This is a genomic window from Pseudomonas sp. TE3552, assembly GCF_056278945.1.
The window spans coordinates 5,177,501-5,632,492 of record NZ_JBWBQJ010000001.1 but is presented as its reverse complement, the minus strand read 5'-3'; the positions used below and the strand labels follow the sequence as shown (position 1 = coordinate 5,632,492).

The window sequence follows — 454,992 nt, the reverse complement described above, 5'->3', positions numbered from 1 at the left end:
CGCTGCCTTGACCTTCTCGGGGTTGTAACCGATTCCGATCGAGCCCCACATGTAAGGGAAGGCATGTTTGTTGTCCGGGTCGCTGACGGAAACCGCTTTAAGCAACGACTTGTTCAGGTTGCCGTAGTTGGACAGCTTGGACTTGTCCAGCTCCCGGTAAACCCCGGCCTTGATTTGCTTGGCAAGGAAGTTGTTCGACGGTACGACGATGTCATAACCGGACTTGCCTGCCAGCAACTTGGCCTCCAGGGTTTCGTTGCTGTCGAAAACGTCGTACACCACCTTGATCCCGGACTCTTTCTCGAAGTTCGCGATGGTGTCCGGTGCGATGTAATCGGACCAGTTGTATACGTGCAACACTTTGTCGTCAGCCTGAACGGCGCCCGCCATCACGCCCATCAGGGACATGGCGAGGAGGGTCTTGCCAGCTATCTTCATACCTAATGCCTTCATGGGTAATGCTCCAATTTTTCTTTTTAACCACATGCTCAGCGGCCTGTTACTGGGCATCCGAACAACCGTTAGTCTGGCAAGATCCAAGGCAGGCTTTCAAGGAAAGCCCCATCCTTTGTTTGCACTGAGCGAAGTGCACATTTCACACCTCGCTCAGAGCCTAGCACTTAGCCCTGTAACGCACTCAGGGTCAGGTCCAGGCACTTGCGTGCTTTTGTTACCAGCTCATCGATTTCAGCCGGTGTAATCACCAGTGGCGGAGCAATGATCATGGTGTCGCCCACCGCGCGCATGATCAGGCCGTTGTCGAAGCAGAAGGTGCGGCAAATCATGCCAACGCCCTTGCCTTCGTAACGCTTGCGGGTGGCTTTGTCCTGAACCAGTTCGATGGCCCCCAACAGACCGACCCCACGCACTTCCCCCACCAACGGGTGATCGTTCAGTTCCCGTAGACGCTTTTGCAAATAGGGTGCCGTTTCTGCACGCACGCGCTCGATAATTTTTTCATCGCGCAGGATGCGAATGTTTTCCAGCGCCACCGCAGCGGCCACCGGGTGCCCGGAATAGGTGAAACCGTGGTTGAAATCACCGCCTTCGTTGAGCACTTCGACCACATCGTCACGCACGATCAGGCCGCCCATCGGGATGTAGCCGGACGTCAGGCCTTTGGCGATGGTCATCATATGGGGCTTGAGGTCGTAGAAATCGGAACCGAACCACTCACCGGTACGGCCGAAACCGCAGATCACTTCGTCAGCCACGAACAGAATGTCGTACTTGGCGAGGATTTCCTTGATGCGCGGCCAGTAGCTGTCTGGCGGGATGATCACGCCGCCGGCGCCCTGGATCGGCTCGGCAATAAAGGCCCCGACGTTGTCGACGCCGACTTCCAGAATCTTCTCTTCCAGCTGATTGGCCGCCCAGATACCAAACTCGTGCGGTGTCATGTCACCGCCTTCGCCGAACCAGTACGGCTGGGCGATGTGGACAATGCCCGGGATCGGCAAGTCGCCCTGTTCGTGCATGTACGTCATGCCACCCAGGCTCGCGCCGGCCACGGTGGAACCGTGATAGCCGTTTTTGCGGCTGATGATGACTTTCTTCTTCGGCTGGCCCTTGATCGCCCAGTAATGGCGAACCATCCGCAGCATGGTGTCGTTGCCTTCGGAGCCGGAACCGGTGAAGAACACATGATTCATGCCTTCAGGCGCAACGTCGGCGATGACCTTGGCCAGCTCCAGCACCGGCGGGTGAGCGGTCTGGAAGAACAGGTTGTAATAAGGCAGTTCGCGCATCTGTTTGCTGGCGGCATCGGCCAGTTCATCGCGACCGTAGCCGACCGCTACACACCACAGGCCGGCCATGCCGTCGAGGATCTTGTTGCCTTCGCTGTCCCAGAGGTAAACGCCCTTGGCGCTGGTGATGATCCGCGGGCCTTTCTCTTTCAGCTGTTTGAAGTCGCTGAACGGGGCCAGGTGGTGATCGCTGCTCAGGGTTTGCCACTCACGGGTTTGCGGGTTGTTGCTGGTCATGCGAATTCTCCTTGGATTCCAGTGAAGGCGCGGCGATTTACAGCCGCGCCCGGCGCATCAGACGGCGAAGAGCAGGAACTCCCGCTCCCACGAACTGATCACGCGCTTGAAGTTTTCATGCTCGGCCCGCTTGACCGCGACGTAGCCCGTGATGAATTTCTTGCCCAGGTATTTTTCGATGGCCTTGCTGTTTTCCATCCGTTCCAAGGCGTCTTCGATGGTCAATGGCAGGCGCAGATTGCGCCGTTCGTAGCCACGACCGACGACCGGCGCACTCGGGTTATGCCCTTCGACCATGCCGATCAGCCCGCACAACAGACTGGCGGCGATGGCCAGGTAAGGGTTGGCATCGGCACCCGGCAAACGGTTTTCCACCCGACGGTTCTGCGGCCCGGCGTCCGGAACCCGCAGGCCCACGGTGCGGTTCTCTTCGCCCCACTCCACGTTCACCGGCGCCGAGGTATCGGGCAGGAAGCGGCGGAACGAGTTGACGTTGGGGGCGAACAGCGGCAGCAACTCTGGGATGAATTTCTGCAGACCGCCGATGTGGTTGAGGAACAGCTGGCTCATGGTCCCGTCTTCATTGGAGAAGACGTTTTTGCCGGTCTCGAGGCTGATAATGCTCTGGTGCAAGTGCATGGCACTGCCCGGCTCGCCGGTCATGGGCTTGGCCATGAAGGTCGCGGCCACGTTGTGCTTGAGGGCGGCTTCACGCATGGTGCGTTTGAACACCAGAATCTGGTCGGCCAGGGACAGGGCATCGCCATGACGGAAGTTGATTTCCATCTGTGCCGTGCCGTCCTCGTGGATCAGCGTGTCGAGGTCCAGTTCCTGCAGTTCGCACCAGTCGTAGACGTCTTCGAATAACGGATCGAATTCGTTCGCCGCTTCAATGGAGAACGACTGGCGACCGGTTTCCGGGCGACCGGAGCGGCCAATCGGCGGTTGCAGCGGGTAGTCCGGGTCATCACTGCGCTTGGTGAGGTAAAACTCCATTTCCGGCGCCACGATCGGCTGCCAGCCGTGGTCGGCGTAGAGTTTCAGCACTTTCTTGAGCACGTTGCGCGGCGACAGCTCGATCGGGTTGCCCTGCTTGTCGTAAGTATCGTGGATCACGATGGCGGTCGGCTCGATGGCCCAAGGCACCAGGAACACAGCGTTCTGGTCGGGGCGGCAGATCATGTCGATGTCGGCCGGGTCGAGCAGTTCGTAATAGATGTCGTCTTCGACATAGTCGCCGGTCACGGTCTGCAACAGAACGCTTTCGGGCAGGCGCATGCCTTTTTCGGCAATGAACTTGTTGGTCGGCGAGATCTTGCCCCGGGTGATGCCGGTCAGGTCGCCAATCATGCATTCGACTTCTGTGATCTTGTGGTCTTTCAACCAATCGGTGAGCTGGTCGAGGTTGTTACTCATAAATGCCTCTTAGGCTGAGTTTCCTGACTCTTATAAGTCAGGCGTTGTTTGACGCATCGGCGTCGCGTTGTAGTGCGCGCTTGCGGCAGGCATCGCCAAATGCCTGGAAGATCGCAAGGTAGTCAGGGTTTGAGCTTACCTGCCATTCGGGATGCCATTGCACCCCTAAAGCAAAAGCCTTGCCTTCAATAACGGAAACGGCTTCGATCAACCCGTCGGGTGCCACCGCTTCCACACGAAGGCCAGGCGCCAGACGCTCAATGCCCTGACCATGAATTGAGTTGACTTGAATCTCGCTCTTCAGGCCCAGCCTGGCAAGTACACCGCCCGATTGAATGTGCACCGGGTGACTTGGCGCGTACTGTCCTTCCAGCGGCAAGCTGTGGTCTTCACGGTGATCCATGAATGGACCGGCCTCGTGAACCTTCTGATGCAGGCTGCCGCCGAATGCCACATTCATTTCCTGTAAGCCACGGCAAATGCCGAGCACGGGAACACCGGCCTCGACAGCGGCGCGGATCAGCGGGAGAGTGGTGGCATCGCGTGCAGAATCATGAGCAGTATCTGGCGCACTGGCCGGGCCGTTATAGTGAATCGGTTCTATATTGGAAGGAGAGCCTGTAAAGAGAATGCCGTCCACAGCGTCCAGAATATCGGACGGCGCCAGTAGATCCGCCAGGGATGGAAGAATCAACGGCAGGCCCTTGGCAGCTGAAGCCACGGCGCGTACGTATTTGTCGCCACTGATGTGATAAGCATGCAGACCGATCTGCCTGGAGCAGGCGGTGACGCCGATTAACGGCAGGCGAGACATGAAGCACCCCGGTATTATTGCTGTTATGGGTTTAAATCGAGCTTAGCCTTGTTCATTTTTTTACACAACACCCCCGTAAAAAATACAACACGGCCCGCTCAAGCTCGCGGGCGCCAAGAAGGCTGAAGGCAGAAAAACGCCCCAAAGTGCCTCAAAAATGCCTCGCGAGTGCTTTTTTAGGGCAAAAAAGGCCTCGCTTGACTTCGGCATGCCGTTCGGGTTGACTGGAATCCGAAGAGATCAATGATTGATATTTTTAACAACAAAGGTGTTGCATCATGTCGGTACCCCCGCGTGCCGTTCAGCTTAACGAAGCGAACGCGTTCCTTAAGGAACATCCTGAGGTTCTGTACGTTGACCTTCTGATTGCGGATATGAATGGTGTGGTGCGCGGCAAGCGCATTGAACGCACCAGCCTCCACAAGGTTTACGAGAAAGGCATCAACCTGCCGGCCTCTCTATTTGCTCTGGATATCAATGGTTCTACGGTGGAAAGCACCGGCCTGGGCCTGGACATCGGCGATGCTGACCGAATCTGTTATCCAATCCCCGACACCCTGTGCAATGAGCCCTGGCAGAAGCGCCCGACCGCGCAACTGCTGATGACCATGCACGAACTCGAAGGTGACCCCTTCTTCGCCGACCCGCGCGAAGTCCTGCGTCAGGTCGTGGCCAAGTTTGACGAAATGGGCCTGACCATCTGCGCCGCGTTCGAACTGGAGTTCTACCTGATCGACCAGGAGAACGTGAACGGTCGCCCACAACCACCGCGCTCGCCGATCTCCGGCAAACGCCCGCACTCGACTCAGGTTTATCTGATCGACGACCTCGACGAATACGTCGACTGCCTCCAGGACATTCTGGAAGGTGCAAAAGAGCAAGGCATCCCCGCGGACGCGATCGTCAAGGAAAGTGCCCCGGCGCAGTTCGAAGTGAACCTGCACCACGTGGCCGACCCGATCAAGGCTTGCGACTATGCGGTCCTGCTCAAGCGCCTGATCAAGAACATCGCCTACGACCATGAGATGGACACCACCTTCATGGCCAAGCCTTACCCAGGACAGGCGGGTAATGGTCTGCACGTCCACATCTCGATTCTTGATAAAGAAGGCAAAAACATTTTTGCCAGCGAGGATCCCGAGCAGAACGCCGCACTGCGTCACGCGATCGGCGGTGTGCTCGAGACCCTACCCGCGCAGATGGCTTTCCTCTGCCCGAACGTCAACTCCTACCGTCGTTTCGGCGCACAGTTCTACGTGCCAAACTCGCCGTGCTGGGGCCTGGACAACCGCACCGTGGCGATCCGCGTACCGACCGGTTCCTCCGATGCGGTGCGCATCGAACACCGTGTGGCCGGCGCCGATGCCAACCCGTACCTGCTGATGGCTTCGGTGCTGGCCGGCGTGCACCATGGCCTGGTCAACAAGATCGAGCCGGGCGCACCGGTGGAAGGCAACAGCTACGAGCAGAACGAGCAGAGCCTGCCGAACAACCTGCGCGATGCATTGCGCGAGCTGGACGACAGCGAAGTCATGGCCAAGTACATCGATCCGAAATACATCGATATCTTCGTCGCCTGTAAAGAGAGCGAGCTGGAGGAGTTCGAACACTCCATCTCCGACCTCGAGTACAACTGGTACCTGCATACCGTGTAAGCGGCTGCAGTAAAAACAACGCCGCCGGCTTCATAGCCTGCGGCGTTTTTTATGGTCGGCATCAAAAATCCTGTGGCGAGGGAGCTTGCTCCCGCTGGAGGCCGAAGGACTCCCTGTAACAGCGATACGGTTTTGTCAGGCACACCGCATTGACTGGTTTTGGGGCTGCTACGCAGCCCAACGGGGGCAAGCCCCCTCGCCACAGGGATATGGAACATCTGCCCGCTCTGCGTACAATGCCCGCTGCCCTGCAGGAGACTTCAATGACGCGCACCGCCACCATTCGCAAACCCCGTGCACGCAGCCAGGCCCGGATCGATTCGATACTCGATGCCGCCCGCACGCTGCTGGCCGCCGATGGCGTGGCCAGTCTGTCGATCTACAGCGTCGCCGAACGCGCCGAGATCCCGCCCTCCTCCGTCTACCACTTTTTCGCCAGCGTTCCGGCGCTGCTCGAAGCCCTGACCGCCGACGTCCACGCCGCGTTTCGCGCCTGCCTGCAAGCCCCCATCGACCACAACGCCCTCAACGGCTGGCGCGACCTGTCGCGACTGGTGGAACAACGCATGCTCGCCATCTACGGCGAAGACGCCGCCGCCCGGCAATTGATCCTCGCCCAGCATGGCCTGACCGAAGTCACCCAGGCCGACCGCCAGCACGACATCGAACTCGGCGATCTGATGCACAAGCTGTTCGATCATCACTTCGAACTGCCGACGCTGCCCAGCGATGTCGATGTGTTCGCACTGGCCATGGAACTGGGGGATCGGGTGTACGCGCGCTCAGTGCAGCAGCATGGGCAGATCACCCCGCGCATGGCTGAAGAAGGGATGCGGGTGTTTGATGCTTATCTCGGGCTGTACCTGCCGCCGTATTTACCCAAGCGCATTCACTCAATCTGACTGCGGCGGCTGTCACACTGGCCTCATCGCTGAGCTCAAGACACGCGCAAAAACCCCGAAGGGCTCACACCCTTCGGGGTTGTTGTTTGCGCACACGCTTACAACTTGGCGATCGACACCTCGGTGGATTTCACAAACGCGATCACTTCGCTGCCGACCGCCAGTTCCAGCTCTTTCACCGAGCGTGTGGTGATCACCGAGGTGACGATTCCGGAAGCCGTCTGCACGTCGATCTCGGAGAGGACGTCGCCGAGCACGATTTCCTTGATCGAGCCTTTGAACTGGTTACGGACGTTGATGGCTTTGATAGTCATGATGTTGATTCCTGTCGTTGGGGTAAGGATGAGGCTTGAGTTACTGAGCCCAGCGCAATTGCGTGGGCAATGGTGAAACAGGTTCCGGTTCCGGCGGTTGGCCGGGCAGGGACAGCACGCGGTTGAGCACTTGGGTTTCCAGCGCCGCCAGCCGATGGGAGCCACGAACCCGAGGACGCGGCAGCTCCACCGCCAGGTCGAGGCCGACTTCACCCTCTTCAATCAGGATCACCCGATCGGCAATCGCCACCGCTTCGCTGACATCGTGGGTCACCAGCAACACCGTGAAGCCATGCTGTTGCCAGAGCCGTTCGATCAATTGCTGCATCTCGATGCGGGTCAAGGCATCCAGCGCGCCCAAGGGTTCGTCGAGCAACAGCAGACGCGGTTGATGGATCAGCGCACGGGCCAGGGCCACACGTTGCTTCTGCCCGCCGGACAAGGCTGCCGGCCATTCGTGGGCGCGATCCGCCAGGCCGACCGCCTCAAGGGCTTCCAATGCTTGCGGCCGCCAGTTGCCCTTGAGCCCGAGACCGACGTTGTCGATGACCTTTTTCCACGGCAGCAGCCGCGCTTCCTGGAACATCAGCCGGGTGTCTTCCCGGGCTTCACTCAGCGGCGCTGTGCCAGCAAACAACTCGCCAGCCGTAGGTTTGTCGAGACCGGCGAGCAAGCGCAGCAAGGTACTTTTGCCGCAGCCGCTACGCCCGACCACCGCCACAAACTGCCCGGCCGGAATGTGCAGGTCGATTTCACGCAGCACTTGCCGCGAACCGAAGGTTTTTTGCAGCTTGCGAACGGCCAATGGAATACCGCGCAGCAGGCGTGGAGGTTGTTGAGCCGTCATGCGGCACCTCCCTTGGCAACTTGATAAGCCGGATGCCAGCGCAGCCATATACGCTCAAGCCCACGCGCCGCAAGGTCGGCCAGCTTGCCGAGTACCGCGTACAACAGAATCGCCAGCACCACCACGTCGGTCTGCAAGAACTCCCGGGCATTCATCGCCAGATAGCCAATGCCCGAGCTCGCGGAAATGGTTTCCGCCACGATCAATGTCAGCCACATGAAGCCCAGGGCAAAACGTACTCCAACCAGAATCGACGGCAGCGCCCCCGGCAGAATCACCTGACGGAACAGGCTGAAACCGGACAAGCCATAACTGCGGGACATTTCCACCAGCGCCGGATCGACGTTGCGGATGCCGTGATAGGTGTTGAGGTAGATCGGGAATAATGTGCCCAATGCCACCAGAAAAATCTTCGCCGACTCGTCGATGCCGAACCACAGGATCACCAGTGGAATCAGCGCCAGGTGCGGTACGTTGCGGATCATCTGCACCGAACTGTCGAGCAGGCGTTCGCCCCACGTCGACAGGCCAGTGATGAAGCCCAACGCAAGACCGATGCCGCCGCCGATGACGAAACCGAGCGCCGCGCGCCAGCCGCTGATGGCCAGGTGGGTCCAGATTTCGCCGCTGCTGACCAGGCCTACACCGGCTTCGATCACCGCGATCGGCGCCGGCAGAATCCGCGTCGACAACCAGCCCGCCGACACCGACAACTGCCATACCGCCAGCAACAAGATCGGCAACACCCAGGGCGCGAGGTTGTGGATTGTTTTCTTCATGGCTGCGCCTCAGTTCTGGGACGCGGCTTTGGGAAGGATGTCGTTAGCCACCATCTCGCCGAACGGGCTGACATAGCCGGCGCTTTTCGGCAGCTCCGGGCGCTCGATATCAAGGTGCGGGAACAGCAGTTCAGCGACACGGTACGACTCTTCGAGATGCGGATAACCGGAGAAGATAAACGTGTCGATGCCCAGGTCCGCGTACTCCTTCACGCGTGCCGCCACAGTCGGACCATCACCCACCAGCGCCGTACCGGCACCACCGCGCACCAGGCCGACGCCGGCCCAGAGGTTGGGGCTGACTTGCAGGTTGTCGCGGCTTCCGCCATGCAGGGCGGCCATGCGTTGCTGGCCCACCGAATCGAAACGCGCCAGCGATGCTTGAGCGCGAGCGATGGTGTCGTCGTCCAGATGCGAGATCAGCCGATCCGCCGCTTGCCATGCCTCGGCGTTGGTTTCACGGACGATCACATGCAAGCGAATACCGAAGCGCACGGTACGTCCGAGCTTCGCCGCTTTGGCGCGAACCTGTTCGATTTTCTCCGCGACGGCGGCGGGTGGCTCGCCCCAGGTCAGGACCATTTCGACCTGCTCCGCCGCGAGGTCTTGCGCCGCTTCCGATGAGCCACCGAAATACAGTGGCGGACGCGGTTGCTGGATCGGCGGATAAAGCAGCTTGGCGCCCTTCACGCTGATGTGCTGACCGTCGTAATCAACGGTTTCACCTTCCAGCACCCGGCGCCAGATGCGGGTGAATTCCACCGAGGCCTGATAGCGCTCTTCGTGACTGAGGAACAAACCATCGCCGGCCAACTCTTCCGGGTCGCCACCGGTGACCAGGTTGAACAGCGCTCGACCGCCGGACAGGCGATCCAGTGTCGCCGCCTGACGCGCTGCCACCGTCGGGGAAATGATCCCGGGGCGCAGGGCGACCAGAAACTTCAAACGCTGGGTCACCGGAATCAGCGATGCGGCCACCAGCCACGAGTCTTCGCAGGAGCGACCGGTAGGAATCAGCACCCCGCCAAAGCCCAGGCGATCCGCCGCTTGCGCGACCTGTTGCAGATAACCGTGGTCCACGGCGCGAGCGCCTTCAGCGGTGCCAAGGTAATGGCCGTCGCCATGGGTGGGCAGGAACCAGAAAATATTGAGGCTCATGGAGTGGTCTCCTTGGAAAGTCGGATTACGGCGCTTTGGCCACGGCCGCCGGTGGCGTCCAGATCACATCTTTGATGCTCAAGGGCTTGGGAATCAGCTTGAGCTGGTAGAAGCTGTCGGCGATTTTCTGCTGGGCGGCGACCACGTCGGGGGTCAGGAACAGCGCGCCGTAACCCTGGCGTTTCACCGAGGTCAGGGTGATGTCCGCTGGCAAGCCAAGCAGTGGCGAAACCTGTTTGGTCACGTCCTCAGGATTGGCCCTGGACCATTCGCCGACCGCGCGCACTTCTTCCACCAGGGTCTTGATCACTTCAGGATTTTTCTGCGCGTAAGGCTTGGTCGCCAGGTAGAACTGATGGTTGTCGACGATGCCTTTACCATCACGCAGGGTGCGCGCTTGCAGTTGCTGTTCGGCGGCGGCCTGGTACGGATCCCAGATCACCCAGGCATCGACACTGCCACGCTCGAACGCGGCGCGGGCATCGGCCGGCGGCAGGAACACGGTCTGGATGTCGGTGTATTTGAGGCCGGCATCTTCAAGCGCACGCACCAACAGGTAGTGCACGTTGGAGCCTTTGTTGAGCACGACTTTCTTGCCCTTGAGCTCCTGCACCGATTTGATCGGCGAGTCCTTCGGCACCAGGATCGCTTCGCTGTGGGGCGCAGGCGGTTCATAAGCGACGTAGAGCAGATCGGCGCCGGCCGCCTGGGCGAACACTGGCGGCGTTTCGCCGGTGACGCCAAAGTCGATGGAGCCGACGTTCAGGCCTTCGAGCAGTTGCGGGCCACCGGGGAACTCAGTCCATTGCACGTCCACGCCTTGGGCGGAGAGACGTTTTTCCAGTGTGCCTTTGGCTTTGAGCAGCACTAAAGTGCCGTATTTTTGATAGCCGATCCGGAGTGTCTCGGCCTGAGCTTGAGTAATGGCGCCGAAGGTGACAGCCGCAGCAAACAGAGCGACCAGACCACGACGCAAAATGACAGTGCGCATAGCGCTCTCCTTTTTGCAGTTGGGTTTTGGCTGCACCTGCTTGCCCGTTAGCGGGCCAGTAAGGTGGAGTACTTCAAATTCAGATGTGGCTTGAGGGCTGGCTTAAATGCTCCAGCGAGCACTCAACAAACGCTCGTTCAACAGGTGCGGATCGAGCGGCTTGGGCCGTCGGGCCATGGCGCTGAAAAACGCTTCCAGCGCTTCAAACAATCGTTGCGCAAGCTCTGGTGCCAACTGCGCCTGGGCGCTGCCTTCGCCGTAAGCGATCTGGCTGTCCACGGCGAAAATCCCCTGCAACATCTCCTGGGCCTTCAACGCCGACAGCACCGGCTTGAGGGCGTAATCCACCGCCAGCATGTGGGCGATGCTGCCACCGGTTGCCATCGGCAGAACGACCTTGTGGCTCAGGGCGCGTTCGGGCAGCAGATCAAGTACGGTTTTCAGCGCGCCAGAGAACGACGCTTTGTAAACCGGTGTGGCGATCAGCAAGCCATCGGCGTTTTCAATCTGTTGCAACAGATCGATCACCTTCGGGCTGTCGAAGCGGGCATGCAGCAAATCGTCGGCCGGGAAATCCCTTACCTGGTAACTCACCACTTCCACACCTTGCTCTTGCAACCAGCGCTTGGAGCAGTCCAGCAAAACTCCGGAGCGGGAGCGTGGGCTGGGACTGCCACCGAGTGAGACGACCAGCATTCAGACAATTCCTTTGAATGGTGTTGGCGATTCGCGGCTTGCGATCTCGCTTTGATGGAGTGACCTTAACAGGTGAGTCATATATCTATAAATCATATTTATTCATTTAGTTATGCATTATTGCTCTATACAAAACTGCTTTTTCCAGGACAAAAAAAGGCCGTAGAAACGGCCCAAAATCCCCTGCTTTGGTGAATGTGTGCACCCCTTGCAGGAAGCGAGGCTTGCCCGCGAACGGTACGACTCGGTATCTCTGGTACTCCCAAAGACGCCTTCGCGGGCAAGCCTCGCTCCTTACAAGGGTCGGTACAATTTAACGATTCGGTTGTGGCGTAAGGCGCAGGTACGGCTTCACTGCGCGATAACCCTTGGGAAAACGTCGCTGGATTTCGTCTTCATCCTTGAGCGATGGCACGATCACCACCTCATCACCGTCCTGCCAGTTAGCCGGGGTGGCTACCTTGTAGTTGTCGGTGAGCTGCAGCGAATCGATCACCCGCAGGATTTCATTGAAGTTGCGGCCGGTACTCGCCGGGTAAGTGATGGTCAGCCGAATCTTCTTGTTCGGATCGATCACAAACAGCGAGCGCACGGTCAGGGTGTCGTTGGCATTCGGATGGATCAGGTCGTACAGGTCGGACACTTTACGGTCCGCATCGGCGAGGATCGGGAAGTTGACAATGGCGTTCTGGGTTTCGTTGATATCCTCGATCCACTTGTGGTGCGAGTCCACCGGGTCCACGGACAAGGCGATGGCTTTGACGCCGCGCTGGGCAAATTCATCCTTGAGCCTGGCGGTGAAACCCAGTTCGGTGGTGCACACCGGCGTAAAGTCCGCTGGATGGGAAAACAACACACCCCAGCTATCGCCCAGCCATTCATGGAAACGGAGGGTGCCCGCGCTGGAATCCTGTTCGAAATCGGGGGCGATATCGCCAAGTCTGAGGCTCATGGTGCTGCTCCTGGTGAGTGCTTGTTGAGCTCAACTGTGCCTGTGTTGCCATTGAATTAAAAAGAATAAATATCGATTTATTTAGATCGTAAACGAATATTAAAAATCTGTTCACTGGACCTCGACGGTCATCGGAACGAACATCGATCACAAGGTTCGAGAAGGCCTTGAGTTGCTGCAAAAGAGGGAATTTCAAGGAGGGTTTACGGGGGTGAGCCCACCTTGAAAACGCAAAAGCCCCGCCCGGCGTGATGCCGGGCGGGGCTTTTTTACGTCGGTTACGCGAGCGCTATTACAACAGCGGGATCGAGTAGCTGACGATCAGACGGTTTTCGTCCTGGTCGCGAGCGCCCGGAACATCGTTGCGCCACATGGCGTTTTTCCAGGTGACGCCCAGGTTTTTCAGCGGACCTTCTGGTACTACGTAAGCCAGGGTCAGGTCGCGTTCCCACTCGGAATTACCGGAACCGTTCTCGCGACCGTTGGTACCCACGGTGTCAATGTTGTCGCCACGCAGGTAAACGATGCCGGCAGTAGCGCCTGGCAGGCCAACCTTGGCGAAGTCATACGAGTAGCGAGCTTGCCAGGTACGTTCGCCGGCACGGGCGAACTTGGCGATCTGGCTGTCGGTAGTAATGTAAGCCGACGAGCCGTCACCCTGGTTCAGCCAAGGGAAGTCGCTGCTGCCGTTGCTGACCTGATAACCGCCACCGAAGGTGTGACCGGCAACGGAGTACAGGAACAGGCCGCTGTACAGGTTGTTGTCGACTTTACCGCGACCGGAGCGGAAGCCCTCATAGTTACCGGAGCTGAAATAAGCCGAGTCGTGACCGTTGGCACCGTCATCAGAGCTGTTGAAGTAACGCAAGTCAGACTTCAACACACCAGGACCGATCGACCAGTTGTGAACCAGGCCCAGGAAGTGTTGCTTGTAGAAGTCTTCCAGGTTGCCGTAGTAGTACTGGGCAGTCAGGTCTTTGGTGATTTTGTAGTCACCGCCACCGTAGATGAACTTGTTGCTGTCACGGAAGCCAGTACCGCGCGTGTTTGCACCAGCGATCGACAACTCTTCGTTGTTGCTGGAGTTACGGCCCTTGGCGTGTTCGATCTGACCGCCGACCAGTGTCAGGTCTTTGATTTCGTTCGAGGTGATCTGACCGCCCTGGAAGGTTTGCGGCAGCAGACGACCATCGTTGGTCACAATTACCGGCAGTTTTGGCTGCAGGGTGCCCAACTTCAGTTCGGTCTGGGAGATCTTGGCTTTCGCAGTCAGGCCCAGGCTGGAGAAGTTATCAACCGCTTCGCCGTTGGATTTGCTTGGGAAAACAGTGCCGCCATAAGAGGTAGCAGTAGCGCCGTTGGTGCCGCCGCCCGAATCCAGACGCACGCCCAGCAGGCCGATAGCATCAATACCGAAGCCAACGGTGCCTTGTGTGTAGCCCGAGGTGAAACGCAGATCGAAGCCTTGGCCCCATTCTTCGTTTTTGCTCTGAACGCCCGCAGCGGTGCGGGCAGCCGAATCGCGGTTATCGGTGTTGATGTAAAAGTTGCGCAGCCCCAATGTGGCCTTGCTGTCTTCGATGAAACCGGCGGCGCCTGCCTGCTGCGCCAAAACCCCTACGGCCACAGCCAGGGCCAAGGTGGACTTATTCATTGTTTCGCTCCTCTCGTTCTAATTTTTGTGTTCTTTGGTCTCGGGTCTAACGCCCCAGATCCACAGATGCGCGATTAGCACCGGACCGTGACTGACAAGTCAATCGTAACCATGTGTATCTACGACCAAGGTCTAACCGCAGTGATTTTGGTCCCTGCAGGGTAATGATTTTCACATAAACCCAAAAAGAATTATTTCATTCTTTTTAATGCCGTTTAGGAATATAGCTCACTAGAAATGACCCCCACCGGGACACAAGGTATCGGCCCATAAGCTAATTCCTAAATGGTATTTGCTTGCCTTTTTTTAGATCGACTAGCGTTGGCGCATCCCCCACACGTCAATCACTTTCGAAAAGGCGACGCCATCATGGCTAAACGCGCACTATCCAGTCAATTTGTTACAGTTTGTGTGTCGATAATATTTTCTTTTTCCGCCCAGGCGGCGAATCTCACGGTCGGCTATCAAACCGGTATCGACCCCAGCAAAGTCCCCCAGGCCGACGGTGTTTACGAGAAAACCATTGGCCAGAACATCGATTGGCGCCGTTTCAACAGTGGCCCGGAGGTGGTCACTGCCATTGCGTCTGGCGATGTGCAAATCGGCAATCTTGGTTCAAGCCCGCTGGCGGCCGCCGCTTCGCGCAACCTGCCGATTGTCGCGTTCATTGTTTCCGCCCAGATCAACGCCGCCGAAGCACTCGTGGTGCGCAATGGCAGCGGCATCGATAAACCGCAAGATCTGATCGGAAAGACCATCGCCACACCCTTCGTTTCCACCTCTCACTACAGCCTGCTCGGTGCGCTGAAGCACTGGGGCCTGGACGCTTCGAAAGTCAAAGTGGTGAACCTGCAACCAGCCGAAATCGCCGCGGCCTGGAAGCGTGGCGACATCGATGGGGCGTTTGTCTGGTCGCCGGCGCTGGGGGAAATCCGCAAGACTGGCAAGACGTTGACCGATGCTGCCGAGGTCGGACAATGGGGCGCGCCGACCTTCGAGGTGTGGGTCGCTCGCAAGGATTACGCCGAGAAGCATCCTGAGGTCGTAGCCCGATTTGCCAAGGTCACCCTGGACTCGTTCGCCGACTATGCCGCCCATAAAGACAGCTGGACCGCCGATTCGGTACCGGTGCAGAAAATCGCCAAATTGACCGGTGCCAATGCCTCCGATGTGCCGGAACTGTTAGCCGGTTCCGCATTCCCGGACGCCAAGGCACAACAGACCACTGCGCTGCTGGACGGCGGCACAGCCAAGGCGATTGGCGAGACGGCGAAGTTCTTGAAGGAGCAAGGGAAGGTAGAAACAGTGCTGCCGGATTATTCGCCGTATGTCAGCGCGAAATACATCACCGAGTAAAACGCAAAACCTGTGGCGAGGAAGCTTGCTTCCGCTGGAGGCCGCAGGACTCCCCCAATCCAACAACGCGGTGAATCAGTCATAACGCGTTCGCTGGTTTTGGGGCCGCTTCGCTGCCCAGCGGGAGCAAGCTCCCTCGCCACAAAAGCCAACACAGACAGCCTCTCAGTCAGAGGGCTTTTTCGAAGATCTTCGAATTACGCTGATAGTTGTACAACGACGCCCGCGCCGACGGCAGACGTTCGACGCTGCTGGGCACGAAGCCCCGCTCACGGAACCAGTGGGCGGTCCGGGTGGTCAGCACGAACAAGGTCTTCAAGCCCTGTGCCCGGGCGCGGGTTTCGATGCGTTCCAGCAATTCATCGCCGCGACCGCCATGACGGTACTCCGGGTTCACCGCCAGACACGCCAGCTCCCCGGCATCCGAATCGGCGATCTGATACAGCGCCGCGCAGGCGATGATCATACCTTCGCGTTCGACCACGCTGAACTGCTCGATCTCACGCTCCAATACCTCGCGGGAACGGCGCACCAGAATGCCCTGCTCTTCCAGCGGGCTGATCAAGTCCAGCAAACCACCGACGTCCTCGATGGCCGCCTCGCGCACCACTTCGAATTGCTCCTGGGCCACCAGCGTACCGCCACCGTCACGGGTGAACAGTTCGGTCAATAGCGCTCCATCTTCGGCATAGCTGACGATGTGACTGCGTGCCACCCCGCCCCGGCACGCCTCGGCGGCCGCGTCCAGCAGCTCGGCTTGATAGTTGCTGCCCAGCCGTTGCAAATGCGCCGGCACTTGTTGCGGACGCAGTTCACGAACCAGACGACCATTTTCATCCAGCAGGCCGAGTTCGGCGCCAAACAGCAGCAGTTTGTCTGCACCCAAGTCGATGGCCGCGCGGGTAGCGACGTCTTCGCACGCGAGGTTGAAGATCTCACCGGTCGGCGAGTAACCCAAAGGCGACAACAGCACGATGGAGCGTTCGTCCAACAGGCGATTGATGCCCTTGCGGTCGACCCGGCGCACTTCGCCGGTGTGGTGATAGTCGACACCTTCGAGTACGCCGATCGGCCGCGCAGTGACCAGATTGCCGCTGGCCACCCGCAGGCGCGAGCCCTGCATTGGCGATGAGGCCATGTCCATGGACAGCCGCGCTTCGATGGCAATACGCAGTTGACCGACCGCATCGATCACGCACTCCAGGGTCGCCGCATCAGTGATGCGCATCCCGTGGTGGTAATGCGGGGTCAGGCCGCGAGCGGCGAGGCGGGTTTCAATTTGCGGGCGCGAACCATGAACCAGCACCAGTCGCACACCCAGGCTGTGCAGCAGCACCAGGTCGTGGACGATGTTGCCGAAGTTCGGGTGCTCAACGCCGTCGCCGGGCAGCATGACGACGAAGGTGCAATCGCGGTGGGCGTTGATGTAAGGCGAAGCGTGACGAAGCCAATTGACGTATTCGGGCATGAACCTGGGCCTGTAATAAATAGCAGCCGAAAAAAGAGTAACGCAGTAAACGCACAGCGGGCTGATGGTTATCGTCGGAACAGGCTTGGCGACACGCGCGCTCTCCTCATAAGTACGGGTTGTGACACTGGCAATTTATACGAGTGATGCCGGCGTCAGGCAGTAATGTTCAATCAGTTGACGTAATAGATGCACGGTAGGCTGCAAACGTGACATTTCGAGGTACTCCCCCGGCTGGTGCGCGCAGGCAATGTCGCCGGGGCCCAATACCACTGTTTCACAGCCAAGGCGCTGAAGATAAGGCGCTTCCGTGCCAAATGCCACTGCTTCGGCGCGATGGCCGGTGAGCTTTTCGGCGATCCTCACCAATTCGCAGTCCTCGGCCTGCTCGAACGGCGGCACTTCGGGGAACAGCGGCGCGTAATCGATCTTCACCTTATGCCGTTCGGCGATCGGGTTGAGCTTCTGCAAAATCGCCGCGCGCAAGGCTTTGGGGTCCATCCCCGGCAACGGCCGCAGGTCGAATTCCAGCGAACACTGGCCGCAGATGCGGTTGGGATTGTCACCACCGTGGATGCAACCGAAGTTCATCGTCGGGTGCGGCACGCTGAATTGCGGGTTGCGGAACTCGCGCTGCCACGCCAGGCGCAAGCCGCGCAGTTCGCCGATGGCATCGTGCATGGCTTCGAGGGCGCTGTGGCCAAGGCTTGGGTCCGAGGAATGACCGCTTTGGCCGAGGATGTCGATGCGTTCCATCATCACGCCTTTGTGCAGGCGGATCGGCTTCAGCCCCGTCGGCTCGCCGATCACCGCCGCGCGACCTAGTGGCCGCCCGGCTTCGGCCAAGGCACGCGCACCGGACATCGAGCTTTCTTCATCGCAGGTCGCAAGAATCAGCAGCGGCTGTTTGAACGGCTGGTCGAGCAAGGGTTTGACAGCTTCGATGGCCAAGGCGAAAAAGCCCTTCATGTCGCAACTGCCCAAGCCGACCCAGCGGCCGTCCACTTCCGTCAGTTTCAGCGGATCGGTCTGCCACAGCGCCGCGTCGAACGGCACTGTATCGCTGTGACCGGCCAACACCAGGCCACCGGGACCGGAACCGAAACTGGCCAGCAGGTTGAATTTGCCGGGGCTGACCTGTTGGATGTCGCAGGCAAAACCCAGATCCCCGAGCCACGTCGCCAACAAGTCGATGACCGGGCGATTGGTTTGGTCCAGGCTGGGTTGGGTACAGCTGACGGACGGCGCGGCGATCAGCGCAGCGAACTGATCTCTCATGGACGGCAAAGGCATCGCTGACTCCCAACTCCCGAATTGAAGTCCATCATAGAACCATCCGGCGACAGGAATAAACCGCCACGGCGTCACCAAGTGTCAACAGACCCTACACCTCTTCAGTCCTGTACACTGCACGACCTTGGCAGCCACACATTCCCCCGGCTGCGCTCCCGATCCTGGATTTTCCGGCCATGCAGAAAGAAACCGAAATCAAACTCCGCGTCAGCCGCGAAACCCTCGCCGCCCTGCGCGAGCACCCGTTACTGAAAAAACGCAACAAAAGTGGCTGGGAACGCCGTGAGTTGATGAACCAGTACTTCGACACGCCCGAGCGCGACCTGGCCCGCGCCAAGGTTGCCCTGCGCCTGCGCCGCGATGGCGACGAAGTGATTCAGACCCTCAAGACCCGTGGCCAGAGCGTCGCCGGTCTGTCCGAGCGTCACGAGTACGACTGGCCCCTGGCCAAAGCCAAACTCGACGTGAAAAAGCTCGACGGCGAATGCTGGCCCGAAGAACTGGCCGAGCTGGACAAGAAAGCCCTGAAAGCCATCTTCACCACCGATTTCGTTCGCGAACGCGCAGAAATCGCCTGGGGCCGTGGCAAGACCAAAGTGGTCATCGAAGCCGCACTGGACCTGGGCCACGTAGTGGTCGGCAAGCAGAAAGAAGAAATCTGCGAGCTGGAACTGGAACTGCGCGAAGGCGAACCGGCCGCGCTGCTGGAGCTGGCCGCCGAACTGGCTGCCACCCTGCCGCTGATGCCATGCGACATCAGCAAGGCCGAACGCGGTTATCGCCTGTTCGACGCCAACAGCTACTCGCTGAGCTTGCCAGCACCGCAGATCACCGCCGAAATGCCGCTGGACGATGCGTTCGCCGCCCTGAGCTGGCATTTGCTGAGCAGCAGCCAGCGCTTGGCCGAGCAGTATCGTTTCAATGGCCACTGGCGCCTGTTGCAGGACTGGGTCGAGAACCTCGCTGAAATGCGCGCGCTGATCAGCAGCCTCGGTCAGGCCGCACCGCGTCAGTCGACTCACGATCTGCGGGTCGCGCTGGACGCCTTGCTGGAAGACTGGCGCCCGCTGGTACAGGCCGGCCTGGACGACGAAGACGTGCGCAAAGCCGCGCCGGAGCAGTTCCTCGAAGAACTCGAAGACCCGCGCTGGGGCCTGTTTTCGCTGAACACATCGCGCTGGTTGCTGGCCCGCACCTGGGCCGCCGATCGCAATACCCGCGGCAATCGCCAGGGCGCAGCACAACTGGCTAGCTGGCTGCCACGCCTGCTGGGCGAAGAAGCCAACTCGCTGCAATTGCAGCGTTACCAGCAACAGCCGGAAGACCTGGCCGAACAGCTGCCGCGCATCGAGCGCATCCAGGCCTGGCTGCATCACGCTCGCAACGTACTGGACATCCCCGAAATGGACCGCCTGTATGGTGAGCTGAACAAACTGGCGCAACTGGCCAACGAACCGATCACTGATGAATCGCTGGATGCGCGTAAGCAGCAGGCGATTGCGGTGTATCAGAACCGCGCCTGGAAGACTTTGCTGCGCCTGTAAATACCCTGTGGCGAGGGGGCTTGCCCCCGTTGGAGGCCGAAGGACTCCCAAAACCAGCCAACGCGGTGCATCAGGCATAACGGGTTGGCTGGGTTTACGACTGCTTCGCAGCCGAACGGGGGCGAGCCCCCTCGCCACAAAAGCCCTCTGACACGTCAGTCAGCGCAACACCGGCAAACTCGTCGTGGACTTAATTTCGGATAAAGCCACGATCGAGTTGACCTCCTGTATCCCCGGCACCATCGACAGCTTCTCGAAGAAGAAGCGCTCATAAGCTTCGATGTCCGCCGTGACGATCCGCAGCAGGAAATCCACCGCCCCCATCAGCACATAACATTCCAGCACTTCGGGAAAGCCGCGAATCGCCTCGGTGAATTCGGTGAAGTTCGAACGTCCGTGGGCGTTGAGTTTGATCTCGGCGAAGATCTGCGTGTTCAGGCCGATTTTCTTGCGGTCGAGCAATGTCACCTGACCGCGAATGATCCCCTCCTCTTTCATCCGCTGAATCCGCCGCCAGCACGGCGACTGCGAGAGCCCCACCTGTTCGGCGATCTGCGCGCTGGAGAGCGAAGCGTCCTCTTGCAGCAACGCGAGAATCTTGCGGTCGTAGCCATCCAACTCGCTGTGCATAGAAAAACCTGAAAATAATATGATCTTGAATTGATCGATTCGATAAACCGTCAATAAGCCCCATCATAGATAAGAAATACCCGGCACCGAATGTAAAAATTTCTCCAGTGATTTTGGAGCCCGACCATGCCGCCTCTTGAAGCCGTAAACACCCTGCCCGCCCGCGCCGATGTCTGGAACGTCAGCAATGCCCACTGCCGCGTTCATTACCAACTACTGGCCGAGGCCGAGCCGGATTTGCTGTGCCGGGCGCTCAACCTGTTCGCCCTGCAGTTTCTGACGCCGCAACAGGTCAACGTGCAGCGCATGGACGATCTGCTGTCGATCGACATCGTCATGGACGGCCTGAGCTGGCACCGTGCCCAAGTGATCGCGGAAAAATTACGTAACCTGATCAGCGTCTGCTCGGTGAACCTGCAAGCGGCTGATTCTGCGTGGGAAGCGCCGGCTCAGGCGGCAGGCTGAAAAGAAACGTCACGCCTTGGTCGGGTAGTGGCCCAACGGTCTGCGGGTGCGCGACTATCCTTTGCGAACGGTTGTTCAAAAGGAGCCCGCATGTCCGTTCAACTCGCCACTCAGGACCGCTGGCTGGACCTCAATGATTTGCTGCGTGAATTGGTCGCCCAAGGCTTTATCAGCCAGGATTCGGCCGAGCACGCGCTCAACGCCCGCCGCCGTCACGCCATAAATGGTCAGCAGCACCCGCTGGAATTCATCGCCAGCCAACACCTGGACGACCTCAGCCGTCCCGGCAAACACCTCGATCTGGAAAGCCTGACGCTGTGGTTGTCCCAGCAGGCCGGCCAGCCTTACTTGCGCATCGACCCACTGAAAATAAACGTCGCGGCCATTACGCCGTTGATGTCCTATGCCTTCGCTCAACGCCACAAGATTCTGGCGGTGGCCATCGACCGCGATTCCGTCACCGTGGCCAGTGCCCAACCCTACGTCAATGGCTGGGAAGCCGACCTGACCCACGTATTGAAGTTGCCGATCAAGCGAGTGGTGGCCAACCCGGTGGACATCCAGCGCTTCAGCGTGGAGTTTTTCCGCCTGGCTAAATCGGTCACCGGCGCCACCAACGCTGATCAACAAATAAGCACCCTGGGCAACTTCGAACAGTTGCTCAACCTCGGCGCCAGCGACCAGGAGCCGGACGCCAACGATGCGCACATCGTCAACATCGTCGATTGGCTGTTCCAGTACGCGTTCCAGCAACGGGCCAGCGATATCCACATCGAACCCCGGCGCGAGCAAGGCACGGTGCGCTTTCGCATCGACGGCGTGCTGCACAACGTCTATCAATTCCCGCCGCAGGTGACCATGGCCATCGTCAGCCGCCTGAAAAGCCTGGGGCGGATGAACGTCGCGGAAAAACGCAAACCCCAGGACGGACGGGTCAAAACCAAAACCCCGGATGGCGGCGAAGTCGAGTTGCGGCTGTCGACATTACCGACCGCATTCGGCGAAAAGATGGTCATGCGGATCTTCGACCCGGAAGTACTGCTCAAGGACTTCGATCAGCTGGGTTTTTCCACCGATGACCTGCGCCGTTGGCAGGACATGACCCGCCAACCCAACGGCATCATTCTGGTGACCGGGCCGACCGGTTCGGGCAAGACCACCACGCTGTACACCACCCTCAAGAAACTGGCGACGCCGGAGGTCAACCTCTGCACCATCGAAGACCCGATCGAAATGGTCGAGCCGGCGTTCAATCAGATGCAGGTCCAGCACAACATCGACCTGACCTTTGCCGCCGGTGTGCGCGCGCTGATGCGGCAAGATCCGGACATCATCATGATCGGCGAGATCCGCGACCTCGAAACCGCCGAAATGGCGATTCAGGCCGCACTCACTGGCCACTTGGTGCTGTCGACGTTGCACACCAACGACGCCCCGAGCGCCATCAGCCGCCTGCTGGAGCTCGGCGTGCCGCATTACCTGATCAAAGCCACGGTGCTCGGGGTCATGGCGCAGCGCCTGGTCCGTACGTTGTGCCCGCACTGCAAGGCACCGCTGACCCTGGGCGAGGACGACTGGCAAACCCTGACCCGGCCCTGGCAAGCGCCACTGCCAGGTAATGCCCAGCGCGCCATCGGTTGCCTGGAATGCCGCGAAACCGGCTATCGCGGTCGTGCCGGGGTTTACGAAATCATGCAACTGACGGACGGCATCAAAGCGCTGATCAACCCAGATACCGATTTGCTGGCAGTCCGGCGTCAGGCGTTCAAGGAAGGCATGCGCAGTTTGCGGTTATCAGGGGCGCAGAAAGTGGCGGCGGGTTTGACCACGATCGAAGAGGTGTTGCGGGTGACACCGCAGAGTGAGCAGAAATAGGCATCCCCTAATGCCTACGCAAAAAGCGCCGGAAGCAAAACCTGTGGCGAGGGGGCTTGCCCCCGCTGGGGCGTGCAGCGGCCCTAAATTCGGCAAACGCATTGTGTCAGGAAGAATGCATTTGCCGGTTTTACGACAAGCCCCCTCGCCACACTGACGGTATCAGCCATAGTCCCCGCCCCCTCCAAGTCGCATAGCAAGCCTTTTGCCCTACACTCTGGTCATCGCAACTCAATCCAGACTGGACAGGGACCGTTATGAGCATTGCACTGATTCTCTTCGTCGCGCTGGTCGTGGCCATTCTTTTCATGGGCTTCAAAGTGGTGCCCCAAGGGTTTGAATGGACGGTCGAACGCTTCGGCCGTTACACCAACACCCTCAAGCCAGGACTGAGCATCATCATCCCGGTGATGGACCGCATCGGCCGCAAGATCAACGTGATGGAAAGCGTACTGGACATTCCGCCCCAGGAAGTCATCACCGCCGACAACGCCACCGTGCAGATCGACGCCGTATGCTTCTTCCAGGTGGTCAACACCGCCCAGGCCGCCTACGAGGTGAACAACCTCGAACATGCCGTGCGCAATCTGCTGCAAACCAATATCCGTACCGTACTCGGGTCCATGGAGCTGGACGCGATGCTCAGCCAGCGCGACAACATCAACGAAAAACTGCTGCGCACCGTCGACGAAGCCACCGCACCGTGGGGCATCAAGATCACCCGGATCGAGATCAAGGACATCAGCCCGCCCGCCGACCTGATGGCGGCCATGTCCGGGCAAATGAAAGCCGAGCGGATCAAACGCGCACAGATTCTGGAAGCCGAAGGTTTGCGCGCCTCGGCGATCCTCACCGCCGAAGGCAAGAAGCAGGCGCAGATTCTCGAAGCCGAGGGCAGCCGTCAGGCGGCCTTCCTCGAAGCCGAAGCCCGGGAACGTCAGGCCCAGGCCGAAGCCCAGGCCACCAAAGTGGTGTCCGAAGCCATCGCCGGCGGTAACGTGCAGGCGGTCAACTACTTCGTCGCACAGAAGTACATCGATGCCTTGGGCAAACTGGCCTCGGCCAACAACAGCAAAGTGATCCTGATGCCGCTCGAAGCCGGTTCGATGATCGGTGCAGTCGGTGGCATCGGCGAAATCGTCAAGGCCACCTTCGACGGCAAGAAAGGCTGAGGTCGCTCCCCATGGAACTGTTTTCGTTCTGGAGCTGGCTGGCCCTGAGCACGCTGTTGCTGATCCTCGAGGTGTTCGGCGCCGGGGGTTATCTGCTGTGGATCGGCATGGCAGCCGCCTCCGTCGGCGTGCTGACGTTCTTGATACCGGGCTTGCCCTGGGAATTGCAGGTGTTGTTGTTTGCCGTCTTTTCGATCCTCACCGCCCTGTACTGGTGGAGACGTCAGCGCAGTGTGGTGCGGGCCAGCGATCAGCCGAACCTGAACCTGCGAGGGCAAGAGCTGATCGGCAAGGTGTTCGTGGTCAGCGAAGCGATTGTTAACGGCCGCGGCAAGATCAAGGTCGCCGACGGCGTGTGGATGGCCCGAGGGCCTGATACCGCATCCGGCAGCCGTGTTCGGGTGGTCGGGCAACAAGGGGCGATTTTACTGGTGGAGCGAGCCGACTAACGTCACGGAACTCGTTTGGGTTATTGGCAATCAAAGCCCGCAGTTAAAACCCAGTGGAGTCACCTTTTATGCGTCTCAAACTTGCTGTCGCTACCTTCGCCGTGTTGTCCCTTCAAGTCGGTTCGGCGATGGCTGATGACAGCTTTTTGCGTAACGTCCTTACTTCCGGTGCCACCACCGGTACGTCCTACCTGACCTCCAGGGATCACAAGTTGGTCGTCGCCGCTCAGGACGACGCCGGCAGCTTTGTCGCCAGTGACGGCGCCATTCGCGGCCCCTATCTGGAAGCCGCCATACAGAAAGTTCGTGCCGACAACCCTGGCCTGCAAGCCACGGACATGGAACTGGCGAACGCCATCCTGGCGAAGAATGCCATCGCCTCGAAGTAAGGTTCGTTGCTTAACAAAATGCCGCTCATATGAGCGGCATTTTTTTGCGTGCGATACAGGGGCCAGCGACTTCAGCGATATTCGTCCACCGGCACACACGCGCAAAACAGGTTGCGGTCACCGTAGACATTGTCCACACGGTTCACCACCGGCCAGTACTTATGGGCCTTGGTGTGAGCATCCGGCGTTACCGCCTGCTCGATGCTGTACGGCCGCTCCCAAACGCCAGTGATATCAGCCAAGGTATGTGGTGAGCGCTTCAACGGATTGTCCTCCGCCGGCCAGTTGCCGTTCTGCACTTCGGTGATTTCCGCGCGGATACTCAGCATCGCGCCGATGAAACGGTCCAGTTCCGCCTTCGACTCACTCTCGGTCGGTTCGACCATCAACGTTCCCGGTACCGGGAACGACATGGTCGGCGCATGGAAGCCGTAGTCCATCAGCCGCTTGGCAACGTCCTCTTCACTGATCCCGGTCTGCGCCTTGAGCGGTCGTAAATCGAGGATGCATTCGTGGGCCACTCGCTCATTGCGCCCGGTGTAGAGCACCGGGAATGCCCCGGACAAATGCTGCGCCAGGTAATTCGCGGCGAGGATCGCCACCTCACTCGCATCCGCCAGTTGCGGCCCCATCATGGCGATGTACATCCAGCTGATGGGCAAAATACTTGCACTGCCCCAGGGGGCCGCACTCACCGCGCCGTTCTCCGGCAGCGGGCCGTCGATCGGCACCACCGGGTGATTGGCGACGAACGGCGCCAGGTGCGCCCGGACTCCGATCGGCCCCATGCCCGGCCCACCACCGCCATGGGGAATGCAGAAGGTTTTGTGCAGGTTCATGTGCGACACGTCGGCACCGATATCTGCCGGTCGCGCCAATCCGACCTGCGCGTTGAGGTTGGCACCATCCATGTACACCTGACCGCCATGGCTGTGGATAACTTCACAGATCTGGCTGATGCCTTCCTCGTATACCCCGTGGGTCGAAGGATACGTCGCCATCAGGCAGGCGAGGTTGTCCCCCGCTTCCGCGGCTTTTGCTCTCAGGTCATCCAGATCGACATTGCCCGCCTCGTCGCACTCGACGATCACCACCTGCATCCCGGCCATTTGCGCCGAAGCCGGGTTGGTGCCGTGGGCCGAAGACGGAATCAGGCAAATATCCCGCGCGCCCTGATGGCGGCTCTCATGATATTTGCGGATCGCCAGCAACCCGGCGTACTCGCCCTGAGCGCCTGAATTGGGTTGCATGCAGATGGCATCGAAACCGGTGATCGCGCAGAGCCAGCGTTCCAGTTCCTCGATCATCAACGAATAACCCACCACCTGCTCTTTCGGCACGAATGGGTGCAGGTTGGCGAACTGTGGCCAGGTGATGGGGATCATTTCGCTGGTGGCATTGAGCTTCATGGTGCAGGAGCCCAGCGGGATCATCGATTGGTTGAGCGCCAGGTCCTTGTTCTCCAGCTGCTTGAGGTAACGCAGCATTTCGGTTTCGCTGTGATGAGTGCTGAACACCGGATGACGCAGATAAGGCGTCGTGCGCTGCAACTCTGCGGGAATGCCGGACACCAGGGTTTCAGCGTCCAGTTCGTCGACGTCGAGCCCATGGTCGGCACCCAGGAACACATCGAACAGTTTCGCCACGGTGCTTTCGTCACAGGTTTCGTCGAGGCTCAGGCCCAGTTGCCCACGGCCGAGAATGCGCAGATTGATCTGCGCCGCCTGGGCACTTTCGATGATCGCCGTCTGAGTGCCGCCGACCTCCAGGGTCAGCGTGTCGAAGAAGTGTGGGTTCAGACGTGTGATGCCGTGGCGCTCCAGGCCGGCAGCGAGGATGCAGGTCAGTCGGTGCACGCGCTGGGCAATCCGTTTGAGACCTTCCGGACCGTGGTAGACCGCGTAAAAACTGGCGATATTGGCCAGCAGCACCTGGGCGGTGCAGATGTTCGAGTTGGCCTTCTCCCGACGAATGTGTTGCTCGCGGGTTTGCAGGGCCATGCGCAGCGCGACGTTGCCGCGAGCGTCTTTCGACACACCGATGATCCGCCCGGGAATCGCCCGTTTGTATTCATCACGGCTGGCAAAAAACGCGGCGTGGGGGCCGCCGTAACCCATGGGCACGCCGAATCGCTGAGATGAACCGAACACCACGTCGGCGCCCAGTTCCCCTGGCGGGGTCAGCAACAACAGGCTCAGCAGATCGGTCGCCACACAGGCCAGGGCCTGCTGGGCATGCAGGTGATCAATCAGCGGACGAAGATCGCGCACTTCACCGTGGGTGTCCGGATATTGCAGCAGCGCGCCGAACACCTGGTGCTGTTTCAAGTTATCCACAGCGTCGATGATTAGCTCGAAACCGAACCCTTCGGCCCGGGTCCGCACCACGGAAATGGTTTGTGGATGGCAATTGTGATCGACGAAAAACAAGTTGCTCCTGGATTTGGCGACCCGCTTGGCCAGGGCCATGGCTTCGGCCGCCGCCGTGGCTTCATCCAGCAGCGAGGCATTGGCCAGTTCCAGGCCGGTCAGGTCGATGGTCATCTGCTGGAAATTCAGCAACGCTTCGAGACGGCCCTGAGCAATCTCCGGTTGATACGGCGTATAAGCGGTGTACCAACCGGGGTTTTCCAGCACGTTGCGCAGGATGACGGCCGGCGTGAGGGTGCCGTGGTAACCCATGCCGATCAGGCTGGTCCAGACCTGATTCTGTTCGGCGTAGCTGCGCAGCTTGGCCAGCGCGGCTTCTTCGTCGAGGGCGGGCGGCAGGTCCAGCGGTCGGTTGAGGCGGATTCCCGGCGGCACCGTCTGCTCGATCAGCTCGACCCGGCTGCCAAGGCCGAGGCTGTCGAGCATCGCCTGCTGCTCGGCGGCATCGGGCCCGAGGTGGCGGCGCAGGAAGACATTGGGATCGCGTAACTGACTCAAGGACGGCAACTGGGACATGACGGGCTCTCTCTTGACTGGCGCTCAGCGTCGATGCAATACGGTCAAACCAGCATAGCAGTCGATACCCGCACGGATGGCGTGGCGCTATTGGACAATCCGTATCATCATCCTCGGCGCCTACAAACGTTCGCTGATCGGGTAACTACATTTATGAGCCAACTGTCTTTCCTGCCCTTCTCCAAACCCACCATTGATGAAGCCACGATTGCCGCTGTCAGCGATGTGCTGCGCTCGGGCTGGATTACCAGTGGCCCCAAGGTGCAGGCTTTTGAAGCGCAACTCTCGGAATATTTTGGCGGGCGCCCGGTGCGTACGTTCAATTCCGGCACCTGCACCATGGAGATCGCGTTGCGAATTGCCGGAGTCGGACCGGGCGATGAAGTGATCACCACGCCGATTTCCTGGGTAGCCACCGCCAACGTGATTCTGGAAGTTGGCGCTACACCAGTGTTTGCCGACATCGACCCGGTCACCCGCAATATCGACCTGGCGCAGCTTGAAGCTGCAATTACCCCGCGCACCAAAGCCATCATCCCGGTGTTTCTCGCCGGACTGCCCGTGGACATGGCGCGCCTTTATGCGATTGCAAAAAAGCATGGTTTGCGAGTGGTGGAAGATGCGGCTCAAGCATTGGGTTCGAGCTGGAACGGGCAGCGAATCGGTGCGACTGGCGATTTCGTGTCCTTCAGTTTCCAGGCGAACAAGAACGTCACCTGTTCGGAGGGCGGTTGCCTTGTACTGAACAATGCCGAGGAAGCGCGGCTGGCGGAAAAGTACCGCTTGCAGGGTGTCACCCGCAGTGGTTTCGACGGGCTGGACGTTGATGTGCTGGGCGGCAAGTTCAACATGACCGATGTCGCGGCAGCCATTGGCCTGGGTCAATTTGCCCACATCGAAGCGATCACCGCTCATCGTCGTGAGCTGGCCAAACATTACTTCGCTTGCTTCGGCGAGGACTTCGAAGCGCAATACGGTGCTCAACTGCCCCCGGCGGATTTCGCGAACAGCAATTGGCATTTGTTCCAACTGGTACTCCCGGAACGCCAGGATGGCAAACCGGCACGGGCTACTTTCATGGAGCAGATGCAGGCGCTGGGAGTGGGTATCGGCTATCACTACCCGCCGATTCACCTGCTGAGCCTTTACCGCGAACGCGGGTTCAAGGAAGGCATGTTCCCGGTAGCCGAACGGGTCGGACGACTGATCGTCTCGCTACCGATGTTCACGGCCATGGATAAAGCGGATGTCGAGCGTTCGGTGGCTGCGGTGAAAACCGCCTTGCGGCCTTGATTCGACCTTCGCAGGAGCTGCCAAAGGCAGCTCCTGCGAAGGCGGGCATTACTCGCCGATGGCAGCCTTGTAGCCCACCGGGTCGAGCAGGTTGTTCAGCTCAGAGGTATCGCTTGGCTCAAGTTTGAAGAACCAGCTGTCATAAGGCGCGCTGTTGACCAGTTCCGGGCTGTTGGCCAACTCTTCGTTGACGGCAATGACTGTACCGGAGACCGGCGAGTAGATATCCGACGCAGCCTTGACCGACTCGACGACACCCGCAGTCTCACCGGCAGCGAACACTTTGCCGATTTCCGGCAGTTCGACGAACACCACATCACCCAAGGCTTCCTGAGCATGGTCTGAAATACCCACTTTCACGCCGCCATCATGGTCTAGACGGGCCCATTCGTGACTTTCGGCAAAACGCAGGTCGACAGGGATTTCGCTCATGTTCTGTGTCCTCAAGAAAAATATCAGCGGTCATTGCCCGCCAAAAAAAGTTAGATCAAGGTTTTGCCGTGGCGGACGAAGGTCGGTTTGACCACTCGAACCGGGTACCACTTGCCACGGATTTCCACTTCAGCGCGGTCGGCGGTGGCCACCGGTACGCGCGCCAGTGCAATCGACTTGCTAAGCGTAGGAGAGAAACTACCACTGGTGATCTCCCCTTCGCCAACATCGGCGATGCGAACCACCTGATGCGCCCGCAAAACCCCACGCTCTTCAAGGACCAGACCCACCAGTTTGTGCTGCACGCCAGCGGCCTGTTCGGCTTCCAGAGCCGTGCGGCCGATGAACTGGCGCGTGGCCGGTTCCCAGGCAATGCTCCAGGCCATGTTGGAGGCCAATGGCGAAACTTCTTGATGAATGTCCTGACCGTAGAGGTTCATGCCGGCTTCGACCCGCAAGGTATCGCGCGCACCGAGGCCGATCGGTGAGATACCTGCGCCCACCAGATCGTTGAAGAAAGCCGGCGCCTGATCGGCCGGGAGCACGATCTCCAGACCGTCCTCGCCGGTATAACCGGTACGTGCGATGAACCAGTCGCCGTCGGGCTGACCTTCGAAGGGTTTGAGTTGCTGGATCAGTGTGCTGCGGGACTGGGTCACCAGTTCGGCAATCTTATGCCGGGCGTGAGGCCCTTGAATGGCCAGCATCGCCAACTCGGAGCGCTCGTTGAGCTGCACATCGAAGTCGCCGAGGTGAGCCTGCATCCAGGCCAGGTCCTGATTGCGGGTGGAGGCGTTGACCACCAGCCGATAACCGTCCTCGAGGCGGTAGACGATCATGTCATCGACAATGCCGCCGTGCTCGTTGAGCATGGCGCTGTACAAGGCACGGCCGGGGCTGTGCAGACGTTCGACGTCATTGGCCAGTAAATATTGCAGCCAGGCCTTGGCCTGGGGGCCGTCAACATCGATCACGGTCATGTGGGATACATCGAAAACCCCGCAATCGCGGCGCACCTGATGGTGTTCCTCGACCTGCGAGCCGTAATGCAAAGGCATATCCCAACCGCCAAAATCGACCATCTTCGCGCCGAGGGCGAGATGAAGGTCATACAGAGGCGTACGCTGTCCCATGGGTTTCTCCTTCCGGGCGTGGCGAAGGTGCGGACAGACGCTGTACGGGATGAAATGCCTTGAAATAAAGGCTTTCAGCCGATTTCAGCGACCCGGTCTGAAAGACGGACCGCACCGAATGCCGCGCATTGTAGCCGCAAGGTGTAGGACTGGCACAGCACCCTGTCTCACGAATCACTGTCCCGTTTTGACGGCGCCTGTTATTGCCATGCTGCGTTGCCGTTCCTCGCCATAGCGAGCTATGACTCGTCACGGCGCCTTGCCTGGCAATAACAGTCACTCGTCAAACTCGGGACGGATTCGCGAGACAGGGCGCCTAGCCGTTTCGATGTGCCGACCTTCTGATCAATCCGATGACCGGCAACAGCCCGACCAAAACCAGGGTCAGTGCCGGCAACGAGGCCCTCGCCCACTCGCCTTCGCTGGTCATTTCAAAGATCCGCACCGCCAGCGTGTCCCAGCCAAACGGGCGCATCAGCAGGGTCGCGGGCATTTCCTTGAGCACATCGACGAACACCAGCAACGCCGCGCTCAACGTGCCCGGCAGCAGCAGCGGCAGATACACTTTGAAAAACAGTCGTGGCCCACTGACGCCAAGGCTACGTGCTGCTTCGGGCAAAGAAGGCCGTATTCGCGCCAGGCTGCTTTCCAGCGGCCCATAAGCCACGGCGATGAAGCGCACCAAATAGGCCAGTAACAACGCCGACAGACTGCCCAGCAGCAGCGGTTTGCCCGCGCCGCCAAGCCAGCCCGACAGCGGGATCACCAGTTCGCGATCCAGATAGCTGAACGCCAGCATGATCGACACCGCCAGCACCGAGCCCGGCAAGGCGTAGCCGAGGTTGGCCAGGCTGATGCCGGAACGGATCGCCCGGGTCGGCGCCAAGCGACGGGAAAATGCCAGCACCAGCGCGACGCTGACAGTGATCAACGCCGCCATGCCACCCAAGTACAGGGTATGCATGATCAACCCGGCGTAGCGCTCATCCAGATCGAAGCGCCCGCGTTGCCAGAACCACACCATCAGTTGCAGCACGGGAATGACGAAGGCGCAGGCGAACACCAGACCACACCAGCTCATGGCCGCCAGCGCCTTGACCCCGTGCAGGTGATACAACGCCTTGACCCGCGGCCGTTCGTTGCTCGCCCGGTTGGCCCCACGGGCACGGCGCTCGCCGTACAGCACGACCATCACCACCAACAGCAACAGGCTGGCCAGTTGCGCAGCGGTGGAGAGACTGAAAAAGCCGTACCAGGTCTTGTAGATAGCGGTGGTGAACGTATCGAAATTGAACACCGACACCGCACCGAAATCCGCCAGGGTCTCCATCAGCGCCAGCGCCACCCCCGCGCCAATGGCCGGGCGTGCCATCGGCAATGCAACCCGCCAGAACGCCTGCCACGGAGATTGCCCAAGGACTCGCGCCGCTTCCATCAGGCCTTTGCCCTGGGCCAGGAATGCGCTACGCGCCAACAGGTAAACGTAGGGATAGAAGACCAGCACCAGCACCAGAATCACACCGCCGGTGGAGCGCACTCGCGGCAGCCTCAGGCCGCTGCCGAACCATTCGCGCAGCAGGGTTTGCACAGGGCCGGCGAAGTCCAGCAGGCCAACGAAAACGAATGCCAACACGTAAGCAGGAATTGCGAAGGGCAGCATCAGCGCCCAGTCCAGCCAACGCCGCCCGGGGAACTCGCAGAGGCTGGTGAGCCAGGCCAGGCTGACGCCCAGAAACGTTACGCCGAAACCGACGCCGAGTACCAGCGTGAGGGTATTGCCCAGCAGCCGCGGCATCTGGGTACCCCACAGGTGGGACCAGATCTGCTGATCGATGGTTTGCCAGGAAAAAAGCAGGACACTCAGGGGCAGCAGGACCAGCGCAGCAATGGCGAAGACCAGGGGATACCAGCGGCGTTGGGCGGGGTGGGCCAAGGTAGTTCTCTAGAAAATTTGGTGCCAACGCAGATCGGCAGTCGGCCCCACTCTGTGGCGAGGGAGCTGGCTCCCGTTCGGCTGCGTAGCAGCCGCAGGAGGTTATCAGATCATCTCGATCGAGCGCAGTCCGATGCCTTCAAGGTCGCTTCGCGCCCCAACGGGAGCAAGCTCCCTCGCCACAGGCAAGCCTCTCGCCACAGCAACGGTGGCTTCAGTTCCAGCCAACCCGATCCATCATCCGAATCGCTTCAGCCTGACGCTTGCCAGCGATTTCCACCGGCAAGGTATCGGCCAAGAATTTGCCCCAGCTCGCCACTTCAGCTGAAGGCTGAACGGCAGGGTTGGCCGGGAATTCCTGGTTCACGTCAGCGAAAATCTTCTGCGCTTCAGGCGTGGTCATCCACTCCACCAGCGCCTTGGCGGCTTCCGGATGCGGTGCGTGTTTGGTCAGGCCGATGCCCGACAGGTTGACGTGCACGCCACGGTCGCCCTGATTCGGCCAGAACAGCTTCACCGGCAGGTCCGGCTTCTGTTTGTGCAGACGGCCGTAGTAGTAAGTGTTGACGATGCCGACATCGCACTGACCGGCGTTGATCGCCTCCAGCACGGCGATGTCGTCGGAAAACACGTCGGTGGACAGGTTATTGACCCAGCCCTTGAGGATTTTCTCGGTTTTCTCGGCGCCATGGACTTCGATCATCGTGGCGGTCAGCGATTGGTTGTAGACCTTCTTTGCCGTGCGCAGGCACAGGCGGCCTTCCCACTGCTTATCGGCCAGCGCCTCGTAGGTCGTCAGCTCACCGGGCTTCACCCGGTCGGTGGAGTAGGCGATGGTCCGCGCCCGCAGGCTCAGGCCGGTCCAGGCATGGGAGGATGCGCGGTATTGCAGCGGAATGTTGGCATCGATCACCTTGGACGTGAACGGCTGGAGGATGCCCATCTGCTCGGCCTGCCAGAGGTTGCCGGCATCGACGGTCAGCAGCAGGTCGGCGGTGGCGTTTTCACCCTCGGCCTTGATCCGCTGCATCAGCGGCGCTTCCTTGTCGGTGATGAACTTCACCTGCACGCCGGTTTTCTGGGTGTAGGCATCGAAGACCGGTTTGATCAGCTCATCGATACGCGAGGAGTAAACCACCACCTCGTCGGCGGCCTGGGCGGCGGTGCTGCCAATCAGGGTCAGGGCCAGTGCAGTCAGTAGACGCTTGGGTGCCAACATGGAAGCGGTCTCTCGAATGGGGAAGTGAGGGCAAATGATAAGGACTCACATTTCGCATCTCAATCAAACAGTGGGTGGAGGCGTTACCGGATGTTGCACAATCGAATGAATGACAATGGCGAGGGGGCTTGCCCCCCGTTCGAGTGAGCAGCGGTCGCAAATTGGATTGCAGATTTTGTCTGGGAAAATGCCGGGACTGCTTCGCAGTCCAACGGGGCGGTGCGGCGATCCGACAAGCCCCCTCGCCACAGGGCCGTGCCCGCTTCAGGCCTTGGCCAACGCCGGCAAATCCCCGATCAACCCAAGCGCTTCGCGCACGAACAACGCCTTGGCCTCGGGCATCTGGTCAACCATCTTCAACCCGGTATTGCGCAACCAGCGCACCGGCAACGGGTCGGCCTGGAACAAGCGCTCGAACCCTTCCATCGCCGCCATCAACGCCAGGTTATGGGGCATGCGCCGACGCTCGTAGCGACTGAGCACTTTCACATCCGCCAACCGCTCGCCGCGCGCGGCTGCTTGCAGCAGCACTTCGGCCAGCACCGCAGCATCGAGGAAACCGAGGTTCACGCCCTGCCCGGCCAGCGGATGAATGGTGTGGGCCGCGTCGCCGATCAGCGCCAGGCCTTCAGCCACGTAACGCTTGGCATGGCGCTGACGCAGCGGCACGCACAGACGCGGGTCGGCACTGAGTACCGTGCCGAGGCAGCCTTCGAAGGCCCGCTCCAGCTCCTTGCAAAAGCCTTTGTCGTCCAGCGCCATCAGGCGTTCGGCTTCGCTCGGCGTGGTCGACCAGACGATCGAGCACCAATCCTGCTGGCCATCCCGTTCCAGCGGCAAAAACGCCAGCGGGCCGTTGTCGGTGAATCGCTGCCGCGCGGTCATCTGATGAGGCTTTGAACTGCGCACACTGGTAACGATCGCGTGATGCATGTAATCCCACTCGCGCGTCGCAACGCCGGTCAGGCGTCGAACGGCTGAGTTGGCGCCGTCCGCCGCGATCACCAACGGCGCCCGCAAGGTGCGGCCATCGGCGAGGGTCAGCAGCCAGTCGTCACCGGAGCGGCGCATCTGTTCCAGACGCGCATTGGCCAGCATTCCGAGGTCGCAGTCGTGCAGTCGGTCGAGCAAGGCGTCCTGAACCACACGGTTCTCGACGATATGCCCGAGTACGTCGGCATGCACGCTGGTCGCCGAGAAATGGATCTGCCCAGTGCCGCTGCCGTCCCAGACATGCATGTCGGTGTAAGGGCTGCTGCGTCGATTGGCGATGCCATCCCAGACACCCAGGCGTTCGAGTATTCGCTGGCTGGCGGCCGACAAAGCGCTCACCCGCGGTTCGAACGGCGCCTGAGCATCGAAGGGTTTGACGCTCAGGGGGCTGCCGTCCAGCAGCAGGACTTCAAGCCCACTGTTTTGTAGCGCCAGCGCCAAGGCGCTGCCGACCATTCCGGCCCCGACAATCAGCAGATCTGCGCGCATTTCCATGCTTTAGGCCTGTCTCGCTTGCGGCTTGAGCCGCACGTAAAGGGTTTTCTCGACGCACGCCACCAAGGTGCCTGCGCCGTCGTGAATATCGACTGGGTTCGTCAACCACTTAAACATCAGGACGTGTACCCAGGCCCATGGCCTGCCGGGCGAACCAGCGTTTGGCCGGCGGCAGCAGATCGAGGCCGAGCAGGCCGATGTTGCGGCCCAGGGAAACCAGCGGCTGGGTGCTGCCGAACAACCGGGTGACCTGATCGGAGAAACCCACGGTCAGGTTCTGGTCCAGACGCTGGCGCTCGCGATAAGCCTGCAACGTGGTGAAATCGCCGAGCGCGGTCTCGCTAGCCAACAAGGTGTCGGCCAAGGCCTGGGCATCGCGCAGCGACAGGTTGAACCCTTGCCCGGCAATCGGATGCAGGCTGTGGGCGGCGTTGCCGAGGATCGCCAGATGCGGGCGAACTTGCTCCTCGGCTTCGATCAGCGACAGCGGATACAAATTGCGTGCACCGACCTGTTTCAGCATGCCGAGGCGATAACCGAACACGCCCTGCAGCTCGTTGAGAAAGCTGCGGTCATCAAGGGCCGCCAGTCGTTGGGCGTCCATGCCCAGACGGGTCCAGACCAAGGCGCAGCGGTTTTCCGGCAACGGCAACAAAGCCATTGGGCCATCGTCGGTGAAGCGCTCGAAGGCCATGCCGTTGTGCGCTTCGCTCGGAGTGATGTTGGCGATCAGCGCGCTCTGGTTGTACGGGCGTTTCTTGATACCGATCCCCAGTTGTTCACGCAAGCCCGAACGGCCGCCATCGGCCAACACCGCGAGGTCGCATTCCACCAGGGTTTCATCGTTGAGCGTCAGGCGATAGCCGTCGGTCAGCGGTTCCATGCCGGTGACCTCCGCCGGGCAACGCCAACTGATCACGTCCTTGTCCAGACTGTGCCAGAGGCATTGGCCGAGCCAGGCGTTTTCCACCACATAACCCAGCGCTGGAACGCCCTCTTCCATCGCCGACAACCGCGCAGTGGAAAAACGCCCACGGTCGGAGACATGAATTTGCTTGATCGGCTCGGCGCGGCGGGAGATTTCCTGCCACACGCCCAGCCGTTGATAAATCTGCCGGGCGCCGAAGGACAACGCCGAAGAGCGGGCGTCATAGCTCGGTTGATAGGTGTCGCCGGGGGCGAACGGCTCGATCAGCACGATCTTCCAGCCACGGGCCTTGGCCCCGGCCTGCAACGCCAACGCCAGGCTGGCGCCAACCAGGCCACCGCCGATGATTGCCAGATTGACTCGACTCATGCCGCGTGTGTCCGTGCGGCGGCCATCAAGGCCTCGATCTCGGCGACCGTTTTCGGCACGCCGTTCGTCAGGATTTCACAACCGGTTTTGGTGACCACCACGTCGTCCTCGATGCGCACGCCAATGCCGCGCCATTTCTTCGCCACGTTCTGGTTGTCCAGGGCAATGTATATGCCCGGCTCGACCGTCAGCGCCATGCCGACTTCCAGCACGCGCCATTCGCCGCCGACCTTGTACTCGCCAACATCATGCACATCCATGCCCAGCCAGTGGCCGGCGCGGTGCATGTAAAACGCCTTGTAGGCTTCGCTGGCGATCAGTTCATCAACGTCGCCCTGCAACAGGCCCAACGTCACAAGGCCCGTGGTAATGACCCGAACCGTGGCTTCATGAGCCTGATTCCAGTGTTTGTTCGGGGCGATTTCGGCAAACGCCGCTTCCTGGGAAGCCAGCACCAACTCGTAAATCGCTTTCTGTTCGGGTGAATACTTGCCGTTGACCGGCCAGGTGCGGGTGATATCACTGGCGTAGCAGTCGATCTCGCAACCGGCATCGATCAACACCAGATCGCCATCCTTGAGCACCGCGTCATTCTGCTGGTAATGCAGGATGCAGCTGTTGCGCCCCGCCGCGACGATCGAGCCATAGGCCGGCATTTTCGCGCCGCCCTTGCGGAATTCGTAATCGAGTTCGGCTTCGAGGCTGAACTCATGCAAACCGGCACGACTGGCCTGCATCGCACGGATATGTGCCTGGGCGGAAATCCGCGCGGCTTCGCGCATCACCTTCACTTCTGCCGCCGATTTATACAGGCGCATGTCGTGAAGCAGATGATCCAGGGCAACGAATTCGTTCGGCGGCTGAGCGCCGAGATTCGCCTTGGAGCGGATCACATTGATCCAGTCCATCAGGTGTCGATCGAATTCCGGGTTGCTGCCCATGGCCGAATACACCCGGTCGCGGCCTTCGATCAGACCCGGCAGGATGTCGTCGATGTCGGTGATCGGGAAAGCGTCATCGGCGCCAAAGTCGCGGATCGCGCCTTCCTGGCCGGCGCGCAGACCGTCCCACAGCTCTCGCTCGGCATTGCGTTCACGACAGAACAGGATGTACTCGCCATGTTCGCGACCGGGAATCAAAACGATAACGGCCTGAGGCTCGGGAAAGCCGCTGAGGTACTGGAAGTCGCTGTCCTGACGGTAAACGTGCTCGACGTCGCGGTTGCGGATGGCCACCGCGGCGGCGGGCAGGATGGCGATGCTGTTGGGTTCCATCTGCGCCATCAGGGCCTTGCGGCGACGGCTGTATTCCGATTTCGGGATATGAATCATGGGCAGATGGCTTTCCCTGGCACGCGATTAATGCAACGACGGTTTGGCAGCCGCTTCGTCGGTTTTCTTGGTTTCGGTGAACAGCAGCAACGGAGCGACGCGCAGGTACTCCATGACTTCCATGTAGTCGCTTTCGCCGTCGTCGGACTCTTCCAGGGCATCCTGGACCTGAGAAATCGCCGCCAGATCCTGCAACACTTCTTTAGCTTCTTCGCTCAACGCGTATTCACGGCGGGTCAGGCCAAAGCCGGCGAGGAAGCCCTGGCACCACTGGCCCAGCGCGGCCGCGCGTTCGGTGAGCGGCGCGTCGTCGGTCGGCAGCAACAGAACCACAGTCATGTCGTCGCTGGTCAGCTCGCCCTTGACCATCTCTTGCAGGCCGATCAAGGCGTTGCGAACGTTGTCTTGCGGCTCGCCTTCGAGCAGTTCGGCGGCGTCTGCCAGCCAGCTGTCGGCTTCGAAACCGGCACCGGCGCAACTGCGACCGAGCAGCAGGCCATGCAGTTCGGCAGGCGAGACGGGATGGCCGCTGGTACTCAGCAGGGTGGCAAAGGCTTGGTACGGAGAATTCTGAATGGGCATGGGTAGCTAGGCGCCAGACGGCGCTATGTCTAGAATGAAGGCCTTGTATCCTACATCGACAGACTCGCCAAGACTATTAAAGGCTGTCCGCCAGCTACCTCCCATCAGACGAACACGTGGACACAATGGAAGACACCGACCTGCAAGCGCTGATGGCCAGACTCGAACTGCTAATTACTCGAGTCGAGCAACTAAAGAGTCAGAATGGACTCCTATTAGCTCAGGAAAAGAGCTGGCGCGAAGAACGCGCGCACCTCATTGAAAAAAATGAAATCGCCCGGCGTAAGGTCGAATCGATGATTTCGCGCCTCAAGGCCCTGGAGCAAGACTCATGAGTTCAAGCAATAGCGTTACCGTGCAGATCCTCGACAAAGAGTATTCGATCATCTGCCCCCAGGAAGAGCGCAGCAACCTGATCAGCGCCGCCCGCTACCTGGACGGCAAGATGCGCGAAATCCGCAGCAGCGGCAAAGTCATCGGCGCCGACCGCATCGCCGTGATGGCCGCGCTGAACATCACGCACGATCTTCTGCACAAGGAAGAACGCCCGGATGTACAGGCCAGCAGCTCGACCCGCGAGCAGGTTCGCGACCTGCTGGACCGCGTCGATCTGGTGCTGTCGACCGATCCGGATGTCACCAAGGGCTGAAACGCGAAACCGCTTGGGGTATACTCGCATCACTCCCTGGGGTGCTTGCCAGTTGACGACGTCCCTGAGCCGATTCGCACTACCCTGGAGGTTGCACGTTGGGCTGGTGTGCATGTCCGCTAGACGGAAAGCCTTAAAGCCTACTGCATCTTCCACCTTGAACTTTCGGGTTCAAGGGCTAAGTCGACAGCGGTTCATCCGGGGAGCCTTATTTCAGTCCGATGCCGGTTTTCATACCGGCATCGGCTTTTTTACGGGTACGCTTCAGTACCCGCACTTCTGAAGCCCTGATCCATGACCGAACCTGCGCTGCTGCCCCGCCCGCAACTTCGACGCATGCTGCGCAAAGCCCGCCGCGCACTGACCCCCAGTCAGCAGCGCCAGGCTGCTCGCGGGCTGTATAAACAATTGGCCCAGCACCCGCTGTTCCGCCGCGCAAAACACATCTCCTTGTACCTGCCCACCGACGGTGAAATCGATCCACGCCTGCTGATGCGTGCCGCGCAACGCCGGGGCAAGGCGACATATCTGCCGGTACTCAGTGCCTGGCCGCGAACCAAAATGGTGTTCCAGCGGATTCGCCCCGGCGAAAAGCTCAAGCCCAACCGTTTTCGCATCCCCGAACCACGGCACAACATCGCCCGGCAACGCAAGGTCTGGGCGCTGGATCTGGTGTTGTTGCCACTGGTGGGGTTTGACGATGTCGGCGGGCGTCTGGGGATGGGCGGCGGCTTCTACGACCGAAGCCTGGCGTACCTGGCACGCCGAAAAGACTGGCGCAAGCCGACGCTGCTGGGCCTGGCCCATGAATGTCAGAAGGTTCAACGGTTGGCTCAGGCGAGCTGGGATGTGCCGTTACAGGGAACCGTTACGGACAAGGCGTGGTATTTCGCGGGCTAGACGCCACTGGAGTCAGCGGCGTCCAGAAGACAGGTTCAGCGCTTGAAGGCCGACGGCTGTTGCTGCGCGATCTCGACCGGAGCATCGGGTTTGTTGTTCCACAGGCTTTGGGCATAGCCGGTGGTCACGACACCAAGGCCGAACAAAATAACCAAAATCCATAGTAAATCCGGTTTGCGTTTCATCGATTGCCCCCCAAAGGCACATCAACACGATGACAGCAGCGGTTTCCGTTGTAGGTGTAGGCCGTGCAGCAGCGTCAAGCTTAGAAGGCCGGCATTTTGCGACAACGTGAACCGACACGCAAACGCTGGCGTCAACCGACTGTCGGTTTGTCATAAAATTGACCGACCACTTGCCCGCACACCTCGCAAGGAGCAAAAACCATGGCCTATTGGCTGATGAAATCCGAACCCGACGAACTCTCGATCAAAGACCTGGAGAAGCTTGGCCGAGCGCGCTGGGACGGGGTTCGCAACTACCAGGCGCGCAACTTCCTGCGTGCCATGGCGGTGGGGGATGAGTTTTTTTTCTACCATTCCAGCTGCCCGGAGCCCGGGATTGCCGGGGTCGGAAAGATTGTCGAGGCGGCGTATCCGGACCCGACGGCGCTGGAGCCGGAGAGTCATTATTTCGATCCCAAGGCTACTGCCGAGAAAAACGCCTGGAGCGCGATCGATGTCGCGCATGTCGAGACGTTTCCCAGGGTACTGAAGCTCGATTATCTGAAGCAGCAAACGGCGCTGGCCGAGATGCCCCTGGTGCAGAAAGGCTCGCGATTGTCGGTGATGCCTGTCACTGCCGAGCAATGGGCGGCGGTGATGGCGCTCAAACCGTAAAATTTCCAGCGCTACTCCGAATGTCATCGCGAGCAAGCCCGCTCCCACAGGAACTGTGCCGAACCCTGTGGGAGCGGGCTTGCCCGCGATGAGGCGCGCTCAGACAACAAAAGCCTTACTGGATAATGAGGTTGTTGAACAACAGATCCTCAACCACCGGCTTGCCGGTCTCGTCGTTCATCACTTGCTGGGTCTGCTTCAAGGCTTCCTGACGCAGCTTTTCCTTGGCTTCGACGTTGTTCATGGTTTCAGTGGTCTGCTGCGCAAACAATGCCACCAACTGATTACGAATCAGGGGCTCATTGGCCTTCACCGCCTTGGTCGCCTCGTCACCGGTCACCCGCAACGCCACGTCAGCCTTATAGACCTTGAGTTTCGGCGTACCATCCAACCCATAGTTGCCCACGAACGGCGGGCTCAGGGTGATGTAGTTGACCTTCGGGGCTTCACCTTCTTTGGCTTCTTCGGCCATCGCTGCCACAGGCAGAGACAGGGCCAGCATCAACATGATCCACGCTTTCACAATTCGCTCCTTATCCGGTTTGCGGCCAAGCATAACGACCCGCCGCTCAAGCACAAGCTTATGGCTGACTATCAGGGTCGGGCATGCTCGTTGACCCAATGACTCACACACCTACACTTATCGGCCATCACTCCCAAAGGAATAGCCCTGATGAAAGCCGTGCTGTGCAAAGCCTTCGGCCCCGCCGAATCGCTGGTGCTGGAAGACGTCGCCAGTCCTGTTGCGAAGAAGAACGAAATCCTGCTGGACGTGCACGCCGCCGGAGTGAACTTCCCGGATACGCTGATCATCGAGGGTAAATACCAGTTCAAACCGCCCTTCCCGTTTTCACCGGGCGGCGAAGCGGCCGGCGTGGTCAGCGCGATGGGTGAAAAGGTCAGTCACCTCAAGGTCGGTGATCGGGTCATGGCCCTGACGGGCTGGGGCAGCTTCGCCGAGCAGGTCGCGGTACCGGGCTACAACGTACTGCCGATTCCGCCCTCGATGGACTTCAACACCGCCGCCGCATTCAGCATGACCTACGGCACTTCAATGCACGCCCTCAAGCAACGGGGCAACCTGCAACCCGGCGAAACCTTGCTGGTACTCGGCGCTTCCGGCGGCGTCGGCCTCGCCGCCGTGGAGATCGGCAAAGCCATGGGCGCCCGGGTGATCGCTGCCGCCAGCAGTGCGGAAAAACTCGCGGTGGCCAAAGCCGCCGGCGCCGATGAGCTGATCAACTACAGCGAAACCAGCCTCAAAGACGAAATCAAACGCCTGACCGATGGCCAGGGCGCCGACGTGATCTACGATCCGGTGGGCGGCGATCTGTTCGACCAGGCCATCCGCGCCATCGCCTGGAACGGCCGCCTGTTGGTGGTCGGCTTCGCCAGCGGACGCATTCCTGAGCTGCCCGTGAACCTGGCGCTGCTCAAGGGTGCGGCGGTAATCGGCGTGTTCTGGGGTTCCTTCGCCCAACGCCAGCCGCAGGACAACGCAGCAAACTTCCAGCAACTGTTTGGCTGGTTTGCCGAGGGCAAGTTGAAGCCGCTGGTGTCTCAGGTGTATCCGCTGAACAAGGCGGCGCAAGCCATCAATGACCTTGGCCAGCGCAAGGCGGTCGGGAAAGTGGTGGTTCAGGTTCGCTGATTGTTTGCCTGCCCGGGTCGCCCACCCTGCGACCCGGGTTCGCCATTCCTATACCGCCCTCTATTTATACCTGAGCGACAGGTTCATAAAAGAACATGCGATCTCCAATATTTCCGCTGTTTTGCGGCTGCGAACCGATGCTATTTTCGGTAACGAAACTGTAACATTCGCATTCGCAGTCAAAACAAGAAATCTGGAGCTCTTGAATGTTTGCTTTCTTTCGTCCTGCCGCACATCAGGCTCCATTGCCTGAAGAAAAAATAGACAGCACCTACCGGCGCCTGCGCTGGCAAATCTTCGCAGGGATTTTCATTGGCTATGCGGGTTACTACCTGCTGCGCAAGAACTTCACCCTGGCGTTCCCGGACCTGATCGCCCAAGGCTATACAAAAGGGCAATTGGGTGTGGCGATGTCGGCGATTGCAATCGCCTACGGCCTGTCCAAGTTTCTGATGGGCATCGTGTCCGACCGCTCCAACCCGCGTTACTTCCTGCCCTTTGGCCTGGTGATGTCCGCTGGGGTGATGTTCGTTTTCGGTTTCGCACCTTGGGCAACGTCCAGCGTGACCATGATGTTCATCCTGTTGTTCATCAACGGCTGGGCGCAAGGCATGGGTTGGCCGCCGAGCGGGCGAACCATGGTGCACTGGTGGTCGCAGAAGGAACGCGGCGGTGTGGTTTCGGTCTGGAACACCGCGCATAACGTTGGCGGAGGCTTGATCGGCCCGCTGGCAATTCTCGGCATGGGCTGGTTCAACGACTGGCACAGCAAGTTCTACGTACCGGCTGCCGTGGCGCTGTTGGTCGCTGTATTTGCCTTCATTGTCATGCGCGATACGCCGCAGTCGACAGGCCTGCCGCCCATCGAGAAGTACAAGAACGATTATCCGGAAGGTTACGACGCCAGCCACGAAGAAGAATTCAGCGCCAAGGACATCTTCGTCAAATACGTGCTGCGCAACAAAATGCTCTGGTTCATCGCCCTGGCCAACGTCTTCGTCTACCTGCTGCGCTACGGCATTCTGGACTGGGCGCCGACCTACCTCAAAGAGGTCAAGCACTTCGACTTCGACAAGACGTCGTGGGCTTACTTCCTGTACGAGTGGGCAGGCATTCCGGGCACGCTGCTATGCGGCTGGATGTCGGACAAGATCTTCCGGGGCAACCGTGGCCTGACCGGCATGGTGTTCATGGCGTTGGTAACCGTTGCGACGATCGTGTATTGGCTGAATCCGCCAGGCAACCCGATGATCGACATGATCTCGCTGTTCGCCATCGGCTTCCTGATCTACGGCCCGGTGATGCTGGTCGGCCTGCAAGCGCTGGAGCTGGTGCCCAAGAAAGCCGCGGGCACGGCTGCCGGTTTTACCGGTCTGTTTGGCTATCTGGGTGGTTCAGTCGCGGCGAGTGCCCTGATGGGTTACACGGTGGACTATTTCGGCTGGGATGGCGGCTTCGTCCTGCTGGTCATCGCATGCCTGCTGGCGATGGCGTTCCTGGCACCCACTTTGGGCCACAAAAACGTCGCCAGTCAGAGCCGCGAAGTACTCGCCTGATCAGCCTTTGATTTACAGCGCTTGAGCCGCGCCTCCAGATTCCGGTCTGGCATGGCGTGGCTACGCAGGGCGTGGGCGGTCTGCTCGACATACTCACGCGTGGTGCCGTAACGCCCGCAAGCGCTTTCGAACACCTGGCTCAGCACATGATCCGGTAAGTTGCCGGCATAGCTGGGCAGGTGCCGTTCCAAAACGAATCCCAATGCCTGAACCTGGCTGCCATCTTCAAGACGGCAGTTGAGCCAGTGTGGGCGATAGGACGGGAATGGCATTTCACGCTGCCAGAGCGCATAAAGCGAAGCCTCGAGTTGTTCTTCGGGCAAGCGATAGGCAAACCCGCTGCACGAGCCGCCGCGGTCCAGGCCAAACACCAGCCCCGGCACTTCCGGCGTACCGCGATGTTCGTGGGACCACAGGTATAAACCGCGATGGTAACCATGCACGCGACCACGCACTCGCTCAACCGCTGCACATTCAGGGCGCCAGATCAGCGAACCGTAAGCGAACAGCCACACCGGCCCACCCTTGTGACGCGCCATGGTCGACTGCATCGAGCTGAGTAATTGTTCGTGCGTAAGCTGCGGCCCCAGATCGAGCCGCGGAGGGTAAGCCAGATTCAAAAAAGCAGATTCAATGGCGCTCATGGCGAATAGCGTTCAGCTCCCCGCGAGTGAAGAATTACTTAATAGAACGCACCGCTGTAACAATAAGGCACATATGAATCAAGGCAATTTAAGTGCCATGGCAGCGCTTTTAACTTATTGCCTGAATGACATATAACCTACCGGCATTTATTCAAATAGATAAATACCGATAGGCTATATAGCGAGTTATAACGATTGGGGCTGGATCAGGATCGCGGCGCGTAGGCAAACACATCCGCGCGCATCTGATGGGCATCCATTCCAGCTTCAACCAGCGCATCCAGCGTGCCATAGACCATGGCCGGTGAACCGCTGGCATAGACGTGCAAGGCTTTCAGATCAGGGAAGTCTTCACATACTGCCTCATGCAACATGCCGCAGCGCCCCTGCCAGCCGCATTGATCGCTGACGACTTTATGCAGGAACAGATTGGGCAGTTTCAGCCATTCGTCCCAATGCTCGATGGCATAAAAGTCTTCAGGACGACGCACGCCCCAATACAAATGCACCGGATGCTTGAAACCCGTGGCGCGGCAATGCTCGATCAGACTGTGGATCTGACCCATGCCGGTCCCGGCGGCAATCAGTACCAGTGGACCGTCCGGCAGTTCCGCCAGATGGGTATCGCCGAACGGCATCTCGATCCGCACCATCGGGTTGCGCTGAAGCTGTCCGATCAGGCTCAGCGCACTGCTTTCGCGCGCCAGCACATGAATTTCCAGGTCTCGCCCCGAATGCGGAGCAGAGGCCAGGGAGAAGGCTGACTTTTCGCCATTCTCACGTTCGATCATCAGGTACTGGCCGGCGTGATAGCGCGGCGGTTTGCCCGCCGGCGCACGCAGACGCACGCGCCAGGTATCGCCGCCGACGTCCCTGCATTCAATAACCTGACACGACAGGCTGCGCACCGGCAGTTCTCCTAGCGCGAGCACGCCATCCCACAGCACGATGCAGTCTTCCAGCGGCTCTGCAATGCAAGTGTAGAACTCGCCATGGTCGCGCACATCGCCGGCCTGCTCGACCCGCCCTTCCACCAGCAATGCGCCGCACACATGGCAATTGCCATTGCGACAGCTTTGCGGGCATTCATAGCCCAGGCGCCGCGCGCCATCGAGAATCCGCTCGCCGGGCAGAATCTCAAGCACTGCTCCGGAGGGCTGCAAGGTTACACGCATCAATCTATTCCTAACTGATTCCAGATGGCATCGATCCGTTGGGTAACGGCTTCATCCTTGACAATGACCCGGCCCCACTCGCGGGTGGTTTCGCCTGGCCATTTATGTGTGGCATCAAGCCCCATCTTCGAGCCCAGGCCGGAAACCGGCGAGGCGAAGTCGAGGTAGTCGATCGGCGTGTTGTCGATCATCACCGTGTCACGCTTGGGGTCCATGCGCGTGGTGATGGCCCAGATCACGTCGTTCCAGTCCCGTGCGTTGATATCGTCGTCGGTGACAATAACGAACTTGGTATACATGAACTGTCGCAAAAACGACCAGACACCGAGCATTACCCGCTTGGCATGGCCGGGATACGACTTCTTCATGGTCACGATGGCCATGCGGTACGAGCAACCTTCGGGCGGCAGGTAGAAGTCGGTGATCTCCGGAAACTGCTTTTGCAGGATTGGCACGAACACTTCATTCAGCGCCACACCGAGAATCGCCGGCTCATCCGGCGGACGACCGGTGTAGGTGCTGTGGTAGATCGGTTTGATCCGGTGGGTGATGCGCTCGACGGTGAATACCGGGAAGCTGTCGACTTCATTGTAGTAACCGGTGTGGTCGCCATACGGGCCTTCGTCGGCCATTTCACCCGGATGGATCACACCTTCGAGGATGATCTCGGCGGTGGCCGGCACCTGCAGGTCGTTGCCGCGGCACTTCACCAGTTCGGTGCGGTTGCCGCGCAACAGACCGGCGAAAGCGTATTCGGAGAGGCTATCCGGCACGGGCGTCACGGCGCCAAGAATGGTTGCCGGGTCAGCGCCCAGGGCCACGGACACCGGGAACGGCTGGCCGGGATGCTTCTCGCACCACTCGCGATAGTCCAGCGCGCCGCCACGGTGGCTCAACCAGCGCATGATTACCTTGTTACGGCCGATCACTTGCTGACGGTAGATGCCGAGGTTCTGGCGGTCCTTGTTCGGGCCTTTGGTGACGGTCAGGCCCCAGGTGATCAGCGGACCGACGTCGCCCGGCCAGCAGGTCTGCACCGGCAGCATGGCCAGGTCGACGTCGTCGCCTTCGATCACCACTTCCTGGCACACCGCGTCCTTGACGACTTTCGGCGCCATGGCAATGATCTTGCGGAAGATCGGCAGCTTGGACCAGGCGTCCTTCAGGCCCTTCGGCGGCTCGGGTTCCTTGAGGAACGCCAGCAACTTGCCGATCTCGCGCAGCTCGCTGACCGACTCGGCGCCCATGCCCATGGCCACCCGCTCGGGGGTGCCGAACAGGTTGCCGAGTACCGGAATGTCATAGCCGGTGGGTTTCTCGAACAGCAGCGCCGGGCCTTTGGCTCGCAACGTGCGGTCACAGACTTCGGTCATCTCCAGCACTGGAGAGACGGGGATCTGGATGCGTTTCAACTCTCCGCGCTGCTCAAGCTGCTGCACGAAATCCCGAAGATCCTTGAATTTCATTGATGATGGCACCCCTAAAATAGGCGTACATCCTACCTGCTCTGCCGACCAAACAGCAGCCTGTCAGTGCGCAGCAGCAATCAATTGTGATTTGCACCCAGCAGCACCGGCGCAAACAACGGGCTCAACCGGGCACTGCCGGTGTCCGACAGGATGATCCTCGTCCTTGTACTGCGAATGACCATTGATCTCGATACTGCAAACCTGGTCCCCACACATCAACGGCGTAGGGTCGATGACATGTACACCTGGGTCGGCGGCACTCATCGAGTCGAACAAGGTACTGAGAAAATGCTGGCGCGCCAGATGCTCTTCGAGCGGCCGGCCCAGCCCCTCGGCCGAACGCCCGATCCGGGCCAGGCTCGTCAGTCGGTCGACGGCACCCTTGCGCTGCAGCGGCACATCCTTGAACAACCAGACTTGCGCGCCCGCCCCCCTTAACGCCGCCACTCGCGCCTTGAGCGCCGTGGCCATACGCTCTTCGGCCTGGGCCGTATTGTCATGCTGATTAAGCAGAACCTTTTTATCGCCATCTTCGCGACCGTAAACGTAAAGATTCCAATTGGATGCCAGCACCACATCCTTAATCTGCAGGCTGCGAACCCGCTCCATCGTCTGTTCGTTGAAATCCTTGCAACGCTGGCGTAAGTCATCGCTCTGAAGCGGCGGACAGGCACTCATGCTGTAAAGCCACACCGGGCGATTCTCGCGTTTTGCGCTACTTTCGATCGCCGGCAACAGCGCTGCGGCGTGACTGTCACCCCAGAACATTTGCGTCGCCGGAACCTCTTCGTTACCCCCCACCAGACACGCCTTGTCCAGTTTTTTGTCCGAGGTCACCGACATGCATTTCAACTGCCCGGCCCGCCAATCCCGAGACAGTGCATATTCCAGCGCTTTGCCGGTAAGGCGTTGAGGAAACCCGTCCGCCGATCGCACTATCGAACCGGTGACCGCCAGAGCGACCATGGTCAGCAAGCCCCCCAACAACACGGGTTTGCGTCTGGCCAGCAGGCGTCTTTCACGGAATGGAAGTTCGACGAAGCGCCAGCTCAACCATGCAAGGCCCAGCGCCAACAGTATCCAGCCCGTAGCCTCCAAGGGCTGAATGCCGTCGATCGAAATGGCATTGGCGTAGACGTAGACCGGCCAGTGCCACAGATACAAGGAATAGGAGAGCAAGCCGATCCATACCAGCGCGCGAGCACTCAAAACCTGACCGACCCATGTAGAACCGTGCCCGCCTGACCAGATCAGCGCGGTTGCACCGAGCACGGGCAGTAAAGCCGCCCAGCCTGGAAACACCGTAGCCTTGTCAAAGGTGAAAACCGCCGCCAGGACCGCCATTAACCCGGCCACCCCAACAGACTGATAGAGCCAGGGCCGCACGGCTTGTTTTGACGCGGGCAAAACCGCGAGCATGGCACCGCACAACAGCTCCCAGGCGCGTGTTGGCAGCGAGAAGAAAGCGACATCGGGCTTGCGGTCGATATAGGCGATATTGAGCCCGAAAGACACCAGCAGCACGGCAAACAGCATCCAGCGCCAATGACGAACATGGCGCATCAACAACACCATCAACAGCGGAAAGAAGATGTAGTACTGCTCTTCAACGGCCAAGGACCAGGTATGAAGCAACGGTTTCAAATCCGACGCGGGCTGGAAATAGCCGTCTTCACGCATGAACAGAATGTTTGAAATAAACAGCGACTGATAACGAACCGTCCGTCCCAGTTCGGAGAAGTCCTTGGCCGTCAGCAGCAACCAGCCCAGAGCCAGCGTCGCCAGCAGCACCACGCTCAAGGCCGGAATGATCCGTCGTGCACGGCGAGCCCAGAAATCGACGAAGCTGAAACGCTGCGCGTCGATCTCACGGAACAGGATGCTGGTAATCAGGAACCCGGAAATGACAAAGAAGACATCAACACCGACAAAGCCACCGCTGAAAGTGCTAAAGCCAAAATGAAACAGCACGACCGGAATAACGGCCAGGGCCCGCAATCCGTCGATATCACGGCGATTGCCAAATGTGTGCATAACGTCCCTTGTCGCTGCTGATACAAAGCCGATTGAAAAAGGGACTCACCGGTAACGCGACGGCGGATATTCGACGCAGGCCAACTCAGGGAAAGACCTGTCAGAACACTTGATTCAATCGCCAGCAAGAGTGAATACGGAGGCGATAGATCCGCTGTTGGCGGGCGGCGGCACCCATTGAATGGGCGCCAGTTTACAGCACAGTAAGTATCAATCCAGATACAAAGTACCCTGCGCAAAAAAAAGAGCGCCCTTTCGGGGCGCCCTTTTTTGAAGCGTATGTCCCGTCCTGAATGGATTTAACCAGCTTCAGGACCAGACAGTACTTCGTGTTACTTACGCTTCATCGACAAGAAGAACTCGTCGTTGGTCTTGGTCTGTTTCAGCTTATCGACCAGGAACTCGATGGCAGAGACTTCGTCCATCGGGTGCAGCAGCTTGCGCAGGATCCACATACGCTGCAGTTCGTCGTCGGCGGTCAGCAACTCTTCGCGGCGGGTACCGGAACGGTTGATGTTGATGGCCGGGAACACACGTTTTTCGGCGATCTTGCGATCCAGAGGCAGTTCCATGTTGCCGGTGCCTTTGAATTCTTCGTAGATCACTTCGTCCATCTTCGAGCCGGTTTCAACCAGCGCGGTAGCGATGATGGTCAGCGAGCCGCCTTCTTCGATGTTCCGTGCAGCGCCGAAGAAACGTTTCGGTTTCTCCAGGGCGTGGGCATCGACACCACCAGTCAGCACCTTGCCGGAGCTCGGGATCACGGTGTTGTAGGCACGCGCCAGACGGGTGATGGAGTCGAGCAGGATCACCACGTCCTTCTTGTGCTCGACCAGGCGCTTGGCCTTCTCGATCACCATTTCGGCAACCTGCACGTGGCGGGTTGGCGGCTCGTCGAACGTCGAGGCAACCACTTCGCCGCGCACGGTGCGCTGCATCTCGGTCACTTCTTCCGGACGTTCGTCGATCAGCAGCACGATCAGATGAACTTCAGGGTTGTTACGCGCGATGTTCGCCGCGATGTTCTGCAGCATGATCGTTTTACCGGCTTTCGGCGGTGCAACGATCAGGCCGCGCTGGCCTTTGCCGATCGGGGCGCACAGGTCGATGACACGACCGGTCAAGTCTTCGGTGGAACCGTTGCCGGCTTCCATCTTCATGCGCACAGTCGGGAACAGCGGGGTCAGGTTCTCGAAGAGAATCTTGTTTTTCGCGTTCTCGGGACGATCGTAGTTGATCGTGTCGACCTTGAGCAGCGCGAAATACCGCTCGCCTTCCTTCGGAGGGCGGATCTTGCCAACGATGGTGTCACCGGTGCGCAAGTTGAAGCGGCGGATCTGGCTCGGCGAGACGTAGATATCGTCCGGGCCGGCGAGATAGGAAGCGTCAGCGGAGCGCAGGAAGCCGAAGCCGTCCTGGAGAATCTCCAGCACGCCATCACCGGAGATTTCCTCGCCGCTTTTAGCGTGCTTTTTGAGCAGGGAGAAAATCACGTCCTGCTTGCGCGAACGGGCCATATTTTCTATGCCCATCTGTTCGGCCAATTCGAGCAGTTCGGTAATCGGCTTTTGCTTGAGTTCAGTCAGATTCATATAGGAATGACGTAATCATTTATGGAGGGGGGAAATTAAGCTTTTGGCTTAATGAGGCCGCGCCGCAGAGAAGGCGACAGGATCGCGTACTTATTCGAAAAGGAGTGCGTCGGCGACGGCTAGCAGGGGGCAGTGGAGAAACCAGTGCGGGGCCGAATGTACCACCTGAGTTTCGGAGCGTCTAGCCCTCAATAATGAAAAGGCCCCGCGATATGCGGGGCCTTTTCATGACACTTTATAACAACGCTTAGATGTTGGCGTCGAGGAAAGCCGCCAGTTGCGACTTCGACAGCGCGCCGACCTTGGTGGCTTCGACGTTGCCGTTCTTGAACAGCATCAGCGTCGGGATACCACGCACGCCATGCTTGGCCGGGGTTTCCTGGTTCTCGTCGATGTTCAGTTTGGCTACGGTCAGCTTGCCTTTGTAGGTCTCAGCGATTTCGTCCAGAACAGGAGCGATCATTTTGCAAGGGCCGCACCATTCAGCCCAGTAGTCGACCAGTACAGCGCCTTCGGCCTTGAGTACGTCGGCCTCGAAGCTAGCGTCGCTAACGTGTTTGATAAGATCGCTGCTCATGGAAGTCTCCAGGTTGTAAGCAAAAAAACGTGGCCCATCATAGCCGCCCTTCCCGCGTTCAGGAAGCTGCAGATGATTGAGTCTCGCTATGGTGGCCCATGAATTTGGGTATAGCTCAAGTCACGAAGTGGCGGGAGCGACGAAAGCAATTCCGGTGCGAAGCGCAGCGTTGCGCACATGTTCCTGCATGGCCTTCTGCGCGGCGCCAGAGGCCCGGCGAGCCAGCGCGCGAAGGATTTTACGGTGTTCCTGCCAGGTTTCCATGGCCCGTTCGGCCCGGATGAACGGTAGCTTCTGGCTCTCCAGAAAGATATCGGCACTGGCCGTCAGGATGCTCAGCATCGCCTGATTGCCGCTGGCCAGCAGGATGCGCCGGTGAAACTCGAAGTCCAGCCGCGCCGCCGCCTCAAAGTCGGCGGCACGCAGTTCGTTGCGCATGGCGGCGACGTTGTCTTCCAGGGCATCAAGATCGTCGGTGCTCAGGGTCACGGCCGCCAGCCCGGCGGCAAACCCCTCCAATGCGTAGCGCAACTGGAAGATGTCCAGCGGCGATGCCTGGGCCGCGAACGGCCAGCCCGGCGCCGCATCACCCCGAGGCAAGTCGACCGGCGATTGCACGAACACGCCCTTGCCCGGCTGGATACTGATCACGCCCAACGCACTCAGGGATGACAATGCCTCACGCAACGACGCCCGGCTGACCCCCAATTGCACCGCCAGGTCCCGTTGCGAAGGCAAGGCATCCCCCGCCCCGAAACCTTGTTCGGTGATCAGCTTGCGGATGGCTTGCAGCGCCACTTCGGGTACCGCGCGAGAAATCGAATTCATGGTTTTTCAGACGAACCAGGCCAATGAGCGGCTAGTTGTAAAGCTATTCGCGGCGTCCGGCAAGTCGTGCCCCATGGGGGTTCGGGAATTTTCACGGGTGCGCCATCGGGGTGCGAAATACGACCCGACTGTTCAGACCAGTAAGACCGAACAACATCAGTAAAACCGTGCCTTGCACCCCCCAAATCCGAATCTTGGCATGGCCCGTGCTGTGTCGATCCGCAGAAATCACTTCCCGCCGATCCGGAGATTTGCCATGACCATGCGTTACAGCGCCCTCCTCACCGCCTTGTTTGCCAGCCTGATGCTGAGCCAGGCACCCGCCCACGCCGACGGTCTGGAGGATGTGGTCAAACGCGGCACCCTCAAAGTCGCCGTGCCCCAGGACTTTCCGCCGTTCGGTTCGGTCGGCCCCGACATGAAACCTCGCGGCCTCGACATCGACACCGCCAAACTGCTGGCCGACCAACTCAAGGTCAAACTCGAACTGACCCCGGTCAACAGCACCAACCGCATTCCGTTCCTGACCACCGGCAAGGTCGACCTGGTGATTTCCAGCCTCGGCAAGAACCCTGAGCGCGAGAAAGTCATCGACTTCTCCCGCGCCTACGCACCGTTCTACCTCGCCGTGTTCGGCCCGCCAGACGCTGCCATCAGTGGCCTGGACGATCTCAAGGGCAAAACCATCAGCGTCACCCGTGGCGCCATCGAAGACATCGAATTGACCAAAGTCGCCCCCGAAGGCGCGACCATCAAACGCTTCGAAGACAACAACTCGACCATCGCCGCCTACCTCGCCGGCCAGGTCGACCTGATCGCCAGCGGCAACGTGGTGATGGTGGCGATCAGCGAGAAAAACCCGAAACGCGTGCCGGCGCTGAAAGTGAAGCTCAAGGATTCGCCGGTTTACGTTGGCGTGAACAAAAACGAGCCGGCATTGCTGGGCAAGGTCAACGACATCCTCACCACGGCCAAGGCTGACGGCGCGCTGGAAAAAAATTCGCAAACCTGGCTGAAAGAGCCGCTGCCGGCCGATCTCTGATCGTTCGCGCGGGAGACGATTTATGGCTTATCAGTTCAATTTCTTGCCGGTGGTGGAAAACACCGACCTGCTGCTGCGCGGTGCGCTGTTCACCCTTGAGCTGACGGCCATTGGCGCGGTGTTCGGGGTTGGCCTGGGCATCGTCGGGGCGCTGGTGCGGGCGTGGAACATCCGCCCGTTCGCCGGCATTTTCGGGGTTTACGTCGAGTTGATCCGCAACACGCCATTCCTGGTGCAGTTGTTTTTCATCTTCTTCGGTTTGCCGTCGCTGGGCCTGCAGATTTCCGAATGGCAGGCGGCGGTGCTGGCGATGGTGATTAACCTTGGCGCCTACTCGACCGAAATCATCCGCGCCGGCATCCAGGCGATCCCTCGCGGGCAACTGGAAGCCGCGGCCGCTTTGGCGATGACGCGCTTCGAAGCCTTCCGCCACGTGGTTCTGTTGCCGGCGCTGGGCAAGGTCTGGCCGGCCCTGAGCAGCCAAATCATCATCGTGATGCTCGGCTCGGCGGTCTGCTCGCAGATCGCCACCGAAGAGTTGAGCTTCGCCGCCAACTTCATTCAATCGCGCAACTTCCGCGCCTTTGAAACTTATGCCCTGACCACACTGATCTACCTGTGCATGGCGCTGCTGATCCGCCAATTGCTGAACTGGATCGGCCGGCGCTACATAGCAAGGAGCAGCCAATGAGCGATTTCACCTTCTGGGACATCCTGCGCAACCTGCTCATGGGCCTGCAATGGACCCTGGCGTTGTCGCTGGTGGCGTTTATCGGCGGTGGGCTGATCGGCTTGCTGATCATGGTGATGCGGATTTCAAAAAAATCCCTGCCCAGCAACTTCGCCCGCACTTACATCGAATTGTTCCAGGGCACGCCGCTGTTGATGCAGCTGTTCCTGGTGTTCTTCGGCGTGGCGTTGGCCGGGGTGGAAATTTCGCCGTGGATGGCTGCGGCCATTGCCTTGACGCTGTTCACCAGTGCTTATCTGGCGGAGATCTGGCGCGGTTGCGTCGACTCGATCCCCAATGGCCAATGGGAAGCCTCGTCGAGCCTGGCGCTCAACCCGCTGGAACAATTGCGCTACGTGATCCTGCCGCAAGCCCTGCGCATCGCCGTGGCGCCGACCGTGGGCTTTTCGGTGCAAGTGGTCAAAGGCACCGCCGTCACCTCGATTATCGGCTTCACCGAACTGACCAAAACCGGCGGCATGCTCGCCAACGCAACTTTCGAGCCCTTCATGGTCTACGGCCTGGTGGCGCTCGGTTACTTCCTGCTCTGCTACCCCTTGTCCCTCAGTGCGCGCTACCTGGAAAGGAGACTGCATGCCTCTGCTTAGAATTTCCGCCCTGCATAAATACTACGGCGACCACCATGTACTCAAAGGCATCGACCTAAGTGTCGAGGAAGGCCAGGTGGTAGCGATCATCGGCCGCAGTGGCTCGGGCAAGTCCACTTTGCTGCGTACTCTCAATGGCCTGGAATCGATCAATGACGGAGTGATCGAAGTCGACGGCGAATACCTCGACGCCGCCCGCGCCGACCTGCGCAGCCTGCGGCAGAAAGTCGGGATGGTGTTCCAGCAGTTCAACCTGTTCCCGCACCTGACCGTCGGCGAAAACGTCATGCTTGCGCCACAAGTGGTGCAGAAAGCGCCCAAAGCCAAAGCCGCCGAACTGGCGCGGCAGATGCTGGAACGGGTCGGGCTGGGCGAGAAATTCGATGCCTTCCCGGACCGACTCTCTGGCGGCCAACAGCAACGGGTGGCGATCGCCCGCGCACTGGCGATGTCGCCCAAGGTGCTGTTGTGCGACGAGATCACCTCGGCGCTGGACCCGGAGTTGGTCAATGAAGTACTCAGCGTGGTCCGGCAATTGGCCAGGGAAGGCATGACGCTGATCATGGTCACCCATGAAATGCGCTTCGCCCGCGAGGTTGGGGATAAATTGGTGTTCATGCACCAGGGCAAGGTGCACGAGGTGGGGGATCCGAAGGTGTTGTTTGCCAATCCGCAGACGGCGGAGCTGGCGAATTTCATTGGGACGGTCGAGGCGGCGGGCTAACACCTCTGTGGCGAGGGGGCTTGCCCCCGTTGGGCTACGAAGTAGCCCAAAAACCATTCAAATCAATTCCAGATAGACCGCGCATGCAGGTTTTACGACTGCTACGCAGCCGAACGGGGTGATGCGGCATTCCGACAAGCCCCCTCGCCACAGGGTTGTGTTGGATCAAGGCTTTCAACTCTACGCGTTGGCGGCAGCGTTTGATCGTGGCAGGATGTCGAGGTTATCGACCGAGACCCCCTGACCATGCCGCAATCCCAAGCCAAGAATCTGTCCCTGATCGCCGCAATCGACCTGGGCTCCAACAGTTTTCACATGGTCGTGGCCAAGGCCCAGAACGGCGAAATCCGGATTCTCGAACGTCTCGGGGAGAAGGTTCAGCTGGCCGCCGGCATCGACGAAGAACGTCAACTCAGCGAAGAATCCATGCAGCGCGGGCTCGATTGCCTGAAGCGTTTCGCCCAACTGATCGGCGGTATGCCACCGGGCGCCGTGCGGATCGTCGGCACCAATGCCCTGCGCGAAGCCCGTAACCGTGGCGAATTCATCCGCCGCGCCGAAGAAATCCTCGGCCATCCGGTAGAAGTCATCTCCGGTCGCGAAGAAGCTCGCCTGATTTACCTCGGCGTCTCCCACACCCTCGCCGACACGCCGGGCAAACGCCTGGTGGCCGACATCGGCGGCGGCAGTACCGAATTCATCATCGGCCAGCGCTTCGAGCCGCTGCTGCGCGAAAGCCTGCAAATGGGCTGCGTCAGCTATACCCAGCGCTATTTCAAGGACGGCAAGATCACCCCAGCCCGCTACGCCCAGGCGTACACCGCGGCGCGGCTGGAGATCATGAGCATCGAACACGCCCTGCACCGCCTGACCTGGGATGAAGCCATCGGCTCCTCGGGCACTATCCGTGCCATCGGCCTGGCGCTGAAGGCCGGCGGCCATGGCACCGGCGAGGTGAATGCCGAAGGACTGGCCTGGCTCAAGCGAAAACTGATCAAGCTAGGCGATATCGAGAAAATCGACTTCGAAGGCATCAAGCCTGATCGCCGGGCGATTTTCCCCGCCGGCCTGGCGATTCTCGAAGCGATCTTCGATGCCCTCGAACTGCAACGCATGGACCACTGTGAAGGCGCCCTGCGCGAAGGCGTGCTCTACGACCTGCTGGGCCGCCATCATCATGAAGACGTCCGCGAGCGCACCCTCAGCTCGCTGATGGAGCGTTATCACGTCGATCTGGAACAAGCGGCACGGGTTGAACGCAAGGCGCTGCATGCCTTCGATCAAGTGGCCGTGGATTGGGAGCTCGATGACGGCGTCTGGCGCGAACTGCTGAGCTGGGCCGCCAAGGTCCATGAAGTGGGCCTGGACATCGCCCACTATCAATACCACAAGCACGGCGCTTACCTGATCGAACACTCGGACCTGGCCGGGTTCTCCCGCGAAGACCAGCAAATGCTCGCACTGCTGGTGCGTGGCCATCGACGCAACATTCCCCGGGACAAGTTCGCCGAGTTCGGCGACGACGGCATCAAGCTGATTCGCCTGTGCGCGCTGCTGCGCTTTGCGATTCTGTTCCACCACATCCGCGGCACCCAGCAAATGCCCCAAGTCGCGCTGCACGCCAATGGTGACAGCCTGGATGTGTTGTTCCCCGAACACTGGCTGGACGACAACCAGTTGACCCAGGCCGACTTCGCCCTGGAAGCGGAATGGCTGACCCGCGTCGGGTTCGTGCTGAACGTGCGCTAAACCTGTGGCGAGGGAGCTTGCTCCCGCTGGGCTGCGAAGCGGCCCCAAAAAAAGGGACGGCTGCGCAGTCCAACGGGAGCAAGCTCCCTCGCCACAAGTCATTCACCGCTCGGGCGGGAGATAAAAAAGGGCGACCCATGTGGATCGCCCTTTTTTGTATCAACCGAATCTACGTTAACGAACCGCCAGGATCGGGCTGCCCAAACGCTCCAGCAAGGTTGCCTGGGCACTGCGCGGGTTCTGGTTGCCGGTCGGGGTGTTGCGGATGTAGCGACCGTCCGACTGCAGGCTCCAGCTGTGGGTGTTATCGGTCAGATAAAGCTCCAGCTCTTTCTTGACCCGCAAAATCAGCTTCTTGCCCTCGACCGGGAAGCAAGTTTCGACGCGCTTGTCGAGGTTGCGCTCCATCCAGTCGGCGCTGGACAGGAACATCTGCTCTTCGCCGCCATTGAGGAAGTAGAAGACCCGGGTATGTTCCAGGAAGCGACCAATGATCGAGCGCACGTGGATGTTGTGCGAGACGCCGGCGATGCCCGGTCGCAGGCAGCACATGCCACGCACCACCAGATCGATACGCACCCCGGACTGACTGGCCTTGTACAACGCGCGGATGACTTTCGGATCGGTCAGCGAGTTGAACTTGGCGATGATGTGCGCCGGTTTGCCGTCGAGGGCGAATTGCGTCTCCCGGGCAATCATGTCGAGCATGCCCTTTTTCAACGTGAACGGTGCGTGCAGCAGTTTCTTCATGCGCAGGGTCTTGCCCATGCCGATTAACTGGCTGAACAGTTTGCCGACGTCTTCGCACAAGGCGTCGTCGGAGGTCAGCAGGCTGTAGTCGGTGTACAGACGGGCGTTGGCCGCGTGGTAGTTGCCGGTCCCCAAGTGGGCGTAACGGACAATCTCGCCCGCCTCGCGGCGCAAAATCAGCATCATCTTGGCGTGGGTCTTGAAACCGACCACGCCGTAAATCACCACCGCACCGGCCGCTTGCAGACGGCTGGCCAGCTGCAGGTTGGATTCTTCGTCGAACCGCGCGCGCAATTCGATCACCGCCGTCACTTCCTTACCGTTACGCGCCGCATCCACCAGCGCATCGACGATTTCCGAGTTGGCGCCGGAGCGGTACAACGTCTGGCGAACCGCCAATACATGCGGGTCTTTCGCCGCCTGACGCAGCAAGTCGACCACCGGGGTGAACGACTCGAACGGGTGCAGCAGCAGGATGTCCTGCTTGCTGATCACGCTGAAAATGTTCTCGCTGTTTTGCAGCAGTTTCGGGATCTGCGGGGTGAACGGCGTGTATTGCAGCTCCGGATGACTGTCCAGGCCGGTGATGCTGAACAGCCGGGTCAGGTTGACCGGGCCGTTGACCTGATACAACTCGGTCTCATGCAGGTTGAACTGCTTGAGCAGGTAATCGGACAGGTGTTTCGGGCAGGTGTCGGCGACTTCCAGCCGCACCGCATCACCGTAGCGACGGGAGAACAACTCGCCGCGCAGGGCGCGGGCCAGGTCTTCGACATCTTCGGTATCGACTGCGAGGTCGGCGTTTCGGGTCAGGCGGAACTGGTAGCAGCCCTTGACCTTCATGCCCTGGAACAGGTCATCGGCGTGGGCGTGGATCATCGACGACAGGAACACATAGTTGTCGCCGGGGCCGCCGACTTCTTCCGGCACCTTGATGATCCGCGGCAGCAGGCGCGGCGCCGGGATGATCGCCAGGCCGGAGTCGCGACCGAAGGCGTCAATGCCTTCGAGCTCGACGATGAAGTTCAGGCTCTTGTTCACCAGCAACGGAAACGGGTGCGTCGGGTCGAGGCCGATCGGGGTGATGATCGGCGCAATCTCGTCGCGGAAATAACGACGAACCCAAGTCTTGAGCTTGGTGGTCCAGTAGCGGCGACGGATGAAGCGGACCTGATGTTTTTCCAGTTCCGGCAACAGAATGTCGTTGAGGATCGCGTATTGGCGATCGACGTGGCCATGCACCAGCTCGCTGATGCGAGCCAGGGCCTGGTGCGGTTGCAGGCCATCGGCGCCAGCCTGTTCACGGGCGAAGGTGATTTGTTTCTTCAAGCCGGCCACACGAATCTCGAAGAACTCGTCCAGGTTGCTGGAGAAGATCAGCAGAAACTTCAGCCGCTCCAGCAATGGGTAGGACTCATCCAGCGCCTGTTCCAGCACGCGAATGTTGAACTGCAGTTGCGAGAGCTCACGATGGATGTACAGGCTGCTGTCATCCAGGCCGGGAATCGCAATCGCTGGCGCCGCCACAACGGGCTCGGCCACCACCGCGGGTGGAGCAGGCTCCAGCTCAGGCGGGGTTTCAGCGATGTGCTCCACCACAGGTTGAGCGTCTTTTACGGCAACTTCAGTGAGTCCTTCGGTATTCATCGAATGTTCCTGGGAGGGCTATTTTTGCTCTCGTAACAATTGAGCAGCACGGACGGCAAAGTAAGTCAGGATGCCATCAGCGCCTGCACGTTTAAAAGCGGTCAGGGATTCGAGGATAACCCCTTCGCTCAACCAGCCATTCTGGATCGCTGCCATGTGCATGGCGTATTCGCCGCTGACCTGATACACAAAGGTCGGCACTTTGAACGCTTCCTTGACCCGATAAAGGATATCCAGATACGGCATGCCTGGCTTGACCATGACCATGTCTGCGCCTTCTGACAAGTCGGCTGCCACTTCGTGCAGGGCTTCGTTGCTGTTGGCCGGGTCCATCTGATAGGAGGCCTTGTTGGCCTTGCCCAGGTTCAACGCCGAACCCACCGCATCGCGGAACGGGCCGTAGTAGGCACTGGCGTACTTGGCCGAGTAGGCCATGATGCGCACATTGACGTGACCGGCCAGCTCCAGCGCCTCGCGGATCGCCTGGATGCGACCATCCATCATGTCTGACGGGGCCACTACCTGAGCGCCGGCTTCGGCATGGGACAAGGCCTGTTTAACCAGTGCGTCGACGGTAATGTCGTTCTGCACGTAGCCTTCTTCGTCGAGGATGCCGTCCTGACCGTGGGTAGTGAACGGGTCCAGGGCGACGTCGGTGATCACACCCAGCTCCGGGAACTGCGCACGCAGAGCGCGGGTGGCGCGCTGGGCGATGCCGTTGGGGTTCCAGGCTTCGGCGGCGTCCAGCGACTTGAGTTCCGGTGGCGTCACCGGGAACAGTGCCAGCGCCGGAATCCCCAGCTCGACCCATTTGGCGGCTTCTTCCAGCAACAGGTCGATAGTCAGGCGTTCAACGCCCGGCATCGACGCCACTGCTTCGCGACGGCTTTCACCGTCCAGCACGAACACCGGCAGGATCAGGTCATCGACGGTCAGTACATTTTCACGAACCAGTCGACGCGAAAAATCATCACGACGGTTGCGACGCAGGCGGGTTGCAGGAAACAAACGGTTGGCGGGGGTAAAGCTCACGACAGACTCCTGAGCCCGCGCTGGCGGGCGAGCGTGACAGTTATAAGCGGCCATTATGACCAACGTATTACAGTTATGTGCACCCCTGTGGCTAGGGGGCGTTCTCAATTAGTTACCCCGCCGCGTTGTCGCCTTAAAGCGGGCCAGGCAAGGCGCAGGCCGCTGGGAATGGTTGTTCCCTTTCCAAGGCCTGCAACGCAGCCTGGCCCGCTTTAATGCACAACCCGAAGGGCCGGGCCTGCTGTTGTGCAGGGCTGCGTTGCTCGAAGCTTATTTGGAATGACCAAACCACGCTTCTCGCGCCTTGCCCTGCACAACAGCAGACCCGGCGCGGCGGGGAAACTAATTGAGAACGCCCCCTAGAGTCGCATTCCATTGTCCTTGTAGGAAATGTTCACGTCGAGACACATTTTGACACTTTCCTGAATGTGTCCGAGGGGTTAGGCTGCGCGTTCATTTCGCCAGCACCCAGACAATGCTCCAACAATTTCTGCATGACTTCGGCTACTTTGCCCTTTTCCTCGGGACGTTTTTCGAAGGCGAAACCATTCTGGTGCTCGCAGGCTTCCTCGCGTTCCGCGGATACATGGACATCAATCTGGTGGTGGTAGTGGCGTTCTTCGGCAGTTATGCCGGCGATCAGCTGTGGTACTTCCTGGGACGCAAGCACGGACGCAAATTGCTGGCACGCAAACCGCGCTGGCAATTGATGGGCGATCGGGCGCTGGAGCATATCCGCAAGCACCCGGACATCTGGGTGCTGAGCTTCCGTTTTGTCTACGGGTTGCGCACGGTGATGCCGGTGGCGATCGGCCTGTCGGGCTATCCGCCGGGACGGTATCTGCTGCTCAACGGGATTGGCGCGGCAATCTGGGCAGCCGCTCTGGCCGCTGCTGCTTATCACTTCGGCGCGGTGCTGGAAGGCATGCTGGGCAGCGTGAAGAAGTACGAGCTATGGGTACTGGGTGCCCTGCTGGTACTGGGTTTTTGCCTGTGGCTACGACGGCGCTTCAAGAATGCCCGTCTGGCGAAGAAGATCTACGCCGACGAGCAGGCTGAACTGGCCAAGGCCGCCGAGACTAAGACGCCAATCGAGTGAAGCGGTTTCTGCAGCAGTAGAGACCGATGCCGCTGAGCAGGCTGTAACTAAGCAACCCCACCCAGCCCACCACGCTGCCCGGCCAAAGCCCGAGCATCGGCGCCAACCACACCAGCGGCAGGTTCGACGCCAGCCGCAACAGTTCCAGTTTCAACGCCTGCGGGCGATTCTCCAGGGCCACGCCCAACACAAACAGCCCCAATGCCACGGCCCCCCAACCCAACACCAGGGCCGCGGTCGGCAGACTCTGTTCCAGATTCATCAAGTAACTGCCCAAGGCGATGTAGACGCAGAATTGCAGCGCCACATACCACTGCTGACGCCCGTCCAATGGCACCTCGAATTTGCGGAACTGGCTCAGGTCCGGTTTGTTCAGCGGGTATTTGGCCGCCACATCCGCCGGCCGCCAACCGGTACGCATGAACCAGATCCGCAGCTTGTCCCAGCCACTTCCGGCACGGCGAGCGTCATCCCATAGCTGCGCATAGAACTGCACGTTCGCCCACAACGGATTCCAGCTCGCCAGCGGTGTGGTCACGCCGAAAATCACCGGTTCGTTGTCGTCCTCTTCCTGGAACGAGCCGAACAGACGGTCCCAAATAATGAACACCCCGCCGTAGTTGCGATCCATGTAGAGAGCGTTCTGTGCGTGGTGAGCCCGATGATTGGACGGCGTGACGAAGAACCACTCGAACCAGCCAAGCTTGGGGATGTGCCGGGTATGCACCCAGAATTGATACAGCAGGTTCAGCGCCGCCACACTGACGAACACCAGCAGCGGCACCCCGAGCACGGCCATGGGCAAGTAGAAAATCCAGCTCAGCAGAAACCCGGTGCTGGTTTGGCGCAACGCCGTGGAGAGGTTGTAATCCTCGCTCTGGTGATGCACCGAATGCGCGGCCCAGAGGATGTTGCGCTCGTGGCCCATGCGGTGCAGCCAGTAATAACAGAAGTCGTAGAAGACGAAGGCAAATACCCAGACCCAGACGCTGTCGGCCGACAGCTCGATCACGGCCAGGTGTTCCAGGGCGAAGGCATAAGTGACCAGGCCGACGCCTTTGGTCAACAGGCCCGTGGTGGTCGACAGCACGCCGGTGCTGAGGCTGTTGATCGCGTCCGCCACGCGATAATTGCTCACCCCGCGCCAACGGTCGGCCAGCAACTCGACCGCAATCAGCACAAAGAAAAACGGCACGGCATACAGAATGAAGTTCATGACGCGACCTGATCAAAATCGTTCAGCAAAGATTAGGTGTAGCCGCGACTGAACCCTATGGCAACGAGTGACAAATTAGTGGACATTTAACGCCATGAATCTGGAGAAAAGCCCATGAGCAAAAAAGTTGCAGTGATCCTTTCCGGCTGTGGCGTGTACGACGGCGCCGAGATCCACGAAAGCGTGATCACCCTGCTGCGCCTGGACCAGCGCGGTGCTCAGGTGCAGTGTTTTGCACCCGATATCGCGCAATTGCATGTCATCAATCACGTCACCGGCGAAGAAATGCCCGAGTCGCGCAACGTGCTGGTGGAGTCGGCGCGTATCGCCCGGGGCAACATCAAGGATGTCCGTGAAGCCAGCGTCGAAGACTTCGATGCGCTGATCGTTCCCGGCGGATTCGGATCGGCCAAGAACCTGTCGAACTTTGCCGTCGAAGGCGTTGGATGCAGTGTTCAACCTGACGTCCTGGCGTTGACCGAAGCATTCGCCGAGGCCGGCAAACCGGTGGGGCTGATTTGCATCTCGCCGGCCCTGGCGGCAAAAATCTACGGCCCGGGCGTGACCTGCACCATCGGCAACGATGCCGATACCGCCGCAGCGATGAATAAAATGGGCGCCACCCATGCCGAGTGTGCGGTGACCGACATCGTCGAAGACAAGGCGCGCAAGCTGGTCAGCACGCCGGCATACATGCTGGCGCAATCGATCAGCGAGGCTGCGTCTGGCATCAATAAACTGGTCGACCGCGTGCTGGAACTGACCCACGAAAACGACGAGTAACACTCGTGATTGTTCCCACTCCGCGTGGGAACGATCATTACCGTCTTGCTCAAGCTTTACGCGACAACCGGGTCAGATCCGGTCCAGCGCATTGGCGAACGCTTGCTTCTCGCGGTCGCCAAACGGCGCCGGCCCGCCGCTCATCTGGCCCTGCTCGCGCAGATCGGTGAACAGGTTACGCACCGCCAGTCGATCGCCCATGTTCTGCGCATCGAATTCCTTGCCCCGTGGATCCAGTGCCGCCACGCCTTTCTTCACCAACCGGTCCGCCAGCGGCACATCGCTGCAAATCACCAGCTCACCCGGCGTCGCGTGTTCCACCAGGTAATCGTCGGCGGCATCCGGGCCGCTGGGCACTACGATCAGTTTCACCAGCGCCAGGCCCGGTTTGATCTGCGGCTGCCCGGCCACCAGCACCACTTCGAACTGGCGCTTGAGGGCGAACTTCACCACCAGATCCTTGGCTGCCCGAGGGCAGGCGTCGGCATCGATCCATACGCGCATTGGGTTTCCTCTGTTGAAAAGCATCGCGGGCAAGCCCGCTCCCACAAGGTTAGCGCTGAACCTGTGGGAGCGGGCTTGCCCGCGATTATGAGCGCAGCGAATGCTTTTAAGAAACCGGCACCCGCCGCTTCTCAGCCATCCGGCTACGGCTGTACAGCACGATGATCGCAATGATCGCCACGGCCTGGGCACTCAGCGAATAAGCATCCGCGTGGATCCCCAGCCAATCGAAGTCAAAGAACGGTACCGGCCGCGTGCCGAAAATCCCTGCTTCCTGCAATGCCTTCACGCCATGGCCGGCAAACACCACCGACAACGCGCAGAGCAATCCGGCATTGATGCCGAAGAACAACGCCAGCGGCAGTTTCGCCGAGCCACGCAGAATCACCCAGGCCAGACCAATCAGCGATACCAGCGCCGTCGCCCCGCCCGCCAGTACGGCGTTATGCCCTGCCGTTCCTGCCTGTAACCACAGGGTTTCGTAAAACAGGATCACTTCAAACAGTTCGCGATAGACCGAAAAGAACGCCAGGATCGCAAAGCCGAAACGCCCGCCGCCGCTCACCAGGCTGCTCTTGATGTAATCCTGCCAGGCCGCTGCGTGGCGACGGTCGTGCATCCACACGCCGAGCCAGAGCACCATGACACTGGCGAACAGTGCGGTGGCGCCTTCCAGCAGTTCACGCTGGGCGCCACTGACGTCGATCACATACGCCGCCAACGCCCAGGTCGCCAGACCGGCCAACAACGCCAGGCCCCAGCCGATGTTAACGCTGCGCACCGCCGATTGCTGGCCGGTATTGCGCAGGAACGCGAGGATCGCCGCGAGCACCAGAATCGCTTCCAGACCTTCGCGCAATAGAATCAACAGACCGGAGATATAGCTCAGCGACCAACTCAAGCCATCACTGCCCAGCAAGCCAGCGGACTCTTTCAATTTGGCCTTGGCCGCCTCCAGACGTTGCTCGGCCTGGGCCACTGGCAAGCCGTCCTGCAATGACTGACGGTAAGCCATCAGGGACTTCTCGGTGTCTTTGCGCACGTTGGCGTCGACGTTGTCCAACGAGCTTTCGACCAGTTCGAAGCCTTCCAGATACGCCGCCACGGACAGGTCGTAGGCCTGATCGTGATCACCGGCGCGGTAGGCGGCGATGCTCTTGTCCAAGGTGGCCGCCGTGTATTCAAGCAATTGCCCCGGGCCGCGCTTGACCTGCGGCGGCTGCGCCCGTTGCGCACGGAATGTAGCGGCCGCTTGCGAACCTTCGGCGGCCAGCACTTCGGCTGGCGTCTGACGCGCCAGATCGGCAATGTTGTAGGTTTTCTCGGATTTTGCCGCGGCCGGATCGGCGCTGAAGCTGGCGATGTAGGTCGCCAGGTCCCAACGCTGGCGATCATCGAGCTGATCGGCGAAGGCCGGCATGTCGGTGCCTTCGACACCCATCCCCAGTGTGTTGTAGATCGCATAGAGGCTCAGACGGTCCAGTCGCGCGGCATCATGCAGATTGGCCGGCGGCGGCGTCATGCCGACGCCCGCCGGGCCGTCACCGGCGCCCGCATCGCCATGGCACACCGAGCATTGCTGGGCATATAGCGGCGCACCGCGGGTCGGGTCCGGGGTGATGACCGGAGCCTGGCTGACTTCATAAGTCACCGCCAGTTTTGCTCCCAGTTGCCGAGCCTGACGAGCGACATCCGCGCCGTCCTTGCGAGAGGCGATCGCCGCGCGAAGGCTTCTGACGCCCTGCTCCAGCTCGGCGCGTTCGGGTTTGGCCGGCAAATCGGCGATCAAGCCTTGCAGCACCTTCAGGAATTCCTGCTGTTCGCGGTATTCAGACTCATCGATGACGTTGCCCGCCTCGACCGTCGCCGGATAATCGGCGCCAATGTAGTCGAGCAAATGCAAGGCCTTGGGCGCACCTTCCGCGGTTTCGGCCAGCGCATTGAAGCTGCAGAACGCGATCACCGGCAGCACGAGCCACGCCAGAAAACGAGAGGAGGCAATCATGAATAACTCTCAAATGGAAATACGAAGTAACACATTGTTCACTCTCAATGAGTTTCGCTCAAGCTTTGTTGGAATTTCCTGGGAAAGCACTGTGGTATCCGCTCTGAAATAAGTAATGGCACATCGTGAAAAGATGAAATTAAAAAGCCATTACATCGCCAGCATCCCTGTTTATAATGCCGCGCCGTCGTTATTGCGATATGGCATTTAAGCTCCTCTTTTTATGAGGAATTGGCAGGAGGCCAACAACCCTGCCGATGGGTCCCAACAGCCCGACCAGCACGTGCGGCTGCTTACAATCAGGGAAGAAGTACCCCCTATGGCCTCTCGCGCCCTTACCTCGATCGCCCTCAGCGCGGTCACTTTGCTCTCCGGCTGCTCGGCTTTTCGCAACTACGACTCCGAACTTGCACAAACCAACCAGCAACTGGCTTCCGGCAACGTCGACGCCGCATTGACCCTGCTGGAAAAGAACAACACCAGCAAAGACAAAGACCTGCTCTACTACTTCGAGAAGGGTGAACTGCTGCGCGCCAAAGGCGACTTGTCCGGCAGCCAGAATGCTTGGACCAGCGCCGATCAGGTGGTGGGTAAGTGGGAAGACGCGGTCAAGCTCGACACCGACAAGTACCTGGCTCAGTTCGGCAGTTTCCTGGTCAACGACAAGGTCCGTCGCTACGAAGGCTATGACTACGAAAAAGTCATGCTGACCACGCAAATGGCCCTCAACCTGCTGGCGGTGAACGACTTCGACGGCGCGCGTACCGCGATCAAGAAGACTCACGAACGTGAAGCGGTGATCGCCGACCTGCGCGACAAGGAATACCTCAAGAGCGAAGAGCAAGCCGAGAAAGAAGGCGTCAAGACCCAGTACAAGGATCTTCAGGGGTATCCGGTGGCCAGCCTCGACGCGCCGGAAGTGGTCAGCCTGAAAAACAGCTACCAGAGTGCGTTCAGCCATTATCTGGCCGGCTTCGTCTATGAAGCCCTGGGCGAGAAGGATCTGGCGGCGCCGGGTTATCGCAAGGCCGCCGAACTGCGCCCGAACACGCCGCTGCTGGAACAGGCACTGGTGAATCTCGACAAACCCGCCAAGGATGAGGACAGCGACATCCTGATCGTCGTGCAAAGCGGCCTGGCGCCGTCCCGCGACTCGATCCGCATTCCGCTGCCATTGCCGATCAGCAACAACGTGGTGATCACGCCGCTGTCGTTCCCGATCATCAAGCCCGACACCTCCACCGCCACTTTCACCCAGATCGGCGTGGACGGTCAGCAGCTGAACCTGACTCAACTCAACAGCACCACCGCCATGTCCCGTCGCGCCCTGCGTGATGACATGCCGGGCATCATCCTGCGCACCACCGTGCGGGCGATCACCCGTGGCGTGGCGCAGAAGCAGATCAACGAAACCAACCCGTTGGCGGGTCTTGCGGTCGGTATCACTTCAGCCGTACTCGAAGGTGCCGATACCCGTACGTGGCGCACGCTGCCGGACAACACTCAGGTAGTGCGTCTGCGCTTGAAGAAGGGCGAGCACCAGGTCACGTTGCCGAGCGCCGTGGGCGGCTCGGTAGTCAAGGTCACCGTCGACCAGCGCTATCAGGTCATCAGCCTGCGCGCCGTGGGCAATCACGTGTTCGCCAGCGGCCTGGCTGCACACGTGATCCCGAGCGCCAACCCGACCACCGTGGCCAGCCTCAAACAACCTTAAGAACGGAGTCTTTGCATGCGTTTCAAATTCATCGCTGTCGTCGCCCTGGCCTTGCTGGCCGGTTGCGCCACCCCGCCACCGCCGGAGCCAGGCAGCGCGGCCAGCAAGGTCGTGGCCATGGGCAAACTCAAGAACATCGTGGTCGGCGCCATGCGCGTGGCCCGGGAAAACGGCTTCATGACGGTCAATGCGCAGCTGAGTAACACCAGCTACAACAACAAGACCTTCTATTACCGTTTTGCCTGGCTCGGCCCTGAAGGTTTCCCGGTTGCCGAAGAAGAAACCTGGAAAAGCCAGATGATGTACGGCGAGCAGACCAGTTTCATTCAGGCCATTGCGCCAACCGCCAAAGCCGTGGATTTCCGCCTCGAAATCAAAACGCCTTAAACCCTACCCCCTATTCGTTCAGTTCTAGAGAGCATTCCCATGTTTGCACGCTTTTCGTTCATCGCCGTCATCGCCCTCCTGGCCAGCGGTTGCGCCAACACTTCGCCGACGCTTGGCAGCAAAAACATCAGCTACGGCGATACCAAGGCCGTGGAAACCGTGACCAACGAGTTCGGCTCCACCGACCTGCAGATGATCGCTGAATCCATGACCCGCTCCCTGGCTCAGTCCGGCATTCTGCAAGGCCGTCCGGTGGTTCAGGTCTACGACGTGAAGAACAAGACCAGCGAGTACATCGACACCCGCGAAATCACCACCAGCATCAAGACTCAGCTGATGAAGTCCGGCACTGCGCGCTTCGCCAGCGATAACACCGCCATGCAAAGCCAGGTCGACCAGCTCAAACTGCAAAACCAGAGCGGCCTATACAAGAAAAGCACCGTGGCCAAGACTGGCAACATGATCGCCGCCCAATACCGCCTTGAAGGTTCGATCAGCTCGATCGTCAAGCGCAGCAGCGACTACAAGGACGTCTTCTACAAATTCAGCCTGCAATTGATCGACGTTGAAAGCGGTCTGGCCGAGTGGATGGACGAAAAAGAGATCCGCAAAACCACGGAGCGTTAATCGATGCGTGCATGGATTGGCATGATGGCCCTGGCTTGCGCGTTCAGCGTGCAAGCGGCCCCGAAAGTCGCGGTGACGGATCTGGCGTATCAGGAGCGAGTGGAGCAATACATCCACATCGTTTCGGCACAGAGCAACCACAGCCAGAGTTACTACGGCGCCAGCGGCTCTTCGAGTTACAACGAGATCGAAGCGACCAGCAGCTACATCGAGCAAGGCGAGCTGCGTAAATTCACCGGCGACATCAAGGGCGAGATTCTGCGCACCGGCATGTTCCAGCTGATGCAGGGCACGCCCTACACTGCTTCGTCCAAGGGTGACGTCTACGACGTGATCAAGCGGATCAAGGCCGGTAGCTTCAAGGGTGCCGACTACGTGTTGTTCGGCACCGTCTCAGACATCGACTTCACCCGCGACATGAACGAGCTGGCCAACACCGACAGCTATTCGGCGGTGCTGGGGCTGACGCTGGTGGCGGACTTCAGCCTGATCAACACCAAGACCTTTGAAATCACCTCGGCTTTCACGGCGATGGGCGAAGGTCAGGACACCAAACTGGTGAATGGCCGGGACATCCGGGTTTCGCTGAACCGCCCACGGGTGGTACGTGACGTGTCCAAGGCGCTGGGTGAGGATGTGGCTGCGCAATTGAGCCAACAGCTCGGCGGTGGTGGTTACGAGCAACCGGGGCAAGCCCCGTTGCGCAATAACCTGCCACGGGATACGGCGCCGGTGATTCTGCGCTGATATTCAGGTCAGGCACTCTGTGGCGAGGGGGCTTTGTGGCGAGGGAGCTTGCTCCCGTTGGGCTGCGCAGCGGCCCCAAAACCATTCCTCCGGCAGTGTCAGGCAAACCGTATCAGTAGGTTTACGACTGCTGCGCAGCCGAGCGGGAGCAAGCTCCCTCACCACAAAAGCTCCCTCGCCACAAATGAAAAAGGCGACCTGAAGAGGTCGCCTTTTTTGTACCTGAAGGTTTTACACCGCCGCTTTGCGCAGGGTCGCCATGAACGCTGCCGCGCCAATGAACAGCCCGGCGAAGGTACGATTCATGCGTTTCTGCTGCTTGGGGGTGCGCAACAAACGCAGGACCCTGGCCGCCAGCCCGGTGTAGCCGGCCATGACGATCAGGTCGACACAGATCATGGTCACGCCAAGGATCAGGTACTGGGCCACCAGCGGCGCGTGGGGGTCGATGAATTGCGGCAGCACCGCAAGCATGAATACCAAGGCCTTGGGGTTGCTGACGTTCACCAGAAAGCCGCGAAACATCAGCGCCAGCGGCTTGCCGATCTGCCGTATGGCAGCATCGTCGCTCATGTCATTGGGCAGCGCGCGCCATTGCTTGACCGCGAGGTAAACCAGATAGGCTACGCCGAACCATTTGATCGCATAGAAAGCGGTGGCGGAGGCCGCGAGGATCGCACCGACACCGGCGGCGACAATCGCAATCTGCAACGCCAGGCCCAGTTGCAGGCCCAGGGCGTTCCAGTAACCGCGCCAGAAACCGTAGCGCAAACCGCTGGACATCGACGCAATAGCGCCGGCACCGGGGGAAAGACTGATCACCCAGCAGGCGGCAAAAAACGCCAGCCATGTTTGAAACAGCATCGCACACCTCGACTCAGACTCGTGACAAACGTCTAAGCTAATGCGCCTTTGGGCCGATGACTACCGATTTTTTGCGGGACAGAGCGACTGCCGACCAGCGTATATGGAGGCAGGGCCCTATCGAGCCTATTTTTCGAACCCGTTCGAAGGGAATACATCAGTACCACGCCAGCGTCGAACCGAGCGCTGGAAGAACAGGCTGTTGGGCACTTGCACCATGGCGCTGCCGGTACCGAGTTCTTCGGCTTCGATCAGCGTGGTGTAGAGCAGATTGATCGCCACGACCCGGCCTTTGACGCCGGGCTTGTCGGTGGTATCCACCAACTCGACCACATCGCCGATGCGAAACGGGCCAACGGTGAAAATCAGGATTGCGCACAGCAGGTTGGACAGCACGCTCCACATGGCGAAAAACGCCACAGCGGCCACCGCAACGAACCCGGACAGCGCGGTCCAGAGCACCGTTGCCGACACCCCAAGGCGCTCCAGCACGAAGATCAGCGCGCTGCCCATGATCAGCCAGCGCAAGCCACCACGCAGCGGCATCAAAAACTGCGGCGGAAACGGGTAGCGTTCGCCCAATCGGGTCAGGCATTTAGCAACGACGCGCTGGGCGATATAGCCGGCCAGCAGGATCAGCAGAATTTGCACGACCAGCCAGATCGGATCGACCCACATCGCTGGCAACGGCAGCTTGAAAGCGTCCATCAGGACAGCGCCTCCAGCTCCGCCTGCATGCTTTCGAGCAGCTCAAGTGCTTCCATCCATGCCTCTTCCAGCTCGGCTTCGCGCACCTTGAGCCTGGCTTGCTCAGCCAACAGATCGCGCAAGTCATTCTTGCGCGCCGGCTCGTAAATATCGCTGTCGCCAAGGCTGGCATCGATCTTCGCCAGTTTTTCGTGCAGCTTGCCCAGTTCGGCTTCGAGCTTGTCGGCCTCGCGCTTGTGCGGCGCCAGTTGCTGACGCAACGCGGCGGCGGCCTGACGCTGGGCTTTTTTGTCAGTCTTGTCCGGATTGACCGGAGTGTTATTGACCGGCGCGTTGCGCTGGCGGTATTCCACCAACCAACGGGTGTAGTCTTCCAGGTCGCCGTCGAACTCCTCGACCTTACCGTCTGCCACAAGATAGAAATTGTCAGTGGTGCTTTTGAGCAAATGGCGATCGTGGGAGACCACCAGTACCGCGCCACTGAATTCCTGCAAGGCCATGGTCAGCGCCAGGCGCATTTCCAGGTCCAAGTGGTTGGTCGGTTCGTCGAGCAGCAACAGGTTCGGCCGGCCCCAGGCGATCAATGCCAGGGCCAGTCGTGCTTTTTCGCCGCCGGAAAAATTCAGCACCGGCTCATCGATACGCGCACCCCGGAAGTCAAAACCGCCAAGGAAGTCGCGCAGGGTCTGCTCGCGCTCGGTCGGCGCCAGGCGCTGCAAGTGCAGCAAGGGGCTGGCCTTGGAATCGAGGGAGTCCAGTTGATGCTGGGCGAAGTAGCCGACCACGGTGTTCTCGCCCCGGGTCAGTCGACCAGCCAACGGCTCGAGCTCACCGGAGAGGTTTTTGATCAGGGTCGATTTACCGGCACCGTTGGGGCCGAGCAAACCGATCCGCGCGCCGGGAGTCAGTTGCAGCTTGACCTTCTCCAGCACGGTTTTTTCACCGTAACCCAGGCGCGCATCCGACAAGTCGATCAGCGGACTGGAGATTTTCTGCGACTCGCGGAAGACGAAGTCGAACGGCGAATCGACGTGGGCGGCAGACAGCTCTTCCATCCGCTCCAGCGCCTTGATCCGGCTCTGGGCCTGACGGGCCTTGGTGGCCTGGGCCTTGAAGCGGGCAATGTAGCTTTCCATGTGCGCACGTTGCGCCTGCTGCTTCTCGTAGGCCTGCTGTTGCTGGGCCAGACGTTCGGCGCGAGCCCGTTCAAACGCTGTATAACCACCGCGATAGAGGGTGATCTTGCGTTGATCGACATGGGCGACGTGATCGACCACGGCATCGAGGAAGTCCCGGTCGTGGGAAATCAGCAACAAGGTGCCGGGGTAGCTTTTAAGCCACTCTTCGAGCCAGATGATGGCGTCGAGGTCCAAGTGGTTGGTCGGCTCATCGAGCAGCAACAGGTCCGAGGGGCACATCAATGCCTGCGCCAGATTCAGACGCATCCTCCAGCCACCGGAGAAATCTCCTACCTGGCGGTCCATCTGCTCATTGGTGAACCCAAGCCCTGCCAGCAACTTGCGGGCTCGGGCATCGGCGGTGTAACCGTCGGCGCTATCGAGTTCCGAGTGCAGGCGGGCCTGAGCGGCACCGTCATGGGCCGCTTCGGCTGCCGCCAGGTCATGTTGTACCTGGCGCAGGCGCAGGTCGCCATCGAGCACGTAGTCGACCGCCAGGCGTTCGAGCGTGTCGACCTCCTGGCGCATGTGGGCGATGCGCCAGTCGGCCGGCAGGAAGCAGTCACCCGAGTCCGGGTGCAGTTCACCCCGAAGCAAGGCGAACAGGCTCGATTTGCCGGCGCCGTTGGCACCGATGAGGCCGGCTTTGTGGCCGGCGTGCAGGGTCAGCTCGGCGTCTTCTAGCAGACGTTGCGGGCCACGCTGTAAAGTCAGGTTCTGAAGTCGAATCATAATGGCGGCGGAGTCTACCAGCTTCGCTCGCAACTGGCGCGAGTAGCACTATGTCCTCTGACCTGTGGAGCTTTTCCGTTATCACCTACTCCCGTCGCGGGGTAGAACGTGCGTGCCTGCAATTGCAGTCGGCAGGCGTGAATGTGTGCCTGCTGCTGTGCGGGTTGTGGCTGGAAGAACGTGGAGTTACCTGCAACGAACAACGCTTGCAGCTGCTACGCGATGTAGCCGGGCCTTGGGACGCGGATGTCGTGCAACCGTTGCGCGCCTTGCGCCTGCAATGGAAAGCCGCCGCTAGCGAGGATGCCGGGCTGAATGATTTGCGCGAACAAGTAAAGTCACTGGAGATGGAAGCCGAAAGGCATTTGTTGCTGCGACTGGAGCGTTTGGCACAGAGTTGGCCGCAGTGTGAGGAGACCGAACGAACGGCCTGGCTCGAAGGTGTGGCGGCGGGCGCCGCCAACCTGAACCGCGACGCGCTGCATCAGCTGCGCGTCGCGGTAACCGGCACTTAGGAAGCGCTGGTTGGGGTGGTTGCTGCGATCGATGCGGCGGCCGGCGTTGGCGCTGGCGTGGCTGTCGAGGTGGCTGCTGCTAAAGCAGACGTCGCTGCCGGGTTGGCTGGCTTGGCAACTGGCGCGGCGGCCGGCTTGGCAACTGGCGCGGCGGGCGGCTTGGCGGCAACCGGTTTTTTCACGGCTGGTTTTACAGCTGGCTTGGCGGCTGGTTTTGCAGCCGGTTTGGCAGCGGCAGGTTTGGCTGCTGGTTTCGCTGCGGCAGGTTTTGCAGCAGCAGTTTTGGCAGCCGGTTTGGCTGCAGCTTTTGCAGCTGGCTTGGCAGCAGTTTTAGTCGCGACTGATTTCGCGGCAGGCTTGGCAGCAGATTTCGCAGCGGCAGTTTTAGCCGCTGGTTTTGCAGCCGGTTTGGCAGCTGGTTTAGCCGCTGCAGTTTTCGCCACCGCCGGTTTAGCAGCAGCGGTTCTTGCAGCCGGTTTAGCGGCCGCTGTTTTGGCAGCGGCTGGCTTGGCGGCAGGTTTGGCAGCGGCTGTTTTAGCAGCCGGTTTTGCAGCGCTAGCAGCGATTGGTTTTTTTGCCGCAGGTTTAGCGGCAGGTTTTGCTGCGGCTTTCACCGGTGCTTTTGCAGCAGCCGGTTTGGCGGCAGGCTTGGCCGGTGCTTTTGCTGCAGCCGGTTTGGCAGCGGCTTTCTTCGCAGGGGCCGCGGCTGGCTTGGCCGAACGCAGGGACAACGCCTTGCCGACAGCCTCTTGGACACGACCGACACCCTGGGCCAGTTTCAGGCTTTCTTGGGCGTCGCGTTTGAGTTGCAGGATGTAGCTGCGCGTTTCGGACTGACGATCCTTGAGGGCGTCGAGCAGGCCTTCAAGTTCTTTGACCGCCTCTTTGGCCTTGGCTTGAGCCTTGGCTTTGCCGGCCGCCGCAGCGTCCTGCAATTTGGTCCGGGATTTGTGCAACTTTTCCTGTGCTTTTCCGCGCTGCTTCTCCAGTTTGGCGAGCAGTTTTTCAGCATCAGCCAAGGCTTGGGAACAAGCGTTTTCCAAATGCTCGAGCAGGCTGCCCGAGAGTTGTTGGAGTAAGTGCAACGGAGTATTTACTGGCTTCTTGGTGGCCGACATGGTTTACCTCCTGGCTGACGTGAATGCGGCTCATACTAGACCTCTGCTGCAACCGCCGCTAGGGCATGTTGACACTATCGAAAGCGCTGCGTTGCAACGAAGTAAAAATGTTCCGCGCTGGCGCAAAACCAGTTCACCTTCGAGCGCATTCACACTGGCATAATCCTGCGCATCCCAGGTCGGAGAGTGCCCATGTCGCGCTACCTTTTTTTATCGCTGTGCGTGTTTTTTTCCATGGCCCAGGCCGCCGAAAAAACCACCGCAAATGACGCTCACGATCTCGCTTACAGCTTGGGTGCAAGCCTTGGTGAACGATTGCGCCAGGAGGTTCCGGATCTGCAACTTCAGGCACTGCTCGAAGGTTTGCAGCAAGCCTATCAAGGCAAGCCGCTGGCACTGAAAGAGGAGCAGATCGAACAGATTCTGGCCGAGCATGAAGCTCGGGTTGCCATGCAACCGCCCGTGCCGCAAAGCGAATTGGCTTTGGAAAACGAGCGACGTTTTCTAGCCGAGGAAAAAGCCAAACCCGGTGTTCGCGAATTGGCGGATGGAATATTGCTGACGGAGCTGGCTCCGGGCAACGGCGCCAAGGCGGGTCCGAACGGCAAAGTGCAGGTGCTGTATATCGGACGCTTGCCGGACGGCACAGTGTTCGACCAGAACAGCCAGCCGCAGTGGTTCAGCCTGGATAGCGTGATCACGGGCTGGCGCAGTGCGTTGCAAAACATGCCGGTCGGCGCGAAATGGCGCCTGGTGATTCCATCGGCCCAAGCCTACGGCGCCGACGGTGCCGGCGATGTGATCGCGCCATTCACGCCGCTGGTATTCGAAGTCGAATTGCGCGGTGCTACAAGCTGAAAGCCGGATACGAAAAACGGCGCGCATAGCGCACCGTTTTTGGGTTTCTTGAGAGGGGTCTTGCGGGAAGGGTTCAGGCCTGAACCGAACTCTCTTCCTTGTGAGCGGTGTGCAGCACTTCGATCAGGCAATCTTCCAGTTCGAAGCGTTCACGCAGTTGGCTGCCCAGCTTTTCCAGCGCTTCGGCAAAACGCTCGGTGTCGTTGCAGTCACCCTTGTGGCAATGATCATTGAACGACAGCGCCATCTCGGTGCTCACGTCGATACGCGGGTTGATCTGCTCCGCCAGTTCAAGGCCGCCATCGTCGCCAAAGGCCTTGGCCTCATTGACCAGATGCTCACTCACTTCGAAGTGCCAGGCAGAAACGTAATCAACAAGAATTTCGCAGAACCGACCGTTCAAGGACTTGTCGGCGAAAGCCGGTTTGGCATTTCGCAAGTCGTGAAACGCCTTTACCAACTCTTCACGCTCTTGTAGCCAGCGGTCAATGAGCTTATGAACCCCACCCCAGCGTTCCTGAGCATTCTGACAACTATCTAACATGGCGATCTCTCTTCCCTAATGGGTCATGCCGTTCTACACCTGCCACAAGATTCGGCGCATTGGTCAGGCAGAACAGCAACGAGCAACATAATTCCAATGACACGTGCGGGCCAGATTATGCCCGCGCGCCTATGGCTTCAAGGTACGCAGGAGATAAAGTTCATACAAGTGTTTAATCACCCCCCAGCACCCGGTGCGACGACTCGCCGCTGAGCGGTCGCTGACACGCGATCCAGACGAGGCGCAGCAACTGATACCCGCCCAGGATCATCATCGCCACGAAGAACAGCAGGCTCCACTCTGGGATGCTCAGGTCGAACAGCGTCCAGGAAATCTCCGCGCAATCGGCGGTTCCCTTGAACATCCGCTGCACGACACACAACCAGGGCGTACTGGCGAACAGATCGGCCAGATTGGGCGAGCAAGCCGATAGCTGATGCACCGGATCGCTCTGCAACACCACCTGCCGCCACGCCGTGACGGTACCCGCCAGACTGCAGAGCAGACCCAGCAACCAATACAGGAACGATCCGAATCGACCAGGCCCCTGCACCGAAGCCACCAGGCAGACTCCCATGAGCAGCGCCAGGCAAACCCGTTGCAACAGGCACAATCCGCAAGGCTTGAGGCCGACCACATATTCAAGGTGATAGGAAACGCCCAAGGCCAGGGCACCTGCGATGAAAACCATGAAAAACAAGGAGCGTGAGCAGGCCAAAGACATGGCTTTTCCGTAACAGTAGAGACAGGCGGTTACGGTAGAGGAAAGCGCAGCAGCCTTTCAAGGCAGGCCCCCACGGACACTTCACCAGAAGTGTAGGGAATTCCCGACAGCGTCGAGAGGATTTGATGTAGTCCTCTGTAGGACTTTGCCGGCGAAGGATTACAACGCTGAAACAGTGGCGGATTCGAAGCGATCCCGCCCCTTGTAGCAGCTGCCGAAGGCTGCTGCTACAAGGGATCGGCGCAGGCTTCAGGCGTGAGCCGGCACTGGCAACGGTGCCGCCAGCAAGCGCTCATCCAGCAAGCCCAAGCCCTCCTGGAACAACTGATTGCTGCGCTCGGTGTCACCCAGTTGCGCCAGCAATCGCGCCAGCTCGGCGCAGGCTTCAGGGTTGCGCTGCATGCGCAGGCTGCTTTCCAGGTAATCCCTGGCCTTGCCCCACAGACTGCTTTGCAGACACAAACGGCCCAACGTCAGCAACAAGCTCGGGTCGGCCGGATGATCCTTGAGCCAACCCTCGGCGGTGTGCAACTGCCTGGCCGGATCACTGCCGCGAACCAGCCCGTACAGACGGGCCAGATGACTGTCGTATTTGCGCTTGAGGGCCGCACGCAGGACCTCTTCGGCCTCGACCTGCGCGCCCAGTTGCCGCAATTGTTCGGCGTAAGCCAACACCAGCTGCGGCTCCTGGCGCTGCGCTGCGGTGAGTTGCTGCCAGGCGCGATTGAGCGATTGCAAACCGACCGTTCCGTCTTCTTCCCGGTGCGCTGCCAACGAAAGATTCTCACCCCAGGCACGGCGCTCCAGTTCTGACAATTCGGCCGGTGGCAGCACCTTGTCCTTGCGTAACTCCGGCAACAAGCGAATCACCGCCGACCAGTCGCCCCGCTGCTGATGCAGGCGTTGCAACTGGCGCAGGGTCTGGACGTTATGAGGATGACGCTCGTGCATGGCTTGCAGGGTCACCAAAGCACCGTCAGTGTCGCCGCGATCGGTCTGCAATTGGGCATGACTCAAGGCAATCGCCAGCTCGGCCTGGGGCTGGCGCTCCAGGGCACGTTCCAGCAGATTGTCGCTTTCCTCATAGTGACCTTGTTCGTTCGCGGCGCGGGCAGCCCCCAGGTAATAGAGCAGCGGCTGGCGCTCGGCTTCCGCGGCGCGATACAGATGACGCTGCGCACTGGCCCAGCGGCCCTCGGCCAAATCCAGCTGGCCGTGCTCGATCGCCACTTGCACCCGTCGACTGCGATTGCGCCGCGACCATGGATTGACCACCCCACCGGAAGTCGTCACCAATTCGACCAACGCCTTGATGCCCCAGAACACCAGCCACAGCACAGCCACCAGGGCCAGGGTTGCCCACAGACTCGATTCATAACGGAAGGTCTTGTAGGCGATCAGTACGTAGCCGGAATGCTCGGCAATCGCCAGCCCCAGCGCGGCAGCAGCGGCGATGACCACAAACACGATTACATAGAGGCGTTTCATGGCGTTGCCTCCTGCGCAGTGTTCGCGGCAGGTTTGGCCAGGGGTTTCACCGAGTCTTCGGCATTGACGTTGCGTCGCTCAAGGTAGCCCTGAACCGCACTCAACGTGCCCGTCAGATCAGGCGTGACCACCGTGACCGGCTGTTTGCTCAACTCGGCCACCTGCTCCAGCATGATTTTGCTTTGAGGGTTGTCCGGGTTGAAGTTGCCCTTGAGTACGTCCCGCGCCTCGGCCAGCGCCTGGGTGTAAACCGCGGCCTGGCCATTGAGCGCGGCCCACTGCGCCTGCTCCAGCGCCAGGCTCAGGGCCAGGCGCACCTGACTCAGGCTCTGCCCTGCCAGCAACGGACGGACATTTTTGTCGGCGTTGAAATCGATGCGGATATAACGCGAGATCTGATCCCACCATTGCGCCCAGCGACTGGCACCGTCGCCATCGGCCGTCAGGCCCAGCAGGGATTCGCCGCGGTCCTTGTACTCAGGCGCCAGCTCGGTGAGGTTGATCACTTGATCGCGCAAGGCGCCCAGCCGCAGGAACAACCCGGTGCGATCCGGCTGTTCGGTGCTGCGCAGGGCTACCAGGGTTTTGGCCACTTGCTCGCGGGCGGCAAACGCCCCCGGGTCATTCTGTTCACGGAGAATCTCATCGGCACCCTGCACCAGGGCCTGGGCGCTGCTGATGTCTTGCAACGCCGACAGACGCAGGCTGGCCAGACGCAGCAAATGCTCAGCCTCGGCCAAACGCCAATCTTTGCGGCTGGCACCGAGGACGGTTTCCAGGCGTTGATTCAAGCGTTGCTGATCGCCTTGAAGTTGAATGACCAAACGACTTCGCGCATCGAGCTCGTCGGCGGCAGGCATTTGTTCGAGGCGAGCAGTCAGGCGCTGCTCATTGAGTTTCAGGCTCTGCGCCTGATCGTTCAACGCCTGTACCTGGCTCAGCTGTTGCTGGTTATTGGCCTGCAGGTGACGCACCTGCCAGACTCCCCAACCGCCCACGGCAACTCCGGCAGCGCCCAACAGCAGCGCGACGATTGCCAGCCCATTGCCTCGGCGCTGCTCAGCAGCAGGTGGCGCAGTTTCAACCGGTGCTTCAACCGGTGCACCAGGCACTGGCTGGACGTCATCTTTTGGCAAGGCTGTTTCGCTCACGTATCCATCCTTTGCATTAGAGAACGGGCACGGGGTACTCCCGTAACGCCGTCAGCAAAGCCGCGGCACTGGCGCCACGACAATCCACAACTGTTTGGGCCCCGGCGGCACGTGCCAGCTCGGCGACCCTGGGGCTTGGAACAAACAACGGCAACCGCGCCATGATCGGCCAGGCAGCGCCGGCCAATCGGTGCAGGTGCTCAAAACCCTGCCCACTGCTGACCACCAGCCCGTTCAAGTGTTCCGCCTCGATCCGGTCAGGCAGCGTCGCTGGCGAGTACTGCGGCAAGCCGCGTCGATACAACTCCAGATACTCGACACTAGCACCAAGCTCGCGCAAACGCTCAGCCAGCCACTCGCGCCCGCCTTCCCCACGCATGATCAGCACCCGTGGATCGGGCCGGGCAATAGCCTCGCGCAACGACGCAAGCTCAAGCAAGGCTTCGCTGTCATCACCGTCGACCGGGAAGTCCACGTCCAGCCCGTTATCCTTGAGAATCTGCGCCGTCGCCGCGCCTACGCTGAACCACTTCAGAACCGGTGGTTGCGGCCAGAACTGATTGAGTAGATCGACCGCGATCCGGGCCGCCGGTTTGCTGACCACGATCACCGCGCAGCAGCGATTCAGCTGCTGCATCACCTCGCGCATTGTGTCAGAGGCGGGAATCGGCACTATGTCCAAAAGCGGCAAGCTGCAACTGAAAACCCCCGCTTCGGCCAGCACACCGGCAAGCGCCACCGACTCATCCGCAGGGCGCGTCAGCAGCAGGCGCCAGCCAGTCACTCGTGACCTGCCTCGCCATAGACTGCTTTGAGAATGGCGTCGGCACCCTGGCTCAGCAGGTCTTCAGCCACTCGCACACCCAATGCCTCGGCATCAGCCCGTGGTGCACGGGCCTCGGCGCAGAGCAACAGGCCGCCGCTCGGATCCCCCACCAACCCACGCAACCAGATCTGCTCACCTTCAAGCACGGCGTAGCAAGCGATCGGCACCTGGCAGCCGCCATTCAAATGTTTGTTGAGAGCACGTTCGGCAGTAACACGAGTGGCCGTGTCCTGATGATGCAGTGGCGCCAGCAGCGCATGAATTTCAGTGTCGACGCTACGGCACTCGATACCGACCGCGCCCTGGCCACCGGCCGGCAGGCTGTCTTCGACGCTGATGGCCGAAGTGATGCGGTCTTCGAAGCCCAGACGAATCAAACCCGCCGCGGCGAGGATGATGGCGTCATATTCGCCGGCATCAAGTTTGGCCAGGCGAGTGTTGACGTTGCCGCGCAGGAAGCGGATTTCCAGGTCCGGGCGGCGGGTCAGCAACTGTGCCTGGCGGCGCAAGCTGGAGGTGCCGACGATGCTGCCTGGCGGCAACTCGGCCAGGCTGGCGTAGGTATTGGAGACAAAGGCATCGCGCGGGTCTTCGCGCTCGCAGATGCAAAACAGACCGAGGCCTTCGGGGAAGTCCATCGGCACGTCTTTCATGGAGTGGACGGCGATGTCAGCTTGGTTTTCCAGCAGCGCGGTTTCCAGCTCCTTGACGAACAGGCCCTTGCCGCCGATTTTCGACAGGGGCGAATCAAGCAGCTTGTCGCCGCGACTGACCATGGGCACCAGTGTCACGAGCAAGCCCGGATGCGCCTGTTCCAGACGAGCCTTGACGTATTCTGCCTGCCACAGGGCGAGAGCACTTTTGCGGGTGGCGATGCGGATTTCGCGAGAGGACATGGATCAATCCGTACTGAATAGATACGGCGGATAATAACAGCTCAGCCAAATCCGCTTTGACTTGTATCAGAAACAGCATGGCCTCCCTGGCTCTCAATGTCCGGCAATAGGGTAGAAACCCGCCCTGAAACAGCGGATTAAAGCTGTTGCATCATTTTGCGCACACCGGCCACATGGCGGCGACTGACGATCAGGGCATCGCCGTTCAGACCTTTGAGAAACAGCTGAAAATGCCCCAGAGGCGTGCGTTGCAGCCGTTCGATGCGTTCGCGGGCGACCAGTGCGTTGCGGTGGATCCGCACGAAACGGTCGCCGAATTCGTCTTCGAGGGCCTTGAGTGGCTCATCCAGCAGCACTTCGCCACCTTCATGGCGCAAGGTCACGTACTTGTGGTCGGCAATAAAGTAGACCACTTGCCCCAGCGGGATCAGTTCGATGCCTTTTCGGGTGCGGGCGCTGATGTGGCTGCGTGGACCGCTGCCGGTTTCGGCCGCCGGGCGAGTCAGGGCCGCGAGCTGGACGCGATTGGGTCGTTCGGCTTTCTTCAATGCTTCGTGTAACTGTTCTGTGCGCACTGGCTTCACCAGATAGCCCACGGCGCTGGCCTGTAGGGCTTCCACGGCAAATTCATCGGGCCCTGTGCAAAACACCACGGCAGGCGGGGTCTCGCGTTCGCACAATCGTGCCGCCACTTGCAGGCCATCGAGGCCTGGCATGCGAATATCGAGCAGCACGATATCCGGCTTGTGGCTGTCGATCAGTGCCAACGCCTCCTCGCCATTCGTGGCGCTGGGCTCCAGGACGTTGTATCCCTCGAGTTCGCCGACCATTCGGCTCAGGCGCTCGCGGGCCAAGGGTTCGTCATCAACGATCAGGACATTCATATTGCGCTGGATTCCTGCGTGAGTCTCGCACAAGGATAGCGTAGACAGGTGAAGTGACGTCCGTCACCGCGATCCACGCTAAGACTAGCGCGAGGGCCAAAAAGTGCCGCGAGACCGGCGGCTAAATTTTTATCTGCCGGGTGACTGACGGCCCAGGCCTGCGTTGGCGAGGCATCGCCGTCGTGTTTGCCGATACACAATATGAACACCCCTCTTCTCTCTATAGTCAGCTGCAGCATCGAGAAGTGCGCTGATCCTCTGTCCAACTGTAGACGGTTGCCGGGACGATATTGCTCAAATGAAAAATATCGTTGCGCAATTTCCACAAGGTTTGCTTTCGAGCAAGGAACGCGCCACGAGAAAAAAACCTGTCGACCAGTGTCAGCGACAGGATTGGCAACCCTGTTATTATCCGCGATAGCTTTTCAAAGCTACCTTTCTTCAGCCGATACGAGCGAATTCATGAGCACTGACAAGACCAATCAGTCCTGGGGCGGCCGCTTCAGTGAACCCGTCGACGCCTTCGTCGCCCGCTTCACCGCCTCCGTCACCTTCGACCAGCGCCTGTATCGCCACGACATCATGGGCTCGATCGCCCACGCCACCATGCTGGCCAAGGTCGGCGTGCTGACCGATGCCGAGCGCGACAGCATCATCGATGGCCTGAAGACCATCCAGGGTGAAATCGAGGCTGGCCAGTTCGACTGGCGCATCGACCTCGAAGACGTGCACATGAACATCGAGGCGCGTCTGACCGACCGCATCGGCGTGACCGGTAAAAAACTGCACACCGGCCGCAGCCGTAACGACCAGGTCGCCACCGACATCCGCCTGTGGCTGCGTGACGAGATCGACCTGATCCTGGGCGAAATCACCCGCCTGCAAAAAGGCTTGCTGGAACAGGCCGAGCGCGAAGCGGGCAGCATCATGCCGGGCTTCACTCACCTGCAAACCGCGCAGCCGGTGACCTTCGGGCACCACATGCTGGCCTGGTTCGAAATGCTCAGCCGCGACTACGAGCGTCTGGTGGATTGCCGCAAGCGCACCAACCGCATGCCGTTGGGCAGCGCCGCACTGGCCGGCACCACGTACCCGATCGACCGCGAATACACCGCTCAACTGCTGGGCTTCGACGCGGTTGGCGGCAACTCGCTGGACAACGTCTCCGATCGTGACTTCGCCATCGAGTTCTGCTCGGCCGCGAGCATCGCGATGATGCACTTGTCGCGGTTCTCCGAAGAGCTGGTGCTGTGGACCAGCGCGCAGTTCCAGTTCATCGATCTGCCGGACCGTTTCTGCACCGGCAGCTCGATCATGCCGCAAAAGAAAAACCCGGACGTGCCGGAGCTGGTTCGCGGCAAGACTGGCCGGGTGTTCGGCGCACTGATGGGCCTGCTGACCCTGATGAAAGGCCAGCCGTTGGCCTACAACAAGGACAACCAGGAAGACAAGGAACCGCTGTTCGACGCCGCCGACACCCTGCGCGACTCGCTGCGGGCCTTTGCCGACATGATCCCGGCGATCAAGCCCAAGCACGCCATGATGCGCGAAGCGGCCCTGCGCGGTTTCTCCACCGCCACTGACCTGGCTGACTACCTGGTGCGCCGTGGCCTGCCGTTCCGTGATTGCCACGAGATCGTCGGCCATGCGGTGAAGTATGGCGTGGACACCGGCAAGGATCTGGCGGAAATGAGCCTGGAAGAACTGCGCAAGTTCAGCGACCAGATCGAGCAAGACGTATTTGCTGTGCTGACCCTGGAAGGTTCGGTGAATGCCCGTGACCATATCGGCGGGACGGCACCGGCGCAGGTCAAGAAAGCCGTCGCTCGCGGCCAGGCATTGCTCGCCAGCCGTTAAAAGCTTCGCGGGCAAGCCTCGCTCCTACAGACCGAGTGTCCCTGTAGGAGCGAGGCTTGCCCACGAAGGCATTCTCAAGATCGTTACACATCTATTTTTTGGACGCGATCATCTCCAGAAACGCAGGCATCGACGCGTCCTTGTCCTTTGCGATCCGCTGCACATGCGGGTTCTGCCCCAGACGCTCCAGCAGCGCCCTGGCCGCCGGCATCCCGGCCAACAGATCGATATCGAACAGTTTCTGCGCCACGGCACAGGCCATCGGCACGCTGTACAGGAAGTACAAATCCGCAATGCTGAGACTGTCGCCCGCTACGTAAGGGGCGAACTTGCCATGCCTGCCCAGCGAGGCGACCCCCAGCAGCAGCTCGGCCTTGGTCTTGTCCTTGATCGCCTCCGGCACAGACATGCCGAAAAACGCTTCGGGGTAGCAGGCGCGCGCCGGCAGTTCGATGTACAACTCGATTTCCTTGGCCAACGCCAGCGCCTGCGCTCGCTCGAAGGGCTCGCTGGGCAGCAGCGGCGTGCCTTTCTGGCTCTGCTCGAGGTACTCGAGAATCACGCTGGTTTCGTTGATGAAACCTCGTTCGACGCCCAGTACAGGAATCTTGCCGCGCGGGCTGATGGCCAGTGCCTCGGGGCTGGTGCTTGGGTAAAACGGCACTTCTTCAAACGGCAGTCCCTTCTCCAGCAACGCCAGCTTGACCATGTTGTAGTAGTTGCTGACGCAAAATCCATAAAGCTTGAGCATTACATAGCCTCCAGGCCGTGCAGGGGGTTGGCAGCGCCAGTTATAGAACGCCCGGGCACTTCTTGCCAGCAGCATCACAACGTTGAATGCAGGTAAACTGGCCGCCTTAACTTGAGGAGCCTGCCATGAGCGAGCCAACTGATATCGAGATCGACGAAGAAGAGTTCGCCGAAAATACCCTGATCGAAGCCATCGAAAACCAGATCGAAAGCGACAACCCGCCGGCGGCCAAGGCGACCTTCAACAAGCTGACCCTGGTTGGTTACGAGCGTGATGAAATCCTCAACCTGATGGCCCACGTGCTGGCGGTGGAAATCGACGCGATCCTCGAAGAAGACCGCGCGTTCAACACCGAATGGTACGAAGCTGCGCTGCGCGCGCTGCCAGAGTTGCCGCCAGAAAAGAAATAACCCCACCCCTGTCACGGGGCTTTTGTGGTCAGGGGCTTGCCTGTGGCGAGGGAGCTTGCTCCCGTTGGGTCGCAAAGCGGCCCCAAAAGCTTTGCGACTGCTACGCAGCCGAACGGGAGCAAGCTCCCTCGCCACAAAAGCCCGCCTCCACATAGACATAGATTGTCCCCCATCAGTACCGCCTTGCCCCAGACGCTGACTAAACTGGAAACCACCCCGAGGCGAAAAAACCCTGTTACGAGCACTGGACATGCTGCGCGAGTGGGATCACCTTAGGGGCGCTATCGTCCAATTCCTAGAAAGTCTGGAGTCCTTATGTCGCTTACCCCTGAGTTGGTTGCCGAACTGGAAATCCTCGCACTCTTCAACCTGGACAGTTCCCAGGAAGGTTTGAAAATTCATCAGACCGCTGCCCCGAAAGCCATTGCCGCTGCCCAAAGACTGTTCGACAAAGAATTGATCACTCAACCCGACGGCGGTTACCTGACCAGCCTCGGTCGTGACGCCGCGCAAAATGTGCAAACCGTTCTAACCATTCTGTCCGTCCAGGAAACAGCCTGAGCATCAGCGCCTCGCCCACGGAAAGCTCTGTCACGGGATTTCCGCGGGCACACTTGATTGCCGGCCCCGTACCTGCTGTCGCCCAGTGATAGATATCTGACGCCAGACAAGCAAAATCAGCCTGAAAGTCCCGGGGCCGAGGCGCTAAACTGCCCCTCATCCTGAGCCCTCCCACGTCCGAGCCCCGCGAGCCGGATTGAGCTGACATGACCCGCACCCATGAAATCCGCCCCGATCTGGACGAGGGAATCGACCGCAAGGTTCTCAGCCAGCTGCGCGCCCGTTTTCTGAAACTCAACGAGGGCCGCATGGCCCGTGCCATGGAAGGGTTGTCGACCCGCCAGCAAACGGTGCTGACCCTGCTGCCGCTGTTTTTCCACGTTAATCATCCGCTATTGCCGGGTTACGTTTCGGGTAGTACCCCGGCCGGGCTGTCGAATTTCGAGCCTGACGCCAGCACCCTTACCGAAGCCCAGCGCCTGACCCGCTCGTTTTCCTACAAGCCACGCCACGGCAGCAATCCACCGCGCCCGATTCACGGCCTGTTCCTGATGGGCAGCCTCGGCACGCTGGCCCAGGCCGATCAGAGCGACATGGACGTGTGGGTCTGCCACGGGTCGGACTTGAGCGAAAGCGAACTCAGCGAGCTGCGCAAGAAATGCCAGTTGCTTGAAATGTGGGCCGCCAGCCAGGGCGCCGAGGCGCATTTTTTCCTGATCGACCCGGCCCGTTTCGTACTCGGCGAGCGCGATACGCAGTTGAGTTCAGAAGACTGCGGCACTACCCAGCACTATTTGCTGCTGGACGAGTTCTACCGCACCGCGATCTGGCTGGCCGGCCGCACCCCTATCTGGTGGCTGGTGCCAGTTTACGAAGAGGCCGCCTACGACCGTTACACCCACACGCTGCTTTCCAAGCGCTTCATCCGTGCCGACGAAACCCTGGACCTGGGGCATCTGGCGTATATCCCGCCCGGGGAATTCATCGGTGCCGGGCTCTGGCAGTTGTTCAAAGGCATCGAGTCACCGTACAAGTCGGTGCTCAAACTGCTGCTGACCGAGGTGTACGCCAGCGAACACCCCAAGGTCCGCTGCCTGAGCCTGCGTTTCAAGCAAGCGGTGTTTGCCAATCAACTGGACCTTGATGAGCTTGACCCGTACATGGTGGTTTACCGGCGCATCGAGGAGTACCTCACCGCCCGGGGCGAACCAGAGCGGCTTGAGCTGGTACGTCGCGCGTTGTACCTGAAGGTCAATCGCAAACTCACCGGCAGCAGCGGTCGCACCCAGAGCTGGCAGCGCTCGTTGCTCGAACGCCTGGCCCACGAATGGCAGTGGGATCAGCGTCAGCTCGCGTTGCTCGACAGTCGCAGCCAGTGGAAAGTCCGCCAGGTCAGCGCCGAACGCCGGGCCTTGGTCGGCGAACTGAATTACAGCTACCGCTTCCTCACACAGTTTGCCCGCAACGAGCAAACCGTCAGCCTGATCAACAAACGCGATCTCAATGTGTTGGGTCGGCGGTTATACGCAGCCTTCGAGCGCAAGGCCGACAAGGTCGAATGCATCAACCCGGGCATTGCCCCCGACCTGGCCGAAGACACGCTGACGCTGGTGCAGGCGCCGAACAAGAAAGAACCGGGGCAAACCCAATGGGGTTTGTACAATGGCAGCCTGACCGCCCACGAGTGGGAGCATTTCGCGCCGATCAAGCGCAGCCGCCAGTTACTCGAACTGCTCACCTGGTGCCACCGCAACGGCGTGATCGACAGCAGCACCCGCCTGGCCCTGCACCCCGGCACCAGCGACTTGAGCGAGTTCGAACTGTTCAACCTGCTCGGCAGCCTGCAACAAAGCATCGCCCTGCCCCTGACCACCGTCGCCGAAGAGCCTTTGCTACGCGCCAGCGTGCCGAGCGAAGTGTTGATTCTGGTGAACGTCGGCATCGACCCGCTCAAACACCATCGCGACCTGAACATCCTGATGACCACCGAACGCACCGACTCCCTGAGCTATGCCGGCGTGCGGGAAAACCTGGTGCTGACCCTGGACCAGATCACGCTCAATAGCTGGAATGAGGTACTCGTCAGCCGTTTTGACGGCCCCCACGCCCTGCTCGATTGCCTGCGCGACTACCTCAATAACCTGCCAACCGGGCCACAACAGCCCAAGCTGCGGGTGCGTTGCTTCTGCCACAACCGCGCGCAATTCATTGCCCGACGCGTCGAAGAAGTCCTCGACACCGCGCAGAACCTGCTGCTGAGCAAGCTCAATCATCGTTATTTGATTCAGGTCCAACAGCATTACCACGTGCTGGAGCTGGTGCCCGGCCAGGTCAATCACGTTGCATTGGCTACGTTGCCGGCGCTGTTCGACTATCTCGCAGAAGAACGGGTGAGTTACAGCCCGTTGCACCTGGACCCTATGGCGCTGGAAGACCATGACCTGGCGCTGATCCTGCCCATGGGGCAACCCGACTGCGTTCAGGTGTTCTACCGGATTAACGAACACCAGGCCGACCTGTACGTACTGGATGAGTTCAATGCCCTTTGGCAGCAACGCTTGCCCTATCACGACGAGCAAAGCCTGCTGGTGCCACTGCAACGCTTCCTGCAATCGATTCAGTACCGGCGCGATGCCTTGCTGCCGATGGACACCTCTCAGCCGCTGAGTCTGGACACTTTGTATTACCAGTTGTTGCCTTCGGGCCCCTTGCGGGCACGTCGGGTCGAAGCTCGGCTGGCGCCGCAAACCCCGGTCAACAAACCGTTCTATGACGTGCAGGCGATCGTCGGCAAAGCCGCACCGGGGCAGGTGCAGGTCACGTTGTATTGCAATCAGCGGGAATTTTCAGAACTGGAACATGGCGGTCAGCTGTTCAGCGTGGTCGCCCGGGAAATCGTCGAGCAGCGCCGCGAGACTGAACGCTATCGCTGCTACATCACCGACCTGGACCTGTCGGGCCTGCTCGGTGATGGCCAGAGTTCAAGCAATCTGTATCTGCGTTACAAGGCCGACCTGGAGCGCGCATTGAACGAGGCGCTCGAGCAGGTCTGAGGGGTTTTATTCCGGGAAGTCGCCGCCATGGGCTGGCTGTGATTCGACTTCCAGCAGGGTCAGTTTGAGGGTCTTGCCGCCCGGTGCCGGCCAGTCGATGTGCTGGCCGACTTTCAGGCCCAGCAAAGCACTGCCCACCGGCGCCAGAATGGAAATCCGGCCTTCATCGGCGTTGGCATCCTTGGGGTAAACCAGGGTCAGGTGATAGTCCTTGCCACTGCTCTCTTCACGGCAATGCACACGGGAATTCATGGTCACGACATCGGCGGGCACTTCCTCGTGACCGACCAGGGTATCAGCGCGATCCAGCTCGGTTTGCAGCGCGATAACGCCCGGCAGCGTGTCATCCAGGCTGTCGATCAGGCGCTCCAGACGTTGTACGTCCAGACGGGTAAGGGTGATGGAAGGTGCGGTCATGATCAGGGCAGACTCCTTTCTTCTGCACGAAAAAAGCAAAACCCCGCCAGAAAAAGGCGGGGTTTTCACGAGCCTCGATGGGTTGAGGCGTATCTGGACACTATCACAGCTCAATAAATAAACAAGTGAGGCCCAACACCGCCCATTCCGGCTTATCGGGAAACCCTGTGGCGAGGGGGCTTGCCCCCGTTCGGCTGCGCAGCAGTCGTGAGCTTTTTGGGGCCGCTTCGCGACCCAACGGGGGCAAGCCCCCTCGCCACAAAAAAGCGCCGTTACCCAATAGAGTGATCAGACCGCAGATTTTCGCTGAACAGCCTGCGCACAGATCACCCGCCGCCGCTCATCATCGGCCGAGCGCCATTCGCGGATGTCTTCGACATGGCGGAAACACCCCAGGCAGACCTTCTGCTCATCCAGCCGGCACACACCGCTGCACGGCGAAGGCACCGCCGGGCTGACGTTGCTGTAAAGCGGCTTGGGCGCACGAACCGGTGCAGGCTGGGTCACGATTTCACAGACCTTCGAAATCGAGTTCGACGTCGGCTTGCTGCTTGACGATGCGCTCGAGCATTTCGCCCAGTTGCTCTTCGCTCTTGTCGCACATCCAGCGTTCACTCTCTTCGTCGTAGTCGAAGTGGAAGCCGCCGGACACCGCCGCCAGCCACAGCTGCCGCAACGGTTCCTGGCGACTGAAGATCAGCGCGGTGCCGTTTTCGAACTTGACGGTGAGCACACCGGCCGAGCTCTCCAGATCGATATCCAGGTCACACTCGTCAAAAATATCCTCCAGCGTCTGCTGGGTGGCATCGACCAGATCGTGGAAACGGGCTTCGGTCAAACTCATTGCGGGAACCTCAAAAAGTGTCTACTCACGCTCAAGCGCCGCAAGATACGGGCGAGCCCCGGTGATTGCAAAGGATAACGACCAAGCACCGATATAGGTACACCTGTGGGAACGGGCTTGCACCTCGCCGGACAACATCCGGCGAAGGCCCGCCGGACGGGAGCCGCGTCGCATAGGCAAGCTGCCGGGTGGCCGGTATACTCCGGCGCAATTAACGCTTTTTCAAGGATTTCGCCATGAAGCGCCTGATCTCTTCCCTTGCTGCGCTCACTTCGCTCGTCGCTTTTACCTGCCTGTTATCGGCCTGCGGTCAAAAAGGCCCGCTGTACCTGCCCGATGAAAATCAGGATCCTGCAGAGCAAGCCCAATCGTCGCAGCAGTCTCCGTCGAAAGCCCACAAGCACGACGTCTACCAATAAGGGAACGCCATGGACGCTTTTAACTACCGTGACGGTGAGCTGTTCGCGGAAGGTGTTGCCCTGTCCGCCATCGCCGAGCGCTTTGGTACACCGACTTACGTCTACTCCCGTGCCCACATCGAGGCCCAGTACCGGGCTTACGCCGATGCCCTGGCCGGCGTGCCACATCTGGTCTGCTTTGCGGTCAAGGCCAACTCCAACCTGGGTGTACTGAATGTCCTGGCGCGTCTGGGCGCCGGTTTCGACATCGTCTCCCGTGGCGAGCTGGAACGTGTGCTGGCCGCTGGCGGCAGCGCCGACAAGATCGTGTTCTCCGGTGTCGGCAAGACTCGTGACGACATGCGTCGAGCACTGGAAGTCGGCGTGCATTGCTTCAACGTCGAGTCCACCGACGAGCTCGAGCGCCTGCAAGTGGTCGCTGCCGAGCTGGGCGTTCGCGCGCCGATCTCGTTGCGCGTCAACCCGGACGTCGATGCCGGTACCCACCCGTACATCTCCACCGGTCTCAAGGAAAACAAGTTCGGCATCGCCATTGCCGACGCCGAAGACGTGTACATCCGCGCCGCGCAACTGCCTAACCTGGAAGTACTCGGCGTCGATTGCCACATCGGCTCGCAACTGACCACCCTGCCGCCATTCCTCGACGCCCTCGATCGCCTGCTGGGCCTGATCGACCGTCTCGGCGAGTGCGGCATATACCTGCGCCACATCGACCTCGGTGGCGGCGTCGGCGTGCGTTATCGCGATGAAGAGCCGCCATTGGCTGCCGACTACATCAAAGCCGTGCGCGAGCGCTGCGAAGGCCGCGAACTGGCGCTGGTGTTCGAACCGGGCCGCTTCGTCGTCGCCAACGCCGGCGTGCTGCTGACCCAGGTCGAGTACCTCAAGCACACCGAACACAAAGACTTCGCCATCGTCGACGCGGCCATGAACGACCTGATCCGCCCTGCGCTATACCAGGCCTGGATGGACGTCACCGCCGTGCGCCCGCGCAACAGCGCCGCTCGCGCCTACGACATCGTCGGCCCGATCTGCGAAACCGGCGACTTCCTGGCCAAGGATCGTCAACTGGCCCTGGAAGAAGGCGATCTGCTGGCTGTGCATTCGGCCGGTGCCTACGGGTTTGTCATGAGTTCCAACTACAACACCCGCGGCCGTGCCGCTGAAGTGTTGGTGGACGGTGATCAGGCATTTGAAGTGCGTCGCCGTGAGACGGTAGCCGAGTTGTTTGCTGGCGAAAGCCTGCTGCCGGAGTAAAACCATGCTGCTGCGTTTTACCAAGATGCACGGCTTGGGCAATGACTTCATGGTTCTCGACCTGGTCAGCCAGCACGCGCACATCCTGCCCAAGCACGCCAAGCAATGGGGTGATCGGCACACCGGCATCGGGTTCGACCAGTTGCTGATCGTCGAGGCACCCAGTAATCCGGACGTGGATTTCCGCTATCGGATCTTCAACGCCGACGGCTCCGAAGTAGAACAGTGCGGCAACGGTGCGCGCTGCTTCGCCCGTTTCGTGCTCGACAAACGCCTGACCGCCAAGCGGCAGATTCGCGTCGAGACCAAAAGCGGCATTATCGAACTGGACATCCGCAGCGATGGCCAGATCAGCGTCAACATGGGCGCCCCGCGCCTGGTGCCGGCCGAAATTCCATTCGACGCGCCTGCGCAGGCCTCCAGCTATCAGGTCGACGTCGACGGCACCACGGTCGAACTGGCCGCTGTGTCCATGGGCAACCCCCATGCCGTGCTGCGGGTCAGCGACATCAACAACGCACCGGTGCATGAACTGGGGCCGAAAATCGAACATCACCCGCGCTTCCCGGCACGGGTCAATGTCGGTTTTCTCCAGGTCATCGACCGGAGCCGCGCGCAGTTGCGCGTCTGGGAACGCGGCACCGGGGAAACCCAGGCGTGCGGAACCGGCGCTTGTGCTGCCGCAGTGGCCGCGATCAGCCAGGGGTGGATGGATTCGCCGCTATTGATCGACCTGCCCGGCGGGCGTCTGTCCATTGAATGGGCAGGCCCTGGCCAACCGGTCATGATGACTGGCCCGGCAGTGCGCGTATACGAAGGACAAGTGCGTCTTTGAGTGAGCGAAATCCATGACCGACAAGCCTCAGGTTCCCGCCCTACAGCCCGACGAATCCCCTTCCGAAAGCCTTGAGGCGGCGGCGATTGCCGCGTACCTGGAGGCTCATCCGGATTTCTTCATCGAGCACGAAGAACTGCTCCCGGCCCTGCGCATTCCGCATCAGCGTGGCGACACCATTTCGCTGGTCGAACGCCAGATGGCTATTCTGCGCGACCGCAACATCGAGTTGCGTCATCGCCTCTCGCACTTGATGGACGTGGCCCGGGACAACGACCGTCTCTTCGATAAAACCCGTCGCCTGATTCTCGCGCTGATGGACGCCAGCAGCCTGGAAGACGTGGTGATCAGCGTCGAAGACAGCCTGCGCCAGGACTTCCAGGTGCCTTTTGTCAGCCTGATCCTGTTGGGCGACAACCCGATGCCGGTGGGTCGCTGGGTGACCCATGCCGACGCGCAAACAGCCATCGGCGGCTTGCTCTCGGAAGACAAAAGCGTCAGCGGCAGCCTGCGAGAGCATGAACTGGACTTCCTGTTCGGCGAAGAACAACGCAAGCAGATCGGTTCCACCGCCGTCGTCGCCATCAGCCACCAGGGCATCCATGGTGTTCTGGCCATCGCCAGCCGCGATCCGCAGCACTACAAGAGCTCGGTGGGCACGCTGTTCTTGAGCTACATCGCCGAAGTCATGGGCCGCGTGCTGCCACGGGTCAACAGCTCCCTGCGATCGGTACGCTGACCATGGAACGACAGCTGGACGCTTACTGCGAACACCTGCGCAGTGAGCGGCAGGTGTCGCCGCACACGCTGTACGCCTACCGCCGCGACCTCGATAAAGTGTTGGGCTGGTGCGAAAAACAGAACATCAGCAGTTGGGCCGCGCTGGATATCCAGCGCCTGCGCAGCCTGATCGCTCGCCTGCATGCCCAAGGTCAATCGTCCCGCAGCCTGGCGCGCCTGCTCTCGGCGGTGCGCGGGCTTTATCACTACCTGAACCGCGAAGGTCTGTGCGACCACGACCCGGCCAACGGCCTGGCACCACCCAAGGGCGAACGCCGCCTGCCGAAAACCCTCGACACCGACCGCGCGCTGCAACTGCTTGAGGGCGCTGTGGAGGATGATTTTCTGGCGCGTCGGGATCAGGCGATTCTGGAGCTGTTCTACTCCTCCGGCTTGCGCCTTTCCGAGCTGACCGGGCTCAACCTTGATCAACTGGACCTGGCTGACGGCATGGTCCAGGTGCTCGGCAAGGGCAGCAAGACGCGACTGCTGCCGGTCGGTAAAAAGGCTCGCGAAGCGCTGGAGCTGTGGCTGCCGTTGCGGGCAATGACCAACCCGACGGACGATGCAGTGTTTGTCAGCCAGCAAGGCCGGCGTCTTGGCCCTCGGACGATTCAGCTGCGGGTCAAGGCCGCCGGCGAACGCGAGCTGGGACAGAACCTGCACCCGCACATGTTGCGACACTCCTTCGCCAGCCACTTGCTGGAATCCTCTCAGGATTTGCGCGCGGTGCAGGAACTGCTCGGCCACTCAGACATCAAGACCACCCAGATCTATACCCACCTGGATTTCCAGCACCTGGCAACGGTCTACGACAGCGCCCATCCACGGGCCAAACGCATTAAAGGCGATGATTCATGACCATCCAATTGATCACCTTCGACCTCGACGACACTTTGTGGGACACCGCCCCGGTGATCGCCAGCGCCGAAGTCGTATTGCGTGAATGGCTGACCGAGCATGCACCGAACCTGGGCGCGGTGCCGGTGGAGCATTTGTGGTCGATTCGCGAGCGGGTGTTGAGCAACGAGCCGAGCCTCAAGCACCGTATCAGCGCGTTGCGTCGGCGGGTTCTTTTTCATGCTTTGGAAGAGGCTGGTTACGACCATGGTCAAGCCTCAGACCTGGCTGATCAAAGTTTTGAAGTGTTTCTGCATGCCCGGCATCAACTGGAAGTATTCCCCGAAGTCGAGCCGACGCTGGAGACGCTGGCCAAGCACTATGCCCTCGGTGTAGTGACCAACGGCAACGCCGATGTGCGCCGACTGGGCCTGGCGGACTACTTCAAATTTGCCCTGTGCGCCGAAGACATCGGCATCGCCAAGCCCGATGCGCGACTGTTTCATGAAGCGTTGCGCCGTGGCGGTGCGACCGCCGAAACCGCGGTGCATATCGGCGACCATCCCGGCGACGACATCGCCGGTGCCCAGCAGGCGGGGTTGCGAGCGATCTGGTTTAACCCAGCGTGCAAAGTGTGGGAAGCCCAGAAGGTGCCGGATGCCGAGATTCGCAGTCTGACCGAGTTACCTGGGTTGTTGGCCCGCTGGAATTCAGCCGATATTTGAGGTGCTGCGATCTTTTGATTTTCGCCCATGAAAAAGCCCGCAGCGACGGCGGGCTTTTTCAGCAAGCAAGAAGCAGGCGCTTAGATAGGCCGGCTGCCGTACTTGTTATCAGGTTTCTTGGGAGGATCGGCGACCACATTGGCCTCCACTTCCTGCACCTTGCCACCCCGTGCCAGAAACTCTTCCATGGCCTTGGCCAGGGCATCGCGTTCCTTGTTCTTGGCTTCGACGCTCGGCAGCTCATCGACCGATACCGCAGCCTTGGCCTTACCTTTGGCAGTTGGAACGGGCACATCACCGCTGTCGTCTTCAGCGACATCTTCTGCCGCCGCTTCAAGGCCTTCTTCGGTTTCGTCGTCGTCGCCTACTTCGAGGTCGTCGTTTTCCAGATCATCGTCGCTCATGTTCTACCTCATGACTTGCGAAAAGCAGATTAGTTATAGCCCAGCTTTGCCCTCTGTCGAAGGCTGCCGGAAAAAAATCAACCACCGCTGGTGACCAGCGGTTTATGCCCCTTCACCGTGCACGGTGGCGAGGACTTTACGGGCACCGCCATGATCACGGTGCTCGCCCAGATAAACGCCTTGCCAGGTCCCCAACGCCAACCGGCCTGCCGAGATCGGCAAACTGAGCTGACAGCCAAGCACGCTGGCCTTGAAGTGCGCCGGGAGGTCGTCCAGGCCTTCGTCGTTATGCTCATAGCCGTCTGTTCCTTGTGGGATCAGACGATTGAAAAATCGTTCGAAGTCGCGACGTACCGCCGGATCGGCGTTCTCGTTGATAGTCAACGACGCCGAGGTATGCTGTAGCCACAAATGCAACAGACCGACCCGACATGCCTTGAGTTCAGGCAAGCCGGCGAGTAACTCGTCCGTTACCAGATGAAAGCCCCGGGGCCGTGCCCGCAGGGTAATCAGAGTCTGTTGCCACATACAGTTCTCCGCACGTTCGGGGCGCATTCTAGCGCGCTCTGGGAAAAAACAAAGGCCCTAATATTCCTTCAATCGTGTAAGCCATTGGCCGCAGAAAAACGCCCGTCGTAAACGCGCCGGAACCTGTGTGAAAAAACCTTTCAGCCCTTCCTTCACTGACAAATTCCAGACAAAAAAATGCCCGGCAAGCCGGGCATTTTTTTATGCGCGCGTGCTTACAAGTTGTAGCCGCGTTCGTTGTGAAGCGCCAGATCGATACCGACTGCCTCTTCTTCCTCAGTGATACGCAGCCCCATGACGGCGTCCAGGACCTTGAGAATGATGAAGGTGACGATCGCGGTGTAGATCACCGTGAAGCCCACGCCTTTGCACTGAATCCAGACTTGGGCCGCGATGTCGGTGACAGTACCGAAACCGCCCAGCGACGGTGCCGCGAACACACCGGTCAGGATCGCGCCGAGGATACCGCCGATACCGTGCACGCCGAAGGCATCCAGGGAGTCGTCATAACCGAGTTTGCGTTTCAGGGTGGTGGCGCAGAAGAAGCACACCACGCCCGCCGCCAGACCGATCACCAGTGCACCCATCGGGCCCACGGTGCCTGCCGCCGGAGTGATTGCAACCAGACCGGCCACCACACCCGAAGCAATACCCAGTGCGCTTGGCTTGCCGTGGGTGATCCACTCGGCAAACATCCAGCCCAGCGCCGCAGCAGCGGTAGCGATCTGGGTCACCAGCATCGCCATGCCCGCAGTGCCGTTGGCGGCGGCAGCAGAACCGGCGTTGAAACCGAACCAGCCGACCCACAACATCGCAGCACCCATCAGGGTGTAGCCGAGGTTGTGCGGAGCCATCGGGGTAGTCGGGAAACCTTTACGCTTGCCCAGCACCAGGCAGGCAATCAGACCGGCCACACCGGCGTTGATGTGCACCACGGTGCCGCCCGCGAAGTCCAGCACGCCCCAGTCCCACAATAGACCGCCGTTACCGGACCAGACCATGTGCGCGATCGGTGCATAAACCAGGGTGAACCAGATGCCCATGAACACCAGCATGGCGGAGAACTTCATCCGCTCGGCGAAGGCGCCGACGATCAGCGCCGGGGTAATGATGGCGAAGGTCATCTGGAAGGTGACGAACACCGCCTCAGGGAACAGCGCCGCAGGCCCGGTCAGACTCGCAGGCGTGATACCGGCGAGGAAGGCCTTGTTCAGACTCCCGAAGAACGAGTTGAAATTGATGACGCCCTGTTCCATGCCGGTGGTGTCGAACGCGACGCTGTAGCCATAAATGACCCACAGAATGCTGATCAGACCGGTAATGGCGAAGCACTGCATCATCACGGAAAGAAGGTTTTTGGAGCGAACCATGCCGCCGTAGAACAGCGCGAGGCCGGGAATGGTCATGAACAGCACCAGGGCTGTCGAGGTCATCATCCAGGCGGTGTCGCCGGAGTTGAGGACTGGGGCCGCCACTTCGTCTGCCGCCATGGCCAGGCCGGGCATTACGAGGGACAACAGGGCTCCTAGCCCTGCGATTTTACGCAGAGTCATATTGTTTTCTCCTGGGGCGTTGGGTTTGTGGCGGCTTAGATTGCGTCGGTATCGGTTTCGCCGGTACGGATGCGAATCGCCTGTTCCAGATTGACCACGAAGATCTTGCCGTCACCGATCTTGCCGGTGTTGGCGGCCTTGGTTATCGCCTCGATAACCCGGTCCAGATCCTTGTCGTCAATGGCGACATCGATCTTCACCTTGGGCAGAAAATCGACCACGTACTCCGCGCCGCGATACAGCTCGGTGTGACCCTTCTGCCGACCGAAGCCTTTGACTTCAGTAACGGTAATGCCCTGCACGCCGATCTCGGACAGCGACTCGCGCACGTCGTCCAGTTTGAACGGCTTGATGATGGCAGTGACTAGCTTCATGAAAACTCTCTCCCGAATTGGTGGACTTGCCCCAGGAAAACAAACCCGACTCAAGTCTAAGCGCAGTGCCTGGCTTTGTAACGCATCGTTCGGCCTTACCTGCCCGTCCGACGCCAGCTAACCACTCCGCACGAAACTTCCCCCGTTCCGCTTGGCGCACTGCATTCGTCACAGCGACTGCATCAGTGCATGGGTCACCAGCGACTAAGCAGAAAGCTTGCCATCTATCCAAAACCCATTGATTTCAAGCCCTTGGCCGCTGCCGCAGGCCCCTCCAGCCGATTGACGCAACGGTTACGCACAACAACAGTGCGCGGCCATCCACTCGCATGCGCGAAAAGCGTGCATCGCAGCCGCCGAGATTGACTATAGACACTGCGTGATACACTGCCCGCCATTGTTGACAGGACATTTCCCATGCTCGCGCCAAAAGACTTCCTCGACGCCCTGAGCGGCACCGCCTCCCGCCTCTTCAGCGGCGATACTCCACTGCCAAAAAGCGAAATCGAAAGCCAGTTCAAAGCGCTGCTGCAGAGCGGCTTCAGCAAGCTGGATCTGGTGAGCCGTGAAGAATTCGATAGCCAGATGGTCGTGCTGGCACGCACCCGCGCACGGTTGGAGAGCCTTGAGGCGAAAGTGGCGGAGCTGGAAGCGAAGCTCAATCCACCGACCGAGTAACCCCACCAATCCCCTTTGACAATGGGGTCTATGTGGGAGATTCTATGGTTGAGGGGAAGCCCTCAACTGACTTTCGGTTGGTATTCGTCCTGCCCCTTTAGCAGAGCGAATACCACCCGAGCGAGCTTTCGAGCCAGCATCACCAATGCTTGAGTCGTGCTGAAACCCCGAGCTCTTTGTTCTTGATAAAAATCTTTCCAGGCCTCGGTGCGACTCGCCGACATTGCCGCATTGTGCAGCAGCCGCCGAGCTTCCGGGTCACCGCGCTTGGTCAAACTGCGGCGGCCATCTTTTTGCCCCGATTTTGATACCCGCAAATCCATTCCCAGAAAGGCGATAAAAGCATCCGCGTTTCTGAAGTCACCCCTCTGAAACGCCGTGATCAAACGCGCGCCTGTCAAAAAACCAATGCCTTCCACTTTCAGGCAGCGTTTTAACTGGCCCAGCAAACCGGCTTCTTTGAGCTGATCGTTGATCGTCTTCTCGATCAGCATCTCAAGCTGTTGCATGGACTTCACTTGTTCGGCAAAAGCGGTCTTGAGCAGCGGCTCATTGGCCCAGCTTTGCACCAGGCCGACCCTTGCCTGGACCAACGCCGCCCGGCGGCGGAAAAGACCCAGAAGCTGGCGGTATAGCGGGGATGGCGGGGTCCATGGGTGAAGCTCTTCATGTTCATTTTTCAGATACCGAGCAAGCAGCTTGGCATCCAGTGCATCAGTTTTGGCGCGGACCTTCACACCTTCGCGGTAATGCTTGAGTTCATAGCCGCCCACCATGTAAATCACGCATCCGGCCTCGTAGGCCAGATCGGCGAACTCCAAGTGGTAGATATTGGTGGCTTCGACGGCAATGGCCACCGTGCTCGGCAAGGCCTTCAACCACTTCTTGATGGCTGTTTTGTTGTTGGGAATCTCTTCAAGCAGGCTCAGTTCGGCGTGATAAATCACCAACTCATTCTTGGCGACATCCACGCCCACGATCGGCTTTGAAGCAGAAACCGGCATTGCCATAGGATTTCCTCCGGGATATGGTTTTAAGCACTTGAAGGGCTCACCCAGGGGCGCAGGCTTGTTCCTATCGTCGGTCTAGGCCAGATGCATTCTTTATCGGCGCTTGGGTGAAAGGAGGAGGGGCGAACTCTCCCACGGTCTGTACTGCGTCAACAGTCAGAATCGAGCCTTGTCCCTTCTCCTCCCTTCAAGTCCTACCATACAAGCGAGCCTGCTCGCGATAGAGTCACTACGGTGTTCCAGCAGCCCCTTGCTGGAACGACCACCCCTGTAGGAGCTGCCGAAGGCTGCGATCTTTTGATCTTTAAGCCCTCAATAACCCCGGCAACGTCCTACAAGAAAACCACCGCCGTCCGATTGCGTCGCAAAGCCCCGGTTTCTAAGCTCACTCAATGCTGAATGTTCAGCACTGGGTTTGGCGACCTGGATAACATCCGACGCACTGCGACCACGTTCGAACCGGGGAATTATCCCATCTCGAATTATGGCGGCTGTGCGTGGGAGACCTTCGGGTCTGCCGGTTTCCGGATGCACCGGTTCGCCAACCCACGTATAGCTGCCACCCTTTTCGTTTGGCGACGATCAGAGGCAGTTTCCTTCATACGAATCCGGGAGCTGCACCATGGACGAAAACTATCTAATCCCCCACATCTTCACCCGCCACAAACTTCACCTCCACGCCCTACTCCTGGAAAACCAACCCTGGTTCAGCGCCCGCGACCTGGGCCGGTTGCTCCGTCTCTTCCTCGACGAACGAGCGCTACGCAAACTCGATCCCGACCAACACCAAACCGTACCAATGCTCATCCACGGAGCCATCGAAAACACTCTCCTGATCAGCGAATCCGGCGTCTACGCGTTACTGATTTACCACTACTGCCCCGAATACCGAGGCCTGCGCGAATGGCTAACCCACGACGTAGTGCCAGCTCTCAGAGACGCCCAACAACCCACCTCAACCGAACGCCCGATTCTGAGCCTGCTGAATTGGCCGCAGATGTCATTGAGTTTGCTGCACTGGAATAACCAGCCGTGGATTCGGTTGCAGGATGTTCCGCAGCTGCTGCCGAATGAGGAACGACCGCGAAGTCCGGTCAATGCACCGTGGTGGAAGCGTGCTTCGCGGGTGCTGCAGTCTTTTTAATTACCCGAAGCTCACCCACGCTCGATTTCGGCTCTGCGCTGATCGTAGGTCGATTGCAGGTTTAGCCAGAACTCGGGCGTGGTTTTCAGGTAGCGCGAGAGCTTCTTTGCGAGCTCAGGACTGATACCACTCTCCTGCATCACAAGGGCCCTCACGTCACCCGCGCCTTCATTCAACAAGCGAGCTAGCCCAGCCGCCGTAATGCCCAGAGGCACTAGAAACTCCTTTTCAAGGATTTCGCCAGGATGAATCGGCCGCATTCCAGAATTGCTCATTTCCCTTCCTGAGGGCTCGATCAACTGTGATCATAAGCAGCCACGTCGATCCGACAAGTGCGTCCGTGAGTTTTCACCGAAGTCCTTCATTTATCCAAGACCGGTCCTACAAAAAACTAGCTGCCGCCGCTGATTACGCCTAAATACCGGCCGCGACATAACCTTTGTAGCAGCTGCCGAAGGCTGCGTTCGGCTGCGCAGCAGCCGTGAAATCAGAACACGCGGTGCATCTGGCAGACCGCACAACTTGAATTTACGACTGCTGCGCAGTCGAACGCAGGCTCCGCCAGCTGCTACGGATTGCGTTACGGCTTAACTGACTGGAATCAGCTCCCCCAGCAACATCCTGCGAAAGTTTGGTTACTCCGCCGCCACGCTAAATCATCCGCCCACGACTACCCTTCAAAAAACCGCAGGAAGCGGTCCTCGTCAGCTCAAGGAACGACCATGTCCCTCTCCATCGTCCACAGCCGCGCCCAGGTCGGCGTAGAAGCACCCGCCGTCACCGTAGAAGTGCACCTGGCCAACGGCTTGCCGTCGCTGACCATGGTCGGGCTGCCCGAGGCGGCGGTGAAGGAAAGCAAAGACCGGGTGCGCAGCGCAATCATCAATTCGGGGCTGCAGTTTCCGGCACGGCGTATCACCTTGAATCTCGCCCCGGCCGATTTACCAAAGGACGGCGGACGGTTCGATCTGGCGATTGCGCTGGGGATTCTCTCGGCCAGCGTGCAAGTGCCGACATTGACGCTGGATGATGTGGAGTGTCTTGGGGAGTTGGCACTGTCGGGCGCGGTGCGGGCGGTTCGGGGTGTGTTACCCGCGGCACTGGCAGCGCGTAAAGCCGGGCGCACGCTGGTGGTGCCGCGGGCGAATGCCGAGGAGGCGTGCCTGGCTTCGGGGTTGAAGGTGATTGCGGTGGATCATTTGCTGGAAGCGGTCGCGCATTTCAATGGCCACACGCCCATCGCCCCCTACGCTTCCAATGGTTTGCTCTACGCCAGCAAACCCTACCCCGATTTGAATGAAGTGCAGGGGCAACTCGCGGCCAAGCGCGCGTTGCTGATTGCGGCGGCTGGGGCTCATAACCTGCTGTTCAGCGGACCGCCAGGAACGGGAAAAACCCTGTTGGCGAGTCGTCTGCCGGGGCTGTTACCGCCATTGGCCGAGAGTGAGGCGCTGGAAGTCGCGGCGATTCAATCCGTCGCCAGTTGTGTGCCGCTGAGTCATTGGCCACAGCGTCCCTTCCGACAGCCACACCACTCCGCTTCAGGCCCGGCATTGGTGGGCGGTGGCTCAAAACCACAACCTGGCGAAATCACCCTCGCCCATCATGGCGTGTTGTTCCTCGATGAACTCCCGGAATTTGATCGCAAGGTATTGGAGGTATTGAGAGAGCCACTGGAATCCGGCCACATCGTGATCTCCCGCGCCAAGGACCGCGTACGCTTCCCGGCGCGCTTTCAACTGGTCGCGGCGATGAATCCTTGCCCCTGTGGATATCTTGGCGAGCCCAGTGGTAAATGCAGTTGTACACCGGACATGGTTCAGCGTTATCGCAACAAATTATCCGGGCCCTTGCTGGACCGCATCGACCTGCATTTGACCGTAGCCCGGGAAAGCACGGCGCTGAACCCGATCAAGGCCGGTGACGACACGGCCAGCGCTTCTGCCCTGGTCGCCCAGGCCCGGGAGCGTCAGCAACAGCGTCAGGGCTGCGCCAACGCCTTTCTCGACCTGCCAGGGCTACGCCAGCATTGCGCGTTATCCAAAGCAGATGAAGGCTGGCTGGAAAGCGCCTGCGAGCGACTAACCCTTTCGCTTCGTGCTGCTCACCGCCTACTGAAAGTCGCCCGCACTCTGGCGGATCTGGAACAAGTAGACGCTATCAGTCGCAGCCACGTAGCCGAAGCACTGCAATATCGGCCATCAGCACCCAGCTAGAGACGCAACAGGTTGGCATCGGATGCACCCATCCATCTCAGGCGCCTTGCCGCGCGCCTGGTTTTTCGCCCGATGATGGACATCAGCCTGGTAATAGCCCGGAGTAACAGGGTTAACGATAGACAGGATGACGGCGGCAGAGCTCCACCACCTGTTCGCGCACGTGGTGCCTGACCCTTTCGCTGTCGCCGTTTTCCAGGGCGTCCAGTACGTCGCACAACCAGCCCGCCAATTGTTCACATTCGATCACGCCGAAACCACGGGTAGTGATGGCTGGGGTACCGATGCGCAGCCCGGAAGTCACGAACGGTGAGCGCGGGTCGTTGGGCACCGAGTTCTTGTTAGCGGTGATGTAGGCATTGCTCAGGGCCGCATCGGCTTCCTTGCCGGTATAGGGCCTGTCGGACAGGTCGATTAGCATCATGTGATTATCGGTGCCACCGGAGACGATCTTGTAACCCCGCTCTTGCAGCACGGCCGCCATGGCCCGGGCGTTGATCACCACTTGGGTCTGATAGGTTTTGAACTCGGGCCTCAGTGCTTCCTTGAAAGCGACGGCTTTGGCGGCGATCTGGTGCATCAATGGGCCGCCCTGAACACCCGGGAATACCGCAGAATCGAGTTTTTTGTAGAATGCTTCATCTTGTCCCTTGGACAAAATCAAGCCACCCCGTGGGCCCCGCAGGGTCTTGTGCGTGGTGCTGGTGACCACATGGGCGTGCGGCAATGGGTCCGGGTATTCTCCTGCGGCGACCAACCCTGCGACGTGGGCCATGTCGACCCAGAAAATGGCTCCGACCTTGTCGGCAATCGCCCGCATGCGCGCCCAGTCTTTGTACCGGGAGTAGGCGGAAAAACCACCGATCAGCATCTTCGGCCGGGTTTCCAGGGCGATACGTTCCATCTCGTCGTAGTCGAGAAAGCCCGTCTCCGGGTCAAGGCCATAAGGAACGATCTTGTAATGACGACCCGAGAAGTTTGAAGGGTTGCCGTGGGTCAGGTGGCCACCTTGGGCCAGGTTCATGCCCATCACCGTATCGCCGGGATTGATCAATGCCAGGAATACCGCGGCGTTCGCCTGTGCACCCGCATGCGGCTGCACGTTGGCGTAGTCGCAGTTGAACAGGGCCTTGACCCGCTCGATGGCCAGGCGCTCGGCCACATCGACATATTCGCAGCCGCTGTAGTAGCGCTTGCCTGGATAGCCTTCGGCATATTTATTGGTGAGCACGGTGCTCTGGATTTTCATCACCAGAGGGCTGGCGTAATTTTCGGAAGCGATCAGTTCGACGTGGTCTTCCTGACGATGTTCTTCGTTATGAATCGCCTCACACAGCTCGGCGTCGAATGCTTTAAGGGTCAGCGTTGAGTCGTACATATGAAGGGGTCCTTGGTTGGGAAAGTTAAGCTGATTTACAACGGTGCAGAGGGCATCGGATGGCTTCCTGTGTGCTCATCACTTTCCGAACGGGCATCCGCGGTCGGCCAGTAGTAGGCATCCGGCATGGCACGTGCGCCGAAGATGGCCTGACCGACACGCACCACGGTCGCCCCTTCTTCAATGGCGATTTCGAAGTCACCAGACATGCCCATGGACAGTTCCTCCAGCCCGACGCCCGCCGGGGCGTGCTGGCGCAAGCGCTCGCGCAGCCGTACAAAGCAAGGGCGGACACGGACCACGTCGGCCGAAAACAGCGCTAGCGTCATCAAACCACGCACCCGTAACGCCGAGAACGCCGGCAGGGCGTACAAAAAGTCCGCGACGGCTTCGGGCGCCAAGCCGTATTTGCTGGCTTCGCCGGAGGTATTGACCTGAACGAACACATCCAGTTGGCGCCCCTCGATGTGCAGGCGACGATCCAGAGCCTCGGCCACTCGCAGGCTGTCCAGCGCCTGAAACTCACTGGCAAAACGCGCCACCTGCTTGGCCTTGTTGGTTTGCAGGTGGCCGATAACCGACCATCGCAGATCGGCCAGATCGGCCATGACCTGCGATTTTCGCTGCGCTTCCTGCACTTTGTTCTCACCCAGTAGCCGGCAGCCGGCGGCGTAGGCCAGACGCAGATGAGCTTCGTCAAAGGTTTTGCTGACCGGCAGCAGGCGCACACTCGCCGGATCACGTCCGACCCGCTGACAGGCATTGGCGATTCGCTGCTGCACGGCTGCCAGGTTGCGGCGAAAGTCCTCAACGCTGGTGGCCTGTGGGTAACGGCCATGACGCTCGTGAAGGGTGACGGTTTCTTCCAATAGATCGAGCATCAGTGGGTGGCTCCTTTGGTCGTCACAACAGCGTCGGCAGCCGGAATGACTACCGCCTCGCGACGCGGCAAGCGCCCATTGAGTAAGGCGTAGGCCGCCAGACCGATCAGCAATCCCCAAAACGCCCCACCGATCCCCAGCAAGGTGATGTTTGCGGCGCACGCCAGAAAGGTGATCAGCGAGGCTTCACGGGTTTTGACGTCAGCCATGGCACTGGCCAGGCTGGCGCCGATAGTGCCGAGCAGGGCCAGCCCGGCCAGCGTCGTAATGAAGGTGGGCGGGAACGCCATGAACACTGCGGCGAGGGTCACCCCGAAAACCCCTACGAGGATGTAGAACAATCCCGCGGCAACCCCGGCGACCCAGCGCTTGGACGGATCCTCCGAGGCTTCCTTGCCGGTGCAGATGGCTGCAGTGATCGCCGCGACGTTGAAGGCGTGGGAACCGAAGGGTGCCATCAGCAGCGAGCCCAGCCCTGTGACAGTCAGGATAGGGTTAGCGCTGGTACTGAAACCATCGTTGCGCAGTACCAGCATGCCCGGCATGTACTGGCCGGTGAGGGTGATCAGGAACAGCGGCAGCGCCACGCTGAGCAGCGCATTGATCGAAAACTCGGGCTGGGTGAATACCGGTGCCGCGAATTGCAGCGCCAGCCCCGACAGTTCTACACGGCCCTGCGTCAGAAGAAACGCCAACCCCAGCACCAGAATGCCCACCACCGCGTAGCGCGCGGTAAAGCGCTTGAGCAAAACGTAAGCGGCAATCAGCAACCCGACCAACACCGGGTCAAGACTCATGCCACCAAATGCGCCGATACCGAACTGCAGCAAGATACCGGCCAGCAGCCCCGCAGCCACACCCGGCGGAATCAGTCGGATGACTTTTTCGAAGCAGCCGGACAAACCCAGCAGCACGAAGGCGGCGGCTGAAATGATGTACGCACCTACTGCCTCGGCGTAGGGCGTAGTAGACAGCGCGACGACCAAAAAGGCCGCGGCGGGTGTCGACCAGGCAGTGATGATCGGCTCACGGCTCACCCAACTGAGAAACAGCCCGGTAATACCCACGCCAATTGACACCGACCATACCCACGACGCCGTCATTTCGGGGCTGAGCCCGGCGACTTTGGCGGCCTGAAAAACCAGGATGAACGTGCCGCCATAGTTGACGATGACCGAAATCAGCCCGGCGACGATCGGATGCAGAAGATCGCGTAAACGCAGGGGCGATGGGGAGGCTGAAGAAGACACGATTGCTTTGCTCCTTGCAAAACGAGGTGTTGGCCCCGGGTGAGGGGATTTATAGCGCTGAAATGACCGAGCGCAGAGGCAGTGGCGAGGGGCGGATTCTACGGATAGGATGGCCTGCTACTACAGGCCAATTTATTCAATTAGGGCAGACCGCATGGCTAGAGCGTTCGAACTGGAAACGCTCAAAATGCGCCTCAGCGATGTCGAGTTTCAGCGGTTGGATCTGCACCAGCGGATTCAACGCGCATTGCGTGCATTGATCCTCGAAGGCGCCCTTGACCCAGGCTTGAAGCTGCCTGCGACTCGGGTCTTGGCCAAGTCACTGGGGATTGCCCGCGATACCGTTGAGAACGCCTATGTGCAACTGCACCGCGACGGGTTTATCGTGCGGCGCGAGGGGGCTGGCAGTTATGTCTGTGAAACGCTGGGTACCGACTTGCGCGGCGCAGCGCGCCGACGCATCAAGGCGCAAGAGGTCAAAGGCAACCAGGCGGCACCGGGGGCGGGGTTGAGCCAGCGCGGGCGGATGATCTTCGACAGTGGCGGCGTGACCGATCAGCAGGTGATCAAAGCGTTTGCGACCGGCCTGCCGGAAACCCGCACTTTCCCCACCGATGTCTGGGAGCGCCTGCAACGCCAGGTGATGAAGGACTATCGCGCCACCGTGCTGTTGCACGGCGACCCGCAAGGTGCCGAGCCGCTGCGCAAGGCCATCGCCACTTACTTGAACCTCGAGCGCGGGGCCAAATGCTCCGCCGACCAGATCCTGGTGCTGAGCAGCACTCGCCAAGCCCTCTTTCTGTGTGCGCAGTTGTTGGTGGATGCCGGCAAACCGATCCTGCTGGAAAACCCGGGTTATTTTGGTGCCAGGAAAGCCTTTGAAACCGCCGAGACCAAGGTTCTGCCCATCGATGTCGATGAACTGGGCATACGCACCGACCTGCTGTACGCCGATCGCAGCGGCGCCAATTGCGTCTATGTCACGCCTTCTCATCAATACCCCACCGGCGCGACCTTGCCGCTGGAACGCCGGCTCGAGCTGATCAACTGGGCCGCAGAGAAGGGCAAGTGGATCCTCGAAGATGACTACGACAGCGAGTTTCATTACGACGGGCAACCGACCGCCTGCGTGCAGGGCCTCGACAAGTACCAGCGTACCCTCTACCTCGGCACCTTCAGCAAGACCCTCTACCCCGGGCTGCGAATGGGCTACATGGTCTTGCCCCACGAGTTGATCAAAGCCTTCACCTACGCGCGCAGCATGATGGACGGCCATACGCCCCAAATCCTGCAACTGACCCTTGCACGCTTTATGGAAGACGGCCATTACAACGCCCATGTCCGGGCCATGCGCAAGCTCTATGCCGGGCGCCAATCCATCATGCTCGACGCCATTGGCAAGCACTTGGACGGCATCGTTACCGCCTTGCGCCCCCAGGGCGGGCTGCAAATTCCCTGCCTGCTGCATGATGGCTGGTCGGAGGAAAAAACCATCCGCCAAGCAGCCAGCGCGGGCGTGCAGCTTTCCGGTCTCAGCCGGTTGTACGCCGGCGATCAGAAGAAACAAGGTTGGCTATTGGGTTACTCGTCCTTGACCGCTTATGAAATCGAAGCCGCCATGCTGCGCCTGGCCAATGCGCTGAAAACCAGGTAGAGCAGCGTCAAGCGGCTAGTGGCCCAAGGCATGGAGTCAGCATCACCCCTTGGTCAGATCAACCAACGGCGTCTGCCGCACCTCAGTCTCCCGCCCACCCTGAATCTCGCTCACCCGCTTCAACGCCTTATCCACAGCCACCTTATCCGCCAACAAGCTGTAGCTGATCCCGAACTGTTTCTGTTCCTTCGGCCCAATCGTCGGCACCAGGTTCAGTGGCCGTTGATACCGGCGGTTGTAGGAAAAACTCGTCCCTGGCTCCAGCCCCGTGACATAGCCCTGCCCTTGGGTATCGGTGTTTTTCCACAGGGAGAACACGGGCAGTGTCTGAGTATTGAAGCCGACCGAGACACCCAGGCTGCCGGCCTTGTTATGCAGCACGGTCAACGTATCGCCCTTGGCATCGGCATACGGCACCACGTTGTAAACCGTTTCGTCGTAGTCCTTGGTCGGTGCACGGTAGGTTTGCCAGTCCGGCAGATCGCCTTTGGCTTTGTCGTTGAATGGCGAAACTTGCTTCACCGGCGCGGCGAAGCGGGCGCCCTGCTCCAGGAATGGGGTGCTGAAGTTGCTGTGATACAGCGCCTGGTATTCCTTCGGATAGTCGCCATTGTTGGTCAGGGTGTCGTTGAGGGCGAACGCTACGCTGCCGGGTTCGGTGACCAGTTCGGTTGCGACGGAGAAGTCGACTTTCTTGAACGCCTGTTCTTTCAGCTCGCCGCGCAGGGTGATGGCGTACGGCGGCTTTTCATCGATGTGCAGGGTGACTTTATTGGCGGGGATATTGGCGGCGCGACCGTGCAGGGTCAGCAGTTCGCCGTTGTCGATGCCGGGGTGGCCGACCCATTCGTAGCCGCAGCGGGTGACCAGTTCGTTGAAACCTTCCAGCCAGCCCAGGCCACCACGCCCGTTGAGTTCGATGAAAGATGGATTGACCACTTCCTTGACCGGCGAATCCCAGCCCATACGCACATTGCCGACCGAGGCCTGCAGGACGTTCATGCCACGAGTCGGTACCACCGAGAGTTTCATTGTGCCGTTATCGATGTCGACGATGCTGACCCCCTCCTGCCGCCCACCGTGCAAAGTGCGCAGGGTCACGGAGAAGGGTTTGTCGGTTTTTACACCGAGTTGCTGGCTGGTGATCTGCCAGTTCTGGGCGGCTTTGTCGGTGTCGAGCAGGACGTAGTCCCAAGCCATGGCTTGGGAAGCAGCGGACAGTGCGCTGAGAGCAACGAAGAGTTTGAGCGGGGTCATGGCAGCAGCCTTTCTTGGAGTTGTGCCAATTTTATAGACTTGAAGAAACGTTTCAGCAAGCATAAAAATCGAGACACTGGTGCTAAATGCCAATGCCGATTTCAGAAGCGACTCAGCGAAACCGATCAACCTCATGCCGTAAGTCCGCCGCGAGCTTCTCCAGCTCTTTGGCAGTCACTGCCAGGTTGGACACCACTTCGCGCTGTTCACTGTTCGCCAGGGCGATGCTTTGCAGGTTGCTGCTGAGCAAGGTCGCGGTGCTGCTTTGTTCCTGGGTCGCGGTGGTGATGGCGGCGAATTGCTGACCGGCGGAGCGGCTTTGTTCATCGATCCGCGCCAGGGCCGAAGCGACGTTGGCGTTGCGCGACAGGCCTTCCTGCATCAGCACGTTGCCCTGCTCCATGGTGCTGATGGCGTTACCGGTTTCCTGCTGAATGCTTTGAATCATCCCGGAAATTTCATCAGTGGCCTGGCGAGTACGTGAGGCCAGGTTGCGCACCTCATCGGCCACCACCGCAAACCCGCGGCCCTGCTCACCGGCGCGGGCGGCTTCGATGGCGGCGTTGAGCGCCAGCAGATTGGTTTGCTCGGCGATCGCGGTAATCACCCCGACAATGCCGCCGATTTCCTGGGAGCGCTGCCCCAAGGTATTGATCACCGTCGCGGTGCTGTTCAGAGCACCGGCGATTTGCTCCAGGGATGAGGACGCTTCGTCCATCGACGTACGACCGATCTGGGTTTGCTGTGCGTTTTCCTGCGCCAGTCGCTGGGTGTTGCCCATGTTGTCGGCGATGTTCAACGAGGTGGCGCTGAATTCTTCTACGGCGCCGGCCATGCTGGTGATTTCGCCGGACTGCTGTTCCATCCCTTCATAGGCGCCACCGGACAAACCGGATAACGCCTGGGCACGGCTGTTGACCTCTCCCGACGCTCGGCGGATGTGCTCGACCATGGTCGACAGGGCTTGGCTCATCTGGTTGAAGGCGCGGGCCAACTGACCGATTTCGTCGTTGCTCGACACGTTCAGGCGCACACTCAAATCACCGGCGCCCAAGGCTTCGGCCTGACGCACCAGATCACTCAGCGGCGCCAGTTTGCTGCGCAGCAACCAAACCGCCGAACCCACTGCCAGCAACATCGCCAGCAGACTGCCGATGGCCAGTCGTATACCGACACTCCAGGTCACCGCACGGATTTCAGTTTTCGGCATACTCGCCACCACCGACCACGGCCCACCTTCGAACGGCACGGCAACGCTGTAGAAATCTTGCGACGTGTCGCTCCAGAAATCGCCCTTGCCCGGCGTCTTGGCCAGGCCGGCGATGGTCGGAACCGCCTGATCCAGCGCTTGCACACCGGCGATCGGCACCAGCCATTTGTTCTGCTCGTCAAGCAGTGCCAGGGAGCCGGTCTGGCCGATGCGGAAGCGTTTCAGGTTGTCAAACTGGGCGTTCTGCGCGTCGGTGTAATCGAAGCCTACGAACAACGCGGCAATCACCTTACCGCCGCTGTCGCGTACGGGGGTGTACTGAGTCATGTAGGACCGTTCGAAGAGCAAGGCGCGACCGACGTAGCTCTGCCCCGCCATCAAGCGCGCATAAGCCGGGTGAGCGTGATCGAGAAGCGTGCCGATGGCCCGGTTGCCATCCTGTTTGCTCAGGGACGTGCTGACTCGAATGAAGTCTTCGCCACTGCGCACGAACAGCGTCGCGACGCCGGCGGTCATTTGCTTGAACTCGTCCACTTCCTTGAAGTTGTTGTTCAACACTTCGCTGCCCAGGTGCAGGCCTGGGGTCTGCACGCCTGCCACAGCCACCGGCTCATCCGGGTGCACGCTCAAACCGGCGCTGAAGCGCTTCTCGAACAGGCCGCTGAGACGCTGGGTACTTTCACGCAACGTGCCGTGGAAAGTGCTCAACTGATCGGCCAACAGTCGCGCCTCGCTGGCCAGGTGCTCTTCGCGGGTGGCGAGGTTGGCGGCGTCCAGCGAGCGCAGGGCAAACACGGTGCTGCCGCTGATGACGATCGCCAGTATCACGGCAAGCGCAAGACCCAGCTGTGAGGCAATCCGAGCACGAGGTTGAGACATGACAGCTCCTGACCCAGTGGCCAGATCATTCTGATCTCATCGCACACTCGGCAAAATTTCTGATTAGTGGGGACAACCTGGACCTGCACTAAGGTTCCATATGCAGATTTTCGGCGGCAAAGCGCAATACTTGAGTGATCAGCGCGGATATGGCTCAAGGCCACATTGTGGCGACTTCATCGATTCAGCCCAGACGTTCGACATCCGGTAATTCCATGGCCCGGACTTCGCTTTGCAGGAAATCGCTGAGCCGGCGTAAACGCTCGCCTCCAGGGCGGGTTTTCGGCCAGACCAGGTAATAATTCTCACCGCTGGCAACGGCCGTCGGCCACGGCAAACTCAGACGTCCCTGTGCGACATCCTCCGCCACCATCAGCAAATCGCCCATGGATACGCCATAACCTCGGGCGGCAGCAATCATGCCCAGCTCCAGCGTGTCGAACACCTGCCCACCCTTGAGCGAGACTTGATCGGTCAGGCCCATGCGCTCCAGCCAATTGCGCCAGTCACGGCGGTCCGGCGTCGGGTGCAGCAGTTCGGTACTGGCCAGGCGCGCAACATCCCACGGCTGATCCTTCAGCAGATTCGGCGCACCCACCGGAATCAACTCTTCGGGGAACAGCAACGTCGTCTCCCAGTCCGGTGGAAAATGCCCGTTGCTGAGGATGACGGCGCAGTCGAAGGGTTCGTGGTTGAAGTCCACCGTATCGATGTCCATCCAGGCACTGGTCAATTGCACCTCGTTGCCCGGTCGCAGGTGCCGAAAACGACTGAGCCGTGCCAACAGCCAGCGCATGGTCAGAGTCGACGGGGCTTTCATGCGCAGGATGTCGTCTTCGGCGCGCAAGGTGTTGCAGGCCCGCTCAAGGGCGGTGAAGCCCTCGCGAATGCCCGGCAGGATCAGCCGCGCCGATTCGGTCAGTTGCAGGTTGCGCCCGCTGCGGTGAAACAGCCGACAGGCGAAATGCTCTTCGAGCGTACGAATGTGCCTACTGACCGCACTTTGCGTGATCGACAGTTCTTCGGCGGCGCGGGTAAACGAGCTATGCCGCGCCGCCGCTTCGAATGCTCGAAGGGCATACAAGGGAGGAAGACGACGGGACATCGGGAAAGCTCCTATAGCGCGGTTGCCTCAACTTATCAGAAACTTGCGAGCATGAGTTTTAATCATGCCACCCATCCTTTTTATCCCTTTGTGCAATCCCCGCAGAGCGCCGAGAATCGACGTTTCCTGTTCTCTCTGACAATCGAGCGTGATGATCATGCAGCATCCAGCGCGTATTGAACTCTGGGCCATCCTGCGGCTGGCGGGGCCGTTGATTGCCTCGCAGTTGGCGCACATGTTGATGGTCCTCACCGACACGTTGATGATGGCGCGCCTGAGCCCCGAGGCGTTGGCCGGCGGCGGCCTGGGCGCGGCGACGTATTCGTTCGTGTCGATTTTCTGCATCGGCGTGATCGCCGCCGTCGGCACCCTGGTGGCGATCCGTCAGGGCGCCGGCGACATCATTGGCGCGGCGCGGCTGACCCAGGCCGGGCTGTGGCTCGCCTGGTTGATGGCGCTGGTGGCGGGTTTGCTGCTGTGGAACCTCAAACCGGTGTTGCTGCTGTTCGGCCAGACCGAAACCAACGTCCAGGCTGCCGGCCAGTTTCTGTTGATCCTGCCGTTCGCCCTGCCCGGCTATCTGAGCTTCATGGCGCTGCGCGGTTTCACCAGCGCCATCGGCCGGGCGACACCGGTGATGGTCATCAGCCTCGGCGGCACCGTGGCCAACTTCCTGCTCAACTATGCGTTGATCACCGGCATGTTCGGCCTGCCGAAAATGGGCCTGGTGGGTATCGGTCTGGTCACGGCGATTGTTGCCAACCTCATGGCACTGGCGCTCGCGCTGCACATTCGCCGACATCCGGCCTATGACGCTTATCCATTGCGCCAAGGCCTGTCGCGGCCTGACCGTCAGTACTTGAAGGAGTTGTGGCGCCTGGGCCTGCCGATTGGCGGTACCTATGCGGTGGAGGTCGGCCTGTTTGCCTTCGCCGCGCTGTGCATGGGCACCATGGGCAGTACGCAACTGGCGGCGCACCAGATCGCCCTGCAAATCGTCTCGGTGGCGTTCATGGTGCCGGCGGGGCTTTCCTATGCGATCACCATGCGCATCGGCCAGCATTACGGCGCCGGGCAATTGCTCGATGCACGGCTGGCCGGACGGGTCGGGATCGCCTTCGGCGCCGCCTCGATGCTGGGGTTTGCGATGGTCTTCTGGCTGCTGCCCAATCAGTTGATCGGCTTATTCCTGGACTACAACGACCCGGCCTTTCGCCCGGTCATCGAACTGGCCGTGAGCCTGTTGGCGGTGGCGGCGTGGTTCGAGCTGTTCGATGGCACGCAAACCATTGCCATGGGCTGCATTCGCGGACTCAAGGATGCCAAGACCACATTCCTGGTGGGTTTGGGTTGCTATTGGCTGATCGGTGCGCCGGCCGCGTGGTGGATGGCCTTCCATTTGAACTGGGGGCCAACGGGGGTCTGGTGGGGTTTGGCGCTGGGGCTGGCGTGTGCGGCGGTGAGCCTGACACTGGCGTTTGAGTGGAAGATGAAGCGGATGATCAGACACGAGCCGGCGTCAGAGCAGAATTTCCAGGTCGCGCAGCCAGATTGAGATCCCTGTAGGAGCGAGGCTGCGTGGCGAGGGAGCTTGCTCCCGCTGGGTCGCGAAGCGGGCCCAAAAGCTTTGCGACTGCTTCGCAGCCGAGCGGGAGCAAGCTCCCTCGCCACAAAAGCACCCACATTTGTTTGCGGTTAGCTCACGACTTCCAGTGCGGGCTGCTGACTGCTGCCGAACGTCAGGTACTCCACCAATTCCGCCAACGGCAACGGCTTGCTGATCAGATACCCCTGCACCTGATCGCACCCGAACCCGCGCAATAAATCCAGCTGCTCCGGCGTTTCCACGCCTTCGGCAACCACTTCGAGGTTGAGGTTGTGCGCCAGGTTGATCATGGCGTGTACCAGTTTGCGATTCTCTTCCCGTTCTTCCATGCCGCCGACAAAACTCTTGTCGACCTTCAGCAAGGCTATCGGCAGGCTGTTGAGGTGCACGAACGAAGAGAATCCGGTGCCGAAGTCGTCCAGCGAGAAGCGCACGCCGAGGCGCCCGAGGGCATCCATGGTCTGCTTGACCAGATCGCTGCGACGCATCACCGCGGTTTCGGTCAGTTCGAACTCCAGCCATTGCGCCTCGACGCCTCGCTCGGCAATCAACCGGCTCAGGGTCAACAGCAATTGGCTGTCCTGAAACTGTCGGAACGACAGGTTGATCGCCATGTGCAGCGCTGGCAGACCCCGTTCGCGCAATGCTTGCATGTCCCGCAGGGCCCGGGAAATCACCCAGTAACCCAGCGGCACGATCAAGCCGCTTTGTTCGGCCAGCGGCACGAATTCGCTGGGAGGCAGCAAGCCGCGTTCGCCGTGACGCCAGCGCACCAAGGCTTCGAGGCCAACGATCTGGCCGTCCTCAAGGTTCAGGCGTGGCTGGTAATGCAACTCCAGCTCATCGCGGCGCAAGGCCCGGCGCAGCTCGCTTTCAAGGTCGGCGATGCTGCGGGCATTGCGATTGATCCGTTCGTTGAAGATGTGAAAGGTGCAGCCCTGAGTACTCTTGGCCTGCTGCATGGCGATGTGCGCATGCCACATCAACGGGTCGGCACCGGCCTGCGCTCGCGCGTGGGCAATGCCGAGGCTGGAGCCGATCAACAGGCTTTCGCCGTCGATCCAATAGGGTTCGGACAGGGCTTCGGTAATACGCTCGGCCATCCACTCGGCACGCTGAGGGGCGCGACGGGTGTCGATCAGCAGGGCGAACTCATCGCTGCCCAGCCGCGCCAGTTGATCGCAGGCCTCCAGCTGGCTTTTGAGCCGCGAGACCACTTGCAGGATCAACCGGTCGCCGGCCTGGTGGCCGAGGGCATCGTTGGCGTGTCGGAAGTTGTCGAGGTCAAGGTGACCGAGGGCCAGGCCTCGACCTTCGTTGTCGGCCAGACGCGCCGCCAGCAAGGTCTGGAAACCCTGCCGGTTGGCGATACCGGTCAACGGGTCCTGTTCGGCCAGGCGCTGCAACGTGTTTTCCAGCACGCCGCGCTCACGCACATGACGCAGGCAGCGGCGCAGCATGCCGGGGTCCAGCAGATTGCGCACCAGCCAGTCGCTCACACCATCGGGCGGTGCCAGCGGCTCGTGTTCGAGCAGCAACACCGTCGGCAGGTTGCAACGGCCAGGTGCCGGCTGCAGAGCAGGAATCGTCAACAACACCGCGCTGCGGTTGTCATCGAACAGGTTGCTGACCGACTCCCAGCTCGGCGCGCTGAGCAGCATCGCCGAACTCCCCATCGGAGCCAGACACTCGCGCAACAACGCTGCCCACGCTGGCTCTTCGGCCAGCAGCAGCAAACGCAAGGGTTCGACAGGCGTAGACAAGCTAGCTCCTAGACTCTGCAAAGATGTAGGCGGCGGGCATTATGCCGCGCGGGTAACCAATGACCAAATGACATAGGTTATCAAACACGGCGCTTGTGTCTTGAATACGAACATTAGACGCAAATTCATTGCGCATCCTGCGTGAAAGTATCAAAACCGGCAAATAGAGATAGCGTGTTGCGTCACAAGTCGGAGAGAGCAGCACAATTCGCTGAGCCTGTTAAAATGCCGGCCCATTTCGCTAACGACTCCCTGATTTCGTATGTCCCGACTCAATCCCCGGCAGCAAGAAGCCGTGAGCTACGTCGGCGGCCCTCTTTTGGTGCTCGCCGGCGCAGGTTCCGGCAAGACCAGCGTGATCACCCGCAAAATTGCGCATCTGATCCAGAGCTGTGGCATCCGCGCCCAGTACATCGTCGCCATGACCTTTACCAACAAGGCCGCGCGCGAGATGAAAGAACGGGTTGGCACACTGCTCAAGGGCGGCGAGGGCCGTGGCCTGACGGTCTGTACCTTCCACAACCTGGGCCTGAACATCATCCGCAAGGAACACGTGCGGCTGGGCTACAAACCGGGCTTCTCGATCTTCGACGAGACCGACGTCAAAGCCCTGATGACCGACATCATGCAGAAGGAATACTCGGGCGACGACGGCGTCGACGAGATCAAGAACATGATCGGCGCCTGGAAAAACGACCTGATCCTGCCGCCCGAAGCCCTGGAAAACGCACGCAACCCCAAGGAACAGACCGCCGCCATCGTCTACACCCACTACCAGCGCACGCTCAAAGCGTTCAACGCAGTGGACTTCGACGACCTGATCCTGCTGCCGGTAAAACTGTTCCAGGAACACGACGACATCCTGGAAAAGTGGCAGAACAAGGTCCGCTACCTGCTGGTGGACGAATACCAGGACACCAACGCCAGCCAGTATTTGCTGGTGAAACTGCTGATCGGCAAACGCAACCAGTTCACCGTGGTGGGCGACGACGACCAGTCGATCTACGCCTGGCGCGGCGCCCGCCCGGAAAACCTGATGCTGCTCAAGGACGATTATCCGTCCCTGAAAGTGGTGATGCTGGAGCAGAACTACCGATCCACCAGCCGCATCCTGCGCTGCGCCAACGTGCTGATCTCCAACAACCCGCACGAATTCGAAAAGCAGCTGTGGAGTGAAATGGGCCACGGCGACGAAATCCGCGTGATCCGTTGCCGCAACGAAGACGCTGAAGCCGAACGCGTGGCCGTGGAAATCCTCAGCCTGCACCTGCGCACCGACCGGCCGTACAGCGATTTCGCGATCCTGTATCGCGGCAACTACCAGGCCAAGCTGATCGAACTGAAACTGCAGCATCACCAGGTGCCTTACCGACTTTCCGGCGGCAACAGCTTTTTCGGACGTCAGGAAGTGAAAGACCTGATGGCCTACTTCCGGCTGATCGTGAACCCGGACGACGACAACGCCTTCCTGCGGGTGATCAACGTCCCGCGCCGGGAGATCGGTTCGACCACCCTGGAGAAGCTGGGCAACTACGCCACCGAGCGCAAGATCTCGATGTACGCCGCCACCGACGAAATCGGCCTGGGCGAGCACCTGGACAACCGCTTCACCGATCGCCTGTCGCGCTTCAAGCGGTTCATGGACAAAGTGCGCGAGCAGTGTGCCGGCGAAGACCCGATCTCCGCCCTGCGCAGCATGGTCATGGACATCGATTACGAGAACTGGCTGCGCACCAACAGCTCCAGCGACAAGGCCGCCGATTACCGCATGGGTAACGTCTGGTTCCTGATCGAGGCGCTGAAGAACACCCTGGAGAAAGACGAAGAAGGCGAGATGACCGTCGAAGACGCCATCGGCAAACTCGTGCTGCGCGACATGCTGGAGCGTCAGCAGGAAGAGGAAGACGGTGCCGAAGGCGTGCAGATGATGACCTTGCACGCGTCCAAAGGTCTGGAATTTCCCTACGTGTTCATCATGGGCATGGAAGAGGAAATCCTTCCGCACCGCTCCAGTATCGAAGCCGACACTATCGAAGAAGAACGCCGCCTGGCCTACGTCGGAATTACCCGGGCGCGCCAGACCCTGGCCTTCACCTTCGCCGCCAAGCGCAAGCAATACGGCGAAATCATCGACTGCGCACCGAGTCGCTTCCTCGATGAATTGCCACCGGACGACCTGGCCTGGGAAGGCAACGACGACACCCCGAGCGAAGTCAAAGCCGTCCGCGGCAACAGCGCATTGGCGGATATACGCGCGATGTTAAAGCGCTAGAATCGAATACTTTTTAACCCGAACACTTTTTAACCCGGGCTCAGGCGCACAAGGCATCAGTAGAGGAAAGCTTCATGGACGCACTGCACAAGAAAATTCGCGAAGAAGGCATCGTACTTTCCGATCAGGTCCTGAAAGTCGACGCCTTTCTGAACCACCAGATCGACCCGGCCCTGATGAAGCTGATCGGCGACGAATTCGCCATGCTGTTCAAGGATTCGGGCATCACCAAGATCGTCACCATCGAAGCCTCGGGTATAGCGCCTGCGATCATGACCGGCCTGAACCTTGGCGTACCGGTGATTTTCGCACGCAAGCATCAGTCCCTGACACTGACTGAAAACCTGCTGTCGGCGACCGTTTACTCGTTCACCAAGCAGACCGAAAGCACCGTGGCGATCTCGCCGCGCCACCTGACCAGCAGCGACCGCGTGCTGATCATTGATGACTTCTTGGCCAACGGTAAGGCATCGCAAGCGCTGATCTCGATCATCAAACAAGCCGGCGCGACCGTGGCCGGTTTGGGTATCGTGATCGAGAAGTCGTTTCAGGGCGGCCGTGCGGAACTGGATGCCCAGGGTTATCGGGTGGAATCGTTGGCGCGGGTGCAGTCGCTGGCCGGCGGTGTTGTGACCTTCATCGACTAAACCAGCTGCATCACCGAACCTGTGGGAGCGGGCTTGCCCGCGATGGCGGTGGAACAGCCAACATCAATGTTGAATGTTATGACCTCATCGCGAGCAAGCCCGCTCCCACAGTTTTTTGTGGCGGCTGTTAATGCGCGGTGGCCTTCAGGCCGGTCAGCAACAACCGCTGAAACAAATCCTCTTTCAATCCCTCGGGATTCGTCAGCTGCATCCGCTCCAAATGCTCGGGAAACTCCGAAGGTTCTGGCGCATCCAGCGCCGCCTTGCCCAATTCCAGAATCTCCGTGAGTTTGAACTTGCTCTTCAACCAGTTCAGTGCCCGTAACAGATCCCGTTCTTGCGCGGTGAAATCACACCCCAATGGATATTCCGGAAACAGATTCGCATGCCGTGCCTGAATGGCCTGTAGACGCTGTGGGCTGTTGTCGGCGAAACGCGGATCGAGGCGAAAATGCTTCGGCAGTTTGCCAACGTTCTGCGCCTGCTCGATCAGCCCCGGCTGGAAGCGTGAGTCGCTGATGTTCAGCAATGCTTCGATCACTGCCGCGTCGGTCTTGCCCCGCAGGTCGGCGATGCCGTACTCGGTGACGACGATGTCCCGCAAATGCCGCGGGATCGTGCAGTGGCCGTACTCCCAGACGATGTTCGAACTGACTTCACCGCCCGACTCGCGCCAACTGCGCAGCAGCAGGATCGAACGCGCGCCTTCCAGCGCATGGCCCTGGACGACGAAGTTGTACTGCCCGCCCACACCGCTGAGTACCCGCCCGTCTTCGAGTTGATCGGCCACGCCGGCACCGAGCAGGGTCATGGTGAAAACGGTGTTGATGAACCGCGCGTCCAGGCGCTGCAAACGTTTGAGTTCTTCCTGACCGTAGAGCTCGTTGATGTAGCTGATACGGGTCATGTTGAATTCGAGCCGCTTGCTCTGCGGCAACTCGCGCAAGCGCTCGTAGAAACTGCGCGGTCCGAGGAAAAACCCGCCATGCACCGAGATGCCGTCGGTTTGCGCAGCTTCGTTCAGCGTCCCGGCATTCGCCTGTTGCTGGGTCGGTACATCGGGGTAGACCTTGCGCCGTACGATGCCGGCGTCGGCCAACACCAGCAAGCCGTTGACGAACATTTCGCTGCAGCCGTACAGGCCCTTGGCGAACGGTTCGATGCCCCCTTCGCGCTCAATCAACCGCGCCCATTGGCTGAGATTCAGATCCGCCAGCAATGCCTTGTAACCGTCATTGTCGGCCTGCCGCGCCAGCAACGCCGCGGTCACGGCGTCGCCCATGGCGCCGATGCCGATCTGCAAGGTGCCGCCATCGCGCACCAGCGTGCTGGCGTGCAGCCCGATGAAATGATCCTGGGGGCCCACCGGCATGTTCGGCGTGGAGAACAGCGTGGTGCTGTCCTTCGCGTCGATCAACAGGTCGAAGGTGTCGATGCCGATTTCCGCATCGCCGGGCATGTACGGCAAATCGTTGTGCACCTGGCCCACCATCAGGATCGTCTCCCCCGCCGCCCGGCGCTTGGCGATCATCGGCAACAGATCGAGGGTGATGTCCGGGTTGCAGCTCAGGCTCAGGCGATCGGGATGCTCGCTGTGGCTGGCGACCAATTGCGCGATCAGGTTCAAACCAGCGGCATTGATGTCCCGTGCGGCATGGCTGTAATTGCTGCTGACGTAATCCTGCTGGGCCGATGCGCTATTAAGCAGGCTGCCCGGCTGCATGAAAAACTGATGAACGTGAATGTTGGCCGGCAGACTGTCGCGATGCAGGTCGGCGAGGAAATCCAGTTCCGGATAATCGCCGAACACTCGCTCAATGAAAGGTTCGAGGAAGCGCTTTTGCAAGCCATCGCCTAATGGCGGACGCCCGAGACACAGGGCGGTATAGACCGTCAGCTGCCGCTCGGGCAGTTGCGCGATGCGTTGATACAGCGCATTGACGAAATGGTTGGGTTTGCCCAGCCCCAGCGGCAGGCCCATGTGGATATGCATCGGCAACCGTGCCAGGACGTCATCGACTGCCTGCTCGATAGAACACAACTGCACCATCTGATCCTCCCGCCCGTTCCATGCATTGGGGTTGGACCGAGCTTGCCGGGGATTTGCAGCAAAGCATAGCCTCAGGGAAAAATCGCAGGCACAAAAAAGCCGCTCGAAAGCGGCTTTTCGTTGAAGACCGGGCTTACTTCAGGCCGGACATCTTTTGAATGGCGCCCTTGAGATCGGCATCAGAGCAGTCGGCGCAGGTGCCTTTTGGCGGCATCGAGTTGAGGCCGGAGATCGCTTTGGCGAGCAGGCCGTCAACACCACCTTCTTTCTTGGCTCGCTCGCCCCAAGCGGCGGCATCACCGATTTTCGGTGCGCCCAACACACCGGCGGTGTGACAAGCACCGCAATGTTTTGCAATCACTGAGTCAGGGGTTTTGGCATCACCGCCACCAGCAGACGCGGCGACTTCCATCCCCTTGCACTCTTTGCCCTGCACACAAACCTGGCCGACGGGTTCAAGACGTTTAGCAATATCGTCGTTGGTCGCAGCTTGTGCGCTGACTGCCCAAAGGGCCAATACGGTTGCTGGTGCGGCCAGCATTTTCATAATTAGGTTCACGCGTACACCCTCAATGGTGGCTAGTCACGCCCACGGCCACGGTTCGCAGGCGGGCGCAAGTATAGCGGTAAGCCCGCCGCACTGAAACAACCCCAAAGTCGAAGGGGTCTTATCACCGGGCGGGAATACAGCATGGGCATCTGTGCAATCCGGGCACGACGCCGTGTCTCTTAGAAATTCGCTGGAGTGGCTGCGCTGATTAGTCGCGCCGGGGCATCGAACGGATTACGGAAACGGTGCGGCTTGGTACTTTCAAAGTAGTAGCTGTCGCCGGCTTCGAGCACAAATGTTTCGAGCCCGACTACCAGTTCCAGCCGACCTTCCACCAGGATTCCGGTTTCTTCGCCCTCATGGGTGAGCATCTCCTCACCGGTGTCGGCGCCTGGCGGGTAGATTTCATTGAGGAACGCGATAGCCCGGCTCGGATGAGCCCGGCCGACCAGTTTCATGGTCACTGCCCCATCGGAAATATCGATCAGCTCGTGGGCCTTGTAGACGATCTGAGTCGGTATTTCCTGCAGGATTTCTTCGGAAAAGAACTCGACCATGGACATGGGAATCCCGCCCAGTACCTTCCTCAGCGAACTGATCGAGGGGCTGACGCTGTTCTTCTCGATCATCGAAATGGTGCTGTTGGTGACACCCGCGCGTTTGGCGAGCTCACGCTGGGAAAGACCTTTGAGCTTACGGATCGATTGCAGTCGTTCACCGACGTCCAATGCTGGAGCCTCCAGGGATTCAGGTTGCAGGAATATTGAGCGTTATCATGGCGACAGCGTTCAGTATTTACAACACTTGGGCCTGAATCCTGTTTGGCGAAGCGACTTTCGGTCAGGAACGCTATGGGTCAGGCCCCGGAATAGAGCAGCGGTACCCGACGCAGGTTGCAGAAGATCTGGTAAGGAATCGTGTCGGCAGCCGCCGCGACGTCACTGGCGAGGATATTTTTGCCCCACAACTCGACGGGCGAACCGAGACCGGCTTGCGGCACATCGGTCAGATCGACGCAGAGCATGTCCATCGACACCCGGCCCAGCAACTGGCTACGCTGCCCGGCCACCAACACCGGCGTGCCGCTCGGTGCCTGGCGCGGATAACCGTCGGCATACCCCATCGCCACCACGCCAACACGCATCGGCTTGGAGGTGATGAATTTCGCACCGTAACCAATCGGCTCGCCGGCTGGCAGTTCACGCACGCAGATCACTTTCGATTCGAGGGTCATTACCGGTTGCAGGCGGGACGCCACGGCATTGGCCTCTTCGAACGGTGTCGCGCCATAGAGCATGATGCCTGGGCGTACCCAATCGCTCGGAATCTGAGGCCAACCGAGTACTGCCGGCGAATTACGCAGGCTGATTTCGGCCGACAACCCCTGACGCGCCGCCTCGAACACCGCAACCTGCTCGGCGCTGGCCTGGCAGTGCAGCTCATCGGCGCGAGCAAAGTGACTCATCAGCACGATCTTCGCCACTTTTCCGCTGGCCAAAAGCCGTTGGTAGGCCGCCTGGTAATCCGCCGGGTGCAGCCCAACCCGATGCATGCCCGAGTCGAGCTTGAGCCAGACCGTGATCGGTTTGCTCAGTGCGGCCTTCTCGATGGCTTCCAGTTGCCACAGCGAATGCACCACACACCAGAAGTCATGCTCGACGATCAGCGACAGCTCATCGGCTTCAAAAAAACCTTCCAGCAGCAACACCGGCGCCCGGATACCGGCGGCGCGCAGCTCCAGGGCTTCTTCGATGCAGGCCACGGCAAACCCGTCCGCCTCGGCTTCCAGCGCCTGGGCGCAGCGCACCGCGCCATGGCCATAGGCATCGGCCTTGATCACCGCAAGGGCCTTGGCCCCCGTGACTTCACGGGCGATCCGGTAGTTGTGGCGCAGGGCTTGAAGGTCGATCAGGGCACGGGCTGGACGCATGGCGGCAGACTTCTAGTCGGTCATTGGAAAAAAAACCGGCGCTGGCTGACAGCGTGAACCGCCAACAGCGCCGGGAGAGGGATCTTTCTGGATACTTACTTCAATGCAGTTACGTCAGAGCAGTCATGGCAGCGCGGCGACTACCGACAACTCGACCAGGATTTGCGGTTCGCACAACTTCGACTCGACCGTAGCACGGGCCGGCGCAACGCCTTTTGGCAGCCACTGGTCCCACACCGAATTCATCCCTGCAAAGTGCGCGTCGATGTCTTTCAGGTAAATCGTTACCGACAGCAGGCGGTTCTTGTCGGTCCCGGCCAGATCCAGCAAGCGCTCGATATTGGCGAGGGTTTCACGGGTCTGCTGTTCAATCCCGCCGCTCATGTCATCGCCGACCTGCCCTGCCAGATAAACAGTGCTGTTGTGGACGACGATCTGGCTCATGCGTTCATTGGTGAGCTGGCGCTGGATTGACATGTTTTGCGGACTCCTTGAGTTTGTTGCCATAACGGGAAATATCGAGGCCTTCTGCGCTGATCTGAGGTGTTCTCTTCGCCATCAGGTCAGCCAGCAAACGACCGGAACCACAGGCCATGGTCCAGCCGAGCGTGCCGTGGCCGGTGTTCAAGAACAGGTTTTTGAACGGCGTGGCGCCGACAATCGGCGTGCCGTCCGGGGTGGTCGGACGCAAGCCGGTCCAGAAACTCGCCTGGGCCAATTCGCCGCCCTGAGGATAAAGGTCGTTGACGATCATCTCCAGGGTTTCGCGCCGGCGAGGGTTCAACGACAGGTCAAAACCGGCGATTTCAGCCATACCGCCGACGCGGATGCGGTTGTCGAAACGGGTGATGGCGACCTTATAGGTTTCGTCGAGAATGGTCGACGTCGGGGCCATCGCCGGGTTGATGATCGGCACGGTCAGCGAGTAACCCTTGAGCGGATACACCGGAGCCCGGATGCCCAACGGCTTGAGCAGTTGCGGCGAGTAGCTGCCCAGTGCCAGCACGTAGCGGTCGGCGGTTTCCAGCTTACCGTCGATCCACACGCCGTTGATGCGATCACCGGCGAAGTCGAGGCGCTGGATGTCCTGACCGAATCGGAACTCCACACCCAGTTTCGTGGCCATTTCGGCCAGGCGGGTGGTGAAGATCTGGCAGTCGCCGGTCTGGTCGTTCGGCAGGCGCAAGGCACCGGCGAGGATGTCGGTGACATTGGCCAGGGCCGGTTCGACCCGGGCAATACCGGCGCGGTCGAGCAGTTCGAACGGCACGCCAGACTCTTTCAGCACGGCGATGTCTTTGGCCGCGCCATCGAGTTGCGCCTGGGTGCGGAACAGCTGGGTGGTACCGAGGCTGCGGCCTTCGTAGGCAATGCCGGTTTCGGCGCGCAATTCGTCGAGGCAGTCACGGCTGTACTCGGACAGGCGCACCATGCGCTCCTTGTTCACCGCGTAACGGCTGGCGGTGCAGTTGCGCAGCATCTGCGCCATCCACAGGTATTGGTCGATATTGGCAGTGGCCTTGATCGCCAATGGCGCGTGACGCTGCAACAGCCACTTGATGGCTTTGAGCGGCACGCCCGGTGCGGCCCACGGCGAGGCATAACCCGGCGAAACCTGCCCGGCGTTGGCGAAACTGGTTTCCATGGCCGGCGCCGGCTGACGGTCCACGACCGTCACTTCAAAGCCGGCCCGTGCCAGATAATAGGCACTGGCGGTACCGATGACGCCGCTACCCAAGACCAGAACGCGCATTTTCATATCCCTCATCGCGGCTTACCGCTGACGTTTAGTGTGCAGACCGAAGATGTGGGCAGTTTAAAAAAGATTAACCAGTGCTTTTCACTATATAAGTGCTTATATTTGGCGACAATTCTCGGCAAAAACCCTTTTCACGGAGGCGCATCCCCTATGCGGACCAACACTCAGACCAAACGTGAGCTGGACAAGATCGACCGCAACATCCTGCGGATCCTGCAAGCGGACGGGCGTATCTCCTTCACCGAACTGGGGGAAAAGGTCGGCCTCTCCACCACACCCTGCACCGAGCGGGTACGGCGACTGGAGCGCGAGGGGATCATCATGGGCTACAACGCCCGGCTGAATCCGCAGCACCTCAAGGGTAGCCTGCTGGTGTTCGTCGAGATCAGCCTCGACTACAAATCCGGCGATACTTTCGAAGAGTTCCGACGCGCGGTGCTGAAATTGCCCCACGTACTGGAATGCCATTTGGTGTCAGGGGACTTCGATTATCTGGTGAAAGCACGGATTTCCGAGATGGCCTCGTACCGCAAACTGCTGGGCGACATCCTGCTCAAGCTGCCGCATGTGCGCGAATCAAAGAGCTATATCGTGATGGAAGAAGTGAAAGAGAGCTTGAATCTGCCGATTCCGGATTGAGGATTCAGCCATGTCTGAGCGTCCGCTATCGCGAGCAGGCTCGCTCCCACAGGTACAGCGGTGTCCTTGTGAGAGCGAGCCTGCTTGCGATTGAAGCGACTCGGTCCAACTGAAGTAACGCCATTTCTACACCAACACCTGCCGAGTGCTGGCCATGTACTCATGAATCTGCTTCTCCACCCGCGGATGGATTAGCTCCACCGGCCGTCGTCCGTTAGGGCATGGCAATGTCTTGGTGGTACCGAACAGCCGGCAGATCAGCGGTCGTTCGTCATACACCGTGCAACCGTCAGGCCCCAGGTGCACGCAATTAAGCTCATCCATCGCTGCGTCCTGTTCGGCGCGGGTCTTGCGCGGCAGGCGGGACATCTCTTCGGGCGAGGTGGTCACCGGCCCACAGCAATCATGGCAGCCGGGCACGCACTCGAAGGAGGGAATCTGCTGGCGCAACGTGCGGATTTTCTGACTGTTGCAACTCATCGAAACGGTGACCGAATGTGGAATAGACCGGGATTCTGACGCAAAAGCCCCGATCCAGACAGCGCCACCCGACCGATGTTGCCCGCGTTCGAAGCCGCGGCTTATGCTCCGTCAACTTTTTCAAACACAAACATCAGGACGACGAACATGAACGCCCCCGTTCAGCAACCCGCCCCGAACCATCAGCACGCAGCCTCTTATTACGCCGCTAGCAGCTTGCCGCAGCCCGACCTCCCGGCGCTCGCGGGCGAGCTGGTAGCGGACGTGTGCGTGGTGGGCGGCGGGTTCTCTGGGCTGAACACCGCGCTCGAATTGGCCGAACGGGGTTTCAGCGTGGTGCTGCTGGAAGCACACAAGATCGGTTGGGGCGCCAGCGGACGCAATGGCGGGCAATTGATTCGCGGCATCGGCCATGGCCTCGATCAGTTCGCCAACGTAATCGGTGCGGACGGTGTGCGTCAGATGAAACTGATGGGGCTGGAAGCGGTGGAAATCGTCCGACAGCGGGTCGAGCGTTTTCAGATCCCTTGCGACCTGACCTGGGGTTATTGCGACCTCGCCAACAAAACCCGTGACCTGGATCGCTTCGCCGAAGACGCCATCGAGTTGCACAGCCTCGGTTACCGTTACGAAACCCGTCTGCTGCAAGCCAACGAAATGCACAGCGTGGTAGGTTCCGACCGTTATGTCGGCGGCTTGATCGACATGGGCTCCGGGCATCTGCATCCACTGAACCTGGCACTGGGCGAAGCGGCCGTCGCCCGGCAATTGGGCGCGAAACTATTCGAACGATCGGCGGTGACCCGCATCGATTACGGCCCCGAGGTCAAGGTCCATACCGCTCAAGGCACGGTTCGCGCCAAGACGCTGGTGCTGGGCTGTAACGCCTACCTCAACGATCTCAACCCGGAACTCGGTGGCAAGGTACTGCCCGCCGGCAGTTACATCATCGCCACCGAACCCTTGAGCACAGAACAGGCTCACGCATTACTGCCACAAAACATGGCGGTCTGCGATCAACGGGCGGCGCTGGATTATTACCGGCTCTCGGCGGACCGACGCTTGCTGTTTGGCGGTGCCTGCCATTATTCAGGACGCGACCCGAAAAACATTGCCGCCTACATGCGGCCGAAAATGTTGGAAGTGTTCCCGCAACTGGCCGGAGTGAAAATCGACTATCAATGGGGCGGGATGATCGGCATCGGTGCCAATCGCCTGCCGCAGATCGGCCGACTCAAGGAACAGCCGAATGTGTATTACGCCCAGGCCTATTCCGGTCATGGCGTGAACGCCACACACTTGGCGGGCAAGTTGCTGGCTGAGGCCATCAGCGGCCAGCACAGTGGTGGTTTCGATCTGTTTGCCAAGGTGCCGCATATCACCTTCCCGGGTGGCAAGCATTTGCGTTCTCCGCTGTTGGCGTTGGGGATGTTGTGGCATCGTTTTAAAGAGTTGGTCTGAAAGATTTTCGGCGTCTGTGTCGACGCCTTCGCGGGCAAGCCTCGCGCCTACAGGTCATGCGCAACCTTGTAGCGAGGCTTGCCCGCGAATGGATCTATAAACCGCCGCAATATTCAGACCCGCCAAAAAGGCTTTAACCCCTCCTCCCGCGCCTGCTCCCGACTCAATCCGACATCCCTGAGCTGTTCCGGCGTCAATTCCAACAACACCTTGCGCGTGTGCAGACGATGCCAGAACAGGCCCCAGCGACCCAGGCAGGACGGTGCGTTGCGCATCACCGCCTCGCGTGTGCCGTTCTTTTGCCCTGCCGCCAGTTCCTGACTGTGTAACGTCAGCCGCACATCGCTCAAGCCGTTCATTTTCATTGCTCCTGTTTACTTGGGTAGCCAGAGGTTTCATGATGCGCGGGCGGCAAAAAGCATTACAGATTCAAAAGAGCTCTATTAATTCCATACAGTTTTTCTGTTTCGGTCTCTGAATCGCTTATTTTTGCCCAATCTGTATTGGTTACCCGAATCACCCACATCGAGACTGCGCCATGACCCTTTACGTCAACCTCGCCGAGTTGCTCGGCACACGTATCGAACAGGGCTTCTATCGGCCCGGCGACCGATTGCCGTCGGTGCGGGCGCTGAGTGTCGAGCACGGGGTCAGCCTGAGTACCGTGCAGCAGGCCTATCGAGTGCTCGAAGACGTGGGGCTGGCGATGCCCAAGCCCAAATCCGGCTACTTCGTACCCGTGAGCCGCGAACTGCCGGAGCTGCCAGTGATTGGCCGACCGGCCCAACGGCCGGTGGATATTTCGCAGTGGGATCAAGTGCTGGAACTGATCCGCGCCGTGCCGCGCAAGGATGTCGTGCAACTGGGCCGCGGCATGCCGGACATCACCTCCCCGACCATGAAACCGCTGCTGCGCAACCTGGCGCGAATCAGCCGTCGGCAAGACATGCCCGGCCTGTACTACGACAACATCTACGGCACCCTCGAACTGCGCGAACAGATCGCCCGCCTGATGCTCGATTCCGGTTGCCAGTTGAGCGCCAACGACCTGGTGGTCACCACCGGCTGCCACGAAGCACTGTCGACCAGCATTCGCGCGATTTGCGAACCGGGTGACATCGTGGCCGTGGATTCGCCAAGCTTTCACGGGGCCATGCAGACGCTCAAGGGCCTGGGCATGAAAGCCCTGGAAATCCCCACCGACCCGCTCACCGGCATCAGCCTCGATGCTTTGGAACTGGCTTTGGAGCAATGGCCAATCAAGGCCATACAGTTGACCCCCAACTGCAACAATCCGCTGGGCTACATCATGCCGGAATCACGCAAACGCGCGCTGCTGACACTCGCACAGCGTTTTGACGTGGCGATTATCGAGGACGATGTGTATGGCGAACTCGCCTACACCTACCCACGCCCGCGCACGATCAAATCCTTCGACGAAGACGGCCGCGTCCTGCTCTGCAGTTCCTTTTCCAAGACCCTGGCACCAGGCCTGCGCATTGGCTGGGTCGCACCGGGGCGTTATCTGGAACGGGTGCTGCACATGAAGTACATCAGCACCGGATGCACCGCGCCGCAACCGCAGATTGCGATTGCCGAATTTCTCAAAGCCGGGCATTTCGAACCGCATTTGCGGCGGATGCGCACGCAATACCAGCGCAATCGCGACGCGATGATCGATTGGGTCAGCCGGTATTTCCCCGCCGGCACCCGCGCCAGCCGTCCGCAGGGCAGCTTCATGCTGTGGGTCGAACTGCCAGAGGGCTTCGATACCCTGAAGCTCAATCGCGCGCTGCATGATCAAGGCGTACAGATTGCGGTCGGCAGTATCTTTTCCGCCTCGGGCAAATACCGCAATTGCCTGCGGATGAACTACGCTGCCAAAGCAAGCCCGCAGATCGAAGAAGCAGTGCGCAAGGTCGGTGCGGCAGCGATCAAATTGCTGGCTGAAGGCTGAACGATCAGTCCAGCTGAAATCGCCCCGATGCCTGGTACGGGGTTATTTCACGAACGCGTGTCGCTTGTGGAGACAGGAGGGTTTCGATGTCCAGCTCCAGGCGCCAATGCTGGCCAGCCAGAGGCTGACCGTCGAGCCTGGGTCGGATGCGATCACCCGGCCGCAGCAGCGCTACGTTTTGCGCGCCATCGGATTCTCTAAACCAGTTGACTGTCTGGCCATCGAGTCGTGCAGAAACCAGACGCATCTGCAGAATGCCCGGCCCGAACCGATAGTGCTGTGCGTCGACAGCCGGCGCCTCGAACCGCAGCCCCATCGGTTGCGGCTCACTGCATTGCACGTTCAAGTGCATCCGCCGACTGCCGAAGCTCAGCGCCGCCCCCCCATTCGACGCCTGCAAGCCATCACGGGTCTGCGAACCGAAATCCAGCACCATGGGATTGAGCTGCATCGTGCAATCCGCCTGCGCATAACTCGGTAGCGCAACCGGCCACAATGCCAGCAACAGTAACCTGACAAAATCTTTCATGAACGTCCTCTGGATCAACTGTCACCCGCCCGACAGGTCACTTCGGCGGCCTGATAAGGCGCGGTGGTTTCGGGGAGCTGGCGGGTGTCGAACTCAAGCAGGCAGCGACGATCGTCGGGCAACGTCAATTGCAGCCCAAGCCACTCGGGGGCATCGGCGAGGTACACCAGACCGCCCTCGACCACACTGGTCAGGTATACGCCATCACTGTCGTACACCGAGCCTCCCTTGGGCACCCACTGCCCGGCTTCGGTGCGCACATGCAGCATCAGCCGGCGAGCGCTGCTCAGTTTGAAGTCGAGTCGAGGCACCGCACCGCGTCCGGCTTCGATTTCCTGAAAACCATTGAGCACTTCGACATTGCGCGGCAGGCTGACGGTGTCTACTTCCAGACGGCTGCTCTGGTACGCCGGCAGGCTGGCCGCTACCGCCCTCCCGGAGCCATCGGTCCAGACCGGCCCCTGAGGCGTGCTGACTTTTATCCCGGCATCGGAGCCGACCTTCAGCAGACCGAAGGTATCGCGCAGCGCATAGGGTGATGGTGTGAGTCCATTTTCATGAACGGCCACACCGCCGCGCAACGCGAGGTCATAGCTACGAGTGCCGACACTGTTGCGCGAGTAGCCGAGGTCGACACTGGTGTAACGAGGCAACAGGCTGATTCGCCCGTCGAGATTTGCCTGGCCGGTATCGGCACGTTCGGCATTGATGCTGTAGCTTGAGGTCTCGCTGACTTGTTCGTTGTAGCGTGTGCCGGTGCGCATACCCTGCCGGTGATCCTGTCGACCGTAGACCCTCAATCTACGGTTTTGCCCGAGGGGAAAGCCAAGGGTGGCGTAAACGCCCGTACCGCGATCATCGTCACCCGTTTCGCGCTGCACATTCAGCGACAGATTGGCGCCACCGAATTCCCGAGACCATGAAGCACTGATCCGTGACCGATCCTGGCTACCGGTCATGGCATAGCGGGTCATCGAACCGTTGAACGCGCCCCAGCGCCGATCTGAATAATTAAAAGAAGTCCCCCAATGACGTTCTGCCCGGCCATAAGGGTCATCGCTCGGAGATTCCGGCCCCGTGTCCGCCAAGGTCCGAAACCCGTTATTGCGCCGAGCGGCGGTCAGGCTGGCGGACAAACCGGAGCCCAACGAGGTGCTGAAAGTCGCCTGCAGGCTTTGGCCCTGCCCCGCTGACGCTGTACGCGAACTCAACTGCTGAATGCTCACCACCGAGTCGCGCGTCAAGGCTTGTTGCACCCCCAAGCCCAATGACTGGTAGGCACCGCTCCCCATCCAACCGGCGGTAAATAACGAATCGGAGCCCCACTGCCAATCCTTGCTGGCAGCAAAAAACGAGGGCGTCTCGCGTTCGTCATGGGTGAACCGCCGTACCTGGCCCGCCGCGATGGCGAAGCCCGGTGAGGTCCTCCCACTCGGCGGACGCACATTGGCTGCCAGAACCCGGAAGTGGCGCTGTTCGCCGCTGTCTTCGATGACCGTGACCTCAAGGTCCAGTTGAAGGCTGAGTAGAGGTAGATCGCGCAAGGTGAATGGCCCTGCGGGAACCAGTGTGGTGTAAATCACGACACCACTTTGGCGCACTTCTATCCGCGACGGTGAGTAAGCCATCCCTTCGACTGCCGTTCCGACGCCGAGGCCCTCCTGACTGCGCAAGACGAACGCTGTTTCCGGCAGGACCTGAATGCCGGTAAAGGGCTCACCGGCGAACAGCGACGAATGCATATTGAGCTGGCCAAGTTGTACATTGGCCTGATAACGCTCCCAGGTTCGCGAGGCCTGGGTGTACAACGTCTCGAACCGCGTCACCCCGTCGAACGCAGTGTAATTCTGGCGACTGCGAACCACCCAGTCTCCGGCATTGAATCCCAGTTCCGTTCCCAGGTTGCGATACTGCCTGGATGCGTCCGCGCCTGAGCTGGAAACCATCAGCGCGTCATAGTTCAAGACGCCAGCCACGCCACCTGATGCCCAGTTTCGCTGCTGTCGGGGCTGCGTAAGCAACAGATCAGTGGGGACCAAAAGCGTCACTAGCTGTTGGCCTGGAGCGAGTCGCACTTGCCCTGCGGCCAACCCTTCGGATGCCCGTAAACACGCCTTGTCGTCAGCACTGTCGGGTAAACCTGGCGGCGCAGCGATACCGGCGTGATCGAGCAGGTTCGCATCAAGGCATAACTGGCCTTCACCATCGAAGGTGGCCAGCACCTGTCCTACAAACGAACCGTTGACCTGCAAGAGGACTCGCGTACGGCCGGCCTGAAAACGGGGCGAGTCGCGAAAATGCTCAGCGACTTTCGGGTCGATACCCCGAGCCTCAAGCACCGAGCGATCGAATTCGATCGGCGTTTCGCCCCAGGTTTTTCCTGTCGCATCAATCACCAGAACCAGACTACCGAGCCAGCAACGTGAGTCGCCATACCAAGGCTTGCGGCGACTCATTACCGGCGACTCAACGGCGCATCATGGCTGTCGACCGCGAATCCATAAGTCGTCGCGGGAAAAATCCGCACATGAGTACCCAGCGTCGACACGGCATCGAGTGTCAGCACTTCGCCAGGCAAGATGTAGGTGCGTCCGAGATCCAGCATCGCGCCGCCGGGGATCAAACTCACCGATCTGGCGAGTCGCACCACATACGGACCGGGATTGCTCACCTGCACCTGTTCGCCAACAACGCTCCAGAGCAAATGTTTCCAGGGCATGCGGTCTACCGCCAGGTTGGCCGGACGCAGGATCACCGGAATGTTCTGCCGCACGCCCAGGCTGAGCCGCGCACCGTCGGCGCCCTGACGGGGCTTGATCCCCTCGAACACCACCCGTTTGAGGCGTTCGGTTTCCAGGGGTTTGGCGCTGCGCAAGATGAACCTGACCTGTTGGCTCTGCCCAGGCTCAACCCGGGCCACGGGCGGAGTCAGCAGCAACAGCGGCTCTTCATCCTCTGCAATGTGTTCGATCGTGCTGTAGAGCAATGCCGGTTGTTCGTCGGTGTTTTTGATGTTGAGGGTCGCTTCGCCCAATGCCTCATCGACTATCACGACAGGGGTTTGCGGCACCATGCCAGCCGCCATCACAAGCGCACTGAAAAATGACAGGCACAGCGCCGCAACGGCGCCGAGCACCTGCAAAGGTTTAGGGGGACACATGAGATTCTCCAGAAGGCATCGACCCGCACGGCGAACGCCATGCCTGTCGATGCCCGATGACGCGATAGGAAACGGCCGATAGCGATCTGCCCGTCAATCCATCAACAGCACTTTATGTTGCGTCGGCTCAGAGGTAGAACACGTCGAACGTCACCGAACCGTCGAGGGGGAAGTCGTCGGTGGTCGCGGGCAGTTCGGAGGTCGGACGAATAGCCGCGGCCACTTTCATCGGAAAGACATGCAGACGCGCGGCGGCAGGGCCGGCTGCCGCGCCAGGCCCCCAGGAATAGGAAACCGGTGCGTTGGACATCAGGCCGCTGACCGGAACTCGCCATACCGGATTGGCCGGGGAGCGCACCAGAAAAGTCTGCGGGGTGCCATCGGTCAGAGGCTGGCCGGTCAGCAGGCCGAAGCCGCCAATGCCGACGCCGTTCGTGCTACCGAGGCCATAGTAAAGGTGATCACCGGAGCGGCCATTGAACGTGAGGCCCGGCACTTTGGTACCACCACGATTATCCGTGACCGCAATCTCCACCGCTGCCGGTGCATCGCATGCGATTTTCAAAGTGATGTCTCGCGGCGGCAGATCGTTTTGGGTTGTCGCGCTCAACGTCGAGGAATAGATCCGCCCCAGATCGATGTTACTGCCACCGGCGAAAGCAGGAATGCAGGACGTCGGAATGACCGTACCGCTGATGCTCAGGTCGACACTTGCCGCTTGAGCGGCGAATGGAGCGATGGTTGCCGCTAAGGCGCCCATCAAAAAAAGCTTCTTCATAAACACTTACCTGTGAATGGGTGAGAACACCAACACGTCGGATGCAGCGGGAAATTACGGCCGTCTTCCGACACGTCGAATACCCGGAGATCATTCCGCTTTCTGTAGGTCTTTTATGTAAGAGAAGTCGCCATGTCTGTTGGGTATCGGCGACAGAATTTGTAGTTCTTTCGGTTCCTTCAGCGAAGGAGCCGATAAACCGGGGTCATGCCACCGTTCAAACATGTGGAGCCCCAATGCCGTGCCATACTTCGGTTGACTCCGACGCGAGGAATCCTGCCTTGATACTCATACCGGTCCGGCCCTTCGCTTTGTTGCTCGCCTTGCTGCTCGGTAGTTGCACCAGCCTTGATACCGTTCGCGAGTCGAGTCAGGCCCTGCCAGCGACGGATTCGGCATTCGGCCGTTCGATCCAGGCCCAGGCCGCCCCCCATGAGGGTCAATCGGGCTTTCGCTTGCTCTCCGACAGCGCCGAGGCCTTCACCGCACGGGCCGAACTGATTCGCAACGCCCAAAGCAGCCTGGATTTGCAGTACTACATCGTCCACGACGGCATCAGCACGCGGATATTGGTGAACGAGCTGCTCAAGGCCGCCGACCGTGGAGTACGGGTACGGATTCTGCTCGACGACACCACCAGCGATGGTCTGGACTGGGTCATCGCGACCCTCGCCGCACATCCGAAGATTCAGATCCGCGTGTTCAATCCGCTACATCTGGGCCGTAGCACCGTCGTTACCCGAACGATGGGCCGGCTGTTCAACCTGTCGCAGCAACATCGCCGCATGCACAACAAACTGTGGGTGGCGGACAACAGCGCGGCGATCGTTGGCGGGCGCAACCTGGGGGACGAGTATTTCGATGCCGAGCCCAAAATGAATTTCACCGATATCGATATGCTCAGTGTCGGCCCGGTTGCGGAGCAGCTGGGGCATAGCTTCGATCAATACTGGAACAGCGCTCTGAGCAAGCCGATTGAGCAGTTTCTCTCGAGCAAGCCGACAGCTGGGGATTTGAAAAACACCCGGACTCGCCTGGACGAATCCCTGGAGGAAACGCGCAAACAGAATCACGCGCTCTATCAGCAGTTGATGACCTACACCACTCACCCACGCCTGGACACCTGGCGCCGGGAGCTGATCTGGGCCTGGAACCAGGCGCTGTGGGACGCACCGAGCAAGGTGCTGGCCGACGGCGAACCGGACCCGCACTTGCTGCTGAGCACCCAGTTGGCGCCCGAACTCAATGGGGTCAGCAAGGAGCTGATCATGGTCTCGGCCTACATCGTGCCCGGCCAACCGGGGCTGGTGTACCTGACCGGTCGCGCCGATGCCGGCGTGTCGGTCCGTTTGCTGACCAATTCACTGGAAGCCACCGATGTACCGGCCACGCACGGGGGTTACGCGCCTTATCGAAAAGCCTTGCTGGAGCATGGAGTGCAGCTGTTCGAATTACGCCGTCAGCCCGGCGACAATGGTGACGGCGGCAGCGGACCGCGTCTGTTTCACAGCGGGGCCTACCGTAGTTCCGACTCCAGCCTGCACAGCAAGGCGATGATTTTCGACCAACAGAAAGCCTTCATCGGCTCGTTCAATTTCGACCCGCGCTCGGTATTGTGGAACACCGAAGTCGGGGTGCTGGTGGACAACCCGCAACTCGCCGGACGGGTGCGCGAACTGGCGCTGGAGGGTATGGCGCCGCCCATCAGCTATCAGGTCCGACTGGATAAGGGCCAGATGCTCTGGGTTACCGAGGATGATGACAAACCGCACACATTGACCAAGGAACCCGGAAGCTGGTGGCGGCATTTCAATTCATGGCTCAGCAGCGTGGTCGGCCTGGAGCGGATGCTCTAGTCAGGAGGCGGGTGATAAAGTGTGGCACGCCCCCTCACCACAGGTTTTGTGCAGCGCTCAGGCCGGTTCGGCAACCGAGCCAAACGCCCCTTGCCGCGACACCAGAATCACCAACCCCAACGCACCTGCAGCCATCAGCAACGGCAGGGCATGCCCGCTGATCCACTGGCTCCCGGCGCCTGCCGCCAACGGCCCGATCAGGCAACCGATACCCCACAGCTGCGCGATATGGGCATTGGCCCGCACCAGCGCATCGTCGCGATAACGCTCACCGATCAGGATCAGCGACAAAGTGAACAGACCGCCGGCACTGGCGCCAAACAACACCCACAGCGGCCAGATCAGCAGCGTGTCGATCAGCAATGGAATCGCCAGGCTCGACAGCAACAAAAGCATCGCACAACCGGTGAACAACGTACGTCGCGACAAGCGATCAGCCAGCGCGCCAATCGGCAATTGCAGCAAGGCATCACCCACCACTACCGTACTGACCATCGCCAGGGCGATTTCCGTGGTGAAGCCCTGACGCAGGCAGTAGACCGGCAACAAGGTCAGGATCATCGCTTCGAACGCCGCAAACAGCGACACCGCCCAGGCAATGGCCGGCAGGCCGCGGCAAAAGGTCAGCAAGTCGCCGAGGGTTACGCTACAGGCTTCGCTGGTGGGGGCGCCGCTGCGGCCCAGCAACAGGAAGGGGGAAGTCATCAGCAAACCAACACCGACCCAGAAGCCATAATCATGTTCGGTGCCCAACGCCCCAAGCAGTAACGGCCCGGCCAGCTGACTCAGCGCATAGCTGCTGCCATACAACGCTACCAATCGGCCGCGCCACTGCTCGACCACCAGTTGGTTGATCCAGCTTTCGCCAAGGATGAAGACGAGCGTCAGGATCACCCCGATCATCAACCGCAGCACCAGCCAGATCGGGTAACTCGGCCACAGCGCCAGCAAGCCGATGGACACCGCCCCGGCCCACAGGCACAGGCGCATCAGATTGGCCGTGCCAAGACGGGCCGCGAGATGGCTGGAGATCTTCGCCCCCAGCAGTACGCCAATGGCCGGCATCGCCGCCATCACGCCAATCGCGAAAGAACCGTAACCCCAGCCTTCCAGACGCAGCGACACCAACGGCATGCTGACACCCAAGGCCAGGCCGACACTCAAGACAGACGCCAAGACGGCGAAATAAGTCGCCCAACGCATGTTCCACGCTCCTGTGGATATTTTTATGTACAGCACAAAACAGTGTGGGAGCGGGCTTTTGTGGCGAGGGGGCTTGCCCCCGCTGGGTCGCGGAGCGGCCCCAAAACCTGCGTCTGCGGTGCATCAAGTACACCGCATGCAATGGTCTTGCGCCTGCTTCGCAGCCGAACGGGGGCAAGCCCCCTCACCACAAAAGCCCACTCCCACAGGGGATCTGTGTCGTTCAGGAGCCCGATATTCAATCGGGCTCCACACAGGCTTACAACTTGATCCAGGTCGCCTTCAGCTCGGTGTACTTGTCGAACGCGTGCAGTGACTTGTCGCGACCGTTGCCGGACTGTTTGAAGCCACCGAACGGCGCGGTCATGTCGCCGCCATCGTACTGGTTGACCCACACGCTACCGGCGCGCAAGGCCTTGGCGGTGAGGTGAGCCTTCGAAATGTCCGCGGTCCATACCGCAGCGGCGAGGCCGTAAGGGGTATCGTTGGCAATCGCAATGGCTTCTTCGGCTGTATCGAAGGTGATCACCGACAACACGGGGCCAAAGATCTCTTCCTGAGCAATTTTCATCGCGTTGCTGACACCGTCAAAAATCGTCGGCTCGACGTAGGTGCCACCGGTTTCCTGAAGAATACGCTTGCCACCCGCCACCAGTTTGGCGCCATCGGTGTGACCGGATTCAATGTAGGACAGCACGGTGTTCATCTGCTGGGTATCCACCAGCGCACCGACATTGGTCGCCGGATCCAGCGGATTGCCCGGTTTCCAGGTCTTGAGGGCTTCAATCACCAGCGGCAGGAATTTATCTTTGATCGAGCGCTCCACCAGCAAGCGCGAACCGGCGGTGCAGACTTCGCCCTGGTTGAAGGCGATGGCGCCGGCGGCCGATTCGGCGGCGGCTTGCAGGTCCGGCGCATCGGCGAACACGATGTTCGGGCTCTTGCCGCCGGCTTCAAGCCAGACGCGCTTCATGTTCGATTCGCCGGAGTAGATCAGCAGTTGCTTGGCGATCTTGGTCGAACCGGTGAACACCAGAGTATCGACGTCGTTGTGCAACGCTAGAGCCTTGCCGACGGTATGACCGTAACCCGGCAGCACGTTCAGCACGCCTTTCGGAATGCCGGCTTCAACCGCCAGCGCCGCGAGGCGGATGGCAGTCAGCGGGGATTTTTCCGATGGCTTGAGGATTACCGAGTTACCGGTGGACAGCGCCGGGCCGAGTTTCCAGCAGGCCATCATCAGCGGGAAGTTCCACGGCACGATCGCACCGACCACGCCGACCGGCTCGCGAGTCACCAGACCCAGTTGATCGTGCGGGGTGGCGGCGACTTCATCGTAGATCTTGTCGATGGCCTCACCGCTCCAACTCAGCGCTTGTGCAGCGCCAGGAACGTCGATGTACAGGGAATCGCTGATCGGCTTGCCCATATCCAGGGTTTCGAGCAAGGCCAGCTCTTCGGCGTGCTGTTTCAGCAGGCCGGCAAAACGAATCATGGTGGCTTTGCGTTTGGTCGGCGCCAGGCGCGACCAGGCGCCGGAATTGAAAGTGGCCCGGGCGTTTTCCACGGCACGCTGGGCGTCGGCGACATCACAGCTGGCAATCTTGCCCAGCAGACGGCCATCGACCGGGCTGATGCACTCGAAGGTCTCGCCGGAAGCGGCATTGGTATATTCGCCATTGATGTAGGCGCGACCTTCGATCTTCAGATCGCGAGCCCGTTGTTCCCAGTCGGCACGAGTCAGGGTGGTCATACGAGTGTCCTCCTCTTATTGAATACGAGCGTCCCGCGCTCTTCGCGGGCACTGTCAGGAATTCTGCCCGGCCAGCCTGCTTTTCGGCTCAAGGCAACCGTCACCCTAAACCAGCGGCCGGTGAAGTTTCAATATATTTGACATATGGCGCGAAAACGACCTTGCGATGTTCATTTTAATAAACATAGACTTTCGACTTTCCAGGCAATCACGGGGGATTACCAGCATGAGCATTCAGGATATCGTCGATTTCAGTCAGGCCATCACCCAGCCCGATCGCTATCGGCCAGACCCGGCAAAAGTCCTCAAGGGCGACCCCGAGCAAGCGGCATACAACCACTACAATAGCCCGTGCGGCCAGATGAGTGCAGGGGTTTGGGAGGGCGAAGTCGGCCAGTGGCGCGTGAACTACACCGAACACGAATACTGCGAAATCGTTCAGGGGGTTTCAGTGCTGCGCGATGACGACGGCGGCGCCAAGACCCTGCGCGTGGGCGATCGCTTCGTGATTCCGGCCGGCTTCAAAGGCACCTGGGAAGTGCTGGAGCCTTGCCGTAAGATTTATGTAGTGTTTGAACAGAAGGCCTGAGGGGTTTTTGTCGTTTGGGCCGGCCTCATCGCCAGTTCAAGCCCGCGATGGGGCCCTGACAGGCACTATAAAAACCAGGCAACAAAAAAGGCCCGTATCTCGCGATATGGGCCTTTTTCGTAAGGATGAAAAATCAATTACTTGATTTTGCCTTCCTTGTAGATCACGTGCTTGCGAACAACCGGATCATATTTCTTGATCTCGATTTTGTCCGGAGTAGTGCGCTTGTTCTTGTCGGTAGTGTAGAAGTGACCAGTACCGGCGCTCGAAATCAAACGAATCAATTCACGCATGATTAGCTCCCTTAGATCTTGCCAGCTTTGCGGATTTCGGCCAGCACGACAGTGATGCCACGCTTGTCGATGATACGCATGCCTTTGGCAGATACGCGCAGACGCACGAAACGTTTCTCTTCTTCAACCCAGAAGCGGTGATGCTGCAGGTTCGGCAGGAAACGACGACGGGTTTTGTTGTTTGCGTGGGAAATGTTATTCCCAGTCACCGGACCCTTACCGGTAACTTGACATACTCTCGACATGCCTCAGCCCTCTAAAACCACATGCCCAACCCGGCATGGGTTGGCCGCTTAATCTCTCAGTCATTTGGCGCCAGGCGCCGCGTTTCTTTAGAGGTCTTACCGGCTACACCTACAAGTGAAGGAACCGGGCCCCTAGAAAAGAGCGCTGCTTTATACCAGAAAGACTGGAGAGCAACAACATTCCGTGTGCACGGACTTGATAAAAACCCCATTTTTCGAGCTGCGAGCGCCTTGGATAAAGGCCGTCATCGATAGAGACCGCTCGTCGCAGAAAATCGGCCAACCGGCCAATCGAGGATTTTTCCCAGCCAGCACTCACCGAAAACAATCGCCCATACTCCCCTCAAAATGAAAAAGGGGATAGTCATTTGCAAAAGAGCCCACTAGGGTAAGCCTTTTCCAGACTGCACTTGCAGATGGGCCTTCGATCTGTAAAGGAATCCGACCATGCGCCTCGCTGCCCTACCGCTGCTGCTCGCCCCGCTTCTACTGAGCCCTCTCGCCCAGGCTGCCGCCCTGAGCGTCTGTACCGAGGCCAGCCCGGAAGGGTTCGACGTGGTGCAATACAACTCGCTGACCACCACCAACGCCTCGGCCGATGTGCTGATGAACCGCCTGGTGGACTTCGACACCGCCAGCGGCAAAGTGGTTGCCAGCCTTGCAGACAGTTGGGAAGTCACGCCCGACGGCCTGGCCTACGTCTTCAAATTGCACCCGCAGGTTAAATTTCACCACACTGAGTACTTCAGCCCGACGCGCGACCTGACTGCCGAAGACGTGAAATTCAGCTTCGACCGCATGCTCGACCCGGCAAACCCGTGGCACAAAGTTGCCCAGAGCGGCTTCCCACACGCCCAGTCGATGCAGTTACCGGCGCTGATCAAGAAGATCGACGCACTGGACCCGCTCACCATCCGTTTCACCCTCGATCACCCGGACTCGACGTTCCTGCCGACCCTGACCATGGGGTTCGCCTCGATCTATTCGGCCGAATACGCCGACCAGCTGATGAAGGCCGGCACTCCGGAGAAGCTCAACAGCCAGCCGATCGGCAGCGGCCCATTTGTCTTCACGCGCTTCCAGAAAGATGCCTCGATTCGCTATAAGGCCAACCGCGACTACTTCCAGGGCAAGCCATCGGTGGACCCGTTGATCTTCGCGATCACCCCGGACGCCAACGTGCGCTTGCAGAAATTGCGCCGCAACGAGTGCCAGATCGCCCTGTCGCCCAAACCTCTGGACGTACAGGCTGCGAAGCAGGAACCGACCCTGAAGGTGGAAAAGACTGACGCCTTCATGACCGCATTCGTCGGCATTAACAGCCAGCATCCGCCGCTGGACAAACCTGAAGTGCGTCAGGCAATCAACCTGGCGTTCGACAAGGCCAGCTACCTCAAGGCGGTGTTCGAAGACACTGCCGAGGCTGCCAATGGCCCGTACCCGCCCAATACCTGGAGCTATGCCAAAAACCTGCCGGGCTATCCCCACGATGTCGAGAAAGCCCGGGCATTGATGGCCAAGGCCGGGCTCAAGAATGGCTTCCAGACCACTATCTGGACCCGCCCTTCCGGTAGCCTGCTGAACCCCAATCCGAGCCTCGGCGCGCAACTGCTTCAGTCGGACCTGGCGGAAATCGGCATTCAGGCCGAGATTCGCGTGATCGAATGGGGCGAACTGATTCGTCGCGCCAAGGCCGGCGAGCATGACCTGCTGTTCATGGGCTGGGCTGGCGACAACGGTGACCCGGACAACTTCCTCACGCCGCAGTTTTCCTGCGCGGCGGTCAAATCCGGCACCAACTTCGCCCGTTACTGCAATCAGGACCTGGACAAGCTGATCAGCGCCGGCAAGACCACCGGCGAACAAGGTGTGCGCACCAAACTCTACGAACAGGCCCAGGCGCAGATCCAGCAACAGGCGTTGTGGCTGCCACTGGCTCACCCGACGGCCTTCGCCCTGACACGCAAGGATGTCGAGGGTTACTCGGTCAGCCCGTTTGGGCGCCAGGATTACTCGAAGGTCAACTTCAAGTAATCGAGTCGCCAAAAAAACATGTACAAGCGGGCTTGCCCGCTTCCACAGGGTTTTCGTTTAACTCCCCCCTTACATCCACCCATACTCGGCCATGGACAGCGGATCGCCGTCACCGACAATGAAATGGTCGAGTACCCGCACATCGATCAGGTCCAGCGCCTCTTGCAGGCGCTTGGTCAGTATCCGGTCGGCCTGACTGGGGTCGGTGTTGCCCGACGGATGGTTGTGGCACAGGATCAGCGCTGCGGCGTTGTGAGCCAGGGCGCGCTTGACCACCTGCCGCGGATAAACGCTGGTGCTGTCGATGGAGCCGCGAAATAGCGCCTCAAAGGCCAACACCCGGTGTTTGGAGTCGAGAAACAGGCAACCGAACACCTCGTGAGGCTCATGACGCAGCATCGACTTGAGGTAGTCACGCACCGCCAACGGACTCTCCAGCACTGAGTTGTGACGCAAACGCTCGGCAAGATGCCGCCGGGCCATTTCCAGCACCGCCTGCAACTGGGCGAACTTTGCCGGCCCAAGGCCCAACTGGCCGCTGAAGGTCGGCTGATCGGCCTCAAGCAACGTACGCAGGCTGCCAAATTGATACAGCAGGTGTCGCGCCAGATCTACCGCGCTTTTGCCGGACACGCCGGTTCGTAGAAAGATCGCCAGCAACTCGGCGTCGGAAAGGCTCGCCGGGCCCTGTTCAAGTAGTTTCTCCCGCGGCCGTTCCGCCGCCGGCCAATCGCGAATGCTCATAACACCTCCATGTCTGTGGGCGCCGCTGTTCCATAGCGGTCGCTGTGATATCGTAGCCCATCTTTTTTGCGGGCGATTTCATCCCTGGGGAGGGGGTATCGCCATGCAGTCATCAACGAAATGAAAGGCAGACCTATGCAGCGGCTGTATCGGAAACGCATCGTTCTGGGCGTCGGCGGCGGTATCGCTGCCTACAAGAGCGCCGAGCTGGTTCGCCGCCTGATCGACCAGGGCGCCGAAGTGCGCGTGGTCATGACCCGTGGCGGCAGCGAGTTCATCACACCGTTGACCATGCAGGCCTTGTCCGGGCATCCGGTCCACCTCGATTTGCTGGACCCGGCAGCCGAGGCCGCCATGGGCCACATCGAGCTGGCCAAATGGGCTGACCTGGTGCTGATCGCCCCCGCCACCGCGGACCTGATCGCCCGCCTGGCCCAAGGCATTGCCGACGACCTGCTGACCACGCTGGTGCTGGCCACCGACGCGGTGGTCGCGGTGGCGCCAGCGATGAACCAGGCCATGTGGCGCGACCCGGCGACCCAGGCGAACCTGCAAACCCTCGAAAGCCGCAGCCTCAAAGTCTTCGGCCCGGCCTCCGGCAGCCAGGCCTGCGGCGACGTCGGCATGGGCCGCATGCTCGAAGCCACCGACCTCGCCCAGTGCGCGGCGGACTGCTTCCAGCGCCAGGCACTGACCGGCAAACACGTGCTGATCACCGCCGGCCCGACCCAGGAAAACATCGACCCGGTGCGCTACATCACCAACCACAGCTCCGGGAAAATGGGCTTTGCCCTGGCCGAAGCCGCGGTAGAAGCCGGCGCCCGCGTGACCCTGATCACCGGTCCCGTGCACCTGCCAACCCCGGATCGCGTCACGCGTATCGACGTGGTCAGTGCCCGCGACATGCTCGCTGCCTGTGAAGCCGCGATCCCCTGCGACCTGTTCATCGCCTCTGCCGCGGTCGCGGACTACCGCCCGGAAGTCGTCGCCCCACAAAAACTCAAGAAAGACCCTACGAACGGCGACGGCTTGTTGCTACAGATGGTGCGCAACCCGGACATCCTGGCCACCATCGCCACCCGTCCCGACCGTCCGTTCAGTGTCGGCTTCGCCGCCGAAACCGAACATTTGCTCGATTACGCTGCCCGCAAGTTGAAAGACAAGAACCTCGACCTGATCGTCGCCAACGACGTCGCCAACCCGAGTATTGGCTTCAACAGCGAAGAAAACGCCTGCAGCGTGATCGACCGTGAGCTGCACGCCACACTTTTCGCCCAGACCAGCAAGAGCAAGATTGCTCGCCAGCTGATCACTTTTATCGCCGAACGTCTGAACCAGGTTTAATTTACATGCACGCTTTGCAAGCCAAGATCCTCGACCCACGCATTGGTACCGAATTTCCGCTGCCGCAGTACGCCACGCCAGGCTCCGCCGGCCTCGACCTGCGCGCCATGCTGGAAAAAGACACCGTCATCAAGCCGGGCGAAACCCTGCTAATCCCTACTGGCCTGTCGGTGTACATCGGCGATCCAGGCCTGGCGGCATTGATTCTGCCGCGCTCGGGCCTGGGCCATAAGCACGGCATCGTGCTGGGTAATCTGGTCGGTTTGATCGACTCCGATTATCAGGGCCCGCTGATGGTGTCTTGCTGGAACCGTGGCCAGACCGATTTCAACATGGTGGTAGGCGAACGCCTGGCCCAATTGGTGCTGGTACCGGTAGTTCAAGCGCATTTTGAAATGGTCGAAGAGTTCGTCGAAACCCAGCGCGGCACCGGCGGGTTCGGCCACTCCGGCAGCCACTGATCATCGGCATTCAGGCTGGGAGCCCTGCCCGGCCTGACCTGTCCTCTGCATTTTAAGGATGAAAATTGCAAAGACGTCATCTGGAAGGTTTACCACTGGAAATCAAGGCATTGGCCGGCCAATTACTCGCCGATGCTGATGGCATGGCCTTTTCGCACCACGAACTCTCAGCCGAAAACGCCGTCATACCCTTCAGTTTGAACCTGCCGACGAGTTCTTCGCCGGCAGGTCCAGCCACTTTTGAAATGGAGCATTCCTACAGATGAGCACCCCAGCCCAAGTCGCACCCAAGTTCCCCGACAGCATCTTCCGCGCCTACGACATTCGCGGCACCGTCCCGGAATTCCTGAACGCCGAAACCGCTTATTGGCTCGGTCGCGCCATCGGTTCCCAGAGCCTGGCCCAGGACGAACCCAATGTGTCCGTCGGCCGCGACGGCCGTCTGTCCGGTCCGGAACTGGTCGAACAACTGATCCAGGGCCTGGCCGACAGCGGTTGCCACGTCAGCGACGTCGGCCTGGTGCCAACGCCTGCGCTGTACTACGCCGCCAACGTACTGGCGGGCAAATCCGGCGTGATGCTCACCGGCAGCCACAATCCGTCGAACTACAACGGTTTCAAGATCGTGATTGCCGGCGACACCCTGGCCAACGAACAGATCCAGGCCCTGCACGAACGCCTCAAGACCAACAACCTGAGCAGCGGCAAGGGCAGCATCACCAAGGTCGAGATCCTCGATCGCTACAACACCGAGATCGTCCAGGACATCAAACTGGCTCGCCGCCTGAAAGTGGTGGTCGATTGCGGTAACGGCGCGGCCGGCGTGATTGCCCCACAACTGATCGAAGCCCTGAACTGCGAAGTCATTCCGCTGTTCTGCGAAGTCGACGGCAACTTCCCGAACCACCACCCGGACCCGGGCAAGCCTGAAAACCTCGTGGACCTGATCGCCAAGGTCAAGGAAACCAACGCCGACCTGGGCTTGGCCTTCGACGGCGACGGCGACCGTGTGGGCGTCGTTACCAACACCGGCAGCATCGTTTTCCCTGATCGCCTGTTGATGCTGTTCGCCCGCGACGTCGTGGCGCGTAACCCGAACGCGGAAATCATCTTCGACGTCAAATGCACCCGCCGCCTGATCCCGCTGATCAAGGAATATGGCGGTCGTCCGCTGATGTGGAAAACCGGTCACTCGCTGATCAAAAAGAAAATGAAACAATCCGGCGCCCTGTTGGCCGGCGAAATGAGCGGACACATCTTCTTCAAGGAGCGCTGGTTCGGTTTCGACGATGGCATTTACGCCGCCGCACGGCTGCTGGAGATCCTCAGCAAGGAAAAATCCACCGCGGAAGAGTTGTTCGCGACCTTCCCGAACGATATTTCTACGCCGGAGATCAATATCCATGTGACCGAAGAGAGCAAATTCAGCATCATTGATGCACTGCACGACGCACAGTGGGGTGAAGGCGCCGACCTGACCACCATTGACGGCGTGCGAGTCGACTATGCCAAAGGCTGGGGCCTGGTTCGCGCCTCCAACACCACACCGGTGCTGGTGCTGCGCTTCGAGGCCGATGACGCGGCTGAATTGCAACGCATCAAGGACGTTTTCCACGTCCAGTTAAAGCGTGTTGCACCTGATCTCCAACTACCGTTCTGATTCACCCGGAGCCCTGAATGACCCTCGAACGCGAAGCCGCCGCCAACACCGCCAAGGTCCTGTCCGAAGCGCTGCCTTACATCCGCCGCTATGTCGGCAAGACGCTGGTGATCAAATACGGCGGCAACGCGATGGAAAGCGAGGAGCTGAAAACTGGCTTCGCCCGCGACATCGTGCTGATGAAAGCCGTCGGCATTAATCCGGTGGTGGTTCATGGCGGCGGCCCGCAAATCGGCGACCTGCTCAAGCGTCTGTCGATCGAGAGCCACTTTGTCGATGGCATGCGCGTCACCGACGCTGCGACCATGGACGTGGTGGAAATGGTCCTCGGCGGCCAGGTCAACAAGGACATCGTCAACCTGATCAACCGTCACGGCGGCAGTGCCATCGGCCTGACCGGTAAAGACGCCGAGCTGATTCGCGCGAAGAAGCTCACCGTCACCCGCCAGACCCCAGAGATGACCACCCCGGAAATCATCGACATCGGCCACGTCGGCGAAGTGGTCGGCATCAACACCGACCTGCTGAACCTGCTGGTCAAAGGCGATTTCATCCCGGTGATCGCGCCGATCGGCGTCGGCGCCAACGGCGAGTCGTACAACATCAACGCCGATCTGGTGGCCGGTAAAGTAGCCGAGGCACTGAAAGCTGAAAAGCTGATGCTGCTGACCAACATCGCCGGCCTGATGGACAAGTCCGGCAAGGTCCTGACCGGCCTGAGCACCCAGCAAGTCGACGAGCTGATCGCCGACGGCACCATCTACGGCGGCATGCTGCCGAAGATTCGTTGCGCGCTGGAAGCGGTACAAGGTGGCGTGGGCAGTTCGTTGATCATTGATGGTCGGGTGCCGAATGCGATTCTGCTGGAAATCTTCACCGACACCGGTGTGGGCACCTTGATCAGCAATCGCAAGCGTCACTGATCCAACACCTCAAAAAGATCGCAGCCTTCGGTTGCTCCTATGACAGAGGATTTTTCGGATGTACGAAAAATCTGTAGGAGCTGACGAAGTCTGCGATCTTTTTTATGCGCGCAGGAAATGCCTGACCTGACTAAGCGAAACGCCCGACATCGCGAAGGAAGCAATCTGCATAGGATCGTCTCTGTATCCACAGGAGACTTACCATGCATAAAGACTACGTCCCTTACGGCAGTGATGTTTCAGCTGGCACCTATGCCTGCGTCGACTGCGGTCATGAGTATTCCAATCAGGCCAAGACGTCGATGCCGCCATGCCCGCAACTCCGCAAAACCGCACACACCCGTCATGGCTGGAAAATTCTGACCGGTCAGGGCGATGCCGCTGCTGATCCGTACCCGGAGAAAACCGATAAACCCGCCGGGATCAAAAAGGCCGAAACTCTCAGTACCCCCCATAAAAAATAATCCTGGAGGACTGAGCCATGCAGATCTCGTTCACGATCGACGCCCAGGCCTTCGACCTAGAACAAAAGGAACCGGTCAAAAAGACCCTGAGGATTTCTGACAGCGAAATCGCCCACACCCTACAGCGGATAGCGAAAGCGAGCCTCACCGAATACCTGAAAATGCTGGTCGAAGGCGGCATGCCGAGCCGAGCTGACGAGGCAAAACAGGATCGTTTGCTGTATCTGATTCAGAGCTACTTCGGGCAAACCCTGCCAACCGAATCGCAGATATCGACGATTTTCCAACTCACCCAAAGCCAGAGCAAAACCCTGCTGAAGAACACGGTTTCACGCTTTCGCAATCAGCTGGACGAGATCCTTCAAAACAGCATGCGGGCCGTGATCGAATCCGCAGAGCACGCGCAAACGGTTTATCTGGTGGTCATCAGCTCTGACGTCATCCGTGATGAACTGAACATGCTGATCACCCAGAACCAGCCGACCTTCAAACCCATCATCAAACGCAAAGGCAGCGCCGGGCAGTTCGAGATCAGCGAAGATCTCCCACGCCCTGCTGTGCCAGACACTCGGCCTGAATGCCGTTCAGTGACATCGTTGCGGTCAGCGGCTTGCTGCTGCCCCTGACCACCTTTCTGTTCAATCTGGCTTGGCCGACGCTGCACGAAGCGTTGGCGCTGAACGAAAAACAACCAGGTCCGCTGGCCAGAAAACGTAGCCAGGGGAAAGTGATGAGCGTTTTGGTGGGCTGCGCCGTACCGCTGACTTGCGCCTTCATGGCACTGTTTTACGTCAACCTGCCGGCCGCGATGCGGATCATGCGCAGTAGCACGCTGGATCTATGGGATTTCGAGGTGGATCGCACGCTATACGTGATGGTCGTTGCAGCGCTGCTGGTGTTTGCGCTGTTCAACTTGGGATTGACGCTGAAACTAATAGGAAAATGGCGAAGACTGCGCTGACAAAAAAGACCCCGCTCAGACTGGCTGAGCGGGGTCTTTTTTGCTTTCGATACCGTGACAATCCACCTCTGTGGCGAGGGAGCTTGCTCCCGCTTGAGTGCGCAGCACTCACAACATCCTTGGGGCTGCTATGCAGCCCAGCGGGAGCAAGCTCCCTCGCCACACAAACCCGCACCCACAGGGGATGCGGTTACACGCCGAATTGGGCGCGATAGGCTTCAACTGCCGGCAGGTGTTGCTTGAGCTGCGGATCGTCAGCCAGGAATTCGAGTACCTGGTTCAGCGAAACAATGCTGATGACCGGAATGCCGAAGTCACGCTCCACTTCCTGAATGGCCGACAACTCACCGTTGCCACGCTCCTGACGGTTCAGGGCGATCAGCACGCCGGCAGCCTTGGCGCCGTCCTGGGAGGCGATGATCTGCATCACTTCACGAATCGCGGTGCCTGCGGTGATCACGTCGTCGATGATCAGCACGTCGCCGGTCAATGGCGCGCCAACCAGGCTGCCGCCTTCGCCGTGGGCCTTGGCTTCCTTGCGGTTGAAGCACCATGGCAGATCACGGCCATGATGCTCGGCCAGCGCCACGGCGGTGGTCGCCGCCAATGGGATGCCTTTGTAGGCCGGGCCGAACAGCACGTCGAACGAAATACCGCTCTCGACGATGGCTGCCGCGTAGAAACGACCCAGCTGCGCCAGGGCCGAACCTGAGTTGAACAGGCCGGCATTGAAGAAGTATGGACTGGTGCGCCCGGACTTAAGGGTGAACTCACCGAAGCGCAAAACGCCGCGATCGATGGCAAAACGAATGAAATCGCGTTGATACGCTTGCATGAAAAAACCCCAAATACCACGGATTTAGCTAATTAGGTAGACGCCGTGTATCATACCCGCACGCGATTTTTGGGGCCACTTATGCGGATCATCAGTGTGAACGTCAATGGGATTCAGGCTGCAGTCGAGCGTGGTTTGCTCAGTTGGCTGCAAGCACAGAATGCCGACGTCATCTGCCTGCAGGACACCCGCGCCTCCGCCTTTGAACTGGACGATCCAGCCTTCCAACTGGATGGCTACTTCCTTTATGCCTGCGATGCCGAAGTTCCCGCCCAAGGTGGCGTGGCTTTGTACTCGCGGTTGCAACCGAAGGCTGTCATCAGCGGTCTCGGCTTCGAGACGGCCGACCGCTACGGGCGCTACCTGCAAGCCGATTTCGACAAGGTCAGCATCGCGACCTTGCTGCTCCCTTCGGGGCAGAACGGCGATGAAGACTTGAACCAGAAGTTCAAGCTAATGGACGACTTCGCCCGTTATCTGGATAAACAGCGACGCAAACGTCGCGAGTACATTTATTGTGGCTCGCTGTACGTGGCGCAACAGAAGCTGGATATCAAGAACTGGCGCGACAGCCAGCAATCCCCGGGCTTCCTGGCACCTGAGCGTGCCTGGATGGACGAGATTGTCGGCAATATGGGTTATGTCGATGCCCTGCGCGAAGTCAGCCGTGAAGGCGACCAGTACAGCTGGTGGCCGGACAACGAACAGGCCGAGATGCTCAACCTGGGTTGGCGTTTCGACTACCAGTTGCTGACCCCTGGCCTGCGCCGCTTTGTACGCAGCGCGCGTCTGCCACGTCAGCCACGGTTCTCGCAGCACGCACCGCTGATCGTGGACTACGACTGGACGCTGACTATCTAAGCGTGTTTTCGCAGACGCAAAAAAGCCGACATCGCTGTCGGCTTTTTTGTGCGCGCTGACTTTTGCTTTTCGTGGGGATTTTTGCTGTCTGTTATTTGATCAACCGCCAGGTGAACGGATACCGGTAAGGCACCCCGTCATTGGCCTTGAGCCCGGCAATGATGCATAGCACCATCGCCCCGATCAGCACCAACGGCAACAGCGCAAAACCGATCAACACCAGCATCAGCACGTAACAGATACCCGAGACCAGGGCCACGGTGATCTGAAAATTCAGCGCTTCTTTACCTTGGGCGTCGATGAACGGATCGGCTTCACGCTTCCATTGCCAGAGTATCAGCGGCCCGATCAGGTGACCGAACGGAAACCAGACACAGAGAAACGCCGAGAGGTGACAAAACATCGCCCACTGGCGAGCCTCGGGGCTCGGGGTGGGAAGCAGCTGTTGTTCATCACTCATGGCGCTCTCCTTTGCCGGACATCAAAACAATCAGTCAGCCAGTGCAGCCTTTTGCAGTTCGAAAATCTCGATCATGCCTTTCTTCGCCAGCGCCAGCATCGCGTTCAGCTCTTCCGGCTGGAACGGCGCGCCTTCAGCAGTGCCCTGAACTTCGATGAAACCGCCCGTGCTGGTCATCACCACGTTGAGGTCAGTCTCGGCAGCCGAATCTTCCAGATAGTCGAGGTCAAGCACAGGCTCGCCCTGATACATGCCCACCGAAACGGCAGCGATCATTTGCTTGAGCGGGTCGCCACCTTTGAGGCCGCCGCGCTTTTTGATCACTTTCAAGGCATCGATCAGTGCAACCATAGCACCAGTGATGGATGCGGTGCGGGTGCCGCCGTCAGCCTGGATCACGTCGCAGTCGACGTACAGAGTAACGTCGCCCAGCTTGGACATGTCCAGCGCAGCGCGCAGGGAACGACCGATCAAACGCTGGATTTCCAGTGTACGGCCGCCTTGCTTGCCGCGGCTGGCTTCACGCTGGTTACGCTCGCCGGTGGCGCGCGGCAGCATGCCGTATTCGGCGGTCAACCAGCCTTGGCCCTGGCCTTTCAGGAAGCGCGGCACGCCATTCTCGACGCTGACGGTGCAGATGACCTTGGTATCACCGAACTCCACCAGTACAGATCCCTCGGCGTGTTTGGTGTAGTTGCGGGTAATGCGGATCGAGCGGAGCTGATCGGCAGCGCGACCACTTGGACGTTTCATAGGGATTACCTGTACGGAGGACGGAAAACTGCCGAGCATTATAGAGCCGTGGGCCGCGAGTGGGCACTTCTAAAAAAATCGCCCGACGATTGAAGCCCCTGAATAGAGCGTAGCCGACGGCCTGCAGCTCTTTGTCACCGCGTGTGTTTGGGCGCATTCGCCCCACTGCGCTACAATCCTGCGCCTTTGCTGCCTGTCGGCTTTAATTCACAGATATCAGGTCCGCGAAACCACTGGTTACGCGCTGACCTGCATTGCGAGGTACCTCCATGGTGCACAGCATGACCGCCTTCGCCCGCGTCGAGAAAGCAGGCATCCAGGGCACCCTGAGCTGGGAACTGCGCTCGGTCAACAGCCGCTACCTGGAACCCCATCTGCGCCTGCCGGAATCTTTCCGCGACCTTGAGGGCGCGGTCCGCGAAGCCCTGCGCCAGGGAATTTCCCGGGGCAAGCTCGAATGCACCCTGCGTTTCACCGAAGAAAGCACTGGCAAACCGCTGCAAGTGGACCGCGAGCGCGCCGCGCAACTGGTCGCTGCCGCCGAGACCGTCGCTAGCCTGATCAAGAACCCCGCCGCGCTGAACCCGCTGGAAGTCCTGGCCTGGCCCGGCGTACTGGTGGCCGACGCCGCCGACCCGCAAGCGCTGAATGCCGAAGCCATGGCGCTGTTCAACCAGGGCCTGAAAGAACTCAAGGCCGGCCGCGAGCGCGAAGGCGCGGAGCTGGCGCGGTTGATCAACGAGCGCCTGACGTCCATTGAAGAAGATGTGGTGATCCTGCGTGAGTTGGTCCCGCAGATGCTCGCCACCCAGCGCCAGAAAGTCCTCGACCGCTTCACCGACATGAAGGCCGACCTTGACCCGCAGCGTCTGGAGCAGGAAATGGTCATGCTCGCGCAAAAGAGCGACGTTGCCGAAGAACTGGATCGCCTGAGCACCCACATCATCGAAGTTCGCCGGGTGCTGAAATCCGGCGGTGCTGCTGGTCGGCGCCTGGACTTCCTGATGCAGGAACTCAACCGCGAAGCCAACACACTGGGCTCCAAAGCCTTCGACCCGCGCAGCACCCAGGCTGCGGTCAACCTCAAGGTGTTGATCGAGCAGATGCGCGAACAAGTGCAGAATATTGAGTAAGGCAAACCCGACATGACCCACAGCACCGGCACTCTCTACATCATTTCCGCGCCTTCGGGCGCAGGCAAGACCAGCCTGGTCAAGGCGTTGATCGACGCCCAGCCACAGATCCAGGTGTCCGTTTCCCACACCACCCGCGCCATGCGCCCGGGTGAAGTGGACGGCGTGAACTACAACTTCGTCTCGCGCGAAGAGTTCGTGAAGATGATCGAACACGGCGACTTCCTGGAGCGGGCCGAAGTCTTCGGCAACCTCTATGGCACTTCGCAAAGCCACTTGCAGCAGACCCTGGATGAAGGTCACGACCTGATTCTGGAAATCGACTGGCAAGGCGCCGAGCAAGTGCGCAAATTGATGCCCCAGGCCCGCTCGATCTTTATTCTGCCGCCGAGCCAGCAAGCCTTGCGTCAGCGCCTGACCAATCGTGGCCAGGACAGCGACGAAATCATCGAAGGCCGGATGCGCGAAGCTGTCAGCGAGATGAGCCACTATGTCGACTACGACTACCTGATCATCAACGACGATTTCGCCCACGCACTGGACGATCTGAAGGCGATTTTCCGCGCCAATCAGCTGCATCAGAAGCGTCAGCAGCAGCGTCACGGCAAATTATTGGCCGAATTGCTCGGCTAAACAGCGCTTCCCAAAACCGCTGCAAGGGCTTTACATTGGCACTTATAGCGCGTTGAAGAGCCTGGTCAAAAAATCAGCGCTTCCCTAATCGCTGGTGATTTTTTAAACTGTTGAGTCCGCTCGCCCAACCGGGCAGCGCGCATATTGCATTCGCTCCGAGGAATACCATGGCCCGCGTAACCGTTGAAGACTGCCTAGAACACGTGGAAAACCGCTTTGAGCTGGTCATGCTCTCTACCAAGCGTGCCCGTCAACTGGCCACCGGTGGCAAAGAGCCCCTGGTTCAGTGGGAAAACGACAAGCCTACAGTTGTAGCCCTGCGTGAAATCGCTGAAGGCCTGATGAGCTACGAGTTCATCGCCAACGCTGAAATCGTCGAAGACGAACCGCTGTTCGCAGCGTTCGAGGACGAGTCCAACGAGGCAGTATAAGTCCATGCCTGGTCGACGTAGCACGGCGCGGGGTCACAACGAACGGCAGGAATTATCATGCCGAGCATAGACGCCCTCGCCGATCGCTTATCGACCTACCTCGGCAAGGACCAGGTCAACCTGGTCCGCCGAGCGTACTTCTACGCCGAACAAGCCCACGACGGCCAACGCCGCCGCAGCGGTGAGGCGTACGTCACGCATCCTCTTGCAGTGGCGAATATTCTTGCCGACATGCACATGGACCATCAAAGCCTGATGGCCGCAATGCTGCATGACGTGATCGAAGACACCGGTATTGCCAAGGAAGCGCTGCAAGCGCAGTTCGGCGAAACCGTGGCCGAACTGGTCGATGGGGTCAGCAAACTGACCCAGATGAACTTCGAGACCAAAGCCGAAGCCCAGGCCGAAAACTTCCAGAAAATGGCCATGGCCATGGCGCGCGACATTCGCGTGATCCTGGTCAAGCTGGCCGACCGCCTGCACAACATGCGAACCCTGGAAGTCCTGTCCGGCGAAAAACGCCGGCGGATCGCCAAGGAAACCCTGGAAATCTATGCGCCCATCGCCAACCGGCTGGGTATGCACGCCATTCGCATAGAGTTCGAAGACCTCGGCTTCAAGGCCATGCACCCGATGCGTTCCGCGCGGATCAACCAGGCGGTCAAACGCGCCCGGGGCAACCGCAAGGAAATCGTCAACAAGATCGAAGAATCCCTCAGCCACTGCCTGGCCATCGACGGCATCCAGGGCGAGGTCAGCGGTCGTCAGAAACACCTCTATGGCATCTACAAGAAAATGCGCGGCAAGCGTCGGGCCTTCAACGAAATCATGGACGTCTACGCGTTCCGGATCATCGTCGACAAGGTCGATACCTGCTACCGCGTGCTGGGTGCCGTGCACAATTTGTACAAACCGTTGCCGGGTCGCTTCAAGGATTACATCGCGATCCCCAAGGCCAACGGCTACCAGTCGCTGCATACCACGCTGTTCGGCATGCACGGTGTACCGATCGAGATCCAGATCCGCACCCGTGAAATGGAAGAGATGGCCAACAACGGCATCGCCGCCCATTGGCTGTACAAATCCAGCGGCGACGAGCAGCCCAAAGGCACGCATGCCCGCGCTCGCCAGTGGGTCAAAGGCGTGCTGGAGATGCAGCAACGGGCTGGCAATTCGCTGGAATTCATCGAAAGCGTGAAGATCGACCTGTTCCCGGACGAGGTCTACGTGTTCACGCCCAAAGGCCGGATCATGGAGCTGCCCAAGGGCTCCACGGCGGTCGACTTCGCTTACGCGGTGCACACCGACGTGGGCAACAGCTGCATTGCCTGTCGGATCAATCGTCGTCTCGCACCGCTGTCCGAGCCGCTGCAAAGTGGCTCCACGGTCGAGATCGTCAGCGCTCCGGGCGCGCGGCCGAACCCGGCATGGCTCAATTTCGTGGTCACCGGCAAGGCGCGGACGCACATCCGCCATGCGCTGAAACTGCAACGCCGCTCCGAATCCATCAGCCTCGGCGAACGCCTGCTGAACAAAGTGCTCAACGGTTTCGACAGTTCCCTGGAAAAAATCCCGGCCGAACGCGTGCAGTTGATGCTCCACGAATACCGCCTGGAACTGATCGAAGACCTGCTCGAAGACATCGGCCTGGGCAATCGCATGGCGTACGTGGTCGCCCGCCGTCTGCTGGGCGAAGGCGAACAGCTGCCAAGCCCCGAAGGTCCGTTGGCGATTCGCGGTACCGAAGGCCTGGTGCTCAGTTACGCCAAGTGCTGCACGCCGATCCCGGGCGACCCGATTGTCGGGCACCTGTCCGCGGGCAAAGGGATGGTGGTGCACCTGGACAACTGCCGCAACATCAGCGAAATCCGCCACAACCCGGAAAAATGCATCCAGCTCTCATGGGCCAAGGATGTCACCGGCGAATTCAACGTCGAACTGCGCGTCGAACTGGAACACCAGCGCGGCCTGATTGCCCTGCTGGCCAGCAGCGTCAACGCAGCCGACGGCAATATCGAAAAAATCAGCATGGACGAACGCGACGGTCGTATCAGCGTGGTTCAACTGGTGGTCAGCGTGCACGACCGCGTGCACCTGGCCCGCGTGATCAAGAAACTGCGCGCCCTGACCGGGGTCATCCGCATCACCCGCATGCGCGCGTAGCCCACCCCTTACAAGGAGTCATTCATGACCAAGACTGTTATCACCAGCGACAAGGCCCCGGCCGCCATCGGTACTTATTCCCAGGCGATCAAGGCTGGCAACACTGTTTACATGTCGGGTCAGATTCCTCTGGACCCAAAAACCATGGAACTGGTCGAAGGCTTCGAAGCCCAGACCGTCCAGGTGTTCGAGAACCTCAAAGCCGTGGCTGAAGCGGCCGGTGGTTCGTTCAAGGACATCGTCAAACTGAACATCTTCCTCACCGACCTGAGCCACTTCGCCAAGGTCAACGAGATCATGGGCAAATACTTCGACCAGCCTTACCCAGCCCGCGCCGCCATCGGCGTAGCGGCCCTGCCAAAGGGCGCGCAGGTTGAAATGGATGCCATTCTGGTCATCGAGTAATGTGTCCGGCGCAGCCGACCAAAGGCTGCGCCGATCTTGCTTTGAAAGGATTCCACCATGCGCCAAGCGCTAGCTCTCTCGCTGGTCGCCCTTCTGTTGGGCGGTTGTGCCAGCGATCCTGCCGACCGTGATATCAGCGGCACCTGGATCAATCAGTCGGCGATCGATGCCGCATCCAAAGGCGGCCCCCTGCGTGAAGCGCTCCAGGCCTATGGTCCGAACCTGGAATGGGACGTCAACACCAGGGCAGGCCAGGCCCGCTACACCAATGGTTTTGAAAACGTCGAAGGCAAGCTGCTGGGCGAAAAGTCCGGCGCCTGGAAAGTCGACTTTTATGGCAGCTCCGCCAGCGAGCTGAAGCGTGATGGCAAGCAACTGAGCCAGGCCGCCAACGATAACGAGCCGGAGCAAGTCTTCGACCGTGCATCGGTCCAGGTTCCGGACGGCGCGCCGATTGGTGCGAGTTTCGAGCGAGCGCTGTATTCGGCTTACATGGGCGGCAGCTGGAGAATCGTCAGCGGCCCCGGCGAAGGCAACACCGTGAAGTTCCAGGCCGATGGCCAAGTCGCCGGCCTGCCCGGTGCGGATCGTTATGCCCTGTGCCTGGCGGGCGATTGTGCGTCGATGAGCGGCGGCAACGACAACATCTGGCTGCAGGTGAACGGCCAGGGCAATACCTGGATCTTTGCGCGCAAGGGCAAGGAACTGGAGATTTTCCAGACGGTGAATACCGCTCTGGCGGACGAAATGCCTTCGTTCACGCCGGGTGATCGCAAGTGGTTGCTCGAGAAGCAGTAATCCGAATCTGAAGCCAACAGATAATCCTGTGGGAGCGGGGCTTGCCCGCTCCCACAGTTTTTGTGTGTAACTGGATTTCAGCAGCGCCCTTCGAGGATCGCAGCATAGCCCTCGCGGAAACTCGGATAGCGCGGCGTCCAGCCCAGCGCCTTCGCTCGGGCATTGCTGCAACGCTTGCTGCCGGCACGACGCACACTGGCGTCTTCGGCCCATTCAGTCACGCCCAAGTACTCCCGCAACCAGCTCACCACCTCGGCCAACGGCGCGGGCGCATCGTCGACACCGATGTAACAATCGTCCAGCGCCACCCCTCGCCGATCCGCCTCAAGCAGAAACGCCAGCAACCCCGCCGCATCGTCGACGTGAATGCGGTTGGCGTACAACGGCGGATCGATCGCCACGCGATAGCCGCGACGGACCTGGGTCAGCAGCCACTCGCGACCCGGACCATAAATACCGGTCAGGCGCACGAGACTGGCCGGGATGCCGCTATCGAGCGCCACCTGCTCGGCTTCGAGCATCAAACGCCCCGAATAACCGCCTGCTACCGTCGGCGAAGTCTCATCGATCCACTCACCGTCCTGCTGGCCATAAACGCTGCTGCTGGAAACGAACAGCAATCGATTGGGGACTTGCCCGTAGTCGCTCAGCCATTCCAGCACGTGCTGCAAACCCTGCACATAAGCGGCGCGGTAACCCGCCTCATTGTGATCGGTGGCCGCCGCGCAATACACCAGGTAATCCACCGCACCGATTGGCCAAGTCGCCGGACAGTCTTTATTGAACAAGTCGCCGGCAACGCCGATCACGCCCTGCGGCAGGCGTGAGACATCACGCCGCAAGCCGTGAACCTCCCACCCACAAGCCAACAATTGCGTGGCCAGACGACTGCCGACATCACCGCAGCCGGCGATCAAAACAGAAGGCGCGGACATCAGATAACTCCCATCGGAAAGGCACAGACTAGCGCCGGCAAGGGACCAGCGGCTAGCAATGAAGGAAAAAAAGATACTCTATTACTTTTGTTAACAAGAATTACTTGCAATAATGCCTGCCACTTTTGTTCTCGGCCTCACGAGGCCTGGAAGAACATTTATCGTCTTTTCCTCTCAGGTCCGGCCAGCATGACACCCAATCAATTCCCCGCTTCGCCAACCAAACGACCTCGCGCCTGGAGCGCGGTGGCCGCCCTGTTGCTCAGCCTGATGCTGGCGCCGACCGCCGCCTTCGCCGATGCACAAGCACCGGCCACACAGCCTGCAGCTCAAACACCTGCCGCACCTGCCGTGGCGCCTGTCGCGACGGATCTGGCCGTGGACTCTGCTGACGCGCCGCAAGTACTCGAAGCCGACAACTCCCTGGGCATGGCCCATGACCTGTCGCCGTGGGGCATGTACCAGAACGCCGACATCATCGTGAAAATCGTGATGATCGGCCTGGCCATCGCCTCAATCATCACCTGGACCATCTGGATCGCCAAGGGCTTCGAGCTGATGGGCGCCAAGCGTCGTCTGCGCACTGAAATCGTCCACCTGAAAAAAGCCGCCACCCTTAAAGACGCCAGCGCAACGGCAGCCAAGGAAGGCACCCTCGCCAACCTGCTGGTCCACGACGCACTGGAAGAAATGCGCCTGTCGGCCAACAGCCGCGAGAAAGAAGGCATCAAGGAGCGCGTGAGCTTCCGTCTCGAACGCCTCGTCGCTGCCTGTGGTCGCAACATGAGCAGCGGCACCGGCGTACTCGCCACCATCGGTTCCACCGCGCCGTTCGTCGGCCTGTTCGGTACCGTTTGGGGCATCATGAACAGCTTCATCGGCATCGCCAAAACCCAGACCACCAACCTCGCCGTCGTGGCCCCCGGCATTGCCGAAGCCCTGCTGGCGACCGCGCTGGGTCTGGTTGCAGCGATTCCTGCAGTGGTCATCTACAACGTCTTCGCCCGCTCCATTGCCGGTTACAAGGCACAAGTGTCCGACGCCTCGGCAGAAGTCCTGCTGCTGGTCAGCCGTGATCTCGACCACCTGCCGACCGAGCAGCGCAGCTCGCAACCGCACATGGTGAAAGTGGGGTAATCGGCCATGGGCCTGCATTTGAAAGAAGGCGCAGACGACGATCTGGCCGAGAACCACGAAATCAACGTCACGCCGTTCATCGACGTGATGCTGGTGCTGTTGATCATCTTCATGGTGGCAGCGCCGCTGGCCACCGTGGACATCAAGGTCGACCTGCCCGCCTCCACCGCCAAACCGGCGCCGCGGCCAGAGAAACCGGTGTTTCTCAGCGTAAAAGCTGACCAGCGCCTGTTCCTCGGCGAAGACGAAGTGAAGACCGAAGCCCTCGGTGCCACGCTCGACGCCAAGACCCAGGGCAAGAAAGACACGACGATCTTCTTCCAGGCCGATAAAGGCGTGGACTACGGCGACCTGATGAGCGTGATGGACGCCCTGCGCGCCGCCGGCTACCTGAAGGTCGGCCTGGTCGGACTCGAGACGGCAGCCAAGAAATGATCAACACGCGCCAAAAGCTGACGCGTTACAGTGGGAGCCTGGTCGTAGTGCTGGGCGTCCATGCGCTGGCCATTGCGCTGGCACTGAACTGGACGTCGCGCCCGCCGATCGAACTGCCGCCGCAAGCGATGATGGTCGAGCTGGCGCCGGTTCCGGCCCCGCCACCGCCCGCACCGCCGAAGGTGATCACGCCGCCACAGCCACCAGCTCCGGTGGAAGAACTACCGATTCCGAAACTGGCTGAAGCGCCGAAGGCCGAGATCGCCGTACCGAAACCGGTCAAACCCAAGCCCAAGCCTCAACCGCCCAAGCCTGTGGAGAAAAAACCGGAGCCACCGAAGGAAAAACCGTCCGAGGCAAAACCGAGCGACGTGCAACCGACCCAGGCACCGACGGAGAAATCCGCTCAGCCGGCACCCGGTCCATCGCCCGCGCAACAAGCCGCCAAGGCCAGTTGGCAAGGCACCCTGCTCGCGCACTTGGCCAAGTACAAAAAGTACCCGGCCAGTGCCCAGCAGCGGGGCAAGGAAGGTTTGAACCGTCTGCGCTTCGTGGTGGATGCCGAAGGGAACGTGTTGTCGTTCGAACTGGTGGGCCGCTCCGGCAACGCCGATCTGGACCGGGCCACCCTGGAAATGATCCGCCGCGCCCAACCGCTGCCCAAGCCACCGGCCGACATGCTGAACAACGGTTCCATCGAAATCGTTGCACCGTTCGTTTACTCGCTGGAACGCCGACGCTAAAACACAATATGCAACACCCATAAAGGCACTCGAAAGGTGCCTTTTGCATATCTGGCAACGGCAAACCTGCATTGCCCAGTGTCACTCAACACACTCAGTCTGATAACGTGCGTCTATCGATTGCAGCCGGTATGCTTGGCCCGCAACTTCATGGACGCTTGCTATGACTCTGACAGAATTACGCTACATCGTTACCCTCGCCCAAGAGCAGCACTTCGGCCACGCGGCCGAGCGTTGCCACGTCAGCCAGCCGACCCTGTCGGTGGGCGTGAAAAAGCTTGAAGACGAACTCGGTGTGCTGATTTTCGAGCGCAGCAAGAGCGCCGTGCGCCTGACCCCGGTCGGCGAAGGCATCGTCGCCCAGGCACAGAAAGTCCTGGAACAGGCCCAAGGCATTCGCGAACTGGCCCAGGCCGGCAAGAACCAGTTGACCGCCCCGCTAAAAGTCGGCGCGATCTACACCGTCGGCCCGTACCTGTTTCCGCACCTGATTCCACAACTGCACCGGGTCGCCCCGCAGATGCCGTTGTACATCGAAGAAAACTTCACCCACGTATTGCGCGACAAACTGCGCAATGGCGAGCTCGACGCGATCATCATCGCCCTGCCGTTCAGCGAAGCCGACGTGCTGACCTTGCAGCTCTACGACGAGCCGTTCTACGTCCTGATGCCAGCCCAGCACCCCTGGACCCAAAAAGAATCCATCGACGCCGCACTGCTCAACGACAAGAGCCTGCTGCTGCTCGGCGAAGGCCACTGCTTCCGCGATCAAGTGCTGGAAGCCTGCCCGACCCTGGCCAAAGGCAACGACGGCGCCAAGCACACCACGGTGGAATCCAGCTCGCTGGAAACCATTCGCCACATGGTCGCTTCCGGTTTGGGTATTTCGATCCTGCCGCTCTCGGCGGTGGACAGCCACCACTACGCTCCCGGCGTGATCGAAGTGCGCCCACTGAGCGCACCGGTGCCGTTTCGCACCGTGGCCATTGCCTGGCGTGCGAGCTTCCCGCGGCCGAAGGCGATTGAAATCCTCGCCGACTCCATTCGCCTGTGCTCGGTGGCCAAGCCGCCAGCGCCGGTGGTTGCCGGTTAAGCGGCTGCCATGACCGAGTTGTCGCAAGTGTCGGTGACGGCACTCAAGGGTGTCGGCGAAGCCATGGCCGAAAAACTGGCCAAGGTCGGCCTGGAGAATCTCCAGGACGTGCTGTTCCACCTGCCGCTGCGTTATCAGGACCGCACCCGCGTGGTCCCGATCGGCCATTTGCGACCGGGCCAGGATGCAGTGATCGAAGGCACCGTCAGCGGCGCCGACGTGGTCATGGGCCGGCGCCGCAGCCTGGTTGTCCGCCTGCAGGACGGCACCGGCGGGCTCAGCCTGCGCTTCTACCATTTCAGCAACGCCCAGAAAGAAGGTCTCAAACGCGGCACGCGCATTCGCTGCTACGGCGAAGCGCGGCCCGGTGCGTCGGGGCTGGAGATCTACCACCCGGAATACCGCGCCATCACCGGCGACGAGCCGCCGCCGGTGGATGAAACCCTGACCCCGGTCTACCCGCTCACCGAAGGCCTGACCCAACAGCGTTTGCGCCAACTGTGCATGCAAACCCTGACCCTGCTCGGCCCCAGCAGCCTGCCCGACTGGCTGCCGACCGAACTGGCCCGGGACTATCAACTGGCGCCGTTGGCCGATGCGATCCGCTACCTGCATCACCCGCCCGCCGATGCCGATGTCGACGAACTTGCCCTCGGTCATCACTGGGCACAGCACCGTTTGGCATTCGAAGAACTGCTGACCCATCAACTGTCCCAGCAACGCCTGCGCGAGAGCATGCGTGCCCTGCGCGCGCCGGCCATGCCCAAAGCCTCGAAGCTGCCACAACAGTATTTGGCCAACCTCGGCTTCACCCCGACCGGCGCCCAGCAACGGGTCGGCAAAGAAATCGCCTACGACCTCAGTCAGCACGAGCCGATGTTGCGGCTGATTCAGGGCGACGTCGGCGCCGGCAAAACCGTGGTCGCCGCCCTGGCCGCGCTTCAGGCGCTGGAGGCTGGTTATCAGGTCGCATTGATGGCGCCCACAGAGATTCTCGCCGAGCAGCACTTCATCACCTTCAAGCGTTGGCTCGAACCGCTGGGCATCGAAGTCGCGTGGCTGGCCGGCAAGCTCAAGGGCAAAAACCGCGTGGCCGCGCTTGAGCAAATCGCCAACGGCGCGCAGATGGTGGTCGGCACCCACGCGCTGTTCCAGGACGAAGTGCAGTTCAAGAACCTGGCGCTGGCGATCATCGACGAACAACATCGCTTCGGCGTGCAACAGCGCTTGGCGCTGCGGCAGAAAGGCGTCGGTGGGCGGATGTGTCCGCACCAGTTGATCATGACCGCCACGCCGATCCCTCGGACGCTGGCCATGAGCGCCTACGCCGACCTCGACACCTCGATCCTCGACGAACTGCCACCCGGTCGGACCCCGGTGAACACCGTGCTGGTCACCGACACCCGGCGCGTCGAAGTGATCGAACGGGTGCGCGGCGCCTGTGCCGAAGGGCGTCAGGCCTATTGGGTGTGCACGCTGATCGAAGAGTCGGAAGAGCTGACCTGCCAGGCCGCCGAAACCACCTTTGAAGACCTCACCGCCGCCCTCGGCGAGTTGAAAGTCGGCTTGATCCACGGTCGCATGAAGCCCGCCGAGAAAGCCGCAGTGATGGCCGAGTTCAAGGCCGGCAACCTGCAACTGCTGGTCGCCACTACCGTAATCGAAGTCGGCGTCGACGTGCCCAACGCCAGCCTGATGATCATCGAAAACCCCGAACGCCTCGGCCTCGCGCAGCTACACCAATTGCGTGGCCGTGTCGGCCGGGGCAGCGCCGTCAGCCATTGCGTGCTGCTCTACCATCCGCCGCTGTCGCAGATCGGCCGTCAGCGCCTGGGCATCATGCGTGAAACCAACGACGGTTTTGTCATCGCCGAAAAAGACCTCGAACTGCGCGGCCCCGGCGAAATGCTCGGCACACGCCAGACCGGCCTGCTGCAATTCAAGGTCGCCGACCTGATGCGCGACGCCGACTTGCTGCCCGCCGTGCGCGACGCCGCCCAGGCTTTGCTCGAACGCTGGCCGGATCACGTCAGCCCGTTGCTCGACCGCTGGCTACGCCATGGGCAGCAATACGGCCAAGTGTGAGCACTGTCGCAGTTTCTGAGCCCTGGCTTTAAACAAGCTGGTTATACTCCTGCAATTGTTTGCAAACGGATACAGACCATGACCGACGTTGCCCTCGCCCCTGAAACCCCGCACGCTCCGTCTGTTATTCGGCTGCTGCTCGGCAAACTGGGCATCGCCTACGAAGAAGTCCTCGACCATCACGGCCTGAACGCCGCGCGTAAAGTGCAGGCAGTTTTGCTGGACGATGCGGTCGGCGCGCTCATGGTGCTGTTCCCTCAGAGCCAATTGCTGGACCTCAACCGCCTCGCCGAACTCACCGGTCGCCGGTTGACCGCCGTATCCACCGAACGCCTGGTAAAAATGCTCGGCAAACACAGCCTGAGCCTGTTGCCCGGTCTGCCGGCACTCACCAGCTCGCCGTGCCTGTATGAAGAAAGCCTGCTGCGCGAACCGACGTTGCTGATCAACTCGGGCGAGCCGGGCGTGCTGCTGGAAATCACCAGCGACGATTTCAAAACCATGCTGACCAAGGCCAGCGCCGGCAATTTCGGCGAAGCCGTGCACAGCATCCGTCCAAACCTCGATCGCCCTGATGATGACCGCGAGGAAATCACCCAGGCCGTGCAAGCGTTCACCGCGCGGCGCATCCAGCAACGCCTGGAAGAGACCATCGAGATTCCGCCGCTAGCCGAAACCGCGCAGAAAATCATCAAACTGCGGGTCGACCCCAACGCCACCATCGACGACATCACCGGCGTTGTCGAAACCGACCCGGCCTTGGCTGCACAAGTCGTCAGCTGGGCGGCGTCGCCGTACTACGCCTCGCCGGGCAAGATTCGTTCAGTGGAAGACGCCATCGTGCGGGTGCTGGGTTTCGACCTGGTGATCAACCTGGCGCTGGGCCTGGCCCTTGGCAAAACCCTGAGCCTGCCCAAAGACCACCCGCAACACACCACGCCGTACTGGCAGCAATCGATCTACACCGCCGCCGTCATCGAAGGCCTGACCCGCGCCATGCCCCGCGCCCAGCGCCCGGAAGCCGGCCTGACCTACCTCGCCGGCCTGCTGCACAACTTCGGTTACCTGCTGCTGGCCCACGTGTTCCCGCCGCACTTCTCGTTGATCTGCCGCCACCTGGAAGTCAACCCGCACCTGTGCCACAGCTACGTGGAACAACACCTGCTGGGCATCAGCCGCGAACAGATCGGCTCATGGCTGATGCGCTTCTGGGACATGCCCGACGAACTGGCCACCGCCCTGCGCTTCCAGCACGACCCAAGCTACGACGGCGACTACGCCGAATACCCGAACCTCGTCTGCCTGGCCGTACGCCTGCTGCGCAGCCGCGGGATTGGGTCTGGGCCGGATGAAGATATTCCGGATGCGTTGCTGGAGCGTGTTGGCTTGACTCGCGACAAAGCCAACGACGTGGTCAGCAAAGTGCTTGAAGCTGAAGTGCTGCTGCGCGAATTGGCTTCGCAATTTAGCCAGGCCTAAAAGCATCGTCGGATCGCTGCCCGGACCAAGCCACGCTCCCACAGGACTCAGGTAATCCCTGTGGGAGCGGGCTTGCCCGCGATGAATCCCCCGCCGATCTACCTGATCACCACAACCTCTGTGGCGAGGGAGCTTGCTCCCGCTCGACTGCGCAGCAGTCGCAACCCAGCCGCCGCAGTGTGTCAGATACAACCGAAGTCTCAGGCTTTAGGGCCGCTTCGCAGCCCAGCGGGAGCAAGCTCCCTCGCCACAACAGCCCTTCCACTCTCAAGCCTTAGGCTTAGCCTTCCTAGGCTTCAAATACTTGGTCAACCCCTGAAACCACATCACCAACGCCGGATTCCCCTTGATCTGAATCGACTTGTCCTGAATCCCGGTCATAAACGCCAACTGCTTGTTCTTCGCCTGCATCGTGGCAAAACCATACGCCGCATCCTTAAACGCAATCGCAAACGCCGGCTCGGCATACACACCCGACTTGCTGGTAATGCGCTGATCCTTCACCACGAAATGCCGCGCCACCTTCCCGTCCAGGGTCTGTAGCTGAAACACCAATGCCTTGTCAGCCAACTGCTGCTGAAACGCAGGATTAGTCCGACTGGCCTTACCCATCAACAAACCCAGCATCCATAGAAGAAAACGAAATTTCATGCGCACAGCCTCAAAGAAGAAATGAACGGCTGGCGCAGTGTAGCGGCTTCAAGCGAGAACGCCACCGTCGGGTTGCGTTAGAAGAAGATGAACCGCTTTTCCCGCATGATGACCGCCAAGTCACGCTTTACCGACCCGCCCCTGATCGTTGCCACACTCCCGCGCGGGAATGCATCCCGTGACGCTCCGCGTCACACCCAACACCCGCCCTACACCCGCCCTACACCTGAAGAAACACATTCTGTAGGAGCTACCGAAGGCTGCGATCTTTTGATCTTGATGCCCTCAAACTTATCGGACATTTCCTTCAAAACGCCGGGTTGTCCATGAACTAGGCAGCCCGTCTCTCCCAATGTCGATACCAAAGCCCTCTTGGCCAACGCCTTAGAAGACCTGCTTTCCATCAACGCCATAGCCGCCGACCTGGCCGATGACATCGACAACTGAAATTTCTAACAGAGAATCGACTAACAACCATCGGCATCGTTGCATTGAACCCAGCCCCGAATCTCCTTTCCTTTGGGGGTTTTAAACATGATCTTCAGCCACCCAGCCTCACCTCCTTCCTGCAACACCGAGTCGCCCTTGATCAAATACATTTTCGTCATGTCCGCCAAAACGGGCGAACTGTGAATCGAGGTCTTTTTGTTAATCGTGAGCGTCACCCTGTCCTCCGCTGCCCAGTGTTTATAGGCGGCAGAATTGAGTTTGGCGACGATGTCATCAGCGGTTTTATACGGGAACGTGTAGACCAACTCCTCCGACTCGGCATCGCGCGCAATATCGCCGCCATTGCCAAAATAGTTCGACAACCGCTCATCCCTGACGTAACCCGTCGCCGTAGGGGAATACGCGTCAACGGTGTAGTAGTCGCCCAAATAATTAACGCCCGTATAGGCTCTGATTCCGACCGCATGAATGATGAAAAGCATCGGTGCGGCATCGGGTTTGGCCTGAGCAAGGAAAGCCGCTTGTACTCGCCCGGTGGCCGCCAAAAATGGCAGCCCACCGACGTTCTTTTTCGTACCGTCAGCGCAATTTATAAAATCGACATCGATGGCGACATCGTCGGAGCCTTGGGATTCGTCTTCGGGCAGTTTGGTGTAGTTGAAAACGATAGTGCCCGAGTCTGTGTTGAGCGCTGGGAATGCTTCACTTTTTGGGGGCTCGCAGGTGATCCTGGAAAGGATTTTTTTCAGGTTTGATCTCTCACCTTCATAAAAAGTGTTGCACTGAGAAACAACGACAAAGCCCTTCGTTGTTTCTGCTTGAAGCGTGTTGCAGATTAATCCGAACCCTTCAACACCACCCGGGCCAGGATAAATGACGTTTTTCATGTCCAGCAGCTTCCAGTCTTGCTGCTTCATCGACGCTTTGGCTGTCACCGCAGCGTCCGAAAACTCCATGATTGATTCAGCATCAGGCAGTTCGATCAGCTTGTTGTAGCGCCGTGGATTGTCGATTCCGACAACCGCCAAAATGTCCTGCAGATTTTTCCCAGTGACAATGACGGTGGGGAGATTGTCGAAGTTGTTGGCGTAGTCAGGTTGGTTACGGGGCACAAGCTTGAGTATGTTCACGCCCTCTTCCTGAACGCAGCTTGCAACCTTCAGTTCCGTTTGAGGCACGTCGAACGGGCAAGGTTGATCTTCAGCGAACGCATACGCGCGCCCCTGGAACAGACTCAAAACAACAGCGCCCATCAGAGCCGCCCTGAAGCCGTATCCTTTTTTAAAAATACAATCCATGTCGATCACTCAAAAAACCTTCGGTTTAACCTGCTCAGGCGTCGTGTTTAAAAACGCTCAATCATCCGCCTACGTTTACTTCGACACCATCGGACATTTCCTTCAACACGCCGGGCTGTTCATGAACTATCCGGCGCTCGCGTTCACCGATAACCTCTGTTCGTCACCGCAAAATCGGTGACACGGACGTGCAAGTCCGGCGGGATACACAATGGTTATGGCAATTCATCGAGCATTTTTCTATGCTCGCGAACCGTTATGGCTGCTGTGTATGGGAGACCTTCGGGTCTGCCGGGTAATCCCGCCGGTCTTGCACACCTATGCACAGCTGCCACCTCTTTCGAAGTGCACGCGAAACGGTGTCGGCTCCTTAATTGCGGGATTACATCTATGTTCAAGCCAACACCGAATCCACCAGAAAACGAAGCCACATCCCCCTACGAATCCTTCGATTCCAGAAAACTCCACGAAGCCGCCGAACGCGCCCTCGACCACCATTTCGCACCACCACCCAACGAAAAACCCAAACGCAAAGGCAAGCTCTTCACTGTCTCCCCCGACATCGACACCGAAGCCCTCCTGGCCAACGCCTCGGAAGACCTGCTGTCCATCAGCGCCATCGCCGCCAACCTGGCCGACGACGTGGACGGTACACGGCGCTCCTTAGCCTTGGCGCTCAGCAGATTGGCGGATGGGGTCCGGTTGTTGGTGGAGCGAGCGCTGGATCACATTGATTCGCCGAATCCGGCGGAGTATCGGTCGAAGGCGTAGCAACTTCGCGAATAGAGAACGGGGGGCTTCGCGTCCCCCTTCTTGATGAACCAAAATCGCACCGAGCCTCAATACGATCGACCAGTTGAACGTCCCCTTCTTCAACGTTTATATCTGCCCAGCGAAATTCACAGACAGTGGCTAGCCTTTATGGCTGAGCCTTGCGAAACCAAGCGCTTCACGCTGTCGCTACCCTGCGGGCTACCTTTGTCAGCTGACAACTGATAACAGGCCAACGCCCGGGACATATCCTTCGTTCCCAACTCGCCACTCTCAAAAGAAGAAGCCAGATAGTTAATCGCCTCTATGGATCCCATGGAAACCGCGCGAATAACTTCCCTTTCTGCCTGCTCGGGGTGCAGGCAAGGGCCGTTATAGTCGGTGGAATTACCGTTACAAAAATAAGTGGCATAACCCAACGCGCCGCTCGGTGTCGTCGATGCCGCTTTAAACAGAGCCTCAAGCTTGCTGGTTTCCAACTGAGGTGCCATCTGCGAAAGACTCAAGCTTGCCGCCGACAGACTTGCCTGTGGATCACCCGACTCTGCAGCACATACATAATTTTCCAGAGACGCTTCATGCAATTCTTTAGTCAGCCGGTATTGTTCAAGCGCGCCTAAACCACCCAAACCCTCCGCACGTTGATAGCAGAAATTCTCGGCACGGCTCATTCCGGGTTTACTGGATGCAACAAGCTCCTTCTCGCTTATCGACCAATCCTCAATCCCCACCAGCGCCCAGCACGACTTTTTAGAAAAGTTAAAAATCTTGATATTGCTGTTACCGGCCCGTTTATCCACAACGTTCATGTGAGTGTCGTCGACCGTTTCGATCTCAACCACTTCAGTCTTGCCTTCCATCGCAGCCATCAACGGAAACGCCAAACTCGAGCCTGTCTCAGCAGTAATTTGCGGTTCAAAGCGACCAGGGTCCGAAGTCCGCTTCAACACCAGTATTTTTACCGCCAGCGCGGTTAGACGTTTCTGGGACTCAATACTGGCAGAGAATGCCGGCAGAAACTGAGCAAAGTTCTGGGATGGACACGAGACACCTGATCCACGCCCAGCAGCGGAGCCACTCACGATGTCGGCCACAATATTGTCCAGAAAGACTGTGCGCTCACGGCTCATTCTTGCGATGCAAATGTTCACCGTCGCTACATAGGCGGACGTGCCAGGCTTAATCTCAAACGCTTCGAGCGGACAATTCGCATCGCGCAATTTTATCCACACACGCTGTGCTTCTTTGACCTTCGCCGTATACGCCGCCCCCGTGTCGGGTTCGCGGGCGGCGAGGGTCTGGTTGCCGTCGTTTTTGCGCAGGCAATCGAGCAGCAGACTGCGTTCGACCTGCTCCAGGCGTTCGCGCAGGTTCAGGCTGCTGTCTTCCGGCATGGCTTCCATGCGCAGGGAAAAATGCTCGGCCAGCAACTCGCCGCCCTCGCACAGCAGCACTGCGCGCTCGACCAAACCCTTGAGTTCGCGAACGTTGCCGGGGAAGGTATAACCGGACAGGTGATCCAGCGCCGCGTCGGACCAACGCACGGCATCGCGTTGCAAAAACGCGCAGGCCTTGTCGGCGAAGTGCCGGGCCAGATCGAGGATGTCGCCATCGCGCTGACGCAACGCCGGCAGTTCGATCGGGAATTGCGCGAGGCGGTAGTACAAGTCCTCGCGGAATTTGCCTTCGCTGACCAGCACCGACAAATCCCGGTGCGTCGCGGCGATGATGCGCACGTCGATCTTGTGGGTGTCGTTGGAACCCAACGGACGGATCTCGCCTTCCTGCAACACGCGCAACAGCTTGGCTTGCAGGGACAGCGGCATGTCGCCGATTTCATCGAGCAACAAGGTGCCGCCATTGGCCGCGTCGAATAGCCCGGCACGGTCGCGGTCGGCGCCGGTGAAGGCGCCTTTGCGGTAGCCGAACAGCTCGCTTTCCAGCAGGTTCTCGGGGAACGCCGCGCAGTTCTGCACGATGAATGCCTGAGAACGCCGCGGGCCGCAGTCGTGAATCGCCCGCGCGACCACTTCCTTGCCGGTGCCGGTTTCGCCGCGCAGCAACACGGTGTACGGGCTGTGCAACACTTTGCTGATCAGCGAATAGGTCTGGCGCATCGCCGCGCTCTTGCCGATCAAGCCATAACCGCTGACGCGGGGGACGCTGACCGACGCCGGTCGTGTATCGCCGGCCGGCCGACGCAATCGTTGTAGCAAGTGCAATTGGCCGAGCACGAACGAGCCCAGTTGACCGAGGGAATCAGCAAAGCCTTGCAGGTCGATCTGCCGGCGGCTGGCGCACAGCAGCAAGCCTTCGACAGCCTTTTGCTGATTGACCAGCGGCACGCACAGCAACGACTGCCAAGGCGTGGCCTGGGGCGGCAGGAAACTGGTTTCGTGCAAGCTGCCGCTCAGTTCGCCGAGGCACACCACGCGGTTCTGGCACAGGGCGAATTGCAGCAGTTGTTCACCGTTGTAATCCGCCGGCAGGCTCGCCGCTTCCCGGGGTTGCAGGATGCCGTTCAGGCACTCGGCATTCATCCCCAGGCAGGTATGAGTCGCGTCCAGCAGGTACAGCTGCGTCAACTCGCAACCGCTGAGTTCGGCCAACCCGCGCACAAAGTCACCCAGCAGCGCAATGCCGTCCGCCGCCCGCGACAGGCTGGCGAACTGCGCCAGCAAGGCTTCGGCATAGACCAGCGGTTGCGGCACTTGAGTGAACATCACACCCACCTCAGGCGAACTCGCACGTCACGCTGGCGTCGCCGTCGAGCGTCGCATGGACACGCTTGAGGCTTTCGCCGGTTGCCATTGCGTCGAGCAAACGGTCAGCCACCAGCGGCAGCACGTGCAGGTCCAGCAAGTGGTCGATCAGGCGTGCGCCGCTGTCGCTTTGGGTGCAGCGTTCGGCCAGGTGATCGACGAGGTCCTGGGAGTAAGTGAAGTCGAGCTGACGACGGTTCAGGCGCTCGCCCAAACGACCGAGTTTGATTTCGATCAGCTCGCGCAGCACTGGGCCACCGACCGGGTAGTAAGGCACCACGCGCATCCGCGCCAGCAACGCAGGTTTGAAGTGTTTGCTCAGCACCGGGCGGATGGTTTCTTCGAGGACTTCGGCAGTCGGCCGCGCACCGTTTTCGCAGAGTTCGCTGATGCGGTCGCTGCCCAGGTTCGAGGTCATCAGAATCAGCGTGTTGCGGAAGTCGATCTCGCGCCCTTCCCCGTCGTTGGCCACGCCTTTGTCGAAGATTTGGTAGAACAGGTTGAGCACGTCCGGGTCGGCTTTTTCGACTTCATCGAGCAGCACCACCGAGTACGGTTTCTGGCGCACGGCTTCGGTGAGCATGCCGCCCTCGCCGTAACCGACGTAGCCCGGCGGCGCTCCGATCAGGCGCGACACGGTGTGCTTCTCCTGGAACTCGGACATGTTGATGGTGGTGATGAAGCGATCGCCGCCGTACAGCAAATCGGCGAGGGCCAGGGCGGTTTCGGTCTTGCCGACGCCGCTCGGGCCGACCAGCAGGAACACGCCGACCGGTGCATCCGGCTTGTTGAGGCCAGCGGCGGTGGCGCGCATCGAACGGTCGAGGGCGTGAACCGCTTGCTCCTGACCACGAATACGTGTGCGCAGGTCGGTGGCGAAACTCGCGACCTTGGCGTTGTGTTCGCGGGCCAGTTGCGCCAACGGCACGCCGGTCCAGGCGCTGATCACTTCGGCCACCAGACGCGGGCAGACTTCGAAACTCACCAGACGTTCTTTGACCTGGGCCTCGGTCAGGGCGCGGTGGGTTTCGTTCAGCGCAGTTTCCAGGGACGCGACGCTTTGTGCTTCGTCTATTGGCAGGGTTTCAATCACGGTGCCTTCGGCGTCTTCTTCAACCGTGATGGTCGGTTCGACGGCAGCGGCTTCACGGGCCTTGGCCAGTTGCTGACGCAGCTCCAGCAGGCGCTCGGCCAGCGCTTTCTGCTCGGTCCACAGCGTTTCCAGAGCGACCCTTTCGTCTTCGGCGTCGGCCAATGTTGCGCACTTCACGTTATTGATTCCGTTTGTTCGCAACGATTTTAAAGTGCTGGTCTTTGAAGGTATTGAAGCCATCAGCACCTTGTATTCGACCGAGGTTGAACTGGTCAGCGAATACCCTGATGTCGAACTTGGAGAGTTTGCTCAGCCGATACACCGCAGGGACCTGGCCGACGGAGAAAGGTACTCGACACTCGGTAAGCTTGGCGCTCAGCAGAATGGCAAAGGACGTGTAGTTGCCGGTGAAACGAGCGCTGGATCATTTGCCAGTGCAGGAGATGGCGGCGCACAGCGCCAAGGTGTAACCAGTACAGATCATTCCCACGCAGAGCGTGGGAATGATCAAAGACCTACAGAAAACTCAATCAAGCATTCGGGCAAGGTACCGGTGCCCAGTCGCCCAGGTCCGGGTTCTTGCACATGCTGTTGACTTGAGTGGTGCCAGCGCTGGCGACCTGTTTGCTTTCAGCCTGTTTGGCTTGTGCGGTCTGCAGGGTTTTCTCGGTGGTGACCGCTTCTTTCGGCACGGTTGGCAGCACCGGTTTTTTCGCCGGTTTCACCGCTTTTTTGCTCTTGGTCGGTGCCACGACTGGCGTGGTGTCGGCGGTTGCCACGGTGACCACGTCAGTGCGCTGCACGCCGACTTGCTGCAGGTCTTTTTCGTAGGCCTGGGTGTAGTTGTTCAGGTCTTCGCTGGCTTTACCGTTCACCGCAACGATCAGGTCGTTGGACTCTTTGAGGCCCGCGACGATTTCTGCCAGGCGCTTGCGGCCCTCGGTGTCGTTGACGGTCTTGGCCTTGCGGTCGGCGACCAGTTTGGTGAACGCGTTCTGGTAGCACTGTTGCGAAGTCTTGGCGTATGCGGTGCTGCGGTCGATGTCGGCGGCGCTTTTGTTGACGTCGGAGGCGTAGGACGCGATGCGCTGGTTGTCATCGGCGATCTGCTTCTGGCGCTCGGTGTAGTAACCGGCCGCGCCGCCCGCCAGGGCACCGCCCGCGGCACCGATGGCGGCGTTGCGGCCACGGTTCTCGGAGTCGGTCAGGGCGCCCAGCAGTGCACCGCCGACAGCGCCGACGGCCGCGCCGGTGACAACCGACTTGGTCATGTTCGAATCAGTGGCGCGCAGGTGCTGCACTGGCTCGTAGCAGTTGGGGTAGTACTCGACCTTGGTGCTCGAGGCGACCTTGGAGGTCGGCGACGTGGCGCAACCGGTCAATACGGTGCTGAAGCCGACGGCCATCAGCAGCAAGTGACGCTTGGAAAGCGAAGCAACAGGTTTACGGGAGGAAAGCATAGTTGTGTTCTCTTTTAAGTTTGACCAGCTCAGCACGGCCCAACGCCGCCTGAGTCCCTTCCAAGCTCGCTGTACAACGAACGATCAAGACCGCTGAGCGTTCGATGCGAGCAATTCCTTCAATATCGCCGCCGGGTCGGCTCGTCGTTGCTGACGATACTCACCGACATGACGAACGAATAACGTCGCACGCGTCACCAGGCTCTTGCCCAGTACTGGCTTGCGCTCCAACTCTTCCTTGATGCGTTGAAACTGCGCCTGGATCACGGCATCGGTGTAGCGCGTGCCGGTCGCCAGGTTGTCGATGTAGATCGCCACCGCGCCGTCCAGCGCACTGCGGCCATTGTCGATGGCCGTGGCGAACAGCTTGGCGCTGGCCTCGTCCTTGGCGTCCACGGCCTGCTGGCGACTCTTCTGCAAATTGGTCAGGCGAATGTTGTAGTTATTGACGGTCTCGGCCACCAGGGCCGCCGACTGGATCAGGTTGCCGGCCGCTTCCTCGCGCTGCTGGGCGATGAGCGAGACGTTGCGCTTGAGCTCTTCGTTGACCAGCCCGAGTTCGGCTTGCAGGCGTGGATCGACACTGGCAGCAATGATGCTGTCCAGACGTTTGGTCGGGTCCTGGGCGTCGTCGATGGCATCGGTCAGCGAAGCCAGCCGACCTTCTTTTTCCCACTGGACGAACAGTTCCTTGTAGCGCGAACGTGGCGCCGACAACGCGCCAATCGCCACCCGGAACCCGGTGGTTTCATTGCTTTGCTCGGTGCCGTCGGCAGCGAACAACGGGTACTCGCGGCGCATTCCGGTGAACAAGGTGCCCTCGCCTTCCAGGTAGTTGCCGCCCTTGACCACGAAGCCGCCGTAGGTGCCTTGGCGGCGTCCGGCGTGTACTAGCTGGAAGGACTCCTGGACCATTTCGGCGGCATTGCCGATCACGTCGAACAGGCCGATGGGGTTTGGCAGTTTGGTACCGATCGGCATCAGCCGCGCTGCCTGACCAGTGCCGCCGGCGACTTGGTTGAACACCGCCCAATCGGCCAGTGGCCCGTCGCTTTCGCTGCCCTCCAGACGCCGGGGAAACAGGCGCCCTTCCAAATCCTGACGGCTGATGGCCTGCCCGCCACGGGCAGCAAATTCCCATTCGACCTCGGTGGGCAAGCGCACAAACCCCAGCCCGCCGTCTTCAGCCGAGGTACCGCGACCGCTCACCGGCAGCAGGTCCTTGTGGTATTTCATCAGCCAGGCGCTGTAGACCGCCGAGAAGCGTTCGGCCTCGAATCGCGACAACTTCACTTTGGGCAAACGCCCGGCCATGCCTTGCGGCGCCTCCGCTTGCAGTGCCTCGCAGGTCGGCGCTGGATCGCCGCTGGCCAACGATTGCGCCTGGGCCATGACCTGGGCGTATTGGTGGGCGGTGACTTCATACTTGCCGATGAAATAGAGCATCGGCTTGAGCGGAGTCTTGGTGTCAGTCTTGGGCATCAACGGCGTAATGGTCTTGCCCCAATCCTTGGGCAGATCCTTGAGGGTGAACTGGCCGTTGATGAAGTCCCGGCGGTAACCGGAGATGAACGACTGTTGATAACCGGCCTCGCCCTCGCTGAAGGGATAGCCGAGGCTGATCTCGCGGTCGTCCAGGGTGCCCTCGGCCAGAATGTACACATAGCGGAATACCATCTGCCCTTCGCACGGCAACGGCAGGCTGACGTCATCGGGCAACGGCTTGGGGTTGTCCAGTTTGTCTGTGTTTTCATCGGCCCAGACCAAGCTGGCCAGGCTCAGCGCCACGGCGGCGCCCAGTAACTTATACATCTCGGATTCCTTCAAACGCCTGGATACGCGCCACTCGCCAGCCACCACAGGCCGCCGCCACGACGCTGACGCCGAGCACGGCTACCAAGGCCCATGCGTAGTGACGCGCCAGCAGATGACTGGCGTATTCGCCCGGCGCCTGCGCAAATAAATGGTTCAGGCCCGATTGCGCCAAGCCATACAGCCCGGCGCTCAGCAGAGCCGCGAGGCCGGCGCTGTACAGCGCCTGCAACACAACAAAGAGCAACAGCGCCGCCGTGGAAAACCCCAGCAGGCGCAACACCGACAACGCTCGACGCTTGCGCTCGACCGCCGCCAACGCACCAGCAAAAATCGCCGCAAACGCTCCCGCCAAAGCCAATCCGGCGATGATCCAGAATACGATCGACAGGTTGCGGCTCAGCGATTGCACCTGGGCGATGGCCTGGGCCTGGGTCGAGACCAGCAGATTCTGCGCAGCGAAGTACTGGCGCAGCGGCTCGACATCCGCGAGACGACGGGCGTACAAACGAAACGCCGGGTACACCCGTTGCTCCGTCACGCCCACCGCATCACCTGGCCAACCGAGCGCTGGAACGGCGCGGCCGTCCCGGTAATCTTCAGCCGCTTCCAGCAAGGCCAACGGTGCGAACAAGCCGTCCCGGGCGAAGGCTTCCAGCGGCAGTACGCGCAGCACCTGGACGCGAGTGCGCTGCGCCTCGCCACGACCGGCCACTTGCCGACCGACACTGGCCTGCAGCCAATCACCGGCCTTGGCCCCGAGCTTTTCGGCGGCGGTCTGGCTGAGCAACACCTGATCCAGCCCTTGGGGCACCGGCAAGCTGCCGAGCAAAGGATCGTCGTTGGCGGTGGGGATCATTTCGACAGTCACCGCTGAAGTGCCAACGATCAGATCCGCCGTCGCGGCAATCTGCCGGGTGCGCGGCAAGACGAAAGCCACATCGTCGCGCCGGCTCAACTGTTCGATAAACGCGGCACTGAACCGACCGCCGCCCAGAGGAATGATTTCCCGGGTGGCCGGGTCGTTTTCCAGGCGCTCGGTCAAGCTGCTGACCAGGCCGAATTTCAAGCCGAACAGCACCAGCAACGGCGCAACCACCGCCACCAGCGCCAGCACCGAACAGGCCGACAGCCACGCGTCGTTGCGGTAATCCTGCCAGGCCAGGGAAGCCACCAGAGCGCTGCGCATCAGCAGGCCTCCCCGAGAGTGGCGGTGACACCGCCATCAACGTCGCGACGACAACTGATGCGCCGCACCTGCAAACCGCTGGCGCGGGCCAGTGATTCGTCGTGGGTGGCGACGACGCAGCACACACCGTGTTCGCGAGCCTGGGTCACCAGTAACTGCATCACCCGTTCGGCGTTCAGCGGATCGAGGGCGGCGGTCGGTTCGTCCGCCAGCAACAGACGCGGCCCATGAGCCAAGGCGCGGGCGCAACTCACCCGTTGCCGTTGACCAACGGACAAGTCACCCGGCTTCTTGCCCAGTTGATCGACGATATCCAACGCCCCGGCCAAGCGATCCACGCTGCCGTCGTCTTTCAAACCGAGCAGTTTGCGCGACAGGTCGATGTTGCCGCGCACGTCCAGAAACTCCAGCAGGCCACCGGTTTGCAGCACATAGCCCAAGTGCCGGCGGCGCAGGTCCGCCAAGGCACTTTGCGCCTCTGTGCGCCACAGCCCGGTAATGTCCGTGCGGGTTTGGCCGGGCGCAAAATCAAATTGCCCGGCCTGATCCGGAGCCAGCACCAGCGCCAGCAAATCCAGCAAGGTGCTTTTGCCGCAGCCGCTGGGACCGACCACCGCCAGTTGCTCACCGGCACGCAGTTGCAGCCGAGGGATCACCAGGCTGTAGCGTTGACTGCCGGCGCCCCGGTTTTTATGCACTGCGCTCAGGTTCATCATTACGGCAGCGTCGACAATGGAACGCGGTACAAGGCATCACCCGGTTCGGCATCGCCGAAACGCACCCAGTTGGCCAGGTCGTTGTGGAAGGTTTCGTAGAGGCGGATTTTCGAGTCCAGTTCGTCGATAAAGTCCTCCTGCTCGGCCACGCTCAGGGAAAGCCATAAATCCTGGGTCATGCTCAGCGACTTGCTGCGATAGGGCAGCCCTTCCAGGTACTCACCCAGCACCCCGCCATCGGCCAGGTTGCCACCCTTGCGCAAGGCCGAGGGATCGCGGCTCATGTAGGCACTGGCGCTGGCGATTTCCTGGAAGAAATTCTTCGGCGAGGTCTGGGTCTTGCGGGCCGCATCGACGATCAGTTTCAGCGATTGCTGCAAGTCGTTGAGTTGCAACTTGGTCAGCATCACGCACACCTGGAACGCCGGCAGTGCCGGGTTGGTCAGGTCGCGGTCGGCGGTCCAGGCGCTGACCAGTTGCGGCGCCTGGCTGGCGGCTTTACGCCCCAGGAAGTCCATGTGCATCGCGTAGCCGACGGCGGCTGATTTGTCGCTCAGACTCGGCGCGGCACTCAGCAGCGGCACGGTTTGGGGCTTGTCGCTACGCACCTGATGCACCAGGTCGGCAAACACCGAACCGATCTCGTCCACCCGCTCACCGAACTTGCGCACATCGGCGCCCGGCACCGGAATGTACAGGTCGCCGATCTGTGGGTTGGCGTCGGCGGTCAGTGTGCGGTATTGGGTTTGCGCACCGCTGTGGGTTTTCTTGCCGGCATCGCTGAGCAGGTGCAAGGCGTAGATCTTGATCTGCTTGCCCAGCGCAGCCTGGCGCACTTCGGCCTCGTTCATTTGCGTGGCGGCATACGGGTCGTTCTTGCGCAAGGCACCGGCATCGGTGACCAACAGAATCAGGCGCCCGCCATAGCCGGACCAGTCCATGCCCTCGACCGCTTCCATCACGCCGGCAAACGCATCTTCGTTGAACGAATGGCTCGAGACCGTGGACGCCTTGACCTGCCGCGCCAGGTCCATGAAGCGCTGCGGGTCGCGGCCCTGTTCCAGGGTGATCAAGGTTTTGGCGACGTACTCCAGGCCCGGGGTTTTCTGGGTGCTGCTGCGAAACCCCACCAGGCCGAAGCTGACGCTGTCCAGCTCGCCACGCTCGGCGATGCGGGTTTGCAACTGGTGCACCACATCGCGCACCTGATCGATGTAGGGCTGCATGGACACGGTGGTGTCGACCACCAACACCACGGCGGTGCGGAACGCGTCGGCATTGGCGGTGCTGATTGGCGTGTTGTTGGCAGCGGCCCTTGGAGCATTACCGGGGTCGATGGACGCCACGTTCAGCAACTGCACCGGCTGGCCGTTCTCATCGAAGCTCTCGCGTGAATCGAAGATCGGCAACAGGTAAAACTGGTTTTGCGGCACCGCGCTGGCGGCCGGTTCCAGGGCCAGCACCTGCTGGTTGTCTTCGTGATTTTGCTGGGCCTTGAGCAGCAGGTTTTTTGCCGCCGACGGATCGGCCAGCAGCCTCTCCACTTCGCCGGGCTGACGCAGGAACATCACCGGCGCACGGCCGGAGCGTTCGGTGAACTTGAGTACCAGGCTTTGCTTCCAGTCGCTGACTTGCTCGGCCGGCAACCAGCCGTCACTGCGCCCGTCGGTAGCGGCACCGACGCGCAGCCACGGGCTGCCATCAACCTCTTTGCGCTGATAGACGTAAAGCACGGAAAACGCCGGAAAGGCCTTGTCAGGGGTGCCCCCCGGTTCGCTGGCGAGTTTCGTCCCCGGCTTGCTGAGTACCCGCTGGAACAAGGTTTTTTTGCCAGCCATCAGCAGCGGGCGCTGACCATCATCGACCGCCGTTGCTACAGGAGGGCTTGCAGGAGGGCTTACGGGGGGCGCCACTGCCGGCGGCGAATTGGCTGGCGGTGCTGAAACCACCGGCGCCTTGGCGTCTGCTTCGACGTCACCGGACAGCCACCAATAACCCGCGCCGCCCAAGACCAGCGCCACGGCCACCGCGACGGCAGCGAGTGCGAACACCGGCCCCTTTCGCTGCTCCGAGACCGTGGACGACGGCGTCGGCTTCACAGTCGGCGGAACCGGATTGGATCGAGGTTGTGGCTGCGCGGGGCCGGTCGGTATATCGATGGACACCGGCGTCAGTCCCGCCAGGTCATTGCTCACCGCAATCGGCGATACCGGCATTGGCAATGGCCGGATCGTGGTCGCTTCAACCGATTCCCGAGGCAGATTATCCAGCGCCTGCAACAGCGCCGCTGCGTCCGGGAAACGCTCGGCCGGATCCTTGGCCAACAGCTTGCGCAGCACCTCTTGATAACGACCGTGGTGCACCGGCAGCTCCGGCAACGGTTCGGTCAAATGCGCCAGGGCGGTGGAGAGCGCGTCGTTGCCGGTATACGGCAGTTTGCCGACGAGGATTTCGTAGAGCACCACGCCCAGGGCATAAAGATCGGCCCGGCCGTCAATGTCCTGGCCGCGTGCCTGTTCCGGGCTCATGTAGCTGGGCGTGCCGACGGCGAAACCGGCCTGGGTGAACTGGGTGCGATCGTCCAGGGACTTGGCGATGCCGAAGTCCGAGAGTACCGCCGTGCCATCGGCACGGAACAGGATGTTCGCCGGTTTGACGTCGCGATGAACCAGCCCCAGCCGATGGGCATAGCCCAGGGCCGAAGCGATATGGCGAATGTAGATCAGACCCTGTTCCGGCGTCAGGCCGGCGGCAATGCGTTCCTTGAGCGTGCCATTGGGCAGGTACTCCATGGCCATGTAGTACAGCTCACCGACATTGCCGATGTCATGGATAGTGACCGTATGCGGGTGAGACAGGCGCGCCAGGGTTTTGCCTTCGCGCAGGAAGCGCTCGCAGAAACTCGGGTCGGCCGCCAGCGCGGCAGCCATGACCTTCAAGGCCACTTTGCGTTCCAGTGAGCGCTGGGTCGCCAGGTAAACGCTGGCCATCGCACCTTCGCCGATCTCACCGTCGATGTCGTAGCCCGGGATCAGAATGTTCACCGTGGGGTTCATGAAGGCACCTTCACGACGATCACGGTGATGTTGTCCGGACCGCCGCGCATCAGGCCCAGGGACACCAGGCTGCTGGCGATTTCACTGGGCTCGTCGTGGCTCAGCACCTCGCCGATTTCATGGTCCTCGACGGTCTTGGTCAGCCCATCGCTGCACAGCAGGTAACTGTCGCCGGGCATCAACAGCAGCTCGACCATCGCCAGTTCCAGTTGCGCTCCGACCCCGACGGCGCGGGTGACAATATTGGCCCGTGGATGCACCCGGGCTTCGGCTTCGCTGAGCAGGCCGCTGTCCTGCAAGTCCTGAACGTAACTGTGGTCCCGCGAGATGCCTTTGAGCCGGCCTTTACGCAGGCGATACAAGCGGCTGTCACCGGCCCACAGGCACACCCCGCGCAAGTCACGCGTCACCAACGCCACCACGGTGCTGCCCATCATGGTCACGCCGCGGTTGGCGGTTTCTTCACGCACGGCAGCGTTGACCCGCTGCAGATCGGTTTTCAGCGCCGCGACGTATTCGTCCAGCGAACGGCCTACGGCAACGTTGCGCAGGCTATCGACGATCAGGCTGCTGACATAGTCGCCCGCCGCGTGGCCGCCCATGCCATCGGCGACCACCCACAGGCCATTTTCCGGCAGGTCCAGGCAAGCGTCTTCGTTAACCTGGCGGACCATGCCGACATGGCTCTTGCTTGCAGATTTGAAGGTTTTTCCAGCGCTTGGATGCATCTACACAATACCTTCTTGGCCGAGCAAAAGTTGCGCAAAATCAGCGGCGGCAGGCAGGCCCTGGCACCACAATAAAGCGGGGGCGATACGCTCCGAACCCTGGCCCCACCAAAGGCTTGCGCCTTCGCAGGCCTGTTCGGCGAGGGCGGTCATACGTGCCCGCGGATCGGTGGCATCAAAGCGCTGAAGACCGGCAAAGCGGTGGCTCGTGGTGCGCCGCTGACACGCTGGGTTGCCCAAGGTCTCCAGCCCTGCGCCAAAGGCCTCGAAACTGGCCTCCACGTTCAACGTGCTCAGCAACAAGGCTTCCACTCGCTCAAACCACTCATCCGCACCGCCCACCACTGACGCGGGGTCCAAGTCGTGATCCAGCAGCACAGCAACGGTCAGCGGAAAATATCGACCGACCCGGTCGATACTCGGCATCACCACCCCGACGGCGGCCTCTGGCCCACACACACCGGGCGCGACCATAAAGCGCCACAACGGGCTGACCAGATAGGCATCCAGCCAACGGTCCCCGAGACGGGTCTGGCTGGCGAGCAGGCCCGCCGCCAGCCACGAATCCCAGGGGCCGATAAAACTCTGCGGCAAGCCACGGCTGACGAAGTCCCCGCGACTGGCCAACTTTCCATAGAAACCCGGCGTGTTCATAACCGCTCCGGCAGGCTGAAACCGCTGAGTACACGGCTCTTGAACGGGTTGAAGGCGCTATTGGCCCGTAGCTCATAAGAGACGCTGGCGCCGTCGACCCGTAGCCGAAGGTTGAAGCGGTCCGGCGAATTGCCGGCGGTCAGGTCCGATTGCTCCAACAGGCGGAACCAGGCCCAGGGCCCGTCCAGGGTGATCCCGGAACGACCGCTGGACGAGGGCGGCATGATCGAGATTCGCACCACGCCGATGCTGCCGGGATTGGGCCATTGCATGGCGGTCGGGCGGCTCGGGCCGTGGTCGTAGCTCAGCTGCTGGCCGTCGAGGTCCAGCAGGAACTGGGTGATGGTGGCGTCCATCGCCACCGGCTTGAGCTCGAAGCGCACCATTGGCTGGGTGCCGCCGGAACGGAAAAAAGCATCCCGGATAGTCGCCGCCCGCTGGAACGTTTGCAGCACGCCCGGGGCAATGCCGAGTTTCTGCGCGGCGCCCGGTTGCCAGCGCCAGGCCTGGGTCGAGGTATCCACGTACGGCTGCAGGTATTTGCGGAAATAGTTGTCCATCACCCCGCCGACGCCGAAGAACTGGCCAAAATCATCCAGGGTCGCGTCCCGCGCACTGCCCGGCGACATTGGATAGCGCCCAGCCAGCGACTGGCGATAGATGTTCACCACTTCGCTGGTCCAGGCCGCGTTCAGTTGATTGCGTACCCCGCCCATCATGCTGTTGGTGGTGGAGTTGACCACCGACTTGACCAGGCCTTGCACCAGCGGCGGTTGCCGCTCGGCGTTGAGGCTGACCCGCGTGGCAGCTGCGGCGGCCTGGTTCTTGGCTTCGCCGAGCAAGGCGTCACCGCTGGCACCGACCATCGCGCTGACCTGCACATACAGGGCGTTCATATCGGCCAGCAGGCCATCAATGGCCGCCGGCTCGCCTTCGTTCTTGCTGACGATGCTGTTGAATTCGGCGAAGTGCGCGGTGATCGGATCATCGCTGGCCTGGGGTGCGTTTTGCCTCCCCGGATCCTGGCCAACCAAGCTGCCCAGACGCTCCTTGAGCTTGTCGACCCCGCCCTCCACCGGCGCGCCCTTGGCGGCCAGCAGGCGTTCTTCCTGTTGCAGGTCGGTTTCCTTCGCCACCGCCACCAGCAATTTTTTCAACGGCGAGGTCGGGCCGGAAATCACCCGCAATACGTCAGCGGCCTGGGCCACGCTGGTGATCGGCACGAAGTCGATATCAGCCAGCAAGGCGTCCCACTGGCGCTGATAATCCTGGAAATACAGGCGGCGCACGTCGGCGGCCAGGCTGACGACGTTCTGTTGTTCCGCCTGGTCGTGACCGAGCACCCATTGTTCCTCGGCCAGGGTGCCGGTCTGGTTCAGGCTGGTGAGCAAAAAGCCCTGGCGGTAACCCTTGGCCGTGAAGAAGCCGCTCAAGGGTTCGCCCAGCGGCTTGCCACTCTTGCGGCTGAACACCAGCGCGGCATCGCGCCCGGCTGCTTCGTTGAGACGAAAATCCGGGATGTCGTCCGGCAGTTTCTGGCGCTTGATCCGGTCATAGACACGCTGGGCCACCGGCAGTTGTTGCAACTGTCGGCGCAGGTCATCGATCAGGCGCGGGTCGAGTCGCGCGGTCGGCGGATGACGCTCGAACAGCGCCTGCAAATGATCAGCCAGAGCCAGACGCTGCTCGGCCGGCAAGTCACGCGGCAAGCTGCGATCCCAGTCCAGGGCAATCCACGCCTTGATGAAGTCGGCGTCGTAATGCTCACTGTCGGCGAGCATCAGGTAGGCCTTCAAGCCTTCGTAAAGGAAGTCCGAATTGCCGCCGCTGTGCAGCTGCTCTTCGATGCGCGTGAGCAAGCGTGGCGCGAAGACCGCGATCAACAGCTTGCGATAAACACTGCCGGACTCGGCTTCAAGCATGTCGCCCTGATACAGGCCCAGGCCTTCGGCCCAGTTCGGCGAATCATCGGCCAGGTGCTTCACCGCGTTGAGCAAAGGCAGCACCGCGAGTACGTCCCGTTGTGCCGGGCTGAGGTTCTGCACGGCCTGACCCAGGGGCGCGACTTTCTGATCGACTTGCGCGATATACGCCTGATTGGCGCGGTAGCTGACCCACCACAAAGTCCCGACTACCAGCACCAGGGCCACGGTCGAGGCCAGCACGCCCCGGGCGATCCACTTGCGCCGACGTTCGACTTTCGGGTTGACCCCCACCAGCCCACGCTCGGCGAAAGCTACGACGGTGAACAGTTTTTCGATGAAGTAACTACGCCCGGTGCCGTTCTGGCGCACCAGGTGCTGGCGGTCCAGATTCATGCTCTGGGCCATGGAGCCAATCAGCCGGTCAATCGGGCTGCCTTCCTGGGTACCGCTGGTGAAATATACCCCCCGCAGCAGCACCCGCTCTTCAAAGGCGTTGGGTTTGAAGACGCCCTCAAGGAAGCTTTGCAGGCAATCCTTCAACGCGCCGAACTGTTGTGGGAAGCCGTAGATCAGATCACGCCGCGCCGGATCGCGTTCCTGTTGCAAACGCTCCACCAGACGAGCGTTGAGGCGCTGCTCCAGGCCGACGAATTCACTTTGCAGATGGGCCAGCGGGCTGTCATTGCCTTTACCGTCGTCCAGGGCAAAGGTCATGCCCCAGACCTGGGCTCGTTCTTCCTTGGTCAGGGTATCGAAATACTCCATGAACCCCGGCACCAGATCGAGCTTGGTCAGCATCAGGTAGATCGGAAAGCGCACGCCCAGTTGGGTGTACAGCTCCTGGATACGCAGGCGGATCGCGGCGGCATGAGCGGCGCGCTCGGCGTCGCTGCCCAGCAGCAGGTCGGAGAGACTGATGGCGATAAACGCGCCGTCGATCGGACGCCGGGCCCGCTGTTTTTTCAGCAGGCCGAGAAAACCCAGCCACGCGGCTTTATCGACCGTCGCGTCGCTGTCCTGGGTGGTGTAACGCCCGGCAGTGTCGAGCAGCACCGCTTGGTCGGTAAACCACCAATCGCAATTGCGCGTACCGCCCACGCCCCGCACGGCTCCGGCGCCCAACTGCGCGGCCAGGGGAAAGTGCAGCCCGGAATTGACCAGCGCGGTGGTCTTGCCCGACCCCGGTGGGCCGATGATCACGTACCACGGCAGCTCGTAGAGATTGCGTCGCTCGTCACCGCCCAGCTTGGCTTTCTTCAACAGCGCCAGGGCTTCGTCCATGCGCTGGCGCAACGTTTCGAGCTCTTCGGCTGTGGCGATGCTGGTCGGGTCCGGCGGAGTTTGCGCCGCCAGGCTGCGCATGACTTCGGCGGCCTGACGGCGGGCCTGGATGATGCGAAACACCCGGTAGGCGATCCACACCGCGAACACCAGAATGATCAGCGCCCAGCGCCGACCTTCGGGTACCAGCAATTCAAGCAGCGGCCCGACAAACCAGATGATCAGGCTCAGGGCGATCAGGCCCAGCAGCGGGATCACCCAGCGGATGATAAAACTGAAAAACGCCTTCACTCGACCCCCTCCGCCAACACTGTGATTTCGACCCGACGATTACGTGCTCGGCCCTCTGTCGTTGCGTTCGAGGCCAGCGGCTCGGTGTCGCTGCGGCCTTCGGCGCTGAAGCGTTCGGGCTGGCCGGTCTTGGCCGAAAGGATTTGCAGCACCGAATTGGCCCGCGCCTCGGACAAGGCCCAATTCGATGGAAACCGCAAGGTGGCAATCGGGCGATTGTCACTGTGGCCGGTCACCCGGACCTGGCCCTTGACCTTGCGAATGGCATCGGCGATGCGCAGCATCAGCGGCTGGAAATTGTCGACGATGCTGGCGCTGCCCGAGGCGAAAAGCTCATCGCCACGGATGGTCACCACCGAACGGTCAACGGCATCTTCCACAGCGACCCGACCAGCCTTGATTTCATCGGCGAGGAAGCCTGCCAGGCGGGGACGCTCGATCAGTTTCGGTTGCACTACCGGACGGTCGATGGCCTGCACCGGGATCTCGCCCAGCGCATGAATATTTTTAAACACCGGCTCGGCATCGGCGGCCAGTTTCAAGCGCAGGCCGAACAGCAGTGCCAGCAGCAACGCCACGCCGATGGCCACGGCGATCCATGGCGGCATGAATTGCGCGAGTCGGTCGCGAGCCACAGTGACACCCCGCCAATGAGGCGACAGCTCACGTTCATAGTCGCCACGGGCGCTGCGGATCGCTGCACTGGTGCGCTCACGCAAGGCTTCCAGTTGGCTACGACCGTCGTTAATCACCCGGTAGCGCCCTTCGAAACCCAGGCACAGGCACAGGTACAACAGCTCCAGCAGGTACAGGCGTTCGCGGGGGCTTTGCAGGCAATGCTCCAACAACTGGAACACCTTCTCGCCGCCCCAGGCTTCGTTGTGCACGGTGATCAGCAGGCTCTGCTTGCCCCAGTCGCTGGTGCCGCCCCACGGCGTACTCAACACCGCTTCATCCAGGGCGGTGCACAAGGCGTAACGGGCCAGCAACACATCGTTGCGCACGACGCCGGCGGCCTCGGCGCGCTCTTCGAACTGGCGCAGATAGGCCAGCAATTGCGCCCGCAGGCTCGCCGGTGCCGGGTGGGCAATGGTATTGCGCAAGCGGGTCAGCAAAGCCAGCAGCGGGCCAGCGGCACTTTCCAGGGGGTTGAGACCTTCGGCCTTGCTGGTCAAAAGCGGCGCGGCCGGCATCAAAAGTGGCGCGGGCTGGGGGCGGCCAGCATCCGCGCGGGCCGGGTCGGCGCCACGGCCACCGGGTGTCGGCATGAACTGGGTACGATCGTCGTTGTTCATCGCGGTTTATCCTCGGATGGCCCAGAAAGCCAGGTTCAGCCCCGGGAATTGCCCCGCAATGTGGAACGCAAAACCGCCTGAGTTGGCCAGCTGCTGCCAATGCTCGCTACCCCGGTCGAGTTCGTAATAGGTGGAGCCGGTGTGATACGGGATCTGCCGTGGTGCCACCGGCAGCGGCAGCAGGACGATGCCCGGCAATTGCAGGTTGACCAGGTCGCGGATGTGCTCCACCGAGCCAACCTTGCTCTGTTGGCCAAAGTGGCTGCGCAAAGTCTCGGCGGGCACGTCGGCGCGCACCACCAGGATGAAACTGGCACTGTCGAGCAGGGACTTGTCGGCCAGCATCGCGACATGGACGCCGTAGGCTTTTTCGACGATCGGAATCGGCGTGGCCTTGCTGTCGATCAGCATCGACAGCGCCTCGCGCAGGGCTTGCATCACCGGCGCGAAACTCAGCGCCAAGTCATCGTGCTGATACTGCGGGTATTCCTGTGGTCGCCGCCCGGAAGCGGTAAACGTCGAAAACTCCCCGGCCAGGCTCACCAGCTCGCTGTAGAACCGCTCGGGGTGCAACGGGCTCAACTGGCTCAAGTGCTGGATCAACGGCTGGGCACGGTTGACCAGTTGCAGCAGCATGAAATCGGCAATCTCCGAGGCACCGCCGGCACCGGATGCCACCACCCGCCCGGCGAGGGCTTCGCCACGTTGATGAAGCAGGCCCAACAGTTCGCTGCGAAACGCGGCCAGGGGTTTGGAGGCGGCCACATCCAACAGCGGCGGGATGTAGGAGTCGTCGAGCACCAGGGCGCGGTCGGCACGTTTCTCCTTGATTCGCACCAGGCCGATGGCGGCGTAGTCGCTGATGCCGTCCTGGGCTACCAACAATCGCAGCGCTCGCGAACCCACCGCTACCGGTGCGCGGTTTTCGAACGGGGCGTTGTCGTCGCGCACTTCGCGCACCTGGCTTACATAGCGCGCAGCGCCCAGCACTTCACCTTCATCGACGGTGTCGCGTGCGCCGGCGCGCTTGAGCGGCAAGGCCAGATACACCAGGCCATCGCGCAGATTATCGTCGATGTTCAGCGGGCTCGGCGCCAGGTCGTCCTGGGGGATGTTGAATGGCGTACCGTCCGGCAGCAGGCCCCGCGCCGAAATGATCGCCAGCTTGCCCTGGGCCAACAGGCCCTGGTCGATCAGCAATTCGGAGAAACCCCAGGCGCCGGCCGACAACGGGCGGCTCCGGGCGTCGATGAGGTTCTCCAGGTAACGGTCATGCTGCTGGAAGTGCTGCGTTCCAATGAACATGCCTTCCGACCAGACCACACGATTGTTCCAAGACATGGGGGCTCCGATTGCTTATTGGGCAGGGCTGGATGGGGTAACTACGACGGCGCTGCGCACGGCTCGTACGTCGAGGCTGATCTGGTATTCGGTGTATTGGCGTGGCGGGACATTCATCACCGTGCGCCACAACGACTGGTCCAGTTCGCGATACCCCACCAGTACGCCGATATGGCGGGTGGCTGGGTCGAGGTCGCGCTGCAGGCTCAACTGCTGGCCGGGCTGGACCAGCACTTCGTCCTGGTCGATCAGGTCCGCACCAAGCGTCGCCTGGGCCCGTTCGGCCAGTGCGAAATAATCGGAACGAGCGAAGGTGGCGGCATTTTTCAGTTCGAAAATGCGCACCCGTACCGGGGCCGGCTGGCCCGTGGCGCCGGGGTTGAGCCCAGCAATGGCGTGGAAGTGCAACTCGATGGCGGCAGTGTCGGCCTCAGCCTCTTCGGGCTGGGGTTTGGCCCCATCCTTGGTACACGCGACCAGCAGAAGCACGGTGGCGACTGCGAGTAAAAACCTGGGAATCATGCTGCGTCCTCAATGACGTTACAGCTATCCGTTATTCCGTTCTTTGCTATGAATGGCGTTATCAGCCGCGGCGCTGCCTTGCACTGTGTTCTTCGTAGGCGCGGCTGAATTCCCGTCCGAACAGGTCCTGGAAATCCTCCTGGGCCTCACGGGAAATATTGCTGTAGAGCTCGGTGAACTGCTGCCAGTACTGGGCCTGTCGCGAGCCATTGAAAATGCCCGACAGACCACTGGGCTTACCCATGCGCTCTTCCAGTTGCGAGGGCTCGAAGCGCGCCAGCAGATGTTTGATCGCCGCCTCCACGCCGGCCATCACCGCCAATTGGTGGGCACGCAAGTCATCGAAGCTGTCGCGCACCGCCTGGTCCGGCGCCATGAACGCCTGATTGCTGTGGCGCAACAGCAACAGCAATGCTTCATCGACATTGGGAGCGAATTTCAGCGGATTGTTTTCCACCGGTTGAATCATCGTCTGCTGAATGCGGAACTCGCCCTTGAGGCTGCTGCGAGCACGCAAGACATCGATCAGGCCTTCGACCATCAGCCGATAACTGCGGCCGATGTTTTCCATCTGCGCTTGGGCTTGAGCTGTGTCCAGGCGCAATTGATCCAGCCCGGCGCCGCGCAGAAAGGCTTGCAACAGGTCGGTTTGGGAACTGTCGGCCGGATTGACCGGGCGTTCGACGATGGCCGCAGGCGGTTCGCGAAGGGGTACCGACTCGATCGGTACGCTGATTTGAGCTACGGGCGGCGGCGCAATTTCTGCAACAGGCAAGGGAGGAACAGGCAGGGGGGCAACCGCCATCGGTGCAGAGTTGTCGCTGAGCAGGTCCCAATCTTCCGGAATCACCATGGCCGACACACGCGGCGCAGGCTCGGCAATGGGGGCTGGATTGGGGATCGGGGTCGGAGGGCGGAAGTCGTGCTGCTCGGCCGGGACATGGTCGGGTTGGGCGGCCGGTGGGACGCTGGTCGGTGCCAGAAAATCGAACAGGTCCGGCAGTGTGTCCATGGACGACACGCCCTGGAAATGTGCAGGGGGGGTGACGGGCAACGAGGTCGGTTTATTCACCACTGCGCCCTGACGCCCCATCAGGGCCTCGAAGCTGTTGGACGATTCGACGAAAGGATTGCTGTCGGTTACCGGCAGAGCGAAATCGATGCGCGCCTGGATTTCATAATCACCGATGCGGATAACTTCGCCATCTTGCAACGGCTCACTGTTTCCCTTGCGCAGACGAATACCGGCCTTAACCAACTCCACACCATTAGTGCTGTTATCGGTTAAATAATACCGGCCATCTTTGTATTGAATAACGCAATGTTTGCCGGACACCAAACGCTCTGGATCGGGCAATACCCAGTCATTATCAGAATTGCGGCCAATTGCCATCACACCCTGATCCATGGATTTTTCAGAGCACTGACCAGGGGTAATTTTGTGATAACTAGTGATAGTCAAACACAGTGACATCTTGCCTCCTTGCTGAACACTTTGCACGCGGGCGAATCGGGATTCATTCCCGCCAGACTCGCTCCGACAACCTTGCAAAAACAACCTTGAAACGACTTTTTACCAGCATGATTGCTGATCTTAACCGGCTTGCGCGACAAAAAAACTGCGTAAGTGCCTGCCTCGACCTATCAGTCGCGCGGGTTGTTAAGCACCTCACATCTGTCACACAGGGGAAATAGCTTACCTTGACAAGCCATAAGTACTACACCAAAAATGCATAACTTCTTGAATATAGATGATGGCACTTTAAGATCACGCATCTTTTAAAAGGTCATCACACTCAAGGAAACATGTGAAGTTCCACTTGGAACTTACATGTGAACTGCCCGACTCTTGAGCGGGCGATAGGGAGATCAAATTCAGTGGAAGTGCCTTTGCTGCTCGCCGCCGTTTCCGCGACTTCGCCTTGCGGCGAAGATCTGGAATATGACGCGGATTTTTTGCGCCTTGAACGCGACTCCCAAGGTCAGCCCGAGCGCAGTATGGGCGATTCGATATTGCCTGCCGAACCCCCTGAGTGGCGCAGCATCCAGCAGCAGAGCCTGGATTTGTTGCAACGCAGCAAAGACCTGCGCATCACCCATTTTCTTTTGCAAAGCTCCCTTGCCCTTGAAGGCGTCACCGGGCTGGCCCGCGCCCTGACGCTGATCAGCGAATTGCTCAAGCAATACTGGGCCGACCTGCATCCGCGCCTGGATGCCGAAGACGACAACGACCCCACCGTACGCATCAATGCCCTCGCCGGCCTGACGTCCGACACCACCATTCGCTTGCTGCGCGAAAGCATCCTGGCTCGTTCGCGAACCTTCGGCGCTGTCAGCCTGCGCGCCGCCGCCAATGCCAGTGGCCTGCAAAGCTTCTCTGACGAAAACCTCGGCGCCGAGCAACTCGCCGGGGCGTTTCTCGACAGCGATCCCGAGCAGCTGGAAATCACCCGCACTGCCTTGCACGAGGCCCGCAGCGCCGCCGAGGCCATCGAGCAACAGGTCAGTGAACAGGTCGGTTCCGCCCAGGGCGTTGACCTTGGCCCGTTGAAGCAACCGCTCAAAATGGCCTTGCAGATTCTCGGACAGTTCGCCCCACAGAGCGGTGACAGTCCCCTGCCCGACTCCATCAGCGACGACAGCGCCGCGCCGGTTGAATTCTCCAGCGCACCGAGCGCACCGCGCAGCACTGGCGAAATCAATAATCGCGATGACGTGCTGCGCAGCCTGGACCGGATTCTTGCGTACTACACCCGTCATGAGCCCTCCAGCCCGCTGCCGGTGCTGTTGAACCGGGCGAAGAATCTGGTGCACGCCGACTTTGCGGCCATCGTGCGCAACCTGATTCCCGACGGCATGAGCCAATTTGAAAACCTGCGCGGACCAGACAGCGAATAAAAGCGAACGGATCACGCAGTCACGTCAGCGGTACCACCGATGACGCCAACACCGTCGCTTGAGCGACCAGGAGCAGCAACGTGGCGAAGCAAAGTTCTCAGAAGTTCATCGCGCGCAACCGCGCGCCTCGAGTGCAGATCGAGTACGACGTCGAGCTCTACGGCGCCGAGAAAAAGGTCCAGTTGCCCTTCGTCATGGGCGTCATGGCGGACCTCGCCGGCAAGCCCGCCGAGCCTCTGGCACCTGTGGCCGATCGCAAGTTCCTCGAAGTGGATGTCGACAACTTCGACTCGCGCCTCAAGGCCATGCAGCCGCGCGTGGCGTTCCATGTACCCAACGAGTTGACCGGCGAAGGCAACCTGAGCCTGGACATCACCTTTGAAAGCATGGACGACTTCAGCCCGGCCGCCGTGGCGCGCAAGGTCGATTCGCTGAACAAGCTACTCGAAGCGCGGACCCAACTGGCCAACCTGCTGACCTACATGGACGGCAAGACCGGTGCCGAAGAAATCATCATGAAAGCCATCAAGGATCCGGCGTTGCTCCAGGCCCTGGCGAGTGCGCCAAAGCCCCAGGACTCCGAGCCCAGCGCTTAATCAGGACGAACGATCATGACCCAGTTGCAGCAAGAAAATCAGCCCGTCGCGGGCAGTTCCACCGAGCCGAGCGAGTTCGCCAACCTGCTGATGCAGGAATTCAAACCCAAGACCGATCGCGCTCGCGAAGCCGTCGAGACCGCCGTGCGCACCTTGGCCGAACAGGCCCTGGCGCAGACCGACCTGGTGTCCAACGACGCCATCAAGTCGATCGAATCGATCATTGCCGCCATCGACGCCAAGCTCACCGCGCAGGTCAATCAGGTCATCCACCACCCCGATTTCCAGCAACTGGAAAGCGCCTGGCGTGGCCTGCACTACCTGGTCAACAACACCGAGAGCGATGAGCAGCTGAAGATTCGCGTGCTCAACATCTCCAAGACCGACCTGCACAAGACCCTGAAAAAATTCAAGGGCACCGCGTGGGACCAGAGCCCGATCTTCAAGAAGATGTACGAAGAAGAATACGGCCAGTTCGGCGGCGAACCTTACGGTTGCCTGGTGGGCGATTACTACTTCGACCAGTCGCCTCCAGACGTGGAACTGCTGGGCGAACTGTCGAAAGTCTGCGCCGCCATGCACTCGCCATTCATTGCAGCCGCATCGCCGACCGTGATGGGCATGGGCTCGTGGCAGGAACTGTCGAACCCGCGCGACCTGAGCAAAATCTTCACCACCCCGGAATACGCCGGCTGGCGCTCGCTGCGCGAATCGGAAGACTCGCGCTACATCGGCCTGACCATGCCACGTTTCCTGGCGCGCCTGCCATACGGCGCCAAGACCGACCCGGTGGAAGCCTTCGCCTTCGAAGAAAACACCGACGGTGCCGACAGCTCCAAGTACACCTGGGCTAACGCCGCTTACGCGATGGCAGTCAACATCAACCGTTCGTTCAAACACTTCGGCTGGTGCTCGCGCATCCGTGGCGTGGAGTCCGGCGGTGAAGTGGAAAACCTGCCTGCCCACACCTTCCCGACCGATGACGGCGGCGTGGACATGAAGTGCCCGACCGAAATCGCCATCAGTGACCGCCGTGAAGCGGAACTGGCGAAGAACGGTTTCATGCCGCTGCTGCACAAGAAGAACACCGACTTCGCCGCGTTCATCGGCGCCCAGTCGCTGCAGAAACCGGCCGAGTACGACGACCCGGATGCCACCGCCAACGCCAACCTGGCCGCGCGCCTGCCGTACCTGTTCGCCACCTGCCGTTTCGCCCATTACTTGAAGTGCATTGTGCGCGACAAGATCGGCTCCTTCAAAGAGAAGGACGAAATGCAGCGCTGGCTGCAGGACTGGATCCTCAACTACGTCGACGGTGACCCGGCGCACTCCACCGAAACCACCAAGGCCCAGCACCCGTTGGCTGCGGCCGAAGTGATCGTCGAGGACGTGGAAGGCAACCCGGGGTACTACAACTCCAGGTTCTACCTGCGCCCGCACTACCAGCTCGAAGGGCTGACCGTGTCGCTGCGCCTGGTATCCAAGCTGCCTTCGGCCAAAGGCGCATAAAAGACTGCAGCGGCACGCTTGTGTGGGAGCCGGGCTTGCCCGCGATGGCATCAACGCGGTTCTGCTGAAAAACCGCAGTGCCTGCATCGCGGGCAAGCCCGGCTCCCACAGGTTCTGTGCCTTGACTGGCATTGGACCAGGCTCGAGAAAGCGTGATTCTGCAGGAGCTTTGAACAGATTTCGCAAGGTCAGCGTCAACCAAACAATGTGGTAGAGACCACACAGGGAGAAAACATGGCTGTTGATATTTTCATCAAGATCGGCGACATCAAGGGCGAGTCCATGGACAAGGCCCACAAGGACGAAATCGACGTCTTGAACTGGAGCTGGGGCATGTCTCAGTCCGGCAACATGCACGTGGGCAGCGGCGGCGGTGCCGGCAAGGTAAACATTCAGGACCTGTCGCTGACCAAGTACATCGACAAGGCCTCGCCGAACCTGATGATGCATTGCTCCAGCGGCAAGCACATCGACAAGGTCAAACTGACCGTGCGCAAGGCCGGCGGCGAAAGCCAGGTCGAGTACCTGATCATCAACCTGTCCGAAGTGCTGATCACGTCCCTGAGCACCGGCGGCTCGGGTAACGATGATCGCCTGACTGAAAACGTCACCCTGAACTTCGCCAAGGTGGAAGTGGACTACCAGCCGCAGAAAGCCGATGGCACCAAGGACGGCGGGCCGGTCAAGTACGGCTGGAACGTTCGCCAGAACGTCAAGGTGTGATCGAACCTGCCCCCGGCGTTATGCGTCGGGGGTGTTTTGGTGCTTGCTCGAATCCAATCCTTTCCTATCCGGTATCTGAGTCATGGCCAAGCCTTCGTTTATTAATTTGTGGAGCAGCTATCCCACCGTCAAGGATCCATGCGACCAGCCCTGGGGCAACCAGTGCGCGATTCGCATGAGTGTCGCGTTGAATGGCGAGCTGACCATCAAGGTCAACAAGTCGACCTACACCGACCCCAAATGCAAGCATGACCATGCCCGTGGCGCCGAATCTCTGGCGAACTGGCTGTGGCGACACCATTTGGGGCGGCCGACCATTTTGAGTGGCAGCGCAGCCGATCGGCTGACACTCAGCCAGAAGACCGGAATCATTTTCTTCAAGGATTGCTTTTCCCGTGCAAACGAGCCTGAAAGCGAGCGTTCAGGTGACCACATCGATCTATGGAACCGTGGCCGAACCAAAGGCTTCTTTGATGGTGATTTCCTTTCCAGACAGGTCTGGTTCTGGGAGTTGACATGATAGGGCCAATGCTCCGAGCGACACTCCTGTGCGGCCTGCTGATCAGCTTGAATGCCTGCGCTGAAACCGACCCAGACCAACTCGACGCGCCCGCTCGCACTCAAGGAACGTTCGCCGGCCAGCTACTTAAGTTGGTCGACCAGAACGGTCAATGCGCCGTGCTCAAACCTGACCAGACTCATCTGGTACTGGGTATGGAATGGCCGTGCTATTTCAATCTGAACCCGAAGGGTGAATTGCGGGTAGAAATGTTCAGAAACGTCCCGATCTTCCTGGTCGAACGGAGCGTCCCCGAACCACCGCCTAGTCGAGACTGCGATACAAAATCCCAGGCCGTACGCAAAATCAACGGCGTTCTGGAAGCCTCGTCGGTCAACCCCAGCGCCATGTGCGGGCTCGGCCAGCAAGACCAGAAAATGTTTACGGCGCTATTCCGGTGGTAACCGAAATCGCCACCCGCGATCGCCTGCAACCGTTCCTGCTGGCCCGGTTGAATGCGTCGAGGACGGTTGGTGCTTGCGCCAATCCAATCCTTTCCTGCCCGGCGTCCGAGTCATGGCCAAGTCATCGGTCATCAATGAAAAAGCACCTGCTCACCATGTGCCTGGCGATGAATTTGATCAGCCTGAGCGCATGGGCCGAACATGCCGAGATGCCAACAACCCAGGCGGTTTTTGTTGGGCAGCAACTCCGACTGATTGACGACCAGGGACAATGCACGCTGGTCAAACCCGACCAGAGCCGCATGAAACTGGACATGGAATGGCCTTGCAGTTTCAGCCTGGATAAACAGCAGCAACTGCGAGTTGAGACTTTCAACGACATCCCGATATTTGCCGTCTGGCGCAGCGAACATATGCCCGCGCCCAGCCGCGACTGTCTCAGCAAGATGCAGGCTATTCGTCAGATGCCTGAAGGCCTGGAGGCGGGAGCAGTTAACGCATTTGCGTCCTGCGGCTCGGGCGGGGACCAAAAAATGTATGTGGGGCCTTTTACGTGGTAACCGAAATCGCCACCCGCGATCGTCTGCAACCGTCCCTGCTGGACCGGTTGACCGATGACGACCCGAGCAATCCCAAGGAAAGCGCCGACAAGCGCGTACTATCCCTGACCCAATTGAAAGCTTCGGTGCTGCGTGACCTGGCGTGGTTGCTCAACACCACTTCATTGCTCGGCGCCGATGCGACGTTGCATACCCCGGCCGGCACTTCGGTGGTCAACTTCGGGCTGCCGGCGCTGGCCGGCAACAGTGCGTCGAATGTCGATATCGCGGCGCTTGAAGCGCTGATCCACCAGGCCATTGCCACGTTCGAACCGCGGATTCTGCGTCATACCCTGCGCGTACGGGCTCGGGCATCCGCCGAGATGAACCACAACGCCCTGAGTTTCGAGATTGAAGGCGACCTTTGGGCGCAGCCGGTGCCGCTGCGCCTGATGCTGCAAACCGACCTGGACCTGGAATCCGGCCATGTGCGAGTGATCAACGCCGATCAGCGGAGACGCTCATGAACCCGCGCCTGCTGGAACTGTACAACCAGGAATTGCACCACGTGCGCGAAAGCGCGGCGGAGTTCGCCCAGGAATACCCGAAAATCGCCAGTCGGCTGACGTTGTCCGGTATGGACTGCGCCGACCCGTACGTCGAGCGCTTGCTGGAAGGGTTCGCCTATCTGACGGCACGGGTACAACTCAAGCTCGACGCCGAATACCCGACCTTCACCCACAACCTGCTGGAAATCGCTTACCCCCATTACCTGGCGCCGACACCGTCAATGACTGTGGTGCAATTGCAGGCCGACCCCGATGAAGGCTCGCTGAGCAGCGGCTTTGCGCTACCCCGGGACACAGTCCTGCGCGCCGCCCTGGGCCGCGAAACTCAAACCTGCTGTGAATACCGTACGGCCCATGCGGTGACGTTGTGGCCGTTGCAGGTCAGCCAGGCCGAGTACTTCGGCAACCCGGCCGCCATGCTCGGGCGCCTGGCCGCCAGCGAACCCAAGGCCAAGGCCGGCCTGCGCCTGACCCTGCGCACCGGTGCCGAACTACCATTCAACAGTCTGGCCCTGGACAACCTGCCGCTGTACCTCAATGGCGCAGACGAGCAGCCCTTCCGCCTTTACGAACAGCTGCTGGGCAATGTCTGCGCCGTGTTTGCCCGTCAGCCCGGCGGTGATTGGGTGGAACGCCTGCCGCAGGACGCACTGCGCTCCCAGGGCTTCGACGATACCGATGCCGCGCTGCCAGTGGTTTCACGGGCCTTCCAGGGCTATCGCCTGTTGCAGGAATACTTCGCCCTGCCCCACCGTTTTCTGTTTGTCGACTTCACCCAGTTGAGCCGGGCGGTCAAACGCTGTGATGGCCAGGAACTGGAATTGATCGTGCTGTTCGACCGTCACGATCCGAGCCTTGAAGGCAGCGTCGGTGCGGCGCAGTTCCTGCCGTTCTGCACCCCGGCCATCAACCTGTTTCCCAAGCGCCTGGATCGCATTCACTTGTCGGAACGGGTCAATGAACACCATGTGATCGCCGACCGCACCCGGCCGATGGATTTCGAGATTCATTCCCTGACCACCCTCACCGGCCACGGCACCGGGTCGGAGCAGCCTTTTTTGCCGTTCTATGCCGTGCGCGATCCGTCTCGCTATGGCCGCGACCAAGCCTGGTACACGGTGCGGCGCGAACCACGCATGCTCTCCAGCGGCCAGCGGCGCAACGGCCCGCGCTCGACTTACATCGGCAGCGAAACCTTTGTCAGCCTGGTGGATAGCCAGCAGGCGCCCTATCGCCACGACCTGCGCCAACTGGGCGTAACGGCGTTGTGCACCAACCGCGACTTGCCGCTGTTCATGAGCGTGGGCCATAGCAAGACCGACTTCACCCTGGCCGACAGCGCACCTGTAGCGGCGGTGCGCTGCGTGGCCGGCCCGAGCCGCCCACGCGCCAGCCATGCCCATGACGCCAAGGCCTGGCGGTTGATCAGCCAGCTCTCGCTGAATTACTTGTCCCTCAGCGAGCAGGGCCAGGGCGCCGCCGCCCTGCGCGAACTGCTGCGCCTGTATGGCGACAGCAACGACGCGGCATTGCAGTTGCAGATCGAAGGCCTGCGCGAAGTCAGCAGCAAGGCCTGCACCCGACGCCTGCCGATGCCCGGCCCGATCGTGTTTGGTCGTGGCCTGGAGATCACCCTGGAATTCGATGAAAACGCGTTTCGCGGCACTGGGGTCTTCTTGCTCGGTGCAGTGTTCGAACGCTTCCTGGCACGCTACGTGTCGATCAACAGTTTTACCGAGACGGTGATCCGTACCACCGAACGCGGCGAGATCATGCGATGGAAAGCCAAGCCCGGACGCCGTCCGACCCTGTGAATACCCTGGACGCGATGCACCAGGAGCCCTGGGAATACGACTTCTTCCAGGCGTTGCGGCGCATCGAGTGCGAATCGCCCGGGCTGCCGCGCCTGGGTCATTCGACGCGCCTGGCCGATGATCCGCTGCGCCTTGGGCAACAGGCCGATTGCACCTTCGCCCCGTCGACCCTGGCCTCGCTGCAGCCGGGCGTCGACGGCTCGCCGGCGCGTCTGGAGCAGTTCTTTTTCGGCCTCGGTGGCCCCAACGGTCCGTTGCCGCTGCACCTCACCGAATATGTGCGCGAACGCCAGCGCAACAACGCCGACAGCACCAGCAAACGCTTCCTGGATGTGTTCCACCATCGCCTGCTGAGCCTGTTTTACCGGGCCTGGGCTGAAGCGCGGCCGACGGTCAGCCATGACCGCCCGGACGATGACTACTGGTCGGCACGCCTGGCAGCACTGAGCGGCCGGGGCATGCCGAGCCTGCTCAAACAAGGGCTGATCCCCGACACGGCGAAGTTGCATTACAGCGGTCATCTGTCGGCGCAAACCCGCTACCCGGACGGTTTGAAGGCCATTCTCAGCGAGTACTTCGGCGTGCCAGTGGATATCGAGGAATACGTCGGCCAATGGCTGGAGCTGCCGGAACGTAGCCGCGTGGGCGTCAGCGCCCATCAATTGGGCGTGGATTTTTGCCTGGGCCGTTACGCCTGGGATCGCCAGCACAAATTCCGCATTCGCCTGGGGCCACTCAGCCTGGATGACTACATGGGCATGCTGCCCGGTAGCCAACCCTTCAATGAGTTGGTGGCCTGGGTGGCCGAGTACCTGGGCCATGAACTGGACTGGGACCTGAACCTGGTTCTGAAACAGCCCGAAGTACCAGCGCTGCAACTCAATGGCCGTTTCCGCCTGGGGTTCAACATTTGGCTGGGCCGGCCCGCAACAGATGCCAAGGACTTAATACTGGCCCGGCATTACGCCGAGCAGGCCAACACCTCACACACCTCAAGGAGCCAAGAGCATGGGTGAAATCAGTCGCGCCGCGTTGTTCGGCAAACTCAACAGCGTGGCCTACAAAGCCATCGAAGCCGCCACCGTGTTCTGCAAGTTACGCGGTAACCCTTATGTGGAACTGGCCCACTGGTTTCATCAGTTGCTGCAATTGCAGGACTCGGACCTGCACCGCATCATCCGTCAGTTCAATATCGAGCCGGCGCGCCTGGCCCGGGACCTGACCGAAGCCCTGGACCGTTTGCCACGTGGCTCGACGTCAATCACTGACTTGTCTTCCCATGTGGAAGAAGCCGTGGAACGTGGCTGGGTCTACGGCAGCCTGATGTTCGGCGAAAGCCAGGTGCGTACCGGTTATCTGGTGCTGGGCATCCTCAAGACCCCGAGCCTGCGCCATGGATTACTGGGACTGTCGGCAGAGTTCGACAAGATCAAGGTCGAGGCCCTGAGCGAGCGTTTTGACGAGTACGTCGGCGACTCGCCGGAAAATGCACTCGGCGCCAGCGATGGTTTCAATGCCGGCAGCGTGCCCGGTGAAGCCAGCGGCGCCATGGCCCCAAGCGCCATGGGCAAGCAGGAAGCGCTCAAGCGTTTTACCGTCGACCTCACCGAGCAGGCCCGCAGCGGCAAGCTTGACCCGATTGTCGGCCGTGACGAAGAAATCCGCCAACTGGTGGACATCCTCATGCGCCGGCGGCAGAACAACCCGATTCTGACCGGTGAAGCCGGCGTCGGTAAAACCGCCGTGGTCGAAGGTTTTGCCCTGCGCATCGTCGCCGGTGACGTACCGCCGGCGCTCAAGGATGTGGAACTGCGCAGCCTCGACGTTGGCCTGTTGCAGGCCGGCGCGAGCATGAAAGGCGAGTTCGAACAGCGCCTGCGCCAGGTCATCGAAGACGTCCAGGCCTCGCCAAAACCGATCATCCTGTTTATCGACGAAGCCCACACGCTGGTCGGTGCCGGTGGCGCCGCCGGCACCGGAGACGCGGCCAACCTGCTAAAACCGGCTCTGGCCCGGGGCACCTTGCGCACCGTGGCCGCCACGACCTGGGCAGAGTACAAGAAGCACATCGAAAAGGACCCGGCCCTGACCCGTCGCTTCCAGGTGGTGCAGGTGGCCGAGCCGTCCGAAGACAAGGCATTGCTGATGATGCGCGGCGTGGCCTCGACCATGGAAAAACACCATCAGGTGCAGATCCTTGACGAAGCCCTGGAAGCCTCGGTCAAGCTCTCCCATCGCTACATTCCCGCGCGCCAGTTGCCGGACAAATCCGTGAGCCTGCTGGACACCGCCTGCGCCCGGGTCGCCATCAGCCTGCACGCCGTGCCGGCCGAAGTGGACGACAGCCGTCGCCGCATCGAGGCGCTGGAAACCGAGCTGCAAATCATCGCCCGCGAGCACGCCATCGGCATCGTCATCGGCGCCCGCCAGAGCAACAGCGAAAACCTGCTGAGCGCCGAACGCAAACGCCTGACCGAACTGGAAAGCCGCTGGGCCGAAGAGAAAACCCTGGTGGACGAATTGCTCGCCACCCGCGCCACCCTGCGCGAGCGCGTTGGTGTGGTGGACAGCGAGGACGGCAGCGAGACCAGCCACGCCTTGCGCGAGAAACTGGTGGACCTGCAACAGCGCCTCAGCGCCCTGCAAGGCGAAACCCCGTTGATCCTGCCGACCGTGGATTACCAGGCCGTGGCCTCGGTAGTCGCCGACTGGACCGGCATTCCGGTGGGCCGCATGGCCCGTAACGAACTGGAAACCGTACTCAACCTCGACCTGCACCTGAAGAAACGCATCATCGGCCAGGACCACGCCCTGCAGATGATCGCCAAACGCATCCAGACCTCCCGCGCCGGCCTCGACAATCCGAGCAAGCCGATTGGCGTGTTCATGCTCGCGGGTACTTCCGGTGTAGGCAAGACTGAAACCGCCCTGGCGCTGGCCGAAGCCATGTACGGCGGCGAGCAGAATGTCATCACCATCAACATGAGTGAATTCCAGGAAGCCCACACCGTGTCCACCCTCAAGGGCGCGCCACCGGGCTACGTCGGCTATGGCGAGGGCGGCGTGCTGACCGAAGCCGTGCGGCGCAAACCCTACAGCGTGGTGCTGCTGGACGAGGTGGAAAAAGCCCACCCGGACGTGCACGAGATTTTCTTCCAGGTCTTCGACAAAGGCGTGATGGAGGACGGTGAAGGCCGGGTGATCGACTTCAAGAACACCTTGATTCTGCTGACCACCAACGCTGGCACCGAGCTGATTGCCCAGGTCTGCAAAGACCCGCAAAACGTGCCCGAACCCGAAGAAATCGCCAAGGCCCTGCGCCAGCCGTTGCTGGAGATTTTCCCGCCGGCATTGTTGGGAAGGCTGGTGACCATTCCGTACTACCCGCTCAGCGACGAGATGCTCAAGGCCATTACCCGCCTGCAACTCAACCGCATCAAGAAGCGCGTGGAGAACACCCACAAAGTGGCTTTCGATTACGACGATGCGGTGATCGACCTGATCGTCTCCCGCTGCACCGAAACCGAAAGTGGTGGGCGAATGATCGACACCATCCTGACCAACAGCCTGCTGCCGGACATGAGCCGCGAGTTCCTCACCCGCATGCTCGAAGGCAAAGCGCTGGCAGGCGTGCGGATCAGCGCCCGGGATAAAGAACTGCACTACGACTTCAGCGACGCGGCCTGACCGGTCCGGAACACGGTAAATGTTGGAGCGAGCCTGCTCGCGATGAGGCCATGACATTCAGCATCGATGTTGAATGTCAGCCCGCCATCGCGAGCAGGCTCGCTCCCACAGTGGATTCGGTTCCGGCAGGAAGAAAGCGACGCCACGATTACGGGATAACCGATGCTATTCAAGCAACTCTCACGCCTGGCAAAGATCACCAGCCCCCTGGGGCCGGAGGTGCTACTGCTCAAGGACATGGACGGCGGCGAAGAGCTGGGGCGGCTGTTCAACTATGAGCTGCAGCTGCACTCGCTGGACAACGCCATCGACCTCAACCAGTTACTCGGCAAACCCATGTGCCTGAGCCTGCAACTGGACGGCGGTGGCGAGCGTCATTTCCATGGCATCGTTGCCCGTTGCAGCCAGAACGTCGACCAGGGTCAGTTCGCCAGCTACCAGGCCACGCTGCGGCCCTGGCTATGGCTGCTGACCCGCACGTCCGATTGCCGGATTTTCCAGAACCTGACCATCCCGCAGATCATCAAGCAGGTGTTTCGCGACCTGGGTTTTTCCGATTTCGAAGACGCCCTGAGCCGGCCCTATCGCGAGTGGGAATACTGCGTGCAGTACCGCGAAACCAGCTTTGATTTCGTCAGCCGCCTGATGGAGCAGGAAGGGATCTACTATTTCTTCCGCCATGAACTGGGTCGTCATGTGCTGGTGCTGGCCGATGCTTATGGCGCCCATACCAGTGCGCCCGGCTATGCCTCGGTGCCCTACTACCCCAAGAATGATCAGCAGCGCGAACGCGACCACATCCATGACTGGCACCTGGCCCAGGAAGTCCAGCCGGGCTCGCTGGAACTCAACGACTATGACTTCCAGCGCCCCAGCGCGCGAATCGACGTACGCTCGGCCATGCCCCGTCCGCACACCGCCGGCGACTATCCGCTGTACGACTACCCCGGCACCTATGTGCAAAGCGAAGACGGCGAACACTACGCCCGCACCCGCATCGAAGCCTTGCAGACCCTGCACGAACAGGTCGAGCTCGCCGGCAATGCCCGGGGCCTGGGGTCGGGTCATTTGTTCAGCCTCACTGGCTTCAGCCGCCAGGACCAGAACCGCGAATACCTGATCGTCGGCAGCCGCTATTCCATTTCCCAGGAAAGCGGCGAAACCGGCATCGGCGCAGCGTCGGCACAGTTCGAAAGCAGACTGACCTGCATCGACGCCCAACAAAGCTATCGCCCGCTGCCCAACACCCACCGCCCCATCGTCAAAGGCCCGCAGACCGCACTGGTGGTCGGCCCCAAGGGCGAGGAAATCTGGACCGATCAGTTCGGCCGGGTGAAGGTGCACTTCTACTGGGACCGTCACGACCAATCCAACGAAAACAGTTCGTGCTGGATTCGCGTGTCGCAATCCTGGGCCGGAAAAAACTGGGGCTCGATGCAGATCCCACGGATCGGCCAGGAAGTGATCGTCAGCTTCCTCGAAGGCGATCCGGACCGGCCGATCATCACCGGCCGTGTCTACAACGCCGAACAGACCGTGCCCTACGACTTACCGGAAAACGCCACCCAGAGCGGCATGAAAAGCCGTTCGAGCAAGGGCGGTACACCGGCGAATTTCAACGAAATCCGCATGGAAGACAAAAAGGGCGCCGAGCAGTTGTACATCCATGCCGAGCGCAACCAGGACATCGTGGTCGAGGTGGATGAAAGCCACTCGGTAGGCCACGACCGCAACAAGAGCATCGGGCATAACGAGACGGTGACCATCGGCAACAACCGCCTGCGGATCGTCAAACAGGAAGACATTCTTTCGGTGGGCCAGCGCAAGACCGACAGCATCAGCCAGAGCTACGTCATTGAAGTGGGCGAGAACCTGCGCCTGGTCTGTGGTGAAAGCATCCTGGAGCTCAATGCCAGCGGCCAGATCAACCTGACCGGTGTGCAAATCAGCTTCTATGCCAGCGGCGATGCGGAGTTCAACACCGGCGGTGTGCTGCACCTGAACAACGGCGGCGGCGCTGGCGCCACGCCTGATGGCCAGGGCGTCAAGGCCAGCATCGACGCCAACATCAATGCCGCGTTTCCCAAGCCCAAGGGCTAATCACGAGATCTGTGCTCCATGACTTACCGAATCAATGAATTCCAGTTCCAACTGCCGGCAGGCGAACTGCAAGACGCGTCGATCAACATCCTCAAGTTCCCTGAGCTGAGCACTTCGCTGATTGTCAGCCGCAGCTTGCTGGCCGAAGGCGAAACCCTGCAAAGCAACTTCGACGACCAGCTCAAGCGCCTGGAAAAACAAGTGCAAGACTTGCGTTTTCAACCGGGCTTCGCCGTGCGCCTGGGGGCCAACCAGCAAGTCGAAGGCATCGAATTGCGCAGCCAGTTCAACAAGGGCAACGACAAAGTCTTCCAATACCAGTTGGCGCTGGTGTTGCCCGGCACCCGCAAGATGCTCGCCTTGAGCTACGTGAAAGCTGAAAAACTCGGCGAGGCCGAAGCCGCGCATTGGGCGACCATCAAGAATTCGCTGCTGTTCGACGTTCCGGCCTGATGAGCACCCTGCATGTCTGACGCACTCTGGGCCGCCCGACTGGGCGACGCGCTCGATCACACCTCGATGATGGCCGACATCCTCGGTGGCGTACTGGAAGTGGCGGCCAACATCGCGATTACCGCGCTGGCCACTGTTGCCGTGGTGGCGGCCACCGGCATCACCGTCGTCACTGGCGGGTTGGGTTGCTTCGTACTCGGCCTGGTGGTGGGCACGATCGTCGGCCTCGCCATGAGCAAGACCGGGGCCGACAAGGGCTTGAGTAACCTGTGCGAGAGCTTCAGCAACGCGCTGTTTCCGCCCACGGTGCAGGCAAATATTCTCACCGGCTCCACCAACACCCTCACCAACAACATTCCCGCCGCCCGCGCCGCCGGGGCGATCCCGTCCCATGTCGCGCCGGCCGGTACCGAACTGGAGGCGCCCGAGCCGGAAGCCGAGCCCAGCTATCTGGACATGGCCGAGAGCTTCTTCTCCCAGATGTGGCGCCCCACCGTTGCCACCCCGGCGCCCGGCGCGGTACCCAAGCCGCTGGACCTGCTCGTCTGCATGAAGCATCCGCCGATGCCGCCGCAGTTCCTGGCCGAGGGCTCGGACAAGGTCACCATCAACGGCCAGCCCGCCGTGCGCAGCGGCGACCGCAGCACCTGCGACGCCAAGGTAGTGTCGTCCGGGCTGATTTCCTCCAACGTCACCATCGGTGGCGGTTCGGTGGTGGTGCGTGAGATCCGCAGTGGCAAGACCCCGGGCGTGGGGCTGGCAGTCACCGCGTTGCTGATGCTCAAGGGTGGCAAGGGAAAGTTCTTCAGCAAATTGCCGTGCATGCTGATCGGTGGCGCGACGTCGATGGCCGTCAGCAGCGCCATGAGCGCCATGGCCAACGCCGCCATGGGCTCGTCGAACCCGGTGCATGCGGCGACCGGGGCCAAGGTGCTGGGTGGCGATGAAGAGCGGGATTTCGTGTTGCCCGGCATCTTGCCGATGGATTGGCAGCGCTTCTACAACAGCCGTGATGAACGTCGCGATGGGTTGTTTGGCGCGGGTTGGAGTGTGTCCTACGAAGTGCGCGTTGAAATCCTGCCTCACCCGGAGGGTGGAGAAACGTTGGTGTACACCGATGAGCAGGCCCGGCGCATCGACATGGGTTCGATTCCCTTGGGCGGTGCGGTGTTCAGTGCCGGTGAAGGGCTGAGCGTTCGACGGCACGTCAATGGGCAGTTGTTGATTGAAAGCGATGACGGCATGTATCGGTTGTTCAATCCAACGCCGGGCAATACAGCGCTGCTGCGCCTTGATCAATTGGGCGACCGCAACGACAACCGCATCTACCTCGACTATGACGACACCGGACGCCTTGTAAAACTGCGCGACACCTTTGACTTGGTTCAGGTGGAATTGACCTACCTCCAGGCACGGGTCAGTCAGGTGGAACGGGTCTACCCTGACCAACACCGCGAAGTGTTGGTGAGTTATGGCTACGATCAGTCAGCCAACCTGGCCGAAGTGCGCGACGCCACCGGCCAGGTGCAACGGCGTTTCACCTACGATGCCGGACGGCGGATGGTCGAGCACCAGTTGCCCACGGGGCTGCGTTGCTTCTATGAATGGGCGTTGATCGAAGACCTGGAGTGGCGCGTGGTCCGGCACTGGACCGATGAGGGCGATACTTACCAATTCGACTATGACCTGGTCGCCGGTGCAACGCGCATCACCGATGGCCTGCAGCGCATCAGTACTCGCCGCTGGAACGCCCAGCACCAGATCACCGAGTACACCGACAACCTCGGCCAGACCTGGCAGTTCGAATGGAACGACGAGCGCCAACTGCTCAGCGCCACCGACCCACAGGGCGGTCGCTATGAATACAGCTACGACGACGCCGGCAACCTGATCGGCGAAACCGACCCGCTGGGCCGCAATGACACGACCTTATGGCTGGAACTCTGGGCCCTGCCGCTGGTGGACACCGACGCCGCCGGCAACAGCTGGCGGTACCGCTACGATCAGCGCGGCAACTGCATCGCCGAAACCGATCCGCTGGACCACATCACCCGCTACCGCTATGACACCCACGGCCAGGTGGTGGAGATCATCGACGCCACCGGCAAAAGCAAAAAACTGCGCTGGAACCCGTTCGGCCAATTGGTCGAGCACATCGATTGCTCGGGTTATCCGACGCGGTTCAGCTACGACAACCGGGGCTATCTGCAAACCATCACCGATGCCCTCGGCGAACGCACCCAATTCAGCTACGACGCCCAAGGGCGCCTGCTCAGCAGCCAATTGCCGGACGGGCGTACCGAGCAGTACCAACGCGACGTCAGCGGCCAATTGATCGGCTACACCGACCCGGCCGGGCACACCACGCTCTATCAACACAACCGTCGCGGCCAGGTGCGTCAGCGCACCGACGCCCATGGCCGGCAGGTGCAATTCGGGTATGACAGCTACGGGCGGCTGCAAGCGCTGACCAACGAAAATGGCGAAAGTTATCGGTTTGCCTGGGATGCCGGCGATCGGCTGACCGAACAACAGGATCTGGATGGCAGCGCCAAGCGCTACACCTATGACCTGTTGGATAACGTCGCGGCGGTGACGGCTGTTCCGGCGCCTTACGGCAACGGTTTGGCCATCGTCCCCGAGACGCCCCTGGCCCCCATCGTTCATCGACTGGAACGCGACGCCGTCGGCCGGCTGATCGCCAAAGTCACCGACGATGGCCGCACCGACTACACCTACGATCCGCTGGACCAACTCACCGCCGTCACCTTCACCGACCACCAGGGCAACGCACAAACCCTGAGCTTCGCCTACGACGCCCTCGGCCAGTTGCTCGAAGAACAAAGCGCGGCTGGCAGCCTGCAATATCACTATGACGAACTCGGCAACCTGATCCAGACCCAACTGCCTGACGGCCGCTGGCTCAATCGCCTGTACTACGGCAGCGGCCACCTGCACCAGATCAACCTCGACGGCCAGGTCATCAGTGACTTCGAACGCGACCGCCTGCACCGCGAAGTGCTGCGCACCCAAGGCCAGATCAGCACCCGCAGCGAATACGACCGCAGCGGACGTTTACGCTCACGCCAACGCCGACACAGCAGCCAGCCCTCGCTGATGCCGGCCGCCGTGCAGAAACATTTCGAGTACGACCCCGCCGACAACCTGATCGGCAAACTCGACCAACAACCCGCCGCGCAACACCGCCAACTGCTGCACTACGACGCCACCGGCCGCATCATCGCCAGCCAGGACAGCCTGCACGGCCAGCGCGAAACTTTCGCCTACGACGCCGCCGCCAACCTGCTGGACAGCCCACAACCCGGTGCCGGGCTGGTGGTGCACAACAAACTGCTGACCTTCCAGGACAAGCGTTACCGCTACGACGCGTTTGGCCGGATGATCGAAAAACGCAGCGCTAAACGGGGCCTGCAGCGCTTTGCCTACGACGCTGAAAGCCGGTTGATTGAAGTGCGCAACCAGAGTGGCAGCGGCGAAACCGTGGTCAACATGACTTACGATCCGCTCGGTCGACGCATCGAGAAAACCGAACACGACAAGAACGGCTACCCTCTGGGTCAGACTCGCTTCACCTGGGATGGCTTGCGTCTGCTGCAAGAACATAAAGGTCAGAGCAGCCTCTACCTCTACGCCGATGACGGCTATCAACCACTGGCCCGGGTCGATGGCACGGGCGCGCAACAAAAAGTCCGCTACTACCACAACGACCTCAACGGCCTCCCCGAACTACTCTCGGAAACCGACGGCCACACCGTCTGGCAGGCCACTTATCGGGTCTGGGGCAATACCGTTAAAGAGGTCCGCGAACCGTACTACATCGAAGAGCAGAACCTGAGGTTTCAGGGCCAATACCTGGATCGGGAGATTGGGCTGCACTACAACACGTTCCGGTTTTATGATCCGGATGTGGGGCGGTTTACTACGCCGGATCCGATTGGGTTGGCGGGAGGACTGAATTTTTACAGTTATGCCCCAAACCCCCTGACCTGGATAGATCCGCTTGGGCTATACAATGGTGAAGGATCTCGCGACCTAGGGAAATATCATGTGTTCCATGAGCACTCACTGAACGCGTCCGAATACAAAATGACTGACGCAGAGCACTTTAGCCGCGCAAATGAATCTGTTTACAAACGAATGCAAACAGATCCGGACTTTAAACGTCAAATGCAAACTAAATACCCTGGCACTGTAGAGCATGTGCAACCACGACCGAATGGGACGTTCAGAGGAACCTCCCCAGCCAATATGACTTGGCATCATGGAAACAAACCAGGCTCATTACAGCTAGCCGACTTCAATGATCATAAAACGTATCATAAAATCTACCACCCTGATGGTAAAGGCGGTCGAAATAAATGGGGCGGCGGTACGAAATGTCGAAAATAAGGAGTACTTATGATAACCATTAATGGCTTTGACGAACTTCTGCAAAAATGTAATGACCTACCCAATGTCGGCTGGTTATATGTGGATACTGATTTTGATTTGGAGTCAAAAAACGACATCCTAAATAAAAAATATTACCTTGCAGAAAATGACGACGAAGAAATGGAGTTCGATGACAAATACGGAACATTTCTTGAGTCTCCAATACTCAAAGCGATCATTGAAAATAAAACAGAACATCATCCGAACTCCAGCAAAGAAGAACTACTGAAAGCAGTTACTTATTATTTGGAAAACGATGACTTTCTAGACTAGATTAGAAAAGGAGCCGGAAGAGCCAAACAACTTCCGGCTTTACTTTTTAGCGAAAACCATAACATGCATGTTTGGATAAAAAACGGGAATAAGTTTTTCTACCGAGAGACCTGGCTGCACTCAACACGCTCCGGCTTTATGATCCGGATATGGGGCTCCCAACTCCACCGGGTGGATTGACCCTGCTAAAAGAAGGTGAGGTGGCCGGTTACGGTGCCAAAGCCCACAAGAATGCGACCGCCTGCACCGCGAAGTGCTGCGCACCCAAGGCCAGATCAGCACCCGCAGCGAATACGACCGCAGCGGACGTTTACGCTCACGCCAACGCCGACACAGCAGCCAGCCCTCGCTGATGCCGGCAGCGGTGCAGAAACATTTCGAGTACGACCCCGCCGACAACCTGATCGGCAAACTCGACCAGCAACCGGCCGCGCAACACCGCCAACTGCTGCACTACGACGCCACCGGCCGCATCATCGCCAGCCAGGACAGCCTGCACGGCCAGCGCGAAACCTTCGCCTACGACGCCGCCGCCAATCTGCTGGACGGCCCACAGCCCGGCGCAGGGCTGGTGGTGCACAACAAACTGCTGACCTATCAGGACAAGCGTTATTGCTACGACGCGTTTGGCCGAGTCGTTGAGAAGCGCAGCACCAATCGCGGAACCCAACGTTTCTTCTACAACGCAGATAATCGTTTGGTTGAAGTGCAGAATCAAAACGGCATTCACCAAACCGTTGTGCGGATGAAATACGACCCACTGGGCCGTCGTATAGAGAAAACCGAATACACCTCTGACAACCGGCCGCTCTCCCAGACTCGTTTTATTTGGGATGGAATGCGCTTGTTGCAGGAGAGTCGGTACAGCCAGACCAGCCTCTATCTTTATGCAGGCAACACCTATGAACCACTTGCACGAATTGATGGACAGGGCGCTCATCAGAAAGTCCGTTATTACCACAATGACCTGAACGGCCTGCCGGAACAGCTCACAGAGGACGACGGACATAGCGTCTGGCAAGCTTGTTTTGAGGTGTGGGGCAACACCATCCAGGAAGTCCGTGAACCCTACTTCATCGAAGAACAAAATCTGAGATTCCAGGGACAATACCTCGACCGTGAAATCGGATTGCACTACAACGTCCTACGGTTCTACGATCCTGACGTTGGTCGCTTTACGACACCAGATCCGATAGGCCTGGCCGGAGGCCTTAATTTTTACTCTTACGCACCCAACCCTATCGGCTATGCTGACCCTCTGGGCCTTGCAGTCGACCCGCTGGTAAAACTGAAAGACCGCGGCTACACAGGCGTTACGAAGACCCCCGGCGGAGGTCTCGACTACTCAGAAAGTAATGCTCTTTACAACAAGAAGCCCGGCGTTAATCCAATCGTCAGAATTGAATACACTGGTGACTATGGCAAAGACTTCGAGGCCGCAAACAAGGCGGCCAAGTTGAGTCAAAAAACAACGCCGGCCGGTCATGTCTGGCATCACTTGGATGATTACGATCCCAAGACCAACAAAGGCACTATGCAGCTCATCAAGCAAAACGCCCACAGTGGCATAAGCCACAATGGCGGCGTAGCCCAATACAAGGCTGCTACAGGCAAGGCCTATACTCACCCAGCTCGTTTCAAGAGCAAGACAAAAGGAGCGCTCAAATGCGGTTGACCCTCGAAGAGTCCGAACATGCCCTCTCCGTGCAGGACCTAAATGAATTCGAAAAAAAATTCAGCGTGCCATTACCAACAGCCTTTAAAGAGTTTTATCTAAGGAACAATGGCGGCTATTTACCTGAGAGTAAAAGCGACAACGAGTTTTTGTTGGGCGGATTCACACCAATCAAATACGGCGAAGTACCCATTGAAGTTGTTCATGATGATTTAACTGATGATATTCCGTCATTAAAAGAAATGATCCCCTTTGCCTACGATCAAGGCGGGAACTCTTTCCTTCTGTCAGTCAAGGATGATGACTATGGAAACATCTACCTTTTTTTGATGGATGAAAAAGAGTTGGCATTTGTATGCAGCTCATTTGAAGAATTCATTGCCGAACTCACAGGCTGAACAACCAATACGAGGATCGTTTTACCTGCCGCAATGGTCGCTACGCGACAATGCCGAACTCACCAGCCAACCGTCAATGACGCCGGCTACCGTGCATAAGCATTTCGAGTACGACCTCGCCGCCAACCTGCTGACGGCCGGTGCTTATTACAGTTTTTGCGCAGCTTCTACCTTTCGCGAATGGCTGGGGCGGCAATTTCTTTTGCCTGAATCTTGATTCGGGGTCTATCTACGAGTGAACATAATGAGCATAGAAATTCGTAAAAGTTTGGAAGAGGAATTACTGGCGGAGCTAAAAAAGATAACGTCGCCCCACTTGGACCTGAAAGCAAGCAAAAACAAACTTTGCCTACTTATCTCCAAGGAAAAGTGCGGGGAGATTTACATACAACACTTGACCAAGTCCGATGGCTACTATGCGGGCCTGGAGGTTTATACATGCGAGGCATTTAGCTTCTGCATAAACCAATCACCGCCCTATCAGAGCCGACTGTTGAACTCATCTTTTTTGTCGAAAAGTTCATTGTCGGAAGAAACAAAACAGTTTGGTGACGAGCTGGGCGGAATCATTAGAACCCCATCACCTGATGAAATAAGCACAGCAGTCAAAAGAATAAACGAACGACTGATAAAATTTTACTTGTCAAAGGCAGAGAACTGCACCCTTAGCACGCCCTCATTAATTTATGACGTATTGGCCGAACCTGACAACTATGCGTACCCCTTTCTAACCGCATTATTCGCAGCGCAAAAAAATGACCTGAGCCTGGACTCAGACCTCTTCAAAAAAGTCCTCGCAACCAAATCAATATTCGGAAACAAACAATTTGATTTGGCTTTGGCAAATCAAATTCTAGAGGTAGGTAACAAGTAGGCCCCAAAGAAGTATTCACCGAGATCAACGGTACCTCCTGCCTGACGATTACGTAGGCAACCCCAATCCTGATCAAAAATGGTTTTCCAATCGATCCCACACCAATGCCTGACAGTGCTTGTTTAAAAGCGTTGTAGGTAACGTCGTGAAAGCTACAACACCTTGCGTCGTTGCCTACGGCTACGCCAGAATCCGCCGGCTTGTGCGCTTTGGGGCCGGTCGGTAACTTGATTCGTGTCACTGATCGTCAGTGGTCGGGTTTAGTCGCCCGCTGGTAATTGAAGTTGTACAAGCGTCCGTCAGACAGGTATTTCCTACCTGCATTTGATGGTAGCTGTGCGTAGGGCACCTTCGGGTGCGCCGGCTTCTTCAATTCCCCGGTCCGACTAACCTGCGTACAGCCGCCACCCCCTTCGTTTAGTCGGCGAAGTGGTGTCAGCATCACTCAAGGAATTGAAGATCATGTTTAAAGTTACACCCAACCCACCGGACACCGACCCGGTCTCCCCATACGTAAGCCCCGATTCAAAGAAACTCAACGACGCCGCCGAACGCGCCCTCGACCATCACTTCCCACCAGCCGAACCAAAGCCACCGAAACGCAAAGGCCAACTCTTCAGCGTCTGCCCGGGCATCAACACTGAAGCCCTCCTCGCCAATGCCTCGGAAGATATCTTGTCCATCAGCGCCATCGCCGCCGACCTCGCCGACGACGTGGACGGTTCACGCCGCTCCGTAGCCCTGTCGCTCAGCCGCCTGGCCGACGGGGTGCATTTGTTGGTAGAGCGCGCGCTGGATCACCTGAATGAGCCGGAAATAGCAGCGATTCTCGCCAGGAAACAAAGCCGAGTCGGCTGATCCGCCAGACAGAAAAAATGGGCACCCAACCTCGTTGGCGTGCCCATTTTTTATCCCGCTCGCCCGCTGTGCGGGAAGTCGGTGCGTGTTACGGATTAACGCTGTCTTTCAACGATTTGCCTGGCTTGAACGCAACAGTGTTGCTGGCCTTGATTTTGACTGGCTCACCGGTCTGCGGGTTTTTGCCCGTACGTGCACCGCGATGGCGTTGCAGGAAGGTGCCGAAGCCCACCAGCGTGACGCTGTCTTTGCGGTGCAGAGCGCCGGTGATTTCTTCGAGAACGGCGTTGAGGACGCGGTTGGCCTGTTCTTTGGTGAGGTCTGCTTTTTCTGCAATTGCAGCAGCGAGTTCTGGTTTACGCATTAGTGAAGCCCCTTTGACGGTTTTTTGTTGTTATGTCCGTGCTGTTCTCGTTGGAACAGCGCCCAAGGCGCCGCAGGCTCTACTCTGCGGCAGACGGGAGTGAGGATGGCACGCGCTTAAGACCGGCGCCAGTCTCCCCGCGACCTTTGTGGGGGCAAAAGCGGGGTGATTCCGACAGAACGACCGCTATTTACGCCAGCAAGGCGGGAAGCTCTTTGTTCAGGGCGAGTTTTTCCATCACCGCCGCGCCTGTCAGGGCATAGCCCAGTAATTGGCCGGCGCTGTCGCGGCACAGCACCTTGATGTCCGCGCCCTGCCCTTCGACCGTCCAGACGCCTTCCGCACCCCGTGGTGGCGGCGAAACCACCAATGGGCAGACCGGTGTTTTCACCGTGATCGGCATCGGGCCATAACTCACCGCTGTAGTGTTTCCGGCGAGGGTTTGGGCCAGCGCTCTCGCACAGCTCATGAGGGGCATGACGTACAACAGATTCAGCCCGTCGACCTCGGCGCAGTCGCCCAAGGCGTAGATGTTGGCGTGAGAGGTTTTCAGGTGACGGTCGACCACCACGCCGCGATTGACCTGCACCCCGGCAGCGGCCGCCAGGTCGATGCGCGGGCGCAGGCCGATGGCCGAGACCACTACATCGCAAGGGATGACCTGGCCGTCGGACAGGTGCGCCTCCAGGCCGTCTGCCACTCGCTGCAAGCGATTGAGCACCGGCCCGAGGTGGAAGCGCGCGCCCAGGCTTTCCAGGCCGGCCTGGACCGCAGCGGCCGCCGCCGGGTGCAGCAAGGTCGGCATGACCTGTTCGCACGGTGCAACCAGTTGCACCTCGTAACCACCGAGAATCAGGTCGTTGGCGAATTCGCAGCCGATCAAACCGGCGCCCAACAGCAACACCCGACGTTTGCCGGCCGCGGCCGCGCGAAAGCGTGCGTAGTCTTCAAGATCGTTGATCGGGAAAACGGCGTCAGCGGCATCGCCTTCGATCGGCACCCGCACGGTTTCCGCGCCCCAGGCCAGGATCAGGTCGCGGTAGATCACCGCCTCTTCACCAATCCACAGGCGCTTATGGCCTGGGTCGATACCGCTGATGCGCGTGTGGGTACGCACTTCGGCCTTCAATTGCTCGGCCATGGCGCCCGGTTCGGCCATGCTCAGGCCGTCGGCGTCTTTATTCTTGCCGAAGCCGGTGGAGAGCATCGGCTTGGAGTAGGAGCGTCCGTCATCTGCAGTAATCAGCAGCAGCGGGGTTTCGCCATCGAGTTTGCGAAACTCCCGGGCCAGATTGTAGCCAGCCAGCCCAGTGCCGACGATCACGACAGGTGCGTTCATTCCTTGCTCCTTGCTTGTCTTAGTTGATTTCAATCATTTCGAAATCCATCTTGCCCACGCCGCAATCCGGGCACAGCCAGTCTTCCGGCACGTCCTGCCACGGTGTGCCCGCCGCAATACCGTCGTCCGGCCAGCCCTCGGCTTCGTTATAGATCAGGCCGCAGACCACACATTGCCACTTTTTCATTCAGGTATTTCCTCGGGATTCAGGCTTTTGCCGGCGCGAACGGTCGATAGGTGGAACGCTGCCGTCCGGCTCAGGGCGTTTTGTACTGATCGCGCCCGGCAGATGCAAGCCTGTTCGGCGCAACGGCAGGCCGGATCAATCAAAATCGCCGTCTGACATGGTAAGCTCGCCGCCTCATTTGCTGCCAATAATGACTCACTGTGCCGCACTCAAAATCTCCCTCCCCGATGCCGCTCTGGCTCCCTCGAAGCCAACTGACGCCCCTCCCCGACACGTCTACGCTCGATTGGTTGTTCGATGAAGGATCGCTGACCCGGCGCCTGATCCGCTTGTCGAATGACGGTTTCAGCGTCACGCCGCTGTTCGAAGGCTGGCAATCGCTGCGCACCGATGAATGTGCCGCGCTGGAGCTGGCCGAAGGCAGCGAAGGTTGGGTGCGTGAGGTGTATCTGCGCGGCCACGGTGAAGCCTGGGTGTTCGCCCGCAGCGTGGCGGCGCGTAGCGCGCTGCAGGGCGACGGGTTGCATATGGATGAATTGGGCAGCCGCTCTCTGGGCGAATTGCTGTTTTGCGATCAGGCGTTTCAGCGTCGGGCCATCGAGGTTTGTCACTATCCTCAAGCATGGTTGCCGATGGAGGCTCAGGCGCCTGAACTGTGGGGCCGGCGCTCGCGCTTCGATCGTGGCGCCTTGAGCGTGCTGGTGGCCGAGATCTTCCTGCCGACCTTGTGGAACGCCACCCGCGCCCATCCGGAGAATTGCTGATGTACCAGAGCCTGCTCAAGTCCCTGAATCGCTTGAATCCTCGGGCCTGGGATTTCATTCAGTTGACCCGCATGGATAAGCCGATCGGCATTTATTTGCTGCTGTGGCCGACGTTGTGGGCACTCTGGATTGCCGGTGAAGGTTCCCCGTCATTGGCCAATATCGTGATTTTCGTGCTCGGCGTGGTACTGACCCGCGCCGGCGGTTGTGTGATCAACGATTGGGCAGACCGTAAGGTCGATGGCCACGTGAAACGCACCGAACAGCGGCCACTGGTGAGCGGCAAGATCAGCTCGAAAGAAGCCCTGGTGTTCTTCGCGGTGCTGATGGGCGTGAGTTTCCTGCTGGTGTTGTGCACCAACGCGACGACTGTCTGGCTGTCGCTGGGCGGCTTGGCCCTGGCGTTCACGTATCCATTCATGAAGCGCTACACCTATTACCCGCAAGTGGTGCTGGGCGCGGCGTTCTCCTGGGGTATGCCCATGGCGTTCACCGCCGAAACCGGTGAACTGCCGGCAGCGGCCTGGTTGCTATGGATCGCCAACCTGTTGTGGACCGTGGGCTACGACACCTATTACGCCATGACCGACCGCGATGACGACCTGAAGATCGGGGTGAAATCCACGGCGATTCTGTTTGGCGACGCCGACAGGGCGATCATTCTGACCCTGCAAGGATTGGCACTGGGGTGTTTGCTGCTGGCAGGTTCGAAATTCCATCTCGGCGGCTGGTTCCACCTTGGGCTACTGGTGGCAGCGGGCTGTTTTGGGTGGGAGTTCTGGTACACCCGCAGCAAGGACCGGATGCGCTGCTTCCAGGCGTTTTTGCACAACCACTGGGCCGGGTTGGCGATTTTCGTGGGGATTGTGCTGGATTACGCGTTGCGTTGACCGTTGGAAAAGATCGCAGCCTGTGCCAGCTCCAACAGAGGGATGGAGCGACTGCAGGCCGCGAACTGTTTACGGCGCAGGCGAATCGCTTATTTATGCTCGCGCATGATGTGCCAGACGTTCTTCATATTGTCGCCTGCCATATCACCGGGTTTTTTGTCCTTCATGAAGGTGTAAAGCGGCTTGCCATCATAGGCCCACTGCATCTTACCGTCGTCACGCTTGATCGTGCTCCACTTGCCTTCGGGCTTGGCGCCCGCCGGCGCCATCATTGGCGGCCAGTATTCAGTGCACTCGCCGTTGCACATCGACTTACCGCCTGAGTCCTTGTCGTATGTGTACACCGTCATGCCCTTGTGATCGACCATCATCCCGTCTTTCATCATGGCCGGTTCTGCCGCGAAGGCCAAGGATGGCAGCGTTAGCGCAGCCGTGACCAGCAGGACCTTCCAGGATTGAGCAATGTGATTCATGGAAACCTTCCTCTTGTGGTTGTCAGGATTCGGAATTAGAGCTTAGTTCAGGATCGCGACAATCGCAGGGCGGCTAAAATACTGTCACACGACTGCAATAATTCCGTTATCTAATGCGGCGCAAGACAGTTAAATGACAAGAGGATTAAGGCATGGTTGGCAGGAGCATTCTGATCGTCGACGACGAAGCGCCCATTCGCGAAATGATCGCCGTTGCGTTGGAAATGGCCGGCTATGACTGCCTGGAGGCGGAGAACTCCCAGCAAGCCCATGCCATTATCGTCGACCGCAAGCCGGACCTGATTTTGCTCGACTGGATGCTGCCCGGCACCTCCGGCATCGAACTGGCCCGCCGCCTCAAGCGCGATGAACTGACCGGGGACATCCCGATCATCATGCTCACCGCCAAGGGCGAAGAGGACAACAAGATCCAGGGCCTGGAAGTCGGCGCTGATGACTACATCACCAAACCGTTTTCCCCGCGCGAACTGGTTGCGCGGCTGAAAGCTGTACTGCGCCGCGCCGGCCCGACCGATGGCGAAGCGCCGATCGAAGTCGGCGGCCTGCTGCTGGACCCGATCAGCCACCGCGTGACCATCGACGGCAGACCCGCCGAGATGGGCCCGACCGAGTACCGCTTGCTGCAATTCTTCATGACCCACCAGGAACGCGCGTACACCCGCGGCCAGTTGCTGGACCAGGTCTGGGGCGGCAATGTCTACGTTGAAGAGCGCACCGTCGACGTGCACATCCGTCGCCTGCGCAAAGCCCTCGGCGATGCCTACGAAAATCTGGTACAAACCGTGCGCGGCACCGGCTACCGGTTTTCCACCAAGGCCTGAAGACTCGCTGACAAGGATGCAAATTTTCCGTGAATCAAAACTGGCATGGCACCCTGATTCGCCACATGCTGTTGCTGGTCACCGCTTGCCTGGTGATCGGCCTGATTTCCGGCTACTACGGCTGGAGCCTCGCCGTGGGTCTGGGTCTTTACCTGGCCTGGACCCTCAAGCAGTTGCTGCGCCTGCACGAATGGCTGCGCCTGCACCAGCCCGATGAAGCACCGCCCGACGGCTATGGCCTGTGGGGCGAAGTGTTCGACAGCATCTATCACCTGCAACGTCGCGACCAACGGGTACGCGGGCGCCTGCAAGCGGTGATCGACCGGGTCCAGGAATCCACCGCCGCGCTGAAAGACGCGGTGATCATGCTCGACAGCGATGGCAACCTTGAGTGGTGGAACCGCGCGGCTGAAACCCTGCTGGGTCTCAAGACGCCTCAAGACAGCGGCCAGCCCGTGACCAACCTGGTGCGCCATCCGCGCTTCAAGGAATATTTCGAGCAGGACAGCTACGCCGAGCCACTGGAAATCCCGTCGCCGATCAACGATCGCCTGCGCATTCAGTTGTACATCACCCGCTACGGCAACAACGAGCACTTAATGCTGGTGCGCGACGTGACGCGTATCCATCAATTGGAGCAGATGCGTAAAGACTTTATCGCCAACGTATCCCACGAGCTGCGCACACCGCTGACGGTGATCTGCGGCTACCTGGAAACCCTGCTCGATAACGTCGAGGACGTGAATCCGCGCTGGACCCGTGCCCTGCAGCAAATGCAGCAGCAAGGCGGGCGCATGCAAACCTTGCTAAACGATTTGCTGCTACTGGCCAAACTGGAAGCCACCGATTACCCGTCGGACAACCAACCGGTGGCCGTCGATGGCTTGCTGCAATCGATCAAGAGCGATGCCCAGCAGCTGTCAGGCCAGAAAAATCAGCGCATTACCCTGGAAGCCGATCCGACGATTCTGCTCAAGGGCAGCGAAGCCGAATTGCGCAGTGCGTTTTCCAACCTGGTGTTCAACGCGGTGAAATACACCCCGGCCGAGGGCAATATCCGCATTCGCTGGTGGGGTGACGAGCAAGGCGCACACCTGAGCGTGCAAGATTCGGGGATCGGCATCGACAGCAAACACCTGCCGCGCCTGACCGAACGCTTCTACCGTGTCGACTCCAGCCGCAATTCCAACACCGGTGGCACCGGGCTGGGACTGGCCATCGTCAAACACGTGTTGCTGCGCCACCGGGCACGCATGGAAATCAGCAGTGTGCCGGGGCACGGCAGCACGTTTACCTGCCATTTTGCGCCAGCCCAGGTCACCAAATCCCGGGTCATCAGCGCCGCCGACTGATACCGACCAGCACTCGCCACTAGGCAATCACTCAGTCAGCCGCTACATTGGCTGACTTGTGCCTGCTCTTCAGGCGCACTTTTTTCTTTCTTTCGAATATACGGAACCCGCAAAACTCCATCATGGACCCTTCCCCTGGTTTGACCCTCGCAACAATATTCGCCGACTTCGGCATGATTCTTTTTGCTCTGATCCTGGTTTTGCTCAACGGCTTTTTCGTTGCGGCGGAGTTTGCCATGGTCAAACTGCGCTCGACCCGGGTCGAAGCCATCGCTGAACAGCACGGCTGGCGCGGGCACATCCTGCGTACGGTGCACAGTCAGCTCGATGCTTACCTGTCAGCGTGCCAATTGGGTATCACCCTCGCCTCTCTGGGGCTGGGCTGGGTCGGCGAACCGGCGTTCGCGCACCTTCTGGCACCCGTGCTGAGTGCCGTGGGCGTAGATTCCGCTGAAGTGGTCAAGGCAGTTTCGTTCTTCACTGCGTTCTTCATCATTTCGTACCTGCACATCGTGGTCGGTGAACTGGCGCCGAAATCCTGGGCCATTCGCAAACCCGAGTTGCTGTCGCTGTGGACGGCGGTGCCGCTGTACTTGTTCTACTGGGCCATGTACCCGGCCATCTACTTGCTCAACGCCAGCGCCAACCAGATCCTGCGCATCGCTGGACAAGGTGAACCCGGCCCGCACCACGAGCACCATTACAGCCGTGAAGAACTGAAGCTGATCCTGCACTCCAGCCGTGGCCAGGATCCGAGCGACCAAGGCATGCGCGTACTGGCCTCGGCGGTGGAAATGGGCGAGCTGGAAGTAGTCGACTGGGCCAATTCCCGGGAAGACCTGGTCACGCTTGAGTTCAACGCACCGCTCAAGGAAATTCTGGCGCTGTTCCGTCGTCACAAGTTCAGCCGTTACCCGGTATACGACAGCGGGCGCCAGGAGTTCGTCGGTCTGCTGCACATCAAGGATCTGCTGCTCGAACTCGCCGCCCTGGATCACATTCCCGAGTCGTTCAACCTCGCCGAACTGACCCGGCCGCTGGAGCGCGTGTCGCGGCACATGCCGCTGTCACAACTGCTGGAACAATTTCGCAAGGGCGGCTCGCATTTCGCCGTGGTCGAGGAAGCCGACGGCAACATCATCGGCTACCTGACCATGGAAGACGTGCTGGAAGTGCTGGTGGGCGACATTCAGGACGAACACCGCAAGGCCGAACGCGGGATTCTCGCGTATCAGCCGGGCAAGCTGCTGGTGCGGGGCGATACGCCGCTGTTCAAGGTGGAACGCCTGCTGGGCATCGACCTGGACCACATCGAAGCCGAAACCCTCGCCGGGCTGGTCTACGAAACCCTGAAACGGGTGCCGGAAGAGGAAGAAGTGCTGGAAGTCGAAGGATTGCGGATCATCATCAAAAAGATGAAAGGGCCGAAGATCATATTGGCCAAGGTGTTGATGCTCGATTAAGCGTGCGTTCGGTGGTGAGCGGGTTCTTATGGCGAGGGAGCTTGCTCCCGCCGGGTCGCGAAGCGGCCCCAAATCCCGCAGCCGCGTTCATCCAGGCATACTGCATTCACTGGTTTACGACTGCTGCGCAGCCGAGCGGGAGCAAGCTCCCTCGACACAATCCTCGTTGCCTTCACTGCTTGCCCAACGCAAAGTTGGGCAATGTACCTACCGGTTGATTGAACTGGTACGGAATCGACACCAGCCCCAACCCGGTATTGCGCTGCACCACGAAGTGCAGGTGCGGGCCGCTGCTGTTGCCGGTGTTGCCCGACAGCGCCAGCGCGCTGCCCACTACCACTCGCTGACCTTCCCGTACGCAGACAGAACCTTTCTTGAGGTGCAGGTAAACGCCCATGGTCCCATCGTCGTGTAACACCCGCACGAAATTGCCCGACGGGTCGTTGCCGCGTCCGGATTGACCATTCTCGGTTTTCACCACCACCCCGCCGCGCGCCGCGATGATCGGCGTGCCTTCGGGCATGGCGATGTCCATCGCATATCGATTCTTCGGCCCGTAGTGGCTGTATTGGCCATTGGCGCCCTGACTCAGGCGAAACGGCCCGCCACGCCAGGGCAATGGATATCGATAGGCCATGGCCGCCCCTGAGGGGTCGCCCAAGGAATATGCGAACCTTGGGGTATACACAATCGGCCTTCCGGCCTTCGTCGGCGTGAGCAGGGCCAGACGAAGGTTACTGCGCGCCGGCATCACCCGCCGGATCGGTCGGCTCGGCGCTCCGCTGACGTTCTGCAGTCTGTCGAAACTCAGCTCGATCTCGACCGGCGCATACAGGTCGTTGCGCACGAACACGCTGTCCATGCCATTCAGCCTCTTGATGTCGAGGTACACCTGCCGCTCAAGGTGTTCGACCATTCGGTCGCGAAAAACGAACACCTTCGCACCTTTGGTGGGGCGATCACTGTAAGAGACCACGCCACTGGCATTAGTGGACCTGTAGATCGTCATGGCCACAACCGAGGTGGAGGCCATGAAAAGACCACAGAAAAACAGCAGGCGCGCGAGCATGGGCAAAATTCTGTTGAGTAGGCCTGGAAAGGAGCCTAGCAGCAGAAATGGACCCGCGTAGTCGGCAGATGTTTCAAAATGGGCAGTTCAGAAGATGTGCGGTGATTTCGATGGCCTCTTCGCGGGCAGCCTCGCTCCTTGGTAAACGGTGAATCTGGAGCGAGGCTTGCCCGCGAAGACGGACTGTCAGGCGGCGAAGATTACGCGCCGGGTACGAAGTGCTTCTGCGCAGTGCCACGGGCGATCAGGCGGGAGATGTAGTCGAGCTTCTGCGCATCCTGGTCGACAAAACGGAAGGTCAGTTGCAGCCACTCGCTGTCGGGTTTCGGTTCGTGGGCGACGATGGCGTGCAGGTAGCCGTTGAGGCGGGCAGTTTCGGCGTTGTCGCCCTGCTCCAGGTCGAGTACGGCGTTGTCGAGGACTTGCGGCAAGGTGTCGGTGCGTTTCACCACCAGCAGCGCTTCCTTGATGCTCAAGGCCTTGATCACGCATTGCTGAGTGCCGCTCGACAGGCGCAGTTGACCTTGGCCACGACCGCCAGCTGATGCGGAGGCAGCGGCAGGCGCCTTGATCGGTGGGTTGTTGAGCAGGCCGCGAGACGGCGCCGCAGCCGGGGCTGGCGCTGCGGCGGCAGGTTTGGCAAACGGGTTGACCGCTGCAGCCGAGGGTGCGACTACCGCCGCTTTACCGCCGGTCAATGCGCTGAGGGAATCATTACCGAACGCCGAATTCATTTTAGTCGGCGCACTGTTCATCAAGGTGTCGAGCTTGCCAACCTTGTTCAGCGCCTGCTTGACCTTGGTCAGCAGCTGCTCGTTGGTGAACGGCTTGCTGACGTAGCCGGAAACCCCGGCCTGGATCGCCTGGACCACGTTCTCTTTATCGCCACGGCTGGTCACCATCACGAACGGCATGGTCTTGAGGTTGTCCTGCTCGCGGCACCAGGTCAGCAACTCCAGACCGGACATTTCCGGCATTTCCCAGTCGCACAGAACCAGGTCGAACGCTTCCTTGGCCAGCATGGCCTGGGCCTTTTTACCGTTGACTGCATCTTCGGTCCGGATCCCCGGGAAGTAGTTACGCAGGCACTTTTTTACCAGGTCACGAATGAACGACGCATCGTCCACGACCAACACACTGATCTTGCTCATCCAACACCCCTTTAAAAATCCCGGCAAGCATAACGCTGGCTGATGGCACTTTGCCAAAACTCTTCAGTCACGCCGGGACTTTTCGTTCGCGGGTGCTGCATTTCAATTCGGCTTTTCAGTTCAAAAGCCACACAAACAAAAACGCCCGGCCAAGGGGCCGGGCGCTTTTTCTTGGGCAACCTTACTTATCGTCAGCTTTGTCCGGAACATTAGCGGTTTCGGCACTTGTGCCTTCCACTTCTTCCTTCATGCGCTTGAGGCCCAGGTGACGCACGTCGGTGCCGCGCACCAGGTAAATCACCAGTTCCGAGATATTGCGCGCGTGGTCGCCGATGCGTTCAAGGGAACGCAGCACCCAGATAATGCTCAAGACACGCGAGATAGAGCGCGGGTCTTCCATCATGTAGGTGGCGAGTTCGCGCAGCGCGGTCTTGTATTCGCGGTCGATGATTTTGTCGTACTGCGCCACCGACAGCGCCAGGTCGGCGTCGAAGCGGGCAAATGCGTCCAGGGCATCGCGAACCATATTGCGCACCTGGTCGCCGATGTGGCGAACCTCGACATAACCGCGCGGCGCTTCGCCTTCTTCGCACAACTGAATGGCCCGACGGGCGATCTTGGTGGCTTCGTCGCCGATACGCTCGAGGTCGATCACCGATTTGGAGATGCTGATAATCAGACGCAAGTCCGACGCCGCCGGCTGACGACGGGCCAGAATGCGCAGGCATTCTTCGTCGATGTTGCGTTCCATCTGGTTGATCTGGTCGTCGACCTCGCGCACTTGCTGGGCCAGGCCGGAGTCGGCCTCGATCAGCGCGGTGACCGCGTCGTTGACCTGCTTCTCGACCAGCCCGCCCATGGCCAGGAGGTGGCTGCGCACTTCCTCAAGCTCAGCGTTGAACTGCTGGGAGATGTGATGGGTAAGGCCTTCTTTACTAATCATGTTGGCGTCCTTGGAGCGTCCGGTAAGGTGCGGTGGACCGCAGCGTCAGTTCAGTGAGCAACAACCGCTTACTAGCCGTAACGACCGGTGATGTAGTCTTCGGTCTGCTTCTTCGCCGGATTGGTGAACAGGGTGTCGGTGTCGCCGAACTCCACCAGTTTGCCCATGTACATGAACGCCGTGTAGTCGGAAACCCGCGCGGCCTGTTGCATGTTGTGGGTCACGATCACAATGGTGAATTTGGATTTCAGTTCGTAGATCAGCTCTTCGACTTTCAGCGTGGAGATCGGGTCGAGTGCCGAGCACGGTTCGTCGAGCAGCAGCACTTCCGGCTCCACGGCGATGGTGCGGGCAATCACCAGACGTTGCTGCTGACCACCGGACAGGCCGAGTGCCGATTCGTGCAGACGGTCTTTGACCTCGTCCCACAGCGCCGCGCCTTTCAACGCCCATTCGACGGCTTCGTCGAGGATGCGCTTTTTGTTGATGCCCTGGATGCGCAAGCCGTAAACCACGTTTTCGTAGATGGTTTTCGGGAACGGATTCGGCTTCTGGAACACCATGCCGACCCGGCGACGCAGCTCGGCCACGTCTTCGCCCTTGCGGTAGATGTTGTTGCCATACAGATTGATCGCGCCTTCGACCCGGCAGCCATCCACCAGGTCGTTCATGCGGTTGAAGGTGCGCAGCAGCGTGGACTTGCCGCAGCCGGACGGACCGATAAAGGCGGTCACGCGCTGTTTCGGGATGTTCATGCTGACGTCGTACAGCGCTTGTTTTTCACCGTAGAACAGGCTCAGGCCCGGCACTTCGATGGCCACGGTTTCCTGCTCGAGGCTCAGGCTCTGTTTGTCGCGGCCCAGGGCCGACATGTTGATGCCGTGAGTGTGTGCTTCGTGCTGCATGGGAGGCTCCCTGTGCTAACAAATTCGGTTCAGTGAGCCGCTGGCCTCACAAGATGGGCCAGCGGTGTCGCCGCTCTGTAGGTGCGGCGGTAATTAGCTATCCAGCGCTTTGTACTTCTCGCGCAGGTGGTTACGGATATAAACGGCCGACAGGTTCAATGTCGCGATCACCAGTACCAGCAGCAGCGCCGTGGCGTATACCAGCGGCCGCGCGGCTTCGACGTTCGGGCTCTGGAAGCCGACGTCATAAATGTGAAAGCCCAGGTGCATGATCTTCTGGTCCAGGTGCAGGTACGGGTAGTTGCCATCCACCGGCAGCGACGGCGCCAGCTTCACCACACCCACCAGCATCAGCGGCGCCACCTCACCAGCGGCACGGGCCACGGCGAGGATCATGCCGGTCATCATTGCCGGGCTGGCCATCGGCAGCACGATCTTCCACAAGGTTTCGGCCTTGGTCGCGCCGAGGGCCAACGAGCCTTCGCGCACGGTGCGAGGAATCCGCGCCAGGCCTTCTTCGGTGGCCACGATCACCACCGGCACCGCCAGCAGGGCCAAGGTCAACGAAGCCCACAGCAGACCCGGCGTACCGAAGGTCGGTGCCGGCAAGGCTTCGGGGAAGAACAACCGGTCGATCGAGCCGCCCAGCACATAAACGAAGAAGCCCAGGCCGAACACGCCGTAAACGATCGCCGGTACGCCCGCCAGGTTGTTCACCGCGATGCGGATAATCCGGGTCAACGTGTTCTGCTTGGCGTATTCACGCAGGTACACCGCCGCCAGCACACCGAACGGGGTGACGATCATTGCCATGATCAGGGTCATCATCACGGTGCCGAAGATCGCCGGGAAGATCCCGCCTTCGGTGTTCGCTTCACGCGGGTCGTCGCTCAGGAACTCCCAGACCTTGCTGAAATAGAAACCGATCTTGGTGAAGGTGCCCATGGCGTTCGGTTGATAGGCGTGAACCACTTTACCCAGGCTGATTTCGATTTCTTTACCGTTGGCATCGCGGGCGGTCAGGCTGTCGCGGTTGAACTGCGCGTGCAGATCACTCAGGCGCGCTTCAACCTCTTGATAACGGGCATTGAGTTCGGCGCGCTCGGATTCCATGTCCGCTTGCGCGGCAGGGGCGAGCTTGCCTTCCAGCTCCAGTTTGCGACCGTGCAGGCGAATGCGCTCCAGGCCAGCGTTGATAGTACCGATGTCGACCTTTTCCAGGGTCTTGAGTTGGGCGGCCAGTTGGTTCACCCGATTGATCCGCGCTTGCAGTTCAGGCCATGCGGCCTCGCCCTCGGCGATAACCTTGCCGTCCTGTTTGACGTTGACCAGGTAGCCGTAGAAATTGCCCCATTCGCGACGCTCCAGAGCCATCAATTCGACTGGCCTCTTCTGGTTGGTCAGCCACTCGCCGACAATCCAGGTGAAGTCCGTACCGTTCAAGTCACGGTTGCCGACCTTGATCAGCTCGCGGGTCATGAATTCCGGGCCTTCGTCCGGTACCGGCAGACCGGCGCTTTTCAGACGCGCACGCGGCACTTCTTCTTTCTGCACCACTTCGCCGATGACCAGGTGATTGGCCTGGCCTGGCACGTCGTAGCTGGCGTGGATCAGGTCCGCCGGCCAGAAGTGACCCAGACCGCGCACGGCAATCACCGCCAGCAGGCCAATGGTCATGATGACCGCAATGGACACCGCGCCACCGCTGATCCAGACGCCGGGGGCGCCGCTCTTGAACCATCCATTCAGGGAGTTCTGTTTCACAGACTTCTACCTTTCTTAAAGCGACGAGTATTTCTTGCGCAGACGCTGACGAATCAGTTCCGCGAGGGTGTTCATGACGAAGGTGAACAACAGCAGTACCAGCGCCGAGAGGAACAGCACGCGGTAGTGGCTGCCGCCGACTTCCGATTCGGGCATTTCCACCGCGACGTTGGCCGCCAGGGTACGCAGGCCTTCGAACAGATTCATTTCCATGACCGGGGTGTTGCCGGTGGCCATCAACACGATCATGGTTTCACCCACCGCACGGCCCATGCCGATCATCAGCGCCGAGAAAATGCCCGGGCTGGCGGTGAGGATCACGACGCGAGTCATGGTCTGCCACGGCGTGGCACCGAGGGCCAGAGAGCCGAGGGTCAGGCCGCGAGGCACGCTGAACACGGCGTCTTCGGCGATAGAGTAGATGTTCGGAATAACCGCAAAGCCCATGGCCAGACCGACCACCAGAGCGTTGCGCTGGTCGTAAGTGATGCCCAGGTCATGGGAAATCCACATGCGCATGTCGCCGCCGAAGAACCAGGTTTCCATGTAGGGGCTCATGTACAGCGAGAGCCAGCCCACAAACATGATCACCGGAATCAGGATCGCGCTTTCCCAGCCGTCCGGCACTTTCAGGCGGATGGACTCAGGCAAGCGACTGAAGACGAATCCGGCCACCAGAATGCCGATCGGCAGGAGCATCAGCAGGCTGAAAATGCCCGGCAAATGCCCTTCCACATACGGCGCCAGGAACAGGCCGGCGAAGAAGCCGAGGATCACCGTCGGCATCGCTTCCATCAACTCGATCACCGGTTTGACCTTGCGACGCATGCCCGGTGCCATGAAGTACGCGGTATAGATTGCCGCGGCGACGGCCAGGGGCGCGGCCAGCAACATGGCGTAGAACGCGGCCTTCAGGGTACCGAAGGTCAGCGGCGAGAGGCTCAGCTTGGGTTCGAAGTCGGTGTTGGCGGCGGTCGATTGCCAGACGTATTTAGGCTCGTCGTAGTTCTCGTACCAGACCTTGCTCCACAACGCGCTCCACGAGACTTCCGGGTGCGGGTTGTCGAGCAGCAGCGGTTGCAGTTTGCCGCCCTGCTCCACGATCACACGGTTGGCCCGTGGCGACAGGCCGAAAAGGCCTTGGCCATCGACCACCTGGTCCACCAGCAAAGTGCGGTGAGCGGTGCTGTGGAACACCCCGAGCTTGCCGGACGCGTCGAGGGCAACGAAGCCTTTGCGGCGCTCTTCGGCAGTGATTTCAACGATCGGCGTAGTGCCCATCTGGAAGGTACGGATCTGCTTTAGACGCAGCTCGCCATCGGGGTCGCGAGCCATGAACCACTGAGCGAGGCCACCCTTGGAGTCGCCGACGATCAGCGAGATGCCACCGAGCAATTGAGTACTGGCGGTCACTTCGGCATTACCGTCTTCAAGCAACTTGTAGCGACCGTTGAGGCTCTTGTCGCGCAGGCTGAAAACGTCGGCCTGAGCACGGCCATTGACCACGTACAGCCACTGCTGACGCGGGTCGACGAAGATGTTCTTCACCGGTTCCGTCATTTGCGGCAGATCGATGCGCTTCTGCTCGCTGGTGACTTCGCCGGTCATCATGTTTTCTTCGCTGGTCAGCGACATGACATGCAGCTGCGCACCGGTGGCGCCGGCCAGCAGCAGGGTCGAATCGGTAGCATTGAGGCTGACGTGTTCCAGAGCACCGCCCGCCTCGTTCAGTACGACTGGCGCTTCACCATACGGGTATTCAATAGCCGGCGAGATGGTTTTCTTGCCATCGGGGTAGCTGACTTTATAGGTGTGACGGAACACCAGGGCCTGGCCGTTGGACAACCCCACCGCCACCAATGGATGGCCAGGTTGGTCTTCACCGATGGAGGTCACGCTGGTGCCGGCCGGGATCGGCAGGTCGACGCGACGCAGTTCGGCGCCGCTGTCGATATCAAAAAACAGCGCCTGGCCCTTGTCGGAAACCCGCATGGCGACCTGGTTCTGTTCTTCGAGGGAAATCATCAACGGCTTGCCGGCGTCTTGCATCCAGGCGGGCGTGATGGAGTCTTTGGCGGTCAGATCGGCACCCTGGAACAGTGGCGCGACGACATAGGCCAGAAAGAAAAAGATCAGCGTGATCGCGCCAAGAACGGCGAGGCCGCCGACGAGCACGTACCAGCGGGTCAGGCGATCTTTGAGCGCACGAATACGGCGCTTGCGATGCAACTCAGGCGTATTGAAGTCAATTCGCTTGGGGGGATTTGTAGTCATGGTGGAGTTGGCCAGATCATTCATGCGCACACCCTAGCGATCCTGTATGACAGAAAGATGACAATGCAGTGACGCAACAAATCCGCCGCCAGCGGTAACTGGCAGTGGATCGGAAATTTGGGGAGGGCCGGGTCGCCAGCGTGGCAACCCTGAGCCTTTGCAGGAGCGAGTGATGCGGCGATTCCTTCGCGGGCAAGCCTCGCTCCTGCAGGTCCGGGTTTACCCCGGACCTAGGGTTTTACTTTTTTGCGACTTCAGCGCCGCCTTCCGCCAGGCCGAGGTCAGCCAGTGCTTTTGCAGCGACCTTGGCTGGCAGAGGGATGTAGCCGTCTTTCACGACAACTTCCTGACCCTGTTTGGACAGAACCAGTTTCACGAACTCGGCTTCCAGCGGGGCCAGAGGCTTGTTCGGGGCTTTGTTGACGTAAACGTAGAGGAAGCGCGACAGCGGATACTTGCCGTTCAGGGCGTTTTCTTCGGTGTCTTCGATGAATTCAGTGCTGCCTTTCTTGGACAGGGCCACAGTCTTCACGCTGGCAGTCTTGTAGCCAATGCCCGAGTAACCAACGCCGTTCAGCGAGGAGCTGATCGACTGCACGACCGAAGCCGAGCCTGGTTGTTCGTTGACGTTTGGCTTGTAGTCGCCTTTGCACAGGGCTTCTTCTTTGAAGTAGCCATAAGTGCCGGATACCGAGTTACGACCGAACAGTTGAACCGGCTTGTTGGCCAGGTCGCCGGTCACACCCAGGTCGCCCCAGGTTTTGACGTCTGCTTTAGCGCCGCACAGACGAGTCGAGGAGAAGATCGCGTCGACTTGTTCCATGGTCAGGTGCTGGATCGGGTTGTCTTTGTGTACGAACACCGCCAGGGCGTCCACGGCAACCGGGATAGCGGTTGGCTTGTAGCCGTACTTCTGCTCGAAGGCAGCCAGTTCGGTGTCCTTCATCTTGCGGCTCATCGGGCCCAGGTTAGAGGTGCCTTCAGTCAGCGCAGGTGGCGCAGTGGCGGAGCCAGCGGCCTGAATCTGGATGTTTACGTTCGGGTATTCTTTTTTGTAGTTCTCAGCCCACAGGGTCATGAGGTTGGCCAGGGTATCGGAGCCGACGCTGGACAGGTTGCCCGACACACCAGTGGTCTTGGTGTAGCTCGGGATAGCAGGGTCAACAGCGGCAACCGCGTTGGCAGTCGCAACGCCAGCAGCGACAAAAGTCATTGCCGCCATCAAACGCTTCAGTTTCATGCCTTACTCCTAGCAGATAGGTGTGTTAAGTCGGGGCCAAGTATCAGCAGGCCGTGTGAACACTCTATGGCTGAAATATGACAATTGGATGAAAGGCCAGTATTTGGTTTTTTCGCAGGAATACCGCGTTATCGTTCTTCGCGGGCAAGCCTCGCTCCTACAGGATTAGTGTCATTTCAAAATTGGCGCATGACCTGTAGGAGCGAGCGGTGCGGCGATCCGACTTGCCCGCGAAGACGTCGGTCGGCTTAGCGACCTTTCTTCCAGAGATACCCGCCCACCAGAATCCCGACCCCACAAATAATCGCTACGTAATAGGCCGGCCCCATCGGACTTTCCTTGAGCAGCAGGGTGACGACCATCGGGGTCAGGCCGCCGAAGATGGCGTAGGCCAGGTTGTAGGAAAACGACAACCCGCTAAACCGCACCACAGCCGGGAAGGCTTTGACCATCACGTACGGCACCGCACCGATGGTCCCGACCAACAGACCGGTCAGTCCATACATCGGGAACAGCCAGTCGGGATGGTTGAACAGGCTGTGATAGAACGTCCACGAACTGATCAGCAGCGCGGCGCTACCGAGTACGAACACCCGACCGGCGCCGAAGCGGTCAGCCAATGCACCGGAGGCCACACAGCCCAGGCTCAGGAACACAATGGCCAGGCTATTGGCCTGCAACGCGGTAGTCGGCGGGAAATGATAGACGGTCTGCAGCACGGTCGGAGTCATGAGGATGACCACGATGATGCCGGCGGACAGCAACCAGGTCAGCAGCATGGAAATCAGAATCGCGCCGCGATGGTCGCGCAACACGGCGCGCAGCGGCACTTCTTCGGCCAGGGCCTTGCGCAATTGCAGCTCGGCGAACACCGGAGTTTCGTGGAGCCAACGGCGCAGGTAGACCGAGAACAGGCCAAATACACCGCCCAGCAGGAACGGGATTCGCCAGGCGTAGTCCGACACTTCCACCGGCGTATAAACGCTGTTGATCGCAGTGGCGACCAGCGAGCCCAAAAGAATACCGGCGGTCAGACCGCTGGTCAGCGTGCCGCAGGCATAACCGATGTGCCGCTGCGGCACGTGTTCGGAAACGAATACCCAAGCCCCTGGCACTTCACCGCCAATTGCCGCGCCCTGGATCACCCGCATCAGCAACAAGAGGATCGGCGCCCACATACCTATCTGCGCATAAGTCGGCAGCAAGCCCATGATCAGGGTCGGCACGGCCATCATGAAAATGCTCAGGGTGAACATCTTCTTGCGTCCCAACAGGTCACCGAAGTGCGCCATGACGATACCGCCCAGCGGACGCGCCAGGTAGCCGGCGGCGAAGATGCCGAACGTCTGCATCAGGCGCAGCCACTCGGGCATGTCGGCGGGGAAGAACAGTTTGCCGACCACTGTGGCGAAGAACACAAAGATGATGAAGTCGTAAAACTCCAACGCGCCGCCCAAGGCAGACAGCGACAATGTCTTGTAGTCGTTACGGGTCAGCGGACGTGCGGGTTGAGCTGGCTGCGCGATGCTCGAGGGCGCTGTGGTCATGGCAAGGGCTTCTCTTATAGGCGGATCTGCAACCTCAACAACGCTGGCGGAGGCTTGGGCAGGTTCGGCACGATAGCAAATTGTTCAAAAAAGCACATAGAGGCGCGTATTTGACGGTCGAAATGAGAACCGGACGGTCGTCGTGGAGTCTACCGATCGATATACTCCCAATATTGCAACGGCTTGTAAGGGGTTGCTGTGCGAAACCGTTGTTGGCCTCCACCAGCCGATTTCGCAGAGTTTCCCTTTAGGCGCCTTACGAAAAACGTGACGAACGTAGTATGTTCGGGGCTGAATCGTTTTTCTTGAAGACGGCTATTCACCTGAAAGACCAACGTAGAGTCACGGGTCAGAGGCACCCCCGGCATGATAGAGCTCGAACAAGAAGATCCAATCCCGCAAGGCGACCTGGCCTTGCAAATCACCGCGCTCCCGCGCGAAACCAACGGCTTTGGCGATATTTTCGGCGGCTGGCTGGTGGCGCAGATGGATTTGGCCGGTACCGCAATGGCCAGCAAGGTTGCCGGCGGGCGGGTAGCCACCGTTGCGATCGACCGCATGGCATTCCTGGTGCCGGTGGCGGTGGGCGCGCAGCTCTCCTTCTATACCCAGGCCCTGGAAATCGGCCGCAGCTCGATTCAGATGATGGTCGAGGTGTGGAGCGACGATCCACTGTCCAGCGAGTGGCGTAAAGTCACCGAAGCAGTCTTCGTGTTCGTCGCCATCGACGGCAGTGGCCGCACTCGTTCGGTTCCGCCTAGAGCTCGTTAAACCTGAGCTCGTAAAAAACGGTGCGTTAAACCCGGCGACCGTTTTGCGGTCCATTGCAGTCATTGTTCCTGATCGAGAGTTGCCCCATGAACACGCCCAACGTTGAAGCCGTGAAACTGGATGAACTGAACTGCTGGCGTATCCGCCACGGTCAGGCCGAATTGCTGGTGGCCCAGCAAGGCGCGCACATCCTCAGTTATCAACTGGCTGGCGAGCCGCCGCTGATCTGGCTCAACGACGAGGCGGCATTCAAGACCGGCAAGAGCATCCGCGCCGGTGTGCCGGTGTGCTGGCCGTGGTTCGGTAACCTGTCGCGCAATCCACAGAGTGTCCAGGCCATGCGCGTCAGCCAGGAACCGCCGACCGCCCATGGTCTGGTGCGAGCGATGAACTGGGAACTGGGCGGCATCGAAACCGAGGGCGAAAGCCTGAAGGTGGAATTCGTTCTGCCCTATCCCGAGGGCGGTCTGCCAGGCTGGCCGCATCAGGTGGACTTGAAGCTGAGCATTCGCCTGGATGAGCAGTTGCACATCAGCCTGACGAGCGAGAACAAGGGGGCTGAAAATGTCACCATCAGCCAGGCATTGCACAGCTATTTCGCGGTCAGCGATGTGCGCAACGTGCATGTTGAAGGGCTGGACGGCTTGAGCTACATCGAAACCCTGGACGACTGGAAAACCGTCTCCCAGACCGGTGATTTGCACTTTACTGGCGAGACCGACCGCATCTATCTCAATACTCCGCCGAAGCTGAATATCGTTGATCCGCATTGGGAACGACGCATTGAGCTGACCAGCAGCGGTTCGCGCTCGGCGGTAATCTGGAACCCGTGGATCGACCGCGCCGCGGCGTTCAGCGACATGGCCGACGATGGCTGGCAGCGCATGCTGTGCATTGAAACAGCGAATGTGATGGGGGATGTGGTGACGCTGGCACCGGGGGCGAGCCATACCTTGGGTGTGAGCATCGCCAGCAAACCGCTATAAAAGCTCCGCGGGCAAGCCTCGCGCCTACAGGACTGTGAGTCATTGTAGGAGCGAGGCTTGCCCGCGAATGGATCCATATAACGCTACAAATCCGACTCCTTGACCACCCGTACCTGTGCCGCATCCAGCGCATACGCTGCATCTGCCAGGTCGTTGTTGACCGTCTCGATCTTCAACGTGCCAGTCACCCACAGTGGCGTGTAGATATCGTTCAGCTTCAGGCCTTTGGGATAACGCACCAGCACCAGTTGGTTAGGTGGCGGTGGCGGCACGTGGATGCACGCGCCCGGATACGGTACGAGGAAGAACAACGTGCTGCGGCCCTTGGCGTCGGATTCCAGCGGCACCGGATAACCGCCGATGCGGATGTGCTTGTCGTTCATCGACGGCACGGTTTTGGTCGAGTACATCACCGCCGGCAAGCCCTTGCTCTGCTTCATGCCACCCTTTTGGGTAAAGGTGCCATTGGCTTCCGGGGAGTTATGGTCGATTTCGGGCATGGCCTCGAGGGCTTTCTGATCCGACTTGGGCATCAGCTCGAGCCAGTCGGTTTCCGGCAATTCGCCGGCGTGGGCCAAACCACTGCCCAGGAAAAGAAGAGTCAATAGAAGACGGCGCATGAAGGTGCTCGGCAAAGGAAAGGACGGTGTAACGCCAAGCATTCTAGCCCTCTCCGGTGATGGCGCAGAGAGGGCTTTGTCGCTTGAATCAGTTCTTTTTGATCAGACCGTAGATAACCAGCAATACCACAGCGCCCACCAATGCACCGATGAAACCTGCGCCTTGGCCGGCCTGGTAGATGCCCAGAGCCTGGCCGCCATAAGTGGCCGCCAGCGAACCGCCGATACCGAGCAGGATAGTCATGATCCAGCCCATGCTGTCATCGCCCGGTTTCAGGAACCGAGCCAGCAGGCCAACGATCAAGCCGATAAAGATGGTTCCGATAATTCCCATGGCATTTCCCTCTGATTGAATTGGCTAAGCGAAAGCCTAGCCAGACTTTGGCATCCTGCCATCAGAGAACGGCGGCCACTGAAGGTTCCGCCGCTGCCACATGAAACTATTCAGCAATCAGCGCTTCGACCTTGAGGATCTGCGCGGCAAGCGTCGCCCGGTCGGCACAGCGCAGGTTTGCGTGACCGACCTTGCGGCCGACCTTGAAGGCCTTGCCGTAGTGATGCAGATGGCAATCGGCGATGGCCAGGACTTTCTCGGTGTCCGGTACTTTACCGATGAAGTTGAGCATCGCGCTCTCGCCAACCTTGGCAGTCGAACCCAGCGGCAAACCGGCAACGGCCCGCAGGTGGTTTTCGAACTGGCTGCACTCGGCGCCTTCGGTGGTCCAGTGCCCGGAGTTGTGCACACGCGGGGCGATTTCGTTGGCCTTGAGGCCGCCGTCGACTTCGAAAAACTCGAATGCCATCACGCCAACGTACTCCAGTTGCTTGAGCACACGGCTGGAGTAGTCTTCAGCCAACGCTTGCAACGGGTGGTCGGTGCTGGCCACGGACAGCTTGAGGATGCCGCTGTCGTGGGTGTTGTGAACCAGCGGATAGAACTTGGTTTCACCATCGCGGGCGCGCACGGCGATCAGCGAGACTTCACCAGTGAACGGCACAAAACCTTCCAGCAGGCAGGCGACACTGCCTAGTTCGGCGAAGGTACCGACCACGTCTTCAGGTTTGCGCAGGACTTTCTGGCCCTTGCCGTCATAACCTAGGGTGCGGGTTTTCAGCACGGCCGGCAGGCCGATGGACGCTACGGCGGCGTCCAGATCGGCTTGCGACTGGATATCGGCGAACGCGGGCGTCGGAATCCCCAAGTCCTTGAACATACTCTTCTCGAACCAGCGATCGCGGGCGATGCGCAGCGCTTCGGCACTCGGGTACACCGGAACGAATTGCGACAGGAACGCCACGGTTTCGGCCGGGACGCTTTCGAACTCGAAGGTCACCAGATCGACTTCATCGGCCAGCTGACGCAGGTGATCCTGATCGCCGTAATCGGCCCGCAGGTGTTCGCCCAACGCGGCTGCGCAAGCATCCGGCGCCGGATCGAGAAAAGCGAAGTTCATGCCCAGCGGAGTGCCCGCCAGCGCCAACATGCGACCCAATTGGCCGCCACCGATTACACCGATCTTCATCGTCAACAACCTCAGGCGATGCGTGGGTCTGGATTGTCCAGGACGCTGTCTGTCTGCTCAGCGCGGAATTTTTTCAGCACCGTATGAAATTGCGGATGCTTGGCGCCCAGGATGCTCGCCGAGAGCAGGGCTGCGTTGATCGCGCCGGCCTTGCCAATGGCCAGGGTGGCGACCGGAATGCCTGCGGGCATCTGCACAATAGAGAGCAGAGAGTCGACGCCCGAGAGCATCGACGACTGCACCGGCACGCCCAGCACCGGCAGGTGGGTCTTGGCCGCACACATGCCTGGAAGGTGGGCCGCGCCACCGGCACCGGCGATGATTACCTCGATGCCACGGGCCTCGGCCTCTTCGGCGTACTGGAACAGCAGGTCCGGGGTGCGGTGGGCAGAGACCACTTTCACCTCGTAAGGGATGCCGAGCTTTTCCAGCATATCGGCGGTGTGGCTAAGGGTGGACCAATCGGACTTGGAGCCCATGATCACGCCAACCAGTGCACTCATCGTCGTGCCTCTTCTCTCTGGGCGCCCGCAGGCGCGTCAAAAAACAACAAGCCACGCAAAATGCGTGGCTTGTTGTACGAATTAAGGCCAGGTAAACCGGCCGAAGGCCGCGCAGTATACCTCAATGAAGCAGATAAACAGCCCCCGATGCGACCATCTGTCATACGGCGCAAAGTGCCGGTTTTATTGACTTCAGGGTCAGCCTGAAATAGTTCATATCGACCTAAATCTGTAGGAAAAATCATTAACCCGCAGGGTTTTGCGCTGCGCTGCCTTCAAGCTTGCGCCAGAGCAACCGCACATTCGCCTTGCGTACCAGCGCGCAGCGGTACAGACGAATCTCCAGCGGCACATGCCATTGCGGGCCGCCGCAGACCACCAACTCGCCACGAGCCAGTTCGGCGCGCACGCTCAAGCGCGGCACCCAGGCGATGCCCAAGCCTTCCAGCGCCATGCTTTTCAGGCTGTCGGCCATGGCGGTTTCATAAATAGTGGTGAATCTCAGGGCACGCTGGCGCAACAGCATGTTTACCGAACGCCCGAGAAACGCCCCGGCGCTGTAGGCCAGCAACGGCACGCTAGTATCGCCTTCCAGGTCGAACAACGGCTTGCCGTCGGCATCCGCCGCGCACACCGGGAGCATTTCGGTGTCTCCCAGGTGCAGCGACGGAAAAATCTCCGGATCCATTTGCATCGCTGCGTCCGGATCATAGAACGCCAGCATCAAATCACAGCCGCCTTCACGCAGCGCGTGCACTGCATCGCCGACGTTGGTGGCCACCAGTCGCGTGGCGATGTTCAGACCTTCATTGCGCAATTGCGCAATCCAGCGCGGGAAGAAGCCCAGCGCCAGGGAGTGCGCGGCAGCGACCTGCATCACTTCGCCCTGCCCGCCTTCCAGGTGATGAAGGTGGCGCAGCACTTCACCCAGCTGTTCGACCACAGTTCGCGCGGTAACGAGAAATAGTTGCCCCGCCGCCGTCAACTCGACCGGTGTGCGGGAACGGTTGACCAGTGTCAGCCCCAGCGCGGCTTCGAGGCTGCGGATCCGTCGGCTGAACGCAGGCTGGGTCACGAAGCGTCTTTCCGCCGCCTGGGAGAAGCTACGGGTGGCGGCCAAAGCACTGAAGTCCTCGAGCCATTTACTTTCCAGATTCATCACGCCCTCCCGGATAACGCACCAATTTAGGTCACACGCTCGCCGCACACGCGGCGTCACACAGGCATTATGCCGAATGTGCATAGGCTAGTGCTTAACAGCATTGGCCCAAAATTCTTCACAAGCCTAGCATTTGCAGTGTTCCGGCATAGACCGGGTCCATATCGAGATGATTTCTATCATGTCCTCCGCTGCATCTTTCCGCACAGAAAAAGACCTGCTTGGCGTACTCGAAGTACCTGCTCAAGCGTATTACGGCATCCAGACCCTGCGAGCGGTGAACAACTTCCGTCTCTCCGGTGTTCCGATTTCGCATTACCCGAAACTGGTTGTCGGTCTGGCAATGGTCAAACAGGCCGCCGCTGACGCCAACCGCGAGTTGGGTCACCTGAGCGAAGCCAAGCACGCTGCCATCAGCGAAGCCTGTGCCCGATTGATCCGCGGCGATTTCCACGAAGAATTCGTGGTGGACATGATTCAAGGCGGCGCTGGCACTTCGACCAACATGAATGCCAACGAAGTCATCGCCAACATCGCGCTGGAGGCCATGGGCCACAGCAAGGGCGAATACCAGTACCTGCACCCGAACAACGACGTGAACATGGCGCAGTCGACCAACGACGCCTACCCGACCGCGATCCGTCTGGGTCTGCTGCTGGGTCACGACGCGCTGCTGGCCAGCCTCGACAGCCTGATCCAGTCGTTCGCCGCCAAAGGTGAAGAATTCAGCCACGTTCTGAAGATGGGTCGTACCCAGCTGCAAGACGCCGTGCCGATGACCCTGGGCCAGGAATTCCGCGCCTTCGCCACCACCCTGAGCGAAGACCTGGCGCGCCTGAAGACCCTGGCACCTGAGCTGCTGACCGAAGTGAACCTGGGCGGCACCGCGATTGGTACCGGCATCAACGCCGACCCGCGTTACCAGGCCCTGGCCGTTCAGCGCCTGGCAACTATCAGCGGTCAACCGCTGGTACCGGCCGCCGACCTGATCGAAGCCACCTCCGACATGGGCGCCTTCGTGCTGTTCTCCGGCATGCTCAAGCGCACCGCGGTCAAGCTGTCGAAGATCTGCAACGACCTGCGCCTGCTGTCCAGCGGCCCACGCACCGGCATCAACGAAATCAACCTGCCAGCGCGTCAGCCAGGCAGCTCGATCATGCCAGGCAAGGTCAACCCGGTAATTCCGGAAGCCGTGAACCAGGTTGCGTTCCAGATCATCGGCAACGACCTGGCCCTGACCATCGCGGCCGAAGGCGGCCAGCTGCAACTGAACGTGATGGAGCCGCTGATCGCCTTCAAGATCTTCGACTCGATCCGCCTGCTGCAACGCGCCATGGACATGCTGCGCGAACACTGCATCGTCGGTATCACCGCTAACGAAGAGCGCTGCCGTGAACTGGTCGAACACTCGATCGGCCTGGTCACCGCGCTGAACCCGTACATCGGCTATGAAAACGCTACCCGTATTGCCCGTGTCGCTCTTGAAAGCGGCCGCGGTGTACTGGAACTGGTGCGCGAGGAACGCTTGCTCGACGAAGAAATGCTCGCCGACATCCTGCGCCCGGAAAACATGATTGCTCCGCGTCTGGTGCCTTTGAAGGCTTAACCGAACGCAGGCTCTCCAAGTGAGAGCACGCTCACCAGGTCGAGGGACTAGACACCTCTCACCTTTTGAGGGCTTGGGGATTTATTCCCTCAAGCCCTTTTTTTTAACCCTTTTGCGGATTTTCGAATATGCTGAATGCTTTCAGTTCCGCCAAGATCGCAGCCTTCGGCAGCTCCTACCGGGTTTGAGACCCTCTGTAGAGGCTACCGAAGGCTGCGATTTTTTGATTTTGCAGCGCTCTCGTTTCATCGCTTGCACCACAACCGTGCAGACGGAAGGCACTCTCCTATGTATAGTGCCGGCCCTCTTCGCGTGAGCGGTCGTCGATAACGAGACCCAAACCCATGCGAAACCCGAACTAATAAAACCCGCGATATGGAACCGGAACGAACCTCGATCCACTTGTTGTGCCACGCGCAAGCCGGTGTAACGCGATGTGTCGGTCCACCATTATCTGCACACACAAAAAATAGCGAGGAATAATCCATGCTCGAAGTCATCAACGACTTCCTCTCAGGGAAAGTACTGATCGTGCTCATTGTCGGGCTCGGTAGCTACTTCACGATCCGCTCGCGTTTCGTCCAGTTCCGCCATTTCTTTCACATGTTCGCGGTGTTCCGTGACAGCCTCAAAAGCAGCGCTGGCCAGCTCAGTTCCTTCCAGGCCCTGATGCTCAGCCTCGCCGGCCGCGTCGGTGCGGGCAACATCGCTGGTGTCGGCATCGCCGTGACCCTTGGTGGCCCCGGTGCGGTGTTCTGGATGTGGGTGACCGCGCTGGTCGGCATGTCCAGCAGCTTCTTCGAATGCTCCCTCGGCCAGCTCTATAAGCGCTGCGACTCCGAAGGCCAGTTCCGTGGCGGCCCGTCCTTTTACATTCAGCACGGCCTGCAGAAACGCTGGTTGGGCATGATCATGGCGTTCCTGCTGCTGATCACCTTTGGCTTTGCCTTCAACGGCCTGCAAGCCCACGCCGTAACCCATTCGCTGAACAATGCCTTCGGCCTCGACACCACGTACACCGGCCTTGGCCTGGCGGTATTGCTGGGTCTGGTGTTCATCGGTGGTATCAAGCGGATCGCCAAGGTCGCTGACCTGCTGGTACCGGTGAAAACCCTGGTGTACATCGGCGTGACCATCTACGTGATCGTGCTGCAGTTCGACCACGTTCCAGGCATGTTGATGACCATCGTCAAAAGCGCCTTCGGTCTGGACCAGGCGTTCGGCGGCCTGATCGGCAGCGCCATCGTCATGGGCGTGAAGCGCGGCGTGTTCGCCAACGAAGCGGGCCTGGGCAGTGCGCCGAACGTGGCCGCTGTGGCCTCGGTCGAGCACCCGGTCTCGCAAGGCGTGGTTCAGGCGTTCAGCGTGTTCCTCGACACCTTCGTGATCTGCACTTGCACCGCATTGCTGATCCTGCTGTCGGGCTTCTATACCCCGGGTTTCGAAGGCGACGGCATTGCCCTGACCCAGAACTCCCTGGCTGCCGTAGTCGGTGACTGGGGCCGGATGTTCATCTCCGTGGCCCTGGCGTTGTTTGTGTTCACATCGATCCTCTACAACTACTACCTGGGCGAGAGCAACCTGCGCTTCATGATCGGCGAAAACCGCAAGGCGCTGATCGGCTACCGCGCGCTGGTACTGGTACTGATCTTCTGGGGTGCCATCGAGAACCTGAGCACAGTGTTCGCGTTCGCCGACATCACCATGACCCTGCTGGCGTTCGTGAACCTGATCGCGCTGTTCCTGCTGTTCAAGGTCGGCATGCGCATCCTGCGCGACTACGATGACCAGCGTGCTGCCGGTATCAAGACCCCGGTATTCGATTCGAGCAAGTTCCCGGATCTGGACCTGGACCTGAAAGCCTGGCCAGCCAATCCGACAGCCGCCGCTCCTACGGCCGCCGCCGAGCCGCAAGGCGTGACCGCAGCGCAACGCTGATCGGTAAAAAACCGGGCGCATCCCCTGCGCCCGGCGTGACACAGCTTGCGACCGGCGTCATGCTCGGTCGTATGTTGTGGCAGCTTTTTTGATGCTGCCGTTCAGGGTTCAAGCCTGCAAGACCGCATCGCAGCCTTCGCGAGCAAGCCCGCTCCCACAGTTTTCGGAGAACCTCCATGAATTCCTCGACTTTTCCTGCTGCCCAGCACGTCATGGTGCTCTACACCGGCGGCACCATCGGTATGCAAGCCAGTGCCCACGGGCTGGCCCCGGCGTCCGGTTTCGAAGCGCGGATGCGTGAGTATCTGCACAGCCAACCCGAACTGGTGGTACCGCAGTGGCGCTTTCGCGAGATGTCGCCGCTGATCGACAGCGCCAACATGACGCCCGCCTACTGGCAGCAACTGCGTGAAGCGGTGGTCGATGCCGTTGATGTCCAGGGCTGCGACAGCGTGTTGATCCTGCATGGCACCGACACCCTGGCCTACAGCGCTGCGGCCATGAGCTTTCAGTTACTCGGCCTGCATGCCCGCGTGGTGTTCACCGGCTCCATGCTGCCGGCCGGCGTGACCGACAGCGATGCCTGGGAAAACCTCAGCGGCGCGCTGGTTGCCCTTGGCCAAGGCTTGGCACCGGGTGTTCATCTGTGCTTCCACGGAGAACTGCTCGACCCGACCCGTTGCGCCAAGGTTCGCAGCTTCGGCCGTCATCCGTTCAAACGGCTGGAACGCCAGGGTGGTGGTGTGAAAGCTTCCTCGATACCTGAGCGGTTGAACTACAACCAGCCTAAACAGCTGGCGAAGGTCGCGGTGCTGCCGCTGTTCCCCGGCATCGGTGCCGATCAACTGGATGGCCTGCTCAACAGCGGTATTCAGGGTCTGGTGCTGGAATGTTATGGCAGCGGTACCGGCCCAAGCGACAACCCCGAGTTTCTCGCCAGCCTGGGGCGGGCGCGGGATAAAGGTGTGGTGGTGGTCGCGGTCACACAATGTCATGAAGGTGGTGTGCAGCTCGACGTGTACGAGGCGGGCAGCCGCTTGCGTGACGCCGGTGTGTTGTCCGGTGGCGGCATGACTCGCGAGGCGGCGTTCGGCAAGTTGCATGCGCTACTCGGCGCAGGGCTTGAGACCACTGAAGTTCGACGGCTGGTTGAGCTCGACCTGTGCGGCGAACTCATCTGACACAACACCAGACCTTGAGCGAGGCTTGCCCGCGAAGCTTTTGGCGCACTTGAGGACGCCTTCGCGGGCAAGCCTCGCTCCTTGTATGTTGGTCATAACCGGCATGTAACTTGCTCCCCTTCCGGCATGCCCAACGCCGGAAGCACCCATGCTCCACTCCCACCTCACCACCCTCAACGCCGTCTCCCTGGTGCTGAACACCTTCAAGGCTGAAGGCCTGTCCAGCGAGGCATTGCTGGCCGGCAGCGGCATCAGCGCAGCGGATCTGAGCCGGGCGGACACGCGCATCACCACCAACCAGGAAATGCAGGTCTGCGCCAACGCTGTCGCGCTCAAGCGGGATATTGGCCTGGAGTTGGGTCGGCGGATGCATGTTTCTTCCTATGGCATGCTCGGGTACGCCCTACTCACCAGCGCCACTTTAGGTGACGCCCTACGGTTGGCGCTGCACTATCCGGCGTTATTGGGAACACTGTTCGAATTGAGCCTGGAAGAAGAGGATGGGCGCATCTGGCTCACCGCGGGCGACTATCGGGAAAATCCCGCGCTGGCGCCGTTCAATGTCGAGTTCTGCCTGGTCTCGATGAAAGTCACTTGCGAAGACTTGCTTGGCCACTCTCTGCCGCTGCTCGGTGCCCGCTTCGAATACCCGGCACCGGATTATCAGGCACGCTACACCGAGCGTTTCGACTGTCCCTTGCTGTTTGACGCTGCGTCCAATGCCTTTGCCTTCGACAAACGCTGGCTCGAACAACCCCTGCCTCTGGCCGACGCCATCACTCATCAGGCCATGGCCGAGCGCTGTCGCAAGCAGAATACCGAGTTCACCGGGCGGCAGGCCTGGCTCGGGCGCATCCGCCAATTGCTCGCCGCGCAACTGAGCGCGGCGCCGGGCCTGGAGGGGCTGGCCGAACAGCTGAACTGCTCGGCGCGCACACTGCGCCGACATCTGAAAGACCTTGGGTGCAGCTATCAGGAACTGCTCGATGAACTGCGATTCGAGCAGGCCAAACGAATGCTCTGCGAGGATCAACTGCCGATCTATCAAATCGCCGAAGCACTGGGGTTCAGCGAAACCGCGAGCTTCCGGCATGCGTTTGTGCGCTGGAGTGGCGTGGCGCCGAGCCAGTTCCGGCCCTAATCCATCCTGTTTGGACCGCGGACATGATGGACACATATCCCCGGCCCAAACATACCCCTGTGGCGAGGGAGCTTGCTCCCGCTCGGCTGCGCAGCAGTCGTAAAACCGGCAACCGCTATTTGAATGAAAGAGCCCGGTTCGGGGCTGCTACGCAGACCAACGGGAGCAAGCTCCCTCGCCACAGAGGGGCGAATTTCGGTCAAACCTTTTGGCCATATCGATCCCCTTTTGGCCTTTCCTGCCGTTCTCCCAAACGCCGCCCGCCGCAAGACTGTGTGCAACCGAATCAGCCTGCGGAGAACAAGAATGCTGACAATCTACTCGAACGATCACCACCTGCACCACGGCCGTTGTGAATTGATGGACGGGCAACTGATGCCCTGCTTCGAAATGCCCTCACGGGCTGACCATGTGCTGGCACGCGTACAGTCCCGCGATCTGGGCCCGGTCGAGGCGCCGCAGGATTTCGGTCTCGGGCCGATCGAGCGCATCCACAGCCGCGACTACCTCGACTTCTTCAAAGGAGCGTGGGCGCGCTGGACCGAATTCAATACCGACGGTGACTTGCTGCCCTACACGTGGCCGGCCCGCACCCTGCGCCGAATCATGCCCACCAGCCTGCACGGCCAGCTCGGCTATTACAGCTTCGACGGCGGCGCACCGATTACCGCCGGCACATGGCAAGCGGCGTATAGCGCGGCGCAAGTGGCGTTAACCGCTCAAGCAGCGATCCAGCGCGGTGCCCGCAGTGCCTTCGCTCTGTGCCGTCCACCGGGACACCATGCCGCCAGCGATTTGATGGGCGGTTATTGCTACCTCAACAACGCAGCCATCGCCGCCCAGGCATTCCTCGATCAGGGCCACAAAAAGGTCGCGATCCTCGACGTCGACTACCACCACGGCAACGGCACGCAATCGATTTTCTACGAACGCAGCGACGTGCTGTTTACCTCGATCCATGGCCATCCGGAAGCCGAGTTTCCGTTCTTCCTCGGCTACGAAGACGAACGCGGTGAAGGCGCAGGCGAAGGGTTCAACTTCAACTACCCGTTGCCCGCCGGTTCAGGCTGGGACAGTTGGAGCGCCGCACTGGAACAAGCCTGCAAAGAGATCGAAACGTACGGCGCCGACATCGTTGTCGTATCGCTGGGCGTCGATACGTTCAAGGACGACCCGATTTCCCAATTCAAACTCGACAGCCCGGATTACCTGGCGATGGGCGCGCGCATCGCGGGCCTCGGCAAACCGACGCTGTTCGTGATGGAAGGTGGTTACGCGGTAGAAGAAATCGGTATCAATGCCGTGAATGTTCTCGAAGGTTTTGAAAGCGCCCAATGAGGAATTAGAACAATGAACCGACTCAAGCGTCTTATCGCTCCAGTGCTATGCGCCACCGTATTCAGTGGTGTCGTTCACGCCGAAGAGCGCACTTTGCGGGTGTACAACTGGTTCGACTACATCACCCCCAAAGCGCTGGAAGATTTCAAGGCTCAGAACACCCAGACCAAACTGGTCTACGACATTTTCGACACCAACGAAGCACTGGAAGCCAAGCTGCTGACCGGCAACTCCGGCTACGACGTGGTGGTGCCGTCCAACGTATTCCTCGCCAAGCAGATCGAAGCCGGCGTGTTCCAGCCAGTGGACCGCAGCCAACTGCCAAACTGGAACCATCTCGATCCCAAGCTGATGAAGCTGATCGAAGCCAACGACCCCGGCAATAAATTTGCCGTGCCGTACATGTACGGGACCATTCTGATCGGCTTCAACCCGGACAAGGTCAAAGCCGCGCTGGGCGACAACGCTCCGGTGGACAGCTGGGACCTGATTTTCAAGGAAGAAAACATCAGCAAGCTCAAGCAGTGCGGCGTGGCCCTGCTCGACTCACCCTCGGAGATCCTGCCGCTGGCCCTGCAACACCTGGGCCTGGACCCCAACAGCAAGAAGCCGGCGGACTACGCCAAGGCTGAAGCGCTGCTGATGAAGATCCGTCCGTACATCACCTACTTCCACTCCTCCAAGTACATGGCCGACATCGCCAATGGTGACATCTGCGTCGCGGTCGGTTACTCCGGCAGCTTCTCCCAGGCCGCCAACCGCGCCAAGGAAGCCAAGAACGGCGTGATCGTCGATATGCGCCTGCCCAAAGAAGGCGCACCGATCTGGTTCGACATGCTCGCGATCCCCAAAGGCGCGAAGAACCCGCAAGACGCCTACACCTTCATCAACTACCTGCTGCAACCTCAGGTCATTGCACCGGTCAGCGACTTCGTCGGCTACCCGAACCCGAACAAGGACGCCACGGAAATGGTCGACCCGGCGATCCGCAACAACCCGAACCTGTACCCGACCGAAGCGGCGATGAGCACGCTTTACACCCTGCAACCGCTGCCTCGCGATGCCGAACGGGCGCGGACCCGGGCCTGGACCAAGATCAAGTCCGGCACCTGATCCGGGCGGCGCGACTCACACCGGGCGCCAGATCTCTTTGAGCCTCGCCAGTGCCGATTCGATAGCCGTCTCTGGCACTGCGGCGAACCCCAGGACCAGCCCCGCTCGCTGGTCCTCGGGAAGCGTCGTGTCTGGCAGCCAATAACTGCTCAAACCATTGATCTCCACCCCGACGCTGGTGGCTTGTTCAATCAATTCGCGCTCACGAGTCACGCTGTCGACACGTACCGTCAGGTGCAAACCGGCCGCCACACTGGGCAGCTTACCGACGCCCGGGATATCCACAGGCCAGCCATTGAGCAACACGTTACGCCGACTCAACGCAGCGCGGCGCATACGTCGGATATGCCGCTGGAAATGCCCGGCGGCCATGAACTCGGCCATTACCGCCTGGGTGCTGACCTCCGAGTGCCGTACGTCCACCGCACGACGCTGGGAGAACGCCTCAACCAATCCGGGCGGCAACACCAGGTAACCCAGTCTTAACGCCGGGAATGCGACCTTGCCGAAGGTTCCGACATACAGCACCCGCCCCTGTCGATCCAGTGCAGCCAACGGCGCCAGCGGTGCGCCGCTGTAACGGTATTCGCCATCGTAGTCGTCCTCGACGATCCACCCTTGGGTGCGTTCGGCCCAGGCCAACAATTCAAGACGTCGCGCCAGACTCATGACCACCCCGGTCGGGTACTGATGCGACGGCGTGACGTAAGCCAATCGACAATCGCTGAGCCCCGCCAATTCGGTGCAATCAATGCCCTCACTGTCCACCGCTATCCCGTGCAATCGCGCGCCGGCTACAGCGAACGCATGACCCGCCGCTCGATACCCCGGATTTTCAATGCCCACCCCATCGCCAGGCTCCACCAGCAACTGTGCACAAAGGCTAATCCCCTGTTGTGCGCCACTGGTGATCACTATTTGCTCAGCCGAGCACTGCATGCCCCGCGAACTGCGCAAATACGCAGCAATTAACCCACGTAATCGCGCATCACCCGCTGGGTCGCCGTAACACAGTTGCTCTAAATCCGGCTTACGCCAGAAAGCCGCATTCAGCTTGGCCCAGACCTCGAAAGGAAACAGATCGAAGGCTGGAACGCCGACACGAAATGCCCGAGGCGGACCACTGGGAGGCAAGGTCAAATGGTTCTTTTCAACCCGGCTCAAAGCACCGCTGTGGATAACTTTACTGGATGAAACCACAGGTAAATCCAGCCAATTTGTGGATAAAGCTGTGGGTAACCCTGTTGAAAACCCTGTGGATACTTTTGTGGATAATTTTTTCACTGACATCGCAGCTTGAGGCAACTGCGCGACATAAGTCCCGTCGCCAACACGCCCCTCGATGAAGCCCTCAGCGTAAAGCTGATCGTAGGCACGGACCACGCTGTTACGGGAAATCGATAACGCCGCCGCCAGATCGCGACTGGCTGGCAGTCGTGTGCCGCTGGCCAGTCGTCCGTCGAGCACTCGCACCCGCAGCGTTTGATAGAGCTGACGACTCAGGCCTTGACGACGGTCGAGTTCGATACCCGCCGGGTTGAACGACGAGGGAAACGGCGTGTTCGACATGGTAATGGACCTATGAAATTGGTCATTAATGGCTCTTACAACAGACCAATAGCCTGCCTAGGATGCAGGCATTCGCCAAGGAATATTTCCATGTATACGCCCAGCAATTTCGCCATCAATGATTTGAATGAGCTGCATCAGCACATCCTCGGCGCCCGTCTTGGCGTTTTGGTCACCCACGGTGAGCAAGGCCTGCAAGCCAGTCATTTGCCGCTGTTGCTGAATGTCGACCATGGCCCCAATGGAACCCTCTACGGCCACTTCGCCAAGGCCAATGCGCAATGGAAGGAATTGCAGAACGGCGCTGAAGCGCTGGTGATATTTGCCGGTGCCGACGCTTATGTGAGTCCAGGGTTTTATCCGGGCAAAGCGGAGCACGGCAAAGTGGTGCCGACCTGGAACTACGTAGCCGTACACGCTTATGGCACTGGCGAAGTGTTCACCGATGCCGATCGCCTGCGCGATCTGGTCAGCGCATTGACCGATCGCCATGAAGCCGGTCGCGCCCAGCCGTGGAAGGTCGCCGACGCCCCTGCCAACTACATCGACGGCATGCTCAAGGCCATCGTCGGTTTTGCCTTGCCGATCCAGCGGCTGGAGGGCAAACGCAAGCTCAGCCAGAACCGTAATGCCGCAGACATCGCCGGTGTGCGCGAGGGGTTGGCCGCCAGCCCTGATGTGCACGACCAGGCCCTCGCCCACTTGATGCGTTAAGGAACGAACATGAGTCAGATCGACATCCGCCAGGTCACCGCCGACGATCACGCGGCCTGGCTGCCGCTGTGGCAAGCCTACTTGCGCTTCTACAACACCGAACTGCCCGAGGTGGTGACCCGAAGTACTTGGCAACGCCTGCTCGACCCGAGCGAACCGACCCACGCGGCGCTGGCCTGGGCCGATGGCAAAGCGGTGGGCATGGTGCATTTCATTTATCACCGCTCGAACTGGAGCATCGAAAACTCCTGCTATCTGCAAGACTTGCTGGTGACGCCAGAAACCCGCGGCACCGGCGTCGGTCGGCAACTGATCGAATTCGTCTACACCACAGCCAAGGCCGATGGGTGCTGCAAGGTCCATTGGCTGACCCATGAAACCAACGCCACCGCGATCCAGCTCTATGAGCGCATCGCCGAGCGCCCCGGTTTCATCCAGTTTCGCAAAGCCCTTTAAGGTTCAAGGAGAGCAGCATGCCGACTTCACTCGCCGACTGGAAAGGCGTTCCACCGCCTTCGGTCCAACTGATCGAAGGGCGTTTCATTCGCCTGGAAAAACTTGACCCCGCGCGTCACGCCGACGGTTTGTGGGAAGCCCTGGAAGGCCCGGGCGCGGATCCGAAACTCTGGGACTATTTGCCTTATGGGCCTTTCCCGGAGCGCAGCGCTTTCAACGATTGGCTGAACAACCACGCGGCCAACAGCGATCCGTATTTCTTCACGGTGATCGACCGTGCCAGCGGCGACGTCCAGGGCATCCTCAGCCTGATGTCGATTGTCCCTGCTCAGGGCCGCATCGAGATCGGCCATGTGACCTTCGGCGCAGCGATGCAGCGTTCCCCGAAAAGTACCGAGGCGGTTTACCTGCTGGCCAGGGAATCTTTTGCCTTGGGTTACCGGCGCCTGGAATGGAAATGCAACAACGGCAATGCCCGTTCCAAGTATGCAGCGCAGCGGTTGGGGTTCAGTTTTGAAGGGGTGTTCCGCCAGCACATGGTGGTCAAGGGTCAGAACCGTGACACGGCGTGGTATTCGATTCTGGATTCGGAATGGCCGGCGATTGGCGCGGGGTTCGAGCGGTGGCTTAGCGATGAAAACCAGACGGATTCGGGGCAGGTGAAAACGTTGGTGGAGTGTCGCGGGTAATCTTCGGCGCCCTGACGGACGCTATCGCGAGCAGGCTCGCTCCCACATTGGATCGTTGTCGAACACAATATACGTGTTCACTGAAGATCTATTGTGGGAGCGAGCCTGCTCGCGATTGGCGTCACGCCAGTTTTTGGGCCAGCACCGCAATATGCTCCGGCCCGATCCCGCAGCACCCACCCAAATGGCTGGCCCCACGCTTCTGCCAATCAGCTGCCCATTGCAGGTAACCCGGCGGGTCGAGATCGTCGCGCAACGGGTCCAGACCGTCATTGGCCGTGGCCTCTTTCGGTTGCGGCGGGAAGGCATTGGCGTACGCGCCAATGTGAATCTTCACCCCCAAGCGTTCGAAGGTTTCCCGGGCCGCATCAATCGCCGCGCCGATCACTTCTGGCTGGCTGCAGTTGAACAGCAAAGTCTCGACGCCCAACTCAGCCGCCACTGCGGCAGCCTCGGCCACAGGTTCACCGGAACGCAAACGCGGCACTTCGTCGGTGTCTTCATCCTTCAAGGTAAACGACAGCCAGAACGGCTTGCCGTCTTTCGGCAGACCCGCATGGATCGCCCGCGCCTCGACGATCGAACTCTGGGTTTCGGCCAGCCACAGGTCGACATGCGGCGCCAGGCCATTGACCAGAGGCGTCAACAGTTCAGTCACTCGGGCAGCATCGAACAAATCGGGACGATAGGAGCCGAACAACGGCGGCAATGACCCGGCCACGCGCACTGGTTTGCCTGCCGCATCGACTGCACGCCGCGCCAGCTCACCGGCCAATGCCGCGAGGGCTTGGCCTTCAGCGGCAAAACGCTCTTCGCCAATATGGAACGGCACTACCGCATAGCTGTTGCTGGTGATCACGTTGGCGCCGCTTTCGATATAAGCCGCGTGCACCGCCTCCACCGCTTGCGGCGCTTCGCTCAAAGCCAGTGCCGACCACTCGGGCTGCCTGAACGGCGCCCCTCGGCGTTGCAGCTCACGACCCATGCCGCCATCCAGAATTATCGTGCTGTCTGCGCCCATATTCTTTTCACTCATAAGCTTATGAAAATAACTCACTATCAGAGTCTTTCTTATAACTATTTAATACGCACCACCCGGTTAATAACAACCTCTTTTTTTCAGGGATCAACTGTGAAATTTCAACCACTGCTGGCCCTGGGCCTGACGATTTTAGCTGCCTCTACCCAAGCCTTTGCGGGCGCCACTCTGGATCGCATCGAGCAAAAGAAAGAACTGGTGGGCGTGTTGATGGAAAGCTATCCACCGTTCTCGTTCCTCAATGATCAGAATCAGCTCGACGGTTTCGACGTCGATGTGGCCAAGGCCGTGGCGAACAAGCTGGGCGTCAAGCTGCGCCTCGAAACGCCGTCCTGGGATGTGATCGCCGCCGGGCGCTGGAGCGGGCGTTACGACATCTGCATCTGCTCCATGACCCCGAGCAAGGCCCGCGCCGAAGTCTTCGATTTCCCGGTCGAGTATTACGCTTCCCCAGCCGTGATCGTGGTCAATGCCAAAAACGATAGCATTCACGGTGCCAAGGACCTGAGCGGCAAGAAAGTTGGCCTTACCAGTGCTTCCAGCTATGAAAGCTACCTCAACAAAAACCTGGTGATCGAAGGCGCCGAAGACACCCAATTGCAGTACCCATTCGAGAATGTGCAGATCGCCCCGTATGACACCGACAACGTCGCATTCCAGGATTTGGGCCTGGGCGCCGGCGTGCGCCTGGACGCGATCCTCACCAACCTTGTCACTGCGCAACCGCGCCTGAACGAAGACCAGCGCTTCAAACTGGCAGGCGAGCCGCTGTACTCGGAGCCGAACTCGGTGGCCATCGAAAAAGGCGATGCTCAGTGGGACGCCAAAGTGCGCGATGTGTTTGCCCAGTTGAAACAGGACGGCACCTTGAGCAAGCTGTCGCAAAAATGGATCGGCGCCGACATCAGTAAATGACTTCTTTCCCCAAACCTCCTCAGCCACCGCAACCGGTGGCTGAGTCGTTGCTGCAACGGATCTTCGGATTCCGCACACGGCTGTACCTGACCTGGACAGCAATGTTCGGCTTGTTCGCCAGTTTCTTCCTGAGCTTCGACCTGAAGTTCTCGATCATCCTCGACAAGCTGCCGAACCTGATCGGCTTGCACCTGGCGCCCAACGGTTTTCTGCAAGGCGCGGCGCTGACGCTGTTTTTGTGCCTGTGTTCGATCGTGGCGTCATCGCTGCTGGGCTTCATCACTGCCCTGGCTCGGCTATCGAAAAGCGCCGTGGCGTTCGGTATTGCAAGCTTCTATGCCTCGTTCTTTCGCGGCACGCCGCTGCTGATCCAGATCCTGCTGATCTACCTCGGCCTGCCACAACTCGGCGTCGTGCCAGGCGCCATCGCCGCTGGCATCATCGCCTTGTCGCTGAACTACGGCGCCTACCTGAGCGAAATCTTCCGCGCCGGCATCCTCGGCGTCCCCCACGGCCAACGCGAAGCGTCGCTGGCCCTGGGCATGCGCGAAACCGTGATTTTCTGGCGCGTCACCCTGCCCCAGGCCATGCGCACCATCATCCCGCCCACCACCAACCAATTCATCTCCATGCTCAAAGACTCGTCACTGATCTCGGTGATGGGGGTTTGGGAAGTGATGTTCCTGGCCCAATCGTACGGGCGCTCGAGCTATCGCTATATCGAGATGCTCACGACCGCGGCGATTATTTATTGGCTGATGTCGATTGGACTGGAGCTGATTCAGGCGCGGATGGAGCGGCATTATGGGAAGGCGTATTTGAAGCGGGGTTAGAAAAAAGTTCGCAGCCTTCCAGTCAGCTGAAATCGCGGTGGACCCGCACAACGCCCATCTTCAATCCAAACGGCCGGAACACCGCATTCAACGATTTCAGCGTCTGATTCCCTTCCCCATGCTCGATATGCACCAGCGTGCGCACCGAGACTTTGCACATCTTTGCAAACTGGGTCTGGTGCAGGCCTGTGACTTCCACCCGCAAGCGACGGACGGCCTCACCAATCTCTAGAGTGCCTTGAGCCAGCCCCTCTTGAATGCTTTCTATGAGCACAGTGCGCTCGGCAACTGTCATGCTCATTTCAGGCCCCACTCTTTCAAACGCTGCTCCAGGTTTTTCAAAGCTATTCGCGGGTGATTCATTGTTACGTCGGGCAATCCGCTGTCCGCCAGAATATCCGGGAGTGCCATCAAGCGTTTGGCATCCTCGCGCAAGCGTTCAAAAGAGCCCGGCGAGTCAATCAACGCTGCCAGCGGATCATTTGGATCAGCAATATCAGCCAGTGCCTGGCACACACCAAGCCAATTTACATCCCCGGCTCTTTCCAACTCTTTTGGCCACTTGGTGGTTCTTGTTACGCCTTCGTCGTCCATCACCATTGGTGCCAAGTCATAGATCGGTGCCAGTCGAAAGGAGGCCGTATCGCGGATGATTGCGGTGTTGCGCCCATGGTTATCCGAATTGCCGAGGATTTTATTTAGCAGATCCCGACGCAGATAGTCAGCAACCAGATCCGGGATCTGGTCCGTCTGCCCCGCATCACGCCAGAGTCCAGCGAGCAGCCGGATAACTTCCATGTGGTTCATCGGGCTACCGGGCGTGGTTATTTGCGCCAGTGAGTAGATCGACTCCACAGCAAAACGCTCGACCCCCTGAAGGGTTACCTGACGGTCAAAGCGCTGCATCCACAGGCTGGGTTTGGTCGCTTCTTCCAAGGCCAAGCCCTGTGCTGCCACCGTTTCGATGCCCAGTGTTTGTAGTGCCTTGTAGTAGTGGTACTCGCTTCTGAGGATGTCCTGATCGTTCCTGGTTCCTTTATTGCGAGAGAACTTCACGAACCAATGCTGGGTAACGTTTGCGTCGTCCAGTACTGCATCGGGGTATAGATTTCCGTCCTTGCCCTGAGCCAGCAAGAGTTTCGGTGCCTCGCCACCTGCCCCCGTTGCCCCGCCAATCGCGGCGCCCTGCTCATAGGCATACTCGAGAAACCGGTTATCACGACTAATGACGTCCTGACGCTCAAACCCCATCGCCTCACGTTGACCGACTACATCGACAGATTCCTTTATCCGCATATTGCCAATCGGAGCCGGAGTGCTTCTGGCCAGAAGAAAAAGATCCTCACTGATGTCAGCTGGTTTTTCTCTGCCTACCCGTTGCAGAAGAAATCGTTTTGCCGCGCCGGCTGGCGCAATGTCATGCAGAAATGCAGGTGCATTGGATCGCTTTACCTCCCAATCCAATGGCAACCTGGCACTCACTGCCTTCGCAAAAGGAGTTGGAATGTCCTCATGGTTATCGACCAGATAGGTGTGTTCGTAACCGAAGCTGCATCGACTTTCGAAGCCCTTTTCAGGACTGTCGAAGCTCAAGAGCATGGCGTCGTGCCATTTCCCTGCCGTATAGACCTGTAAGGTCAGGTTGTACATGTCGTCACCACCTGCATTTAAATGCATTTTTTGAAAGTCATCCTATATCCAACATGCAATATAGTGCATTCAACTCGATGTAGTCCTCACCTTAAACGCAATAAAATGCAGATACTTGCTCAATAGCCGCGTAAAAACGCAAAACAATGCAGATCTGTAAAAATCCTCCCGACCGGCGTGACGGTGACCAGCCCGAACCGTTGCGGCCGGGAGCATTTCGGCGCGCCATACCATCGGTGTGGGCTACAGCGGCGAGATCGGCAGCAACAGCCACAATCACGGGCTGATCGGGTAGTGACAGACGAGTTTCTGATTTTTCGCCAATGGAAGCTTCCGGGATTGCTGTAAGGAAAGACGCCTGATGGGCGGGTGAATCCGTACATGCTCGAAGCCCACTGTTGATTCGGCTACAAGAGAAGTCACTGCGCCTTGCGGAACACCCGGAAATGCCCGGCATCCGGGCATTGGTATCGATTTTAGAGTTTGGTCTCCCTTCACGAGAGGCTGAACCCGATGCCCATCCGACACACTTTTCGACCCCATTGCATAGCGCTGGCGATTTCCCTCGCCCTCGGCCATGCAGGCTCCGCGATTGCTCAACAGCCAGCCGGCATCCCCCCGTCATCCGCCGACCAAGTGGCATGGATTGAGGCATTCATCAAGGATCCGGATACCATCACAACCAAGGTCACCAAGGCAGAATCCGGACCTGAAGGTATCGCATTAAAACTGGGTGACGCCCATGACCTTGTCACCGTTAGCGGACGCGGTCGCTTCAATGGACTGGTTGACGGGGGCGTCGGCACAAACGTACTGCAACTCGATGTCGCGAGCGGCGGCGAACTCGGGGAGAGCCGGAACTTCAACGCCCTGCATATCAAGCGAGGCCAGTGGACGCTGACGGGAACAGATGACTTTCGGGACGGTGCCGTGGTGATGAGCAACGCAGCGTTGACCAATCGCGGGCGTATCGTCGGCTCAGTGTCGATTGATAAACGAGCGACCTTTCGCGGCAACGGTCGTGTCGGCCACCTGACGGTAGCAGGCCGCCTTGAGGTCAATGCGTTGCACGGAGCGCCACAGGTGAGTGGCAATCTTGAACTGCATGACAGCGCCGAACTGGCCTATGAGGTCAATGCCGATGGCCGCAGTGAAACGATTAAAGTCGACGGCACTGCCAGTCTCGGCGATGCGACCCTGAAAATCGTCGCAGCACCGGGCGATTACCCGGCTACCAGCAAATATCGCGTCATCGAAGCCGGCAAGGTGCAAGGCCAGTTCGGTAAGGTGCTCAATAACCTGGCCTTCATGACCCCAACCCTGCGTTACGACGACGGAAATGTCGACCTGACCTATGCCCGCAACGATGTGCCTATCGAGAGACTCGCAATCACCGAAAACGGTCGGGAACTCGCTCAAAGCATTGCGGAGCCAAAGCACATCCCGCAAGCACAGGCTCCCTCCGTTACAGCTGCGAAACCTTCCACCCAATTGAACGCCGCTGTCACCGCCCTGCTCGGCTCAAGCAAAGCCACCGCCACTTACGCCATCGAACAACTGGCTGGCGGCAGCAATGCCAATCTGGCCAATGCCACCCTGAGCAGTGTCAATCCGGTGAGCGGAAGCATGCTGTCAGCCATGCGCCAACTGGACAGCAGCGACCTCAACGGACAGAGCGGAGCCCCACGTCTGGCGGCGGGTGGTGAAGCCACTGGCAGGGTCTGGCTACAAGCACTGGGCCATGGCGGCACGCTGGACCGAGGCCAAGGCAGCAGCGCCCTGCAACACTCCACCAAAGGTCTGGTACTGGGCGCGGATTGGGCGCTCGATGAACAGTGGCGTGTGGGCGTGATCGGCGGACAATCGCAGACGCGCCTGGACGGCAGCCAACTGAATGGCGACTTCGACAGCTGGCACCTGGGCGCCTACGCCCTGCGCCAAAGTGGTCCGCTGGCATTGCGCCTGGGCGCGACTCACAGCAACCATAATGGCAGCACCAAACGGCGGGTAGCTTTCAACGGTTTCAGCGATCGCCCAAAGGGCAGTTACGACGCCAGCACTCAGCAAGCCTTTACAGAGGTCGGTTACAACCTCGGCAGGGGCAATCTCAGCGCCGAGCCCTTTGCCAATATTGGCTACCAACGCTATCAACGCGACAGCTATACCGAAAAGGGCGGCGCGGCGGCACTGCAGGTCCATGGGCAAACACAGAACAATTTCAGCACCACCTTCGGCCTGCGCCTCGCACAGCTCAATACACTGGATAACGGCATGGAACTGACGCCGCGATTCAGCGCTGGATGGAAACACACCTATGGTGATGTCGACAGCAAGACTCAACAGCGACTGGCTACCGGCGGCAAGAATTACATCGTCGAAGGCGCCGCTCTGGATCGCGACAGCCTGATGCTCGATGCAGGGCTGGAGCTGGCGGTTTCGGCTCGGCATACGTTCGGTGTCGGTTACAACGGCGAGATCGGCAATGACGGCCGCAGTCATGGCTTAATGGGGCAGTGGCGGATGGCATTCTGATAAAACCGCCTCGTTCTCACTGACACAGCACAGTACCTTGTGGGAGCGGGCTTGCTCGCGAAGGCGGTGTGCCAGGCAACATTGATGTCGGCTGACACTCCCTCTTCGCGAGTAAGCCCGCTCCCACACAAGGATTGTGGCACTCCCAAATACCGGGCGAAAAAAAGGGGAGCACATGCCCCCCCGAGGTTTAAAACGGTCTATCGAGGCTGTTAACTCAGCCTTCGATCTCGATCAGGATTTCGCCCGGGTTCACCCGATCGCCCTTGACCACATGGATGGCGGTGACTTTGCCGGTGATGGCCGACTGGACTTCGGTTTCCATCTTCATCGCCTCAGTGATCAGCACGGCCTGGCCGGCTTTCACGGTGTCACCTTCCTTGACCAGCACATCGACGATGTTGCCCGGCATGGTGGTGCTGACGTGGCCCGGTGCAGTGGCTTGCTTGCGCTTGCTGGTGCCGCCGCTGACAAACTCGTTGAGCGGTTCGAACACCACTTCTTCCGGCATGCCGTCGATGGACAGATAGAAGTGGCGCTTGCCCTCGGCCTTGACGCCGACACCGGTGATGTCGACGCGGTAGGTTTCACCGTGAACGTCAATGACGAACTCGGTTGGCACGCCTTCACCACCGGCCGAAGTCACGCCGCCCGCTTCCGGAATCGGCAGCAGTACTTCTGGGGTCAGGGTGCCGGCAGCGCGTTCTTCGAGGAACTTGCGACCGATGTCCGGGAACATGGCGTAGGTCAGCACGTCTTCTTCAGATTTGGCCACGGCGCCGATTTCGGCACGCAGCTTGGTCATTTCCGGCTTGAGCAGATCGGCCGGACGCACGTCGATCACCTCTTCGCTGCCGATGGCCTGGCGACGCAGTTTTTCGTTCACAGTACCTGGCGCTTTGCCGTAGCCGCCTTGCAGGTAGAGTTTCACTTCGTTGGTGATGGTCTTGTAGCGCTCGCCGGCCAGCACGTTGAAGAACGCCTGGGTGCCGACGATCTGCGAAGTCGGGGTCACCAGCGGCGGGAAGCCGAGGTCTTCGCGAACGCGCGGGATCTCCGCCAGCACTTCGCTCATGCGGTTCAGGGCGCCCTGCTCTTTCAACTGGTTGGCCAGGTTGGAAATCATCCCGCCCGGTACCTGGTTGACTTGAACGCGGGTGTCGACGGCGGTGAATTCGCTTTCGAACTGGTGGTACTTCTTGCGCACGGCGTAGAAGTACAGGCCGATCTCTTGCAGCAGTTCCAGGTTCAGGCCGGTGTCGAATTCGCTGCCTTTAAGGGCAGCAACCATCGATTCGGTGCCTGGATGGCTGGTGCCCCAGGCGAAGCTGGAGATCGCGGTGTCAATGTGGTCGGCGCCGTTTTCGATGGCTTTGAGTTGGCACATTGCAGCCAGGCCAGCCGTGTCATGCGAGTGAATAAACACTGGCAGCGACTGTTCGGATTTCAATGCCTTGACCAATTCACCTGTGGCGTACGGGGTCAACAGGCCAGCCATGTCCTTGATCGCCACCGAGTCGCAGCCCATGGCTTCCATTTGCTTGGCTTGGGCCACGAAGGCCTCGATGGTGTGCACCGGGCTGGTGGTGTAGGCGATGGTGCCCTGGGCGTGTTTGCCGGCAGCTTTTACCGCTTCGATGGCGACTCGCAGGTTACGCACGTCGTTCATCGCATCAAAAATGCGGAACACATCGATGCCGTTGACCGCAGCCTTGGCGACGAAGGCTTTGACCACGTCGTCGCTGTAATGGCGGTAGCCCAGCAGGTTCTGGCCACGCAGAAGCATTTGCAGACGCGTATTAGGCAATGCCGCGCGCAGTTGGCGCAGACGCTCCCACGGGTCTTCCTTGAGGAAACGTACGCAGGCGTCGAATGTCGCGCCGCCCCAGCACTCCAGCGACCAGTAGCCGACTTTGTCGAGTTTGTCGCAGATCGGCAGCATGTCTTCGGTGCGCATGCGGGTGGCGAGCAGCGATTGGTGGGCGTCGCGCAGGATAGTGTCGGTAACTTGGATTTGCTTGCTCATTGTTCTATTCCTCACAGGCCTGCGTGGGCGGCGATGGCGGCGGCGATGGCCAGGGCCAGCTCTTCGGGTTTGCGCTTGATCGAGTAGTTGGTCAGTTCAGGGTGGCTTTCAACGAAGCTGGTGTTGAACTGGCCGCTACGGAATTCCGGGTTACGCAGGATTTCCTGGTAGTACGCGGCGGTGGTCTTGACTCCTTGCAGACGCATGTCGTCGAGGGCGCGCAAGCCACGGTCCATCGCCTCTTCCCAGGTCAGTGCCCACACCACCAGTTTCAGGCACATCGAATCGTAGAACGGCGGAATGGTGTAACCGGTATAGATCGCCGTGTCGGTGCGCACGCCAGGACCGCCGGGTGCGTAGTAACGGGTGATCTTGCCGAAACTCGGCAGGAAGTTGTTCTTCGGGTCTTCGGCGTTGATCCGGAATTGCAACGCGAAACCGCGGTGCTGAATGTCTTCCTGCTTCACCGAAAGCGGCAGGCCGGAAGCGATGCGGATCTGCTCGCGAACAATGTCGATGCCGGTGATTTCTTCGGTGATGGTGTGTTCCACCTGCACCCGGGTGTTCATCTCCATGAAGTACACCTCGCCCTCGGCGAGCAGGAACTCCACGGTGCCGGCGTTCTCGTAGCCCACGGCCTTGGCCGCACGCACCGACAGGTCGCCGATGTAGGCACGTTGTTCCGGGGTCAGTTGCGGGCTCGGAGCGATCTCGATCAGCTTCTGGTTGCGCCGCTGGATCGAACAGTCACGCTCGAACAGGTGCACCACGTTGCCGAAGCTGTCGCCGAGGATCTGCGCTTCGATGTGTTTCGGGTTTACGATGCATTTTTCCAGGAACACTTCCGCCGAACCAAACGCCTTGGTGGCTTCGGAAATGACCCGTGGAAAGGCTTGTTCGAGTTCTTCGCGACTGTTGCAACGACGAATGCCGCGGCCGCCACCACCGGAGGTGGCTTTGAGCATCACCGGGTAACCGATGCGGTCGCCTTCGGTCAGGGCCTCTTCGATGCCCGACACGTTGCCTTCGGTGCCCGGCGTGACCGGCACGCCGGCCTTGATCATGCTGCGACGCGCTTCAGTCTTGTCGCCCATGCGGCGAATCACTTCAGCCGATGGACCAATGAATTTGATACCGCGTTCAGCGCAAATGTCTGCCAGCTCGGCATTTTCCGAGAGGAAGCCGTAGCCGGGATGCAACGCATCGCAACCGGTTTCCACCGCCAGGTTCACCAGCTTGCGCGGGTTCAGGTAGCCGGCCAGTGGTTCGGCACCGATGCTGTGGGCCTCGTCCGCACGCTTCACATGCAAGGCATGACGATCGGCGTCGGAATAGATCGCGACCGAGCGAATGCCCATTTCGGCGCAGGCGCGCACGATTCGTACGGCAATCTCACCACGGTTGGCAATCAGGATCTTTTTTATCACTTGGAGGTTCCCTTGAGCCGGTGGTACCCACGACCTGTCTAATCAGGTCGACGCGTGACCAAATGTTTCAATTCAGTCGCAGCTCCACACTAGCGCCCACAAGGGATTAACAAAAATGAATAATAATTGGGTCACGCATAAGCAAAGACTTATAGTTGAGTCATCGGCCTTCGCTCAGGATTTATAGAAAATGCGTAAGTCATTGATGCGTATGACATTGCGTCAATTGCAGATCTTCAATGAGGTGTGCGACTTAAGGTCCTACAGCCGCGCAGCTGACGAAATGTCTCTCACACAACCTGCCGTGAGCCTACAGATTCGTCAACTCGAAGAGCTGATTGGTCAACCACTGTTCGATTACGTCGGCAAAAAACTCTACATGACCGAGGCGGCCGAAGCACTGCAGCGCGCCAGTCGAGACATTTTCGGGCGGCTGGAAAACCTCGATATGCAGCTGTCGGACATGCAAGGCTCATTGCAGGGCCAGTTGAAACTGGCAGTGGAATCCAGCGCCAAGTATTTCGTGCCGCACCTGTTTGCGGCGTTCAAACGCCAGCATCCCGAAGTGAACCTGCACTTGACGGTGGTCAACCGTGGCCAGGTTATCCGGCGCCTGTCGGATAACCGTGATGATCTAGTGATCATGTCGATGGTTCCACAGGACATGGGGCTGGAGTTTCTGCCATTCCTCAACAACCCGATTGTCGCCGTGGCGCCGCCGGATCATCCGCTGTGTCACATGGGCCCGCTGCGCTTGCAGGATCTTGAGCCCTATACATTGCTGTTGCGCGAACCTGGCTCCGGTACGCGCCTGGCCTGCGAAGAGTATTTCAAAGAGAAACGCGTGCACTTCACCCAGATTCAGGAGGTTGCCTCAGCAGAAGCTCAGCGTGAATGCGTATTGGCGGGTCTGGGCCTGGCGCTGTTGACGCGCCATGCCCTGAACCTTGAATTGGCAACCGGCGGATTGATCGAGTTGCCAGTCGAAGAGCTGCCGCTGTACCGCAGTTGGTGCCTGGTGCAGGCCAAAGCCAAACGGCTGTCACCGGTGGCCCATGCATTCCTTGCGTTTATCCGCAGCGAGCGGATGCAGATCAGCGCGCTGGTTGAGCGTTTCGACGGGAAGTTGCGGGAGCCGCCTGCCAGTAATTGAGTTCCAGATCGTCAGGAAATTCTCCAATTTCGGCCAGAAGCTGGCGGCGCTCGCAGCGATCTTCGATGGCGCGGCGAAATTCCATGCGGCGCTGATCTTCTTGCTGACGACGGGTTTTGACGGCGCTGTTGCGTTCTTCGTAGGGCTGGGCCATTTCGAGTCTCCCAAGGCGAGTACGGGAGTTTCAAGATAGGCGCCTGGGATGACGGTTTGGCGGCGGGTGAGTTACAGACTGATGAAATCAACTGGCTGAGCGCTTATCTGTGGCGAGGGAGCTTGCTCCCGCTCGACTGCGCAGCAGTCGTAAATCGTTTGATGCGGCTTATCAGAAATACTGCAGCAAGATGGTTGTGGGGCCGCTTCGCAGCCCAGCGGGAGCAAGCTCCCTCGCCACAAATCCAGCATTCCCCGACGAATCAATCGTCCAGCGCTTTCACCGATTTGGGCGACAGCCGCAAGCTGCGAAGGCTGCGTTTGACGCTTTTCAGGTGATTGACCAGGCTCGGACCGCGGGCCATGGCTACGCCCATCGCCAGCACATCGATCACCACCAAGTGCGCAATGCGCGACGTCAGCGGCGTGTAGATTTCGGTGTCTTCATGCACATCGATCGCCAGATTGACGGTCGACAGCTCGGCCAGAGGGGTCTGGCTCGGGCACAAAGTGATCAGCGAGGCGCCGCTTTCACGCACCAGGTTGGCGGTGATCAGCAAGTCCTTGGAACGCCCCGACTGGGAAATGCAGATCGCCACGTCGGTCGGCTTCAGGGTGACCGCCGACATCGCTTGCATGTGCGGGTCGGAATACGCCGCCGCGGTCAGCAGCAAACGGAAGAATTTGTGCTGGGCATCTGCTGCCACCGCACCGGACGCGCCGAAACCGTAGAACTCGACACGCTGGGCCTGGGACATCGCGGTCACGGCTTTCTGCAACGCCACCGGATCGAGTTTCTCGCGAACCTCCATCAAGGTGTGCAGGGTGGTGTCGAAGATTTTCAGGCTGTAATCGGCAACAGAATCGTCTTCATGAATCGCGAACTGCCCAAAGCTCGCGCCAGCCGCCAGGCTTTGCGCCAGTTTCAGCTTCAAATCCTGAAATCCGGAACAACCGATGGCGCGGCAAAACCGCACGATGGTCGGCTCGCTGATGCCCACGCTGTGGGCCAGGTCGGCCATGGAACTGTGCATCACCGCCGCAGGATCAAGCAGCACATGGTCGGCGACTTTGAGCTCCGACTTGCGTAACAGGTGGCGGGACTGGGCGATGTGTTGCAGCAGATTCAAGGGGCTGGACTCTTTGTTATTGGCAGGTGCCGGGGATGTAGCACGCTTGTAGTTATACTACATGAATCGGCTTTTTGCCTGCTCAATGCGTAACTCAATGTCCCCATTTCATGCGACATGCGCTCCATGTAGCCCTCTCGGTCCTTGTAGCAGCTGGCGAAGCCTGCTGCTACAAAGGGTCGGCGTCGCGACGTAAAAGCTCGGCGAGGTCATCAGCCTCGACCGGCCGACTGATTAAATACCCCTGCACCTCATCGCAGCACTCGGTTTTCAGAAACTCCAGCTGCTCGGGCCGTTCGACGCCTTCAGCCACCACTTTCAGTGACAAGCCGTGAGCCATGGCAATAATCGCCCGGGTGATCGCCGCATCCTCGCTGCTCTCCCCCAGACCTCGGATAAATGCCTGATCGATTTTCACGTAGTCCACAGGGATCCGCTTGAGGTAGCTCAGGGATGAATAACCGGTACCAAAATCGTCGATCGCCAGTTTCACGCCGAGATCGCGCAACTGTTGGAAGGTCGCGATGATGTGCTCGACGCTGTCCAGCAACTGACTTTCGGTGAGTTCCAGCTCCAGGTAGTGCGGCGCCAGACCGGTTTCCTCCAGCACCTGACGCACCAGGCTGACCAGTTTCCCTTGGCGCAGTTGATGCACCGACAGGTTGACCGACACCCGAATCGGCTCCAGTCCCTGACGTTGCCACTCGCAAGCTTGCCAACACGCCTGGCGCAAAACGAACTCGCCGATGGCGCCGATCAGCCCGGTTTCCTCGGCCAGACCGATGAAATTCCCCGGCGGCACCCGGCCCAGAGTCGGGTGATCCCAGCGTACCAATGCCTCGGCGGCGTTCAGCCGGCCGGTGGCGAGGCAGAGTTTCGGTTGATAGAAGACCTTCAGCTGCTTTTCTTCGATGGCTTTGCGCAACTGATTCTCAAGCTGCAATCGCTCAAGGGTGCTGGCTTGCAGACTGTCGGTGTAGAACTGGAAGTTGTTGCCGCCCAAGTGTTTGGCATGCTGCATGGCCATGTTCGACTGGCTGACCAGCGCGGAAATCTCCCGCGCGGTGTCCGGCAACAGGCTGATACCCATGGATGCGCTCATCACCAGCTCATGCCCGTCGACGGTGATTGGCAAACACAGTTTGGTCGACAAACGGGTTGCCATGCGCGCCAGGCTCGACAGGTTGCCGTAGGCGTCGAACAGCACCGCAAATTCATCGCCGGACAACCGGGCGATGGTGTCCGCTTCCGGCAGCGCATTGACCAGCCGCCGAGCCATTTTCTGCAACATCTGATCGGCGATTTCGTGGCCGAGGCTGTCGTTGAGCAGCTTGAATCGATCCAGATTGATGTGCAGCAATGCCAGGCTACGCCGACCGCCCTGACGCACCCGCTGATGAGCCTCGTGCAGCCGTTCGCGGAACAACGATCGGTTGGCCAACCCTGTGAGCTCGTCGTAATGGGCGAGGTAGCGCATACGCTCTTCGGACTCACGCCGAGCAGACAGATCGGCGAAGAAGCCGACAATATGACTCACCTTTCCCCGCGAATCGCGTACGGCATTCAGTTGCAACCATTGCGGATACAACTCGCCATTCTTGCGGGTTTCGACCAACTCGCCCTGCCAGCTACCGTGCTGCTCCAGCGCCTGACGAATCGCCGTGTAATGTCGGCGCGCGTCGCGACTGCAGGGTAACTCGACCACGTTGCGCCCGAGCATGTCGTCGATGTCATAGCCAGTCACCCGACTGAAGGCCTGATTGGCGGCAATCAGCGCGTAATTGGGGTCAAGAATGACGATGCCCTCGCTGGCGGCCTCGAACACTGTCGCCGCCAGTTGACGCTGTTCTTCCTGTCCCTTGCTGGCACTGATGTCACGACGGGTGCCGACCATGCGGATCACCCGGCCGCTTTCGCTGCGCTCAACCGCTCGACCACGGTCCTCGATCCAGACCCAATGGCCATCGCTATGCCGCACCCGGTATTCGATCTGATAATCCTCGCTACGGCCCTTCAAATGCTCGACCAGCGCGCGCCTGAGCGACGGTAAGTCTTCGGGATGCAGCCGTGGCTTGAGGTGGCTGAGCATCGCCGTCACATATTCCGGCTCCAGCCCGAACAGCTCCTGAAGCTGAGTGTGATGGACTTCGTCGGTTTGCAGGTTCCAGTCCCATAACCCGAGTTCGCTCGCCTTTAATGCCAGCGCCAGCCGCGCCTCGCTCTTGCTCAAGGCCTGGTTGGCCGCGTCCAGCTCCAGGCTGCGTTGGGCGACCCGGTTTTCGAGATCGACCTGGGTTTCGCGCAATTCGTCTTCGGCACGGCGGCGCTGATCGATTTCTCTGGCCAGCTCGTGGTTGAGCCGGTCGCTGCGACTTTGCGCTTGCTGCAAGTGCTCGATCAGTGCCTGATTTTGAAAACGTCGCAGCAACCCCTGATCGATCAGCCGATTGACCTGCCAGGCTACCACGCTCAACGCGCCCAGCAGAATCAGCCCGAACCAGCCCCAGCCCTGCTCCTGTTCATCACCACCCCAGAACAGATAGCCGATGGCCGGCAACAGACAGGGCAAAGTAAAGGACAGGAAAGCCGGCAGGCTGACGGCATAAGCGACGCTGGCCGAGAGGGCTGCGGCGCCGATCAGGCCAAACACCCAGGCTTGCTGCATGAAATTGTCAGCAGGCACCAACGCAATACCGGCACCGGCCAGGGTCAGGCCAGTCATCGCAGAGCCGAGCATGAACATGCGACGCCACACCGGATGGGCCTGACGATTGGGAATCGCCGAATCGAAGGCCGCGACCTGAATCACCCGCAACGCCACCAGCGACAACAACCAGATCAGCCAGACGCTGACCACGAAGTAACGCTGCGGGCTCCAGAGCAGCCCGGCGCACACCAGCCCGTTGATCAGCATGAACAGCGTCGGCAACAGCGACCCCTGATACAGCAGGCGCGTGCGTTCGACCGCCATCTCCATGGCGTACTGTTTGCGGATAGCCCGCGGCTCCACAGAGGGGCCCGACAGGTCGGAGCTGAGGGTCATAGGCAATATTCTTGTTCTTATTAGTGAGCATGCGAGCCCGATTTGTGAACGGAGCATACACAAGCAAATGCCCGGACCAAACTGCCTCAGGTCATAAAATAGACAAAAGTTTTAGTCGCCCGCATCCGGCGCAAAAGCATCCAGACGAGCCCCGCCCCTGCTCGCAACCAGTGACCGACCGGTCGTCATCGACGCTTCTTTCATCGGCTAATGCAAAGCTCGGTTTGCCCGGTGTGACGGCGCACCCTAGAATGCCCCGATGCGCGATGATCTCTCCCTTCTGCTGAACTCCCTCAACGATGCCCAACGCCAGGCCGTAGCTGCCTCCGTGGGTCGTCAGTTGGTCCTGGCCGGTGCTGGCTCCGGTAAAACCCGAGTGCTGGTGCACCGTATCGCCTGGTTGATCCAGGTCGAAAACGCCTCGCCCCACTCCATTCTGTCGGTGACCTTCACCAACAAGGCTGCTGCCGAGATGCGTCATCGCATCGAGCAGTTGATGGGTATCAACCCGGCCGGTATGTGGGTCGGCACCTTCCACGGCCTGGCGCACCGCTTGCTGCGGGCACACTGGCAGGAAGCCGGCCTGAGCCAGACCTTCCAGATTCTCGACAGCGACGACCAGCAACGGCTGGTCAAGCGGGTGATCCGCGAGCTGGGCCTGGACGAACAACGCTGGCCGGCCCGGCAGGCCCAGTGGTTCATCAACGGGCAGAAAGACGAAGGTCTGCGTCCGCAACATATTCAAGCCAGCGGCGATCTGTTCCTGGCGACCATGCGCAGCATTTATGAAGCCTACGAGGCTGCATGCCTGCGCGCCGGCGTCATCGACTTCTCCGAACTGCTGCTGCGCGCCCTCGATCTGTGGCGCGATCACCCGGGCCTGCTCGCCCATTATCAGAAACGCTTCCGGCACATTCTGGTGGACGAGTTCCAGGACACCAACGCCGTGCAGTACGCCTGGTTGCGTCTGTTGGCCAAGGGCGGCGACAGCCTGATGGTGGTCGGCGATGATGACCAGTCGATCTACGGCTGGCGCGGCGCGAAAATCGAAAACATCTATCAGTATTCCGACGACTTCCCGGATGCCGAGATCATTCGTCTGGAGCAGAACTACCGCTCCACCGCCGGGATCCTCAAGGCTGCCAACGCCCTAATCGCCAACAACACCGGGCGCATGGGCAAAGAGTTGTGGACCGATGGCGGCGAAGGCGAAGCAATCAATCTGTACGCAGCCTTCAACGAGCACGATGAAGCACGCTACGTGGTCGAAACCATTGAAAGCGCGCTGAAAACCGGCTTGGCTCGCAGCGATATCGCGATTTTGTACCGTTCCAACGCCCAATCGCGCGTTTTGGAAGAAGCTTTACTGCGCGAGCGCATCCCGTATCGCATCTATGGCGGTCAGCGCTTCTTCGAACGCGCAGAAATCAAAAATGCCATGGCGTACCTGCGTTTGCTGGAAGGCCGTGGCAACGATGCGGCGCTGGAGCGGGTGATCAACGTTCCGGCCCGTGGCATCGGCGAAAAAACTGTCGAAGCGATCCGTGATCATGCGCGCCACAGCGATGTGTCGATGTGGGAAGCCATGCGTCAATTGGTGGCCAACAAAGGCTTGACCGGTCGTGCTGCCAGCGCCCTTGGGGCGTTTATGGAGCTGATCGAGAACCTCGCCGCCAAATGCCTGGAAATGCCGCTGCATCTGATGACCCAGACCGTCATCGAGCAGTCGGGGCTGATCGCCTACCACCAGGCGGAAAAAGGCGAGAAGGGCCAGGCCCGGGTAGAAAACCTTGAGGAGCTGGTCAGCGCCGCGCGCAACTTCGAAAACCCGGAAGAGGACGAAGAGCAATCGCCACTGGCGGCGTTCCTCGGCCACGCCTCGCTGGAGGCCGGGGACACCCAGGCCGATGAGCACGAAGACAGCATTCAGTTGATGACCCTGCACAGCGCCAAAGGGCTGGAATTCCCTTACGTGTTCCTGGTGGGCATGGAAGAAGGTCTGTTTCCGCACAAGATGAGCCTGGAAGAGCCCGGTCGCCTTGAAGAGGAGCGTCGTCTGGCCTATGTCGGTATCACCCGGGCGATGCAGAATCTGGTGCTGACCTATGCGGAAACGCGGCGTCTGTACGGCAGCGAGACCTACAACAAGGTGTCGCGCTTCGTACGTGAAGTGCCGAAAGGCCTGATTCAGGAAGTGCGGCTGTCCAACAGCGTCAGCCGTCCGTTCGGCGGTGGCCAGCAGCAGAGCTCCAGCAGCCTGTTCGGCGGCAGCGAGATCCCGGACACCGGGTTCAGCCTTGGTCAGACCGTGCGGCATTCGGTGTTCGGCGATGGTGTGATCCTGAACTTCGAAGGCGCTGGCGCTCAGGCGCGGGTGCAGGTGAACTTCAGCGAAGGCAGCAAGTGGTTGATGCTGGGTTACGCCAAGCTGGAAGCGATCTAAGAACGTACGCTTTTGTGGGAGCGAGCCTGCTCGCGATGAACGATAACGCGGTATTTTCTGCTATTGAGCGGTGCGACTACCGCGAGCAGGCTCGCTTGTATGGTAGGACTTGAAGGGAGGAGAAGGGACAAGGCTCGATTCTGACTGTTGACGCAGTACAGACCGTGGGAGAGTTCGCCCCTCCTCCTTTCACCCAAGCGCCGATAAAGAATGCATCTGGCCTAGACCGACGATAGGAACAAGCCTGCGCCCCTGGGTGAGCCCTTCAAGTGCTTAAAACCATATCCCGGAGGAAATCCTATGGCAATGCCGGTTTCTGCTTCAAAGCCGATCGTGGGCGTGGATGTCGCCAAGAATGAGTTGGTGATTTATCACGCCGAACTGAGCCTGCTTGAAGAGATTCCCAACAACAAAACAGCCATCAAGAAGTGGTTGAAGGCCTTGCCGAGCACGGTGGCCATTGCCGTCGAAGCCACCAATATCTACCACTTGGAGTTCGCCGATCTCCCACAGTTTGATCGCGTCGCGGCTTTCCTACAGAGCTTATCCCCTCATCCTACAAACCAAAGTTCATAGGTCTTATTGCGTGACCGGAAGCTGAACACAACCTGTCAGGCAAAAGCCCGAAACACTCTGCCGCTAGCCAGTAACACTTCAGCTGTGCAACATGGCGCGCGTGCCATCCACAAACGGGAATTCCCTTTATGAAACGTTTTCTTAGCATCGCCATGGCGTTGTGCATCGGCCTGACGATGAGTCTCGACGCCAATGCCGCCAAGCGCTTTGGTGGTGGCAAAAGCTCCGGCGCTGCGCCGACCCACCAGACCAGCCAAATGGCGCCTTCTTCTCCTGGCGTGGGCGGTGCAGCCGCCACTGCCGGTGCGGCCGGTGCCGCTGGCGCTGCCGCCAAAGCCGGCGGTGCTTCGCGCTGGCTCGGCCCTCTGGCCGGTATCGCGGCCGGTGGCTTGCTGGCCTCCATGTTCATGGGTGGCGGCTTCCAGGGCATGCAGATCTTCGACATTCTGATCATGGCGGTCATCGCCTTCCTGGTCTTCCGCTTCATCGCCGCTCGTCGTCGCAAGCAGCAGGAGCACATGGCTCCGGCGGGCCACGCGCCGATGCAGCGTGAAGTGTTCGAGCAGAAGCCAGCCATGGGTTCGATCTTCGGCGGCTCGGCCGCACCTGCTGCCGCTCGTCCGGTGATCAATGCTCCGGCCTGGTTCAACGAAGAGCGTTTCGTCGAAGCAGCCCGCAACCATTTCCAGTCCCTGCAGCAGCACTGGGATGCCAACGAAATGGACAAGATTGCCGAGTTCGTGACGCCACAGCTGCTGGAGTTCCTCAAGCGCGAACGTGCCGACCTGGGCGACGGCTTCCAGTCGACCTACATCGACAACCTTCAGGTACAACTGGACGGCGTTGATGACCGTGCGGACAAGACCATCGCCACCCTGACCTTCAGCGGCGTATCGAAGTCCTCGCGTTTCGACCAGGGCGAAGTGTTCAGCGAAAGCTGGAACATGGAACGTCCACAGGGCGAAAACCAGCCTTGGCTGGTAGCGGGTATCCGCCAGAACGGCTGATAACCTCCGCGTTTCGCATGCTGTAATGAAAACCCCGGCCTTGCCGGGGTTTTCTATTTCACGGTTGCATCTATAGCGAGCTACTGTATAAACCGCCCCAACTAAACCGCGCCATCAAGCAAGAGGATCCCGGACGTGGAAGAAATCATCGAACAACTGCGTGAAGCCAACGAACCGGTACCGGTCCCCTTGGAGTTGCCCGACGAAGATCTGCTGGTAGAAATCGAAGAACAACTGTTCATCGACATCCCATTCGTTTTCAGAGAGTTCCTGCTGACCGTCAGTGACGTGGTCTACGGCAGCGTGGAGCCAGTGACCGTCACCGATCCGCAATCCCACACCTACCTGCCGGATGTTGCCGCCAATGCCTGGGACGCTGGCGTCGATCGCAGCATGATTCCGATCTGCCAGGACGGTGATAATTACTACCTGGTCGAAGAAGACGGCACCGTGGTGTTGTGGCTGGCTGAAGAAGAGCTGATCGCCGAAGAAACCTGGGAATCGGTATGGCACTGGGCGCGGGACGTCTGGCTGGAAAGCTGATCCTTTCCCGTACCGCGATTTTTGTAGCAGCTGGCGCAGCCTGCGTTCGGCAGCTGCTACAAGTGCAACGGTGCAACAGGTGCAACAGGTGCAACAGGTGCAACAGGTGCAACGTCAGTGGCCAGAAGCATCCTTGTGGTTGTCCAGGGTTTCCAGCAAGGCCACCTGCATGCGTGTGTGCACGCGGATGAACCAGCGCCAGAGCAGCGCCGCCACCGCGGCCGCGACCACGACAATCAGCACCAGCAACTTGTTGGTCGGCAGAATACTGGCCGACAAGGCCGCCAGCAGCAGGAAAATCACCAACAGAGAGAGGATCGGAATCACTTCGGCGATTATCCGACGCACTCGCTGTGTGTGGCGGCCGGCCATTTCCGGCTTTACGCCCATTTCTGCCAGCAGCATCGACAGTGCCTTGAGCTTGCGATAAGCGGCGATCAGGAACGGCAGTGACAACAGCAACGCCCCGCCCCAGATCAACGCTTTCTGCCAGCTCGGGTCGTTGATCCAGCCTTGCAGATAAACGGACATGCGCTCGGCAAAGAAGGCGCCCGATAAAAAGATCGCAATCACCAGCGCCAGATTGACCCCCACCTGCAACAGAATCCGCCGAATCATCGACGCCAACAGCGCGCCCTCGCCCTGCGGCTGGATGCTGCGCAGCCATTCGCCATACATTCCCAGTACACGGCTCAACCGCTGCGGCATCACCGCAGCAAGCTTGATCGACAGCGGATCGGCCGCACGGATCAGATACGGCGTCAGCAGCGTGGTGATCACCGAGACGGCCACAGCCACCGGATAGAGGAAGTTGCTGGTGACCTGCAGCGTCATGCCCAGCGCCGCAATGATGAAAGAAAATTCGCCAATCTGTGAGAGCCCCATCCCCACTCGCAGTGAGGTACGTCCGTCATTGCCGGCGATAAAGGCGCCAAGACCGCAAGACAACATCTTGCCCAGCACCACCGCCACGGTGATCACCGCAATCGGCCAGGCGTATTGCAGCAGGATCATCGGGTCCAGCATCAAGCCGATGGCGACGAAAAAAATGGCACTGAACAGATCGCGAACCGGCTCGATCAGGCGCTCGATCTTCAGCAGTTGTCGCGATTCGGCCATGATCGCGCCGATCAGGAACGCACCGAGCACCATGCTGTATTCAAGTTTTACCACCAGCAGACAGAAGCCGAAACACAGGCCCAGCACGGTGATCAGCAGCATCTCGTCGCTTTCGAATTTAGCTACATAGGCCAGCAGTCGGGGCACCAGCAGGATGCCGATGACCAGTGCAACAATCATGAACAGTGAAAGCTTGCCGACCGTGGAAAAGACCTCGCCGGAACTGACTGTGCCGCTGACCGCGATACTCGACAACAACGCGATGATGCCAATGCCGAGGATGTCTTCGACAATCAGTACGCCGAAGATCAATTGGGCAAAACGCTCGTTCTTCATCTTCAGGTCGTTGAGTGCCTTGACGATGATGGTGGTCGAGGAAATCGCCAGGATCGCGCCGAGGAACAGCGAGTCCATGGTATTCCAGTCGAACCAGCGGCCGATTTCATAGCCGATCCAGATCATCAGGACGATTTCCAGGAAGGCCGCGATGAACGCCGTGGCGCCGACCTTGAACAGCTTGCGCAGGCTGAATTCCAGGCCCAGGCAGAACATCAGGAAAATCACCCCGAGTTCGGCGAGGGTCTTGATGGTTGCTTCATCGTGAATCAGGCTGAACGGCGGCGTGTGCGGGCCGATGATGAAGCCGGCGACAATGTAGCCGAGTACCACCGGTTGTTTGAGACGATGAAAGAGTACGGTCACCACACCCGCAATCAACATGATCACTGCCAAGTCCTGAATGAAACTGATGGCATGCATGGTGGTGGCTCCTTGGGGATGGGCTTTTGAAGGGTAACATCGCGACTTCCGACGGGAAGACGGTGCAATATATGGAAACAGATCGATTCAGGCGTGACGACGGCCCCCCGCCCGGCGTCCCGATAACTGTTGGTTTGAAAACACCGACCAAGCACCCACAGAGGTGTTACCCCGAAACTCTGCCTTGAACCCGTGAGTACGTTATGGAACCCGGAAACGCCCAGCTGTCGATGACGGTATTGATGACCCCCGACATGGCCAACTTCTCTGGCAATGTCCACGGCGGCACCCTGCTCAAATACCTCGATGAAGTGGCCTACGCCTGCGCCAGCCGATATGCCGGCCGCTATGTGGTGACCCTGTCGGTGGATCAGGTGATCTTCCGCGAGCCGATTCACGTCGGCGAACTGGTGACTTTCCTGGCCTCGGTCAACTACACCGGCAATACCTCGATGGAGGTGGGCATCAAGGTAGTGACCGAGAACATCCGCGAACGCTCGGTACGCCACACCAACAGCTGCTTCTTCACCATGGTCGCGGTGGATGACCAGCGCAAACCGGCCGCCGTCCCGCCGTTGCAACCGCAGCACAGCGAAGACAAGCGTCGGTACATGCAGGCCCAGCAGCGTCGGCAGATTCGTCAGGAGCTGGAAAAGCGTTATCAGGAAATCAAGGGCGACGCCTGACGTGTTTGGTCTTTAGATCGCTTTCGCGGGCAAGCCTCACTCCGGGTAATGCGCCATCCCTGTGTAGGAGCGAGGCTTGCCCGCGAAGCTTTAAAGGCTGATCGCCGTCGCCTCGAACCGCACCCGCGGATGAGCGATCCGGTCCTGCGCCCGCACCAGTTCCAGCTCATAGCTGGCGCAGGCCTGGGTTTCGAGCAGCACTTCATGCACCGCCGCCGCAGTGAACTCGAAGGCGCTGACCAGACTGTCACCCAGCAACACTCGCGCCAGGAACAGCCCGGCGGTGAGGTCTCCGACGCCCACCGGCTGACGCGGAAATGCCAGCAGCGGCCGACGCAGATGCCAGCTGCCTTCAGCGGTCACCAGCAACATCTCGAAGTCATCCGCCGGTTTGCCGGGATAGTCCAGATGCTTGACCAGCACGGCCTTTGGACCGCGCGCCAGCAGCGCTCGCGCCATGGCCAGGCAATCGAACAATGACTGCGCCTTGCGCCCCGAGAAGCTGTTCAGCTCCAACTGATTCGGGCACATGAAGTCCGCCATCGCCGCCGCCTCTTCCAGCAGAAAATCACTGACTTCGGCTGGAACGCTGCAGCCCTTCTCCGGATGGCCCATCACCGGGTCGCACAGGTACAACGCTTTGGGATTGATCGATTTGATTCGCTCCACCCCCGCGAGAATCGCCCGACCTTGGGCCGCGCTGCCGAGGTAACCGGACAACACGGCATCGCAGTTGCCCAGTTCGCCAATCGCCGCGATCCCTTCCACCAACTCCGGAATCTGATGCGGGGACAGCACTTCCCCGGCCCACTGGCCATATTGCGTATGGTTGGAGAACTGCACGGTATTGAGCGGCCAGGCGTTCACCCCGACCCGCTGCATCGGGAAAACCGCGGCGCTGTTGCCAGCGTGGCCGAACACCACGTGGGACTGGATGGCGAGCAGATGGGGCGTACGTTTCATGCGGTGAGTTTTCCGTAAACCGATTGAAATTCGAGCCGCGCAGTATGCGACTAAACGCAACCTGTACGACAGACCAGAGACGCAGTTAAGCTGGCACTATCTTGTTGGAGCACCCTGTTGATGCTGACCCTCGGAAATATCTTCGTGCTGATGCTGTTCGCCACCGGTGGCGCCTGGCTGTGGCACAACCACGGCTTGCGCGAACGTGCACTGGAGCGGGTCATGCAGCATTGCGCCAAGCTGCGGATCGAGCTTTTGGACGGCAACGTTGCCTTGAAAAAGATCGCTTTCATTAAAGACGCCAACGGCCGTCGGCGCCTGGCCCGTGTGTATAACTTTGAGTTCACTGTGACCGGCGAAACCCGCCACACCGGCACCATCACTCAGTTCGGCGCCCATAGCGCACAGATCGAGCTCGCGCCCTACCCGATGCCGTTAGACGACACACCGCCGGTGGTCGATATCGCGAAGCCCAGCGCAGAAGTGATTGAGTTGAGCCAATGGCGGCAAGAACATACCAAGTGGCGGCCTTGAGTCAGATGTCAGTCTGTTAAAACCAATCGCGGGCTTACCCGCGATGAGGTCTTCAAAAACTGCACAAAAACTCTCTAATTTGCCTGAGCGCGGCACCCCGCCAAACCTTCCTGCAGTTCTGGGACAGCCTGCGGCTCACTGAAAATCAGCTCGATGCGCGAATCCCGACGCCATTCGCTGGGCTGCCAATCCAGTAATGAGTTATCCACCGCATTCGCCGACACCCACCCCTCGACGCTGTGGATAACCAGCTTCGCCCGCAACCATTCAAGGCTCTCAAGCCACTTTCCGACAAGCACGGCATCGAATCTCTGATTCGGATGCCAGCGCCAGCCGACGCTCCAGCCACCCTCTTGCGCCTGACACAAGCAAATCGGCTGCGCGGGGTCGGTCCAGATGGCCGGCATCTGCGCCAATCCCTTGGGCACGATGAAATTATCCACACCCGCGACAGCCTGGGCCTTGAGACCCGGCAGCTCGCTTAACGGCAAGGCAGCTTGCTGCGTCCAGTACAAAGACCGCGTCGGCAACTGTGCGGTGATTCGTTGACGATCAGCGTCATTAAGGCTTTCTGCTTTGTTCAGCAACAACAACCCAGCGCTGTTCAAGGCTTGCTGTTGCGCTGCCGGTAGCGATTTTCCGGCCGCGAGCGCTTGAGCGTCCAGCACCAGCACGCAGGGCTGCACCGCCAGGACGCCTTGCCACGGGGCCTCGCTCAATTGCCTGAGCAACTGCGCCGGATGCCCTAGCCCAGAGGGCTCGATGAACAGACGATCCGGTCGTGCCTTGCGCAGCAACCGCCCGAGGCCAACCTGAAACGGCGCACCATTAACGCAACACAAACAGCCCCCGGCCACTTCCCCCAGTGCGATACCATCGGCGTCCTGGGTCAACAGCGCAGCGTCCAGGCCGATCTGGCCGAACTCATTGATCAGCACCGCCCAGCGTTCACCGGCCGGCCGTTGCGCCAGCAGGTGCTTGATCAGGCTGGTCTTGCCGGCACCCAGCGGGCCGGCAATGACGTGGGTGGGAATGTTCTGCAACATGGTCAAGGTTTTCTGAGGAGGTGAAGGATGCGGTTGATGGGATGGTCGTTGCTTCTGGCACTCACGTCGGGCGAAGCGCTGGCCCAGGCCTGCGTGGTACATAGTACGGCTGCGCGGCTGGACGTGAAGGTCTGCCAGCAGAACCGCAACATCCCGGAAAAACTGTTCGCCGACGGTTTCTGCCAGCCGAATCTGGCCGGGCAGAAAGTCGAGGTGCAGTACGTCGACCAATGCCCCACCGGCGCGTTCGGAGTGTGCAGCAACGCCCAAGTGGCCAATATGCCTTACCGGCAGGATATTCACTATTATGGCGTGGCCACCGATGCGGCGTATCTGAAGCCGTTTTGCGAAGCCCAGAGCCAGGGAACCTGGCTCAAACCTTGAGCGGCTAACCGAGCCAATCGAGGGTCAGGATCAAACGCCGCTCACCCGGTGCCGGCTGTGGCGAACGGTGGATCAGGCCGAAGCCTTCGTTGCCGTGCCACTTCTCCCCTTTGAGCAGCGCCACCTCGCCGCTGATGATTTGCTGGATCAACGAATCGTCCAGCGGTTCGGCGTCAGGTTTGCCTAATTGCCGGCGATCCATCGCCCCTTCTTTCAGCCATTGGCTGCCGATCCCTGCATAGGTGGTAATCAACCGCACCGGCACATGATCGACATGAAAACGCGGGCACATGGCCTTATCCAGAACCCGCAGACGCAGGCCGATACGCTGGGCGCCCAACAGGCAGGCAAAAGCGCTGACCAGCCAGGAAACATCGGCGATAAAGCCTTCATAGCCTTCGAGGTCGCTCAAGCCTGAGGCTAAACCGCGAAGATTGGGTTCGGCGTCATCGCTGGGCATTTCCAGGGACAGCGACTCGGCCAGTGGCTCGTTCAGGGACAACAGCAAATGACTGAAATCGGCAATGTGCGCCGGGAGCTGGCGTTGCCAGAGAGCCAGGTTTACGCCGTCGTCCAGAATTCTGGTCAACACTTTGGGCGTGCCACCTTGAACCTGAGCAATGACCGGTCGCAGCTTCAGGCCGGGCGCCAACATCAAGCGGCCGCCTCTTCATGCCAAGGGCCAAATGGATCGGGCAGCAATTGCCAGCCCTCGACGCCCAAGGCCATTTCGTCATCCGTCAGCAGGCAGTCATCGAGTTCGGCAGTGAGTTGCGTGAAGTCGATGTTCTGGCCGATAAAAACCAGCTCCTGGCGGCAATCGCCGGTGGCGGCCGTCCAGTTTTCCATGATCCCGGCGGTGCTTTCTTCGTCTTGCGGCCACTGGTTTTTCGGCACGAAACGCCACCAGCGCCCGGCAAAACCGTGGCGCATCAAACCGCCCGCCTGCGACCAACTGCCAGCCTCCCGGTGTTTGCTGGCCAGCCAGAAAAACCCCTTGGAGCGCAGCAGTTTGCCGTTCACCCACGGACGGTCGATGAAGCTGAAGAAGCGCTGCGGATGAAACGGTCGCCGCGCCCGATAGGCCGTGGAGGCGATGCCGTATTCCTCGGTTTCCGGCACGTGTTCACCGCGCAGTTCCTGTAACCATCCCGGCGCCTGAGCGGCCTTTTCGAAGTCGAAACGACCGGTGTTGAGGATTTTCTTGAGCGGCACTTCGCCCATGACCATCGGGATGATTTCGGCCTGGGCATTGAGCCGTTCGAGGATCGCGATCAACTCCTGACGCTCGCGACTGCTGATCAAATCGATCTTGCTGATCAGGATCACGTCGGCGAATTCGATCTGCTCGATCAACAGGTCGGTAATCGAGCGTTCATCCTCCTCACCCAGGGTTTCGCCCCGGGAAGCGAGGCTTTCGGCGGCCTGATAGTCGAGCAGGAAGTTCATGCCATCGACCACGGTGACCATAGTATCGAGCCGTGCAATGTCCGCCAGGCTCTGTCCTTCTTCATCGCGAAAAGTGAACGTTTCCGCCACAGGCAGCGGCTCGGAAATGCCCGTTGACTCGATCAACAGGTAATCGAAACGACCGTCCTTGGCGAGTTTGCTGACCTCTTCGAGCAAATCTTCACGCAAGGTGCAGCAGATGCAGCCATTGCTCATTTCCACGAGTTTTTCTTCGGCACGGTTCAGGCTGACATCGCGCTGGACTTCGCTGCCATCGATATTGATTTCACTCATGTCGTTGACGATCACCGCAACCCGCAGGTTGTCGCGATTACGTAGTACGTAATTCAGCAGTGTACTTTTTCCAGCGCCGAGAAAACCCGACAGGACGGTCACGGGGAGACGATTGGGCATCAGGTATTCCTCATCGGGTATGGCCGGTCAAATCGCCCGTTGATGGCGTTCGCGCAGCTCTTCATCAGAGCGGGTGTATATTTATGTTATAGTATAACAACACAAACAAACCACTCCCTCTTGCTCGCCATGACAAAGAGCATGATGCTTTAGCCTGTCCGCCCCTTGAGAAATGCCATGGGAAACGTCCTGAAAATCTCGTTGTTGAGCCTTTCGCTGTTGATCGCGGTCGATGCCCAGGGACAAATCCCGAGCCAAGCCAAATGCACCCGCAGCGCCAATCTGCTGGCCTGCGTGGATGCCGACGGCAATGCCTACAGCGTCAACACCGTCGGTGGCACGATCTATCTGCGCGGCTTCGAAGTCGCTGGCAAACGCCATTGGGCGCAAACCAACAGCCGCTACGGGCAGCTGACGTTCTTTACCGGCATCGCGTCCGATGGCGAAGCCTGGGTGGGCTACAACCGCCGGGTTGGCTGGACAACCATCAATCGGTTCTCCAGTTCCGGCGGCAGCAGCGCCAAGTTCACCTGTAGCCGGATTACCGGCTGTTAGGCCTGCGCCTTCTTCTGCTCCTGCTGCCAAGCGATGTAGCTGTTCATCGGCGGATTCTTCTGGAAATACCGCTGTAAACCGTCGAACAAACCATCAGCCACGGCCTGCTGATGCCGCGCAGTCACTAGTCGCTGGCTGTCGCGGGCATTTGAGATGAAGCCGGTTTCCACCAGAATCGACGGCACATCCGGCGACTTCAATACAGCGAATCCTGCTTGTTCCACACGCTTCTGATGCAGCGTGGTAATGCCCGCCAGACTGCCGAGCACCGTGTTGCCCAGCTGCAAACTGGCGGCAATGGTGGCATTCATCGACATGTCGAGAATCACCCCGGCGAGCATCGGATCCTTGTCCTTGAGATTGAGCAAACTGGTGGCCCCCAGCAGGTCCGCGCCGTTCTCCCGTTGCGCCATGAAGCGCGCTGTGGCCGAGGTCGCGCCGCCTTCGGACAGGCAGTACACCGATGCACCGGAAGCGGTGAGACGCGGCGCTGCGTCCGCATGGACAGAGATGAACATGTCGGCATTGTGCTTGCGGGCGATCTCCACCCGTTTGCGCAGCGGGACGAAGAAGTCGTCGTTGCGCACCAGTTTCACGTCGAAGCCCTTTTCGCGCTTCAACCGCTTGGCCAGCAATTGGGCGATCGACAGCACCACGTCTTTTTCCCGCTCACCTTTGGCACCGACCGCGCCGGGATCTTTGCCGCCGTGACCAGGATCGACCACCACGATGATGTCGCGCTTGGGGTGAGCCTTGTCTGTGACGGGTTCAGGTTTTTCCGACGGTACCGCCGCCGCGATCTGTAGCGGCGCAGCGGTCTTCAGATCGAGCACCAATCGGTGCCCCTGACCGTCCTGTGGCGCCAGCAGGAAACTGTTGAGCTGCACCGGGCCGCTGAGGTCGAGGACGATCCGTGTATCACCCTGGCCGAAATGTCCGGAGCGAATAGAGCGGATCACCGTGTTGCTGAGTGCCAACTGACTGAGGTCGCCACTGAGATTGGCGCCACTCAGATCGATGATCAACCGCTGCGGAGCGCTCAGGGAAAAGGTCTTGTATTGCACCGGCCCGCTCAGATCGAACACCAGTCGCAGCTTGTCGTCCGAACGCCACAGTCGTGCATTGCGAATTTGCGTGGCCGACGCACTAAAGGGAAAAGCGAAGGCCGCGCTGGCCAGAATCAGGTTGAGCAAGTGACGTCTGTGCATGGTGAAGGCCCGCTCACGAAAAAGGCATCGTCGATTTGATTGTTATAATATAACATGTCAAATCAACTCCCACGATGGACCTGCTCATGAATGCGCTGACTCTGCCGGATATCGCCGCGCAGGCCTCACGCCAAGCCCTGCCACTTGATTGGGTGGGCATGTGCGGCATTGCTCTTCCTGTTTTATTCGATGGCCAGCGACTGAGCGCAAAGGCCGACGCTGGCGTTAGCCTCGACGATGGAGAGGCGCGTGGCATCCATATGTCGCGGCTGTATCTGGCGTTGGAGATGCTTGAGCAGGAAAACCTTTCGCCCGCGTTATTGCGGCGAGTCTTGCAGAATTTTCTCGAAACCCATGAAGGGCTTTCCCACAACGCTTACCTAAAAATTCACACCGAACTATTGCTCAAAAGACCTGCGCTCGTCAGTCCACTGGCCGGCTGGAAAACTTATCCGGTGAGCATCGAAGCCAGTTTGAAAAACGCGATGTTCCACGTGGAACTAAAAATCGATGTGCCTTATTCCTCAACCTGTCCGTGCTCAGCAGCCCTTTCGCGGCAGTTGATTCAGCAACAATTCGTTGATGACTTTGCCAACAAGTCGCTGCAACACGCTGACGTTCTGGCTTGGCTCGGCTCCACGAAAGGCATCGTCGCCACGCCGCATAGCCAACGCAGCAATGCGCAATTGCAGCTGCGTCTGGACGACTATCTGGATGACCTGCCGCTGATCGCCGCGATCAACGATGCGGAAGCAGCCCTCGGCACCGCTGTGCAAACCGCCGTGAAACGCGCCGACGAACAAGCTTTCGCCCTCGCCAACGGCCAGAACCTGATGTTCTGCGAAGACGCTGCCCGACGCTTGAACCTGGCCCTGAAACGCTCCCCGGGCATCAACGCCTTTCACGTGCAAGTCGTTCACGCCGAAAGTCTTCATGCCCACGATGCTGTCGCCGAAAGTCGCTGGAATTGGGAGGCCGCATGATCCAATGCCAAGCCTTGCGCTGGGGCGCACCCGGTCAACCGCTCACTCCGTCGGTGGATTTTCAGTTGCCCAAAGGGAGTCTGACCGCTGTCATCGGTGCCAACGGTTCGGGTAAAAGCAGCCTGCTGAAAGTCATCGCCGGTCTGCAAAAGCCGCTGGCTGGAAAAATCATCATTGATGTTCCACGCAAAGGCGGCCTTTCGTTCCTGCCTCAGCAACAACATCTGGATCGGCAGTTCCCCATTAGCCTGCAAGAGTTAGTGGCCGCTGGTTTTTGGGGCAGCAAGCAAACTCCTGAGATACGCAGCCAGCGCCTCAAGTCTGCGCTAGAAGACTGGTGCCTGAGTGGCCTGGAACATCGCCCATTGATGGCCCTCTCCGGAGGTGAATTGCAGCGTGCCCTGCTCGCCCGCTTGAATCTCGCCGAAGCCCCCTTGTTGTTGCTCGACGAACCCCACGCCGCACTCGACGAACTCGGCCAGGTGCTGCTCTGGAAACACATCCACGCCTGGCATGCCGAAGGCCGAACCCTGGTCGTGGTGTGTCATGACCTGGCCGCCGTGCGCCAACACATCCCCCAAGCCCTATTGATCAACAGCAGCGGCTGCGTCCTCGGTCCCAGTACCGATCTGATTCGCCAACAACCCCAGACGCAGGTGGCTTGATGATCGCTGCCGCTCAGCTTTGGCAACCGTTCCACGAATTCGTATTCATGCGCAGGGCGTTGCTTGGTGGTCTCGTTCTGGCGTGCAGCACGGCACCGCTTGGGGTGTTTTTGATTCTACGGCGCATGAGCCTGATCGGTGACGCGGTGGCTCACGGCATCTTGCCCGGCGCCGCATTGGGCTTCTGGTTCGCCGGGTTGAGTCTGCCCGCGTTGACCATCGGGGGCCTCGGCGCGGGCCTGAGCATGGCCGGACTGGCCGCCTGGATCACCCGCCGCACCGGCCTGCGGGAAGACGCGAGCCTGGCCGCGATCTACCCGATATCGCTGGCCAGCGGCGTGCTGATCCTCGGCATTGCCGGTAAGCGACTGGACCTGTTGCACCTGTTGTTCGGCTCGGCGCTCGCGGTCGATGGGCCGACTTTGACCGGCATGATTTGGGTCTCGGGCTTCAGCCTGATCGCCATGGCCCTCATCTACAAACCCCTGTTGCTGGACACCCTCGACCCGCTCTTTCTGCAAACCGTCAGCCGCCTCGGGCCACTGGCTCACGGGGTATTTCTGACCCTGGTGGTGCTTAACCTGGTGATCGGTTTCCAGGCTATCGGCGCCCTGATGGTGGTCGGTTTGATGATGTTGCCAGCCGCGGCCTCTCGCTTCTGGAGTCGGCGCTTGCCAGTGCTGATGATCATCGCGGCGCTGCTCGGCTGCCTCTCTGTGTGGTTCGGTTTGCTGCTGTCGTTCTACTACTCGCTGCCCAGCGGACCGGCGATCGTGCTAGTGGCTGGCGGTTTGTATCTGCTGTCCGTGGTGTTCGGTCCGGTGCACGGTTTGCTGCGCCGCCCGCCTTTGCTCACATCCCAATGAGGTGTAACCCGATGCGCGCTTTACTCGTGCTGTTCAGTTTGATGTTGTCGATGTCGCTGTCTGCCGCGGAAAAACTCCAGGTGGTCACCAGCTTCAGCATCCTCGCCGACATGACTCATCAAGTCGGCGGCGAGCATATTCAGATCACTAACTTGGTCGACCCGGACGCCGATGCCCACACCTACGAACCGACTCCGGACGATGCAAAGGCATTGCTCAACGCCAGACTGATCATCAAGAACGGGCTGGGTTTCGAGCCATGGCTGGACCGTCTGGTGACCAGCACCGAGACCAAAGCCCCGGTCATCAGTGCCAGCCACGGTGTCATTCCACGCTCGCTGGATGAAGACGGTGAAACCATCCCGGACCCACACGCTTGGCACAACCTGGCGAACACCGAGCTGTACATCAGCAACATCACCAAAGCGCTGATCGCCGCCGACCCTGCGAACAAAGCCGATTACGAACACAACAGCCAGGCCTATCTGAAAAAGATCTACGCCTTGCTCGCCGAAGCCAAAGCCAAGCTCGGTTCACTGCCGCCGGGTAATCGCAAAATCGTGACCTCCCATGATGCCTTTGGCTACCTCGGTCAGGCTTACGGCATCGACTTCATGGCGCCTCAAGGACTGTCCACCGAACGTGAACCGTCGGCCGCCGAAGTCGCTGCGCTGATCACGCAGATCCGTCAGGCCAAGGTCAAAGCGGTGTTCATGGAAAACATCAAGGACACACGCCTGCTCAAGCAAATCGCTGATGAAAGCGGCGCGCACATCGGCGGCACGCTGTACTCCGATGCTCTTGCAGCGACTGGCCCGGCCAGCACCTTCGCAGGGTTGTTCGAATGCAACCTAAACACCCTGTACGAAGCGTTGAGCAAACCATGATCCGCAAGAATCCTTCAGGCGATCTGCCGTCGATTGCGGAGTCGGCGTATGTGGATAAAACAGCAATCATCTGCGGCAAAGTAGTGATCGGCGAGAACGTCTTCGTCGGTCCCTACGCCGTGATACGCGCCGATGAAGTGGACGACTCGGGCGAGATGGAAGCGATCACCATCGGCGCCAATTCGAACATCCAGGACGGCGTGGTGATCCACTCCAAGTCCGGTGCAGCGGTGACCATCGGCGAATTCAGTTCCATCGCCCACCGCTCCATCGTGCATGGCCCCTGCTCCGTCGGTAATCGCGTGTTCATCGGTTTCAACAGCGTGCTGTTCAATTGCGCGGTGGCCGACGGTTGCGTGGTGCGCCACAACTCGGTGGTCGATGGTCGTGACTTGCCTGAAAATTTCTACGTGCCCTCCACCACGCGCATCGGCCCCAATACCGACCTGTCACAGTTCCCGCCGGTGAGCGTCAGCGCCTCGGAGTTTTCCGAGGACGTGGCGCGCACCAACGTAGATCTGGTGCGGGGCTACAAAGCCCTGCAAAACGAGTTCTGACCATGAGCAGCGTGCTGATCCGCAACGCCAAAGCATGTTTTCGTTCCTCCTCGATGGCCGTCGATCTGGCCAGGCGACATGGCACCCGACTGCACGTTTTGCACCTGAGCACCGCCCGTGAGCTGGCACTGTTCGAAGACAAGCCGCTGGCACAGAAACGCATCACCGCCGAGGTCTGTCTGCACCATTTGCTGTTCGACGACCGCGACTACCCGAGCCTCGGCAACCTGATCAAATGCAACCCGGCAATCAAGACCCAGGCCGACCGCGACGCCTTGCGCAAAGCACTGTTGAGCAATCGACTGGACGTGATCGGCAGCGATCACGCGCCTCACACCTGGGCCGAGAAACAGCGGCCCTACAGCCAGGCGCCGTCCGGCTTGCCGTTGGTGCAACATGCCCTGCCCGCGCTGCTGGAACTGGTGGCCGACGAGGTCTTGCCAATCACCACCCTCGTGGCCAAGACCAGTCACCGGGTCGCCGATTTGTTTGCGATTCCCGACCGCGGCTACCTGCGCGAAGGCTATTGGGCTGACCTGGTATTGATCAAATCCGAACCCGATGGCATTGCCGTCTCCCTGCAGCCAATCCTCTCGCAATGCGGCTGGACACCCTTCGCCCGGCATCACTTTCGCCACAGTGTCAGCACCACCGTCGTATCGGGGCAAATTGCCTGGCACGCCAATCGTCTACATGACAGCTGTCAGGGTTTACCCCTGCGGTTCATGCGCTAACGCACGTTTTTTTGTCAGCATGCGCAGTTGCAGCGGAGAAGATTTGGGAGAGAAAGGGATTGAGGCGGTGTATGAATGGTTGTATCAACCGAAGACTCGAAGTGACTAAGCGGACGCCTTCGCGGGCAAGCCGGCTCCCACAAGGACCACGTATGACCTTGTAGGAGCGAGCGGTGCGGCGATCCGACTTGTCCGCTAGCTTTTAAGCCCGAGGCTTAACGGTGCCGCAATCCTGCCCCAACCACACGGCACGAGTATCGAGGCTACCCTTCTGCTGGATGCCGGTGGCGTTGAAGGTGCCGTTGACCTTGGTGGTGAATTCACGATCGCTGAGGAATGTGGCGACACCCGCACCTTGCGCTTTCGGACAGCTGAAACGGAATTTCCACTGGTTGCCGGTACGTTCGGTGATTTGCTGCTTGCAGCCCGATTGCGGGTCCGTCAGCGGAATGTTATCGGTCTTCACCTGCTCAGGAGTCAGGCACGCCCGAATCCCTTTGCCGCCCATGGTGATGCCCTGTTTTTCCAACTGCGCGCGCTGTTCAGGGGTCATCTGGCTCTGTATCTGGCCGAGGATCAATTGCAGATCGGGCAGGTTCTGGTCATCGACCTTCATATTGCTTGAGGTCAATTCCCACAAGCCCGGCTGCAGCATCTGTGCTTGAGCAGCCACAGGAAGTGCCAAACCAAGCGCCATGGCCAAACCCAGCAGACGAACGTTCATCGAGTAACTCCTGATCATTAGTGGCTGTTAGACGTCGGCCGAGGGCTTCGGTTCATGGGCCAATTAAATAGCGACATTCTGCACGGAACATGGTCTGTTAAGCATTGAATCTTCAGGAGCAAGGCAGCCCCCATGGATTATTTCGGACCGCATGTTTTCGGTTATCTGATCGCACTACTGCACACGCTGGGCCTGATCGCCGCCATCCATGCCGTATTGACCGTTCGGACCGCTCAGGGCTCGATCGCCTGGGCTCTGTCACTGCTGTTCATTCCTTACCTCACGCTCATCCCGTATCTGGTCTTTGGCCGCAGCACCTTCGATGGCTACATCAAGGCCCGACGCCAAGCCAACGAGGAAATGCGCAAGGCAATCTCCGAGCTGAACTGGCGCCCCTGGGTAGAGGAAGCGTTGACTGCCCGTGCCTCCAACGCTTACGCCTCTTTGCGGGCCATGCCGAAACTGGGGCGCATGCCGTGTCTGGCGAATAACGAAGTTCGCTTGTTGATCGACGGCCAGGCCACCTTCAATGCGATTTTCGACGCCATCGACAACGCCAGGGAAGCGGTGCTGATCCAGTTTTTCATCATCCACGACGACCGCCTCGGCCAACGCCTGCACACCCTGCTGAAGAAAAAAGCTGCCGAAGGCGTGGCGATTTACTTGCTCTACGACCGCATCGGCAGCCACTCCCTGCCCCACGATTACGTGCAACCCTTGCGCGATGCCGGCGTCGAGGTCAAAGCCTTTGCCACCCGCAGTGGCTGGCTAAACCGTTTTCAGGTCAACTTCCGCAACCACCGCAAAATCGTGGTGGTCGACGGTATTGTCGGTTTTGTCGGCGGGCTCAATGTCGGCGACGAATACATGGGCGAGAAACCGCCCTTGGCACCGTGGCGCGACACCCATGTGCAAGTGCGTGGGCCGGTGGTGGCCTGCCTGCAGGAGTCCTTCGCCGAAGACTGGTTTTGGGCAGCCCGCTCGCTGCCGCCGTTGATCCTGCCAGAGGTTTATCCGGCCGACGGCGTACTCTGCCAATTGCTGGCCAGCGGCCCGGCAGATTCCTACGAAACCTGTTCACTGTTCTTCGTCGAAGCCATCCATGCGGCAACGGAGCGGGTATGGATCACCAGCCCTTACTTCATCCCCGACGAAGCGGTGTTCGCGGCGTTGCGACTGGCGGTGCTGCGCGGTGTGGATGTACGGATCCTGTTGCCGTCGCGACCAGATCACCGGATCGTCTATGCCGCCTCCAGCCTTTATGCCTTCGAAGCGGTACGCGCCGGCGTGCGTTTATTCCGTTATCAACCTGGCTTCCTGCATCAGAAAGTGGTGCTGATCGACAACGAGATCAGCGCTATCGGCAGTGCCAATATGGACAACCGTTCGTTCCGGTTGAATTTCGAAGTGATGTTGCTGACGGTCGACCGCGCATTTGCCGGCGAAGTGGAACAGATGCTCAACGACGACTTCGCCCAGGCTGACGAAATAGCCAAAGAAGAAAGCCGGGAGACCCGCCGCCTGCAACAGGTCGGCATGCGGATCGCCCGGCTTATTTCACCGATTCTCTAATGTCTAGGGGTTGTAGATGTCGTCGCGGGTCCAAGGCAGTTCATGGCTGCCATCGGGATGGGTTTTCACCGCGAGGATTTGATGCAGATTAATCCAGCCTCTGGCGAAGGCATAGGCGCATCCTGCCAGGTACAACCGCCAGATTCGCAGTGCCTGATCCGGGACCAGCCTGCCGGCGGCTTCCAGATTGTCTTCCAGGCGCTCGCTCCAGTGGTCCAGGGTCCGCGCGTAATGCAGGCGCAGACTTTCGACGTCGACGATCTCCAGCCCTGCCTCGCTGATCTCGGCGGAGATCATCGCCAGGTGTGGCAACTCGCCGTTGGGGAACACGTACTTCTCGATGAATTCACCGGCACCGCGCCCCACGGGACGACCGTCGGTGCGTTTGGCGGTGATCCCGTGGTTCATCACCAGGCCGCCCTCTTTCACCGCGCCGAACAAGGTTTTGCAGTACTCGGACAGGTTCGCGTGGCCGACGTGTTCGAACATGCCAACGCTGACCACCTTGTCGAAGCGACCATCCTGAGGCAGGTCGCGATAATCGAGCAGTTGCAGTTCGACCAGATCCTCCAGGCCTTCGGCGGTTACCCGCTCGCGGGCCAGGGCCAGCTGCTCTTTACTGAGCGTGATCCCAAACACCTTCGCGCCGAACTCTCGGGCCGCATACCGCGCCAACCCGCCCCAGCCGCAACCGACATCCAGCAGATACTCCCCTGGCTGTAACCGCAGCTTGCGGCACAAGTGGCGAAACTTGGCCTGTTGAGCTTGCTCAAGGGTTTCGCTGCCGGTCTCGAAGTAGGCACAGGAATAGGCCATGTCGCTGTCGAGCCACAGTTGATAAAAAGCGTTGGAAAGATCGTAGTGATAGGAGATGGCTTGGGCGTCGGTTTCCTTGTCGTGGACGGTGCGCACAGGCTGATTGTCTTCATCATCACTCAACAACGCCTGACTCCACTCATCGCAAACGCGAATCACGTCGCTGATGGAGCCTTCCAGCTCCAGTTTGCCTTCGACAAACGCCGTCCCCAGTGCGTCGAGACTGGGATGGGTGAACTGGGTAACCATGTGTGGGTCCTTGACCACAATGGTGACGCTGGGCGTCGGCCCCAGATTGAACTCATGGCCGTCCCAGAGTCGCAAGCGAAGCGGTAATTGCAGATTCTGTAAGGCCAGTGGAAGTTGCGCGAGCATGAAAAGTCCCCCTGTTTCAGACGTCAAATCTGAGGGTAGACCATCCCTGAAAAATAGCAGGCTATCGATTTAATAGCCTATTTCTATTCCGATGTTGCCACCAACGATGAAACCAGCCAACGGGCGCCCCTTGAAACTGACCGCCTTACCCTAGATGACTGCAAATCCGGTGCACAGTTCTGAAAAGTTGCAGACGCTCAAACCTCATCCTTAAGCTTGAGTAGGGGTTCCTGAAAGCGTAGCAAACGCCCGGCATTACCGAGCACCAATAACGTACTCAAGTTATGCAACAGTGCGGCAATCATCGCGCCTGCCGCGCCAAGCCAGCCGAATGCGGCGAAGGCGACAATGGCCAGGGTCCAGCCCAGACCAATGATCACGTTGGCCTGCAAGGTCTGGCGGCATTGGCGACTCAGGCGCACACAGGTTCCGAGCCGGCGCAGGTCACTGCCGATCAGTACGATGTCAGCCGAAGCCAGCGCGATGTCCGCGCCACCCGCCCCCATCGCCACGCCGACCACACCGGCCTTGAGTGCCAGGGAATCATTAATGCCGTCTCCCACCACCATCGGCCGGAAACCACTGCCGATTTCTTTCATCACGCGATTAAGCTTGTCCTCGGGCAAGGCTTGGGCCTCGACATCGCTGATGCCCACATCCCGGGCCAGCGAGTGGGCAACACTTTGCCGATCTCCGGTGAGCAACAACTGACGCCCCAGGCCCAGTTCACGCAACTCGTCCAGAGCGAACCGCGCCTCGGGTTTGACGCTGTCGGCAAGCAACAGCCAGGCGAGAAATTCACCGTCGAGTGCCAGCCCGGCAATCGGGCCATCATGTTCGGGAACGGCTGAAGTGGCGATACCCAATTGCGCGAACAACTCCGGACGACCGAGGGCCGCCTCGCCCTGCTCGGTCATCGCCACTACGCCCAAACCTTGACGCTCGTGAATGTCAGAAAGCAGCAGAAAATGTTCCTGGGTGACCAGCCCGGCCAATGCGCGGCTGACCGGGTGGCTGCTGGCGGAGCCGAGGCTGGCAGCGAGTTTTAGTACGTGGCTGCGATCCTCCAGCGGGCTGTCGATTGATTGCAGGCGCAAGGTGCCGAACGTCAGGGTTCCGGTCTTGTCGACGACCAGCGAAGTCAGGTCAGCCAACTCTTCGAGGAACGCCGAACTGCGGATCAGAATCCCGTGCCGGGCCGCCACCGCCACCCCGGCAATGGCCGTGGCCGGTGCCGATAACACCAGCGCACATGGGCAAGCCGCCACTAATACCGCGAGCATCGCTTGCGCATCGTTGGTGACGAACCAGGTCACGGCGGCCAGCAGCAACACCAGCACCATGTAGCTACCGGAATAGCGTTCGAGCAAGCGCGTGATCGGCGGCTTGGAACGCTCCGCGCTTTGCATCAGCGCGATGACTTTACCCAGCGTCGACTCGTGACCGGTGCGGGTCACTTCAATGCGCAACAGGCCATCGAGGTTGATCGCCCCGCCGAACACCGGCATGCCCACAACGGCCTCAATCGGCACGGACTCGCCGGTGATGGATGCGGTGTCGAGGCTTGCCTGACCGGACAGCACACGACCATCCGCTGGCACTCGATCACCCGCACGCACCTCCACGAGATCACCGGCCTTGAGGGTGCCGTTGTCGACTTCGATAACGGAACCGTCAGCCTGAATCTTGCGCGCATGGCTGCGGGTCAGTTTGCCGAGGGCATGAATCGCTTCCTGGGAGCCGATCACGCTGCGCTCCTCCAGCACGTGGCCGAAGATCATGATGATCGGCAGCAGCGCCGCGGTCAGTAGATCTCCAGTGGCCCAGGCACCGAGCATGGCCAAGGCTATGAGCTGATCGGTGATCCCGTGCAGGCTCGGATAACGCAGGCTGTACCACGCCGAGCGCATGACCGGCACGGCCACCAGCAAGGAGGCAAAACCCAGCAGCAATTGGCTGACCCCGGTCTGCCCCGGCGACAACCAGCGCCAGATCAGACCCAGCGCAAGCAAGCCCAACGCAAGCATGGCCAGAGTCAACTGGCGCGCGGCGCTACGTTGTTCAGCCGAGGACAACATGCTCGGCGCGGTGGCGGTTTGGGCAGTCATTGTGCAGCTCCCTGAATGATCAGGCGGGAATCGTCTTTCGGATCGACCGTGGTCACCGAGCCGGCCTGGCCGAGAATCTTCGGCATCCGCTCACGGTAAATACGTAGCAGCATTTGCGGGTCGGTGCCCTGCTGTTGCGCCTTGGCCAAGCTCAGCACCGTGGCAGTGTCGGCGGAGGCTTTGGCCAGGCGTTCGCTGGCTTGGGCGTGAGCCACTTGCAGCGTGCGGTCGGCTTGTTCGTTGGCGCTCTGAGTCAGCTTCTCGGCTTCAGTGCGTGCGTTGGCCACGGCTTTATCGGCCTGTTGACTGGCGGTTAACACGGCATTGAAAGCGTTCACCGCCGGCCCGGGCAAACTCGATTGCACATCGACTCGTGCCACTTCGATGCCCAACCCCTGCCCGGTCGCTGTCAGTTCGGCCAAGCGTTGATTGATGCTGCGCACCAGATCGCCGCGTAGACGTTCGCGACGCTCGGCGGCCTGATTGTCCGCGCCGATCAGTTCCGGTCGAGCCACCAGGATGGTGTCCAGATCTCGTGCAGCGGTGAGTGCCACGGCACTGCGCGTCACCAACCGATCCAGCGCCGGCAGCACATGTTCACCCTGAAGAACGAAGGCATAGGGCTCGATGACTTTGTAAAACACCCGCACATCCAGTTGCACCACGCCCGCATCACCGGTCAGCAGATAACCGGAACCGGCGAGCGCATCGCTGATGGGCGTGGCAAAACTCGCCACTCGATCAGCCTGCAGCGCAGCATCCGTGCGCAGCAGGTTTTCCACTCGACGCTCGATCACCCGATCCGCTGCCGGCAACAAGATCACCTGCTCGAACGGGCGCGGCCACGCCAACAGCAAACCGGCATTTTGAATGCGATCCAGAGCGCCGAAGTGCAGCACCACCACACGATTCTGCGGGTCGATTTGCCGCACATTGGAAAAGGCCCACGCCAACGCAGCGAGCACGGTCACGGCGTAAAGCGCCAGAAAAGCCAAGCGTCCGGCCTGAATCCAGGGGCTGCTCAACTCATGTGTTCCACGTGGAACTTTTAAACTCATGGCTGCAACCCGGACTTGTTATCGAGCGTCGGTGGGCCGTCAACCAATACCCGGAATGGCGCGGCATCGGTACGTAAAATCAATTTAGTGCCCGGCGTGACGACGGTGCCCAAGGTGTCGAGAGAGCGCAGCAAGTTGTAGAGCTGCGGCGAACCGGCGTAGGCACGGCCGTAAATCTGCGCGGCTTCAACGCGGGATTGGGCTTCGATGTCTGCGGCTTTCACCGTCGCATCGGCTTGCACGATTCGCGCATCACGCTCGGCCGCGGAGCGAATTTGCGCAGCTTCACGCTTGCCGATGGCCGTGCGTTCAGTGGCGATGGTTTCACGCTCAGCGCGCATACGATCGACAGTCGCGGTGAGCGTCACCGACGGCAGGGTCAAACGCTCGATGCCCACTTGCAGCACTCGCACGCCATACGTGGCGAGTAACTGCTGATCAATCTGCTGACGCAACTGCGCTTCGAAATCGGCGATGTGCACTTGGTTGGCATCGGTGTTCACCAGGTTGGCCAGATCAAAACTGCTGGCGGTGGTTTCCAGGGCCGAGCCGACAAAGGTGCGAATCTGCCGCGCGGCTTCGTCCGGCTGGTTCTGTACGGCGCGCATGAAGCGTTGCACGTTGTCCGCATCGCCCTGCACCTGCCAGGCCACATAGGCTTGCACGATGATGCGCAAACCATCGCGCGTGCCCACATCCTGCAAACCGCTGGAGGTAGTGCGCAGCCTTAGATCCACCGGGATCGCCGCCTCGAACGGTGCCGGCCAGCGCCAGCCAAGACCCGGCTCCAGCAATACCCGCGAGGGATTGCCGAAGCGGGTGATCACCGTGGCCTCCCCCGAGCGCACTTGCACCAGGCTCGCTGCCGCGATGGCAAACGCCACCAGCAGCGCCGCCCAACCCATCCGCCGCCATGGGAAAGGGCCGGCTTCTTGCGGATCACCGTGATGATGGTGATGGTGACCGTGGTGATGCCCGCCATGGCCGTGATCGTGGCCGGTGTGGTCATCGTGATCGTGATGATCGTGAGTAGGCGTCGACTGGCTCAATGGGCGGCTCCTGGCTGAGCGGTATTACGCGGCGGCGCAGGGTCAGCCGGCAGCGTGAATGTACGTAGATCGATGGTCGGCGCACTGCTGCTGCCACCCAGACGATGATCGAGAACCAGCAGCTTGGCGTTAGCCAGGCCCTGGGTCAGTTGGCTGAGGTATTGCTCCAGTACAAAAGCCTGGCCGGCGCTGGAAAACGCCTTTCGTTCGGCGGCAAATTTCAGGTCGGCAGCCTGGGCGCTCGAGTTGATTTCATGAGCGGCGGCCGTGGCTTGATCGCGTGCAATGCTGGCCTGCAATTGCGCCTGGTTGGTCGCCTCCGCGGCTGCACCGCGCTCGCGGGAAATCAAAGCCTGGGCACCAATCTGCGCCGCTTGCACGCCGTGATAGGCGTTGGCCGCCCCCGCTGGTGGATGAATGGCCTCGACCACCGTGGCGAGAATTTCCACGCCGCTGTCGAGTTTTTGCAGGTCTGCCTGCACAGCTCGGCCGATGTCTTCGGCGAGCCCTACCCTGTCTTCACCGAGTAAACCGTCAAGGGTTCGCGAGGCGAAATCGTGAACCAGAATTCGGCTGGCGGTGCTGCGGATCAGCGTCGGCACGTCGGCGCTGTTGTACGTCGCAGCCAGTGCCGCCTGATCGCTCAAGCCGATGCGATAAACGAAGCGCACGTCCATGTTGACGATCTGGAAGCTCTGCTTGTCGGAACGGCTGCTGGCAATGACCTGGGATTTGTCATTCACATGGCTGGCGTCCCACAAGCGGTTGGCAATCGCCGGTGCCGGGCCCTCGGCAGGTTCGGCCTCCACTGGTGCCGACGTTTCGCCGACGCTGGTGGCCAACTCGTGAACCACACCGTTTTCGACGTTCAGCACGCGCCCCAGCGGCCACGGCAAACCGGCGTGCAAACCAGGACCGAAAACCTCTACCGGTTTGCCGAAACGCTCGTAGATACCCCGCCCTTGCAGCGGTATTTCATGAATGCCGGTTAGCGACCAACCCACGATTGCCACCACCGCCAGCACCGGCAAAAACGCCCGACGCATGTAGGTGAAGGCCCAGATTTGTCGCAGGTCGATGCCGAAGCGGTTGTGTAACTCGTGCTGCAACGCGAGCAGGGGCTGCGGCGGCCAGCGCAACATATCGGCGACGAAGCTTCGCGCCAGCAAGACCGGTTCAAGCTGCTCACGCCGGGGACTGAACAGCGACAACATGGCCCGCAGCAATAACTCGATAGCAACCAGCCCCGGCAGCACACCGATCAGTACCGCCAGACGCACTGGCCAGACCGACGCTTCGCTACCGAACAACAAGCACAGAGCGCTGAGTACCAGGCAAATGATCGCGACCCGCGTCAGCTGTGCCAATGACCCAGCCTCGGGCCATTGGGCGATGTTTTCCTGCGCCAGTTGCCGCTCCAGCACCAATAAACCGAAAGCCAGCAACAGCGACAGCACGGCGCCGACACTGGCCGACAGCCCTAACGCGGCCGGCGGCAAGGCCAGGTTCCAGATTTGTACGATGCTGTACAACGTCAACAGTGCCCAACCGCCCAGCCAAAGCGTTGGAGGACCGATCTGCCCCAACAAACGCATCCAACGCTGATTGATCCGATCCAGCAACCGCTCGTACCAGCCTTCGGGGGCAACCACTTCGTCAGTGACGACTACCGGCACCGACATTGCCGGATTCATCGCCCGTGCGCGCCACTGCGTCACCCACCAGGCCGATTGCAGGCCGGCGACCAGCACCAGCAAACCGGCGCTCTGATTGACCAATAACGCGGGCCACAGCGATTGCGGTGCAAACAGCCCGACAAAAAACGCCAGCACCAATCCAGCCGCCGCCAAGGCACCCAAACCGATTGCGAATTGCCGCAAACGTCGTCCTTGAACGACCGCCTGCTGAAAGCGCGGCAGCCCTGCTATCTGTACTCCATCGCCATCGAGATCGACTTGCATACCACCCCAGCCATTGCTCACATCACAATTCGTTACGATATAACGAAAATGGTGAAATTTTCGTCCTGAATCGTTCTATCTAAAAACGCTGAACCTGTCGCCAAGCTGAAGCCTTGACCGAAAAGGTGAGAAACGCACATATTATGTTCGTAATTTTTTACTGAAGACTATTTTTTATCGACCCCGTCCCTCTCAATCCAGGAGTTGCACCATGAGCACCTATGACGTCGTGATTCTGGGCGCTGGCCCCGGCGGTTATAACGCAGCAATCCGCGCCGGGCAGTTGGGCTTGAAAGCGGCGTGCGTGGAAGGCCGCGCCACCCTCGGCGGGACCTGCCTGAACGTCGGCTGCATGCCGTCCAAGGCACTGCTGCATGCCTCCGAACTCTACGACGCAGCCATGGGAGCGGAATTCGCCAACCTCGGGATCGAGGTCAAACCTGTGCTCAACCTGGCTCAGATGATGAAACAGAAGGATGAAAGCGTCACAGGGTTGACCAAGGGCGTCGAGTTTCTATTTCGCAAAAACAAGGTCGACTGGATCAAGGGTTGGGGCCACATCGACGGGCCGGGCAACGTCACGGTGACCGACAGCCAGGGTGGCAAGATCCAGCTGAGCGCCAAGGACATCATCATCGCCACCGGTTCCGAACCCACTCCCCTGCCGGGCGTGGACATCGACAACAAACGCATCCTCGACTCCACAGGTGCGCTGTCGCTGACAGAAGTACCGAAGCACCTGGTGGTGATCGGTGCCGGGGTGATTGGTCTGGAGCTGGGCTCGGTATGGCGGCGTCTGGGTGCTCAGGTGACGGTCGTCGAATTTCTCGACCGAATCTGCCCGGGGGTGGATGGTGAAGCCGGTAAAACCCTTCAGCGCTCATTGAGCAAGCAAGGCATCCGCTTCAAGTTGAGTTCGAAAGTCACCAGCGCCACCCCCTCGGCGAGCGGTGTTCAGCTCAGCGTCGAACCGGCCGCCGGTGGCTCTGCCGAGCTGCTGGAAGCCGACTACGTGCTGGTGGCTATCGGCCGTCGGCCTTACACCCAAGGCTTGGGGCTGGAGAACGTCGGCCTCGCCACCGACAAACGCGGCATGCTCGCCAACAAGGGCCACCGCACCGAAGCCGCAGGCGTCTGGGTGATCGGTGACGTCACCTCAGGACCGATGCTCGCCCACAAGGCCGAAGACGAAGCCATGGCCTGCATCGAGCAGATCGTCGGCAAGGCTGGCGAGGTCAATTACGACCTGATCCCCAACGTGATCTACACCAAACCGGAGTTGGCCAGCGTCGGCAAGACCGAAGAACAGCTGAAGGCCGAAGGTCGCGCCTACAAGGTCGGCAAATTCCCCTTCACCGCCAACAGCCGGGCGAAGATCAACCACGAAACCGAAGGCTTCGCCAAGGTACTGGCCGATGAGCGCACCGACGAAGTCCTCGGCGTGCACCTTGTGGGCCCGAGCGTCAGCGAAATGATTGGCGAATATTGCGTGGCCATGGAGTTCAGTGCCTCGGCCGAAGACATCGCCTTGACCTGCCATCCACACCCGACCCGCTCCGAGGCCTTGCGTCAGGCGGCGATGAATGTGGAGGGAATGGCGACGCAGATTTAGAAAGTTCAAAAGATCGCCGCCTGCGGCGGCTCCTACGCAGGCTGCGATCTTTTCAGTTGGGCAAATGCCCCAACGGCAACGCCCCCGGCGTCTTCACCGTGTGAATCGCAAAATTGCTGCGGATATCGCTCACGCCGGGCAATTTCAGCAGCCGTCCGGTGAGAAAACGGTCGTAGGCGCGCAAATCCGGCACCACCACCTGCAGCAGAAAATCCGATTCCCCTGACACCAGGAACGCCGAAATCACCTCAGGCAATGCCGTCACGGCCAGGCGAAAGGCTTCGGCCTGTTCATCGTTGTGTCGTTCAACTTTGACCCCGACAAACACCGTCAGCCCAAGGCCCACTTCATCTCGATCCAGATTGGCCTGATAGCCACGAATCACTCCCGCCTCTTCCAGCATCCGTACTCGACGCAAACAGGGCGAGGCGGACAGGCCAATCTCGTCGGCCAATTGCACGTTGCTCAGGCGACCGTCCCGTTGCAGCGCCGCGAGGATTTTGCGGTCGTAGGCGTCCAGCTTCATGGTTTGGCAGATCCCGATAGTTCGCTAATCAAAAAATAGCAGGTTATGCCAAATATCGAAGCTTTAGAAGCTGACTACGCAACCACCTGCCCTGCTCTTCAGCCATAGACTGACCTCACCAAATCGACAACGAATGGGGTGCAACATGGCAGGACTCTGGCTGTTTTTCATGGCTCTGGCGGTGGTGTACCTGTTGCCGGGCCCGGACATGATTCTGCTGTTGCAGACCGGCGCGCGTCAGGGCAAAGGCGCGGCGCTGGCCACGGCGTTGGGGCTGGGCATAGCGCGTGGTTGTCATGTGGCCTTGGCTGCGTTGGGTTTGGCAGCGCTGTTCAAGACAGCACCCTGGACCTTCGACGTGGTGCGCCTGGTCGGGGCCGCGTACCTGCTGTGGATCGGCATTCAGTGCCTGCGTACCACGATGCTGCCGAGCTTGAACAGTGCAGGTGCCACGACTGAAAAACCGCATTGGCGCGAAGCGATCCAGCGCGGTTTGCTGACCAATCTGCTCAACCCCAAGGCGTTGCTGTTCTGTTCGGTGCTGTTGCCGCAGTTCATCGAACCTCACGCCGGGCCAGTGCTCGCGCAATTTGCGACCCTGGGTGTCGTTCTGGTCAGTGTCGGATTGCTGTTCGACAGCGCCTATGCCCTGGTCGGGGCCGCGCTGGGCCGTTGGTTGCAACGCAGCCCCTCGGCCCAGCGGGTGCAGCAATGGTTGTTCGGCAGCCTGCTGATCGGTTTTGCGGTGCGGCTGACTTTTGTGCAGCAAGCGTGATTACTGTCGCGCCTTGCGCTGGCGTCGATTGATCAGCACCAGCGCAACCGCTGAAAGCACCACCACACCGCCCACTTGCAGCCATTTTTTATAAGGTCGCAATGCTGAGCGGACCGGGCTCAACGCCTGGGTTACGTAGCGCTTGTCCGCATTCTGGAAGTCCGGATACGGGCATTGGTGGCCGAAGTTCACCGCCCAATCCACGTACGGGCCTTCTTTCACATAGCGTTGATAGAAGGCGCTTTCTTCTTCAAGACTGGTGTTCCACCCGGCCGCCGCACACAAAACAGCCGCAAAAGCCTGGCTGGTATGAGGCAAATTATCGGCAGCGCGGCTGGCCAACGCCGTGGCGACATAACGATAGTGATAGCGCTGATCAGGTTGAGCGGCGCTGGCTTGCTGACGCAGGACTTCATCTTCAGCCACCAACGGACCGACCTTGAGCTCGCTGCTCTCGAGGCTGTAATTACCGCCGAACGTGGCATAGTCCGGCGCCATTTCGTAGCCCAGAAGCTCCATCCCCCACTGACGCGCCGTCGAAGCGGCATTGAACAACGCCGCAGCACGGTTGGTCGGCCACCAGGCAGCATCCGCCTCCTGACGCAATTGCCCATACGCCTTGGCCTTGTTCTGCAGATCGACGTTGTCGAAGTAAGCCGGCGCTTCGTCATAACGCCCTTCACGCAACAAGCGCCGCCCGAGCAAATTGCGCAGGTTCGCAGCCACCGGCAACGGCACATAATTATCGCGATCCTGCTGGCTGAGCGGCGGCGGTGCGGGCACTTGAGTGTCGACGTACTGCTTGAGTTCATCGAGGGTCAGCACCCGCTCGGCAACGGTGGCCGCGTCGTACCAGTAAATGCTTTGGCTGCGATAGAGCTGGTCAAAGGCTTGCAGATAATCGCCGCGTTGCAGGGCCAGGATTGCGCTTTCGCCGTCGACCCGGCACTTGGGCTGCACCGTTTCGTAATCCCAGTCCGGGGTCCGTCGTTCACCCCAAGACTCGTTCTGCGGGAAGGCTTGGGCTGCCTTGGCGTAGGCCGCAGCGGCAGCGCCTTTGTCGCCATCACGCAACGCCAGTTTCGCCCGCAGCCACCACGCGAGGCCGCCGTCACCGGCCTGTTCGAGGAAGGCTTTGGCACTGGCGTAATCGCCCTGCTGATAGTTCATCGCCGCCAGGCGATCCGCGTTATCCAGGCTGCCGCGGGTGCTGTTTTGCAGCAGCTTGATCAGTTTCTGTTCGCTTGGCGGCTGATCACCGAATGACCAGCCCAGTCGACTGGTCAACGACGCCGTCACCAGTTGCTGCACCGCTTTGCCCTTGAGCAACACGGCCAGTTGATCGTCGGGCATTACCATCAGATCGGCCATCAACAACTTCAACGAGCTGTAGCCCACCGCCGAACCGTGGAGGTTCTGCGTGGCGTAGAGTTCGATGGCGCTGTCCCAATCGCCAGCGGTACGGGCCACTCGCGCTTCTTCGCCGAGGCTGGCAACACCCAGTTCCAGCGGGTCGCTGAAGCCGTCGATACTCAGCTGACGAGTTTGCTCGAAAGCCTTTCGGGATTGAGCCAACAGGTCGGGACCTGCGCCCGCCTCTGAACTCATGGCAAACAGTGTCCGCCCCAACGAGTAAGCCGCCCAGGTACTGCGCAATGCGCGTTGATCCGCCGGCAGCGCCAGCACTTTCTGAAAATATTCAGCGGCCAAACCATGGTCACCCGCGTTGAACGCCACCGCGCCCGCCAGATAGAACATGTGTTCGGCCGGCAGGCTCGCGCCTTGCTCTTCAACCTGACGGGCATCGGTCAGATTGCGCAGCTGCTTCACCAGTGCTTGCCGATCAGGCGTCAGACCGGCCTGTTCGGCGGTGTTGCGCTGACCCGCGTAATCCGGCGCATCGCCGTAAGCGTCCCCCGGAATGTTGGTGGCAGCCGTGACATTTTTCAGTCCCGCGATGGCATGCCCGAGGCGACTGATCTCAAAGTTGAAGTTGCCTTCCGGCAGTTCCGCCAGCGACTGGCCACGGTTTTCCAGCAGGCGCATGGGGAAGTCCGGCCCGCAGGCCAGCGCCGAACCCATCGGCAGGCTGAGGCTCAGGCAAAGCACATGACACGGCCAGTTACGGGTGAACATTCGAACCTCCTTGATCAATAGTTGCGCAGCGTGCCCAACCGATAGCCCGCTGCCCGCCGGCGGGGATTCGCCCCTCGCGCAGGCGGGTGAAGGTAAGCAGATCCGGGCGTTGTTGCAATGCATAACCGGCCAATGCATCGGCGCCATCGCAGCCTTGCACCGCCAGTGTCAGGCGTTCGGGCCAGGCACTGTCGAGGTTGCCTTGGTTGCTGACGCTGATGTCGTAGAGACCGTCCTGTGCCGAGAGTTTCAGCCCCACACGACTGTCGAGGGTATCGCCACGCACCACGGCGATAAGCGTCGTCAGGCTCCAGGCCCTGCGATCATTGGCCAGTGGCAGGCGAAACCAGATCAACCCGGCCAAATGAGCCGGTGGATCGGCGCGTAGCTCGGCGCCGAGCTTGCTCAGTTGCAACGGATCCGCCAGCAACTCTCGACGTTTGCCGCCCCGCTCGATAGGCACTTCGCTTTCCACGACAGGCACGCCACTGCCCCCCGGCAACAACGCCATGCCATAAGCCGGCAGCGCCAGATAAAACGGTTTCGAGGTGACGCGGCTCCAGGCCTTGGCCCATTGCCGGGACTGATCCGGGTCGAACAGCCCACGCCGTGGATCGTTCACCGCGTGCACCTGCAATACGCTGCTGTCGACCGTCGCCAGCAGCGCCGGCAATTCGGGGCTGTCGAGCCAGGCCGGCAATGCGGTGATGCTCAACGGCATGGAAGCCGGCAGAACGGTGCGCAGGTGCGCGAGAAATTTACGGTAGACCGGTAGCCTGGCGTTGCCCGCATCGTGGTCGATTTCCACGCCGGAAAGGATCAACCCCTGCCCTTGCCAATCGCTGAGCATCTGCTGGATTTGCGCCGTGACCGCGTCCTGATCCAGACCCTTGAGCTGGCCATCCAGACGAACCACTGCAATCAGCGGTCGGCCATCACGTTTGAGCAGCGCCGCATCGATCCGCGCCCGGCTCCAGCCAGCCTGCGGAAACGCCTGCAAGGCCAATACGCGCAAAGTCGAGAAGTCGGCGCGGCTGTCTCGCAGCGCGGCATCATGGGCCGGCGTCCATTGCCGTTGCCAGACGTAGAGTTGCTGATCGAGCGGTGGCGCTTCCTGGTGCTCGCAACCGTTGAGCAACAGCAAAGCGCCAAGCAAGGCTGACAGGCGAATGAAAAACACAATGAACCCCTCATCCTCTGTGGCGAGGGAGCTTGCTCCCGCTCGACGGCGCAGCAGTCGCAAAATGCAGCCCATGTGGTGTGTCTGATGATATGAAGGGGCTGCTTCGCAGCCCAGCGGGAGCAAGCTCCCTCGCCACAATTGATCGGTTACGAATTCCCGGCAGCCTACTCAGCCATCGGCTTGCGGGCAATGATCACCTGACTTTTCGCCACGACCGCATCCAGCGCCTGTTTGATCTGTGCGCCCCGCGGCGAGGACAGGACGGCTTGCCAGGTGTCGGCCCAATGGTTGAGCAGTGGATGGTCGGCGTTGCTGAAATCGACCTTGGCTTCCCAGAACAACAGCATCCACATCGACCAGTAGAACCCATACTGGCTGTGGCTGAGGACTTCCAGCCCGGCATCGCTGACCATTGCCTTGAATTGCTCTTCGCTGATGATGCGAATGTGGTTGGGCTTCTGGAAATACTCCGGCGCGGCGATGTCTTTTTGCAGGTCTTCGGAACTCGGGTGCGGGACGCTGAGCAAATATAGCGCCCCAGGCTTGCCGACCCGCACCAGCTCGGCGAGAAACTGCGCCGGATCGTCCACGTGTTCGATGACTTCGGTGGACACCACCCGGGTCGCGGTCGCATCGACTATCGGCAACGGATTGCAGTCGGTGACGTGGCACTCGACGCCCCGCGCCGGCGTGTCGCTGAGGCGTTGACGGGTCGCTTCGACCTTCGCGGCATCGATGTCGGCGATGATGATCTTCGCCCCGCGCATGCCACAGAAGTGCACGTTGCCTCCGTCACCGCAGCCCACGTCCAGTAGCGTGTCTTCGGGGCTGACCGGGAAACCGGTGAATAGCTCGCCGGTTTGCTGATTGAACCAGCCACTGAGCATCGCGTCGTGCAGGCCGAGCATGTACGGGTCGACCTTGTCCGAGACCGGGGGTACTGGCGTCTGCGGCTGCGCGGCAGCAGGCATGCCCGCCGTGAGTTTCTTCAAAAGGCTCAGCATGAGGTGGCTCCAGAGGATGGAAGGGCTGATCGGGACTCGCGCAAGCGATGCACCACACGGGCACCCCGGTTACGCATGGGTAGCTCGATGAATCGGTAATTGAGTTCACTCAGCAGCACGATCAGGGTCATGGCGCAAAACAGCGCCAGTGCCGGTTGCGTCGCCACGTCCTGCGAACCGCCAGGCGCGAAACGAAACCAGCCTTCGCGCACGGCAAAAAACACCGGGATGTGAATCAGGTAAATGCCATAGGAACGGGCACCCAACCACACCAGTATTTGCTTGAGCTTGCCCTTGGGCAGCAGGTAATCGCGGTTGTAGGAGGCGATCCAGACCAGCACCGCGCACAACAAGGCAATGGCTGCGACCCGATAGCTCGCCAGATTGAACGGTGTACTCGCCAGCACGCTCAGTACCGTCCCCAGGCCGATCAGTATCAACGGGCCGGACCAGGGGCGGCTCAACAATCGTGGCTCCCAGGCACGATAGCTCGGCCTTGAACTCCACATCGCCAGCAACACACCCAGTGCCAAGGCGTCGGTCCTGATGCTCATCAACAGCGCTGAGCGCCAGGTGAACAGTTGCACGGCAACCAGGGCCAGCAACACCCACACCAGACGCTTGCGGCAGACGAAGATCAGTAACGGCAGCAGCAGGTAGAACTGCTCTTCAAGGGACAGGCTCCAGTAAACGAAACTGGCGCCGTATTCAAAGCGCATGAAGCTTTCAGCAAAGCGAAAATTGGCAAATTGCAGAAAGCCCGCCAGCGTTGCCTGCAGATTGGCCTGCACCGTGCCAAAAGCGCCCGATTGGTTGAACAACAACGTGCCCGACAACATCAGCAGCAGCCACAACCAGGCGGACGGCAACAGACGAAAGGCCCGGCGAATCCAGAAATCTCGGGTTTCCTGCCAGAAAGCCTGCGGTGTCCGGCATCCGCGCAGCAGCGGAATCAGGCCACGGGCGATCACAAACCCCGAGATGACGAAAAACAGGTCCACGCCCCACCAGAATTGCCCGTGGGCCGTGCCCGACTCAAAGTCCGGCAGCCCCCCTGGAAATGGCATGGTTTGCAGGTGATGCACCAGCACGCCAAGCACAGCGATCCCACGCAACAACTCGATGTCGAGAATCCGCCGATTACTCATGGCGCAGTCCCGGCGTCTGAGGCGGTCGTCATCGGTTTGCGCGCAATGATCACCTGGCTCTTGGGCATGAACTGATCGAGCATCTGCTTGATCGCCAGGCCGTTGGGTTGCGCCAGCAGGTCTTGCCAGGTTCTCGCCCAACTCTCCATCAGCGGCGGATAGGGCGCCTGAATCCGGTCACGCACCGCGCCGCCCAAGTCGCGCCCGGCCGCACGTTCGCTGGCCCAGAAGAAGATCATGCCCATCACCCAGAAGAACCCCGTGGCTTGGCGATGTTCGATCACCAGACCGGCGTCCTCCACCAGTGCGGCGAAGCGTTCCGGGGTAAAAATCTGCACGTGATTGGGCGACTGGAAATAGCTGGCCGGGGCGATGCCCTGCTGCAAATGCTCACCCACCGGTGCCGGCACGCTGAGCAGGTACTGCGCACCGGGACGGCCCATGCGCACCAGCTCGGTCATGAATGGCTCGGGCTGATCAATGTGTTCGAGCACTTCCATGCACACGACTTTGCTCGCGCAACCATCGGCCAGTGGCAACGGCAGACTATTGCTGACCAGCCCCAGACTGGGCCTTTCCGTCTGCGCTTCCACTTGTCGGGCCAGGTCGCGGACCTTGTCGTGTTCACTGTCAGTGAAAATCACCGACGCGCCCTGACGCACCGCAAACAACGTCGCAACGCCTTCACCGCAACCGACGTCCAGCAAGGTGTCGTCTGCCGTGATCGCAAAGCCCTTGAGCAGTTCGCCGCTATCGCCGGAAAACCAGCCGTCGAGCATGGCGTCATGCAAGCCGATATCTCGCGGCGATACGCTGCCTTGCGCCACCGATACCGGCACAGACACCGGTTCGGGTTTCGCCACTGGACGCAGCCATCTCATCAATGCGCGGATCATGCCTCGGGGGTTTCCATGACGGACGCGGCGCGGGTTTCGAACAAGCGGGCGAAAAATACTTTCAGTCGCTGTTCGGCGGCTGCCTGGCTGCAGAAGTTTTGCAGGCTGGCTACCGCCTGGGCGGACATCCTGGCATAGCGTTGCGGGTTGTCCCTGGCCACGTCATAGCTGGCCCGATAGGCCGTGCACAACGAGGCCCAGTCGGTGACGTAACGCAGGGTGCGAAACGCCTTGCGCGGGTCATGGGGCCAAGCCGTCAGTCCATCCGTGCTGTCGATGAGGAAAGCGTTGTCGGCGTCCAGGTAATCGATCATCGCCGTGGTGCGCGGTGCCACTGCCGGCTTGCCGCAGGACATGAACTCCATCAGCGGCAGGCACTGGCCCTCGCCGTAGGACGTGTTCACCACGTAGCTGGTGGCCTGCACCAGACGTTCGTAGTCCGCATCCGCGAGGTAGCCGTAAATCAACACGATACGGCAGCGGTAGGACTGGTTTTTGTACAAGTGATGAAGGATATCGGTCAGCGCTTCTTCGGCATCGTGGTGCGTCAATTTGAGCACCAGTGTGGCGTCTTCCACCTCGCGGAAGGTCACGCAGAAGGCGCTGAGCATGTCTTCCCAATTCTTGCGCCCGTCGCCGGGGTTGAACACCGAGGTGTAAATCACACCGTCGAGCACCAGCTCCTGTTCACGAACGGGCGCCTGAAAGTCGATGCCCTTGCCGGCTCGCAAATGTGCAGGACCAAAGGCTCGCAGATCGAGTTGGCGACTGTCCGCCAGCAAGCCTTTGATCTTCAATCGCACTTGATTGGCCAACGGCTGACGCTGCAGTTGCGCACCGCGTGCGGCAAAGCGATCCCACACCGGTGCCGGCACTGCGACGATCGGATAGTCGGCGCCCATGGCTTCGCGCACGGCATTGACGGTGTAGCTGGAATGGGTGATTGCCGCACCGCACGTGCGCAACACTGTGCGCCAGTCGTTACGCGGTTCGCCCGCAAACGGCTCGTTGGGAATGGTGCTGAATTCCCATGCAAACACCGCCAGGGTCGGACAGGCAAAATGCACCGGCGTGCGATGGGGCGGCGAGAACGACAGAAACACGCAGTCTTCGCCATGAGCCAGGCAGTCGAGGTACAGGGCGTCGACTTCGGTCTGTGGGTCGCTGACTTCCACCACCCGCCCCAGTCGCTCCAGCACCGGTCGATACTCCTTGAGTACGAAGTAGTAGCTGTACTCTGAACGGCCCAGATTCTGGGCAATGGTGCGCTGGTTGGTTTCCGAATGAATGATGATCAGCATGAGGCGTTATCCGTTACGGCCGCTGCTGGCACAACGTGTGGCACCAGCCCGAAAAAATCCGCCAGACGCTGCTGCACTGGAGTGAAGGCGCAGTAATCGTGCATGCGCTCGACCGCGGCGTGAGACATGCGCTGGTACTCCAGCGGCTGTTCCTTGGCAATCCGATAGCTGTTTTCATAGGCCGTTTTCAACGAACCCCAGTCCGGTCGATAACGCAGGGTGCGGTAGACGATGCGGGTGTCCTGGGGCCAGATGGTCAGCTCTTCGCTGGACTTGACCACAAACGCCACGCGCTCATCGATGTAATCTTCCATGGCCGTGTGGTCCGGGGCGATCACCGGTTTGCCGCTGGCCATGAACTCCATCAGCGGCAGGCACAGGCCTTCGCAGCGCGAGGCGTTGACGTAATAACTCGCCGCCTCATAGAGCCGGGCATATTGCGGATCGTCCAGGTAACCGTGCATCACCACCACCCGACAGGCGAACGGCGACAGCTGCGCCAGCAAGGTCATCAGCTCGGTGTAGTAGGACGACAGATCGCTTTGGGTAATCTTCAGCACCAGCGTGGCATCCTCGGTTTCCCGGAACGCCCAGCAGAATGCGGTAACCAGTTGATGCCAGTTCTTGCGCCCGTCCCGTGGGTTGAACACGGTGACGTAAACCACGCCGTCGACTTGGGTCTGCACCTGTTGCGTAGTGTCCGGCAGCTCCACCGGTGCCGGTGCATGGACCGGCAACGACTGCGGACCGGCAATGGCCGGGAGGTATTTTGCGAGCCTGGAGTGAGCCTGGTCGGACAACAGATCGCGAATCCCCTCCCAGTACCACTGGCTCAGAAAATGAGTGCGATGAACTGGTACCGGTTGCACCTTGCCCAGGTCCAGCGCCCATAGACGCAAATAGTGCCTGGCGATGACGAAGCGGCGTTTCAGGGTCAGTGGCGGCGGTCGCAAGGCATCGAGTTCGGCCTGCTGCTCGGGGGTCAACGGCGGTGGAATCAGCGAGTCGGCAGACAGTCCGAGCGTACGGGAATCGAGGATGCACCCCTTGATGTCGAGGGTCGAACCCGGATTGACCGGCACGCTGGTATGGCGGCTACGAATGGCCGCGAAGTTTTCCCACAACGGGGTCGGCAATACCAACACAGGGAAGTCTTCGCCCATGGCCCGACGAATCGCCCGGGCGGTATGACTGGAGAGCGTGATCACCCGACCCTGGCGCGCCAGCATGCGGGTCCAGTCCTGCCGCGGATCGTTGTCCCACTGCTCATCGGGAATCGAATCGAACTCCCAGGCCACCACGCAGATCGTCGGGCACTCAAGGTCGTTCGGGGTTTTCTGCGGCGGCGTGAAGGACAGGAACAGGCTGTCTTCGCCGGCGGCAAGCAGTTGCCGGTAGAGGGGATCGACCTCGGCGGTGGAGGACACCACATGCACCCGCCCAAGGCTTTCGAGCACCGGGCGATAAGCCTTGAGCACGAAGTAGTAACTGTATTCGGGACGACCGAGGCTCTGGCTGATGGAGCTGTCGTTGACGTCCGAGTAAAGAATGAAATTCATGGCATCCCACGATGAGGCCGCCATCCCGGCAGCCCCACTCTATGACGGCAAAACCACGGATCGAGTCGGCGTTTGCCAGTCGTCGTCCATCGTCTTCGTGCCCGTCTACGTTCTTGTTTTAATGGTCAGCTTCACGGGGCTCGGAACAACCCGGGCGAACGCTGGATAATCGTGACGAGGGGCATTCTAAACACATCCATCGCGGATTCGTGAACCGCCCGGCGAGAATAAAGCGAGCTACGCTAACGAGAACTGACCAGTCACGGTGGGACCTGTTGAAATTGCTGCGCAATTGGCACAGATTGGCTACCAAACAACTACAACAAAACATTTCGCCTGTCTTTCGACCAAGGAATCCAACCGGTCCGTCAGACATCTCCATAAAGTCTGTGGGGAATAGACGAAATGCATGACCAAGGGGCCGCTGTTTGAAAAAGCGTCTGTTCGTGACGGGTCTGAGTGGATTCGTAGGACAACACATCCAATCTCGTCTGAAGGCTGACACCTCGGAATGGGAACTGCTGCCTGTCCCTTCCCGGTACGATCTCGGACAACCAGAAAGCCTTGAAGGCTTGTGGCCGCAAATGCCCGACGCGGTCATCCATCTTGCTGGCCAGACCTTCGTCCCCGAAGCCTTTCGTGATCCGGCACGCACGCTGAATATCAACCTGCTGGGCACCCTCAATCTGCTTCAAGCCCTCAAGGCCCGTGGCTTTAACGGCACCTTCCTGTACGTCAGCTCCGGTGACGTCTACGGCCAAGTCAACGAAGCCGATCTTCCAATCACCGAACTCCAGCCACCCGGCCCGCGCAACCCTTACGCCGTGAGCAAACTGTCGGCGGAGTTCCTGAGCCTGCAATGGGGCCTGAGCGAGAACTGGCCGGTGCTGGTGGCCCGCCCGTTCAACCACATCGGCACCGGGCAGAAGGACAGCTTCGTCATTGCCAGCGCTGCACGGCAGATCAACCGGATCAAGCAAGGCCTGCAGGCCCCGCAACTGGAAGTCGGCGACATCGATGTCACTCGCGATTTCCTCGACGTGGGCGACGTGGTGTCGGCCTACCTGGCGTTGCTGGAAAAAGGCACGCCGGGGCAGGTCTACAACATTTGCTCGGGGCGCGAGCAGAGTATTCGCAGTTTGATCGAACAGCTGGGGGATCTCGCCCAGGTCGATATGCAACTGATTCAGGATCCGGCGCGTCTTCGGCGCGCCGATCAGCGTCGCGTTTGTGGCAGCCACGCCAGGCTCGCCCAGACCACAGGATGGACGCCTGAAATCACAACACAACAATCCCTGCGGGCGATCCTGTCCGACTGGGAGAAGCGGGTAGAAGAAGAATGACAAAAAGTGCACTGATCACAGGGATCACCGGCCAGGACGGCGCGTATCTGGCCAAACTGCTGCTCGACAAGGGTTACAACGTCCACGGCCTGGTGGCGCGGCGTAGCAGCGATTCACGTTGGCGTCTGCGCGAGACGGGGATCGAGGGCGATATCGTCTATCTGGATGGCGACATGGCCGATGCCTGCTCAGTGCAGCGCGCGGTGATCAAGTCGGCGCCGGACGAGATCTATAACCTGGCCGCGCAAAGCTTTGTCGCGGCCTCCTGGGATCAACCGGTGACCACCGGCATCGTCGACGGCCTGGGCGTGACCCATCTGCTCGAAGCGATCCGCCAGTTCAGTCCGCACACCCGCTTCTATCAAGCCTCCACCAGCGAAATGTTCGGCTTGATTCAGGCCGAGCAGCAGGATGAAAACACGCCGTTTTATCCGCGCAGCCCTTACGGTGTGGCCAAGCTCTACGGCCACTGGATCACCGTCAACTACCGCGAAAGCTTCAACCTGCACGCCAGCAGCGGGATCCTGTTCAACCACGAATCACCGCTGCGCGGCATCGAGTTCGTGACCCGTAAAGTCACTGACGCCGCCGCCCGCATCAAGCAAGGTAAACAGCAGGAACTGCGCCTGGGCAACATCGACGCGAAACGGGATTGGGGCTTCGCTGGTGACTATGTCGAAGCCATGTGGCTGATGCTGCAACAGGACAAGCCTGACGATTTCGTGGTCGCCACCGGCGTGACCACCACCGTGCGCGAAATGTGCCGTATCGCTTTCGATCACATCGGCCTCAACTACCGCGACTACGTGAAGATCGACCCGGCATTCTTCCGCCCGGCCGAAGTAGAGGTGCTGCTTGGCAACCCGGCCAAGGCCCAGCGCGTTCTGGGCTGGAAACCAAAAACCGATCTGGACACCTTGATCCGCATGATGATGGATGCGGACATGAAACGCGTTGCCAAGGAGTAGGCCATGCTGATTCCCGTGATTCTCTCCGGTGGTGCCGGGACCCGTTTGTGGCCGGTCTCTCGCGAAGGCCATCCCAAGCCCTTCATGGTGCTGCCCGACGGTCAGTCATTGCTGGGCAAGACCTATCGGCGTGCGGCCGGTTTGCTCGATGGCTGGGGCGATATCGTCACGGTGACCAACCGCGACTATTACTTCCAGAGCAAGGATCACTATCAGGATGCGCGTCTGGAGCGCCATCGCGGGCATTTCCTACTTGAGCCGATGGGCCGTAATACAGCCCCGGCCATCGCCGCTGCGGCCCTTTCGCTGCAAGCCCTGCACGGCGACGAAGCGATCATGGTGGTGATGCCTGCCGACCATCTGATCCTCAACGAAGACGCATTGAAGAGCGCGGTCGAGCATGCCGTGGCACTGGCCAAGGCCGGTCATCTGGTGACGTTCGGCGTCGTGCCGACAGCCCCGGAAACCGGTTTCGGCTACATCGAAACCGGTGCCCCCCTGGATGACAAAGGCGCTGCCAAGGTGCAGCGCTTCGTCGAAAAGCCCGACCTGCAAACCGCCACGCATTATCTGGAGAGCGGTAATTTCCTGTGGAACTCCGGGATGTTCTGCTTCTCGATCGCCACGCTGCTGGCCGAGTTGCACCTTCACGCCCCCGAGCTACTTGAACAGGCGCGTGCCTGCATGGCGGCCAGTGCACCGGTGGAAACCGGCGGTTGCCTGCAGCAGGAACTGTCGCCGACACATTTCGCCGAGATCACCGACATCTCCATCGACTACGCCTTGATGGAGCGCTCCGACAAAGTGGTCGTGGTGCCAGCCGGTTTCGACTGGAGCGACATCGGTTCCTGGGGCGCGGTGGCAGCATTGGTGCCAGCCGATGCACAGAACAATCGCGCCAGTGGCGATGCGATCTTCATCGACAGCCACGACAACTTTGTCCAGAGCGAAGACCGGTTGGTCGCCGCAGTGGGTGTGGATAACCTGATCATCATCGACACCGCCGACGCGCTGCTGGTGGCTCACGCCGATCGCGCCCAGGATGTGCGCCGGGTAGCCCGGCAGCTCAAGGACAAAAAACACGAAGCCTATCGCCTGCACCGCACAGTCAGCCGACCGTGGGGCACCTACACCGTGCTTGAAGAAGGCCCGCGCTTCAAGATCAAGCGTATCGTGGTCAAACCCGGGGCCAAGTTGTCGTTGCAGATGCACCACCACCGCAACGAACACTGGGTGGTGGTCGAAGGCATGGCCAAGGTCACCAACAACGGTTCCGGTTCGCACCTGGTGGCCAAGAACGAGTCGACGTTCATTGCCGCCGGGCACAGGCACCGTCTGGAAAACCCCGGCGTGATCGACCTGGTGATCATCGAAGTGCAAAGCGGCGAATACCTGGGTGAGGACGATATCGTTCGCTTCGAAGACCAATACGGCAGGACGGTTTGAATGCTGCTTTCCCTGTATCGCTCGCTGTGGGGCTATCGAGGTTTCATCCTCGGTAGCGTCAAGCGAGAGTTTCAAGCGCGTTATCGCAATTCGCTGTTCGGTGCCCTGTGGACCGTGCTCAATCCGCTGTCGATGATCGTTGTCTACACGGTGATTTTTTCCCACATCATGCGTGCACGTTTGCCGGGTGTGGATGACGGCATGGCCTACAGCATCTACCTCTGCGCCGGGCTGCTGACCTGGGGCCTGTTCTCGGAAATCACCCTGCGCAGCCAGAACATGTTTCTGGAAAACGCCAACCTGCTGAAAAAAATCAGCTTCCCGCGGATCTGCCTGCCGGTGATTGTGCTGTTCAACGCCGGCATCAACTTCGCGATCATCATCGGGCTGTTCCTGGGCTTTCTGCTGATCACTGGACGTCTGCCGGGGATGGCCCTGCTGGCGTTGCTGCCGCTGGTGGCGTTGCAGGTAATGTTCTGCGCCGGGCTGGGAATGATCCTCGGCGTGCTGAATGTGTTCTTTCGCGATGTCGGGCAACTCTTCGGCATTTGCCTGCAATTCTGGTTCTGGCTGACGCCGATCGTGTACCCGCTGAGCATCCTGCCCGAGTGGGTACAACGGCTATTGCAACTCAACCCGCTGACCAACCTGATTGGCAGCTACCAGAACCTGTTCCTCTACGGCCAATGGCCGGTCTGGAGTTCCCTGCTGCCGATCTTCGTGATCGGTCTGTTGTTCTGCGTGATCGGGCTGCGGCTGTTTCGTCAGCGGGTCGGCGAAATGGTGGATGAACTCTGATGGGGCACATACGCGTGACCGGCCTGGGCAAGGCCTACAAGCAATACCCCACGCGCTGGAGCCGACTGGCTGAATGGCTGATCCCGTTTTCGCCGATCCGTCATCGCCAGCATTGGGTGCTACAAGACGTGGCCTTCGAGATCGCTCCCGGTGAAGCGGTGGGCATCGTCGGAGTCAACGGCGCCGGCAAAAGTACTTTGCTGAAGATGATCACCGGCACCACCCAACCCACCTGTGGACAAATCCAGCTCGAAGGCCGCGTCGCCGCACTGTTGGAGCTGGGCATGGGTTTTCACCCGGACTTCACCGGCCGGCAGAACGCGGTCATGGCCGGGCAACTGCTGGGCATGCAGGTCGAAGAAATCGAAGCCCTGATGCCACAGATCGAACATTTCGCGGAAATCGGCGAAGCCATCGACCACCCGGTGCGCACCTACTCCAGCGGCATGCAGATGCGCCTGGCGTTCAGCGTGGCCACCGCCCGGCGCCCGGACATCCTGATCGTCGACGAAGCGCTGTCGGTGGGCGACGCCTACTTCCAGCACAAAAGCTTCGACCGCATCCGCAGCTTCCGCAAGGCCGGCACCACCTTGTTGATCGTGTCCCACGATCGCTCGGCGATCCAGTCGATCTGCGACTCGGCAATCCTCCTGGAAAACGGCCGCATGGCCATGCATGGCAAGCCCGAAGCCGTCATGGACTACTACAACGCCCTGCTCGCCGAGCGCGAAGGGCAGACGGTGCGTCAGGAAATGCTCGCAGACGGCCAGGTGCAAACCGTTTCCGGTACCGGTGAAGCCGGGATCCTCAGCGTGCGTCTGCTGGATGAGCGCGAGCGTGCCATCGATGCCGCCGAGGTCGGCCAGGCGGTGGTGCTTGAGGTGCAAGTCGAAGTACGCCAGGACATCGAACGCCTGGTGCTGGGCTTCATGATCAAGGATCGTCTGGGCCAGGCCATGTATGGCATCAACACCCATCGTCAGGACCTCGCCCTCACCGACCTGCAGGCTGGCGAGCGATTGACCTACCGCTTCTCCTTCGTCATGGGCCTGGGCAAGGGTAATTACTCGGTAGCCCTGAGCCTGTCGCGGCTGGACTCGCACCTGGACCGCAATTTCGAGTGGCGCGACTACGGTCTGGTGTTCCACGTGATCAACAACCGCCACGAAGACTTCGTCGGTTGCTCGTGGCTGGGGGCGAAAACCACCATCACTCGCGCAGCCGAATCGATTGTTTCGGAGAACGCGCCATGACACGTCTTCTGGTGGAATGCACCCACGTGTTCCTGCACCCCAAGGTCAATTCGGGCATTCAACGGGTGGTGCGCAACGTCATCAATCAATTGCCTGAGCGTGTCGACGGCGTCGAGTGCATCCCGGTGGTGCTGCTCAAAGGCAAGCTCTATCGGGTGCTGAGCCTGGCCCCTTTGGACACACCGCTTTTCAATGGGCTGATGGAATTCGGCGGGCGTCTGGAGCGTGTGGCCCATCGTTTCTGGCAATTGCACCAGCGCCTCCACAAACGCTGCAAATCGCGCTGGACCCGGCGTGCGCTGTATGTGGCCTACCGCCTCACAACGCTGGCGAGCCTCAGCGTGCCATTGCGCCTGATCGACCGGATCAATCAGTTTCAACTGCCTAAACGTTGTTCGCCGTTGCAGCATCAACCGGGCGATCAATTAGTGTTGCTGGATTCGTCCTGGCATACCGACTTCTTCCCATGGGCCGAGCAACTCAAACGCGAAGGCGTGGGCATTGTCTCGGTGATCTACGATCTGATTCCCCTGACCCATCCGCAGTTCTACGACACGCGACTGGTGCAGATTTTCAATGAGTGGTTCGACTGGATCACCCAAACCGCCCATGGCTACGTGGCGATTTCCGCCACGGTGCGCGATCAGGTGCGCGATGAATTGCATCGTCGCGTCGGTCCTGCCAAAGCCGACACCTTGTGGTTCGACTATTTTCACCTGGGCTCCGAGCTGGACCTGCACGAAGAAACCGCCGCCATCGAAACGCGTTTGGCACGGCTGTTCGATACCCCGGAACCGGTGTTCCTGATGGTCAGCACCATCGAGCCGCGCAAGAACCACGACTACTTGCTGGACGCCTTCGAACTCGCCTGGGCCGCAGGCTCCACTGCCCGTCTGTGCATCGCCGGGCGCATTGGATGGAAGTGCGATGCCCTGCTCGCCCGGGTGCGCAATCACCCACAGTTGAACACACGACTGTTCATGTTTAACGACCTGAGCGACACCAGCCTTGAACACGCCTATTCCCACGCCAGTGCGTTGGTGTTTCCGTCCTACGTCGAAGGCTTCGGCCTGCCACTGGTGGAAGCCATGCAGCGCGGTTTACCGGCCATGGGCAGTGACATCCCGGTCTTCCGCGAAATAGGCGGCGAATTCATGGCGTACTTTGATCTGGCCGAGCCGCAAAATCTGGCCGATCTGGTTGCCCGATTCGAGAGCAGCAAACAATTCCCGGCCGCCCGCGATGTGGTGGACTGGCGCTGGATTGGCTGGCGTGAAGCCAGTGCGCAACTGGCTGAACGGACCCTGCGCAACCTTGGGGAAACAGCCGTGGCGCAAGAGAGGCAGCATGCGAATTGCCCTTAACGCACGCATCCTCCAGGCCCCGCGCACCGGCATCGGCCATTACGTCGCCGAACTGGTGGGTGCCCTCGCCAGTGAGCCGGATGTCGAGTTGTCGCTGTTTCATGGCTGGGGCTGGAGTTCTTCACTGCCCGAGGCGGCCATGCCGGGTTACTCGCGACTGACGCCGTTACTGCGGCAAATACCCGGGGCATATCAAGCACGCCGCTGGCTGACGCAGAAACGTTTCGATAAAGGTCGCTCCCTGGCGATCGACCTTTATCACGAACCCAGTCTGTGGCCGCTGTCGTTCGACGGCCCGACGGTCATCACCTTGCATGACCTGACGCACCTGCACTATCCCGAGACGCAACCACCGGCACGCCTGCGAGAAATCGAGCGGCGACTGGCCGATGGCGTGCAACAGGCGCAGCTGATTCTCACCGACTCGCAGTACATCGCCGACGAAGCTCAGGCCTATTTCGCCCTGCCGGCGGAGCGTTTCGTGGTCGCACCGCTGGGCGTGGCTGCACGTTTCCACCCGCGCGAACCCGAGGTTATCGACGCGGTACTCAAAGCTCATGGGGTCGAGGCCCGGGAATACTTCCTTTGCGTCGGCACTCTGGAACCCCGCAAGAACCTGACCCTGGCCCTGCGCGCCCACGCCCAACTTCCGCAAGTGCTGCGCCAGCGCTTCCCACTGCTGATCGTCGGCATGGCTGGCTGGCAGCGCGAGCAATTCAGCGATGAACTGCACCGGGCATTGGCCACCGGCCATGTGTGTTTACTGGGTTATCTGCCCGACGAGCACGTCGCGCAGCTGTTGGCCGGCGCTCGGGCGCTGATTTTCCCGTCGCGCTATGAAGGCTTCGGCCTACCCGTGCTGGAGGCCATGGCTAGCGGCACGCCGGTCATCCTGACCCGACGTTCGGCCATGCCCGAAGTCGCAGGCGTTGCAGGCAACTATATTGAACCTGACGATCCAGACGGCCTGCGCGATGCGATGCTTCGCCTGATCGACGATCAAGCGTATTGGCAGGCATGCTCGGACGCCGGGCTGCAGCAGGCAAGGATTTTTTCCTGGGAGCGTTGCGCGAAGGCCACGGCCCGCGCCTACCGCCAGGCCATGGGAGGTTGAATGCGAGTTCTTCATTTTTTCAAGACGTACCTGCCTGACTCGGTCGGCGGGATCGAGCAAGTGATCTTCCAGTTGTGTGAAAGCGGCGCCCAGCATGGCATTGAAAGCCAGGTGTTGACCCTCAGTGCCGATCCGACACCGCCGGTGGTGCAACTCGGGCAGCACGAAGTCCATCGGGCCAAACTCGACATTCAGTTCGCTTCCACAGGCTTTTCTTACAGCGTCTTCAAGCAATTTCGCGAAATGGCCGCAGAGGTGGACGTGGTCAATTACCACTTCCCGTGGCCGTTCATGGACCTGGTGCATTTCTTCAGCGCCATGAACAAACCCAGCGTAGTGACCTACCACTCGGACATCATTCGCCAGAAGCACCTGCTCAAACTTTACCGGCCACTGATGAACCGCTTTCTTGCCAGCGCCGACCGGATCGTCGCCGCGTCACCCAACTACCTGCACACCAGTGATGTGTTGCAACAGTTTCAGGGCAAGACCCGGGTCATCCCCTATGGCCTGAACAAGGCCGGTTATCCACAGCCCGATCACGAACGCATGGCCCGTTGGCGGCAAACCCTTGGGGATAAGTTTTTCCTGTTCGTTGGCGTGATGCGCTATTACAAAGGCCTGCACATCCTGCTCGATGCCTTGAAAGACGTGGACTACCCGGTGGTGATTGTCGGCGCCGGGCCGCTGGAAACCGAGCTGCACGCCCAGGCCGCGGCGTTGGGTTTGCGCAATATTCACTTCCTCGGGCGTCTGGGGGACGAAGACAAAGTCGCCCTGCTGCAACTGAGTTACGCCATCGTGTTTCCCTCGCACCTGCGCTCCGAAGCGTTCGGTATCTCGCTGCTCGAAGGCGCGATGTACGGCAAACCGATGATCTCCAGCGAAATCGGCACCGGCACCAGTTACATCAACATCCACAACGAAACCGGGCTGGTGGTGCCGCCGAGTCATCCACAGGCGTTCCGTGAAGCCATGCGCACCCTGTGGGAAAATCCCACGCTTGCGGCGCAAATGGGCGAGAAGGCCGAAGCCCGTTATCGGCAGTTGTTCACTGCCGACGAAATGGGTCGCAAGTGGACGACGTTGTACGAAGAACTACTGGAAGAAAAATCCCTGTCCTACGCCTAAACCTGCGGGACCGGACTGTTGTGGCGAGCGAGCTTGCTCGCGTTGGGCTGCGTAGCGGCCCCAAGATTCTGGCAACTAACGCCGAATTTGTGAGTGCTGCGCACTCAAGCGGGAGCAAGCTCCCTCGCCACAAAAGCCATTCCTACAGGGGATTAGCTGTGTGGTGCAGGTTTCGGTATGTCGAGGTTATCCAGCATCCGGTTCACCGCCAGTTCTGCCAGCATGACGATCTGTTGAATCGCCATCGCCGTATGCCGGTGCGGCCCTTCCAGATACCCCGCAAAATCACTCGCCATCACACTGGCCTGGGCCAACGATTCACAGGTGTGGGCCAACAGGTCTTCGTCCTTGATATCCGGCGCAACCATATACATCGTGCTCGGTTTGCGGCTCGCGGGTGATTTGAGGGCGGCTGGGTTGAGGTAGTGATCGAGCGCGCGGTTAGCGGCTTCGTTGAGTTTTTTTGAATCGAGAGATTCGTAGGGGGAAACGTCGTCGGTTTCTGGGGGATTCGGTGTTGCTTTGAACATGGTGAAACTCCATTCGAGGACTGGAGTTCGCCAACACTGCGACCAAGCAGAAGGGTGGCGAACCGTACGCGGGTTGGTCGACCAGGGAATGGAACCCGGCAGGGCCTAAGCCCTCCCACGCACAGCTCGCCATGAAGCAAGCACAAAAGTGCGCCATTCTAAACCTGGGCGACCAAACCCGATCACTGAATTTGCAGCGACTCCCAAAGCCTATCCAGCGCATTTCCGACCGGCAACCGTCAAAACTTGTCGGAAACATTCCCAAAAATCACTCGGTCTGTAGGACGACCACGACCCAATGTGGGAGCGAACCTGCTCGCGATGGCGGCGTGTCAGGCGACCTCAATGTTGAATGTGAGAAAGTCTTCGCGGGCAAGCCTCGCTCCTACAGTGGATTTTCTGTGTTCCCCACATGGGTTACAGGTCCGGCTTGGGCTTACAAGCGTACATTCGCCTGTGCCCAAGTCCCGGTCAGTAAACTGGTGGGTGACACGCCGTCAAAGCGCCAGCGCAAGGCCAGTGCCGCGGGCCGTCGCACCACATGCTCCACCTCGAATGTCCATAACCGCTCGGCCCCTTGAAAGGCTTCGACCTGCGGGCCTTCGAGAATGATTTGCGTGCGACCGCTGAGGTGCAGCAAGTCACCCGAATCGAAATCGATGAACAGCAAACCGGCTCGAGGATTGATCAGCAGGTTGCCCAGGGTATTGAAGAACAGGTTGCCGGCGAAGTCCGGGATGGTCAGGCGATTACCCTCTACCCGGACGAAACCGGCCTGGCCCCCCCGATGAGAAACGTCCACCGAGCGTTGGCCATCGACGTCCACATAGCTGGCGACAAAGAAGGTATCGGCGCCGGCAATCATGGCTTTGGCCGCGTCATCCAGCCCGTTGAGGTGCTGCGCGATACGGGTCGCCGGATCCGCCAATGGCACCGAGCGAAACTGGCGCAATTGAATGTATTTCGGGCAATTGCCGAAAGATTGCTCCACCTTCACCTCCAAGCCGCTCGCCGTCACAGTGCCGACTCGACCATTGAGACGGTTGCGACGTCGGGTGTGCAGTTCGATACCAAGCAGACCGATCGCCGCTCCCTCTTGCAATTGCGCAGGGTCGTCGTGGCCAGGCAGGCTGGCGAACTGCAACAGCGTAGGCTCGGGAGACTTCGCAAAGCCCGGCGGCCCTTCAAGAATGCTGGCCCAAGGGTTGCCGTCAGCATCCACCGCGCCGTACAGCATGAATGGCAGTTGCTGATAGAACGTGCGGTGCTGATCCGGCATCTCGCTGCGAATCACCCTACGACCTAATACGTCCATTCGCTCAGCGACACCCACGTGAGCCTGCAACTGTTTCTCGCCGACGTGCCACGGTGAACGTTCCATTATGGCTTCTCCTCTGCGCCCATCGCGCAATGTGAGCGGCCCGGCTGAGTCGGGCCATGAGCATCAGGCCGTTGTTTGCAAACCGGCGACGGTGCGTGGCATGCCGACAAACCCCGGCAAGGCTTCGACCCGCGCCAGCCAGGCGCGGACGTTGGCGTAATCTTCCAGCGATACATTGCCTTCCGGCGCATGGGCGATGTAGCTGTAGGCCGCGACATCGGCGATGGTCGGCTCGTGGCCGGCCAGGTACTGAGTATTGGCCAGTTCCTGATCGATCAGCTTGAGCAAAGCGTGGGAATTAGCGATCACCTCTTTAGCGTTGTAAGGCGCGCCAAACACAGTGATCAGCCTTGCACGGGCGGGGCCAGAGGCAATTTGCCCGGCGGCGACCGACAACCAGCGCTGAACCTTGGCTGCACCGACCGGATCGGTTGGCAGCCAGCGACCGTTGCCATATTTTTGCGCCGGATAGACCAGAATCGCGTTGGAATCGGCCAGTACCACGCCTTGGTCATCGAGGACTGGAACTTGACCAAAAGGATTGAGCGCGAGGAAATCCGGCTGTTTGTGCGCGCCCTTGGCCAGATCGACGAAGATCAGCTCGGTCGGCAGTTCAAGCAGCGACAGCATCAGTTCCACACGATGAGCGTGGCCGGAACGGGGGAAGTGGTAGAACTTGATGGCGCGCATGGGTCAACTCCGCTGGGTGGTGGCGCCGCTGCATGGAGATCAACACCGGGAGGCCATCTTCCATCCACCACCAAAACAACAGAATAACCAGTAAACGCAATCCATTATTTCAACCAGCGCAATAAACATTCAGCTCTGCAGTGCCGGGTGTTCGCGCAGCGCCTTCACTGCAAAATCCACAAAACTGCGGACCCGCGCCGGGGCTTTGCGCCCGCCCTGGTAAACCACATGGATCGGTAATGGAGGCAGTTCGAAGTCGGCCAGAACAATTTCCAACTCACCGGCCGCGACTTTGCTCGCCACTTGATAGGACAGCACGCGGGTCAGCCCCAACCCCAGGCACGCTGCAGTAATGGCAGCCTGATTGGCGGTCACCACCAGCCGCGGTTCAGGACGAACGCTGAGCGGCTGCCCTTTTTCGAGAAACGGCCAGTTCCTGAGTTGCCCGATGGACGAGGTCGCGACAATCGGCGCATCGGACAACTCCTCAGGGTGCCGAGGCCGGCCATGAGCTTGCAAGTAGCCCGGCGATGCACAGATCACACGGCGCACCTCGCCGACCCGAATCGCGTGCTGATTACTGTCCGGCAGCTCACCAATGCGCACGGCCACATCGATGCCCTCCTCGACCATGCTCACCACACGATCGACCAGCACTCCATTGATCGTGACTTGGGGGAATTGATTGAGGTAATCCACCATGACCGGTGTGATGAACAATTCGCCGAACAATACCGGCGCGGTGATCGTCAGCTGCCCACGGGGTTGCGCGTGGCTCCCGGCTGCTGAATCCTCGGCTTCCTGCACCTCGGCGAGAATTCTGCGACAGTCTTCCAGATAACGCTGACCCGCCTCGCTCAAATACACGCTGCGGGTCGTACGCGTCAGCAGCAGCGTGCCGATGCGTTTCTCCAGCGCTGCCACCGCGCGGGTGACACTCGCCGCCGACATCCCCAAACGCCGCGCCGCCGCCGAGAAACTTTGTTCCTGGGCGACGACGGCAAAGACCTGCATTTCCTGGAATCGGTCCATGGGCATGCCCTCTGTTCAGATAAAAAAAGATCGCAGTCTGCGGCAGGCTGCGATCTTTTGTGTTTTAAATTTAGAGAACAAAAACTGTCGCATGCTTCTAACTCATTGAATTTTATTAACTTAATACCCGTTACTGGCTGCATCCTTGCAGCCAGTTTCGAAGGGTAAATGTTACGCATTATTCAATGCGGCTCCCGATCAAGTCGCAATGTGTCAGGCGCGGATATCTCGATCATATCCACCACGAGTTTGCTATCGAGTTCAAACCCGGTGCCTGAAGACCCTGTGTAGCTTCAATACTATTTCAGCGTTACATCAATCATCGGTGGGATGTAACCGTAGTCATACTCGGCCACCACGAAAGTCTGCTGCCCTTTCACCTTGATGCCCACTGTCGGCGCTTCAGTACCGCCGATCCTGAACTGCATTCCGGTGTCGCTTTCCTCAGTTGGTACACTGTCGATGAACGAGGTCACCAGGCCGTTAGGCATCACGTAATGTGAATAGGTTTGAAATGGTTGGGAAGATGGGTTGCCTAGCACCAGACCTGAACCGTTCAGCGGCACGTAGGGGCCGAAGAGCGAATCTGCCACGAAACCGTACACCCCGTCCGGACCGGTCACACCGTCGGTATAAGTAAACGTATGGCTGATGGTGAACAAATAGTATTTACCGTCCTGGAACAGGAAGTGCGGACGTTCGGTCTGATCGTTGACTCCGACTGCGGTCAGCAGTGGTGGCAGCATTTCCCAGTCATCGCCCTCTTCGTCATTTGCTACGGCGATACCGACGCAGGCGGTTTGGAAGCGCGAGCTACCGACGTCTTCATAGCCCGGCGGTACGTTGCCGATTTCCGCTTCGCCAACCTTGTGCGAACCACGCTCACCGGCCACGTTGCCCTCAAACAGCATGTACAACTTGCCGTCTTTCGGATCGCGGAACGGCCATGGATCACGGAAACCCCAGTACGGGTTCTGCGCCTCGGTCTGATACATCTCGCCGTCGGCTTCAAACAACGACGTAACCTTTTCGAAGCCCACCATGCTGACGCCATGTTCAGTCGTCACTACGCGGCCACGCACCTTGACGATCGTGGCGCCCGGTGTAACGGCGGTGTAATACAAATCCACTTCACCCTGGTCGTTCAACAGAATCGGAGAGCCGGCCCATTCGCGGGTGGTTGGCGAAACCCCTTCGGCCATCACACGACCACCCAACTGCCAGTCTTTACCGGTGCGGGAAAACCAGTAGTACATCTTTGCCCGACCGTGGCGATCGTTCCAGTCGCGAGAGATGTCGTAATTGCCGTTTTCGTCGATGTACTCCGGGTCGTTCGGATGGCGATCCGCAGTCAGGGTGAAGATCACTGACCAGCCATCGACGGAGGTCACGTTACCGTCCATGTCGCGCAGCGGCATGGTGTCCCAGATGAACACCTCGTCGCTCAATACCGGGAAATCCCCGCTGACCAGCGGTTGGGTCGTGGTGGGATCATCCGCGTGAACTTTCAGCGCATCGGCTCGGGTCCACAGGCTGGGTTGATGGGGTGTTTTGCCGAATTTTTCAGTGTTGCTTTTCATAGGAAAGACCTCGTCCATGAATGGGTTCAAATAAATACTCATCAAAATACTGTATGTACATACAGTTGTTTTACTGTAGGACAATGCATTTTCAGGATCAAGAAAAATCTTGATTTTTTTGAAAAATTTGGCTTTTTATTGCTAGCTGATACGTTTCATCCAATTATTTTTTGCAAAAAAAAGACCTACCTCTCGGCAAGTCTCTTTTCATTCCAGCGTGAGATTCAGTGTGAAGCGCTTCCCCTCACACCACGCCCTTTGCGACAGTTTTTATTCTCTAATTTCAGTTTTACATCATCTGTGGATAACTTATTCCACCGTCACCGACTTCGCCAAATTCCGCGGCTGATCCACGTCAGTACCCTTCAATACCGCCACGTAGTACGACAGCAACTGCAACGGAATGGTGTAGAGAATCGGCGACAAGATGTCATGGATGTGCGGCATATGGACGACATGAGTGCCTTCGCCATTGGTCATGCCGGCTTGCTCGTCAGCGAAAACGATCAGCTCACCGCCACGGGCACGGACTTCCTGGAGGTTGGACTTCAACTTCTCCAGCAATTCGTTATTCGGTGCCACGGTGACCACTGGCATGTCGTTATCCACAAGCGCCAACGGGCCATGTTTCAGTTCGCCAGCCGGATAGGCTTCGGCGTGGATGTAGGAGATTTCCTTGAGCTTGAGGGCCCCTTCCATCGCCACCGGGAATTGCGCGCCGCGACCGAGGAACAAGGTGTGGTTCTTCTCGGCGAACAGCTCGGCAATTTTCTCCACGGTGCTGTCCATGGCCAGGGCTTCGCCCAAACGGGTCGGCAGGCGGCGCAGTTCTTCGACCAGCGTGGCTTCGACACCTGCAGCCAACGTACCGCGAACCTGCCCCAGGGACAGGGTCAGCAACAGCAAACCAACCAATTGAGTGGTGAAGGCTTTGGTCGAGGCCACGCCGATTTCGCGACCGGCCTGGGTCAGCAGGGTCAGGTCCGATTCACGCACCAGGGAGCTGATGCCGACGTTGCAGATCGCCAGGCTGGAGAGGAAACCCAGTTCCTTGGCATTACGCAGGGCGGCCAAAGTGTCGGCGGTTTCACCTGATTGGGAGATACTCACGAACAGGGTGTCTGGCTGCACGACCACTTTGCGGTAGCGGAATTCGCTGGCGACTTCGACCTGACACGGAATACCGGCCAGTTCTTCGAGCCAGTAACGGGCAACCATGCCGGCGTGATAACTGGTGCCACAGGCAACGATCTGCACATTACGCACTTTGGCGAACAGCTCGGCAGCTTGTGGACCGAACGCCTGGACCAGCACCTGATTCTGACTCAGGCGACCTTCCAGGGTGCGCTGCACCACGACCGGTTGCTCGTGAATTTCCTTGAGCATGTAATGGCGGAACTCGCCTTTGTCAGCCGCTTCGGCACCGTCACGGTACTGAACGCTTTCACGCTCGACGAGTGCACCGTTGATGTCCCAGATTTGCACGCTGTCGCGGCGAATTTCGGCGATATCGCCTTCTTCCAGGTACATGAAGCGGTCAGTGACCTGGCGCAGGGCCAACTGGTCGGAAGCGAGAAAGTTTTCACCCAGGCCCAGACCGATCACCAATGGGCTGCCACTGCGGGCGGCCACCAGGCGATCCGGTTGCCGGGCGCAGATCACCGCCAGACCGTAAGCGCCGTGCAGTTCTTTGACAGTCGCTTTCAGGGCTGCAGTCAGGTCGGGCTGCTCGTTGAGTTTTTCGTTCAGCAAATGTGCAATGACTTCAGTGTCCGTATCCGACGTGAACACGTGGCCCAGAGCCTTGAGTTGTTCGCGCAGGGCTTCGTGGTTCTCGATGATGCCATTGTGCACCACCGCCAGATCGCCGGAAAAATGCGGGTGAGCGTTGCGTTCGCATGGCGCGCCATGGGTTGCCCAGCGGGTGTGGGCAATGCCCAGACGGCCAACCAGAGGCGCTTCGATCAGCGCTTGTTCCAACTCGCTGACCTTGCCCGGGCGACGCATGCGCAGGAGTTTTTCCTCGTTGGTGTACACCGCCACACCGGCGCTGTCATAGCCACGGTATTCCAGACGCTTGAGGCCTTCGAGCAGGACGGCGGTAATGTTACGTTCTGCGACTGCACCGACAATTCCACACATGCTAGTTCTCCTGACTGACGGCGGCGCAAATCAAATTAATGCCGCGGGCCTGAATCTGATCGCGTGCCGCAAGTGGCAGGCGATCATCGGTAATGAGGGTATGGACGCTGCTCCATGGCAGCTCCAGATTGGGAATTTTGCGGCCGATCTTGTCGGCCTCGACCATCACGATCACTTCGCGGGCGACCTCAGCCATGACGCGGCTCAGGCCCAGCAACTCATTGAAGGTGGTGGTGCCGCGCACCAGATCGATGCCATCGGCACCGATAAATAACTGATCAAAGTCATATGAGCGTAGTACTTGCTCGGCCACCTGGCCCTGGAAGGACTCGGAATGCGGGTCCCAGGTGCCACCGGTCATCAACAGCACCGGCTCGTGTTCGAGTTCGCTCAAGGCGTTGGCGACATGCAGGGAGTTGGTCATCACCACCAGACCCGATTGCTGGCCGAGTTCCGGGATCATCGCGGCAGTGGTACTGCCGCTGTCGATGATGATTCGCGCATGTTCGCGGATCCGCGTGACGGCGGCGCGGGCGATCGCCTGCTTGTATTTGGAAACCGGTTGGCCGACATCGGCGACCAGTTCCTGGGGCATGGTGATCGCACCGCCATAACGGCGCAGCAACAGACCGTTGCTTTCAAGCGCCGCCAGATCCTTGCGAATCGTAACTTCCGAAGTTTCGAAGCGCTTGGCCAGTTCGTCCACACTGACTTCGCCCTGCTCATTGAGCAAGGCGAGGATATTGTGGCGGCGTTGGGGCGTGTTGCGTTTCGACATGGCTTGGTAAGTTTCGATTCGAAAGATAACGTAAGCAATCAAAACCTATCAGCGAAATTTCGTCAAGCGGGATATGACAAAAAAGACCTGTGGATAAAAGCTTCGCGGGCAAGCCTCGCTCCTTCTGGATATCACTGTCCGTAGGAACGAGGCTTGCCCGCGAAAGCAATCTCATAGTCGTTACATCATACGCTGTGGATAACTCAGCTCTTCTTGATCTTCTCCGGCCGCTTCCAGCCGTCGATGTTCTTCTGCCGTGCCCGGCCTACAGCCAACTGAGCTTTATCCACATTCTGGGTAATGGTCGAACCCGCCGCCGTGGTTGCCCCCGCCAAGATATCCACAGGCGCCACCAACGAGTTGTTGGAACCGATGAACACGTCTTCACCCAGCACGGTTTTCCATTTGTTGGCACCGTCGTAGTTACAAGTAATGGTGCCCGCGCCAATGTTGGTGCGCGCACCGATCTCGGCGTCGCCCAGGTACGTCAAATGACCGGCCTTGGCGCCTTCACCCATGTGAGCATTCTTCAGCTCAACGAAGTTACCCACATGCGCGCGGGCTTCCAGCACTGTGCCGGGACGCAAACGAGCGAACGGGCCGGCATCGCTGCCTTCGCCGAGAATCGCGCCTTCGATATGACTGTTGGCCTTGATCACCACGCCTTTGCGCAGGGTACTGTCCTTGATCACGCAGTTCGGGCCGATCACCACGTCATCCTCGATGACCACCTTGCCTTCGAGGATCACGTTGATGTCGATCAGCACGTCGCGGCCAACAATGACTTCGCCGCGCACATCGAAACGTGCCGGGTCGCGCAGGGTCACGCCTTGCGCCATCAAACGACGAGCGGCGCGCAACTGATAGTGGCGCTCAAGCTCGGCTAGTTGTTTGCGATCGTTGGCGCCCTGCACTTCCATGGCATCGACAGGCTGTTCGGTGGCCACCACCAGACCATCGCTGACCGCCATGGCGATCACGTCGGTCAAGTAATACTCGCCCTGAGCATTGTTGTTAGAGAGGCGGCTGACCCAATCGCCCAAACGTGCAAAAGGCAGCGCGAGAATGCCGGTATTGCCTTCGGTGATCGCACGCTCGGCTTCGTCGGCGTCTTTCTGCTCAACGATGGCGGTCACCTTGCCGGAGGCATCACGGATAATGCGACCATAACCGGTCGGGTCATCCAGTTCGACGGTCAGCAGGCCCAATTGCTGCGGTGCAGCCTGCTTGAGCAGGCGTTGCAGGGTTTCGACTTCGATCAGCGGCACGTCACCGTAGAGAATCAGCACGGTATCGGACTCAATGAACGGCACGGCCTGGGCCACTGCATGACCGGTACCCAGCTGTTTGTCCTGCAGGACGAAATTCAGGTCATCGGCGGCCAGACGCTCGCGCACCGCTTCGGCACCATGACCGATCACCACGTGGATGCGCTGTGGATCAAGTTGCCGGGCGCTGTGGATAACATGGCCAAGCATCGAGTTACCGGCAACAGGGTGCAGGACTTTCGGTAAGGCCGAACGCATGCGAGTGCCTTGGCCGGCAGCAAGAATTACGATTTCAAGAGACATGACAGACTACTAATCCTGGGGTCAGCAACCGCGACCGGGTGATAAAAGTCGGAAAAGAAAAAAGGGTAGCCGAGGCTACCCTTTTTAATCAATCACGCAACAAGTCGATAGCCGCTTAGTGGCCGAACTTCTTGCGGATCTGCTGGACGGTGCGCAGCTGAGCTGCAGCCTCGGCCAGACGTGCGGCAGCAGCTCCGTAATCGAACTCTGCGCCTTTGTCATGCAGGGCCTTCTCGGCAGCCTGAACTGCTTCCCGAGCGGAGGCTTCATCCAGGTCGGCAGCACGTTGCACGGTGTCGGCAAGAACCTTGACCATGTTCGGCTGAACCTCGAGGAAACCACCGGAGATGTAATACACCTCCTCTTCCCCGCCCTGCTTGATCAGGCGGATCGGACCCGGCTTGAGATTGGTGATCAGCGGCGCGTGACCCAGGGCGATACCAAGATCACCCAGTGCACCGTGCGCAACCACCATCTCGACCAGGCCGGAGAAGATTTCCCCTTCCGCGCTGACGATATCGCAATGGACTGTCATAGCCATCTGATTGCCTCAACCTAAATTAGCGCCCGTTGCCGGGCGCCGGGATTACAGTTTCTTGGCTTTCTCGATCGCTTCTTCGATGCCGCCGACCATGTAGAACGCTTGTTCTGGCAGGTGGTCGTAGTCACCGTTGAGGATGCCTTTGAAGCCAGCAATGGTGTCCTTCAGGGAAACGTATTTACCCGAAGCACCGGTGAAGACTTCAGCCACGAAGAACGGCTGCGACAAGAAACGCTGGATCTTACGAGCACGGTTTACCAACTGCTTGTCGGCTTCCGACAGCTCGTCCATACCCAGGATCGCAATGATGTCCTTCAGTTCTTTGTAACGTTGCAGAACATACTGTACGCCGCGAGCGGTGTCGTAGTGGTCCTGGCCGATTACGTTCGGGTCCAGCTGGCGCGAAGTCGAGTCGAGTGGATCGACCGCTGGGTAAATACCCAGGGAAGCGATGTCACGGGACAGAACGACGGTGGCGTCCAAGTGGGCGAAAGTGGTCGCTGGCGACGGGTCAGTCAAGTCATCCGCAGGTACGTATACCGCCTGGATCGAAGTGATCGAACCGTTTTTGGTCGAAGTGATACGCTCTTGCAGAGTACCCATCTCTTCGGCCAGGGTCGGCTGGTAACCTACTGCGGAAGGCATACGGCCCAGCAGTGCGGATACTTCAGTACCGGCCAAGGTGTAACGATAGATGTTGTCGACGAACAGCAGAACGTCGTTACCTTCGTCACGGAACTTCTCGGCCATGGTCAGGCCGGTCAGTGCTACGCGCAGACGGTTACCCGGCGGCTCGTTCATCTGACCGTAAACCAGTGCCACTTTGTCCAGAACGTTGGAATCCTTCATCTCGTGGTAGAAGTCGTTACCCTCACGAGTACGCTCACCCACACCGGCGAACACGGAATAACCGCTGTGCTCGATGGCGATGTTACGGATCAGTTCCATCATGTTTACGGTTTTGCCTACACCGGCACCACCGAACAGACCGACTTTACCACCCTTGGCGAACGGGCAAACCAGGTCGATAACCTTGATGCCGGTTTCCAGCAGGTCGTTGCCGCCCGCTTGTTCAGCGAAGGTTGGCGCAGGACGGTGAATGCCCCAGCGCTCTTCGGTGGCGATCGGGCCAGCTTCGTCGATAGGGTTACCCAGGACGTCCATGATCCGGCCCAGAGTCGCTTTACCGACCGGTACGGAGATGGCTGTGCCAGAGTCGGTGACTTCCAGACCGCGCTTCAAGCCTTCGGTGGAACCCATCGCAATGGTACGAACCACGCCGTCGCCCAGCTGTTGCTGAACTTCCAGAGTGGTTTCGGCCGCGCTTTGTACTTTCAGCGCGTTGTAGATGCTCGGTACGCTGTCGCGTGGAAATTCCACGTCGATAACGGCGCCGATGATTTGAACGATACGTCCGCTACTCATAGCTGGATCCTCTGAATATTTGAACCGTTAAACCGCGGCAGCGCCGCCGACGATTTCCGAGATCTCTTGGGTGATCGCAGCCTGACGCGCCTTGTTGTAGACCAGCTGCAAATCGCTGATCAAATCACCGGCGTTGTCGGTAGCGTTCTTCATCGCGATCATCCGCGCAGCTTGTTCAGCCGCGTTGTTCTCGACCACCGCCTGGTAGACCTGCGACTCCACGTAACGGACCATCAAGCCGTCAAGCAGCTCTTTGGCGTCCGGTTCGTACAGATAATTCCCAGTGGTGCTTGAGTTCCTGATCCGGGGTTGCCACCAGTGGAATCAACTGCTCCACGGTAGGCTGTTGTGTCATGGTGTTGATGAACTTGTTGGACACCACGGACAGGCGGTCAATACGGCCGTCCAGGTAGGCATCCAGCATCACCTTGACGCTGCCGATCAGGTCATTGATCGACGGCTCTTCACCCAAGTGGCTGATAGCTGCAACGACGTTACCGCCGAAGTTGCGGAAGAAAGCCGCACCCTTGCTACCAACAACACACAGATCGATCTCGACGCCGTTTTCGCGGTTTACCGCCATGTCCTTGACCAGGGCCTTGAACAGGTTGGTGTTCAAGCCACCACACAGACCACGGTCACTGCTCACCACGACGTAACCGACGCGCTTTACTTCGCGCTCGATCATGAACGGGTGGCGATATTCCGGGTTGGCGTTGGCCAGATGGCCAATAACCTGGCGGATGCGCTCCGCATAAGGACGGCTAGCAGACATGCGCATTTGTGCCTTGCGCATTTTGCTGACCGCCACTTTTTCCATGGCGCTGGTAATCTTTTGCGTGCTTTTGATGCTCGCAATCTTACTGCGAATCTCTTTTGCGCCTGCCATGTAACACCTATCAGGTTAGCAAGCGGGAGCCTTGCGGCTCCCGCTGCGGCTTACCAGGTTTGGGTGGCCTTGAACTTCTCGATACCGGCTTTCATGCCAGCGTCGATTTCGTCATTGAAGTCACCCTTCACGTTGATCTTCGCCATCAAATCGGCGTGATCGCGGTTGAAGAAAGCAATCAGCGCTTGTTCAAAGCTGCCGATCTTGGCGATTTCGACGTCAGTCAGGAACCCACGCTCAGCGGCATACAGCGACAGCGCCATGTCAGCGATCGACATTGGTGCGTATTGCTTCTGCTTCATCAGCTCGGTAACGCGCTGACCATGCTCAAGTTGCTTACGGGTCGCTTCGTCCAGGTCAGAAGCGAACTGGGCGAATGCCGCCAGTTCACGGTACTGAGCCAGAGCGGTACGGATACCACCGGACAGCTTCTTGATGATCTTGGTCTGAGCGGCACCACCCACACGGGATACCGAAACACCGGCGTTCACTGCAGGACGGATCCCGGAGTTGAACATCGCCGATTCCAGGAAGATCTGACCGTCGGTGATGGAAATCACGTTGGTCGGAACGAATGCGGAAACGTCGCCAGCCTGGGTTTCGATGATCGGCAGTGCGGTCAGGGAACCGGTTTTGCCGGTTACTGCGCCGTTGGTGAACTTCTCTACGTATTCTTCCGAAACGCGGGATGCGCGCTCCAGCAGACGGGAGTGGAGATAGAACACGTCGCCTGGGTAAGCTTCACGGCCTGGTGGACGGCGCAGCAGCAGGGAAATCTGGCGGTAAGCCACTGCTTGCTTGGACAGATCGTCATAAACGATCAGCGCGTCTTCACCGCGGTCGCGGAAGTATTCGCCCATGGTGCAACCGGAGTACGGTGCCAGGAATTGCAGTGCAGCGGATTCCGAAGCACTGGCAGCCACAACGATGGTGTTGGCCAGAGCGCCGTTTTCTTCCAGCTTGCGAACCACGTTGGCGATGGTCGATTGCTTCTGACCGATGGCTACGTAGACGCAGAAGATGCCGCTGTCTTTCTGGTTGATGATCGCGTCGATCGCCAGAGCGGTTTTACCGATCTGACGGTCACCGATGATCAGCTCACGCTGGCCACGGCCGACAGGGATCATGGCATCGACAGCCTTGTAGCCAGTCTGTACAGGCTGGTCTACCGACTTACGCCAGATCACGCCTGGAGCAACTTTCTCGACCGCATCGGTCTCGGTGTTGTTCAGCGGACCTTTGCCGTCAACTGGGTTACCCAGTGCGTCGACAACGCGACCCAGCAGTTCCTTACCAACCGGAACTTCGAGGATGCGGCCAGTGCACTTGGCGCTCATGCCTTCAGCCAGAGACTGGTAAGAGCCCAATACAACGGCGCCTACAGAGTCTTGCTCGAGGTTGAGGGCCATACCGAAGACGCCGCCCGGAAACTCGATCATCTCGCCGTACATTACGTCGGCCAGACCGTGAATCCGCACGATACCGTCAGATACGCTGACGACAGTGCCTTCGTTACGGGCTTGGGAGGTCACATCGAGCTTGTCGATGCGGCCCTTGATAATTTCACTTATTTCGGAAGGATTGAGTTGCTGCATTGCTCTGCTGCCCCTTCAAACTCAAGATTTCAATGCTTCGGCAAGGTTTGCGAGTTTCCCGCGAACCGAGCCATCGATAACCAGGTCGCCGGCGCGGATGACAATGCCCCCAATAAGGGATTTGTCTTCCTCGACTTGCAGGCGCACTTCCCGGTTGAGTCGTGCACTGAGAACCTTGGCGAGTTTGTCTTGCTGTTCTTGGTTCAATGCAAAAGCACTGGTGACTTCAACGTCTACCGACTTCTCTTGTTCGGCCTTGTACAGGTCAAACAGAGCGCTGATCTCCGGCAACAGCGGGAGACGGTCGTTTTCGGCAACGACGTTAATGAAGTTCTGTGCCTTGGCATCAAACTTGTCGCCGCACACGTCAATAAACGTGGCGGCCTTGTCTGCGCTCGTCAGTCGCGGGGCCTTGAGCACGCGCTGCATGGTGTCGTCTTGCGACACTGCTGCAGCCAGGCCGAGCATGGCTGACCAAGAGGCCAGTTGCTGGTGGGCCTGGGCGTGCTCGAAGGCTGCCTTAGCGTAAGGTCGGGCCAACGTGGTCAGTTCTGCCATGATCGCCCTCGCTTAAATTTCAGCAGCCAGTTTGTTAACCAGCTCCGCGTGCGCGTTTTGATCGATTGCGGCACCCAGGATCTTCTCGGCGCCACCAACGGCCAGAGCACCCAGTTGGGCACGCAGCGCGTCTTTGACACTGTTCAGTTCCTGTTCGATCTCGGCCTGAGCCTGAGCCTTTACACGTTCAGCGTCGATACGGGCTTTTTCAACAGCCTCTTCAACGATCTGATTACCGCGTTTCTTGGCTTGCTCAATGATTTCAGCTGCCTGAGCTTTCGCTTCGCGCAGTTGCTGACCCACTTTCTCATGGGCCAACTCCAGGTCGCGAGCTGCTCGGCTGGCAGCGTCCAGTCCATCCGCGATCTTCTTCTGACGTTCGTGCAAAGCCGCGATGACCGGAGGCCACACGAACTTCATGCAAAACAGTACAAAAATGAAGAACGCAACGGACTGGCCAATCAGGGTTGCATTAATGTTCACGCCAACACCTCGCTCGTTCGTTGCACATCACACCAATCAACTCGAAGGTTCGAGTGATTAGCCAGCGAGTTGACCAACGAATGGGTTCGCGAAGGTGAAGAACAGAGCGATACCAACACCGATCATGGTCACGGCGTCGAGCAGACCGGCAACGATGAACATTTTGACTTGCAGCATTGGAACCATTTCTGGCTGACGCGCTGCGCCTTCCAGGAACTTGCCGCCCAACAGGCCGAAACCAATTGCGGTACCCAGTGCGCCCAGGCCGATCAACAGTGCAACAGCGATAGCGGTTAGACCAACTACAGTTTCCATCTTTCCTCCCGACTTTTACGTCGTATGGTTTAGGTTTTTTAGATTTTAAAGCGGTAAAACAAATCGTTTCATAGCCCTGTTCGGGCACCCTCTCGTTTGACCGAGAGGGACATCAGACTAGTCGAGACTGGTCTTAATGGTTCTCTTCGTGCGCCATCGACAGGTAAACGATGGTCAGCATCATGAAGATAAACGCCTGCAGGGTGATGATCAGGATGTGGAACACAGCCCACGCCCACTGCAGAACTACGCCCAGGCCGCTAAGCCAGAGCAGACCGCTGCCGAACATCACAGCAATCAGAATGAAGACCAGCTCGCCGGCGTACATGTTGCCGAACAGACGCAGTGCCAGGGAGATTGGCTTGGCTACCAGTGTCACGAACTCCAGCAGGAAGTTCACCGGGATCAGCAGGGCTTGAACGACGATGTTCTTGCTGCCGAACGGGTGCAGGGTCAGTTCGCCGATGAAGCCGCCGATGCCCTTGACCTTGATGCTGTAGAAAATGATCAACGCGAATACCGACAGGGACATGCCCAGGGTCGCATTCGGGTCAGTAGTAGGAACGGCGCGGAATACCAGATGCGGGTCGCCGGAAATGATGGCAGCCAGCTTTGGAATCCAGTCGACCGGTACCAGGTCGACAGCGTTCATCAGGAATACCCAGACAAAAATCGTCAGAGCCAATGGCGCGATCAATGGATTGCGGCCATGGAAAGTGTCTTTCACGCTGCCGTCGACGAACTCGATCAGAACCTCGACGAAGTTCTGCAGGGCGCCTGGTTGACCGGAAGTCGCCTTCTTTGCCGCCATGCGGAAAAGAAGAACGAAGATCAGACCCAACGTAACCGACCAGCCGAGGGTATCGACGTGGAAAGCCCAGAAGCCCATTTCCTTGGCCTCTGCTGCGGTGTGGGCAAAGCCCCAGCCGCCGGTAGGTAGCTGACCGAAGGTCAGGTTCTGCAAGTGGTGCTGGATATAGCCCGAAGCGGTTTCTGCTGCCATGGTTGCCTCAAACGCCCTAAGGTCTCGAAAGTCTTGTTCTCATTAGCAGGGGAGCGAACCAGCTGACCAGTTGGGTCAGCACGAAGACGCCGAATACTGCTAACGGCGCCAGTGGCTTCACACCTGCAAACGTCAATGCAAACAGCACTGCCGTCAAAATCAGTTTGCCCGCCTCGCCGGCATAAAAAGACCGGACGATGGCTTGAGCTGCTCGGGCGCCGGAAAACCGAAATGCCCTGTGAGCGAAATAAATATTGGGAAGCAAGGCTATCAGGCCTCCGCAAAGCCCTGAGTACCCGGCAACGACTCCATGCCATTGCCAGAGCGCCAAAGCGGCAATCAGCAAAACGACAAATTGAGCCATTAACACCGGAAAAACAGCCAGGCGATGGAACGGCAAGCGGTTTGGCGTGCGGGTTTCCATCACTTTTGCTCTCCAATGGTCGGCTGCCGGAATTCAATAACTTGGCATAATTTGTGCCGACAAAATGCGCGCAGAGTATAGGGGCGGTTCTGCCCCTATTCAACTGTCAGGTAGTGATTTCCCACTTCACGCTACATGAGCAATTGTTTCAGCGGATGTGAGCAAGTACACCTTGAAGCTCATCGAGAGAGTTGTACCCGATTACCAACTGCCCTTTACCCTTCTTTCCGTGGCGGATCTGCACCGCAGAGCCTAGGCGCTCAGCCAGACGCTGCTCGAGCCGGGCGATATCCGGGTCCGGTTTTGCAGGTTCCACAGGCTCCGGTTTGCCACTCAACCACTGGCGAACCAGTGCTTCAGTCTGGCGCACAGTCAGGCCTCGTGCGACAACATGTCGCGCCCCTTCGACCTGCTGGTTTTCCGGTAAACCGAGCAAAGCACGGGCATGACCCATTTCCAGGTCGCCGTGAGAGAGCATGGTCTTGATGACTTCCGGCAGCGAAATCAGGCGCAGCAGGTTGGCCACGGTGACGCGGGACTTACCCACAGCCTCGGCCACTTGTTGCTGAGTCAGCTGGAATTCCTGCTGCAAACGCTGCAAGGCCACCGCTTCTTCGATCGGATTGAGGTCTTCGCGCTGGATGTTCTCGATCAGCGCCATGGCAATGGCGGTTTCATCCGGCACATCGCGAACCATCGCCGGGATGGTTTCCTGGCCAGCCTGCTGGCTGGCGCGCCAGCGGCGTTCGCCGGCGATGATTTCGAAGCGGCCACTACCGATCGGGCGAACCACGATCGGCTGCATCACGCCTTGGGCCTTGATCGACTGCGCCAGCTCTTCCAGCGCCTGGGGATCCATGTCCCGACGCGGCTGGTACTTGCCACGCTGGATCAGGTCCAGGGGCAGGTGTTGCAACTCACGCTGGTCGGCTTGCACCGCTTGTTCTTCCAGCGAGCTGACAGTCGGACCACTCAGCAGTGCATCCAGTCCACGTCCGAGACCTCGTTTCTTGACGGCCATGGGGATTCCTTAAGTTGCCTGAGCAGCGGCGATGCGTGAATTTTTGCGTTGACGGCGAACCATCTCGCCGGCCAATGCCAGATAGGCAATCGCGCCGCGCGATGATTTGTCGTACGCCAGCGCCGGCATGCCATAGCTTGGTGCTTCGGCCAGGCGGATGTTGCGCGGAATCACAGTATCGTAGAGCTGATCGCCGAAGTGTTCCTTGAGCTGCGCCGATACGTCGTTCATCAGGCTCAAGCGCGGATCGTACATAGTCCGCAACAAGCCTTCGACTTTCAGGTTCGGGTTCAGCAATTCGGCAATGCGCTTGATGTTATCCACAAGGTCGCTCAGCCCTTCGAGCGCGAAGTACTCGCACTGCATGGGGATAATCACCCCATCGGCGGCAACCAGCGCGTTGAGCGTCAACATCGACAACGACGGCGGGCAGTCGATCAAAATGTAATCGTAGTTTTCACGGATCGGCGCCAACGCACTGCGCAGGCGGCTTTCCTTCATCTGCATTTCCAGCAGAACCACTTCGGCCGCAGTCAGGTCGCGGTTGGCCGGCAGCAACTGGTAACCACCGTGCTCGGAATAGTGCATGGCCTGGGCCAGATCACATTCGCCGATCAGCAGATCGTAGACCGAGTTTTCCAGGCCGTGTTTATCCACACCGCTACCCATGGTGGCGTTGCCCTGTGGATCAAGATCGATCAACAGCACCCGACGCTTGGTAGCGACCAGGGAAGCTGCGAGGTTGATGCAGGTGGTGGTCTTGCCCACACCACCCTTTTGGTTCGCTATCGCGAATACCTTAGCCATTCTTGCTTGTGTTCCCAATCATGCCGTGCGGCGCAGTATCAGCAGATGGCGTTGGCCTTGGCAACCGGGTACGGCCAGGGCGTGTTCGCTATCGAGGTGGAAGTCTGCCGGCAATGCTACCAGCTCATCGGCGGGATGAACGCCCTTCATTGCCAGCCAGCGTGTATCGGCGTCGCCCAAATGGCGAGTCCAGTTGCTGAAGTTCTCCATGCTGCTGAACGCCCGGGAAATGATCCCGTTGAATGGCAGTTCAGGCTGGAACGCTTCGACGCGACTGTGGATAACTTGCAGGTTATCCAGTTTGAGTTCGAGTTTGACCTGGGTCAGGAAGCGGGTTTTCTTGCCATTGCTGTCCAGACAGGTCACTTGGGACTCTGGAAACAGGATCGCCAACGGAATACCCGGCATGCCGCCGCCGCTTCCAACGTCAAGCCAGCGACCGTTTTCGACGAACGACATCACGCTCAAGCTATCGAGCAGGTGACGGGAAACCATTTCGTCCGGATCGCGCACGGCGGTCAGGTTGTAAGCCTTGTTCCATTTGATCAACAAGGCCAGATAACCCAGCAACTGAGCGTGCTGGGTTTCTGTCAGCGTGACACCGAGCTGGCGAGCACCTGTGGATAACTCTTCTGCGTGTTGCGAGGTAACCAACGAACTCAAGCGCTTTGCTCCAACTGACGGCCCGCGCCGCGTTTTTTCAAATGAATCATCAACAGCGAAATCGCTGCCGGGGTTACGCCCGGGATACGCGACGCCTGGCCCAAAGTCTCTGGACGGGTCGCACCGAGCTTGCTCTGGATCTCTTTGGAGAGACCGGAGATGTTCGTGTAATCGATATCCACAGGCAGTTTGGTGTCTTCACTGGCCCGCAGGCGTGCGATTTCATCCTGTTGACGGTCGATGTAACCGGCGTATTTGGTCTTGATTTCGACCTGTTCGGCGACCTGTGGATCTTCTGTGCCCCCACCGGTCACGGCGATCAGACCAGCGTAGTCGATTTCCGGACGGCTCAGCAGGTTGAGCAAATTGTATTCGTGGGTCAGCGGCGTACCGAACTTCTCGGAAATCGCATCGCCCTGCTCGGTGCCCGGGCGAACCCAGGTACTTTTCAGGCGTTGTTCTTCCAGATCGATACTTTCGCGTTTTTTGCAGAACGCCGCCCAACGCACGTCATCCACCAGACCCAGTTCGCGACCTTTTTCGGTCAGACGCAAGTCGGCGTTGTCTTCGCGCAGAATCAAGCGGTATTCGGCGCGGGACGTGAACATCCGGTACGGTTCCTGGGTTCCCAGGGTAATCAGGTCATCAACCAAAACGCCGATGTAGGCTTCATCGCGACGCGGGCACCAGGCATCTTTGCCCTGAGCTCGCAATGCGGCGTTGGCTCCAGCCAACAAACCCTGGGCGCCGGCTTCTTCGTAACCGGTGGTGCCGTTGATCTGCCCGGCGAAAAACAGACCGCCGATAACTTTGGTTTCCAGGCTGTATTTCAGGTCACGGGGGTCGAAGTAGTCGTACTCGATGGCGTAGCCCGGACGAACGATATGCGCGTTTTCCATGCCACGGATCGATTGCACGATCTGCAATTGCACGTCGAACGGCAGGGATGTGGATATCCCGTTCGGATACAGCTCGTGGGTGGTCAGACCTTCCGGTTCGATGAAGACCTGGTGACTTTCCTTGTCGGCAAAGCGGTGGATCTTGTCTTCGATCGATGGGCAATAACGTGGGCCGATGCCTTCAATCAACCCAGCATCGGAATACATCGGCGAACGGTCGAGGTTGGCGGCAATGATTTCATGGGTACGGGCGTTGGTGTGGGTAATCCAGCAACTGACCTGTCTCGGATGCTGCTCTTTGGAGCCCATGAACGACATCACCGGAATCGGCGTGTCCCCTGCTTGCTCGGTCATCACCGAGAAATCCACAGAGCGACCGTCGATACGCGGCGGCGTACCGGTTTTCAGGCGACCGACACGCAATGGCAGTTCACGCAAACGGTGAGCCAGGGCAATCGACGGCGGATCACCGGCGCGACCGCCGGAATAATTCTGCATGCCGATGTGGATAAGTCCACCGAGGAAGGTGCCGGTGGTCAACACCACGGAATCGGCGAAGAAACGCAGGCCCATTTGGGTGACGACACCGCGCACTTGTTCCTGCTCGACGATCAGGTCGTCAGCAGCTTGTTGAAATATCCACAGGTTCGGCTGGTTTTCCAAAGCTTCGCGGACAGCGGCCTTGTACAGAACCCGATCTGCCTGAGCGCGGGTTGCACGCACGGCTGGGCCTTTGCGGCTGTTCAATACGCGAAACTGAATACCACCTTTATCGGTAGCCATGGCCATCGCGCCGCCCAGGGCGTCGATTTCCTTGACCAGATGGCTTTTGCCGATCCCACCAATGGCGGGGTTGCAACTCATGGCACCGAGGGTTTCCACGTTATGCGTCAGCAACAGGGTTTTTGCCCCCATACGTGCTGATGCAAGTGCAGCCTCGGTACCGGCATGACCGCCGCCGATGACGATCACTTCAAAACGGGAAGGGAAATCCACCACGCACCTCGTGCCTGCTTCAGTCAGGTAATCCGGAATAGTTTGAGATCAGGTTTTTGGACCTGGTCGGCAAGTATAGGGACTTCGCCCTTCCTAAAGAACCCTTTGCACAAAATTTAACCAGCTGTGGAGAAGTCGGGGTTATAGAAATTAAAAAGAGAGAAATTTATTAAATCTTTGTTTTTATGTTTATTTCTACTGACCGACCTTTCTGTGGATAGATTACTACAGGCCTTTATTTTCAATGTGTACAGAGATTCAAAACCCTGTGGTCATGTGCCACGGAGGCCCTTGGATAACCGGTGTAAGCCTGTGGATGAAATGGGTGGTTATCCACAGAGGCGGTTATCTTCAGTTTTGATGCCCTGTTATCAACTGCCCTTAGCGGCAGTTATTCACAGGGCTTAATCCACAGAAAAGTACTGACTGGATCAAATCGCGGGCACGGAAAATCCGCTCAGGTAGAAAATCTACCCAGGCACCGGAGGACAATTTCAGAAAAGAGGGGGCAGACAGGCCTGAATGGCCTGTCTGTGGGTAACGCGGAAGGCTATTTACCGATGCAGAAGCTGGAAAAGATTCTTCCCAGCAGGTCATCGGAGCTGAATGCGCCGGTGATTTCGCCCAAAGACTGTTGAGCTTGTCGCAAATCTTCAGCCAGCAGTTCACCGGCCCCCGCTAATGTCAGCTGTGCACGGCCATGCTCAAGGGACGCACTGGCATGACGCAGTGCCTCCAGGTGACGCCTGCGAGCACTGAAGCTGCTTTCAGAGGTCTGCTCGTAACCCATGCAGGCCTTGAGATGCTCACGCAACAACTCCAGGCCTTCGCCGGCGGACCTCGCACTGAGGCTGATCGTGACGTGACCATCGTCACTGACTTGCAGGGAAATCGCTTCGCCCGTCAGGTCTGCCTTGTTACGAATCAGTGTCACTTTTGCCGGATCCGGGCGTGTTTCGAGGAATTCTGGCCACAAGGCAAATGGATCAAGGGCCTCGGGAGCCGTGGCATCGACCACCAGCAATACGCGATCCGCCTCGCCGATGGCTTTCAATGCCCGCTCGACACCAATTTTTTCCACCTGATCATCGGTATCCCGCAGACCGGCAGTGTCGACCACGTGCAATGGCATGCCATCGATGTGGATATGTTCGCGAAGAATGTCCCGGGTCGTGCCGGCAATCTCGGTCACGATCGCGGCTTCACGTCCGGCCAGGGCATTCAGCAGGCTGGACTTGCCAGCATTTGGCCGGCCGGCGATCACCACCGTCATTCCGTCACGGAGCAAGGCTCCCTGCCCGGCTTCACGAAGCACTGTGGATAATTCGTCACGCACTTTGTCGAGCATGCTCAGTACGTGACCATCGGCCAGGAAGTCGATTTCTTCTTCCGGGAAATCGATGGCCGCTTCGACGTAAATGCGCAAACCGATGAGTTGTTCAGTGAGGTTATGCACACGCTGGGAAAACGCGCCCTGCAAAGAACGCAGGGCATTTCGCGCGGCCTGTGCAGAACTCGCCTCGATCAGGTCGGCAATGGCTTCGGCCTGAGCCAGGTCGAGTTTGTCGTTGAGGAAGGCACGCTCGCTGAACTCACCTGGCCGGGCCAGACGACAGCCCAGCTCCAGGCAACGCTTGAGCAGCATATCCAGGACGATCGGACCGCCGTGGCCCTGCAGCTCAAGCACATCTTCGCCGGTGAACGAATTCGGTCCCGGGAAATACAGCGCGATGCCTTCGTCCAGCACCTCTTCGTTTTCACTGAGGAACGGGCCGTAATGGGCGAACCGCGGTTTCAGTTCGCGACCGCTGATGGCTTTGGCCGCCACACTCGCCAGCGGCCCGGAAATACGGACGATGCCCACACCGCCACGACCTTGAGCGGTGGCGACGGCTGCGATGGTTTCACGAGGAACGCTCATAAACCGGTATCCAGACAAAAGTGACAGATAGCAAAACGCCCCACTAGGGGGCGTTTTGAGTGGTTATCCACAGTGTAAATCAGGCAGCTGCTTTGGTAGCCGCTTCGATCTTACGAGTGATGTACCACTGTTGGGCGATCGACAGGCAGTTGTTCACTACCCAGTACAGTACCAGACCGGCCGGGAACCACAGGAAGAAGAAGGTGAAGATGATTGGCATCAGCTTCATCACCTTGGCCTGCATCGGATCCGGAGGCGTCGGGTTCAACTGCTGCTGGATGAACATGGTTGCGCCCATGATGATCGGCAGAATGAAGAACGGATCCTTGATCGACAGGTCAGTAATCCACAGCATGAATGGCGCCTGGCGCATTTCCACGCTTTCCAGCAGAACCCAGTACAGCGAAAGGAAAACCGGCATCTGCACCAGGATTGGCAAGCAGCCACCCAGTGGATTGATCTTCTCTTTCTTGTACAGCTCCATCATGGCTTGCGACATTTTCTGCCGGTCTTCGCCATGTTGCTCTTTCAGCGCGGCCAGTTTCGGTGCCACTGCACGCATGCGGGCCATGGATTTGTAGCTGGCGGCCGATAGCGGGAAGAAAATCCCCTTGATCAGCATGGTCAGGAAGATGATCGAGAAGCCCCAGTTACCGACCAGCGCGTGGATATGTTGCAGCAGCCAGAAGATTGGCTGGGCAATGAACCACAGAATGCCGTAGTCGACGGTCAGTTCCAGACCTGGGGACAACTGTTTCAGGACAGCCTGGCTTTTTGGACCTGCGTACAGCACGGCGCTGGTTTCAGCCTTGGCACCTGGCGCAGCGGTCAGCGAAGGACCGGTGTAGCCGATGATGTAGTTGCCTTTGCTGTCTTTGCGGGTCTGGACGACGTTGTTTTCGCCCTTGGCCGGGATCCACGCGGTCACGAAGTAGTGCTGCAACCAGGCAACCCAGCCACCGGTGACAGTTTCTTTCAGCTGAGCCTTGTCCATGTCCTTCATCGACACTTTCTTGTACGGCTCGTTACTTGTCCACAGGGCGGCGCCCAGGTAAGTCGCGGTGCCGGTGGCAGTGCTGGAAGAAGGATCGGAGCTGGCATCGCGCTTCAATTGCGCGAACATTGCACCGGACCAGGGCTGAGCGCTCTGGTTGTCGATCAGGTAGGAAACGGTTACGTCATACAGGCCACGTTTCAGGGTGAAACGCTTGATGTAGTTGACGCCGTCCTTGCTGAACTTCAGGTCTACGACCAATTGGTCCTGACCGTCAGCCAGTTGATAAGTCTTCTTCTCGGAGGAGTAAACCGGACGACCGGCAGGACTTGCGTCCGGGCCGTTGGTGCCGATCAGGCCGCTCTGAGCCAGATAAGTCCGCTCGTTGCCGTTATCGAACAGCTGGAATGGAATTTCCGGATGGTCCTGGCGACGTGGATACAGCGGCAGCGTCAACTGGGCAACATCGCCACCTTGTGGATCGATAGCCAGGTTAAGCACATCCGTTTTGATCTGGATGAGGTCTTTGCTTGCAGCTACTGGTGTTTCAGCAGGGGCAGTTGCACTGGTATCGCTTGCGGCGCGTGGAATGTCGTCACTGACAGAAGCATTATTGCCAGTCGCCGTATCCGGTAGGCCCGGTGCGGTAGTACTGGAAGCAACATTCTGAGTCGGCAGGGCAGCCTGGCCATAGTCCTGGTTCCATTTAAGAACCATAACGTAGGACACGATTGCCAGGGCGACGATCAGGATCGTGCGTTTGATATCCATGATTACTCGGCCATCGAAGAAGAACGGGAGGTAGGGATAGATGGAACCGGGTCATAACCACCGGGATTCCACGGATGACAGCGACCTAAACGACGAAAGGTCAGCCAGCCACCGCGCAGAAGGCCATGATTTTCAATGGCTTCATACGCGTAGCAGGAACAACTGGGGTAGAAACGACAGTGACTGGCCATCAGGGGACTAATGGCATAGCGATAAAACTGGATCGGAACGAGTGCCAGTTTACGCATCGGGACTGTCTACCCCTACAGTTTCGGTTTTGACTGCTGGTACCGGCTTGCTGCGTGCCAGACGCTTCCAGAGTTTGCCGAAATGCTGAATCAATTCGGGGTTTTCTACGTCACCCAAACCTTTGCGCGCGACGATAACAATGTCCCAACCGACCAGTGAATCCTGGTTCAGGCGAAACGATTCGCGCATCAGACGTTTGAGGCGATTGCGCTCGACGGAGAGCTTTACGCTCTTTTTCCCGATAACCAGCCCGAGACGGGGGTGATCAAGATCGTTGTTGCGCGCAAGGAGCAGGAGATTTTTCCCCGGAACCTTGCCGGTAGGGGAGTCAAAGACTGCCTTGAAATGCCGGGGAGTAAGCAGACGCTTTTCCCGACTGAAGTCCTGACTCACCTCCAGTGCCGGATTATCAAACTGCCAGACGCGCACGACCTTTGGCGCGACGACGCGACAGGACGGCACGACCGTTTTTGGTAGCCATGCGAGCACGGAAACCGTGGGTACGAGCGCGTTTGATAGTGCTTGGTTGGAAAGTACGTTTCATTGTCGTGTTACCTGGTTCGTCCACAACGGGCCGGAATGGCCCCCGTTTTAAGAGACCGGGGATTCTAGAGAAAGCAAGCCTCTAGGTCAATTTCCAACCAGCGTTTCCTTATAAATAGATCTCCAGACGTTTTGCTCGTCCGAAGGTCATTCGCTAGATATAGAAATAAAGAAGGGAATTATTTAAAGCTTTTCTGTAAAGCTTATAAAAGCTAGGGATGCGATCATCTGTGGATAACTACCTTTAGCCCTTCTAAACCGTGATGTACAGAGAATGACAACTACGCTGGAAAACGGTGGTCAGCCTGTGCTGCACTGTCGGATAAGCTGTGTGTGGAACGGTCAGTTATCCACAGTAAGGTTATCCACTGAGTTTCGCCCCCAGTTGTCCAGTGCCCTCATGGGCGGTTATCCACAGAGCTTATACACAGACCGTTGGTCTTCTTTTCGAGGGTTAACGCATTGATAATTCATGCCCTGTGCGCAACCTGCATGTGGATAAGTGGACGTCTGGCCGCTACAATGAGCGCTTGTTTTTGCCTCACCGGCTTTCAACTTAGGGGATATCCGTGTCAGTGGAACTTTGGCAGCAGTGCGTAGAGCTTTTGCGCGATGAGCTGCCTGCCCAACAATTCAACACTTGGATCCGTCCACTACAGGTCGAAGCCGAAGGCGACGAGTTGCGTGTCTACGCACCGAATCGTTTTGTTCTCGACTGGGTTAACGAAAAGTACCTGGGTCGCGTCCTCGAACTGCTGGATGAGCATGGCAATGGCATGGCGCCGGCGCTTTCCTTATTAATAGGCAGCAAACGCAGTTCGGCACCGCGTGCGGCACCCAATGCCCCGTTGGCCGCTGCGGCGTCCCAGGCTCAGGCGGCTGCCACACCGGTCAGCGCTCCCGCGCCTGCTCCGACGGCGGCACCGACCAAGCGTTCAACACAAAAGGTTGCCGAAGTCAGTGAAGAGCCGTCCCGCGACAGCTTCGACCCAATGGCTGGCGCCAGTTCGCAACAGGCCCCGGTTCGTTCCGAACAACGCACAGTGCAGGTCGAAGGCGCGCTCAAGCACACCAGCTACCTGAACCGTACCTTTACGTTCGAGAACTTCGTCGAAGGCAAGTCCAACCAACTGGCCCGGGCTGCTGCCTGGCAGGTGGCGGACAACCCCAAGCATGGCTACAACCCGCTCTTCCTTTATGGCGGTGTCGGCTTGGGTAAAACCCACTTGATGCACGCTGTGGGTAACCACCTGTTAAAGAAGAATCCGAATGCCAAGGTTGTGTACCTGCATTCCGAGCGTTTCGTCGCGGACATGGTCAAGGCTTTGCAACTGAATGCGATCAATGAGTTCAAGCGCTTCTACCGTTCGGTGGATGCGTTGCTGATCGATGACATTCAGTTCTTCGCTCGCAAGGAACGCTCCCAGGAAGAATTTTTCCACACCTTCAACGCCCTGCTTGAAGGTGGCCAGCAGGTCATTCTCACCAGTGACCGCTATCCGAAAGAAATCGAAGGCCTTGAAGAGCGCCTGAAGTCACGTTTCGGCTGGGGCCTGACGGTTGCCGTCGAGCCACCGGAACTGGAAACCCGCGTGGCGATCCTGATGAAAAAGGCCGACCAGGCCAAAGTCGATCTGCCACACGACGCGGCATTCTTCATCGCCCAGCGTATTCGCTCCAACGTCCGTGAGCTGGAAGGCGCGCTTAAACGCGTGATCGCCCACTCGCACTTCATGGGCCGCGACATCACCATCGAGCTGATTCGCGAATCCCTGAAAGACCTGTTGGCGCTGCAAGACAAACTGGTCTCTGTGGATAACATTCAGCGCACCGTCGCCGAGTACTACAAGATCAAGATCTCCGACCTGCTGTCCAAGCGTCGTTCACGCTCGGTAGCACGTCCGCGTCAGGTCGCCATGGCGTTGTCCAAGGAATTGACCAACCACAGCTTGCCGGAAATCGGCGATGTGTTTGGCGGCCGCGACCATACGACTGTTTTGCACGCCTGCCGCAAGATCAACGAGCTTAAGGAATCCGACGCGGACATCCGCGAGGACTATAAGAACCTGCTGCGTACACTGACCACTTGATGAACACCAGCGCAGCTTATTAAGGCAAGGGACTAGACCATGCATTTCACCATTCAACGCGAAGCCCTGTTGAAACCCCTGCAACTGGTCGCAGGCGTCGTCGAGCGCCGACAGACCTTGCCGGTGCTCTCCAACGTGCTGCTGGTTGTCGAAGGCCAGCAACTGTCGCTGACCGGTACCGACCTGGAAGTCGAGCTGGTCGGTCGTGTGCAACTCGAAGAGCCTGCAGACCCTGGTTCCATCACTGTGCCTGCGCGCAAGCTGATGGACATCTGCAAGAGCTTGCCGAACGATGCGCTGATCGATATCAAGGTCGACGAGCAAAAGCTCGTGGTGAAGGCCGGCCGCAGCCGCTTCACCCTGTCGACCCTGCCGGCCAACGACTTCCCGACAGTGGAAGAAGGCCCTGGCTCGCTGACCTGCAGCCTTGAGCAAAGCAAACTGCGTCGTTTGATTGAGCGCACCAGCTTCGCCATGGCCCAGCAGGACGTACGTTACTACCTCAACGGCATGCTGCTGGAAGTATCCGCTGGCGTCATCCGTGCCGTGGCCACTGACGGTCACCGTCTGGCGATGTGCTCGATGCAGGCCGATATCGGACAGCCGGATCGTCATCAAGTCATCGTGCCACGCAAAGGTATTCTGGAACTGGCGCGTCTGCTGACTGAACCGGACGGCAATGTCAGCATCGTGCTGGGCCAGCACCACATCCGTGCCACCACTGGCGAGTTCACCTTCACCTCGAAACTGGTCGACGGCAAATTCCCTGACTACGAGCGTGTTCTGCCAAAAGGCGGTGACAAGCTGGTACTCGGCGATCGCCAGGCCCTGCGTGAAGCGTTCAGCCGTACCGCGATTCTGTCCAACGAGAAGTACCGTGGCATCCGTCTGCAATTGGCCAATGGTCAGCTGAAAATCCAGGCGAACAACCCGGAGCAGGAAGAAGCGGAAGAAGAAGTGGGTGTTGAATACAACGGCGGCTCTCTGGAAATCGGCTTCAACGTGAGCTATCTGCTTGACGTGCTGGGCGTGATGACCACCGAGCAGGTTCGCCTGATCCTGTCCGACTCCAACAGCAGTGCGCTGGTGCAAGAGTCCGACAACGACGACTCGGCCTACGTTGTCATGCCGATGCGTCTGTAATCATGTTCAGCAGAAGCTAGATGTCCTTAAGTCGCGTCTCGGTCACCGCGGTGCGCAATCTGCACCCGGTGACCTTCTCCCCCTCCCCCCGAATCAACATTCTTTACGGCGCCAACGGCAGCGGCAAAACCAGTGTTCTGGAAGCCATTCATCTGCTGGGGCTTGCCCGTTCGTTTCGTAGCAGCCGTCTGTTACCCGTCATTCAATACGAGCAATTGGCGTGCACGGTGTTTGGCCAGGTCGAACTGGCCGAGGGTGGACACAGCGCGCTGGGGATATCTCGCGACCGCCAGGGCGAGTTCCAGATCCGCATCGACGGGCAGAATGCCCGAAGTGCAGCGCAACTGGCGGAGATCCTGCCGCTGCAGTTGATCAACCCGGACAGCTTTCGCCTGTTGGAAGGAGCGCCGAAGATTCGCCGACAGTTTCTCGACTGGGGTGTGTTCCACGTGGAACCCCGATTCATGTCCACGTGGCAGCGCTTGCAGAAGGCCTTGCGCCAGAGAAACTCTTGGCTGCGACATGGTACACTTGACGCCGTTTCGCAAGCGGTTTGGGACAGGGAACTGTGCCAGGCCAGCGCTGAAATAGATGAATACCGCCGCGCTTACATCAAAGCCTTGAAACCAGTCTTTGAACAGACCTTGAGCGAACTGGTTGAGCTTGAGGGCTTAACGCTCAGCTATTACCGGGGTTGGGATAAAGACCGTGAGTTGAGTGCAGTACTCGCCGGATCCCTTCAACGGGATCAGCAAATGGGTCATACCCAGGCCGGACCACAACGCGCTGATTTGCGTCTTAGATTGGGCGCACATAACGCCGCGGACATCTTGTCTCGTGGCCAGCAGAAGTTGGTGGTCTGTGCATTGCGGATCGCCCAGGGGCACTTGGTTAGCCAGGCCCGTCGCGGCCAGTGTATTTATCTGGTGGATGACCTGCCGTCCGAACTGGACGAGCACCACCGTCGCGCGCTTTGCCGCTTGCTGGAAGACTTACGCTGCCAGGTCTTTATCACCTGTGTAGATCACGAATTATTGAGGGAAGGCTGGCAGACGGAAACGCCAGTCGCTCTGTTCCACGTGGAACAGGGCCGTATCACCCAGACCCACGACCATCGGGAGTGAAGGCATTGAGCGAAGAAAATACGTACGACTCAACGAGCATTAAAGTGCTGAAAGGCCTGGATGCCGTACGCAAACGTCCCGGTATGTACATTGGTGACACCGACGATGGCAGCGGTCTGCACCACATGGTGTTCGAGGTGGTCGATAACTCGATCGACGAAGCTTTGGCCGGCCACTGCGACGACATCAGCATCATCATCCATCCGGACGAATCCATCACCGTTCGCGACAACGGTCGTGGCATCCCGGTAGACGTGCACAAAGAAGAAGGCGTTTCGGCAGCCGAGGTCATCATGACCGTGCTGCACGCCGGCGGTAAGTTCGACGACAACTCCTACAAAGTATCCGGCGGTCTGCACGGTGTAGGTGTTTCGGTTGTGAACGCACTGTCCAAGGAACTGGTTCTGACCGTTCGCCGCAGTGGCAAGATCTGGGAACAGACTTACGTCCACGGTGTTCCGCAAGAGCCGATGAAGATCGTTGGCGAGAGCGAAACCACCGGCACCCAGATTCATTTCAAGCCATCGGCTGAGACCTTCAAGAACATCCACTTCAGCTGGGACATCCTGGCCAAGCGGATTCGCGAATTGTCCTTCCTCAACTCCGGTGTCGGCATCGTCCTCAAGGACGAGCGCAGTGGCAAAGAAGAGTTGTTCAAGTACGAAGGTGGTCTGCGTGCGTTCGTTGAATACCTGAACACCAACAAGACTGCGGTCAACCAGGTGTTCCACTTCAATATCCAGCGTGAAGACGGCATCGGCGTGGAAATCGCCCTGCAGTGGAACGACAGCTTCAACGAGAACCTGTTGTGCTTCACCAACAACATTCCACAGCGCGATGGCGGTACTCACCTGGTAGGTTTCCGTTCCGCATTGACGCGTAACCTGAACACCTACATCGAAGCTGAAGGTCTGGCGAAGAAGCACAAAGTTGCCACCACCGGTGACGATGCCCGCGAAGGCCTGACAGCGATCATTTCGGTAAAAGTGCCGGATCCGAAGTTCAGCTCCCAGACCAAAGACAAACTGGTGTCTTCCGAAGTGAAGACCGCGGTTGAACAGGAAATGGGCAAGTACTTCTCTGACTTCCTGCTGGAGAACCCGAACGAAGCCAAGCTGGTCGTCGGCAAGATGATCGACGCGGCCCGTGCACGTGAAGCCGCGCGTAAGGCGCGTGAGATGACCCGCCGCAAAGGCGCGCTGGACATCGCCGGCCTGCCGGGCAAACTGGCTGACTGCCAGGAAAAAGACCCTGCCCTCTCCGAACTGTACCTCGTGGAAGGTGACTCTGCTGGCGGTTCCGCCAAGCAGGGACGTAACCGCAAGACCCAGGCCATCCTGCCGTTGAAGGGCAAGATCCTGAACGTCGAGAAGGCGCGCTTCGACAAGATGATCTCTTCGCAAGAAGTGGGCACCTTGATCACCGCGCTGGGCTGCGGCATTGGCCGCGACGAGTACAACATCGACAAGCTGCGTTATCACAACATCATCATCATGACCGATGCTGACGTCGACGGTTCGCACATTCGCACCCTGCTGCTGACCTTCTTCTTCCGTCAGCTGCCGGAGCTGATCGAGCGCGGCTACATCTACATCGCTCAGCCACCGCTGTACAAGGTCAAGAAAGGCAAGCAAGAGCAATACATCAAAGACGACGACGCCATGGAAGAGTACATGACGCAGTCGGCCCTGGAAGATGCGAGCCTGCACTTGAACGAGGAAGCCCCGGGTATCTCCGGTGAAGCCCTCGAACGTCTGGTGAATGACTTCCGTCTGGTGATGAAAACTCTCAAGCGCCTGTCGCGCCTGTATCCACAGGAACTGACCGAGCACTTCATCTACCTGCCAGCCGTGAGCATGGAACAACTGTCCGATCACGCAGCGATGCAGGATTGGCTGGCTCAGTACGAAGTTCGCCTGCGCACCGTCGAGAAATCCGGTCTGGTTTATAAAGCCAGCCTGCGTGAAGACCGTGAACGTAACGTCTGGCTGCCAGAGGTCGAACTGATCTCCCACGGCCTGTCGAACTACGTCACCTTCAACCGCGACTTCTTCGGCAGCAACGATTACAAGACCGTCGTTTCTCTTGGCGCTCAACTGAGTACCTTGCTGGACGAAGGCGCTTATATTCAGCGCGGCGAGCGCAAGAAAGCCGTCACCGAGTTCAAGGAAGCCCTTGAATGGCTGATGGCCGAAAGCACCAAGCGCCACACCATCCAGCGCTATAAAGGTCTGGGTGAGATGAACCCTGATCAGCTGTGGGAAACCACCATGGACCCAGGTTCGCGCCGCATGCTCAAAGTGACCATCGAAGACGCCATTGGCGCAGACCAGATCTTCAACACCCTGATGGGTGATGCGGTCGAACCTCGCCGTGACTTCATCGAAAGTAACGCCTTGGCGGTGTCCAACCTGGACTTCTGATCCGGCAGGACCGCTAAAACGAAAAAGGCCAACGCTTAGCGTTGGCCTTTTTTATTGCGTGTGTCCCGTCCTGAATAAGGTTTACACCTGTTTCAGGACTAGACACCCTTCTTGATCAATCGCTCAGAACATCGATGCACCTTTGGACTTGGCCAGATAACGCCCCGGTGAATCCCCCAGATTACGCCGAAATGCCGAGGTAAAGGCGCTTGGGCTGCTGTAACCCAGATCAATCGCCACTTCGGTGATAGATGAACCATTGCTCAGTCTGGATGTTGCTTCTAGCAAACAGACTTGTTGCCGCCAGAACACAAAACTCATGCCAGTCGCTGCCCGAAAACTTCGCGTGAACGTTCGCCGGCTCATGCTCGACCAACTGGCCATTTCACTGATGGAAATATTCTGCGTGGGTGCATCAAGGAATCGATGGCACGATTGGGCCAGTCGAGGTTCTGAAGGCAAAGGTGCGCTCAGTGGAAGCTCCGACATGGCGCCGATTTCATCCACCAATAGCGTCTGCACGGACTGGCTTCGGATATTGGGCGGTTGCTCTGGATCAATGGCCAACGCCGCTTCCAACAGGTGCCTGAGTAGCGGCGAAACATTGTAGACCTGGCAATGCTCCGGCAAACCGGCGCGGATGGAGGCAGCCTCATTGAGGTAAGTATTGATCATGGTCACGTCGCCGCGCATATGCATTTCATGCGACACGCACGCGGGAACCCAAAGTGCTCTTTGAGGCGGGACAACCCAATTCCCCTGATCGGTGAACATCTTCAACGCGCCCGTCGAGGCGTACGCAAACTGACCACGACTGTGCGTATGCCGCGCAAAAACAGTACCCGAAGAATACTTGCGCAGGCTCACCACAGCATCGGGGCTTCCATGCTCGTAGGGATCCAGTCTTGGATTGATCGACATGGCCCGATTTTGACAAAAATAGACCTGCTATAGCAAGCAGGCCAAAATTTTGGACCATAGAATCGCATCTCCAAAAATGCCTGATGCAGAAACGGTTCGCATTGAACTGATTGGAATGCGGTGTGCCGCTTAATGTGAGGATAGGGACATGCAGAAAAAACATTTGATTCTGGCGATACTCGTCACCTTAGTGTGGGGAGTGAACTTTCCAATCACCAAACTGGGTTTACGCTCGATCGATCCCTTTGTGTTAACCGGAATACGCTTTGCGCTCGCCGCCATACCTTTGGTGTTCTTCATCAAGCGCCCCGCCATCAAGTTCAGCTATGTCGCCGCTTACGGCTTCATTTTCGGGTTGGGGATGTGGGGGGTGATCAATTATGGCATTCAGGTAGGTGTCAGCCCCGGTATTGCTTCGCTGATCATTCAGCTCAGCGTGTTCTTCACCATGGGTTGGGGGGCGTTACTATTTAAAGAAAAGCTTCGCGGTGCCCAGCTTATCGGGGCACTGCTGGCATTGGTCGGGCTAGCGGGCATCATTTCCACCCAGCAAGGGGAGCACGCAATACTTGGAGTACTGCTGATTGTGCTGAGTGCAGTCGCTTGGAGCGTCGGCAACGTGATTATCAAGAAATCGGGTGTCAAAGAGATTTTTTCATTCATGGTCTGGGCCAGTCTGTTTCCACCCATCCCGCTCTTCTTCATCGCCTGGCTCATGCAGGGTGCCGCGCCCTTTGAGAACCTGCAAAGCAGTCTCGACCTGACGGCTGTGCTATCGATTATTTTTCAAATCTATCTGGCCACACACTTTGCCTATTGGGGATGGAACTCGCTGTTGAAGCTTTATCCTGTTTCAACAGTGGCACCGCTGTCGTTGTTGATTCCGGTATTCGGCATCGGCAGTTCGATGCTGATTATCGGCGAACACATCTCGATACCGAACTTGATTTCAATTGCGATCATCATTATGGGATTGGCAGTCGGCCTCTATCGCAAGTCCGCCGGCACAATCCATGCCGCCTCCAGAGCCAGGTTGCGCTCGGACTAAGGCGGTCGTGCCAGAACATTGATCAATTGAAATCTACATGGGCGGGGTATTGATTCCCCGCGCAGAACTGCCGTAATGGACACTGCCAACGCTCAGCGTTGGACTTTTTTATTGTTCGTCGAATCATTCGCTAGCGGTGGCTACGCTCTCAAGCCGATACCCATACCCGTAAATCGTCAGCAGTTGCCAACCGCGATCAGCTGTCAGGCCCAGCTTGTTGCGCAGGCGATAAATATGAGTATCCAGAGGCCGGGAGGACACGATTTCTTCATGGCTCCAAAAGCGCTCATACAAGTATTCACGGGACAAAGGTCGGCCCAGATTGGCGAACAGGCAGCGGGCGAGACGGTATTCTCGTTCGGTCAGGCTGATGGGGGTGGAGGCACGGGTGACTGTGAGTTCGGCGTCGTCGAATTCGAGGTCATTGAATGTGAGTATTTCGGTGGCTGCCGCGCGTTGCGGTCCATGCCGACGAAGCACGGCGCTCACCCGAGCCATCAGCTCGTTAGGACGAAACGGTTTGCTCACGTAATCGTCGGCTCCGACGTTCAAGGCATGGACGATATCGCTTTCGGTATCGCGACTGGTGAGCATGATCGCCGCCGGTGGCGAGTCCATGTGTTCCCGGGTCCAGCGCAACAACGACAGCCCGCTGATGTCGGGTAATTGCCAGTCGAGGATCAGCAGATCGAAAGTTTCCCTGCGAAGTTGCCGTAACAGGTCCTCTCCCCGCTCGAAACTGTGCAACGTCCACGCCTGCTCCCCTGTTACGGGGATCTGTCGCAGTGTCTGTTCCACCCGGCGGAGTTCGGCGGGTTCGTCATCCAGTATTGCGACACGCATGCCGAGTGTTTCCTTCATCTCGTAAGTGCAACGTTAAGAAAATTCCTGCGGGAGTTTAGGCTGATTGGTTGAATCTGAACAATTGTGGCCAATTGCTGCGAACTTCCCAAGTATGGATACGCTGATATCACTTAGCCGGTAGGCGATGAATGCAAGAGAGACAGTGGGGAAGATGCGTCCAAAGATTTTCTTTAACGGGTTTACAAGATTGGCAGCGTTGATGTTGGCCGCGGGTCTCGGATTGGGATGCACCACGGTCCAGTCAAAACCAGCCATCGAGCAGAATGCTGCAGCGCATTACTTTGGCCCGGCAGAGACAAACGCAGTGATGGGCGACTCGCCAGGCTTTGCCCCGGTGCACTCCGCACAGGTGGAAGCCGCCCAGCTCGACATTCGCCCGGCACAACAACGTTGGGTGTTTTAGTCCGCGGCCAATTCTGAACAAATATTGAGAATTACCTCGCAAGGTTCTTTATGCCAGTAAATTTGTCGTCGCTGAGCGGCACAGGGGCATTGGGATGTGCTCCGACGCAGGGAGCGTCAACACCAAACTGCAGGACCGTCGATCGCCGGTTTTCGGCGGGTCTGCAGTTCAGGGGAAAACACACGGAGTGCCTGCTCGGTTCCGACACAGGGATGTGTCGTTTCATTTCCTTTGTTCCCATGGCAATCTGCCAGAGCATCCGGTCAGGTATCGTGCTCAAGCGCGTGCGTTTCCCGGCATGATTTCTATAAGAGCATAAACGCCAATCCATGAACCCCATGACCTTATTGCTCCCGCGCCGTTCTGGCGTTTGTCTTTTGCTGGTGGCCGGCCTGATGGGATTGCTCACCCAGAGCGCATCGGCGGCTGCCATCTCTGCAAAACGTTTGCCTTATATCGATGACAACCAACAATGCCGCGGCCAACCGCTGCCCGCGACTGTCGAGCACCTGACCGGCGAAGCTTGGAAGCTGGACGCCAAAGGTAAACAGACGCCACTGCAAGAAGGCATGCCGATCGATGAGCAGGAAGGCGTCAAGACCTCGCCCTCGGCGTTTGTCAGCCTGTCCCTTGGGCGATGGCTCGCGGGTGGTGCTGCCCTCCAGCTCTCAGATCACGCTGCACCTCAATGAAGAATATTCGATCCCTCAGGTTATCCTTGAGCAGGGTCAGGTCGAGTCATATGTGATCAAACGTGCCAGCGACCATGATCGTTTTCAGATCGTCACACCGGTTGGTGTACTGGGCGTACGGGGTACGCACTTCCGGGTGCGCAACGATGATGGTGGCCAGGCATTACTGGAAGTGCTGAACGGGCAAGTGGCGGTCAATCGTGATGAGGAACCGTCGCGCCCCCGCTCTGCCCGCTCCACTGCCAAACGGACTCAGGGCCCTGAGAATGACGAAGTCCAGGTCATGGCCCGTCAGGGTTTGCGTATTCAGAAACAAGGCACATTGACGCCAATCGACTTGTTACCCGCCCCGCGTTTGTTGGGGCAGGCCGGTCAAACGGGGGCTGTGCCGGTTTGGCAATTGATCATGAAGCCCATCGAAGGGGCCACACGTTATCGGGCGCAAGTGGCTACCGATGCAGCCTTTCTGGACATCAAGCAAGAGCAGTTTTCCAGCACGCCCGAGGTCAAATTCAGCGGGCTGAAAGCGTTGTTCTACCATGTTCGCCTGTCGGCCTATGACGCTCAGGGATTAGAGGGAGAGACCGGGGTGTATGACATTTTCTATTACCCCAGGACCACGCGTGTCCAATAGCATTCCGGCCGACGGCCGATGAAGGGCCAGCCAAGGAAGGACGGTCGCGAGCCGACGCAGGCTCAGCGGCTGTTTCGGCGGATGGTCCGCGAGTGGCTGTGGGTCAGCCTGATCCTGTTGCCGCTGACGGCAGTGCTGTCCATGACCCATGGTCTGGTCTTGAGCAATCTGCTGTACGACAACCTGCGTCGGCTGAGCCCGCTGCCGGTGGACCCACGAATACTCATCGTCACGATCGATGACTACAGCTTGCAGCAGCTAGGCAAATGGCCTTGGTCGCGGGCTATGCACGCGCAGTTGCTTGATCGGCTAGGCGCCGCGAACGCCAAAGGCATTCTGTTCGACGTGATCTTCAGTGAACCCGATAGCCATCCCGGCAACGATCAGCTTCTGGCCCAGGCGGCCTGCCGTGCCGGAAATGTCTTCGTGCCGTTGCTGCGCGAAGGTGTGGCGCGTTATGGGCAGCCTTTGGGGGAAATTGAACCGGTGGCGCCACTGAGCCATTGCACCAAAGGCATCGGGCACATCAATGCCGAAGCAGATGCCGACGGGATCGTGCGCAGTGTGTATTTAAGCGAAGGACCGGCACAACAAACACGCGCGCAACTGGCTTGGCTGTTGTACAAAGAGACCCTTGCCGACAAGGAAAATGTACCGATGCCCGGGACCCCGGCCCTGTCGTCGACGCAAGGCTGGCAGCGAGCCCACGAAATACGGATTCCTTTCATCCGTTCCGATGGAGGTTTTCCCAGTGTGCCGTACGTCAGCGTATTGCGCGGTGAAGTCCCGCCCGAGTTGTTGCGCGATCGCTTGATCCTGATTGGCTCCACCGCTCCAGGTTTGGGCGACCGTTACGTGACACCGCAATCGGCGAGCATCGGCACCACCCCGGGCATCGAGATTCAGGCGAACATCCTCAACGGGCTGTTGCAACAACGCAATGTCGTGGAGGTCGATAAACGCTTGGCGGCGTTGTTATCGGTGGTGATTGTCGGTGAGTTGCTGGGCTTGATGTTGGTGCGCCCGCGTCGCGCACTATGGCTGACCCTGGTGGCAATGGCGGTCGCGCTGCTGGGTTCGAGCCTGCTGTTGCGTCTTGGCTGGTGGTGGTCACCGGCCGCGAGTTTGCTGGGTATGCTGTTGGGTTACCTGATCTGGAATTGGCGAAGGCTGAATGCGGTGCTCGCCTATTTCGGCTGGGAACTGGCGCGCCTGGACAGCGAGCCGAAAGTCTTTCCCGAACGCCGCCGTAGCCAGGCCCCGGCTGGCGATGTGTTGCAAGGACAAATCGTCGCGCTGGAGCAGGCCATGAGCCGGACCCGCGACACCCGGCGTTTCATTGCCGATGGCCTTGAGTACTTGCCGGTGGCGACGCTGATCAGCGATCCGAACGGGCGCATTCTATTGGCCAACCGTAAGGCTCGAGAGATATTTTCCAGCAGCCTGGTGGGCGAGGAGATGCTCGAGCAACTGAGCGAGTTGGGTTACCCGGTGCCGTCCGGTGGAGCGCTACCTGCGTTGTCGACCCTGGAGCCGCTGGAGTTTCGTGACACCCAGGCACGCAGCCTGCGTCTGGACCTGGCGCCGCTGTTGCCGGCCGAAGGCGACTCGGTGATTGGCTGGTTACTGAGCCTCACTGACTTGAGCGTCGAACGGGACGCCGAGGAGCAGCGGGCCGTGTTGCTGCGTTTTCTGTCTCATGACCTGAGGGCCCCCCACTCGGCGATTCTGGCTTTGCTCGACGTTCAGCGGCATCAGGTGTCTGGCGACACTCAAGTGTTCAGTCAGATCGAGTTACAAGTGCGCAAGGCGCTGAACCTGACCGAGGCCTTTGTGCAGTTGGCAAAGGCTGAATCCGAGGCCTATCAGTTTCAGTCGAGCATGTTCGCGATGTTGCTGCTCGATACCTTCGACCAGGCCTCGAGCATCGCTCATTTGAAGAAAATTCAGTTGCTGCATGATCTCGACGAAGATGCTGAAGCTCTGGTCCTGGCTGATCAGTCGTTACTGACACGGGCACTGTTCAACCTGCTGGAAAACGCCATCAAGTACAGTCCGGCGGGTTCGCGGATCACCGTGCGGGTGAGTTGTGCCGAAGGTTGGTTGACGTGCGAGATCGCCGACCAGGGCCGAGGGATTGCCGTCGAAGAACTTCCCGAACTGTTCAGTCAGTATCGACGCTTTGCATCGGCTCACGGCAGTGACGGCCTGGGGTTGGGGTTGTCCATGGTCAAGGCGGTGGTGGATCGTCACGGCGGGCGGATTTCCTGTCATAGCGTGGTGGGACAAGGCACGACGTTCAGTGTCCAGTTGCCCCTTTTGAGCGAGTGAGCCTGATCTTTTTCACAGGCATAAAAAAACCGGCTATATCAGCCGGTTTTTTTACGTCCGAAAAAAACTTATGCACGTTTTCCGAAGTTTTATCTGCTTAAGAAATATGTATGAAAATCAAAAGCTTAAAAACTAAACACAGCGATTTTCAACAAAACGGTACACAGGTTATCCACAGAATTTCAGACAGTCACTTGATCGGTCGCACTCGGTGCCGCCGGGGCTGCTGGCAGCGAACCCATTTCGCGCTGCATTTGTTCGTTCCAGGCTTGCACCCGGTCATTCAGATCGGCAATGGCCCGTGGCCCGCTGCCCTCGGCGTACATCGGCGCGCCGATGATCACGGTAATCACCCCCTGCTGTTTCGCCCAACCGGTTTTCGGCCAGAACTTGCCAGCATTGTGCGCAATCGGCAGCACTGGCAATGACGCATTGACGGCCAATGCAGTGCCGCCACGGGAGAATTTTCCGATGGTGCCGTAGGGCACACGAGTCCCTTCCGGGAAAATCAGCACCCAGACATTGTCCTTGAGCAGCTCATCGCCCTTCTTCGCCACATGCTTGAGCGCGGCTTTCGGGTTGTCACGGTCGATGGCGATCGGTCGCAACATGGCCATGGCCCAACCGAAGAACGGCACGTAAAGCAGTTCACGCTTGAGCACCTGGCTAAGCGGCGCGAAGTAGGCCGAGAGAAAGAACGTCTCCCAGGTGCTCTGGTGGTTCGACTGAATCACGCAGGGCTGCTCAGGCACATTCTCGGCACCCTTCACTTCGTAGCGAATACCCAGAAAGACTTTGCTCAGCCACAAAGCGCAGCGGCACCAGTACACGTTGATAAAGCGATAACGCGCCTTGAACGGCAGAAACGGCGCGATAAAAAAGCTCAGGGTGCACCAGAGCAACGAACTGGTGCCCAGCAGCAGGTAAAAGAGGAAAGTTCTGATGGCCTGCAGTATCGACATGGCGACATTTACCGTTGCGGGCACTGCCCGCCTATTCAAGCGCACTCCTGATCAGTCCTTGGCCAGGATGTCAGAAGAGCCTTAGTTGTGGATAAGTTCCGCGGCAATCGCCGCCAGATCGTCAAAAATCAAGGTGCCTGCCGGTAGGGTCTTGCCCTGAGTCTTTTCGCCTTTCCCGGTCTTTACCAAAACTGGCTGACAGTCGACGGCTTTGGCGGCTTCCAGGTCACCGAGAGTATCGCCGACGAACCATAGATTCGTCAGCGAAACGTTGTAATGCGCGGCGATGGTTTTCAACATCCCGGGTTTTGGCTTGCGGCAATCGCAGCCATCGTCTGGCCCATGCGGGCAATAAACGATCAGCCCGACTTCGCCGCCCTGCTCCGCCACCAACTCGCGCAAGCGAACGTGCATGGCCTCCAGGGTGGCAATGTCGTAATAGCCGCGAGCGATGCCGGACTGGTTGGTAGCGACCGCCACCGTCCAGCCGGCCTTGCTCAACTGCGCGATCGCTTCGATCGAACCGGGGAGCGGAATCCACTCCTCCACCGACTTGATGTACGCATCGGAGTCGTAATTGATCACTCCGTCCCGATCGAGAATCAGCAGTTTCAAACAGTCTTACCCCAGCAACGAAATGTCGGCGACGCCGAGGAACAAGCCACGCAGACGCGCCAGCAGCGCATAGCGGTTGGCTCGCACCTTGGCGTCTTCGGCGTTGACCATCACGGCTTCGAAGAATGCATCCACTGGCTCGCGCAATGCGGCCAGACGCGCCAGCGACTCGCTGTACTGACGAGCAGCGGCCATTGGTTGCACCGCTTGGTCCGCCTGCTGGATCGCCGAATACAGCGAGAACTCGTTGGCATTGTCGAAGTACTTAGCTTCAACGACCGTCGGCACGGAGCCTTCGACCTTGCTCAACAGGTTCGAAACACGCTTGTTCACGGCGGCCAGGGCAGCGGCTTCGGGCAATTTGCGGAACGCTTCTACCGCTTGTACGCGTTGGTCGAAGTCCAGGGCCGAACCCGGCTTCAGGGCACGTACCGACAGGTAAGTCGCAACGTCGACGCCTTCGTCTTCGTAACGGGCGCGCAGACGATCGAAGATGAACTCCAGCACGGCATCGTTAAGGCCAGCAGCCTTGATCTTGGCACCGAACGCATTCACGGCGAAGGCCACTGCGTCGTTCAGGTCGAGGTCGAGCTTCTTGTCGATCAGGATCCGCAACACACCCAGCGCAGCACGGCGCAGGGCATACGGGTCTTTGCTGCCGGTAGGCAACATGCCGATACCGAAAATGCCGACCAGTGTGTCGAGTTTGTCGGCGATGGCCACGGCCGCACCGGTCAGGGTAGTCGGCAGTTCAGCGCCGGCACCGCGAGGCATGTATTGCTCGTTCAGCGCCAGGGCGACATCTTCCGGCTCGCCATCGTTGAGGGCGTAGTAGTAACCGGCGACACCTTGCATCTCCGGGAACTCACCGACCATCTCGGTCGCCAGGTCGCACTTGGACAGCAGGCCGGCACGCGCCGCCCAGGAAGCGTTGCCGCCGATGCGGGCGGCAATGTAGGCCGCCAGTTTCGACACGCGCTCGGCCTTGTCGTAGACGCTGCCGAGTTTTTCCTGGAACACCACGTTCTGCAGACGCAGATTGAAGTCTTCAAGTTTTTGCTTCTTGTCTTGCTTGAAGAAGAACTCGGCGTCGGTCAGGCGCGGGCGAACCACTTTCTCGTTACCGGCGATGATCTGCTGCGGGTCTTTGCTTTCGATGTTGGCCACGGTAATGAAACGTGGCAGCAACTTGCCGTCGGCATCCAGCAGGCAGAAGTACTTCTGGTTGTCCTGCATGGTGGTGATCAGCGCTTCTTGCGGTACGTCGAGGAAGCGTTCTTCGAACGAGCACACCAGCGGCACCGGCCATTCAACCAGCGCGGTCACTTCGTCGAGCAAGGCTGGAGGAACGATAGCCGTACCTTCCTGCATTGTCGCCAGTTCTTCGGTGCGCTTGCTGATCAGCTCGCGACGCTCATTGGCATCGGCCAGCACATAAGCAGCACGCAGATCGTTCAGGTAGTTGGCCGGCGAGGTGATTCGCACGCTTTCCGGATGGTGGAAGCGGTGACCACGGGAATCGCGGCCGGCCTTCTGGGCGAGGATGGTGCAGTCGATGACGTGGTCACCGAGCAGCATCACCAACCATTGGGTCGGACGAACGAATTCTTCCTTGCGAGCACCCCAGCGCATGCGCTTGGGGATAGGCAGGTCATTCAGGGAGTCTTCGACGATGGTCGGCATCAGGCTCGCGGTCGGCTTGCCGGCGATGCTCTGGCTGTAGCGCAGTTTCGGACCGCTCTGATCGATTTCGCTCAGCTCGACGCCGCACTTCTTGGCGAAGCCCAGGGCCGCTTGAGTCGGGTTGCCTTCGGCATCGAACGCGGCCTGACGTGGCGGGCCGTCGAGGTTGATGCTGCGATCCGGCTGCTGGGTTGCGAGCGCGGTGATCAGCACGGCCAGACGACGTGGCGCGGCGTAGACGGTTTTGGTTTCGTAGTTCAGGCCAGCGGCTTGCAGGCCTTTGTCGATACCGGCCAGAAACGCTTCGGCCAGGGTATTCAGGGCTTTGGGTGGCAGTTCTTCGGTGCCCAGTTCAACCAGAAAATCTTGAGCACTCATTGTGCAGCCTCCAGCTTGGCCAGTACTTCATCACGCAGGTCCGGGGTCGCCATCGGGAAGCCCAGCTTGGCGCGAGCCAGCAGGTAGGCTTGCGCAACGGAACGCGCCAGGGTGCGTACACGCAGGATGTATTGCTGACGCGCGGTCACCGAAATCGCCCGGCGCGCATCCAGCAGGTTGAAGGTGTGGGACGCCTTCAACACCATTTCGTAGCTCGGCAGCGGCAACGGCTGGTCGAGTTCGATCAGGCGCTTGGCTTCGCTTTCATAGAAGTCGAACAACTCGAACAGCTTCTCGACGTTGGCGTGTTCGAAGTTGTAGGTCGACTGCTCCACTTCGTTCTGGTGGAACACGTCGCCATAGGTGACTTTGCCGAACGGACCGTCAGCCCAGACCAGGTCGTAGACCGAGTCCACGCCTTGCAGGTACATGGCCAGACGCTCCAGACCGTAAGTGATCTCGCCGGTCACCGGATAGCACTCGATGCCGCCCGCTTGCTGGAAGTAAGTGAACTGCGTCACTTCCATGCCGTTGAGCCAGACTTCCCAGCCCAGACCCCAGGCGCCCAGCGTTGGCGACTCCCAGTTGTCTTCGACGAAACGGATGTCGTGCACCAGCGGGTCGAGGCCCACGTGCTTGAGGGAACCCAGGTACAGTTCCTGGAAGTTGTCCGGGTTCGGCTTCAGCACCACCTGGAACTGATAGTAGTGCTGCAGACGGTTCGGGTTTTCACCGTAGCGGCCGTCAGTCGGGCGACGACTGGGCTGCACATAAGCGGCGTTCCAGGTTTCCGGGCCAATGGCGCGCAGGAACGTGGCAGTGTGGAAAGTGCCGGCGCCTACTTCCATATCGTAGGGCTGAAGTACCACACAACCTTGCTCGGCCCAGTATTGCTGGAGGGCGAGGATCAAGTCTTGGAAGGTACGCACGGCTGGCGTAGGCTGGCTCACGAAATTCACCTGTTTCTTGGGCTGCGATTTAAAGAGCGGGAGTATACCCGATTCGGTCCTGCGCACGCCCCCTGGAGCCTTATGCCACGCTGCTTTTGGTGTACCGAAGATCCGCTGTACATGGCTTATCACGATCAGGAGTGGGGCGCGCCGCTACGCAATGCGCAGGGATTGTTCGAGTTGCTTTTGCTCGAAGGGTTCCAGGCCGGGCTTTCCTGGATCACCGTGTTGCGCAAACGTGAGCGTTATCGCGAGGTGCTGTTCGGTTTCGACGTACAGCGCGTGGCGCAGATGAGCGACGCGGAAATCGATGAATTGATGCTCGATCCGGGGATCATCCGCAATCGTCTCAAACTCAACGCAGCCCGGCGCAATGCCCAGGCCTGGCTGGAGCTGGAGGATCCGGTGGCGTTTCTCTGGTCGTTCGTCGGCGGCACGCCGGTGATCAATCATTTCAAGGATCGCAGTGAAGTCCCGGCGGTGACACCGGCCGCCATCGAGATGAGCAAAGGCCTGAAAAAAGCCGGCTTCACGTTCGTCGGTCCGACCATTTGTTACGCGCTGATGCAGGCTTCAGGCATGGTCATGGACCACACCCGCGATTGCGATCGCTACGCCATGTTGGCGAACGGCGGTTAGAATAGCCGCCTCGCGCACAGCACAAGATCAGGAGTGACCTGTGGATAAGTTGAAAGGCGCCTTGCTGGTAGGCGCTCTGCGGCTGTTTGCCCTGCTGCCATGGCGGGCAGTTCAGGCGGTGGGTTCGGCGATTGGCTGGATCATGTGGAAAACCCCCAACCGCTCCCGCGAAGTGGTGCGGATCAATCTTTCCAAGTGCTTCCCGCAGATGGACCCGGCCGAACGAGAACGTCTGGTGGGCCAGAGCCTGAAAGACATCGGCAAGTCGCTGACCGAAAGCGCCTGCGCGTGGATCTGGCCGGCACAGCGCTCGATCGATCTGGTGCGCGAAGTCGAAGGTCTCGATGTATTAAAGGACGCGCTTGCCTCCGGCAAAGGTGTCGTTGGCATCACCAGCCACCTGGGCAACTGGGAAGTGTTGAACCACTTTTATTGCAGCCAGTGCAAACCGATCATTTTCTATCGTCCGCCCAAGCTCAAGGCGGTGGATGAGTTGCTGCGCAAGCAGCGGGTGCAATTGGGTAACCGGGTGGCCGCTTCCACCAAGGAAGGCATCCTCAGCGTTATCAAGGAAGTGCGCAAAGGTGGTGCGGTGGGCATTCCGGCTGACCCGGAACCGGCCGAATCCGCCGGGATCTTCGTTCCGTTCTTCGCCACTCAGGCGCTGACCAGCAAATTCGTACCGAACATGCTCGCCGGCGGCAAAGCGGTCGGCGTGTTCCTGCATGCCCTGCGGCTGCCGGATGGTTCGGGTTACAAAGTGATCCTCGAAGCCGCGCCCGAGGCCATGTACAGCACCGATACCGAAACGTCCTGCGCGGCCATGAGCCAGGTGGTCGAGCGCTACGTGCGGGCTTATCCGAGCCAGTACATGTGGAGCATGAAGCGCTTCAAGAAGCGTCCGCCGGGTGAAGAACGCTGGTATTGAGGTTGCTGTGGATAACTCCGCAGGCTGCGATCTATTGATCTTGGCCTGCGTTACCGCTGATCAGTGCGCCTGTCGCTCAAGCTTTTTCAGAAACACCGTCATCTCCTTCTCCGCCTGCTTGTCGCCATGGGCGCGGGCAGCTTCCAGACCCTGCTCCCAGGCCTGTCGCGCCGCCGCGTAATCCGCCAGCGCCAGATGGGCCTTGCCCAAGAGCTTCCAGGCTGCCGAATACTTCGGATCGAACTCGACGCAGCGCTGGAAATGCTCTGCGGCCTTGGCGTTTTCCCCAAGATCCAGATAACCCTTGCCCAGGCCGAAGCGCAGCAATGAGTTATCCACACCCTTGGCGAGCATTTTTTCCAGGGATTCGATCATCGGTGCTTCCTCAGTCAGTGATCGTTCCCGCGCTCCGCGTGGGAATACAGCCCGGGACGCTCTGCGTCCCATTCAAAGCCGAACGCGGAGCGTCCGTTGAGGCGTTCCCACGCAGAGCGCGGGAACGATCATCAGAAGAAGCTCAACCCCACATGGAACAGCTTCTCCACGTCCCGAATATGCTTCTTATCCACAAGGAACAGAATCACATGGTCGCCGGTTTCGATCACGGTGTCGTCGTGGGCGATGATCACTTCTTCGTCGCGGATGATCGCGCCGATGGTGGTGCCCGGTGGCAGGCCGATGTTTTCGATGGCCTTGCCGATCACCTTGCTCGACTTCGCATCGCCGTGGGCAATCGCCTCGATGGCTTCCGCCGCGCCCCTGCGCAGTGAGTGCACGCTGACAATGTCCCCGCGCCGGACGTGGGCCAGCAAGGTGCCGATGGTCGCCAGTTGCGGACTGATGGCGATGTCGATGTCGCCGCCCTGGATCAGGTCGACGTAGGCCGGGTTGTTGATGATCGTCATCACCTTCTTCGCGCCCAGGCGCTTGGCCAGCAGCGAAGACATGATATTGGCTTCATCATCGTTGGTCAGGGCCAGGAAAATATCGGCGTCGGCGATGTTCTCTTCCAGCAGCAGATCCCGGTCCGAAGCGCTGCCCTGCAACACCACGGTGCTGTCGAGGTTGTCTGAGAGGTAGCGGCAGCGGGCCGGGTTCATTTCGATGATCTTCACCTGATAACGGCTTTCGATGGCCTCGGCCAGACGTTCACCGATCTGCCCGCCCCCTGCGATGACGATGCGTTTGTAGCTTTCATCGAGACGGCGCATTTCGCTCATCACCGCACGAATGTTCGCTTTGGCGGCGATGAAAAACACTTCGTCATCGGCCTCGATCACCGTATCGCCCTGGGGCAGGATCGGCCGGTCACGCCGGAAAATCGCCGCGACGCGGGTTTCGACATTCGGCATGTGCTCACGCAACTGGCGCAATTGCTGGCCCACCAGTGGACCGCCGTAATACGCCCGCACCGCCACCAGTTGCGCCTTACCCTCGGCGAAGTCGATCACCTGCAACGCGCCTGGGTACTGGATCAGGCGCTTGATGTAATTGGTGACCACTTGTTCCGGACTGATCAGCACGTCGACCGGGATCGCTTCGTTATCGAACAGTTCGGCGCGGGTCAGGTACGCAGCTTCGCGGACCCGGGCGATCTTGGTTGGCGTGTGGAACAGAGTGTGGGCGACCTGACAGGCCACCATGTTGGTTTCGTCACTGTTGGTCACGGCCACCAGCATGTCGGCGTCGTCCGCGCCGGCCTGGCGCAGTATGGTCGGCAGCGAGCCGCGGCCCTGTACGGTGCGGATGTCCAGTCGATCGCCGAGGTCACGCAGGCGTTCGCCATCGGTGTCGACCACCGTGATGTCGTTGGCTTCGCTGGCCAAGTGTTCTGCCAGCGAACCGCCAACCTGCCCCGCGCCGAGGATGATGATTTTCATCCAGTCACTCCCTTAAACCCGGTTAACCGCGCGCGGCGGCAATCTTGATCAGCTTGGCGTAGTAGAAGCCATCGTGGCCGCCTTCCTGGGCCAGCAATTGGCGACCATGGGGCTGTTTGATGCCGGCCGTCGTGGCGAGATCCAGTTCACGGGCACCCGGTGTGCGGGCGAGGAACGCTTCAATGACTTCGGTGTTTTCGGTTGGCAGCGTGGAACAGGTGGCGTAAAGCAGAATGCCGCCCACCTCCAAAGTTATCCACATGGCGTCGAGCAACTCGCCCTGAAGCACCGCCAGTGCGGCGATGTCGTCCGGTTGGCGGGTCAGTTTGATATCCGGGTGACGGCGGATCACGCCAGTGGCCGAGCATGGCGCGTCCAGCAGAATGCGCTGAAACGGCTTGCCGTCCCACCAGGTAGCGGTGTCACGGCCATCGGCGGCGATCAGTTCGGCGCTCAGGCCCAGGCGTTCGAGGTTTTCCCGCACCCGCACCAGACGCTTGGCTTCCAGGTCCACGGCCACCACGCCGGCCAGTTTGGGTTCGGCCTCGAGGATATGGCAGGTTTTGCCGCCCGGTGCGCAGCAGGCGTCCAGCACCCGTTGGCCTGGCGCCAGGTCCAGCAGATCGGCAGCCAGTTGCGCGGCTTCGTCCTGCACGCTGATCCAGCCTTCGGCAAAACCCGGCAGGCTGCGCACGTCGGCAGCGGCGTCAAGGATGATGCCGTCCTGGCTGTAAACGCAGGGCTTGGCGGCCACGCCGGCGTTGCTCAGCAAGGCGAGATAAGCATCGCGCGTGTGATGACGACGGTTGACCCGCAGAATCATCGGCGGGTGCGCGTTATTCGCCGCGCAGATGGCTTCCCATTGCTCAGGCCAGAAGGCTTTGAGGGATTTTTGCAGCCAGCGCGGATGGGCGGTGCGCACCACCGGGTCACGCTCCAGCTCGGCCAGCAGCGCTTCGCTTTCCCGTTGGGCGCGGCGCAGCACGGCGTTGAGCAAGGCTTTGGCCCACGGTTTTTTCAGTTTGTCGGCGCAACCGACGGTTTCGCCGATGGCGGCGTGAGCCGGGACGCGGGTATAGAGCAGTTGATAAAGACCGACCAGCAACAGCGCCTCGACATCGGCATCAGCGGCCTTGAACGGCTTTTGCAGCAATTTGGCCGCCAGCGCCGATAAACGCGGTTGCCAGCGAGCCGTGCCGAATGCCAGGTCCTGGGTGAAGCCGCGATCACGGTCTTCAACCTTGTCCATTTGTGTCGGCAGAGAACTGTTGAGTGAGGCTTTTCCGTTAAGAACTGCAGCCAGTGCCTTGGCGGCGGCCAGACGTGGATTCATTGAGCGTCCGCCGTTTGACCGAGGACGGTGCTGACGGCGAATTTCTCACGACGGCTGTTGAACAAGTCGCTGAAGTTCAGCGCTTTGCCGCCGGGTAGTTGCAAACGGGTCAGGCACAGCGCCTGTTCACCGCAGGCGACGATCAAGCCGTCCTTGCTGGCGCCAAGGATTTCCCCTGGTGCGCCCTTCCCTTCAGCCAGATTTGCAGCCAACACTTTCAGCGCTTCGCCGTTCAGCGTGCTGTGGCAGATCGGCCACGGATTGAAGGCGCGAACCAGACGTTCCAGCTCAATGGCTGGGCGGTTCCAGTCGATGCGCGCTTCATCCTTGTTCAATTTGTGTGCATAAGTGGCGAGGCTGTCGTCCTGCATTTCGCCTTGCAGAGTGCCCGCAGCCAGCCCGGCAATCGCCTGAACCACGGCCGGTGGGCCCATTTCTGCGAGGCGATCGTGGAGGCTGCCGCCGGTGTCTTCGGCACTGATCGGCGTGGTGACTTTGAGCAGCATCGGCCCGGTATCGAGGCCGGCTTCCATGCGCATCACGGTCACGCCGCTTTCGCTGTCGCCCGCTTCGACGGCACGCTGGATCGGCGCCGCACCACGCCAGCGTGGCAGCAAGGAGGCGTGGCTGTTGATGCAACCCAGGCGCGGAATATCCAGCACCACTTGCGGCAGGATCAGCCCGTAGGCGACCACCACCATCAAATCGGGTTTGAGCGCAGCCAATTGCGCCTGAGCGTCTTCGTTGCGCAGTGTTGGCGGTTGCAACACCTGGATGTTGTGTTCCAGAGCCAGCTGCTTGACCGGGCTCGGCATCAGCTTTTGCCCACGACCTGCCGGACGGTCCGGTTGGGTGTAAACGGCGACGATCTCGTAAGGGCTGTCGAGCAGGGCCTTGAGGTGTTCGGCGGCGAATTCCGGGGTGCCGGCAAAGACGATGCGCAATGGCTCAGTCATGGAAGCTCTCAATTGCAAAGTATCTTGAAAAGAAAAAGGCTTGCCGCAGCAAGCCTTTGAAAGAAGGGCATCAAGCGTTCTGGCGATGGAGCTTTTCCAGTTTCTTCTTGATCCGGTCGCGTTTGAGCGTGGACAGGTAATCGACGAACAACTTGCCGTTGAGGTGGTCGCATTCATGCTGGATGCACACGGCGAGCAGGCCTTCGGCGATCAGTTCGTATGGCTGGCCGTCGCGGTCCAGGGCCTTGATCTTGACCTTTTGCGGGCGATCGACGTTTTCGTAGAAGCCCGGCACCGAGAGGCAGCCTTCCTGGTACTGGCCCATTTCGTCGGTCAGAGTTTCGAACTCGGGGTTGATGAACACCCGCGGTTCGCTGCGGTCTTCGGAGAGGTCCATCACGACGATACGTTTGTGCACGTTGACCTGGGTAGCGGCGAGGCCGATGCCTGGCGCTTCATACATTGTTTCAAACATGTCATCGACCAACTGACGCACTTCGTCGTCCACTACAGCCACTGGTTTGGCGATAGTGCGCAGGCGCGAGTCAGGAAATTCGAGGATGTCTAAAATGGCCATAAGCTTAATTGCTGCACGTGTGAGGTAAAGTCGGGTCGATGGCCTGGCGAGTCCGAAGATGCAGGCTACCGTTGTGAACGTAGCTTCCGGCTTTTCAATAATGAGCCGGAGGCGAGCCACGAGGGCTCTGGCGTTTCACGCGAACGTACATAATAAAGGGATTCACCGCATGAGGAAATCACTACTCGCCTTGCTCCTTCTGGCCTCGGCCGGTTTTGCGCACGGGCAAGTGCAACTCAGGGAAGGTTTTCCACAGCAATACACCGTGGTGGCAGGGGACACACTCTGGGACATTTCCGCCAAATACCTGCGTGAACCGTGGGAGTGGCCGCAGCTTTGGCAGGCCAATCCACAGATCGAAAACCCCAATCTCATCTACCCCGGCGATACGCTATCACTGGTCTACGTCAACGGTCAGCCACGCCTGACCCTCAATCGTGGCGCTTCCCGGGGCACCATCAAGCTTTCGCCACGAGTGCGCAGTTCGCCGGTGGCCGATGCCATTCCGAGCATCCCACTGAAGTCGATCAACAGCTTTCTGCTGAGCAATCGCATCGTCGACAAGGCCGAGGATTTCGACAAGGCGCCCTACATCGTCGCCGGCGATGCCGAACGGGTACTCAGTGGCACCGGTGATCGAATATTCGCGCGTGGCCATTTCGACCCGGCACAACCGGTCTACGGCATCTTCCGCCAGGGCAAGGTCTACACCGACCCGCAGAGCAAGGAGTTTCTGGGGATCAACGCCGATGACATCGGCGGCGGCGAGATCATCGCCACTGAAGGTGATGTCGCCACTCTGGCCCTGCAGCGCACCACTCAGGAAGTGCGACTCGGCGACCGGCTGTTCAGTGGTGAGGAACGCTCGATCAATTCGACCTTCATGCCCAGTGCACCAACAACCGACATCAACGGCTTGATCATCGATGTGCCACGCGGGGTCACCCAGATCGGCGCGCTGGACGTCGTCACACTGAACAAGGGGCAGCGCGATGGCCTGGCCGAGGGCAATGTGCTGGTGGTGATGAAAACCGGTGAAACCGTGCGTGACCGGATCACCGGTCAGCCACTGAAAATCCCCGATGAGCGGGCCGGGTTGCTGATGGTATTCCGCACTTACGACAAGCTCAGCTACGGGCTGGTCCTTAACGCATCGCGCTCCTTGGCGGTAATGGACAAGGTGCGAAATCCTTAAGCGTGCTCCACAAGTTACCAACAGAGTTATCCACAGCTTATTCCCGATTCGACGGGACCCTATAACGATCAAGGATGATCCATGTCGCTGTCTGCCTGTATGTCCATTTCCCCCGCGGAACTGGAAGCCCGTTTACGCCTGCACCGTTTACCCGAACTTGGCCCTGCACGTTTCAAAAAGTTGCTTGAGGCCTTCGGCTCTGCCTCCAAAGCCATCAGCGCACCGGCCAGCGCCTGGCGCGCGTTGGGGTTGCCCCTCGCTTGCGCGCAGGCCCGGCGCTCCAGTGAAATTCGTGAAGGCGCCGGCCACGCATTGGCCTGGCTAGAGCGTCAGGGTCAGCATTTACTGATGTGGGACCAACCTGACTACCCCGCGCTGTTGGCGCAAATCAGTGATGCACCGCCGCTGTTATTCGTTGCGGGCGATCCGGGCATTCTGGAAAAACCGCAGTTGGCGATGGTTGGCAGCCGTCGTGCTTCGCGACCGGGCATGGACACCGCCACCGCGTTTTCCCGCAGTCTGGCCGGCGCCGGTTTTGTCATCACCAGCGGTCTGGCCCTGGGTATCGATGCCGCCGCGCATCAGGCGGCTCTGGACGTTGGCGGGCAAACGGTGGGCGTGCTGGGCACCGGGCTGGAAAATTTTTATCCACAGCGCAATCGACGGCTGGCAGATGCGATGATCGGTTCGGGAAGCGCGGTACTTTCGGAGTTTCCGCTGGACGCCGGCCCTTCTCCCGGCAATTTCCCTCGGCGCAATCGAATCATCAGCGGTTTGTCGCTCGGCGTGCTGGTGGTCGAGGCAAGTGTTGCCAGTGGTTCGTTGATCACCGCGAGGCTGGCGGCGGAACAGGGACGCGAGGTGTATGCGATTCCAGGGTCGATCCATCACCCTGGCGCAAAGGGTTGTCATCAACTGATCCGCGACGGTGCGGTACTGGTGGAAACCATCGAGCATATCCTTGAGGCCTTGCGCGGCTGGCAACGGTTGCCGTTATCCACAGAAACGCCGACGGAATCTCATCCGCTGCTCATGTTGCTCCACGCGGCGCCCCACACCAGTGAAGCCTTGGCGGTCACCAGTGGCTGGGCGTTGTCGAAAGTGCTGGCAGCGCTGACGGAACTGGAAATGGACGGCCGGGCAGTCTGCGAAAGCGGCCGATGGTTTGCGCGGGTAAACTAGGTTTTATAAGCAAGATCGGTAAACTGCGCAGAGCCTTATTCCGGAGAGTTTTTCATGGTTAACAGTTGGCGTGTGCAGCAAGCCGCACGAGAAATTCGCGCCGGGGCGGTCATTGCCTACCCAACGGAAGCTGTCTGGGGCTTGGGTTGCGATCCTTGGAACGAGGAGGCGGTGGATCGTCTGCTGATGATCAAGGGCCGGTCTGTGGATAAAGGCCTGATTCTGGTGGCCGACAACATTCGCCAGTTCGACTTCCTCTTCGAAGACTTCCCTGAGTTGTGGATGGACCGCATGGCCAGCACTTGGCCGGGCCCCAACACCTGGCTGGTGCCGCATCAGAATCTGTTGCCCCAGTGGATTACCGGTGTGCATGAAACAGTGGCGTTGCGGGTTAGCGATCACCCACAGGTGCGGGATTTGTGTGCGTTGGTCGGGCCATTGGTTTCGACCTCGGCCAACCCTCAGGGGCGGCCGGCGGCGCGGACGCGGATTCGCGTGGAGCAGTATTTCCGTGGGCAGGTTGATCTGGTGCTGGGTGGCAATCTGGGCGGGCGCAAGAATCCGAGCGTGATTCGCGATCTGGCCACCGGCCACGTTGTGCGCCCGGATTAAGACCGCGTCATCGTTCATCGCGGGCAAGCCTCGCTCCCACAGCTGCGAGTCGTATACGAATAATGTGCACGACCGAAATCCTGTGGGAGCGGGCTTGCCCGCGATGGCGTCCTCAAGGCAATAGAATCGTCGAGCCAGTCGTACGCCGCGCCGACAATTCGGTCTGTGCCTTCGCAGCCTCAGCCAGTGGATACCGCTGGCTGATGTCCACCGTAAGCTTGCCGCTGATGATCATCTCGAACAGCTCATCAGCCATGCGTTGCAGGTTTTCAGCATTGTTGGCGTAGGTCGCCAGAGTCGGCCGGGTCACGTACAGCGATCCCTTAGCCGCCAGAATCCCCAGATTCACTCCGTCTACCGCGCCCGAAGCATTACCGAAACTCACTACCAGCCCTCGAGGCGCAACGCTGTCGAGCGACGTTAGCCAGGTATCTTTGCCTACACCGTCGTACACCACCGGGACTTTTTTACCGTCAGTCAATTCCAGCACACGTTGTGCGACGTTTTCATGGCTGTAATCGATGGTCGCCCAGGCACCATTGGCTTTCGCCAGGGCGGCTTTCTCTGGTGAGCTGACCGTGCCGATCAGCTTCACACCCAGGGCCTTGGCCCATTGGCAGGCCAGGGAGCCGACGCCGCCAGCCGCGGCGTGGAACAGGATGGTCTCGCCACCCTTGAGTTCATATGTCTGACGCAGCAGGTACTGCACGGTCAGGCCTTTGAGCATCACGCCGGCGGCCTGTTCGAAGCTGATGGCGTCCGGCAGGTGCACCAGGTTGGCTTCCGGCAAGACATGCACGTCGCTGTAGGCGCCCAACGGGCCACTGCCATAAGCCACGCGATCGCCAATTTTGAAGCGGGTGACTTCGCTGCCGACTGCTTCGACCACACCCGCGCCTTCAGCGCCCAGGCCTGATGGCAGGGTGGGTGGCGCATAAAGGCCACTGCGGTAATAGGTGTCGATGAAGTTCAGGCCGATGGCCTTGTTGGTCACGCGCACCTGTTGCGGGCCGGGCTCGGTGGGTTGGTAATCCACGTATTCGAGCACTTCGGGGCCGCCATGGGCGCGGAACTGGATACGCTTTGCCATCTGCACTCTCCTTAGGTCTTGGCTTCTAGAGTTGTAGCGCCAAGCGCCCTATCGAACTCCCAAGCTTGACCTTCGTCAACTGCGACGGCACAAGGTGCAGTGTTATCCTACGCAGCAATTTGCCGCCGGCCTGTATCAGCGCCGCGTAGCTTTGCCCGATTCAAGGTGATGCCATGACTACCCGCACCGAAGCCGTAAAAGCCTACCTGCTCGACCTGCAAGACCGCATTTGCGCTGCCCTGGAAGCGGAAGACGGCGGCGCGCATTTCGTCGAAGACGCCTGGACCCGCCCTGCCGGCGGTGGCGGTCGCACCCGGGTGATCGAAAACGGCGCGGTCATCGAAAAGGGCGGCGTTAACTTTTCCCACGTCTTTGGCAGTGGACTCCCACCCTCCGCCAGCGCTCATCGGCCAGAATTGGCCGGCCGACGCTTCGAAGCCTTGGGTGTGTCGTTGGTGATTCACCCGCACAACCCCCATGTACCGACGTCTCACGCCAACGTGCGCTTTTTCATCGCTGAAAAAGAAGGTGAAGAGCCGGTCTGGTGGTTCGGTGGCGGCTTCGACCTGACCCCTTATTACGGAAATGAAGAAGACTGCGTGCACTGGCACCGCGTCGCCGAACAGGCCTGCGCGCCGTTCGGCCCGGACGTCTATCCACGTTACAAGGCCTGGTGCGACAGTTATTTCCACATCAAGCATCGCCATGAGCCGCGTGGCATTGGCGGTCTGTTTTTCGATGACTTGAACGAGTGGGACTTCGACACCAGCTTCGCCTTCATGCGCGCCATCGGCGATGCGTTCATCGACGCATACCTGCCGATCGTGCAGCGCCGCAAGAATGATGCGTTCACGGCCAAACAGCGTGAGTTCCAGGAGTTTCGCCGTGGCCGTTACGTCGAGTTCAACCTGGTCTATGATCGCGGCACGCTGTTCGGCCTGCAATCGGGCGGGCGTACCGAATCGATTCTGATGTCATTGCCGCCGCAAGTGCGCTGGGCCTACGACTGGAAGCCCGAACCGGGCAGTGAAGAAGCGCGCCTGACCGATTACTTCCTGCAAGACCGCGATTGGTTGGCCAAGGGCTGAATGAGGAATTCTGATGGACCGTTATGTCGTATTCGGTAACCCGATCGGCCACAGCAAGTCGCCGCTGATCCACCGTTTGTTCGCCGAGCAGACGGGGCAAAAACTGGACTACAGCACCTTGCTGGCGCCCCTCGACGATTTTTCCGGCTGTGCCCAGGCATTTTTCCGCGAAGGGCGTGGGGCGAATGTGACGGTGCCGTTCAAGGAAGACGCCTATCGCCTGGCGAACAGCTTGACTAAGCGGGCGCAGCGGGCTGGCGCGGTGAATACCCTGAGCAAACTGGCCGATGGCAGCCTGCTGGGCGACAACACCGATGGCGCCGGGCTGGTGCGGGACCTGACGGTCAATGCCGGTTTCAGTCTCAAGGGCAAACGCATCCTGCTACTGGGTGCGGGCGGCGCGGTGCGCGGTGCGCTGGAGCCGTTGCTGGCGGAGCAACCGGCATCAGTGATCATCGCTAACCGCACGGTGGAAAAAGCCGAGTTGCTGGCGCAATTGTTCTCTGATCTGGGGCCGGTGTCCGCCAGTGGTTTTGACTGGTTGCGCGAACCGGTGGACCTGATCATAAACGCCACGTCCGCCAGTCTGTCAGGCGATGTACCGCCAATTGCCAGCAGTTTGATCGAACCGGGCAAGACGGTTTGCTACGACATGATGTACGGCAAGGACCCGACCTCGTTCTGCCGCTGGGCCAGCGAGCACGGCGCGGCGGTGGCGATGGATGGCCTGGGAATGTTGGCCGAGCAGGCGGCGGAAGCTTTCTACCTGTGGCGTGGTGTGCGGCCGGATACCGCGCCAGTGCTGGCCGAACTCCGACGGCAATTGGCCGCTTAGTTCTCTGTGGCGAGGGAGCTTGCTCCCGTTGGGTTGCGAAGCGACCCTAAAATCTGCGGGCGCTTCGCACCCGAACGGGGGCAAGCCCCCTCGCCACAGGTCGGTGTTTATTTCAGGGTTGGGTATTTCAATCTTCGAATCGGATCGGGCATTTCTCCGCCCCTTCCAGCTTCCTCAACTCCTCCACCACCTGCGGCCGTGCCCGCCGCAGAGTCAGGCTGCGATCCTGACGCAGCAGGCGCCGCGCTTCCTGGTGCAGCATTTCCACGCCCGAGTAGTCGATAAAGTTGATCTGCTGCGCCTCAATCACCACTCGCGCGCCGTGCATTCGTTGCAGGCGTACTTGCAGGTAATGGCTGGCGCCGAAAAAGATCGAGCCACCGACCCTCAGAATGTCTTCGTCGCCATCACGCCAGTGCTGCACCCGTGGCTGCGAGGTGCGTTTGAGGTAGAAGAACAACGACGCCAGCACCCCGGCGTAGATCGCCGTTTGCAATTCCAGCAACAGCGTGGCGACACAGGTCAGCACCATGACCAAAAACTCGGCGCGGCTGACCCGCAGCAAGGCGCGAATGCCGCGATGGTCCACCAGTCCCCAGGCGATCAACAAAATGCTCCCGGCCATGGCCGGGATTGGGATGTGCGCAATCAACACTGCCCCGAAGATCGCGAACAGCGCCACCCACAACGCCGAAAAAACCCCGGCCAGCGGAGAGCAGGCACCGGCGTCGTAACTCAGCGCCGAGCGGGTGAAGGAACCGGCTGACAATGAGCCGGAAAAAAACGCACCGACCATGTTCGAGAAGCCCTGGGCGCGGACTTCTTGATTGGCGTCGAGTAACTGTTGCGAGCGAGCCGACAAGGAGCGGGCAATCGACAGGCTCGTCACCAGCCCGAGCATACCGACCGCCACCGCGCTGGGCAGCAGGCGCAATACCAGGTCCAGATCCAGCGGCAGCGGGCTGAAGGGCGGCAGCCGCCCGACAAAGGCGCTGACCAACTGCACATGGCCGAACATGGCAGGCCACAACCACACCAGCAAGCCGCTCAGGGCCAAAGCGATCAATAGCGTCGGCCAGCGCGGCACCAGCAGTTTCAGTACGACGCCCACCCCGACCGTGGCCAGGCCCAGCAGCAGCGAGGGTTTGTCCACTTCGCTGAGATGACTGAACAGCAGCACCAGGCTATTCAGCGCCGTGGCCTGGTTGGGCACATCCAGCCCCAGCAGATTTGGCAGTTGCCCGATGGCAATCACCACCGCCGCGCCAAGGGTGAAGCCCAGCACCACTGAGTGAGAGACAAAATTCACCAAGGCGCCGAAACGCAGCAGACCCAGCAACCACTGGAAAATACCCGCCAAGAGTGTCAGAAGCAGGATCAGCGTGACGTAGTCTTGCGACGCTGGCACGGCCAGAGGACTGACGCTGGCGTACAAGACGATGGAAATGGCCGCTGTAGGACCGCAGATCAAATGCCACGACGAACCCCAGAGGCAGGCGATCAGTACCGGGATGATTGCCGCGTACAAGCCGTATTCCGGAGGGAGACCGGCGATCAGCGCGTAGGCAATGGATTGTGGTAACGCGAGAATCGCGCCGCTCAGGCCGACGATCAGGTCACGACCAACGCTGGCACGGGTTTGTCGGGGCAACCAGGTCAGGAAGGGAAAGAGTGAATGGCGGCTGGGGAAGGCCATGGGTCCTCTCGGTACGGGGTAAATCGTAAGGGTAAAGCATTGGCTCGTTGTGGGCAGATCATTGTGGCGAGGGAGCTTGCTCCCGCCCGGTTGCGCAGCAGCCGCAAATCCGGACAACTCGGTGAGACAGATAAACCGTGTTGCCGAAATGGGAGCGCTACGCACTCCAGCGGGAGCAAGCTCCCTCGCCACAGGTAACTATTACAACTTGGCTTTCACTGCCGGCAACGCATCCTTTCCGTCCACGGTCTTCACGCCCTCCAGCCATTTATCCAGCATCGCCGGGTTGGCCTTGATCCACGCCTTGGCCGCCTCGGCGTTGCTGACTTTCTTGTTCACCACCTCAGCCATAATGCTGTTCTCCATTTCCTGGGTAAAACTCAGGTTGGTGAGCAACTTGCCGACGTTCGGGCAGGCCTGTGCATAACCTTTGCGGGTCAGTGTATAAACGCTGCCGGTGTCGCCGAAGTACTTCTCGCCGCCCTTCAGGTAATGCATTTTCAGCTGCACGTTCATTGGGTGTGGCGTCCAGCCGAGGAAGGTCACGAACTTCTGTTTCTTCACCGCGCGGGACACTTCGGCCAGCATTGCCTGCTCGCTGGATTCGATCAGTTTCCACTGGCCCATGTCGAAGTCGTTCTTCTTGATGATCTCTTGCAGTGAAATGTTCGCCGGGGCGCCGGAGCCGATGCCATAGATCTTCTTGTCAAACTTGTCGGCGAACTTGTTCAAGTCATTAAAGTTATGCACACCCGCGTCCCAAACGTAATCCGGAACCGCCAGCGTGAACTCAGTGCCATCAAGGTTCTTCGCCAGTTGCGTAACGTCGCCGTTGGCCACGAACTTGTCGTAGAAGCCTTGCTGCGCCGGCATCCAGTTACCCAAAAACACGTCCACCTGGCCATCCTTCAGGCCGCCAAAGGTGATCGGCACCGCCAGCGTGTCGACCTTGGCTTTGTAGCCCATGCCGTCCAGCAGAAACCCGGTGATGGCGTTGGTGGCGGCGATGTCGCTCCAGCCAGGGTCGGCCATCTTCACTGTCTCGCAGCTCTGCTCGGCATAGGCCGAGGCGCTGCCCAGAGCCAGAAGCCCGACCGTCAGTACTGTGGATAACTTTTGCATGGACTTCCCCTTAACATTATTGGTTTTGGCAGGGTTGTGGATAACGTGCTTTGCGCTCCAGATCGTCGAGGTCGATGTGGTTGCGCATGTACTGCTGACTGGCGTCCACCAGCGGCTGGTGATCCCAGCTCTTCAGCTTGCCGATGGTCAGGGCGTCGGCGACGAAACGCCGGCGTCGCTGACTGGCGAGCACCTGTTGGTGGATCGCCGGGATATCCCATTTGGCCCGTGCTTCGGCAAGAAAATCCTCGAACAGCTGACGATGTTGCGGCGAATGGCTGAGTTCTTCTTGTTCATGCGGGTCGTTGTGTACGTCGAAGAGTAGGCAAGGGTCGTCTTCGCTGTAGATGAATTTGTAGGCGCCGCGCCGAATCATCATCAATGGGCTGATGGTGCCTTCGGCCATGTATTCGCCGAATACCTCGTCGTGACCGCCCTGCCCTTGCAGGTGTGAAACCAGCGAGCGGCCGTCCAGCGGCAGACCCGGTTCCAGTGAGCCGCCGGCCAATTCCACAAAGGTCGGCAGCAGGTCGGCGGTGGATACCGCCGCGCTGACCCGTCCAGCGCCGAATTGCCCGGGTGCACTGATCAGCAGTGGCACGCGCGCGGCCATTTCGTACCAGTGCATTTTGTACCAGAGGCCGCGCTCGCCGAGCATGTCGCCGTGGTCACCGGAGAACACGATGATCGTGTCTTCGATCAGCCCGGTTTCCTCGAGTGTTTGCAGGAGTTTGCCGACGTTATTGTCGATATAGCTGCACGCCCCGAAATACGCGCGGCGTGCGTCGCGAATTTTATCCACAGGCAGCGGCTTGTCCCACAGGTCATAGACCTTGAGCAAACGCTGGGAGTGAGGATCGAGTCCGGTTTGGGCCGGGGTTTCCGGTAAAGGGATGTCGGCGTCGTCGTACAGATCCCAAAAAGCTTTGGGAATCGTGTACGGATCGTGTGGGTGAGTCATCGACACGGTCAGGCAGAACGGCTGATCGCCCTCCTCGCGGATATGATCGAACAGGTATTGCTGGGCCTTGAATACCACCTCTTCGTCGAAATCCAGCTGATTGGTGCGCACGCATGGCCCGGATTGCAGCACCGAAGACATGTTGTGGTACCAGCTCGGACGCACGTCCGGTTCATCCCAGTTCACCGCCCAACCGTAGTCGGCTGGATAGATGTCGCTGGTCAGGCGTTCTTCGTAGCCGTGCAACTGGTCCGGACCGCAGAAATGCATCTTGCCCGACAGCGCGGTGCGGTAACCGAGGCGTCGCAGGTAATGGGCATAGGTCGGAACGTCGGCAGGGAAATCGGCCGCGTTGTCGTAGGCGCCAATCTTGCTCGGCAACTGACCGCTGACCAGGGTGAAACGTGACGGCGCGCAGAGCGGGCTATTGCAGTACGCGGCGTCGAACACCACGCCTTGGGCGGCGAGGCGGCTCAGATTCGGCAGTTTGATGGGCGAAGGGCCGTAGAACGGCAACATTGGCGCGGCCATTTGATCGGCCATGATGAAAAGAATATTTTTGCGCTTCATGTGATCGCGGCATTCCATAGTGGATATTTATGCGAGAGTGCTGTGATCGAGCATGGAACCCATTACCTTTGTGGTAAAGCCCATGCCAGGCAATGACTAGGATAAGCACAGCTTATGTATGACTCCCTCGGTGATTTGTCTCTGGACCTGCTGCGTGCCTTTGAAGCCGCGGCCCGGCAACGCAGCTTCACCGCCGCCGCGGTGGAGCTCGGCACCACGCAACCGGCCATCAGCCAGCAGATCAAACGATTGGAAGAACAGCTCGCTACGCGGTTGTTCGACCGCATTTATCGCGGTATCGAACTGACCGAGGCCGGAACCATTCTCTTTGAGCAAGTTCAGCTCGGTTTACAGAACATCGAAGCAGGATTGAGCGCGATCAGCGCACAGCAACAACACGAAGTGTTGCAAGTGGCCACCGATTTTGCTTTCGCCGCGTATTGGCTGATGCCGCGCCTGCACCGCTTCCATAGCGCCAATCCTCAAGTGGACGTCAGCCTGGTTACCAGCGAGCGCAGCCACAACATGCTGCGCACCGACATTGATGTTGCCGTGCTGTTCGGCGATGGTCGGTTCAAACAGGGAGAAAGCCATTGGCTGTTCAGCGAAGAGGTGTTTCCGGTGTGCAGCCCGCTGCTATTGAAGGACCGTGCCCTGCCCTTGCCGGCCCAGTCATTGCTGGAGTTTCCACTGCTGCACCTGCGAGGCGAACACAGCAGCAACTGGTTCGACTGGAGCGGCGTGTTTCGCGAACTGGGGATCACATCGGCCCCGGCCCCGGGGCAATTGCGCTTCGACAATTACACCTTGCTGATTCAGGCGGCGATTGGCGGCCAGGGCGTTGCGATCGGTTGGCGGCACCTTGTGGATAACTTATTGGCGCAAGGCCTGCTGTGTCGCCCGATTGCCGACACGGTGATTTCCAGACTGGGTTATTACGTGGTCCTGCCCCAACGCAAACGGCGTGGGGCCTTGATTCAAAAATTTGTGGATTGGTTGATGGCGGAACAAGCCAGCAGTGCGCAATCGCTCAATGGTCTCGCGTTGCCATCCATAGCGATTTAGCTATCGGTCGCGACGAAGTTCACATGCTCGCCGACGTGCAGGTTGAAGTGCAGTTCGTCGGCAATTCCCACGGCGACTCGGTTCAGCCTTTCCAGCGGTTTGGCCAGGCCGGGCTCCAGGCTCGAGCTGACATGACTGAAATGCTCAAGGGTCAGGCCGGGCACGCCCCGTGGTGCGTTCACCATGGTCCAATGCAATGTGCTGCTTTGCAAAGCCTCGCGAATTTCTTCGGCGGCGTAGCGTTGTAACGGGTCTTCTATTTCCGGATCGTCCAGCACCTCGAAATCACCCACCACAAACAGCCGGGTGATGCCTGCGGCCTGCATGCCGTCGATCAGTGCATCCACCGCCAGCACCTGCTCGACCGGACCGGGCACAATGGATTTTTCGATGTGTTCGCTGTTCATCGGCAACCCCGGCGCATCCAGCAGGCAGATCACCGCCGAACCGCCGGCCACGCTCTGCTTGACTCGCTGGGCATCGAACAGGTCGCCGGCCTTGGTGCGTAATCCGGGCCGTGGCGCCAGCGCGGTCAGGTCATCGAGAATCGCGATCACTTCATGCTGGCGCCGCAGCATTTCAGCCATCAGCGCACTGCCCAGGCTACTCATGGCACCATAAAGCACCACCTTCACCACTGGGGTTTCGGCATTTTTCATGGATGTGCTCCGTACTTGCTGCCTATATAGCGTGTGACCTGCGGGAAGCGGGGTGGGTTCGACAAGTAGTTTTAGAGGGGGTTTGAGATGCAGCAGATCAAGGGTTACCACGCCCATGTCTACTTCGATGCCAGCACCCTGCCACAGGCTCGGGCCTTGTGTGAGCAGGCAGCGCAATTGTTTCCACTGAAGATGGGGCGCGTGCACGAACGCCCGGTCGGCCCGCACCCGGACTGGAGCTGCCAGTTGGCTTTCGAGCCGCAGTACCTTGGCGCGGTGTTGCCGTGGCTGGCGCTCAACCGCAAGGGGCTGGTGGTGTTCCTGCACCCGGACACGGGCGACGATTTTCTCGACCACACCGAACACGCGATCTGGATGGGCGCGATCCGGCCGCTGAACCTGTCTGTTTTCTGATCAGAGTTGTTCTTCGGCCTCGCCCGGCAGGTGTTCGTCCAGATGCAACCAGGGTAATCGACTGTCCGTCCAGATATGCCGCTCGGCCGGAGCCTGCTCGGGATGGTCGAGGGTTGCGATGGTCACATCGATGCTCTCGGGGCTGAGCTTCGTCACCAGGGCCAGTTGTGCCCCACAGTTAGGGCAGAAATATCGCGCGCAGGTAGACGAAGATTCGTACCGGGACGGCGTACCCGCCACCCATGCGAATGCCGAGGCGGGTACGGTGATCCAGGTGGTCACGATCCCGCCGCTGACCCGGCGGCAAATCGAGCAATGGCAGTGAGCGATGTCGTGCAGCGGGCCGCTGAATTGATAGCGAATTTGTCCGCAGTGGCAGCCGCCGGTGTGAAGTTCGCCCATGTTTTTCCTCCTGACCCAGTGTTTACGGGCTGTAAGGCCAGCCGACGACCGGTTGTACATTCGGTCAATGCTTTCACCGGCGAAAGCTGGCTGAAAGCTTCCCCCATTAGGATCGCCCCACTGCCGGCAATAGACCGGTTGGCCAACGCGAGTGTTTTATCGCCCGCCCGGCCCATTTAACAACAACAATGGTGATTCTGATGTCCACTCCTACCCGCCTCGTCGCTGTAACTCCGCCCGTACGTCTCGTGCTTCCCGTTCTGCGCTGACCCTACCGGTTCGCCCATTCCCTAGCTGCGCTACGCCTGGAGTATTCCTATGCTGACTTTCCTTGGCTTCGCCATGGTCATCACGTTCATGTTCCTGATCATGACCAAGCGCCTGTCCGCGCTGATCGCACTGATCATTATTCCGATCGTCTTCGCCTTGTTCGGTGGTTTCTCGCCGAAGATCGGTCCGATGATGCTTGAAGGCATCACCAAGCTCGCGCCGACCGGCGTGATGCTGATGTTCGCCATTCTCTACTTCGCCCTGATGATCGATTCCGGCTTGTTCGACCCGGCCGTGCGCAAGATCCTCAAACTGGTCAAGGGCGACCCGCTGAAAGTTTCGGTCGGCACCGCCGTACTGGCGCTGATTGTGTCCATGGACGGTGATGGCGCCACCACTTACATGATCTGCGTAGCCGCCATGCTGCCGCTCTACAGCCGCATCGGCATGAGCCCGCGGATCATGGCTGGTCTGATCATCCTCGCCGGTGGCGTGATGAACATGACGCCATGGGGCGGTCCGACCGCTCGTGCGGCCAGTGCGCTGCATGTGGACCCGTCGGCGATCTTCGTACCCATGATCCCGGCAATGCTGGCCGGCGTGGTGGCGATTCTGGCGATTGCCTACTTCTACGGTAAACGCGAGCGTGCGCGTCTGGGTGAACTGCATCTGGTCGGTGATGAAATCGACCACAGCGAAATCAGCGTCTCGCAGTTCCCGGATGCCCGTCGTCCGAAGTTGATCTGGTTCAACGGCGCTTTGACCCTGGGCCTGATGGGCGCCCTGATCGCGGGCCTGTTGCCGCTGCCAGTGTTGTTCATGGTGGCGTTCAGTATCGCGATGATCGTCAACTACCCGTGCCTGCAACAGCAGAAAGACCGCGTTGCGGCTCACGCCGGTAGCGTGCTGGCGGTGGTCGGGTTGATCTTTGCCGCGGGTATCTTCACCGGTATCCTGTCGGGCACCGGCATGGTCGACGCCATGTCCAAGAGCCTGCTGGCGGTCATCCCGGATTTCCTCGGCCCATACCTGGCCGTGATCACCGCGCTGGTGAGCATGCCGTTCACGTTCTTCATGTCGAACGACGCATTTTATTACGGCGTGTTACCAGTGCTTGCCGAAGCCGCCAGTCACTACGGTATAACCGCAGTAGAAATGGCACGTGCCTCGATCGTCGGTCAGCCCGTCCACTTGCTGAGCCCACTGGTACCATCGACTTATCTGTTGGTGGCCCTGGCCGGTATCGAATTCGGTGACCACCAGCGGTTCACCCTGAAGTGGGCAGTGCTGGTTTGCCTGTGCATACTGGTCGCTGCATTGCTGATGGGGATTTTTCCGCTGTTCAGCACTCTATAAGCCCAAGACTCACCATGACGGGTCCAGGCTTTGTTGTTTGAAGCCTGGGCCCTTCGTGGTTTAACACGCCCTCAAAGGAATACACATGGAATGGCTGACCAACCCTGAAATCTGGGTTGCCTTCTTCACCCTGACTGCCCTGGAGATCGTCCTGGGCATCGACAACATCATCATGATCTCGATCCTGGTCAGCCGCATGCCCAAGCACATGCAGGCGCGCACCCGGATTTTCGGCCTGGCGCTGGCCATGGTTACGCGGATCCTGTTGCTGCTGTCGATCACCTGGGTCATGCGCCTCACCGCGGACCTGTTCGAAGTGTTCGGCCAGGGTATTTCCGGGCGTGACCTGATCCTGTTCTTCGGTGGTCTGTTCCTGCTGTGGAAGAGCTCGCAAGAGATGTACCACGCGCTGGAAGGCGAAGATGAAGGCGGCGACGAACCTGCGGGCAAGGGCGGTAATTTCCTGTACACCATCATCCAGATCGCGATCATCGACATCGTGTTCTCGCTGGACTCGGTGATCACGGCGGTGGGCATGGTTTCCCACGTACCGGTGATGGTCGCGGCGATCATCGTTGCTGTGCTGGTGATGATGTGGGCTTCTGGCACCATCAGTGAATTCATCGACAAGCACCCGTCGCTGAAGATGCTGGCACTGTCGTTCCTGCTGCTGGTCGGTACCGTACTGATTGCCGAATCGTTCGATGTGCATTTGCCAAAAGGCTACGTCTACTTCGCCATGGCATTCTCGCTGGCGGTGGAAGCGATCAACATCAAGATGCGCACCGCAATGATGAAAAAGAGAAAACAGCAGGAGCCGGTAAAACTGCGCAAGGACGTTCCGGGGCAGTAATCGGTCCAAATGGGACCTCTGTGGCGAGGGAGCTTGCTCCCGCTGGGCTGCGAAGCGGCCCTGAAACCGGTCACCGCGATTAGGCAGTAAACCGCGTATGCCTTATTGCGGCTGCTTCGCAACCGAACGGGAGCAAGCTCCCTCGCCACAAGAACAAAGGGCCTAACGGCCCTTTGTTCGTTTCTGCAGCAAATTGTTTTCATGACAGTTTTATTTCAATCGCTTCTTTAGCTATGCGATGCTGGCGTCCAGACCGTTAGCCAACTACAGCTTAGGGGGCGGTCTCAATTAATTTCCCGGCGCGGCAGGGAAATTAATTGAGACCGCCCCCTAGTACAGAACGTAGAAAAACGCGCGGCACCGTCAACTTGCCCCACTGGGGCGCTACCACCACAGGGGGCCTCATGCTCACCCTGCTCAATTTGTTATCGGCCGTGGCCTTGTTGATCTGGGGCACGCACATCGTTCGAACCGGCATCCTGCGGGTCTATGGTTCCAACCTGCGTCACGTGATTGCACAGAACATGTCCAGGCGCTGGCTGGCGTTTGTCGCCGGGATCATGGTGACCGCCATGGTTCAGAGCAGCAATGCCACCGCCATGCTGGTCACCTCGTTTGTCGGTCAGGGCCTGATGGCGCTGACCCCGGCCCTGGCGACCATGCTCGGCGCCGACGTCGGTACCGCACTGATGGCGCGGGTACTGACCCTCGACCTGTCGTGGCTGTCGCCGCTGCTGATTTTCCTCGGGGTGATTTTCTTCCTGTCGCGCAAGCAGACAAGGCTCGGGCAAATGGGCCGGGTCAGTATTGGTCTGGGGTTGATCATTCTGGCGCTGCAACTGATCGTCGAGGCCGCCGCGCCGATCACGCATGCTCAGGGGGTGAAGGTCATTTTTGCTTCTCTGACCGGCGACATCCTGCTCGATGCGTTGGTCGGTGCGCTGTTCGCGATGATTTCCTACTCCAGCCTGGCCGCCGTCCTGCTGACCGCGACCCTCGCCGGCGCCAGCGTGATCAGTCTGCCGGTGGCCATCGGCCTGGTGATCGGCGCCAACATCGGCAGCGGCATTCTCGCTTTCCTCAGCACCAGCATGCAGAACGCCGCTGGCCGTCAGGTGGCGCTGGGCAGCCTGTTGTACAAACTGATTGGTCTGCTGCTGATCATTCCGGTGCTCGATCCACTGGTGCACTGGATCGACAGCTTCGACTTCAGCGCTCAGGAAATGGTCATCGGCTTCCACCTGCTCTACAACACCACGCGTTGCCTGATCCTGCTGCCCAGCGTCGGGCCGATGGCCAGGCTCTGTGCGTGGCTGCTGCCGGAGCGGCCGGACATCAACGGCACGGCCAAACCGCGGCATCTTGACCCGACGGCATTGGTCACCCCGAGCCTGGCGCTGGCCAATGCCGCCCGGGAAACCCTGCGCATCGGCGATCTGGTCGACAGCATGCTCGAAGCCATGCTCGCCGTATTGCGCGGCAAACAGACCGCCGTTACCCAGGAAATCCGTCGCCTGAGCGATGATGTCGAAGCGCTCTACAGCGCGATCAAACTCTATCTGGCGCAAATGCCCCGGGAAGACCTCAGCGAACAGGATAGCCAGCGTTGGGCGGAAACCATCGAGCTGGCGATCAACCTGAAACTGGCCAGCGACGTGATCGAGCGCATGCTGCGCAAGGTTCAGCAGCAGAAAACCTCGCAGCGCCGGTCGTTTTCCGAGGTCGGTCTGGAGGAGTTGGCGGGGCTGCATAGCCAACTGATTGCCAACTTGCGTCTGGGATTGTCGGTGTTCCTCAGTTCCGACCCGGAAAGTGCTCGCCAGTTACTGCGGGAGAAACGTCGCTTTCGCGCACAGGAGCGCCGCCTGGCCCACGCTCATGTCAGTCGTTTGCACCGTAAGATTGTGCAAAGCATCGAGACCAGTTCGCTGCATCTGGAGTTGATCGCTGACATGAGGCGCCTCAATTCGCTGTTTTGCAGCAGCGCCTATGCGGTATTGGGTACTGCGGACACTGGCGCTCTGGCGGTCGACGATATGGCTGACATCACTCATTCACCCTGAACGTCCACAGTTGCCTGAAGTCTGTTGTACTTACGCTGGTCGTACGGAAACTCGTTATGCGTTGTCTGCTGTTCGCTTGTCTGTTGCTTGGCGCCCTGCCTTCATTTGCCCTGGATCGCTTTAAGGTCGAGGGCTATACGCTGCCCAACGGTCTGCAATTGGTCCTCAAACCCGGCACCGAGCGCGGGCATGTGGCGATCCGGTTGGTGGTCGGCGTTGGCCTGGATGATTTCAGCTGCGCCGACAAAGAACTGCCGCATCTGCTCGAACATTTGCTGTTCAGCGGCATCGACGCCACCGGCGAAGGCGGTCTGGAAGAACGCATGCAGGCCCTGGGCGGCGACTGGAATGCCTACACCAGCAACGCTGACACGACCTTCGTCATCGAAGCCCCGGCGAAAAACCAGCGCAAGGTCCTCGACCTGTTGTTGGCCCTGCTGACCCAGACCCGTATCGACGACAATGCTATCAACGTCGCCAAGCAAGTGGTCGAGCGCGAAGACGGTGGCCATTATTCGCGTCTGCAACGCTGGCTGGATCGCCAGGACCTGGGCCACACCGCCAGTAATCAGTTGGCGGTGGAGCTGGGCCTCAAATGCCCCGAGCGCGCCCAAGTCGAGCACCTGACCCGCGAGCAACTGGAGAAGGTGCGCAAGGCCTGGTACGCGCCCAACAATATGACCCTGATCGTGGTCGGCGAGCTCGACCGCCTGCTGCCGGCCTATCTGGAACGAGCCTATGGCGCGCTCAAAGCGGTTGAGCCGACGGCTCACCTGCCTCTGCCGGAAATCCGGACCAGCGCGGCTCACGAGCGTACTCTGAGCCACGGTTTCGTCGGCAGCGGTGCCAAATTGCACTGGCTGGTTCCGGAACCGGTGCTGGAAGACCAGCACGACGAAACCTTCGACTTGCTCAAAGACTATCTGGACTGGGCGCTCTATCGCCAATTGCGCCTGGCCCATGGGTTGTCCTACGGTCCCTCGGCCGAGCGCGAGGTGTTTGGCGGGGTGGGCTTCATGAGCCTGAACGCTGACCTTGATCGTGACGACGTGCGGGCAGCAGAACGGGTGCTGGATGAGTTGAAAGCCGATCTGCTCAAGAAGGGGCTTGATGCCGACACGTTCGCCCGTCTCAAGCAGGCTGCCATCGCGCGCCAGACCTGGGCCGTGCAAGGCAACAGCGCCTTGGCGGATTACTACTGGAGCGCCCTTGGGGACTACGAGGATGGCCATTTCGCCGACCCGGCCAGGGCACTGCAAGACGTGACACTGGCCGAGGCAAACAAGGCGATGCGTGAGTTGCTGCTGCAGCCGGGGTATTTGCGGATCGAGAAGCCGCTAATGAGCTATGACCAGTTGATGTGGGCGATTGCCGGGGGATTTGGTTTGATGGTGCTTGGGGTATTGGGTTGGCGTGTTCACCGCAGAAAGTAGTTACTTCCCTGTGACAACGGGTTTTGTGTGGCGAGGGGGCTTGCCCCCGTTCGGCTGCGCAGCAGTCGCAAAATTGGCCGATGCGTGTGCCGGATAAATCGAGGTGCCCTTTTTAGGGCCGCTTCGCAGCCCAACGGGGGCAAGCCCCCTCGCCACAGGGCCCCTCGGGCGGTAACCTGTCGAGGATTTTTCCCTCGACTATTGTGAACCGCCGAATGCCGAATCTGACCCTGTACGTACAGCGCATCCTGGAATTGATGAAGCGCTATCCCGGGGTCATTGCGCTCGGCGGTTTCATCTCAGGGGTCGGCAGCTTCATGCTGGTGGATCGTCAGCAAGGACTGGCGAGCTGGATCACCACCATCATGCTGGTCAGCTGGGTCTGGCTGATGCTGGAAAACAGCCTCACCAAGCTTTTCGCCAGGGTCTTCAAGCGCGAAATACCCCAGCCGCTGCTGCGTTACGCGACGCAGATGATCCATCAGGAAAGTCTGTTCTTTGTCCTGCCGTTCTTTTTCATTACCACCACCTGGAACAGCGGCCAACTGTTCTTCACGGGATTGTTGAGCATCGCGGCGCTGATTTCGATCATCGACCCGCTCTACTACAAATGGCTGGCGCCGCGTCGCTGGGCGTTCCTGGCGCTGCACACCCTGACCCTGTTCGCGGCCCTGCTGACCGCCCTGCCCGTCATCCTGCACCTGACCACCGCCCAGAGCTTCAAACTGGCGCTGGGCATTGCCATGGTGCTGTCGTTCCCGAGCCTGGCGTCGATCTTCCCGATTCGGACCGTGCGCAACGCGTTGGCGATTCTCAGCATCACCGTCGGCATTGGCGCCGTGGGCTGGGTGCTGCGCTCCTGGGTTCCACCGGCCACCCTGTGGATGACTGACGTAGCGATCAGCACCCAAATGCAAGACCGCACCCCCGGCAAGAGCCTGGAAGAAGTCAGCGCCGAGCAGATTCGTGGCGACGGTTTGTACGCTTACACCGCGATCAATGCCCCACGGGGGCTGGACGAGCGGATTTATCACGTCTGGATATTCAACGGTAAAGAGGTCGACCGCATCCCTCTGGATATCCACGGCGGGCGCAAGGAAGGCTACCGCGCCTGGACCCACAAGCAGAATTTCCCCGGCAATCCCGCGGGCAAATGGCAGGTTCGGGTGCTCACCGAAGACGGCCAGTTGATCGGCGTGCTGCGCTTCAAGGTGATGGACAGCACACCCATCAAAGATAAGTAACGCGGTTCGTGCTATTAATCTGGTCTGCGCAATTGCCGAACAAGCAGGAGCTTATGACCAGCAGCACAACGCCCGGCAGTGTCCGACTGGATACCTCGCACATCCCAGCCCTGCTGCGGGTCACGGGTGACTGGACGCTCGCTCATTACGCCGATCTCTGCCGCCTGAGCGAAAAGCTCCGTGGCCAATACGACAACAACACCCACATCGACCTCAACGGCCTCGGTGCCCTGGACACGGCGGGTGCGTCGTTGTTGGTGGAGTTGCTGGGCTCCGAGCGTCTGGGCAAGTCCGCCGAACACCCTGATTGCACCCTTTCCTCCGCCGATCGCGCCTTGCTGCAGACGGTGTATTGCTCGCTGACTGATTTCTGCGTGCCGATCAAAGAGCCGGAAATCAGCGTCGGCATTCAACTGCTGACTCGCATTGGCCGCGCGGTCGATGCGGTCTGGCAGGACACCCTGCAGGTGCTGGGTTTTGTCGGCCTGATCCTGCAAACCATCGCGCGCGGGCTGTTTTGTCCCAAGCGCTGGCGCCTCACGCCGATGGTCGCGCACATTGAGCAGACCGGCCTCGACGCCGCTCCCATCGTCGCCCTGCTGACCTTTATGGTGGGCGCCGTGGTAGCGTTTCTCGGTGCGACTGTGCTGGCGAGCTTCGGCGCGAGCATTTTTACCGTGGACCTGGTGGCGTTCTCTTTTCTGCGGGAATTCGGCGTGTTGCTCACCGCGATCCTGATGGCCGGCCGCACCGCCAGCGCGTTCACCGCGCAGATCGGTTCGATGAAGGCCAACGAAGAAATCGACGCGATCCGCACCCTCGGCCTCGACCCGATGGAGTTGCTGGTGGTGCCGCGGGTATTGGCGTTGCTGGTGGCGCTGCCAATGCTGACCTTTCTGGCGATGTTGTCGGGGATTGTCGGCGGTGGCGTGGTGTGTGCGCTGTCGCTGGATATCTCGCCGGCGATGTTCCTGTCGCTGCTGCAATCGGACATTGGCGTTCAGCACTTTCTGGTGGGGATCGTCAAAGCGCCGATTTTTGCGTTCCTGATCGCCGCCATCGGCTGCCTTGAAGGCTTCAAGGTCAGCGGCAGCGCCGAGTCCGTCGGCGCGCACACCACGTCGAGTGTGGTGCAGTCGATTTTCGTGGTGATCGTCCTCGATGCCGTGGCCGCATTGTTTTTCATGGAGATGGGCTGGTGAGTCGTCTACCCCGAGCGCCTTCCGAGGCGGTGATCGAAGTCCGTGGGCTGTGCAATCGCTTCGGCCGCCAGAGCGTGCACGAGAACCTCGACCTGGATTTGTACAAGGGCGAAATCCTCGCGGTGGTCGGCGGTTCTGGCAGTGGCAAATCGGTGCTATTGCGTAGCATCGTCGGTTTGCGTCAGCCCAGTGAAGGGCTGGTGAAGGTCTTCGGCAAGAACTTGCCGAGCCTTTCGGAACACGAGCGCTCGCTGGTTGAACGGCGGTTCGGTGTGTTGTTCCAGAAAGGTGCCTTGTTCTCTTCGCTGACGGTGACCGAGAACGTCGCCCTGCCCCTGATTGAACACGCCGGCCTGAGCCGTGCCGACGCCGAGCATCTGGCGGCGGTGAAACTGGCATTGGCCGGATTGCCGTTGTCGGCGGCCGACAAGTACCCTGCTTCACTGTCTGGCGGCATGATCAAGCGCGCCGCCCTGGCCCGGGCGCTGGCACTGGACCCGGACATCCTGTTTCTCGACGAACCCACCGCCGGTCTCGATCCGATTGGCGCGGCGGCGTTCGATCAGTTAATCCTGACCCTGCGCGATGCGTTGGGTTTGAGTGTGTTTCTGGTCACTCACGACCTCGACACGCTCTACACCATCACCGACCGGGTGGCGGTGCTGGCACAGAAAAAAGTGCTGGTAGCGGACGCCATCGACAAGGTGTCGGAAACCGATGATGCGTGGATTCACGAATACTTCCATGGCCCTCGCGGCCGCGCGGCGCTGACGGCCGCTAACCAGCTCAACGAGGTCTGACATGGAAACCCGAGCCCATCACGTACTGATCGGCCTGTTCACCGTAATCGTGGTGGCAGGCGCCCTGCTCTTCGGTCTGTGGCTGGCCAAGTCCAGCGTCGACACCGAATTCAAGGATTACGAAATCGTCTTCAATGAGGCGGTCAGCGGTTTGTCCAAGGGCAGTGCCGTGCAGTACAGCGGGATCAAGGTCGGCGACGTAGTGACGCTGCGCCTGGACCCGAACGATCCACGCCGGGTGTTGGCGCGGATCCGCCTGGGCGGCGATACCCCGATCAAGGAAGACACCCAGGCCAAACTGGCGCTGACCGGGATCACCGGCACCTCGATCATTCAGCTCAGCGGCGGCACGCCGCAAAGTCCGACGCTCAAGGGCAAGGGCGGCAATTTGCCGACCATCGTGGCATCACCCTCGCCCATCGCCCGATTGCTGAACGACAGTAACGACCTGATGACCGGTGTGAACGTGTTGATGCAGAACGCCAATCAGATGTTTTCTTCGGAAAACGTCGAGCGCATCAGCAAGACCCTTGAGCATCTGGAGCAAACCACCGGCACCATCGCCGACCAGCGCGGCGACATCGGTCAGGCCATGCAGCAACTGGCGTCGATCGGTAAACAGGCCTCCGCCACACTCGAACAAACCGCTGTGTTGATGCGCAACGCCAACGGCCTGCTCAACGATCAGGGCAAGCAAATGTTCGGCAGTGCCGAGCAAGCCATGAAGTCCCTGGAACAGAGCAGCGCGACCATCAACTCATTGCTCACCACTAATCAGGATTCCCTGAACAACGGCATGCAGGGCCTCAATGGCCTGGCACCGGCGGTGCGTGAGTTGCGCGATACCTTGAGCTCGCTGCGGACCATTTCCCAGCGGCTCGAGGCCAACCCCAGCGGTTACCTGCTGGGCAGTGACAAGAACAAGGAGTTCACGCCATGAAGCTGATCCCACTAGCCTTGGCTGCCGGTTTTGCACTGACCAGTGCCTGCTCGATTCTGCCCAAGTCCGAGCCATCCGATGTCTACCGGTTGCCCTCGGCCCAGAACAGCGCACTGGCCAATCACAGTACGATGCTGCACTGGTCGTTGCGACTGGCCAAGCCTCAGACCAGCGAAGCCTTGAACAACCCGAAAATCGCCGTGATCCCCCAGGGTGACCTGATCAGCAGCTACAAGGCTTCACGCTGGAGCGACCCGGCGCCGGTGCTGTTACGCAATCGTCTGCTCGATGGTTTCCAGCGTGACGGTCGCGTGCCGTTGCTCAGCACCGACGACAGCAATCTGCAGGCGGACCTGGAGCTGGGCGGCAACCTGCAAGCGTTCCAGACCGAATACCAGGGCTCAGCGGCGAGTGTGGTCGTGCGCCTGGATGCGTTGCTGGTGCGTGGGTATGACCAGCGCATTCTCGCCAGTCGGCGCTTTGAAGTACGTCAGCCGTTGAGCGATGTGAAGGTGCCGGCGGTTGTCGCCGGGTTTGGTCAGGCCAGCGACCAGTTGACGGCGCAGGTGGTGGCCTGGACGGTGGAGCAAGGTCAGAAGGTTGCACCGCCGCTGAGACCTTGAAGCCACCGCCGAACCCATAGGTTTTTCGTTTAGCCGAAGAACCAGTAGCAAACGCCGATGGCCCCCAGCACCCCGCCAAGCTCCGCCAGCAGCGCGCAGCCCACCGCATGCCGTGCGCGCTGGATGCCCACCGCGCCGAAGTACACCGCCAGTACATAGAAAGTCGTTTCGGTACTGCCCTGGATCGTTGCCGCCACCAGCGCCGGGAAGCTGTCTACCCCCTCGGTCTTCATGGTTTCGATCAGCATTGCCCGGGCGGCACTGCCGGAAAAGGGTTTGACCAATGCAGTCGGCAAGGCATCGACAAAGCGCGTGTCCCAGCCGGCCCACTCCACCAGATGACGAATCCCGTCCAGACCGAAGTCCAGCGCTCCGGACGCTCGCAGTACCCCCACGGCGCAGAGCATCGCCACCAGATACGGCAGCAGGTTCTTGGCGACGTCGAAGCCCTCTTTCGCGCCTTCGACGAACGCTTCGTAGACTTTCACCTTGCGTAACGCGCCGATGATCAGAAACAACATGATCAAGCCGAACAGTGTCACGTTGCCGAGGACCGATGACAGGCTCGCCAGCGCGGTCGCCGAGAGCGTCGCCAGCAGCGCCATGAAGCCGCCCAGGGCGAGGGCGCCGGGAATCAGGTAGGCCAGCACCACCGGATCCCAGATGCGCAGGCGTTGCATGAACGCTACGGTCAGGAAGCCGACAATGGTCGAGCAACTGGTGGCGAGCAGGATCGGCAGGAACACCAGCGTCGGATCGGGCGCACCTTGCTGGGCGCGGTACATGAAGATCGTCACGGGCAGCAGGGTCAGGGAGGAGGCGTTGAGCACCAGGAAGAGGATCTGCGCGTTGCTGGCGATCGTCGCGCTGGGGTTGAGCTCTTGCAGCGCCTTCATGGCTTTGAGGCCGATCGGTGTGGCGGCATTGTCCAGACCCAGGCCGTTGGCGGCGAAGTTCAGCGTGATCAGGCCGATGGCGGGATGACCGGCCGGCACTTCCGGCATCAGGCGCAGGAACAGCGGGCCCAGCGCCTTGGCCAGCCATTCGACGATGCCGGCCTTCTCGGCGATCCGCAGAAAACCCAGCCAGAGGGTGAGGGTGCCGAACAACAGGACCATGACCTCGACCGACAATTTGGCCATGGCGAAAATGCTTTCCACCATCGCCGCAAAGATCCCGGCGTTGCCGCCGATCAGCCACTGCGCCAGCGCCGAAACGGCTGCCACGATGAAGAAGCCAAGCCACAGGCCATTAAGCATCAGTCAAATCCCCCGGAAGATGGGGCGAATGATAGCGGGGTAGGCAGAAACGACAAACCCCGGATTTCTCCGGGGTTTGTTTGGGGCTCTTGTGGGAGCGGGCCATGCTCCTACAAAGGGTTGTACATCAGTTGCTGGAAATCTCGCCCACCGGCAGCTTTTCCTTGCTGCGCCAGTGCGGCAGGGAATTCCAGTAGCGCTGGCCCTTGGCGTCGTCGTACATGCCTTCCCAACGCGAGATGACCAGCACGGCCAAGGCGTTGCCGATCACGTTCAGCGCGGTACGGGCCATGTCCATGATGCGGTCGACACCGGCGATGAACGCCAGGCCTTCCAGCGGAATACCGACGCTGCCCAGAGTGGCCAGCAACACCACGAAGGACACGCCCGGTACGCCGGCGATGCCTTTGGAGGTGACCATCAGGGTCAGCACCAGCAGCAATTGCTGGCTGATCGACAGGTCGATGCCGTACAGCTGGGCAATGAAGATCGCCGCGATGCTCTGGTACAGGGTCGAACCGTCGAGGTTGAACGAGTAGCCGGTCGGTACCACGAAGCTGCAAATGGCTTTCGGCGCACCGTAGGCTTCCATTTTCTCGATCACGCGCGGCAGCACGGTTTCGGAACTGGCGGTGGAGTAGGCCAGGACCAGCTCATCCTTGAAGATGCGCATCAGCTTGATCACCGAGAAGCCGAACAGGCGAGCGATCAGGCCCAGCACCACGAAGGCGAAGAAGGCGACGGCGAAGTAAACCAGAACGACCAGTTTGGCCAGTGGCAGCAGGGAGGCGAAGCCGAAGTTGGCCACGGTCACCGCGATCAGTGCGAACACGCCGATCGGGGCGTAGTTCATGATCATGTGGGTGACTTTGAACATGCTTTCCGACACGCCCTGGAACATCTTCACCAGCGGTTCGCGCAGGTCCGATTGCAGGCTCGACAGACCGAGACCGAACAACACGGAGAAGAAGATGATCGGCAACATCTCGCCGCGGGTCATGGCCGCAAAGATGTTCGACGGGATCAGGTTGAGGATGGTCTGAACGAACGCGTGTTCATGCTGAACCTCGGCGGCGGTGGCCTGGTACTTGGAGATATCCACGGTACCCAGGGTGCTCATGTCGATGCCGCTGCCCGGATGGACCACGTTGGCCAGCACCAGGCCGACCAGAATGGCGATGGTGGTGACGATCTCGAAGTAAATGATGGTCTTGAGGCCGATACGCCCGAGTTTTTTCGCGTCCCCAACGCCAGCGATGCCGACGATCAGTGAGGAAATCACGATCGGGATCACAATCATCTTGATCAGACGGATAAAGATATCGCCTGCCGGTTGCAGAACGTTGCTGATCCACCAAGCCTTTTCGGCACTGAAATGGTTGAGCAGTGCACCTATTGCTATCCCCAGAACCAGACCGATGAGGATCTGCCAGGCGAGGCTAAGCTTTGCCTTCTTCATATCTTTACCCTTACTTGCGTTTGACTCAGGCTGATGCATGAACTGAAACGCGCAATGGCGATGAAGTTTTGCACCAGCCCCCGTATAAGGTCCCCGCGAGCGAGCATTTACGGCTCTCAGGCAGTGAAAAAGGCGCAACTATTCCGATGCCGGGAAGCGGCGTCTAATGCCGTAAACGCCTACCCTATGCCGAATCGGCATGAGATTTTTCATCTGAAACCCGCGTCCCAGCCGGTTCGAATACGACATTTGGGCGGGCATAAGTGCCGTGAGCCGGCCATTTCAGCGCAGGTTCATGTTTTTTGAACCAATGAAAATTTAGGAGATGTCCTACGTTCGACTGCGATTTTTCTTCTCATGAAAGTCAGAGCTTTCTCGATATACGGTCACGAAGAAACACCGCGAAACGGTTTTTCGGGGAATATGAAGCAAAAACAAATGAGCTGAATGCTCTAGGTCAACGTTTTGCACGTTGAAGCTCTCCGCAAGTCCGTCGAGTACTCGGGGTCGGCGGACTTGCGTCGCAGCTTGCCTGGCCCGGCCCTTGCGCGGGTACTCCGTGTACCCGTAGGTCACTCCGACCCTGAAACAGTCAGAACGTCCCGACCCCTTGGTCATGCGTCTACCGTCCTCGGGTAGCGCAGTGGAAAGAAGCGCTGTGGCCTCTTTCGGTGTTTCGAACTCAACATCAGTCTGGATCTTTGTTCAGTCAGCCTCGACCGCGGCGGCCAAAGAAGAAGGAAGCAATGAACATCACCAGGAATACGACAAAGAGAATCTTGGCGATACCCGTGGCGGTGCCCGCGATACCACCGAAGCCCAGTACTGCGGCGATGATGGCAATGATCAAGAATGTGATTGCCCAGCTCAACATGGTGATTCTCCTTACGTTTGTATTTAAGGCGTTGCTTGTGCTGCCTTTCTCGACGCATCGAGTACGCCAGGTTCATTTGCCTAGAACACCCAACGCTCCTGACGGGACGTCTCATCCACAGGTTGGGTCTGGTCGACGTCCATCATTCGTATTGAGGCGCCGTCAGCCTGGTTGCTGCTGGCTGCGCTGAAATGGGTTTGGGGTGCGTGTGGAATCGATAGGTGCGGCGCCTCTGGCTGCTGGCTTTGCTCCCAAAGCAAGAACTGTTGGCCACCAATCAAGGTGATCAACAGTGCCAGCAGGGCAAACAAGCCTTGCTGGACATGCAGTGGCGAGATCCGCAACCGGGCGGCACGTTGGCGACTCATCCTGAACCTCCCATTGGTCGTGATCTTTGGCGGGCGCTGGTTTATCAAATGTCCCGATTACTCAGGCTGTTGCAGCCTGCATGCCAGCTTTTTGTCATAAAAAACATGAATAAAATCAATAAGTTGAATGGTTGTTGAAAATCGTTCTGGACGCATCCTGCACGATGGACCTGTGAAGGTCGTGCGTAATGCACGATAAACGCTTCATTATTTTTGAATTGAGAGGAGGGCGCAGATGTCAGAAAGGGACGCAGGCAATCGCCGAAAGAATGGGCTATTAATAGAAAATCAAATAAATCAGTTGGTTAGTTGGATATTGAGTAGATAGCTAACCCGCTGTTGCTGGAATGGACCAGAATCAACCATGCAACTTGCCCGATTTTTCTGGCACTAACCAAAAACATCAATTAAAGGAGCGCAGGAACATGGAATCAGCCACTGAGCATCAAGGCCGCATTCTGTTAGTGGACGACGAGTCCGCCATCCTTCGAACCTTTCGCTATTGCCTCGAGGACGAAGGCTACAGCGTGGCCACCGCGACCAGCGCTGCTCAGGCCGAAGCCTTGTTGCAGCGTCAGGTTTTCGATTTGTGCTTCCTCGATTTGCGCCTGGGCGAAGACAATGGCCTTGATGTGCTGGCCCAGATGCGTATCCAGGCGCCGTGGATGCGGGTGGTGATCGTCACCGCTCACTCGGCTGTGGACACGGCCGTGGATGCGATTCAGGCCGGTGCCGCCGACTATCTGGTCAAACCTTGCAGCCCCGACCAGTTGCGGTTGGCCACCGCCAAACAGCTGGAGGTGCGACAGCTCTCGGCGCGCCTGGAAGCCCTCGAAGGTGAAGTGCGCAAACCCAAGGAAGGTCTGGATTCCCACAGTCCGGCCATGAAAGTGGTGCTTGAAACCGCACGGCAGGTCGCCAGTACCGATGCCAATATTCTGATTCTTGGCGAGTCCGGTACCGGTAAAGGTGAACTGTCACAGGCCATTCATGGCTGGAGCAAACGCCAGAAGAAATCCTGCGTCACCATCAACTGTCCGTCCCTGACTGCAGAGTTAATGGACAGCGAGCTCTTCGGCCACAGCCGTGGTGCATTTACCGGTGCCAGTGAAAGCACCCTGGGGCGTGTCAATCAGGCCGACGGCGGAACCTTGTTTCTCGACGAAATCGGCGATTTTCCCCTGACGTTGCAACCAAAATTGCTGCGTTTCATCCAGGACAAGGAATACGAGCGCGTGGGCGACCCGGTGACCCGCCGTGCCGATGTGCGAATCCTCGCGGCCACCAACCTTAATCTTGAAGACATGGTCCGCGACGGCCGTTTTCGTGAGGACTTGCTCTATCGGCTGAACGTCATCACCTTGCACCTGCCGCCACTTCGCGAACGCAGGGAGGACATTCTGAATCTGGCAGACCGTTTCCTGGCGCGTTTCGTCAAGGAGTACTCGCGTCCGGCCCGTTGTTTCAGCGATGAGGCCCGCGAAGCGCTGCTCAGCTACCGCTGGCCCGGCAATATCCGCGAGCTGCGCAACGTGGTGGAGCGCGCCAGTATTATTTGCCCGCAGGAACGGGTCGAGCTCAGCCACCTGGGCATGGCCGAAGTTCCTGTCAACCATGCGCCACGCATTGGCGCCGCGTTGAGCCTGGATGAATTGGAGAAAGCCCACATCGGCGCAGTTCTCGCCACGGCCGATACGCTGGACCAGGCGGCCAAGACCCTGGGTATCGATGCCTCGACCCTGTACCGTAAACGCAAGCAGTACAACCTGTGAGCCGTACCCGATGAAACTGGCGATGACGTTGCGCACCCGGCTGTTTCTGAGTATTTCCGCGCTGATTACGGTGGCGCTGCTTGGGCTCTTGCTCGGGCTGGTCAGCGTGATGCAGATGGCAGGGACTCAGGAGGCCCTGATTCGTGACAACTTCGTCAGGCTGGACCTGGGATTGAAGTTGCGCCAGACCCTCGGCGACCAACTGATCATCATGCTCGGCGAAACACCCGATCCTGCGGCGTTCGAGGCATCCAAGCAGAACTACCTCCAATTGCTCGATGAAGGCATCGCTCACGAGCCGCCCGGCGAGGGCGCCCAGTACGGTTTCAACAAGGCCAAGGCGGACTACCAGGCCTTTCTCCAGGCCTTCGATCTTTCCCATGATTCAGCGCAGGTATTCACTGGCGGCGGCGATCTCACGGAAAAATTCAACGTACTGCGCAACGGTTTGATCTCCGAACAGAAGCACGCGCTGGATAGCATCAATGAGACCGAACGCCTGGCCCGGGAGCGGGCGTTGTTGATTGCCGGCCTGCTCGGGCTGGTGGGGGTCGCGGTACTGTTCATCGGGTTCATTACCGCCCATGCAATCGCCCAGCGTTTCGGGGCGCCGATCGAGGCCCTGGCCGCAGCGGCTGACAATATCGGCCAAGGTAATTTCGAAGTGACCCTGCCGATTTCCTCCGCGTTGGAAATGAACCAGCTGACCCGGCGTTTCGGAATCATGGCCGAGGCCTTGCGTGAGCATCAGGCTACTAATATCGACGAGCTGCTCGCCGGCCAGCAACGTCTGCAAGCGGTGCTCGACAGCATCGACGACGGGTTGCTGATCATCGATCGCCAAGGGCATCTCGAGCACCTCAATCCAGTGGCTCAACGCCAGTTAGGCTGGGACACCGATCGTCTCGGCCAAGGGCTGGGCATCGCACTTGAGCGTCCCGAACTGGATAAACAGCTACAACTAATACTGCGCGGCGGCGCCCTGGAACGAGCGCCGGAGGATTTGAGCATTGAGGTCGATGGAGAGTCGCGACTGCTGACCTATAGCCTGACGCCGGTCAGCCATACCCAGGGTCATATTCTCGGCGCCGTGATGGTGTTGCATGACGTCACTGAGCAGCGTGCATTCGAACGGGTACGCAGCGAGTTCGTCTTGCGCGCTTCCCATGAATTGCGCACGCCGGTCACAGGGATGCACATGGCATTCGGTCTGTTCCGCGAGCGGACGCATTTTGCCGAAGCTTCTCGCGAAGCTGATTTGCTGAACACCATTAATGAAGAAATGCAGCGTCTGATGCAGTTGATCAACGATCTGCTGAATTTCTCTCGTTATCAGAATGGCCTGCAAAAACTCACGCTGGCACCGTGCTCTATCGAGGATTTGCTGGATCAGGCTCGGGCACGTTTTGCCGGCCCGGCGCAGGAGAAGGGCATTGAGTTGCTGGTTCAAGTGCAGGGGCCGTTGCCGCGGCTGCAAGCCGATCAGGCGCAACTGGAGCGAGTGCTCGATAACCTGATCGACAATGCCTTGCGCCATACCTCCCGCGACGGGCTGATACGTTTGCAGGCCCGGCGCCATGGGGAGCGGATGATTATCAGCGTTGAGGACAACGGCGAAGGCATCGCCTACAGCCAGCAGGGGCGGATCTTCGAGCCCTTTGTTCAGGTCGGCCGCAAGAAGGGCGGTGCCGGGCTCGGTCTGGCGCTGTGCAAGGAAATCGTGCAGCTGCATGGCGGGCGGATGGGGGTCTACTCGCGGCCGGGGCAGGGTACGCAGTTCTACATGGCGCTGGCGGTGTAAGCCTGGGCAATCTCAGGCTTCGTCATCCAGACGTCGCGTGGTCGTTCGGCGGCCACGGGTAATCAGTTCGATGAATTGCACAGCGCTCAGTGCATGGGCGAACAGCCAACCCTGACCGAACTTCACCCCTTCGCTACTCAGAAACGCTGCTTGTGCTTCATGCTCGATGCCTTCTGCAATCACCTTGAGTTGCAGGGCCTGAGCCATGCGAATGATATGCGGTGCCACGCCGCTGCTGGCGGCGTCATGACCCAGTGCGTCGATAAACGCCTTGTCGATTTTCAGGCAGTCCACCGGCAGGGTTTGCAGGTAGGCGAGGCTGCAATAGCCGGTACCAAAGTCATCGATCAGCACCTGATGCCCGACATCGCGCAAGGCTTGCAGGTTTTCTCTGGCCACCACCACATCAACCAGCCCGCGCTCGGTCACCTCAAAGGCAATCTGTCTGGCGGCTACCCGGTGCAAGGCCAGCAGGCGCGCTATCACCTGACCGATACGCGGCACCATGACGTCGCAGGCGGCCAGGTTGACCGAGATGTACAGCTGCGGATTGGCGCGCAACAGTTGCCCGAGCTGTTCCAGCAGGCGCTGCAAGACGAAGTCGGTCATCTGGCGGATCTGGCCGGTATTCTCCGCCATCGGAATGAACAGTTCGGGGCTGGTCAGCGTGCCGTCAGGCCTTCGCCAGCGCAGCAGGGCTTCGGCGCCGACGCAGTTGCGGCTGTCGAGGTCGAAGATCGGTTGATACAACACCTGCAGCTCGCCTCGCCCTATGGCACCGTGCAGTTCGGCATCCAGCGATTGACGCTGGCGCACCAGTAGAAACACCAGAATGCCCACGCAAGCACTCAGTGCCAGGCTGGCCGGCAGTAACCACCACCATACCGCCGGCACATGCATCCCGGTGCGCGGTGTGATCAGCACCAGTTGGTATTCAGGGGTGTTGCTCGGCATTCGGTAAATCAGGCGGGTAGGGGTGATTTGCAGTGCATCTCTGTTTTTCGGGGGCCAGGGTTCCGTCGGAGGCCAGGGCTGCGCGACTCCGAGTACCGGAATCGCGCGCGAATCATGATCAAGAACCACCAGCAGGCTGCTTCCCGGAGACAGATCAACCATGTCGGTCAAATGCCCGCGAGACGTCGCAACCCGAAAATTGCCACGCCCAAGCATCAGTGCGGCGCGGTTTTCATCGGGTTCGGTGGTGGTATTGAGCCAATAGCTGTAGGTGGCACCTTTGATGTCCGGTGGCCGGATCAGCGTCAGCCCTTCCTGGCGGGGGCGGTTGGAGCAGATTCGCGAGGCGTCCATATAGGCGGCTTCATAAACGAAGCGGTAGTTGAAGCTGACCTGCTGCAAGGTGGCGATCATTTCATCATCGCAGCCTCGCAGTGGCTGAGCTTCCAGGTCATCGAGACTTTCGCGCAGTTGCCCGAACAGCTGCTCCAGGCGAACCAGGAAGCGCTCCCCCTGAGCGTTCATTTCCTGGCTTTCGTTGTACTCGACCTGATGCATCGCCACGAACAGACTGCCGGTCATCAGTAGCGTGGCACTCAAGGCAGCCGCCAGCACCGCCAAAAACCAAGGGCGATAAAACCAGCTACGCAGCCTCTCTCGAGCAGCCGTCATCATGGAATATCCGAAGAATTACCAATGAGTTATAGCTGCTGATTGGGGGGAAAGCGCTGACCGTCGGGCGGGCGTCATTATTTTGTCTGGTTCAACACCTGAAGAAGCGCTGCGGTTTGCGCGTCCGGCGTGCCGTCGAAACGGGACGGGCGGAAATGCATCTGAAAGGCGGCCAATACGTGGCGTGTCGCTACATCCAGTTCGCCGGTTTGTGGTGTGGCGTAGCCCAGGCGGGCAAGTTGTCCCTGAAACCAGGTGATGCTTGGCAGTTGTGCGGCGAATTGCGCTTGCTGATTCGCTACGGCCTGTTCATTCGGCCAGATTCCCAGGCCTTCGGCGGCCAGGCGCTTCCAGGGAAACAACGGGCCGGGATCGAGCTTGCGCAGTGGCGCGATATCGCTATGACCAATGATATGGCGGGGGCTGATGCCTTGGCGCTTGCTGATGTCCTTGAGCAGGAAGATCAATGACTGAACCTGGGCTTCGCTGTAGGGATACCAGAGGCGCCCGGTCGGGGTGTCCTGGAAGCCTGGATTGACGATTTCGATGCCAATGGAGCTGGAGTTCAACCACGTCCGGCCTTGCCATTCGCTTTCGCCCGCGTGCCAGGCCCGGAGATTTTCATCCATCAGCTTATAGATGGTGCCGCGTTTGTCGTCACCGATCAGGTAATGACTGCTGACCTCGCCATGGGTCAGCAATTGCAGCGAGTTCTCCAGGGAGGTGGAGGTGTAATGCATCACCACGAATTGAATACGACTGTCGTGATTGGCTGAAGGGTGACTGGTGTCAATCCGGGGACCGCTGGCGCAACCGGCTAATAGAAGCAGGGAAGCAATAAGAGCAAGACATTTCATGGCAGGAGGCAGTACACGCAAGACAAGAATGCAACAGTGTAACGTATTGCCTTGCGCACAGACGGCTAAAGAGCTCCTTTAAACAAAATGGAACAAATTGCCGTCAGCCCGTTTCAATCCGATTGCGGCCGGCATTTTTTGCGCGGTATAGCGCCTGATCGGCTCTTTTAAGCACAAAATCGCTATGTTCTCCCGGTCTGAATGCAGTCAGTCCCATGGAGATGGTGATGGTGACTCGCTCGCCCTTGAAGTGGAACGGGCAGGCTTCGATGGCTGCGCGCAAGATTTCCAGGAGTTTCGCGCCGACCATCGGCGCCGTGGCAGGCATCAACAAAACAAACTCCTCACCGCCGAACCTGGCAATGAAATCTGTCCCGCGCAGGCGTTTACGCAGCACATTGGCGATGATTTTCAGTACCTTGTCACCTGCCAGATGGCCGTAGTTATCGTTGATGCGCTTGAAATGGTCGAGGTCGAGCATGGCCAGTAACAGGGTATTGCCATGTTGTTGCCACTGGCCGATTTCATGCTCCAGGCGTTCGCTCCAGGCCGCTCGATTCGGCAGGCCGGTCAATGGATCGATCAAGGCCTTCTGGCGTTGCTCTTCGAGATGCTCGCGATAGCCCAAGGCTTCCTGCTCCATGTGGGCAACCCTTTCGGCCAGGCTGTGCAGGCGGGCTGCTACTTCCTGCTCACGCTCGTCACGCTGCTTCTGGTGTTGGTCCATGGTGCCGAGCAGGCCTTCGAGATGGTTTTCCAGCATATGCTTGAGATCTTCAAGGTCCGCCGCTTCCTGCATGCTGCTCTGCAAGCCGTCGACTTGCTCGCGAATCTGCGTGTCCATCTCGCGCGCGGCAGAGCGATTGTCGGCGTGGCCTTCGCTCGCTGCTTGCAGGTTACTCTGGAAGGATTCCAGGCGTTCGTTGAGTTGCTGCAGATACGCTTCGAATTCGTGCTGGCCGCTGTCGGTGATTGCCAGCATTAACGTCGCCAGATCATCGAGAATGGGCAGCAGTTCATACCAGTTCAAGCCGTTTTGAAGACGATCGCGCATTGCCTCGGCTTGCGGACGATAGCGCTCGGGCAGCGTCAGGTCGTCGAGAAGGCCCAGCAGCGTGTCTTCGATGTGCTTGGCGACAGAGCTATAGGAGGGTTCCGGTGAGTCCGGCAGGGCATACAGAACGTCATGCTCGCAGGGTTGCGGATCGACGGCCACCGGGGTCAGTTCATCTGGATTGATCGCCATCGGAGTCTGAGTGGGCGGGACGGCGATCGATGAAGCCGGCTCTGGTGGTTGCTCGATGGTCGGTCGGGTTTGTGGCTCCGGGGCCGGGCTGCTTGTAGCCTCTGGCTCAAGGACGGGCGGGACAAACGCCACGATTTCAGCGGCAGATGCCATTGCTGTGGGTGTCTGAATTTGCAGTGGCTCAGGGGGCACAGGAACGGACAGGGCGGCTTCTATGGCTGGCAGCACCCCTTGCGGTTTATCGGCAGTTGGCCTGAGATTGACCATCGCTTGCGTGGGCTCGGCCAGCGGTGCTGCAACCGGTTCGACAGCTTGCCGGACAGGCATTTGCGGTTCGGGGTTGGCGATCTGTAGCGCTGCCTCGTCCGCTTCCCGACTACCGAACAGGCGCTGCAGCAAACCCGGGCGACCAGGCTCTGCGGGATTCTCCAGCAGGCTCAAGGCTTTGCCTTGCAAGCTGCTCAGTTCGCCGAGCAACAGCGGGATTTCGCGAGCCTGACCTACGCGTCCATCCAGCTGTTTGGCGAAATTCTTCAGTGGTCGGCTCACTTCCCGTGGCAGCGGCAAAGATTGCAACTGAGAGACCAGCGCCGCCAGTGCAGCGCTGACCTGATCGACTCGGGTTTCCCGGCGCTGCTCGGAGTCGAGCACGGCTTTTTCCAGGCGCGGCAACAAGGCGGCCAAACCAGCGTCCATGTCGTCGGTGCGCACGACTTCGCGCATTTCCTTCATGCATTGGTCAACGGCGCGATCGGTGCCTTCCGCGGCCAGGGTGCTGCGCACCAGCCCACGACGCAGCAGGTCGAGCCGGGCGTCCCATCGGCGTTCGAGCTTTTCCTGTTGTTCGATGCTTTTGAGATACTTCTCTTTCCAGCGCTGTGCTTCGTCGCTCATTCAGGCAGGACTCAACGCGGGCAATGCATCGGCCGTGAGCGAACCCGGCAGACGAATCTCTACCGCGACCGGCAGGTGATCGGAAATGGGTTGTGCCAGCACTTCGACCTTTTCAAGGGTCAGGGTGGGGCTGAGCAGAATATGGTCCAGGCAACGCTGTGGGCGCCAGCTGGGAAACGTCGCTTCCAGTTGCGGCGCGAGCAGGCCTAAATCACGCAACGGGGAGTTTTGCAGCAAGTCACTGGCATGGGTATTCATGTCGCCCATCAGCACCTGGTGTTTATAACCGCCGATCAATTCGCGGATATAGGCCAGTTGCAGGCTACGGGCCCTGGCCCCCAGCGCCAGATGCATCATCACGACCACCAGCGCTTCCGGGCCTTCGCCGAAACGCACCAGAATAGCGCCACGGCCCTTGGGCCCCGGCAGCGGATGATCTTCAATCGCCCACGGGCGCAGGCGGCTGAGCACACCATTGCTGTGCTGACCGAGATGGCCGAGATTGCGATTGAGTTGTTGATACCAGTAGGGGAAGGCACCGAGCTGCGCCAGGTGTTCGACCTGATTGACGTAGCCTGACCGTAGGCTGCCGCCGTCGGCTTCCTGCAAGGCGACCAGATCGAAGTCGCCCAGCAGATTGCCGATTTTTTGCAGATTGTCGGCACGCCCTGGGTGTGGCAACAGATGCTGCCAGCCGCGGGTCAGATAATGCCGATAGCGTTCGGTACTGATGCCGACCTGGATATTGAAACTGAGCAAACGCAGACGGCTGTCCACGGGCAACCCCGTCGATTCCAGGTGATGCTCGTTGACCTGCGGGTGATGCAGGCCAACGATGCGTTCAGTTCCCCAGCGGCGCATGGCAATGTGCCGCGCTTAGTTGGCAACGGCCTTGGTTGCCGCTCGCTCTTTGGCGACCAGTTGGTCGGCCAGTTTCAGCGCTTGTTCGGCACCGCCGGCAGAGCCGATGTCAAAGCGATACTTGCCGTTGACGATCATGGTAGGCACACCGGAGATTTCATATTTCTTCGCAAGTTCTTTGGCTTTGTTGATCTGGCCCTTGATGGCGAAGGAGTCGAAGGTGGCCAGGAATTTGTCCTTGTCTACGCCCTGGGTGGCCAGGAAGTCCGCCATGTCTTCTTTGTCAGTCAGCTTCTTGTGTTCTTTCTGGATTGCGTTGAACACCGCAGCGTGAACCTTGCTCTCGACACCCATGGCTTCAAGGGTCAGGAACATCTGGCCGTGTGCATCCCAAGGGCCGCCAAACATGGCCGGGATACGCACGAAATTCACGTCGGAAGGCAGTTTTTCAACCCATGGATTAATGACGGGTTCGAAGGCATAGCAGTGCGGGCAGCCGTACCAGAACAGCTCCACCACTTCGATCTTGCCAGGCTCGGCCACCGGGACCGGATTGCTCAGTTCGACATAGGGCGCTTCAGGCTTTTCGGCGGCTTGGGCAGTCATGCCGAACAGGCTGGCAGCGACGAGTGCGGCGCTGATGATCAGATTACGCATGCTTTACTCCTGGACAATTGGGGCGCCTCGCGCGACCTGGTTTCAGACAGATCCTGGCGGGCTTGAGTTTGTAGTGTAACGGCAGCGGCCACAAAAAAGGGCAGCCAAAGCTACCCTTTTTATGTTTGCATCGATGGATTAATCGAGTGTTAACGTTGCAAGAGATGTACGTCACTTACAACGCTCGATCACAGGCCTCAGTGCAAGCCTTGAATATAGCTGGAGACAGCGGCGATATCTTCGTCGCTCAGCTTTTTGGCGATGCTTTGCATCGGTTTGGTATCGCCGTCGTTGGTCCGGCCACCTTCTTCCTTGCGGAAGTCAGTCAGTTGCTTGCCGACGTACTGAGCGTGCTGGCCGCCCAGGTGCGGGAAGCCGGCGGCTGCGTTGCCTGCGCCATTAGGCGAGTGGCAACCAGTGCAGGCTGGCAGGCCCTTGGCCAGATCACCGCCACGGAACAGTGCTTCACCGCGAGTCACGACTTTCGGGTCGGCGGCACCGACGCTGCCTTTCTGGCTGGCGAAGTAGGCGGAGATATCAGCCAGGTCCTGATCGCTCAGGTTGGTCAGCAGGCCGGTCATTTCCAGCACCGTGCGTTTGCCGGACTTGATGTCGTGCAGCTGCTTGTTCAGATAACGCTCGCCCTGGCCTGCCAGTTTCGGAAAGTTAGGCGCCATGCTATTGCCATCCGGGCCATGACAGGCGCCACATACTGCGGCTTTCGCCTGACCAGCAGTCGCATCACCTGCAGCATGGGCAATACCGGAGATCCCCACGGTCAACAGCAGACTCACGATCAATTTGTTCATCAGCTAATCCAACTACGGCTAAGGGTTAAAGAGTTATGGACCGGGTTTACTCGCTCATCCACTGGATGATGGCTCGGTAATCCTCGGCACTGCAGTCCATGCACAAACCACGCGGCGGCATCGCCTTGAAACCCTGGGTCACGTGTTGCACCAGCGTCTCCATACCTTTCGCCAACCTCGGCGTCCAAGCTTCCTGATCGCCCTTTTTGGGCGCCATGGGTAGTTGGCCGGAATGACAGGCACCACAAACACGGTTGTACACAGCTTCCGGATCCTGTGTAGCCTGAGCGCTGTAAAGCGGCATCAAGACACCGGCAGCTAGCAGCCATTTCGTCATAAAACGACCTTTTCAGGGTTGAGAGCGTGCTGCGTTCTAATGCGCAATCAAGGTCAATCGCTCTCGTGAACTTCATCCTACGCTGGGACAAAGCGCACACAAAATCTGCGGCATTATATACTGGCGTCACTGAAACGGAAACGACACTGCTTGCCGCGTCCATTCCCGGCGCCGCCCACATCGGAAATCCCATGCAACTCAAGAATCCCATCCTCGGCCTGTGCCAACAGTCCACCTTCATGCTCAGTGCCGCCAAAGTCGACCAATGTCCCGACGACGAAGGCTTTGAAGTGGCTTTCGCCGGGCGTTCCAACGCCGGCAAGTCCAGCGCTTTGAATACCCTGACGCACGCCAGCCTGGCGCGGACCTCGAAAACGCCAGGTCGCACACAGCTGTTGAACTTCTTCAAGCTAGACGATGAACGCCGTCTGGTCGACCTGCCAGGTTACGGTTATGCGAAAGTACCGATCCCATTGAAGATGCACTGGCAGCGTCACCTGGAAGCCTACCTGGGCGGCCGCGAGAGTTTGAAAGGTTTGATTCTGATGATGGACATCCGTCATCCAATGACCGACTTCGACCTGTTGATGCTCGATTGGGCCGTCGCCAGCGGCATGCCGATGCATATTCTGCTGACCAAGGCAGACAAGCTGACCTACGGCGCGGCGAAAAACACGCTGCTCAAGGTTCAGTCGGAAATTCGCAAGGGCTGGGGCGATACGGTCACTATCCAGCTGTTTTCGGCACCCAAACGCATGGGGCTGGAAGACGCCTACACCGTACTGGCGGGCTGGATGGAGCTGGCGGACAAGGGCAGTGAGACTGCCGAGTAAGGCTTTACAGGTGAAAAGCCAGGCAAAAAAAACCCCGGACTTCATATGGGGAGGGAGAAGTTCCGGGGTTCAAGTTCCGGACCGCTAGGGCGGGGTCCAGATATCTGCCAACACTTAACACAACATAGGAGCATCGAAGGGCTTCACCAGCCATTCAGTATCTCTGAGTGGCGGTTCACGGATTTAGTTCAGACTATTTTCAAAAACCATTGGAAATAATCGTCGTTATTTTCCGCACTAAGCCTTTCGTATTTTGTGCTGCGGCACCATGGCGCAGCACAAACGGCTCAGTGAGCCTCATCCCAGTTGTTGCCTATACCCACCTCCACCAGCAGCGGTACATCCAGCTGCGCGGCGTTGCTCATGTGCAGGCGAATTTCCTCACGTACCTGGTCGACCAGGTCCTCTCGCACCTCAAGCACCAATTCATCGTGTACCTGCAGGATGACTTTGGCGTCCAGGCCTGACGATGTCAGCCAGTTGTCCACCGCCACCATGGCTTTCTTGATGATGTCAGCCGCGGTGCCTTGCATCGGGGCGTTGATCGCTGTGCGCTCGGCAGCTTTACGCAGGGCCTGGTTTTTCGCGTTGATTTCCGGCAGGTACAGACGACGACCAAAGATGGTTTCGACAAAACCTTGCTCGGCGGCCTGGGCGCGAGTGCGCTCCATGTATTCCAGCACGCCGGGATAACGGGCGAAATAACGATCGATGTAGGCTTGGGACTGTTTGCGGTCAACGCCGATCTGCTTGGCCAAGCCAAACGCGCTCATGCCATAGATCAGGCCGAAGTTGATGGCTTTCGCGCTACGACGCTGATCGTTGGTGACCGCGTCCAATTCGACGCCGAACACTTCTGCGGCCGTGGCCCGGTGGACATCGAGGTTATTGCGGAAGGCGTGCAGCAAGCCTGCGTCCTTGGCCAGATGCGCCATGATCCGCAGTTCGATTTGCGAGTAGTCCGCGGCGAGCAGCTTGTAGCCTTTTGGAGCGACGAACGCCTGACGAATCCGGCGACCTTCGGCAGTGCGAATCGGAATGTTCTGCAGGTTCGGGTCGATGGACGATAAACGCCCGGTGGCTGCGACGGCTTGCTGGTAAGACGTATGAATGCGCCCGGTGCGAGCGTTGATCTGCTCTGGCAAGCGGTCGGTGTAGGTGCTTTTGAGCTTGCTCAGCGAGCGGTATTGCATCAGCACCTTGGGCAGCGGGTAGTCCTGTTCGGCCAGCTCGGCCAACACCGCTTCGGCAGTCGAAGCCTGGCCCTTGGCGGTTTTGCTGAGCACGGGCAAACCGAGCTTTTCGTAGAGGATCACGCCCAGTTGCTTCGGTGAGCCGAGGTTGAATTCTTCACCGGCAATGGCAAAGGCCTCGCGCTCAAGAGCGACCAGTTTCTCGCCCAGCTCGACGCTCTGGATGCCCAGCAGGTTGGCGTCCACAAGCGCGCCCTGACGCTCGATACGGGCCAGCACCGGCATCAGCGGCATTTCAATGTCGTTGAGCACTTTGCCCAGGCTCGGCGTTGCTGCCAGTTTCTCCTGCAAGGCCAGATGCAGGCGGAAGGTGACATCGGCGTCTTCGGCGGCATAGGGGCCTGCCAGTTCAAGGGAAATCTGGTCGAAGGTCAGCTGTTTGACGCCTTTGCCCGCGATCTCCTGGATGTCGGTCTTGCTTTGGCCCAGGTACTTGAGCGCCAGGCTGTCCATGTCGTGGCGGGTGGCCGTTGAGTCCAGTACGTAGGACTCGAGCATGGTGTCGTAGGCAATACCCTGAACAGTAATCCCATTGTTCTGATCGCCACCGATGGCGCAATTGGCGAGGATATTGGTGTCGAACTTGGCATGCTGGCCGACTTTCAGTTTATTCGGGTTTTCCAGCAGCGGTTTCAGCGCCAGCAGCACGGTGTCGCGATCCAGTTGCTCTGGCACGCCCATGTAGGAATGGGTCAGCGGAATGTAGGCCGCTTCATTGGCCGCGATGGAAAACGACAGCCCCACCAATTGCGAGTGTTGGGCATCGCTGCCATTGGTTTCGGTGACGAAGGCGATCAGCGGTGCCTTGTCGAGCTTGTCCAGCCAGGCCTCGAAGTGCTTTTGGTCGAGGATGGTTTCGTACTTCGCTTCGGCGGCACCCGGCTGCTCCTGGGCGACCTCGACGATGTCCTGACCCGAGCGCTTGGCATCGCGCTGGTTCTCTTCGAACCAGCTCTTGAATTCCAGCAGGGAATACAGCTCGGCGAGTTTTTCGTGATCCGGTGGGCCCATGTGCAGGTCGTCGAGGCCGAATTCCAGCGGTACGTCGATCTTGATGGTTGCCAACCGATAAGAAAGAAAAGCCATTTCCTTATGTTCTTCGAGTTTGGCTGGCAGGGTCTTGGCGCCGCGAATAGGCAGGGTCGGGACAATGTCGAGCTGCGCATAGAGTTCGGTCAGGCCGCCGTTCACGCCGACCAGCAGGCCGGAAGCGGTCTTCGGACCGATACCCGGAACGCCCGGAATGTTGTCGGACGAATCGCCCATCAGCGCCAGGTAATCGATGATCTGCTCGGGAGCGACGCCGAATTTCTCCTTCACGCCTTCCACGTCCAGTGCGCTACCGGTCATCGTATTGACCAAGGTAATGTGCCCGTCGACCAATTGCGCCATGTCCTTGTCGCCGGTGGAAATCACCACCGGGCGATCGGCGGCCGCGCTGCTGCGGGCCAGGGTACCGATCACATCGTCCGCTTCGACATTGTCCACGCACAGCAATGGAAAGCCCAAGGCCTTGACGCTGGCGTGCAGCGGCTCGATCTGGACCCGCATATCGTCAGGCATGCTCGGACGGTTGGCCTTGTATTCGGCGAACATCGCGTCGCGGAACGTCCCGCCCTTGGCGTCGAACACCACGGCGAACGGGCTGTCCGGGTACTGCTTGCGCAGACTCTTGAGCATGTTCAACACGCCTTTGACCGCACCGGTGGGCAGGCCTTTGGATGTGGTCAGCGGTGGCAGCGCATGAAAGGCGCGGTACAGGTAAGAAGAACCGTCCACCAGGACGAGGGGGGCTTGGCTCATGAGCAGGATCAACCTTTTCGGCGGGTCCGGCGCTAGAATAGCGGGACCGTTGACGACAAAGGGACAAGGTTATCATGCGCACACTAAATCGCTTGTTGCTGGCTGGCTTCTTTGCAATCACTCCATTGGCAGTGATGGCGGCGGATGATGCGCCATCGGCGGAACCGCAAGTCACTATCCGCACGGAAGGCGATAAAACCATTCAGGAATACCGGCAGAACGGTTTTCTGTATGCCATCAAGGTCACTCCGAAGGGCGGTAAGCCATACTTCCTGGTGCGCGCTGATGGCTCGGAGGGTAACTATATCCGCTCGGATCAGCCGGATATGCTGATCCCTGCGTGGGAAATTTTTAAGTGGTAAGCGGTTCTTAACTTTAATCGGCGCTTGCTATGTAGCGGCGCCCGTACTGGCAGTTTTAACCATGTCTGTGTTCACCCCCCTGGCTCGGCCCGAGCTGGAAACCTTTCTCGCCCCTTACGGGCTTGGCCGCCTGCTTGATTTCCAGGGGATCGCCGCCGGTAGCGAAAACACCAATTTCTTTATCAGCCTGGAGCAGGGCGAGTTTGTCCTGACCCTGGTCGAGCGCGGTCCGGTGCAGGAAATGCCGTTCTTCATTGAACTGCTCGACGTGCTGCATGACGCTGATCTGCCGGTGCCTTATGCACTGCGCACCACCGACGGTGTCGCCTTGCGCGAACTGGCCGGCAAACCTGCGCTGTTGCAGCCACGCCTGGCGGGCAAGCACATCAAGGACGCCAACGCGCAGCATTGCGCTCAGGTCGGTGAGCTGCTGGCTCATCTGCACCTGGCGACCCAGGCCAACATGATCAAGCGCAAAACCGATCGCGGCCTGGACTGGATGCTGGAAGAGGGCACTCAGTTTCTTTCGCACTTGAATGCCGAGCAGAGCGATTTGCTGCAACGGTCTCTGGACGAAATCACGCAGCAGAAGACCAAAATTCTGGCGCTGCCGCGGGCCAACATCCATGCGGACCTGTTCCGTGATAACGCGATGTTCGAAGGCACGCACCTGACCGGGTTGATCGATTTCTATAACGCCTGTTCAGGGCCGATGCTCTATGACGTAGCGATTGCCTTGAACGATTGGTGTTCGGACGAGCAAGGGCAGATCGACAGCGCTCGGGCCCATGCGTTGCTGGGCGCTTATGCCACGTTGCGGCCATTCACCACTGCCGAAGCCGAGCTGTGGCCGACCATGCTGCGCGTGGCGTGCGTACGGTTCTGGTTGTCGCGGTTGATCGCCGCGGAATCTTTCGCCGGGCAGGATGTGTTGATTCACGATCCGATGGAATTTCAGTTGCGCTTGGCGCAGCGGCAGAAGGTCAGTACGCCGCTGCCGTTCGCGCTTTAAATTGTGGCGAGGGGGCTTGCCCCCGTTGGACCGGGCTGGCGCTCCAGTGCGAAGCGCTCCCCAGCAATTCATTGGGCGGGCTCATGTGGGGCTGCTTCGCAGCCCGACGGGGGCAAGCCCCCTCGCCACAGTTCTACGGGACGCTTACAACGACTCCAGACACCCCGCCAAATCATTCCCCAACTTTTCCAGCACCTGCTCATACCCCTGAGCGGTCGCTGGCGTGTACCCGCCCAGTGCATCCAGCTCCGCCAGTTTCACCGGCAGCCCGGCCACCAGGGTTTCTGCCAGGCGTGGACGCAACGGTGGCTCGCTGAACACGCAGGTCTTGCCGACTTCCTGTAACCGCGTGCGCATCGCCGCGACGTGCTGGGCACCGGGCTGCACTTCAGCTGCGACACTGAACACGCCGGTGTGCTTGAGGCCATAGGCGTCTTCGAAGTAGTCGAAGGCTTCGTGGAAGACGAAGTAAGGCTTGCCCGTGATGCCCGCCAGACGAGCCTTCAGGCGCAGGTCCAAGGCATCCAGGCGCTCATCGAAGGCTTTGAGGTTGCTCTGATAGCGCGCTGCGTTAGCCGGATCGGCAGCACTCAGATCGGTGGCTATTTTGGTAGCGATCACTCGGGCGTTGATCGGTGACAGCCACAAGTGCGAATCGAGGCTGCCGGGGCGATGATCGTGGTCATGCTCGTCGGCTTCTTCGGCATGGGAGTGGTTATCTTCGGCGAAATGTCGCAGCTTCAGGCCAGGCAAGTCCTGCATCGCGACGCTGGGCAGCGTACGACCTTTCAACACGCGAGGCAGGAAACCTTCCATGTCCGGGCCGATCCAGTACACCAGGTCCACCGATTGCACTTTCCGTACGTCGGATGGGCGCAAGGCATAGTTATGCGGTGAAGCCCCGGGTGGCAGCAACACCTCCGGAACTGCTACACCGTCCTGCACCGCAGCGGCAATCAGCTGCAGCGGCTTGATGCTGGTAAGGACTTTGACTTCGGCCTGGGCTGAACCGATCAGCAGAAAACTGGCGAAAAATGCGACAAAGGTAGAAAAAAGTCGGGACACGATGACCACTCGAAGAGGCGAGAACAGGTAACATAATAACGTCTCTCACAAAACTCGTCGCCGCTCATGCCTAAAACACCGATTGCCAGCCGTCCCCACGACCACTCTCATTGCGTGCACAGCGCATTGTCTGAGGCCGATGCCTTGTGCGCACGTCAGGGGCTACGCCTGACCGCCTTGCGCCGGCGGGTGCTGGAACTGGTCTGGCAAAGCCACAAGCCGCTGGGTGCCTACGACATTCTGGCAGTGCTCAGCGAACAGGACGGCCGCCGCGCCGCGCCGCCGACCGTGTACCGCGCGCTGGATTTTTTGCTGGAAAACGGCCTGGTACACCGCATCTCCTCGCTGAACGCTTTCGTCGGCTGCAATCATCCGGAACACGCCCACCAGGGACAGTTCCTGATCTGCCGCGAATGCCACGCCGCCATTGAGCTCGAACAAAAGTCCATCAGCGACGCGATCATTGGCAGCGCCAAGGACGTCGGATTTATCGTCGAGGCCCAGACTGTTGAAGTCATCGGTCTCTGCTCGGGTTGCCAGGGGGCTTGATGAGCAATGCGCTGATTCGCCTTGAACAGGTGGCCGTCACCTTTGCCGGGCAAAATGTGCTGGATAACATCGAACTGAGCGTCGAGCCGGGGCAGATTGTCACCCTGATCGGCCCTAACGGTGCTGGCAAGACTACGCTGGTGCGCGCGGTACTAGGCCTGTTGAAACCGGACAGCGGTAGCGTCTGGCGCAAGCCGAAGTTGCGCATCGGTTACATGCCGCAAAAGCTCCATGTCGATCCGACCTTGCCGCTTTCGGTGCTGCGTTTCTTGCGTCTGGTCCCGGGCGTGGACCGCGCTCGGGCCTTGGCGGCGCTCAAGGAAGTCGGCGCCGAGCAGGTGATCGACAGCCCGGTGCAAAGTGTTTCCGGTGGCGAAATGCAGCGGGTGCTGCTGGCGCGGGCATTGCTGCGCGAACCGGAATTGCTGGTACTCGATGAGCCAGTGCAAGGCGTTGATGTGGCCGGTCAAGCCGAGCTCTACAGCTTGATCACGCGACTGCGCGACCGTCATGGTTGCGGCGTATTGATGGTCTCTCACGATCTGCATCTGGTGATGAGCACCACCGACCAGGTGGTGTGCCTGAACCGGCACGTTTGCTGCTCCGGGCATCCCGAGCAGGTCAGCGGCGATCCGGCGTTCGTCGAGCTATTCGGAAAGAACGCACAAAGCCTGGCGATTTATCACCACCATCACGACCACGCCCACGACCTGCATGGCTCGGTGGTCAGCGCGGCCCCGTCGGCCCATACCCACGTTCATGGAGATAGCTGCAAGCATGGCTGATTTTCTGCTCTTCGCCCTGCTTGCAGGCTTGGCCTTGGCGCTGGTCGCGGGCCCGTTGGGTTCGTTCGTGGTCTGGCGGCGCATGGCCTATTTCGGCGACACCTTGTCCCATGCCGCGCTGCTCGGCGTGGCGCTGGGCTTTCTGCTGGATGTCAGCCCGACCGTGGCCGTCACCGTAGGCTGCCTGCTATTGGCGGTGTTGTTGGTGACGTTGCAACAACGCCAGCCACTGGCGTCCGACACGCTTTTGGGAATTCTCGCACCGAGCACGCTCTCCCTGGGCCTTGTAGTACTAAGCTTCATGCATGAAGTGCGGATTGACCTGATGGCCTATCTGTTCGGCGATTTGCTGGCGATCAGCCCGACCGATCTGGCCTGGATCCTCGGCGGCAGCGCGGCGGTGCTGGTATTACTTGTAACGCTATGGCGACCCTTGCTGGCGATCACGGTGCACGAAGAGTTGGCCAAGGTGGAAGGTTTGCCGGTGGCGGCGTTGCGCTTGGCCCTGATGTTGCTGATCGCCGTGGTGATCGCGGTGGCGATGAAAATCGTCGGCGTGTTGCTGATTACTTCGTTACTGATTATTCCGGCGGCTGCGGCACAGCGTCACGCCCGCTCGCCGGAGCAGATGGCACTGGGCGCGAGCCTGCTGGGCATGCTCGCGGTGTGTGGCGGGCTGGCGTTGTCCTGGTTCAAGGACACCCCGGCCGGCCCGTCGATTGTGGTGGCGGCCGCTGCGCTGTTTCTGCTGAGTTTTGTCCTGCCCCGTCGAGGGGTGTAGACTTGCTCGTTTTTTGCGCAAATAGAGAGTCGCAGGAATGAAGCCGTTCGCCTCCCGTTATCTGCTCCTTGTCGCGTTTTCGCTGCTACTGGGTGCTTGTCAAAGCACGCCACCGGCAGCCACCGAGGCTCCCGATGCGCGGGCCACGGCTATCGCACAGCTGGAAAAAAGCCTGGCCAGCAGCGAGCTGGCCACCGCTGAGGATCAATTGGCGGCCTTGCAGGCCGAGTCGCCCAATGATCAATCCCTTGAGCAATACCAGCGGCAATTGGCCGAGGCTTATTTGCTGCGTAGCCAGATCGTGTTGCAAAAAGGCGATGTGAATGCCGCGGCCACGGCCCTCAGCCGTGCCCGGGTATTAATGCCCAAAGCCCCGGCGCTGACGGGTGGCGTTAACAGCGCCATCACTCATGCGCGCAAGGCTGAGCTGGATAAAGCCGAAGCGGCCCTCAAGGCCGCCGAAGCCAAACCTCAGGCCAAAGTCATTGACCCGACAGCGCAAAGCACCACGGTAGCGTTGAACGTCAGCGATATGAGCAAGCTTCGTCGTCAACTCGATGCTATCGCCGCCGACGTGGTGAATTATCAGTGCGACGTGAGTATTCAGGCTCCGCGCACTCAGGATTACTCTTGGCTGGCCACGCTGCTGACCAAGCGGGTGAAGAAACTGGATGCGGAGTTTGATCTGAAGCTGCAGAAGCAGATTCTGCGCAACATCCCGGCGCAGATGGTTTTGAGTCCGCGCAAGCCTTAAAAGCTTCGCGGGCAAGCCTCGCTCCTACAGGTCTGGTGTTGTTTACGCTAAATCTGTAGGAGCGAGGCTTGCCCGCGAAGGCGTCCCCCTATTCGATAAAGATCCTCAAGCCGGAATCGCCTTGGCCTTTGGCTCCCTACCTTTGATCGCGTTATTGCCAAATCGCTGGTTGAATGCGAAATAAATGCTAAGAACCTCTATACGGACAGGCTAAAATGCCCGCCCGGCTAACCGCTGATCCTTTTCCAACGCGCCCCACAAGGTTCGCTACGTGATCGAGTTTCAAAACGTCCACAAAACTTACCGCGTCGCCGGTAAAGATATTCCCGCTCTGCATCCGACCAGTCTGACCATCGAGAATGGTCAGGTCTTTGGTCTGATCGGCCATTCCGGCGCGGGGAAAAGTACTCTGTTGCGCCTGATCAACCGCCTGGAAAACGCCAGTGGCGGCAAAATCATCGTCGATGGCGAAGAGGTCACGGCGCTGGATACCAATAGCCTGCGGCGCTTCCGTCAGCAGGTCGGGATGATTTTCCAGCACTTCAACCTGCTGGCGTCCAAGACCGTTGCCGACAACGTCGCGTTGCCGCTGACCCTCGCCGGTGAATTGTCGCGCAGCGAGATCGACCAGCGTGTGGCGCAGTTGCTGGCGCGGGTCGGCCTGTCCGACCACGCGAAAAAGTACCCGGCGCAACTGTCTGGTGGTCAGAAGCAGCGCGTCGGCATCGCCCGCGCCCTGGCAACCAAACCGAAAATCCTGTTGTGCGATGAAGCCACCAGTGCCCTGGACCCGCAAACCACGGCGTCGGTCCTGCAACTGCTGGCCGAGATCAACCGCGAACTGAAACTGACCATCGTCCTGATCACCCACGAAATGGATGTGATCCGTCGGGTCTGCGATCAGGTGGCGGTGATGGATGCCGGCCAGATCGTCGAACAAGGTTCGGTGGCCGAGGTGTTCCTGCATCCCAAGCATCCGACCACCAAGCGCTTCGTGCAGGAAGACGAGCAGATCGACGAAAGCGAACAGCGTGACGACTTCGCCCATGTACCGGGGCGCATCGTGCGTCTGACCTTCCAGGGCGAAGCGACCTACGCGCCGTTGCTGGGGACCGTCGCTCGGGAAACGGGCGTGGACTACAGCATCCTGGCCGGGCGTATCGATCGCATCAAAGAGGTTCCGTACGGCCAATTGACCCTGGCCGTCACCGGTGGCGACATGGAAGCGGCATTCGCCCATTTCACCGCAGCTGATGTCCACATGGAGGTGCTGCGCTGATGGAAGTCCTGATGAGTTTCTTTTCCAATATCGACTGGTACGAAATCTGGCTGGCCACCGGCGATACCCTGCTGATGCTCGGCGGTTCGCTGTTGTTCACCGTCCTGCTGGGCCTGCCGCTGGGCGTGCTGTTGTTCCTGTGCAGCCCGCGTCAGTTGCTGGAAGCCAAAGGCGTCTATGCGCTGCTGTCGCTGGTAGTGAACATTCTGCGTTCGCTGCCGTTCATTATTCTGCTGATCGTGATGATTCCGTTCACCGTGTTGATCACCGGCACCTCCCTGGGTGTTGCCGGCGCGATTCCACCACTGGTGGTGGGCGCCACGCCGTTCTTCGCACGACTGGTGGAAACCGCCCTGCGTGAAGTGGATCGCGGCATCATCGAAGCGACCCAGGCCATGGGGGCAACGACACGTCAGATCATCACCAACGCCTTGCTGCCGGAAGCCCGCCCGGGCATCTTCGCGGCAATTACAGTGACCGCTATTACACTGGTGTCCTACACGGCAATGGCCGGTGTGGTTGGCGCCGGCGGCCTGGGTGACCTGGCGATCCGTTTCGGTTACCAGCGTTTCCAGACGGACGTGATGGTGGTCACCGTCGTGTTGCTGCTGGTACTGGTTCAAGTGCTGCAAACCGTCGGCGACAAGCTGGTGGTTCATTTCTCCCGCAAATAAACAGTTCTCACTTAAGACATGAGCCGGCCATTCGCTGGCAGGCGCCGAAGACTGGCGCCTCACAAGGAGTTAGCCGAATGAAAAAACTACTCGTCGCATTCGCTGCCGTTGCAGCCTTTTCCGCACACGCTGCCGACACCCTGACAGTCGCAGCCACCCCGGTGCCGCACGCGGAAATCCTTGAATTCGTTAAACCGGCCCTGGCCAAAGAAGGCGTGGACCTGAAAGTCAAAGTCTTCACCGACTACATCCAGCCGAACGTGCAGGTGGCCGAGAAGCGTCTGGACGCCAACTTCTTCCAGCACCAGCCGTACCTGGATGAGTTCAACAAGGCCAAGGGCACCAACCTCGTCAGCGTTGCCGGCGTGCACCTGGAGCCGCTGGGCGCTTATTCCAGCAAGTACAAAGCGCTGACCGAACTGCCAGGCGGCGCCAACGTGGTGATTCCGAACGACGCCACCAATGGCGGCCGTGCGCTGTTGCTGCTGGCGAAGGCTGGCCTGATCAAGTTGAAGGATTCGAACAACATCCTGTCGACCGTGAAGGACATCACCGAGAACACCAAAGACTTGAAATTCCGCGAACTGGAAGCCGCGACCATCCCGCGCGTGCTGACTCAGGTCGACCTGGCGCTGATCAACACCAACTACGCGCTAGAAGCCAAGCTCGATCCGTCCAAGGACGCGCTGATCATCGAAGGCAGCGACTCGCCGTACGTGAACATTCTCGTTGCCCGTCCGGACGACAAGGACAGCGTGGCGATGCAGAAACTGGTTGCTGCCTTGCACAGCCCGGAAGTCAAAAAATTCATCACAGAGAAGTACAAGGGCGCGGTATTGCCGGCGTTCTGATCTGACGCAGTAAAAAAAAACGGGGACGCATTGATTGCGTCCCCGTTTTTTTATGCCTGAAATACCACCCCTGTAGGAGGAGCCAGGGGTGCGGTGCTTATTGGCGATGGAGCATCACTGGCAACTGCAGCACCAGTTTCTGGTTGTTCAACGGTGCGCGAATGAATCCGCGTTGAGTCCCGTCCGGCCCGATCACCGCCAGGTTGCCGCTATGATCGACGGTGTAGTTAGGCTTGCTGGTGTCCGCCGGAATGAACGGAATACTCACTGCATTAGCCAATTTCTGAATGTCTTCGACCGAGGACGCGGTCAGCCCGATGAACTGTGGATCGAAGTAACCCAGGTACTGCTTCAGTTGCTTGGGCGTGTCGCGATTCGGGTCGACGCTGACCAGCACCACCTGCAACTTGTCCACGGCATCCGCCGGCAGTTCGCTCTTGATCTGCCGCAGTTGGGCGAGGGTGGTCGGGCAGATGTCCGGGCAGAAGGTGTAGCCGAAGAACAGCAAGCTCCACTTGCCTTTCAGCTCGTTGACTGCCACAGGTTTACCGTCCTGATCGGTCATCTTCACGTCCGGCAGGTTACGGCTTTGGGGTAACAGGATGATCCCCGCATCGATCAGTGCCGTCGGGTCACCCTGGTTTTTTCCGGTCAGTACTTTATTGATGGTCAGGCCCAGGATCAGCGCGATCAAGGCGACGAGAATGAAGACGGTTTTCTGGGTTCGAGTCATAGGTTCAACAGTAAGTAGTGGTCTACGAGCAGCGCGATAAACAGCAGGAACAAGTAGTAAATAGAGTACTTGAACGTGTTGATCGCCGCGTGCGGCCGAGTGCCACGGTACAGCACCACGGCCCATTGCAGAAACCTCGCGCCCAGTACGAGGGCACACATCAGGTAGAGCACGCCGCTCATGTGGATCACGTAGGGCATCAGGCTGACGGCCAGTAGCGCAAAGGTATAAAGCAGGATGTGGACTTTGGTGTAGTGCTCGCCATGGGTCACCGGCAGCATCGGAATGTCAGCCTTGGCGTATTCCTCCTTGCGATGAATCGCCAATGCCCAGAAGTGCGGCGGGGTCCAGGCGAAGATGATCAACACCAGGAGCAACGGTTCGGCGCTGACGTGACCGGTGGCGGCAGTCCAGCCGAGCAATGGCGGGGCAGCGCCGGCCAGGCCGCCGATGACGATGTTCTGCGGCGTCGCGCGTTTCAGGAAACCGGTGTAGACCACGGCATAGCCGAGCAGGGACGCGAGGGTCAGCCACGCGGTCAGTGGATTGGTGAAGGTCAGCAGCAAGACCTGGCCGAGCACCGCCAGCACCAGGGCGAAGGTCAATGCCGCGCTCGGCGATACCCGACCTTCGGCCAGCGGGCGTTTGTGGGTGCGGGCCATGACCGCATCGATGCGCCGGTCCACCACATGGTTGACCGCCGCCGCGCCGCCGGCACACAAGGCGATCCCCAGATTGCCGAACACCAGCACCGTCCATGGCACCCCGGCGCGGGTCGCGAGGAACATGCCGACCAGCGAGGTAATGAGCATCAACACCACCACTTTGGGCTTGGTCAGCTCCAGGTAATCTCGCCAGATCGCCTGACTGCGACGTTCGCCGGTCAGAATCGCCATGGCATCTCTCCTTTTATTGTTGTGGGCCCGGCCGAGTGTTTACGCAGGCGTAGACGCCAGCGCCGAGGAGGCTGATGCTTGACCCGAACCAGGCTGGTTCGCGCGTGATAATTGACCAGCACCATCGTCAGCAACAGCGCTGCGCCGCCAGCGTTGTGGGCAACGGCCACCGGCAACGGTAGGTGGAACACCACGTTGCTGATGCCCAGGGTGATCTGTGCTGCAAGGGCGATCAGCACCATGGTGGCCAGGCGCGTCATGCCGATGACCTTCAGTTGCCAGGCCAGACCGAGCAGAACGAGGGTGACCAGCAACGCGCCGATGCGATGAGTCAGATGAATCGCGGTGCGGGCATCGCTGTCCAGCTGCCCGCCCAGGTAATTCGGCCCGATGTGTTGGCTCAGGTGAAAACCGTTGGCGAAATCAGTCGGTGGCAGCCATTGTCCGTGGCACGTCGGAAAGTCGATGCAGGCCACCGCCGCGTAATTGGAGCTGACCCAGCCACCAAGGGCAATTTGCAGGATCACCAGCAGCAAGCCGGCGGTTGCCCAGTACTGCAAACGCCGTGGCACGGTCAGCGCAGGCAACACGCCGGACAGGCGCAAGGTCAGGAGAAACAACAGGCTCAAGGTCGCAAAGCCTCCGAGCAAATGCCCGGTAACCACTTGCGGCCACAGCTTGAGCGTCACCGTCCACATGCCGAACGCCGCTTGGGCGAGTACCACCGCCAACACAAACAACGGGAGCTTCACCGGTTGCCCCGGATGATGGCGATGGGTCCAGGCGCGGCCCGCCAGCACCGCGATCAGCAGCCCCAGCGTGCCGGCGAAGTAGCGATGGAGCATCTCGTTCCAGCCCTTATGGGCTTCCACTGGTGTGTCTGGAAAATGCAGTTCGGCATGGGCCAGTTGGGCTTCGCTTTTCGGCACGCTGATAAAGCCGTAGCAACCGGGCCAGTCCGGACAGCCGAGGCCTGCGTGGGTCAGGCGTGTGTAGGCGCCGAGCAACACCACAATCAGTGCCAGCAAGGTGGCAAACAGCGCGAGGCGAAATCCAGGTTTGGCCATGACGATGCCCTTATCCGATGTTCGACAGTTTCAGCAGGTGACGCAGGTCGTTGAGCAGGTCCTTGCCCTTCACGGTCGGGTCGTAGCGCAGCACCAGATTGCCGTGAGGGTCGATGATCCACAGGTGCGGTGTGTCATTGCTCTGAGCGCCTTTGATGTAGGACGGCAGGTCCAATGAATAGCGTTGCAGCTGCGGATACTCACGTTGAAGTTTAGCTTCGTACTCACTGTTCAGCGGTTGCGCGACGGCCAGCGCATGGCTGGCGCGCAAAGCATCGCGACCGAGGCCGATCTGGATCTGCCGCGCCAGATAAACCATCTGCTGGCAGTCCACTGAACACTCTTTGGGTGCCGTCACCAGCAACTGCCAGCGGTCTTCTTGCGCCTGTACGCCGATGTCGGCGCGGGTCTGGCCGTTGCCGATCAGTTCACCGTGATAACTGCGGCCCTCCGGCACCCAGAACTGCAATTTGTACATGCCGGTGGCGAGGATCATCGGACCGATCACCCCCAATAGGATCAGCAACAACTGCAAGCGCCCGCGCCGCCGATTTACCGGTGTTTTTGCCTCAGACATGCCGGGTGGATTCATGGCCACTCCCATTATTGTTCTCCTTTGCGTTGTGCCAGCCGAGATAGAGGTAAAGGCCGAGCAGGGCTATCGACAGGGCGAACCACTGCACGGCATAAGCCAAGTGTTTTTCCGGCCCCATGGCCACCACCGGCCAATCGGCCTGGTAGGTCGCGGGACCGCTCTGCGCGCGTAATTCGTAGGCGAAACCGTCACGGTCAAGTGCCGTCCATAGCCTGGCCGGCTCAACGGCGGTGATCAGTTGTGGCCAGGTTGTGGCGTTCGGGTCGGCGTGCAGTTGGAACGTTGCGCCAGGGGAGACGTAGACCCAGGCGTCGAGGCTCAATGCCTGAGCCGGTGTGGTGAATGACGGCGGTGTGCGCCGATCCGGCCACGGCAACCAGCCGCGATTGACCAGCAGCCAGAGCCCGGTGGCCTGATCCTGAAACGGTTGCAGCAACTCGACCCCGACCTTGCCGTCGCGCTGACGGTTGTCCAGCAGCAGGCTGTGCTCGGCATCGAACTGGCCGTGCAGGCGAACCCGGCGGAAGGCCGGATCTTCGGTGTGTTGCAGTTCGGTGCTGGCCATCGGTTCGGCCGCTCGGCGCTCGGCGTAGCTTTGCAGCAGTGCGCTTTTCTCCGCACCCCGGCTCAATTGCCAGAACCCGAGTGACACCAGCAAGGGCAGCAGAGCCGCGACCACCAGGGTCGGCACGAGGCCCGGGCGGAAGCGCTTCATGGCGTCGCCAGAAAGTCGGTCGTCGCGATAGCTATACTCAAATGCATCGCCTGTCCCCCCGGAGTGTCCCCATGCTCAAAGCAGCCATCGTCCTGATGCTGATTGCCACGGTTGTCAGCCTGTTCAGCGGCCTGTTTTTTCTGGTCAAGGACGACAGCCGCTCGAATCGCCTGGTCATCGCCTTGAGTGTTCGTGTCGCGCTGGCCGCCGCCACTGTCGGCTTGATCGCCTGGGGTTTTTTCAGCGGCCAGTTGGTGTCCCACGTGCCTTGGTAGTCATGAGAGCCAAGGCTCAGAGCACGTAGACGAAAACGAACAGACCGATCCACACCACGTCCACGAAGTGCCAGTACCAGCTCGCCGCCTCGAAGCCGAATTGATGGTCGGCATCGAAGTGCCCGCGCATGATGCGCATCAGCATCACGAACAGGATGATGGTGCCGATGGTCACGTGAGCACCGTGGAAACCGGTGAGCATGAAGAAGGTCGCGCCGTAGATGCCGGACCCCAGGGTCAGGCCCAACTCGTGGTAGGCGTGCAGGTATTCTTCGGCCTGGAAACCGAGGAACGCACAACCGAGCAACACGGTCAGCGCCAGCCAGATTTTCAGTGCGCCACGGTGGCCTTTTTTCAAGGCATGGTGAGCAATGGTCACGGTGACGCTGGAGCTCACCAGCAGCACGGTATTGAGCAGCGGCAGGCCCCAGGGGCTGATGACTTCCTTGGGGGGAGGAAAGAGTTTTGAGTCCGGGTTGTTCAGCAGCGGCCAGGTGAATTCAAACGCCGGCCACAGCATGTGAGCGATGCCTTTGGTGCCTTCACCGCCCAGTGCCGGCCCCGCGATGTTGCGCACATAAAACAACGCACCGAAAAAGGCGATGAAGAACATCACCTCGGAGAAAATGAACCAGCTCATGCCCCAGCGGAACGAGCGATCCATCTGAGCGCTGTACAACCCCTGGCGACTTTCCTTGATCACCGTGCCGAACCAGCCGAACAGCATGTAGGCCAGCAGCAGCCCACCGACGAAAAAGATCAGCGGGCCGTGGGATTCCGGCCGCGCCGCCTTCAGGTCGTTGAACCAGGTGCCCAGGCCGAACACCGTGACCAGCATGCCGACCGTGGCGATAATCGGCCATTTGCTCTGGGCTGGAACGTAATAATGTTCATGAGTTGCCATTTATTGTTCTCCTTATCGGGCACGCTTTAACGCCTAGCCACCGGTGCTTGCTGCAACAGCCACGGGCGGATGACGTGCGGTGATATCGAACAGCGTGTAGGACAGCGTCAAGTGCTTCACTTCCTTGGGCATATCGCGGTCAACGATGAACCGTACCGGCATCTCGATGCGTTGACCGGGCTGCAGCACTTGCTGGGTAAAGCAGAAACATTCGGTCTTGTGGAAGTACGCGGCTGCGTTGCTGGGTGCAATGCTCGGCACCGCCTGGGCGCTCATCGGCCGGTCGGTGGGGTTGTGGGCGATAAAAATCATCTCGTTCACCGCCCCCGGGTGAGCGGTCAGCTCATCGCTCTTGGGATAAAAATCCCAAGTCATGTCTGCGGCGTTGGTCGACAGAAACTGCACGCGAACCTGCCGCGAGGCGTCGACCGTTTGCTCGCCTTCATACTGCCCGGCGGTTTTGCCATTGATGCCGAACGCCTTGCACATCACGTCGTAGATCGGCACCAGGGCAAAGCCGAAGATAAACATCGCCACCACCACCAGCAACAGGCGGGTGACCAGTTTCTTCATCGAAATCGAATCAGCCATGATTTCTAACCTCCACCGAGAACCCTGTGGGAGCGGGCCCGTGGCGAGGGGGCTTGCCCCCGTTTGAGTGCGTAGCACTCACAAAATCCTGGAACATCAGAGATTTTAGGGCTGCTTCGCAGCCCAACGGGGGCAAGCCCCCTCGCCACGGGCAAGCTCCCACAAGGCCGAAGCGTTTCATTTCACTTCCGGCGGTGTGGTGAACGTGTGATACGGCGCCGGCGACGGAATGCTCCATTCCAGGCCTTCGGCACCGTCCCACGGCTTGGCCGGTGCCGGCTCGCCGCCGCGAATGGTCTTGATCACGATGAACAGGAAGAAAATCTGCGTGGCGCCGAACATGAACGCGCCAATCGACGACACCATGTTGAAGTCGGCGAATTGCAGGTTGTAGTCCGGAATCCGTCGCGGCATGCCCGCCAGCCCCACGAAGTGCATCGGGAAGAACGCCATGTTCATGCCGATGAACGACAGCCAGAAGTGCAACTTGCCGAGGGTTTCGTCGTACATGTGGCCGGTCCACTTCGGCATCCAGTAATAGGCCGAGGCGAAGATCCCGAAGATCGCTCCCGGCACCAGCACATAGTGGAAATGCGCGACCACGAAGTAGGTGTCCTGGTACTGGAAGTCCGCCGGGGCGATGGCCAGCATCAGCCCGGAGAACCCGCCAATGGTGAACAGGATGACAAACGCCACGGCGAACAGCATCGGTGTCTCGAAGGTCAGCGAGCCCTGCCACATGGTGCTGGCCCAGTTGAACACCTTGACTCCGGTGGGCACCGCGATCAGCAGCGTGGCGTACATGAAGAACAACTCGCCCACCAGCGGAATGCCGACCACGAACATGTGGTGCGCCCAAACGATGAATGACAGGAACGCGATACTCGCCGTGGCGTAGACCATCGAGGTGTAGCCAAACAAAGGTTTGCGTGAAAAGGCCGGAATGATCGAGCTGACCGCGCCGAAGGCCGGCAGGATCATGATGTACACCTCAGGATGACCGAAGAACCAGAACACGTGCTGGAACAGCACCGGATCCCCGCCACCGGCGGCACTGAAGAAGCTGGTACCAAAGTGGATGTCCATCAGCATCATGGTCACGCAACCGGCCAGCACCGGCATCACCGCGATCAGCAGGAACGCGGTGATCAGCCAGGTCCAGACGAACAGCGGCATTTTCATCAACGTCATGCCGGGGGCGCGCAGGTTGAGGATGGTCGCGATCACGTTGATCGCGCCCATGATCGAACTGATCCCCATCAAGTGGATGGCGAAGATGAAGAACGTCACGCTTTCCGGCGCATAGGTCGTCGACAGCGGTGCGTAGAAGGTCCAGCCGAAGTTCGGACCGCCGCCGGGGGTGAACAGGGTCGATACCATCAGGATGAACGCCGCCGGCAACAGCCAGAAACTGAAGTTGTTCATCCGCGGCAAGGCCATATCCGGCGCGCCGATCATCAACGGGATCATCCAGTTGGCGAGGCCGACGAAGGCCGGCATCACTGCACCGAAAACCATCACCAGGCCGTGCATGGTGGTCATCTGGTTGAAAAATTCCGGCTGGACGATTTGCAGTCCTGGCTGGAACAGCTCGGCCCGGATCACCATGGCGAACGAGCCGCCCAGCAGGAACATGGAGAATGCAAACCACAGGTACAGCGTGCCGATATCCTTGTGGTTGGTGGTCAGCACCCAGCGCATCAGGCCTTTGGCGGGGCCGTGGGCGTGGGCGGTGCCGGTATGAACATGGTCATCGACTACAGCGGTCATGTCCTGTCTCCTGCAAACGGATGGGCTGGGCGGACCGGGGCGTCATGCCCCGGCCGATTTCCTGAGTGCGCAATAGACCGGGTCATTTGCTTTCCGCCTGTTTCAGCTCCAGCACTTCTTTAGGGGTGACCATGTCGCCCTTGTTGTTGCCCCAGGCGTTACGTTCGTAGGTCACGACCGCTGCGATATCGACTTCCGAGAGCTGCTTGCCGAACGCCGCCATGGCGGTGCCGGGCTTGCCGTGGAAGACAGTGCTCAGGTGATCCTTGATCGGGCCGGTGGCGATTTTCGAGCCCTTGAGTGCCGGGAACATCGGCGGCAGGCCCTGGCCTTCGGCCTGGTGACAGGCCACGCAGGTGGTGTGATAGACCTTGTCGCCGCGCTCCTTGAGTTCGTCGAGGGTCCATTCCTTGCTGGTCAGCTCTTTGAGCTGCGCAGCCTCTGCCTTGCGCTCGCCCAGCCAGGTTTCGTAATCGGCCTTGGTCTTGACATCGACCACGATCGGCATGAAGCCGTGGTCCTTGCCACACAGCTCGGCGCACTGGCCGCGGTAGATGCCGGGTTTGTCGACGCGGGTCCAGGATTCATTGACGAAGCCCGGAATCGCATCGCGCTTGACCGCGAAGGCCGGCACCCACCAGGAATGGATGACGTCGGCGGAGGTCACCAGGAATCGCACCTTGGCACCGATCGGCAGCACCAGCGGCTTGTCGACCTCCAGCAGGTAATGTTCGCCCTTGGCTTCTTTGTTGTGGATCTGATCGGCGGGGGTGGTCAGGTTGCTGAAAAACTCGACGTCCTGGCCCAGGTATTTGTAGTGCCACTTCCACTGATAACCGGTGACCTGGATATCGAGGTCCGGCTCAGTGTTGTCGTACATTTTGATCAGCGTGATCGTTGCGGGAATCGCCATCGCCACCAGAATAAGCAAGGGCACGACGGTCCAGAGGATTTCAACGGTAGTGCTTTCATGAAATTTGGCGGCCACCTGCCCGGTAGAGCGGCGGTGGACCATCATCGACCAGAACATGGCGCCGAAGACGATGATGCCGATCACTACACAGATCCAGAAAATGGTCATGTGCAGATCGAATACTGCGTGACTGATTTCAGTCGCTCCAGGCGCCATATTCACAGTCCAGGCCGCTTGCGCCTGACTGAAAATCGACCACAACAGGAGGCCCATCCAGACATGTGGATGTCGCATCATTGCGGGTTCCCCTTATAGTTCTTTTTATCCCGCCGGCTTTCACCTGCGGCAAGGGAGCGGCTTTTTCAGACTACGAACTTGAATCGCCGAGCCTTGCTGCATATGCAGTCGGGCGTCATCAGCTAACTCCATTCAGAACCGAGTATAGACAGCGACTGCCACCTGGCAATGCGATGGCGTAAATCATCCGAAACAGCCTGGACTTGCGTTCCAGGTCACGAATGGAGAAGGATGTAGACGAATGGTGGCAAATCGATATAACCCTGATGTCTCAAGGATGAAATAATTATGACAAATGGATCTTAGCCTCTTTCATAAGCCAGCTAAGTTATGTCTTCCCTATTTCATTGCCTTGTTTCCTGGAGTTTTCATGAACACCGCCGCATTGCGCGAGCAGATCCAAAAAGCCCAACAACACGAAGCCGAGACCGGCCTGCTGACTCGTCAGCTGGAAACTCAACTGCCGCACCTTCACTCCGCCATCCAGTTGCCGGATGTCGACGCCAACGGCGTGATGACGCGTTTTGTGGCCGCGTATATAGAACAAGTGCCAGACCTGCTGGATGCAGCCAATGAAGTCGCCAGGGAAGCGGGCATCGAGTCACAGATCCAACCAGTGCTGAGAATCGCCGAGCAGTTCTTTCTCAAGCCACCGGTGATCATGGCCGGTCACGTTGGCCTGGACAGCCTGCTGGACGAAGCCTATCTGGCGCATCGGTTGGTCGAAGAGGTCAATGACCTGTACATCAAGCATTTTGGCCAGCCACTGATCCCCTTGGACATGACTGTTGCCAACCTGATTGCCCATCAACTGATCGGCGAAGAGTTTGCCAATCAACTGGATGAGGCGGTGCATCACGCTGTGGACGAGATGCTTGGCGATGAAAGTTTCGCACTGGAGTCGGTAGAGGCCTACCGCGAGAAGCTCAGCAGCCCGGACACCGGCGCCGCGTGGAAACGCTGGCCATGCCTGTCGCGCCAATTGGGCGTGGGCCTGGAACTGGATCAACCAGCGGCGTAAGTCTATGTAACCCCTGTAGGAGCGAGGCTTACCCGCGAAGGCGTCCTCGAGTACGCCAAAAGCTTTGCGGGCAAGTCGGATCGCCGCACCGCTCGCTCCTACAGAGGTTTGCTTCAACCCGCCGTTGAGCCAATGCCGGTGGTGGTACGCAAACGCCCCTCCAATCTGCGCTTCAACCCCCGCGCTTCAATCAACAGCTTCGAACCCTTGGCCGCATTGGCCCGGCCCCACTCCTCCAGCAACTCAAGGCACGAGTGATCGATGTAGCTCAGGTTATTGAGTGGCACATGTACTGTTGCGCCCGCCGGAATGGTTCCCAGCACTTGGGTCAGCGCTGGCACCTTGAGGAAGGTCGCCGCTCCCACCAGTCGCAGTTCCATCTCGCCGTCCGCCGGCAGATCGATCAGGCTGATCTTCAGGCGCGAAGCCTTCCAGGCCAGTTTGGCCAGCGTCAGGCCGAAGCCGATCAGCACGCCCGTCAGCAGGTCGGTGAAGATGATTGCCAGTGCAGTCGCCGCATAGGTGAACATCGGCATCCGGCCATAACGGCCCAGGCCGCGAAAGGCCTTGAGGTCCACCAGTTTGAAGCCGGTGTAAACCAGCACCCCCGCCAGACTCGCCACCGGAATGCTTTGCAGCACGCTCGATAGCAGCAGCACGAAAGCCAGCAACCACAGGCCATGAAACACTGTCGACAGTCGGGTGGTGGCGCCGGCCTGAACGTTGGCTGAGCTGCGCACGATCACCCCGGTCATCGGCAGCGCGCCGAGCAGACCACACAGCATGTTGCCCACACCTTGCGCCGACAATTCGCGGTCGAAGTCCGAGCGCTGGCCGCTGTGCATGCGGTCCACGGCAGCGGCCGAGAGCAGGGTTTCGGCGCTGGCGATAAAGGCCACGGCGAAGGCGGCGATCAGCAGGGCCGGGTCTGCGAGATTGAGCAGATCCGCCGGGCGCAGCCAATCGATGGCTTGTGCCAGGTTAGCCGGGACTTCCACCCGTTTGACTTGCAATGCGAGTACCAGGCTGGCGATCGTTGCCAGACCGACTCCAAGTAATGCACCGGGAACGAAACGCAGGGAATGCGGGCGCAGTTTTTCCCACAGCCACATCACGGCAATGGTCGACAGCCCGAGTAAACCGGCTTGCCAGCCAAACGAAGGCAAAGCCTGAATCACTGCAGCCGGGAAAGCCGCCAGATTATCCAGCCCCGAGGGTTTGGGCACGGCGTCGAGCATTACATGCGCCTGTGACAGCACGATCAGTACCCCAATCCCGGCGAGCATGCCGTACACCACAGCCGGTGCCGTAACCCGAAACCAGCAACCGAGTTTCAAACGCCCGGCCACCAGTTGCAGAAAACCCGCCAGCAGCAGGATCGGCCCGAGCATGGCGATACCATGCTGGCGCACCAGTTCGAACACCAATACCGCCAGACCCGCTGCCGGGCCGCTGACTTGCAGCGGCGAACCGGCGAGCCAGCCGACCACGAGTCCACCGATGATGCCGGTGATCAGGCCTTTGGCCGGCGGCAGCCCCGAGGCGATGGCGATGCCCATGCACAAAGGCAGGGCAACCAGAAACACAACCACCGAAGCCAGCAGCTCCCGTGGCAGAACAGCTTTTAATTGAGCAGCACGCATGGTGACTCTCCCGAAGTTTTCTTCAGGCGTGGCAAAGCCGGCTGCCTGATCAGCAGTCTTGGCTAAACCACACGGGGATCTAGTGTCCTGACTCGCAAATACTGTTTGTGAGACAGGACACGAAGTATTTAGAAGCGCGCCTTGGGCGTCGCCACTGGTATTGGATGGCTGCCATCGAGCGGCAGGAAACAACCCTGGTCCGCGTCGTAAGCCTGGATTTCGCTGGTTTCGATGTTGTAGACCCAACCATGGATAAACAGCTGACCGTTTGCCATGCGCGAAGCCACTGATGGGTGCGTGCGCAAATGTTGCAACTGAGCGATCACATTCTCTTCGGTGAGAATGTGCATGCTCTCGTTTTCATCCGTGCAATGGCAGTTGTCCTGGACCATGGTTTTCGCCACTTCGGCATGCCGCAGCCAGGCTTTGACCGTCGGCATCTTTTCCAGGCTCTGCGGGTTGAGTACCGCGCGCATGGCGCCACAGTCGGAGTGCCCGCAGATAATGATGTGCTGCACGCCGAGGGCCAGCACCGCGTATTCGATGGCCGTGGAAACGCCGCCGTTCATTTGCCCATAAGGAGGCACGACGTTGCCGACGTTACGGGTCACGAACAGGTCGCCGGGGGCGCTTTGGGTAATCAGTTCGGGAACGATGCGTGAATCGGCGCACGCGATGAACATCGCCCGAGGCCGCTGGGCCGTGGCGAGTTTTTTGAAGAGTTCTTCCTGTTGCGGAAAGATCTCGTGATGAAAGTGCAAAAAACCGTCAACGATATGCTGCAGCGCTGCATCGGCGGTTTCCGCCTCGGGTTGGGCTGAAGCCGACACAGCCAACGGCTGTTTATCCTTGTCACTCATGATTCATCCTCTTTGGCGGAGTCAGGGGAATTTTCCCGTTTTGTCCGATGTGAAGCCAGTGGCTGTTTAAAAAACATCCAGGTCGAGAATCCCGACCCATCAGTCACTCGATGAACAAGGTAACTGCCGAAACTTAACTCAAACTGAATCAAGCGCTCTAGAACGTGCGTTCCAGGTCACAGGAAGCGTGACCACCCTAAACCTGACATGCCTTTTTCACTACTCCACCATAGGTCCAATTGTCCTTAAATCAACGACATTTGGCGGCCCGGCGGACAAAAGGCTTCGCAATCCAGATTGAAACCTTCCCGATGATTGAGTCCCAGGCGTTTGATGGTTTTGGCAAAGCGTTGTGCCAACAGATCGGCAAACGGACCCTCACCGCGCATTCGAGCACCAAACCGACTGTCGTAGAGTTCACCGCCACGGCTCTGGCGGATCAGGCTCAACACATGAGCTGCACGCTGAGGATAGTGGGCGGCCAACCATTCCTCGAACAACGGTGCCACTTCCAGCGGCAGGCGCAACATCATGTAGGCCGCGCTTTGCGCGCCGGCCGCATGGGCTTCGGTCAACAGGCTTTCGAGTTCGCTGTCGTTGATCATTGGAATCATCGGTGAACACAAAACGCCCACCGGAATCCCGGCTTCGCGCATCACCCGGATCGCCCGCAGTCGTGCCTTGGGTGCCGCGGCGCGCGGTTCGAGAATGCGTTTGAGTTCATCATCCAGCGTGGTCAAGCTGATCATCACCGCTACCAGCCTTTGTTCGGCGAGTTCGGCCAGCAAGTCCAGATCGCGAAGAATCAGCGAGCCCTTGGTGATGATGGTCACCGGATGGCGGTAACGCAGCAGCACTTCGAGAATCCTGCGGGTGATTCTGTGTTCGCGTTCGATCGGCTGATAAGGGTCGGTGTTGGAGCCCAGGTTGATCGGCGCGCATTGATAGCCACGCCTGGACAGTTGCTCTTCCAGCACGTCGGCGGCGTTGGTCTTGGCGATCAGCCTGGTTTCGAAATCCAGCCCCGGCGACATGTCCCAATAGGCATGGCTGGGCCGTGCGTAGCAATAGATGCAACCGTGTTCGCAGCCGCGGTAGGGGTTGATCGAGCGGTCGAAGGGCAGATCCGGCGAGTTGTTGCGGGTGATGATGGTTTTCGCCTTCTCGATACGCACCTCGGTGCCTTGGGTGATTGGCGCTTCCTGATACCAGCCGTCATCCTCGGCCACCGAACGATTGGGCGCAAAGCGGTTGTGCGGATTGGTGGCGGTACCGCGGCCGCGGGGTGGCAGAGGCGTATTCATCGATAAAAGCCCTATAGCTGTATGTGCATACAGTATCCGAACATCAAACGACAGACCAGTGCCGTTCGGCAGCTTCATGCCCGAGATAAATGAAACAAACTAAAAAACTAACCAATGATCAAAAAAGTCCCGCGGCAGTCATCGCGAGAAACATATACCAAGTGGCGTACTTACAAAAATAGCCAGTACTATCCGCCCCACACGAAGTTGTCGTGGATCAATAATTAGAAGGAACTAATCATGTCATTTTTTAATCAGCGCGGTATTTTCTTGCAACTGCTGGCGCCAAACATTACCAACCCTCATGAAGCTCAGGTATCGATGCAACTTGCCCGTAAAGAGTTGGAGTGGGATCCGGTAAATGAGGTGCAGACCGCAGCACTGGTCGACTCCGTCTTTGTGACAGCGGTTTCCAGCGATGCTGGCCGGTCCTTCACTATCAAGACCGTCAACAGCGATGTGGACGGGGATGGCGATATCGATAATGACGACAAGGCAAAACTGCTGGCTCTGGCCAAGGCTTATTCCAGTATTGTAAATCCCTGAAGTTGATAGTTATTGCCAGGCCTGCATGAGTCTATATGCAGGCCTGGTTTATCGCCCACTGTTGATTCAGTCCCTGCCAACGTTTGTCTCGAAACTAATGCATCAATAAAAATTAGAGTTTCCCCTTATATATAACGTCAATCAGCGAGGTCGGATACGTCGACTGCAATACCCCGGATGCCCCTCTGCGTCGGACATCCGCTATTTGATTCACGTTTCTTTGACAGTGGCCTCACAGGCTTTTGACTGTCCCAGGTTCAGGCTGTCGGTTACTTTTCTACACTTCACGGTCAACCTGAGCATGCCCCTACTGCGCCTTTTACCCGCGATGCTTTTTTTGTCGTTGGCCACACTTTTCAACCTGACGCTGGCCTACGCTGACGATACTGCTTTACCCCGTCCCGCAGACTGGGCTCAATCGGTGGAGGTTCAGTACAACCTCTATCAGATGTCCCCGACCCTCTATCGCAGCGCGTTGCCGGACAAGGGGGCTGTGCCGTTGCTGGAGAAACTCAAGGTTGCCACCGTTATCAACTTCCTGCCTGAACCGGACTCAAGCTGGTTGTCCACACCCGGAATCACGCAGATACAGCTGCCCTACCGGACCAATCACGTGGATGACAGTGATGTACTCAAGGCCATTCGCGCGATTCAGACCGCCGAGGCCAAAGGCCCTGTTCTTATGCACTGCAAACACGGCTCGGACCGCACTGGCCTGATGGCGGCGATGTACCGGGTGGTGGTGCAGGGCTGGAGCAAGGAAGATGCGCTGAGTGAAATGACCCAGGGCGGTTTTGGCGACAGCACCCACTTCAAGGATGGCATTCGCTACATGATGCAGGCCGATGTCGACAAACTTCGTACGGCGCTGGCCAATGGTGATTGCAGTACCAGTCCATTTGCCAGTTGTTCGATGAAGAACTGGTTCAAGTCGGCCCATGTCGAGTAAGTAATACCTCCCACTGCATGGCGCAGTGGAAGGTGGTTTCCATCACTCAGTGTTGCTCGTCTGGCTTTTTCTTCAACTTCGGGTTCGGAAAAAACTGCACGGCCTGCACCTTGGCATCCGGCACCTTCAGTGCCGAGGTGTTGACCCGCGTACCCAATTCCTTGGGCACTGACAGACCTTGTTCATTCAGCGTGTCGGAATAACCGCAGGCCACGCACTCGCGATGCGGGACTGCGTCCTCGCTCCACATCATCAACTTGTCCGGCTCGCTGCAGGCCGGGCAGACCGCCCCGGCGATAAAGCGTTTTTTGGTTATCACAGGTCCCTCACTCATGCTGCCGCGTCCTCACTCAGGCCGCTGTGGCGCAAGAGTGCGTCAATCGATGGCGCACGGCCACGGAAGTCGACGAACAGCACCATTGGCTCTTGGGAACCACCACGCGCCAGGATCGCTTCACGGAACGCACGACCGGTCTCGGCATTGAGCACGCCGTCTTCTTCGAACTTCGAGAAAGCATCGGCCGACAATACCTCAGCCCATTTATAGCTGTAGTAACCCGCCGCGTAACCACCGGCGAAGATGTGAGCGAAGCTGTTGGGGAAACGGTTGTAGGCCGGCGGACGCATGACCGAGACCTCGTCACGCACACCTTCGAGCACTTGCAGCACACTGCGACCGTCGCCGTGGGTGGCGTGCAGTTCGAAGTCGAACAGCGAGAACTCCAGCTGGCGGACCATCATCAGGCCGGACTGGAAGTTTTTCGCCGCGAGCATTTTCTCCAGCAGATCCTGGGGCAACGGCTCGCTGGTTTCGTAGTGACCGGAAATCAGCGCCAGACCTTCCGGCTCCCAGCACCAGTTCTCCATGAACTGGCTTGGCAGCTCGACCGCATCCCAAGCCACGCCATTGATGCCAGACACGCCGGCATGCTCGACGCGGGTCAGCAGGTGATGCAGACCATGACCGAATTCGTGGAACAGAGTGGTTACTTCGTCGTGGGTCAGCAGGGCCGGTTTACCGCTGTCAGCCGGGGTGAAGTTGCACACCAGATTCGCCACCGGACTTTGCAGCACGCCGTTGATTGTGCGGCGATGATCGCGAGCGCCGTCCATCCAGGCTCCGCCTCGCTTGTTGGCGCGGGCATACAGGTCGAAGAAGAATCGGCCGACATGTTGGCCGTTTTCCTTGATTTCGAACAGGCGAACGTCCGGGTGCCAGGTATCGAAGCCCTTCAGTTCGGCGATCTCGATGCCATACAGGCGTTGGACGATGCTGAACAACCCACCCAGAACCTTGTCGATCGGGAAGTACGCGCGAAGGGTTTCCTGGGCGACGCTATAGCGCTGTTCGCGAAGTTTTTCACCGTAGAAACCGCTGTCCCAGCTTTGCAGGTCCGGGCAACCCTGTTCGGCGGCGTAGGCCTTGAGCTGTTGCAGATCCTGGGCGGCGAACGGCTTGCTGCGTTTGGCCAGGTCGCGCAGGAAACTCAGCACTTGATCGTTGGACTCGGCCATTTTGGTGGCCAGGCTCAGCTCCGAGAAACTGGTGAAACCCAACAGTTTTGCCAGCTCCTGGCGCAGGTCGAGGATTTCTTCCATGACCGGGCCGTTGTCATTCTGACCGGCATTTGGGCCTTGGTCCGACGCACGGGTGCAGTAGGCGGCGTAGACTTCTTCGCGCAGGGCACGGTCCTGAGCGTAGGTCATCACCGCGTAGTAACTCGGGAATTCCAGGGTGATCAACCACCCGTCCAGGTCCTTGGCTTGCGCGGCGGCGGCCATTTGCGCTTTGGCCGATTCGGTCAGGCCGGCGAGGGCGGCTTCATCGATGACGTGCTTGGTCCAGGCCTGGGTGGCGTCTAGCAGCTGGTTGGAGAAGCGGCTGCCCAGCTCCGACAGTTTGCTTTGCACGTCGGCGTAACGCTTTTGTTCGGCTTCAGGCAGGTCGATACCCGACAGACGGAAGTCACGCAGAGCGTGTTCCAGGATTGTTTTCTGCGCCACGTCGAAACCGGCGGCCTCCGGGCTGTTGGCCAGCGCTTCATAGGCCTGAAACAGTTCACGGTTCTGGCCCAGCTCAGTGGCGTAGGCGCTCAGGGCCGGCAGGCAGGACTCATAGGCTTCGCGCAACTCAGCGCTGTTGCACACGGCGTTGAGATGGCTGACCGGGCTCCAGGCGGCGCCCAGACGATCGTTGAGTTCGTCCATCGCCAGCACCAGGCCGCCCCAGGTCGGTTGTTTAGCCTGGGTTTTGAGGATGTCGACGATGGCAGCGCGGTTGTCAGCCAGGATCTTTTCAATGGCCGGTTGTACGTGTTCGGCACGGATCGCCGAGAACGGCGGCAGGTCGTAGGACTGCAGAAGAGGGTTGTTCACGCTCACGGTTGGCACCTTGGCTGGAAAACATGCGGGAAGAAACATGACCCCATCTTAATTACAATCGACGCTCACCGCAGCTATCAGCAAAAGAGAGAGAGCCTATCGTGACCCTTCGCAAGTATCAGAATCACACGCCGCTGGTGGGCAAAGGCGTCTTTGTCGACAGTTCGGCGGTGGTGATCGGCGACGTCGAAATCGGCGAAGACAGCTCCGTCTGGCCGCTGACGGTGATCCGCGGCGACATGCACCGCATCCGTATCGGTGCGCGCACCAGCGTGCAGGACGGCTGTGTGTTGCACATTACCCACGCCGGGCCGTTCAACCCCGATGGCTTCCCGCTGCTGATCGGCGACGATGTGACCATCGCGCATAAAGTCATGCTTCATGGTTGCTCCGTGGGCAGCCGGATTCTGATCGGCATGGGCAGCATCGTCATGGACGGAGCGGTGATCGCGGACGATGTGATCATTGGTGCTGGCAGTCTGGTTCCCCCGGGCAAGCGCCTGGAAAGCGGGTTTCTCTATGTCGGTAGCCCGGTGAAACAGATCCGACCGCTGACTGACAAGGAAAAAGCCTTTTTCACCTACAGCGCGGCGAACTACGTGAAGCTCAAGGACCTGCACCTGGCCGAAGGCTACGACCAACTTTGAACCGAATCGCTATCGCTCAGGAATTGTCATGCACTACCAAACTGTACTGTTCGACCTCGATGGCACGCTGACCGACCCGCGCGAAGGCATCACGCGCTCCATCCAGTTTGCCCTGAGCAAACTAGGCATCGATGAGCCGGACCTGACCAGGCTTGAACATTTCATTGGCCCGCCATTGTTGCAGGCGTTCATGCAGTTCTACGACTTCAACGAGCCCAAGGCCTGGGAGGCAGTGAACTTCTATCGTGAACGCTTCAAGGTCACCGGCCTGTATGAAAACCGCGTGTTCGATGGGGTTACACCGCTACTGGAAACCCTCGGTGGGCAAGGGCGACAGCTGTACATCGCGACCTCCAAGCCATGGGTTTTCGCCCGGGAAATCGCCCGGCACTTCGACTTCGCCAAGCATTTCAAGGTTATTTACGGCAGTGAGCTGGATGGCACGCGGACCAACAAGGTCGAGCTGATTGCCCACCTGATGAGCGAAGAAGGCCTGGACCCGGCCAGTACGCTGATGATCGGCGACCGTAAACACGATCTGATCGGTGCTCGCAGCAACGGACTGGACGCGGCGGCGGTAGGTTATGGTTTTGGCAGTCGAGAGGAGTTGAGTGCCGAAGCACCGGCGTATCACTTCGAGACGCTGGATGAGTTGCATCAGGCGTTTTTGCGCAGCTGATCAGTCCGTCTTCGCGGGCAAGCCTGTAGCGGTCCAGTTTTTTTAGACCAATCTGTAGGAGCGAGGCTTGCCCGCGAAGAGGCCCCTTCAGCCACCTGAACTCACTGATCCCGCCAACACCTTCAACGCCGCCTTACGCTCCCCAACCGGCAACGCGCCCAGCGTCTCGACCGCGGCATAAAACCTCCCCCAATCCCCATCGACCTGCTTGAACAACGTGGCAAACGCCGGCACCCATTGGTCGTACAAACCAAACGGGAGCAGCCGGGCGTTGTTCATCGGGGCGTTGATCCAGGCGTCGTAGCGTTTGTTCCCGGCCCATTGGCTGTCCCGCAGCGTCCGGTATTCACGGCGTAATTGTTCGAACTCTGCTGCTTTGCGTTCACGCATTTGCTCGGCAGGCAGCCGCAGGGCATAAAGCCGTTCAAGTCTGTTGCGGGTGTCCAGAAGCAACTGAATGAATTGGTCGCGTTGCCGCGCCAAAGCTCCGTTATCGGGTGGCATACCTTGGAATGCGCGCCATTGGCGAGTGCCTTCCTGCTCGACGAAGGTGGCGAAAGACTCGTTGAACTCACTGTCGTCTTTCACATAAAAACGTTGATGGGCGAGTTCGTGAAAAATCAACGTAGCCAACCGTTCGTCGCCCCAACCCATCATCGAGCTCATGATCGGGTCGTTGAACCAACCGAGCGTCGAATAGGCCTCGACGCCGCCAATCGACACGTCCATACCTTGCAGACGCTGCAAGGCGGCCTCACCGCGTGCAGCGCTCTGGCTGTAATACCCGCGATAGGCAACGCAGCCAGCGACGGGGAAGCAATGGTTCTGTGGCTTGAGCGAAAATTCCGGCGTGGCAAAGACATTCCAGACCACAAACGGCCGGCCGATGTCGGCGTACAAGCGGTAGCTCTGGTTGTCCGGCAGGCGCAGGTGTTGGCTGGCGAACATCCGGGCTTTTTGTGACTGGGCCAGATGCGCGCGCAATTGCTGATCGCGGCCGGGATCGGCAATCACACTGGCAACTGGCTCCCGTGCCCGCAGCAAGTGCAACTGGCCACTGGCCAATTGGCCGTAATAGCTGATGCTCGCACAGCCATTGAGCAACAAAAGAAATATGCCCGGAAACAAAATGCGTAAAACGCGATCAAGTAACCCAAGGCTTGGACGCGGCCTGATCAAAATAAAAAATCCCTGGAAAGTCTGCCCGCAAGACTATCCCGCCTATTGGAGCTCCGCTATGCGCAAGTTGATGCTGACGGGAGGCCTTCTGATGCTGGCCGGTTGTGCCGGATTGCCCACTCCTGATCCTTCGCAGGCCTGGATCGATCTGGATTCACGGCAGGAAGACACCGCGCTGCAAGCGCTGGAAGTCGATGACAAGGCTTCCATCGACAAGCGTTACTTCGAGGTGCAGCCCGGTAGCCACGAGTTGACGGTTCGCTATTTGTTTGCGGTCCAGCCGACCAACATTGGCCCCGATGCCGAGCCGCTGTGGCGTGACTGCCAGTTGAATGTGAAATTCAAGGACTTCAACGCCGGGCAGCGCTATCAACTGCAAGCGGGGTATATCGGCTTTCGGCCGTGGGCGAAGCTCTATGATCAACAGCGAAAAGTGATTGGACAGGGCACACCGGCAGGCTGCCAACGTACTTGATCGACGCTATGCTGAATTATCAGTCCTTGGGAAATTCATCATGCGTAGGTTGTTGCTGTTGCTCGCTGCAGGCGCCTTTGTCGGTTGCACGAGTCCGTTGCCGGCGGCCGATCCGCAGATGGCCTGGGTCGACTTCGCTACGCCGAGCCCCGGCGGGAAACTGTTGATGGCCGACCGGCTGGACAACCAGCGGCTGAGCGACGGGCGTTACTTCCAGGTCACCCCGGGTAGCCATGAGCTGAGAGTACGTTTCGATTTTGAAGTGTTTGGTGGTGGCTCGGGCTTGATGAACGCTCCGCTGGAGCGACTGTGCTACCTGACCATCAACTACGACCACTTCGAGGCCGGCCAGCGTTACCTGCTGGAAGCGCGTTCTATAGCGTTCACCCCCAGCGCCCGTCTCTACAATGCCAAGCGGGAAATTGTCGCCGAAGATCGGCTGGCCAACTGCGTCATGTGAGGCGAATCAGCTGTCATTTTTTTGGTAGATGATTTTTTTGGTGCCGTATTCGCATGAACCCACGACCATGTTCTGATCGTGCACTTCGTCGTTAGTGACGATTTCCAGGGTGTAGGACGAGACGTTATTGGCCTGGATCTTGGCTTCGATCTCGGCCTTGAGTTCTTCGCAGGATTTCGGTGCCGCGAGAACCGATGTGGTCAGTGCGCAACAGATAATCGCCAAGACAAGACGTTTCATGGTTGAAGCTCCCTTGAGGCAGCGCGCACGGTGATGCGCTAAAGCTGCTGTCATTTATTCGACCACAATTTCGCCAGCCAGGTTTTGTTTCAGCGCAAAAAAGATCGCAGCCTTTGACAACTCTAAAGGATCACTCGATCCATCCGGGAGTTACCGAAGGTTGCGATCGTTCATCGCGCCAAGGCTGATCTAGCTGACCAGCGTCGCATCCAGGCTGATTTTCGCATTCAGCACTTTGGATACCGGGCAGCCTTCTTTGGCTTTGTTGCTCAGTTCCTCGAATTGCGTCTGGCTCGCCCCAGGGATTTTCGCCTTGAGAATCAGTTTTACCGCCGTGATCGCAAAGCCGCCGTCTACCTGGTCCAGGGTGACTTCGGCAGTGGTGTCGATGCTGTCAGCCTTGAGGCCGGCCTCGCCGAGAATCATTGAAAACGCCATGGAAAAACAGCCGGCGTGGGCCGCACCGATCAACTCTTCCGGATTGGTGCCCTTACCGCCTTCGAAGCGGGCCTTGAAGCCGTAGGGCGCTTCTCTGAGTACACCGGTTTCGGTGGAAATCGAGCCAACGCCGGTTTTCAGATCACCTTCCCAATGAGCCGATGCCTTCTTTGTTATAGCCATGTCTGCCTCCTCAAGATGCGGCACGAAACGTCGCGCCTCAGTGATTTTCGGTTACCAGGGTTCTGAGGATAGACCGTCAAACAAAGTTCACCTCATCTGATCAGTCCTCTAATCGCGTAGGAATTTTGCTCCTCCTATTGAAACTCGGGTATATGCCCTCATTGCATAGGACACATTTATGGACTTGGCAGGTTTTCATTCAAAAACCTGCTTACTCATTGGAGAAGCAGATTGATGAAACGACTGTCTGATATCAAATTTTCGACCCTCGATCTGGTGCCCGTACGGGAGAACGGCAGCGCGGCCCAGTCCCTGCGCAATTCCCTGGACCTGGCGCAGCACGTCGAAAAATTCGGCTACAACCGCTTCTGGGTCGCCGAACACCACAATATGGATGGGATCGCCAGCTCGGCGACCTCTGTCCTGTTGGGCTATCTGGCCGGCGGCACTTCGACCATTCGTGTCGGTTCGGGGGGTGTAATGCTGCCCAACCACGCGCCACTGATTATCGCTGAGCAGTTCGGCACGCTTGAAAGTCTGTATCCCGGCCGGATCGATCTAGGCCTGGGCCGCGCCCCCGGCTCCGATCAAATGACCGCCCGCGCCTTGCGTCGTGAGCGTTCCGGCAGTGCCGACGACTTCCCGCAAGACGTGACTGAACTGATGCGCTACCTCGGCCCACGCACGCCGGACCAGCGGATCATTGCCATGCCGGGTACCGGCACTAATGTTCCGGTCTGGTTGCTGGGTTCGAGCCTGTTCAGTGCGCAGCTGGCGGGTGAGCGCGGTTTGCCCTACGCCTTCGCCTCACATTTCGCACCGCGCTTCATGCATGAGGCGATTCGTATCTATCGCAACCACTTCAAGCCTTCAGCAGTATTGGATAAACCTTACGTGATGCTCGGCGTGCCGCTGGTGGCCGCGGACACCGATGAACAGGCCGACTACCTGGCCACTTCGGTCTACCAGCGGATTCTCGCGCTGATGCGTGGCCAGAGCCTGGTGCAACGTCCACCCGTGAAGACCATGGACGGCTTGTGGTTGCCCCATGAGAGAGAAGCGGTTGGTGATTTCCTGGGGCTGGCCATGGTCGGCAGTCCGCAGAAAATCCGCGCCAAACTTGAGGTGCTGATCGAGCAGACTCAGGCGGATGAGCTGATTTTCACCTGTGACCTATACGAACATGCTGATCGCGTACATTCCTACGAGCTGCTGGCGCAGGTCATGAAGGGCTGAGGTTCAAACGCCCACAAAAAAGCCGACGCTATTGCGTCGGCTTTTTCATTTTCGAGGGCGATCAGCCCTGCTTGTAGACGATTTGCCTGGAGCCTTTTTCACAGATGCCGACGACTTTTCCGTCAGCAGCAGCGCCTTTGTCGACGATTTCCAGTGTGTAGTTGGAAACACCCTTGGCATCCAGTTTCGCTGCGATTTCGGCTTTCAGCTCGTCGCACGACTTGCCCTGGGCAAAGGCTGTTCCCGCAAGGCTCAACAAACCTACCGCCAAAATAAACTTCTTCATAGGTTGCACTCCCTGGTCGGATCAATAGGAGAGGGCATCCAGCCATCGGCGGATGAGCTCACCATGCAGCGCTCTGCCATTGCTATGGCACTCGGCCGACGCGCAAGTTCAGAAGCCCGGCTCAACCTCAACTGCTGGCAATCCGGAATCCGACTTTGAGGGTCACCTGGAAGTGTGCAGCTTTACCGTCCTTGATGTGCCCACGGGTTTCGGTCACTTCAAACCATTCCATGTACTTGAGGCTTTTGCTGGCCTCGGCCAGGGCATTGTTGATGGCGTCTTCAATGCTGGTGGTGGATGAGCCAACCAGCTCGACTTTCTTGTAGGTGTGATGGTCAGTCATGGCGTTCTCCTAAGGGTGTGAAATACAGCCTAGCAGTGATTTTTCTTATGTCTTCTGTCGAACAATCCGTGGGGGACGTTCAGATTTACTGCACTTTCTCGAACCTCTGAAGTCCCAACCAACACACGCAACTCAAACAATGCAGGAGAGCCACCATGGCCAACACGTCGTTACGCAAAGCCTCATTGCAAAGCATGGAAGCGGAGATCGAGAGTCTGCTGAAATCGTTGGAAAGCCTGAAGGACGACGCCTCGGACGAGTCGCGTAGAACCCTTAAAACGCTGAAAAGCAACGCCGAGAACGCGCTGAAACACTCGCGCCATCTGCTCGCCGATGCCTATGAAGAGGTGAAGGTCAAAACCCGTGAAACCGGGATCGCGACACGTGACTACGCCCAGGAACACCCTTGGACTACAGCCGGTGTCGCCGTTGGTGCGCTGGGCCTGCTCGCGGCCTATCTACTGTGCCGACGCGGTAATTAAGGTGTCTGGCGCAGTTCGTTTTTAAGCCATTGCGCCAGTTGCCGAGCGCGCCCGTCCGCGGCGCGCTTGGGTAGCCACAATGCCAGGTGCGCCGGGGTTTCACAGAAGCCCCATGGCGCCACCAGGCGACCGGCCTTCACGTCCTCGGCCACCAGCGGCTCAGGCGCGATAGCCACGCCTAGCCCGGCCACCGCCGCCTCCAGCAAATAATACAAATGCTCGAAACCCTGACCATACCGCAGCGCCTTGGCGTCGAGGCCGCTTTGCTGTGCCCAACTCGGCCAGGCTTGCGGGCGTGAGGTGGTGTGCAGCAAGGGTTCGGTCAACAGTGCGTTTGCCGGTGCTCCCTGCAGCCTTTGGTAACCGGCGAATCGCGGGCTCATGACCGGGCCGATTCGTTCGCTGGCCAGTTCGTAGACCTGCATGTCCGCCGGCCATGGCGGCTCGGCAAACACCAGCAAGGCATCCAGGCCGGGCCGCCGTGGATCGAGATCGCCTTCGCCAGCCGACAGGTGCAGGCGTAAATCCGGCAGGTCCGCATTCAATCGACCCAAGCGCGGAATGAACCAGCGTGCCAGCAGGCTGCCCGAGCAGCCGAGCACGAACGGCGCATCGGCGGTGCTTTGGGTCAATTCGGCGCAAACGGTGCGCAAACGCTCGAAAGCTTCGCCGCTGGCATCGCGCAAACGAACGCCGGCATCTGTGAGTTTAAGGCCACGTCCATCCTTGACGAACAGGCTCACGCCGAGGTGTTCTTCCAGCACCTTGAGTTGCCGGCTGACTGCACCATGAGTGACGTGCAGCTGTTCGGCGGCCTGACTGACGCTGTTCAGGCGGGCAGAGGCTTCGAAGGCGCGAAGAGCGTTCAGCGGGGGAAGGTCATGGCTCATGGGATCTGTGAGTTTTCCTGACAGGTTGTGGCGATCTTATCGGTTTTCAGGGTGGAACGTCAGGGGTAGAGTGAACCCCATCGTCACCTCTCGAATACAACTGGAGCGACCCATGACCCAGACTAATCTGCGCAACGGCCCCGACGCCAATGGCCTGTTTGGCGCGTTCGGTGGCCGCTACGTCGCCGAAACCCTGATGCCGTTGATCCTCGACCTGGCCCGTGAATACGAAGCGGCCAAGGAAGATCCGGCGTTCAAAGAAGAATTGGCCTACTTCCAGCGTGATTACGTCGGACGCCCAAGCCCACTGTATTTCGCCGAGCGTCTGACAGAGTTCTGTGGCGGCGCGAAGATTTACCTCAAGCGCGAAGAGCTGAACCACACCGGCGCGCACAAGATCAACAACTGCATCGGCCAGATTCTGCTGGCGCGGCGCATGGGCAAAAAACGCATCATTGCCGAGACCGGCGCTGGCATGCACGGTGTGGCGACTGCCACCGTGGCCGCACGTTTTGGCCTCGATTGCGTGATCTACATGGGCACTACCGACATCGAACGTCAGCAGGCCAACGTGTTTCGCATGAAGCTGCTGGGCGCCGAAGTGATCCCGGTGGTTGCGGGCACCGGCACCCTCAAAGACGCAATGAACGAAGCCCTGCGTGACTGGGTGACCAACGTCGACAGCACCTTCTACCTGATCGGCACTGTGGCTGGCCCGCACCCTTACCCGGCCATGGTTCGTGACTTCCAGGCGGTTATTGGCAAGGAAACTCGCGAACAATTGCAAGCCCAGGAAGGCCGTCTGCCCGACAGCCTGGTGGCGTGCATCGGCGGCGGTTCCAATGCCATGGGCCTGTTCCACCCGTTCCTCGATGACAAGAGCGTTGAGATCATCGGCGTCGAAGCCGCCGGTTACGGCATCGAAACCGGCAAGCACGCGGCCAGCCTGAACGGCGGCGTGCCAGGCGTGCTGCACGGCAACCGTACGTTCCTGTTGCAGGACGATGATGGCCAGATTATCGACGCCCACTCGATTTCCGCCGGCCTCGACTATCCAGGCATCGGCCCGGAACACGCCTGGTTGCATGACATCGGCCGTGTCCAGTACACCTCGGTGACTGACGATGAAGCCCTCGACGCATTCCACAAATGCTGCCGCCTGGAAGGGATCATTCCTGCACTGGAAAGCGCCCATGCCCTGGCGGAAGTGTTCAAACGCGCACCGACCCTGCCGAAAGATCACCTGATGGTGGTCAACTTGTCCGGTCGCGGCGACAAAGACATGCAGACCGTGATGCACCACATGGAACACTCTCAGCAATCCAAGCAGGAGAAACACTGATGAGCCGCCTGCAAACGCGTTTTGCCGAACTCAAGGAACAGAACCGCGCCGCCCTGGTGACCTTCGTGACCGCCGGCGATCCGAGCTACGACACGTCCCTGGCGATCCTCAAAGGCTTGCCCGGTGCCGGCGCCGACGTGATCGAGTTGGGCATGCCCTTCACTGATCCGATGGCCGATGGTCCGGCGATCCAGTTGGCCAACATTCGTGCCTTGGGCGCCAAGCAGAACCTGGCGAAAACCCTGCAAATGGTTCGCGAGTTCCGCAAAGGCAACAGCGAGACTCCGCTGGTGTTGATGGGTTACTTCAACCCGATTCACATGTACGGCGTGCCGCGTTTCATCGCAGAAGCCAAAGAGGCCGGTGTCGACGGCCTGATTGTGGTCGACATGCCACCCGAGCATAACGGCGAACTGTGCGACCCGGCACAGGCGGCGGGCCTGGACTTCATTCGTCTCACCACTCCGACAACTGACGACGTGCGTTTGCCGACTGTTCTGAATGGCAGCTCGGGCTTTGTTTACTACGTGTCGGTGGCGGGTGTGACCGGTGCAGGGGCGGCGACTCTGGAGCATGTCGAAGAAGCCGTCACCCGTCTGCGTCGTCATACTGATCTGCCGATCAGTATCGGTTTCGGTATTCGTACTCCGGAACAGGCAGCATCCATCGCACGTCTGGCCGATGGTGTGGTGGTGGGGTCGGCGCTGATCGATCACATCGCCAATGCTTCGACTCCGGACCAGGCTGTGGAAGGCGTACTCAGCCTGTGCGCAGCCTTGTCCGATGGCGTGCGTAAAGCACGGGTCAGCTGAAGGTAAAGTTCCTGATACAGAGGAATTAGAGGCTCGCGGCACAGACTAAACAGCAAGACCGAGGGGTTCAGGACCACGTTCTGAACCCCTTTTTGCTGCCTGTGCTGTGAGGGTAGATCTGATGAAAATGCCGAAACGTCTGATTGCCAGCCTGGGCGTGCTGATGCTCAGTGACTGCCGTATTACCCGGGTTACGAGTGGCGTCGTGCAGGCGGCGACATTGTGCTGATCGCCGTAGGTACCGGGATCGTTTATGAGATTCTCGATGGGGTTTTGTATTGATCCACGCCTAAGGGGGAAGGCGATCCATTGTGGCGAGGGAGCTTGCTCCCGCTGGGGCGCGAAGCGGCCCCAAAATCGGCCAGGCACCGCACTACGACAGCTTCGCTACCGAACGGGAGCAAGCTCCCTCGCCACAGAGGATCTCTGGTCTTTCGCAGATCCTCTATCTCAGGGCAACTCCAACCCGCCCGCAGCCTTGTGCAACTTGCGCAAATGTTCGCCAACCTGTTTCAGGTTGGCTTCGTTGGCGGCCATTTCAGCGGCACGGCTCGGCTCGAGCAGTGCCCTCACTTCCTTGTCGAGGTCCCCGGTCAGCGCGTGAAGCTGCTTTTGGCGCAAGCTGCTTTCCGATTCCAGGCGTGTCCACTCGTTCGGTTGCGGTAAACCATAACCACCGGTGCCAAGCAGTTCGGCCGGACGGCTGAGGAAGCCGCTGTTGGCGAGAATCTGCTGCAAAGTCGCATTGGCCTTGTCCATGCCGCCATTGTTCAGTTCCCGAGCGCCCAGGTAGCGCTGTTTCACTTCGTCCTGGGCCAGCACCAGCTGTTGGCGAAAACTTGCCTGCTCCAGCAGCAGCAATGCCGCGCTGGTGCGCAAGTCAGCTTGGTCAATCCATTTGCGGCGCTCTTCAGCTTTCAATGACAGCCAGTCTTCGACCTTTTCCTGCTTGATCGGCAAATGCTTTTTCAGCACTTCGAACATCGCTTGATAACGATCGCGGAAGGAGTCGAAGCGATAGCCCAGGCGTAATGCTTCGCGAGGATCGTCGAGTACGCTGGTGTTCGCCAGTCCGCGGCCCTTGAGTACTTCCAGCAAGCCATTGGGCATGATGCTGTCGAGGCCGACCAATTGCGCATTATTGGTGCCGCTGCGCAGTAATTTCAGGCCTTCCACCGCGCAGTTGTTGGACAGGAAGAAGTAGTTGCCATCGTAGCTCCAGTGCATCTCCGCGGCGTGTTCCACCACCTCTTCGATCTCGCTACGCGACAGGTTCAGCGGTACCGAGGCGAGGCTGCGCAGTTCGGTCTTGGTGTATTCGTCGATCACCTGGGCCAGCGGCAAGACAAACAAACGCGAAGGGTATTTGCCCACCAGCCCATCCCAGCTCGAGAGCTGTAAGTCACTGACGAAGGCGCGGTAGGACAGCACCAGGTGCTGATCCAGGTCGAGGCGGCAATCCGGCCCGCGAGGCCGACCGGGCGCGCAGATCACCAGTCGCAGCATGCTGTGGCCCCAGCGACTGACCCAGTTCTGGTTGGCTTCTGCCAGCAGATAGTCGACGGCGTAAACCCGCTCCGGATCAACCTGGCCCAAGGGCTGTTTGGCGAAGTCGCTACCGGCATTGAGGAAGGCGAATGATTGGGCGCACGAGTCTTTGGCGGCGGGGGCCCAGCCGAAATGTTCTTTGTAGTAGCGATACAGCGCAGGGCGACGGCAGGCATAGCTCGGGTCGAGGAGGAAGTACTCCATGTTGACCGCGACGAACTCCTTCGGGCTGCTCGTCTCGTAGATGTCCGGGCTGCGGGCAATCTGCCGGTTGTGCTGTTCGCGCTCGCCGCGTCGGCCGACATACTGCGGCCAGCCGGCGAGGTCGAGCAGACGTGGATCGTCGCTGAGGGTCCAGCGTCTCGCCGTCTGCCCGCGGCATTGATCCGGGATACCGATCAGCCCGGAGCTGCTGTTACGTTGTGTGCAGCGCTGGATCAGTGTGCGCTCGGCGTCCGGCCACAGGCGTGCGCGGTCGTAGATGTGGGTGAGCTCGTGCAACACCGTGGCGAGCATTTCCTGGCGCACGGTGCCGTGGGGACGATAGGTTTTTTTGGTCGCGGCGCTGCCGTCGGTGAGGCTGGCGAGCAGATTGCGATTCAAGTCTAGCTCGGACACCAGCGACGCCTGGCCGTAGGCATTGCTCGGCATGTCATCGGTCCAGCCGACCTCGATACGCCGGTCCAGTTGCTCAATGAAGCGCGGCGGTAACGCTTGCATGGCTTCATCGAGCAGCGCTTGACTGGCCTGCTGTTGCGCGGGGCTCAGGCCGTCGGTCTTGAGCCGTAATTGCAGGCCGGCCTGGGCCGTGTTGCCAAGCAGCAACACAACCCCGGCCAGCAGCCAGGCGCTTAGTGATTTCACAGTGCGAGGATGGCTTCGGCGAGAACCTGATCACTGGCGTCGCGGGCTTCCGGTACGCGGGTGCGCAAGGTGTCGAAGGCCGCTTCCAGGTGTGCTCCACGGATTTCACCCTCGCTGGCGACGAAACTGGCCGCATCGTCGTGGGCTTCACGGACGATCTTCGAATCGCGGATGGACGTGGTGGTATCGGAAGTGAAATCAAGTGTGCGCTGGGTGGCACGAATGAGCATGTTACTGGTGGCTACCAGGGTGTGCGCCTGGGCCACGTCGGCCAACAACAGCAGGCCAAGGGTGGCAGCAATCAGCGGGCTACGCATGGAACGACTCCGGAGAAACAAGGGATAACTATTGGACGAGAATTGCCTGCGCCAGTTCAAGGTCGCTGGCATGAAGTTTTGGCTGGGTCTGGCGCAGGTAAATCAAAGCGGATTCCAGTTGCGCTCCTCGCAGTTGGCCGTCACTGGCGATGAACGCTGCAGCGTCATCCCGGGCGGCGATCAGCAGTTTATGGTCGAAGGGCGCGGAGGTCACCATGCTGGTGGCATAACCACTGGCCACAGTGCCTTGTGTGGACAGGTTAAAGGCGTCGAAGGCATGGGCTGAGCCCGACCAGCAGATCGCAAGACAAACCGGAGTAATCAACAGACTTGAAGGAAAACGCATGAGACTCGATAGCTGAAAGCGAGTCCCAAGGCTAGCGCAATGCCTGGACTAGAGCCAGCGCCGAAACATTGGGACACGACGGGCGTGTCCCGTTTCAGAGCTGTCGCTTAGATCGTCAGGATAGCTTGAGCCAGTTGTGCGTCGGTCGCATTCAGTTGCGGAGCCTGTTGGCGGATATGGTCGAGTGCGCTTTCCAGCTTCACGCCACGGATGGCACCTTCACTGGCAACGAAGCTGGCGGCATCGTCACGGGCAGCACGCACAATTTTATCGTCGCGAAAGGAGGACGAGACATCCGAAGTCGCATTGGAGGAAGCCTTCAGCCCATCCACAACGGTATCGGTGGTCACGATAAAGCTGGAGGCGTGGGAATTGGCAGCCACGGCAAGCAGGGCTGCGGCACTGAGCAGACGAAGACGGGACATGGGAGAAACTCCTTTGGGTCGATCGATTGAGAGGTGGCGCAGGATCAGACGGCTGTCGTAAAGCGTTCGCCACGTTCTGTCTGGATATTAGGCCTGTGTATATCAGTTAGAACAGTCCTGTCTGTTAATAGACAAGCTAGCGCCAGAATGGTTTGTCCACTTCGTTGAGTCAGTGGCATGGCTGATGCCCAAATCCGAGAGCTGTCGATCGACTCAATAGTGATCCCGTCACTCATGCAGGCGCAGACACACTCCGATAGAATTGTACTGGTGCATTTTAAGTAATTAAAAACTGTACCTGTCGGTGGCTATCTCTTCTGTAACGACCCAATATGAAGCTCCAGAACGACAAAACCCGTCGTGGTTTCCCACGACGGGTTCTGTTTGTTCAATTCGGGTTGCTGGCGGTGGACCCGGTGGGTCAGGGCCAGCGACGCTAACTTAGCGCCAGAACGGCTTGCTCAGCTCTTCGTAGCGTTGTGCTTCGCTAATCCCGGCATCAGCCAGCAGACGCGAATCCAGACGAGCCAGTTGATGGCGGCTGGTGATGCGGCGTTGCCACAGCATCAGGTTGGCAATAACGCGCAGAGGCAGGGAAGCCTGGGTTTTTGCAGCAGTGTCTTCGAAGAACAGTTCGGAACTGAGTGTACGTTCCATGGTTGACATCCTTCCGCTTATGGCGGGATTAGGTAGTGGTTTAACTGATGCCAATGATCCTCTCGTTTGGCCAGCCTCTGTAGATACAGTTCACCTGTATTGTGAGAGACCAGTTAACTGTTAAACGGTGGTGTACTGGTCAAAATTGAGGCAACTGTACCTATCGGCACCTAAATGGTGCATTTTTGATTGTTTGACCGGGAAAGGTAGGCGATTACGGTAGGAAAATACCAATACAGCAGTACAGTTTTTGACAATATTGAGTGTTGCCACAGCGAGCTGACGAAACTGTGTTTGCGTCAGCCGCTATCTGTATCAATTACCCCGCCAGCATTCGCCCGGTTTCTTCCAGGTTTATGTGCCAACTCAGGGCATCGCGCAGGATGTGCGGAGTGTGCCCGCCGACTGCGCAAGCAGCAGTGAAGTAGGCATTCAAGGCCGGGCGATAGTCCGGATGAACACAGTTATCGATGATGACGCGCGCACGCTCGCGCGGCGCCAAGCCACGCAGATCGGCCAGGCCAATCTCGGTCACGAGGATATCGACGTCATGTTCTGTGTGGTCGACGTGGCTGACCATGGGAACCACGCTGGAAATCGCCCCGCCCTTGGCGATCGACTTGGTGACAAAGATCGCCAAGTGCGCATTGCGCGCGAAGTCGCCCGAGCCGCCGATGCCGTTCATCATCCGCGTGCCGCAGACGTGAGTGGAGTTGACGTTGCCATACAGGTCAAATTCCAGCGCGGTGTTGATGCCGATGATGCCCAGGCGCCGCACCACTTCGGGGTGATTGGAGATTTCCTGGGGGCGCAGCACCAGCTTGTCCTTATAGTGCTCCAGATTCCCGAATACATCGGCGTTGCGTCGGCTCGACAGGGTGATCGAACTGCCCGAAGCAAAGCTCAGCTTGCCGGCATCGATCAAATCGAAAGTCGAATCCTGCAGCACTTCGGAGTACATGGTCAGGTCTTCGAATGGTGAGTCGATCAAGCCGCACATCACTGCGTTGGCAATGCTGCCGATACCGGCTTGCAATGGGCCAAGCTTGTTGGTCATGCGCCCGGCAGCCACTTCTTGTTTGAAGAAGTCGATCAGGTGGTCGGCGATGGCTTGGGTGTCCGCATCCGGCGGCAGCACAGTAGATGGCGAGTCGGATTGATTAGTGATCACGATCGCGACGATTTTTTCCGGCGGTATCGGGATGGCGGTGCTGCCAATGCGATCGTCGACCTTCACCAGTGGAATAGGTGTGCGGGTCGGGCGGTAGGTGGGGATATAGATGTCGTGCAGACCTTCGAGATTCGGGTTGTGCGCCAGATTGATCTCGACGATCACGTGTTTGGCGAAAATCGCGAAGCTGGCTGAGTTGCCCACCGAGGTGGTCGGCACGATATGGCCCTGCTCGGTGATCGCCACGGCTTCGATCACCGCGATGTCCGGCAGCTTGAGTTGCTGGTTACGCAGCTGCTCTACGGTTTCCGACAGGTGCTGGTCGATGAACATGACTTCGCCGGCATTGATTGCCTTGCGCAGGGTGCTGTCCACCTGGAACGGCATGCGTCGCGACAATACACCGGCTTCAGTCAACTGTTTATCGAGGTCGTTGCCCAGGCTGGCACCGGTCATCAGGGTGATTTGCAACGGCGTGACCTTGGCGCGCTCGGCCAACGCATGAGGCACAGCCTTGGCTTCGCCGGCTCGGGTAAAGCCGCTCATGCCGACGGTCATGCCGTCCTGAATCAGAGCGGCAGCGTCGGCGGCGCTCATTACCTTGTCCAACAATGAAGGCAAGCGAATACGGTCACGGTACATGATTGTTATCTCGGGCAACGGAAGCAAGGTGCGCAGTCTAGTGAATTTGAGCGGTGCCCGTCCCGCTACCAAGGTCGCATTCAAGGCGTCTATTCCGGTGCTTCCAGACAAAACACCTTTACAGGATCGGTAACAGACGCAAACAAAAACGCCCCGACGAGTCGGGGCGTTCAGATTGCCGAAGGGTATTACTCGACGGCTTTAACCATATCTTCGATGACTTTCTTGGCGTCGCCGAAGACCATCATGGTCTTGTCCAGGTAGAACAGCTCGTTGTCCAGGCCGGCATAGCCGCTGGCCATCGAGCGCTTGTTGACGATGATGGTCTTGGCTTTGAACGCTTCGAGAATTGGCATGCCAGCAATCGGCGATTTCGGATCGTTCTTGGCCGCCGGGTTGACCACGTCGTTGGCACCCAACACCAGCACCACATCGGCCTGGCCGAACTCGGAGTTGATGTCGTCCATCTCGAACACCTGGTCGTAAGGCACTTCGGCCTCGGCCAGCAACACGTTCATGTGGCCGGGCATACGACCGGCAACCGGGTGAATCGCATACTTCACGGTCACGCCGCGATGGGTCAGCTTCTCGGTCAGCTCTTTCAATGCGTGCTGCGCGCGGGCTACCGCCAAACCGTAGCCCGGCACGATGATCACGGTGTCGGCGTTGGTCAGCAGGAAGGTCGCGTCGTCAGCCGAACCGGATTTCACCGGACGGGCTTCTTTCGAACCAGCCGGGCCAGCGGCATCTGCTGTGTTGCCGAAACCGCCGAGCAACACGTTGAAGAACGAACGGTTCATCGCCTTGCACATAATGTACGAGAGGATCGCACCGCTTGAGCCCACCAGGGAGCCTGCAATGATCAGCATCGAGTTGTTCAGCGAGAAGCCGATACCTGCCGCAGCCCAGCCGGAGTAACTGTTGAGCATCGACACCACGACGGGCATGTCCGCGCCGCCGATCGGGATGATGATCAGCACGCCCATCACGAACGCCAGCGCCAGCATCAGGACGAATGCGCTGAAGTTGCCAGTCAACATGTAGGTGATGCCCAGCGCCAGCGTCGCCAGACCCAGCACCAGGTTCAGCTTATGTTGGCCGCTGAACTGTACGGGTGCACCCTGGAACAAACGGAACTTGTACTTGCCCGACAGCTTGCCGAAGGCGATCACCGAGCCGGAGAAGGTGATTGCACCGATGGCCGCGCCGAGGAACAGTTCCAGGCGATTACCGGCAGGAATCGAATCGCCCAGTTGTTTGACGATACCCAGCGATTGCGGCTCAACGACAGCCGCGATCGCAATGAACACCGCGGCCATACCGATCATGCTGTGCATGAAGGCGACCAGTTCCGGCATTTTGGTCATTTCAACGCGCTTGGCCATGATCGAGCCGGCGGTGCCGCCGACCAGCAGGCCTACGATGACGTAACCAATGCCCGCGGTAGCCAGCTCTGCGCCCAGCTTATAAATGAGGCCGACCGTGGTGAGGATCGCCAGGGCCATGCCGAGCATGCCGTAGACATTGCCGCGCCGCGACGTGGTGGGGTGCGACAGGCCTTTGAGGGCCTGGATGAAGCAGATCGACGCGATCAGGTAGAGCGTCGTTACCAGATTCATGCTCATTACTGGGGCGCCTCTTCTTTTACGGCTTTCGGGGCTTTTTTCTTGAACATCTCAAGCATGCGACGCGTTACCAGGAAACCACCGAACACGTTAACGGCCGCCAGGGCCACCGCCAGGGTGCCCATGGTCTTGCCCAGTGGCGTCACGGTCAGTGCTGCGGCCAGCATGGCGCCAACGATCACGATCGCCGAGATGGCGTTGGTCACCGCCATCAACGGCGTGTGCAGCGCAGGTGTAACGTTCCAGACCACGTGATAACCGACATAAATCGCCAGCACGAAGATGATCAGGTTGTAGATACCGGGGGAGATAAGCTCTTCCATCGTTCTGAATCCCTGCTTAGGCGTTTTTGCGGATGACTTGGCCATCGCGGCACATCAGGCACGCGGCGACGATGTCGTCTTCGAGGTTTACTTCAAACTGGCCTTCTTTGTTGAAGACCAGCTTCAGGAAGTCCAGCAGGTTGCGTGCGTACAGCGCCGAAGCGTCTGCCGCGACCGCGCCGGCCAGGTTGGTCGGGCCGACAATGGTCACGCCATTCTCGACAACCACCTGATCGGCCACGGTCAACGGGCAGTTGCCGCCCTGGGCTGCCGCGAGGTCGACAACCACCGAGCCTGGCTTCATCTGCGCTACGGTTTCGGCGCTCAATAGCGTCGGAGCCTTGCGGCCCGGGATCAGTGCGGTGGTGATGACGATGTCGGCCTGCTTGGCGCGTTCATGCACTGCCAGGGCCTGACGCTGCATCCAGCTGGCCGGCATGGGGCGCGCATAACCGCCGACACCAACGGCGCATTCGCGCTCTTCATCGGTTTCGTACGGCACGTCGACGAATTTCGCACCCAGGGATTCAATTTGTTCCTTCACCGCAGGACGCACATCGGACGCTTCGATCACCGCTCCCAGGCGTTTTGCCGTGGCAATCGCCTGCAAACCGGCCACACCAGCACCGAGAATCAGCACGCGCGCCGCTTTCACGGTACCTGCGGCGGTCATCAGCATCGGCATGAAACGTGGATAGTAGTGAGCGGCCAGCAGCACGGATTTATAACCGGCGATGTTCGCTTGGGAGGACAGCACATCCAGGCTCTGGGCGCGGGAGGTGCGTGGCGCAGCTTCCAGCGCAAACGCGGTAATGCCGCATTCGGCCAGTTTGGCGATGGTTTCATTGCTGAACGGGTTGAGCATGCCCACCACTACGGCGCCGCTCTTGATCAGCGTCAGTTCGCTGTCGCTGGGGGTGACCACCTTGAGAATCAGCTCAGCACCAAACGCATCGTTGGCGCTGCCAATGGTTGCGCCTGCCGCTTCATAAGCACTGTCGACAACACTGGCGTTAACGCCGGCGCCGCTTTGTACAGTGACCTTATGACCCTGGGCGATCAGCTTCTTGATGGTTTCCGGGGTTGCAGCAACCCGTGTTTCACCCGTCTGGGTTTCGAGAGGAACACCAATGTGCACGTCAAATCTCCTGCGTGATCTTATTGAGTAAACCCAGGCACTTCGGATGGTGCGGCTGGGGCGGCCGATCAGCACGATCCCGCCGAATCAGGGCGGGGCGCGGCATTTTGCAGGCGAACTTTGTGCCCTTCAAGGGATTATGACGGGTGACGGAAAATTAACTACAAGTCACCCCGTGACCGAATGTCGCACTGTCCTGTTGAATCCCTTACAGGCCGTGGCGTGTAAGGATTTTTTCCGAAATTAAAGAATTTATACAATTGGCACCGTGAATGAAGTTACATCGCATACCAATAGAGGCTCAAAGCCACGTACTCAGGAGCTTGTGGGACGTTTGTGCTGTTTGTCGGTACAGTCTGTCAATATGCGACAAATACTTATATCTGTAGTGCTTTTGTTTTTCTGACTACGAAGTCAGCTAAATGGTGTAAGCCTTTCTCCTTCTAGGCTGTAGCTTTGTGCCTGATTCACCAGCCAATCACGAAATGCCTTTAAAGAGGCTGATTCGACCTTTCGCTCAGGAATCATCAGGTAATACGCCTTGATGCTCGACAGTGCCTGGGGGTTGGCGATCACCAAGCGCTTTTCCGCCAATTCGCGCTGAATCAGGAACGGCGGAATCAGAGCGATCCCCATGTCATGCATTGCGGCTTGGGCAAGCATGGAGAATAGCTCGTAGCGCGGTCCTGTCATGTCTCTCGGGATATTCAGGTTTTGGGAGTTGAACCACTGACGCCAGGCATAAGGGCGTGTGGTCTGTTGCAGCAGGGGCAATTCGGCAATTTCGACGGGGCTCAGGTTGGTTTTTTTGCCTAGCAACGTGGGGCTGCACACCGGCATAGGATTTTCGCCCATTAGCCTGTGGGATTCGGTGCCCGGCCAGTCGGCGTCGCCGAAATAGATGGCGGCATCGAAATCAGTGTCGGCAAACATAAAAGGGCGCGTGCGATTGGTGAGGTTGACTGTCACTTCCGGGTGCCTGTGCTGAAAGTCCTTGAGTCGTGGCAGCAGCCATTGAGTGCCGAAGGTCGGCACCACCGCCAGCTCGATCGCGTTGGCGCCTTGTTGGCCCATCACTGACAAGGTGTCCCGTTCAACGGCGTCGAGTTGGGTGGCTACTCGGCGGCTGTAGGAAAGCCCGGCCTCCGTCAGCTTCACCCCGCGCCGCGAGCGTCGGAACAGTTCGACGCTGAGGAACTCTTCAAGGCTGGCAATCTGTCGGCAAATCGCTCCCTGAGTGAGCGAAAGTTCCTGGGCTGCCTTGGTAAAGCTTTCGTGGCGCGCTGCCGCTTCAAAACTGATCAGGGCGGTTGTGCTGGGGATCTTCCTGCGCATGTACGTCAACCTCACTAATACATCGCATAAAGGCTATTTTGCGACGTTTCGGAGTGAGAAATTAGCACAACAGTATGCAAAATCCTCGTTTGTCGTAAAGCCCGGCCCGGCCTAGGATCACTCCACGTTATTTGACCCGATTCGAGAGGACTCACCCATGGGCGGTAAAGCTAGCTTCAACTGGATCGATCCCCTGCTGCTGGATCAACAGCTCACTGAAGAAGAACGCATGATTCGCGACACGGCTCAGCAATTCGCTCAGCAGAAGCTCGCGCCACGCGTTCTCGAAGCTTTCCGTCATGAGAAGACCGACCCGGCGATCTTCCGCGAGATGGGTGAAGTGGGTCTGTTGGGTGCGACCATTCCTGAGCAATACGGTGGCAGCGGCCTTAACTACGTCAGCTACGGTCTGATTGCCCGTGAGGTCGAGCGTGTCGATTCTGGCTATCGCTCGATGATGAGTGTGCAGTCGTCGCTGGTCATGGTGCCGATCAACGAATTCGGTACCGAAGCACAGAAGCAGAAATACCTGCCGAAGCTGGCCTCGGGTGAATGGATCGGTTGCTTCGGTCTGACCGAGCCTGACCACGGTTCCGACCCGGGCGCGATGATTACTCGTGCACGCAAAGTGGAAGGCGGCTACAGCCTCACTGGCAGCAAAATGTGGATCACCAACAGTCCGATCGCCGATGTGTTTGTGGTCTGGGGCAAGGACGATGCGGGCGACATTCGTGGCTTCGTTCTGGAGAAGGGTTGGAAAGGTCTGAGCGCTCCGGCCATTCACGGCAAGGTTGGGCTGCGTGCATCCATCACCGGTGAGATCGTCATGGACAACGTGTTTGTCCCTGAAGAGAACATCTTCCCGGATGTCCGGGGCTTGAAAGGTCCTTTTACCTGCCTTAACTCGGCACGTTACGGCATTTCCTGGGGGGCACTGGGCGCTGCCGAATTCTGCTGGCATACCGCTCGTCAGTACACCCTGGATCGTCAGCAGTTTGGCCGCCCATTGGCGGCCACTCAGTTGATCCAGAAGAAGCTGGCCGACATGCAGACCGAAATCACTTTGGCGCTGCAAGGCTGCCTGCGTCTGGGGCGCATGAAAGATGAAGGTACTGCTGCGGTCGAGATCACTTCGATGATGAAGCGCAATTCCTGTGGCAAGTCTCTCGACATTGCGCGTATGGCGCGCGACATGCTGGGTGGCAACGGTATTTCCGACGAATTTGGTGTCGCTCGCCACCTGGTCAACCTGGAAGTGGTGAATACCTATGAAGGTACGCATGACGTCCATGCACTGATCCTCGGTCGCGCGCAGACCGGCATCCAGGCGTTCTATTAATAGGAGAACGGCCATGGGGGCGCTTTCGCATCTACGGGTACTGGATTTATCGCGGGTGCTTGCCGGGCCTTGGGCCGGGCAGATCCTGGCGGACCTTGGCGCTGAGGTCATCAAGGTCGAGCGCCCGGGTAATGGCGATGACACGCGCGCCTGGGGGCCTCCGTTCCTTAAAGACGCTTATGGCGAGAACACCAGCGAGGCGGCCTATTACTTGTCCGCCAACCGCAGCAAGCAGTCGGTGACCATCGACTTCACGCGGCCAGAGGGTCAGCGGTTAGTGCGCGAGTTGGCGGCGAAGTCGGACATCCTCATCGAGAACTTCAAGGTCGGTGGTCTGGCGGCATACGGGCTGGACTATGAATCGCTCAAGGCGATTAATCCAAAGTTGATCTATTGCTCGATCACCGGGTTCGGTCAGACCGGTCCATACGCGAAGCGTGCGGGTTATGACTTCATGATCCAGGGCTTGGGCGGTCTGATGAGTTTGACCGGTCGCCCCGAAGGAGATGAGGGGGCGGGCCCGGTGAAAGTGGGTGTGGCGCTGACAGATATTTTGACCGGTCTCTATTCAACGGTAGCGATCCTGGCGGCCTTGGCTCATCGGGATCAAGATGGTAGCGGTCAGCATATTGATATGGCATTGCTGGACGTTCAGGTGGCTTGTCTGGCCAACCAGGCGATGAATTACCTGACTACAGGTAATGCGCCAAAACGCCTAGGCAACGCCCATCCGAATATCGTGCCTTATCAGGACTTTCCTACGGCTGATGGCGACTTCATCCTCACCGTGGGTAACGATGGGCAGTTCCGCAAGTTTGCAGAAGTGGCCGGGCAGCCGCAGTGGGCGGATGATCCGCGCTTTGCGACCAATAAGCTAAGGGTGGCAAATCGGGCGGTACTGATTCCGCTGATCCGTCAGGCGACTGTGTTCAAGACCACTGCTGAATGGGTGGCGCAGCTGGAGCAGGCAGGCGTGCCGTGTGGGCCAATCAATGATCTGGCCCAGGTGTTTGCCGATCCTCAGGTTCAGGCGCGCGGCTTGGCCATTGAGCTACCCCATGCTTTGGCCGGGATGGTGCCGCAGGTCGCGAGCCCGATTCGTCTTTCCGAGACGCCGGTGGAGTACCGTAGTGCGCCGCCTTTATTGGGTGAGCACACACTGGAGGTTCTGCAGCGGATATTGGGTCTGGATGCCGACGTAGTCGCTG

The 454,992-nt window shown here is 59.6% G+C and carries 416 protein-coding genes, 1 other RNA gene and 13 pseudogenes (2 of these 430 only partly in view); 194 read left to right on the top strand and 236 right to left on the bottom strand.

The window, feature by feature from the left end; genetic code table 11:
- The 4 genes from ACZ9BB_RS25465 to ACZ9BB_RS25450 form a co-directional block, all read right to left on the bottom strand.
- Positions 1–438: the 5' portion of a polyamine ABC transporter substrate-binding protein gene (locus ACZ9BB_RS25465; RefSeq protein WP_476218419.1), read on the bottom strand. It extends 657 nt beyond the left edge of the window; 438 of the gene's 1,095 nt are visible here — the first part of the coding sequence; it begins with the start codon at positions 436–438; its stop codon lies beyond the left edge, outside the window.
- A 182-nt stretch (positions 439–620) separates the two neighbouring features.
- On the bottom strand, positions 621–1,985 hold the full coding sequence (locus ACZ9BB_RS25460) for an aspartate aminotransferase family protein (RefSeq protein WP_476217274.1): 1,365 nt from the start codon (positions 1,983–1,985) through the stop codon (positions 621–623).
- Positions 1,986–2,042: 57 nt separating this feature from the next.
- Positions 2,043–3,401 carry a glutamine synthetase family protein gene (locus ACZ9BB_RS25455; protein ID WP_476217272.1) on the bottom strand — a complete coding sequence of 453 codons (1,359 nt, stop codon included), beginning with the start codon at positions 3,399–3,401 and terminating at the stop codon, positions 2,043–2,045.
- Positions 3,402–3,438: 37 nt separating this feature from the next.
- Positions 3,439–4,215, bottom strand: coding sequence for a gamma-glutamyl-gamma-aminobutyrate hydrolase family protein (locus ACZ9BB_RS25450; protein ID WP_476217270.1), 777 nt, complete (start codon positions 4,213–4,215; stop codon positions 3,439–3,441).
- A gap of 278 nt (positions 4,216–4,493) precedes the next feature.
- On the opposite strand from ACZ9BB_RS25450, the gene ACZ9BB_RS25445 reads away from it, so the two are divergent.
- Both ACZ9BB_RS25445 and ACZ9BB_RS25440 read left to right on the top strand, forming a co-directional pair.
- A complete protein-coding gene (locus ACZ9BB_RS25445) occupies positions 4,494–5,870 on the top strand; it encodes a glutamine synthetase family protein (RefSeq protein WP_476217268.1) in 1,377 nt (458 codons plus the stop codon).
- Between the two features lie 263 nt (positions 5,871–6,133).
- Complete coding sequence (locus tag ACZ9BB_RS25440; protein WP_476217267.1) at positions 6,134–6,772, top strand: TetR/AcrR family transcriptional regulator; 639 nt, start codon at positions 6,134–6,136, stop codon at positions 6,770–6,772.
- A 98-nt stretch (positions 6,773–6,870) separates the two neighbouring features.
- Here the strand turns inward: ACZ9BB_RS25440 and ACZ9BB_RS25435 are convergent, their stop codons facing one another.
- From ACZ9BB_RS25435 to ACZ9BB_RS25400, 8 genes are all read right to left on the bottom strand, one after another.
- Positions 6,871–7,086, bottom strand: a complete 216-nt coding sequence (locus ACZ9BB_RS25435) for a TOBE domain-containing protein (protein ID WP_007967989.1) — start codon at positions 7,084–7,086, stop codon at positions 6,871–6,873.
- 40 nt (positions 7,087–7,126) lie between these two features.
- Positions 7,127–7,933: an aliphatic sulfonates ABC transporter ATP-binding protein gene (ssuB, locus tag ACZ9BB_RS25430; protein WP_476217265.1), complete on the bottom strand. Its 807-nt coding sequence runs from the start codon at positions 7,931–7,933 to the stop codon at positions 7,127–7,129.
- Positions 7,930–8,712 (bottom strand): aliphatic sulfonate ABC transporter permease SsuC, encoded by a 783-nt coding sequence (gene ssuC / locus ACZ9BB_RS25425; RefSeq protein WP_476217263.1) that lies wholly within the window; start codon positions 8,710–8,712, stop codon positions 7,930–7,932. Before ssuC ends, ssuB begins: the two co-directional genes overlap by 4 nt.
- A 9-nt stretch (positions 8,713–8,721) precedes the next feature.
- Positions 8,722–9,870 carry an FMNH2-dependent alkanesulfonate monooxygenase gene (gene ssuD, locus ACZ9BB_RS25420; protein WP_476217261.1) on the bottom strand — a complete coding sequence of 383 codons (1,149 nt, stop codon included), beginning with the start codon at positions 9,868–9,870 and terminating at the stop codon, positions 8,722–8,724.
- Positions 9,871–9,895: 25 nt separating this feature from the next.
- The gene (locus ACZ9BB_RS25415; protein ID WP_476217260.1) at positions 9,896–10,861 is read right to left on the bottom strand and encodes a sulfonate ABC transporter substrate-binding protein; all 966 of its coding nucleotides are present in this window, start codon (positions 10,859–10,861) and stop codon (positions 9,896–9,898) included.
- A gap of 102 nt (positions 10,862–10,963) precedes the next feature.
- On the bottom strand, positions 10,964–11,557 hold the full coding sequence (ssuE, locus tag ACZ9BB_RS25410; protein ID WP_476217258.1) for an NADPH-dependent FMN reductase: 594 nt from the start codon (positions 11,555–11,557) through the stop codon (positions 10,964–10,966).
- 313 nt (positions 11,558–11,870) lie between these two features.
- Positions 11,871–12,509: a peroxiredoxin gene (locus tag ACZ9BB_RS25405; RefSeq protein WP_018928623.1), complete on the bottom strand. Its 639-nt coding sequence runs from the start codon at positions 12,507–12,509 to the stop codon at positions 11,871–11,873.
- A 292-nt stretch (positions 12,510–12,801) separates the two neighbouring features.
- Positions 12,802–14,163 (bottom strand): OprD family porin, encoded by a 1,362-nt coding sequence (locus ACZ9BB_RS25400; protein WP_476217256.1) that lies wholly within the window; start codon positions 14,161–14,163, stop codon positions 12,802–12,804.
- A 369-nt stretch (positions 14,164–14,532) separates the two neighbouring features.
- Here ACZ9BB_RS25400 and tauA point away from each other — a divergent pair, with 369 nt between their 5' ends.
- Entirely contained in the window at positions 14,533–15,519 is a 987-nt protein-coding gene (gene tauA / locus ACZ9BB_RS25395) for a taurine ABC transporter substrate-binding protein (RefSeq protein ID WP_476217254.1), read from the top strand.
- A 169-nt stretch (positions 15,520–15,688) separates the two neighbouring features.
- Here the strand turns inward: tauA and argA are convergent, their stop codons facing one another.
- Positions 15,689–16,987, bottom strand: a complete 1,299-nt coding sequence (argA, locus tag ACZ9BB_RS25390) for an amino-acid N-acetyltransferase (RefSeq protein WP_476217252.1) — start codon at positions 16,985–16,987, stop codon at positions 15,689–15,691.
- Between the two features lie 135 nt (positions 16,988–17,122).
- Positions 17,123–18,280, bottom strand: coding sequence for an acetylornithine deacetylase (gene argE, locus ACZ9BB_RS25385; protein WP_476217250.1), 1,158 nt, complete (start codon positions 18,278–18,280; stop codon positions 17,123–17,125).
- A 176-nt stretch (positions 18,281–18,456) separates the two neighbouring features.
- On the opposite strand from argE, the gene ACZ9BB_RS25380 reads away from it, so the two are divergent.
- On the top strand, positions 18,457–19,824 hold the full coding sequence (locus tag ACZ9BB_RS25380) for a CYTH domain-containing protein (RefSeq protein WP_476217248.1): 1,368 nt from the start codon (positions 18,457–18,459) through the stop codon (positions 19,822–19,824).
- Positions 19,825–19,983: 159 nt separating this feature from the next.
- On the opposite strand, the gene ACZ9BB_RS25375 is transcribed toward ACZ9BB_RS25380, so the two are convergent.
- Positions 19,984–20,454 (bottom strand): Lrp/AsnC family transcriptional regulator, encoded by a 471-nt coding sequence (locus ACZ9BB_RS25375; RefSeq protein ID WP_007940379.1) that lies wholly within the window; start codon positions 20,452–20,454, stop codon positions 19,984–19,986.
- Positions 20,455–20,580: 126 nt separating this feature from the next.
- Here ACZ9BB_RS25375 and ACZ9BB_RS25370 point away from each other — a divergent pair, with 126 nt between their 5' ends.
- The 5 genes from ACZ9BB_RS25370 to ACZ9BB_RS25350 all read left to right on the top strand — a co-directional run bounded on the left by ACZ9BB_RS25370 (position 20,581) and on the right by ACZ9BB_RS25350 (position 24,804).
- Positions 20,581–20,919, top strand: a complete 339-nt coding sequence (locus ACZ9BB_RS25370; RefSeq protein WP_476217246.1) for a hypothetical protein — start codon at positions 20,581–20,583, stop codon at positions 20,917–20,919.
- Between the two features lie 90 nt (positions 20,920–21,009).
- Positions 21,010–22,794: a type IV pilus assembly ATPase TfpB gene (gene tfpB / locus ACZ9BB_RS25365; RefSeq protein WP_476217244.1), complete on the top strand. Its 1,785-nt coding sequence runs from the start codon at positions 21,010–21,012 to the stop codon at positions 22,792–22,794.
- A gap of 257 nt (positions 22,795–23,051) precedes the next feature.
- Positions 23,052–23,966, top strand: a complete 915-nt coding sequence (locus tag ACZ9BB_RS25360) for an SPFH domain-containing protein (RefSeq protein WP_007940374.1) — start codon at positions 23,052–23,054, stop codon at positions 23,964–23,966.
- Positions 23,967–23,977: 11 nt separating this feature from the next.
- On the top strand, positions 23,978–24,415 hold the full coding sequence (locus ACZ9BB_RS25355; RefSeq protein ID WP_476217242.1) for an NfeD family protein: 438 nt from the start codon (positions 23,978–23,980) through the stop codon (positions 24,413–24,415).
- Positions 24,416–24,483: 68 nt separating this feature from the next.
- Entirely contained in the window at positions 24,484–24,804 is a 321-nt protein-coding gene (locus tag ACZ9BB_RS25350) for a DUF2388 domain-containing protein (protein ID WP_008076034.1), read from the top strand.
- Between the two features lie 71 nt (positions 24,805–24,875).
- On the opposite strand, the gene gcvP is transcribed toward ACZ9BB_RS25350, so the two are convergent.
- Entirely contained in the window at positions 24,876–27,749 is a 2,874-nt protein-coding gene (gene gcvP / locus ACZ9BB_RS25345; protein ID WP_476217241.1) for an aminomethyl-transferring glycine dehydrogenase, read from the bottom strand.
- Between the two features lie 153 nt (positions 27,750–27,902).
- Between gcvP and ACZ9BB_RS25340 the strand changes: the two genes are divergently transcribed.
- Positions 27,903–29,042 carry a DegT/DnrJ/EryC1/StrS family aminotransferase gene (locus ACZ9BB_RS25340; protein ID WP_476217239.1) on the top strand — a complete coding sequence of 380 codons (1,140 nt, stop codon included), beginning with the start codon at positions 27,903–27,905 and terminating at the stop codon, positions 29,040–29,042.
- 48 nt (positions 29,043–29,090) lie between these two features.
- Here the strand turns inward: ACZ9BB_RS25340 and gcvH are convergent, their stop codons facing one another.
- The 9 genes and pseudogenes from gcvH to ACZ9BB_RS25295 all read right to left on the bottom strand — a co-directional run bounded on the left by gcvH (position 29,091) and on the right by ACZ9BB_RS25295 (position 38,457).
- Positions 29,091–29,474, bottom strand: a complete 384-nt coding sequence (gcvH, locus tag ACZ9BB_RS25335) for a glycine cleavage system protein GcvH (protein WP_476217237.1) — start codon at positions 29,472–29,474, stop codon at positions 29,091–29,093.
- Positions 29,475–29,524: 50 nt separating this feature from the next.
- Positions 29,525–30,607 carry a glycine cleavage system aminomethyltransferase GcvT gene (gcvT, locus tag ACZ9BB_RS25330; RefSeq protein WP_476217235.1) on the bottom strand — a complete coding sequence of 361 codons (1,083 nt, stop codon included), beginning with the start codon at positions 30,605–30,607 and terminating at the stop codon, positions 29,525–29,527.
- A gap of 316 nt (positions 30,608–30,923) precedes the next feature.
- Positions 30,924–32,540 carry an ABC transporter permease gene (locus ACZ9BB_RS25325; RefSeq protein ID WP_476217233.1) on the bottom strand — a complete coding sequence of 539 codons (1,617 nt, stop codon included), beginning with the start codon at positions 32,538–32,540 and terminating at the stop codon, positions 30,924–30,926.
- 214 nt (positions 32,541–32,754) lie between these two features.
- Complete coding sequence (locus tag ACZ9BB_RS25320) at positions 32,755–33,759, bottom strand: extracellular solute-binding protein (protein ID WP_476217232.1); 1,005 nt, start codon at positions 33,757–33,759, stop codon at positions 32,755–32,757.
- A 264-nt stretch (positions 33,760–34,023) separates the two neighbouring features.
- On the bottom strand, positions 34,024–35,241 hold the full coding sequence (locus tag ACZ9BB_RS25315; RefSeq protein ID WP_476218417.1) for a 2-octaprenyl-3-methyl-6-methoxy-1,4-benzoquinol hydroxylase: 1,218 nt from the start codon (positions 35,239–35,241) through the stop codon (positions 34,024–34,026).
- Between the two features lie 9 nt (positions 35,242–35,250).
- Positions 35,251–35,340: pseudogene (locus tag ACZ9BB_RS25310) on the bottom strand (tetrameric acyl-CoA thioesterase); the annotation flags it as partial.
- A gap of 16 nt (positions 35,341–35,356) precedes the next feature.
- Complete coding sequence (gene ubiH / locus ACZ9BB_RS25305; protein ID WP_476217231.1) at positions 35,357–36,544, bottom strand: 2-octaprenyl-6-methoxyphenyl hydroxylase; 1,188 nt, start codon at positions 36,542–36,544, stop codon at positions 35,357–35,359.
- Positions 36,541–37,875 (bottom strand): Xaa-Pro aminopeptidase, encoded by a 1,335-nt coding sequence (gene pepP / locus ACZ9BB_RS25300; RefSeq protein WP_476217229.1) that lies wholly within the window; start codon positions 37,873–37,875, stop codon positions 36,541–36,543. The genes ubiH and pepP overlap by 4 nt, the downstream gene beginning before the upstream one ends.
- Before the next feature lie 27 nt (positions 37,876–37,902).
- On the bottom strand, positions 37,903–38,457 hold the full coding sequence (locus ACZ9BB_RS25295) for a YecA/YgfB family protein (protein WP_063342189.1): 555 nt from the start codon (positions 38,455–38,457) through the stop codon (positions 37,903–37,905).
- 125 nt (positions 38,458–38,582) lie between these two features.
- On the opposite strand from ACZ9BB_RS25295, the gene ACZ9BB_RS25290 reads away from it, so the two are divergent.
- From ACZ9BB_RS25290 to ACZ9BB_RS25275, 4 genes are all read left to right on the top strand, one after another.
- On the top strand, positions 38,583–38,792 hold the full coding sequence (locus tag ACZ9BB_RS25290) for a TIGR02449 family protein (RefSeq protein WP_007899405.1): 210 nt from the start codon (positions 38,583–38,585) through the stop codon (positions 38,790–38,792).
- Positions 38,789–39,106, top strand: a complete 318-nt coding sequence (locus ACZ9BB_RS25285) for a cell division protein ZapA (protein WP_258698566.1) — start codon at positions 38,789–38,791, stop codon at positions 39,104–39,106. Before ACZ9BB_RS25290 ends, ACZ9BB_RS25285 begins: the two co-directional genes overlap by 4 nt.
- 30 nt (positions 39,107–39,136) lie before the next feature.
- A non-coding RNA gene (ssrS, locus tag ACZ9BB_RS25280) (6S RNA) lies at positions 39,137–39,315 on the top strand.
- Between the two features lie 85 nt (positions 39,316–39,400).
- Positions 39,401–40,006: a 5-formyltetrahydrofolate cyclo-ligase gene (locus ACZ9BB_RS25275; protein WP_476217226.1), complete on the top strand. Its 606-nt coding sequence runs from the start codon at positions 39,401–39,403 to the stop codon at positions 40,004–40,006.
- Between the two features lie 35 nt (positions 40,007–40,041).
- Here the strand turns inward: ACZ9BB_RS25275 and ACZ9BB_RS25270 are convergent, their stop codons facing one another.
- The gene (locus ACZ9BB_RS25270; protein WP_018927582.1) at positions 40,042–40,191 is read right to left on the bottom strand and encodes a hypothetical protein; all 150 of its coding nucleotides are present in this window, start codon (positions 40,189–40,191) and stop codon (positions 40,042–40,044) included.
- Positions 40,192–40,392: 201 nt separating this feature from the next.
- On the opposite strand from ACZ9BB_RS25270, the gene ACZ9BB_RS25265 reads away from it, so the two are divergent.
- Positions 40,393–40,845 (top strand): EVE domain-containing protein, encoded by a 453-nt coding sequence (locus tag ACZ9BB_RS25265; protein ID WP_476217224.1) that lies wholly within the window; start codon positions 40,393–40,395, stop codon positions 40,843–40,845.
- Between the two features lie 115 nt (positions 40,846–40,960).
- Here the strand turns inward: ACZ9BB_RS25265 and ACZ9BB_RS25260 are convergent, their stop codons facing one another.
- Complete coding sequence (locus tag ACZ9BB_RS25260; RefSeq protein ID WP_019580533.1) at positions 40,961–41,368, bottom strand: flagellar basal body-associated protein FliL; 408 nt, start codon at positions 41,366–41,368, stop codon at positions 40,961–40,963.
- 150 nt (positions 41,369–41,518) lie between these two features.
- On the opposite strand from ACZ9BB_RS25260, the gene ACZ9BB_RS25255 reads away from it, so the two are divergent.
- Together ACZ9BB_RS25255 and glpT are read left to right on the top strand one after the other, a co-directional pair.
- Positions 41,519–42,496 carry an NADPH:quinone oxidoreductase family protein gene (locus tag ACZ9BB_RS25255; RefSeq protein ID WP_476217221.1) on the top strand — a complete coding sequence of 326 codons (978 nt, stop codon included), beginning with the start codon at positions 41,519–41,521 and terminating at the stop codon, positions 42,494–42,496.
- Between the two features lie 206 nt (positions 42,497–42,702).
- On the top strand, positions 42,703–44,052 hold the full coding sequence (gene glpT, locus ACZ9BB_RS25250; RefSeq protein ID WP_476217219.1) for a glycerol-3-phosphate transporter: 1,350 nt from the start codon (positions 42,703–42,705) through the stop codon (positions 44,050–44,052).
- On the opposite strand, the gene ACZ9BB_RS25245 is transcribed toward glpT, so the two are convergent.
- The 7 genes and pseudogenes from ACZ9BB_RS25245 to ACZ9BB_RS25215 all read right to left on the bottom strand — a co-directional run bounded on the left by ACZ9BB_RS25245 (position 44,028) and on the right by ACZ9BB_RS25215 (position 52,371).
- Positions 44,028–44,696, bottom strand: a complete 669-nt coding sequence (locus tag ACZ9BB_RS25245; RefSeq protein WP_476217217.1) for a gamma-glutamylcyclotransferase — start codon at positions 44,694–44,696, stop codon at positions 44,028–44,030. The genes glpT and ACZ9BB_RS25245 overlap by 25 nt on opposite strands.
- Before the next feature lie 206 nt (positions 44,697–44,902).
- Positions 44,903–45,871: a CDP-6-deoxy-delta-3,4-glucoseen reductase gene (locus ACZ9BB_RS25240; protein WP_476217215.1), complete on the bottom strand. Its 969-nt coding sequence runs from the start codon at positions 45,869–45,871 to the stop codon at positions 44,903–44,905.
- Positions 45,871–47,337, bottom strand: coding sequence for a 4-hydroxy-3-polyprenylbenzoate decarboxylase (gene ubiD, locus ACZ9BB_RS25235; protein WP_105340703.1), 1,467 nt, complete (start codon positions 47,335–47,337; stop codon positions 45,871–45,873). Before ubiD ends, ACZ9BB_RS25240 begins: the two co-directional genes overlap by 1 nt.
- Positions 47,338–47,417: 80 nt before the next feature.
- Positions 47,418–49,374 (bottom strand): annotated as a pseudogene (locus ACZ9BB_RS25230) (acyltransferase family protein).
- Positions 49,375–49,706: 332 nt separating this feature from the next.
- Complete coding sequence (rho, locus tag ACZ9BB_RS25225) at positions 49,707–50,966, bottom strand: transcription termination factor Rho (protein ID WP_007899384.1); 1,260 nt, start codon at positions 50,964–50,966, stop codon at positions 49,707–49,709.
- A 247-nt stretch (positions 50,967–51,213) separates the two neighbouring features.
- Entirely contained in the window at positions 51,214–51,543 is a 330-nt protein-coding gene (trxA, locus tag ACZ9BB_RS25220; protein WP_003206727.1) for a thioredoxin TrxA, read from the bottom strand.
- 120 nt (positions 51,544–51,663) lie between these two features.
- The gene (locus ACZ9BB_RS25215) at positions 51,664–52,371 is read right to left on the bottom strand and encodes a FadR/GntR family transcriptional regulator (RefSeq protein ID WP_063342184.1); all 708 of its coding nucleotides are present in this window, start codon (positions 52,369–52,371) and stop codon (positions 51,664–51,666) included.
- A 256-nt stretch (positions 52,372–52,627) separates the two neighbouring features.
- On the opposite strand from ACZ9BB_RS25215, the gene ACZ9BB_RS25210 reads away from it, so the two are divergent.
- The 5 genes from ACZ9BB_RS25210 (at position 52,628) to ppx (ending at position 57,224) form a co-directional block, all read left to right on the top strand.
- Positions 52,628–53,413: a transporter substrate-binding domain-containing protein gene (locus ACZ9BB_RS25210; protein ID WP_476217212.1), complete on the top strand. Its 786-nt coding sequence runs from the start codon at positions 52,628–52,630 to the stop codon at positions 53,411–53,413.
- A 22-nt stretch (positions 53,414–53,435) separates the two neighbouring features.
- A complete protein-coding gene (locus ACZ9BB_RS25205) occupies positions 53,436–54,104 on the top strand; it encodes an amino acid ABC transporter permease (protein WP_476217210.1) in 669 nt (222 codons plus the stop codon).
- Positions 54,101–54,751, top strand: a complete 651-nt coding sequence (locus ACZ9BB_RS25200; protein ID WP_476217208.1) for an amino acid ABC transporter permease — start codon at positions 54,101–54,103, stop codon at positions 54,749–54,751. The genes ACZ9BB_RS25205 and ACZ9BB_RS25200 overlap by 4 nt, the downstream gene beginning before the upstream one ends.
- Complete coding sequence (locus tag ACZ9BB_RS25195; RefSeq protein ID WP_476217206.1) at positions 54,738–55,475, top strand: amino acid ABC transporter ATP-binding protein; 738 nt, start codon at positions 54,738–54,740, stop codon at positions 55,473–55,475. Before ACZ9BB_RS25200 ends, ACZ9BB_RS25195 begins: the two co-directional genes overlap by 14 nt.
- 246 nt (positions 55,476–55,721) lie before the next feature.
- On the top strand, positions 55,722–57,224 hold the full coding sequence (gene ppx, locus ACZ9BB_RS25190) for an exopolyphosphatase (protein WP_476217204.1): 1,503 nt from the start codon (positions 55,722–55,724) through the stop codon (positions 57,222–57,224).
- Positions 57,225–57,398: 174 nt separating this feature from the next.
- Here ppx and ppk1 read toward each other — a convergent pair whose 3' ends face one another.
- Both ppk1 and hemB read right to left on the bottom strand, forming a co-directional pair.
- Positions 57,399–59,621: a polyphosphate kinase 1 gene (gene ppk1, locus ACZ9BB_RS25185; RefSeq protein WP_476217203.1), complete on the bottom strand. Its 2,223-nt coding sequence runs from the start codon at positions 59,619–59,621 to the stop codon at positions 57,399–57,401.
- A gap of 18 nt (positions 59,622–59,639) precedes the next feature.
- A complete protein-coding gene (gene hemB, locus ACZ9BB_RS25180) occupies positions 59,640–60,653 on the bottom strand; it encodes a porphobilinogen synthase (RefSeq protein WP_476217202.1) in 1,014 nt (337 codons plus the stop codon).
- Positions 60,654–61,128: 475 nt separating this feature from the next.
- Between hemB and ACZ9BB_RS25175 the strand changes: the two genes are divergently transcribed.
- Positions 61,129–61,752 carry a DedA family protein gene (locus ACZ9BB_RS25175; protein WP_476217200.1) on the top strand — a complete coding sequence of 208 codons (624 nt, stop codon included), beginning with the start codon at positions 61,129–61,131 and terminating at the stop codon, positions 61,750–61,752.
- Here ACZ9BB_RS25175 and ACZ9BB_RS25170 read toward each other — a convergent pair.
- Complete coding sequence (locus ACZ9BB_RS25170) at positions 61,733–62,968, bottom strand: sterol desaturase family protein (protein ID WP_476217198.1); 1,236 nt, start codon at positions 62,966–62,968, stop codon at positions 61,733–61,735. The genes ACZ9BB_RS25175 and ACZ9BB_RS25170 overlap by 20 nt on opposite strands.
- A gap of 114 nt (positions 62,969–63,082) precedes the next feature.
- Between ACZ9BB_RS25170 and elbB the strand changes: the two genes are divergently transcribed.
- Positions 63,083–63,751: an isoprenoid biosynthesis glyoxalase ElbB gene (gene elbB / locus ACZ9BB_RS25165; protein WP_476217196.1), complete on the top strand. Its 669-nt coding sequence runs from the start codon at positions 63,083–63,085 to the stop codon at positions 63,749–63,751.
- Between the two features lie 49 nt (positions 63,752–63,800).
- On the opposite strand, the pseudogene ACZ9BB_RS25160 reads toward elbB, so the two are convergent.
- Together ACZ9BB_RS25160 and ACZ9BB_RS25155 are read right to left on the bottom strand one after the other, a co-directional pair.
- A pseudogene (locus ACZ9BB_RS25160) lies at positions 63,801–64,255 on the bottom strand (YaiI/YqxD family protein).
- Positions 64,256–64,361: 106 nt separating this feature from the next.
- Positions 64,362–66,260, bottom strand: a complete 1,899-nt coding sequence (locus ACZ9BB_RS25155) for an FTR1 family protein (RefSeq protein WP_476217194.1) — start codon at positions 66,258–66,260, stop codon at positions 64,362–64,364.
- 319 nt (positions 66,261–66,579) lie between these two features.
- Here ACZ9BB_RS25155 and ACZ9BB_RS25150 point away from each other — a divergent pair, with 319 nt between their 5' ends.
- Genes ACZ9BB_RS25150 through ACZ9BB_RS25135 form a run of 4 tightly spaced genes read left to right on the top strand, consistent with a single transcriptional unit; the run spans position 66,580 to position 69,735 of the window.
- Positions 66,580–67,974: a COG3014 family protein gene (locus ACZ9BB_RS25150; protein ID WP_476217192.1), complete on the top strand. Its 1,395-nt coding sequence runs from the start codon at positions 66,580–66,582 to the stop codon at positions 67,972–67,974.
- A gap of 15 nt (positions 67,975–67,989) precedes the next feature.
- Complete coding sequence (locus ACZ9BB_RS25145; protein ID WP_007899347.1) at positions 67,990–68,361, top strand: YcfL family putative periplasmic lipoprotein; 372 nt, start codon at positions 67,990–67,992, stop codon at positions 68,359–68,361.
- A 39-nt stretch (positions 68,362–68,400) separates the two neighbouring features.
- The gene (gene lpoB, locus ACZ9BB_RS25140) at positions 68,401–68,988 is read left to right on the top strand and encodes a penicillin-binding protein activator LpoB (protein WP_123500440.1); all 588 of its coding nucleotides are present in this window, start codon (positions 68,401–68,403) and stop codon (positions 68,986–68,988) included.
- Positions 68,989–68,991: 3 nt separating this feature from the next.
- Positions 68,992–69,735 carry a penicillin-binding protein activator LpoB gene (locus tag ACZ9BB_RS25135; RefSeq protein ID WP_476217189.1) on the top strand — a complete coding sequence of 248 codons (744 nt, stop codon included), beginning with the start codon at positions 68,992–68,994 and terminating at the stop codon, positions 69,733–69,735.
- A gap of 231 nt (positions 69,736–69,966) precedes the next feature.
- Here ACZ9BB_RS25135 and ACZ9BB_RS25130 read toward each other — a convergent pair whose 3' ends face one another.
- From ACZ9BB_RS25130 to ACZ9BB_RS25120, 3 genes are all read right to left on the bottom strand, one after another.
- Positions 69,967–70,599, bottom strand: a complete 633-nt coding sequence (locus ACZ9BB_RS25130) for a LysE family transporter (RefSeq protein WP_476217187.1) — start codon at positions 70,597–70,599, stop codon at positions 69,967–69,969.
- Positions 70,600–70,725: 126 nt separating this feature from the next.
- A complete protein-coding gene (locus tag ACZ9BB_RS25125; RefSeq protein WP_476217185.1) occupies positions 70,726–71,307 on the bottom strand; it encodes a mechanosensitive ion channel domain-containing protein in 582 nt (193 codons plus the stop codon).
- Entirely contained in the window at positions 71,307–73,217 is a 1,911-nt protein-coding gene (locus tag ACZ9BB_RS25120; protein WP_476217183.1) for an ATP-binding cassette domain-containing protein, read from the bottom strand. Before ACZ9BB_RS25120 ends, ACZ9BB_RS25125 begins: the two co-directional genes overlap by 1 nt.
- A 50-nt stretch (positions 73,218–73,267) precedes the next feature.
- On the opposite strand from ACZ9BB_RS25120, the gene ACZ9BB_RS25115 reads away from it, so the two are divergent.
- Positions 73,268–73,732, top strand: a complete 465-nt coding sequence (locus ACZ9BB_RS25115; RefSeq protein ID WP_476217181.1) for a TIGR02444 family protein — start codon at positions 73,268–73,270, stop codon at positions 73,730–73,732.
- Here the strand turns inward: ACZ9BB_RS25115 and ACZ9BB_RS25110 are convergent.
- On the bottom strand, positions 73,729–74,850 hold the full coding sequence (locus ACZ9BB_RS25110) for an AlgP family protein (RefSeq protein WP_476217180.1): 1,122 nt from the start codon (positions 74,848–74,850) through the stop codon (positions 73,729–73,731). The two genes, ACZ9BB_RS25115 and ACZ9BB_RS25110, sit on opposite strands and share 4 nt — an antisense overlap.
- 192 nt (positions 74,851–75,042) lie before the next feature.
- Between ACZ9BB_RS25110 and ACZ9BB_RS25105 the strand changes: the two genes are divergently transcribed.
- Positions 75,043–75,708, top strand: coding sequence for an FKBP-type peptidyl-prolyl cis-trans isomerase (locus tag ACZ9BB_RS25105; protein WP_476217179.1), 666 nt, complete (start codon positions 75,043–75,045; stop codon positions 75,706–75,708).
- A gap of 73 nt (positions 75,709–75,781) precedes the next feature.
- Here ACZ9BB_RS25105 and rsd read toward each other — a convergent pair whose 3' ends face one another.
- The 7 genes from rsd to ACZ9BB_RS25070 all read right to left on the bottom strand — a co-directional run bounded on the left by rsd (position 75,782) and on the right by ACZ9BB_RS25070 (position 82,221).
- Entirely contained in the window at positions 75,782–76,252 is a 471-nt protein-coding gene (gene rsd / locus ACZ9BB_RS25100) for a sigma D regulator (protein WP_253417656.1), read from the bottom strand.
- A gap of 172 nt (positions 76,253–76,424) precedes the next feature.
- Positions 76,425–76,976, bottom strand: coding sequence for a disulfide bond formation protein B (locus tag ACZ9BB_RS25095; RefSeq protein WP_476217176.1), 552 nt, complete (start codon positions 76,974–76,976; stop codon positions 76,425–76,427).
- 249 nt (positions 76,977–77,225) lie between these two features.
- Positions 77,226–78,464, bottom strand: coding sequence for a heme biosynthesis HemY N-terminal domain-containing protein (locus tag ACZ9BB_RS25090; RefSeq protein ID WP_476217174.1), 1,239 nt, complete (start codon positions 78,462–78,464; stop codon positions 77,226–77,228).
- Positions 78,461–79,615, bottom strand: a complete 1,155-nt coding sequence (locus ACZ9BB_RS25085) for a uroporphyrinogen-III C-methyltransferase (RefSeq protein WP_476217172.1) — start codon at positions 79,613–79,615, stop codon at positions 78,461–78,463. The genes ACZ9BB_RS25090 and ACZ9BB_RS25085 overlap by 4 nt, the downstream gene beginning before the upstream one ends.
- A gap of 16 nt (positions 79,616–79,631) precedes the next feature.
- A complete protein-coding gene (locus tag ACZ9BB_RS25080) occupies positions 79,632–80,399 on the bottom strand; it encodes a uroporphyrinogen-III synthase (protein ID WP_476217170.1) in 768 nt (255 codons plus the stop codon).
- Positions 80,396–81,337 carry a hydroxymethylbilane synthase gene (gene hemC, locus ACZ9BB_RS25075; RefSeq protein WP_476217168.1) on the bottom strand — a complete coding sequence of 314 codons (942 nt, stop codon included), beginning with the start codon at positions 81,335–81,337 and terminating at the stop codon, positions 80,396–80,398. The genes ACZ9BB_RS25080 and hemC overlap by 4 nt, the downstream gene beginning before the upstream one ends.
- 137 nt (positions 81,338–81,474) lie before the next feature.
- The gene (locus tag ACZ9BB_RS25070) at positions 81,475–82,221 is read right to left on the bottom strand and encodes a LytR/AlgR family response regulator transcription factor (RefSeq protein WP_007899317.1); all 747 of its coding nucleotides are present in this window, start codon (positions 82,219–82,221) and stop codon (positions 81,475–81,477) included.
- Between the two features lie 462 nt (positions 82,222–82,683).
- Here ACZ9BB_RS25070 and argH point away from each other — a divergent pair, with 462 nt between their 5' ends.
- A complete protein-coding gene (gene argH / locus ACZ9BB_RS25065; RefSeq protein ID WP_476217165.1) occupies positions 82,684–84,078 on the top strand; it encodes an argininosuccinate lyase in 1,395 nt (464 codons plus the stop codon).
- 91 nt (positions 84,079–84,169) lie between these two features.
- On the opposite strand, the gene ACZ9BB_RS25060 is transcribed toward argH, so the two are convergent.
- Positions 84,170–84,829, bottom strand: a complete 660-nt coding sequence (locus tag ACZ9BB_RS25060) for a glutathione S-transferase family protein (protein WP_476217163.1) — start codon at positions 84,827–84,829, stop codon at positions 84,170–84,172.
- Positions 84,830–84,954: 125 nt separating this feature from the next.
- Between ACZ9BB_RS25060 and ACZ9BB_RS25055 the strand changes: the two genes are divergently transcribed.
- From ACZ9BB_RS25055 to ACZ9BB_RS25045, 3 genes are all read left to right on the top strand, one after another.
- Positions 84,955–85,239 carry a hypothetical protein gene (locus ACZ9BB_RS25055; protein WP_218395398.1) on the top strand — a complete coding sequence of 95 codons (285 nt, stop codon included), beginning with the start codon at positions 84,955–84,957 and terminating at the stop codon, positions 85,237–85,239.
- A gap of 315 nt (positions 85,240–85,554) precedes the next feature.
- Complete coding sequence (locus tag ACZ9BB_RS25050; protein ID WP_030129110.1) at positions 85,555–85,800, top strand: TIGR02647 family protein; 246 nt, start codon at positions 85,555–85,557, stop codon at positions 85,798–85,800.
- 206 nt (positions 85,801–86,006) lie between these two features.
- The gene (locus ACZ9BB_RS25045) at positions 86,007–88,853 is read left to right on the top strand and encodes a class I adenylate cyclase (RefSeq protein ID WP_476217160.1); all 2,847 of its coding nucleotides are present in this window, start codon (positions 86,007–86,009) and stop codon (positions 88,851–88,853) included.
- A gap of 6 nt (positions 88,854–88,859) precedes the next feature.
- Here the strand turns inward: ACZ9BB_RS25045 and rnk are convergent, their stop codons facing one another.
- From rnk to cyaY, 3 genes are all read right to left on the bottom strand, one after another.
- Positions 88,860–89,270 carry a nucleoside diphosphate kinase regulator gene (gene rnk / locus ACZ9BB_RS25040; RefSeq protein ID WP_476217158.1) on the bottom strand — a complete coding sequence of 137 codons (411 nt, stop codon included), beginning with the start codon at positions 89,268–89,270 and terminating at the stop codon, positions 88,860–88,862.
- Between the two features lie 288 nt (positions 89,271–89,558).
- Entirely contained in the window at positions 89,559–89,777 is a 219-nt protein-coding gene (locus tag ACZ9BB_RS25035; RefSeq protein WP_476217156.1) for a DUF1289 domain-containing protein, read from the bottom strand.
- A gap of 4 nt (positions 89,778–89,781) precedes the next feature.
- Complete coding sequence (cyaY, locus tag ACZ9BB_RS25030) at positions 89,782–90,114, bottom strand: iron donor protein CyaY (protein ID WP_476217154.1); 333 nt, start codon at positions 90,112–90,114, stop codon at positions 89,782–89,784.
- Between the two features lie 236 nt (positions 90,115–90,350).
- Here cyaY and lptM point away from each other — a divergent pair, with 236 nt between their 5' ends.
- Genes lptM through ACZ9BB_RS25000 form a run of 6 tightly spaced genes read left to right on the top strand, consistent with a single transcriptional unit; the run spans position 90,351 to position 94,970 of the window.
- Complete coding sequence (lptM, locus tag ACZ9BB_RS25025; RefSeq protein WP_476217152.1) at positions 90,351–90,533, top strand: LPS translocon maturation chaperone LptM; 183 nt, start codon at positions 90,351–90,353, stop codon at positions 90,531–90,533.
- A gap of 9 nt (positions 90,534–90,542) precedes the next feature.
- Positions 90,543–91,790 carry a diaminopimelate decarboxylase gene (gene lysA, locus ACZ9BB_RS25020; RefSeq protein WP_476217150.1) on the top strand — a complete coding sequence of 416 codons (1,248 nt, stop codon included), beginning with the start codon at positions 90,543–90,545 and terminating at the stop codon, positions 91,788–91,790.
- Positions 91,791–91,794: 4 nt separating this feature from the next.
- Positions 91,795–92,625 (top strand): diaminopimelate epimerase, encoded by an 831-nt coding sequence (gene dapF, locus ACZ9BB_RS25015; RefSeq protein WP_476217148.1) that lies wholly within the window; start codon positions 91,795–91,797, stop codon positions 92,623–92,625.
- Between the two features lie 13 nt (positions 92,626–92,638).
- Positions 92,639–93,364: a DUF484 family protein gene (locus tag ACZ9BB_RS25010; protein WP_476217146.1), complete on the top strand. Its 726-nt coding sequence runs from the start codon at positions 92,639–92,641 to the stop codon at positions 93,362–93,364.
- A gap of 2 nt (positions 93,365–93,366) precedes the next feature.
- Positions 93,367–94,266 carry a tyrosine recombinase XerC gene (xerC, locus tag ACZ9BB_RS25005; protein ID WP_476217144.1) on the top strand — a complete coding sequence of 300 codons (900 nt, stop codon included), beginning with the start codon at positions 93,367–93,369 and terminating at the stop codon, positions 94,264–94,266.
- Positions 94,263–94,970 carry an HAD family hydrolase gene (locus ACZ9BB_RS25000; protein WP_476217143.1) on the top strand — a complete coding sequence of 236 codons (708 nt, stop codon included), beginning with the start codon at positions 94,263–94,265 and terminating at the stop codon, positions 94,968–94,970. Before xerC ends, ACZ9BB_RS25000 begins: the two co-directional genes overlap by 4 nt.
- An 80-nt stretch (positions 94,971–95,050) precedes the next feature.
- On the opposite strand, the gene sutA is transcribed toward ACZ9BB_RS25000, so the two are convergent.
- The 4 genes from sutA to glnK form a co-directional block, all read right to left on the bottom strand.
- A complete protein-coding gene (gene sutA / locus ACZ9BB_RS24995) occupies positions 95,051–95,374 on the bottom strand; it encodes a transcriptional regulator SutA (protein ID WP_476217141.1) in 324 nt (107 codons plus the stop codon).
- 102 nt (positions 95,375–95,476) lie between these two features.
- Entirely contained in the window at positions 95,477–95,902 is a 426-nt protein-coding gene (locus ACZ9BB_RS24990; protein WP_007989493.1) for a secondary thiamine-phosphate synthase enzyme YjbQ, read from the bottom strand.
- Between the two features lie 215 nt (positions 95,903–96,117).
- The gene (locus ACZ9BB_RS24985) at positions 96,118–97,455 is read right to left on the bottom strand and encodes an ammonium transporter (RefSeq protein ID WP_476217138.1); all 1,338 of its coding nucleotides are present in this window, start codon (positions 97,453–97,455) and stop codon (positions 96,118–96,120) included.
- Positions 97,456–97,490: 35 nt separating this feature from the next.
- On the bottom strand, positions 97,491–97,829 hold the full coding sequence (glnK, locus tag ACZ9BB_RS24980) for a P-II family nitrogen regulator (RefSeq protein ID WP_002555808.1): 339 nt from the start codon (positions 97,827–97,829) through the stop codon (positions 97,491–97,493).
- Positions 97,830–98,246: 417 nt separating this feature from the next.
- On the opposite strand from glnK, the gene ACZ9BB_RS24975 reads away from it, so the two are divergent.
- Positions 98,247–98,507 carry an accessory factor UbiK family protein gene (locus tag ACZ9BB_RS24975; protein ID WP_008007559.1) on the top strand — a complete coding sequence of 87 codons (261 nt, stop codon included), beginning with the start codon at positions 98,247–98,249 and terminating at the stop codon, positions 98,505–98,507.
- Between the two features lie 62 nt (positions 98,508–98,569).
- Here the strand turns inward: ACZ9BB_RS24975 and ACZ9BB_RS24970 are convergent, their stop codons facing one another.
- Positions 98,570–99,517 carry an IS110 family transposase gene (locus ACZ9BB_RS24970; protein WP_476212610.1) on the bottom strand — a complete coding sequence of 316 codons (948 nt, stop codon included), beginning with the start codon at positions 99,515–99,517 and terminating at the stop codon, positions 98,570–98,572.
- 622 nt (positions 99,518–100,139) lie between these two features.
- On the opposite strand from ACZ9BB_RS24970, the gene ACZ9BB_RS24965 reads away from it, so the two are divergent.
- On the top strand, positions 100,140–100,661 hold the full coding sequence (locus tag ACZ9BB_RS24965; RefSeq protein WP_476217135.1) for a BRO-N domain-containing protein: 522 nt from the start codon (positions 100,140–100,142) through the stop codon (positions 100,659–100,661).
- An 11-nt stretch (positions 100,662–100,672) separates the two neighbouring features.
- Here the strand turns inward: ACZ9BB_RS24965 and ACZ9BB_RS24960 are convergent, their stop codons facing one another.
- Complete coding sequence (locus ACZ9BB_RS24960) at positions 100,673–100,936, bottom strand: HigA family addiction module antitoxin (RefSeq protein WP_476217133.1); 264 nt, start codon at positions 100,934–100,936, stop codon at positions 100,673–100,675.
- 447 nt (positions 100,937–101,383) lie between these two features.
- On the opposite strand from ACZ9BB_RS24960, the gene ACZ9BB_RS24955 reads away from it, so the two are divergent.
- Entirely contained in the window at positions 101,384–102,877 is a 1,494-nt protein-coding gene (locus ACZ9BB_RS24955) for a YifB family Mg chelatase-like AAA ATPase (RefSeq protein WP_063342153.1), read from the top strand.
- A 112-nt stretch (positions 102,878–102,989) separates the two neighbouring features.
- On the opposite strand, the gene glyA is transcribed toward ACZ9BB_RS24955, so the two are convergent.
- The 3 genes from glyA to ACZ9BB_RS24940 are packed head-to-tail and all read right to left on the bottom strand — an operon-like array spanning position 102,990 to position 106,386.
- Positions 102,990–104,255: a serine hydroxymethyltransferase gene (gene glyA, locus ACZ9BB_RS24950; protein WP_476217131.1), complete on the bottom strand. Its 1,266-nt coding sequence runs from the start codon at positions 104,253–104,255 to the stop codon at positions 102,990–102,992.
- A gap of 35 nt (positions 104,256–104,290) precedes the next feature.
- Positions 104,291–105,136: a YggS family pyridoxal phosphate-dependent enzyme gene (locus ACZ9BB_RS24945; protein ID WP_476217129.1), complete on the bottom strand. Its 846-nt coding sequence runs from the start codon at positions 105,134–105,136 to the stop codon at positions 104,291–104,293.
- The gene (locus tag ACZ9BB_RS24940) at positions 105,136–106,386 is read right to left on the bottom strand and encodes a benzoate/H(+) symporter BenE family transporter (protein WP_476217127.1); all 1,251 of its coding nucleotides are present in this window, start codon (positions 106,384–106,386) and stop codon (positions 105,136–105,138) included. The genes ACZ9BB_RS24945 and ACZ9BB_RS24940 overlap by 1 nt, the downstream gene beginning before the upstream one ends.
- A 154-nt stretch (positions 106,387–106,540) precedes the next feature.
- On the opposite strand from ACZ9BB_RS24940, the gene pdxR (ACZ9BB_RS24935) reads away from it, so the two are divergent.
- A complete protein-coding gene (gene pdxR, locus ACZ9BB_RS24935) occupies positions 106,541–108,040 on the top strand; it encodes a MocR-like pyridoxine biosynthesis transcription factor PdxR (protein WP_476217126.1) in 1,500 nt (499 codons plus the stop codon).
- A gap of 42 nt (positions 108,041–108,082) precedes the next feature.
- On the opposite strand, the gene ACZ9BB_RS24930 is transcribed toward pdxR (ACZ9BB_RS24935), so the two are convergent.
- From ACZ9BB_RS24930 to ACZ9BB_RS24920, 3 genes are all read right to left on the bottom strand, one after another.
- Positions 108,083–109,297, bottom strand: a complete 1,215-nt coding sequence (locus ACZ9BB_RS24930) for an aldose 1-epimerase family protein (protein WP_063342148.1) — start codon at positions 109,295–109,297, stop codon at positions 108,083–108,085.
- A 112-nt stretch (positions 109,298–109,409) separates the two neighbouring features.
- Positions 109,410–111,386, bottom strand: coding sequence for a methyl-accepting chemotaxis protein (locus ACZ9BB_RS24925; protein ID WP_476217124.1), 1,977 nt, complete (start codon positions 111,384–111,386; stop codon positions 109,410–109,412).
- Between the two features lie 184 nt (positions 111,387–111,570).
- The gene (locus tag ACZ9BB_RS24920; protein WP_476217122.1) at positions 111,571–112,491 is read right to left on the bottom strand and encodes a LysR substrate-binding domain-containing protein; all 921 of its coding nucleotides are present in this window, start codon (positions 112,489–112,491) and stop codon (positions 111,571–111,573) included.
- Positions 112,492–112,648: 157 nt separating this feature from the next.
- On the opposite strand from ACZ9BB_RS24920, the gene ACZ9BB_RS24915 reads away from it, so the two are divergent.
- Positions 112,649–114,046, top strand: coding sequence for a NorM family multidrug efflux MATE transporter (locus tag ACZ9BB_RS24915; protein WP_476217120.1), 1,398 nt, complete (start codon positions 112,649–112,651; stop codon positions 114,044–114,046).
- Between the two features lie 140 nt (positions 114,047–114,186).
- Here the strand turns inward: ACZ9BB_RS24915 and ACZ9BB_RS24910 are convergent, their stop codons facing one another.
- Positions 114,187–115,860, bottom strand: coding sequence for a putative bifunctional diguanylate cyclase/phosphodiesterase (locus ACZ9BB_RS24910; protein ID WP_476217118.1), 1,674 nt, complete (start codon positions 115,858–115,860; stop codon positions 114,187–114,189).
- Between the two features lie 262 nt (positions 115,861–116,122).
- Here ACZ9BB_RS24910 and rep point away from each other — a divergent pair, with 262 nt between their 5' ends.
- A complete protein-coding gene (rep, locus tag ACZ9BB_RS24905; protein ID WP_476217116.1) occupies positions 116,123–118,132 on the top strand; it encodes a DNA helicase Rep in 2,010 nt (669 codons plus the stop codon).
- A 74-nt stretch (positions 118,133–118,206) separates the two neighbouring features.
- Positions 118,207–118,779 (top strand): xanthine phosphoribosyltransferase, encoded by a 573-nt coding sequence (locus ACZ9BB_RS24900; RefSeq protein WP_476217114.1) that lies wholly within the window; start codon positions 118,207–118,209, stop codon positions 118,777–118,779.
- 127 nt (positions 118,780–118,906) lie between these two features.
- Here ACZ9BB_RS24900 and ACZ9BB_RS24895 read toward each other — a convergent pair whose 3' ends face one another.
- From ACZ9BB_RS24895 to dadA, 6 genes are all read right to left on the bottom strand, one after another.
- Positions 118,907–120,829 carry an acetyl-CoA hydrolase/transferase C-terminal domain-containing protein gene (locus tag ACZ9BB_RS24895; RefSeq protein ID WP_476217112.1) on the bottom strand — a complete coding sequence of 641 codons (1,923 nt, stop codon included), beginning with the start codon at positions 120,827–120,829 and terminating at the stop codon, positions 118,907–118,909.
- 133 nt (positions 120,830–120,962) lie between these two features.
- On the bottom strand, positions 120,963–121,376 hold the full coding sequence (locus ACZ9BB_RS24890) for a c-type cytochrome (RefSeq protein WP_476217110.1): 414 nt from the start codon (positions 121,374–121,376) through the stop codon (positions 120,963–120,965).
- Positions 121,377–121,558: 182 nt separating this feature from the next.
- Complete coding sequence (locus tag ACZ9BB_RS24885; RefSeq protein WP_008073360.1) at positions 121,559–122,107, bottom strand: cupin domain-containing protein; 549 nt, start codon at positions 122,105–122,107, stop codon at positions 121,559–121,561.
- Between the two features lie 128 nt (positions 122,108–122,235).
- Positions 122,236–123,309, bottom strand: coding sequence for an alanine racemase (alr, locus tag ACZ9BB_RS24880; protein ID WP_476217107.1), 1,074 nt, complete (start codon positions 123,307–123,309; stop codon positions 122,236–122,238).
- A 123-nt stretch (positions 123,310–123,432) separates the two neighbouring features.
- The gene (locus ACZ9BB_RS24875) at positions 123,433–123,786 is read right to left on the bottom strand and encodes a RidA family protein (protein WP_476217105.1); all 354 of its coding nucleotides are present in this window, start codon (positions 123,784–123,786) and stop codon (positions 123,433–123,435) included.
- Positions 123,758–125,062 (bottom strand): D-amino acid dehydrogenase, encoded by a 1,305-nt coding sequence (dadA, locus tag ACZ9BB_RS24870; RefSeq protein WP_476217103.1) that lies wholly within the window; start codon positions 125,060–125,062, stop codon positions 123,758–123,760. The genes ACZ9BB_RS24875 and dadA overlap by 29 nt, the downstream gene beginning before the upstream one ends.
- A 156-nt stretch (positions 125,063–125,218) precedes the next feature.
- Between dadA and ACZ9BB_RS24865 the strand changes: the two genes are divergently transcribed.
- Positions 125,219–125,707, top strand: coding sequence for an Lrp/AsnC ligand binding domain-containing protein (locus ACZ9BB_RS24865; RefSeq protein ID WP_003206849.1), 489 nt, complete (start codon positions 125,219–125,221; stop codon positions 125,705–125,707).
- 126 nt (positions 125,708–125,833) lie between these two features.
- Here ACZ9BB_RS24865 and ACZ9BB_RS24860 read toward each other — a convergent pair whose 3' ends face one another.
- Positions 125,834–126,187: a YkgJ family cysteine cluster protein gene (locus ACZ9BB_RS24860; protein ID WP_476217099.1), complete on the bottom strand. Its 354-nt coding sequence runs from the start codon at positions 126,185–126,187 to the stop codon at positions 125,834–125,836.
- Positions 126,188–126,334: 147 nt separating this feature from the next.
- Here ACZ9BB_RS24860 and ACZ9BB_RS24855 point away from each other — a divergent pair, with 147 nt between their 5' ends.
- Complete coding sequence (locus ACZ9BB_RS24855; protein ID WP_476217097.1) at positions 126,335–127,648, top strand: NAD(P)/FAD-dependent oxidoreductase; 1,314 nt, start codon at positions 126,335–126,337, stop codon at positions 127,646–127,648.
- A gap of 113 nt (positions 127,649–127,761) precedes the next feature.
- On the opposite strand, the gene ACZ9BB_RS24850 is transcribed toward ACZ9BB_RS24855, so the two are convergent.
- Positions 127,762–128,007, bottom strand: coding sequence for a DUF1127 domain-containing protein (locus ACZ9BB_RS24850; protein WP_476217095.1), 246 nt, complete (start codon positions 128,005–128,007; stop codon positions 127,762–127,764).
- Positions 128,008–128,186: 179 nt separating this feature from the next.
- Between ACZ9BB_RS24850 and ACZ9BB_RS24845 the strand changes: the two genes are divergently transcribed.
- Positions 128,187–129,605 (top strand): aminotransferase-like domain-containing protein, encoded by a 1,419-nt coding sequence (locus ACZ9BB_RS24845; protein ID WP_476217093.1) that lies wholly within the window; start codon positions 128,187–128,189, stop codon positions 129,603–129,605.
- A 4-nt stretch (positions 129,606–129,609) separates the two neighbouring features.
- Here the strand turns inward: ACZ9BB_RS24845 and ACZ9BB_RS24840 are convergent, their stop codons facing one another.
- The 4 genes from ACZ9BB_RS24840 to ACZ9BB_RS24825 form a co-directional block, all read right to left on the bottom strand.
- Complete coding sequence (locus ACZ9BB_RS24840; protein WP_476217092.1) at positions 129,610–130,134, bottom strand: DUF1120 domain-containing protein; 525 nt, start codon at positions 130,132–130,134, stop codon at positions 129,610–129,612.
- Positions 130,135–130,148: 14 nt separating this feature from the next.
- Positions 130,149–132,590, bottom strand: a complete 2,442-nt coding sequence (locus tag ACZ9BB_RS24835; RefSeq protein ID WP_476217090.1) for a fimbria/pilus outer membrane usher protein — start codon at positions 132,588–132,590, stop codon at positions 130,149–130,151.
- Complete coding sequence (locus tag ACZ9BB_RS24830) at positions 132,590–133,294, bottom strand: fimbria/pilus chaperone family protein (RefSeq protein WP_476217088.1); 705 nt, start codon at positions 133,292–133,294, stop codon at positions 132,590–132,592. The genes ACZ9BB_RS24835 and ACZ9BB_RS24830 overlap by 1 nt, the downstream gene beginning before the upstream one ends.
- 127 nt (positions 133,295–133,421) lie before the next feature.
- The gene (locus ACZ9BB_RS24825) at positions 133,422–134,072 is read right to left on the bottom strand and encodes a DUF1120 domain-containing protein (RefSeq protein WP_476217086.1); all 651 of its coding nucleotides are present in this window, start codon (positions 134,070–134,072) and stop codon (positions 133,422–133,424) included.
- A gap of 236 nt (positions 134,073–134,308) precedes the next feature.
- Here ACZ9BB_RS24825 and ACZ9BB_RS24820 point away from each other — a divergent pair, with 236 nt between their 5' ends.
- Positions 134,309–135,928, top strand: coding sequence for a phospholipase D family protein (locus ACZ9BB_RS24820; RefSeq protein ID WP_476217084.1), 1,620 nt, complete (start codon positions 134,309–134,311; stop codon positions 135,926–135,928).
- A 57-nt stretch (positions 135,929–135,985) separates the two neighbouring features.
- Here ACZ9BB_RS24820 and ACZ9BB_RS24815 read toward each other — a convergent pair whose 3' ends face one another.
- On the bottom strand, positions 135,986–137,131 hold the full coding sequence (locus ACZ9BB_RS24815) for an MFS transporter (protein ID WP_476217082.1): 1,146 nt from the start codon (positions 137,129–137,131) through the stop codon (positions 135,986–135,988).
- Between the two features lie 259 nt (positions 137,132–137,390).
- Positions 137,391–138,884 carry an aldehyde dehydrogenase gene (locus ACZ9BB_RS24810; RefSeq protein WP_476217080.1) on the bottom strand — a complete coding sequence of 498 codons (1,494 nt, stop codon included), beginning with the start codon at positions 138,882–138,884 and terminating at the stop codon, positions 137,391–137,393.
- Between the two features lie 226 nt (positions 138,885–139,110).
- Here ACZ9BB_RS24810 and ACZ9BB_RS24805 point away from each other — a divergent pair, with 226 nt between their 5' ends.
- On the top strand, positions 139,111–139,473 hold the full coding sequence (locus ACZ9BB_RS24805) for a cupin domain-containing protein (RefSeq protein ID WP_476217078.1): 363 nt from the start codon (positions 139,111–139,113) through the stop codon (positions 139,471–139,473).
- 137 nt (positions 139,474–139,610) lie between these two features.
- On the opposite strand, the gene rpmG is transcribed toward ACZ9BB_RS24805, so the two are convergent.
- Positions 139,611–139,766, bottom strand: coding sequence for a 50S ribosomal protein L33 (gene rpmG / locus ACZ9BB_RS24800; RefSeq protein WP_003177274.1), 156 nt, complete (start codon positions 139,764–139,766; stop codon positions 139,611–139,613).
- Between the two features lie 11 nt (positions 139,767–139,777).
- Positions 139,778–140,011: a 50S ribosomal protein L28 gene (rpmB, locus tag ACZ9BB_RS24795; protein ID WP_007894701.1), complete on the bottom strand. Its 234-nt coding sequence runs from the start codon at positions 140,009–140,011 to the stop codon at positions 139,778–139,780.
- Between the two features lie 447 nt (positions 140,012–140,458).
- On the opposite strand from rpmB, the gene ACZ9BB_RS24790 reads away from it, so the two are divergent.
- The gene (locus ACZ9BB_RS24790) at positions 140,459–142,045 is read left to right on the top strand and encodes an ABC transporter substrate-binding protein (RefSeq protein WP_476217076.1); all 1,587 of its coding nucleotides are present in this window, start codon (positions 140,459–140,461) and stop codon (positions 142,043–142,045) included.
- Positions 142,046–142,114: 69 nt separating this feature from the next.
- On the opposite strand, the gene radC is transcribed toward ACZ9BB_RS24790, so the two are convergent.
- Entirely contained in the window at positions 142,115–142,789 is a 675-nt protein-coding gene (gene radC / locus ACZ9BB_RS24785) for a RadC family protein (RefSeq protein WP_476217074.1), read from the bottom strand.
- Between the two features lie 135 nt (positions 142,790–142,924).
- On the opposite strand from radC, the gene coaBC reads away from it, so the two are divergent.
- From coaBC to ACZ9BB_RS24745, 8 genes and pseudogenes are all read left to right on the top strand, one after another.
- Entirely contained in the window at positions 142,925–144,133 is a 1,209-nt protein-coding gene (gene coaBC / locus ACZ9BB_RS24780; protein ID WP_476218415.1) for a bifunctional phosphopantothenoylcysteine decarboxylase/phosphopantothenate--cysteine ligase CoaBC, read from the top strand.
- A 5-nt stretch (positions 144,134–144,138) separates the two neighbouring features.
- Entirely contained in the window at positions 144,139–144,594 is a 456-nt protein-coding gene (gene dut, locus ACZ9BB_RS24775) for a dUTP diphosphatase (protein ID WP_007894692.1), read from the top strand.
- Between the two features lie 65 nt (positions 144,595–144,659).
- Complete coding sequence (locus tag ACZ9BB_RS24770; RefSeq protein ID WP_476217072.1) at positions 144,660–144,860, top strand: hypothetical protein; 201 nt, start codon at positions 144,660–144,662, stop codon at positions 144,858–144,860.
- Positions 144,861–144,877: 17 nt separating this feature from the next.
- Positions 144,878–146,254: pseudogene (locus ACZ9BB_RS24765) on the top strand (phosphomannomutase/phosphoglucomutase); the annotation flags it as partial.
- Between the two features lie 17 nt (positions 146,255–146,271).
- Positions 146,272–147,177, top strand: a complete 906-nt coding sequence (gene argB / locus ACZ9BB_RS24760; RefSeq protein WP_476217070.1) for an acetylglutamate kinase — start codon at positions 146,272–146,274, stop codon at positions 147,175–147,177.
- Positions 147,178–147,380: 203 nt separating this feature from the next.
- Complete coding sequence (locus ACZ9BB_RS24755; RefSeq protein WP_476217068.1) at positions 147,381–147,641, top strand: hypothetical protein; 261 nt, start codon at positions 147,381–147,383, stop codon at positions 147,639–147,641.
- A gap of 17 nt (positions 147,642–147,658) precedes the next feature.
- Positions 147,659–148,267, top strand: coding sequence for a hypothetical protein (locus ACZ9BB_RS24750; RefSeq protein ID WP_476217066.1), 609 nt, complete (start codon positions 147,659–147,661; stop codon positions 148,265–148,267).
- Positions 148,219–148,602: a hypothetical protein gene (locus tag ACZ9BB_RS24745; RefSeq protein ID WP_476217064.1), complete on the top strand. Its 384-nt coding sequence runs from the start codon at positions 148,219–148,221 to the stop codon at positions 148,600–148,602. Before ACZ9BB_RS24750 ends, ACZ9BB_RS24745 begins: the two co-directional genes overlap by 49 nt.
- Positions 148,603–148,792: 190 nt before the next feature.
- On the opposite strand, the gene pyrE is transcribed toward ACZ9BB_RS24745, so the two are convergent.
- A complete protein-coding gene (gene pyrE, locus ACZ9BB_RS24740; protein WP_007894680.1) occupies positions 148,793–149,437 on the bottom strand; it encodes an orotate phosphoribosyltransferase in 645 nt (214 codons plus the stop codon).
- Positions 149,438–149,518: 81 nt separating this feature from the next.
- On the opposite strand from pyrE, the gene ACZ9BB_RS24735 reads away from it, so the two are divergent.
- Entirely contained in the window at positions 149,519–150,298 is a 780-nt protein-coding gene (locus tag ACZ9BB_RS24735) for an exodeoxyribonuclease III (RefSeq protein ID WP_003176915.1), read from the top strand.
- Positions 150,299–150,389: 91 nt separating this feature from the next.
- Here the strand turns inward: ACZ9BB_RS24735 and ACZ9BB_RS24730 are convergent, their stop codons facing one another.
- Positions 150,390–150,758, bottom strand: coding sequence for a DUF4870 domain-containing protein (locus tag ACZ9BB_RS24730; protein ID WP_476217063.1), 369 nt, complete (start codon positions 150,756–150,758; stop codon positions 150,390–150,392).
- A 30-nt stretch (positions 150,759–150,788) separates the two neighbouring features.
- Positions 150,789–151,511 carry a ribonuclease PH gene (gene rph, locus ACZ9BB_RS24725; protein WP_095633619.1) on the bottom strand — a complete coding sequence of 241 codons (723 nt, stop codon included), beginning with the start codon at positions 151,509–151,511 and terminating at the stop codon, positions 150,789–150,791.
- A 269-nt stretch (positions 151,512–151,780) separates the two neighbouring features.
- Here rph and ACZ9BB_RS24720 point away from each other — a divergent pair, with 269 nt between their 5' ends.
- The 6 genes from ACZ9BB_RS24720 (at position 151,781) to ACZ9BB_RS24695 (ending at position 157,074) form a co-directional block, all read left to right on the top strand.
- Positions 151,781–152,644 carry a YicC/YloC family endoribonuclease gene (locus tag ACZ9BB_RS24720; protein ID WP_476217060.1) on the top strand — a complete coding sequence of 288 codons (864 nt, stop codon included), beginning with the start codon at positions 151,781–151,783 and terminating at the stop codon, positions 152,642–152,644.
- A 12-nt stretch (positions 152,645–152,656) separates the two neighbouring features.
- Positions 152,657–153,277 (top strand): guanylate kinase, encoded by a 621-nt coding sequence (gene gmk, locus ACZ9BB_RS24715; RefSeq protein WP_476217058.1) that lies wholly within the window; start codon positions 152,657–152,659, stop codon positions 153,275–153,277.
- A gap of 167 nt (positions 153,278–153,444) precedes the next feature.
- The gene (rpoZ, locus tag ACZ9BB_RS24710; RefSeq protein WP_003177259.1) at positions 153,445–153,708 is read left to right on the top strand and encodes a DNA-directed RNA polymerase subunit omega; all 264 of its coding nucleotides are present in this window, start codon (positions 153,445–153,447) and stop codon (positions 153,706–153,708) included.
- 57 nt (positions 153,709–153,765) lie between these two features.
- Positions 153,766–155,871: a bifunctional GTP diphosphokinase/guanosine-3',5'-bis pyrophosphate 3'-pyrophosphohydrolase gene (gene spoT / locus ACZ9BB_RS24705; RefSeq protein WP_007894658.1), complete on the top strand. Its 2,106-nt coding sequence runs from the start codon at positions 153,766–153,768 to the stop codon at positions 155,869–155,871.
- A gap of 24 nt (positions 155,872–155,895) precedes the next feature.
- Positions 155,896–156,276 carry a RidA family protein gene (locus tag ACZ9BB_RS24700; RefSeq protein WP_014340863.1) on the top strand — a complete coding sequence of 127 codons (381 nt, stop codon included), beginning with the start codon at positions 155,896–155,898 and terminating at the stop codon, positions 156,274–156,276.
- 57 nt (positions 156,277–156,333) lie between these two features.
- Entirely contained in the window at positions 156,334–157,074 is a 741-nt protein-coding gene (locus tag ACZ9BB_RS24695) for a hypothetical protein (protein ID WP_476217055.1), read from the top strand.
- 77 nt (positions 157,075–157,151) lie between these two features.
- Here ACZ9BB_RS24695 and ACZ9BB_RS24690 read toward each other — a convergent pair whose 3' ends face one another.
- Positions 157,152–158,009: an SDR family oxidoreductase gene (locus ACZ9BB_RS24690; RefSeq protein ID WP_476217053.1), complete on the bottom strand. Its 858-nt coding sequence runs from the start codon at positions 158,007–158,009 to the stop codon at positions 157,152–157,154.
- Positions 158,010–158,198: 189 nt separating this feature from the next.
- On the opposite strand from ACZ9BB_RS24690, the gene exbB reads away from it, so the two are divergent.
- The 6 genes from exbB to ACZ9BB_RS24660 all read left to right on the top strand — a co-directional run bounded on the left by exbB (position 158,199) and on the right by ACZ9BB_RS24660 (position 164,981).
- The gene (exbB, locus tag ACZ9BB_RS24685; protein ID WP_476217051.1) at positions 158,199–159,146 is read left to right on the top strand and encodes a tonB-system energizer ExbB; all 948 of its coding nucleotides are present in this window, start codon (positions 158,199–158,201) and stop codon (positions 159,144–159,146) included.
- Between the two features lie 6 nt (positions 159,147–159,152).
- On the top strand, positions 159,153–159,581 hold the full coding sequence (exbD, locus tag ACZ9BB_RS24680; protein ID WP_007934588.1) for a TonB system transport protein ExbD: 429 nt from the start codon (positions 159,153–159,155) through the stop codon (positions 159,579–159,581).
- A complete protein-coding gene (locus ACZ9BB_RS24675) occupies positions 159,578–160,324 on the top strand; it encodes a TonB family protein (protein ID WP_476217049.1) in 747 nt (248 codons plus the stop codon). The genes exbD and ACZ9BB_RS24675 overlap by 4 nt, the downstream gene beginning before the upstream one ends.
- A gap of 163 nt (positions 160,325–160,487) precedes the next feature.
- Positions 160,488–161,417, top strand: coding sequence for a LysR substrate-binding domain-containing protein (locus ACZ9BB_RS24670; RefSeq protein WP_476217047.1), 930 nt, complete (start codon positions 160,488–160,490; stop codon positions 161,415–161,417).
- A gap of 9 nt (positions 161,418–161,426) precedes the next feature.
- Complete coding sequence (recG, locus tag ACZ9BB_RS24665) at positions 161,427–163,502, top strand: ATP-dependent DNA helicase RecG (RefSeq protein WP_476217045.1); 2,076 nt, start codon at positions 161,427–161,429, stop codon at positions 163,500–163,502.
- A gap of 78 nt (positions 163,503–163,580) precedes the next feature.
- Positions 163,581–164,981, top strand: a complete 1,401-nt coding sequence (locus ACZ9BB_RS24660) for an aminoacyl-tRNA deacylase and HDOD domain-containing protein (protein WP_476217043.1) — start codon at positions 163,581–163,583, stop codon at positions 164,979–164,981.
- A 267-nt stretch (positions 164,982–165,248) separates the two neighbouring features.
- Here the strand turns inward: ACZ9BB_RS24660 and ACZ9BB_RS24655 are convergent, their stop codons facing one another.
- Entirely contained in the window at positions 165,249–165,632 is a 384-nt protein-coding gene (locus ACZ9BB_RS24655; protein WP_476217041.1) for an SCP2 sterol-binding domain-containing protein, read from the bottom strand.
- Positions 165,633–165,974: 342 nt separating this feature from the next.
- On the opposite strand from ACZ9BB_RS24655, the pseudogene ACZ9BB_RS24650 reads away from it, so the two are divergent.
- A pseudogene (locus ACZ9BB_RS24650) lies at positions 165,975–166,073 on the top strand (DUF6124 family protein); the annotation flags it as partial.
- A gap of 26 nt (positions 166,074–166,099) precedes the next feature.
- Here ACZ9BB_RS24650 and ACZ9BB_RS24645 read toward each other — a convergent pair.
- Positions 166,100–167,380 (bottom strand): hypothetical protein, encoded by a 1,281-nt coding sequence (locus ACZ9BB_RS24645; protein ID WP_476218413.1) that lies wholly within the window; start codon positions 167,378–167,380, stop codon positions 166,100–166,102.
- A 390-nt stretch (positions 167,381–167,770) separates the two neighbouring features.
- Here ACZ9BB_RS24645 and ACZ9BB_RS24640 point away from each other — a divergent pair, with 390 nt between their 5' ends.
- Positions 167,771–168,151, top strand: a complete 381-nt coding sequence (locus tag ACZ9BB_RS24640; protein WP_476217039.1) for a DUF6124 family protein — start codon at positions 167,771–167,773, stop codon at positions 168,149–168,151.
- A 128-nt stretch (positions 168,152–168,279) separates the two neighbouring features.
- Here ACZ9BB_RS24640 and ACZ9BB_RS24635 read toward each other — a convergent pair whose 3' ends face one another.
- The 14 genes and pseudogenes from ACZ9BB_RS24635 to tagH all read right to left on the bottom strand — a co-directional run bounded on the left by ACZ9BB_RS24635 (position 168,280) and on the right by tagH (position 189,750).
- The gene (locus ACZ9BB_RS24635; protein ID WP_476217037.1) at positions 168,280–170,874 is read right to left on the bottom strand and encodes a sigma 54-interacting transcriptional regulator; all 2,595 of its coding nucleotides are present in this window, start codon (positions 170,872–170,874) and stop codon (positions 168,280–168,282) included.
- A 10-nt stretch (positions 170,875–170,884) separates the two neighbouring features.
- Positions 170,885–172,168: pseudogene (locus ACZ9BB_RS24630) on the bottom strand (AAA family ATPase); the annotation flags it as partial.
- Between the two features lie 368 nt (positions 172,169–172,536).
- A complete protein-coding gene (gene tagQ, locus ACZ9BB_RS24625; RefSeq protein WP_476217035.1) occupies positions 172,537–173,466 on the bottom strand; it encodes a type VI secretion system-associated lipoprotein TagQ in 930 nt (309 codons plus the stop codon).
- A gap of 84 nt (positions 173,467–173,550) precedes the next feature.
- Positions 173,551–175,278 (bottom strand): formylglycine-generating enzyme family protein, encoded by a 1,728-nt coding sequence (locus ACZ9BB_RS24620; protein ID WP_476217033.1) that lies wholly within the window; start codon positions 175,276–175,278, stop codon positions 173,551–173,553.
- Positions 175,271–176,467 carry an ABC transporter permease gene (locus ACZ9BB_RS24615; RefSeq protein ID WP_476217031.1) on the bottom strand — a complete coding sequence of 399 codons (1,197 nt, stop codon included), beginning with the start codon at positions 176,465–176,467 and terminating at the stop codon, positions 175,271–175,273. Before ACZ9BB_RS24615 ends, ACZ9BB_RS24620 begins: the two co-directional genes overlap by 8 nt.
- Positions 176,467–177,183 (bottom strand): ABC transporter ATP-binding protein, encoded by a 717-nt coding sequence (locus ACZ9BB_RS24610; protein ID WP_476217029.1) that lies wholly within the window; start codon positions 177,181–177,183, stop codon positions 176,467–176,469. Before ACZ9BB_RS24610 ends, ACZ9BB_RS24615 begins: the two co-directional genes overlap by 1 nt.
- The gene (locus tag ACZ9BB_RS24605; protein ID WP_476217027.1) at positions 177,183–180,239 is read right to left on the bottom strand and encodes a serine/threonine-protein kinase; all 3,057 of its coding nucleotides are present in this window, start codon (positions 180,237–180,239) and stop codon (positions 177,183–177,185) included. Before ACZ9BB_RS24605 ends, ACZ9BB_RS24610 begins: the two co-directional genes overlap by 1 nt.
- Positions 180,236–180,967, bottom strand: coding sequence for a PP2C family protein-serine/threonine phosphatase (locus ACZ9BB_RS24600; protein ID WP_476217025.1), 732 nt, complete (start codon positions 180,965–180,967; stop codon positions 180,236–180,238). Before ACZ9BB_RS24600 ends, ACZ9BB_RS24605 begins: the two co-directional genes overlap by 4 nt.
- Entirely contained in the window at positions 180,968–181,621 is a 654-nt protein-coding gene (gene tagF / locus ACZ9BB_RS24595; protein ID WP_476217023.1) for a type VI secretion system-associated protein TagF, read from the bottom strand.
- The gene (tssM, locus tag ACZ9BB_RS24590; RefSeq protein WP_476217021.1) at positions 181,618–185,118 is read right to left on the bottom strand and encodes a type VI secretion system membrane subunit TssM; all 3,501 of its coding nucleotides are present in this window, start codon (positions 185,116–185,118) and stop codon (positions 181,618–181,620) included. Before tssM ends, tagF begins: the two co-directional genes overlap by 4 nt.
- On the bottom strand, positions 185,115–186,413 hold the full coding sequence (locus tag ACZ9BB_RS24585; RefSeq protein ID WP_476217020.1) for a DotU family type VI secretion system protein: 1,299 nt from the start codon (positions 186,411–186,413) through the stop codon (positions 185,115–185,117). The genes tssM and ACZ9BB_RS24585 overlap by 4 nt, the downstream gene beginning before the upstream one ends.
- 6 nt (positions 186,414–186,419) lie before the next feature.
- Positions 186,420–187,754, bottom strand: a complete 1,335-nt coding sequence (tssK, locus tag ACZ9BB_RS24580) for a type VI secretion system baseplate subunit TssK (RefSeq protein WP_476217019.1) — start codon at positions 187,752–187,754, stop codon at positions 186,420–186,422.
- Between the two features lie 15 nt (positions 187,755–187,769).
- A complete protein-coding gene (tssJ, locus tag ACZ9BB_RS24575; RefSeq protein ID WP_476217017.1) occupies positions 187,770–188,276 on the bottom strand; it encodes a type VI secretion system lipoprotein TssJ in 507 nt (168 codons plus the stop codon).
- A 61-nt stretch (positions 188,277–188,337) separates the two neighbouring features.
- Complete coding sequence (gene tagH, locus ACZ9BB_RS24570; RefSeq protein WP_476217015.1) at positions 188,338–189,750, bottom strand: type VI secretion system-associated FHA domain protein TagH; 1,413 nt, start codon at positions 189,748–189,750, stop codon at positions 188,338–188,340.
- Positions 189,751–190,154: 404 nt separating this feature from the next.
- Here tagH and tssA point away from each other — a divergent pair, with 404 nt between their 5' ends.
- The 20 genes and pseudogenes from tssA to ACZ9BB_RS24470 all read left to right on the top strand — a co-directional run bounded on the left by tssA (position 190,155) and on the right by ACZ9BB_RS24470 (position 212,657).
- Entirely contained in the window at positions 190,155–191,174 is a 1,020-nt protein-coding gene (tssA, locus tag ACZ9BB_RS24565) for a type VI secretion system protein TssA (protein WP_476217014.1), read from the top strand.
- An 80-nt stretch (positions 191,175–191,254) separates the two neighbouring features.
- The gene (gene tssB, locus ACZ9BB_RS24560) at positions 191,255–191,770 is read left to right on the top strand and encodes a type VI secretion system contractile sheath small subunit (RefSeq protein ID WP_367373644.1); all 516 of its coding nucleotides are present in this window, start codon (positions 191,255–191,257) and stop codon (positions 191,768–191,770) included.
- A 15-nt stretch (positions 191,771–191,785) separates the two neighbouring features.
- Entirely contained in the window at positions 191,786–193,279 is a 1,494-nt protein-coding gene (gene tssC, locus ACZ9BB_RS24555; RefSeq protein WP_476217012.1) for a type VI secretion system contractile sheath large subunit, read from the top strand.
- Between the two features lie 234 nt (positions 193,280–193,513).
- On the top strand, positions 193,514–194,002 hold the full coding sequence (locus ACZ9BB_RS24550; protein ID WP_476217011.1) for an Hcp family type VI secretion system effector: 489 nt from the start codon (positions 193,514–193,516) through the stop codon (positions 194,000–194,002).
- Positions 194,003–194,084: 82 nt separating this feature from the next.
- Positions 194,085–194,522, top strand: a complete 438-nt coding sequence (locus ACZ9BB_RS24545) for a type VI secretion system amidase effector protein Tae4 (RefSeq protein ID WP_218395549.1) — start codon at positions 194,085–194,087, stop codon at positions 194,520–194,522.
- An 8-nt stretch (positions 194,523–194,530) separates the two neighbouring features.
- Positions 194,531–194,965, top strand: a complete 435-nt coding sequence (locus tag ACZ9BB_RS24540; RefSeq protein WP_476217008.1) for a hypothetical protein — start codon at positions 194,531–194,533, stop codon at positions 194,963–194,965.
- Complete coding sequence (locus ACZ9BB_RS24535; RefSeq protein ID WP_476217006.1) at positions 194,959–195,525, top strand: hypothetical protein; 567 nt, start codon at positions 194,959–194,961, stop codon at positions 195,523–195,525. The genes ACZ9BB_RS24540 and ACZ9BB_RS24535 overlap by 7 nt, the downstream gene beginning before the upstream one ends.
- Positions 195,519–196,031, top strand: a complete 513-nt coding sequence (tssE, locus tag ACZ9BB_RS24530; protein ID WP_476217004.1) for a type VI secretion system baseplate subunit TssE — start codon at positions 195,519–195,521, stop codon at positions 196,029–196,031. Before ACZ9BB_RS24535 ends, tssE begins: the two co-directional genes overlap by 7 nt.
- Positions 196,028–197,887, top strand: coding sequence for a type VI secretion system baseplate subunit TssF (gene tssF / locus ACZ9BB_RS24525; protein WP_476217003.1), 1,860 nt, complete (start codon positions 196,028–196,030; stop codon positions 197,885–197,887). Before tssE ends, tssF begins: the two co-directional genes overlap by 4 nt.
- Positions 197,851–198,903, top strand: a complete 1,053-nt coding sequence (gene tssG / locus ACZ9BB_RS24520; RefSeq protein WP_476217001.1) for a type VI secretion system baseplate subunit TssG — start codon at positions 197,851–197,853, stop codon at positions 198,901–198,903. Before tssF ends, tssG begins: the two co-directional genes overlap by 37 nt.
- A complete protein-coding gene (gene tssH, locus ACZ9BB_RS24515) occupies positions 198,896–201,574 on the top strand; it encodes a type VI secretion system ATPase TssH (RefSeq protein ID WP_476216999.1) in 2,679 nt (892 codons plus the stop codon). Before tssG ends, tssH begins: the two co-directional genes overlap by 8 nt.
- Before the next feature lie 162 nt (positions 201,575–201,736).
- Complete coding sequence (locus tag ACZ9BB_RS24510; RefSeq protein WP_476216997.1) at positions 201,737–203,674, top strand: type VI secretion system Vgr family protein; 1,938 nt, start codon at positions 201,737–201,739, stop codon at positions 203,672–203,674.
- An 18-nt stretch (positions 203,675–203,692) separates the two neighbouring features.
- On the top strand, positions 203,693–204,127 hold the full coding sequence (locus tag ACZ9BB_RS24505; protein ID WP_476216995.1) for a DcrB-related protein: 435 nt from the start codon (positions 203,693–203,695) through the stop codon (positions 204,125–204,127).
- 12 nt (positions 204,128–204,139) lie between these two features.
- Positions 204,140–208,537: an RHS repeat-associated core domain-containing protein gene (locus ACZ9BB_RS24500; protein ID WP_476216993.1), complete on the top strand. Its 4,398-nt coding sequence runs from the start codon at positions 204,140–204,142 to the stop codon at positions 208,535–208,537.
- Positions 208,538–208,546: 9 nt separating this feature from the next.
- Positions 208,547–208,852: a DUF7716 domain-containing protein gene (locus ACZ9BB_RS24495; RefSeq protein WP_476216991.1), complete on the top strand. Its 306-nt coding sequence runs from the start codon at positions 208,547–208,549 to the stop codon at positions 208,850–208,852.
- A 229-nt stretch (positions 208,853–209,081) separates the two neighbouring features.
- A pseudogene (locus ACZ9BB_RS24490) lies at positions 209,082–210,527 on the top strand (RHS repeat-associated core domain-containing protein); the annotation flags it as partial.
- Positions 210,518–210,925 (top strand): SMI1/KNR4 family protein, encoded by a 408-nt coding sequence (locus ACZ9BB_RS24485; RefSeq protein ID WP_105342410.1) that lies wholly within the window; start codon positions 210,518–210,520, stop codon positions 210,923–210,925. The pseudogene ACZ9BB_RS24490 and the gene ACZ9BB_RS24485, both read left to right, overlap by 10 nt.
- Positions 210,894–211,142, top strand: a complete 249-nt coding sequence (locus ACZ9BB_RS24480) for a hypothetical protein (RefSeq protein ID WP_476216989.1) — start codon at positions 210,894–210,896, stop codon at positions 211,140–211,142. Before ACZ9BB_RS24485 ends, ACZ9BB_RS24480 begins: the two co-directional genes overlap by 32 nt.
- A 27-nt stretch (positions 211,143–211,169) precedes the next feature.
- On the top strand, positions 211,170–211,799 hold the full coding sequence (locus ACZ9BB_RS24475) for a hypothetical protein (RefSeq protein WP_476216987.1): 630 nt from the start codon (positions 211,170–211,172) through the stop codon (positions 211,797–211,799).
- Between the two features lie 462 nt (positions 211,800–212,261).
- Positions 212,262–212,657: a DUF6124 family protein gene (locus ACZ9BB_RS24470; protein ID WP_476216985.1), complete on the top strand. Its 396-nt coding sequence runs from the start codon at positions 212,262–212,264 to the stop codon at positions 212,655–212,657.
- An 88-nt stretch (positions 212,658–212,745) separates the two neighbouring features.
- Here ACZ9BB_RS24470 and ACZ9BB_RS24465 read toward each other — a convergent pair whose 3' ends face one another.
- The 3 genes from ACZ9BB_RS24465 to ACZ9BB_RS24455 all read right to left on the bottom strand — a co-directional run bounded on the left by ACZ9BB_RS24465 (position 212,746) and on the right by ACZ9BB_RS24455 (position 214,547).
- Positions 212,746–213,021 carry an HU family DNA-binding protein gene (locus ACZ9BB_RS24465; RefSeq protein ID WP_003213368.1) on the bottom strand — a complete coding sequence of 92 codons (276 nt, stop codon included), beginning with the start codon at positions 213,019–213,021 and terminating at the stop codon, positions 212,746–212,748.
- A 190-nt stretch (positions 213,022–213,211) separates the two neighbouring features.
- Complete coding sequence (locus ACZ9BB_RS24460; RefSeq protein ID WP_476216983.1) at positions 213,212–214,360, bottom strand: NAD(P)/FAD-dependent oxidoreductase; 1,149 nt, start codon at positions 214,358–214,360, stop codon at positions 213,212–213,214.
- A 19-nt stretch (positions 214,361–214,379) separates the two neighbouring features.
- Complete coding sequence (locus ACZ9BB_RS24455; RefSeq protein ID WP_007896465.1) at positions 214,380–214,547, bottom strand: rubredoxin; 168 nt, start codon at positions 214,545–214,547, stop codon at positions 214,380–214,382.
- Positions 214,548–214,774: 227 nt separating this feature from the next.
- On the opposite strand from ACZ9BB_RS24455, the gene ACZ9BB_RS24450 reads away from it, so the two are divergent.
- Both ACZ9BB_RS24450 and ubiA read left to right on the top strand, forming a co-directional pair.
- Complete coding sequence (locus ACZ9BB_RS24450) at positions 214,775–215,311, top strand: chorismate--pyruvate lyase family protein (RefSeq protein WP_476216980.1); 537 nt, start codon at positions 214,775–214,777, stop codon at positions 215,309–215,311.
- Positions 215,311–216,201: a 4-hydroxybenzoate octaprenyltransferase gene (gene ubiA, locus ACZ9BB_RS24445; protein ID WP_476216978.1), complete on the top strand. Its 891-nt coding sequence runs from the start codon at positions 215,311–215,313 to the stop codon at positions 216,199–216,201. Before ACZ9BB_RS24450 ends, ubiA begins: the two co-directional genes overlap by 1 nt.
- A gap of 89 nt (positions 216,202–216,290) precedes the next feature.
- Here ubiA and ACZ9BB_RS24440 read toward each other — a convergent pair whose 3' ends face one another.
- Positions 216,291–216,674 (bottom strand): COG4315 family predicted lipoprotein, encoded by a 384-nt coding sequence (locus tag ACZ9BB_RS24440; RefSeq protein ID WP_476216976.1) that lies wholly within the window; start codon positions 216,672–216,674, stop codon positions 216,291–216,293.
- A gap of 152 nt (positions 216,675–216,826) precedes the next feature.
- On the opposite strand from ACZ9BB_RS24440, the gene phoB reads away from it, so the two are divergent.
- The 3 genes from phoB to ACZ9BB_RS24425 all read left to right on the top strand — a co-directional run bounded on the left by phoB (position 216,827) and on the right by ACZ9BB_RS24425 (position 220,331).
- Complete coding sequence (gene phoB, locus ACZ9BB_RS24435) at positions 216,827–217,516, top strand: phosphate regulon transcriptional regulator PhoB (RefSeq protein ID WP_003229608.1); 690 nt, start codon at positions 216,827–216,829, stop codon at positions 217,514–217,516.
- A 65-nt stretch (positions 217,517–217,581) separates the two neighbouring features.
- Positions 217,582–218,868 (top strand): phosphate regulon sensor histidine kinase PhoR, encoded by a 1,287-nt coding sequence (gene phoR, locus ACZ9BB_RS24430; protein WP_476218411.1) that lies wholly within the window; start codon positions 217,582–217,584, stop codon positions 218,866–218,868.
- Between the two features lie 122 nt (positions 218,869–218,990).
- Positions 218,991–220,331, top strand: a complete 1,341-nt coding sequence (locus ACZ9BB_RS24425) for a hemolysin family protein (protein ID WP_476216975.1) — start codon at positions 218,991–218,993, stop codon at positions 220,329–220,331.
- Positions 220,332–220,503: 172 nt separating this feature from the next.
- Here ACZ9BB_RS24425 and ACZ9BB_RS24420 read toward each other — a convergent pair whose 3' ends face one another.
- From ACZ9BB_RS24420 to ACZ9BB_RS24385, 8 genes are all read right to left on the bottom strand, one after another.
- Entirely contained in the window at positions 220,504–221,400 is an 897-nt protein-coding gene (locus ACZ9BB_RS24420; RefSeq protein ID WP_476216973.1) for a peptidoglycan DD-metalloendopeptidase family protein, read from the bottom strand.
- A gap of 200 nt (positions 221,401–221,600) precedes the next feature.
- A complete protein-coding gene (locus ACZ9BB_RS24415) occupies positions 221,601–222,551 on the bottom strand; it encodes a response regulator (protein WP_476216971.1) in 951 nt (316 codons plus the stop codon).
- Between the two features lie 181 nt (positions 222,552–222,732).
- Positions 222,733–223,494, bottom strand: coding sequence for a phosphate signaling complex protein PhoU (phoU, locus tag ACZ9BB_RS24410; RefSeq protein ID WP_007934507.1), 762 nt, complete (start codon positions 223,492–223,494; stop codon positions 222,733–222,735).
- A 71-nt stretch (positions 223,495–223,565) separates the two neighbouring features.
- Positions 223,566–224,399, bottom strand: coding sequence for a phosphate ABC transporter ATP-binding protein PstB (gene pstB / locus ACZ9BB_RS24405; protein ID WP_007934504.1), 834 nt, complete (start codon positions 224,397–224,399; stop codon positions 223,566–223,568).
- A 93-nt stretch (positions 224,400–224,492) separates the two neighbouring features.
- Positions 224,493–226,163 carry a phosphate ABC transporter permease PstA gene (gene pstA, locus ACZ9BB_RS24400; protein WP_476216968.1) on the bottom strand — a complete coding sequence of 557 codons (1,671 nt, stop codon included), beginning with the start codon at positions 226,161–226,163 and terminating at the stop codon, positions 224,493–224,495.
- A gap of 15 nt (positions 226,164–226,178) precedes the next feature.
- A complete protein-coding gene (locus ACZ9BB_RS24395) occupies positions 226,179–228,212 on the bottom strand; it encodes an ABC transporter permease subunit (protein ID WP_476218409.1) in 2,034 nt (677 codons plus the stop codon).
- A 463-nt stretch (positions 228,213–228,675) separates the two neighbouring features.
- Positions 228,676–229,677, bottom strand: a complete 1,002-nt coding sequence (locus ACZ9BB_RS24390; RefSeq protein WP_476216966.1) for a phosphate ABC transporter substrate-binding protein PstS family protein — start codon at positions 229,675–229,677, stop codon at positions 228,676–228,678.
- Positions 229,678–229,925: 248 nt separating this feature from the next.
- Entirely contained in the window at positions 229,926–231,224 is a 1,299-nt protein-coding gene (locus tag ACZ9BB_RS24385; RefSeq protein ID WP_476216964.1) for an MFS transporter, read from the bottom strand.
- Between the two features lie 366 nt (positions 231,225–231,590).
- On the opposite strand from ACZ9BB_RS24385, the gene ACZ9BB_RS24380 reads away from it, so the two are divergent.
- Together ACZ9BB_RS24380 and ACZ9BB_RS24375 are read left to right on the top strand one after the other, a co-directional pair.
- Positions 231,591–231,995, top strand: coding sequence for an acyl-CoA thioesterase (locus ACZ9BB_RS24380; RefSeq protein WP_007896491.1), 405 nt, complete (start codon positions 231,591–231,593; stop codon positions 231,993–231,995).
- A gap of 86 nt (positions 231,996–232,081) precedes the next feature.
- Entirely contained in the window at positions 232,082–232,981 is a 900-nt protein-coding gene (locus tag ACZ9BB_RS24375; RefSeq protein ID WP_476216961.1) for a D-hexose-6-phosphate mutarotase, read from the top strand.
- Positions 232,982–233,064: 83 nt separating this feature from the next.
- Here ACZ9BB_RS24375 and ACZ9BB_RS24370 read toward each other — a convergent pair whose 3' ends face one another.
- From ACZ9BB_RS24370 to ACZ9BB_RS24350, 5 genes are all read right to left on the bottom strand, one after another.
- Positions 233,065–233,601: a DUF3299 domain-containing protein gene (locus ACZ9BB_RS24370; RefSeq protein ID WP_030132475.1), complete on the bottom strand. Its 537-nt coding sequence runs from the start codon at positions 233,599–233,601 to the stop codon at positions 233,065–233,067.
- Between the two features lie 88 nt (positions 233,602–233,689).
- A complete protein-coding gene (locus tag ACZ9BB_RS24365) occupies positions 233,690–233,935 on the bottom strand; it encodes a GlsB/YeaQ/YmgE family stress response membrane protein (RefSeq protein WP_008030708.1) in 246 nt (81 codons plus the stop codon).
- Positions 233,936–234,041: 106 nt separating this feature from the next.
- Complete coding sequence (locus ACZ9BB_RS24360) at positions 234,042–235,124, bottom strand: 5-(carboxyamino)imidazole ribonucleotide synthase (protein WP_476216958.1); 1,083 nt, start codon at positions 235,122–235,124, stop codon at positions 234,042–234,044.
- A gap of 11 nt (positions 235,125–235,135) precedes the next feature.
- Positions 235,136–235,627 (bottom strand): 5-(carboxyamino)imidazole ribonucleotide mutase, encoded by a 492-nt coding sequence (gene purE / locus ACZ9BB_RS24355; RefSeq protein WP_003196369.1) that lies wholly within the window; start codon positions 235,625–235,627, stop codon positions 235,136–235,138.
- A gap of 244 nt (positions 235,628–235,871) precedes the next feature.
- Positions 235,872–236,786, bottom strand: a complete 915-nt coding sequence (locus ACZ9BB_RS24350; RefSeq protein WP_476216953.1) for a LysR substrate-binding domain-containing protein — start codon at positions 236,784–236,786, stop codon at positions 235,872–235,874.
- A 181-nt stretch (positions 236,787–236,967) separates the two neighbouring features.
- Here ACZ9BB_RS24350 and aspA point away from each other — a divergent pair, with 181 nt between their 5' ends.
- The 6 genes from aspA to ACZ9BB_RS24320 all read left to right on the top strand — a co-directional run bounded on the left by aspA (position 236,968) and on the right by ACZ9BB_RS24320 (position 245,103).
- Positions 236,968–238,392 carry an aspartate ammonia-lyase gene (gene aspA, locus ACZ9BB_RS24345; protein ID WP_253417524.1) on the top strand — a complete coding sequence of 475 codons (1,425 nt, stop codon included), beginning with the start codon at positions 236,968–236,970 and terminating at the stop codon, positions 238,390–238,392.
- Between the two features lie 486 nt (positions 238,393–238,878).
- A complete protein-coding gene (locus ACZ9BB_RS24340) occupies positions 238,879–240,330 on the top strand; it encodes an alanine/glycine:cation symporter family protein (RefSeq protein ID WP_476216950.1) in 1,452 nt (483 codons plus the stop codon).
- 176 nt (positions 240,331–240,506) lie between these two features.
- Positions 240,507–241,511 carry an asparaginase gene (locus ACZ9BB_RS24335; protein ID WP_476216948.1) on the top strand — a complete coding sequence of 335 codons (1,005 nt, stop codon included), beginning with the start codon at positions 240,507–240,509 and terminating at the stop codon, positions 241,509–241,511.
- Positions 241,512–241,659: 148 nt separating this feature from the next.
- The gene (locus tag ACZ9BB_RS24330; RefSeq protein WP_476216946.1) at positions 241,660–242,652 is read left to right on the top strand and encodes an AraC family transcriptional regulator; all 993 of its coding nucleotides are present in this window, start codon (positions 241,660–241,662) and stop codon (positions 242,650–242,652) included.
- A gap of 306 nt (positions 242,653–242,958) precedes the next feature.
- Positions 242,959–243,990 carry a histone deacetylase family protein gene (locus ACZ9BB_RS24325; RefSeq protein WP_476216944.1) on the top strand — a complete coding sequence of 344 codons (1,032 nt, stop codon included), beginning with the start codon at positions 242,959–242,961 and terminating at the stop codon, positions 243,988–243,990.
- Between the two features lie 12 nt (positions 243,991–244,002).
- Positions 244,003–245,103 (top strand): polyamine ABC transporter substrate-binding protein, encoded by a 1,101-nt coding sequence (locus ACZ9BB_RS24320; protein ID WP_476216942.1) that lies wholly within the window; start codon positions 244,003–244,005, stop codon positions 245,101–245,103.
- A 15-nt stretch (positions 245,104–245,118) separates the two neighbouring features.
- Here ACZ9BB_RS24320 and pdxR (ACZ9BB_RS24315) read toward each other — a convergent pair whose 3' ends face one another.
- On the bottom strand, positions 245,119–246,672 hold the full coding sequence (gene pdxR, locus ACZ9BB_RS24315; protein WP_476216940.1) for a MocR-like pyridoxine biosynthesis transcription factor PdxR: 1,554 nt from the start codon (positions 246,670–246,672) through the stop codon (positions 245,119–245,121).
- 90 nt (positions 246,673–246,762) lie between these two features.
- Between pdxR (ACZ9BB_RS24315) and ACZ9BB_RS24310 the strand changes: the two genes are divergently transcribed.
- Genes ACZ9BB_RS24310 through ACZ9BB_RS24300 form a run of 3 tightly spaced genes read left to right on the top strand, consistent with a single transcriptional unit; the run spans position 246,763 to position 248,531 of the window.
- On the top strand, positions 246,763–247,386 hold the full coding sequence (locus ACZ9BB_RS24310; protein ID WP_476216938.1) for an FMN-binding negative transcriptional regulator: 624 nt from the start codon (positions 246,763–246,765) through the stop codon (positions 247,384–247,386).
- Positions 247,387–247,395: 9 nt separating this feature from the next.
- Positions 247,396–247,842 (top strand): N-acetyltransferase family protein, encoded by a 447-nt coding sequence (locus tag ACZ9BB_RS24305; protein ID WP_476216936.1) that lies wholly within the window; start codon positions 247,396–247,398, stop codon positions 247,840–247,842.
- A 17-nt stretch (positions 247,843–247,859) separates the two neighbouring features.
- Positions 247,860–248,531 (top strand): GNAT family N-acetyltransferase, encoded by a 672-nt coding sequence (locus ACZ9BB_RS24300; RefSeq protein WP_476216934.1) that lies wholly within the window; start codon positions 247,860–247,862, stop codon positions 248,529–248,531.
- A 121-nt stretch (positions 248,532–248,652) separates the two neighbouring features.
- Here the strand turns inward: ACZ9BB_RS24300 and ACZ9BB_RS24295 are convergent, their stop codons facing one another.
- Complete coding sequence (locus ACZ9BB_RS24295; protein ID WP_476216932.1) at positions 248,653–249,552, bottom strand: homocysteine S-methyltransferase family protein; 900 nt, start codon at positions 249,550–249,552, stop codon at positions 248,653–248,655.
- A gap of 111 nt (positions 249,553–249,663) precedes the next feature.
- On the opposite strand from ACZ9BB_RS24295, the gene ACZ9BB_RS24290 reads away from it, so the two are divergent.
- A complete protein-coding gene (locus tag ACZ9BB_RS24290; protein ID WP_476216930.1) occupies positions 249,664–250,485 on the top strand; it encodes an ABC transporter substrate-binding protein in 822 nt (273 codons plus the stop codon).
- Positions 250,482–251,318 (top strand): amino acid ABC transporter permease, encoded by an 837-nt coding sequence (locus ACZ9BB_RS24285; RefSeq protein WP_476216928.1) that lies wholly within the window; start codon positions 250,482–250,484, stop codon positions 251,316–251,318. The genes ACZ9BB_RS24290 and ACZ9BB_RS24285 overlap by 4 nt, the downstream gene beginning before the upstream one ends.
- A gap of 22 nt (positions 251,319–251,340) precedes the next feature.
- Here the strand turns inward: ACZ9BB_RS24285 and ACZ9BB_RS24280 are convergent, their stop codons facing one another.
- Positions 251,341–251,619 carry a helix-turn-helix domain-containing protein gene (locus ACZ9BB_RS24280; protein WP_476216926.1) on the bottom strand — a complete coding sequence of 93 codons (279 nt, stop codon included), beginning with the start codon at positions 251,617–251,619 and terminating at the stop codon, positions 251,341–251,343.
- Positions 251,616–252,968 carry a HipA domain-containing protein gene (locus ACZ9BB_RS24275; protein WP_476216924.1) on the bottom strand — a complete coding sequence of 451 codons (1,353 nt, stop codon included), beginning with the start codon at positions 252,966–252,968 and terminating at the stop codon, positions 251,616–251,618. The genes ACZ9BB_RS24280 and ACZ9BB_RS24275 overlap by 4 nt, the downstream gene beginning before the upstream one ends.
- 513 nt (positions 252,969–253,481) lie before the next feature.
- On the opposite strand from ACZ9BB_RS24275, the gene ACZ9BB_RS24270 reads away from it, so the two are divergent.
- On the top strand, positions 253,482–255,500 hold the full coding sequence (locus ACZ9BB_RS24270; protein ID WP_476216922.1) for an autotransporter outer membrane beta-barrel domain-containing protein: 2,019 nt from the start codon (positions 253,482–253,484) through the stop codon (positions 255,498–255,500).
- Between the two features lie 217 nt (positions 255,501–255,717).
- On the opposite strand, the gene oadA is transcribed toward ACZ9BB_RS24270, so the two are convergent.
- Entirely contained in the window at positions 255,718–257,526 is a 1,809-nt protein-coding gene (gene oadA, locus ACZ9BB_RS24265) for a sodium-extruding oxaloacetate decarboxylase subunit alpha (RefSeq protein WP_476216920.1), read from the bottom strand.
- A gap of 11 nt (positions 257,527–257,537) precedes the next feature.
- On the bottom strand, positions 257,538–258,953 hold the full coding sequence (locus ACZ9BB_RS24260) for an acetyl-CoA carboxylase biotin carboxylase subunit (RefSeq protein ID WP_007896523.1): 1,416 nt from the start codon (positions 258,951–258,953) through the stop codon (positions 257,538–257,540).
- Between the two features lie 205 nt (positions 258,954–259,158).
- On the opposite strand from ACZ9BB_RS24260, the gene ACZ9BB_RS24255 reads away from it, so the two are divergent.
- Complete coding sequence (locus ACZ9BB_RS24255; RefSeq protein ID WP_476218407.1) at positions 259,159–260,106, top strand: LysR family transcriptional regulator; 948 nt, start codon at positions 259,159–259,161, stop codon at positions 260,104–260,106.
- Here the strand turns inward: ACZ9BB_RS24255 and ACZ9BB_RS24250 are convergent.
- The 3 genes from ACZ9BB_RS24250 to ACZ9BB_RS24240 form a co-directional block, all read right to left on the bottom strand.
- Entirely contained in the window at positions 260,048–260,260 is a 213-nt protein-coding gene (locus ACZ9BB_RS24250; RefSeq protein WP_192345137.1) for a PA3496 family putative envelope integrity protein, read from the bottom strand. The two genes, ACZ9BB_RS24255 and ACZ9BB_RS24250, sit on opposite strands and share 59 nt — an antisense overlap.
- Before the next feature lie 262 nt (positions 260,261–260,522).
- On the bottom strand, positions 260,523–261,389 hold the full coding sequence (gene hexR, locus ACZ9BB_RS24245; RefSeq protein WP_003187110.1) for a transcriptional regulator HexR: 867 nt from the start codon (positions 261,387–261,389) through the stop codon (positions 260,523–260,525).
- A gap of 169 nt (positions 261,390–261,558) precedes the next feature.
- Complete coding sequence (locus tag ACZ9BB_RS24240) at positions 261,559–264,432, bottom strand: EAL domain-containing protein (RefSeq protein WP_476216914.1); 2,874 nt, start codon at positions 264,430–264,432, stop codon at positions 261,559–261,561.
- A gap of 259 nt (positions 264,433–264,691) precedes the next feature.
- On the opposite strand from ACZ9BB_RS24240, the gene uvrD reads away from it, so the two are divergent.
- From uvrD to ACZ9BB_RS24220, 4 genes and pseudogenes are all read left to right on the top strand, one after another.
- Complete coding sequence (gene uvrD / locus ACZ9BB_RS24235; RefSeq protein ID WP_476216912.1) at positions 264,692–266,875, top strand: DNA helicase II; 2,184 nt, start codon at positions 264,692–264,694, stop codon at positions 266,873–266,875.
- Positions 266,876–267,175: 300 nt separating this feature from the next.
- A pseudogene (locus ACZ9BB_RS24230) lies at positions 267,176–267,382 on the top strand (IS110 family transposase); the annotation flags it as partial.
- A 197-nt stretch (positions 267,383–267,579) separates the two neighbouring features.
- Positions 267,580–268,458 (top strand): Tim44 domain-containing protein, encoded by an 879-nt coding sequence (locus tag ACZ9BB_RS24225; protein ID WP_476216910.1) that lies wholly within the window; start codon positions 267,580–267,582, stop codon positions 268,456–268,458.
- 135 nt (positions 268,459–268,593) lie between these two features.
- Positions 268,594–269,001 carry an SMI1/KNR4 family protein gene (locus tag ACZ9BB_RS24220; protein WP_476216909.1) on the top strand — a complete coding sequence of 136 codons (408 nt, stop codon included), beginning with the start codon at positions 268,594–268,596 and terminating at the stop codon, positions 268,999–269,001.
- Between the two features lie 114 nt (positions 269,002–269,115).
- On the opposite strand, the gene ACZ9BB_RS24215 is transcribed toward ACZ9BB_RS24220, so the two are convergent.
- Positions 269,116–270,879: a cation:proton antiporter gene (locus ACZ9BB_RS24215; protein ID WP_476216907.1), complete on the bottom strand. Its 1,764-nt coding sequence runs from the start codon at positions 270,877–270,879 to the stop codon at positions 269,116–269,118.
- Between the two features lie 203 nt (positions 270,880–271,082).
- On the opposite strand from ACZ9BB_RS24215, the gene ACZ9BB_RS24210 reads away from it, so the two are divergent.
- Positions 271,083–271,565, top strand: a complete 483-nt coding sequence (locus tag ACZ9BB_RS24210; RefSeq protein WP_253417501.1) for an acyl-CoA thioesterase — start codon at positions 271,083–271,085, stop codon at positions 271,563–271,565.
- Positions 271,566–271,655: 90 nt separating this feature from the next.
- On the opposite strand, the gene pdxY is transcribed toward ACZ9BB_RS24210, so the two are convergent.
- Positions 271,656–272,528, bottom strand: a complete 873-nt coding sequence (pdxY, locus tag ACZ9BB_RS24205) for a pyridoxal kinase PdxY (RefSeq protein WP_476216905.1) — start codon at positions 272,526–272,528, stop codon at positions 271,656–271,658.
- Between the two features lie 120 nt (positions 272,529–272,648).
- Between pdxY and ACZ9BB_RS24200 the strand changes: the two genes are divergently transcribed.
- A complete protein-coding gene (locus tag ACZ9BB_RS24200) occupies positions 272,649–273,062 on the top strand; it encodes a DUF3301 domain-containing protein (protein ID WP_476218406.1) in 414 nt (137 codons plus the stop codon).
- Positions 273,063–273,136: 74 nt separating this feature from the next.
- Here the strand turns inward: ACZ9BB_RS24200 and ACZ9BB_RS24195 are convergent, their stop codons facing one another.
- Positions 273,137–274,108 carry a CobW family GTP-binding protein gene (locus tag ACZ9BB_RS24195; RefSeq protein ID WP_476216903.1) on the bottom strand — a complete coding sequence of 324 codons (972 nt, stop codon included), beginning with the start codon at positions 274,106–274,108 and terminating at the stop codon, positions 273,137–273,139.
- A 27-nt stretch (positions 274,109–274,135) separates the two neighbouring features.
- Here ACZ9BB_RS24195 and ACZ9BB_RS24190 point away from each other — a divergent pair, with 27 nt between their 5' ends.
- On the top strand, positions 274,136–274,492 hold the full coding sequence (locus ACZ9BB_RS24190; RefSeq protein ID WP_476216901.1) for an NADH:ubiquinone oxidoreductase: 357 nt from the start codon (positions 274,136–274,138) through the stop codon (positions 274,490–274,492).
- A 4-nt stretch (positions 274,493–274,496) separates the two neighbouring features.
- On the opposite strand, the gene ACZ9BB_RS24185 is transcribed toward ACZ9BB_RS24190, so the two are convergent.
- Together ACZ9BB_RS24185 and zigA are read right to left on the bottom strand one after the other, a co-directional pair.
- On the bottom strand, positions 274,497–275,147 hold the full coding sequence (locus ACZ9BB_RS24185) for a DUF1826 domain-containing protein (RefSeq protein WP_476216899.1): 651 nt from the start codon (positions 275,145–275,147) through the stop codon (positions 274,497–274,499).
- Positions 275,147–276,355, bottom strand: a complete 1,209-nt coding sequence (gene zigA / locus ACZ9BB_RS24180) for a zinc metallochaperone GTPase ZigA (protein ID WP_476216897.1) — start codon at positions 276,353–276,355, stop codon at positions 275,147–275,149. The genes ACZ9BB_RS24185 and zigA overlap by 1 nt, the downstream gene beginning before the upstream one ends.
- Before the next feature lie 177 nt (positions 276,356–276,532).
- On the opposite strand from zigA, the gene ACZ9BB_RS24175 reads away from it, so the two are divergent.
- Positions 276,533–276,910, top strand: coding sequence for a glutamine synthetase (locus ACZ9BB_RS24175; protein WP_476216895.1), 378 nt, complete (start codon positions 276,533–276,535; stop codon positions 276,908–276,910).
- On the opposite strand, the gene ACZ9BB_RS24170 is transcribed toward ACZ9BB_RS24175, so the two are convergent.
- Entirely contained in the window at positions 276,907–278,118 is a 1,212-nt protein-coding gene (locus ACZ9BB_RS24170) for an N-acetylmuramoyl-L-alanine amidase (RefSeq protein WP_476216893.1), read from the bottom strand. The genes ACZ9BB_RS24175 and ACZ9BB_RS24170 overlap by 4 nt on opposite strands.
- Before the next feature lie 86 nt (positions 278,119–278,204).
- Between ACZ9BB_RS24170 and folE2 the strand changes: the two genes are divergently transcribed.
- The 6 genes and pseudogenes from folE2 to ACZ9BB_RS24140 form a co-directional block, all read left to right on the top strand.
- On the top strand, positions 278,205–279,101 hold the full coding sequence (gene folE2, locus ACZ9BB_RS24165; protein ID WP_476216891.1) for a GTP cyclohydrolase FolE2: 897 nt from the start codon (positions 278,205–278,207) through the stop codon (positions 279,099–279,101).
- Positions 279,098–279,766, top strand: coding sequence for a metal ABC transporter ATP-binding protein (locus tag ACZ9BB_RS24160; RefSeq protein ID WP_476216889.1), 669 nt, complete (start codon positions 279,098–279,100; stop codon positions 279,764–279,766). Before folE2 ends, ACZ9BB_RS24160 begins: the two co-directional genes overlap by 4 nt.
- Positions 279,766–280,632 (top strand): metal ABC transporter permease, encoded by an 867-nt coding sequence (locus tag ACZ9BB_RS24155; RefSeq protein ID WP_476216887.1) that lies wholly within the window; start codon positions 279,766–279,768, stop codon positions 280,630–280,632. Before ACZ9BB_RS24160 ends, ACZ9BB_RS24155 begins: the two co-directional genes overlap by 1 nt.
- Positions 280,633–280,643: 11 nt before the next feature.
- A complete protein-coding gene (locus ACZ9BB_RS24150) occupies positions 280,644–281,519 on the top strand; it encodes a metal ABC transporter substrate-binding protein (RefSeq protein ID WP_476216885.1) in 876 nt (291 codons plus the stop codon).
- On the top strand, positions 281,516–282,076 hold the full coding sequence (locus tag ACZ9BB_RS24145; RefSeq protein ID WP_476216883.1) for a gamma carbonic anhydrase family protein: 561 nt from the start codon (positions 281,516–281,518) through the stop codon (positions 282,074–282,076). Before ACZ9BB_RS24150 ends, ACZ9BB_RS24145 begins: the two co-directional genes overlap by 4 nt.
- 14 nt (positions 282,077–282,090) lie before the next feature.
- A pseudogene (locus ACZ9BB_RS24140) lies at positions 282,091–282,810 on the top strand (amidohydrolase family protein); the annotation flags it as partial.
- A gap of 202 nt (positions 282,811–283,012) precedes the next feature.
- Here the strand turns inward: ACZ9BB_RS24140 and ACZ9BB_RS24135 are convergent.
- On the bottom strand, positions 283,013–283,534 hold the full coding sequence (locus ACZ9BB_RS24135; RefSeq protein ID WP_476216882.1) for a DUF3617 domain-containing protein: 522 nt from the start codon (positions 283,532–283,534) through the stop codon (positions 283,013–283,015).
- Between the two features lie 132 nt (positions 283,535–283,666).
- On the opposite strand from ACZ9BB_RS24135, the gene cls reads away from it, so the two are divergent.
- On the top strand, positions 283,667–285,106 hold the full coding sequence (gene cls / locus ACZ9BB_RS24130) for a cardiolipin synthase (protein WP_476216880.1): 1,440 nt from the start codon (positions 283,667–283,669) through the stop codon (positions 285,104–285,106).
- Between the two features lie 3 nt (positions 285,107–285,109).
- Here the strand turns inward: cls and cfaB are convergent, their stop codons facing one another.
- From cfaB to hflK (ACZ9BB_RS24105), 5 genes are all read right to left on the bottom strand, one after another.
- Positions 285,110–286,297, bottom strand: coding sequence for a C17 cyclopropane fatty acid synthase CfaB (gene cfaB / locus ACZ9BB_RS24125; RefSeq protein WP_476216878.1), 1,188 nt, complete (start codon positions 286,295–286,297; stop codon positions 285,110–285,112).
- Positions 286,298–286,494: 197 nt separating this feature from the next.
- Positions 286,495–288,405, bottom strand: a complete 1,911-nt coding sequence (locus ACZ9BB_RS24120) for a heavy metal translocating P-type ATPase (protein ID WP_476216876.1) — start codon at positions 288,403–288,405, stop codon at positions 286,495–286,497.
- A complete protein-coding gene (gene hflK, locus ACZ9BB_RS24115; protein WP_476216875.1) occupies positions 288,402–289,463 on the bottom strand; it encodes a protease modulator HflK in 1,062 nt (353 codons plus the stop codon). The genes ACZ9BB_RS24120 and hflK (ACZ9BB_RS24115) overlap by 4 nt, the downstream gene beginning before the upstream one ends.
- A complete protein-coding gene (hflC, locus tag ACZ9BB_RS24110) occupies positions 289,460–290,512 on the bottom strand; it encodes a protease modulator HflC (protein ID WP_476216873.1) in 1,053 nt (350 codons plus the stop codon). Before hflC ends, hflK (ACZ9BB_RS24115) begins: the two co-directional genes overlap by 4 nt.
- Entirely contained in the window at positions 290,509–292,473 is a 1,965-nt protein-coding gene (gene hflK, locus ACZ9BB_RS24105; protein ID WP_476218404.1) for a protease modulator HflK, read from the bottom strand. The genes hflC and hflK (ACZ9BB_RS24105) overlap by 4 nt, the downstream gene beginning before the upstream one ends.
- A 211-nt stretch (positions 292,474–292,684) precedes the next feature.
- Here hflK (ACZ9BB_RS24105) and lpdA point away from each other — a divergent pair, with 211 nt between their 5' ends.
- Positions 292,685–294,085 (top strand): dihydrolipoyl dehydrogenase, encoded by a 1,401-nt coding sequence (lpdA, locus tag ACZ9BB_RS24100; RefSeq protein WP_476216871.1) that lies wholly within the window; start codon positions 292,685–292,687, stop codon positions 294,083–294,085.
- Between the two features lie 52 nt (positions 294,086–294,137).
- Here lpdA and ACZ9BB_RS24095 read toward each other — a convergent pair whose 3' ends face one another.
- Positions 294,138–294,611 carry an Lrp/AsnC family transcriptional regulator gene (locus tag ACZ9BB_RS24095; RefSeq protein ID WP_253417479.1) on the bottom strand — a complete coding sequence of 158 codons (474 nt, stop codon included), beginning with the start codon at positions 294,609–294,611 and terminating at the stop codon, positions 294,138–294,140.
- A gap of 145 nt (positions 294,612–294,756) precedes the next feature.
- Between ACZ9BB_RS24095 and ACZ9BB_RS24090 the strand changes: the two genes are divergently transcribed.
- Complete coding sequence (locus tag ACZ9BB_RS24090; protein WP_476216868.1) at positions 294,757–295,386, top strand: LysE family translocator; 630 nt, start codon at positions 294,757–294,759, stop codon at positions 295,384–295,386.
- Here the strand turns inward: ACZ9BB_RS24090 and ACZ9BB_RS24085 are convergent, their stop codons facing one another.
- The 7 genes from ACZ9BB_RS24085 to ACZ9BB_RS24055 all read right to left on the bottom strand — a co-directional run bounded on the left by ACZ9BB_RS24085 (position 295,387) and on the right by ACZ9BB_RS24055 (position 304,613).
- Positions 295,387–297,522 carry a hypothetical protein gene (locus ACZ9BB_RS24085; protein ID WP_476216866.1) on the bottom strand — a complete coding sequence of 712 codons (2,136 nt, stop codon included), beginning with the start codon at positions 297,520–297,522 and terminating at the stop codon, positions 295,387–295,389. It lies immediately after the preceding gene.
- Complete coding sequence (locus ACZ9BB_RS24080) at positions 297,509–298,705, bottom strand: DUF3142 domain-containing protein (protein WP_476218402.1); 1,197 nt, start codon at positions 298,703–298,705, stop codon at positions 297,509–297,511. Before ACZ9BB_RS24080 ends, ACZ9BB_RS24085 begins: the two co-directional genes overlap by 14 nt.
- Before the next feature lie 164 nt (positions 298,706–298,869).
- On the bottom strand, positions 298,870–299,709 hold the full coding sequence (locus tag ACZ9BB_RS24075; RefSeq protein WP_476216864.1) for a class I SAM-dependent methyltransferase: 840 nt from the start codon (positions 299,707–299,709) through the stop codon (positions 298,870–298,872).
- Positions 299,703–300,857: an acyltransferase family protein gene (locus ACZ9BB_RS24070; protein WP_476216862.1), complete on the bottom strand. Its 1,155-nt coding sequence runs from the start codon at positions 300,855–300,857 to the stop codon at positions 299,703–299,705. Before ACZ9BB_RS24070 ends, ACZ9BB_RS24075 begins: the two co-directional genes overlap by 7 nt.
- Positions 300,854–301,753: a class I SAM-dependent methyltransferase gene (locus tag ACZ9BB_RS24065; RefSeq protein WP_476216860.1), complete on the bottom strand. Its 900-nt coding sequence runs from the start codon at positions 301,751–301,753 to the stop codon at positions 300,854–300,856. Before ACZ9BB_RS24065 ends, ACZ9BB_RS24070 begins: the two co-directional genes overlap by 4 nt.
- The gene (locus ACZ9BB_RS24060) at positions 301,750–303,054 is read right to left on the bottom strand and encodes a glycosyltransferase (RefSeq protein WP_476216858.1); all 1,305 of its coding nucleotides are present in this window, start codon (positions 303,052–303,054) and stop codon (positions 301,750–301,752) included. Before ACZ9BB_RS24060 ends, ACZ9BB_RS24065 begins: the two co-directional genes overlap by 4 nt.
- On the bottom strand, positions 303,048–304,613 hold the full coding sequence (locus ACZ9BB_RS24055; RefSeq protein WP_476216856.1) for a glycosyltransferase: 1,566 nt from the start codon (positions 304,611–304,613) through the stop codon (positions 303,048–303,050). Before ACZ9BB_RS24055 ends, ACZ9BB_RS24060 begins: the two co-directional genes overlap by 7 nt.
- Before the next feature lie 428 nt (positions 304,614–305,041).
- On the opposite strand from ACZ9BB_RS24055, the gene ACZ9BB_RS24050 reads away from it, so the two are divergent.
- The 8 genes from ACZ9BB_RS24050 to ACZ9BB_RS24015 are packed head-to-tail and all read left to right on the top strand — an operon-like array spanning position 305,042 to position 314,030.
- Positions 305,042–305,956 carry a GDP-mannose 4,6-dehydratase gene (locus tag ACZ9BB_RS24050; RefSeq protein ID WP_476216854.1) on the top strand — a complete coding sequence of 305 codons (915 nt, stop codon included), beginning with the start codon at positions 305,042–305,044 and terminating at the stop codon, positions 305,954–305,956.
- On the top strand, positions 305,953–306,924 hold the full coding sequence (gene gmd, locus ACZ9BB_RS24045; protein ID WP_476216853.1) for a GDP-mannose 4,6-dehydratase: 972 nt from the start codon (positions 305,953–305,955) through the stop codon (positions 306,922–306,924). Before ACZ9BB_RS24050 ends, gmd begins: the two co-directional genes overlap by 4 nt.
- A 3-nt stretch (positions 306,925–306,927) precedes the next feature.
- Positions 306,928–308,370 carry a mannose-1-phosphate guanylyltransferase/mannose-6-phosphate isomerase gene (locus ACZ9BB_RS24040; protein ID WP_476216851.1) on the top strand — a complete coding sequence of 481 codons (1,443 nt, stop codon included), beginning with the start codon at positions 306,928–306,930 and terminating at the stop codon, positions 308,368–308,370.
- On the top strand, positions 308,371–309,168 hold the full coding sequence (locus tag ACZ9BB_RS24035) for an ABC transporter permease (RefSeq protein ID WP_476216849.1): 798 nt from the start codon (positions 308,371–308,373) through the stop codon (positions 309,166–309,168). It begins immediately after the preceding gene.
- Positions 309,168–310,421, top strand: a complete 1,254-nt coding sequence (locus tag ACZ9BB_RS24030) for an ABC transporter ATP-binding protein (protein WP_476216847.1) — start codon at positions 309,168–309,170, stop codon at positions 310,419–310,421. Before ACZ9BB_RS24035 ends, ACZ9BB_RS24030 begins: the two co-directional genes overlap by 1 nt.
- Positions 310,418–311,785, top strand: coding sequence for a glycosyltransferase family 4 protein (locus ACZ9BB_RS24025; protein ID WP_476216845.1), 1,368 nt, complete (start codon positions 310,418–310,420; stop codon positions 311,783–311,785). The genes ACZ9BB_RS24030 and ACZ9BB_RS24025 overlap by 4 nt, the downstream gene beginning before the upstream one ends.
- Positions 311,769–312,899, top strand: a complete 1,131-nt coding sequence (locus ACZ9BB_RS24020; RefSeq protein ID WP_476216843.1) for a glycosyltransferase family 4 protein — start codon at positions 311,769–311,771, stop codon at positions 312,897–312,899. Before ACZ9BB_RS24025 ends, ACZ9BB_RS24020 begins: the two co-directional genes overlap by 17 nt.
- Positions 312,900–314,030, top strand: coding sequence for a glycosyltransferase family 4 protein (locus ACZ9BB_RS24015; RefSeq protein ID WP_476216841.1), 1,131 nt, complete (start codon positions 312,900–312,902; stop codon positions 314,028–314,030).
- A 152-nt stretch (positions 314,031–314,182) separates the two neighbouring features.
- Here ACZ9BB_RS24015 and ACZ9BB_RS24010 read toward each other — a convergent pair whose 3' ends face one another.
- From ACZ9BB_RS24010 to rpmH, 26 genes and pseudogenes are all read right to left on the bottom strand, one after another.
- Entirely contained in the window at positions 314,183–314,560 is a 378-nt protein-coding gene (locus ACZ9BB_RS24010) for a DUF6124 family protein (RefSeq protein WP_476216839.1), read from the bottom strand.
- 439 nt (positions 314,561–314,999) lie between these two features.
- Positions 315,000–315,941, bottom strand: a pseudogene (locus ACZ9BB_RS24005) (pyridoxamine 5'-phosphate oxidase family protein); the annotation flags it as partial.
- Positions 315,942–316,004: 63 nt separating this feature from the next.
- Positions 316,005–316,631, bottom strand: coding sequence for a glutathione S-transferase family protein (locus ACZ9BB_RS24000; RefSeq protein ID WP_476216837.1), 627 nt, complete (start codon positions 316,629–316,631; stop codon positions 316,005–316,007).
- A 129-nt stretch (positions 316,632–316,760) separates the two neighbouring features.
- Positions 316,761–317,663, bottom strand: coding sequence for a LysR family transcriptional regulator (locus ACZ9BB_RS23995; RefSeq protein ID WP_476216835.1), 903 nt, complete (start codon positions 317,661–317,663; stop codon positions 316,761–316,763).
- 299 nt (positions 317,664–317,962) lie between these two features.
- Positions 317,963–319,243 carry a glycoside hydrolase family 68 protein gene (locus ACZ9BB_RS23990; protein WP_476216833.1) on the bottom strand — a complete coding sequence of 427 codons (1,281 nt, stop codon included), beginning with the start codon at positions 319,241–319,243 and terminating at the stop codon, positions 317,963–317,965.
- Positions 319,244–319,552: 309 nt separating this feature from the next.
- Entirely contained in the window at positions 319,553–321,385 is a 1,833-nt protein-coding gene (gene glmS, locus ACZ9BB_RS23985) for a glutamine--fructose-6-phosphate transaminase (isomerizing) (RefSeq protein WP_476216831.1), read from the bottom strand.
- Position 321,386: 1 nt separating this feature from the next.
- Complete coding sequence (locus ACZ9BB_RS23980) at positions 321,387–322,163, bottom strand: DeoR/GlpR family DNA-binding transcription regulator (RefSeq protein ID WP_476216829.1); 777 nt, start codon at positions 322,161–322,163, stop codon at positions 321,387–321,389.
- A gap of 203 nt (positions 322,164–322,366) precedes the next feature.
- A complete protein-coding gene (gene glmU, locus ACZ9BB_RS23975) occupies positions 322,367–323,734 on the bottom strand; it encodes a bifunctional UDP-N-acetylglucosamine diphosphorylase/glucosamine-1-phosphate N-acetyltransferase GlmU (RefSeq protein WP_476216827.1) in 1,368 nt (455 codons plus the stop codon).
- A gap of 115 nt (positions 323,735–323,849) precedes the next feature.
- Positions 323,850–324,275, bottom strand: a complete 426-nt coding sequence (locus ACZ9BB_RS23970) for a F0F1 ATP synthase subunit epsilon (protein ID WP_007903037.1) — start codon at positions 324,273–324,275, stop codon at positions 323,850–323,852.
- 45 nt (positions 324,276–324,320) lie between these two features.
- On the bottom strand, positions 324,321–325,700 hold the full coding sequence (atpD, locus tag ACZ9BB_RS23965; protein WP_476216825.1) for a F0F1 ATP synthase subunit beta: 1,380 nt from the start codon (positions 325,698–325,700) through the stop codon (positions 324,321–324,323).
- Positions 325,701–325,727: 27 nt separating this feature from the next.
- Positions 325,728–326,589 (bottom strand): annotated as a pseudogene (gene atpG, locus ACZ9BB_RS23960) (F0F1 ATP synthase subunit gamma).
- A gap of 50 nt (positions 326,590–326,639) precedes the next feature.
- Complete coding sequence (gene atpA / locus ACZ9BB_RS23955) at positions 326,640–328,184, bottom strand: F0F1 ATP synthase subunit alpha (protein ID WP_476216823.1); 1,545 nt, start codon at positions 328,182–328,184, stop codon at positions 326,640–326,642.
- Positions 328,185–328,205: 21 nt separating this feature from the next.
- Positions 328,206–328,742, bottom strand: a complete 537-nt coding sequence (locus tag ACZ9BB_RS23950; RefSeq protein WP_054594854.1) for a F0F1 ATP synthase subunit delta — start codon at positions 328,740–328,742, stop codon at positions 328,206–328,208.
- 12 nt (positions 328,743–328,754) lie between these two features.
- Positions 328,755–329,225: a F0F1 ATP synthase subunit B gene (locus ACZ9BB_RS23945; RefSeq protein ID WP_476216820.1), complete on the bottom strand. Its 471-nt coding sequence runs from the start codon at positions 329,223–329,225 to the stop codon at positions 328,755–328,757.
- Between the two features lie 57 nt (positions 329,226–329,282).
- Complete coding sequence (gene atpE / locus ACZ9BB_RS23940; protein WP_002555987.1) at positions 329,283–329,540, bottom strand: F0F1 ATP synthase subunit C; 258 nt, start codon at positions 329,538–329,540, stop codon at positions 329,283–329,285.
- A 133-nt stretch (positions 329,541–329,673) separates the two neighbouring features.
- Positions 329,674–330,543, bottom strand: a complete 870-nt coding sequence (atpB, locus tag ACZ9BB_RS23935) for a F0F1 ATP synthase subunit A (RefSeq protein WP_476216787.1) — start codon at positions 330,541–330,543, stop codon at positions 329,674–329,676.
- Positions 330,544–330,559: 16 nt separating this feature from the next.
- The gene (locus ACZ9BB_RS23930) at positions 330,560–330,967 is read right to left on the bottom strand and encodes a F0F1 ATP synthase subunit I (RefSeq protein WP_476216785.1); all 408 of its coding nucleotides are present in this window, start codon (positions 330,965–330,967) and stop codon (positions 330,560–330,562) included.
- Positions 330,968–331,115: 148 nt separating this feature from the next.
- Positions 331,116–331,988, bottom strand: a complete 873-nt coding sequence (locus ACZ9BB_RS23925) for a ParB/RepB/Spo0J family partition protein (protein ID WP_007934333.1) — start codon at positions 331,986–331,988, stop codon at positions 331,116–331,118.
- A 9-nt stretch (positions 331,989–331,997) separates the two neighbouring features.
- Complete coding sequence (locus ACZ9BB_RS23920; protein ID WP_008007890.1) at positions 331,998–332,795, bottom strand: ParA family protein; 798 nt, start codon at positions 332,793–332,795, stop codon at positions 331,998–332,000.
- A gap of 18 nt (positions 332,796–332,813) precedes the next feature.
- Complete coding sequence (rsmG, locus tag ACZ9BB_RS23915) at positions 332,814–333,458, bottom strand: 16S rRNA (guanine(527)-N(7))-methyltransferase RsmG (protein WP_064621182.1); 645 nt, start codon at positions 333,456–333,458, stop codon at positions 332,814–332,816.
- Positions 333,455–335,353, bottom strand: coding sequence for a tRNA uridine-5-carboxymethylaminomethyl(34) synthesis enzyme MnmG (gene mnmG, locus ACZ9BB_RS23910; RefSeq protein WP_476216780.1), 1,899 nt, complete (start codon positions 335,351–335,353; stop codon positions 333,455–333,457). Before mnmG ends, rsmG begins: the two co-directional genes overlap by 4 nt.
- Positions 335,354–335,903: 550 nt before the next feature.
- On the bottom strand, positions 335,904–337,274 hold the full coding sequence (gene mnmE / locus ACZ9BB_RS23905) for a tRNA uridine-5-carboxymethylaminomethyl(34) synthesis GTPase MnmE (protein WP_476216778.1): 1,371 nt from the start codon (positions 337,272–337,274) through the stop codon (positions 335,904–335,906).
- Between the two features lie 79 nt (positions 337,275–337,353).
- A complete protein-coding gene (gene yidC / locus ACZ9BB_RS23900; RefSeq protein WP_476216776.1) occupies positions 337,354–339,039 on the bottom strand; it encodes a membrane protein insertase YidC in 1,686 nt (561 codons plus the stop codon).
- Positions 339,040–339,041: 2 nt separating this feature from the next.
- A complete protein-coding gene (yidD, locus tag ACZ9BB_RS23895; RefSeq protein WP_052966011.1) occupies positions 339,042–339,287 on the bottom strand; it encodes a membrane protein insertion efficiency factor YidD in 246 nt (81 codons plus the stop codon).
- Entirely contained in the window at positions 339,280–339,681 is a 402-nt protein-coding gene (rnpA, locus tag ACZ9BB_RS23890) for a ribonuclease P protein component (RefSeq protein ID WP_010465490.1), read from the bottom strand. The genes yidD and rnpA overlap by 8 nt, the downstream gene beginning before the upstream one ends.
- Before the next feature lie 16 nt (positions 339,682–339,697).
- Positions 339,698–339,832 (bottom strand): 50S ribosomal protein L34, encoded by a 135-nt coding sequence (gene rpmH, locus ACZ9BB_RS23885; protein WP_003213577.1) that lies wholly within the window; start codon positions 339,830–339,832, stop codon positions 339,698–339,700.
- Between the two features lie 568 nt (positions 339,833–340,400).
- On the opposite strand from rpmH, the gene dnaA reads away from it, so the two are divergent.
- The 4 genes from dnaA to gyrB are packed head-to-tail and all read left to right on the top strand — an operon-like array spanning position 340,401 to position 346,611.
- Complete coding sequence (gene dnaA / locus ACZ9BB_RS23880) at positions 340,401–341,921, top strand: chromosomal replication initiator protein DnaA (RefSeq protein WP_476216773.1); 1,521 nt, start codon at positions 340,401–340,403, stop codon at positions 341,919–341,921.
- Positions 341,922–341,960: 39 nt separating this feature from the next.
- The gene (gene dnaN, locus ACZ9BB_RS23875; protein WP_030132563.1) at positions 341,961–343,064 is read left to right on the top strand and encodes a DNA polymerase III subunit beta; all 1,104 of its coding nucleotides are present in this window, start codon (positions 341,961–341,963) and stop codon (positions 343,062–343,064) included.
- Between the two features lie 20 nt (positions 343,065–343,084).
- Positions 343,085–344,188: a DNA replication/repair protein RecF gene (recF, locus tag ACZ9BB_RS23870; protein WP_008007898.1), complete on the top strand. Its 1,104-nt coding sequence runs from the start codon at positions 343,085–343,087 to the stop codon at positions 344,186–344,188.
- Between the two features lie 5 nt (positions 344,189–344,193).
- Positions 344,194–346,611: a DNA topoisomerase (ATP-hydrolyzing) subunit B gene (gene gyrB, locus ACZ9BB_RS23865; RefSeq protein ID WP_476216769.1), complete on the top strand. Its 2,418-nt coding sequence runs from the start codon at positions 344,194–344,196 to the stop codon at positions 346,609–346,611.
- A gap of 123 nt (positions 346,612–346,734) precedes the next feature.
- On the opposite strand, the gene ACZ9BB_RS23860 is transcribed toward gyrB, so the two are convergent.
- Complete coding sequence (locus ACZ9BB_RS23860) at positions 346,735–347,532, bottom strand: AraC family transcriptional regulator (RefSeq protein ID WP_476216767.1); 798 nt, start codon at positions 347,530–347,532, stop codon at positions 346,735–346,737.
- A gap of 148 nt (positions 347,533–347,680) precedes the next feature.
- Here ACZ9BB_RS23860 and ACZ9BB_RS23855 point away from each other — a divergent pair, with 148 nt between their 5' ends.
- Entirely contained in the window at positions 347,681–348,580 is a 900-nt protein-coding gene (locus ACZ9BB_RS23855; RefSeq protein ID WP_476216765.1) for an EamA family transporter, read from the top strand.
- Between the two features lie 123 nt (positions 348,581–348,703).
- On the opposite strand, the gene ACZ9BB_RS23850 is transcribed toward ACZ9BB_RS23855, so the two are convergent.
- Complete coding sequence (locus ACZ9BB_RS23850) at positions 348,704–349,423, bottom strand: response regulator transcription factor (protein ID WP_476216763.1); 720 nt, start codon at positions 349,421–349,423, stop codon at positions 348,704–348,706.
- A gap of 172 nt (positions 349,424–349,595) precedes the next feature.
- Here ACZ9BB_RS23850 and ACZ9BB_RS23845 point away from each other — a divergent pair, with 172 nt between their 5' ends.
- The 3 genes and pseudogenes from ACZ9BB_RS23845 to ACZ9BB_RS23835 all read left to right on the top strand — a co-directional run bounded on the left by ACZ9BB_RS23845 (position 349,596) and on the right by ACZ9BB_RS23835 (position 353,504).
- Positions 349,596–349,847: a hypothetical protein gene (locus tag ACZ9BB_RS23845; RefSeq protein ID WP_476216761.1), complete on the top strand. Its 252-nt coding sequence runs from the start codon at positions 349,596–349,598 to the stop codon at positions 349,845–349,847.
- 395 nt (positions 349,848–350,242) lie between these two features.
- Positions 350,243–351,173: pseudogene (locus ACZ9BB_RS23840) on the top strand (FecR family protein).
- An 18-nt stretch (positions 351,174–351,191) separates the two neighbouring features.
- Positions 351,192–353,504 carry a CHASE2 domain-containing protein gene (locus ACZ9BB_RS23835; protein WP_476216759.1) on the top strand — a complete coding sequence of 771 codons (2,313 nt, stop codon included), beginning with the start codon at positions 351,192–351,194 and terminating at the stop codon, positions 353,502–353,504.
- A gap of 182 nt (positions 353,505–353,686) precedes the next feature.
- Here ACZ9BB_RS23835 and ACZ9BB_RS23830 read toward each other — a convergent pair whose 3' ends face one another.
- From ACZ9BB_RS23830 to glyQ, 4 genes are all read right to left on the bottom strand, one after another.
- Positions 353,687–354,466, bottom strand: coding sequence for a lysophospholipid acyltransferase family protein (locus ACZ9BB_RS23830; RefSeq protein ID WP_476216758.1), 780 nt, complete (start codon positions 354,464–354,466; stop codon positions 353,687–353,689).
- An 81-nt stretch (positions 354,467–354,547) separates the two neighbouring features.
- Positions 354,548–355,081, bottom strand: coding sequence for a D-glycero-beta-D-manno-heptose 1,7-bisphosphate 7-phosphatase (gene gmhB / locus ACZ9BB_RS23825; RefSeq protein ID WP_476216756.1), 534 nt, complete (start codon positions 355,079–355,081; stop codon positions 354,548–354,550).
- A 6-nt stretch (positions 355,082–355,087) separates the two neighbouring features.
- On the bottom strand, positions 355,088–357,142 hold the full coding sequence (gene glyS, locus ACZ9BB_RS23820; RefSeq protein WP_476216754.1) for a glycine--tRNA ligase subunit beta: 2,055 nt from the start codon (positions 357,140–357,142) through the stop codon (positions 355,088–355,090).
- Entirely contained in the window at positions 357,139–358,092 is a 954-nt protein-coding gene (gene glyQ, locus ACZ9BB_RS23815) for a glycine--tRNA ligase subunit alpha (protein WP_003213601.1), read from the bottom strand. The genes glyS and glyQ overlap by 4 nt, the downstream gene beginning before the upstream one ends.
- Before the next feature lie 81 nt (positions 358,093–358,173).
- Here glyQ and tag point away from each other — a divergent pair, with 81 nt between their 5' ends.
- Together tag and ACZ9BB_RS23805 are read left to right on the top strand one after the other, a co-directional pair.
- Positions 358,174–358,731, top strand: a complete 558-nt coding sequence (gene tag / locus ACZ9BB_RS23810) for a DNA-3-methyladenine glycosylase I (protein ID WP_476216748.1) — start codon at positions 358,174–358,176, stop codon at positions 358,729–358,731.
- Positions 358,732–358,771: 40 nt separating this feature from the next.
- The gene (locus ACZ9BB_RS23805) at positions 358,772–359,659 is read left to right on the top strand and encodes a lysophospholipid acyltransferase (protein ID WP_476216746.1); all 888 of its coding nucleotides are present in this window, start codon (positions 358,772–358,774) and stop codon (positions 359,657–359,659) included.
- Between the two features lie 60 nt (positions 359,660–359,719).
- Here the strand turns inward: ACZ9BB_RS23805 and ACZ9BB_RS23800 are convergent, their stop codons facing one another.
- From ACZ9BB_RS23800 to def, 5 genes are all read right to left on the bottom strand, one after another.
- Positions 359,720–360,034 (bottom strand): tetratricopeptide repeat protein, encoded by a 315-nt coding sequence (locus ACZ9BB_RS23800; protein WP_018927310.1) that lies wholly within the window; start codon positions 360,032–360,034, stop codon positions 359,720–359,722.
- Positions 360,035–360,165: 131 nt separating this feature from the next.
- Positions 360,166–361,539 carry a Trk system potassium transporter TrkA gene (gene trkA, locus ACZ9BB_RS23795; RefSeq protein WP_476216744.1) on the bottom strand — a complete coding sequence of 458 codons (1,374 nt, stop codon included), beginning with the start codon at positions 361,537–361,539 and terminating at the stop codon, positions 360,166–360,168.
- Between the two features lie 22 nt (positions 361,540–361,561).
- Positions 361,562–362,872, bottom strand: coding sequence for a 16S rRNA (cytosine(967)-C(5))-methyltransferase RsmB (rsmB, locus tag ACZ9BB_RS23790; protein WP_476216742.1), 1,311 nt, complete (start codon positions 362,870–362,872; stop codon positions 361,562–361,564).
- Positions 362,869–363,828, bottom strand: a complete 960-nt coding sequence (gene fmt, locus ACZ9BB_RS23785; protein WP_476216740.1) for a methionyl-tRNA formyltransferase — start codon at positions 363,826–363,828, stop codon at positions 362,869–362,871. Before fmt ends, rsmB begins: the two co-directional genes overlap by 4 nt.
- A gap of 70 nt (positions 363,829–363,898) precedes the next feature.
- Complete coding sequence (gene def, locus ACZ9BB_RS23780) at positions 363,899–364,405, bottom strand: peptide deformylase (RefSeq protein ID WP_007941507.1); 507 nt, start codon at positions 364,403–364,405, stop codon at positions 363,899–363,901.
- Between the two features lie 169 nt (positions 364,406–364,574).
- Here def and ACZ9BB_RS23775 point away from each other — a divergent pair, with 169 nt between their 5' ends.
- The 3 genes from ACZ9BB_RS23775 (at position 364,575) to tsaC (ending at position 367,394) form a co-directional block, all read left to right on the top strand.
- Positions 364,575–365,600: a LysM peptidoglycan-binding domain-containing protein gene (locus tag ACZ9BB_RS23775; protein WP_476216737.1), complete on the top strand. Its 1,026-nt coding sequence runs from the start codon at positions 364,575–364,577 to the stop codon at positions 365,598–365,600.
- 81 nt (positions 365,601–365,681) lie between these two features.
- A complete protein-coding gene (gene dprA / locus ACZ9BB_RS23770; protein WP_476216735.1) occupies positions 365,682–366,782 on the top strand; it encodes a DNA-processing protein DprA in 1,101 nt (366 codons plus the stop codon).
- A gap of 54 nt (positions 366,783–366,836) precedes the next feature.
- Positions 366,837–367,394, top strand: coding sequence for an L-threonylcarbamoyladenylate synthase type 1 TsaC (gene tsaC / locus ACZ9BB_RS23765; protein WP_476216734.1), 558 nt, complete (start codon positions 366,837–366,839; stop codon positions 367,392–367,394).
- Between the two features lie 112 nt (positions 367,395–367,506).
- Here the strand turns inward: tsaC and ACZ9BB_RS23760 are convergent, their stop codons facing one another.
- Positions 367,507–368,484 carry an NADPH:quinone reductase gene (locus ACZ9BB_RS23760; RefSeq protein WP_476216732.1) on the bottom strand — a complete coding sequence of 326 codons (978 nt, stop codon included), beginning with the start codon at positions 368,482–368,484 and terminating at the stop codon, positions 367,507–367,509.
- Between the two features lie 173 nt (positions 368,485–368,657).
- On the opposite strand from ACZ9BB_RS23760, the gene hemF reads away from it, so the two are divergent.
- Positions 368,658–369,572, top strand: coding sequence for an oxygen-dependent coproporphyrinogen oxidase (gene hemF, locus ACZ9BB_RS23755; protein WP_476216730.1), 915 nt, complete (start codon positions 368,658–368,660; stop codon positions 369,570–369,572).
- A gap of 13 nt (positions 369,573–369,585) precedes the next feature.
- Positions 369,586–370,407: a shikimate dehydrogenase gene (aroE, locus tag ACZ9BB_RS23750; RefSeq protein WP_476216728.1), complete on the top strand. Its 822-nt coding sequence runs from the start codon at positions 369,586–369,588 to the stop codon at positions 370,405–370,407.
- 127 nt (positions 370,408–370,534) lie between these two features.
- Here the strand turns inward: aroE and ACZ9BB_RS23745 are convergent, their stop codons facing one another.
- From ACZ9BB_RS23745 to betC, 3 genes are all read right to left on the bottom strand, one after another.
- Positions 370,535–372,103 carry a SulP family inorganic anion transporter gene (locus ACZ9BB_RS23745; RefSeq protein WP_476216726.1) on the bottom strand — a complete coding sequence of 523 codons (1,569 nt, stop codon included), beginning with the start codon at positions 372,101–372,103 and terminating at the stop codon, positions 370,535–370,537.
- Between the two features lie 201 nt (positions 372,104–372,304).
- A complete protein-coding gene (gene choX, locus ACZ9BB_RS23740; RefSeq protein ID WP_476216724.1) occupies positions 372,305–373,225 on the bottom strand; it encodes a choline ABC transporter substrate-binding protein in 921 nt (306 codons plus the stop codon).
- Positions 373,226–373,241: 16 nt separating this feature from the next.
- Positions 373,242–374,756 (bottom strand): choline-sulfatase, encoded by a 1,515-nt coding sequence (gene betC, locus ACZ9BB_RS23735; RefSeq protein ID WP_476216722.1) that lies wholly within the window; start codon positions 374,754–374,756, stop codon positions 373,242–373,244.
- Positions 374,757–374,870: 114 nt separating this feature from the next.
- Between betC and ACZ9BB_RS23730 the strand changes: the two genes are divergently transcribed.
- Positions 374,871–375,821: a choline sulfate utilization transcriptional regulator gene (locus ACZ9BB_RS23730; protein WP_476216720.1), complete on the top strand. Its 951-nt coding sequence runs from the start codon at positions 374,871–374,873 to the stop codon at positions 375,819–375,821.
- Here the strand turns inward: ACZ9BB_RS23730 and ACZ9BB_RS23725 are convergent.
- Positions 375,818–376,480, bottom strand: coding sequence for an NAD(P)-dependent oxidoreductase (locus tag ACZ9BB_RS23725; protein WP_476216718.1), 663 nt, complete (start codon positions 376,478–376,480; stop codon positions 375,818–375,820). The two genes, ACZ9BB_RS23730 and ACZ9BB_RS23725, sit on opposite strands and share 4 nt — an antisense overlap.
- Positions 376,481–376,567: 87 nt before the next feature.
- Here ACZ9BB_RS23725 and ACZ9BB_RS23720 point away from each other — a divergent pair, with 87 nt between their 5' ends.
- A complete protein-coding gene (locus tag ACZ9BB_RS23720; protein ID WP_476216717.1) occupies positions 376,568–376,894 on the top strand; it encodes a DOPA 4,5-dioxygenase family protein in 327 nt (108 codons plus the stop codon).
- On the opposite strand, the gene ACZ9BB_RS23715 is transcribed toward ACZ9BB_RS23720, so the two are convergent.
- Positions 376,895–377,296: a GFA family protein gene (locus ACZ9BB_RS23715; RefSeq protein WP_476216715.1), complete on the bottom strand. Its 402-nt coding sequence runs from the start codon at positions 377,294–377,296 to the stop codon at positions 376,895–376,897.
- A gap of 318 nt (positions 377,297–377,614) precedes the next feature.
- On the opposite strand from ACZ9BB_RS23715, the gene ACZ9BB_RS23710 reads away from it, so the two are divergent.
- From ACZ9BB_RS23710 to ACZ9BB_RS23670, 9 genes are all read left to right on the top strand, one after another.
- A complete protein-coding gene (locus ACZ9BB_RS23710) occupies positions 377,615–378,922 on the top strand; it encodes a CitMHS family transporter (RefSeq protein ID WP_476216713.1) in 1,308 nt (435 codons plus the stop codon).
- An 85-nt stretch (positions 378,923–379,007) separates the two neighbouring features.
- Positions 379,008–379,775 (top strand): TerC family protein, encoded by a 768-nt coding sequence (locus tag ACZ9BB_RS23705; protein ID WP_476216711.1) that lies wholly within the window; start codon positions 379,008–379,010, stop codon positions 379,773–379,775.
- A 404-nt stretch (positions 379,776–380,179) separates the two neighbouring features.
- A complete protein-coding gene (locus ACZ9BB_RS23700) occupies positions 380,180–381,838 on the top strand; it encodes a Na/Pi cotransporter family protein (protein WP_476216709.1) in 1,659 nt (552 codons plus the stop codon).
- 56 nt (positions 381,839–381,894) lie between these two features.
- The gene (locus ACZ9BB_RS23695; RefSeq protein ID WP_476216707.1) at positions 381,895–383,271 is read left to right on the top strand and encodes a M16 family metallopeptidase; all 1,377 of its coding nucleotides are present in this window, start codon (positions 381,895–381,897) and stop codon (positions 383,269–383,271) included.
- 215 nt (positions 383,272–383,486) lie between these two features.
- The gene (locus ACZ9BB_RS23690) at positions 383,487–384,515 is read left to right on the top strand and encodes a DUF5924 family protein (protein ID WP_476216705.1); all 1,029 of its coding nucleotides are present in this window, start codon (positions 383,487–383,489) and stop codon (positions 384,513–384,515) included.
- A 53-nt stretch (positions 384,516–384,568) separates the two neighbouring features.
- Positions 384,569–385,717: an ABC transporter permease gene (locus ACZ9BB_RS23685; RefSeq protein ID WP_476216703.1), complete on the top strand. Its 1,149-nt coding sequence runs from the start codon at positions 384,569–384,571 to the stop codon at positions 385,715–385,717.
- Entirely contained in the window at positions 385,714–386,517 is an 804-nt protein-coding gene (locus ACZ9BB_RS23680; protein ID WP_476216701.1) for an ABC transporter ATP-binding protein, read from the top strand. The genes ACZ9BB_RS23685 and ACZ9BB_RS23680 overlap by 4 nt, the downstream gene beginning before the upstream one ends.
- Position 386,518: 1 nt before the next feature.
- A complete protein-coding gene (locus tag ACZ9BB_RS23675) occupies positions 386,519–387,457 on the top strand; it encodes an MlaD family protein (protein ID WP_476216699.1) in 939 nt (312 codons plus the stop codon).
- A complete protein-coding gene (locus ACZ9BB_RS23670; RefSeq protein ID WP_476216697.1) occupies positions 387,454–388,080 on the top strand; it encodes an ABC-type transport auxiliary lipoprotein family protein in 627 nt (208 codons plus the stop codon). Before ACZ9BB_RS23675 ends, ACZ9BB_RS23670 begins: the two co-directional genes overlap by 4 nt.
- Positions 388,081–388,109: 29 nt before the next feature.
- Here the strand turns inward: ACZ9BB_RS23670 and ACZ9BB_RS23665 are convergent, their stop codons facing one another.
- From ACZ9BB_RS23665 to ACZ9BB_RS23650, 4 genes are all read right to left on the bottom strand, one after another.
- Positions 388,110–389,339, bottom strand: a complete 1,230-nt coding sequence (locus tag ACZ9BB_RS23665) for a nucleoside recognition domain-containing protein (protein ID WP_007940696.1) — start codon at positions 389,337–389,339, stop codon at positions 388,110–388,112.
- A gap of 127 nt (positions 389,340–389,466) precedes the next feature.
- Complete coding sequence (gene gltP / locus ACZ9BB_RS23660) at positions 389,467–390,798, bottom strand: glutamate/aspartate:proton symporter GltP (RefSeq protein ID WP_476216695.1); 1,332 nt, start codon at positions 390,796–390,798, stop codon at positions 389,467–389,469.
- 709 nt (positions 390,799–391,507) lie between these two features.
- Positions 391,508–391,672, bottom strand: coding sequence for a DUF1328 domain-containing protein (locus ACZ9BB_RS23655; RefSeq protein ID WP_003177151.1), 165 nt, complete (start codon positions 391,670–391,672; stop codon positions 391,508–391,510).
- Between the two features lie 80 nt (positions 391,673–391,752).
- Positions 391,753–392,040 carry a hypothetical protein gene (locus ACZ9BB_RS23650; protein WP_476216693.1) on the bottom strand — a complete coding sequence of 96 codons (288 nt, stop codon included), beginning with the start codon at positions 392,038–392,040 and terminating at the stop codon, positions 391,753–391,755.
- A 425-nt stretch (positions 392,041–392,465) separates the two neighbouring features.
- Here ACZ9BB_RS23650 and algB point away from each other — a divergent pair, with 425 nt between their 5' ends.
- Entirely contained in the window at positions 392,466–393,812 is a 1,347-nt protein-coding gene (gene algB, locus ACZ9BB_RS23645) for a sigma-54-dependent response regulator transcription factor AlgB (protein ID WP_476216691.1), read from the top strand.
- A gap of 10 nt (positions 393,813–393,822) precedes the next feature.
- Positions 393,823–395,613, top strand: a complete 1,791-nt coding sequence (locus tag ACZ9BB_RS23640) for a KinB sensor domain-containing domain (protein ID WP_476216689.1) — start codon at positions 393,823–393,825, stop codon at positions 395,611–395,613.
- 12 nt (positions 395,614–395,625) lie between these two features.
- On the opposite strand, the gene ACZ9BB_RS23635 is transcribed toward ACZ9BB_RS23640, so the two are convergent.
- From ACZ9BB_RS23635 to ACZ9BB_RS23605, 7 genes are all read right to left on the bottom strand, one after another.
- Positions 395,626–397,239: an EAL domain-containing protein gene (locus tag ACZ9BB_RS23635; RefSeq protein ID WP_476218400.1), complete on the bottom strand. Its 1,614-nt coding sequence runs from the start codon at positions 397,237–397,239 to the stop codon at positions 395,626–395,628.
- A 77-nt stretch (positions 397,240–397,316) separates the two neighbouring features.
- Positions 397,317–398,096: an N-acetylmuramoyl-L-alanine amidase gene (locus ACZ9BB_RS23630; RefSeq protein ID WP_476216688.1), complete on the bottom strand. Its 780-nt coding sequence runs from the start codon at positions 398,094–398,096 to the stop codon at positions 397,317–397,319.
- Between the two features lie 103 nt (positions 398,097–398,199).
- Positions 398,200–400,236 carry a GGDEF domain-containing protein gene (locus ACZ9BB_RS23625; RefSeq protein ID WP_476216686.1) on the bottom strand — a complete coding sequence of 679 codons (2,037 nt, stop codon included), beginning with the start codon at positions 400,234–400,236 and terminating at the stop codon, positions 398,200–398,202.
- Complete coding sequence (locus tag ACZ9BB_RS23620; protein WP_476216684.1) at positions 400,237–401,097, bottom strand: endonuclease/exonuclease/phosphatase family protein; 861 nt, start codon at positions 401,095–401,097, stop codon at positions 400,237–400,239.
- A 15-nt stretch (positions 401,098–401,112) separates the two neighbouring features.
- Positions 401,113–401,754 (bottom strand): thiol:disulfide interchange protein DsbA/DsbL, encoded by a 642-nt coding sequence (locus ACZ9BB_RS23615; RefSeq protein ID WP_007940705.1) that lies wholly within the window; start codon positions 401,752–401,754, stop codon positions 401,113–401,115.
- Between the two features lie 197 nt (positions 401,755–401,951).
- A complete protein-coding gene (locus ACZ9BB_RS23610; protein WP_476216681.1) occupies positions 401,952–402,563 on the bottom strand; it encodes a c-type cytochrome in 612 nt (203 codons plus the stop codon).
- 46 nt (positions 402,564–402,609) lie between these two features.
- The gene (locus ACZ9BB_RS23605; RefSeq protein WP_128874650.1) at positions 402,610–402,900 is read right to left on the bottom strand and encodes a c-type cytochrome; all 291 of its coding nucleotides are present in this window, start codon (positions 402,898–402,900) and stop codon (positions 402,610–402,612) included.
- A 191-nt stretch (positions 402,901–403,091) separates the two neighbouring features.
- Here ACZ9BB_RS23605 and yihA point away from each other — a divergent pair, with 191 nt between their 5' ends.
- Positions 403,092–403,733: a ribosome biogenesis GTP-binding protein YihA/YsxC gene (gene yihA, locus ACZ9BB_RS23600; RefSeq protein ID WP_476216679.1), complete on the top strand. Its 642-nt coding sequence runs from the start codon at positions 403,092–403,094 to the stop codon at positions 403,731–403,733.
- 287 nt (positions 403,734–404,020) lie between these two features.
- Here yihA and polA read toward each other — a convergent pair whose 3' ends face one another.
- Entirely contained in the window at positions 404,021–406,789 is a 2,769-nt protein-coding gene (gene polA, locus ACZ9BB_RS23595) for a DNA polymerase I (protein ID WP_476216677.1), read from the bottom strand.
- 74 nt (positions 406,790–406,863) lie between these two features.
- Between polA and ACZ9BB_RS23590 the strand changes: the two genes are divergently transcribed.
- Together ACZ9BB_RS23590 and ACZ9BB_RS23585 are read left to right on the top strand one after the other, a co-directional pair.
- Positions 406,864–407,151: a DUF2782 domain-containing protein gene (locus tag ACZ9BB_RS23590; RefSeq protein WP_476216675.1), complete on the top strand. Its 288-nt coding sequence runs from the start codon at positions 406,864–406,866 to the stop codon at positions 407,149–407,151.
- Between the two features lie 61 nt (positions 407,152–407,212).
- Positions 407,213–408,163, top strand: a complete 951-nt coding sequence (locus ACZ9BB_RS23585) for a homoserine kinase (protein WP_476216674.1) — start codon at positions 407,213–407,215, stop codon at positions 408,161–408,163.
- A gap of 144 nt (positions 408,164–408,307) precedes the next feature.
- On the opposite strand, the gene znuA is transcribed toward ACZ9BB_RS23585, so the two are convergent.
- Positions 408,308–409,228, bottom strand: a complete 921-nt coding sequence (gene znuA / locus ACZ9BB_RS23580; protein WP_476216672.1) for a zinc ABC transporter substrate-binding protein ZnuA — start codon at positions 409,226–409,228, stop codon at positions 408,308–408,310.
- 66 nt (positions 409,229–409,294) lie between these two features.
- On the opposite strand from znuA, the gene zur reads away from it, so the two are divergent.
- The 7 genes from zur (at position 409,295) to ACZ9BB_RS23545 (ending at position 414,901) form a co-directional block, all read left to right on the top strand.
- Complete coding sequence (gene zur / locus ACZ9BB_RS23575; protein WP_237885822.1) at positions 409,295–409,777, top strand: zinc uptake transcriptional repressor Zur; 483 nt, start codon at positions 409,295–409,297, stop codon at positions 409,775–409,777.
- Complete coding sequence (gene znuC / locus ACZ9BB_RS23570) at positions 409,777–410,562, top strand: zinc ABC transporter ATP-binding protein ZnuC (RefSeq protein WP_476216670.1); 786 nt, start codon at positions 409,777–409,779, stop codon at positions 410,560–410,562. Before zur ends, znuC begins: the two co-directional genes overlap by 1 nt.
- Positions 410,555–411,343 carry a zinc ABC transporter permease subunit ZnuB gene (znuB, locus tag ACZ9BB_RS23565; protein WP_063341995.1) on the top strand — a complete coding sequence of 263 codons (789 nt, stop codon included), beginning with the start codon at positions 410,555–410,557 and terminating at the stop codon, positions 411,341–411,343. Before znuC ends, znuB begins: the two co-directional genes overlap by 8 nt.
- Positions 411,344–411,380: 37 nt before the next feature.
- Positions 411,381–412,097, top strand: coding sequence for a PA5502 family lipoprotein (locus tag ACZ9BB_RS23560; protein ID WP_476216667.1), 717 nt, complete (start codon positions 411,381–411,383; stop codon positions 412,095–412,097).
- Between the two features lie 271 nt (positions 412,098–412,368).
- Positions 412,369–413,376 (top strand): methionine ABC transporter ATP-binding protein, encoded by a 1,008-nt coding sequence (locus tag ACZ9BB_RS23555; protein WP_476216665.1) that lies wholly within the window; start codon positions 412,369–412,371, stop codon positions 413,374–413,376.
- Positions 413,376–414,050 (top strand): methionine ABC transporter permease, encoded by a 675-nt coding sequence (locus ACZ9BB_RS23550; RefSeq protein WP_476216664.1) that lies wholly within the window; start codon positions 413,376–413,378, stop codon positions 414,048–414,050. Before ACZ9BB_RS23555 ends, ACZ9BB_RS23550 begins: the two co-directional genes overlap by 1 nt.
- Before the next feature lie 77 nt (positions 414,051–414,127).
- Positions 414,128–414,901 carry a MetQ/NlpA family ABC transporter substrate-binding protein gene (locus ACZ9BB_RS23545; RefSeq protein ID WP_476216663.1) on the top strand — a complete coding sequence of 258 codons (774 nt, stop codon included), beginning with the start codon at positions 414,128–414,130 and terminating at the stop codon, positions 414,899–414,901.
- 97 nt (positions 414,902–414,998) lie between these two features.
- Here the strand turns inward: ACZ9BB_RS23545 and ACZ9BB_RS23540 are convergent, their stop codons facing one another.
- The 5 genes from ACZ9BB_RS23540 to ACZ9BB_RS23520 are packed head-to-tail and all read right to left on the bottom strand — an operon-like array spanning position 414,999 to position 418,907.
- Positions 414,999–415,634 carry an SCO family protein gene (locus tag ACZ9BB_RS23540; RefSeq protein ID WP_476216662.1) on the bottom strand — a complete coding sequence of 212 codons (636 nt, stop codon included), beginning with the start codon at positions 415,632–415,634 and terminating at the stop codon, positions 414,999–415,001.
- On the bottom strand, positions 415,631–416,530 hold the full coding sequence (cyoE, locus tag ACZ9BB_RS23535; RefSeq protein WP_476216661.1) for a heme o synthase: 900 nt from the start codon (positions 416,528–416,530) through the stop codon (positions 415,631–415,633). Before cyoE ends, ACZ9BB_RS23540 begins: the two co-directional genes overlap by 4 nt.
- On the bottom strand, positions 416,518–417,597 hold the full coding sequence (locus tag ACZ9BB_RS23530) for a COX15/CtaA family protein (protein ID WP_476216660.1): 1,080 nt from the start codon (positions 417,595–417,597) through the stop codon (positions 416,518–416,520). Before ACZ9BB_RS23530 ends, cyoE begins: the two co-directional genes overlap by 13 nt.
- 10 nt (positions 417,598–417,607) lie before the next feature.
- The gene (locus tag ACZ9BB_RS23525) at positions 417,608–418,201 is read right to left on the bottom strand and encodes a hypothetical protein (RefSeq protein ID WP_476216658.1); all 594 of its coding nucleotides are present in this window, start codon (positions 418,199–418,201) and stop codon (positions 417,608–417,610) included.
- On the bottom strand, positions 418,167–418,907 hold the full coding sequence (locus tag ACZ9BB_RS23520) for an SURF1 family protein (protein ID WP_476216656.1): 741 nt from the start codon (positions 418,905–418,907) through the stop codon (positions 418,167–418,169). The genes ACZ9BB_RS23525 and ACZ9BB_RS23520 overlap by 35 nt, the downstream gene beginning before the upstream one ends.
- 71 nt (positions 418,908–418,978) lie before the next feature.
- Between ACZ9BB_RS23520 and ACZ9BB_RS23515 the strand changes: the two genes are divergently transcribed.
- Positions 418,979–419,182 (top strand): twin transmembrane helix small protein, encoded by a 204-nt coding sequence (locus ACZ9BB_RS23515; protein WP_476216654.1) that lies wholly within the window; start codon positions 418,979–418,981, stop codon positions 419,180–419,182.
- A 16-nt stretch (positions 419,183–419,198) separates the two neighbouring features.
- Here ACZ9BB_RS23515 and ACZ9BB_RS23510 read toward each other — a convergent pair whose 3' ends face one another.
- The 4 genes from ACZ9BB_RS23510 to coxB form a co-directional block, all read right to left on the bottom strand.
- On the bottom strand, positions 419,199–420,086 hold the full coding sequence (locus ACZ9BB_RS23510) for a cytochrome c oxidase subunit 3 (RefSeq protein WP_476216652.1): 888 nt from the start codon (positions 420,084–420,086) through the stop codon (positions 419,199–419,201).
- Positions 420,087–420,119: 33 nt separating this feature from the next.
- Entirely contained in the window at positions 420,120–420,677 is a 558-nt protein-coding gene (locus ACZ9BB_RS23505) for a cytochrome c oxidase assembly protein (RefSeq protein ID WP_476216650.1), read from the bottom strand.
- A gap of 177 nt (positions 420,678–420,854) precedes the next feature.
- Positions 420,855–422,447, bottom strand: a complete 1,593-nt coding sequence (gene ctaD / locus ACZ9BB_RS23500) for a cytochrome c oxidase subunit I (RefSeq protein ID WP_476216648.1) — start codon at positions 422,445–422,447, stop codon at positions 420,855–420,857.
- An 82-nt stretch (positions 422,448–422,529) separates the two neighbouring features.
- Positions 422,530–423,657, bottom strand: a complete 1,128-nt coding sequence (coxB, locus tag ACZ9BB_RS23495) for a cytochrome c oxidase subunit II (protein WP_476216646.1) — start codon at positions 423,655–423,657, stop codon at positions 422,530–422,532.
- A gap of 370 nt (positions 423,658–424,027) precedes the next feature.
- On the opposite strand from coxB, the gene ACZ9BB_RS23490 reads away from it, so the two are divergent.
- A complete protein-coding gene (locus tag ACZ9BB_RS23490) occupies positions 424,028–424,678 on the top strand; it encodes a hypothetical protein (RefSeq protein WP_476216644.1) in 651 nt (216 codons plus the stop codon).
- A gap of 113 nt (positions 424,679–424,791) precedes the next feature.
- Here ACZ9BB_RS23490 and ACZ9BB_RS23485 read toward each other — a convergent pair whose 3' ends face one another.
- The 3 genes from ACZ9BB_RS23485 to ACZ9BB_RS23475 form a co-directional block, all read right to left on the bottom strand.
- Positions 424,792–426,321 carry a SulP family inorganic anion transporter gene (locus ACZ9BB_RS23485; protein ID WP_476216642.1) on the bottom strand — a complete coding sequence of 510 codons (1,530 nt, stop codon included), beginning with the start codon at positions 426,319–426,321 and terminating at the stop codon, positions 424,792–424,794.
- 128 nt (positions 426,322–426,449) lie between these two features.
- Positions 426,450–427,181: a carbonic anhydrase gene (locus ACZ9BB_RS23480; RefSeq protein WP_429430420.1), complete on the bottom strand. Its 732-nt coding sequence runs from the start codon at positions 427,179–427,181 to the stop codon at positions 426,450–426,452.
- A gap of 245 nt (positions 427,182–427,426) precedes the next feature.
- Complete coding sequence (locus tag ACZ9BB_RS23475; protein ID WP_476216639.1) at positions 427,427–428,485, bottom strand: PA0069 family radical SAM protein; 1,059 nt, start codon at positions 428,483–428,485, stop codon at positions 427,427–427,429.
- 240 nt (positions 428,486–428,725) lie between these two features.
- Here ACZ9BB_RS23475 and ACZ9BB_RS23470 point away from each other — a divergent pair, with 240 nt between their 5' ends.
- Both ACZ9BB_RS23470 and ACZ9BB_RS23465 read left to right on the top strand, forming a co-directional pair.
- On the top strand, positions 428,726–429,031 hold the full coding sequence (locus ACZ9BB_RS23470) for a hypothetical protein (RefSeq protein ID WP_476216638.1): 306 nt from the start codon (positions 428,726–428,728) through the stop codon (positions 429,029–429,031).
- Between the two features lie 301 nt (positions 429,032–429,332).
- Positions 429,333–429,980 (top strand): dual specificity protein phosphatase family protein, encoded by a 648-nt coding sequence (locus ACZ9BB_RS23465; RefSeq protein ID WP_476216636.1) that lies wholly within the window; start codon positions 429,333–429,335, stop codon positions 429,978–429,980.
- 46 nt (positions 429,981–430,026) lie between these two features.
- Here ACZ9BB_RS23465 and ACZ9BB_RS23460 read toward each other — a convergent pair whose 3' ends face one another.
- Positions 430,027–430,314, bottom strand: coding sequence for a YheV family putative zinc ribbon protein (locus ACZ9BB_RS23460; protein WP_048397319.1), 288 nt, complete (start codon positions 430,312–430,314; stop codon positions 430,027–430,029).
- On the bottom strand, positions 430,311–432,401 hold the full coding sequence (prlC, locus tag ACZ9BB_RS23455) for an oligopeptidase A (RefSeq protein ID WP_476216633.1): 2,091 nt from the start codon (positions 432,399–432,401) through the stop codon (positions 430,311–430,313). Before prlC ends, ACZ9BB_RS23460 begins: the two co-directional genes overlap by 4 nt.
- A gap of 62 nt (positions 432,402–432,463) precedes the next feature.
- Here prlC and ACZ9BB_RS23450 point away from each other — a divergent pair, with 62 nt between their 5' ends.
- Positions 432,464–433,009, top strand: coding sequence for a gamma carbonic anhydrase family protein (locus tag ACZ9BB_RS23450; RefSeq protein WP_476216631.1), 546 nt, complete (start codon positions 432,464–432,466; stop codon positions 433,007–433,009).
- A 28-nt stretch (positions 433,010–433,037) separates the two neighbouring features.
- On the top strand, positions 433,038–433,688 hold the full coding sequence (locus ACZ9BB_RS23445) for an HAD family hydrolase (protein ID WP_476216629.1): 651 nt from the start codon (positions 433,038–433,040) through the stop codon (positions 433,686–433,688).
- A gap of 87 nt (positions 433,689–433,775) precedes the next feature.
- Here ACZ9BB_RS23445 and ACZ9BB_RS23440 read toward each other — a convergent pair whose 3' ends face one another.
- On the bottom strand, positions 433,776–434,867 hold the full coding sequence (locus ACZ9BB_RS23440; RefSeq protein ID WP_476216627.1) for an aminopeptidase: 1,092 nt from the start codon (positions 434,865–434,867) through the stop codon (positions 433,776–433,778).
- A 58-nt stretch (positions 434,868–434,925) separates the two neighbouring features.
- Here ACZ9BB_RS23440 and ACZ9BB_RS23435 point away from each other — a divergent pair, with 58 nt between their 5' ends.
- Positions 434,926–435,342 carry a PA0061/PA0062 family lipoprotein gene (locus ACZ9BB_RS23435; RefSeq protein ID WP_476216625.1) on the top strand — a complete coding sequence of 139 codons (417 nt, stop codon included), beginning with the start codon at positions 434,926–434,928 and terminating at the stop codon, positions 435,340–435,342.
- Positions 435,343–435,382: 40 nt separating this feature from the next.
- Positions 435,383–435,802, top strand: coding sequence for a PA0061/PA0062 family lipoprotein (locus ACZ9BB_RS23430; RefSeq protein ID WP_476216623.1), 420 nt, complete (start codon positions 435,383–435,385; stop codon positions 435,800–435,802).
- 6 nt (positions 435,803–435,808) lie between these two features.
- Here ACZ9BB_RS23430 and ACZ9BB_RS23425 read toward each other — a convergent pair whose 3' ends face one another.
- Together ACZ9BB_RS23425 and ACZ9BB_RS23420 are read right to left on the bottom strand one after the other, a co-directional pair.
- Positions 435,809–436,042, bottom strand: coding sequence for a DUF1161 domain-containing protein (locus ACZ9BB_RS23425; RefSeq protein WP_476216621.1), 234 nt, complete (start codon positions 436,040–436,042; stop codon positions 435,809–435,811).
- Positions 436,043–436,231: 189 nt separating this feature from the next.
- The gene (locus ACZ9BB_RS23420) at positions 436,232–436,663 is read right to left on the bottom strand and encodes an OsmC family protein (RefSeq protein WP_476216619.1); all 432 of its coding nucleotides are present in this window, start codon (positions 436,661–436,663) and stop codon (positions 436,232–436,234) included.
- Between the two features lie 234 nt (positions 436,664–436,897).
- Between ACZ9BB_RS23420 and ACZ9BB_RS23415 the strand changes: the two genes are divergently transcribed.
- Positions 436,898–437,899 carry an LLM class flavin-dependent oxidoreductase gene (locus ACZ9BB_RS23415; RefSeq protein ID WP_476216617.1) on the top strand — a complete coding sequence of 334 codons (1,002 nt, stop codon included), beginning with the start codon at positions 436,898–436,900 and terminating at the stop codon, positions 437,897–437,899.
- A gap of 61 nt (positions 437,900–437,960) precedes the next feature.
- On the opposite strand, the gene ACZ9BB_RS23410 is transcribed toward ACZ9BB_RS23415, so the two are convergent.
- Positions 437,961–438,185 (bottom strand): DUF1161 domain-containing protein, encoded by a 225-nt coding sequence (locus ACZ9BB_RS23410; protein WP_476216615.1) that lies wholly within the window; start codon positions 438,183–438,185, stop codon positions 437,961–437,963.
- Positions 438,186–438,312: 127 nt separating this feature from the next.
- Entirely contained in the window at positions 438,313–438,528 is a 216-nt protein-coding gene (locus ACZ9BB_RS23405) for a dodecin (protein ID WP_476216613.1), read from the bottom strand.
- Positions 438,529–438,683: 155 nt separating this feature from the next.
- On the opposite strand from ACZ9BB_RS23405, the gene ACZ9BB_RS23400 reads away from it, so the two are divergent.
- Positions 438,684–439,010 (top strand): ElaB/YgaM/YqjD family protein, encoded by a 327-nt coding sequence (locus tag ACZ9BB_RS23400; protein WP_476216611.1) that lies wholly within the window; start codon positions 438,684–438,686, stop codon positions 439,008–439,010.
- Here ACZ9BB_RS23400 and ACZ9BB_RS23395 read toward each other — a convergent pair.
- Positions 439,007–439,900: a LysR family transcriptional regulator gene (locus ACZ9BB_RS23395; RefSeq protein WP_476216609.1), complete on the bottom strand. Its 894-nt coding sequence runs from the start codon at positions 439,898–439,900 to the stop codon at positions 439,007–439,009. The genes ACZ9BB_RS23400 and ACZ9BB_RS23395 overlap by 4 nt on opposite strands.
- A gap of 112 nt (positions 439,901–440,012) precedes the next feature.
- Here ACZ9BB_RS23395 and trpB point away from each other — a divergent pair, with 112 nt between their 5' ends.
- The 3 genes and pseudogenes from trpB to ACZ9BB_RS23380 all read left to right on the top strand — a co-directional run.
- A complete protein-coding gene (trpB, locus tag ACZ9BB_RS23390; protein WP_218395811.1) occupies positions 440,013–441,242 on the top strand; it encodes a tryptophan synthase subunit beta in 1,230 nt (409 codons plus the stop codon).
- The gene (gene trpA / locus ACZ9BB_RS23385; RefSeq protein WP_476216606.1) at positions 441,242–442,054 is read left to right on the top strand and encodes a tryptophan synthase subunit alpha; all 813 of its coding nucleotides are present in this window, start codon (positions 441,242–441,244) and stop codon (positions 442,052–442,054) included. The genes trpB and trpA overlap by 1 nt, the downstream gene beginning before the upstream one ends.
- Before the next feature lie 174 nt (positions 442,055–442,228).
- Positions 442,229–442,336, top strand: a pseudogene (locus ACZ9BB_RS23380) (RcnB family protein); the annotation flags it as partial.
- 168 nt (positions 442,337–442,504) lie between these two features.
- Here the strand turns inward: ACZ9BB_RS23380 and ACZ9BB_RS23375 are convergent.
- The 10 genes from ACZ9BB_RS23375 to ACZ9BB_RS23330 form a co-directional block, all read right to left on the bottom strand.
- Complete coding sequence (locus tag ACZ9BB_RS23375; protein WP_476216604.1) at positions 442,505–444,466, bottom strand: DUF7844 domain-containing protein; 1,962 nt, start codon at positions 444,464–444,466, stop codon at positions 442,505–442,507.
- Positions 444,463–444,783: a DUF2388 domain-containing protein gene (locus ACZ9BB_RS23370; RefSeq protein WP_476216602.1), complete on the bottom strand. Its 321-nt coding sequence runs from the start codon at positions 444,781–444,783 to the stop codon at positions 444,463–444,465. The genes ACZ9BB_RS23375 and ACZ9BB_RS23370 overlap by 4 nt, the downstream gene beginning before the upstream one ends.
- A 28-nt stretch (positions 444,784–444,811) precedes the next feature.
- Complete coding sequence (locus ACZ9BB_RS23365; protein WP_476216600.1) at positions 444,812–445,129, bottom strand: DUF2388 domain-containing protein; 318 nt, start codon at positions 445,127–445,129, stop codon at positions 444,812–444,814.
- A 107-nt stretch (positions 445,130–445,236) separates the two neighbouring features.
- A complete protein-coding gene (locus ACZ9BB_RS23360; protein WP_476216598.1) occupies positions 445,237–445,554 on the bottom strand; it encodes a DUF2388 domain-containing protein in 318 nt (105 codons plus the stop codon).
- A gap of 441 nt (positions 445,555–445,995) precedes the next feature.
- Entirely contained in the window at positions 445,996–446,211 is a 216-nt protein-coding gene (locus ACZ9BB_RS23355; RefSeq protein WP_008018491.1) for a DUF1127 domain-containing protein, read from the bottom strand.
- A 319-nt stretch (positions 446,212–446,530) separates the two neighbouring features.
- Complete coding sequence (locus tag ACZ9BB_RS23350; protein ID WP_476216596.1) at positions 446,531–448,024, bottom strand: acetyl-CoA hydrolase/transferase family protein; 1,494 nt, start codon at positions 448,022–448,024, stop codon at positions 446,531–446,533.
- Positions 448,025–448,212: 188 nt separating this feature from the next.
- On the bottom strand, positions 448,213–449,649 hold the full coding sequence (locus tag ACZ9BB_RS23345; RefSeq protein ID WP_476216594.1) for an NAD(P)(+) transhydrogenase (Re/Si-specific) subunit beta: 1,437 nt from the start codon (positions 449,647–449,649) through the stop codon (positions 448,213–448,215).
- A complete protein-coding gene (locus tag ACZ9BB_RS23340) occupies positions 449,649–449,972 on the bottom strand; it encodes an NAD(P) transhydrogenase subunit alpha part 2 (protein WP_007902743.1) in 324 nt (107 codons plus the stop codon). The genes ACZ9BB_RS23345 and ACZ9BB_RS23340 overlap by 1 nt, the downstream gene beginning before the upstream one ends.
- Before the next feature lie 16 nt (positions 449,973–449,988).
- The gene (locus ACZ9BB_RS23335; RefSeq protein ID WP_476216591.1) at positions 449,989–451,110 is read right to left on the bottom strand and encodes a Re/Si-specific NAD(P)(+) transhydrogenase subunit alpha; all 1,122 of its coding nucleotides are present in this window, start codon (positions 451,108–451,110) and stop codon (positions 449,989–449,991) included.
- Between the two features lie 414 nt (positions 451,111–451,524).
- Positions 451,525–452,445: a LysR family transcriptional regulator gene (locus ACZ9BB_RS23330; protein WP_476216589.1), complete on the bottom strand. Its 921-nt coding sequence runs from the start codon at positions 452,443–452,445 to the stop codon at positions 451,525–451,527.
- Positions 452,446–452,602: 157 nt separating this feature from the next.
- On the opposite strand from ACZ9BB_RS23330, the gene ACZ9BB_RS23325 reads away from it, so the two are divergent.
- Together ACZ9BB_RS23325 and ACZ9BB_RS23320 are read left to right on the top strand one after the other, a co-directional pair.
- Positions 452,603–453,784: an acyl-CoA dehydrogenase gene (locus tag ACZ9BB_RS23325; protein WP_476216587.1), complete on the top strand. Its 1,182-nt coding sequence runs from the start codon at positions 452,603–452,605 to the stop codon at positions 453,782–453,784.
- Between the two features lie 13 nt (positions 453,785–453,797).
- Positions 453,798–454,992, top strand: the 5' portion of a protein-coding gene (locus ACZ9BB_RS23320; protein ID WP_476216585.1) for a CaiB/BaiF CoA transferase family protein. It continues 26 nt past the right edge of the window; 1,195 of the gene's 1,221 nt are visible here — the first part of the coding sequence; it begins with the start codon at positions 453,798–453,800; its stop codon lies off the right edge, out of view.

Bases quoted from the DNA above. Each gene is read 5' to 3' on its own strand.
- ACZ9BB_RS23550 (WP_476216664.1), top strand. From the start codon at position 413,376: ATGGAAGTCCTGATGAGTTTCTTTTCCAATATCGACTGGTACGAAATC.
- ACZ9BB_RS25105 (WP_476217179.1), top strand. From the start codon at position 75,043: ATGTCGCGCTACCTTTTTTTATCGCTGTGCGTGTTTTTTTCCATGGCC.
- ACZ9BB_RS23995 (WP_476216835.1), bottom strand. From the start codon at position 317,663: ATGGACCGATTCCAGGAAATGCAGGTCTTTGCCGTCGTCGCCCAGGAA.
- zigA (WP_476216897.1), bottom strand. From the start codon at position 276,355: ATGCCCAATCGTCTCCCCGTGACCGTCCTGTCGGGTTTTCTCGGCGCT.
- ACZ9BB_RS23625 (WP_476216686.1), bottom strand. From the start codon at position 400,236: ATGAGCGACGAAGCACAGCGCTGGAAAGAGAAGTATCTCAAAAGCATC.
- def (WP_007941507.1), bottom strand. From the start codon at position 364,405: ATGGCCATTTTAGACATCCTCGAATTTCCTGACTCGCGCCTGCGCACT.
- pyrE (WP_007894680.1), bottom strand. From the start codon at position 149,437: ATGCAAGCGTATCAACGCGATTTCATTCGTTTTGCCATCGATCGCGGC.
- ACZ9BB_RS24395 (WP_476218409.1), bottom strand. From the start codon at position 228,212: ATGCAAGACGCCGGCAAGCCGTTGATGATTTCCCTCGAAGAACAGAAC.
- ACZ9BB_RS25245 (WP_476217217.1), bottom strand. From the start codon at position 44,696: ATGAGCGCCATTGAATCTGCTTTTTTGAATCTGGCTTACCCTCCGCGG.
- ACZ9BB_RS24745 (WP_476217064.1), top strand. From the start codon at position 148,219: ATGCCGTTCAGTGACATCGTTGCGGTCAGCGGCTTGCTGCTGCCCCTG.
- ACZ9BB_RS23530 (WP_476216660.1), bottom strand. From the start codon at position 417,597: ATGGCCAAACCTGGATTTCGCCTCGCGCTGTTTGCCACCTTGCTGGCA.
- aspA (WP_253417524.1), top strand. From the start codon at position 236,968: ATGTCCTCCGCTGCATCTTTCCGCACAGAAAAAGACCTGCTTGGCGTA.
- purE (WP_003196369.1), bottom strand. From the start codon at position 235,627: ATGAGTGCACTGGTTGGCGTGATCATGGGCTCCAAGTCCGATTGGTCC.
- ACZ9BB_RS24820 (WP_476217084.1), top strand. From the start codon at position 134,309: ATGCCGTGCCATACTTCGGTTGACTCCGACGCGAGGAATCCTGCCTTG.
- ACZ9BB_RS24670 (WP_476217047.1), top strand. From the start codon at position 160,488: ATGACTCTGACAGAATTACGCTACATCGTTACCCTCGCCCAAGAGCAG.
- ACZ9BB_RS25255 (WP_476217221.1), top strand. From the start codon at position 41,519: ATGAAAGCCGTGCTGTGCAAAGCCTTCGGCCCCGCCGAATCGCTGGTG.
- tssJ (WP_476217017.1), bottom strand. From the start codon at position 188,276: ATGATTCCCAGGTTTTTACTCGCAGTCGCCACCGTGCTTCTGCTGGTC.
- ACZ9BB_RS25090 (WP_476217174.1), bottom strand. From the start codon at position 78,464: ATGAAACGCCTCTATGTAATCGTGTTTGTGGTCATCGCCGCTGCTGCC.
- ACZ9BB_RS24320 (WP_476216942.1), top strand. From the start codon at position 244,003: ATGAACCGACTCAAGCGTCTTATCGCTCCAGTGCTATGCGCCACCGTA.
- rpoZ (WP_003177259.1), top strand. From the start codon at position 153,445: ATGGCCCGCGTAACCGTTGAAGACTGCCTAGAACACGTGGAAAACCGC.
- ACZ9BB_RS24275 (WP_476216924.1), bottom strand. From the start codon at position 252,968: ATGTACAACCTGACCTTACAGGTCTATACGGCAGGGAAATGGCACGAC.
- ACZ9BB_RS24360 (WP_476216958.1), bottom strand. From the start codon at position 235,124: ATGAAGATCGGTGTAATCGGTGGCGGCCAATTGGGTCGCATGTTGGCG.
- ACZ9BB_RS23505 (WP_476216650.1), bottom strand. From the start codon at position 420,677: ATGGCTGATTCGATTTCGATGAAGAAACTGGTCACCCGCCTGTTGCTG.
- ACZ9BB_RS23855 (WP_476216765.1), top strand. From the start codon at position 347,681: ATGCAGAAAAAACATTTGATTCTGGCGATACTCGTCACCTTAGTGTGG.
- ACZ9BB_RS23520 (WP_476216656.1), bottom strand. From the start codon at position 418,907: ATGAAGCGCTTCCGCCCGGGCCTCGTGCCGACCCTGGTGGTCGCGGCT.
- ACZ9BB_RS24250 (WP_192345137.1), bottom strand. From the start codon at position 260,260: ATGGCCCAGCCCTACGAAGAACGCAACAGCGCCGTCAAAACCCGTCGT.
- ACZ9BB_RS25120 (WP_476217183.1), bottom strand. From the start codon at position 73,217: ATGATTCGACTTCAGAACCTGACTTTACAGCGTGGCCCGCAACGTCTG.
- rpmH (WP_003213577.1), bottom strand. From the start codon at position 339,832: ATGAAACGTACTTTCCAACCAAGCACTATCAAACGCGCTCGTACCCAC.
- rep (WP_476217116.1), top strand. From the start codon at position 116,123: ATGTCCCGACTCAATCCCCGGCAGCAAGAAGCCGTGAGCTACGTCGGC.
- ssuE (WP_476217258.1), bottom strand. From the start codon at position 11,557: ATGCTGGTCGTCTCACTCGGTGGCAGTCCCAGCCCACGCTCCCGCTCC.
- recF (WP_008007898.1), top strand. From the start codon at position 343,085: ATGTCCTTAAGTCGCGTCTCGGTCACCGCGGTGCGCAATCTGCACCCG.
- ACZ9BB_RS23490 (WP_476216644.1), top strand. From the start codon at position 424,028: ATGAACACCGCCGCATTGCGCGAGCAGATCCAAAAAGCCCAACAACAC.
- ACZ9BB_RS24640 (WP_476217039.1), top strand. From the start codon at position 167,771: ATGTTCAAGCCAACACCGAATCCACCAGAAAACGAAGCCACATCCCCC.
- ubiD (WP_105340703.1), bottom strand. From the start codon at position 47,337: ATGAAATTCAAGGATCTTCGGGATTTCGTGCAGCAGCTTGAGCAGCGC.
- ACZ9BB_RS25200 (WP_476217208.1), top strand. From the start codon at position 54,101: ATGAGCGATTTCACCTTCTGGGACATCCTGCGCAACCTGCTCATGGGC.
- ACZ9BB_RS25360 (WP_007940374.1), top strand. From the start codon at position 23,052: ATGAGCATTGCACTGATTCTCTTCGTCGCGCTGGTCGTGGCCATTCTT.
- ACZ9BB_RS24385 (WP_476216964.1), bottom strand. From the start codon at position 231,224: ATGACCACAGCGCCCTCGAGCATCGCGCAGCCAGCTCAACCCGCACGT.
- ubiH (WP_476217231.1), bottom strand. From the start codon at position 36,544: ATGAGTCGAGTCAATCTGGCAATCATCGGCGGTGGCCTGGTTGGCGCC.
- ACZ9BB_RS23395 (WP_476216609.1), bottom strand. From the start codon at position 439,900: ATGAGCCATGACCTTCCCCCGCTGAACGCTCTTCGCGCCTTCGAAGCC.
- tssF (WP_476217003.1), top strand. From the start codon at position 196,028: ATGAACCCGCGCCTGCTGGAACTGTACAACCAGGAATTGCACCACGTG.
- ACZ9BB_RS25435 (WP_007967989.1), bottom strand. From the start codon at position 7,086: ATGACTATCAAAGCCATCAACGTCCGTAACCAGTTCAAAGGCTCGATC.
- ssuD (WP_476217261.1), bottom strand. From the start codon at position 9,870: ATGAGCCTCAATATTTTCTGGTTCCTGCCCACCCATGGCGACGGCCAT.
- ACZ9BB_RS25285 (WP_258698566.1), top strand. From the start codon at position 38,789: ATGAGTTCAAGCAATAGCGTTACCGTGCAGATCCTCGACAAAGAGTAT.
- aroE (WP_476216728.1), top strand. From the start codon at position 369,586: ATGGACCGTTATGTCGTATTCGGTAACCCGATCGGCCACAGCAAGTCG.
- ACZ9BB_RS23980 (WP_476216829.1), bottom strand. From the start codon at position 322,163: ATGTCGAAACGCAACACGCCCCAACGCCGCCACAATATCCTCGCCTTG.
- phoR (WP_476218411.1), top strand. From the start codon at position 217,582: ATGCTGTTGCTGGTCACCGCTTGCCTGGTGATCGGCCTGATTTCCGGC.
- exbB (WP_476217051.1), top strand. From the start codon at position 158,199: ATGACACCCAATCAATTCCCCGCTTCGCCAACCAAACGACCTCGCGCC.
- ACZ9BB_RS23425 (WP_476216621.1), bottom strand. From the start codon at position 436,042: ATGAAACGTCTTGTCTTGGCGATTATCTGTTGCGCACTGACCACATCG.
- rpmG (WP_003177274.1), bottom strand. From the start codon at position 139,766: ATGCGTGAATTGATTCGTTTGATTTCGAGCGCCGGTACTGGTCACTTC.
- phoB (WP_003229608.1), top strand. From the start codon at position 216,827: ATGGTTGGCAGGAGCATTCTGATCGTCGACGACGAAGCGCCCATTCGC.
- ACZ9BB_RS24945 (WP_476217129.1), bottom strand. From the start codon at position 105,136: ATGCTCGATCTATTGGAAGAAACCGTCACCCTTCACGAGCGTCATGGC.
- ACZ9BB_RS24815 (WP_476217082.1), bottom strand. From the start codon at position 137,131: ATGCGTTGGGCGACTTATTTCGCCGTCTTGGCGTCTGTCTTGAGTGTC.
- spoT (WP_007894658.1), top strand. From the start codon at position 153,766: ATGCCGAGCATAGACGCCCTCGCCGATCGCTTATCGACCTACCTCGGC.
- ACZ9BB_RS24055 (WP_476216856.1), bottom strand. From the start codon at position 304,613: ATGAATTTCATTCTTTACTCGGACGTCAACGACAGCTCCATCAGCCAG.
- ACZ9BB_RS24895 (WP_476217112.1), bottom strand. From the start codon at position 120,829: ATGGTGCAGTTGTGTTCTATCGAGCAGGCAGTCGATGACGTCCTGGCA.
- ACZ9BB_RS25210 (WP_476217212.1), top strand. From the start codon at position 52,628: ATGACCATGCGTTACAGCGCCCTCCTCACCGCCTTGTTTGCCAGCCTG.
- atpE (WP_002555987.1), bottom strand. From the start codon at position 329,540: ATGGAAACTGTAGTTGGTCTAACCGCTATCGCTGTTGCACTGTTGATC.
- uvrD (WP_476216912.1), top strand. From the start codon at position 264,692: ATGCGCGATGATCTCTCCCTTCTGCTGAACTCCCTCAACGATGCCCAA.
- pdxR (WP_476216940.1), bottom strand. From the start codon at position 246,672: ATGTCGAACACGCCGTTTCCCTCGTCGTTCAACCCGGCGGGTATCGAA.
- ACZ9BB_RS24035 (WP_476216849.1), top strand. From the start codon at position 308,371: ATGCTGCTTTCCCTGTATCGCTCGCTGTGGGGCTATCGAGGTTTCATC.
- ACZ9BB_RS25340 (WP_476217239.1), top strand. From the start codon at position 27,903: ATGAGCCAACTGTCTTTCCTGCCCTTCTCCAAACCCACCATTGATGAA.
- cls (WP_476216880.1), top strand. From the start codon at position 283,667: ATGGATTATTTCGGACCGCATGTTTTCGGTTATCTGATCGCACTACTG.
- exbD (WP_007934588.1), top strand. From the start codon at position 159,153: ATGGGCCTGCATTTGAAAGAAGGCGCAGACGACGATCTGGCCGAGAAC.
- ACZ9BB_RS24330 (WP_476216946.1), top strand. From the start codon at position 241,660: ATGCTCCACTCCCACCTCACCACCCTCAACGCCGTCTCCCTGGTGCTG.
- ACZ9BB_RS24090 (WP_476216868.1), top strand. From the start codon at position 294,757: ATGGCAGGACTCTGGCTGTTTTTCATGGCTCTGGCGGTGGTGTACCTG.
- ACZ9BB_RS24175 (WP_476216895.1), top strand. From the start codon at position 276,533: ATGGGAAACGTCCTGAAAATCTCGTTGTTGAGCCTTTCGCTGTTGATC.
- ACZ9BB_RS25440 (WP_476217267.1), top strand. From the start codon at position 6,134: ATGACGCGCACCGCCACCATTCGCAAACCCCGTGCACGCAGCCAGGCC.
- ACZ9BB_RS24450 (WP_476216980.1), top strand. From the start codon at position 214,775: ATGCCGCTCTGGCTCCCTCGAAGCCAACTGACGCCCCTCCCCGACACG.
- tfpB (WP_476217244.1), top strand. From the start codon at position 21,010: ATGTCCGTTCAACTCGCCACTCAGGACCGCTGGCTGGACCTCAATGAT.
- ACZ9BB_RS24790 (WP_476217076.1), top strand. From the start codon at position 140,459: ATGCGCCTCGCTGCCCTACCGCTGCTGCTCGCCCCGCTTCTACTGAGC.
- ACZ9BB_RS23435 (WP_476216625.1), top strand. From the start codon at position 434,926: ATGCGCAAGTTGATGCTGACGGGAGGCCTTCTGATGCTGGCCGGTTGT.
- ACZ9BB_RS24470 (WP_476216985.1), top strand. From the start codon at position 212,262: ATGTTTAAAGTTACACCCAACCCACCGGACACCGACCCGGTCTCCCCA.
- ACZ9BB_RS23525 (WP_476216658.1), bottom strand. From the start codon at position 418,201: ATGGGAGTGGCCATGAATCCACCCGGCATGTCTGAGGCAAAAACACCG.
- ACZ9BB_RS23730 (WP_476216720.1), top strand. From the start codon at position 374,871: ATGTATGACTCCCTCGGTGATTTGTCTCTGGACCTGCTGCGTGCCTTT.
- ACZ9BB_RS25400 (WP_476217256.1), bottom strand. From the start codon at position 14,163: ATGAATAAGTCCACCTTGGCCCTGGCTGTGGCCGTAGGGGTTTTGGCG.
- ACZ9BB_RS25275 (WP_476217226.1), top strand. From the start codon at position 39,401: ATGACCGAACCTGCGCTGCTGCCCCGCCCGCAACTTCGACGCATGCTG.
- ppx (WP_476217204.1), top strand. From the start codon at position 55,722: ATGCCGCAATCCCAAGCCAAGAATCTGTCCCTGATCGCCGCAATCGAC.
- ACZ9BB_RS25170 (WP_476217198.1), bottom strand. From the start codon at position 62,968: ATGAACTTCATTCTGTATGCCGTGCCGTTTTTCTTTGTGCTGATTGCG.
- ACZ9BB_RS24415 (WP_476216971.1), bottom strand. From the start codon at position 222,551: ATGAGCAAGATCAGTGTGTTGGTCGTGGACGATGCGTCGTTCATTCGT.
- ACZ9BB_RS24720 (WP_476217060.1), top strand. From the start codon at position 151,781: ATGGTGCACAGCATGACCGCCTTCGCCCGCGTCGAGAAAGCAGGCATC.
- ACZ9BB_RS24065 (WP_476216860.1), bottom strand. From the start codon at position 301,753: ATGATCCGCGCATTGATGAGATGGCTGCGTCCAGTGGCGAAACCCGAA.
- ssuC (WP_476217263.1), bottom strand. From the start codon at position 8,712: ATGAAGAAAACAATCCACAACCTCGCGCCCTGGGTGTTGCCGATCTTG.
- tagQ (WP_476217035.1), bottom strand. From the start codon at position 173,466: ATGCTTTCCTCCCGTAAACCTGTTGCTTCGCTTTCCAAGCGTCACTTG.
- oadA (WP_476216920.1), bottom strand. From the start codon at position 257,526: ATGAGCAAGCAAATCCAAGTTACCGACACTATCCTGCGCGACGCCCAC.
- ACZ9BB_RS25115 (WP_476217181.1), top strand. From the start codon at position 73,268: ATGTCCTCTGACCTGTGGAGCTTTTCCGTTATCACCTACTCCCGTCGC.
- ACZ9BB_RS24810 (WP_476217080.1), bottom strand. From the start codon at position 138,884: ATGACCACCCTGACTCGTGCCGACTGGGAACAACGGGCTCGCGATCTG.
- trpB (WP_218395811.1), top strand. From the start codon at position 440,013: ATGACCCAGACTAATCTGCGCAACGGCCCCGACGCCAATGGCCTGTTT.
- ACZ9BB_RS24420 (WP_476216973.1), bottom strand. From the start codon at position 221,400: ATGCTCGCGCGCCTGCTGTTTTTCTGTGGTCTTTTCATGGCCTCCACC.
- ACZ9BB_RS24155 (WP_476216887.1), top strand. From the start codon at position 279,766: ATGATCGCTGCCGCTCAGCTTTGGCAACCGTTCCACGAATTCGTATTC.
- cfaB (WP_476216878.1), bottom strand. From the start codon at position 286,297: ATGCTCGCGCAACTTCCACTGGCCTTACAGAATCTGCAATTACCGCTT.
- ACZ9BB_RS23400 (WP_476216611.1), top strand. From the start codon at position 438,684: ATGGCCAACACGTCGTTACGCAAAGCCTCATTGCAAAGCATGGAAGCG.
- ACZ9BB_RS23345 (WP_476216594.1), bottom strand. From the start codon at position 449,649: ATGAGCATGAATCTGGTAACGACGCTCTACCTGATCGCGTCGATCTGC.
- ACZ9BB_RS23405 (WP_476216613.1), bottom strand. From the start codon at position 438,528: ATGACTGACCATCACACCTACAAGAAAGTCGAGCTGGTTGGCTCATCC.
- ACZ9BB_RS23420 (WP_476216619.1), bottom strand. From the start codon at position 436,663: ATGGCTATAACAAAGAAGGCATCGGCTCATTGGGAAGGTGATCTGAAA.
- ACZ9BB_RS23925 (WP_007934333.1), bottom strand. From the start codon at position 331,988: ATGGCCGTCAAGAAACGAGGTCTCGGACGTGGACTGGATGCACTGCTG.
- ACZ9BB_RS24695 (WP_476217055.1), top strand. From the start codon at position 156,334: ATGCGCCAAGCGCTAGCTCTCTCGCTGGTCGCCCTTCTGTTGGGCGGT.
- atpD (WP_476216825.1), bottom strand. From the start codon at position 325,700: ATGAGTAGCGGACGTATCGTTCAAATCATCGGCGCCGTTATCGACGTG.
- mnmE (WP_476216778.1), bottom strand. From the start codon at position 337,274: ATGAGCGTTCCTCGTGAAACCATCGCAGCCGTCGCCACCGCTCAAGGT.
- glmS (WP_476216831.1), bottom strand. From the start codon at position 321,385: ATGTGTGGAATTGTCGGTGCAGTCGCAGAACGTAACATTACCGCCGTC.
- ACZ9BB_RS23590 (WP_476216675.1), top strand. From the start codon at position 406,864: ATGCGCACACTAAATCGCTTGTTGCTGGCTGGCTTCTTTGCAATCACT.
- ACZ9BB_RS25315 (WP_476218417.1), bottom strand. From the start codon at position 35,241: ATGCGCGCAGATCTGCTGATTGTCGGGGCCGGAATGGTCGGCAGCGCC.
- ACZ9BB_RS24615 (WP_476217031.1), bottom strand. From the start codon at position 176,467: ATGCGCAGCGCTCTGGTGGCTTCCCTGGCCTGGCAGGATTACCGCAAC.
- ACZ9BB_RS24460 (WP_476216983.1), bottom strand. From the start codon at position 214,360: ATGAACGCACCTGTCGTGATCGTCGGCACTGGGCTGGCTGGCTACAAT.
- ACZ9BB_RS23670 (WP_476216697.1), top strand. From the start codon at position 387,454: ATGAAGCTGATCCCACTAGCCTTGGCTGCCGGTTTTGCACTGACCAGT.
- argA (WP_476217252.1), bottom strand. From the start codon at position 16,987: ATGCCCGAATACGTCAATTGGCTTCGTCACGCTTCGCCTTACATCAAC.
- ACZ9BB_RS24635 (WP_476217037.1), bottom strand. From the start codon at position 170,874: ATGTTCACTCAAGTGCCGCAACCGCTGGTCTATGCCGAAGCCTTGCTG.
- ACZ9BB_RS23585 (WP_476216674.1), top strand. From the start codon at position 407,213: ATGTCTGTGTTCACCCCCCTGGCTCGGCCCGAGCTGGAAACCTTTCTC.
- ACZ9BB_RS24970 (WP_476212610.1), bottom strand. From the start codon at position 99,517: ATGGCAATGCCGGTTTCTGCTTCAAAGCCGATCGTGGGCGTGGATGTC.
- ACZ9BB_RS23845 (WP_476216761.1), top strand. From the start codon at position 349,596: ATGCGTCCAAAGATTTTCTTTAACGGGTTTACAAGATTGGCAGCGTTG.
- ACZ9BB_RS24735 (WP_003176915.1), top strand. From the start codon at position 149,519: ATGCGGATCATCAGTGTGAACGTCAATGGGATTCAGGCTGCAGTCGAG.
- ACZ9BB_RS23655 (WP_003177151.1), bottom strand. From the start codon at position 391,672: ATGTTGAGCTGGGCAATCACATTCTTGATCATTGCCATCATCGCCGCA.
- ACZ9BB_RS24300 (WP_476216934.1), top strand. From the start codon at position 247,860: ATGCCGACTTCACTCGCCGACTGGAAAGGCGTTCCACCGCCTTCGGTC.
- ACZ9BB_RS24965 (WP_476217135.1), top strand. From the start codon at position 100,140: ATGGACGAAAACTATCTAATCCCCCACATCTTCACCCGCCACAAACTT.
- ACZ9BB_RS23990 (WP_476216833.1), bottom strand. From the start codon at position 319,243: ATGAAAAGCAACACTGAAAAATTCGGCAAAACACCCCATCAACCCAGC.
- ACZ9BB_RS23410 (WP_476216615.1), bottom strand. From the start codon at position 438,185: ATGAAGAAGTTTATTTTGGCGGTAGGTTTGTTGAGCCTTGCGGGAACA.
- ACZ9BB_RS23485 (WP_476216642.1), bottom strand. From the start codon at position 426,321: ATGCGTGCTGCTCAATTAAAAGCTGTTCTGCCACGGGAGCTGCTGGCT.
- ACZ9BB_RS25240 (WP_476217215.1), bottom strand. From the start codon at position 45,871: ATGCGTGTAACCTTGCAGCCCTCCGGAGCAGTGCTTGAGATTCTGCCC.
- ACZ9BB_RS25370 (WP_476217246.1), top strand. From the start codon at position 20,581: ATGCCGCCTCTTGAAGCCGTAAACACCCTGCCCGCCCGCGCCGATGTC.
- ACZ9BB_RS25205 (WP_476217210.1), top strand. From the start codon at position 53,436: ATGGCTTATCAGTTCAATTTCTTGCCGGTGGTGGAAAACACCGACCTG.
- radC (WP_476217074.1), bottom strand. From the start codon at position 142,789: ATGAGCATTCGCGATTGGCCGGCGGCGGAACGGCCGCGGGAGAAACTA.
- ACZ9BB_RS24060 (WP_476216858.1), bottom strand. From the start codon at position 303,054: ATGCTGATCATCATTCATTCGGAAACCAACCAGCGCACCATTGCCCAG.
- pdxR (WP_476217126.1), top strand. From the start codon at position 106,541: ATGGCTAGAGCGTTCGAACTGGAAACGCTCAAAATGCGCCTCAGCGAT.
- ACZ9BB_RS24225 (WP_476216910.1), top strand. From the start codon at position 267,580: ATGAAACGTTTTCTTAGCATCGCCATGGCGTTGTGCATCGGCCTGACG.
- ACZ9BB_RS23775 (WP_476216737.1), top strand. From the start codon at position 364,575: ATGAGGAAATCACTACTCGCCTTGCTCCTTCTGGCCTCGGCCGGTTTT.
- tssC (WP_476217012.1), top strand. From the start codon at position 191,786: ATGACCCAGTTGCAGCAAGAAAATCAGCCCGTCGCGGGCAGTTCCACC.
- ACZ9BB_RS23415 (WP_476216617.1), top strand. From the start codon at position 436,898: ATGAAACGACTGTCTGATATCAAATTTTCGACCCTCGATCTGGTGCCC.
- ACZ9BB_RS23460 (WP_048397319.1), bottom strand. From the start codon at position 430,314: ATGAGTGAGGGACCTGTGATAACCAAAAAACGCTTTATCGCCGGGGCG.
- ACZ9BB_RS24255 (WP_476218407.1), top strand. From the start codon at position 259,159: ATGCGTATGACATTGCGTCAATTGCAGATCTTCAATGAGGTGTGCGAC.
- ACZ9BB_RS23700 (WP_476216709.1), top strand. From the start codon at position 380,180: ATGCTCACCCTGCTCAATTTGTTATCGGCCGTGGCCTTGTTGATCTGG.
- ACZ9BB_RS23355 (WP_008018491.1), bottom strand. From the start codon at position 446,211: ATGGAACGTACACTCAGTTCCGAACTGTTCTTCGAAGACACTGCTGCA.
- ACZ9BB_RS23950 (WP_054594854.1), bottom strand. From the start codon at position 328,742: ATGGCAGAACTGACCACGTTGGCCCGACCTTACGCTAAGGCAGCCTTC.
- ACZ9BB_RS24270 (WP_476216922.1), top strand. From the start codon at position 253,482: ATGCCCATCCGACACACTTTTCGACCCCATTGCATAGCGCTGGCGATT.
- xerC (WP_476217144.1), top strand. From the start codon at position 93,367: ATGGAACGACAGCTGGACGCTTACTGCGAACACCTGCGCAGTGAGCGG.
- tagH (WP_476217015.1), bottom strand. From the start codon at position 189,750: ATGTCACTGTGTTTGACTATCACTAGTTATCACAAAATTACCCCTGGT.
- ACZ9BB_RS25455 (WP_476217272.1), bottom strand. From the start codon at position 3,401: ATGAGTAACAACCTCGACCAGCTCACCGATTGGTTGAAAGACCACAAG.
- ACZ9BB_RS24750 (WP_476217066.1), top strand. From the start codon at position 147,659: ATGCAGATCTCGTTCACGATCGACGCCCAGGCCTTCGACCTAGAACAA.
- ACZ9BB_RS24210 (WP_253417501.1), top strand. From the start codon at position 271,083: ATGGAACCCGGAAACGCCCAGCTGTCGATGACGGTATTGATGACCCCC.
- ACZ9BB_RS25195 (WP_476217206.1), top strand. From the start codon at position 54,738: ATGCCTCTGCTTAGAATTTCCGCCCTGCATAAATACTACGGCGACCAC.
- betC (WP_476216722.1), bottom strand. From the start codon at position 374,756: ATGAAGCGCAAAAATATTCTTTTCATCATGGCCGATCAAATGGCCGCG.
- phoU (WP_007934507.1), bottom strand. From the start codon at position 223,494: ATGATTAGTAAAGAAGGCCTTACCCATCACATCTCCCAGCAGTTCAAC.
- ACZ9BB_RS23745 (WP_476216726.1), bottom strand. From the start codon at position 372,103: ATGGCCTTCCCCAGCCGCCATTCACTCTTTCCCTTCCTGACCTGGTTG.
- ACZ9BB_RS24550 (WP_476217011.1), top strand. From the start codon at position 193,514: ATGGCTGTTGATATTTTCATCAAGATCGGCGACATCAAGGGCGAGTCC.
- ACZ9BB_RS23325 (WP_476216587.1), top strand. From the start codon at position 452,603: ATGGGCGGTAAAGCTAGCTTCAACTGGATCGATCCCCTGCTGCTGGAT.
- ACZ9BB_RS23620 (WP_476216684.1), bottom strand. From the start codon at position 401,097: ATGCGCCGCTGGGGAACTGAACGCATCGTTGGCCTGCATCACCCGCAG.
- ACZ9BB_RS23665 (WP_007940696.1), bottom strand. From the start codon at position 389,339: ATGCTTAATGGCCTGTGGCTTGGCTTCTTCATCGTGGCAGCCGTTTCG.
- ACZ9BB_RS24335 (WP_476216948.1), top strand. From the start codon at position 240,507: ATGAATTCCTCGACTTTTCCTGCTGCCCAGCACGTCATGGTGCTCTAC.
- ACZ9BB_RS24070 (WP_476216862.1), bottom strand. From the start codon at position 300,857: ATGAGTAATCGGCGGATTCTCGACATCGAGTTGTTGCGTGGGATCGCT.
- ACZ9BB_RS23475 (WP_476216639.1), bottom strand. From the start codon at position 428,485: ATGAATACGCCTCTGCCACCCCGCGGCCGCGGTACCGCCACCAATCCG.
- ACZ9BB_RS25125 (WP_476217185.1), bottom strand. From the start codon at position 71,307: ATGGACGCTTTCAAGCTGCCGTTGCCAGCGATGTGGGTCGATCCGATC.
- ACZ9BB_RS25215 (WP_063342184.1), bottom strand. From the start codon at position 52,371: ATGAATTCGATTTCTCGCGCGGTACCCGAAGTGGCGCTGCAAGCCATC.
- ACZ9BB_RS24495 (WP_476216991.1), top strand. From the start codon at position 208,547: ATGATAACCATTAATGGCTTTGACGAACTTCTGCAAAAATGTAATGAC.
- ACZ9BB_RS23470 (WP_476216638.1), top strand. From the start codon at position 428,726: ATGTCATTTTTTAATCAGCGCGGTATTTTCTTGCAACTGCTGGCGCCA.
- ACZ9BB_RS24990 (WP_007989493.1), bottom strand. From the start codon at position 95,902: ATGTGGCAACAGACTCTGATTACCCTGCGGGCACGGCCCCGGGGCTTT.
- ACZ9BB_RS25415 (WP_476217260.1), bottom strand. From the start codon at position 10,861: ATGCGCACTGTCATTTTGCGTCGTGGTCTGGTCGCTCTGTTTGCTGCG.
- ACZ9BB_RS24030 (WP_476216847.1), top strand. From the start codon at position 309,168: ATGGGGCACATACGCGTGACCGGCCTGGGCAAGGCCTACAAGCAATAC.
- ACZ9BB_RS23465 (WP_476216636.1), top strand. From the start codon at position 429,333: ATGCCCCTACTGCGCCTTTTACCCGCGATGCTTTTTTTGTCGTTGGCC.
- tag (WP_476216748.1), top strand. From the start codon at position 358,174: ATGCCACGCTGCTTTTGGTGTACCGAAGATCCGCTGTACATGGCTTAT.
- ACZ9BB_RS24500 (WP_476216993.1), top strand. From the start codon at position 204,140: ATGTCTGACGCACTCTGGGCCGCCCGACTGGGCGACGCGCTCGATCAC.
- ACZ9BB_RS23605 (WP_128874650.1), bottom strand. From the start codon at position 402,900: ATGACGAAATGGCTGCTAGCTGCCGGTGTCTTGATGCCGCTTTACAGC.
- ACZ9BB_RS24755 (WP_476217068.1), top strand. From the start codon at position 147,381: ATGCATAAAGACTACGTCCCTTACGGCAGTGATGTTTCAGCTGGCACC.
- alr (WP_476217107.1), bottom strand. From the start codon at position 123,309: ATGCGTCCAGCCCGTGCCCTGATCGACCTTCAAGCCCTGCGCCACAAC.
- ACZ9BB_RS25380 (WP_476217248.1), top strand. From the start codon at position 18,457: ATGCAGAAAGAAACCGAAATCAAACTCCGCGTCAGCCGCGAAACCCTC.
- ACZ9BB_RS24700 (WP_014340863.1), top strand. From the start codon at position 155,896: ATGACCAAGACTGTTATCACCAGCGACAAGGCCCCGGCCGCCATCGGT.
- folE2 (WP_476216891.1), top strand. From the start codon at position 278,205: ATGAATGCGCTGACTCTGCCGGATATCGCCGCGCAGGCCTCACGCCAA.
- ACZ9BB_RS24145 (WP_476216883.1), top strand. From the start codon at position 281,516: ATGATCCGCAAGAATCCTTCAGGCGATCTGCCGTCGATTGCGGAGTCG.
- ACZ9BB_RS25145 (WP_007899347.1), top strand. From the start codon at position 67,990: ATGCGTTTCAAATTCATCGCTGTCGTCGCCCTGGCCTTGCTGGCCGGT.
- ACZ9BB_RS24295 (WP_476216932.1), bottom strand. From the start codon at position 249,552: ATGGGCGCAGACAGCACGATAATTCTGGATGGCGGCATGGGTCGTGAG.
- ACZ9BB_RS24200 (WP_476218406.1), top strand. From the start codon at position 272,649: ATGCTGACCCTCGGAAATATCTTCGTGCTGATGCTGTTCGCCACCGGT.
- ACZ9BB_RS23635 (WP_476218400.1), bottom strand. From the start codon at position 397,239: ATGACGGCTGCTCGAGAGAGGCTGCGTAGCTGGTTTTATCGCCCTTGG.
- rph (WP_095633619.1), bottom strand. From the start codon at position 151,511: ATGAAACGTCCAAGTGGTCGCGCTGCCGATCAGCTCCGCTCGATCCGC.
- ACZ9BB_RS24610 (WP_476217029.1), bottom strand. From the start codon at position 177,183: ATGATGAACCTGAGCGCAGTGCATAAAAACCGGGGCGCCGGCAGTCAA.
- ACZ9BB_RS24585 (WP_476217020.1), bottom strand. From the start codon at position 186,413: ATGAACAACGACGATCGTACCCAGTTCATGCCGACACCCGGTGGCCGT.
- ACZ9BB_RS24085 (WP_476216866.1), bottom strand. From the start codon at position 297,522: ATGTTCACCCGTAACTGGCCGTGTCATGTGCTTTGCCTGAGCCTCAGC.
- hemF (WP_476216730.1), top strand. From the start codon at position 368,658: ATGACTACCCGCACCGAAGCCGTAAAAGCCTACCTGCTCGACCTGCAA.
- ACZ9BB_RS24545 (WP_218395549.1), top strand. From the start codon at position 194,085: ATGGCCAAGCCTTCGTTTATTAATTTGTGGAGCAGCTATCCCACCGTC.
- ACZ9BB_RS23370 (WP_476216602.1), bottom strand. From the start codon at position 444,783: ATGCGTAGCCCGCTGATTGCTGCCACCCTTGGCCTGCTGTTGTTGGCC.
- ACZ9BB_RS23920 (WP_008007890.1), bottom strand. From the start codon at position 332,795: ATGGCTAAGGTATTCGCGATAGCGAACCAAAAGGGTGGTGTGGGCAAG.
- ACZ9BB_RS24600 (WP_476217025.1), bottom strand. From the start codon at position 180,967: ATGCATCCAAGCGCTGGAAAAACCTTCAAATCTGCAAGCAAGAGCCAT.
- ACZ9BB_RS24825 (WP_476217086.1), bottom strand. From the start codon at position 134,072: ATGAAGAAGCTTTTTTTGATGGGCGCCTTAGCGGCAACCATCGCTCCA.
- ACZ9BB_RS24040 (WP_476216851.1), top strand. From the start codon at position 306,928: ATGCTGATTCCCGTGATTCTCTCCGGTGGTGCCGGGACCCGTTTGTGG.
- ACZ9BB_RS25045 (WP_476217160.1), top strand. From the start codon at position 86,007: ATGACCCGCACCCATGAAATCCGCCCCGATCTGGACGAGGGAATCGAC.
- gmd (WP_476216853.1), top strand. From the start codon at position 305,953: ATGACAAAAAGTGCACTGATCACAGGGATCACCGGCCAGGACGGCGCG.
- fmt (WP_476216740.1), bottom strand. From the start codon at position 363,828: ATGACTGAGCCATTGCGCATCGTCTTTGCCGGCACCCCGGAATTCGCC.
- ACZ9BB_RS25445 (WP_476217268.1), top strand. From the start codon at position 4,494: ATGTCGGTACCCCCGCGTGCCGTTCAGCTTAACGAAGCGAACGCGTTC.
- dut (WP_007894692.1), top strand. From the start codon at position 144,139: ATGCACGCTTTGCAAGCCAAGATCCTCGACCCACGCATTGGTACCGAA.
- ACZ9BB_RS24010 (WP_476216839.1), bottom strand. From the start codon at position 314,560: ATGTTCAAAGCAACACCGAATCCCCCAGAAACCGACGACGTTTCCCCC.
- dapF (WP_476217148.1), top strand. From the start codon at position 91,795: ATGCTGCTGCGTTTTACCAAGATGCACGGCTTGGGCAATGACTTCATG.
- ACZ9BB_RS24455 (WP_007896465.1), bottom strand. From the start codon at position 214,547: ATGAAAAAGTGGCAATGTGTGGTCTGCGGCCTGATCTATAACGAAGCC.
- ACZ9BB_RS24915 (WP_476217120.1), top strand. From the start codon at position 112,649: ATGCAGCATCCAGCGCGTATTGAACTCTGGGCCATCCTGCGGCTGGCG.
- ACZ9BB_RS24350 (WP_476216953.1), bottom strand. From the start codon at position 236,786: ATGAATCTGGAAAGTAAATGGCTCGAGGACTTCAGTGCTTTGGCCGCC.
- ACZ9BB_RS25320 (WP_476217232.1), bottom strand. From the start codon at position 33,759: ATGTTGGCACCCAAGCGTCTACTGACTGCACTGGCCCTGACCCTGATT.
- ACZ9BB_RS25450 (WP_476217270.1), bottom strand. From the start codon at position 4,215: ATGTCTCGCCTGCCGTTAATCGGCGTCACCGCCTGCTCCAGGCAGATC.
- pstB (WP_007934504.1), bottom strand. From the start codon at position 224,399: ATGCAGCACGAAGCACACACTCACGGCATCAACATGTCGGCCCTGGGC.
- atpB (WP_476216787.1), bottom strand. From the start codon at position 330,543: ATGGCAGCAGAAACCGCTTCGGGCTATATCCAGCACCACTTGCAGAAC.
- dnaN (WP_030132563.1), top strand. From the start codon at position 341,961: ATGCATTTCACCATTCAACGCGAAGCCCTGTTGAAACCCCTGCAACTG.
- ACZ9BB_RS24890 (WP_476217110.1), bottom strand. From the start codon at position 121,376: ATGAAAATGCTGGCCGCACCAGCAACCGTATTGGCCCTTTGGGCAGTC.
- glyS (WP_476216754.1), bottom strand. From the start codon at position 357,142: ATGAGTGCTCAAGATTTTCTGGTTGAACTGGGCACCGAAGAACTGCCA.
- choX (WP_476216724.1), bottom strand. From the start codon at position 373,225: ATGCAAAAGTTATCCACAGTACTGACGGTCGGGCTTCTGGCTCTGGGC.
- ACZ9BB_RS24285 (WP_476216928.1), top strand. From the start codon at position 250,482: ATGACTTCTTTCCCCAAACCTCCTCAGCCACCGCAACCGGTGGCTGAG.
- ACZ9BB_RS23695 (WP_476216707.1), top strand. From the start codon at position 381,895: ATGCGTTGTCTGCTGTTCGCTTGTCTGTTGCTTGGCGCCCTGCCTTCA.
- ACZ9BB_RS23850 (WP_476216763.1), bottom strand. From the start codon at position 349,423: ATGCGTGTCGCAATACTGGATGACGAACCCGCCGAACTCCGCCGGGTG.
- tssK (WP_476217019.1), bottom strand. From the start codon at position 187,754: ATGTCTTGGAACAATCGTGTGGTCTGGTCGGAAGGCATGTTCATTGGA.
- ACZ9BB_RS24150 (WP_476216885.1), top strand. From the start codon at position 280,644: ATGCGCGCTTTACTCGTGCTGTTCAGTTTGATGTTGTCGATGTCGCTG.
- znuC (WP_476216670.1), top strand. From the start codon at position 409,777: ATGAGCAATGCGCTGATTCGCCTTGAACAGGTGGCCGTCACCTTTGCC.
- ACZ9BB_RS24075 (WP_476216864.1), bottom strand. From the start codon at position 299,709: ATGCTGAGCCTTTTGAAGAAACTCACGGCGGGCATGCCTGCTGCCGCG.
- ACZ9BB_RS23365 (WP_476216600.1), bottom strand. From the start codon at position 445,129: ATGCGTTTTCCTTCAAGTCTGTTGATTACTCCGGTTTGTCTTGCGATC.
- ACZ9BB_RS23690 (WP_476216705.1), top strand. From the start codon at position 383,487: ATGCCGAATCTGACCCTGTACGTACAGCGCATCCTGGAATTGATGAAG.
- ACZ9BB_RS23430 (WP_476216623.1), top strand. From the start codon at position 435,383: ATGCGTAGGTTGTTGCTGTTGCTCGCTGCAGGCGCCTTTGTCGGTTGC.
- ACZ9BB_RS23340 (WP_007902743.1), bottom strand. From the start codon at position 449,972: ATGGAAGAGCTTATCTCCCCCGGTATCTACAACCTGATCATCTTCGTG.
- ACZ9BB_RS24985 (WP_476217138.1), bottom strand. From the start codon at position 97,455: ATGACTCTGCGTAAAATCGCAGGGCTAGGAGCCCTGTTGTCCCTCGTA.
- ACZ9BB_RS23970 (WP_007903037.1), bottom strand. From the start codon at position 324,275: ATGGCTATGACAGTCCATTGCGATATCGTCAGCGCGGAAGGGGAAATC.
- ACZ9BB_RS24960 (WP_476217133.1), bottom strand. From the start codon at position 100,936: ATGAGCAATTCTGGAATGCGGCCGATTCATCCTGGCGAAATCCTTGAA.
- coxB (WP_476216646.1), bottom strand. From the start codon at position 423,657: ATGATGCGACATCCACATGTCTGGATGGGCCTCCTGTTGTGGTCGATT.
- ACZ9BB_RS24195 (WP_476216903.1), bottom strand. From the start codon at position 274,108: ATGTTGCAGAACATTCCCACCCACGTCATTGCCGGCCCGCTGGGTGCC.
- cyaY (WP_476217154.1), bottom strand. From the start codon at position 90,114: ATGAGTTTGACCGAAGCCCGTTTCCACGATCTGGTCGATGCCACCCAG.
- ACZ9BB_RS23710 (WP_476216713.1), top strand. From the start codon at position 377,615: ATGCTGACTTTCCTTGGCTTCGCCATGGTCATCACGTTCATGTTCCTG.
- sutA (WP_476217141.1), bottom strand. From the start codon at position 95,374: ATGAGCGACGATGATCTGGAAAACGACGACCTCGAAGTAGGCGACGAC.
- ACZ9BB_RS25350 (WP_008076034.1), top strand. From the start codon at position 24,484: ATGCGTCTCAAACTTGCTGTCGCTACCTTCGCCGTGTTGTCCCTTCAA.
- ACZ9BB_RS25095 (WP_476217176.1), bottom strand. From the start codon at position 76,976: ATGTCTTTGGCCTGCTCACGCTCCTTGTTTTTCATGGTTTTCATCGCA.
- ACZ9BB_RS24865 (WP_003206849.1), top strand. From the start codon at position 125,219: ATGCGGACCAACACTCAGACCAAACGTGAGCTGGACAAGATCGACCGC.
- rsd (WP_253417656.1), bottom strand. From the start codon at position 76,252: ATGTTAGATAGTTGTCAGAATGCTCAGGAACGCTGGGGTGGGGTTCAT.
- ACZ9BB_RS24690 (WP_476217053.1), bottom strand. From the start codon at position 158,009: ATGTCCGCGCCTTCTGTTTTGATCGCCGGCTGCGGTGATGTCGGCAGT.
- ACZ9BB_RS23350 (WP_476216596.1), bottom strand. From the start codon at position 448,024: ATGTACCGTGACCGTATTCGCTTGCCTTCATTGTTGGACAAGGTAATG.
- ACZ9BB_RS24170 (WP_476216893.1), bottom strand. From the start codon at position 278,118: ATGCACAGACGTCACTTGCTCAACCTGATTCTGGCCAGCGCGGCCTTC.
- ACZ9BB_RS23445 (WP_476216629.1), top strand. From the start codon at position 433,038: ATGCACTACCAAACTGTACTGTTCGACCTCGATGGCACGCTGACCGAC.
- ACZ9BB_RS23725 (WP_476216718.1), bottom strand. From the start codon at position 376,480: ATGAAAAATGCCGAAACCCCAGTGGTGAAGGTGGTGCTTTATGGTGCC.
- ACZ9BB_RS25110 (WP_476217180.1), bottom strand. From the start codon at position 74,850: ATGTCGGCCACCAAGAAGCCAGTAAATACTCCGTTGCACTTACTCCAA.
- ACZ9BB_RS23630 (WP_476216688.1), bottom strand. From the start codon at position 398,096: ATGAAATGTCTTGCTCTTATTGCTTCCCTGCTTCTATTAGCCGGTTGC.
- ACZ9BB_RS24160 (WP_476216889.1), top strand. From the start codon at position 279,098: ATGATCCAATGCCAAGCCTTGCGCTGGGGCGCACCCGGTCAACCGCTC.
- ACZ9BB_RS24925 (WP_476217124.1), bottom strand. From the start codon at position 111,386: ATGTCTCAACCTCGTGCTCGGATTGCCTCACAGCTGGGTCTTGCGCTT.
- ACZ9BB_RS25000 (WP_476217143.1), top strand. From the start codon at position 94,263: ATGACCATCCAATTGATCACCTTCGACCTCGACGACACTTTGTGGGAC.
- ACZ9BB_RS24510 (WP_476216997.1), top strand. From the start codon at position 201,737: ATGCTATTCAAGCAACTCTCACGCCTGGCAAAGATCACCAGCCCCCTG.
- atpA (WP_476216823.1), bottom strand. From the start codon at position 328,184: ATGCAGCAACTCAATCCTTCCGAAATAAGTGAAATTATCAAGGGCCGC.
- ACZ9BB_RS23705 (WP_476216711.1), top strand. From the start codon at position 379,008: ATGGAATGGCTGACCAACCCTGAAATCTGGGTTGCCTTCTTCACCCTG.
- ACZ9BB_RS24375 (WP_476216961.1), top strand. From the start codon at position 232,082: ATGAACACGCCCAACGTTGAAGCCGTGAAACTGGATGAACTGAACTGC.
- ACZ9BB_RS24475 (WP_476216987.1), top strand. From the start codon at position 211,170: ATGAGCATAGAAATTCGTAAAAGTTTGGAAGAGGAATTACTGGCGGAG.
- ACZ9BB_RS25355 (WP_476217242.1), top strand. From the start codon at position 23,978: ATGGAACTGTTTTCGTTCTGGAGCTGGCTGGCCCTGAGCACGCTGTTG.
- ACZ9BB_RS24675 (WP_476217049.1), top strand. From the start codon at position 159,578: ATGATCAACACGCGCCAAAAGCTGACGCGTTACAGTGGGAGCCTGGTC.
- ACZ9BB_RS24975 (WP_008007559.1), top strand. From the start codon at position 98,247: ATGCTCGCGCCAAAAGACTTCCTCGACGCCCTGAGCGGCACCGCCTCC.
- ACZ9BB_RS24305 (WP_476216936.1), top strand. From the start codon at position 247,396: ATGAGTCAGATCGACATCCGCCAGGTCACCGCCGACGATCACGCGGCC.
- tsaC (WP_476216734.1), top strand. From the start codon at position 366,837: ATGGTTAACAGTTGGCGTGTGCAGCAAGCCGCACGAGAAATTCGCGCC.
- pepP (WP_476217229.1), bottom strand. From the start codon at position 37,875: ATGATTCATATCCCGAAATCGGAATACAGCCGTCGCCGCAAGGCCCTG.
- argH (WP_476217165.1), top strand. From the start codon at position 82,684: ATGAGCACTGACAAGACCAATCAGTCCTGGGGCGGCCGCTTCAGTGAA.
- ACZ9BB_RS24485 (WP_105342410.1), top strand. From the start codon at position 210,518: ATGCGGTTGACCCTCGAAGAGTCCGAACATGCCCTCTCCGTGCAGGAC.
- ACZ9BB_RS25150 (WP_476217192.1), top strand. From the start codon at position 66,580: ATGGCCTCTCGCGCCCTTACCTCGATCGCCCTCAGCGCGGTCACTTTG.
- ACZ9BB_RS23560 (WP_476216667.1), top strand. From the start codon at position 411,381: ATGAAGCCGTTCGCCTCCCGTTATCTGCTCCTTGTCGCGTTTTCGCTG.
- ACZ9BB_RS23930 (WP_476216785.1), bottom strand. From the start codon at position 330,967: ATGGAAACCCGCACGCCAAACCGCTTGCCGTTCCATCGCCTGGCTGTT.
- ACZ9BB_RS24860 (WP_476217099.1), bottom strand. From the start codon at position 126,187: ATGAGTTGCAACAGTCAGAAAATCCGCACGTTGCGCCAGCAGATTCCC.
- yidC (WP_476216776.1), bottom strand. From the start codon at position 339,039: ATGGATATCAAACGCACGATCCTGATCGTCGCCCTGGCAATCGTGTCC.
- ppk1 (WP_476217203.1), bottom strand. From the start codon at position 59,621: ATGAATACCGAAGGACTCACTGAAGTTGCCGTAAAAGACGCTCAACCT.
- ACZ9BB_RS24465 (WP_003213368.1), bottom strand. From the start codon at position 213,021: ATGCGTAAACCAGAACTCGCTGCTGCAATTGCAGAAAAAGCAGACCTC.
- tssH (WP_476216999.1), top strand. From the start codon at position 198,896: ATGGGTGAAATCAGTCGCGCCGCGTTGTTCGGCAAACTCAACAGCGTG.
- tssG (WP_476217001.1), top strand. From the start codon at position 197,851: ATGGAAAGCCAAGCCCGGACGCCGTCCGACCCTGTGAATACCCTGGAC.
- hemC (WP_476217168.1), bottom strand. From the start codon at position 81,337: ATGTCCTCTCGCGAAATCCGCATCGCCACCCGCAAAAGTGCTCTCGCC.
- ACZ9BB_RS24380 (WP_007896491.1), top strand. From the start codon at position 231,591: ATGATAGAGCTCGAACAAGAAGATCCAATCCCGCAAGGCGACCTGGCC.
- ACZ9BB_RS24025 (WP_476216845.1), top strand. From the start codon at position 310,418: ATGACACGTCTTCTGGTGGAATGCACCCACGTGTTCCTGCACCCCAAG.
- cyoE (WP_476216661.1), bottom strand. From the start codon at position 416,530: ATGGCGATTCTGACCGGCGAACGTCGCAGTCAGGCGATCTGGCGAGAT.
- ACZ9BB_RS24015 (WP_476216841.1), top strand. From the start codon at position 312,900: ATGCGAGTTCTTCATTTTTTCAAGACGTACCTGCCTGACTCGGTCGGC.
- ACZ9BB_RS24730 (WP_476217063.1), bottom strand. From the start codon at position 150,758: ATGAGTGATGAACAACAGCTGCTTCCCACCCCGAGCCCCGAGGCTCGC.
- lptM (WP_476217152.1), top strand. From the start codon at position 90,351: ATGAAGCGCCTGATCTCTTCCCTTGCTGCGCTCACTTCGCTCGTCGCT.
- dadA (WP_476217103.1), bottom strand. From the start codon at position 125,062: ATGCGCGTTCTGGTCTTGGGTAGCGGCGTCATCGGTACCGCCAGTGCC.
- ACZ9BB_RS24830 (WP_476217088.1), bottom strand. From the start codon at position 133,294: ATGTGTCCCCCTAAACCTTTGCAGGTGCTCGGCGCCGTTGCGGCGCTG.
- algB (WP_476216691.1), top strand. From the start codon at position 392,466: ATGGAATCAGCCACTGAGCATCAAGGCCGCATTCTGTTAGTGGACGAC.
- ACZ9BB_RS24425 (WP_476216975.1), top strand. From the start codon at position 218,991: ATGGACCCTTCCCCTGGTTTGACCCTCGCAACAATATTCGCCGACTTC.
- rsmB (WP_476216742.1), bottom strand. From the start codon at position 362,872: ATGAATCCACGTCTGGCCGCCGCCAAGGCACTGGCTGCAGTTCTTAAC.
- ACZ9BB_RS25050 (WP_030129110.1), top strand. From the start codon at position 85,555: ATGTCGCTTACCCCTGAGTTGGTTGCCGAACTGGAAATCCTCGCACTC.
- ACZ9BB_RS24955 (WP_063342153.1), top strand. From the start codon at position 101,384: ATGTCCCTCTCCATCGTCCACAGCCGCGCCCAGGTCGGCGTAGAAGCA.
- trpA (WP_476216606.1), top strand. From the start codon at position 441,242: ATGAGCCGCCTGCAAACGCGTTTTGCCGAACTCAAGGAACAGAACCGC.
- ACZ9BB_RS24850 (WP_476217095.1), bottom strand. From the start codon at position 128,007: ATGAACGGCTTGAGCGATGTGCGGCTGACGTTACACAGTCAGGAACTG.
- ACZ9BB_RS24370 (WP_030132475.1), bottom strand. From the start codon at position 233,601: ATGCGCCGTCTTCTATTGACTCTTCTTTTCCTGGGCAGTGGTTTGGCC.
- ACZ9BB_RS24440 (WP_476216976.1), bottom strand. From the start codon at position 216,674: ATGAATCACATTGCTCAATCCTGGAAGGTCCTGCTGGTCACGGCTGCG.
- rho (WP_007899384.1), bottom strand. From the start codon at position 50,966: ATGAATCTGACTGAACTCAAGCAAAAGCCGATTACCGAACTGCTCGAA.
- ACZ9BB_RS23640 (WP_476216689.1), top strand. From the start codon at position 393,823: ATGAAACTGGCGATGACGTTGCGCACCCGGCTGTTTCTGAGTATTTCC.
- ACZ9BB_RS25290 (WP_007899405.1), top strand. From the start codon at position 38,583: ATGGAAGACACCGACCTGCAAGCGCTGATGGCCAGACTCGAACTGCTA.
- ACZ9BB_RS24840 (WP_476217092.1), bottom strand. From the start codon at position 130,134: ATGAAAGATTTTGTCAGGTTACTGTTGCTGGCATTGTGGCCGGTTGCG.
- ACZ9BB_RS24930 (WP_063342148.1), bottom strand. From the start codon at position 109,297: ATGACCCCGCTCAAACTCTTCGTTGCTCTCAGCGCACTGTCCGCTGCT.
- ACZ9BB_RS24390 (WP_476216966.1), bottom strand. From the start codon at position 229,677: ATGAAACTGAAGCGTTTGATGGCGGCAATGACTTTTGTCGCTGCTGGC.
- ssuB (WP_476217265.1), bottom strand. From the start codon at position 7,933: ATGACGGCTCAACAACCTCCACGCCTGCTGCGCGGTATTCCATTGGCC.
- coaBC (WP_476218415.1), top strand. From the start codon at position 142,925: ATGCAGCGGCTGTATCGGAAACGCATCGTTCTGGGCGTCGGCGGCGGT.
- gcvP (WP_476217241.1), bottom strand. From the start codon at position 27,749: ATGTCCCAGTTGCCGTCCTTGAGTCAGTTACGCGATCCCAATGTCTTC.
- hflK (WP_476216875.1), bottom strand. From the start codon at position 289,463: ATGAGTTTAAAAGTTCCACGTGGAACACATGAGTTGAGCAGCCCCTGG.
- ctaD (WP_476216648.1), bottom strand. From the start codon at position 422,447: ATGACCGCTGTAGTCGATGACCATGTTCATACCGGCACCGCCCACGCC.
- polA (WP_476216677.1), bottom strand. From the start codon at position 406,789: ATGAGCCAAGCCCCCCTCGTCCTGGTGGACGGTTCTTCTTACCTGTAC.
- ACZ9BB_RS23615 (WP_007940705.1), bottom strand. From the start codon at position 401,754: ATGCGTAATCTGATCATCAGCGCCGCACTCGTCGCTGCCAGCCTGTTC.
- ACZ9BB_RS25010 (WP_476217146.1), top strand. From the start codon at position 92,639: ATGACCGACAAGCCTCAGGTTCCCGCCCTACAGCCCGACGAATCCCCT.
- ACZ9BB_RS23835 (WP_476216759.1), top strand. From the start codon at position 351,192: ATGAAGGGCCAGCCAAGGAAGGACGGTCGCGAGCCGACGCAGGCTCAG.
- lysA (WP_476217150.1), top strand. From the start codon at position 90,543: ATGGACGCTTTTAACTACCGTGACGGTGAGCTGTTCGCGGAAGGTGTT.
- zur (WP_237885822.1), top strand. From the start codon at position 409,295: ATGCCTAAAACACCGATTGCCAGCCGTCCCCACGACCACTCTCATTGC.
- gmk (WP_476217058.1), top strand. From the start codon at position 152,657: ATGACCCACAGCACCGGCACTCTCTACATCATTTCCGCGCCTTCGGGC.
- elbB (WP_476217196.1), top strand. From the start codon at position 63,083: ATGAGCAAAAAAGTTGCAGTGATCCTTTCCGGCTGTGGCGTGTACGAC.
- ACZ9BB_RS24805 (WP_476217078.1), top strand. From the start codon at position 139,111: ATGAGCATTCAGGATATCGTCGATTTCAGTCAGGCCATCACCCAGCCC.
- ACZ9BB_RS23540 (WP_476216662.1), bottom strand. From the start codon at position 415,634: ATGACTCGAACCCAGAAAACCGTCTTCATTCTCGTCGCCTTGATCGCG.
- rnk (WP_476217158.1), bottom strand. From the start codon at position 89,270: ATGACCGCACCTTCCATCACCCTTACCCGTCTGGACGTACAACGTCTG.
- ACZ9BB_RS24185 (WP_476216899.1), bottom strand. From the start codon at position 275,147: ATGTTGGCGCCCGGCCTGAAGCTGCGACCGGTCATTGCTCAGGTTCAA.
- ACZ9BB_RS25055 (WP_218395398.1), top strand. From the start codon at position 84,955: ATGAGCGAGCCAACTGATATCGAGATCGACGAAGAAGAGTTCGCCGAA.
- ACZ9BB_RS24645 (WP_476218413.1), bottom strand. From the start codon at position 167,380: ATGGATTGTATTTTTAAAAAAGGATACGGCTTCAGGGCGGCTCTGATG.
- ACZ9BB_RS25270 (WP_018927582.1), bottom strand. From the start codon at position 40,191: ATGAAACGCAAACCGGATTTACTATGGATTTTGGTTATTTTGTTCGGC.
- ACZ9BB_RS25135 (WP_476217189.1), top strand. From the start codon at position 68,992: ATGCGTGCATGGATTGGCATGATGGCCCTGGCTTGCGCGTTCAGCGTG.
- ACZ9BB_RS24340 (WP_476216950.1), top strand. From the start codon at position 238,879: ATGCTCGAAGTCATCAACGACTTCCTCTCAGGGAAAGTACTGATCGTG.
- ACZ9BB_RS23860 (WP_476216767.1), bottom strand. From the start codon at position 347,532: ATGTCGATCAATCCAAGACTGGATCCCTACGAGCATGGAAGCCCCGAT.
- lpoB (WP_123500440.1), top strand. From the start codon at position 68,401: ATGTTTGCACGCTTTTCGTTCATCGCCGTCATCGCCCTCCTGGCCAGC.
- ACZ9BB_RS25265 (WP_476217224.1), top strand. From the start codon at position 40,393: ATGGCCTATTGGCTGATGAAATCCGAACCCGACGAACTCTCGATCAAA.
- tauA (WP_476217254.1), top strand. From the start codon at position 14,533: ATGGCTAAACGCGCACTATCCAGTCAATTTGTTACAGTTTGTGTGTCG.
- ACZ9BB_RS24135 (WP_476216882.1), bottom strand. From the start codon at position 283,534: ATGAACGTTCGTCTGCTGGGTTTGGCCATGGCGCTTGGTTTGGCACTT.
- ACZ9BB_RS24310 (WP_476216938.1), top strand. From the start codon at position 246,763: ATGTATACGCCCAGCAATTTCGCCATCAATGATTTGAATGAGCTGCAT.
- ACZ9BB_RS25460 (WP_476217274.1), bottom strand. From the start codon at position 1,985: ATGACCAGCAACAACCCGCAAACCCGTGAGTGGCAAACCCTGAGCAGC.
- ACZ9BB_RS24920 (WP_476217122.1), bottom strand. From the start codon at position 112,491: ATGTCCCGTCGTCTTCCTCCCTTGTATGCCCTTCGAGCATTCGAAGCG.
- ACZ9BB_RS23830 (WP_476216758.1), bottom strand. From the start codon at position 354,466: ATGTCGATACTGCAGGCCATCAGAACTTTCCTCTTTTACCTGCTGCTG.
- ACZ9BB_RS24240 (WP_476216914.1), bottom strand. From the start codon at position 264,432: ATGACCCTCAGCTCCGACCTGTCGGGCCCCTCTGTGGAGCCGCGGGCT.
- dprA (WP_476216735.1), top strand. From the start codon at position 365,682: ATGTCGCTGTCTGCCTGTATGTCCATTTCCCCCGCGGAACTGGAAGCC.
- yidD (WP_052966011.1), bottom strand. From the start codon at position 339,287: ATGCGTAAACTGGCACTCGTTCCGATCCAGTTTTATCGCTATGCCATT.
- glyA (WP_476217131.1), bottom strand. From the start codon at position 104,255: ATGTACGACTCAACGCTGACCCTTAAAGCATTCGACGCCGAGCTGTGT.
- ACZ9BB_RS24215 (WP_476216907.1), bottom strand. From the start codon at position 270,879: ATGCATGCCATCAGTTTCATTCAGGACTTGGCAGTGATCATGTTGATT.
- ACZ9BB_RS24540 (WP_476217008.1), top strand. From the start codon at position 194,531: ATGCTCCGAGCGACACTCCTGTGCGGCCTGCTGATCAGCTTGAATGCC.
- ACZ9BB_RS23510 (WP_476216652.1), bottom strand. From the start codon at position 420,086: ATGGCAACTCATGAACATTATTACGTTCCAGCCCAGAGCAAATGGCCG.
- ACZ9BB_RS23330 (WP_476216589.1), bottom strand. From the start codon at position 452,445: ATGCGCAGGAAGATCCCCAGCACAACCGCCCTGATCAGTTTTGAAGCG.
- ACZ9BB_RS24120 (WP_476216876.1), bottom strand. From the start codon at position 288,405: ATGACTGCCCAAACCGCCACCGCGCCGAGCATGTTGTCCTCGGCTGAA.
- glnK (WP_002555808.1), bottom strand. From the start codon at position 97,829: ATGAAGCTAGTCACTGCCATCATCAAGCCGTTCAAACTGGACGACGTG.
- ACZ9BB_RS23360 (WP_476216598.1), bottom strand. From the start codon at position 445,554: ATGTCCCGTCTTCGTCTGCTCAGTGCCGCAGCCCTGCTTGCCGTGGCT.
- ACZ9BB_RS24660 (WP_476217043.1), top strand. From the start codon at position 163,581: ATGACCGACGTTGCCCTCGCCCCTGAAACCCCGCACGCTCCGTCTGTT.
- lpdA (WP_476216871.1), top strand. From the start codon at position 292,685: ATGAGCACCTATGACGTCGTGATTCTGGGCGCTGGCCCCGGCGGTTAT.
- ACZ9BB_RS23800 (WP_018927310.1), bottom strand. From the start codon at position 360,034: ATGATCGAATCCCTGGAAAAAATGCTCGCCAAGGGTGTGGATAACTCA.
- tagF (WP_476217023.1), bottom strand. From the start codon at position 181,621: ATGAACACGCCGGGTTTCTATGGAAAGTTGGCCAGTCGCGGGGACTTC.
- ACZ9BB_RS23610 (WP_476216681.1), bottom strand. From the start codon at position 402,563: ATGAACAAATTGATCGTGAGTCTGCTGTTGACCGTGGGGATCTCCGGT.
- ACZ9BB_RS23760 (WP_476216732.1), bottom strand. From the start codon at position 368,484: ATGGCAAAGCGTATCCAGTTCCGCGCCCATGGCGGCCCCGAAGTGCTC.
- hflK (WP_476218404.1), bottom strand. From the start codon at position 292,473: ATGCAAGTCGATCTCGATGGCGATGGAGTACAGATAGCAGGGCTGCCG.
- ACZ9BB_RS24855 (WP_476217097.1), top strand. From the start codon at position 126,335: ATGAACGCCCCCGTTCAGCAACCCGCCCCGAACCATCAGCACGCAGCC.
- ACZ9BB_RS23480 (WP_429430420.1), bottom strand. From the start codon at position 427,181: ATGAGTGACAAGGATAAACAGCCGTTGGCTGTGTCGGCTTCAGCCCAA.
- ACZ9BB_RS24190 (WP_476216901.1), top strand. From the start codon at position 274,136: ATGCGGTTGATGGGATGGTCGTTGCTTCTGGCACTCACGTCGGGCGAA.
- ACZ9BB_RS24620 (WP_476217033.1), bottom strand. From the start codon at position 175,278: ATGTATAAGTTACTGGGCGCCGCCGTGGCGCTGAGCCTGGCCAGCTTG.
- ACZ9BB_RS25375 (WP_007940379.1), bottom strand. From the start codon at position 20,454: ATGCACAGCGAGTTGGATGGCTACGACCGCAAGATTCTCGCGTTGCTG.
- gltP (WP_476216695.1), bottom strand. From the start codon at position 390,798: ATGAAGAAGGCAAAGCTTAGCCTCGCCTGGCAGATCCTCATCGGTCTG.
- ACZ9BB_RS23515 (WP_476216654.1), top strand. From the start codon at position 418,979: ATGCTCAAAGCAGCCATCGTCCTGATGCTGATTGCCACGGTTGTCAGC.
- ACZ9BB_RS24280 (WP_476216926.1), bottom strand. From the start codon at position 251,619: ATGAGCATGACAGTTGCCGAGCGCACTGTGCTCATAGAAAGCATTCAA.
- ACZ9BB_RS23720 (WP_476216717.1), top strand. From the start codon at position 376,568: ATGCAGCAGATCAAGGGTTACCACGCCCATGTCTACTTCGATGCCAGC.
- ACZ9BB_RS25070 (WP_007899317.1), bottom strand. From the start codon at position 82,221: ATGAATGTCCTGATCGTTGATGACGAACCCTTGGCCCGCGAGCGCCTG.
- ACZ9BB_RS25175 (WP_476217200.1), top strand. From the start codon at position 61,129: ATGCTCCAACAATTTCTGCATGACTTCGGCTACTTTGCCCTTTTCCTC.
- ACZ9BB_RS25405 (WP_018928623.1), bottom strand. From the start codon at position 12,509: ATGAGCCTCAGACTTGGCGATATCGCCCCCGATTTCGAACAGGATTCC.
- ACZ9BB_RS24875 (WP_476217105.1), bottom strand. From the start codon at position 123,786: ATGTCAATCCAGCGCCAGCTCACCAATGAACGCATGAGCCAGATCGTC.
- prlC (WP_476216633.1), bottom strand. From the start codon at position 432,401: ATGTTTCTTCCCGCATGTTTTCCAGCCAAGGTGCCAACCGTGAGCGTG.
- gcvT (WP_476217235.1), bottom strand. From the start codon at position 30,607: ATGGGACAGCGTACGCCTCTGTATGACCTTCATCTCGCCCTCGGCGCG.
- trxA (WP_003206727.1), bottom strand. From the start codon at position 51,543: ATGAGCAGCGATCTTATCAAACACGTTAGCGACGCTAGCTTCGAGGCC.
- ACZ9BB_RS24900 (WP_476217114.1), top strand. From the start codon at position 118,207: ATGGACGCACTGCACAAGAAAATTCGCGAAGAAGGCATCGTACTTTCC.
- ACZ9BB_RS24095 (WP_253417479.1), bottom strand. From the start codon at position 294,611: ATGAAGCTGGACGCCTACGACCGCAAAATCCTCGCGGCGCTGCAACGG.
- glpT (WP_476217219.1), top strand. From the start codon at position 42,703: ATGTTTGCTTTCTTTCGTCCTGCCGCACATCAGGCTCCATTGCCTGAA.
- recG (WP_476217045.1), top strand. From the start codon at position 161,427: ATGACCGAGTTGTCGCAAGTGTCGGTGACGGCACTCAAGGGTGTCGGC.
- ACZ9BB_RS25060 (WP_476217163.1), bottom strand. From the start codon at position 84,829: ATGCTCAAGCTTTATGGATTTTGCGTCAGCAACTACTACAACATGGTC.
- trkA (WP_476216744.1), bottom strand. From the start codon at position 361,539: ATGAAAATCATCATCCTCGGCGCGGGGCAGGTTGGCGGTTCGCTGGCA.
- ACZ9BB_RS25155 (WP_476217194.1), bottom strand. From the start codon at position 66,260: ATGATTGCCTCCTCTCGTTTTCTGGCGTGGCTCGTGCTGCCGGTGATC.
- ACZ9BB_RS25295 (WP_063342189.1), bottom strand. From the start codon at position 38,457: ATGCCCATTCAGAATTCTCCGTACCAAGCCTTTGCCACCCTGCTGAGT.
- pdxY (WP_476216905.1), bottom strand. From the start codon at position 272,528: ATGAAACGTACGCCCCATCTGCTCGCCATCCAGTCCCACGTGGTGTTC.
- ubiA (WP_476216978.1), top strand. From the start codon at position 215,311: ATGTACCAGAGCCTGCTCAAGTCCCTGAATCGCTTGAATCCTCGGGCC.
- znuB (WP_063341995.1), top strand. From the start codon at position 410,555: ATGGCTGATTTTCTGCTCTTCGCCCTGCTTGCAGGCTTGGCCTTGGCG.
- yihA (WP_476216679.1), top strand. From the start codon at position 403,092: ATGCAACTCAAGAATCCCATCCTCGGCCTGTGCCAACAGTCCACCTTC.
- ACZ9BB_RS24835 (WP_476217090.1), bottom strand. From the start codon at position 132,590: ATGAGTCGCCGCAAGCCTTGGTATGGCGACTCACGTTGCTGGCTCGGT.
- ACZ9BB_RS23715 (WP_476216715.1), bottom strand. From the start codon at position 377,296: ATGGGCGAACTTCACACCGGCGGCTGCCACTGCGGACAAATTCGCTAT.
- ACZ9BB_RS24605 (WP_476217027.1), bottom strand. From the start codon at position 180,239: ATGAACCCCACGGTGAACATTCTGATCCCGGGCTACGACATCGACGGT.
- ACZ9BB_RS24845 (WP_476217093.1), top strand. From the start codon at position 128,187: ATGACCCTTTACGTCAACCTCGCCGAGTTGCTCGGCACACGTATCGAA.
- ACZ9BB_RS24365 (WP_008030708.1), bottom strand. From the start codon at position 233,935: ATGGGAATTATCGGAACCATCTTTATCGGCTTGATCGTTGGCCTGCTG.
- ACZ9BB_RS23545 (WP_476216663.1), top strand. From the start codon at position 414,128: ATGAAAAAACTACTCGTCGCATTCGCTGCCGTTGCAGCCTTTTCCGCA.
- ACZ9BB_RS25130 (WP_476217187.1), bottom strand. From the start codon at position 70,599: ATGCTGTTTCAAACATGGCTGGCGTTTTTTGCCGCCTGCTGGGTGATC.
- argB (WP_476217070.1), top strand. From the start codon at position 146,272: ATGACCCTCGAACGCGAAGCCGCCGCCAACACCGCCAAGGTCCTGTCC.
- argE (WP_476217250.1), bottom strand. From the start codon at position 18,280: ATGCCTTTGCCGTCCATGAGAGATCAGTTCGCTGCGCTGATCGCCGCG.
- ACZ9BB_RS23685 (WP_476216703.1), top strand. From the start codon at position 384,569: ATGACCAGCAGCACAACGCCCGGCAGTGTCCGACTGGATACCTCGCAC.
- gcvH (WP_476217237.1), bottom strand. From the start codon at position 29,474: ATGAGCGAAATCCCTGTCGACCTGCGTTTTGCCGAAAGTCACGAATGG.
- ACZ9BB_RS24505 (WP_476216995.1), top strand. From the start codon at position 203,693: ATGACTTACCGAATCAATGAATTCCAGTTCCAACTGCCGGCAGGCGAA.
- rpmB (WP_007894701.1), bottom strand. From the start codon at position 140,011: ATGTCGAGAGTATGTCAAGTTACCGGTAAGGGTCCGGTGACTGGGAAT.
- glmU (WP_476216827.1), bottom strand. From the start codon at position 323,734: ATGTCTCTTGAAATCGTAATTCTTGCTGCCGGCCAAGGCACTCGCATG.
- ACZ9BB_RS24325 (WP_476216944.1), top strand. From the start codon at position 242,959: ATGCTGACAATCTACTCGAACGATCACCACCTGCACCACGGCCGTTGT.
- ACZ9BB_RS24020 (WP_476216843.1), top strand. From the start codon at position 311,769: ATGCGAATTGCCCTTAACGCACGCATCCTCCAGGCCCCGCGCACCGGC.
- ACZ9BB_RS24000 (WP_476216837.1), bottom strand. From the start codon at position 316,631: ATGCGCGCCATCAAGTTCTACCACTTCCCCCGTTCCGGCCACGCTCAT.
- ACZ9BB_RS23675 (WP_476216699.1), top strand. From the start codon at position 386,519: ATGGAAACCCGAGCCCATCACGTACTGATCGGCCTGTTCACCGTAATC.
- ACZ9BB_RS23650 (WP_476216693.1), bottom strand. From the start codon at position 392,040: ATGAGTCGCCAACGTGCCGCCCGGTTGCGGATCTCGCCACTGCATGTC.
- ACZ9BB_RS24655 (WP_476217041.1), bottom strand. From the start codon at position 165,632: ATGAAATTTCGTTTTCTTCTATGGATGCTGGGTTTGTTGATGGGTAAG.